Raw genomic sequence first — 461,373 nt, 5'->3', positions numbered from 1 at the left:
TGCAAATAAACGAACAGCGTCAGAGCACTGGAAGGTCCACGAATGCCGGTTACCGACATGTCCGTCCCTGCTTTGCTGCAGGAGCGCGCTGAGCAACACCCCGACTCTACGGCGTTTACGTTCATCGACTACGAGCAGGACCCCGGCGGGTTTGCCGAACACCTGACGTGGGCCCAAGTGGCTCGGCGTGCCTGCGTGATTGCTGACGAGCTGGCACTCTGCGGCTCCCCCGGCGATCGGGTGGCGATCTCGGCGCCGCAGGGGCTGGAATACGTCGCGGCCTTCTTCGGGGCGCTGCAGGCCGGTTTCATCGCGGTTCCGCTGTCCACGCCGCTTTATGGCGTCCACGACGAGCGGATTTCCGCCGTGCTGCGGGACTGCAGCCCGGTCGCCATTCTCACGACGTCGGCCGTGGTCAGCGATGTCAACAAGTACGCCTGCGCCCAGGACGGGCAGCCCGCGCCGCTGGTCATCGAGGTCGACCTGCTGGACCTGGATTCGCCCCGCGCACTCGCGCCGGCCCCGCAGCTCCGCTCGGGAGCGGGTTACCTGCAGTACACGTCCGGATCGACACGCACGCCGGCCGGCGTGATCGTGTCGCACAAGAACGTCGTCACCAACGTCACGCAATGTATGTACGCCTTCTTCGGTGAACCGGAGAAGCTCCCGGCCAACCTCTCTTTGGTGTCGTGGCTGCCGCTGTTCCACGACATGGGCCTCATTCTGGGGGTTTGTGCCCCGCTGGTGACAAACCGCAGCGCGGTGCTGATGAGCCCCATGGCGTTCCTGCAACGCCCGGCCCGGTGGATGCAGATGCTTGCCACCAACGGCCAATGTTTTTCCGCCGCACCGAATTTCGCCTTCGAACTGGCTGTCCGCAGGACGTCCGACGATGACATGGCGGGACTGGACCTCGGCGACGTGCAGACGATCGTCAGCGGCAGCGAACGGATCCATGTCGCGACCGTCAAGCGCTTCACCGAACGCTTCGCCCCCTTCAACCTGCGCGCGACGACCGTCCGGCCCTGCTATGGGCTCGCCGAAGCGACGCTGTACGTGGCGGGCCCCGAACCGGGCACCACGCTCAAGACGGTCCGTTTCGACTACGAGCACTTGACCGCCGGCCGGGCCACGGCGTGCGGGGCCGAGGGCACGGTCAGCACCGAACTCATCAGCTACGGTTCGCCCGATCCCGCCGCAGTGCGAATCGTCGACCCGGACAGCATGATCGAGTGCCCCGCGGGGACGGTCGGAGAAATCTGGGTGCGTGGGGACCACGTGGCCCTGGGATATTGGCGAAAGCCGGAACAGACGGCGCGCCTTTTTCACGGCGAACTGGCCGATCCCGCTCCGGGATGCCCGGAGGGCCCGTGGCTGCGGACAGGCGACCTGGGCGTCATCGCCGACGGCGAAATGTTCATCATGGGTCGCATCAAAGACCTGCTCATCGTCGACGGGCGCAATCACTATCCCGACGACATCGAGGCGACCATCACCGAAATCACCGGCGGCCGGGTCGCCGCCATCTCGGTGCCCGACGACATCACCGAGCAACTGGTGGCGATCATCGAACTGAAGGGCCGCGGGGCGTCCGAGGAAGAGGCGCGGCTGCGACTCCGTTCGGTGAAACGCGAAGTCACCTCGGCGATATCGAAGTCGCACAGCGTGCGAGTCGCCGACCTGGTTCTGGTGTCACCGGGATCCATACCGATCACCACCAGCGGCAAGGTGCGGCGCTCGGCGTGCGTCGAACGCTACCAAAGCGACGGGTTCAAAAGGCTGGACGTGACGGTATGACGTCAGGCATCGGTGGCGAAGCGGACCTGCGCCACTGGTTGGTCGACTACTTGGTGACCAACATCGGCTGCACCCCGGACGAAGTCGACCCCGACCTGTCGCTGGCCGACCTCGGTGTGAGTTCCCGCGAAGTCGTCGTGCTGTCCGGCGAGCTGTCAGAGTTGTTGGGCAAGAAGGTATCCCCGGTCGACTTCTGGCAGAACCCGACAATCAACGCTCTGGCCGCCTACCTCACCGCGCCCGAGCCCGGCCCCGAGTCGGACGCCACACTCAACCGCCCGGCCCGCACCCCACTCGACGAGCCAATCGCCGTCATCGGGATGGGGTGCCGGTTCCCGGGAATAGCCGGGCCCGAGGCGTTATGGCAGTTCCTGTGTGAGCGCGGCTGCTCGATCGGCCAGGTGCCACCGGAACGGTGGCGACCGTTCGAGTCGGAGTCGCCCGACGTGGCGGCGGCGCTCGCCCGGACGACGCGCTGGGGATCGTTCCTGCCGGACATCGACGCCTTCGACGCGGAGTTCTTCGAGATCTCGCCGAGCGAAGCGGACAAGATGGACCCCCAGCAGCGCCTGCTGCTGGAAGTGGCCTGGGAAGCGTTGGAGCACGCGGGAATCCCGCCGAGCTCGCTGCGCCGGTCACAGACGGGAGTATTCGCCGGCGCGTGCCTGAGTGAATACGGGGCGATCGCCTCGAACGACTTCTGCGGGGTCGACGGCTGGAGCAACACCGGCGGCGCGACGAGCATCATCGCGAACCGTCTTTCGTATTTCCTTGACCTGCGCGGCCCTTCGGTGACGGTCGACACCGCGTGCTCGTCGTCGTTGGTGGCCATCCACCTGGCGTGCCAGAGTCTGCGGACCGAGGATTCCCAGCTGGCCATCGCGGCCGGGGTGAATTTATTGTTGTCACCGGCGGTGTTTCGCGGCTTCGACCAGGTGGGCGCGTTGTCGCCGACGGGCAAGTGCCGCGCCTTCGATGCGGCGGCCGACGGGTTCGTGCGCGGCGAGGGCGCGGGGGTGGTGGTGCTCAAGCGGCTTACCGACGCGCAACGGGACGGCGACCGCGTGCTGGCCGTGATCTGCGGCTCGGCGATCAACCAGGACGGCCGCTCCAACGGCCTGATGGCCCCCAACCCGGCGGCGCAAATGGCGGTCTTGCGGGCCGCCTACAGCAACGCCGGGATGCAGCCCAGCGATGTTGACTACGTCGAAACCCACGGCACCGGAACGCTGTTGGGCGATCCCATCGAGGCCCGTGCCCTCGGCACGGTGCTCGGCCGCGGGCGTTCCGAGGATGCTCCCCTGCTCATCGGCGCGGTGAAGACCAACCTCGGCCACACCGAGGCGGCGGCGGGCATCGCGGGCTTCATCAAGGCGGTGCTGGCGGTGCAGCGTGGCCAGATTCCGCCGAATCAGCGATTCGAAAGCCCGAACCCGCATATCCCCTTCGACGAGTTGCGGATGAAAGTCGTTCGCACCCGGACCAGTTGGCCCGATCGCGGGCATCCCCGCCGCGCCGGGGTGTCGTCGTTCGGATTCGGCGGCACGAACGCGCATGTGGTGATCGAGCAAGGTCAGGAAACCTCCCCGAGCGTGCGGCGTGACCGCGATCTCGGGGTGTCGACGTTGGTGGTGTCGGGTAAGACGGCGCAGCGGGTGGCGGCGACGGCGTCGGTGCTGGCCGAGTGGATGGACGGCCCCGGGGCGGGGGTGGCGTTGGCCGATGTGGCGCACACGCTCAACCATCACCGGGCCCGGCAGGCGCGGTTCGCCACGGTGGTCGCCCGCGAGCGCGCCCAGGCGGTGGCCGGGCTGCGGGCGCTGGCCGCCGCTCAGCACGCCCCCGGCGTGGTGGGTCCCCGCGAGGGCGCGGTCGGGCCGGGCACGGTGTTCGTCTACTCCGGGCGCGGGTCGCAGTGGGCCGGCATGGGCCGCCAACTGCTGGCCGACGAGCCGGCCTTCGCCGCGGCGATCGCCGAGCTGGAGCCCGACTTCGTTGCCCAGGCCGGCTTTTCGCTGCACGAGACGATCGCCACCGGGGCCGAGCTGGTCGGCATCGAACAGATCCAGCTGGGCCTGATCGGCATGCAACTGGCGCTGACCGCGCTGTGGCGCTCCTATGGCATCACCCCCGATTTGGTCATCGGACACTCCATGGGCGAAGTCGCCGCCGCCGTGGTCGCCGGGGCGCTCACCCCCGCCCAAGGCTTACGGGTGACCGCCACCCGCTCCCAGCTGATGGCCCCGCTATCCGGCCAGGGCACCATGGCCCTGCTGGAGCTCGATGCGTCCGCCACCGAGGCGCTGATCGCCGAGCACCCCCAGGTGACGCTGGGCATCTACAACTCCCCCCGCCAAACCGTCATCGCCGGACCGAACCAGGAGATCGACGAGCTCATCGACACCGTGCGCGCCCAAAACCGGTTCGCCAGCCGGGTCAACATCGAAGTCGCCCCGCACAACCCGGCCATGGACCCCCTGCAACCCCTGATGCGCGCCCAACTGGCCGACCTAACCCCCCAGCCGCCAACCATCCCCATCCTCTCCACCACCTACGCAAACCCCGACACCCGGCCCACCTTCGACGCCGAACACTGGGCCACCAACATGCGCAACCCGGTCCACTTCCACCAAGCCATCACCACCGCCGGCACCGACCACCACACCTTCATCGAAATCAGCGCACACCCACTGCTGACCCAGGCCGTCCTCGACACCTTGCACACGGCACAACACGGAAGCAAGTACATCAGCACCGGGACCCTGCAGCGCGACGCGGACGACACCATCACGTTCCACACCAACCTCAACACGGTGCGCGCCACCCACCCGCCCCAAACCCCCCATCCGCCGGAGCCGCACCCGCAGATCCCGACCACCCCCTGGCACCACACCCGCCACTGGATCGACGCCACCGCGGCTGCCCCACCGGCACTGCGCCCCAAGGGTTCCCGCGACCGGGCCGCCGAGACGCAGGCAGCGCAAGAAGGCAACGGCACCCCGCTCGATGACTGGTGCCATGAGGTCATCTGGCCGGTGCGCCCACTACCGCACGCCGAGGCCACGACGAGCGGCCGCTGGCTGGCGGTGGCCGACACCGGCCTGGCCGACGAACTGCGCCGCGTCGCGGGGCCGCAATCGCGCGTCGACCTGCTGGAGCCCGCGGCCCTCGCCGAAGCGTCCGCTCTCGAGGAGGCGCTCGACGGTGTCGATCGCGTGCTCTACGCACCGCCCGCCTCCGAAACGTCAGTTGTGTTGGCATATCAGCTGTTTCACCGAGCGCGCCGCCTTGCCGCCGCCATGGCCGGCTCTTCCGCCAAGCTGTTCATCGTGACCCGCAACGGTCAGCCGGTCGCCGAGGGTGACCGCGCCAACCCCGCGCACGGGGTGCTGTGGGGCCTGGGACGCACCCTCGCACTGGAACAACCCGAAATCTGGGGCGGCATCATCGATCTCGACGACCCGGTGCCCGCGGAGCTGGCCGCGCCGCTGGTGTTGGCCGAAGCCGCCGGCACCGACGGCGAAGACCAAGTCGTCTACCGGTCCGGAGTGCGGCACGTGCCCCGGTTGCACAGGCGTGCGCTGCCCACCGAAGCTGTGACGCTGGACGCCGGCGCCAGCCAGTTGGTCATCGGCGCCACCGGCAACATCGGGCCGCACCTGGTGCGTCAGCTCGCCCAGATGGGCGCCAAGACCATCGTCGCGGTGTCGCGCAATCCGGGGCAGCGGCTCAACGGACTGGCCGAAAGCCTTGCCGCGACCGGGACCACGCTGATCACCGTCGCCGCCGACGCCGCCGACGAGGCCGCCATGAGGGCACTGTTCGACCGGTTCGGTGCTGATCTGCCGCCCCTGGAAGGCATTTACCTCGCGGCCTACGCCGGCCGACCGGTGGTGCTTGACGAGATGACCGACGACGACGTCGCGGCGATGTTCGCGCCCAAGCTCGACGCCGCGGCGGTGTTGCACCGGCTGTCGCTGACCACGCCGGTGCGCCACTTCGTCGTCTTCTCCTCGATCTCCGGCCTGACCGGTTCGCGGTGGCTGGCCCACTACACCGCCACCAGCGGCTATCTGGACGCCCTGGTGTACGCGCGGCGCGCCCTGGGACTCGCGGCCACCACTGTCAACTGGGGACTGTGGAAATCCCTGGCCGACAGCGACGGTGACGCCGGCCAGGTCAGTGTCGGAACCGGGCTGGTGCCCATGGACGACGAGATCGCCATCACGGCGCTGCCTTTGGCGATGAGTCCGGCCGCCGGCGTGCACTCGGTTGTGGTGGACGCCGACTGGCCGCTGCTGGCGGCCGCCTACCGCACCCGCGGCGCGCTGCACATCGTCGACGACCTGCTGCCGGAATCCGGCGGCGCACCCGTGATCCCGGTGCGGGACTGGTCGCATCTGACGCCCGCGCAGGTGCGCGCGGAGTTGCTAAGCGGGCTGCGCAGCATCGTCGCCCGCGAGCTGCGGGTGCCCGAGCCGGAGCTTCAGAGCGACCGCCCTCTCGCCGAGCTTGGCCTCAATTCCCTGATGGCTATGGCGATTCGCCGGGAGGCCGAGATCCTGGTGGGTGTAGAGATTTCGACCACGATGCTGTTCAACCATCCCACCGTCGCCGCGTTGGCGGATCAACTCACCAAAATGGTTGCGCCCACCGTGGATTCGGACTACGACCAGATCGCGGCGCTGTCCGCGTCGGCGGGAAGTACGTTGGACAGCTTGTTCGACCGCATCGAGTCTTCGTCACTCGCCGCCGAGGAGTCCGCGTAATGCGCAGTCTCTTCAGCCGCGTCTCGGACATGACGGCGCAGCAGCGCACCGCCTTGTCCGAAGAATTCGCCCGCGCGGCGCGCACCGTGACGGCAGAACCCGTGGCCGTGGTGGGCATCGGTTGCCGATTCCCGGGTGATGTGACCGGACCGGAAAGCTTCTGGGAGTTGCTGGTCGAGGGCCGCAATGCGATTTCGGGCATCCCGGCGGACCGGTGGGATGCCGAGGCGTTCTACAGCCCCGATCCCTTGACACCCGGCCACATGACCACCAAGTGGGGCGGTTTCGTGCGCGACATCGCGGGATTCGATGCCGAGTTTTTCGGCATCACGCCGCGCGAAGCCGCATCGATGGACCCGCAGCAGCGGATGGTGCTCGAGGTCGCCTGGGAAGCCCTCGAACATGCCGGCATCCCAACGGATTCGCTGGCCGACACGCGAACCGGTGTCATGATCGGTGCCTACTTCAACGAATACCAGTCCATGCTGGCCTCTGGCCCCGAGCAGGTGGACGCGTATACCGGGACCGGAAACTCGCACAGCATCACCGCCGGACGCATCTCGTATCTGTTGGGGCTGCGCGGGCCGGCGGTGGCGGTGGACACCGCGTGTTCGTCCTCCTTGGCGGCGATACACCTGGCCTGCCAGAGTTTGCGGTCCCGGGAGAGCGACCTGGCGCTGGCCGGCGGCGTCAGCGCGACGCTGCGTCCCGAGACACAGATCGCCATCTCGGCATGGGGCCTGTTGTCCCCACAGGGGCGGTGCGCGACCTTCGATGCGGCGGCCGACGGGTTCGTGCGCGGCGAGGGCGCGGGGGTGGTGGTGCTCAAGCGGCTGACCGACGCGGTGCGCGACGGCGATCGGGTGCTGGCGGTGGTGCGCGGCTCGGCGGTCAACCAGGACGGGCGTTCCAACGGCATCACCGCGCCCAATACGGCCGCCCAATGCGATGTGATCGCCGACGCGTTGCGCTCGGCCGACATCGCGCCGGAAAGCGTCAACTACGTCGAGTCGCACGGCACCGGGACGGCTCTGGGGGATCCGATCGAATTCGAGGCCCTGGCCGCCACTTACGGCCGCGGTGCGGGCTCCTGCGCGCTGGGCGCGGTGAAGACCAACATCGGCCACCTGGAGGCGGCGTCCGGAGTGGCCGGCTTCATCAAGGCGGTTCTGGCGATCCAGCGCGGCCAGATCCCGCCGAACCTGCACTTCTCGCAGTGGAATCCGGCGATCGACGCGTCGTCGACCCGGCTGTTCGTGCCCGTCGAAAACATCTCCTGGCCGTCCGATTCGGGTCCGCGCCGCGCGGCGGTGTCCTCCTTCGGCTTGGGCGGCACGAATGCGCATGCGATCGTCGAGCAGGGTCCAGAACTGGTGCCCACCAATGACAGTGACCGCGATCTCGGGGTGTCGACGTTGGTGGTGTCGGGTAAGACGGCGCAGCGGGTGGCGGCGACGGCGTCGGTGCTGGCCGAGTGGATGGACGGCCCCGGGGCGGGGGTGGCGTTGGCCGATGTGGCGCACACGCTCAACCATCACCGGGCCCGGCAGGCGCGGTTCGCCACGGTGGTCGCCCGCGAGCGCGCCCAGGCGGTGGCCGGGTTGCGGGCGCTGGCCGCCGCTCAGCACGCCCCCGGCGTGGTGGGTCCCCGCGAGGGCGCGGTCGGGCCGGGCACGGTGTTCGTCTACTCCGGGCGCGGGTCGCAGTGGGCCGGCATGGGCCGCCAACTGCTGGCCGACGAGCCGGCCTTCGCCGCGGCGATCGCCGAGCTGGAGCCCGACTTCGTTGCCCAGGCCGGCTTTTCGTTGCACGAGACGATCGCCACCGGGGCCGAGCTGGTCGGCATCGAACAGATCCAGCTGGGCCTGATCGGCATGCAACTGGCGCTGACCGCGCTGTGGCGCTCCTATGGCATCACCCCCGATTTGGTCATCGGACATTCCATGGGCGAAGTCGCCGCCGCCGTGGTCGCCGGGGCGCTCACCCCCGCCCAAGGCTTACGGGTGACCGCCACCCGCTCCCGGCTGATGGCCCCGCTATCCGGCCAGGGCACCATGGCCCTGCTCGGGCTCGATGCGGGCGCCACCGAGGCGCTGATCGCCGAGCACCCCCAGGTGACGCTGGGCATCTACAACTCCCCCCGCCAAACCGTCATCGCCGGACCGAACCAGGAGATCGACGAGCTCATCGACACCGTGCGCGCCCAAAACCGGTTCGCCAGCCGGGTCAACATCGAAGTCGCCCCGCACAACCCGGCCATGGACCCCCTGCAACCCCTGATGCGCGCCCAACTGGCCGACCTAACCCCCCAGCCGCCAACCATCCCCATCCTCTCCACCACCTACGCAAACCTCGACACCCGGCCCACCTTCGACGCCGAACACTGGGCCACCAACATGCGCAACCCGGTCCACTTCCACCAAGCCATCGCTCATGCCGTTAGCAGCCGGAGCGGGCCCTATCACACCTTCATCGAAATCAGCGCACACCCACTGCTGACCCAGGCCATCAGCGAAACCCTGGCCGGCCGTGACGGCTACCTGAGTATCGGTACGCTGCAACGCGATACCGACGACACCGTCACGTTCCGCACCAACCTCTACGCGGCAGGCGAGGCCGCACCGCAGACGCCGCACCCACCCGAACCACACCCGCAGATCCCGACCACTCCCTGGCAGCACACCCGCCATTGGATCGACGCGAGGGCCGCGAGTTCACAACCGCGCGACACCAACGGCCTTGCCGCGGCGGCGCAGCCGGCGCCGGCGGGCGGCGGACCGCTCGACGAATGGTCCTGCCGGCTGGTGTGGCCGGTGCGCCCACTACCGCACGCCGAGGCCACGACGAGCGGCCGCTGGCTGGTGGTGGCCGACACCGACGTGGCCGCCGAACTCAGCCGCGTCGCGGACGTGCTAGCCGGCGACCCCGATCCGAGCGGGCTGGATCAGGCGCTCGGCGAGGCCGACTACGTGCTGTACGCGCCCCCGGCTCCCGACGACACTCTCGACGTCGGCGTCGCCTACCAGCTGTTCCACCAGGCGCGCCGGTTCGCCGCGGCCATGGCCGCCGCTGACTCGCCGCCCAAGCTGTTCATCGTTACCCGCAACGGTCAGCCGGTCGCCGAGGGCGACCGCGCCAACCCCGCGCACGGGGTGCTGTGGGGCCTGGGACGCACCCTCGCACTGGAACATCCCGAAATCTGGGGCGGCATTATCGATCTCGACGCCTCGGTCCCCGCGCAGGTGCTGGTTCGCCGGGTGCTGGACGAAGCCGCCGGCACCGACGGCGAAGACCAAGTCGTCTACCGGTCCGGAGTGCGGCACGTGCCCCGGTTGCACAGGCGTGCGCTGCCCACCGAAGCTGTGACGCTGGACGCCGGCGCCAGCCAGTTGGTCATCGGCGCCACCGGCAACATCGGACCACACCTGGTGCGTCAGCTCGCCCAGATGGGCGCCAAGACCATCGTCGCGGTGTCGCGCAATCCAGGGCAGCGGCTCAACGGACTGGCCGAAAGCCTTGCCGCGACCGGGACCACGCTGATCACCGTCGCCGCCGATGCCACCGACGAGGCCGCCATGAGGGCACTGTTCGACCGGTTCGGTGCCGATCTGCCTCCGCTGGAGGGCGTGTATCTGGCGGCATTCGCCGGCCAGCCGGTCCTGCTCAGTGAGATGACCAACGACGACGTCACGGCGATGTTCGCGCCCAAGCTCGACGCCGTGGCGGTGTTGCACCGGCTGTCGCTGGAGACACCGGTGCGCCACTTCGTGTTGTTCTCCTCCATCTCCGGCCTGACCGGTTCGCGGTGGCTGGCCCACTACACCGCCACCAGCGGCTACCTGGACGCCCTGGCGTACGCGCGCCACGTGATGGGACTTTCGGCGACGACGGTCAACTGGGGATCGTGGAAATCGCTGGCCGACGCCGAACACCAATTCGGCCAGGTCAGCATGGGATCCGGGTTGCGGCCCATGGACGACGAGGTCGCCATCGGCGCACTGCCGCGGGCGATGAGCCCGCCCGCCGGCGTGCACTCGGTTGTGGTGGACGCGGACTGGCCGCTGCTGGCGGCCGCCTACCGCACCCGCGGCGCGCTGCACATCGTCGACGACCTGCTGCCGGTTCCGGGCGAAACGGCCATGCCGGCAAGCGAGTTCCGCGTCGGTTTGAGCAAGTGCCCACCCGAACGTCGCCACGACATGTTGCTCGACCACGTCGGCCTGCTGGCGGCCAGGGTAATGGGGCTGCCGCCCACCGAGTCCCTGGATCCCTCGACCGGATTCTTCCAGCTCGGAATGGATTCGCTGATGAGCGTCACGCTGCAGCGCCAGTTGTCGGACAGCCTAGGTGAATTCCTTCCGGCATCGGTGATTTTCGACTACCCGACCGTGTACAGCCTCACCGACTATCTGGCCACGATGCTGCCCGAGCTCTCCGGGCCGGACACCGAACCGGACGCAGACCTCTACGACGAACTCACCGAAGCCGAACTGTTGGAACAACTTTCGGAACGACTAAAAGGACCGCGATGACCACCTCGACACCGGACCGCCGGGCGATCATCACCGAGGCGCTGCACAAGATCGACGATCTGAGCGCCCGGCTGGAGATCGCCGAGAAGGCGGGCACCGAGCCGATCGCGGTCGTCGGGATGGGCTGCCGGCTGCCCGGCGGCGTCGACAACCCGGACCAATTCTGGCAATTGCTGCGCGACGGGCGAAGCGGCATCACGCGGGTGCCTCCCGAACGCTGGGACGCCGACGCCCTGTACACCGACGACCACACCGTCCCGGGAACGATCTGCAACCGCGAGGGGGGCTTCCTGTCCACCTGGCAGCCCGACGAATTCGACGCCGAGTTCTTCTCCATCACCCCGCGCGAGGCGGCGGCGATGGATCCACAACAGCGGCTGTTCCTCGAGGTCGCCTGGGAGGCACTGGAAGACGCGGGCATCCCGCCGCACACGATCCGCGGCACCCAAACCTCGGTGTTCGTCGGCGTGACGGCCTATGACTACATGCTCACCCTCTCCGAAGCGATGCGGCCCGAGGAACTCGACGCGTACGTCCTGACCGGAAACTCGGCGAACTTCGCCGCGGGCCGGATGGCGTATCTGCTCGGCGCCCGCGGCCCGGCGATGGTGCTCGACACGGCGTGCTCGTCGTCCCTGGTGGCCATCCACCTGGCCTGCCAGAGCCTGCGCTGGAACGAAAGCGACACGGCCTTGGTCGGCGGAACCAACCTGCTGCTGAGCCCGGGCACCAGCATCGCCTGTTCACGGTGGGGCATGCTGTCGCCCGAGGGGCAATGCAAGACGTTCGACGCCGGCGCCGACGGGTATGTGCGCAGCGAGGGCTGCGGGGTGGTGGTGCTCAAGCGCTTGTCCGACGCGCAGCGGGACGGCAATCGCATCCTCGCCGTGGTGCGCGGTTCGGCGGTCAACCAGGACGGCGCCAGCAGCGGGGTCACTGTTCCCAACGGTCCCGCGCAGCAGGCGCTGCTTCGCCAGGCGCTGACGTCGGCCAAGTTGACGCCGGCCGACATCGACTACATCGAGGCGCACGGAACGGGCACCCCGCTCGGGGATCCGATCGAACTCGACTCGCTGAGCAAGGTTTTCGACGATCGGGGCGGGCGCGCGCCGCTCGTGCTTGGCGCGGTCAAGACCAATCTCGGTCACCTGGAGGCGGCGGCCGGCATCACCGGGTTCATGAAGACCGTGCTGGCCGTCAGGAACGGCCGCATCCCCCGAAACCTGAACTTTCGCGAGCTCACCCCCCACGCCGGCGAGGCCGTGTCGCGGTTGACCATCACCACCGAAGACATGGAATGGCCGGCGACCGGGCATCCCCGCCGGGCCGGCGTCTCGTCGTTCGGTGTGAGCGGGACGAACGCGCATGTGGTGATAGAGCAAGCGCCCGAAGCGATTCCGGCCACCCGCGCATCCGGGCCGGCGGTGTCGACGTTGGTGGTGTCGGGTAAGACGGCGCAGCGGGTGGCGGCGACGGCGTCGGTGCTGGCCGAGTGGATGGACGGCCCCGGGGCGGGGGTGGCGTTGGCCGATGTGGCGCACACGCTCAACCATCACCGGGCCCGGCACGCCACCTTCGCCACGGTGGCCGCCGTCGATCGGGGCCAGGCGGTCGCGGGGTTGCGGGCGCTGGCCGCCGGTGAGCCGGCCCCCGGCGTGGTGGGTCCCCGCGAGGGCGCGGTCGGGCCGGGCACGGTGTTCGTCTACTCCGGGCGCGGGTCGCAGTGGGCCGGCATGGGCCGCCAACTGCTGGCCGACGAGCCGGCCTTCGCCGCGGCGATCGCCGAGCTGGAGCCCGACTTCGTTGCCCAGGCCGGCTTTTCGCTGCACGAGACGATCGCCACCGGGGCCGAGCTGGTCGGCATCGAACAGATCCAGCTGGGCCTGATCGGCATGCAACTGGCGCTGACCGCGCTGTGGCGCTCCTATGGCATCACCCCCGATTTGGTCATCGGACATTCCATGGGCGAAGTCGCCGCCGCCGTGGTCGCCGGGGCGCTCACCCCCGCCCAAGGCTTACGGGTGACCGCCACCCGCTCCCGGCTGATGGCCCCGCTATCCGGCCAGGGCACCATGGCCCTGCTGGAGCTCGATGCGTCCGCCACCGAGGCGCTGATCGCCGAGCACCCGCAGGTGACGTTGGCGATCTACGGCTCGCCGCGCCAAACCGTCATCGCCGGGCCGGACCAGGAGATCGACGAGCTCATCGACATCGTGCGCGCCCAAAACCGGTTCGCCGGCCGGGTCAACATCGAAGTCGCCCCGCACAACCCGGCCATGGACCCCCTGCAACCCCTGATGCGTTCCGAACTCGCCGATCTGTCCCCGCGACCACCGGCCATCCCGATCGTTTCCACCACCTACGCGGACCCGAACAGCCGCCCGGTATTCGATGCCGAGCACTGGGCGACCAACATGCGCAACCCGGTCCGCTTCCAACAGGCGATCGAGGCTGCGGCGGCCGAGCACCACACGTTCATCGAAATCAGCGCGCATCCCTTGCTGACCCACGCCATCAGCGAAACCCTGGCGGGCCGTGACGGCTACCTGAGCATCGGCACCCTGCACCGAGATGCCCACGACACCCTGACCTTCCACACCAGCCTCAACAGCGCCCACGTCACCCGCCCGCCCCAAACGCCCCACCCCCCCGAGCCGCACCCGGCGCTACCGACCACCCCGTGGCAGCACACCCGGCACTGGATCTCCCCCACCACCGCCGGGCACCACGCGCCCAACACCCACCCGCTGCTCGGCGCCGGCGTCACCGATCCCACCACCGGCACCCGGATATGGGAATGCCAGCTCGGCCCCGATCTGCTGTGGCTCGGCGATCACGTGATCGACGACCTGTGCGTGCTGCCGGGTTCGGCCTACGCCGACATCGCGCTCGCGGCGGCGACGGACGCATTCGGGCCCGCACAAGACGAGCCCTGGATGATCCGCGACCTCAGCCTCGATCACATGCTGCACATCGGCGACGACACCGTCCTGGTGACGACGCTCACCGGCGACGAGCGGACCTGTCGCATCGAAATGCGCACGCGCAACACCGCTTCGGGCTGGGTCAAACACGCCAGTGCCACCCTGACCCGCGAAACCAGCCGCGTGCTGCCGCGGCCACCGGTCGACGAGCCCGGTGTGACCGAGCTCGATCCCGACGACCTGTACCAGCGGCTGCGCGGCGCGGGACAACAACACGGCCCGGCCTTCCGCGGAATCGTGGGCCTCACCGTCACCGCATCCGGCGCCGCCCGCGCGGACGTGCGCCTGCCCGCGTCGGCCAGGACCGGCTCGCGCAACCTCGTGCTGCATCCGGTCATGATGGACATCGCCGTGCAGGCACTCGGGGCCACCCGCGCGGCGACCGACCTCGCCGGCGGGCAGACCGCCCGCCAAACAATCGTGGTGCCCGTGCGTTTCGCCGGCATCCACGTGTACGGCAACGTGGCCGACGGCGCGCGCTCGTTCGGTTCGCTTGCCACCACCGACAATCCGGATCGGCTCGTCGGCCACGTCGTCCTCACGGATCGGGACGGACAACCGCTCCTCGTCATCGACGAGGTGGAGATGGCGGTGCTCAGGAGCGGCGGTGGCGCAACGGAAGTCGCCAATCGGCTGTTCGCGGTGGAATGGGAGCCCGTCCCGCTGGACCGACCGGCCGGCGCGCCCGGCGGCGTGCTGCTGATCGGCGATGCGGACGACGGCGATCCGCTGCTCCCCGCGCTGCGCTCGGCGCTGGGCGACGGCGGCGCCGACGTCGAGCTGGTGTCCCCGGCCGACGCGGCGCGGCTGCGCGGGGCGATCACCCGGACCCACCGGGACGTCATCGCCGTGGTCTGCCCGCCACGAACCGTCGACGAGTCGCTGGCGGACCAGGCTCAACTGGAGCTGGCGCAGGCGCGCACGCTGCTGATCGCCGACATCGCGAAGACGGTGACTCGAGTGGGCGCCCGCAACAGCCCGCGGCTGTTCATCGTCACCCGCGGAGCCCAGCAGCTCGATCCCGCCGAGCGAGTCACGTTGGCGCAGACGCAGCTTCGTGGCATCGCGCGGGTGCTGACCTTCGAGCACCCGGAACTGAAGCCGACGCTGATCGACGTCGACGCCGACGGCACCGGCTCGCTTGCCGCCCTGGCCGCGGAGCTGCTCGCCGGATCGGACCATGACGAGATCGCGCTGCGCGGCTCGCAGCGGTATGTCGACCGGGTCGTGCCCGCGCCGGTCACGGCGGCCGGTGACCTCGCCCCGGAGGCCCGCCGAACCGTCGTCAACCTGGACGCCGGCGGCGCGGTGCGGCTGCAGACCGATCAACCCGGACGCCTGGATGCCCTGAACATCCACGCGGTCAAGCGGATTCCGCCCGGCCCCGGCCAGGTGGAGATTCGCGTCGTCGCCGCCGGCCTGAACTTCAGCGACGTGCTCAAGGCGATGGGCGTCTATCCCGGGCTCGACGGCGCCCCACCCGTGATCGGTGGGGAGTGCGTCGGTCTGGTCACCGCCGTCGGCCCGGACGTCGACTCCGTCGAGGTCGGGCAGCGTGTGATCGCTTTCGGGCCCGGCACGTTCGCCTCACATGTCACCACCCTCGCCGACCTCGTCGCCCCCGTGCCGGACGCGCTACCCGATGGCGAGGCGGCGGCGTTCGGCATCGCCTATCTGACCGCCTGGCATTCCCTCTGCGAGGTCGGGCGGCTCGCGCCCGGCGAACGCGTGCTGATCCATTCCGCCACCGGCGGTGTCGGACTGGCCGCCCTTTCCATCGCCCAGATGGTCGGGGCCCGGATCTACACGACGGCCGGCTCGGACGCCAAACGCGACATGCTGCGGGGTCTGGGTGTCGAATACGTCGGCGACTCGCGAAGCGTGGACTTCGCCGACGAAATCCTCGACATCACCGGCGGCTACGGCGTGGACGTCATCCTCAATTCGCTTCCGGGCGAAGCCATTCACCGCGGCGTCAAACTGCTCGCCCCCGGCGGCCGGTTCATCGAACTAGGCAAGAAGGACGTGCACGCCGACGCCGGCCTGGGGTTGGCGGCCCTGGCGAAGAGCGCGTCGTTCGCCGTGGTTGACCTCGACCTGAACCTCAAACTGCAGCCGGCCCGCTACCGCCGCATGCTCGCGGACATCCTGCGGCACGTCTCGGAGGGCAGCCTGCGGGTGCTTCCGGTCACCGAGTTCGGGCTGCGGGACGCGGCCGACGCCTTCGCACTGATGGCCTCGGGTCGGCACACCGGCAAGATCGTGGTCTCGATACCGGCCGGCGGGAACATCGACGCGGTCGCCTCGCCGCCGCCCCTGGTCAGCCCGGACGGCGGGTACATCATCGTCGGTGGCATGGGCGGCCTCGGCTTCGTCGTCGCCCGGTGGCTGGCCGAGCGCGGCGCGGGAATGGTTGTGCTGAACGGACGTTCGCGTCCCACCGGCGACGTCACGGCCGCGATCGCGGAGCTGAACGCCGCGGGCAGCCGCATCGAGGTGGTCATCGGCGACATCGCCGAGCCCGGCACGGCCGACCGGCTGGTGCAGACGGTCGAAGGCGCCGGCTTGCGGCCGGCCGGAGTCCTGCACAGCGCAATGGTTCTCGACGACGAGATCGTGTTGAACATGTCGGAATCGGCCGCGCGTCGCGTGTTCACTCCGAAGGTCACGGGCAGCTGGTTGCTGCATCAGGCCACCGCCCACCTGGACCTCGATTGGTGGTTGGCCTTCTCGTCGGTGGCCTCCCTGCTGGGCGCGCCCGGCCAGGGCGCATACGCCGCCGCCAACTCCTGGGTCGACGGCCTGGTCGCCCACCGACGCTCGGCCGGGCTGCCCGCGGTCGGAATCAACTGGGGCCCATGGGCGGAGGTGGGTCGCGCCCAGTTCTTCGCCGACCTCGGCGTCGCGATGATCACGGTCGAGCAGGGGCTGGAGGCAATGCAGCTGGCCTTGTCGGCCGACCGGGCGCGTACCGGTGTCTTCAGCCTCGACGCCCGGCAGTGGTTCCAGTCCTTCCCCGCCGCGGCCGGTTCGTCGTTGTTCGCCCGGCTGCATGATGCGACGGGCGAGCGGCGCGACGGCGGCGGCGCCATCCGTGCCGAACTGGATGCCTTGGACGGTGAAGCCGCAGCTGAGCGCCCGGCCCGCCTCGCGGCCGCGATCGCCGACGAGATCCGGGGCGTGCTGCGCTCGACCGAACCGATCGACCCGGGCCGGCCCATGGAGTCGCTCGGCCTCGACTCGCTGATGGCCCTCGAGTTGCGCAACCGGCTCGAATCCAGCCTCGGCACAACGCTGCCGGCCGCCCTGGTCTGGGCGTACCCGACGATCACCGACCTGGCGGGCGCGCTGTGCGAGCGGCTGGGTTACGCGCCGATGGCCGACGACGAGCGGCCCCCCGACGGGGAAACCGCGCTCTCGGACGAGGAGATGGAATTGCTGTCCGATCTGGTGGCGGCGAGCGAGCTGGAAACCGCGACGGGGGGCAGCGAGTAATGACGAGCCTTGCCGAACGCGCGGCGCAGATGTCACCGAAGGCGCGCGAGGTCCTCGCCCGCGAATTGGTCCGCGCCGGAACGGCTTTTCCGACCGACATCGCCGAGCCGGTGGCCGTGGTCGGCATCGGTTGCCGGTTGCCCGGCACCGTGTCCGGCCCGGAGAGCTTCTGGCAGCTGCTCGTCGACGGGCGTGACGCCGTCGGCGAGGTGCCGGCCGACCGGTGGGACGCCGACGCGTTCTACGACCCCGACCCGCAGGCGCCGGGCCGGATGACGACGAAGTGGGGCGGGTTCGTCGACGACGTCGCCGGGTTCGACGCCGACTTCTTCGGCATCACCCCCCGCGAAGCCGTCGCGATGGACCCCCAGCAGCGCATGCTGCTCGAGGTCGCCTGGGAAGCGCTCGAACACGCCGGCCTGCCGCCGGACTCGTTGGGCGGCAGCCGGACCGCCGCGCTGATGGGTATCTCGGCGTGGGACTACACCATCCTCAACCTCGAGCGGCGCGCCGAGATCGACGCGTACATGAGCACCGGGAACCCGCACAGCGCCGCGGTGGGACGGATCTCCTACCTGTTGGGGCTGCGTGGCCCGGCGGTGGCCGTGGACACCGCCTGCTCGTCATCGTTGGTGGCGATCCATCTGGCCTGCCAAAGCCTGCGGCTGCGGGAGAGCGACGTGGCGCTGGCGGGCGGGGTGCACCTGTCCCTGTCCCCGTTCACCAGCATTGCGCTATCCAAGTGGTCGGCCCTGTCACCGACCGGCCGGTGCAGGACGTTCGACGCCCTGGCCGACGGCTTCGTGCGCAGCGAGGGCTGCGGGGTGGTGGTGCTCAAGCGGTTGTCGGACGCCACCCGCGACGGCGATCACGTGCTCGCGGTGGTCCGGGGCTCGGCGATCAACTCCGACGGCCGGTCCAACGGCATGACCGCGCCGAACGCGGCGGCCCAGCGCGACGTGATCACCGCCGCGCTGCGGCAGGCCGACGCCACGGCGGGCAGTGTCAACTACGTCGAAACCCACGGCACCGGAACCATATTGGGTGATCCCATCGAGTTCGAGGCACTGGCGGCCACCTACGGCCTTGCCAAACATCAGAGCGAGGGCAACTGCGCGCTGGGGTCGGTCAAGACCAACCTCGGGCATCTCGAGGCGGCCGCCGGGGTCACCGGGTTCATCAAGGCGATCCTGGCGGTGAACCGGGGCTTCATTCCGCCCAACCTGCACTTCACCCGGTGGAACCCGGCGATCGACGCGTCGTCGACCCGCCTGTTCGTGCCGACCGAGGGCACCGCCTGGCCCGCCGCCGGCCCCCGCCGGGCGGCGGTGTCGTCGTTCGGCCTGAGCGGAACCAACGCGCATGTGGTGATCGAGCAAGCGCCCGAGCCCGCGCCGGCGCCCGCGCAGCCGCATACCGCGCCCCCCGTGTCGACGTTGGTGGTGTCGGGGAAGACACCGCAACGGCTGGCGTCGCTCGCCGCGACGCTCGCCGACTGGCTGAGCGGCCCGGGTGCCGCGACACCGCTGACCGACGTCGCGCACACGCTGAGTTCCCGTCGAGCCCAGCACAACTGGCGGGGCACCGTCGTCGCCCGGGACACCGCCGCCGCGGTGGCGGGGCTGCGGGCGCTGGCCACCGGGGCCCCGGCGCCGGGGGTGCTGGGGCCGGCCGAGGCCGTCCGCCGCCCCGGCACGGTCTTCGTCTACTCCGGCCAGGGCGCGCAGTGGACCGGCATGGGCCGCCGGCTGTTGGCCGACGAACCCGCGTTCGCGGCCGCGATCGCCGAACTCGAGCCCGACTTCGTTGCCCAGACCGGGTTTTCGCTACACGAAACCCTGGCCGACGGCCGAGCGCTGGTCGGCATCCAGAACATTCAGCCGGTGCTGGTGGGGATCCAGCTCGCGCTGACCGCGCTGTGGCGCCATTACGGCATCGAGCCCGACGCGGTGATCGGGCACTCGATGGGCGAAGTCTCGGCCGCGGTGGTGTCCGGGGCGCTCACCCCGGCGGAGGGTTTGCGGGTGATCGCCACCCGGTCGGCGCTGATGGCCCGGTTGTCCGGCCAGGGCGCGATGGCCCTGCTGGAACTCGACGCCGAGGCCGCGGGAGCGCTGATCACCGACTACCCGCAGGTGACCCTGGCCGTGCACGCCTCGCCGCGCCAATCGGTGATCGCCGGCCCGCCCGACCAGGTGGATGCGGTCATCACGGTGGTGGCGGCCCGGAACCTGCTCGCCCGGCGCATCGAGGTCGACGTCGCCTCCCATCACCCGATCATCGATCCCATCCTGCCCGAATTACGTTCGGCCCTGGCTGATCTGGCGCCCAAAACACCGGCCGTCCCGATGATCAGCACGACCATTGAAGGGCCCGCACCGCTGCTGGACGCCGACTATTGGGCCGCCAACCTGCGCAACCCGGTGCGGTTTCACCAGGCCATCAGCCGGGCCGGCGCGGACCGGCAGACCTTCATCGAGATCAGCCCCCACCCACTGCTCACCCACGCGATCGCCGACACGCTGGGGGCGGAAGCCATCGGCACCCTGCACCGCGACACCGACGACACGATCAGCTTCCACACCCAGCTGGCCGCCGTCGCGCCAACACCGCCCGGCACCGGCCACGGCCGCCTGGCCGACATCCCGGTGACGCCGTGGCAGCACACCCAGTTCTGGGTCGCCGACCGGTCCGGGATGTCGGAGTCGGTCGCGGCCCACCCGCTGCTGGGCGCGCACATCGAGGTTCCGTCCAGCCGCGACCACGTATGGCGGGCCGACGCCGGCACGGCGGTGTCGCCCTGGCTCGCCGACCACAAGGTGTTCGGGCAAGCCGTCATGCCGGGCGCGGCGTTCGCCGAAATCGCCCTGGCCGCAGCGAGCGAAGCGCTGGGCGTGCCCGCGGCGACCGTGTCGATCAACCAGCTCGAGGTCGAGCAGATGCTCACCCTGGGCGACCACACGCAGCTGACCACCCAGTTGACCCGCGGCTCCGACGACAAGACCCGGATCGAGATCTATTCGCGGTCGTCGGGGAGCTGGATCAGGCACGCCACCGCCAAGGCCGAGATGCGGACGTCGGACGCCGTCCCCGATCGACCCGCACCCCCGGGGCACGGCGAAACGGAGATCAAGCCGGCCGACCTGTACGGCGTGCTGCGGCACGCGGGTCAATTCCATGGGCCCGCCTTCGCGGCGCTCACCGCCATCCACCGGATGCCCGGCGGTTTCGTCGAATCCGAGATCGTCCTTCCCGACGAGGCGCCGCGCCATCCCGGGTTCCGGCTGCACCCCGTCATGCTGGATGCGGCGCTGCAGAGTCTGGCGGCCGCGATGCCGGACGATGAACTCGCCGGGTCAGCCGAAGCCAGTTATCTGCCAGTATCTTTCGACGCCATCCGGGTCTACGGCAGCCCCGGCCGCCGCGCCCGCTGCCGGGCCCAGCTGACCAATCTCGACGAGGGCGGCGTGGGCAAGCTCGGCAGAATCGTCTTGACCGACGACGCCGGGACCGTCACGGCGGAGATCAACGACATCTACCTACGTCGCGTCGAACGCCGCAGCGTACCACTTCCGTTGTCGCAAAAGGTCTTCGACACCACCTGGTCGCCTCAACCGATCACCGCCGCGGGGTCCGAAGCCCCCGGCAGCTGGCTGGTGCTCACCGACGGCCGGGCGCGTGACCGCGCGGAAGCCTTCGTCGCGGGCTGGCGCTCGCCGGCGCGCCGGCTGATCACCGCCGACCTGCACGACGAGTCCGCCATCCTCGCCGCGTTCGCCGACACGGCGGGCGACCCGCAGCACCCGCCCGTCGGCGTGGTCGTGTTCGTGGCGCCCGATCCGAACGTCGCCGACGACGGCGTCGACGAGGCGCGGGAAACCGTCTGGGCGGTCTCGACCGTCATCCGCGCGATCGTGGGTGGCTGGCACGGTCAATCACCGCGGCTCTGGCTGGTCACCGAGGCCGGCTTGGCGGTGCACGACGAGGCCGGCCAGCCCGGGATCGGTGCGCTGAAGGGTCTGGTGCGGGTGCTGGCCTACGAGCACCCCGAGTTGCGGACCACGCTGGTCGACCTCGATGCCGACGCGGATCCGGCGGCGGTCCTCGATGCCGAACTCTCCCAGGCGATTCCGGGCGAGATCGACGACGTCGTCGCTTGGCGAGGTGGCCAGCGCCACGTCGAGCGACTCACCCGGGCGGTCATCGGCGAACCCACCACCCGAGACGTCGTCCGGCGGGGAGCCTCGTACATCCTCACCGGTGGCCTGGGTGGCCTCGGCCTGGTCATGGCGCGATGGCTGGTGGACGGCGGGGCGGGGCGGCTCGTCCTCAACGGGCGCAGCGAACCGTCGGACCAGCAGCGCGCGGTCCTGGCCGAGCTGGAGCGCACCGCCGAGATCGTCGTGGTCACCGGGGACGTCGCGGCCGAGGGCGTCGCCGAGAAGCTGGTGGCCGCCGCGGGCGAGTCGAACCTGCGCGGCATCCTGCACGCGGCCGCCGTGCTCGACGACAGCCTGGTGTTCTCCATGACCAAGGAAAGCGTCGAACGGGTGTGGGCGCCCAAGGTCACCGGGGCGCTGCGATTGCACCGGGCCAGCGCGAACTGCGAATTGGACTGGTGGCTCGGGTTCTCCTCCACCGCCTCCATGTTGGGCGGCCCCGGGCAGGCGTCGTACGCGTGCGCCAGCGCCTGGCTCGATGCGCTGGTCGATTGGCGGCGGGCGGCGGGCCTGCCGGCGGCGGTGATCAACTGGGGCCCGTGGGCGGAGGTCGGGCTCGCCCGCACGCTGACCGGCGGCGCGCTCGATCCCATCACCCCCGCCGAGGGCACCGCGGCGATGGAGCCGCTGCTGGCCAGCGGCCGATGCCACACCGGCGTCGGGCGGCTGCGGCCCGATCGGGCACTGATCGCCTTCCCGGAGATCCGCAACCTCGGCTATTTCACCAATGTGGTGGCCGAGCTGGAAGCCGCGGGTGACGGCGGCGACTGGGCCGGTCCCGAAGCGCTGAACGGATTGGATTCCGCTGCGGCGCAAGCCCTGATGACCGACCGGCTGCGTGCGCGCATCGCCGCCGTCATGGGCTACGCCGACCGCTCGGCCGTCGACCCGGGCGTGCCACTCATCGAGCTGGGGATGGATTCCCTTATGGCGGTGCGGATCCGGAACTCCGCCCGCGCGGACTTCGGGGTCGAGCCGCCCGTGGCGCTGCTGTTGCAGGGCGCGTCGTTGCACGACCTCACGGCCGACCTGGTCCGCCAGCTCGGCCTGGCCGGCGATTCGCAGGCACTCGGGCAGGAAGACGCGGTCCGCGACCGAGCGCAGCAGCGCGCGGCCGCGCGCCAACAAGCCGCACTGCGGCGGAAACGAGGACAATAAGCAATGAGCGCATCTTTAGAGGATCTGCCGGCCAACGCGATCGCGGTGGTCGGCATGGCCGGACGATTCCCCGGCGCCAACGACGTGTCGGCATTCTGGGACAACCTGCGCCACGGCAAGGAGTCCATCACCACGCTGTCCGAGCAGGAGCTCAAAGCCGCCGGGATCGGCGACGAGGTGCTGGCCAATCCGGCGTACGTGCGGCGCGCGCCCATCGTCGACGGGTTCGACGAGTTCGACGCCGAGTTCTTCGGGTTCCCGCCCCAGCTCGCCCGGATGCTGGACCCACAGCACCGGTTGTTCCTGCAGTGCGCCTGGCACGCGTTCGAGGACGCCGGCTGCGACCCCGCACGGTTCGACGGTTCGATCGGCGTCTACGGGACCAGCTCCCCCAGCGGCTATCTGCTGCACAACTTGTCGTCGCACCGCGCCCAGGACGCCTTCACCGGCACGGGACTCAACTTCGAGCAGTTCAACCTGTTCCTGCAGAACGACAAGGACTTCCTGGCAACCCGGGTATCCCATCAGTTCGATCTGCGCGGCCCCAGCATCACGGTCCAGACCGCATGCTCGTCGTCGCTGGTGGCGGTCCATCTGGCTTGCCAAAGCCTGCTCAGCGGCGAATGCGACATGGCCCTCGCCGGAGGGGTGTCGTTGTCGGTCCCCCACCGTGTCGGGTACTGGAACTCGCCGGGAGCCATGGTGTCGGCCGTCGGGCATTGCAGGCCGTTCGACGTGCGGGCCGACGGCACGGTCTTCGGCAGCGGCGTGGCCATCGTGGCGCTCAAGCCCCTGCAGGCCGCCCTCGACGCCGGTGACCGGATTCACGCCGTCATCCGCGGATCGGCGATCAACAACGACGGATCGATGAAAATGGGCTACGCGGCGCCGAACCCGGCCGCCCAGGCCGATGTCATCGCGGAAGCCCACGCGGTGGCCGGCATCGATTCCTCGACCGTGAGCTATGTCGAGACACACGGAACCGGAACGCCGCTGGGCGATCCCATCGAGGTCCAGGGCCTGCGATCGGCTTTCGCCGTGTCGCAGACACCCCGGCCCGGCCCGTGCGTTCTCGGGTCGGTGAAGTCCAACATCGGCCACCTCGAGGTGGCGGCCGGAGTCGTGGGTCTGGTCAAAACCATTCTGTGCCTGAAGAACAAGGCGATTCCCGGGACGCTGCACTTCACCAGTCCGAACCCGGAGCTACGTCTCGACGAGACCCCGTTCGAGGTGCGCAGCACCTACGACGCCTGGGAATGGGAAGGCGCGCGCAGGGCCGGGGTCAGCTCGTTCGGGGTGGGCGGCACCAACGTGCACGTCGTGCTCGAGGAGGCGCCGGCGGCGCCGCAGCGCGCGGTGCCAGCGGGTCCCCAGGTGCTGCTGCTGTCGGCGCAAACCGCTGCGGCGCTTGATGCGTCGCGCGCCGCCCTCGCCGACGCGTTGGCCGCCCCGGACGGCCCCGAGCTGGCCGACGTCGCCCATACCCTCACCGGGCGCCGCAAGCATCACCTCACCATGGCGGCCGTGGTGCACGACCGCGAGCATGCGGCCGCGGTGCTGCGGGCCACCGAGCACGACAACGCCTTCGTCGGCGAATCCCTCGACGGCGGTGAGGATGCCGCGAAGCGGGTCGTGTTCATGTTCCCCGGCCAGGGCGCCCAGCACGTCGGCATGGCCAAGGGCCTCTACGACACCGAGCCCGTGTTCGCCGAACACTTCGACGCCTGCGCCGCGGGATTCGGCGACGAGATGGGCATCGACCTGAGGGCGTTGATATTCGGCGACGCCAGCACCGATCTGGAGCGCATCGACCGTTCCCAGCCGGCGCTGTTCACGGTGGAGTACGCGCTCGCGCGGTTGGCCGACACCTACGGGTTGCGCGCCGGGGCGTACATCGGTTACAGCACGGGCGAATACATCGCGGCCACCCTGGCCGGGGTGTTCGACCTGGCGACGGCGATCAAGTCGGTGTCGCTGCGCGCCCGCCTGATGCACGAGTCACCGCCGGGCGCAATGGTCGCCGTCGCGCTGGGTCCCGACGACATCGCGGAGTTCCTCTCACCCGGGGTCGACCTGGCCGCGGTCAACGACCCCGGCAACTGCGTCGTCGCGGGGCCCAACGACGAGATTCGCGCGTTCACCCAACGCCTTCGTGAGCGCGGCATCACCGCCCGGCGGGTGCGGGCAACGCACGCTTTCCATTCTGCCGCCATGGATTCCATGGCGGCGGAGTTCGGCGACTTCCTGTCCGGTGTGGAGCTGCGCCGCCCGAACACGCCCCTGCTCAGCAACCTCACCGGCACCTGGATGTCGGACGAACAGGTCACCGACCCGGCCACCTGGGCGCGCCAGATCAGTTCCACCATCCGATTCGCCGACGAGCTCGACGTGCTGCTGACCGATCCCGACCGCATCCTCGTCGAGGTGGGCCCCGGCGGAAGCCTGACGGGCTCGGCAATCCGGCACCCGAAGTGGTCGAGTGGCCACCGCGCGGTTCGCCTCATGCGGCACCCGATTCAGAACGTCGACGACCGGGACACCTTCTTGCTCGGGCTCGGCCAGTTGTGGGCGGCCGGTGCGCGCGTCGAATGGGAAGCCCTGACGGGACCGACCCCGAGCCTGGTTTCCCTGCCCGGTTACGCCTTTGCCCGCGAACGGCATTGGGTCGACCCGAAACCGATCGCCTGGCTCGAGCGGCCCGCCGAGGCACCCGCGGCGCCGAGCGCTTCCACCAACGGCGCCCACGTCGACGTGCCGGCGAACGGCCAGTCGCACACCGAGGCGACGTTGCGGCAGATCTGGATGCAATGCCTGGGCCTCAACTCGATCGGCCGCCACGACAACTTCTTCGACCTCGGCGGTGATTCTTTGATCTCGATCGGCATCGCGACCAACGCCGCCAACGCGGGGCTGGACGTCACGCCGCAGGATCTCTACGGAAACCCGACGCTGGCCGCCCTGGCGGCCCATGTCGACGCCAAGTACGCGGCGGGCTCGTTGGCGAAAGCGCCTGACGCCGCCTCTGATCCGGCCATTCCGCCGAACGTCGCGCAGTTCCTCGAGACCGGCGTGCGGCAGGCGGGCAGCTGGCGCGTCCCGCTGATCCTGCGCCTGGACGCGGGAGTCGGCCTTCAAGACGCCCGGGCCGTGCTCACCGCGTTGGCCAACCACCACGACGCGCTGCGCCTGCAGCTCGTCGAGCAGGCGGGAACCTGGGTGCAACGCATCGCGGCGCCAGGGGAATTCGAGCGGCTGTCCTCCCACACACTGGCCGACACCGGATCGGATTCCGGGGCGCAGCGGGCGGCGGTGCTCGACATCGCGGCCGAGTTGACGGCACAGGACGATCTGAGGGCGCCGTTGACCGCCGCCTACATCTCGGGGCCGGACGGCGCGGGCTACCTCGCGTTGTCCCTGCACGAGGTCGTGGCCGACACCACTTCCCGCGAAGTTCTGGTCACCGATCTCTTCACCGCGTTCACCCAACGCCTGGCGGGCGAACAGATCTCGCTGCCCCCGGCCACCGCCTCCTGGCGGGACTGGTCGTTGCGCACCGCCGGCCTCGCGACGCACCCGGCGGTGCTCGATACGCGCGACTTCTGGCTTCAGAGCTCGAGCCAGGCGACGCTGCGGCCGGCTGACCCGGATGTCACCGGCCGGCCCGACAGTGACGACCTGGCCAAGGTGTCGTCGACGCTCACCGCCGAGCAGACCTCCGAGGTCGACGACGCGCGCCGCGCGCTCGGGTGGTCCGTCGACGAAATCCTGCTCGCGGCGCTGGCTAGGACGATCGCGGAGACCATCGGCACCGGCGTCGTCGCCGTCGACTTGGAAGGGGCCGGCCGTTCGGTGCTGCGCCCCGACGTCGATCTGCGCAGAACCATCGGCCGGTTCACCACGGTGTACCCGGTCCCGCTTCGATGCGCGACGACCGACGACACCGGCGCGACCGAGCTGCTGACCGCCGTTCGCGACACTCTCAAGTCCGTTCCGCACTACGGGATCGGCTACGGCCTGCTGCGGCATCTCTACGCCCCGACCGCGCGGGCGCTTTCGGCCGCGCCCACCGCCGACATCCACTTCCGGTACGTCGGCATGATCCCGGAGTTCCCGCCCATCGACGCGCCGGTGCAATTCGACTCTGACGCGGCCATGCCGGTGCGCGACACGATTCCGGGCCTGGGTCATGCGATCGAGTTTCGGGTGTACCGCCACTCCGGCGCGCTGCACCTCGATTGGTGGTACGACACCCGCCGAGTGCAGGGCGCGCGCGCCGAAGAGCTGGCACGGCGTTTCCCGGCGGCGCTGCGGGAGCTGATCGGGGACGCCATCACCGCCGTCCCGGGCGCCGACATGGGCGCGCAGCCAGTGGAATTGGCGTTGGTGGACTTGTCGGCCCTGGACGCGAGTTGAGGGGAAGGCAGTGAGGCACGCACGCAGAGCGACTGACAAGGCGGTCGTCGTCGACAAGGTTCGCAAGACCTTCGGCGACTTCGTGGCCTTGCACGAGGTCAGCTTTGAAGTCGATCGCGGCGAGGTGCTCGGCCTGCTCGGGCCGAACGGCGCGGGCAAGACGACGCTCGTCGACGTCTTATCGACCCTGAGCCGGCCGGACAGCGGCCGCGCGGTGGTCGCCGGTTACGACGTCGTCGCCGAGCCGGCCGGGGTGCGCCGATCGATCATGCTCACCGGACAGCAAGTGGCCATCGACGACATGCTCAGCGGGACCGAGAACCTGGTCATGTTCGGTCGGCTGTTCGGATTGAGCAAGTCGGCGGCCCGCGCCCGCGCCAAGCAGCTCATCGACGAATTCGACCTGGCATATGCGGCCGGCCGGCGGGTGAAGACCTACTCCGGCGGCATGCGCCGTCGCATCGACATCGCCTGCGGGCTGGTGGTCCGGCCCCAGGTGGTCTTTCTGGATGAGCCGACGACCGGGCTGGATCCGCGTAGCAGGCAGAGCATTTGGGACCTGGTCGGCAAGTTCAAGGATGCGGGCATCGCCACCCTGCTGACGACGCAGTACCTCGAGGAGGCCGACGCGCTGGCCGACCGGATCGTCGTGATCGACCACGGCCGGGTCATCGCCGAGGGAACGGCCGACGAGCTCAAGGAGCGCACCGGCGGCAGCTACTGCGAGATCGTGCCGCGGCGGCTCGCGGATCTGCGCGCGATCGCTGACGTCCTCGGCCCGCTGGTGCCGGACAAGATCAGGGCGACCCTGACATCGGATTCGGATCGGATCGCCATACCCGCGCCGGACGGTGCCAACACACTCGTCGAAGCCGTCGGGCGACTGGCCGCCGCCAGCATCGACGTGGCCGACGTGGCCCTGCGGCGCCCGTCGCTCGACGACGTATTCCTCGCGCTGACGGACGAATCCCCCGCCGCGCGCACACCCGTCGCGACCCAGGCCGTCGGGTGACCGCCACCACCACCGAGCGCCACCTGTCCACGCTGACGCAGTGGTGGGTGCTCACCACCCGCTTCATCGCACCGACGTTGCGCAACGGCGAGCTGATCGTGACCGTCGCGTCCTCGGTGGTCTTCACGGCCGGCTTCTACATCCCGCTGCACCAGGTCATGGGCACCGCGACCAAGGGACTGTCCAGCAGCTACGCGCAATACGTGATGCCGTTGATCGCGCTGCAGGCGATCACCTTCGCCGCGATGTCGACGGCGTTTCGGGCCGCGACCGATTCGGTGCAGGGCATCAATCGGCGGTTCAGATCCATGCCGATGGCTCCGTTCGCCCCGGTGGGCGCCCGCATCTCGGCCGCGGTGTACCGGTGCACCATTTCGGTGCTCGTCGCGGTGATCTGTGGCTACGTGATCGGGTTCCGGTTTCACCGCTCGGCGATCTACATCGCCGCCTTTTGCGTGTTGGTGGTGGCGATCGGGTCGATGTTGTCCTTCGGCGCCGACCTGATCGGCACCGGAACCCGCAACCCGCAAGCCATGACGCCGCTGCTCATCCTGCCGCCGTTGATCTTCGGGCTGCTGTCCACCGGAGTCCAACCCGCACAGCAGTTTCCGCACTGGATCCAGCCGATGGTCCGCAACCAGCCGGTGTCCCAGTTCGTGATCGCTTTGCGCGCCCTGGCCGGCGACGCCGCTCCGTACGGCGGATCGGTGACGTGGCCGGTGATGGCACCGACGCTGGGGTGGTTATGCGGGCTGACGGTCTTGCTCGTACCGACATCGGCGATCGTGTTGGCCAGGCGGGCGAAATGACCTTGGTGCATCAGGAATCCACCAGCCTGGTGTTGGGCCCGCCGCGGTACCACGAGGGCTCGCCGCGGACGCTGGTGTCCCAGACCTGGGTCCAGACGCGACGGATTCTGCTGCGCTGGGCGCGCGACCTGACGACGGTGATCGAGGCCCTGGTGCTGCCCGTCCTCTTCCTGCTGACGTTGAACATCATTCTCGGCAACGTCATTTCGCAGGTCACCGGTCACAGCGCGCTGTACGGCACGGTTCCGCTGAACGCGCTCGCCGCCACGATCAACGGAGCGGCGATCGGCGCGATCGGCCTCATCGGCGAACGCTCCGATGGCTTGTTGCGCCGGCTGTGGGTGGTGCCCGCGCACCGCGCGTCGGGCGCGCTCTCGCGGCTCGCCGCCGAAATGATTCGGATCATGATCACCACGGCGGTCGTGCTGGGCGTGGGCATGCTGCTGGGCTTCCGCTTTCGGCAGGGCTTGTTCGCGAGCCTGGCCTGGCTCGCCGTTCCGCTGATATTCGGGCTTGCGTTCACGACGCTGATCACGATGGTGGCGCTGTACACCGCCAACAACTTTCTGCTCGAGACGGTCACCCTGGTGCATGTTCTCGCCGTGGTGTTCTCGACCGGTTTCTTGCCGGTGGACCAGTTTCCGAAATGGATACAGCCGGTGGTCGCGCACCAGCCGATGAGCTACGCGATCGAAGCGATGCGCGGCCTGTCGTTGGGCGGCCCGGTGCGGTGGCCGATGATCGCGACACTGTTGTGGGCCGGCGGCATCACCGTCGTGTGCATCGTGCCGACGCTGGTCGGCTATCGACGCGCCAGCACAAGCTGACAAGAAAGTGGTGAGAATGTTTCCCGGATCCGTTATCCGCAAGCTGACGCGCAGCGAAGAGGTCTTCGCGGTCAACGAAACCTATTTCGCGTTCACCGCGTTCATCAACGGCCCCGTCGACCTCGACGCGATGGCCGACGCCTTCGACGCGCTGCTGGAGTCCCATCCGGTCTTCACCGGCCGGCTGGAGAAGGGCGACGACGGCCGCTACCAGATCGTGGCCGAAGACCTGATGCACCCGGGCATCTGGGTGATCGACGACGACGTCGACCCGGCGGCCGCGGGCATGCGACTCGACCAGACGCAAACCTTGCTCAATCTCCGGTTGAAGCGCAGCGGCGCACGCACCGAATTGACGCTCTACACCCACCACAGCCTGGCCGACGCACACCACGCATTCGGTCTCCTCGAGGAACTCTTCTCCCTGTACACCGATGTCGTGACCACCGGGGCACCGCCCCCGATCACGCCGCAACCCGCGCCCGAAGCGCTGGAGCTGCTGCTCGAACAGCGCGGCGTGGCCAAGCAGCAGCGGTCCGGGCTGGAAAAGCTGTTCAAGGCGATGTTCGTCTACGACCTGCCCGAATCGGAGAAGCCGCCGGCGATGCCGAATCCCGATGCGATCCAACCCATCCCGATCGCCCGGGTCCGGTTCACCGAAGAGGAGACGGCGGAATTGGTGGAGTTCGGCCTGGCCAATCAGCTCAGCCTCAACTCCGTGGTGGCGGCGGCGATTCTGCTGGCCGAGTGGGAGCTGCGCAATACCCCGCACATCCCGATTCCCTACATCTATCCGGTCGACCTGCGTTACCTGCTCTCCCCCCCGGTGAGTCTCACCGGCAGCACGCTGCCGCTGGGGGTGGCCACCTATCTCGCCGAGATCAGGGCCGACACCGATCTGGTGGATCTGGCCCGCGGGATCGTGGATTCTTTCCGCACGGATTTGGCGGACGGCGTAATCCAGCAATCGGCAATGCATTTCAACCTGCAATACCAAGGCACCCCGGCCGGGCTGCCTCCGGTGGTGCTGTGCACCGACACCGGCACCATCCCCCCGCTGCGGGTACCCGACGAGATCGAGTTGGAGGACTTTCAAAGCGAGCTCTACTTCCCCACCCGTGCGCCCGTCGACCTCTACAGCGTCGGAACCTTCGCGAACCGGCTGTTCATCGAGCACCACGCGCACCTGCCGGGACGCGAAAAGACTTTGGAGGCAATCCATTCGCGGCTGTGCTCGTTGGTCGACGAGGACAGTTGGGTGATGGAGTGAACCGGCGCCGCTAGGACGCCGCGGCGGCGCCCTCCCCTTCGGCCACCAGCGCCTCGGTCAGGTGCAGGCTCAGGGAGCGCGCGGAGTTGTAGGTCGCCACGACCTTGGGGGTGATCCGTATTCCCGTCTCGGCTTCGATGCGGGTCCGCAGTTCGAGGTTGCCCAGCGAATCCAGGCCGTGATCGGCGAACGGGCGGTCGGGATCGATCGGGCGGCGCAGGATCAGCCCCGTCTGCTCGGTGATCAGGCGACGGAGCCGGGCCGGCCACTCCTCGGGCGACAGCGTCCGCAGTTCGGCCCGCAGCGTGGCGCCCTCGCCGCCGCGCTGTTCTCCGGCGGACTGGAAGGCCTCGGCGAACGGGCTGCGGGCCACCAGCGCGGCCAGCCAGGGCGCGCCCGCCGTCGGAACGTAGCCGGTGTAGCCGCGGTCGTAACGCAGCAGCGTCTCGAACGCCTGCGCGCCCTCCGCCGGGGCGATCATCGTGGTGCGGCCGCCGGCCGCCAGGAAGGTGGCGCGGCCGATCTCGCCCCACGCCCCCCACGCGATCGTGGTGGCGGGCAAGCCCTGGCTGCGGCGCCAGTGGGTGAACGCGTCCAGCCAACTCGAGGCGGCGGCGTAGGCGCCCTGGCCCGCCGAGCCGAACAGCGCGGCCACCGACGAGAAGGAGCAGAACCAGTCCAGCGGTTGCCCGGCCGTCGCGTGATGTAAATTCCAGACCCCGTTGACCTTTGGAGCCCAGTCCTTGTCGATCAGCTCGTCGGTGATGTTGGCCAGCACGGCGTCCTCGACCACCGCGGCGGCATGCAGCACTCCGCGCAGCGGAAGGCCGGTCGCGGTGGCCGCGGCCACCACCCGGGCCGCGGTGTCGGCCTCGGCGATGTTGCCGCTTTCCACGACGACGTCGGTCCCGTCCGCGCGTAGCCGTTCAATTGCCTGGCGCGCCTTGGGGGTCGGGTTGGAGCGGGCGGTCAGCACGATCCGACCGCAACCCGCCTTGGCCATCTCGGAAGCCAGGAACAAGCCCAGGCCGCCCAGGCCGCCGGTGACGATGTAGGCGCCGTCGTCGCGGAACACCGGAGCCTGCTCCGGCGGCAGCACCGCGCGGGTCTGGCCGGTGCGCGGCACGGTGAGCACCAACTTGCCGGTGTGCTCGGCGCCGCTCATCACCCTGATCGCCGTCGCCGCCTCCGATATCGGGTATTCGGTGCACATCGGCTGCGGCAGATCGCCATCGGCGATCCGCTGGTATACCGCCCGCAGCAGTTCCTGCACGCGCCGCGGATGCGTCTTGGTGAGCAGCGCCAGGTCGACGGCGTAGAACGTGAGGTTGTGGCGGAAGGGAAACAGACCCAGGCGGGCGTCGTCGTAGATGTCCCGCTTGCCGATTTCGACGAACCGCCCGCCGTAGGCGAGCAGGTTCAACCCGGCGCGCTGGGCGGACCCGGTCAGCGAGTTGAGCACGAGGTCGACGCCGTACCCGTCGGTGTCGCGGCGTATCTCGTCGGCGAACGCCGTGCTGCGTGAGTCGTAGACGTGCTCAATGCCCATGTCGCGCAGCATGTCCCGGCGCTCCGGGCTACCCGCGGTGGCGAAGACCTCGGCCCCCACCATCCGCGCGATCGCGATCGCGGCCTGACCGACCCCGCCGGTGCCGGAGTGGATGAGCACCTTGTCCTCGGCCGAGATCCTGGCCAGCTCGTACAGCCCGTACCAGGCGGTGCCGTACGCCGTCGCCGCGGCGGCGGCCTGCCCGGCGGTCAGACCGGACGGCAGGGTGGCCACCAGCCGGGCATCGCAGGTGACGAACGTGCCCCAGCTGCCGTTGGCGAAGCCGGAGAAACCGCCCACTCTGTCGCCGACCCGGTGGTCGGTGACGTCCGCGCCGACGCGGGTCACCACACCGCCCAGGTCGAATCCCAACTGATGGGGCTCGCCCTCCAAGTCGGGGTAGCGGCCAAGTGCGGCAAGGACTTCGGCGAAGTTGACGCTCGATGCGTCGATCGCGACCTCCACCTCGCCCGGCCCCGGCGTCTTGCGGTCCAGGGCAATGAATTCCAGTGTCTGCAGGTCACCGGGGTGGCGAACCACCACGCGCATCCGCTCGGTTTCGTGGTTGACCGTGGTGACCCGCCGTTCGTCGGCCCCCAGCGGCGTGCAGCGCAGCCGCGCGGTGTACCACTGCCCGCCACGCCAGGCGGTCTCGTCCTCGGCCGAACCCGACAGCAGCTCGTGCGCCACCCGTTCGACGTCGGCGTCGCCCTCCAGGTCGATCTGGGTGGTCTGCAGTTGCGGGTTCTCCGCGCCGACCACCCGTAGCAGGCCGCGCAGCCCGGCCTGCACCAGGTTCGGCTCGTCCTCGGCCAGCACGATCTGGGCCCGCCGGGTGAGCACATACAGCCGCGGCGGCGTCGCCGACATCTCCGGCAGGTCGCGGATCATGCGCACCACATGGCGCACCTGCTCACGGCCGTCCAGCAGGCCCTGCTCGTCGGGCTCCCCGGCCGGCGGCGGGCAAACGATCACCACCCCTTCGAGGCCGCCGCGCACCGCGGCGCCGAGCCGTTCGCCGTTGACCCGGTGGTCGGCCTGCTCCGGCCAGCTCAGCGTGTCGCATTGTGCGCCAAGGGATTTCATTGTATCGGTGAGCCTGGACGCGAGCAGGTCCGCCTCGGCGGTGTTGATCAGCAGCCAAGCGCCAACGGCGCGCTCGGGGGTCGGCGGCAGCGTCTGCTGCTGCCAGTCGATGGTCAGCAGCCGCTCGGACATCAGCTGGTCGGCACCGCCGCGGCTGATTCCCATGCGCAGGCCCTGGACGGCGAGCACCACGGCGCCCTCGGAATCCAGCAGGTCGAGATCGACGTCCACCGACGACGCGGTCGCCGCGACGAGCCGCAGGTGGCAGTAGCGCGCGCCGCGGGTGGGACCGTGGCGGCGCAGGCGCGCGACGCTCAACGGCAGCAGGCCTCCTTGCGCGGCCTGACCGACGGCGGGGTGCGCCAGCACGGTCTGGAAGCAGGCATCCAACAAGGCGGGGTGCACGCCGTAACTCCCCTGCTCCGCACGGACGGCGCCGGGCAACGCGACCTCGGCCACCACGCTGCGGCTCTTGCCTTCGGCGGTGCGCGTCGAGACCAGACCGGTGAATGCGGGACCGTACTCGACGCCGCGCTCGGCGAACGACTGCCGCAGCGCGGCACCGTCACCCAGTTGCGGGTGGGTGGCCAGCAGGGCGGCGATGTCGCGTCGCGGTGGCTGTTCGTCAGCGGCCGCGTGCAACTCCGCGGCGGCGCTGCGGACTCGCTCCCCGTCGCGGTCGGTCTCCACTACGAAGTCGGCGACGCCGGCGTCCCGGATCGACGCCACCGCGCTCACCGGTGTCTCGTCGTCCAGCAGCAGCATCTGCTCGAAGCGAACATCTCGGACCTCGCAATCGGGGCCCAGCACCGCGGCGGCGGCGGCCAGCGCCATCTCGCAGAAGCCGGCCCCGGGAAAGACCGCCAGCCCGTTCACCCGATGGTCGCCCAGCCAGGGCAGCGCCGCGGTGCCGACCCCGCCCTGCCACGCGTGGCGTTCCGGTTGCTCCGGCAGCCGCACGTGCGCGCCCAGGAGCGGGTGCACGTCGAGCGTGAATTGCCCGCGCGACCGCGAATTCGACCCGTCGGCGTCGATGAGCAGCCGCTTGTGCGTCCACGTCGGCAGCGGGGCGTCCACCAGACGACCGCCCGGATACAGCACCGAGAAGTCGATGGCGGCACCGGCGCTGAAAAGGTCCGCGAGGAAGCCCAGCAGGCCGTGCGGCACCGGCTGCTCGCGGCGCATGGCCGGGAGCGCGGCGATGCCGACGTCAGAGGCGCTCGCGGTCTGTTCCACCGCCCGGGTCAGCAGCGGATGCGGCGACGGTTCACCGAAGACGCGGTGGCCGTCGTCGAGGGCCGCCTGCACCGCGCCCGCGAACTTCACCGACTGCCGCAGGTTGTCCACCCAGTAGCCGGCGTCGAAGGCAGGCCGGGCGCGTGGATCATCAAGCGTCGCAGAGTAATACGGCACTTCCGCTGCCGTCGGGGTGAGGTCGGCGAGCTGGTCGGCCAACTCGGCGAGGATCGGGTCGACCTGAGGCGAATGCGAGGCGACGTCCACGGCCACCTCGCGCGCCATCACCTCGCGGGCCTCCCACTGCGCCACCAGATCGCGCACGGTCTGCGTCGCCCCACCGATCACCGTGGAGCTGGGCGAGGCGATCACCGAGACCGCCACGTCGCCGACGCCTCGGGCGGCCAATTCGTCGCGCACCTGCTGGGCCGGCAGCTCCACCGAGGCCATCGCTCCCGCACCCGCGATGCGGGCCATCAGCTTGGAGCGCCGGCAGATCACCTTGACGCCGTCGTGCAGCGACAGAGCCCCCGCGACGACGGCCGCCGCGATCTCGCCCATCGAGTGGCCGATGACCGCCCCGGGCCGCACACCGTAGGCGCGCATCGCGGTGGCCAGCGCGACCTGGAAGGCGAACAGCGTCGGCTGCACCCGATCGATGCCGGTGACCGTCTCCGGCGCCGACATCGCCTCCGTCACCGAGAAACCCGACTCCGCCGCGATCAGCGGCTCGGCCTCGGCGACCGCGGTGGCGAACGCCGGCTCCCTGGCCAGCAGCTCCGCGCCCATCCCGGCCCACTGCGAGCCCTGTCCGGAGAAGATCCACACCGGCCCGCGGTCGTCGTGACCCGCCGCCGGCGGGTAAGGGGCGTCACCGCCGGCGATTTCGCGCAACCCGGCGGTCAGCTCGTCGATGCTACAAGCGGTCACCGCGGTGCGCACGGTCCGGTGTCCCCGGCGCCGCGCCAGGGTGTAGGCCAGGTCGGCGGCGGACACGGTGTCGCGGTTGCCGTCCAGCCAGCCGGCCAGCCGCCCCGCGGTCCGGCGCAGCTCGTCGGCGGAAGTCGACGACAGCGGAAACAGCAGCGGCCGTGGGCTTTCCGCGACCCGGGTGTCAGCGCCGGCATCGGGCGCCTGCTCGAGGACGGCGTGCACGTTGGTGCCCGACATGCCGAACGACGTCACCCCGGCCCGCCGCGGCCCCTCGCCCTTGTCCGGCCACGGCGTAACCTCTTGCGGCACAAACAATCCCGTTTCGATGCCGGCCAGCTCGTCGGGCAAGCGGGTGAAGTGGGCCATCGGCGGCACCACCCCGTGCTGCAGCCCCAGCACCGCCTTGACCAACCCGACCGCGCCCGCCGCCGCCTCGGTGTGCCCGACGTTGCTCTTGGCCGATCCGACCGCGACGCGATTGCCGCCCGCGCCGTAAACCTCGGTCAGGCTGGTGAACTCGAGCGGGTCGCCCTTCGGGGTTCCGGTGCCGTGCGCCTCCACCATGCCGACGGTGGCCGGGTCGACTCCGGCCGTGTCCAGCGCCGCCCGGTACACCGCGGCCTGCGCGTGGCAGGACGGCGTCGTGATCGTCTCGGAACGACCGTCCTGGTTGACCGCCGTGCCGCGGACCACCGCCAGGATGCGGTCGCCGTCGCGCAGCGCATCGGGCAGGCGCTTGAGCAGTACCACCGCACACCCGTCGGAACGGACGAACCCGTCGGCCGCGACGTCGAACGTGTGGCAGCGGCCGGTGGGCGAGAGCATGCCCTGCGCGGACGCGGACGCCGAAACACGGGGATCCAGCACCAGCATCGCGCCGCCGGCCAGGGCCAGATCGCTTTCGCCCGTGTTCAGGCTCGAGCACGCCAGGTGCACGGCGAGCAGGCCGGACGAGCAGGAGGTGTCGAGCGTGACGGCCGGGCCCACCAGCCCCAGCCCGTAGGCGATCCGCCCGGAGGCCATGCTGAACGGGGTGCAGGTGTAGCCGTAGGCGTCCTCCATCACGCCCGCATCGCCGCTCATCAACGTGTAGTCCTGCTGGCACATCCCCACGAACACGCCGGTGCGCGAACCGCTCAACGACGGTGGCGCGATGCCGGCATGCTCGATCGCTTCCCACGACGTCTCCAGCAGTAAGCGGTGCTGCGGGTCGATGGCGGTCGCTTCGCGTTCGCCGAAGCCGAAGAAGGAGGCGTCGAAGCCGCCGGCGTCATCGATGAAGCCGCCCCACCGCGATACCGACCGGCCGTGCACTCCGCGCTCGGGGTCGTAGTGATCCTCAACGTCCCACCGGTCGGCGGGGATCTCGGTCACCAGATCGTCGCCCCGCAGCAACGCCTGCCAGAACGTCTCGGGCGAGTCGATCCCGCCAGGAAGCCGGCATCCCATTCCGATGACCGCAATGGGGGTGACGCGTGGTTCCATCGCCGTTCAACCTCGTCTCGGGCCAACCGGCGATGTTGCGAGTATCGCCGGCATTGGTGAAATTGAGAGGGCGCAGCGCAGCATCGCTCGCGCCCCCCAACCCGAGCGGGTTTCGACGCGGAACCCAACGAAGCGCCAAGCTTAGACGCTCGAAGCAAACGGGGTGATGTGAATCAGGGATTTCGGCCGGTCCCCTCGGCCTTCACGCGAATGACCTGGGTTTTCTCCGGAGCCACCGGCTGGCGAAACCCGTTGCCAAATACCCCCTCGGGGTATAGTGTGCCGGGGTACAATCCGAGCCGGAAAGCGGGTACCAAGTGACACACACGGCGCTGGGAGCGGTCGGGCACGCGTTGGCGGTTGCCGGGTCGATGACCTGGGAAATCCTGTGGGCGCTGATCTTGGGCTTCGCCCTGTCGGCGGTGGTGCAGGCGGTGGTACGGCGCTCGACGGTCGTCTCCCTGTTGGGCGACGACCGGCCGCGCACCCTGGCGCTCGCCGCCGGGCTGGGCGCGGCGTCGTCCTCCTGCTCCTACGCCGCGGTCGCCCTGGCCCGATCGCTCTTCCGCAAAGGCGCCAGCTTCACCGCCGCGATGGCCTTCGAGATCGGCTCGACCAACCTGGTGGTCGAGTTGGGCATCATCCTGGCCCTGTTGATGGGGTGGCAGTTCACCGCCGCGGAGTTCGTCGGCGGTCCGCTGATGATCGTGGTGCTGGCCGTCCTGTTCCGGTTGTTCGTGCGTTCACGCCTGATCGACGCCGCCCGCGCGCAGGCCGAGCGGGGTATCGCCGGATCGATGGAAGGCCACGCGGCCATGGACATGTCGGTCAAGAAGCAAGGCTCGTTCTGGCAACGGCTCTTTTCCGGTGAGGGTTTCACCTCGGTTTCGCACGTGTTCGTGATGGAGTGGTTGGCGATACTTCGGGATCTGGTTCTGGGTTTGTTGATCGCCGGGGCGATCGCGGCGTGGGTTCCCGAAACGTTCTGGCGTGGCTTCTTTTTGGCCGACGACCCGGTCCTGTCGGCGCTGTGGGGGCCGATCGTGGGGCCGGTCGTGGCGATCGTGTCCTTCGTCTGCTCGATCGGCAATGTGCCGCTGGCCGCGGTGCTGTGGAACGGGGGCATCAGCTTCGGCGGTGTCATCGCGTTCATCTACGCCGACCTGCTGATCCTGCCGATTCTGAACATCTACCGCAAGTACTACGGCACCAAGATGATGCTGACGCTGCTGGGCACTTTCTACGCGTCGATGGTTGCCGCCGGTTACCTCATCGAATTGCTCTTCGGCGCAACCAAACTCATCCCCGCTCAGCGCAACGCGACGGTCATGGAAGCGGCCATCTCGTGGAACTACACGACGTGGCTCAACATCGCATTCCTGGCCATCACGGCCGTTCTGGTCATTCGGTTCGTCACCTCGGGCGGCATGCCGATGCTGCGGATGATGGGCGGCGCGCCGGATGCCGGGCACGACCACGAGTGCCAGCACGAGCACGGCCAGCACTAGCCGGAGCCAGTCGATTTCCGGTTGCCCAGAGCCGCATTGCGGGCGATGATCTCCGAAGCGATCGGCGACGATCGAGAAGGAGTGGCTCGGAAATGACTGACATATCCATCGACCGCGCCGCGCGCCCCCGGGTTCTGCTGCTCTACTACACGTTCACCGGCCAGGCGCTCGCGGTGCTCGAGGCCGCGGGCGAGGTGTTCGGCGAGCGTGGGTGGGAGGTGCAGCGGGCCGGGATCACCTTCACCGACCGGCGCTATGCCGAGCGGTTCTCCGTCGTCCCCATGCGTCACGCGGCGCTCGACATGCTCAGCGTCCTTCCCGCCCAGCTGCGCCGGGCGACCGGGCAGATCGAGACCCCGGACGAGGTGCGAAACACCGACTACGACCTGATCTGCATCGGATCCTCGACATGGTGGTTGACCATGAACATGCCGATGCGGACTTTCTTGAAGTCGGGCGAGGCGCGAAAGCTTCTCGCCGGCAAGCCTTTTGCAGCCTTTGCCGTCTGCCGTCGCTATTGGCGCGGCAATTTCGCGGCCATCCGCCGGCTCGGCGAGAAGCAGGGCGGCCGCTACCTGGGCGGGGTCCATTTCGAATACCTTGGCGGCCAAATCGCTTCCGGGCTCTCGCTGATGAGCTACCTGCGGTCGGGACGATACCGGGACCGGTATCTCGGCTTGCGCATTCCCGCGACCAACGTCCAGCCGTACCAGCTGGAACAGACGCGAATCTTCGCTCGCTCGCTCGCCGATCGGTTGGCCGCCCGCAGCGCGGCGACCTGACTCAATTCAGCCGGATGGTGGTCATCGCCACCCCGGCGGCCGGCAGCCGCGCCAGCAGCGCATCGCCCATCGCCGCCGCCGGGGTGAGCACCCCCGTCAGGTCGCTGAGCCGATCGCGGTCGAGCGCCAGCGCGAGGCCGCTTTCGCCGAGCAGGACGCCGGTCGCGTCATAGGCGTCCCGCTGCTGCGCGAAGGTACCCAGGTAGCGGGCACCGGAAGTCGTAGTCGTGTACGTCTCCACCGTGTAGTGGCCGCGTTCTCGCATCGCCTCGCTGGGGCCGGTACCCGGTTTCGCGAGGGGCTCCAGCCAGCGCTGCGGCACCCGCCTGAAGTACCTGGTCCCCAGGGCCCAGCCACTCGCCAGCGCGCCAGAGACGGCCGCGGCCGCGGCCGGAGCCGCGAAGGACTTGCCGAGGCTCATGGCCTCCGAGTAACGAAACCGCCTGCCGTAGGCCCAGTTCTGTAACGCGTTGCTGCGCCGAACGATTCGGGTGTTGTGTGGTGCCCATACCAGAGCGCCCATCCAGAAGCCGGCGAGCTCGGGCGCGATCCGGCTGCCCGAACGCAACGCGAAGTCCGGTTGCCGGCCGAGGTCGGGTTCGGCGCCGCGGTCGGTGGTCAGGGTGTACGGGTCGTTCATGAGCCGACGGGCTTCGGGGTCGCCAGACGCGGTGCGCATGGATTCGAATTCCGAGGCGACGGTGCCGCCGGAGCCGCCGCCCTGGAAGAAGGAGCGGAACACGAAGGTGGTGTCGCAGAGCTCCCCGGCGCCGTCGCGGGCCGCCCGGCGATACAGCTGATAGACATTGAGATCCGAAGGCATGGAAGCGAATCCGCACGAGACCACGATCCGGGCGCCGGTGTCGACGGCCTGCTGGTGATATCGGTCGATGCTGTCGCGGACGAACATCACCTCACCGGTCAGGTCGGCGTAATCCGTCCCGGCCTTCGCGCAGGCCGCCACCACTGGCAACCCGTACCTGGTGTAGGGGCCGACCGTGGTCACCACCACCCGGGTGCGGGTCGCCATCGCGTCCAGGGTCGCAGGGTCCGACACGTCCGCCACGATCAACGGCCAATCCCGTGCCGCCGGACCGAGCGCGCCGCGGGTGGCCACCAGCCGGTCCCGCGAGCGGCCGGCCAGCGCGACGCGGGCCCCGCCGGCGGCGCCGGCCAGGTAACGGGCGGTCAACTCGCCGGAGAATCCCGTGGCACCGTATACGACGATGTCGAAGTCGCGTTCGGTTGAACTCATCGCTGGCTCTCCTCACCCACTCCTGGGCGCGGAGCGGTTCAGCGACCGTATCTCGTTACCCCTTCCCGTACGCGGGCGCGTGGCCTCCAAATACCACCCGAGATGCGTTCCGCTGTAGCGCAAGGTATTTCGCATGCCCGGTGCTCGCGGCCCAGCGGAACCCGTGGGGTGCGGCCACGCTTCAGGAACGGCCGGCGAGCTTCTCGCGCAGGCGGCGGTTGACCGGCTCGGGCAACAGCTCCGAGACGTCGCCGCCCAGCAACGCGACCTCTTTGGCCAACGATGACGAGACGAACGAATACCGCGGTGTCGTCGCGACGAAAAAGGTGTCGACACCGGCGACGTGCTTGTTCATCTGCGCCATCTGCAGCTCGTATTCGAAGTCGGTGCCGGTGCGCAGTCCCTTCACGATGGCCGTCATCCCCCGCGACCTGACGAAGTCGACCACCAGACCCTGTCCGGCTTCGACGCGCAGGTTGGGCAGATGTGTCGTCGACTCGTTGATCATCGCGATCCGCTCGTCGAGGTCGAACATGCCCTCCTTGGCGGGATTCGTCAGGATCGCCACCACCACTTCGTCGAACTGGGCGGACGCCCGTTCGAAGACGTCGATGTGGCCCAACGTCACTGGATCAAACGACCCCGGGCATACCGCGCCACTCATGACGCGCGCCGTCGACGATGCAGAACGCAGTGATGGGGTGGGGGTACCACCCGCTTGCGGGGGAGAGCGGCGCCCATGACGACAGACGCTACACGCCCGCCTCACAGTCGTTCGGCCATCTCCAAGCGGGTGTCGCCGTACACGCGTGGCGACCACACGGACCAGCCGGCCGGCCAGGTCAGCGGCGCACCGGTTGCCCCGCGCTCCACCACCGCCACGGTCCCGGCGTCCGCCCAGCCATGGGTGACCAAAGCGGCCAACACGGCTTCCACCTCGGCGGCCTCGACGTCGTAGGGCGGGTCGGCCAGCACCAGGTCGACCGCGGTCGCGGTCCCGGCGGCCAGGACGGTCGCGACCGCGCCGCGTCGCACCGTCGCGCCCGTCAAGCCCAGGGCGTCGATGTTGCGCGCGATGACGGACGCACTGCGCTGGTCCGACTCCACAAACAGCGCCGAGGCCGCCCCGCGCGACAGTGCCTCCAATCCCAGTGCGCCAGAACCGGCGTAGAGATCCAGCACCGCGACGCCCGTCAGGTCACCTCGCGCGGTCAGGATGTTGAAAAGCGATTCACGCACCCGGTCGGTGGTCGGCCTGGTGCCTCGCGGCGGGACGGCGATGCGCCGCCCGCCTGCCACGCCGCCGATGATCCGCGTCACGTGCCAAGACTTACAGCAGGGTCGACCAATAGTCCCAGAACCGCGCCATGATCAGCAGGAATACCGCGGTGAACCAGAGCGCGGCGATGGACCACCGCCAGTGATAAAGCACCCATGCCACACCGCGTCCGCGGCGTTGCAGCGCCGGACGACACGCGATCGAGCCGACGACGATCAGCAGCGTGATGGTGGCCGCCCAGACCACCATGCAGTACGGGCACAACGCGCCGATGCGGTACAGGCTCTGGTAGATCAACCAGTGTACGAACGCCGCGCCGATCAGGAGCCCGATCGCCAAACCGACCCAATACCACTGCGGCAAAGACACTTTCGTCACCGCCAGTAACCCGGTGACGAGCACAACGGTGAAGGCCACCAGTCCGAGCAGCGGGTTGGGGAAGCCCAGCAGCGACGCCTGCGGCGTGACCATCACCGAGCCGCACGACAGGATCGGGCTGAAGTTGCACGACGGCACGTACGTCCGGTTGAGCAGCAGGTCGATCTTCTCCACCGTCAGCGTCGCGGAGGCAACCAGGCCGATCACGCCGGCCATCAGCACCCACCACGCGCTGGGCGCGGGCACGCGCGCTTCGGGCGGCGATTCCGGTGTCAGGTCGGCGGTTTCGGCTGACACCGGGGTGGTCACGTGGCCGGTGGGGTGACCGCGCCGTCGATGCCCGGCACGTCACCCACGATGCTCTTGATCTTGGCGACCAGCGCATCCGGTGTGGACGGGTCGTAGTCGTCGCCGTTGATCTTGATGGTCGGCGTGGCATTGATCTTCGCGGCCGCCGCCGCGCCGCTGACCTTGGAAAGGTACTTGCCGCTGTTGATGCAGTCGGGCACCTTGCCCACGACGCCGGCCTCCCGGGCGATTTCGATCAACCGGGCGTTGTCCGGGAAGCTGCTGCCACGCTCGCTGGGCTGGAGGTCGGTGGTGAACAGCGCGGTGTGGAACCGGCGGAACGCGTCAAGGGACTCGTCGGCCACGCACAGGGCCGCGGCGCCCGCCCGCGACGAGTAGTTCTGGTTCCTGGGGCTGTCGAGGATCGACACCATGGAGTAGTCCGCCGCGATCGCGCCGATGTCGATAAGCCTGGACACCGTCGGACCGAAGGTGCGCTCGAAGTTGCCGCAGGCCGGGCAGAGGAAGTCCTCGTAGAACGTGACCACGGCCTTGGGGTTGGTGGTCCCAGGCTGGGTGACCAGCTTGCTCGACGTCACCCGCACGGTGTCGCCGGCGCCGACGGCGGTCTTCTTGTGGTGCGTCACCACGATGTAGGAGACCAGCGCGACCAGGAAGATGAGGACGACGGCGGTCCCGCCGATCTGCACGAGCCGGCCCGATTTACCGTCGGAGGCCTTTATGTCAAAGCGCGGGGGGCGTTTGGGTTTGTCGGCCACAGTTTCCGTGATCCTTCGGTACTCGGGTTGTCGTTCGTCGGTAAACAACGGTCTCTAGATTAGCGGCGCCAACCGCGCAGCAGGTCAGACCCGGCTCAGGTGGGCACGCAGGGCCGAAATCAACTCGGTGGTCGCGGCGGCGCTGCCACCGCCGAGCTGGAACAGGTTGATGAATCCGTGCGTCAGCGACCCCATGCGCCGCAGGTCGACCGCGGTCCCGGCGGCCCGCAGCGCCTCCGCGTAGCTCTCGCCCTCGTCGCGCAACGGGTCGAACCCGGCGATGGCGATCAACGCGGGCGCGAGCCCGGCCAGCGACTCGGCCAGTAGCGGGGATACCCGCGGATCTGCCCGGTCGATGCCCGAGCCCCGCAGGTACTGAGACTCGAACCAGTCGATGTCACGTTTGGTCAGCAGGAACCCGCGGGCGAACAGGCCCAGTGAGCGGGTTGGCGTGGTGAAGTCGGTCCGCGGGTAGATCAGCCACTGCAGCACCGGGGCGGAGGCGCCCTCATCGCGCGCCAGCTGGCAGACGACGGCGGCCAGGTTGCCGCCCGCACTATCGCCGCCGACCGCGACCCGACCGGGCGCGGCTCCGAGCTCCTCGGCGTGCTCGTAGGCCCACCTGAAGGCGGCGTACGCGTCCTCGACCGCGGCCGGGGCCGGATGCTCCGGGGCCAGCCGGTAGTCGATCGACAGCACGTGAATGCCGGCGTCGCGGCACGTCAACCGGCACAGCGCGTCGTAGGAGTCCAGGTCGCCGATCGCCCACCCGCCGCCGTGGTAGAAGACCAGCATCGGCGCCGGCGCGCCGCCGGGGGGACGGTAGTGCCGCGCCGGGATGTCTCCCGCCGGCCCGGGCAGCGACAGGTCGTCGACGTCGACGTGGATCTGCGGCCCGGGGAGTTCCAGCGAGAGCTGGCGCATCTGGGCGCGGGACGCAGCCGGGTCGTCGTCGACGACCAGGCCGTCGATGCCGACGGCGCGCAGACCGGCGAGCATCAGCTGAAGCGTCGGATCCAGCGTGTTGCCATCGATGGTCACCGAGCGGCCAGCGAACAACGCGCGCTTGGCGGGGGTGGGGATCCACGGAATGACCTTGACGCCGATCGTGGAGACCGCACCCTGCATGCGACTGGCCAGCCGCATGGGCGCGTGTTTCGGTCCAAGGTGGAGGTCCGGCGCGGGCGCGCTCTTGGTCATGGGCACTCCTCGAATACAACGTGGTGACGCTCGGGCGACGGACGGTTGTTCGTTCCGCGCCCTCGTCGCGGAGTCTTCCGGCCGCGGCCACCGAGCAGGTGCGGCCGCGCCGCGCGCCGTGTGACCCAACTCTACGTGGTGACGAATATCCCAAAACCAGACCGGGGTCCATATCGTCGCGCCCCCGGCCCGGTGTTGCTGAGGTGGTATTTTCCAGCTCGGTAATATCGTGATCCCCAAGTTGGTAACCGCCTCAAGGATTGCGAGCAGCTTCGACGTGTTCGATTTCGAACTCAGCGCCTTGAAACTCAGCGCCGATGGAATGGCGTCGATCTCCTCGCTCGATGGCGGCAACCGGCTGGACCCACGAACCTTCAATTTCACAGGCAGGTGAATGACATTGGCTGGCGAGTCGGGCGCTGCCGTGCCCTCGATAGCTCTAAATGACGAAAACACGATGCCGGTGCTTGGCCTTGGCGTCGCGGATTTGTCGGAGGACGAGACCGAACGCGCGGTCTCCGCGGCGCTGGAGATGGGCTGCCGGCTGATCGACACCGCCTCGGCCTACGGCAACGAGGCCGCCGTCGGCCGGGCTATCGCGGCCTCCGGAATTCCCCGCGCCGAGCTGTTCGTCACCACCAAGCTGGCCGCCGCCGACCACGGCTTCCTGCGGTCCATGGAGGCCTGTAAGGAAAGCCTGGAGCGACTCGGCCTGGACTATGTCGACCTGTACCTGATCCACTGGCCGGTGCCCTCGCGGGGTGAATACGTGAATTCCTTCGGCGGGCTGATCCAGTGCCGCGGCGACGGGCTCGCACGTTCGATCGGCGTCTCCAACTTCACCGAGCAGCATCTCACCGACGTCATCGACCTGACCTTCGTCACGCCGGCGGTCAACCAGATCGAGCTGCACCCGCTGCTCAACCAGGCCGACGTGCGCAAAACCAACGCCGAGCACAACGTCGTCACCCAGGCCTACACGCCGCTGGCGCTCGGCAAGCTGATGGACAACCCGACGGTGACCTCGGTGGCCGGCGAATACGGCAAGACACCGGCCCAGGTGCTGCTCCGGTGGAACCTGCAGCTGGGCAATGCGGTCGTCTTCCGGTCGGCCAAGCCCGAGCACATTGCCGGCAACCTCGACGTGTTCGACTTCGAGCTGGCCGCCGAGCACATGGACGCGATCAACGGGCTCGACGACGGCACCAGGCTGCGCCCGGATCCGAACACCTTCGAGGGCGTCTAACCCGCCGGGCAGGTGGTCGCCGCCTGCCGGAGCACACCCGCCGACGGCTGATCCACCGGCAGGGAATAGCCCCGCAGCACGGCGATGAACTGTATCGCGTATTGGCAGGCGAACGCGGCGTTCGGCGGCATCCACCGCGCCGGCGGCGCGTCGCCCTTGTCCTGGTTGGCCTGTCCGTCGACGGCCAGCAGATTGGCCGGATCGTTGGCGAACCGCAGCCGCTCGCCGTCGGGCCAGTTGGAGGCGCCCATGTCCCAGGCGTAGGCGAGCGGGACGATGTGGTCGATCTGCACCGATTCGCCGACCTTGGCGCCGCGCTGGAACGCGATGGTTTTGTTGGTGTACGGATCGTGCAGGGTGCCGGTGGCCACCGCGTCCGGGCACCGTTTGGTCGACACGTATGTCTTGTCGACGAGGTCGCGGTTGAGGATGTCGTCGCGGGTGTCGCAGCCGTTGTGCCCCAGCGGGGCGTCGTTGTCGTCGTCCCACGCGTCGCCGAAGGCCGCCCTGCGGTAGTCGTACCGGTGCGCCCGCCGCGGTAGTACCGCGATACCCGCGAGCACATCGGCGCCGGGCTGCACCGTCGGGACGTCGGCACGAGCGGCGTACTCCTCGGCATGCCTGACGGCCGAGGATCCGGCCGTCTGGTAGGCCACTAGCAGCGCGAGCGCCGCGGCCGCGGACAACCACAGCAGCACCTTGCGGTTCACAGGCGCGGTCCCCCACACGTGGGTGGGGGTACCTCCCACTTGTGGGGTCGGGCCCCCACTGCATCGTCGCCGGCGGTCACGACTTGTCCAGATATTCGATCCGGTCAGACCTGACGAAAGGTGCTGCTAGCAAAGCTAATTCGGGGTCGGCCGGGTTGTCCGCGTAGGCCCGGACGCAGAAGTCGCGCGCGGCTTCGATGACGTCGCGGTGGTCGGCCAACGACAGCAAGCGCAGGTTGATGGCGCGACCGGACTGGTTGCGGCCCAGGACGTCTCCCTCCCGCCGCTCCTTGAGGTCCAGGTCGGCGAGCGCAAACCCGTCCAGGGTTGCGGCCACGGCCGAAAGCCGCTTGCCCGCCGGCGATCCCGGCGATACCCAACTGGCGAGCAGGCACAGGCTGGGATGACGGCCGCGTCCGATGCGGCCACGCAGCTGATGGAGCTGGCTGATGCCGAAGCGGTCGGCGTCCATCACCAGCATCATCGTGGCGTTGGGGACGTCCACACCAACCTCGATGACGGTGGTGCACACCAGCACATCGATCTCACCGGCCCGAAACGCCGCCATCGCGGCGTCCTTTTCCTCGGCGGACAGCCGCCCGTGCATCAGCCCGAGGCGCACATTGGCCAGCTCACCCGAGCGCAGCCGCGCGTAGAGACCCTCGGCGGTTTCCGACGGTCTCGTGTTCTGCTCCTGCTTGTCCGCATCGTCGGTCTCGTCGATCCGGGGCGCCACCACATAGGCCTGGCGGCCCGCGGCGACCTCTTCGGTGATGCGCCGCCAGGCGCGCTCGAGCCACGCGGGCTTCTCCTTGACGAAGATGACGTTGCTGGTGATCGGCTGGCGTCCGCGTGGAAGTTCGCGCAGCGTGGAGGTTTCCAGATCCCCGTAGACGGTAAGCGCGACCGTGCGCGGTATCGGCGTCGCCGTCATCACCAGCAGGTGCGGGGTGACGCCGAGACGAGCCTTGGCCCGCAACTGGTCTCGCTGTTCGACACCGAATCTGTGTTGCTCGTCGACCACGACCATGCCCAGGTTGTGGAACTCCACCGCGTCCTGCAGCAGCGCATGCGTGCCGACGACGATCCCCACCTGACCGCTGGCCACCTCGTCACGGACGTGCTTCTTCTGCGTCGCCGTCATCGAACCGGTGAGCAGCGCGACCCGGGTGGCGTTGTCCGCGCCGCCCAGCTGGCCCGCCATCGCCAGCGGCCCGAGCACGTCGTTGATCGACCGGAGGTGTTGTGCGGCAAGAACTTCGGTGGGCGCCAGCAGCACGCACTGGTAACCGGCGTCGACCAGTTGCAGCATCGCCAGTACCGCGACGATGGTCTTGCCGGAACCAACCTCACCCTGGAGCAGGCGGTTCATCGGCCGGGTGGCCGAAAGCTCCTTCTCGAACACCTCGAGCACCTCACGCTGTCCGGACGTCAGCTCGAACGGCAACCGCCCCAACAGTTCTGCGGCCAAACCGTCGGTGCGCGGCGGCGCCGGGGGCCCCGATTCCGACAGCTCGCTGTGCCGCCGGGTGACCAGCGCCCACTGCAGCCCGACGGCTTCGTCGAAGGTCAGCCGCTCCCGCGCCCGGCTGCGCGCGGATTCCTCTTCGGCCAGATGGATGTCGCGCAGCGCCCGGTCCTCGGAGACCAGGTGATAGCGGGCGCGCAAGTCGGCCGGTAGCGGGTCGTCCACCGGATCCAGGACGTCGAGCACCTGGCGCACGCACCTGAAGATGTCCCAGCTCTGCAGCTTGGTGGTGGCCGGATAGATCGGAAAGAAGGCGCGCTCAAAGGCCGCCATCTGCACCTCGCCGGTGGTGGCCTGCGAGGCGATGGCGATGTTCCTCAGCGAGCTGGTGCCACGGTTCTTGCCGTCCGGGGAATCGAGGATGAGGAATGCCGGGTGCGTCAGCTGCATGACGTTCTTGAAGAATCCGACCTCCCCGGAGAGCATCACCTTGGTGCCTTCGGTCAGGTCCTTCTTCAGGTAGTTCGCGTTGAAGAACGTCGCGGTCACCCTGTGGCGGCCGGCGCCCAGGGTGATGCGGTGGCACAGCTTCTTCGGGGTCTTCTTCATCGGCCACGTCTTGGTTTCGGTGATCGTGTCGACGATCGTGATGTGCTCTCCGGCCGGCGGGCGTTCATCGTCGGAGCCCCAGCGGGTCGCGCCCTCGGTATAGCTGCGCGGGTAGTGGCGCAGCAGATCGTCGACCGTGCGGATGCCCAACTCCTCGTCGAGCTGATCGGCGGCCTTGGCGCCCACCAGGAAGTCCAGCCGGTCGCCCAGCGACACCACGGCTACTCGACCCCGATCAGCAACGCGTCACCGCGATGGCCCGTGCGGTAGGTGACCAGCTCGGTTCCCGGGTGATGGTCGTGCATGTGTTCTTCCAGGATGTCGCCAAGGGCCGCGGCGTCATCCTCCGATTCGATTCCGGCGCCGACCAGCACCGTCACCAGGTCGCCGCCGGAGGCCAGCAACAGATCGAGCAGGCCGACGGCCGCCGCGATCGCGTCGGCGGCCACGATCAGCACCTCGTCCCCGGCGATACCCAGGCCGTCGCCCGGCTGGCAGCGTCCCGCCCAGGTCAAGGCGCTTTCGGTCGCGATGCGCACCGACGCGTGCCGGGCCGCACCGGCGGCCCGGGCCATGGTGTAACCGTCGTCCACCGCCTGCCGGCCGGTTTCATGCACGGCCAGCGCGGCCAGCCCCTGCACCATCGACCCTGTCGGGATCGGCACCACGTCGATCCCCCAGCCGATGGCCGCGGTGCACCCCGCAACGAGCTCCTCGGCAGCCACGTACCCGTTGGGCAGCACCATCACCTGCGCGGCGCCGGTGTCCACCACCGCCCGCATCAGCTGATGCGCGCTGATGTTGGTGACCGGGTCGCTGGCCGCCGGGTCGCGCTGCAGCACGCAGGCGCCTTCACCGCCGAACAGCTCGGCGGCACCCTTGCCGTCGACGACGGCCAGCACGGCGCGTTCCCGCGTCCATCCGCCGGCCGGCAGGCCGGCGGCGCCGGAACTCAACGCCGATATCACGATGCGGCTCAGCCGGCCCGCCGCCAGGCCCGCCTCGACGGCGGCTCCGGCGTCGTCGGTGTGCACGTGCACCGAGTACGTGCGTTCGGCCGACGACGGCGCGGCGGCGATGCCCACGGAATCGCCCAACTCCCCGAGCCGGTCCCGCAGCGCGTCCGCCGCGGCCGCATCGCATCCGTCCAGCCGGTACATCACCTCGAATTGCGGCGCGGGGCGTTCGGCGGCGTCCGGTTGCGGCGGGCGCGGAGACAGCTCGTACACGGTTCGGGCGGGCGCCTGGCCGGTGACGGTGGTGCGCAGGGCGTCCAGCAGGACCAGCAGGCCCCGCCCACCGGCGTCCACGGCTCCGGCGTCGGCGAGCACGTCGAGCTGCTCGGTCGTCTTCTCCAGCGCGACGACGGCCGCGTCACCGGCGGCGATGACCGACGCGGTGAGCCCTTCGCCGGCCTGAGCGCACTCCCCGACGGCGTCGGCGGCGGCGCGCAGCACCGAGACGATGGTCCCCGGGATTTCGTCCCCGCCCATCGAGGTGATGACCAGGTCCACCCCGCGACGCAACGACGCCCCGAGGATGGCGCCGTCGATGTGGGGTAGCTCACCGCCGGAATCAGCGGCCGCAATGGCGGTGACATCGGCGATGCCTCGCAGGATCTGCGACAGGATCACGCCGGAATTGCCGCGCGCGCCGTTCAGCGCACCGGCCGACAACGCGGAGGCGACACGGGCGACGCACGCCGGGCCGCCCTCGGAATTCGCTCCGGCATTGGCCTCGGCCAGCGCCGAACGCATGGTGAACAGCATGTTGGCGCCGGTATCGGAATCGGCAACCGGGAAGACGTTGAGCCGGTTGATCTCGTCGATGTGGGTGATGAGGTCGCTGACGGCGGTGTGCGCCCAGTCCCGCAAGGTGATCGCGTCCAGCAGACGTTCCGACGGTCCCAGTGTTACCCACCTCCTCCACAACCAGCACCCGGTGGGCGCCAGCGTAGCTCGGCGGCCGGGGCGACGGCTGCCCGTGACCACCACCGCCGGCGGCGCGATCCGGCGCATTGAGCCTAGCCAGACGGGGCGACAGCGGTGGTGATCGTTTTGGTGGTTGCCACGACAATCACCTATCCTGGTTGGGCCCGGGTCAGCCCGGGCCGTCCCGGCCCCGTGCCAGACCGCCGAGCCGGACCCCCGAGATTTGAGGAGCTTGAACGATGGCCGCTGTGTGCGAGATCTGCGGGAAAGGCCCCGGCTTCGGCAAGTCGGTGTCGCACTCCCACCGCCGCACCAGCCGCCGGTGGGACCCCAACGTCCAGACCGTGCACGTTGTCACCCGCCCGGGCGGCAACAAGAAGCGCCTCAACGTCTGCACGTCCTGCATCAAGGCCGGCAAGGTCGTCAGGGGCTAGTCCAGGGCTAGCAGCAACGCCTCACATGACCACGTGGCCGGCATCCACCGGCATGGCCATGCCGGTCACGTAGCGCGACCGCGGCCCGGCGAGCCACAGCACCGCCTCGGTCACGTCTTGCGCCTCCACCAACCCCACCTCGGGTAGCAGGGTCTGCGACAGGGCCGGGTTGGGATTCTCCAGCATCCGGTTCACCACGAAATCGTTGAGAATCATCGGCGTCGCGACACCGCCCGGGTGCACCGAGTTGACCCGAATCTTGTGTGGCGCATAGGCATTCGCCGCCGAGCGCATGAGGCCCACCACGCCGTGCTTGGATGCGGCATAGGCGAACATCGCGGCGCTGCCGTCGCCGCCGCGGCCGGTCAGGCCCTGCGACGAACTGACCAGCACGACCGATCCGCCCCGGCCCTTGCGGATGATCGACGGCACCGTCGCCACCATCGTGTGCCACACCCCCTTGAGGTTGGTGTCGACGATCGCGTTGAACACCGGCTCGGACTCGGGGTCCGTGACGCCGATCGCCACCACCCCGGCGTTGGCGACGACGACGTCGATCTCGCCGAGGTCGTCGATGGCCGCCTGCACCCCGGCCTGCAGTTGCTTGAGGTCGCGGACGTCGGCGACGACGGGCACGGCCCCGCGCCCGGCGGCCCGGACCAGCCGCACGGTCTCGTCCAGGTCGGATTCCGCGGCCAGGGCGTAGGGAATCGCCTCGAGATCGGCGCAGATGTCCAGGGCGATGATGTCGGCGCCCTGCTCGGCCAGGGCGACGGCGTGGCTGCGGCCCTGGCCGCGCGCGGCCCCTGTGATGACGGCGACCGTGTTGTCGAATTCACCCATGACTACACCTCCAGTTTCGTCCCGGTCTCTTGCTCGGCGAAGGCCACCAGGCGAGCGGCCGCGTCATAATCACATGCCACCGGCGACCGGCCGATCAGCACCGGCCCACCGCGCAGGCCGAACCTGCCGCTGACCCCGACGTAGCTGCCGGGTGGCAACGGTTCGCTGATGCAGTACAGCGTGGGGGCGGCGCCCTCGTCGATGTCGTTGGCCAGCCGGTCGGCCACCGCCTTGACCACCTTGTGTGCCATCGACATCAGCGGCGAGTCGCCGAGGTGGGACAGGTTCGAGGCCACCCAACCCGGATGGGTGAGCTGAGTGACGATCGGCGACCGGGCGGCGCGCAGCCTTCGGTCCAGCTCCAGCCCCCACAGCATGACCGCGAGCTTCGACTGCGCGTAGGCGCCCAACCGGGTCCACTTGTGCCGGCGCAGGTGCGGGTCGTCCAGGTGCAGCGTCGCCGACCGGTGCGCGTCGGAGCCGACGTTGATGATTTGCGAACGGACCCGCGGCAGCAACAGGTTGGTCAGGGCGAACGGCCCGAGCAGGTTGGTCGCCAGGGTCTTCTCGAATCCGTCGACCGTTTCGGTGCGGCGCTCGGTCAGGGCGCCGGCGTTGTTGATCAGGATATCGATGTCGTCGTCGATCGAACTGGCGAAGGCGCGCACCGAGGACTGGTCGGCGAGGTCGACCCTGGCCACCGTGGTCGGGCCGCCCATCGCAGAAATCTCCGTGGCGCGCTGCTCGCCCAGCCCGGTGTTGCGCACCGCCAGGATCACGTGCGCGCCGGCTTTGGCCAGCGCACGGGCGGTCCCGAGCCCGACGCCGTTGGTCGCTCCGGTCACGACAACTCGTTTGCCGGTCAGGTTGCCGAGCCGGTCCGGCGTCCAAGGTAGGGTCACGGCGATCAAGAGTAATGGTCGGTTCTATGTAAATTGGACCGGTTCTGCCACCATTGGTCGCGGAAGCGGAGGAGACGGGTTCGACGGGTGGTCCACATGAGTGACAGCGCAACAGAAATCACCAACCTGATCTACACCTACGCCGAGCTTCTCGATGGTGGCGACCTGGACGGGGTGGCCCGCCTGTTCGAACACGGCCGCATCTGCGGCGTGGAGAACGGCCCACCGGAGACGGTGTTCGCCGGCGCCGCCCGGGTGCGCGAGATGTATGAGATGGCCACGCGCATCTACGAAGACGGCACCCCCAAGACCAAGCACAACACCACCAACGTGCAGCTGCACATCGACGAGGCCGCGGGGACCGCCCACAGCACGTCCTACTACTGCGTCACCCAGGCCACCCCCGACCTGCCGCTGCAGGTGATCGTGACCGGGCACTACAAGGACACGTTCCACCGGGTGGACGGCGCCTGGCGGTTCGACAGCCGCACCATGTTCGTCGACCAGGTCGGCGACGTAAGCCAGCATTTGAAGTTCTGACGCGTGGAAAGTTTCGACCCCGCTCGACGTCGCTAGTTGTCCAACCGCCGTCATGGCCGACGCCCAACGCAAGGAGGCGGCACTGCGCCCCGAACAGGTTGACGAGTGACTCACGTTGTGCAACAAGCGTTTTGGACAGCAACCGGAGGACCCGCGCATGCCTGACCACCCCGTCGCGACGCCATCCCAGCACGAACAGGAGCTGGCCGCGCTCGACCTGATGGAGCACGCAGTCGTCAAGGCCGCCTATCGCACCGTGGCAAAGACATGGCTGGGGCGCGCCAAGGCGTCCGACGCGATGTGCGAGCGGTTCGACGACGCGTTCGCCGAGGTGATGTTCTCGGCGGCGGTGTGGTCGTCCAACCAGGACAAGCTGCGGCCGAAGGTCAGCTGCATCACCCGGCTGGCGCACCCCGTCAATGGTCGCCGGATTCCCGGATCGCGTTGGGGCATCGACAATCCCGACAGCGTGTGCCGGGTGATCCCGATCTCCGGTGACGAGCGCTACGAGATCCACGGACGGGTGGGTGCGCACCGGATGACCGAGAACTACTTCACGCTGTGGGATGCCCACATGGGCACCGTCGACGTGCTCAACGGCCGCACCATGCAGGTCGACTCCGACGGCAACTTCACCATCACCGTGGACGCCGACCCCGCCGGCGGGCGACCCAACCACGTGCGAACCACCCCCGCGGCGCACGAGTTATACATCCGCGACGTGCTGCTGGACTGGGGGCGCGACGACCCCAATCACCTTGAGGTGCAACGGCTCGGCGGCCCAGCCGCAAGGCCGGCACGCACCCTCGACGAGCAGGCCGAGGCCACCGCGGCGATGATGGAGTACTTCGCCAACTTCACCGGCAAGCTCAGCCACGGCGTGTACAAGATGCCCCCCAACCATTTCAACCTGGCGTGGTCGGCCGACAAGGTCGGCGCGATGCGCAACCAGGTCTACGTGATGGGCCGCTTCGACCTCGCCCCCGACGAGGCGTTCGTCGTGGACCTCAACGACGGTGGCGCCGAATACTTCACGGTGCCGCTGAGCAACATCTGGGGCACCACGCTGAACATCCTCGACCGCACCGGCAGCCTCAACAAGGCGCAATCGATGGCCAACGACGACGGCAGCTACACCTATGTGATCGCGCCGACCGACCCCGGGATGGCCAACTGGATCGACTCCGACGGCCTGCGCGAGGGCATCCTGACCCTGCGCATGGCGGAGTTCGGCGAGGCGGGTCCCCGGGAAGACCTCGGCGCACGTGGGCGGGTCGTCAAGCTGGACCGGCTCGACGCGGAGGTGGGCCACCTGCCGCGGGTGAGCCAACAGGAACGGGCCGCCCGGCTCGCCGACCGGCGGGCCGCGTATCTGCGGCGCCTGCCGGAAGGGGCGGCCTGAAATGGCGCGCTGGCTGATCACCGGGTGCTCGACCGGCTTCGGCCGCGAAATCGCGCGCGCCACTTTGCAGGCGGGCCACAGCGCGGTGGTGACCGCGCGCCGGGCCGATTCGGTGCGCGACTTCGCCGACGAGTTCGGTGACCGGGCGCTACCCGTCGCGCTCGACGTGACGAACCCCGAGCAGATCGCGGCGGCGGTGTCGGCGGCCGACGCGGCGTTCGGCGGCGTCGACGTCTTAGTCAACAACGCCGGCCACGGCTACCTGGCCGCCGTGGAGGAGGGCGAGGACGTCGAGGTCCGAAAGCTGTTCGAGGTCAACTACTTCGGCGCGGTCAACATGATCAAGGCGGTGCTGCCGGCGATGCGCGCCCGCCGCTCCGGGCGCATCATCAACATGTCCTCCATGACCGGTCTGGTCGCCAACCCGCCCAACGCGTATTACTCGTCCACGAAGTTCGCGCTCGAGGCGATCACCGAGGCGCTCGCCACCGAGGTGCGGCCACTGGGTATCAAGGTGATTGCCATCGAGCCCGGCGCGTTCCGCACCGACTGGGCGACGCGGTCGATGAAGGAAACCGGCACGCCGATCGCCGATTACGTCGACGTGGCGGCGCGCAAGGATTTGATCAAGCAGTTCGCCGATCACCTTCCCGGTGATCCGAAGAAGGTCGCCGCCGCGGTGCTGATGGTGACCACGCTCGACGAGCCGCCGCTGCGGCTGCTGCTGGGCCGCGACGTGCTCAAGGCCATGCGCGACAAGATCGCCGCGCTGTCATCGTCGATCGAAGAGTGGAAATCCGTCACCAAGGACGTGAACTTCGCGGGGTCGTGAGTCACTCGTCGAGGAACACGACGTGCCGGTCCACGGCGTCGCGCCCGATGTGCAGGTTGTTGGCGGGAAAGTCGGGATCGGAGTAGCCAATCGCGAGGCCGCACAGGATGTTCAGTTCGGGCGGGATGTTCAGCTGCTCGCGCACCACGTCGGGATAACCGGCGATCGCCACCTGCACGCAGGTGCCCAGTCCACGCGCGGTCAAGGCCAGCAGCAAGGTCTGCAGGAACATGCCCACCCCCATGCTGTCGGCGTAGCCGAGGTCGCGGTGCATGCACACGATGCCACCCAGCAGTGCGCGGAAGAACTCCCAGTTGCGCAGGACCGCCTCGCTGTCATGGCGGGCGATGCCCATCGAGCCGTAGACGTGTGCGCCGGTATCACTGCGGAAATGGGCGAACTCGGCGGGCAGCTCCGGAACGCGGGGCGGTTCGGAGCGGGCCTTGTCCAGCATCGCGGTCACCAGCCGGTCGCGGGCGGCGCCGGAGACGAAAACCATGTGCCATGGCTGCACGTTGGAGTTCGACGGCGCGCGCATTGCCAGCTCCAGCGATTCCTGCACCAGGTCGCGCGGCACCGAGTCAGGCAGGAACAGCCGAGTCGAATACCGCTCCCGGATGGTGTCTTCCAAGTCGTACATAGGTTCATGTTGTCAGGGTCGCCAGCGGCGATCGTGAGCGCGGCGCCCGGCCGGGCGAAACGGGTCGCCGCCACCAGGCCGGCGGCGATCGTGAGCGCGGCGGGCCGGCCGGGCGAAACGGGTCGGTACGTCAAACGGGTTCGTCGTCGTCGGTGTCGCGAAGGAATCGTTCGGGGTGGTGGTAGGTGTTGGTTCTGGGTTGACCCCGGTCGAGGTGGGGTGGCGGGATCCATTCGGTTTCGCCGCGGCCGTTGGTGCGGGTGGTCCAGCCTTTTTCGGCGAGGCGGTTGTCGGGACCGCAGGCCAAGGTGAGGTCGTCGATATCGGTGCGGCCGGTGGTGGTCCAGCCGCGGACGTGGTGAACCTGGCTGTGGTAGGCCGGCGCATCACATCCCGGTCGGGTGCATCCACGATCCTTGGCGTACAACATGATTCGCTGCCCCGGGGAGGCGAACCGTTTGGTGTGATGCAGCGCCAGCGACCGGCCCTTGTCGAAGATCGCCAGATAATGGTGCGCATGGCCGGCCCAGCGGATCACATCGGACATGGGCACCAGGGTGCCGCCGGCGGTCAGGGCCTTGCCGGCGGCGGCCTCCAAGTCCTGCAACGTGGTAGTCACCACGATCGACACCGGCAACCCGTTGTGCTGACCTAGCTCACCGGAGGCCAACAACCCACGCAGCCCGGCCACAAACGCGTCATGGTTGCGCTGCGCGGCGGTGCGGGTGTCGCGGCGCACCGCCTCCTCATCGGGGGTCGCATCGACCACCGGGGTCTCGTCGTCGGGGTTGCACACCCCGGGCGCGGCCAGCTTGGCCAACATCGCCTCGATCGCGGCACGCAACTCCGGGGTCACCAGGCCGCTGAGGCGCGACATGCCGTCGCAGTCCTGGGCACCCAGGATGATCCCGCGCCTGCGGGCCCGCTCGGCATCACTGAAGTCCCCGTCGGGATGCAACCAATCCATCAGCCGCTTTGCGTAGCTGGCCAACTCATCCGGGCGATACCCGGCGGCCTTGCCCGCCAGATCGGCCTCGGCCGCCTGCCGGGTCAACGCGTCGACCCCGACCGGCAAATGAGCAAAGAAGCCGCGAATCACCTTGACGTGCCCGTCGCCGATCAGCCCCGCGCGCTGACCGGCCGCGGTCGCGCTCAACTGCGGCGCCAACGGCTGGCCGGTCAACGCCCGACGCGGCCCGAGGTCGGCAGCTTCCTCGATACGCCGGGCGGCCTCGGCCTTGGTGATCCGCAACCGGTCAGCCAACCCCACCCGCAGCGAGCCACCGACCTCCTCGGGGCTGGCCTGCGCCGACAACTGATTGATCAACGCATGCTGAGGGGTGCGCAGCCGGCGGTACGCGCGTTCCAGGCGCTCGAGGGCGCGCAGCCGCTCAGGGGTGGTGAACGCGTCAAAGGACAACGCGCACATGCGGTCGACGTCGCGGTCAAAATCGTCGAACACCTCGACGATCTCCTCACGACTATTCGCTCCCATGCCTCAAACCCTACGAACACCCACCGACAAAAACCCCGGCTCTGTGACCACAGAAAACAAAGTGACACAAGGGATTACCGAAACCCCACGGGTCTGAAAACGGGAACCGCCCTAAACGCGGACGACGATGACCGTCTTGCCGGGGCGATGGCCCGGGCGCCGGCCGCTTTCGAACGCCTCGCGACCACTTTCGAGCGGGAAGGTCTCGGCGATGTCGACTCGCAACCGCCCGCCGTCGACCAGCGCGGCGAGTTCGGCCAGCTGGCCGCGATCGGGTGCAACGATGAAAAACGTTGCCGTGACGCCGTATTCGTCGGACCTGCCCGCCGGCGGTGGCGCCGACAGGGTGATCAGCCGCCCACCGCGGCGCAGCACGGGAAATGAGCGGTCCAACGTTTCCCCGCCGACGGTGTCGATCACGACGTCGTAGACGGCGTCGTCGAAAGACTCGCGGCGGACATCGATCACCCGGACGGCCCCATGCCCGCGGACGAGGTCGCCGGCGTCGCTGCGCACGGTCGCGGTGACGCGCGCGCCCCGCATCGCGGCCAGCTGAACGGTCAGGGCGCCCACACCGCCCGCGCCGCCGTGCACCAGCACGTCCTCGCCGGCCCGCACGCCGGCGTGGTCGACGAGTGCTTGCAGCGCGGTCAGGCCTGCCAGCGGCAGCGCGGCGGCGACGGCGTGCGACACCGTCGACGGCCTGGCGGCCAGGTCGGCCGCGGGGACGCAGACGAATTCGGCGGCGGCGCCGTCGCGGTCGAACGGGACCAGTCCGTACACCTCGTCGCCGGGCGCGAAATCCGCCACGCCCGCGGCCACCTCGGAGACGACTCCCGAGACTTCGTGCGACGGGATCACCGGTGTGCGGCTGACACCGTCTCGGGTCCAGGTCTCGTCCCAGGTCAACTCGTCGAACGTGATGGCCGCGGCGTGGACGGCCAGCAGAACTTCGCCCGCGGCCGGCACCGGCACGGGCGCGCGCTCGACGACCAGCTGCTCCGGGCCACCGCGTCGGTGCGCCCGCAACGCCGTCATCTCGGTCAAGGCAGCCGCCAATCGATGGGGTCGGCGCCCATGCCCGTCAACAGGTCGTTGGCGCGGCTGAACGGGCGCGACCCGAAGAACCCCCGAGACGCCGATAGCGGCGAGGGGTGCGGCGACTCGATCGCGACGCAATTGCCCTCGGCCAGAATCGGTTTGAGCGTGGACGCGTCGCGGCCCCACAGGATGGCCACCATCGGCTGCGAGCGGGCGGCGAGCGCGCGGATCGCGCACTCGGTCACCGCCTCCCAGCCCTTGCCCCGGTGCGACGCCGGGTTGCTCGGGCGCACGGTCAGCACCCTGTTCAGCAGCATCACGCCGCGTTCGGCCCACGGCGTCAGGTCACCGCACGAGGGTTGCGGGTATCCGAGGTCGGCGGCGTATTCCTCGAAGATGTTGGCCAGGCTGCGCGGCAGCGGCCGCACGTCGGGGGCCACCGAAAAGCTCAGGCCCACGGCGTGTCCCGGCGTCGGGTACGGGTCCTGCCCGACGATCAGCACCCGGACGCCGTCGAACGGGAACGTGAACGCGCGCAACACGTTGGGGCCCGCCGGCAAGTACCTGCGCCCGGCCGCCAACTCGGCCCGCAGGAACTGGCCCATCGCGGCGACCTGATCGGCCACGGGCGCCAGCGCGGCCGCCCATCCGTGCTCGACAAGTTCGGACAACGGCCGGGCCGTCGTCGCCGGTCCTTTCGTAGCATCGACGCTCATCGCGCAACCCTAACGGTCATACGACTGCCAGCCCGCGTAGCCGGTCCACTCTCGCCCGTCGACAAGGACTTGTGCCTTTCCCTCGAGGACCCGCCCGATGATTCGCCATCCGGCGGGCGCCGGCCCGGCGAAACAGGCCGCCAGGGCGTGGTCTTCGCCGCCGCCCAGCACCCACGACCACGGGTCGGTGCCCGCGGCGGTGGCCGCGGCGGTCAGTGCGTCGTGGTCCGCGGCCAGCGCCGCGGTCGACAGGTCCATCGTCACACCGGATGCCTCGGCGACGTGCCGTAGGTCGGCGACCAGGCCGTCGGAGACGTCGATCATCGCCTGCGCTCCCCCGGCCGCCGCCGCCACGCCCTGACCGTAGGGGGGCTGGGGCACCAGATGCCGTCGGCGCAGCGAATCGAAACCCTCGACACCCCTGCCCCACAACGAAAGCCCGGCGGCCGAGCGGCCCAGTTCACCGGCGACCGCGATCACCGAGCCGGCTTTCGCCCCGGACCGCAGCACCGGCGCGCGGCCGTCCAGGTCGCCGAGCACCGTCACGGAGATGACCCACTGCGGGCAGCTGACGAGATCGCCGCCGGCGATGCCCGCGCCGATGCGCTGGGCCTCGTCCCACATCCCGGCGACCAGCGCGTCCACGTCGGCCGCCGGCGTGTCACCGGGCGCACCGAAGGCGACCACGAAGGCCGTGGGCCGCGCGCCCATCGCCTCGATGTCGGCGGCATTCTGGGCGATGGCCTTGCGGCCGACGTCGTGGGGGTTCGACCAGTCCCGCCGAAAGTGCCGATCCTGCACGAGCATGTCGGTCGACACCGCGATGCGGCCGTCCCTGGCTTGTATCACCGCCGCGTCGTCGCCCGGTCCGACCGCGACCGCGGCGGGCTGTCGGCGACCGCGCACCAAGCGATCGATGACGGCGAACTCACCGAGCTGCCGCAGTGTGGGATTCGATGCGTCGTCGCGCACGCCACCTCCTCCGGCGCGTCCCTGCCTGCGCGGGCCTCTATCCGGGCGCCGACCTGCGGTAAGTTGGGTTACTGCCCGCGCGAGCGGCCCGCGCCAGTTTAGAGCCCTGCCACCATGCGAGCCGCTCGCGGCCCGAGATAGGAGGTGCGCGGGCGGTGATAACCGACCCAGAGACCGGCCCCGTCGACGAGGAGGGGCCGCCGCGCACGCTGATCATCGCCGCGGTTGCCCTGGCCGTCGCGGCGATCGGTGTGATCCTGGTGATCGCGGCGAACCGCGAGGCGCCCCCGCGACCGGTCGCCATACCCGCCTTCCCGGCGCCGCAGGCCGACAGCGCCGCATGCCGGGCGCTGGGCGGGGCGCTGCCGCAGCGGCTCGGTGACTATCAACGCGCGCCCGTCGCGCAGCCGGCGCCCCAGGGCGCCGCCGCGTGGCGGGCCGGCACGGACAGTGAGCCCGTGGTGCTGCGCTGCGGGCTCGACCGCCCTGCCGAATTCGTGGTGGGGTCGCCGATCCAGGTCGTCGACAGGGTGCAGTGGTTCGAGGTGCTTCCCGAACGGCAGTCCGCCGGTGACGCGGGCAGATCGACTTGGTACACGGTGGACCGGCCGGTGTACGTGGCGCTCACGCTGCCGTCCGGATCGGGCCCGACGCCGATCCAGCAGCTCTCCGAGGTGGTCGACCACACCATCGCGGCGGTGCCCATCAACCCTGGCCCTGCCGGTTAGCGCAGGCCCACACCGCGGGCCAACGCCGTTTCCACCATGGTCGCAAGCAGGGTGGGATAGTCCACCCCGCTGGCCGCCCACATCCTCGGATACATCGAGATCGTGGTGAACCCGGGCATCGTATTGATTTCGTTGAGCACCGGCCCGTCGTCGGTGAGGAAGAAATCGACCCGGGCCAGGCCCTGACAGTCGATGGCCTTGAACGCGCGAATCGCCAAATCCCGGATGGCGTCGGCGATGTCGTCGTCGACCTTGGCCGGCACGTCCAATTCGGCCGCGTCGTCAAGGTATTTGGTGGCGAAGTCGTAGAACGAATCCTCACGTCCCCGCACCCCCGCCACGCGGATCTCACCCAACGTGCTGGCTTGGACTGTGCCGTCGGGCATTTCGAGCACACCGCACTCCACCTCGCGGCCGGTGATGGCCGCCTCCACGATCACTTTGGGGTCGTGCCGGCGCGCCACCGCGATTGCCGCGGACAGGTCGTCCCAGCTCGACACCCGGGTGACGCCGATCGACGAGCCACCCCGGGCGGGCTTGACGAACACCGGCAGACCGAGCCGCTCGCGCTCCTCGGGTTGCAGGGTAGGCCGCGACGGGCGCAGCACCGCGTACGCGGCGACCGGCAGCCCTTCGGCGGCGAACAGCTTCTTGGTGAACTCCTTGTCCATGCCCGCCGCGCTGGCCAGCACGCCGGCCCCGACGTAGGGCACCCCGGCCAGTTCCAGCAGGCCCTGGATGGTGCCGTCTTCTCCGTACGGGCCGTGTAGCACCGGGAAAACCACGTCGACGGACGCCAGGACCTCACCGGCCCCCGGCGAAAGGGAGACCAACTGGCCGCTGCGGCGCGGATCCGCAGGCAGGGCCAGCTCGGTGCCCGACTGCGCGGTCACCTCGGGCAGCTGCCGGTTCCTGATGGCCAACGCGTCCTGGTCACCGTCGGTGAGCACCCACGACCCTTCCGGGGTGATGCCGATCGCGACCACCTCGAACCGCTCGGGGTCGAGGTTGCGCAGGATGCTGCCCGCGGACACACATGAGATGGCGTGCTCGTTGCTGCGGCCGCCGAAGACGACCGCGACGCGCACGCGGCTTCCGCTGGCACTCACAACCTAAAGAGGCTACCGGTTGTGCGGCGCTCGGGCCGGACGGCGGCCTTCAGCTGGGCGTTTCGGCGCCGAGCGGCAGTCACTCGGGCTTGGTCCTGCGGCCCAGCAGCAGGGCCATCGCCTCGTCCACCGACAGTCCTCTGTGGCAGACCCGGTGCACGGCGTCGGTGAGCGGCATCTCGACGTCGTAACTGGACGCGAGAGCCAGCACCGACTCGCAGGACGTCACGCCCTCGACGACATGTCCTTCCCCCGCCCGCATCGCCGATTCCATGGTCCCGCCGCGTCCCAGGCGTTCGCCGAAGGACCGGTTGCGCGACCGCGGCGACGTGCACGTCGCCACCAGGTCGCCCACACCGGCCAGACCGGCCAGCGTGGCACCCTTGGCGCCGAGCGCTATGCCCAGCCGCATGATCTCCGCCAGGCCGCGGGTGATGATCGCCGCCGCCGTGTTCTCCCCGAGCCCGACGCCGGCCGCCATGCCGCACGCCAGCGCGATGACGTTCTTGCACGCCCCGCCGATCTCGGTGCCGACGACGTCACTGTTGGTGTAGGGACGGAAATACCCGGTGTTCAGCATGCGCTGCAGGGCGACGGCGCGACCGGAGTCGCTGCAGGCGACGACCGTGGCGGCGGGCTGGCATTCGGCGATCTCGCTGGCCAGGTTCGGCCCCGAAACCACCGCGACCTGGGCCGGGTCGACACCCGTCACCGACACGATGACCTGACTCATCCGCATCAGGGTGCCCAGCTCGATGCCCTTGGCCAGGCTGACCAGGGTGGCGCCGTCGGGCAGCAGCGGCGCCCACCCTTCGAGGTTGGCGCGCATCGTCTGCGCGGGCACGCCCAACAGCACCGTCGAAGCGCCGGCGAGGGCCTCCGCCGCGTCGGTGGTGGCGCGGATGCCCGACGGCAGCGTCGTGCCGGGCAGATAGTCGGGGTTGGATCGGGTGGCGTTGATCCGGTCGGCGACGTCGGACCGACGGGCCCACAACATGACCTCTACATCTGGTTCGCCGGCCTCGACGAGGACCTTGGCCAGCGCCGTCCCCCACGCCCCGGCGCCCATGACCGCGACCACGCCCTTCGAACCGGCCATCCACCACCCCTGTCTTTCGTCTCTAGCGTGTTGCAGCCGCTACACCCTAGATCAGGGGACGTCACGCGAGCTAGCACGTCCGCCGTCAGCGCTCGCTGGCAGGATGAGATCTCATGAGCGGCACACGACCCGATGAACCGGGCAGAGACGTCGCCCTGATCGTCGCCGTCAAGCGGTTGGCCGCGGCCAAGACGAGGCTGGCCCCGGTCTTCTCGGCACGCACCCGGGAGAACGTGGTGCTGGCCATGTTGATCGACACCCTGACCGCCGCGGGACGCGTCCAAGCATTGGGTTCCATCACCGTCATCACCCCCGACGTCGCCGCGGCCGCCGCGGCGACCGAGCTCGGGGCCGAGGTGCTGGCCGACCCAACGCCCGAGGGGCACCGCGACCCGCTGAACAACGCCATCGTCACCGCGGAACGGGCGGTGGGCGGTTTCTTCCCGAATGTCGTTGTGCTGCAGGGGGACCTGCCGGCGCTGCAGACGCAGGAGCTGGCCGAGGCGATCGTCGCCGCACGGCATCACCGGCGCAGCTTCGTCGCCGACCGGCTGGCGACGGGAACCTCCGCCCTCTTCGCCTTCGGCGCTCCGCTCGATCCACAGTTCGGGGCCGATTCGTCGGCGCGGCACCGGCGTTCGGGCGCGATAGAACTGACCGGCGCATGGCCGGGCCTGCGTTGCGACGTCGACACTCCCGACGACCTCGCCTCCGCGCGCCGGCTCGGGGTGGGCGCGGCGACCGCACGAGCCCTGGCACAGCAGTGACTCCAGCCGCGCGGGCGCACCTGTCCTCGCGGTGAACGTCGCCCCAACAGCGAATGGATGTCCGTCGAGCGCTAGCAGCATCGGCGAGTGATGAGCAATGATCGCAGGGTGACCGAAATCGAAGCTGAGGCGCGCCCCGATCAGAACTTGTGGCATCAGGCCGACTCGGCCGTGGCAGCGCCGCCCGCCGCGACGTCGTCGGCGATCACCGACCTGCCGGAGGACCGCTACCTCAACCGGGAGCTGAGCTGGCTCGACTTCAACGCCCGCGTGCTGGCGCTGGCCGCGGACAACTCGTTGCCACTGTTGGAGCGAGCCAAGTTTCTGGCCATCTTCGCGTCCAACCTCGACGAGTTCTACATGGTCCGGGTCGCCGGCCTCAAGCGCCGCGACGAGATGGGGCTGTCGGTTCGCTCCGCCGACGGTCTGACGCCGCGCGAGCAACTGGCCCTCATCGGTGAGCAAACGCAGCGGATCGCGACCCGGCACGCGCGGGTGTTCCTCGATTCGGTGCGCCCGGCGCTCGCGGAGGAGGGCATACATATAGTCACGTGGGGGGATCTGGATCAGGGTGAGCGCGACGAACTGTCCACCTATTTCCACGAACAGGTCTTTCCCGTTCTGACGCCGCTCGCCGTCGATCCCGCCCATCCCTTCCCCTTCGTCAGTGGGCTGAGCCTGAACCTGGCGGTCATGGTGCGCCAACCCGAGGAGGGCGGCCAGCACTTCGCGCGGGTGAAAGTGCCCAACAACGTGGATCGCTTCGTCGAACTGCGCTCCCGCCGCCACACAGACGATGCCGAGGGACCCGCCATAATCCGCTACCTACCAATGGAAGAACTGATCGCGGCCTTCCTACCGGTGCTCTTCCCGGGCATGGAGATCGTTCAGCATCACGCTTTCCGCATCACCCGCAACGCGGACTACGAGGTCGAAGAGGACCGCGACGAAGACCTGCTGCAAGCGCTGGAACGGGAGTTGGCGCGCAGGCGATTCGGGTCGCCGGTGCGCCTCGAGGTCGCCGACGACATGACCGAGAGCATGCTCGAATTGCTGCTGCGCGAACTCGACGTGAATCCGGGTGACGTCATCGAGGTGCCCGGCCTCCTCGATCTGTCGTCGTTGTGGCAGGTCTACCGCCTCGACCGGCCGGCGCTCAAAGACCCGGCGTTCGTTCCGGCCACCAGTCCCGCATTCGCCGACCGCGAGACGCCCAGGAGTGTCTTCGCGACGCTGCGCGAAGGTGATGTGCTGCTTCATCATCCGTACGAGTCGTTCTCCACCAGCGTGCAGCGATTCATCGAGCAGGCCGCCGCCGACCCCAACGTGCTGGCGATCAAGCAGACGCTGTACCGCACATCCGGTGATTCGCCGATCGTTCGGGCGCTCATCAACGCCGCCGAGGCTGGCAAGCAGGTGGTGGCGCTCGTGGAGATCAAGGCGCGCTTCGACGAGCAGGCCAACATCCGCTGGGCGCGCGAACTGGAACAGGCGGGCGTGCACGTCGTCTACGGGTACGTCGGACTCAAGACGCATTGCAAGACCTGCCTGGTGGTCCGTCGCGAGGGTTCGGCGATCCGGCGCTACTGCCACATCGGGACCGGCAATTACAACGGGAAGACGGCGCGACTCTACGAGGACGTCGGGCTGCTGACGGCGTCTCCCGAGATCGGGGCCGACCTGACGGACCTGTTCAATTCCCTTACCGGCTACTCGCGCAAGGTTGCCTACCGCAACCTTCTGGTCGCCCCGCACGGAATTCGCACCGGCATCATCGAACGCGTCGAACGCGAGATCGCCGCGCACCGCGAACACGGCGGCGGCCGGATCCGCCTCAAGATGAACGCCCTCGTCGACGAACAGGTCATCGACGCGCTCTATCGCGCGTCGCGGGCGGATGTGCGGGTGGAGGTGGTGGTGCGCGGCATCTGCGCGCTGCGCCCCGGCGCCGAAGGATTCTCGGAGAACATCTCCGTCCGGTCGATCCTCGGTCGCTTCCTGGAGCATTCCCGCATCATGCATTTCAATTGCATCAACGAGTTCTGGATCGGCAGCGCCGATATGATGCACCGCAACCTCGACCGGCGCGTGGAGGCGTTGGTTCAGGTGAAGGATCCGAGGCTGACCTCATACCTGGACGACTTGTTCGAGTCCGCGCTTGACCCGTCCACCCGGTGTTGGGAGCTGGGGTCCGACGGGCAGTGGACCGCGTCGCCGCAGGACGGCCACACCGTGCGGGATCACCAAGTGTCGTTGATGGAGCGGCACCGCAGTCCGTAACCCCTGTGTGGTGATCTACGGTTGTTTTCCGGCCGCACCGCAAAACTGCGCGTGGCCCCGACCGAATTGACCTGCAGGAGTTGAGTTGCCGACCAAGAGCTCGTCCACCGCGCGGCGTTCGGGAAGCCGGATCGTGTATGCCGCCGGAGCGGTGTTGTGGCGGGCGATCGATCCATCCAACCCCGGCATCGAGGTCGCGGTGATCCACCGCCCACGCTATGACGACTGGTCGCTGCCGAAAGGAAAGGTCGACCCGGGCGAGACCGCACCCGTCGCCGCGGTGCGGGAGGTGCGCGAGGAGACCGGGCACCACGCCATCCTCGGCAGGCGGCTGGGCATGGTGAGCTACCCGATCGAGGCGGGTGTCAAGAAGGTCTACTACTGGTCTGCGCGCTGCACCGGTGGTGAATTCACCCCCGGCAACGAGGTCGACGAAATGGTGTGGCTGCCGACAGCCGACGCGGTGAAGAAACTCAGCTATTCGCATGACCGAAAGATGTTGCGCCACTTCATGAAACATCCGGCCGACATGCGTACCGTGGTGGTGGTCCGGCACGGCACGGCCGGCCGGAAATCACGCTTCAAGGGCGATGACACCCAGCGGCCGCTGGACAAACGCGGACGCGCACAGGCCGAGGCGTTGGTTCCGCAGTTGCTTGCCTTCGGCGCCACCGACGTGTACGCGGCCGACCGGCTGCGCTGCCACCAGACGGTGGAACCGCTCGCGGAGGAATTGGGCGTGACCGTGCACAACGAGCCCGCCCTCACCGAGGAGTCCTACGCCAAGAACCCCAAACGTGGCCGGCACCGGGTGCTCGAGATCTCCGAGCAGCAAGGCACACCGGTCATTTGCACACAGGGCAAGGTGATCCCGGATTTGATCGCCTGGTGGTGCGAACGGGACGGGGTGCGTCCCGACAAGTCGCGCAACCACAAGGGCAGCACCTGGGTGCTCTCGCTAGCGGCAGGCCGGCTGGTGGCGGCCGACCACATCGGCGGCGCGCTGGCCGCCGACGTGCGGGCATAACACGCGAATACCCTTCGGGCGCATCGCTGCCACCCGAAGGGTATTCGCGTTGGACTCAGCTGCTGCCTTAGCGGCGACCGCGACGCGCGGCGGCCTTCTTGGCGGTAGCCTTCTTCGCCGCAGCCTTTCTGGCCGGAGCCTTGGTCGCGGCCTTCCTGGCCGGAGCCTTCTTCGCTGCGACCTTCTTGGCCGGGGCCTTCTTCGCTGCGACCTTCTTGGCCGGGGCCTTCTTCGCTGCGACCTTCTTGGTCGCCGCCTTCTTGGCCGGAGCCTTCTTCACCGCAGCCTTCTTGGCCGGAGCCTTCTTGGCCGGAGCCTTCTTCGCCGCGGCCTTCTTGGCGGGAGCCTTCTTGGCGGGAGCCTTCTTGGCGGCGGCCTTCTTGGCCGCGCCGCTTGCAACTACACCACGCTTCACTGCAGGTCCTTCCGACGGGAGACGCTGTGCGCCAGAGACAACCGCTTTGAATTGAGCACCGGGACGGAACGCCGGGACGGAGGTCGGCTTCACCTTCACCGTCTCGCCGGTACGCGGATTGCGGGCCACCCGGGCCGCGCGCCGCCGCTGCTCGAAAACACCGAAGCCGGTAATGGTGACGCTGTCGCCCTTGTGCACGGCACGCACAATGGTGTCGACAACGTTCTCGACGGCAGCGGTCGCCTGCCGACGGTCGGTGTTCAATTTTTGAGTGAGCACATCAATGAGCTCTGCCTTATTCATCCAATCCCTCCGACGCTAGTGGTCCTCGATTTGAACCGACTAGTGCACACGGTAAACCCTCACCCAGCAAATTTCCAAGAGCCACGCGCAATTTCGGGGCCGAAGAATCGGCGGTTTCGCAATCCGATTGCCGCCCTTGACCGGTGGGAGGGCCGGGAATTCGACCCGGTTTAGTTAGGTGAGCGAGAGGAAATTCGCGGTTTCGCGACCGTTCAGGAGGCGGGCAGAGTGCGCGGTTTCCACTGCGGATACGCGGCTTCGTATGCCTTGATGTTATCGAGTTTCCGCAGCGTAAGGGCTATATCGTCGAGCCCTTCGAGCAGCCGCCAGGCGGTGTGGTCGTCAATCTTGAACGGCAGCACCGTCGTTCCCGCGGTGATATTTCGATCTTGAAGATTGGCAGTGATTTCCAGTCCCGGGCTCTGTTCGATCAGCTTCCAAAGTAGTTCCACGCCGTCTTGGGAGACTTCGGCCGCCAGGAGCCCCGCCTTGCCGGCGTTGCCCCGGAAGATGTCACCGAATCGAGATGAGATGACCACCCGGAACCCGTAGTCCATGAGCGCCCACACCGCGTGTTCGCGCGACGAGCCGGTCCCGAAATCGGGTCCGGCGACCAGGACTGACCCCCGGTCAAAGGGGCTGAGGTTGAGGATGAATGAGGGATCCGAGCGCCACCTGGCGAACAACCCGTCCTCGAAACCGGTTCGCGTGACCCGCTTCAAATACTCCGCCGGAATGATCTGATCGGTGTCGACATTGGACCGCCGCAACGGCACACCGATACCGGTGTGCGTGTGAAATGCTTCCATGATCTTCCCTCCGTCGAATAGGTCAGTTCAAATCGGCCGGGGCAGACAGCGTGCCGCGAACTGCCGTCGCGGCGGCGACGGCCGGAGACACCAGATGCGTGCGGCCGCCTTTCCCCTGGCGCCCTTCGAAGTTGCGGTTGGACGTCGCCGCGCACCGCTCCCCCGGCGCCAGCTGGTCCGGATTCATCCCAAGGCACATCGAGCAACCGGCCTGCCGCCATTCGGCGCCCGCGGCGGTGAAAACCTCGCCCAGCCCTTCGGCTTCGGCCTGCGCGCGCACCCGCATGGACCCGGGCACCACGAGCATCCGCACACCCGGCGCCAGCTTGCGGCCGCGCAGCACGTCGGCGACCACCCGCAGGTCCTCGATGCGACCGTTGGTACAAGATCCCACGAACACGGTGTCGATCGCGATATCGCGCATCGGAGTTCCCGGTCGAAGGTCCATGTAAGCCAACGCTTTCTCGGCAGCCTGCCGCTCGGCGTCGCCGGTCATCAGTTCCGGGTCGGGTACCGCCGCGGCCAGGGGCACGCCCTGTCCCGGATTGGTCCCCCACGTCACGAACGGGCTCAACGATGTCGCGTCGAGGTGGACCTCGGTGTCGAAGACGGCACCGGGATCGGTGTTCAGCCCCTGCCAATACCGCATCGCGGCGTCCCACTGCTCCCCCTGCGGCGCGTGCGGCTTGTCGCGCAGGAATTCGAAGGTGGTGGCGTCCGGGGCCACCATGCCCGCCCGGGCACCGGCCTCGATGCTCATATTGCAAATCGTCATCCGGCCTTCCATCGACAGCGATTCGATGGCGCTGCCGCGGTATTCGATGACGTGTCCCTGCCCGCCGCCGGTACCGATCTTGGCGATCAACGCGAGAATGATGTCCTTGGCCGTCACACCGGCGGGCAATTCCCCATCGACATTGACCGCCATCGTCTTGAACGGCCGCAGCGGCAAAGTCTGGGTGGCCAGCACATGCTCGACCTCCGAAGTGCCGATGCCCATCGCCAGTGCGCCGAATGCGCCGTGCGTCGAGGTGTGACTATCACCACAGACCACCGTCATTCCCGGTTGGGTGAGGCCCAATTGCGGACCGACGACATGCACGATGCCTTGCTCGATATCGCCCATCGGATAGAGACGAATACCGAATTCGGCACAATTTCGGCGCAACGTCTCGACCTGGGTGCGCGACACCGGGTCGGCGATCGGCTTGTCGATGTCGACGGTGGGCACGTTGTGATCCTCGGTGGCCAGCGTCAGGTTGGGGCGTCGCACCCGACGGCCGGCCAGGCGCAGCCCGTCGAAGGCCTGCGGGCTGGTGACCTCGTGCACTAGATGCAGATCGATGTAGATGAGGTCGGGTGCATCACCATCCCCGGACACCACAACGTGGTCGTCCCAGACCTTTTCGGCCAGGGTGCGCGGCTTGCCGGATCCCATGTCGAATTCCCCTCGATTCCCTCATGCGCGGCTCGCCGATGGACCATGCACCTGTGATCTCATTATGCGAGACGCTAGTATCTCTTTGTGAGACAGCATAGCGGCATCGGCGTCCTCGACAAAGCCGTGAGTGTCCTGCACACGATCGCCCAATCCCCGTGCGGATTAGCCGAACTGTGCGAGCGGACCGGATTGCCCAGGGCCACTGCCTATCGGCTGGCCGCCGCGCTCGAAGTCCATCGCCTACTGGCCCGAGACGACGAAGGGCGTTGGCGCCTCGGCCCGGCAGTCACCGAACTCGCCGCCCATGTCAACGATCCGCTGCTGGCCGCCAGCGCGGGGGTGCTTCCCCTGTTGCGCGAGACCACAGGTGAGAGCGTGCAGCTGTACCGTCGCGAGGGCACGACAAGGGTCTGTGTGGCCGCCCTGGAACCCACTGCGGGCCTTCGCGATACGGTCCCGGTCGGGGCGCGATTGCCGATGACCGCGGGCTCGGGCGCCAAAGTGCTGCTGGCCCACAGCGACGCGGCAACGCAAAAGGCGGTGCTCCCGACGGCGAAATTCACCGAGCGAACCCTGGCCGAAGTGCGCCGGCGCGGTTGGGCGCAGAGCGTGGCCGAGCGAGAACCCGGAGTCGCGAGCGTGTCCGTTCCCGTGCGAGACGGCCGCGGCGCCGTCATCGCCGCCATCTCGGTGTCCGGGCCCGTCGACCGGATCGGCCGTCGTCCCGGCGCGCGCTGGGCCGCCGATCTCATGTCCGCGGCCGAAGCGCTCACCCGCCGACTCTGAATCGCGTGCCCGTTGAGCCACCACTGCTCACCGGACCGCACGCGGCCTGACAGACTGACGGCCATGGGAACCAATCAGCGCGCGAGCATCGTCATGTCCTCCGACGAAATCGCCGACTTCGTCGTCAAGAGCCGTACCGGGACGCTGGCCACCCTCGGCCCCGACGGCCAACCGCACCTGACCGCAATGTGGTACGCCGTCGTGGACGGCGAAATCTGGCTGGAAACCAAGGCCAAGTCGCAGAAGGCGGTCAACCTCAAACGTGATCCGCGGGTGAGCTTCCTGATCGAGGACGGAAACACCTACGACACGCTGCGAGGGGTGTCGTTCGAGGGAGTCGCGGAGATCGTCGACGATCCCGACGTCTCGCACCGGGTCGGGGTCAGCGTGTTCGAGCGCTACACCGGCCCCTACACCGACGAGATGAAGCCCTACGTCGAGCAGATGATGAACAAGCGGGTCTGCGTGCGTATCGTCGCGCGGCGCGCCCGCTCGTGGGATCACCGCAAACTCGGCATGCCGGCCATGCCGGTGGGTGGGTCCACGGCACCAGCCGTGTTGGGAACCGGTCAATAGTTTTTTGTAGCCCCGATGGGATTCGAACCCACGCTACCGCCGTGAGAGGGCGGCGTCCTAGGCCGCTAGACGACGGGGCCAGACACGATCCGAGGTGTCAGCATAGCTCACCTCGAGAAGCCCACCTAATCGCTTGAGGTGGCGAGATTTTGCTGGGGTACCAGGACTCGAACCTAGAATGGCTGAACCAGAATCAGCTGTGTTGCCAATTACACCATACCCCATTGGCTGCCTAAAACTGCTGGTCAGCGGTCGCTCTGAGCCGTATCACGCCGCTCCGGAGACCGCCGCCGCCAGCCGTTGTCGGCCTTTGCGAACCGCAGTGCAGACTACCAAAGACTCGCGACACAATCCGCACGCGAGGCCTTCGCCTACCCGGCGACCGACTCACGCGCAGCGCGTAGCCGCCGCAAGCTGCGGTCGCGGCCCAGCAGCTCCAGCGATTCAAACAACGGCGGGCTGACCGTCGTTCCCGTGGCGGCAACCCTGATCGGGCCGAAGGCCTTGCGCGGTTTGAGGCCCAGGCTTTCGATGAGCGAGGCTTTCAGAGCCGCCTCGATCTGGGCCGTGGTCCAGTCCGTCAGGCCTTCCAGCGCGGTCAGCGCGGCGTCCAGCACCGCGGCCGCGTCCGGACCGAGTTCCTTGGCGGCGGCCTTGGGATCGATGGTGTATTCGTCGTCGTTGAGGAACTTCAGCAGCTCCCACGCGTCGGCGAGCACGACGATGCGGGTCTGCACCAGGTCGGCGGCGGTGGCGAACGCCGCGTCGTCCAACCCGAGCCGGTGGCCGTGCACGTCGAAGTAGTCGCGCAGCCGGCCCGCGAAGTCCGCCGGCTCGAGCATGCGGATGTGTTCGGCGTTGAGCGCGTCGGCCTTTTTCTGGTCGAACCGCGCGGGGTTGGAGTTGACGTCGACGACGTCGAACGCGGCCACCATTTCGTCGAGGCTGAACAGGTCGTGGTCGTCGGCGATGGCCCAGCCGAGCAGCGCAAGGTAGTTGAGCAGCCCCTCGGGGATGAAGCCCCGGTCGCGGTGGGCGAACAGATTCGACTGCGGGTCGCGCTTGGAGAGTTTTTTGGTCCCCTCCCCCAATACCGTTGGCAGGTGAGCGAACTCCGGGACGCGCTCGGCGACGCCGATCCGGATGAGCGACTGATACAGCGCGAGCTGGCGCGGAGTCGACGGCAGCAGGTCCTCCCCCCGCAGCACGTGGGTGATCTTCATCAGCGCGTCGTCGCACGGGTTGACCAAGGTGTACAACGGATCTCCGTTGGCGCGGGTCAATGCGAAGTCCGGCACGGTGCCCGCGGCGAAGGTGGTGGGTCCGCGCACGAGGTCGTTCCAGCCGAGATCTTCGTCGGGCATCCGCAGCCGCACCACCGGCTTGCGCCCCTCCGCGAGGAAGGCGGCGCGCTGGGCATCGGTCAGCTGCCGGTCGAAGTTGTCGTATCCCAGTTTCGGGTTGCGGCCCGCCGCGATGTGGCGCGCCTCAACCTCTTCCGGGGTCGAGAACGCGTAGTAGGCCTCGCCCGCCTCGAGCAGCCTGGCCACCAAGTCGCGGTAGATCTCCTTGCGCTGCGACTGCCGGTACGGGCCGTAGGGTCCGCCGACTTCGGGCCCCTCGTCCCAGTCGAGACCGAGCCAACGCAGCGCGTCGAGCAGCGCCAGATAGCTTTCCTCGCTGTCCCGTTCGACATCGGTGTCCTCGATGCGAAAGACGAAGGTGCCACCAGTGTGCCGGGCATAGGCCCAGTTGAACAGCGCGGTGCGGACCATACCGACGTGCGGGGTGCCCGTTGGCGACGGGCAGAACCTGACGCGGACTTTCGTTGCAGCAGTCACGACTTTCCTTTACGGACCACAGGATTGGACAAGGTGCCGATGCCCTCGATGGTGATGGCGACGGTGTCGCCATCCTCGATGGGACCGACGCCGGCCGGCGTCCCGGTGAGGATGAGGTCGCCGGGCAGCAGCGTCATCACGGCCGAGATCCATTCGACGATCGCGCCGACATCGTGGATCATCAGCGACGTACGGCTGTTCTGCTTCACCTCGCCGTTGACCTCGGTGCGGATCTCGAGATCCGCCGGGTCGACATCGGTGACGATCCACGGACCCACCGGGCAGAAGGTGTCGTGTCCTTTCGCCCGGGTCCATTGGCCGTCGGCCTTCTGTTGGTCGCGGGCGGACACGTCGTTTCCGATGGTGTAGCCGAGGATGCTGTCGGCGGCCTCGGCGGCCGAGACGTCCTTGCAGGGCCGGCCGATGACCGCGGCCAGCTCGCCCTCGAAATGCACGGGCGATGCGTTGGCGGGCAACCGAATCGGCACGTTCGGGCCGATGATAGCCGTGTTGGGCTTGAGGAAGATGATGGGATCCGGCGCTGCCGGGCCGGTGAACTCCGTCATCTCCGCGATGTGGTCGGCATAGTTCTTGCCGATGCAGACCACCTTGCTGGCCAGTATCGGAGCCAACAGCCGCACATCGGGCAGCGGCCAAGAGCGGCCGGTGAAGTTCGGCGTGCCAAAGGGATGTTCGGCGATCTCGCGGGCGATCATTGCGGCGGGGTCGGCGAGTTCGCCCTCGATGCTGACGAAAGCGACACCGTCCGGACTGGCGATTCGACCAAGGCGCATTTTGTTGAGCCTAGTGACGGTCGCGAGCGCGGCGTAGCCGGGCGTGGCGGGCCGTCACGATTCGATCGAGTGACGGTCGCGAGCGCGGCGTAGCCGGGCGTGGCGGGCCGTCACGATTCGATCGAGTGACGGTCGCGAGCGCGGCGTAGCCGGGCGTGGCGGGCCGTCACGATTCGATCGAGTGACGGTCGCGAGCGCGGCGTAGCCGGGCGTGGCGGGCCGTCACGATTCGACCGAGTGACGGTCGCGAGCGCGGCGTAGCCGGGCGTGGCGGGCCGTCACGATTCGACCGAGTGACGGTCGCGAGCGCGGCGTAGCCGGGCGTGGCGGGCCGTCACGATTCGACCGAGTGACGGTCGCGAGCGCGGCGTGGCCGGGCGCCACCCGCTTGCGGGGGACCGGGCACTGCGGGCAGCATCCGCACGAGTAGTACCAGTGGTTCCCCCTGCGTGTGCAAGCATGGGGAATGCGAACGGGGACGGCCGCCACGCGGGAGCTGGGCGCCGGCGGGCGCTGGGCCATCATGGTCGTATCGCTGGTGGTCACCGCGACTTCCTTTGTCTTCATCAACGGCGTCGCGTTCCTGATTCCCTCGCTGCAGACATCGCGCGGAATCCCACTCGACGAAGCCGGTCTGTTGTCCTCGATGCCCAGCTGGGGCATGGTCGTCACGCTGGTGCTGTGGGGCTACGTGCTGGACCGGGTGGGCGAGCGCCTGGTGATGGCCGCGGGTTCGGCACTGACCGCGGTGGCGGCCTACGCCGCGGCGTCGGCGCATTCGATGGTGTTGATCGCCGTCTACTTGTTTCTCGGCGGCATGGCCGCCGCCAGTTGCAACACGGCCAGCGGCCGGCTGGTATCCGCGTGGTTCCCGCCACACCAACGCGGCCTGGCCATGGGTCTCCGCCAGACCGCGCAGCCCCTCGGAATCGCCTTGGGAGCGCTGGTGATTCCCGAGCTTGCCGAGCAGGGGCCGGATGCGGGGCTCAGGTTCACGGCCTATGCGTGCGCGTTTGGCGCGATCGCCAGCGCGCTCGGCATCATCAACCCGCCCCGCAAGCCCAGGGCGAAGGCCAGCCATTCGGAACTCTCCAGCCCCTACCGAGGGTCGTTGACGCTGTGGCGAATTCACACGGTCGCGGGCCTGATGATGGTGCCGCAGACGGTCACCGTCACGTTCATGCTGGTGTGGCTGATCAAGAATCTGCACTGGTCGGTCGCGGCTGCCGGCAGTCTGGTCACACTTTCTCAGGTGCTGGGTGCCGTCGGCCGGGTCCTGGTGGGCCGCTGGTCCGACCGGATCGGCTCGCGAATGCGACCGGTCCGCATCATCGCGGCCGCGGCTTCCATCACCCTCTTTCTCTTGGCCTGGGCCGATTTCCTGAATTCGAGGTACCAGGCGCCCCTGATGGTCGCCATCGCGGTGATCGCCGTGCTCGACAACGGGTTGGAGGCCACGGCCATCACCGAATTCGCCGGGCCGTTCTGGAGCGGGCGCGCCCTGGGCATCCAGAACACCACCCAGCGGGTGTTGGCCGCTGCGGCGCCACCGCTCTTCGGCGCGTTGATCACCGCGGCAAAATACCCGAACGCGTGGATATTGTGCGGATTGTTTCCGGTGGCCGCGGTGCCGTTGGTGCCGGCGCGGTTACTCCCGCCGGGCCTGGAAACTACAGCCCGGCGGCAATCCGTTCGCCGACTTCGGTGGTGGCGGGCCGTTCGTCCCCACGCGTTGCAAGATAGGACTCGACAGCCCGATCCACCCGGGTAGCGGCCTCGTCCTCGCCGAGATGGGCGAGCAGCAACGCCACCGACATGATCGCAGCGGTCGGGTCGGCGATGCCCTGACCGGCGATGTCCGGCGCGCTGCCGTGCACCGGCTCGAACATCGACGGGTTGGTCCGGGTGGCGTCGATGTTTCCGCTGGCGGCCAAGCCAATTCCGCCGCACACGGCCGCGGCCAAGTCCGTGATGATGTCGCCGAACAGGTTGTCGGTGACGATCACGTCGAAGCGCCCGGGGTCGGTGACCATGAAGATGGTGGCGGCGTCGATGTGTTGGTACGCGACCTCGACGTCGGGGTGGTCCTTCCCGACCTCGGCCACGATGCGCGCCCATAACTTTCCGGCGAAGGTCAGCACGTTGGTCTTGTGCACCAGCGTCAGGTGCTTGCGACGACGCTCGGCGCGTTCGAACGCGTCGGCCACCACGCGGCGCACACCGAAGGCGGTGTTCAGGCTCACCTCTGTGGCGACTTCGTGGGGCGTGCCGGTGCGGATCGCGCCGCCGGTACCGGTGTAGGGGCCTTCGGTCCCCTCGCGCACCACCACGAAATCGATGTCGGGGTTTCCCGCCAGCGGGCTGCGCACACCGGGATACAGCCGGCCCGGTCGCAGGTTGACGTGATGATCCAGCTCAAAACGCAGGCGCAGCAACAGGCCCCGCTCCAGCACGCCGCTGGGTACCGACGGATCGCCGATCGCCCCGAGCAGGATGGCGTCGTGCTGGCGCAGTTCGGCGAGCACGGATTCCGGCAGCAGTTCGCCGCTGGCGTGATACCGCCGGGCGCCCAAGTCGTAATCGGTCTTCTCGACACCGGGCAGCACCGCATCGAGGATTTTGACGGCCTCGGCCGTCACTTCCGGCCCGATACCGTCGCCGCCGATAACAGCCAACTTCACGACAGATCAACCACCTCAAGCTTGTTCGCGCTTACCGCCGCAGCGATGGCCGACCGCACATCCCCCGGCACGTCCTGGTCCAGCCGCAGCAGAATCGTCGCGAACGGGCCCTCGGCGTCTTCGGACAGCTGCGCCGCGTGGATGTTCACCCCGGCGCCACCGAGCAACGTGCCGATCTTGCCCAATGCTCCCGGTTGGTCGACGTAATGGATGATCAAGTTGGTGCCTTCGGCGCGCAGGTCAAAGTGGCGGCCGTTGATCTGCACGATCTTCTCGACCAACTGCGGCCCGGACAGGGTGCCGGCCACGTTGACCGTGGTGCCGTCGTGGGTGACCGCGCGCAAGTCGACGACGCTGCGGTGGTTGGGGCTCTCGGAGGCCTTGATGAGTTCGGCGGTGACGCCGCGTTCCTCGGCCAACGCCGGTGCGTTGACGAAAGTGACCGGACCCTCGACCACCGCCGAGAACAGTCCGCGCAGAGCCGAAAGCTTCAGCACCTCAACGTCTTCGGAGGCCAGCTCGCCGCGCACCTGCACCGACACCGACACCGGGGGTCCGTCGGACAGCGAGGCGGCCAGCACGCCGAGCTTGCGGACAAGGTCCAGCCAGGGCGCTACCTCTTCGTTGACCACGCCGCCGCCGACGTTGACGGCGTCGGGGACGAACTCCCCGGCCAGCGCGAGCTTCACGCTTTCGGCGACGTCGGTGCCCGCCCGGTCCTGGGCCTCGGATGTGGACGCGCCCAGGTGCGGCGTGACCACCACCTGCGGCAACTCGAACAGCGGGCTATCGGTGCACGGCTCCTTGGCGAAGACGTCGATACCGGCGGCCCGGACATGGCCGCTGCTCACCGCCTCCGCCAGGGCGGCCTCGTCCACCAGGCCGCCGCGGGCGGCGTTGACGATGATGATGCCCGGCTTGGTCTTCGCCAGCGCGTCTTTGCCGATCAGGCCCGCCGTCTCGGGCGTCTTCGGTAGGTGCACCGAGATGATGTCGGCGCGGCCCAGGAGGTCGTCGAGGGGCAACAGTTCGATCCCCAGCTGCGCGGCCCGGGCCGGCGAGACATACGGGTCGTAGGCGACGAGGTGGGTGCCGAAGGCCGTCAACCGCTGGGCGACCAACTGCCCGATCCGGCCGAGCCCCACCACGCCGACCGTCTTACCGAAAATCTCGGTGCCGTTGAACGACGACCGCTTCCAGGCGTGCTCGCGCAGCGACGCGTCGGCCGCCGGGATCTGCCGGGCGGCAGCCAGGAGCAGCGCCAACGCGTGCTCGGCGGCGCTGTGGATATTCGAGGTGGGCGCGTTGACCACCAGCACGCCGCGCTCGGTCGCCGCGTCCACGTCGACGTTGTCCAGGCCGACCCCGGCGCGGGCGACGATCTTCAGTTTGGGTGCGGCTGCCAGCACCTCGGCGTCGACGGTGGTGGCCGAGCGCACCAGCAGCGCGTCGGCCTCCGGCACTGCGGCCAGCAGCTTCTCCCGGTCCGGCCCGTCTACCCAGCGCACCTCGACCTGGTCTCCCAGGGCGGCGACAGTCGATTGGGCGAGTTTGTCGGCGATCAATACAACAGGCAGATTCACCCGGCCAGCCTATCGGCTGGCGTTGACGCGCATCGACGGGCTCACCACTGCCGTAACTGCGCCGACGCGCGGTTGGGGTGCGGGTCATCGCGGTCCTACGATGCGCTCGTGACCAAACTTGCGATCGTCTACTACTCGGCCACCGGCCATGGCACCGCGATGGCGCAACGCGTTGCCGCCGCGGCCGAGGCCGCGGGCGCCGAAGTCCGCCTGCGACACGTCGCCGAGACCCGCGACCCGGAATCGTTTGCGCAGAATCCGGCCTGGACGGCGAATTACCAAGCGACCAAAGACCTCCCGGCAGCCACCGGTGAGGACATCGTCTGGGCCGACGCGGTCATCTTCGGTTCGCCGACCCGCTTCGGCTCTCCCGCTGCGCAATTGCGCAATTTCCTCGACTCGCTGGGCGGGCTGTGGGCCGAAGGCAAGCTCGCGGACAAGATCTATGCGGCCTTCACCTCCTCCAACACCCTGCACGGCGGTCAGGAGACCACGCTGCTGGCGCTGTACATCACCCTGATGCATTTCGGCGGCATCATCGTGCCGCCCGGCTACACCGACCCGCTGAAGTTCGTCGACGGCAACCCGTACGGGGTGAGCCTGGTGTCCACCCATGACAACATCAGCGAGTTCGACGACGCGACGGCCAACGCGTTAGACCATCTGGCCCGCCGGGTAGTTGAGGTGGCCCGGCGTCTGGCGCCGTAACCCGTACCCGAGCGTGAAACTGTTGCGAATTTTTTCGCTGTTTTTCGCAACAGTTTCACGCTCGGCGGAATAGTCAGGCCGTCTCGGTGATCGGCCGGTCGACCCAGCTCATCAGGTCGCGCAGCTTCTTGCCGGTCACCTCGATGGGATGCTCGGCGTTCTCCTTGCGCAACTGCTCCAGTTCCTTGTTGCCGCCCTCGACGTTCGCCACCAGCTTCTTGACGAAGGTGCCGTCCTGGATGTCGCGCAGGATCTCCCGCATCCGCTCCTTGGTGCCGGCGTCGATGACCCGCGGACCCGACAGATACCCGCCGAACTCGGCGGTGTCGGACACCGAGTAGTTCATCCGGGCGATGCCGCCTTCGTACATCAGGTCGACGATCAGCTTGAGCTCGTGCAGCACCTCGAAGTACGCCATCTCCGGCGGGTAACCGGCCTCGACCATCACGTCAAAACCCGCCTTCACCAATTCCTCTGTGCCGCCGCACAACACGGCCTGCTCGCCGAACAGGTCGGTCTCGGTCTCGTCCTTGAAGGTGGTCTTGATGACGCCGGCCCGGGTACCGCCGATGGCCTTGGCGTAGGACAGCGCCAACGCCTCGCCCTTGCTGGTCGGGTCCTGGTCGACCGCGATCAGGCAGGGCACGCCCTTGCCGTCGACGAACTGACGGCGCACCAGGTGGCCGGGTCCCTTCGGGGCGACCATCGCGACGGTCACATCGGTGGGCGGCTTGATCAGACCGAAGTGGATGTTGAGCCCGTGCCCGAAGAACAGTGCGTCACCGGGCTTGAGGTTGGGCTCGATGTCGTTCTTGAAGATGTCCGCCTGCGCGGTGTCAGGCGCCAACAGCATGATGACGTCGGCCCACTTGGCCACCTCGGCGGGGGTGTCGACGTCCAGACCCTGCTCCTCCACCTTGGCCCGCGACTTCGAACCCTCCTTGAGCCCCACGCGCACCTGCACGCCGGAGTCGCGCAGGCTCAGTGAGTGCGCGTGCCCCTGGCTGCCGTAACCGATCACGCCGACCTTGCGGCCCTGGATGATCGACAGGTCTGCGTCGTCGTCGTAGAACATTTCTAGTGCCACTGTTGAATATCTCCTTGTGTGTTACTTGGCCGTGGCGATGCCGCGCGGACCGCGGGACAACGACACCACTCCCGATTGGACTATCTCGCGGATACCGAACGGTTCCAGCACCCGCAGCAGCGCCTCGATCTTGCCGCGGTCACCGGTCGCCTCGATCGTCAGCGCCTCCGGAGATACGTCAATCACCTTGGCGCGGAACAGGTTCACCGCCTCGATCACCTGGCTGCGACTACCGGCGTCGGCGTGCACCTTGATCAGCGCCAACTCCCGGGACATCGAGGTGGTCTCGTCCAGCTCGACGATCTTGATGACGTTGATCAGCTTGTTGAGTTGCTTGGTGATCTGCTCGAGCGGGGTCTCCTCGGCGCTGACCACAATGGTCATGCGCGACATGTCCTTTTGCTCGGTGGCACCCACGGCCAGCGACTCGATGTTGAAACCTCGTCGCGAGAACAGCGCGGCCACGCGCGCGAGCACACCGGGTTTGTCCTCCACCAACACCGATAGCGTATGAGTGTTCATCAGGCGTGCCCTTCGCTCTCGTCGTCGAACAGCGGGCGAATGCCACGGGCGGCCTGAATCTCGTCGTTGCTGGTGCCGGCCGCCACCATCGGCCACACCTGCGCGTCCGCGCCGACGATGAAATCGATCACCACCGGGCAATCGTTGATCGCGCGGGCCTGGTTGATCACGTCCTCGACGTCTTCGGAACGCTCGCAACGCAACCCGACACAACCCAGCGCCTCCGCCAGCTTCACGAAGTCGGGGATGCGATGCGAATGCGTGGCCAGGTCCGTCTGCGAATACCGCTCCTCGTAGAACAGCGTCTGCCACTGGCGCACCATGCCCAGGTTGCCGTTGTTGATCAGCGCCACCTTGATCGGCACGCCCTCGATCGCGCAGGTGGCCAACTCCTGGTTGGTCATCTGGAAGCAGCCGTCGCCGTCGATGGCCCACACCTCGGCCTCCGGGCGAGCCATCTTGGCCCCCATGGCCGCCGGGATGGCGAAACCCATGGTGCCCAGGCCGCCGGAATTGATCCAGGTGCGCGGGTTCTCGTAGGAGATGAACTGCGCGGCCCACATCTGGTGCTGCCCAACGCCGGCGACGTACACCGCGTCGGGGCCGGCGATCTGACCCAGCTTCTCGATGACGTATTCCGGGCCGAGGCTGCCGTCGCTCTGCGGGCCGTAGCTCAGCGGGTAGGTGGACTGAACGCTGTCCAGATACACCCACCACTCGGTCATGTCGACGTTGCCGGGAATGTCGTAGTGGCGCAGCATCGCGATCAGATCGGTGATGACCGCCTTGACGTCGCCGACGATCGGTACATCGGCGTGGCGGTTCTTGCCGATCTCGGCCGGGTCGATGTCGGCGTGAATGACCCTGGCCTCCGGCGCGAACGTTTCGAGTTTCCCCGTGACCCGGTCGTCGAAGCGGGTGCCCAGGGCGATCAACAGGTCGCTGCGCTGCAGCGCCGCCACCGCGGCGACCGTGCCGTGCATGCCGGGCATGCCCAGGTGCTGTCGATGGCTGTCGGGGAACGCGCCGCGCGCCATCAGCGTGGTGACCACCGGGATGCCGGTCAGCTCGGCCAGCTCCCGCAGCTGCTCGGTCGCCTCGCCGCGGATGACTCCACCGCCCACGTAAAGCACCGGTTTGCGGGCGGCCGCGATCAGCTTGGCGGCCTCGCGGATCTGCCGGTTGTGCGGCTTGATGTTCGGCTTGTACCCGGGCAGGTCCATGCGGGGCGGCCAGCTGAACGTGCACTGACCCTGCAGCACGTCTTTGGGGATGTCGACAAGCACCGCACCGGGGCGGCCCGAGGAAGCGATGTGGAAGGCCTCGGCGAGCACCTGGGGGATCTCGTCGCCCGAGCGGACCAGGAAGTTGTGCTTGGTGATCGGCATCGTGATGCCCGAGATGTCGGCTTCCTGGAAGGCATCGGTGCCGATCAGCGTGCGACCGACCTGGCCGGTGATGGCGACGACCGGGACCGAGTCCATTTGGGCGTCGGCCAGCGGCGTGACGAGGTTGGTTGCGCCGGGACCCGACGTGGCCATGCACACCCCGACCTTGCCGGTGGCGTGGGCGTAGCCGCTGGCGGCATGGCCGGCGCCCTGCTCGTGGCGAACCAGCACGTGGCGAAGCTTTTTCGAGTCGAACAGCGGGTCATAAACCGGCAACACGGCGCCGCCGGGAATTCCGAAGATGACCTCGACGTCGAGTTCCTCCAGCGACCGGATCACCGACTGGGCGCCGGTAAGTTTCTCGGGCCCAACACGTTTCGGCTTGCTCGGCGAAGATTTCGCGGTGGGCTTGGTCGCGTCGGAGGCGATGTCGGCGGCACGCTGAGGCTGTGTGGCGTGCTGCCTGGCGGGTGCGCTCACTGTCTTTGGTCCTTATTCACTCTGGGAATCTCGCTGGGGCAAGAAAAAACCCCCGACAGCTCATCTGCTGCACGAGGGTCGCGTTGGTCTGGATAGCTTCAAATGCCGAAGAGGCTAGTCAGGCACCAACGCGCCGACTAATTACTACGAGCATCCCGGGCTGTCCGGCGGTATCCATAACGTCCGACGGTAGCCTTCGCACAGCTCAGCAGTCAAATCCGCCGCCGCCGGCTCGCGCGGAGATCCGGTCGGACGTGCCGGGTGAAATGATGGCCGGGTGGCTACCGGTTCGTCTTCCCACACACCTGTCGTGATCAAGATTTCCCCGATCGCGCACCTGGCAGTCGGGTTCTTCACCCTCGGGTTGCTGATACCGGTGATGCTGTGGCCGCCGTCGGCACCGTTGCTGGTGATCCCCGTGGTGCTCTCGGCCCTGATCGTGCGGTTACGCACCGTCGCCGACGATCGCGGAGTGACCGTCCGCACGCTGCTGGGCAGCCAGACGGTGCAGTGGGATGACATCGACGGGCTGCGCTTCCACCGGGGTTCCTGGGCACGCGCACACCTCAAAAGCGGCGCGGAGTTGCGCTTGCCCGCGGTGACGTTCGCGACGCTGCCGCAGCTGACCGAGGCCAGCTCGGGGCGGGTGCCCAACCCCTATCAGTGAGTCCTCAGGCGATCGGGTTGACCCCGTTGAGCAGCACCCATACCGCGATGCCTGCGGCGATGCCGACCAGCAACGCGACGAACGACCCGATGAAGGGCCGATGCGCCCAGCCCCGCCGCGCATCGAGACCGTAGCGGCCGGGCCCGCACAGGATGACCGCGACGGCCAAGACGATCAGGGTGATCTGGTATTCGTGTCCGTCCGGCAGGAAGTACGTGAAGCTGTGCGGATGCGGGCGGGCCGTGATGGTGGCCAGCATGCCGTTGATCAGAAAGGCCAGCGCACCGGCCGCGGCCACCGGGGTGAACAACCCCAGGACCAGCAGCACACCTGCGACGAGCTCGCCGCCGGCGCTGACATAGGCGAGGATGTCGGCGTGCTGGTAGCCGACGTCGGACAGCGAGTTCTTGAACCCACCCACCCCTGAGCCGCCCCACCAGCCGAACAGCTTCTGCAACCCGTGGGCGGCCAGCACGACTCCGAGGCCGACCCGCAAGATCAGCAAACCCAGATGCTGGGTTCCGCGCCGACCGACGTCGTGCAGCCGGCCGTGGTGTTCGTCCCCGTCGATCTCGGTGGGCTCGGCGGCCGCGTGCCGGGACGGCTGCGGCTGGACGTAGGGCAGGGGCTCCTGCTGGTCAAGCATGTTGTAGCCCGCTGCGCTGGGTGCGCCCAGGGCGGCGTGGTCGCCCATGTAGGGGATGACCGTGGTGGTTCCGGTGGAGGGGTTGAAATCGCCGGGGTAACCGACGGGCGTCAAGTCGTCTTCGGGGTCAACCACGCGCGCCGTCGCCGGGCGTCCCGGGGTTGGCTCCGGGGATTCGCCGGGCCGCTGCCAATGTCCGTCATTAGGTTGACTGGTCACGCGTGTCAGGGTAAGGGCAATTGGCGCTGAATTGGGGATTTGAGCGGCGCTTTCGGCAGGCAATCGGTGGTTTGCGCGCCAAACAACCCCGGATTGGCCCGAAATTGCCTCGGTCGCGGCTCCGAAGGGTCGAAAACGGCGCATCTCGGACCCGGGAGGCGGCCGTTGGGCGGCGCGAAAGGCCTTCCGGTCGTGCCGGGCCGGGCGGATAGGCGCACGTGTGTGGCGGCGGCGGCCGCACTATCCGTAGCCTGTCGGTCATGCGACTACGGCGCTCGGTTCGGTGCGGGTTTGCCGCGCTCTGCGCGGTGGTGCTGGTCGCGAGCGGGTGCGCGCGGTTCAACGACGCCCAGTCGCAGCCGTTCACCACAAATCCGGAACTCAAGCCCCAACCCAGCTCGACGCCTCCCCCGCCGCCGCCGCTGCCGCCCACGCCGTTCCCCAAGGCCTGCCCGGCTCCGGGCGTGATGCAGGGCTGCCTGGAGAGCACCAGCGGGCTCATCATGGGGCCCGACAGCAAAACCGCCCTGGTCGCCGAGCGCACCACCGGCGCGGTCAAGAAGATCTCGGTCAGCGCCGAGCCGAAGGTGAAGATGGTCATCCCGGTCGACCCGTCCGGGGACGGCGGGCTGATGGACATCGTGCTGTCGCCGACCTACACCCAGGACCGGTTGATGTATGCCTACGTCAGCACGCCCACCGACAATCGGGTCATCCGGGTGGCCGACGGCGACATCCCGAAGGACATCCTGACCGGGATCCCCAAGGGCGCCACCGGAAACACCGGCGCGCTGATCTTCACCAGCCCCACCACGCTGGTCGTGATGACCGGCGACGCCGGCAACCCTGCGATTGCCGCCGACCCGAAATCGCTGGCCGGCAAGGTCCTGCGCATCGAGCAACCGACCACCATCGGCCAGGCGCCGCCGACGACCGCGCTGTCGGGCGTCGGCTCCGGCGGCGGCATGTGCATCGACCCCGTGGACGGCTCGCTGTATGTCGCCGACCGCACCCCCACCGCAGATCGCTTGCAGCGCATCACCAAGACGTCGGAGGTCTCCACGGTGTGGACGTGGCCGGACAAGCCTGGCGTGGCCGGCTGCGCGGCGATGGACGGGACCGTGCTGGTCAACCTGATCAACACCAAGCTGACGGTGGCCGTGCGGCTGGCGCCGTCGACGGGCGCGGTCACCGGCGAACCCGACGTCGTGCGCAAGGACACCCACGCCCACGCGTGGGCGCTGCGGATGTCGCCCGACGGGAACGTCTGGGGCGCAACCGTTAACAAGACGGCCGGCGATGCCGAGAAGCTCGACGACGTGGTGTTCCCGCTGTTCCCACAGGGCGGCGGCTTCCCGCGCAACAACGACGACAAGACCTAGGTCTTAGCGCGCCCGTCGCGTGTCCATCCTGCGACGCCGAGTCGGCGCGTCGCGTCGCCTGATTCACTCTCGATTCGGTCGGCGCTTACCCCTGACCGCAGGCGGCCAGGACGAGTTCGCGCACCCGGGCCGCATCGGCTTGCCCGCGGGTGGCTTTCATCACCGCTCCGACGATCGCACCGGCCGCGGCGACCTTGCCGCCGCGGATCTTTTCCGCGACATCGGGATTGGCGGCCAGCGCTTCGTCGACCGCGGCCTGCGTCACCGAATCGTCGCGCACCAGCTCGAGGCCGCGGGACGTCATCACCTGCTCGGGGTCGCCCTCGCCGGCCAGCACTCCCTCCACGACCTGGCGGGCCAGCTTGTTGGACAGCTTGCCCTGGTCGACGAGTGCGATCACCGCGGCTACCTGGGCCGGGGTGATGGCCAACTCGTCCAAACCGATGTTCGCCTCGTTGGCCTTCTGCACCAAGAAGTTTCCCCACCATGCGCGCGCCTGATCGCTGGCGGCGCCGTGCTTGACGGTCTCGATGACCAGTTCCACGGCGCCGGCGTTGACCAGGTCGCGCATCACTTCGTCCGAGATACCCCACTCCTGCTGAATCCTCTTGCGGCTCAGCCACGGTAGCTCCGGGATCGTTTGACGCAACTGCTCGACCAACTCGCGGCTGGGCGCGACGGGTTCCAGGTCGGGCTCGGGGAAATAGCGGTAGTCCTCGGCGGTCTCCTTGGTGCGGCCCGGGCTGGTGTACCCGGCCTCGTGGAAGTGCCTGGTCTCCTGGATGATCTGACCGCCGGACGCGAGGATGGCGGCCTGCCGCTGCATCTCGTAACGCACCGCGACCTCAACGCTTTTCAGCGAGTTGACGTTCTTGGTCTCGGTGCGGGTGCCGAACTCGGTCGTGCCCTTCGGCATCAGCGACACGTTGGAATCACAACGCATCGAGCCCTGGTCCATCCTGACATCCGATACATCCAAGGCGCGCAACAGGTCTCGCAATGCCGTGACATAGGCGCGGGCGATCTGCGGCGCCCGGGCACCGGCGCCCACGATGGGCTTGGTCACGATTTCGATCAGCGGCACTCCGGCACGGTTGTAATCGAGCAGCGATGTCGTCGCGCCGTGGATGCGGCCCGTTTCGCTGCCCAGGTGGGTTAGCTTGCCGGTGTCTTCCTCCATGTGCGCGCGCTCGATGTCGACCCGCCAGGTGGTGCCGTCTTCCAACGGGGCGTCGAGGTACCCGTTGATGGCGATCGGCTCGTCGTATTGGGAGATCTGGTAGTTCTTCGGCATGTCCGGGTAGAAGTAGTTCTTCCGGGCGAAGCGGCACCAGGGCACGATCTCGCAGTTCAGCGCCAACCCGATGCGGATGGCGGACTCCACTGCCTTTTGGTTGAGCACCGGCAGCGACCCGGGCAGCCCGAGGCACACCGGGCATACCTGGGTGTTGGGTTCGGCGCCGAAGGCCGTGGAGCAGCCGCAGAACATCTTCGTGACGGTCGACAGCTCGACGTGGACCTCGAGGCCGAGTACCGGGTCGAAACGCGCGATGACGTCGTCGTAATCCATGAGATCGGCGCTGGTAGCAACACTCATGCCGTCGATCGTAGTGGTGACCGCGAGCGCGGCGGAGCCGGGCGAAGCGGGTCAGGGCCATCAGCCCCAGTGGTGACCGCGAGCGCGGCGGAACCGGGCGAAGCGGGTCAGGGCCATCAGCCCCAGTGGTGACCGCGAGCGCGGCGGAGCCGGGCGAAGCGGGTCAGGGCCAGTGCGGCGAGCGCGGCACCGGGAACCGGTTGCGCTCCTCTCCCCTGCCCGGGAACATGTCGGCGAGCACAGCCGCCATCTCCAGGTAACTGCGCCGGCTTTCATTGCTCAGTCGATCTAACTCGATCTGCCTGCCCTCGTGTATGTGCCGGTCGAACGGCAGCACCACCGTCGCTGCGATGCGCGTGGACAATTGTTCGAGTTCCTTGGCGGCCAGCAGCTCAACCTTGGCAGGCTCCACGTGGTTGATCGCCAGTATCGTCGAACGCACCAACGGGTGATATCCGTTGTTAGTCAACCAATTCAGCGTGGTGGCGGTCTTTCGTATCGCATCGATGGAGGTGCTGGTCACCACCACCAGTGCCCGCGCCTCGGGCAGGACCGCGTCCATCACACCCGAATTGAGCGCCTTGGCGCAGTCCACCAACACCACCGAATAGTGGTTCCGCAAGAGCGAAAACGCTTTGACCACGTCGTGACGCTCGAGCCGCCAGTCGGTGTGCGCGTAGTCGGGCAAACCGAGCACTTCCAGGCCGAAATTGTTCATGTAGGTGTGCGCCCGGACGTCGGCGTAGCTCGTGATCGCCTTGTCGGCGAGCAGGTCGGCCATGCCGAGCGAGTTGGGACGGCCATGCCGCTCCGGCAGGTCCCCGGCGTCAATGTCGACGGCGATGACCCGGTCGTGGCGCACGTCGGCGAACGTCGACCCCAGCGCCTCCACCACCGCGGTCTTGCCGACGCCGCCTTTGAGGTTGAGGACGGCGATGGGAAACGCCCCGCCGACGACCGCGCGGATGCGCTTTCGCAGCTCTTCTTTGTACTGCGCGTCTTTGCCGGGGCCCAGATCAACCCCCGTCACCCGATGAACCAGTTCTCGCCAGCCGAACCTGGACGACCCCTCGCGCTCGCGCTGATCGAGCCCGTCCAGTGCAGTCCCGCCCGGCAGCGGCGCCGGCCGCGGCGGCGAAGGGACTCGCGAGGCCGGGGCGGGCGGGGGTGGTGTGCGCTGCGGCCGGGGGATGGCTGGTTCCGAGCGATGGGGCTGCGGCACGGTGGCGGGTGCCCTGCCGGTATCAGGAGGCCCGCCCGGTGGATGCGGCGGCCTAACCGGCGGGCCCGGTGGCCACGCCGACGCCGCGGGGTGCTGAACTCCGCGAATCGAACCGCGGTTGCTCACAATCCCGGTATAACCGCTTGCAGCCGGTGCGGAAACCACGAATTCGTGGCCTTGGCCCGGTCGGGGCCCCGTCTGCCGAAGCCGCCGGATCAGCCGAAGAAGGCCGCGGCGTCGTCGTAGCGACTTTCCGGCACCAGCTTGAGTCGGCGCACGGCGTCGGCCAGCGCCACCCGGCCGATGTCCTGCCCCCGCAGCGACACCATCTGGCCGTACTCCCCGGCATGGGCCGCATCGGCGGCGTTGACGCCGAAGCGGGTGGCCAGCACCCGGTCGTAGGCCGTCGGGGTACCACCGCGCTGGACGTGACCCAGCACGGTCACCCGGACGTCCTTGTTGATCCGCTTTTCCACCTCGGCACCCAGCTGGGCCGCCACACCGGTGAATTTCTCATGACCGAACTCGTCAATCCCACCCTCGCGCAACGAGATCGAGCCGGGGATGGGCTTGGCCCCCTCGGCGACCACGCAGATGAAGTGCGAATCCCCGCGCTGGAAGCGGCGTTTGACCAGCCGGCAAACCTCCTCCACGTCGAAGGGCTGCTCGGGAATCAGCGTCATGTGCGCGCCGGAAGCCATGCCGGCGTTCAGCGCGATCCACCCCGCATGCCTGCCCATCACCTCCACCAGCATCACCCGCTGGTGGGATTCGGCGGTGCTGTGCAGGCGGTCGATGGCTTCCGTGGCCACCGTCAGCGCGGTGTCGTGGCCGAAAGTGACGTCGGTGCAATCGATGTCATTGTCGATGGTCTTCGGCACGCCGACGACGGGAACGTTTTCCTCCGACAGCCAGTGCGCGGCGGTCAGGGTGCCTTCGCCGCCGATCGGGATGAGCACGTCGATGCCGTTGTCGTCCAGGGTCTGCTTGATCTGGTCCAGCCCGGCGCGCAGCTTGTCCGGGTGCACCCGCGCGGTCCCCAGCATCGTGCCGCCCTTGGCCAACAGCCGGTCATTGCGGTCGTCGTTATGCAGTTGTATGCGCCGGTTTTCCAGCAACCCGCGCCACCCGTCCTGGAAGCCGACCACCGACGAGCCGTACCGGGCGTCGCAGGTGCGCACCACCGCCCGAATGACGGCGTTCAGCCCCGGGCAGTCGCCGCCTCCGGTGAGAACTCCGATCCGCATGCCTTCATCTTGCCTGGGGCGGCGGCCCGATGGCGCGGGCAGCTCAAAATCGCTCGGGAAGTGGCGTTACAGGGTGGGTGGCGACGGTAGCGGGCCGCGGGCCGCCTCGTAGGCGGCGCCCACCCGGTAGAGGCGGTCGTCGGCCAGTGCCGGCGCCATGATCTGCAGCCCGACCGGCAGGCCGTCATCCGGTGACAGCCCCGACGGCACCGACATGCCGCAGTGGCCGGCCAGGTTCAGCGGCAGCGTGCACAGGTCGAACAGGTACATGGCCAGCGGATCGTCCACCTTCTCCCCCAGCGGGAAGGCGGTGGTCGGAGTGGCGGGTGACACGACCACGTCGACGGACTGGTACGCCCCGTCGAGGTCGCGGGCGATCAGCGTGCGCACCTTCTGCGCCTGGTTGTAATAGGCGTCGTAATAACCGGCCGACAGCGCGTAGGTGCCGATCATTATGCGCCGCTTGACTTCCGGGCCGAAACCGGCGGCCCGGGTCAGCGCCATCACTTCCTCGGCGCTGTGCGTGCCGTCGTCACCGACGCGCAGCCCGTAACGCATCGCGTCGAAGCGGGCCAGGTTGCTCGACACCTCCGACGGCAGGATCAGGTAGTAGGCGGCCAGCGCGTACTCGAAGTGCGGGCAGTCGACTTCGCTCACCTCGGCGCCCAGCTCGGTCAGCCGGGCGACCGCGGCCTCGAACGAGGCCAGCACTCCGGGCTGGTAGCCGTCACCGCGCAGCTGCTTCACGACTCCGACGCGCACGCCCTTGAGGTCCCCGGCCGCGCCGGCTTTGGCGGCGGCGACGACATCGGGCACCGCCGCCTCGACGGACGTGGAGTCGCGGTGGTCGTGCCCGGCGATCACCTGGTGCAGCAACGCGGTGTCCAGCACCGTACGCGCGCACGGGCCGCCCTGATCCAAGGACGACGCGCACGCCACCAGCCCGTAGCGGGACACGGTGCCGTAGGTGGGCTTGACGCCGACCGTCGCGGTCAGCGCCGCCGGCTGGCGGATAGAGCCGCCGGTGTCGGATCCGATGGCAAGGGGTGCCTGGAACGCGGCCAGCGCCGCCGCGCTGCCTCCCCCGGAGCCGCCGGGCACCCGGTCGAGGTCCCACGGGTTGCGGGTGGGGCCGTAGGCGGAGTTCTCCGTCGACGATCCCATCGCGAATTCGTCCATGTTGGTCTTGCCGAGAATCGGGATGCCCGCGGCGCGCAACCGCGTGGTGACGGTTGCGTCGTAGGGAGAACGCCAGCCCTCGAGAATCTTGGAGGCGCAGGTGGTGGGCATGTCGACGGTGGTGAAGACGTCCTTGAGCGCCAGCGGCACCCCGGCCAGCGCCGAGGGCAGCCGCTCGCCGGCGGCCACCGCCTCGTCGACCACGGCCGCCGCGCCCAGCGCTTCGTCGGCGGCGACGTGCAGGAAAGCGTGGTATCGGTCGTCGGTGGCCGCGATCTGGTCCAGGCAGGCCTGGGTGACCTCGACCGACGACAGCTCCTTGGCGGCGATCCGGGCGGCCAGGGTCGCGGCGTCGGACCGGATGATCTCGTTCACTCGCTGTCCCCGAGGATCTGCGGCACCGCGAAGCGGCCGTCGACCGCCTCGGGCGCCTCGGCCAGCGCTTCCTGCTGGGTCAGGCAGCGGATCGGCGCGTCAGGGCGGGTGACGTTCACGTCCTTGAGCGGGTTGCCGGTCGCTTCGACGCCGGTGACGTCGACCGCCTGCACCTGGCTGACGTGGGTCAGGATGGCATCGAGCTGGCCGGCGAAGCTGTCGAGCTCGCTGTCGGTCAGTGCCAGCCGGGACAGCCGGGCCAGGTGCGCCACCTCGTCGCGGGAGATCTGAGACACGACAGGAAAGCCTAGCCGCGAGCGCGCCGACGGGTTCAGGGCCGCCCGCTATCCACGGAAATGCAGTCGACGCATCGCTGTGCAACAGTGTTGGCCGTGCCGTCGTATCTGTTGCGCATCGAGCTGGTCGACCGCCCGGGCAGCCTGGGCTCGCTGGCCGTGGCGCTCGGCTCGGTGGGCGCCGACATCTTGTCGCTCGACGTCGTCGAGCGCAGCTCGGGGTATGCGATCGACGACCTGGTGATCGAATTGCCGCCGGGAGCGCTGCCGGACACGCTGATCACCGCCGCGGAGGCGCTTTCCGGTGTCCGGGTGGACAGCGTGCGTCCGCACACCGGGCTACTGGAAGCGCATCGCGAGCTGGAGCTGCTCGATCACGTCGCCGCGGCCGGCGACAAGGCGTCGCGGCTGCAGGTCCTGGCCAACGAGGCACCCCGGGTGCTGCGCGTCAGCTGGTGCACCGTGCTGCGCAGTGCGGGCGACGAGCTGCACCGGCTGGCCTCCAGCCGGGGGGCGCCGGAGACGCGGGCGGATTCGGCCCCGTGGCTGCCCATCGAGCGGGCCGCGACGCTGGACAGCACCGGCGAGTGGGTGCCGCAGGCGTGGCGCGACATGGACACCACGATGGTCGCCGCCCCCTTGGGCGATCCGCACACCGCGGTGGTGCTGGGCCGCCCGGGCCCGGAATTCCGCCCGTCGGAGGTGGCTCGCCTGGGCTACCTGGCCGACATCGTCGCCACCATGCTGCGCTGACGCCGGCTACGCGGGCACCCGGTCCAGCAGGCTGTTGTAGATGGCGATGATCTTCTCGGTTTGCACGGATTGCCGACCGCTGTCCCGATGTCGGGTGGCGACCCGGGACATTCTCCGCAATCTGTCGCGATCCGAGACGAGCGCACGAATCGCGGCCGCCAGTGCGGACGGGGACGGGTCGGCGGCCAGGATGCCTCCGCCTTCCGGAACCGTTTCGCTCAGCGCGGGGTCACAGTAGATGACGGGCGACGACATGGCCACCGCTTCCAGCAGCACGAGGCCCTGGGTGTCGAAATCGTAGGACGTGAACAGCAGCGCATCGTTGGATCCCATCGCGACCAGGCAGGCCTCACGGTCGACCCGACCGTGCAGGCGAATCCGCCCCGAGAGTCCGGCAGAGTTGATGAGCTTTTTCATCGACGCCTCGAGGTGGCCCTGGCCGTAGATGTCGAGTGTGCAGTCATCGACCTCAGCGACGGCCTCGATCGCTTCCAGGGCCCGCTTCTCCGACGAGAGGCGCCCACACCAGACGAGGCGGAGCGGTTCGTCGTCAGACGAGCCGGAAACCACGGCCGCCCTGGCCCGGTCGACGACGTCGTCGTCAACACCGTTGGAGATCGCCGATATTGGACTCGTCACGCCGCGTCTGGCCAGCGACCGCGCAAAATGCCGCGTCGGTGTGATCTGGTGGTCCACGGCTTGCCCGTGCGCCACCATGAACTGCCACGCCAGTCGGGCGGCCGCACTCTCTTTTTCGGGGATGAGTTGGAAGTCCTGTGCGAGATAACGCTTCTGCACCTGGCTGACCAATAGCGCCAGGAACAACGGGGCCGGGGTGGCTTGCTCAAAATAGGTGTCGTAGCGGGTGTGTTTGGTTTGGACAACCGGAATACCGTGCCGCCGAGCGGCTTCCACGCCCGCTATCGCCACACCCAGGTCACCCTGGGTGTGCACGATATCGACGGGCCCGCGGGTAGCGAATGCCTCGTCGATGATCGCGCGATTCGACCTGGACGGCCAGACGAGAACAAAGTCTTCATGCCTGCCCAATTTGCGCATGAGCGGGTCGACGACGGGTACCGGCCTCAACTCGACGACGCAGGGGTCGGGGTCGACCGAACCGGGCATCGGTGCCGTGAAGACGGTGACCCGGTGCCCGCTCTGCTCGAGCGCACGACGTTGGGTGGCCACCGACACCTGCGTCCCCCCGAGGCCGTCGGGGTGAAGATCGGTGAAGAGTGCGACATGCATGGGGAAACCTCGCGAACAGTTGGGTCGGGTGACGGTTGCCCACCGGATCTGGTCGGCAACGTACGATCGCCCCGCCCGCTCTGCCGCGGGAGAGACCAAGCGGCCGTCGGAGGCATCCTACTGACAACCCCGTTGACACCCGCACGGGGTGGGCATGAGGCGGGCTCGCGGGGGTGCTAACGCGACCCCGACAGCACCGCCTGGTCGTCGTCGTCCCACAACAGCAGCTGCCGAACCGCCGGACGCGGACCGTAGGGCCGCAGCATCGTGCTGGCCGGGCGTGGGCGCACCCGTTGGGGCCACCAGAACCATCGTCCGAGAAGTGTTGCGACGGAAGGCGTCATGAACGACCGCACGATCAGCGTGTCGAACAACAAGCCGAGGCCGATGGTGGTGCCGATCTGGCCAAGCACCTGAAACCCGCTGAACACGAACGCGCACATGGTGACGGCGAAAACCAGGCCGGCCGACGTGACCACGGACCCGGAGCCGGCCATCGCGCGGATGATGCCGGTCTTCAGGCCGGCGTGGATTTCTTCCTTGAATCGTGAGATCAACAGCAGGTTGTAGTCGGATCCGACTGCCAGCAGCAGGATTACGGCCAGTGCGAGCACGACCCAGTACAGCTGAATGCCGAAGATGTACTGCCAGACCAGAACCGAGAGTCCGAAGGAGGCGCCCAGCGAGAGTGCGACGGTGCCGACGATGACGAGTGCGGCGATCAGGCTGCGCGTGATGATCATCATGATCAGCAGGATCAGGCTCAGCGCGGCGAAGGCCACGATCAACAGGTCGTACTTGGCGCCCTCTTGAATGTCCTTGTACGTCGCGGCGGTTCCGCCCACATAGATGTGGGCGCCGGCCATGGGCGTGCCCTTCAACGCCTCGTGCGCGGCCCTGGTGATCGGGTCGATGTGCGCTATGTCCTCGGGCGTCGCGGGATCGCCCTCATGCGTGACGATCATCCGTGCCGCCTTGCCGTCGGGCGAGAGGAACAGTTTGAGCCCACGCTTGAAGTCGGGGTTGTTGAACACCTCGGGAGGCAGGTAGAAGGTGTCATCGTTCTTGGCCGCGTCGAACGCTCGACCCAAGGCGGTGGCGTTGTCGATCGCGGCCGCCGTCTGGGCATAAATGCCGGATAGGGTCGCGTAATTGGCCAATGTCAGATCGTGATTGGTCTGCTGGCTGGCGATCTGCGGTGGTATCAGCGCGACCAGCTCGGGCTGCAGGGCGTCGAGCTTGTCCAACGTCGCCGTGAGATCTTGGAACTTCTCGGTGAGCTGGTCGATACCGTCGAGGGCGTCGAACAGCGACCTGAACGCGTAGCAGGCGGGGATGTCGTAACAGTGCCTCTCCCAATAGAAATAGCTGCGGACGGGCCGGAAGAAGTCGTCGAAGTTCGCGATCTTGTCACGCAGGTCTCCAATGGTGGCGATCGTGTCGTGGAAGTTTTGGGCCTCACTGTGGGTGGTGTCCGCAAGCTGCTGCTGCAGAACGTACTGCTGCTTGAGGATGTCGATCGTCTTCGCGATTTCACCGGCCTGCTTCAGCAGGTCGTCCGCGCGATCGCGTTGGTACGTCAGGTTTTGCTGCTGGGCAGCGCTCTGGTTGCTGACCACGAATGCCAGCGAGCTGTGGTCGAGCGGCGTGCCCAACGGCCTGGTGATGGTTTGCACCTGGGCGATGCCGGGCACGTGGAACACCGCCTTGGCCACCCGGTCCAGGATCAGCATGTCAGCCGGGTTGCGCATGTCGTGATCCGTTTCGACCATGAGCAATTCGGGCTCCAGCCGGGCGCGGGAGAAATGCCGCTCGGCCGCGGTGTACCCGACATTGGCCGGCGCGCTGACGGGCATGTACGGCCGGGAGTCGTAACTCGTCTTGTAGCCCGGCAGCGCGAGCAGGCCCACCAGGGCCAGCGCGCAAGCGGTGGCCAGAACGGGTGCGGGCCAGCGGACGATGGCGGTGCCGATCCGCCGCCACCCGCGAGTTCGCATCGCGCGCTTGGGGTCGAAGATGCCCACCTTGGCACCCAGGGTCAGGATGGCCGGGCCCAGCGTGAGCGCGGCGAAGAGCGCGACGACGATGCCCAGTGCGGCGGGGACGCCCAAACTCTGGAAATAGGGCAGCCGGGTGAAGCTGAGGCAGGCCACCGCGCCGGCAACGGTGAGCCCCGAGCCCAAGACGATGTGCGTCGTGCCGTGATACATGGTGTAGAAAGCTTTTTCGCGGCTCTCACCGGTCCCGCGCGCTTCCTGATAGCGGCCCACGAAGAAGATCGCGTAGTCCGTCCCGGCGGCGATCACCAACAGCGTCAGCAGATTGGTGGCATAGGTCGACAGCCCGATCACCCCGGCGTTGCCGAGAACGGCGACGAGCCCGCGAGCGGCCGACATTTCGATGAGGACCGTGGCGAGCACGAGCAGCGTGGTGAGCACCGAGCGGTAGACGAAGAACAGCATCAGCGCGATCACGCCCACGGTGATCCCGGTGACCTTGGCGGTTCCCTTGCTACCGACGTCGAATTGATCGGAGATCAGCGGCGCCGCACCGGTGACGTACGCTTTGACGCCGGGCGGGGGCGGAGTGTGTTCGACGATGTCACGAACCGCACCGACGGATTCGTTTGCCAGCGCCGAGCCCTGGTTCCCCGTCAGAAACACCTGGACATAGGCCGCCTTGCCGTCGGAGCTCTGCGATCCCGCCGCCGTCAGGGTGTCGCCCCAGAAGTCCTGAACGTGTTCGACGTGCTTGCGGTCCTGCTCGAGCTTGCGGACCATCGCGTCGTAGAACTTGTGCGCGTCCGCGCCGAGCGGCTTGTCGCCTTCTAGGACCACCATGGCCGAACTGTCGGTGTCGAATTCCTTGAACACCTGGCCGATGCGCTTGATTGCCTTGAGCGAGGGTGCATCTGGCGAGCTCAGCGCCACGTTGTGCACTTTTCCGACGTCTTCCAGTTGCGGCACCGCGATGTTGGTGATCGCGGCCAGCGCCACCCAGAAGAGCAGGATCGGCAATGCAAGCCGGCGAATGGTGCGCGGCGCGAAGCTCCCCGACTGCTGATGGTCGCTCATCCCGATTTGTCCAGACAGAAGGTGTAGGCATGGGCTTTGTCAACGGTGCGTTCGTCCTTCACTTCGCCGTTGACGGTGATGCGGCAGCCGAGGGTGTCCCCGTTGCCCTGTGCGACGACGTTACCGATGACCGCGGGTTCCGTCGTGGTGATCGTGAACGACCACGGCAGCGGGGCGTCCTTGACTTGCTGCGGCTGGGCGTTGACATCAAGGTAGTTGATGGTCGCGCTCGCGCCGGGCTCGCCGAAGACTTCGAGCACCACCTGTTTGGGGTTGAACGGCACGATCTCGTTGGACAGGCCGCTGTTGGCCGCCGTGTTGTTGTGCGAGCCGAAGATTCCGTGCAGGCGATAGATGGCGAACCCCGCGAGCGCGACGACCAACACCGCGACCAGCACCATCCACCCCCGTTTGACCAGGGATGCCACCGAAATCCCCTTCACCCGTTCACCTTTCGATCATCGGGCGACACGCTCACCCCCGAGCCGAGGGCGGCTGCCGGCGGATCGGGCGTGATCGACAGCTATCACAGTACGGTACTGGACCGTACTGTACAAGAGACGCGAGCGTACACATTCATCGAAAGTTGGCTGACCGGGCGGTGACTGCGGCGCTACCGGCTTTTCCTGGTCAGGCCGGGGATGATGAACCCGTCGACCAGCGCTCGCACGGTGCTGCGGGTGGGCGGTCGGTCGGGGATGATGGACCGGAAAATGAGGTAGCCGGGCAGCAGGTCCCAGAGCTCATCGGTGATGGCGCCCTCGTCGATCTCGCCGCGGTCCACGGCCTGTTGCAGGACGTGCTGTATCAACGCCCTGCGCTGGTCGAGGAATTGATGTTGCAGGGCATCGTCCAGCGCGGGATGGCGCGACACCTCGACCATCACCGCGCGAATCGTGCTCGCGAGCTGGCCGCCCTCCTGGCAGACCGTCTCCCCCAGGCGCAGCAGGTCGCCCCGCAGTGTGCCGGTGTTCGGCGGGACCGCGACCTGGCGCACGCCTTCGATGAAGGCGGCCAGCACCAATTCGGCTTTCGAGGGCCAGCGCCGATACACCGTGGCCTTGCTGGCGCGGGCGGCGCTGGCGACGGCATCCACCGTCAACCGGTCGTATCCGTGCTCCTGCAACAGCCGCAGGGTCACCGCCAGGATCTCCGCCTCCCGGGGCGACCAGGCTGACGCCTGCGTGCACGGGTCGGCCGTCTGGGTCATAACGCCCACGATAGAGCCGCCCGCGCGGTGCGGCCCAATTTCGGACGAGGCCGCTACCTCGGTGTCACGAGAGCGCGTTCGATGTCCGCGACGAGGTCGTCGGTGTCTTCGATGCCCAGCGAGATGCGCGCGAAGCCATCGCCCACGGCATCGCCCCAGCGTGCCCGGCGGTCCACCGACGTGTGCAGGCCACCGAAGCTGGTCGACGCGATGAGCAACTCGCTGTTGGCCACGAGGGCTTGCACCGCGGCGAAGTCGGCCAATTCGACCGAGACCAGAGCCCCGAACCGGCGCATCTGCGCCATGGCCACGCGATGCGCCGGGTCCGCAGCCAACCCCGGGTAGCGCACCACCCTTGCCGCGGGGTGGCGGGCCAACATCGTCGCCACCGCCCGGGCGTTCTGGCATTGCCGCTCGAAGCGCAGCCCGGCGCTTGCCAGGCTGCGCAACAGCAGTCATGCCTCGAAGCCGCCCAGGATCGCACCGGCGAGCAGTCGTTGCCGCTCCACGGCGGCGAGCAACTCGGGCTCGTTGGCGGCGACGTAGCCCGCGAGCAGGTCGCTGTGGCCGGACAGCGACTTGGTGGCGCTGGCCACCACCGCGTGGGCGCCCAGCGACAGCGGCTGCTGGCCCAAGGGCGTAGCGGCGGTGTTGTCGACGACCAAGCGCGCATGGCGATCGCGGCAGATGGTGGCCAACCGGTGCAGGTCAACCACATCCAAGGAAGGGTTGACCGGAGTTTCGGCCAGCACCACGTCGGCGACCGCGGCGGCGTCATAGATCTGCTCGCTCGACGCCTCGATGACGGTCACCCCCGCGGGCGCCAGGTCTTCCCTGGCGAAACGGCGCACTTGGTAGTAGCCGTCGGCGGGCACCGCGAGGGTCGAACCGGGCTTCGCCAGCGCCCGCAGCACGGCGCCGATGCCCGCCATGCCCGAGCCGAAAACCAGCGCTCCGGTCCCTCCCTCCAGCTCGGCGAGCGCCGACTCCAGTTGTCGCCACGTCGGGTTGGAGCTGCGCCCGTAGTTGTCCAGTGCGCCGGTGTCGTCGCCGGACAGGTGATAGGTGGCGGCGAGCACGGCCTGCGGTGCCACCGGCTGACCCGAGACCGGCTGTGGACTCGCCGCTTTGAGGCTGCGGGTGGAATCGCCGTATCGACCGGTCATCGGCTAGTCCGCCGGGCTTTCCGGGGGACCCTCGGCCAGCAGGTTTCGGAAACCGTCCTCGTCGAGGACGGGCACGCCGAGCTCCACGGCCTTGTCGTACTTGGAGCCCGGTGAATCGCCGGCGACCACGTAGTCGGTCTTCTTCGACACCGAACCGGCGGCCTTTCCGCCGCGGGCGATGATCGCCTCCTTGGCGTCGTCGCGCGAAAAGCCGGTCAACGAACCGGTGACGACAATCGTCAGGCCTTCCAAGGTGCGGGGCACGCTGGCGTCCCGCTCGTCGGCCATCCGCACCCCGGCCGCGCGCCACTTGTCGACGATGGCGCGATGCCAGTCGACGGTGAACCACTCGGTGAGGGCGGCGGCGATCGTCGGTCCGACACCCTCGACCGCGGCCAGCTGTTCGGTCGACGCGGACATGATCGCGTCCAGGCTGCCGAACTCCGTGGCCAGGGCGCGCGCGGCGGTCGGCCCGACATGCCGGATCGACAGCGCCACCAGTACCCGCCACAGCGCGACCGTCTTGGCCTTGTCCAGGTTGTCCAGCAGCCGCCTGCCGTTGGCGGACAACGCGCCGGCCTTGGTCCGAAAGAGCTCGGTGCGCAACAGGTCGTCCTCGGTGAGGGTGAACAGATCTCCCTCGTCGGCGATCACCCCGGCCTTCAGCAGCGCGATGGCGGCCTCGTATCCGAGCCCCTCGATGTCCAGCGCTCCCCGACCGGCGACGTGGAAGACGCGCTCTCGCAGCTGCGCCGGGCAGGACCGGGCATTGGGACAGCGGATGTCGGCGTCGCCCTCCTTGGCGGGGGCCAGTGTGGTGCCGCATTCGGGACACGTTGTGGGCATGACGAATTCGCGCTCGGACCCGTCCCTCAGGTCGACGACGGGGCCCAGCACTTCCGGGATCACGTCGCCCGCCTTACGGATCATGACGGTGTCACCGATCAGCACGCCCTTGCGCTTGACCTCGGCGGCGTTGTGCAGGGTGGCCAGCCCGACGGTCGACCCCGCCACCTTGACCGGCGTCATGAATGCGAACGGCGTGACGCGCCCGGTGCGCCCGACGTTGACCCGGATGTCGAGCAACTTGGTTTGCGCCTCCTGGGGCGGATACTTGTATGCGACGGCCCACCGCGGCGCCCGAGACGTCGTCCCCAGCCGGCGCTGCAGCGCGAAGTCGTCGACTTTGACTACCACGCCATCGATTTCGTGATCGATCTCGTAGCGGTGCTCACCCCAATAGTCGATCCGGTTCTCGACGGCGGGAAGGCCGCGCACGCGCGTGGTTTCTTCGGCCACCGGCAAACCCCAGGCTTTGAGCGCGGTGTACGCCTCGTGCAGCGTCGCGGGCGCGAACCCGTCGGTGCGGCCGATGCCGTGGCAGATCATCCGCAGCTTGCGCCGGGCGGTGACGGCCGGGTTCTTCTGGCGCAGCGAACCGGCTGCGCTATTACGCGGATTGGCGAACGGCGGCTTGCCGTCCTCCACCAGGCTCGCGTTGAGCGCCTCGAAATCGGCCAGCATGAAGAACACCTCGCCACGCACCTCGAGCAAGGCGGGAATCGGCAAATCGGCACTTGGGGTGAGCCGCTCGGGCACGTCGTCGATGGTGCGCGCATTGAGCGTCACATCCTCGCCGACCCGGCCGTCGCCGCGCGTGGCGGCCCGTTCCAGCCGCCCGTCGCGGTACACCAGGGACAACGCCACCCCGTCGATCTTGAGTTCGCACAAGTAGTACGGCTCGCAACCGATCTCTTTCTCGACGCGGTTGCTCCAGGCGACCAGCTCGTCGCGGTCGAACACGTCGTCGAGGCTCAGCATCCGTTCGAGGTGCTCGGCCTCGGTGAAGTCGGTGGCGAAGCCCGCCCCGCCGACCAACTGGGTCGGGGAATCCGGAACCCGCAGCTCCGGGTAACGCTCCTCCAGCGCGACAAGGTCGTTGAACATCTTGTCGAATTCGGCATCGGAGACGATCGGCGCGTCCTTGATGTAGTAGCGGAACTGATGTTCGCGGACTTCGTCCGCCAGTTCCTGCCACTGCCGCCGGACCTCGGGCGACACCGAATCAGCTTCTGCTGAGCTCACCCTCGCAGGCTATCCGAGGCCGCCGACACCGGGGCTACCCCGCTCGCTTCCGCCCAGATTGCCGCGGTGGTTGTCATCGACCGAGCGGGCGCGACCGTGACGGCAATCTCGGCGGCATCGAGCCACTAAATGGCGTCGGGGTCCTCCGCGAATGCCTCGGCCGCCCTGCGGGCCAGCTCGATCGCCAGGCGGGCCCACTCGGGCGTCGCGCCGGCCAGACCACACGCCGGGGTGATGCCGATGCGATCGCGCAGCGCCGAGCGTGCGAAGCCGAGGCGATCCGTCACCGCGACCAGCGCGGCCGCCACCTCTTCGGCCGACGGCCGCCGCGGCGGGGCGCTGGCGGCAACCACCCCCAACATGACCGCGCGACCCGACTCCACGAACGCCGCCATACCGTCGAGATCCGCCGCGACCAGCGTGCTCGCGTCCACCGATACCGCACCAATGCGGCTGTCCCGCAACACGTCCCACGGCAAGCCCGGGGCGCAACTGTGCACCAGCACCTCGCCTCCCACCGCGGCGACGCAGGTGTCGAGCAGGGCGACGGCCACCGCCGCGTCCAGCGGGGCGACGGGGCTCAGCGCCGTGACCCCGGTCAGCCGCCCGCCCAACGCCTTCGGCAGCGACGGCTCGTCGAACTGCACCGCCACCGGCGTCTCGAGCCGCCGGGCCAGCGCCGCGCGGTGGGCGGCGACGCCTTCGGCCAGCGACGCCGCCAGATCCCGCACGGCGCCGGTGTCGGTGATCGCCCGATGGCCGTTGGCCAGCTCGACCTCGGCCGCCAGCGTGATCGGCCCGGGGGCCTGCACCTTGACCACGCGGTCGCCACCGCGGAGGCCGGCCACCTCCCAGGCCTCTTCCAGCGCGTCCATGTCCTCGTCGAGCAGGCTGACGGCGCGGCGGGTGACGGCGCCGGGCCGGGCGACAAGGCGATAGCCCCGCGGGGCGATATCGATGGCCACATCGATCAGCAGCGCGCCCGACCGACCGAGCATGTCAGCGCCCACTCCCCGGGCGGGCAGCTCGACGATGTGGGGCAGCGCGCCGGCCAACTCCCCGACGACGACCTCGGCGGCCTCCCGGGGCTTGCTGCCGGGCCACGACCCGACGCCGCTGGCCTTCGCGAAAACACTCACCGGCCCAACCGTATTCGACGCGACCTCACGCACCGGCGGCCAGGGGTGTCCGCCGCGCGGCAGCGCGGGTAGGTTCGAGGCGAGAAGGGGTGCGAAACGTGTCGCGGATGCTGCGATTGGCACGGCCGCTGCTGTTGTGCGGGGCCGTGGGGCTGGCCGCGGCGTGCACCCGGGTGGTGGACGGCGCGGCGGTGGCCGAATTCGGCGCTCCCCGTAGGGTCGTGCAGGGCGTCAACGTCGACACGATCCTGTTGGACCAGTCACGGATGCGCGCGATCACCGGCGCGGGCGAGCACCTGACGATCATTCCCTCCATGGACGGCACCAGCCCGGTGGACATCGACGCTCTCGCCGATACGACGCCGCGCGAGTGCCGGTTCATCTACGCCGAGACGGCGACGTTCGGGCCCGACGTCGAAGAGTTCCACAAGACCACCTTCCAGGACCCGCCCGACGGCGCGCTGATCTCCGAAGGGGCCGCCGCCTACCGGGATGTCGACACCGCACAGCGCGCTTTCGGCGCGCTGGTGGCCACGGTCGGTGATTGCGCGAACGGCTCGGCCGGCCAGCAGTACGTCGGCGACTGGAAGGCCGACGCCGCCTCGCTGCACCTGCGTCCGGGTGGCTGCGGTCGCGATTACCGGTTGCGGTCGGTGGCGATTCTGGAGGTCACCTTCTGCGGCTTTGCCCAATCGGTGTCCGACATCGTGATGACGAACATCGTCGCGAACGTGCCGGCCTAACGCGCGGTGTCGGCGATGGTGGCGCTGCCGAGCACCTCGTCACCGTCCGGGTCGGGGCGATACAGCACCAGCGTCTGGCCGCGCGCGACGCCGCGCAGCGGGACGCGCAACCGCACGACCAGCTCGTCGCCGACCAATTCGGCTACGGCATTAGCGGTTTCGCCGTGCGCCCGCACCTGGACCGCGCACTCGACGGGGCCCGATGGTGGCCGCCCGGCGGTGAAGACCGGCTCCCGGCCGCGCAACTCGCGCACGTCGAGGTCGGCCGCCTCGCCGACCCGAACGGTCGCGGTGTCGGCATCGATGGCCGTCACGTAGCGCGGGCCCCCGTCCGGGCCGGGACCGCCGATGCCCAGGCCCTTGCGCTGGCCGATGGTGAAGCCGTGCACCCCGTCGTGCTCGGCGAGCACCGCGCCGTCGGGGCCGACCACGGTGCCGCGGCGGACCGCGATGCGCTCGCCCAGGAAGGCCCTGGTGTTCCCGGACGGGATGAAGCAGATGTCGTGGCTGTCGGGCTTCTCCGCGACCGCCAGGCCGCGGCAGGCGGCTTCGGCACGAATCTGCGCCTTGGGGGTGTCCCCGATCGGGAAGGTGGCGTGGCGCAGCTGCTCGGCGGTCAGCACGGCCAACACGTAGGACTGGTCCTTGTCCGCATCCACCGCGCGGCGCAGCCGCCCACCGGACAGCCGGGCGTAGTGGCCGGTGGCCACCGTGTCGAAGCCCAGCGCAACGGCTTTCGCCGAGAGCGCCGAGAACTTGATCCGCTGATTGCAGCGCACGCAGGGGTTGGGCGTCTCGCCGCGCGCGTACGACGACACGAAGTCGTCGATCACGTCCGCTTGGAACCTTTCGGCGAAATCCCAGACATAGAACGGGATTCCGAGCACATCCGCGACGCGGCTCGCGTCCGAGGCGTCTTCTTTCGAGCAGCACCCACGCGAGCCGGTGCGCAGGGCGCCGGGGGAGGTCGACAACGCCAGGTGCACGCCGACCACATCGTGCCCGGCGTCGACCATGCGGGCGGCGGCGACCGACGAGTCGACGCCACCGCTCATCGCGGCGAGGACCTTCACTTAGGGAGCCCCCGCAGCGGCCAGTGCGGCCCGGCGCGCGCGGTCCACCGCCGCGGGCAGCACCTGCAACACCGCGTCGATGTCGGCGTCGACGCTGGTGTGCCCCAATGACATGCGTAACGACCCGCGGGCGTTGGTCGGGTCGGCGCCCATCGCAAGCAACACATGCGACGGTTGCGCGACGCCCGCGGTGCACGCTGATCCGGTCGAGCACTCGATTCCGTTGGCGTCCAACAGCATTAACAGCGCGTCGCCCTCGCAGCCGCGGAATGTGAAGTGCGCGTTGCCCGGCAGCCGCCGCGGGTCAGGGGCACCGTTGACACCGACGTCCTCGATGCCGGCCAGCACTCCGTCGATCAGGCGGTCCCGCAACACCCGAAGCCTCGCACTGTTGGCCTCGATCCCGTCCACCGCGATTCGGGCCGCGGCCGCCATGCCGACCGCACCGGCGACATCGGCGGTGCCGGAGCGAATGTCGCGCTCCTGCCCGCCCCCGTGTGACAGCGGTACACACGTCACGTCGCGGCGCAGTAATAACGCGCCCACGCCGGGAGGACCGCCGAATTTGTGCGCGGCCACGCTCATCGCCGAAAGGCCGCTGGCGGCGAAGTCCACCGGCAGCTGGCCCACCGCCTGCACGGCGTCGCTGTGCATCGGGACCTTGAATTCGGCCGCGACGGCGGCCAGCTCGGCGGCCGGCATGACGGTGCCGACCTCGTTGTTGGCCCACATCACCGACACCAGCGCGACATCGTCGTGGCTGCGCAGCGCCTCGCGCAGCGCGCCCACCGACACCGAGCCGTCGGCGGCGGTCGGCAGCCAGGTCACCTCGGCGCCTTCGTGTTCGACGAGCCAGTTCACCGAATCCAGGACGGCGTGGTGTTCCACCTCGCTGGTGATGATGCGCCGATGGCGCGGTTCGGCGTCGCGGCGCGCCCAGTAGATGCCCTTGACGGCCAGGTTGTCGCTTTCGGTCCCGCCGGCGGTGAAGATGACCTCGGACGGGCGGGCGCCCAGCCTGTCGGCGATCAGCTCGCGGGATTCCTCGATGCGCCGCCGCGCCGCCCGGCCGCTGGTGTGCAGCGAAGAGGCGTTGCCGACATTGCCCAGCACCGCCGTCATCGCCTCGACGGCGGCGGGGTGCATCGGCGTGGTAGCGGCGTGATCCAGGTAGGCCATGACCCGACCTACGATACCGGCAGGTCCGAGGGCTACCCGTGCCAGTGGCGATCGCAAGCGCGGCGCAGGGGGCACCTCCCGCTTGCGGGGGACCGCGCGCTGCGGGTCTCCACCACCCGGCTAGGAGGCCACCAGCACGGGCCCGTGGCCGGCGGGCCGGACCGCTCCGGCGCGCACCGCCGATTGGCAGCGGCTCGCCAGGACCCGCCGATCGGTCCCCGGGAGCTGCAGGGATTCGACGTGCACCCGCGCCAGGGTGCGGCGCACGGTGAGCAGCCTGCAGATAGACCGCGGCAGTGTCTCGTCGCCGACGAAGGCCGGCACGGTCGAGACGCGGCCGTCGACGTGGTGGTAGCTCAGCCCAAGCGGCTGCACCGGACGGCCGGCGTCGATGGCGGCCTGGAACATCGCCGGATAGAAGGTCCCGCGGCCTCGGTGCGATTGCCCGGCCCCGTGCCCGGGTGCTACCCGGCCGGCATCGTCGCCGGGTGAACCACACCAGGTGGTGCCCTCCGGAAAGCACACGACCGTCTGCCCGGCCCGAAGCCGGCGTGCGACGGTGTCGACCACCGCCGGCAGGCGCCGCAGACTGGACCGCTCGATCGGGATGATCTTCAGGAGACGGGCCACGATGCCGGTGGCGGGCCCGGTGAACATGTCGGCCCGGGCGACGAACGACCCCGGCAGCACCGACCCGATGGCGAAGACGTCGAGCCACGACATGTGCGGGCTGACCACCAAGACCCCGCGCAGGTTGCGAATTGGGCTGCCCGAGACCGTGATCCGAATTCCGAAGCAGCGCAACACCGTCCGGCAATAGACGCGCTGCACGCGCGTCCGGCCGGGCAGCGGCACCGCCAGCAGCGCCACCCCCGGCGCCAGCAGCAGCGCCAGCATGACGCGAAGCGTCACCCGCAGCGCCACCAACAGCTTCAACGAGCAGGCCACGTCGCCCGGCCGCACACAACCGGCGTCACACGATGCGCGCGGTAACCAGGGGTGCCCAGTGCGACCGGGAGTGCTCATCGGTCGCCGCCGGCCAGCTGCGAGGCGGCCGACACGGAGCGCAGCCGCTTCAGATATCGGGTGTCGGCGCGCCGCTTGTCCAGCAGGACGCAGAAATCGCCCACCCCGAAGTCGGGGTCGTGCGCGGGCTCACCGCACACCTGGGCGCCCAGCCGCAGATAACCGCGCATCAGCGCGGGGACCGACGGCCGCGCGGGAGCCGGAATCTCGTCGAGCGCCTTCCCGCCGACGATCACCGGCCGGTGTGGACGCACCCGGTACCGCGGCGGGGCGGCGTGACGGCTCAGGATGAAGTCGCGGACGCCGCGTAGCTGGCTGCCCGGGCCAGCGGAATCTCCGTCGATAGGCACCGAGACGCAGCCGGTCACGTAGTCGTAGCCGTAGCGGTCCAGGTAGGCCAGGATGCCCGCCCACATCAGCAACACGACGCCGCCGTTGCGGTGACCTTCGCGCACCGCGGCGCGTCCCATCTCCACCAGCGAGGGCCCCAGGGGGTCGAGAGCGCGGATGTCGAATTCCGTCGCGGTGTACAGGCCCCCGGCCGCGATCGCGCCCGCCGGGGCCAGCATGCGGTAACAACCCACCAGCTCGCCGGTGCCGTCGTCGCGAACCAGCAGGTGGTCGCAGTGCTCGTCGAACCTGTCGACATCCCGTCGTTCGTGGTCGTTCGTCGGCAGGGCGAAGCCGGGCGTGCTGCTGAACACGTCGTATCGGAGCCGCTGCGCCGCCTCGATCATGCCGGGGTCGGTGGACAGCAAGAGCGAGTAGTGCGGTCCGGCGGGCGACGCCATCGTCACACCGTCGGGCTTGTCGCTGGGAATCAGGACAGAAGCGATGCTCATGTCGACCAACGTTGCGTAGTCGATGAGCGAGTCGGCGTCGTGGCTGTGACGTGTCCGTGCACGTCAGGTGACGAGATGTGGTTGCGGGAGCGCTGAACCCGGGCTCCCCCCTCAAGAGCCCGGGTTCAGCGACTCTGCAGCGGTGCGCTCCAGCGGACCCGGGTGCCGCCGTTGGACGGACAAAAAATCGCGCAATCGCCCCCGAGCTCCTTGGCGCGGCGGGCGATCTCCTCAAGGCCCCCGTGGCCCTGGTTGCCCGAGGCGGCCCCGTCCCCGTCGTCGGTGATCTCGATGAGCAGCTCGTCCGTGACGGTGACGTCGACGGCGACGGTCGCGGCGCGCGACTGGCGCACCGCGTTGCTGAGCGCTTCGCTGATGACGGCTTCGGCGTGTGCGGCGAGTTCGTCGCCCACCGCGGTCATCGTCCCCGCCATGCGCAGGGTCGTCCCCTCGTGGTCGTCGGTGAGGCGCGAGATCGCGTCCTGGACACGCTCGGCGAAACTGCGCCGCCGGGACGGCGGGTGCTGCAGATCAAAGACGGTGCGCCGGATGTCGTCGATGACGTCCTGCAGCTCGTTCACGGATTGGGTCAGCCGCGCCGCGAGTTGCGGTGAGCGGAGGCGGGCGGCGATGCCTTGCAGGTCCATACCGACGGTGAAGACACGGCTGATCACCTGGTCGTGCAGGTCGCGGGCGATGCGCTCCCGGTCGACCAACACGCTGAGCTCGCGCGCGTTCCGTCGTTCGGTGGCCAGCGTGAGGGCGATCGCGGCATGGTCGGCGAAGTCGCGAACGAGGTCGAGGTGCCCTTCTTCGAAAGGACGCGCGTCGGTGTTGCGGGCCACAATGATGACGCCGAGCGTCTGCTGGTCGGATCGCAGGGGCATCAGGATCGCGGGTCGCTCGCCGACGTCGGTGAACGCGCGGATGGGACGACGAAACGTCTCGGTGAGCAGGGGTCGCCCGGACCGGAATACCTCGCCGGTGGTGGATCCCTTGACCGGAACCTCTTGACCCAGAACCTCTTTGGCGTGTAGGCCAACCGCCACGGACACGACCAGGCGGTCTACCTCATCGCTTGGTTGGTCGGGGTCGGCTGGCACGAGGACGATCGCCTGCTCGGCGTCGGTGAGCTGCGCTGCGCGTTCGGCGATCAGCTGCAGCGGGCATAGATCCGGGCGCGACTCGGAGAGCAGGGCGTTGCTGATCTCGCGGCTGGCGTCGGTCCATCGGGCGCCCACGCGGGCCCGGTCGAACAGCCGGGCGTTGTCGATCGCCACCGATGCCGCCGAGGCGAGCGCCTGCACGGTGATCTCGTCGGCGTCGCTGAAGCTTCGCCCGGGTCGATCGTCGGTCACATACAGGCTGCCGAACACCGCGCCGCGGATGATGACGGGCATCCCGAGGAAGGCCCGCATCGGCGGGTGGTGCTCCGGGAATCCAACGGCGATCGGATCGCCGGACAGGTCGGTCATGCGCAGCGGCTCGGTGCGGTCGCGCAGGGCGCCCAGCACGCCTTTGCCCACCGGCAGATGACCGATCAGCCGCACCGCTTCGGGGTCCATTCCGCTATGCACGAATGAGGCGAGGGTTCCCTCGAGTCCCCACACCCCGATGGCTCCGTAGCGGGCGCCGGTCATGCCTATTGCGGCGGCCACGATGCGACGCAAGATGGCGTCGAGATCGAGATCGGACCCGATCTCGATCGCCACCTGTAGCAGCTGTCCCATCTGCTGGCGGTCGGCAACCAACTCGTCAAGTTGCTCGTGCATCCGGCTCAGATAGTCGGGGCGACGCAGCCCGAAAGCCGATTTACCCTCGTCTTCACGCATCTCCCGACCCTCCCCGACTGATGCCTGGCGGCCGGGAAGCCAAGTCAGAGCCCCAGCTGAAAATTGTTTGCTGGGCTGGCCGAGTCACCGTCGGGGTTACTCCTTGCTTCGCCGGTAGAAGCCACCTTAGCAGTCCCAAAGACGAAAATTTTAGGGGTTTGCTATGCGTTACGAATAGTCGTAACATGCCGTTATGGCCGCGTGTCGCGTGCAGTGTTGGCAGTGCGGCACGGCCTTCTACGGTCGCGCCGACGCGCGCTACTGCAGTGGGGCGTGCCGGCAGAAGTCTCACCGCTCCCGCGCCCGACGCCGTGCCGCCGATGAGCGGGTGCCCGCGCCCGACCTGGGGGATGCCATTGCGCGGGCGCGCCAAGCCCGTGAGACGGCGCGCGCCGCCCGCGAGCTCGCGGAGGTCACGCGCCGCCACAGCGCCGACAGCCGTACCCGCATTGCGCCGGCCGAGCGCGGAAACCGATAGGCCCCTTCGGGTCCAGGGCAGCGCGCGTGTCGCATACGCGAGAGCCCCCGACACCGGGTGTCGGGGGCTGCTCAAGCCGAGGAGCTCAGCCCTTGCGTGCCTTGATGGCTTCGGTCAGCTGCGGAGCGACCTTGAACAGGTCGCCCACCACGCCGTAGTCGGCGATCTCGAAGATCGGCGCTTCTTCGTCCTTGTTGACCGCGACGATCGTCTTGGACGTCTGCATGCCGGCCCGGTGCTGGATGGCCCCGGAGATGCCCAGCGCGATGTAGAGCTGCGGCGACACCGTCTTGCCGGTCTGGCCGACCTGGAACTGGCCCGGGTAGTAGCCGGAGTCGACCGCGGCGCGCGACGCACCGACGGCGGCACCCAGCGAGTCGGCCAGCGCCTCGACCACGCTGAAGTTCTCCGCGCTGCCCACCCCGCGGCCACCGGACACCACGATGCTGGCCTCGGTGAGTTCCGGACGGTCACCGGCAACCGCGGGCTCGCGGGCCGTGATCTTGGTGGCGTTCTCGGCGGCCGCGGGCACCTCCACGGTGACCTGCTCGCCGGCGCCGGCCTGCGGCTCGGCGTCGATGGCGCCACCGCGCACCGTGATGACCGGGGTATCGCCGTTGGCCTGCGACTCGACGGTGAACGCACCACCGAAGATGGAGTGCACCGCCTTGTTGCCCTCCTGGACGCCGACCACGTCGACCAACAGACCGGATCCGATGCGGGCCGCGAGCCGGCCCGCGACCTCCTTGCCGTCGGCGTTGGCGGACAACAGCACGGCGGCGGGCGCGTTCGACTCGGCCAGCGCGGCCAGCACGTCGACCACCGGGGTGATCAGGTAGTTCTCGGCGTCGTCGGACTCGGCGACGTAGATCTTGGCGGCGCCCGCCTCCTTCAGCCCGTCGACCAGCGGCGCGGCCGTTCCGGGCTTGCCGACCACGACGGCGGCCGGCTCGCCCAGCGCGCGGGCGGCGGTGATGAGTTCGGAGGTGACCTTCTTCAGTGCGCCTTCGGCGTGCTCAACGAGCACCAAAACTTCAGCCATGATTTCTTCGCTCTTCTCGTCTGTGGGATGGGTGCTCGTCTAGATGATCTTCTGGCCGACCAGGTACTGCGCGATCTGATTACCGCCCTCGCCCTCGTCGGCGACCTTCTCACCCGCGGTCTTCGGCGGCTTCGGCGTCGACGACAGCACCGTCGAGCCGGCGTTGGCAAGCCCGACCTCGTCGCTTTCCACCCCGATTTCGGCCAGGGTCAGCACCGTGACCTCTTTCTTCTTCGCGGCCATGATGCCCTTGAAGGAGGGGAAGCGCGGCTCGTTGATCTTCTCGGTCACACTGACCACGGCGGGCAGCGACGCCTCGAGCGTGAACAGGCCCTCGTCGGTCTCGCGCTCGCCGGTGACCTTTCCGCCCTCGATCGACAGCTTGCGCAGGTGGGTCAGCTGCGGAAGGCCCAGGTATTCGGCGATGATCGCCGGCACCGCGCCGCCGGAGCCATCGGTGGACTCGTTACCGGCGATGACGAGCTCGGTGCCCTCGATGGTGCCCAGCGCGCGCGCCAGCGCCCACGCGGTTTGCACCACGCAGGATCCGTGCATGCCGTCGTCCTTGAGGTGTACGGCCTTGTCGGCTCCCATCGACAGGGCCTTGCGGATCGCCTCGGTGGCACGTTCGGGGCCCGCGGTCAGCACGGTCACCGACCCCTCGCCACCCTCCCGCTCGCGGATCTGCAGGGCCTCTTCGACGGCGCGCTCGTTGATCTCGTCCAGCACCGCGTCGGCGGCCTCGCGGTCCAGCGTGTAATCGCCGTCGTTCAGCTTGCGCTCCGACCAGGTGTCTGGGACCTGCTTGATCAGGACCACGATGTTCGTCATGAGTGTGGTTCGTCCTCCTCGAAGGAGTCTCGCAGCAGTCGACCACGAGACTTTCAATACGCGTTGTGCAGCGCACGGTCGTGTTACTACTCGGTAACTTTGTGCAGCCTGCCTTCACACCATAGCGGGTCGTACTGCACGTTCTTGCGGCGTGTCTACCGTCCGCAACCGGGGTAGCCCGGTTCCCCGGTTCGCGAATCCGACACTTCGCGTTAGCCTGCCTATGCGATGAGCGCAACCGTCCCCGACGTTCCCTGGCACAGCCCCGGCGATCCCTCGCCCGCGGCTGACCCGGTGCTGACGCTGACGGGGGAACGCACCATCCCCGATCTGGACGTCGAAAACTACTGGTTCCGCCGCCACCAGGTGGTTTACCAGCGACTGGCCGGACGCTGCGCGGGTCGCGAGGTGCTCGAGGCCGGCTGCGGCGAGGGGTACGGCGCGGACCTGATCGCCGGCGTCGCCCGCCGGGTCGTGGCCGTGGATTACGACGAGGCCGCCGTGGCCCATGTGCGCGCCCGCTACCCCCGGGTGGAGGTCATGCGGGCGAACCTGGCCGAGCTGCCGCTTCCCGATGCGTCAGTGGATATTGTGGTCAACTTCCAAGTCATCGAGCACCTGTGGGATCAGGCACAGTTCGTCGCCGAGTGCGCCCGGGTGCTGCGTCGCGGCGGATTGCTGATGGTGTCCACACCCAACCGGATCACGTTCTCTCCCGGCCGCGACACCCCGATCAACCCGTTCCACACCCGGGAACTGAACGCCGGCGAGCTGACCGAATTGCTGGTCGACGCGGGTTTTCGGGAGGTGTCGATCAGCGGGCTGTTCCACGGTCCGCGGCTGCGGGAGATGGATGCCCGCCACGGCGGCTCCCTCATCGACGCGCAGATCGAGCGCGCGGTGGCCGATGCGCCCTGGCCGCCGGAGCTGACGGCGGATGTGGCCGCGGTGACATGTGACGACTTCGACATCGTGGAAAGCGGCCGCCGGGACATCGACGACAGCCTGGATCTGATCGCGATCGCGGTAGCGCCGTGAGCAATTCGCACGACCGGGTGCCCGGCATGTTCACCCTGGTTCTGCACACCCACTTGCCGTGGCTGGCCCATCATGGCCGGTGGCCGGTCGGCGAGGAGTGGCTCTACCAGTCCTGGGCGGCGGCCTACCTGCCGCTGATGCGGGTGCTGACCACGCTGGCCGACGAGGACCGCCGCGGGTTGATCACCCTGGGCGTCACTCCGGTGGTGAACGCCCAGCTCGACGACCCGTACTGCCTTGATGGCATGCATCACTGGCTGGCCAACTGGCGGCTGCGGGCGGCCGAGGCCGCCAGCGTGCGGTCGGCTCCCCGGTCGAAGTCGGCCGGCTACCAGTCATGCACGCCGGAAGCGTTGCGCGACTTGGGGATCCGCGAATCCGCCGAGGCCGACGCGGCGCTGGAGGACTTCGCGACCAGGTGGCGGCACGGCGGAAGCCCGCTGCTGCGCGGCCTGATCGACGCCGGCACGGTCGAGTTGCTCGGCGGCCCGCTGGCCCACCCGTTCCAGCCGCTGCTCGCGCCGCGGCTACGCGAGTTCGCCCTGCGCGAGGGGCTGGCCGACGCGCAGTCGCGCCTCGGGACGCGAACAGGGCAGGGCCCGAGCGGGATCTGGGCGCCCGAATGCGCTTACGCCCCCGGCATGGAACACGACTACGCGGCCGCGGGCGTCACCCACTTCATGGTCGACGGCCCGTCACTGCACGGCGACACCGCGCTGGGCCGACCCGTCGGCGACACCGGCGTGGTCGCGTTCGGGCGCGACCTGCAGGTCAGCTATCGGGTGTGGTCACCCAAATCCGGTTACCCGGGGCACGCCGCCTACCGCGACTTCCACACCTACGACCACCTCAGCGGGCTGAAGCCGGCTCGGGTGACCGGCCGCAACGTGGCGTCGGAGGCCAAGGCGCCTTACGATCCCGAGCGCGCCGACCACGCGGTCGACAGCCATGTCGCCGACTTCGTCGAGGTGGTCCGCAACCGGCTGACGAGCGAATCCGAGCGGATCGGCCGGCCCGCCCACGTGGTCGCCGCTTTCGACACCGAACTGTTCGGCCACTGGTGGTACGAGGGCCCGGCGTGGCTGCAGCGGGTGCTGCGCGCCCTGCCCGACGCCGGCGTGCGGGTGGGAACACTCAGCGACGCCATCGCCGGCGGATTCGTCGGGCGCGCAGTGGAATTGCCGCCCAGTTCGTGGGGTTCGGGCAAGGACTGGCAGGTGTGGGCCGGCGACAAGGTCGCCGACCTGGTTCAGCTCAACAACGAAGTGGTGGACACGGCGCTGAGCACCGTCGACAAGGCGCTGTCGCAGCAGGCGTCGCTCGACGGGCCGCTCCCCCGCGACCACGTGGCCGACCAGATCCTGCGCGAGACCCTGCTGACGGTCTCCAGCGACTGGCCGTTCATGGTGAGCAAGGACTCGGCCGCCGACTACGCGCGCTACCGCGCCCACCTGCATGCCCACGCCACCCGGGAGATCGCCGGGGCGCTGGCGTCGGGCCGGCGGGACACCGCGCAGCGGCTGGCCGACGGATGGAACCGCGCCGACGGTTTGTTCGGCGCACTGGACGCCCGCAGGCTGCCCCGATGAGCGTTGCTTCGCCCGCGAGCGACCGTGTTTGTACGACGACACGCCGCCGCGGCTGGCATTTTGGGGACTCTCGGGCCGCGGTAGAGGGATAGCGCGTGAAAATCCTGATGGTGTCGTGGGAATACCCGCCGGTGGTGATCGGCGGGCTCGGCCGGCACGTGCATCACCTGTCGACCGCGCTCGCGGCGGCCGGGCACGAGGTCCTCGTGCTGTCCCGCCGCCCCTCGGGCACCGATCCCAGCACACACCCGTCGTCCGACGAGGTGGTCGACGGCGTCCGGGTGATCGCGGCCGCCCAGGACCCGCACGAATTCTCCTTCGGCGCCGACATGATGGCGTGGACGCTGGCGATGGGCCATTCCATGGTCCGCGAGGGGCTGTCGCTGACGCAGCGCGGCACCAACCGGCCGTGGCGTCCCGACGTCGTGCACGCGCACGACTGGCTGGTGGCCCATCCCGCGATCGCGCTCGCCCAGTTCTACGACGTGCCAATGGTTTCCACCATCCACGCCACCGAGGCCGGACGGCACTCGGGCTGGGTGTCCGGCGCCATCAGCCGTCAGGTGCACGCCATCGAGTCCTGGTTGGTACGCGAATCGGATTCGCTGATCACGTGTTCGGCGTCGATGGCCGACGAGATCACCGAGCTGTTCGGTCCCGGGCTCGCGGCAATCACGGTCATCCGCAACGGCATCGACGCCGCGCGCTGGCCGTTCGCCGAGCGGCGGCCGCGGACCGGCCCCGCCGAACTGCTCTACCTCGGCCGGCTGGAGTACGAGAAGGGCGTGCACGACGTCATCGCCGCCCTGCCGCGAATCAGGCGCACCCACCCCGGCACCACGCTCACCATCGCCGGGGAGGGCACCCAGCAGGAGTGGCTCGTCGAGCAGGCCCGAAAGCACAAGGTGCTCAAGGGAACCCGGTTCGTCGGGCACCTCGGCCATGACGAGCTGCTCGCGGTGCTGCATCGGGCCGATGCCGCGGTGCTGCCCAGCCACTACGAGCCGTTCGGAATCGTCGCGCTGGAAGCCGCCGCCGCCGGCACTCCGCTCGTGACGTCCAACATCGGGGGCCTGGGCGAGGCGGTGATCAACGGCCAGACCGGGGTCTCCTGCCCGCCGCGCGACGTCGCCCGGCTGGCCTCGGCCGTGCGGGTCGTGCTCGACGATCCGGATGCGGCCCAGCGGCGCGCCCGAGCCGCCCGCGAACGGCTCACCTCGGCCTTCGACTGGAACACCGTGGCGGGCGAAACCGCGCAGGTGTATCTGGCGGCCAAGCGCGGCGAGCGGCAGCCCCAGCCACGCATGCGCATCATCGAACATGCCTTGCCGAACCGCTAACCTGCAGTGATGGGGCTGGAATATTCGAGCGTGGTGGAAGCGCCGATCGCCGACGTATTTGCCTGGCACGCCAGGCCGGGCGCGTTCGCCCGGCTCTCGCCGCCGTGGCAGCCGATGCGGCTGGTGACCGAGGCCGCCTCGCTCAAGGACGGGCGGGCGACGCTGGAGCTGCCGGGCGGGCTGCGTTGGGTCGCCGTCCACCAACCCGACGGCTACGACCCGCCGAGGCGGTTCGTCGACGCCATCGGCGGTGACGGGCCGGCGGCGCTGCCGGCGCGAATCGCGATGCGCTGGCGGCACACCCACGACTTCGAAGACATCGGTGACGGCCGCACCCGGGTCATCGACCGGGTCGACACGCCGGTGCCCGGGTCGCTGCTGCGCCCCATGTTCACCTACCGGCACCGTCAACTGGCCGACGACCTGGCCGCGCACCGGCTGGCCGCCGAGCGCGGGCTGACCCCGGCGACGGTGGCGGTCACCGGGGCGTCGGGGCTGGTGGGTTCGGCGTTGACGGCGTTTCTGAGCACCGGCGGCCACCGCGTCATCCGGTTGGTCCGCGGCGACCCGAGGGGCGACGACGAGCGCCAGTGGAATCCCGACGACCCCGACCCGGGGCTGTTCGCTCGCGTGGACGCCGTGATCCATTTGGCGGGCGCCTCGATCGCCGGCCGGTTCACCGAGAAGCATCGACATGCGATCCGCGAGAGCCGGATTGGCCCGACCCGCCGGCTGGCCGAAGCGCTGGGCCGGACCCCGCACCGGCCGGCGGTACTCATCTCAGCGTCGGCGATCGGGTACTACGGCTCCGACCGCGGCGACGAGATCCTCACCGAGGACAGCGACGGGGGCGACGGTTTTCTCGCCGACGTGGTGGCCGACTGGGAGGCGGCGACCGAGCCCGCCGAGCAGGCCGGGGTCCGGGTGGTGCGGGTGCGCACCGGCATCGTGCAATCCCCGCGCGGCGGCACGTTGAAGCTGATGCGTCCGTTGTTCAGCGCCGGGCTTGGTGGCCGGCTCGGCAGCGGCCGGCAATGGCTGTCGTGGATCGGCATCGACGACCTGATCGACATCTATCACCGCGCATGGTGGGACGACGCGCTATCGGGCCCCGTCAACGCCGTTGCCCCACAACCGGTTCGCAACAGCGAGTACACCGCCACCCTGGCCCGCGTCCTGCACCGGCCCGCGGTGCTGCCGGTGCCGTCGCTGGGGCCCCGCGTGCTGCTGGGCGAGCAGGGCGCACGCGAACTCGCGTGCGCCAGCCAGCGGGTACTGCCATACAAGCTCACCGCCGTCGGGCACCGGTTCCGCCAGCCGGACCTCGAGCAGGCGCTGCGCCACCTGCTGGGCCGGGTCGCCGGGTAAAGGATCTCCGCATTTGGGCCCGATCGCGACCCATTTAACTGGCTTAATGATTCAATCTCTTAATGATCTCCGCGCTGGTCCGGCGTGCCCGTCGGACCGGCGCGGCCGTGATGGGCATCGTAGCGGTGGCCGCGGTGGTGCTCGCCCCGCCGCAAGCCCGAGCCGAGTCCACCGAAGGTGACAGCACCACCGACGTCGCTTGCGCAAGCGAGACCCAGTCGGTACCGACGACATGGTATTTCCCGAACACGCCGCCGCTGGGATTGGTGTGGTTGCAGCACGGCTTCGTGGAAGGCAAGAAGGTGTGGTCCGACTTTGCCGCCGAGGTCGCCGACAGTGGTTACCTGGTGCTGGCCACCACGCTGCCCACCCTCAGCCGGTTCGGCTGCACCGTGGAGCACCTGATTGACAACACCGGCTTCCTGGCCAACATCGCCGATGTCTTCGCCCATAAAGACGATCCGAATGGCGCGTTGGCGACGTCCTTCGCGATGGCGGCTGAGAGCGCCGGCCGGCCCGCCACGCCGTTACCCGACAAGTTGGTTTTCGTGGGGCATTCGGCGGGGGCGGAGGCCGTCGAATACGTCGCCGAGCGCCTGCATCGCGCCTACCCCGCCACCTTCACCCAACTGCGCGGCATCGTCAGCGAGGACGGCGTGAAGTCGTTCATCGGTTCCAATACCGACGACGCGCTGTCGGGCCTGGCAGGCACCACCCTGCCCATCTACGCCACGGCATCGCCGCATCTTCTCTGCAACTTCTTCCAACGCGGCACCAAGGCCATCGAACGGTATATGCCGGACCGAACATTTCACGGGGTGAAAATCACGACCGGCGCCCACGGTGACGCGCTCGGCCCATCGTCGCCCGCGTACGAAAACCTGGTGTGTGGCCGTCCGCGGCCGGACAATGTGGCCGCGGTATGGGGGCTGACACGGGGCTGGATCGCCGACATGTTCGCGGGCACGATCACACCCGACTTCTACCCGGGCGGAAGCTATTACACCGATCTGGTGACCGCCGGCACCATCACCACGCTGCCGTGACCGGTCAGGGCACCCCGGACGGTGAGCGGCCCGGCGGATGCGTCGCGGCCAAGCCGGACGCCGCGGCGCGCTGCATGATGAAGCCGGGCCTCATCCGCGTGATGCCGACGCCGTCGGGATTGCGTTGCTCGTAGCCGTCCAGCATCGTCTCCACCGCGGATTTCGCCCTGCTGTACGCGGACGACCTGATCCCGGCAGTCGACCACGTCTCGTCGGCCCGTTCCCCGTACCGCCCGGCGGCGTAGGTGCCCACCGACGACAGGTGCACCAGGTGAGGCACTTTGGCGTTGTGGGCCGCGCTCAGCACCGCCGAACTGCCGTTGATGGCGACCGCGTCCAGGTAACGCGTGTTGCGGGTCGGTGAAACCCCCACGCGAGATGGACCACGCAGGCGGCGCCGCGAAAGATCCTGTGCAGCTGGATTTCCACCCCCGGCTCGGCCAGGTCCAGTTGATGCCAGTCGGGGCGGGCGTAGACACCTTCCCGCGGCGGCTGCCGGCGGCTGCCGGCGGCTGACGCCGACGATGCCGTAGTCGTGGCCGCCGTCGACGAGCCTGCGCAGCAACGCGGTTCCCACGTTGCCGCTGGCCCCGGTGATGACGATTCGCTTAAACATCGGCGACCTCCTAGTCCGCGTCTCTGCCGTGACGGCTCCGCCGATAGGCCCGCGCGCGCAGATCGGCGAGCCACCGCGGGTGCAGGCTCAGGCCGGGGGCGGTGTTGACGACGGGATCGAACGCCACGTCCCGTGCCCGTTCGGGATCGATGGCGCGGGTCAGCGTGAGCCGGCCCAACGGCGTGAAATCGCCTCTGCCACAGGCCTGGTCGAGCGACACCTGGATCGTGTCGTGCTCGAGCCGCTTGCGGACACCGTCCAGCGAAAGGCCGGGGCCGTCGATGTCGCTGATGATCCGGGCCCTGAGCCACCAATTGTCTCCCCGATAGTGCAGCGGCATCAGGGTGGTCAGCGTCTGACCGCTCCACGAGATGGCCGGCCGCAGCGCCAGCGCCCGGGACAGCATCCCCGAACCGGAGGAGACGACCAGGATGTCCCATGGCCCTGTCCCGTGCGACGGTGTCACCCGAAAGGCCAGGCCGATGAAGTCGGGCAAGGCCCCCGGTGTGCCGCTGGCCTTCGATACCCGGGCGACGATGTCTGACGACGAAATGGGCAGGCCCTCGCCCGCGGGGGCGACGCGTTCGATGAAGCCTTCCGCGAGCACCCCGACCGGATGAAACAACCGCTTGCCCCGGATGGCGGAGCCCCACTGGAAGGGCAACGCGACCAGATCGGAAACGCTCACCGCCGGCGGGTTCCCCATTCCCGCCGCGGGAAACCCGCCATAGCTCCTCACTCGGTCGGCCGGTCGACCGGTGTGGCGGCTTTGCCGGTCGCGGGCGCCCACCCAGCGCATCGCGGCGCCTATTGGCCGGGTCTGGCGCCGCGCGATGACCTTCAGTAAGTTAATCTTTAAGTTATTGAATAGGATGGCTGGATCCGCCGAGGGTTGAGGGGGCCGATCGGAACGGGCTCCCAGGGTGGCGGCGTCGCCGGTACGCGAGCGGCGGTTATGACCGCACATGTTTTGAGCCGTTCTAACCTGGGAATGCCAAGCCGTCCAGGAGGGAGCGCGTGGCCAAGATGGGTGCTGTGTCATTGACACCCGCCACCGAGTCGCCGGCACGCGCGGCCCCATCACCAGGCACCGCCCCCTTCAACCAGTGGCGCTCCGGCGTGCGGCAAGCCGTCCTCGCCCACCTCGCGGCTTTCATCGAGCCGCGCCGCGGCGAGTTGGAAGGCGCCCGCATCGACGCCGCCGGCGACATCCTGATGGCGTTCGCCTCCGGCGGCAAGTGCCTGCGGTCGACCTTCGTCTACCTGGGCTGGCTCTGCGGTGCCGCGCCCAGCGGGGCGGCTTTGCGGGCGGCGGCCAGTTTCGAGTTGCTGCACGTATTCGCGCTGCTGCAAGACGATGTCATCGACGGTTCGACCGAGCGGCGCGGGCGCCCGTCGGCACACCTTCAATTCGCCCAATGGCACCGGGACCGTGGGCTATCCGGCTCGTCACGGCGGTTCGGTGAATCGGCCGCAATCCTGCTGGGTGACCTGTGCCTGATCTGGTCCGAGCAGATGCTGCGCGAGAGCGGTGTCGAAGCCCGGTACTTGCGGCAGGCGTGGCCCCGCTACGACACGATGCGCATCGAGCTGGCGGTGGGTCAGTTCGCGGACCTGATCAGCGATGCCCGGCACATGCCAACGCTCGAGGCCGTGCTGGACGTGGCGCGACGCAAGTCGGGCAATTACACGGTGCGGCGCCCGTTGGAAATCGGCGCGGCGATGTCCGATTGCGACGATGCGACACTGGCCCGGCTCGGCCGCTACGGGGCCGCCCTCGGGGAAGCCTTCCAGCTTCGCGACGACGTGCTCGGTGTCTTCGGCTCGCCGGCGATCACCGGCAAGCCGTCTTCCCGAGATCTGCTGGAACGCAAGGCAACCAGCGTCGTGGTGGCCGCTCACCAGCTGGCCGATCCGCCGGCCCGCGCCGAATTGACCAAACTGATGAACGGCCATGCCCTCGACGACGGTGCGCTCGACCGGTGGAAAGCGTTGATCGTCGAGACCGGGGCCGTCGAGATGATCGAGCGGATGATCAGCGACCGGGTCGCCTCGGCGCGCGAGCACCTTGGCGACGCCTCGATCGACGAGCCCGTGCGGGCCGCACTGGACGAAATGGCGGCCGCCTGTACGGATCGCGCCGAATAAGTGCCATGAGTTTGGGAGCATGCTGACATGCGGACAATCGAAGGACGCAGCGATCACGTGGTGGTGGTCGGCGCCGGGCTGGCGGGCCTGTCCGCGGCGCTGCACCTGGCCGGCCGGGGGCGCAGGGTCACGGTGGTCGAGCGCCAACCCTGGCCGGGCGGGCGCGCCGGCCGGCTCGACATCGACGGCTACCGCATCGACACCGGTCCGACGGTGCTGACGATGCCGGACATCATCGACGAGACTTTCGCAGCCGCGGGCCAGAGCCGGTCGGGCCGGCTGGAGCTGCTGCCGCTTGACCCGGCCTACCGGGCGGTGTTCGCCGACGGCAGCGCGCTCGACGTGCATACCGATCCGGACCGGATGACAACCGCCATCGAAGAGTTCGCCGGCTCCGGGCAGGCGGCGGGCTACCGGCGGCTGCGCGAGTGGCTGAAACGCTTGTACCGGATCGAGTTCGACGGGTTCATCGCCGCCAATTTCGATTCCCCGTTGTCGTTGCTCACCCCGCAACTGGCGCGACTCGTCGCGATCGGCGGATTCCGCAAGTGGGATCGCGTGGTCAAGCGCCACATCAGCGACCCCCGGCTGCAGCGGGTGTTCACGTTCCAGTCGCTGTACGCCGGCGTGCCGCCGCGGAACGCGCTGGCCGTCTACGCCGTCATCGCCTACATGGACACCGTCGCGGGCGTGTTCTTTCCGCGCGGCGGCGTTCGCGCGCTGCCCGACGCGCTGGCCGCGGCGGCCGTCGACGCCGGGGTCGAATTCCGTTACAACGCCACGGTTACCGGGCTCGACCGCGTCGGGGCACGGGTGAGCGCCGTGCGAACGGACCACCTGGACCCCATCGCCTGCGACGCTGTGGTGCTGACCACCGAGCTGCCGCAGACCTATGACTTGTTGGGCCGCACACCGCGCCGGCCCGTGCGACTGCGGCCGGCGCCATCGGCGGTCGTGGCTCACCTGGGATGTCGCCGCATCCCGTCCGACGCGGCCCATCACACGATCTTGTTCGGTGAGTCCTGGGATCAGACGTTCACCGACATCATCCGCGACGGACGACTGATGCGGGATCCGTCCCTGCTTATCACCCGGCCCACGGCGAGCGACCCGACGCTCGCCCCTGACGGGCACGACCTGCTGTACGTGCTCGCCCCGGCGCCGAACCTGGATCGCGGGAGCGTCGACTGGGGCAGTGTCGGCGATCTGTACGTCCACGATCTCATCGACGACGTCGCGGCGCGGCTGCTGCCCGGGTTGTCCGACGACGCAACGGTCTTGGACGTCGTCACGCCCGCCGACTGGGCGCGCCAGGGCATGGCCGCGGGCAGCCCCTTCGCGCTGGCCCACACCTTTGCGCAGACGGGGCCGTTCCGGCCGGCCAACCTGGTGCGCGGCGTCGAAAACGCGGTGCTCGCCGGGTCGTCAACGGTGCCCGGCGTCGGTGTCCCCACCACGCTGATCTCCGGCCGGCTCGCCGCGGACCGCGTCACCGGCCCAGGTTCCGGCCGAGCCGGCCGGGTGGCGACGCACCACGACGTGAGGGCGGGCTGACATGATCCGCAGCGAGTTGGATGCGGCCGGAATCGACGATCCGCGCCTGCGCGAGGGGTATCGGCGCTGCCGCGAACTCAACGCTGCGCACGGTCGCACCTTCTTCCTGGCCACCCGGCTGCTGGCGCCCGACCAACGGCCCGCGGTGCACGCCCTCTACGGTTTCGCGCGCTACGCCGACGACATCCTCGACGACCTGGACACGCGGCTCAGCACCGACATTCGCGGCATGAGGCTGCAGCAGTTGGCCGACCGGTTCTTCGCCGGCGGAGACCACCTCGACGATCCCGTGCTCGCCGCGGTCACCCACACCGCGCGCCGGTACCGGATCGCCACCGAGTTGTTCGACGACTTCCTGGCCTCGATGCGGATGGATCTCACGGTCACCGACTATCCCGACCGCAAAGCGCTCAACCTCTACATGCGCGGCTCCGCCGAAGCCATTGGCCTGCAGGTGCTTCCGGTGCTGGGAACCGTGGTGCCGGTCGAGGAGGCCGCACCCTACGCGGCGGCGCTGGGCAGGGCGTTTCAGCTCACCAATTTCCTGCGCGACGTCGACGAGGACCTGTTGCGGCAACGGGTCTACCTGCCGGCCGACGAACTCGCCGCCCACGGCGTCGATCGCGAGCTGCTGATCTGGTGTCACCGGCACCGCCGCACCGAGCCGAGGGTGCGCGCAGCGCTGGCCGCCCAGCACGAGATCACCCGGGAGACTTACCGTTTCGCCGCCACCGGCATCGCAATGCTCAGTCCGCGCTCGCGGCCGTGTGTGGCAACCGCGGCGGCGCTGTATTCGGAAATCCTGGACCGCATCGAAGCCAGCGACTTCGCGGTGTTCAGTCACCGGGCCACCGTCGGCCGAGCTCGACGACTGCAGGTCGCCGGCATCGGGCTGATACGGTCGTGGCGGGCGCGCAACACTTCGCGCGGAGCTTTCGATTCCCCGGGGGCTGCATGACCGACCGTTGGCAATATCTCTTGGTCCTGGCCGCATGCCTGGCGATCACCGCGCCCCTGGAGATGTTCGGTCCGGGCGTCTACCGGCAATGGCGGCGGCTTGCGAAGTCGGTCTTCCCGGTGGCCGCCGTATTCCTGCTCTGGGATGAGATCGCCATCGCCGCCCACGCGTGGACCTACAACGGCGCCTACATCACCGGCATGAGCATCCCGTTCGGGGTGCCGATCGAAGAGGTGCTGTTTTTCGTCGTCATTCCGATATGCGCGCTGCTCACCTACAACGCCGTGAGCACCATCCTAGAACGGGTCAAGCGCCGATGATCGGCCTCGGGTATACGGTGCCGGCGGTGGCGGCGGTATTCACCGTCTGCGCGCTGGAATTGGCGGTCCTGCGCACCGGACTCTTCCGGCGACCGGCCTACTGGCTGTCGATGCTGATCGTTCTGGGGTTCCAGATCCCGGTCGACGGCTGGCTCACCAAGCTCAGCTCCCCCATCGTCAGCTACGACCCCCGCCAGATCACCGGCGTGCGCTTCCCTTTCGACATCCCGGTCGAGGATTTCTTGTTCGGGTTCGCCCTGGCCACCGCGGTACTGCTGGGATGGGAACGCCAACGTGCGCGTCGGTGAAGCCCGCCCCACACCCGGCCAGTTGTCAGCCGCCTTCGACGCTGGGGCGATGGCATACGACCGGCTGGTGGGCGCCAGCCCCGGCTACCACCAGCAGCTGCTGCTCTCCGCACGTCGCATGCGAATCACCAATAACGGCAAGGGCTTACGGCTGCTCGATGCGGGTTGCGGCACCGGCGCGTCGACGGCCGCGCTGCTGGCCGTCGCCCCGGAGGCCGACATCGTTGCGGTCGACGCGTCGCGAGGCATGCTCGAGGCCGCGGCCGCCAAGGACTGGCCCCCATCGGTGCGGTTCGTGCACAGTGCCGTCGAGCAACTCGCGGAGCACGGCGTCACAGGACCGTTCGACGGCATCCTGGCCGCCTACCTGATCCGCAACCTCGCCGACCCTGACGGGCAATTGCGGAAACTTCGGATGATGCTGCGGCCCGGCGCCACCCTGGCGGTGCACGAATACTCGGTGCGCGACTCCCGCGCCGCCACTTGCATCTGGCACGCCGTGTGCTGGGGCATCATCATTCCCGCCGGATGGTGGCGCACCCGCGATACGGCGCTGTACCGCTACCTGTGGCGCAGCGTGCTGGACTTCGACGGCGCGGCCCGATTCCGGGCCCGCCTGGTCGATGCGGGTTTCACCGCCGTGCACAGCGAAACGATGCCCGGGTGGGAGGCCAACATCGTGCACACCTTCCTGGCGGACGCGCCGCTATGACGGCCGACAAAGCCGATCCCCGACGCGAAACAAGGCCCGCGCCAACCGGATTGCCCGACGCCGGCGCGCTGACTTCGCAACCGCGGGTGGTCGTCGTGGGCGGCGGCATTGCCGGGCTGACCGCCGCCACCGGGCTGGCCGAACGGGGCGTCGCCGTCGAGGTGATCGAGCGCGAAGGCTACCTCGGCGGCCGGGTGGGCGGCTGGACCGAGCACGACGACGGGGCCGAGCTCGCGATGAATCGCGGCTTCCACGCGTTCTTCCGGCAGTACTACAACCTGCGGGCCCTGCTCGAGCGGATCGACCCGCAATTGCGGATGCTCACACCCGTCGACGACTATCCGCTGATCGACGGAGCGGGCCGGCGCGACACCTTCCGGGGGCTGCCGCGCACCCCGCCGTGGAACGCGGTGGCCTTCGCCGCGCGCAGCCCGACCTTCCGGCTTCGCGACTTCCTTCAGCTCGACGCTCGCGCGGCCGCGCCGCTGGCCGCGGTGTCGTTGCCCGGGATCTACGAGCGCCTCGACCACTTCGACGCCGCGACGTTCCTCAAGAGCATCCGATTTCCCGAAGCCGCAAGGCATCTGGCCTTCGAGGTATTCTCCCGCAGCTTCTTCGCCGAGCCGGCGAAGCTTTCCGCGGCGGAGTTGGCGACCATGTTCCACATCTACTTCCTCGGGTCGTCCGAAGGGTTGGTCTTCGACGTCCCCACGTCGAACTACGACAGCGCCCTCTGGCAGCCGCTGCGGCGCTACCTCGAGGACCGCGGCGTGCGCTTCCGGCTCGGCACCACCGCCTCCCGCGTCGACACCGGGTCGGCGCAGCCGTTCCGGGTGCAAGTCGATTCGGGCGATCACCTGGACGCAGACGCCGTGGTGCTGGCCACCGATGTGGCCGGCCTGCAGCGTGTCGTCGGGGCATCGACCGGGCTGGCCACCGAGGGCTGGCGCGCGCGGATCGCCCGGCTGCGCACCGCGCCGCCGTTCGCCGTGCATCGGTTGTGGCTCGACCGTCCGGTCGGCGCCGAGCGGCCGGCGTTTCTGGGCACCGCCGGCCATGAGCCACTGGACAACATCAGCGTGCTGGAGCGCTACGAACGCGAGGCCGCCGAGTGGTCGCGCGGGCATCATGGGTCGGTCGTCGAATTGCATTCGTACGCACTCGAGGCCGCGCCGTCGCGCGCGGCCGCGCTGCGCCAACTGCACAAGGTGTATCCGGAAACCGCGGCGGCACAGATCGTTTGCGAGCGACTGCTGCATCGCAGCGATTGCCCGCTGTTCCCTCCGGGGTCCTATGCGCACCGCCCGGCGGTGTTCACGCCGCAGCCCGGCCTGCTGCTGGCCGGCGACGCCGTCCGCGTCGACTTGCCCGTGGCACTGATGGAGCGCGCCGCGACCACGGGTTGGTGCGCCGCCAACCATTTGCTGAGAAGATGGGGACTGGCCGGGCACCCGTTGGTCACCGTACCCACCCGAGGCCGGTCAGCCCTGTTGCGATGGCTCGCCACCCGCTAAGGATCCGCTCAACGATGAATATTCGCGAACAGCTAGAACACCTGTGGTCGGCCGCCCGGCCCAAAGACTGGCCCCTGCAGGTGATCCCGCGTACGCCGTGGGCCGACCAGCAACCGACCTACCGGGACGCCCAGCCCGCCATCATCGACGCCGCGCTGAAGCGGGCCCAGCAGAAGCCCACCGGGAACTGGTTCGCGTTCGCCGGCAGCGCCAACGTGCGTCCCGGGCGGCCGTTCGGCGCGCGGGTCGCCGGGGTCGAGATCGTCGCCTGGCGCGACGACCAGCATCGGCTCTGTGTGGGGCCCCGCAGTTGCCCCCACCTGGGGGCGGATCTGGCCACCGGAACCGTGCACGGCGGCACCCTGATCTGCCGATGGCACGGGCTGGCCCTGGACGGCCATGCGCGTGAATTCGGCTGGAGCCCGTTGCCCGGCCACGATGACGGCATCCTGGTGTGGGTGCGGCTCGACGAGGCGGGCGGCGAGGCCCCGTTGGCGGAACCGGTGATTCCGGCCCGGCCGGACGGTGACACCCTTTCCGCCGTCGCCCACGTGGCGGGCGTCTGCGAGCCCGCCGACGTGATCGCCAATCGGCTCGACCCGTGGCACGGCGCCTGGTTTCATCCGTACTCGTTCACCCGGCTCGAAGTGCTCACCACGCCAACCGAAACCGTCGATCGCTTCTCGGTGGCGGTGGCTTTCCGGATGGGCCGCCTGGGCGTCCCCGTCGTCGCGGAATTCAGCTGCCCGGAGGCACGCACCATCGTGATGCGCATCGTGGACGGCGAGGGAACCGGCAGCACCGTCGAGACCCACGCCACCCCAATCGGATCGGGTCCCGACGGGCGTCCCCGCACCGCCGTGCTGGAGGCCACCATCGCGCATTCGGACCGTCCCGGGTTCACGCGCGCGTCGCGGGCGGCCGCCCTGATCACACCGCTCATGCGCTTGGCGGCCAACAGGCTCTGGCGCGACGATCTCGCGTACGCCGAGCGCCGCTACCAGGTGCGCACCGGATCCGGCTGACGGTCCCGCCGTGCGGAAAGGGTATGCCGCCGCCGTCGTCCTGACCGTTGGCGTGCACCTCGCCTACCTGGCCTACGTGCCGGTCGGCGGCTTCCTGGCGCTGCGGTGGCCACGCACCATCGTGCTGCACCGGGCCGCCGTCGCCTGGGGCGCCGCCGTCATTGCGCTCAAGCTGCCGTGCCCATTGACAGAAGCCGAGTCGTGGGCGCGCCGCCGCGCCGGCATGAACCCCTTACCCACCACGGGGTTCGTCGACCGTTATGTCGCGGGCCTTCTCGTGCCGTCGGGCCGCGTCGGTCTCGCACAGGCTTTCGCGTTTGTGTGGGCCGCGATCTCCTGGGGCGTATTCGCGAGACGCGTCAGCCGCTGAGGCCGCCCTGCGCCCGCGGCGCAGCGGCCGGCGACGAATCCGTCACGGGCGCCGCCACCTCGGGTTGAGGCGGGCGAGACTTACGGCGCCACAACGCCCAAGTGGCAACCGACAGCAGAATGACCGAGACGACCACGGCCGGCCAGAAGGCCAACTGCGCCAGCCACAGGTCTCGCTGCAGCCGCACCACCGTGCGCCGGCCGCGCCAGACACGCTGTGGCACCTCTTTCACGCTCATCGCCCGATCCCATACCCCCCACGGGACGGTTTAAACGGCGGGGCACGAGACCATTTCGGGGTTTCCAGTGGGTTTGGCTCACCCTCCGGTGGGCTAGTCACCGGCATGAGCACTGAGTCGCGCGTTCCCTCCGAGCCGTCATCTCGATCGTTCACCCGATTAGCGGCGGCGTGGTGGGCGCTTGTCGTTGGCCTGGTGATCCTCATCGTCCTGCTGATCTTCGTCGCGCAGAACACCGAATCGCTCACTGTGCACTTTCTCGCCTTCCACTGGAACTTGCCGGTAGGGGTGGGCTACCTATTGTCGGCGGCGGCCGGCGCGACCACGACGGTGCTCGTCGGTGCCGCGCGGATCATCCAGCTGCGCAGGACCGCCAAGAAGCAACTCAAGACGATGTGACTTTCCCGGACGGCAGCGCGCGCAAAACCCTTACCCGGCAAGCGTTCACGACGTGCACCGCATCAACCGCGCCGCGACCCAACGGCCCCAGCCGTACGTCCCTGCGGGACAACTCTTTTAGAATGTATCGACGCCGTATCGCGCTGTGGTGTTCGGTTTGTAAGGAGGAGCGACATGAGTGGCAAGGAATTCCACAAGGGCGACAAGGTCGAGTGGAAGAGCCACGGCAGGACCGTCCGCGGGACGGTGGAAGCCAAAATCACCTCCGACACCGAGGCCGCCGGACGCACCGTGCGCGCGTCCGAAGACGAGCCGCAGTACAGGGTCCGCAGCGACAAGACGGGCGCGGAAGCCGTGCACAAGCCCGGGGCGCTACGCCCAGCGGACCGACCCATGGCCGGCGAGGAAACCACCTGACTCCGCTTGGGTCCGCGCGTTCGCCGACCTATCGGCTGCAAATGCGAGACACTTATCGGGGTTCGCGGGCCGCGCGTGGCGGTCGCCGATACGCTGGTCGGCGAATCTCGCAAGAAGGACACAGATAAGTGACCAAGCGCGGCGCCGCTGAACGGCGATTGAACCGAGCCGAACTCGAGAAATTGATGTCGGCCGACATGCGCGCACTCACAGCGCAATCGGACCGCATCGGCCGGCACTTCGCCCGTCAGCACGACGTCGGCGGCACCGACCTGCACGCCTTGCTGCACATCATGGTCGCCGAAACGGCCGGAACGCCGCTGACGCCGGCGCAGTTGCGGCAGCGCCTCGACGTGTCGCCCGCCGCCATCACCTACCTGGTGGACCGGATGATCGACTCCGGCCACCTCCGGCGCGAACCCGATCCCGGCGACCGGCGCAAGACGCTGCTGCGCTACGAAGAACCGGGCATGGCACTGGCCCGCTCGTTCTTCACCCCCCTCGGCGCGGAGTTGCACAAGGCCCTCGCCGACGTGCCCGACTGCGATTTGGCCGCCGCGCACCGGGTCTTCCTGGCGATGATGGCGGCGATGTCCACCTTCGAATCGCAACTCGCCACCGCGGCCCCCGAGCCGTCGGCGACCGACGCCAAGCGCGCGCCCGCCAAGGGTCGCCGTCGTGTGGTGAAAAACGGCGATCGACCCGCCTAGGACACCGGCCGCCGGGCAGCGGAGCCGAGCACCCGCTGCTCGATCAGGTCGGCCCCCCGCCGCACCCCTCCGGTCGCGGCGAACCCGGCGGCCACGCGACGCGCGCCGTCCGCCATCGTCATCGCCGCACGCACCTTCGCCTTCAGCCGTGCAGGGCTGAGGTTTTTGGCTGCCAGGCGGGTACCGCAGCGGGCGACCTCCACGCGCCGGGCGACTTCGGCCTGGTCGCGCGCGAACGGCACGACGCAGACGGGTACGCCGCGGTCGAGGGCCTTCAGCGTCGTTCCCATCCCGCCGTGCGTTATGGCGCAGCTGGCCCGTTGCAGCACGGCCGCGTGCGGGACGAAGCGGCAGATGGTCGCGTTGGCCGGTCGCGGGAGACCCGGTGGTATCCCCGCCGGGAAGGTCGCCACCACGTGGACGGGCTCGTCGGCCAGCGCCCGCAACGCGATCCGTCCCAGCGCGGCATCGGGCTGCCTGATCGACGACGTGTTCAAAAGCACCACCGGCTGCTTGATGTCCGCGACCCAGTCCGGCGTGGGTGTGTGGGCGGGTTCGAATACGCATGCGCCGATGTGGTGAACCAAACCGTCCCATCCGGGATGGCGATACTCGAAGGGCTCGCCGCCGACGGCCAGCAGCAGCGGTGCCCGCCGCACGAAGTCGTCGACCGACGCGACCGGCGACACCCCCAGCTCGCCGCGAATGGCGTTGAGCCGCGGCAGCGTTGGCCGGTCGAACAGATGCCGGACGATCGGGCGCACCGAGGCGTCCCGGAGGTCGCCGAGGATGCCCGGCAGCGGGCGCAGCCCCGGACCGAACGGGGGCACCCCGCGCGACCGCAGATACGGCGTGAACGGCGAGAACACCAGCCAAGGCGTATCGCCGGCCTCCGCGGCCGACATCGCCCCCCAGCAGTTCGCATCGACGATGAGCGCGTCCGGCCGGACCGCATCCACCGCGCGTCGCAAATCCCCGACTTCGAGCACCGCGCGCCGGCAGAGCACGTCGATCGTTAACTTCAATACACCCAATGCGTTTCGGGCGCGCCAGTCCTCGCCGACGATCGATTCGATGTCGGGATCGACAGGCTCGGCGTGCGCGCCCACCGCGCGCAGCGTCGCGACGCCGCCCGCCATGGTGCGCACGTGCACCTCGTGACCGCGGCCGGCGAGCTCGGCCAGCAGCGCGCCCACCGGCAGCAGGTGACCCAGGGCCGGCGACCCGTAGGCCAGTATCACCGCCATGTCGCACGCAGCTTTCAGGCGGGTGTGAGGTCGACAGCGCGCAGGCCGGAAAGATTTGCGGCGCCGCAGCCGTGGAGGCAGACTCGAAGCTCGTCGATGAACGGCTGCAGCCAATCGACAACGGCGGCAGCGGAATCGATCGCCGCCGGGAGGAGGGGGCGAGCCACCGCCACGACGTCGGCACCCAGCGCGATGGCCTTGGCCGCGTCCATACCGGTGCGGATCCCGCCGGAAGCCACCAGCGGAATCTCGGGCAGCACCGCGCGCACCCCCACGATCGCCCTGGCCGTCGGGATGCCCCAGTCGGCCAGATGCGGGTACCGCAGCTCGCCGTAGCGGACGAACTGCTCGACCCGCGACCACGAGGTGCCGCCCGCGCCCGCGACGTCTATTCCGGAGACCGGCAGTTCTCCTTCGGCGCCAACCAGTTCCGCGGCGGCCGCGCCCCCGATACCGTGGCCGACCTCCTTGAGCAGCATCGGGCAATCTATCGCGTCGGCCGTGTCCCGCAGCCTGGCCAACGAGCCGGAGAAGTCCGTGTCACCGTTGCGCTGGATCGCTTCCTGCAATGGATTGGTGTGCACCGCAAGCGCATCGGCGCCCACCCGGTCGAGAGCCTTTGCGAGCTCGGGCACGGCGGCCGGGGTCAGCTGGGCCAGGCCGATATTGCCGAACAGCAAGACGTCCGGGGCCACGTCACGAACGGCGAAACTGGCCGCGGCCCGCTCTCCCAGCGCGCTGTCCAGCATTATCCGTTGCGAGCCCAGCATCATCCCGATGCCGAGCCGTTGCGCGGCCGCGGCGAGATTCCGGTTGATGGTCCCCGACAATTCGGCGCCGCCCGTCATCGCACCGATCAGAATCGGGGCGCGCAGGTTCGCGCCGAAGAATTTGGCCGACAGGTCGATTTCGCCGAGGCTGGTCTGGGTCAGGGCGTTGTAGGGCAATTCGTAACGCTCGAGCCCGGTGGTGACATGTTCATAGTTGACCTGCTCGCCGAGGCACACGTCGATGTGCCGGCGCTTACGGCTCGTCATCGGCGCCCCGTCGACCGTCACGGCGGTCCCCCGCGCATCCATAATGTCCATAGTGCCCGTTATTGCGTACCGCCAATGCGTTACGGGACACAATTTCAGTTGATTAATGTTTAACACATTGAAAGACTTGACATCGTGGTGTGGGACGGGGTGGCCGCGGCCGTGACGGGTCGGCGCTCGTGGTTGTTCGCCCTGGGTGCCATCCTGCTCGGCGCCGTTTTCGTGGCGGCGGTGGGCCCCAACGCGGCCGCCGGACAGGCGCCGCTGTCGGTGCCGACCGGGTCGGATTCGGCCAGGGTCGACGCCTTGGCACGCCAATTCCCCGGCGGGGACCGCGTGCCGCTGATCGTGGTGGTCAGCCGCACCGACGGCGCTGCGCTGGGTCCCGCCGATGTCGCCGCCGCGCAGGCGGCCGGCGACCGCACGCGGGCCGCCGCCCAGCCGGGTGGGGCCGCAGGCGCGCCGGCGCAGGTGTCGGCCGACGGCAAGGCGGCCATATCGGTGGTGTCGGTCAGCGCCGACCTGTCCGGGCTTGCCCTGACCGACGCGGTCGCCGGCCTGCGCAAAGCCGCCTCCACCGGTCTGCCGGCGAAGCTGCGGGTGCACGTCACCGGCGGCCCGGCGTTCGGGGCGGACATCGCCGGCGCGTTCACCGATGCGAACGTCACCCTGCTCGCGGTGACGGCATCGGTGGTGGCGCTGCTGCTGATCGCCACCTACCGCTCCCCGGTGCTGTGGCTGGTGCCGCTGCTGGTGGTCGGGTTCGCCGATCGGGTCGCCGCCGCGGTGGGTACCGCGGTGGCGACGCTGACCGGGTTGAGCTTCGACGGCGGCACGTCCGGGATCACCAGCGTGCTGGTCTTCGGCGCGGGCACCAACTACGCGCTGCTGCTGATTTCCCGATACCGGCAGGAGCTTCGGCGTCATCGCGAGCATCGGGACGCGTTGCGCCGTGCGGTGCGGATGGCCGGTCCGGCGATCGTCGCCAGCAATGCCACCGTGGTGCTGGCGTTGCTCACCTTGCTCTTCGCCTCGACCCCGAGCACGCGCAGTCTGGGCGCGCTGGCCGCGTGCGGACTGGTGGTCGCCGCGGTGTCGGCCCTGGTGATACTTCCCCCGCTGCTGGCGCTGTGCGGCCGGCGATTGTTCTGGCCCTTCGTCCCCCACCCCGAAGACAGCCCCAGCGTGGATTCCGGTGCCTGGCAACGCATCGGCGAATGGGTGAACCGGCGTCCGGCACTGGTCGCGGCTGTCGCTGTCGCGACGCTGGCGGTGCTTGCCACCGGCCTGCTGGGCACGCGCATCGGTTTGTCGCAGACCGAGCAGTTCCGCGTCCACGCGGATTCGGTCAAAGGTTACGACATTGTGGCAGCGCATTTTCCGGCCGGCCTGGCCAATCCCACACTGGTCGTCGCCCCCGCCGCTTCGACGGTGCCGCAAGCCATCAGGGCTACCCCGGGGGTGGTATCGGCGACCGAGTCGGGCCGCTCGCCGTCGGCGTTGACGAGGTGGTCGGTAGTGATCGATGCCCCGCCGTCTTCCGATCGGGCTTTCGCCATCGTTGCGGCGCTGCGTGATACGACGACGTCGGCCAGCTCCTCGGCGCTCGTCGGTGGGGCGGATGCGCAGGCGCTCGACGTCCGCAACGCGGCCACCCACGACCGGCATCTGCTGATCCCGGCGATTCTTGCAGTCATCCTGGTCGTCCTCTACGTCTTGCTGCGCTCCGCACTCGCGCCGCCCACACTGCTGGCGGCAACGATCCTCGGAGCACTGGCCGCGCTGGGCATGGGCGGCTGGGCCAGCGGCCATGTGTTCGGCTTCCCGGCGCTGGACAACAGCACCCCGCTCTTCGCCTTCCTGTTCCTGGCCGCCCTCGGCGTGGACTACACGATCTTTCTGGTCACCCGTGCCCGCGAGGAGTCCACCCGGCGCGGGTCACGCGCGGGCATGGTCGCCGCGGTGTCGGCCACCGGCGGCGTCATCACCAGTGCGGGAATCGTTTTGGCCGCTGTCTTCTGCGTGCTGGGCGTGTTGCCGCTGATCGTGCTGACCCAGCTGGGCATCATCGTCGGCCTGGGCATCCTGCTGGACACCTTCGTGGTCCGCACACTGGTCATCCCGGCGTTGTTCGCGCTTCTCGGCGACCGCATCTGGTGGCCCGCCGCGCCGAAGGCCCCCGAATCCGTTGCAGCACAATTCGAAGCTCAACACGAACGGAGCACCCCATGAACAGGTTCACGCTGGCCGCGACCAGCCTCGCCGCCGCCGTCGCCGCCGGAACCGGAAGCTTCGCCAGCGCCGACAGCGTGTCCGGCTGGTATGCGCGGCTGCGCAAGCCGCCGTACCAGCCGCCCAGCGCCGCCTTCCCGGTGGCATGGACCACGCTCTACGGCGACATCGCGGTCACGTCCGCGGTGGCCATCGACCGGTTCCGGGAGGCGGGACAACCGGACAAGGCGCGCCGCTACGCCGCGGCGCTCGGGTTCAACCTTGTGCTCAACGCCGCATGGAGTTGGCTGTTCTTCCGTTTCCACAAGCTCGGCGCGTCGGCGGTCGGTGCCGCCGCGCTGACGGTCAGCAGCGCCGACCTCGCGCGTCGGGCGGCCCAGGCCGATCCGCGGGCCGGACTGGCTCTGTCGGCATATCCGCTGTGGTGTTCCTTCGCAACGGTCCTGGCCACCCATGTGTGGCGGCTCAACCGCTGAGGAAACCGTCGGATCATGCCGTCGCTCTTATGGTTTCGTCGCGACTTGCGGTTGGGCGACCATCCGGCGCTGAATGCCGCGGCCGGCGACGGGGAAGTACTCGCCTGTTTCGTGCTCGATCCGAAGCTCGAGGCTTCCTCCGGTCCGCGCCGGCTTCAGTTCCTGGGCGATTCGCTGCGACGGCTGCGCGAGGACCTGGCTGGCCGGCTACTGGTGGCCCGTGGGCAGCCCGACCTGCTGATCCCGCGCATCGCCAAGGAGGTTGGCGCGTCGGCGGTGCACGTCTCCGAGGATTTCGCGCCGTACGGCAAGCGCCGTGACGAACGGGTCCGTGCCGCATTGGGTTCCGTCCCCCTGGTGGCCACGGGATCGCCGTACCTGGTCTCGCCGGGCCGGGTCGTCAAAAAGGACGGGTCCCCCTACCAGGTGTTCACGCCGTTTCTGCGCCAATGGCGCGAGGCCGGCTGGCGGGCTCCGGTCAAATCGCGCGCCGGGTCCGCGCACTGGCTCGATCCGGCGCAGCTGCCGATCGAGCCGGCCGAGATTCCCGATCCCGGGGCCGCGCTCGACGTCGTGGCCGGTGAGGCGGCGGCCCGCAAGCGGTGGAAGTCGTTCGTCGCCAACGGATTACAGCGTTACGACGAGGAACGCGACCGGCCCGACCTGCACGGCACCAGCCGGATGTCGGCGCACCTCAAGTTCGGCTGCATCCATCCGCGCAGCATGGTCGCCGACCTGGATCTGCATCAACGCGGGGCGCAGGCCTACCTGCGCGAGTTGGCGTTTCGCGACTTCTACGCCGATGTGCTGCATCACCGACCGGCCAGCGCCTGGCGCAACTGGAACAGCCAGTTCGACGGCATCCGCACCGACAGCGGTGCCGACGCGAAACGCCGCTTCGAGTCCTGGAAAGCCGGCGAAACCGGCTTCCCGATGGTCGACGCCGGCATGCGCCAACTGCGCGAGACCGGCTTCATGCACAACCGGGTGCGGATGATCGTCGCATCGTTCTTGGTCAAAGACCTGCACCTGCCCTGGCAGTGGGGCGCCGCGTGGTTCCTGGACCAACTGGTCGACGGCGACATCGCGAACAACCAGCACGGCTGGCAGTGGTGCGCGGGCTGCGGTACCGACGCCGCGCCGTACTTTCGGGTGTTCAACCCGACCACCCAGGGCGAAAAGTTCGACCCGTCCGGGGACTACATCCGGCGGTGGGTGCCCGAGCTGCGCTCGGTCGACGATCCGCACCTGCGCAAGGGTGAACGGCCGGCCGGCTACCCAACCCCGATCGTCGACCACGCTGCCGAGCGCGCCGAAGCGCTGCGGCGATACCAGAGCATCTGAGCGATTTCTACCACCCCAAGCTGTTTGGCATGCGATTATCAGCCGACTCACAGTTGTCAAGCCGCCGGGAGGCTCCAATGACACACTTCCTCGTTCGGACATTGCTGGCCTCCGGTGCCGCCGCGGGATTGCTGGCCGGCGTGAACGCCTGTTCATGTTCGATCGGCTCGTCGCACTCGGTCAGCAAGAGCGATGTCGCCGGCCAGATCACCTCGAAGATGACCGACGCCGCCGGCAACAAGCCCGATTCGGTGAACTGCCCCAGCGACCTGCCCGCCAAGGTTGGGGCGCAACTCAATTGCGAGATGAAGGTCAAAAACCAGACGTTCAATGTCAACGTGACCGTGACGAGCGTGAACGGCAAAGACGTCAAGTTCGACATGGTGGAGACGGTCGACAAGAACCAGGTCGCCAGCATCATCAGCAGCAAGCTGGCCCAGCAGGTGGGCAGACAACCGGACTCGGTGACCTGCCCCGACAACCTGAAGGGCGTTCAGGGCGCGACGCTACGGTGCCAACTGGTGGACGGCAGCGACAAGTACGGCATAGCGGTGACCGTCACCAACGTCGACGCCGGCGACGTCAACTTCGACTTCAAGGTCGACGACCACCCCGAACCGAGCTAGCGGTCACTAGCTGACCGCGGCAATGTAGCCGCCGATACCGAGAACTTCCGCCACGACCGACGCCGCCAACGTCGTGGCCGCATACGGCCACCCGAGGCGCCGACGAGCCATCCGCACGATCGTGCACACCGCCCCGACGACGGTGAACGCGCCCGCCGCCAACACCGAGACGGTGACCGCGTTGACGGCCCGCTCCACGCTGCATCGCTCCGGGGGGCAGTAGTCGGTGAAGGCCAGCATTAGGATTTCGATGCCGGTGGCCGCGACCCAGCCCAACACGGCGAACACCACCAAGACGATGGACAGCGGCACGTCCCAGCGGGGGCGCGCCGTCGTGGCATCCCGCGCCGCGGGCCCCCACCCGCCAGCGGTCAACGGGCGGCCTTCTTGCGTTCGATGTCGGCCAGGGCGGCCGCCAGTTCCGCCCGCTGGGCGGCCGAACTCTCCCAGGCGAGCTGGCGGTTCTTGACCACCTTGGCCGGCGCACCGACGGCGATCGAGTAATCGGGGATCACACCGCGGACTACCGCGTGCGACCCCAGCACGCAGCCGCGGCCGACGGCCGTGCCGCGCAGCACCGTCACCTTCACCCCCACCCAGGTGTCGGGCCCGATCCGCACCGGGGACTTGACGATGCCCTGGTCCTTGATCGGCATGTGGATGTTGTCCATGCGGTGGTCGAAGTCGCAGACGTAGCACCAGTCGGCCATCAGCACCGAATCGCCGAGCTCGATGTCGAGGTAGGCGTTGATGACGTTGTCGCGGCCCAGAACCACCTTGTCGCCGAACCGCAGCGAACCCTCGTGCGCGCGAATGGTGTTCTTGTCGCCGATGTGCACCCACCGGCCGATTTCCAGCTGCGCCAGTTCGGGCGTCGCGTGAATCTCCACGTCCTTGCCCAAAAACACCATCCCGCGGGTGATGATGTGCGGGTTGGCCAGCTTGAACTTCAGCAGCCGCCAATAGCGCACCAGGTACCACGGGGTGTACGCGCGGTTGCGCAGCACCCATTTCAGCGAGGCCAGCGTGAGGAACTTGGCCTGACGCGGGTCCCGCAGGTTCGATCCACGCCAACGGCGATGGACCGGCGCGCCCCACATGCTCGTCATGGCCGGACAGCCTAACTCGCCGACGATGCGCGCCGGAACGGCGGGCCAACGAGGCGGGCAATCCGCAGGAGCCGACTCGCCGCGGGTTACCCTCACCTGTACTCACTGGCCGCTCCTGCCGAACGCCCTGGGAAGGATCTGGGAATCGAGGTGCTTGACCGACATCTCCCGCGCGGGCTTCGGCGCTGGTCATCGGCGCTGCTGGCGGCCGGGATGGCGGCGGGGCTCGGCGGGTGCGCCAACACCGACTCGTGGGTGGAGGCGTCAGCCGCCGCCGGCTGGCCGGCGCAATACGGCGACGCCGCCAACAGCAGCTACACCGCAACCAACGGCGCCACCAAGCTGTCGTTGCGTTGGACGCGCTCGGTCAAGGGAACCTTGGGGGCGGCCCCGGCACTGACCGCGCGCGGCTATCTGGGCCTCAACGCGCAGACCCCGGCCGGATGCTCGCTGATGGAATGGGAGAACGACCACAACGGCCGGCAGCGCTGGTGTGTGCGGCTGTCCCAGGGTGGCGGGTTTGCGGGCCCGCTCTTCGACGGGTTCGACAACCTCTACGTCGGTGAGCCCGGCGCGTTCCTCTCCTTCCCGGTGACGCAGTGGACGCGATGGCGGCAGCCGGTGATCGGAATGCCCGGAACGCCAAGGTTTCTCGGGAGCGGGCAGCTGCTGGTCGCGACACACCTGGGGCAGGTGCTGGTTTTCCAGGCACACCGCGGCGCGGTGGTCGGCAGCCCGATGGATCTGGTGGAGGGTGTCGATCCCACCGATGCGACGCGCGGGTTGGCCGATTGCGGGCCGGCCCGGCAGGGCTGCCCGGTGGCCGCCGCGCCCGCCTTCTCGGCGGCCAGCCGGATGGCGGTGCTCGGTGTCTGGCAGCCGGGCGCCCCGGCCGCGGGGCTGGTTGGGCTGAAGTATCACCCCGGACAGACGCCGCTGCTGTCCCGCGAGTGGGCCAGCGACGCCGTCGGCGCCGGTGTCATCGCCAGCCCGGTGCTATCCGCCGACGGGTCGACCGTCTACGTCAACGGCCGCGACCAACGACTGTGGGCATTGCACGCCACCGACGGGAAAGTGAAGTGGTCCATGCCGTTGGGGTTCCTGGCGCAGACGTCGCCGGCGGTCACGCCCGAGGGCCTCATCGTGTCCGGCGGCGGCCCCGACACCCGGCTGGTGGCGTTCAAGGACGCGGGCGATCACGCCGATCAGGCGTGGCGCCGCGACGACGTCGTCCCCCTGTCGTCTTCCAGCCTGGCCGGTGCCGGCGTGGGCTACACGGTGATCAGCGGCCCCGCCGCGAACGGCGCGCCCGGTATGTCGCTGCTGGTCTTCGACCCCGGCAACGGTCACACGCAGGGCAGTTACCCGCTTCCGGCGGCCACCGGCCATCCCGTCGGGGTCTCGGTCGGCACCGATCGCCGCGTGGTGGCCGCGACCAGCGACGGCCAAGTGTACGGCTTCGCGCCGGCCTGACCGATAATCGCTGGGTGCCCACCGACGAGACGCCTCGAGCCCGGCCGGCCGACCTCGCCGCGACCCTTATCCTGCTGATCTTGCACGGCTGCCTGTTCGGCGCGACGTTCGGCTTGCTCGGCCTGCTCGTCATGGCCACCGACCCGTGCGGCTCGGTGAAGTGCGGCGACCCCGCCTGGTTCGACCGGGCCATGACGTTGGCGACGTGGGGCGGCGGCGCCGTCTTGCTCCTCGACGTGGTGGTGGCCGTGTATCTCCTGAGCCGGCGCAGGCGGGCGTTCTTCGTCCCGATCATCGGTTGTGTGGCACAGGTCGGGCTGGCGGTGGCCGCCGCGGCGATGGAGTTGCAGGCCGGTCCCGTTTAGGCGTCAGATCGCCAGCGGCGGAATGGCGTTGCGGGGCACCTGGGCCTGGGCCGGCCCGGCAAACGCCGGCAGCAGTTCACCGGGCGCGAAGTAGAAGATCAGCTGGTCGTCGGTGATGGCGAAGTTCTGATAGTGCGTCGGGTCGTGCCCCGTCGAGGGCAAAATCGCTGCGCCCAAAGGGGTTTGGCGTTCCAGGTCGCGCTGCACGATCGGGAAGATGCCGTCCAGCGGCGCGGTCCCCGGGGCAAACAGACTGTCGAAGGTGATGGGCTGCTTCGTCCCGAGGTTGTAGTTGAACGCCTTGTACCAAATCGAGGGGTGCGCTCCGCCGAGGTCCTGGAAGAATTTGAGCACCACGCTGCGGGTGTTGCGCGGCGGCTGACCGGAGCTGCGTTGCTCGGTGGTCGCCTCCAATTGATAGGGCTGATCGCGCGGCCCGGAACTCTGTGCGACGTTGACGAAACCGTCCCGGTTCTGCGTGATGTAGTCGCTCAGCGCTTGCTCGTCGGGATAGTCGGCGGGAAACGCCAGGTCGAGCGTGTAGGTGGGGCCGGTGGCGCGCACGCGACAGATCTGGCCGGCCTCGATGGTGCCGCCCAAGCTCGCACACGACGGTGGGGCGGCGCCCGCCGGCCAGCCCAACAGGGCCACCGATGCGAGCACCACGGCCGCGATCAGATAACGCATTCTTCTATTGTCCTTGCGGGGTAGGCGTGGGCTGGGCGCCTGGCAGAGCGACCGCACCAGCCTACCGGCGCTACCGCGACGGACGGCAGACGAACGCCATCGCGCGCCCGGCGGCCCGCGAGCCGATGCGGGTGATGACCACCGACAGGGGCCGGCTGCCGCGCGGCCGCATCCGCCGCCGCAGCGCGTCCGGGTCCACCCGCACACCGCGAACCAGGAACTCCAGCGTTCCGCAGTCCAGCGCCGTCAGCGCCTGGCGGAGCCGTCGCTCATCGAAGGCCAGCTGCTCGAGCACCTCGAAGCCCCGGACCGCCGGCGGCAGCCGATCCCCCGACAGGTAGGCGATGTCAGGGTCGAGCTGCCACAGCCCGTGCCGCGCGCCGTAGTGGCGCACCAGCCCGGCGCGGACCACCGCGCCGTCGGGGTCGACGATCCACCGCCCGGCCGGCCGCACCGGGCAGTCGTCCGGATCGCCGTCGGTGATCTGCTCGCCGTGATCGAGGATGCTGGCCCGCCGGCGGACGCCGCGCTGCGCGAGCCCGGCCGGCCACAGGCACGCCTCCCGCACCGAGCCGCGATAGGACGTCACCTCGATCTCGCCATCGAAACCGAGTCGGCCCACGTCGTCGAAATCTATTCCGGGGGCACACTTTACGACGAGGTCGCGGTGCCGGTAGGTGTCGATCAGGGCGCCCAGGCCCGGCCGGTAATCCTCGATGCGGAAGCGGCGCCGCGCGCCGAGACGCCGCGCCGGGTCCGCGAGGACCGCGGCGTCGCGGGTCACCGGGGCGAGCGCGTCGGCACGGCAGAGCAGGACGGCCTCCCCCAGGTTGTGCCGGGCCATCGCCAGCCGCACGGGATCGAGGTCGCTGCCGACCGCTCGAACCCCGGTGGCCCGCAGCGCGGCCAACTCGGTGCCGATCGAACAGGTCACGTCGTGCACCACGACTCCCGCCTGCGCGAGCCGCCCGGCGCGGTGCAGAGCCACCGGGGCCGCGGTGGCTTGCTGCAGCGCCTCGTCGGTGAACAACCAGTCCGAGACGGGGATCTCGGCGCTCAGCCCGCTCAATTTCTCGGCGGCCCGCCGGCGCAGCAACGTGGTCTCCACCAGCACCGCCGCGCGGTCCCCGAACCGGGCACGCGCCGTGGCGACATCGGCGACCCGGGTGGCGTCGGTCAGGTCGAGTTCGGCGACCGCCGCCAGCGCAGCGGCACCGGAATCCGACCGCAGATAACGGACGTCCTCGGCGCCGAAGGTGAGGCCGGGGCTCAGGAGGGTTTGACCCCGGTGATCATCACGTTGTAGAACCAGCCCTTCGGCGCCACGTGCCGCAGGACGTTGGCGTCCAGCCAGCTGAGCGTCTTCCAGCTGTTGAACGCGAACTTCGCCCAGCCCCAGCCGAGCCGCCCGGGCGGCACCGCGCATTCGAAGGTGCGCAGCGGCCAGCCCAGCATCGCGGCGGTGAATTCCACTGTGGCCGTTTGCACTTCGGCCGCACCAGCCTTGCCGGCCATCCGCTCCAGGTCGCCCGGGGTGAAGGTGTGCAGGTCGACGAGGGCCTCCAGCGCGGCGGCGCGGGAGGACTCGTCGAGTTCGGCCTGTGGTCGTCGCCAGCCCTCCAGACCGGGCAACTTGGTGACGTTGGTCGCGATGCGCCAGGTCAAGGTGGACAACGTGCGGGCGTAGGTGTCCCCGACTGTGGTCGGCTCGCCGGCGAAGACGAACCGGCCGCCCGGTCGCAGCACCCGGACGACCTCGCGCAGCGCCAGCTCGACGTCGGGGATGTGGTGGAGCACGGCGTGCCCGACGACCAGGTCGAAGGTGTTGTCCTCGTAGGGGATTCCCTCGGCGTCGGCGACCCGGCCGTCGATGTCCAGCCCCAGCGACTGCCCGTTGCGGGTGGCAACCTTGACCATGCCGGGCGACAGGTCGGTGACCGATCCGCGCCGGGCCACCCCGGACTGGATCAGGTTCAGCAGGAAAAACCCGGTGCCGCAGCCCAATTCGAGGGCCCGGTCGTAGGGCAGTTCGCGAAGCACCCCGTCGGGCACGATGGCGTCGAAGCAATCCCGGGCATAGTCCACGCAGCGCTGGTCGTACGAGATCGACCACTTGTCGTCATACGACTCGGCCTCCCAGTCGTGGTAGAGGACCTGGGCCAGCTTGCTGTCGTGCCGGGCGGCCTCCACCTGCTCGGCCGTGGCATGCGGGTTGGGAACGGCATCGGTCGAACTCGTCGTCATGAAGGGCAGCCTAACGGGCGCAGGATTCCGATTCGCCTTCGCCGCTCTGACCAGCGGAGAACACGTCGACGTAGCGGCGCCGCTCGGCGGCGTCGCGGTCGGCCGGGCCCAGCTCGAACACGTCGTTGATGCCCGCCTTAGCGGCGGCCAGCGCTTGTCGCGGGCCGTCGAGGAAGCGGCGCGCCCACCCCGCGGCGGCGTCGTAGACGTCGTCGGGGCCCACCATCTCGTCGATCAGGCCCAGCGCCAGTGCCTCCTCGGCGTCGAAGAACCGGCCGCTGAACACCAGCTCCTTGGCCCTGCTCGCCCCGGCCGCGCGGGTCAGGCGGGCCATGCCGTCACCGCCGGGTATCAGACCGGCCAGGATCTCGGTCGCGCCGAACTTCACGTTGTCGCCGCTGACGCGCCAGTCGGCGGCCAGCGCCAGCGTCAGCCCGGCGCCCAGCGCATAGCCGGTGATCGCCGCCACGGTCGGCTTGGGGATGCCCGCCACGGCGGCGATGGCCCGCTGCCGCGCGCTGGCCGCCGTCTCGGCCTCCGGCGCGCTCAGCGTCCGCAGCTCGGGCATGTCGTCGCCGGCCGAGAAGATCTCATGGCCACCGAATAGGATGACCGCGGCCACGTCGTCACGCTCCCCCAGCTCGCCGGCCGCGGCGACGATCTCCCGGTAGACCTGGCGGGTCATCGCGTTGGTCGGCGGCCGCGAGAGCAACAGCATGGCCAGGCCGGGGTCCCGCGAGCCGTCGCTGACCACCGTGCTGACGAACTCGCTCAATGCCGCCACCCCATCCCGCCGGCCTCGCGCGCCCGGTGGTAGCGGTCGGAGTCGAAGAACTCGAACACCCAGTTGTCGCCCTGGATCTCCAGGTGCGGCTGCACGGGCACGATCTGACGCTCGACGGCCAGCACGTCCGCGACGGTCCGTCCGGCCAGCGAATCCAGCTGGGTCCAGGTCGGCGGCAGCAGGAAACACCGGCCGGCGGAGAAGTCGTCGATGGCGGCCTGCGGTGTCGTCCAGCCGGCGCGGTCGGATTCGGTGTTCTCGCCGTCGGCCCGCTGCCCCTCCGGCAGGGCGCCCACAAAGAAATAGGTGTCATAGCGGCGGGTGCGCTCGGCTTCGGGGGTGACCCAGTTGGCCCACGGCCGGAGCAGGTCGGCGCGCAGCTCCAGGTTCTCGCGGCGCAGGAAGTCCGCGAACGACAATGTGCCGTCGGCCAGCGCGCGGCGGGCGTCGGCGTACACCGAGGCGTCGCCGACGATGCCCTCCGGGTCGCCGGCGGGCCCCGCGAACAGCACCCCCGATTCCTCGAACGTCTCACGGGCGGCGGCGCACACCAGCGCCTCGGCGAGGTCGGGTTCGATGCCGAAGCGCTCGGCCCACCACTGCGCCGGCGGGCCGGCCCATGCGATGTCGGCGTTGCGGTCCCGGTCGTCGACCCCACCGCCGGGAAATACCATCGTCCCCGCGGCGAACTCCATCTTGGCGTGCCGGCGCATCAGGAAGACCGCGATGCCGCCGGGCTCGTCGCGGATCAGCATCACGGTCGCCGCGGGCCTTGGGACCAGCGGCGGCTGTTCGGTGGGTGACGTCATAGCTGCCTCCGGTGGGCTGCGCGGGTGCGGACGCGGCGGGCGAAATAGCGCCCGTCGACGACGTCGAGGGCGATCGACTGGCCGAAGGCGGTGGACAGGTTCTCGGCGGTGAGCACGTCGGTCAGCAACCCCGCGGCCACCACCTTCCCTTCGGACAGCAGCATGCAGTGGCTGAAGCCGGGCGGGATCTCCTCGACGTGGTGGGTGACCAGCACCAGCGCGGGGGCGTCGGGGTCGGCCGCCAGGTCGGCCAGCCGCGCCACCAGCTCCTCGCGCCCGCCGAGGTCCAGCCCGGCGGCGGGCTCGTCGAGCAGCAACAGCTCCGGATCCGTCATCAGCGCGCGGGCGATCAACACCCGCTTGCGCTCACCCTCCGACAACGTCCCGTAGCTACGGTCCGCTAGGTGCTCGGCGCCGAGGCTCTCCAGCATGTCGATGGCCCGGCGGTAGTCGACGTCCTCGTAGCGCTCCCGCCAGCGGCCCAGCACCGCGTAGCCGGCCGAGACGACTAGGTCGCGCACCACCTCGTCGGTGGGCACCCGCTGCGCCAGGGCCGAAGAGCTCAGCCCGATCCGGGAGCGCAACTCCGAAACGTCCACTCGGCCCAGCCGCTCGCCGAGCACGAAGGCCACCCCCGACGAGGGGTGCTCGGCCGCCGCCGCAATCCGCAGCAGCGACGTCTTGCCGGCGCCGTTCGGGCCGACGATGACCCAGCGCTCGTCGAGTTCGACCGCCCAATTTACGGGCCCGACGAGCACGCGACCGCCGCGCCGCAGCGACACATTCCTGAAGTCGATCAGCAGATCGGGGTCGGCCGCCTCGCCACCGTTCTCGGGCACCCGCCCATCGTGCCGTACCGGGGCGGCCCGATACCTGCCGGGTCGCTACGACTCGGGCGGGATCTCCACCCGGCGGACCTCACCGTCCACCGCGTCGGCCGCCTCGATTTCGCCGCGCGTCACGCCCAGCAAAAACAGCACGGTGTCCAGGTACGGGTGGCTCAGCGACGCGTCGGCCACCTCACGCAGCGCCGGCTTGGCGTTGAACGCCACGCCCAGCCCCGCCGCGGCCAGCATGTCGATGTCGTTGGCGCCATCGCCGACGGCGACGGTCTGCGCCATCGGCACCCCGGCCCGCTCGGCGAAGTCGCGCAGCGCCGCGGCCTTGCCGGCCCGGTCGACGATCGGTCCGACCACCCGCCCGGTGAGTTTGCCGTCGACGATCTCCAGCTCATTGGCGGCGACGTAGTCCAGCATCAGTTCCTCGGCCAACGGCTCGATGATCCCCCGGAAACCGCCGGAGACCACGCCGCAGTGAAAACCCAAGCGCCGCAACGTCCGCAGGGTGGTCCGGGCGCCCGGCATCAGCTCCAGCTGCTCGGCGACCTCGTCGACCACGGTCGCGGGCAGGCCCGCCAGGGTGGCCACCCGCTGTTCGAGCGACTGCGCGAAGTCCAGCTCGCCCCGCATGGCGGCCTCGGTGATGGCGGCGACCTGCCCCTCGGCACCGGCACGGGCGGCCAGCATCTCGATGACCTCGCCCTGCACCAGCGTCGAGTCCACGTCGAACACGATCAGCCGTTTAGCCCGCCGCTCCAGGGTGTAGTCCTCGACCGCCACGTCGACGCGCTCCTCGGAAGACACGTGGTTCAGGGCGGTCCGCAGCGCGGCGTCCGATCCCGGCGGCACGGAGACCCGCAGCTCCAGGCCGGTGACCGGGTAGTCGGAGACACCGCGGATGAGGTCGATGTTGACCCCCAGGCCGGCCACCGCCCGGGCCACCGCGCCGAACGCGCCGGCGGTGATGGGCCTGCCCAGCACGAAGATGGTGTGGGTCGAGGGATCCGGAATGATCGGCACGTCCTCGCTGCGCTCGATGCTGACGTCGAGGCCCACCCCGCGGATCGCCGTTTCGACGTCATGGCGCAGCTCGGGGCCGTCGGCGACGTCCGCCGGACAGCGCACCAGAACGCCGAGCGTCAGGCGGTGCCGTATCACCACCTGTTCGACGTTGAGCAGCTCGACGCCGTGCCGGGAAAGTGCCTCGAAAAGGGCCGACGTCACGCCCGGTTGGTCCACTCCAGTGACGGTGATCAGCACCGACACCTTCGGTGTGCTCACTGGCGATAGCCGCCTATCGGGCCATCAGCTGCGAACGTTGACGTCGTCCAGCCTGGTGACGTCCTTGTCCGACGGCCCATGAGCCCGGCCCACGTGCGCCTCGGCGCGCAGCCGCTCCACCATGTGCGGGTAGTGCAGCTCGAAAGCCGGTCGCTCCGAACGGATCCGGGGCAACTCGGTGAAGTTGTGCCGCGGCGGCGGGCAGCTGGTCGCCCACTCCAGCGAGTTGCCGTAGCCCCACGGGTCGTCGACGGTCACGACCTCGCCGTAGCGCCAGCTCTTGAAGACGTTCCAGACGAACGGGAACATCGACGCGCCCAGGATGAAGGCGCCGACCGTGGAGACCACGTTCAGGCCCTGGAAGCCGTCGGTGGGCAGGTAGTCGGCGTAGCGGCGCGGCATACCCATATCACCCAGCCAGTGCTGCACAAGGAACGTGGTGTGGAAGCCGATGAACGTCAACCAGAAGTGCAGCTTGCCCAGCCGCTCGTCAAGCAGGCGCCCGGTCACCTTCGGGAACCAGAAGTAGATACCGGCGAAGGTGGAGAAAACGATGGTGCCGAACAGCACGTAGTGGAAGTGCGCGACGACGAAGTAGCTATCGGTGACGTGGAAGTCCAGCGGTGGGCTGGCCAGCATGACGCCGGTGAGACCACCCAACAGGAACGTCACCATGAAGCCGAACGAAAACAGCATCGGCGTCTCGAACGTCAACTGGCCCTTCCACATCGTGCCGATCCAGTTGAAGAACTTGATTCCGGTCGGGACGGCGATCAGATAGGTCATGAACGAAAAGAACGGCAGCAGAACGGCTCCGGTGGCGAACATGTGGTGCGCCCACACCGCAACCGACAGCGCTGCGATCGACAGCGTCGCGTAAACCAGCGTGGTGTAGCCGAAGATCGGCTTGCGAGAGAACACCGGGATGATCTCGCTGACGATCCCGAAGAACGGCAGCGCGATGATGTAGACCTCGGGGTGGCCGAAGAACCAGAACAGGTGCTGCCACAGCAGGACCCCGCCGTTGGCCGCGTCGTAGACGTGGGCCCCTAGATGTCGATCGGCGGCCAGCCCGAACAGCGCGGCGGTCAGGATCGGGAACACGATCAAGATCAGGATCGACGTCACCAGGATGTTCCAGGTGAAGATCGGCATCCGGAACATCGTCATCCCGGGGGCGCGCATGCACACCACGGTGGTGATCATGTTGACCGCACCCAGGATGGTGCCCAGACCGGCGACGATCAGGCCGGTGATCCACAGGTCTCCCCCGGCGCCGGGTGAGTGGACGGCGTCGGACAGCGGCGTGTAGGCCGTCCAGCCGAAGTCCGCGGCCCCGCCCGGGACGATGAAGCCGGCCGCCGCGATCAGGCCGCCGAACAGGAACAGCCAGTACGAGAACGCGTTCAACCGCGGAAACGCCACGTCGGGGGCGCCGATCTGCAGCGGCAGCACCAGGTTGGCGAAGCCGAACACCACCGGGGTCGCATACAGCAGCAGCATGATCGTGCCGTGCATGGTGAACAGCTGGTTGAACTGCTCATTCGACAGGAACTGCAGCCCGGGTGCGGCCAGTTCGGTGCGCATCAGCAGCGCCATCAGCCCGCCGATGAAAAAGAAGACGAAGCAGGTGACGGTGTACATGACGCCGATCATCTTGTGATCGGTCGTGGTGATCAGTTTGTAGACGAGGTTCCCTTTGGGGCCGGTCCGGTCCGGGTACGGGCGAACGGCCTCGAGTTCTCCCAACGGGGGCGCTTCGGCTGTCAACAGCTTCTCCAAACAGTAGGACAGGGGCCCAAAACAGAGCTGACACGAATCTTAACCGCCGATGAGGCCGACGTCAGGAGTGGTCCTACAAACTGTCGTAATTGGCTCGGCGCCGCGGCGTGTCGTTTCGGTGTGCCGGGCGCGCAACCGCCGGGTGTTAGCGTCTGACGCGTGCTTTTCGGCGTGACCCGACCCGCGTGCCTGCGCGCGGCCGCCGCGCTGGCGGCGGCACTCGCCCTCACGTGCAGCGGCTGCGGCTCCGGCGACAACGGCAGCAAGGCGCCCACCCCCGGCCTGGTCACCCCCACCACGCAAATCGCGGGCGCGGGCGTGCTCGGAAACGACCGCCGCCCGGACGAGTCGTGCGCGCGGGACGCCGCGGCGGCCGATCCGGGGCCCACGACGCGGCAGGCCCACAACGCGGCCGGCGTCAATCCGGACGTGGTGCAGGTGCCCGCGGAGCCGCAGCGCATCGTCGTGCTTTCCGGCGACCAGCTCGACGCCCTGTGCGCACTGGGACTGCAGTCGCGGGTGGTCGCCGCGGCGTTGCCGGACGGATCCTCGAGCCAGCCCGCCTACCTGGGCAGCGCGGTGCACAGCCTGCCCGGCGTGGGGACCCGCAGCAACCCGGACCTGGCTGGGATCGCGGCGACCCACCCCGACCTCATCCTGGGATCGCAGGGGTTGACGCCCACGCTGTATCCGAAGCTGGCCGCGATCGCCCCCGCGGTGTTCACCGCGGCGCCCGGCGCAGCGTGGGAGGACAACCTGCGCGGCGTGGGCGCCGCTACGGCGCGCGGCGCCGCGGCCGAGGCGCTGCTCAACGGCTTCTCGCAGCGGGCCGGCGACGTCGGCGCCAAGCACGACGCCTCCCATTTCCAGGCGTCCATCGTGCGGCTGACCACCGACACGATCCGGGTCTATGGCACCAACAACTTCCCGGCCAGCGTGCTGGGCGCCGTCGGGGTGGACCGGCCGGCATCCCAGCGGTTCACCGACAAGCCGTACATCGAGATCGGCGCCACCGACGCCGATCTGGCCAAGAATCCGGACCTCTCCGCCGCCGATGCCGACGTGATTTACCTCTCGTGCGCGTCACCGGAGGCCGCCCAGCGCGCCGCCACGGTGCTGGACAGCAACCCGTGGCGCAAGCTGTCAGCCAACCGCGATAACCGCGTCTACGTCGTCAACGACGAGGTTTGGCAGACCGGCGAGGGCCTGATCGCGGCCCGCGGCATCGTCGACGACCTGCGACTGGTGAACGCCCCGATCAATTAGCGACGGGCGGCCAGCGTTGGCCAGGAAACATTACCTTAGCTAAACTTTTATGAGACGCAACCACTCGAAGAGGGGTATCCATGAGCACTGTTTCGGCCTATGCCGCCACGTCGGCGACCGAACCGCTAACCAAGACCACCATCACCCGCCGCGAGCCCGGCCCGCACGACGTGGCGATCGACATCAAGTTCGCCGGAATCTGCCACTCCGACATCCACACCGCCAAAGGCGAATGGGGCACCCCGAATTACCCCGTGGTCGTGGGCCACGAGATCGCCGGCGTGGTGCGCGAGGTCGGCCCCGAGGTCACCAAGCACAAGGTCGGCGACCACGTCGGCGTGGGCTGCATGGTGAACTCCTGCGGTCGGTGTAGCAGTTGCCAGGCCGGGCTCGAGCAGTACTGCAAGCCGGGCGCGACCTTCACCTACAACTCCATCGACAAAGACGGCACGGTGACGCAGGGCGGCTACAGCCGGGCCATCGTCGTCGACGAGAACTTCGTCGTGCGCATCCCCGACTCCCTGCCGCTGGACAAGGCGGCGCCGCTGCTGTGCGCCGGCATCACACTGTTCTCGCCGCTGCGGCACTGGAAGGCCGGCGAGGGCACCCGGCTGGCGATCATCGGCCTGGGCGGCCTGGGACACATGGGTGTCAAGCTGGGCGCGGCGATGGGCGCCGAGGTGACCGTGCTGTCGCAGTCGCTGAAGAAGATGGAAGACGGGCTGCGGCTGGGCGCCAAGCACTACTACGCCACCTCCGACCCCGACACCTTCAAGAAGTTGCGCGGCAGCTTCGACCTGATGCTGAACACGGTTTCGGCGAACCTGGAGCTCAACGACTACCTGAGCCTGCTCGACGTCGACGGCACCCTCGTCGAATTGGGCATCCCCGAGCACCCCATGGAGGTGGGCGCCTTCCCGCTGGCGTTGGCGCGGCGCAGCCTGTCGGGGTCGAACATCGGCGGGATCGCCGAAACCCAGGAGATGCTGGACTTCTGCGCCGAACACGATGTGACGCCCGAAATCGAGCTGATCGAGCCGGATTACATCAACGAGGCCTACGAGCGCGTGCTGGCGAGCGACGTTCGCTACCGTTTCGTCATCGACATCTCGAAGCTATGAGGCGACCTCTGACGGTGCGTCGGGCGAGCGGGCGATTGCTTCGGCTGCCTCCGCGTGCTCGTCGTCGGGCACTACCTCGCTGACGTCGATGCCGGCCAGCGGCCATCCGGCCGCTGCCAACGTGGCGGCCACCCGGGCGATGTTTTCCCTGCCGGCGTCGAATTGCGTCATGTCGGAGATGAATTCGGCGATCTCGTCGCGATCGATCGGGTGGCCGACCGTCTCCGGTGACCCTTCCTTGGCGGTGATCTGGCGCACCACCTCCCGGATCTGGTCTTCGCTCAGCGGTGTGCTGCGGAGCAGGGCCATCAGCGGCACGCGGTCCGGGCCGGGAACGCCGTTCGGGTAGCCGACCTGCAGCCACCGGATCACCGAACGGCAGAAATGGTGGCGGTGATCCTTCTCAGGGGACGCGGGTTTCGTCACCAGAACAGTGTCGGGTAGTGGCGGCACCCGCGCTAGCGAGCCGTCGCTCCCTGCCCACAATTCATATGCCGTTCATGGCCCGAACATGTCCGGGTTTGTCGGCCCTGATCCCTACCATCGAGGCGTGCTCACGGCGCTCGTCGTCATCCCATTGGCCTGCGGGCTGTTCGCCGGCGTCGCCGAGCGCAGCCTCGGGGCGGGGTTTGTGGCGTTCTATCTCGTGCTGCTGGCCGAGGTCCTCATCGGATGGGCGACCAGACGCCAGTGGCCGCGCGGCGGCCGCGCCGACGCCACCATGCGCGCGATCGACGCGATGGACGGGGTGGCGTTCGAGGGCTATGTGGCGGCGCGCCTGCGCCGGGCGGGCTGGCGGGTCAAGTTCACCCCGCCGGTCGGGGACTACGGCGTCGACCTGATCGCCGAGAAGGGCGGCCACTCGGTGGCGGTCCAGTGCAAGCGCTACGGGAAATCGGTGGGTGTCGCGGCCGTCCAGCAGGTGGTCTCCGGCGCCCGCCACCATGGCTGCACCAGGAGCATCGTGGTGAGCAACCGGGAATTCACCAGGGCCGCAAAGCAATTGGCGAACACTCACGGCTGCCAGTTGATCGGTCGCAGAGTCCTGCAGGCCTGGGTGCCACCGCCCGCGGCAAGCGTTGAAAATCCCGCGGGAAGAAAAGCGGCCCGGCCGGTGTCTGAACAGAAGATCGGGCCGGCCCCAGTCCCTCCCCCCCGACGGTGCGGCCGGCCCGATTCTCAAAACTTCTAGAAGTCCCAGTCCTCGTCCTCGGTGACGACGGCCTTGCCGATCACGTACGACGAGCCCGAGCCGGAGAAGAAGTCGTGGTTCTCGTCGGCGTTGGGCGAAAGCGCCGACAGGATCGCCGGGTTCACGTCTGTCTCGTCGCGCGGGAACAGCGCCTCGTAGCCGAGGTTCATCAGCGCCTTGTTCGCGTTGTAGCGCAGGAACTTCTTGACGTCCTCGGTCAGCCCGACCTGGTCGTAGAGGTCCTGGGTGTATTCCACCTCGTTGTCGTAGAGCTCGAACAGCAGCTCGTAGGTGTAGTCCTTGAGCTCGGCGCGCTTGGCGTCGTCGACCAGCGCCAGGCCGCGCTGGTACTTGTAGCCGATGTAGTAGCCGTGCACGGCCTCGTCGCGGATGATCAGCCGGATCATGTCGGCGGTGTTGGTCAGCTTGGCCCGACTCGACCAGTACATCGGCAGGTAGAACCCGGAGTAGAACAGGAAGCTTTCCAGCAGCGTGGAGGCCACCTTGCGCTTGAGCGGCTCGTCGCCGCGGTAGTACTGCAGGACGATCTCGGCCTTGCGCTGCAGGTTGGGGTTCTCCTCCGACCAGCGGAACGCGTCGTCGATCTCGGCGGTCGAGCACAGCGTGGAGAAGATGTTGCTGTAGCTGCGGGCGTGCACCGACTCCATGAAGGCGATGTTGGTCAACACGGCCTCTTCGTGCGGGGTGAGCGCGTCGGGAATCAGGCTGACCGCCCCCACCGTGCCCTGGATGGTGTCGAGCAGCGTCAGGCCGGTGAACACCCGCATGGTCAGTTCCTTCTCGCCGGCCGTCAGCGTCGCCCACGACGGAAGGTCGTTGGACACCGGCACCTTCTCGGGCAGCCAGAAATTTCCGGTCAGCCGGTCCCAGACCTCGGCGTCCTTTTCGTCCTGCAGCCGGTTCCAGTTGATCGCCGAAACGCGGTCAATCAGCTTCATGTTCTCGGTCACCAGAACCCCACTTCACACGCAGTTTTTTAGGAGGAACGTCAGGCTTCAAACACTACCCCTGGTGTCTGACGACGGGCCGGAACACAAGAGCTTGTGTTTTGCGTGTCGTGCCCGTATGCGGCGTTCGGTCTCGCTCCCTCAATTATTGCGCCCGCTATCCAAGACCGCCACGCAACATGTACCATTTGGTACATGTTTACCGAAGACAGTATCGAGATCGATGCGCCGCCCCAGCTCGTCTGGGATGTCTTCAGCGAGGTCGAGCGCTGGCCCGAGTGGACCGCCTCGGTGACTTCGCTGGTCGGACGGGACGGGCCCGCGCTCGAGGTCGGCAGGCGGTTCACGATCAAGCAGCCCGGCATGTCGAAGCTGGTCTGGAAGGTCACCGAGATCGATCCGGGCACCTCCTGGACCTGGGTGCAACGCTCCCCCGGCGTGAACGTCACCGCTCGCCACTATGTGACCGCCCGGCCCGGCGGCGGCACGCTTGTGCGCCAGGAACTCGATCAGCGCGGCGTGCTCGGCGCGCTGGTCGGCCGGCTGATGGTCAACAAGACCAAGCGATTCCTCAAACTCGAGGCTCAAGGACTCAAGGCCCGGTCGGAGCAACTCAGCCGCGCCAATGGCGCGCACCCCTGATTCCGAACGGCGCCACGAACTACTGCAGGCGCTGTTCGACGAGTTCGCCGCGAACGGCATCGGCAACCGTTCGCTCCGCGATGTCGCCGCCGCTGTCGGAACCAGTCATCGGATGTTGTTGCACCACTTCGGTTCTCGAGAAGATTTGCTGATTGCGATCGTCGAGGAGGCCGAGCGACGCCAGATGGCTTTGGTGCCCGGGCTGCCTGAGGATCCGGCCGAAGGCTTCGCCGCGATGTGGGCCGACCTTCGTCGCCCCGAACTACGGCAGTTGGAGCGGCTTTTCTTCGAGTGCTATTCGCGCGCGGCGCAGGGCGAAAAACCGTTCACGCGAATGATTCCCGGCGCGGTCGACGGCTGGCTGCGCGAGGTCGAGTCAGCCGCCGCCGGCGTCCCCTACGACGGCGCGATGGCCAGGCTCGGGCTGGCCGTCACCCGCGGCCTGCTGCTGGACCTGGTGGCCACCGAAGACGAGGCCGGGGTGGATGCGGCCGCAAAAGCCTTCGCGGACCTGTTAGGCGGACACCGCGCGACGGTTGGCGCGTGACCCGGTGCCGACCCCGAAGAACTGGTACTCCTCGGGCTTGACCGCACGGGTCGCCCGCCAGTACTCCCAGGTGTAGCCGCCCCACAGCACGGTGTTCTTGCCGTGCTCGTCGAGGTACCAGCTGCTGCAGCCGCCGGTGTTCCACACCGACTGCGACAGCCGGCGTTGCAGCTCGTCATTGAATCGGTCCTGGGCCTCGCGCGTCGGCGCCAGCGCCTGCGCGCCCAGCTTGTCGCACGTCGCGATCGCGTCGGCGACGTAGTGGATCTGCGATTCGATCATGAACACCACGGAGTTGTGGCCGAGCCCGGTGTTGGGTCCCAGCAGGAAGAAGAGGTTGGGCACGTCGGCCACGGTGATGCCGCGATGAGCGCCGATGCCCTCGCGGTTCCAGCGGTCGACCAGGTCCTCGCCGTGCCGCCCCTTGATCTGGACGTAGGTGTAGGAGTCGGTGACGTGGAAGCCGGTGGCGTAGACGATCACGTCCACCTTGCGCTCGCGGCCGTCGGCGGTGACGATCCCATCCCGCGTGATGCGGCTGATGCCCTCGGTGATCAGCTGGGTCTTGGGGTCCGCGACCGCGCCGTAATACGTGGAGGAGTTCAGGATTCGCTTGCACCCGATGCGGTAGTGCGGGGTCAGCTTGCGGCGCAGCTCGCGGTCCTTCACCGAGCGGCGAATGTTGTACTTACAGTAGGCCTCGATGAACTTCAGCGCGTTCGGCCGCTTGGTCATGCCGATGGCCAGCGCCTCTTGTCCCCAATAGAGCGCGAGACGCACCAGCGCCCGCAGGCCCGGGACGTTCGCCATGGCCCGGCGCACCGCCACGGGAATCTCGGGGTTGGAGCGCGGCACCACCCACGGCGGCGTGCGTTGGTAGAGCTGAAGTTCGGCGACCTGCCCGACGATCTCGGGGACAATCTGGATCGCGCTGGCACCGGTGCCGATGATCGCCACCCGCTTGCCGGCCAGATCGACGCTGTGGTCCCACTCCGCCGAATGGAAAGCGGGACCGGCGAATTCGTCGCGACCTTCGATGTCGGGCAAGGACGGGATGTGCAGCGCGCCCGCGCCGGAGATCAGGAACTGGGCGACGTACTCGCGGCCGTCGGCGGTGAACACGTGCCACCGGTTCTCGTCGTCGTCCCAGTGACCGCGATCCACCAGCGAGTTGAACACCATGTAGCGGCGCAACCCGTATTTGTCCGTGACCCCCCTGAGGTAGTCCCAGATCTCGGGCTGGAAGGAGAACGGGTTCTTCCAGTCCGGCTTGGGCTCGAACGAGAACGAGTACAGGTGCGACGGGATGTCGCAGGCGCAGCCGGGGTAGCTGTTGTCCCGCCAGGTGCCCCCGACGTCGTCGGCCTTCTCCAGGATGACGAAGTCCACTCCCTGCTTCTGCAGTGCGATCGCCATGCCGATACCGGAGAAACCGGTCCCGATGATGAGGGCCCGGGTGTGCACCGGTTCGTGCGCCTGAGTCGGCTCGACGTGTGTCATGGCTTCGGTCACGGTGGATCGGTCTTCCTGTTAGTTCCCGGCAAATACCCAGTACCCAGGGTATCGGATGGGGCGAACGTTATCGAGGCCGGCGGTTCAGCGCCGCGGTGGCTCAGCTCGCCGCGGGGTTGCTGGGTACCACGCTGTGAACAGGTTGATCGGGGTCCATCGTGATGCCGAGCACCTCGGCGGTGCCGACGATGACCCCGACCATGATGGTCGTCAGATGCGCGACGAACTGGTCGTGCGGCATGCGGCGCGCGCTTTGCGGGTCGGGGCCCAGCCACCATTCGGTGGCCGACGCGGCCGAACCGAAGGCCGCATGCGCGGCCAGCTCGAACGCCGCGTGGTCGAGCTCCATTTCGCGCAGCTCGTTGTCGAACATGTCGGCCATCGCCAACGTGATCCCGCGGCCCTCGTTGAGGATCTGGGGGCTCGCCGCCGAGCGGCCCTGAATGAAGAGCCGCAACACGTTCGGGTGCTGGTCGACGAGGTTGACGTACTCGTCTACGGCGCGCCGGATCACCTCGCGGGCGGAGTCGGTCTTCAGATCGATGGACGGGAAGATCGCCGCCCAGAGCATGTCGCGCAGCCGCTCCCCGATGGCCTGGAACAAATCCGACTTGTCGTGGAAATGCCGGTAGATCTTCGGCTTGGCGGTGCCGGCCTCCTCGGCGATCTCGCGCACGCTGAGCTCGGGCCCCAGGCGGTCGATGGCGCGGAAGGCCGCATCCACGATTTCGCCGCGCACCTTCTTGCGGTGTTCGCGCCAGCGTTCGCTGCGCGCGTCGACCTTGACCCCGGGCTTCACGCTGGGGTGGGGTGGTCGGGGGATTCTCACCACATCAAGCACCATACCGCGCCGCCGCCGCTGACCTGGGCAGACTCAAAGCTGCACGGCTCGCCGAGCGTGAACCGGTTGCGAAAACGGGGCGTCAAAGTCGCAATGGCTTCACGTTCGGCGACAAGATTCACAGCATGCAGGACACGCAGCCCTCGACCTCGGTGCCCTCCAAGGCCATCTGCCGCAGCCGGATGTAGTAGAGCGTCTTGATGCCCTTGCGCCAGGCGTAGATCTGCGCTTTGTTCACATCGCGGGTGGTGGCGGTGTCCTTGAAGAACAGCGTCAGACTTAGCCCCTGGTCCACGTGCTGGGTGGCCGCGGCGTAGGTGTCGATGACCTTCTCGTAGCCGATCTCGTAGGCGTCCTGGAAGTACTCCAGGTTGTCGTTGGTCATGTAGGGCGCCGGGTAGTAGACGCGGCCGATCTTGCCTTCCTTGCGGATCTCGACCTTGCTGGCGATCGGGTGGATCGAGCTGGTCGAGTGGTTGATGTAGGAGATCGACCCCGTCGGCGGCACGGCCTGCAGGTTCTGGTTGTAGATGCCGTGCGCCTGCACCGACTCCTTCAGCCGCTTCCAGTCATCCTGGGTCGGGATCTGAATCCCCGCGTCGGCGAAGAGCTGACGCACCTTGTCCGTCTGCGGCTCCCACACCTGATCGGTGTATTTGTCGAAGAACTCCCCGGAGGCGTACTTCGAGCGCTCGAAACCGCCGAACGCCTTACCCCGTTCGATCGCAATGCGATTCGACGCCCGCAGCGCGTGATAGAGCACGCAGTAGAAGTAGATGTTGGTGAAGTCGATGCCTTCCTCGGACCCGTAGAAGATGCGCTCCCGGGCGAGGTAGCCGTGCAGGTTCATCTGCCCCAGCCCGATCGCGTGGGATTCGTTGTTGCCCTGCTCGATTGAGGGCACCGACGTGATGTGGGTCTGGTCGCTCACCGCGGTCAGCGCGCGGATCGCCACCTCGATCGTCTGCGCGAAGTCCGGCGAGTCCATGGCCTTGGCGATGTTCAGCGAGCCGAGGTTGCACGAAATGTCCTTGCCCACCTTCGAATACGACAGATCATCGTTGAACAGCGACGGCGTGGACACCTGAAGGATCTCCGAGCACAGGTTCGAGTGGGTGATCTTGCCCTCGATCGGGTTGGCCCGGTTCACCGTGTCCTCGAACATGATGTAGGGGTAGCCGGACTCGAACTGCAGCTCGGCCAGCGTCTGGAAGAACTCCCGCGCCTTGATCTTCGTCTTGCGGATGCGCGCGTCGTCGACCATCTCGTAGTACTTCTCGGTCACCGAGATGTCGGCGAACGGCACGCCGTAGACCCGCTCGACGTCATACGGCGAGAACAGGTACATGTCCTCGTTCTTCTTGGCCAGCTCGAAGGTGATGTCGGGAATCACCACGCCCAGGCTCAGCGTCTTGATCCGGATCTTCTCGTCGGCGTTCTCCCGCTTGGTGTCCAGGAAGCGGTAGATGTCGGGGTGATGCGCGTGCAGGTACACCGCGCCGGCGCCCTGGCGGGCACCCAGCTGGTTGGCGTAGGAGAACGAGTCCTCGAGCAACTTCATGATCGGGATGACGCCCGAGGACTGGTTCTCGATGTTCTTGATCGGCGCGCCGTGCTCGCGAATGTTGGTCAGCAGCAACGCAACTCCACCGCCGCGCTTGGACAGCTGCAGCGCGGAGTTGATCGATCGCCCGATCGACTCCATGTTGTCCTCGATGCGCAGCAAAAAGCAGCTCACCGGTTCGCCGCGCTGCTTTTTGCCCGAATTCAAGAACGTCGGGGTTGCGGGCTGGAACCGCCCGTCGATGATCTCGTCGACCAACTTCTCGGCCAGTCCGGTATCGCCGGCGGCCAGGGTCAGCGCCACCATGACCACGCGGTCCTCGAAGCGCTCCAGGTAGCGCTTACCGTCGAACGTCTTCAGCGTGTAAGAGGTGTAGTACTTGAACGCGCCCAGGAACGTCGGGAACCGGAACTTCTTGGCGTAGGCGCGGTCCAGCAGCGACTTGACGAAGTTGCGCGAGTACTGGTCGAGAACCTCACGCTCGTAGTAGTTCTCGCGGATCAGGTAGTCGAGCTTCTCGTCCTGATTGTGGAAGAAGACAGTGTTCTGGTTGACGTGCTGCAGGAAGTATTCGCGCGCCGCCAGCACGTCCTTGTCGAACTGAATCTTGCCGTCCGCATCATACAGATTCAGCATGGCGTTCAGCGCGTGGTAATCCGTTTCCCCGGGCAGCGCGTGGGGGCCGGCGGTTACCGGTTCTGCAGTGACGGTTGGAGGCACGTCTGTTCCTTCCAGAATTCAGCTAAGCCCGCACGGACGGCATCCACGTCGTCCGGGGTTCCCATGAGTTCGAAGCGGTAAAGGTACGGAACGCCGCACTTGCGGGAAACCACGTTGCCCGCGTAGGCGAATTCGGGACCGAAGTTGTTGTTGCCCGCGGCGATGACGCCGCGGATCAACGACCGATTGTGCTCGTCGTTCAAAAAGGCGATGACCTGCTTGGGGACGTAGCCACCGGCATTGAGGTCCGGGGTGGCCCGGCCCCCGCCGTACGTGGGCAGTACCAGCACGTACGGCTCGTCGACCTGGATACGCCCATGCAGCGGTATCCGCGCGGCGGGAACACCCAGCTTCTGCACGAAGCGGTGGGTGTTCTCCGACACGGAGGAGAAATACACCAGGTTGCGCGAGTGCACCGCAACCTCCTTCTTACCTGACGTCCGTCTACGCGATGAGCGCCGATTCCGCGAGCGCCTTGATGCGGTCCGGCCGGAAACCCGACCAGTGGTCGTCGCCCGCCACCACCACGGGGGCCTGCAAGTAACCCAGCGCCATCACGTAGTCGCGCGCCTCGTTGTCCAGCGTGATGTCGACCTTCTCGTAGCCGATGCCCTGCTTGTCCAGGGCCTTGAACGTGGCGCTGCACTGCACGCATGCCGGCTTGGTGTACACCGTGATGCTCATGGAAGCCGCTCCTTTGCGGAAGGTGGGACTTATTACGAACTGGCAACTACTCGGGTACTACGTCTTCGCTGTGTTTCAGCGGCCCGCCAAGCCCCCACATTCCCGTCCTGCGGCCGCCGGGGTCCAATGACCTGGTGAGCCGATTTCGGGTGGTGAACCAGGCCCCGGTCGGCCTGGTGAACCTGGGATCTGCCGGTGCTCGAAACACTACACCTAGTGGCTGACAAGATGTCGAGATACAACATGTTCGGAATAACATTTCTGAAATTCGCTGGTCGTGGGGCCTGTGCGCGACACACCCGCGGCGTGTCGCAGGTCACATTCTTCGACGCGGCCGTCCATGCGAATCGTTGTATCACCGGGCACCGACAACTCCCTCGATGCGACCGGCCCAGCCCACCACTAGCAAAGCCGCCAGCAAGGGCTGGCGGCTTCTGCCATTCCGCTACGGCAAACCTCGCTGGTCGCCCGCCGATCGGCTTGTTGACTTCTGCCAATCAGCCGATTTCGGCGGCCAGCTTGCCCACGACGTCGCGCACGTTCGCCGAGACCTCGGCGTGCTCCGCCGGGGCCTTGCCCTCCAGAGTTTTGAACGGCACCGAGAGCTTGATCGACTCCACCACGCGTGCGCCGGCGATCGCGAACGACTTACGGGTTTCGTCGTGCGCCCATACCCCGCCGTACTGGCCGAAGGACCCCCCGATGACCGCCAGCGGCTTGCCCTGCAGCGCGCCGTTGCCGAACGGGCGGGACAGCCAGTCGATCGCGTTCTTGATGACGGCTGGGATGCTGCCGTTGTATTCCGGGGTGACCACCAGCGCGGCGTCGGCCTCGGCCCCCGCGGCGCGCAGCGCGGCCACCGGAGCCGGCAGCGCAGCGTCGGGGCTCATCGCGTCGTCGATCTCCTCGTTGTAGAACGGCAGCTCCGCCAGCCCTTCGAACACCGTGACGGTGACGCCGTCGGGGGCGACCTCCGCCGCCAGCTCGGCGATCTGGCGATTGATCGACGCCGCGCGCAGGCTCCCCACCAGAACCAGAATTTTGATGCTGTCCGCCACCGTTCCGTTCCCTTCATTGGTTGTGTTGACCCTCGCACGTCCCAATCGGACTGTAGTCCGGATTTATTCCTGCCGCGTTAAAGTACAGGGGTGAGCAGTGTCGAGCGGTTGGGCGAACTGCCCATCTGCGCGCCGGAAGCGCCCCAGCCAGAGCGGGGCGACGCGGCGCGTAACCGGGCGCTGCTCTTGGACGCGGCCCGCTGCCTGGTCGCCAAGCGCGGCGCGGACGCGGTCACCATGGACGACGTCGCCGCCGCGGCCGGCGTGGGCAAGGGCACGTTGTTTCGCCGGTTCGGCAGCCGCGCCGGCCTGATGACGGTGCTGCTCGACGAGGACGAGCGGGCCATCCAGCAAGCCTTCCTGTTCGGGCCGCCGCCGCTGGGCCCCGACGCTCCCCCGCTGGACCGGCTGGTGGCGTTCGGCCGCGAGCGGATCCGGTTCGCCCACACCCATCACGCGCTGTTGTCGGCGGCCCACCGCGACCCGCACAGCCGCTACGGCCCGCCGGCCACGGTAATGCGCACGCACGTGCGGGTGCTGTTGCAATCGGCGCGCACGACCGGCGATCTGGACGCCCAGACCGACGCCCTGCTCGCCCTGCTCGACACCGACTATGTGGAGCACAAGCTCAACGACGGGGGGTACACCTTGGACACGTTGGGCGACGCATGGGAAAGCCTGGCCCGCAAGCTTTGTGGGCGGTGACGCCCTGATGGTCGCGCCGACGCCCAGCTGGATATTGCACGTCGACCTCGATCAGTTTCTGGCGTCGGTGGAGTTGCGGCGCCGCCCCGAGCTGGCCGGGCTGCCGGTCATCGTCGGCGGCAACGGCGATCCGACCGAACCGCGCAAGGTGGTCACCTGCGCCTCCTATGAGGCCAGGGAGTTCGGCGTGCACGCCGGCATGCCGCTGCGGGCCGCCGCGCGCCGCTGCCCGGAGGCGACGTTTCTGCCGTCGGACGCCGCCGCCTACGACGCGGCGTCCGAACAGGTGATGGGGTTGCTCCGCGACCTGGGGCACCCGGTCGAGGTGTGGGGCTGGGACGAGGCGTACGTCGGGGTGGAGGGGGCCGATCCGACCGAGGTGGCCGAAGAGATCCGCACCGTCATCTCGTCGGAAACCGGGCTGTCCTGCTCGATCGGGATCAGCGACAACAAGCAGCGCGCCAAGGTCGCAACCGGATTCGCCAAACCGGCGGGCATCTTCACGCTCACCGATGCGAACTGGATGACCCTGATGGCGGACCGTCCGGTCGACGTGCTCTGGGGTGTCGGCCCCAAGACGGCGAAAAAGCTTGCGGCCCTGGGGATAACGACGGTACGCGAACTCGCCCACGCCGATGCCGAGCTGCTGACGTCCACCTTCGGCCCGCGCACCGGCCTGTGGTTGTTGCTGCTGGCGAAGGGCGGCGGCGGCACCGGCGTCAGCGCCGAGCCGTGGATCCCACGATCCCGCAGCCACGTCGTCACCTTCGCGCGCGACCTCACCGATCGCGTCGAAATAGATTCTGCCATAACACAATTGGCCGAACGGGCACTGGCGGACGTGGTGGCGTCGGGCCGGATCGTGACGCGGGTCGCGGTCACCGTGCGAATGGCGACGTTCTACACCCGCACCAAGATCCGCAAGTTGGAGGCGCCCACCACCGATCGCAACACGATCGTCGCCGCGGCGCTGCGCGTCCTGGATCTATTCGAGCTCGACCGCCCGATCCGGCTGCTCGGGGTGCGCCTCGAGCTGGCCATGCCGGGCTAGCGGCGCCGGGGCGGGCCGCAGCGCTCGCGTGAACAGCACGTTGACCTGACGCATGGCCACGCTGTAGGGCCACCAGGCCAGCCGCTTGAACGCGTACAGCGCCCGGATGTCCGCCGAGGTGTAGATCAGGTAGCGGTTCTTGGCCACCCCGGAAAGGATCTTCTGGGCCGCCCTCTCCGGCGAGACGGCGTGGCCGCTGAAGCGGTTCACCCAACGGGCGACCTTGGGATCTTCGCGGTCCACGCCGGCGATCTCGACGGTCTGGACCAGCGGGGTGTTGACCGCGCCCGGCACCACCACCGACACCCCGATGCGGTGCCGGGCCAGGTCGAAGCGCAGCACCTCCGACAGGCCGCGCAAGCCGTACTTGCTGGCGCTGTAGGCGGCGTGCCACGGGAGCGCGACCAACCCGGCCGCCGACGACACGTTGACCAGGTGCCCGCCGTTGCGGGCCGCCACCATCGGCGGGACGAACGTTTCGATGACGTGGATCGGACCCATCAGGTTGATCGCGATCATCTTGCTCCACTGCTCGTGGGTCAGCCGGTCGACGGTGCCCCAGGCCGACACTCCGGCGATGTTGAGCACGATGTCCATGCTCGGGTGGTCGCGATGGATGTCGGCGGCGAACCGCGCCACCTCGTCGTAGTCGGCGACGTCGAAGGCCCGATGCTCGGGCACCCGCGCGCCCAGCGCGCGCGCGTCGGCCACGGTCAACTCGAGACCATCGCGGTGGCGGTCGGTCAGATACAGCTCGGCGCCCTGTGCGGCCAGCCGCAACGCGGTGGCGCGGCCGATGCCGCTGGCCGCGCCCGTGACCAGACACCGTTTGCCTGCGTAATACCCCTGCTGCCCCATTGCGGTGACGATACCGGCGGTAACGCCCTAGGGGTGCCCGCCCCACAGCGCGTGCAGCCACAACCGCTCGAGCACGCGCACGCGGCGGTCGCGATCGCTGTCGCGGCCGGCCAGGATGGGATCGCCGGTCAGCATCAGCGCGGTGGTACCGGCCAGGGTTCGGATCAGTGTCGGCAGGTCGTCGCTGATGGGGTTGGCGGTCCCGGCCTGCATCTCGGCCTCGACGATGGAGACGATCTGACCCAGCACCACCTCGAATTGTTGATCCATGAGGTTACGGATCTCGACGTCGGTGTTGCGGGCCTCGTTGCAGGCGGTCATCACTGGGTCGTTGTGCGCATAGACGGCCGCCGCGCTGCCGACCATGCGTTTTGCGAACTGCTCCGGCGACTCGCCCGGCTGGCGTGGGGCGAAATCCTGGGTGAGCTCTTCGAGTTCCCGGGCGGCCTCGGCCATCAGCTGGGCGAGCACGGCGTACTTGGAGTCGAAGTAGAAGTAGAAGCCGGAGCGGGCCACCCCGGCGCGGAGGCTGATGGTGCTGACCGACAGCTCCGCGAATGGCTTCTCCTGCAGCAGTTCCCGCACCGCCTGCAGGATGGCCTGGCGCTGTTTGTCGCCGCGCCGCTGCCCGCCCGACTCGCCAGTGGCGGGGTGGCTGCTCATTCCCTGACCTTGCACCACGCCGGGAAAAAAGCAAACTTGACAGCCGTCAAGTTTTTTCCGAAGGTTAGTAGACAGTGACGGCTGTCACCTCGGAGGGAACGCAAAGGAGCGTCTATGACACTTCCTGAGTCAACCTCAGGCTGTTTGTGGCAACAGTCTTTGTGTTCCGCCGTGGAGGTTGGGGTCGTAGGGGCGGTGGTCGTGCCAGCAGCGGTAGATGACGCGGATCCAGGCGCGGGCGAGGATACGTACGGCGTGAGGGTGGTCGTGTCCGCGAGCGCGGGCTCGGGCGTAGATGTCGGCGGCCCAAGGACTTTGGTGACGACTGTTGTCGGCGAAGGTGGTCAGTGCCCGGCGGAAGCGTTTGTTGCAGGCCCAGCGGAAGTGCACGGCGTGCTGTTTGCCGGAGGCTTTGGTCACTGGAGTGGCTCCGGCCAGAGCCGCTACGGCGTCGGGTCCGTCGTAGGCTGCCCGGGAGTCGCCCCACTCGGCGAGCACCTGGGCGGCGTTGATCTGACCCGACCTTGGCAGCGACGTGAAGATCTCGGCGTCCGGGTGCTTCCCGAGGCGGGCGATGACGGAGCGGTCGAGAGTTTTGGCGGCGCTGTTGAGGGCCTCCAGCACGGTGACCAGGGCTCCTACGGCGTCGGCGACGGCGACCGACAGGGTGGGGTCGGTGGTGCCCGCGGGGTCGCGCGCAGCCGGCCCAGCAGCTCGCTGGCTGGCCGACGGCCGGAGTAGCCGTGCTTGGCCAGGAACGCGGCCAGGCGTTTCTCACCGAGGCGCGATGTGCTGCCCGCAGTGGGGTACTGGCGCAGGAACGCCAGGCTGATCGGGGACTCGATATCGGCGAAGATCGCCTTGGCGCCGGGCCAGTGGTCATCGAGCAAGGCGCTGAGTTGGTTGGTGGCCGATACCCGCATGGCGACGATGTCATCGCGGGTGCGCACTACCGTGCGAAGTGCCTTGGTCTGAGCACTGTAGGGCGCTACGGGATGCAGTCGGTGGTGGCGCAGTCGCAGGTACTCGGCGATCACCAGTGCGTCGCCGGCGTCGGACTTAGCGCCGGAGATGACTTCGCCGTCGCGCCAGGTTTTGATGGCGTTCGGCGATACCGGGATGACCGGGTGGCCGGCCTCGAGCAGCAGGTCGACCAACCGCCCATTGGGTCGCTCGATCCCGATGTGTATCTGGGTGGGATCGCCGTACTTGGCGAGTCTACGGATCAGCATGGCAATGCCTTCCGCAGTGTGGTCAATCATGAACTGTGCCAATACTTTTCCCACCGCAGACAGCACGCACACAGCATGTGCGGCAGCGGCCCAGTCCAAACCGACGTAGATAATTCCTGTGGTGTCTTCCGGCAACGGATCTCCTCAACTTGGCAGCGACGACGCGGCGAGGGGATCGACCACCGGACGGTCACTAACTGGCGCTCTGCGGCGCGTCTTCCTGATGCCGGTCTGCGACCCCGGGAGGACCGAGGGCGGCGGTGTCATACAGGCCCTCAACGAGCGACCACCACTGGCCGTCACCTCGGCCCCCGCCGAGTCCCTTCAACGAATGCCCATCAGACATCCGCCGAAAGGATGGTGCCCTAGTGACCGCCACGATCAGCACCCCGCAGTACCTGCTGGACCAGGCGCGGCGCCGGTTCACCCCGACGCTGAACACCATCCCGGGGATGGGTGCGGTCGAAAAGCGGCTACTTGCCCACGAGTGGGACACCAAAGTCCTGGCCGAACCGCCCGCCGGCAGCGGCCTCAAGCCCGTTCTGGGTGACGCCGGCCTCCCGATCCTGGGCCACATCATCGAGATGTTCCGGGGCGGGCCGGACTACGCGCTGCACCTGTATCGCACCCGCGGCCCCCTGCACTTCCTCGACTCGCCGATCATGCCCGCGGTCACCGCGCTGGGGCCCGACGCCACCCAGGCGGTGTTCTCCAACAAGAACAAGGACTTCTCGCAAAAGGGCTGGCACCCGGTGATCGGCCCGTTCTTCAACCGCGGCCTGATGATGCTGGACTTCGAAGAGCACCTGTATCACCGGCGCATCATGCAGGAGGCCTTCACCCGCGGCCGCCTCACCGGCTACGTCGAGCACATCGACCGGGTGGCGAGCGACATCGTCGCCAACTGGCCGACTAACGACGCGCGGTTCCTTTTCCACCCGGCGATGAAGGAACTCACCCTGGACGTGGCGTCGCTGGTGTTCATGGGACACGAGCCGGGCACCGACCACGACCTGGTCACCAAGGTCAATCAGGCTTTCACGATCACGACGCGCGCGGGCGGCGCGATCATTCGGCAGCCGCTTCCGCCGTTCAAGTGGTGGCGCGGCCTGCGGGCCCGCAAGCTGCTCGAGGACTACTTCATCGAGCGGGTCCGGGAGCGGCGCCACGCCACCGGCAACGACATGCTCACCGTGCTCTGCCACACGGAAGACGAGGACGGCAACAGCTTCACCGACGAAGACATCGTCAACCACATGATCTTCCTGATGATGGCCGCCCACGACACGTCGACGTCGACGACCACCACGATGGTCTACAACATGGCCGCCAACCCGGAGTGGCAGGAGCGGGCGCGTGAGGAGTCGGCCCGACTCGGCGACGGACCGCTGGACATCGAGGCGCTGGAGAAGCTGGAGACGCTCGAACTGATCATGAACGAGTCCCTGCGCATGGTGACTCCGCTGCCGTTCAACATGCGGCAGGCCATCCGTGACACCGAGCTGCTGGGGTACTACATCCCCGCCGGGACCAACATCACCATCTGGCCCGGCATGAACCACCGCCTGCCCGAATTGTGGACGGACCCGGACAAATTCGATCCCGAGCGCTTCGCCGAGCCGCGCTCCGAGCACAAGAAACATCGGTATGCCTTCGCGCCGTTCGGTGGTGGAGCGCACAAGTGCATCGGCATGGTGTTCGGTCAGCTGGAGGTCAAGACCGTCGTGCACCGGCTGCTGCGCCGCTACCGGCTGGAGCTGGCCCGGCCCGGCTACCAGCCGCACTGGGACTACGGCGGCATGCCGATACCGATGGACGGCATGCCGATCGTGCTGCGCCCGCTGTGATCTTGTCGCGAGCAGACGCAAAATCTCGCCGTGCGGCTGCTTGGCATGCGATTTTGCGTCTGCTCGGCAACTCGAACTAGGCGATCAGCCGGTTGGCGCACGCGATCACCGCGCGCAATGCCGACTGTGTCGGATCCTCGCACCAGCCCATCGCCCATTCCATGCGGGCCCCGTCGCTGCCGCAGACGAACGTGGCGGTGTGCCCGGCCGAGCGCAGCTGATGAAACTTGAGGATCTCCACCGGGATTCCGCGCTCGTGCAGCATCGCGCTGAGTGCCGCGATTGGGCCGCTGGCGGCGGCGGTTGCCGTGCTGATGCGATCGCCGACGGCGATCATGGCCCGGAAGTTGCGCGGCTGCGGCCCCAGCCGTCGGTCGGTGTCGGTGCACGCCCAGTTGCGCAAGCGGACGGGGCCGGCCGTGGGGCTGTAGGTCGCGACGAAACGCTCCCAGGTCATCGCAGCCGCCTGCTCGCGCAGACCGCGGGGCAGCGCGGCGCCGAACTGCTGGGCGAACCAGGCTGCGGCGACGCATTGGTGCGCAGGGCCCGGTTCCGTAAAGGAAAGAGTCATTGTGCCGGTCTTCTTCGGTCAGAGAGATTGACCGACGGCAGTAGCTTCCGACCCACAGCGGGGGGTCGGTCTAGGTCAGACCCCGCTGCGGGTGCTCGCTACTACTGCACGCTCGAGAAGACGCACGAGCGACGACATTAGCCGCCCACAGGCCTGACGTGCAACTTCGGCCCCAGCGCCGGGATGCAAAGGTTTCCGAAATAAATCTGGAATTCGAGTTTAGGCGGGCTTTCCGGTGGGTATTGGTGTCGCTTGCCAGGGTGATGGGACCACCGTTTTGCCATGAGCATGGGACCGGTTGTTTCCGGTTGCTGGCCGTGGGGTGATGGTGACTGATGACCTGGCTGCTGGTCAATTCGGCTGGTCCGAATTGACCGGCTTTCGAGGACGGGGTTTCTGGCGTTGCCGGTAGGACTCGCCCTCGACGACGAGTTCGTAGGCCGCGGATTGGAGCCGGTCCATCGCCGACTGGGCCAGGAGTGGGTCGGCCATCATGGTGAGGATCTCCGGTGGTTCGCGGTTGCTGGTGATGACCGTTGATGCGGTGCGGTGGCGTTCCACGATGAGCTCGTAGAAGTCATTGGTCTCGGTGGCCTCAAGCCGGTGCAACGCGAGGTCATCGATGATGAGCAGCTCGACGCGGTGTAGTTTGCGCATCTCGTCTTCATAGCTGCCGTCTAGCCGTGCTCCGCGGAGGCGTTTGAACAGTTTGTCGGCGCGTTCGGTATGCACGCTGTGGTGACGTCGCACGGCGATGTGGCCTAATGCGTTGGCCAGGAACGTTTTTCCGACTCCGACCGGTCCCATGATGAGCACGTTGTAGGCGTCGGCCAGAAACCGCAGCGAGGTCAACTCTGCCCATAGTTGGCGGTCGTAGCTGACCGCGGCGGTGTCATCCCAGGCCTGCAGCTGCATCTGCGGATCCAATTGTGCTGTCTTGGCGCGGCGGGCGGCGGACTCGCGGTCGCGGCGGGTGACCTCATCGGCTAGCAGCATTTCCAGGAAGTCGTGGTGTGGCAGCCGATTCGATCGTGCCAGCGCGAGCCGTTCGGGCAGGGTGTCGAGCAGGCGGCCGAGCTTGAGGCGGCGCATCAGCGCTTTGAGGTCTGCAGACACCTCGATCGGCTTGACCGCGGGGGTGGCATCGGGGCGGCGGGTTGTGCTCATGAGGGCCTGCGCACCGCGAAGTCGGTGGCCGCGCGGACGAACCGCGACGCCTGCGGCGGGTTCGGGATCAGCGGCAGCTGTGCGCCGGCACCGCGGGTAAGCATGCGCTCGATCAGCCCGACGTCGATGACCTCGGCGTCCAGCGCGCGCTGGCAGGCGTCATCGACCGCGTCGGCGCCGTGGCGGCGCACCAGTCCCAGGAGTCGGTAGACCTGGCGCATCTTGGTCCACGGCAGCGGATGCTCCAGCACCGCCGCCGCGTAGGCGCCGACATGCTGCCCGTGTGCGGATGCCTTGCGCTGCAAGGTGTTGATATCTCGCATCGCATAGACCGACACCTCGGCCGGTAGATCAGCGGGGTCGGTATGGCGGCGTCCTGGCGCCATGACCGGATGGACCTTGATCAGCTCACCGCGCCAATACAGCTTCACCGTGCGCGCATCCACCCGGGCATCCAGCCGGCGCCCAATCAGCTCACCGGGAACGCTGTAGAGCGCCTTGGCGACCTGCACGTGCCGATCGGGAGCCACCTTGGGCCGGCTCCAGGTCGGGATGTCGAACACCTCGTCGGGTGCCGGTTTGAGGTGGGGTAGCTCGTCGGTGGCGAATACCTCGGCCGGGCGCAGCCGAGTGGTGCCGTGTATCCGCATCCCCGCCACCTGCCCACACCACTGCTCGGCTCGTGCCCGGCAGTCACTCAGATTCCGAAAGTCTTCTCCAGCAAAGAAATTCGACCGAACATATTGGACACAGCGCTCAACCCTAGGCTTGTCGCGCGGGCTGCGGATGCGGGTGGGGTCCACGACGAAGCCCCGCGCCTGAGCGTATTCGCGGAAGGCGTCATTAAGTTTCGGATCGGTCGCATCAGCCTTGTCGACGATGGCCTTCATGTTGTCGGGGATCGCCACCGCGAACACCCCGCCGAAGAATGCCCACGCGGCCTCAAACCCGGCGATCACCTCGTGAAGCGTCTGCCGGTAGGTCGGCCAGACGAACATGTGCCGCGAATACACCGCAGTGAAGATCAACCCCTGCACTACCCGCCGGCGGCCATCCGCGGCATCAGTGAGCATTCCGAGCCGACCGAAATCGACCTGCAGTTCAGCACCGGGCTCGCAATCGGCCACCGGCACCGTGGCCTGCCGAATCCCGAACCCCAATTCCGTTGTGGCATAGCGATGCAACGTTCGATACGACACCACCACGCCCCGACGCCCAAGCAGCGTGTGCACCTTCGTCAGAGTCAAGTCTTGCTTCAGCCACGCCTTGATCTGCTCGTGCTGGGCGGCGATGGTCTCCCAGGCCTGGCTCTTGCCGTTGGGCCGACTCGGCCGCACGCCGGCGATCACCGCCGCCAACAGCTCGTCGGTCAACTGACACCCGTCGCCGTCACGGTCCAGCCCGCACGCGCGGGCGCGGTCCACATACCGGCGCACCGTTTTGCGGTCCGTGCCCGATAACCGGGCCACCTCGCGCAACCCATGACCCTGCAGCCACAACCGCAGCATCTCCCTGACTTCGATCACCGACACCTCCCGGTAGCTCATTCGGCCAATACAGCGGCCGAGCAACCGGAAGCCCCCAACGCCACGCCGGGGTGGTCCCATAACTGGCAAAACAGCTAGCCAGATGGTCCCATCACTGGCAATCGGGTGGTCCCATGCTCATGGCAAAACCGGCGCCGAGCTGGTCCCTTATTCCTGGCAGCCGACATTGGGCCGGGGCAACGGTCGTTGAACGGCTGTGCAACAACCCCTCAAAAGAATGATGAAAGCAGGCTCATCATGCAGGCGAAAAGCGCTACGAAAGCCCTGAAAACTGCAGCGGCGGCCACCGGGGTGGCCGCGGTGTTATTACTCCCGACAGGATGTGCTTCATCGGCGGCTGGCAGCGGAGGACTCGTCGGTGGGGCCACCAGCGGCGGTTGTGTAGTCAGCGCGCTTGGGATCTGCGTCTAGCTGATTAAGACGGGCAACCCTAGGGACCGCAGCGTGGGGGACGGTTCCCGGGGGTTGCTTGCGTTTTACCCAGTAGGCCCGGCCGACGGATCGAACCGGAGGTAAGCCTGGATCGTCGTCCCGCTCGCGGTGGTGTGGGTGCGCACCAGGTCCGAGACGGCGTTGACCAGGTACAGGCCGCGGCTGGCGGGGCCGCGCGGCCCCGGGTCCATCCGGCCCACCAGCGGATCCTCGAAGCATCCGGTGTCGCGTGCCTCGCACACCAGGTATCCGTCGTCCCGCCAGAACGCGAGCTGGCAGGCGCCGTCGGTGTACATCAAGCTGTTGCTGGCCAGCTCGGTGGCGACCAACTGCAGGTCCTCGATTCCGTCCTCGGACAACCCGACCCACCCGGCGTAGTCGGTAGCGAACGACCGCGCGGGGCTGAGGTCCGCCGACTTCCTGACGGTGTAGGTGACGGCCCCCGGGTTAGCGGGCAGCGGCCGGTTGCAGCGCCGCAGGGCGGCATCGGGCGCATACTCCGCGCTGCGGTGCAGCGCGCCGCCCCGCCACAGCAAGGGGTGCGTCGCGCGCGCGTCCGCCAGCACGTCGTCGTCGAGCCGACTGCCGTCGTACAGGCACAAACCGGTCACCTGGTAGCCGTCCATGGCGGTGTTCACCAGCGCCTCGTGCTCCACACAGGCCACCAGTTCCTCCTCGGTGCGGCCGGGCCAGGCGAGTTGACTGACGATGCGCACCCGTTGGTCGGGGTGGTCGTCGACGAAAGACCCCTCCATCGCCATGAGCCGGCTCGGGTTGCGGGCGATCTCAGTGATGTCGACCATTTGCAGATCGGCCGGCAACCCGGGCAGCGCGTCGTCAAGCAACGCCAACTTGTCGGACGGCACCGCGACCATCACCGCCTCGTCCATCGCCAACCCGTCGCTGACGAAGCGGGTCACGAAATCGATGTACTCCTGCTGGGATTGGTAGATGAGTGCGGAGTGGACGAATCCGAGCTTGCCGACTTCGGTGCCCGCGGTCACTCCAGCACTCTCGCTTTCAATCACTAATGCCAACCCCCTGCTGGACCAGCCGCCTGCGTTCTTCCTCCCCAATACCCCCGACGGGCTCTCGCTATACCGCGCTGCACATCACATCTGTGACTCAGTACTCGCTACAACCACCAGGAGGCGGCGGCGTCCAGGTGACGGCGAACGCGATAGCGGGCCAGGCTCTCGTCGCCCGCCTCGATCGCGTCCGCGATCCGCAGGTGAGCGTGGTGCACGGCCAGGACGTCCGCCCAAGCTGGGGACGGCTGGTCAGTAGTCGACCAGTGCCGCCGAAACAACTCGACGAGGATGCGTAAGAACAAGTCGAGCAGCGTATTGCCGGCCAGTTGGGCCAGTCCGACGTGGAACCGGAACTCCTCCACCGCGGCGACGGCCACATCGCCAAACGCTTCGTCCACCTCGCACCGATGGGCGGCCAGAAAGTCGGCCACCCCGGGTTCGCCGCGCCGCTTGACCACCTTGGCCACGTTGTCGATCTCGATGGCGTCCCGGACGCACTGTAAGTCTTCGCGGCTCGGGTCGCGGTACTGCAGGTACAACGCGATGGTGTCAATGCTGGCCTGCGCCTGGGGCTTAGCGATGACCAGCCCACCGCCGGGCCCGCGGCGCATGTGCGCAATGGAGTGGTATTCGAGCAGTCGCACCGCTTCGCGGAGCACCGCGCGGCTCACGCGGTAGCGCTCCAGCAGGGCGGTTTCGGTGCCGAAGACCGAACCGACCTGCCAGCCGCCGGCCGCGATGTCGTCGCCGATGGTGGCCGCCAGCATTTCCGCCAGCTTGCCGCGGGGGACCTCGATGTTGAGTGGCCGCGGCTTGCGCCTTCTCGCGGTGCCGGAGTGGTGATGCTGCAGCCAGGCGGTCACGGCCTCGACGTGACGTTCGCTGAGCGTCTTGGCCCGCGCCGAGTCGCCGGCAGTGACGGCCGCGACGACCTCGGAGTGGTCGATGTGCATCCGGTCGACCGCCTCGATGGCCTCGGAGGCGGTGTCCGTCCGCGACCGTAGCGCGTAGCGGGTGGTGAGCCGCACCAGCACGTCGATAAACAGTTGCAGGACGGGGTTTTTCGATTGCTCCGCCAAGGCGATGTGGAACTCGTCCCGCGGCGCCGGCAAGCCCGGTTTCCACTGCTCTTCGCACCGCAGCACCGCCCGCAGCCGCGCAATGCCCGCTTCGTCGATCCGTTCCGCGGCCAGCGAGGCCGCCAATGGTTCGAGCACCAGGCGCGCGTTGAGCAGGTCGCCCAGCGTCGTGCCCAGGTATTCGAGATAGATGACGACGGCACGGGTGGCCGGGCCGGCGTCGGGCTCGCAGATGATCAGTCCGCCGCCCGGCCCGCGGCGCATCCGGGCGACCTGATGGTGTTCGACGAGCCGGATGGCCTCGCGCAGCACCGAACGACTCACCCCGAAGCGCTGTTGCAACTCGTGTTCGGAGCCCAGGGATTCGCCGGTGGCCCAGCCCCGGCGAACGATCTCCGCCTCGAGGTCCCGCGCGATCTTGGAAGCCAGTTTGTCCGCGGTGCCGGCAGTCATATCAGGACCGAAGATCAAGTGCCACAAGTGTTTTCAGCATGTGAGCAACATGCAGCCGGCGACGGGCCCACCCCCCACGGACACGACCCCAACGTCCGGGCGATGCGACACCTGCCGCTCCCCCGCCTCGCCGCGCAACTGCAGACAACCCTCGTGCAACGCCCAGTAGCCGTGCATGCGCCCGGCCGACAGTTGGCCGCCGTAGGTGTTCAGGGGGAGTTCACCGTCGCGGGCGATCCGCGCGCCACCCTCGACATACGGCCCGGCCTCGCCGTCGCCACAGATGCCCAGGGCTTCCAGCCACGCGAGGGTCAGATAGGTGAAGCCGTCGTACAGCTCGGCGACCTTGACGTCCGACGGCTTCAGCTCCGTGCGTGACCACATCTGCGCCGCCGCATCCGACATGGCCATCTTCGGGTAGTCGGCGCGGTGGAACCAGCCGCCGGCGCCGTCGGAGCCGCCGATCGCCTCGACGGCCACCGCGCGGTGGCCGCAGTCACGCGCGTACTCCGCGTGCGACACCACGACCGCGATCGAGCCGTCGATCGGGACATCGCAGTCCAGCAGCCCAAACGGGGTGGACACCGGCCGCGCGCTCAGGTAATCGGCCATCGTCATCGGATCGCGGTACACGGCGCGCGGATTCAGCGCGGCGTTGCGCCTGCCGTTGAGCGCCACCCAGCCCAGCTGCTGCTTGGTGGTGCCGTACAGCTCCATGTGACGCCGGCAGTTGAGCGCCAGCCAGTTGGCGGCGGAGTATGCGTTGGCCGCGACCAGGTCGTTGACGTCGTCCATCGCGCCGACGGCCGGCCGTTCCGCACCCACCGGCGCCTCGAACATTCGCGCCAGCGGCGGCGCCGGGGCGTCCTCCTGCGGCTTCACCGGGACAGTGCCCCCGAGCATCTGGATGGTCCGGTACACCACCACATGGCGGGCGCGGCGCTCGGCGACCGCGCGGCACGCCGACATCACCGGGCTGAGCAAGCCGCCGGTGCCGAAGCCGGACCCGCAATCCGCCGCCTCGATCCGCAGTCGGGCATTGACGTCCTCGGCGGGGGTATCGCCCAACGTCGCTATGCCGTCGATGTCGGAGGGGCGCAGGCCGGCGTCCTCGATGGCGGACCGCACCGCTTCCATGGTCAACTCCACGCCCGCGATGCCGGTGCGACGACCGATCCGCGAGATGCCGATGCCGGACAGGATCGCGTCCTTCTCGAAATGCGTCATGCACACCGCCCGTCAGCCCACAGCCCCGCATCGGATCAATTGAGTGTACTGTATTCGTCGTGCCGGACGAGCCGCTGCTCATCGAATACTGCGAGGACTGTGCGCGCTGGGTGCATCCGGCGAGCGGCGAGTGCCGCGCCTGCGGCGGCAAGCTGGTCGCGCGGCCCGTCTCTGGACGCGGCACGGTGTTCACTTACACGGTCAACTACCACCCGTATAACCCGGAAATCCCCGTCCCGTACGTGATCGCCATCGTCGAACTCGCCGAACAAGAAGGCCTGCGGGTGGCCGCCAACATCGTTGGCTGCGAACCTGATTCGGTCAGGTGCGGCATGCCCGTCACACTCCAGCCGGAAAAGGGCAGCGGCGGCGCACCACAGTTCGCCCCGGCCTAGCACCCGGCGCCCCACGCGCAGAGCGTCCACAGAATGCCGCCGTGCGCGGCGTGTCGTCGTACAAACACGGACGCTCGCGGGAACGAGCAGGAACAGGAAGGGCGTTAGTTGATCAGCGGGTCACGCGGCATGCCGAGGATCCGCTCGGCGATCTGATTGCGGGTGACCTCCGAGGTGCCGCCCGCGATCGCCATGCCGCGGGCCCCCATCGCCAGGCGGCCCACCACCGCACCGGGTCCGTCCATCAGCGCGACCTCGGGCCCCGCCAGCGCCGCCCAGATCGCGGCGCCGTCCACCATGTGCTCGGCCAGCTTCAGTTTGGTGATGTTGCCTTCGGGCCCCGGCCCGGCGCCCTCGACACTGCGGGCGGCGCGACGCAAGTTCAGCAGCCGCAGCGCGTGATCGTCGGCGAGGAACGAGCCGATCCGAATCGGCGCCCCCGCCAGGCGATCCGACTGCTGCGCGAGCTGCACCAGGGTGGACGCCAAGCCCTCGTAGAACGATCCGCTGCCGCCGATGCTGACCCGCTCGTTGCCGAGCGTCGCGCGCGCGACCGTCCACCCCGAGTTGGGCACCCCGACGACGTCCTCGTCGGGGACGAACACGTCGTTGAAGAACACCTCGTTGAATTCCGACCCGCCGGTGATCTGCCGCAGCGGCCGCACCTCCACGCCAGGACCCTTCATGTCGATGATCACCGTGGTGATCCCGGCGTGCTTGGGGGCCTCCGGGTCGGTGCGCACGGTGGCCAGGCCGCGCGCGCAGTATTGCGCCCCGCTGGTCCACACCTTCTGCCCGTTGATCTTCCAGCCGCCGTCCACCCGGGTGGCGCGGGTCTTGACGGACGCCGCGTCGGAGCCGGCCTCGGGCTCGGAGAACAGCTGGCACCAGATCTCTTCTTGCCGGAGCGCCTTCTCCACGAACCGTTCGATCTGCCAATCGGTTCCGTGCTGGATCAGGGTCAGGATCACCCAGCCGGTGATCGAGTAGTCGGGCCGTTTGATGCCGGCCGCGCGGAATTCCTCCTCGATGACCAACTGCTCGACGGCATCGGCGGCGCGGCCCCATGGCTTGGGCCAGTGCGGCATGACGTAGCCCGTTTCGATCAGCTTGTCGCGTTGCGCCTCTTTGTCCAGGCGCGCGATCTCGGCGGCGTCGGCGTGGATCCGGGTGCGCAGCTCTTCGGCCTCGGGCGGCAGGTCCAGGCTGTTCTCCCGCTTGGCGCCGGCGGCGGTGCGCTCGAAGACATCCCGGGCCGGCGCGTCGCCACCGAACAGCGCCGCGACCACCAGCGCGCGGCGCAGGTGCAGATGCGCGTCGTGCTCCCAGGTGAAACCGATGCCGCCGTGCACCTGGATGTTCAGCTCGGCGTTGCGCGCATAGGCGGGGAACGCCAGGACCGCGGCCACCGCGGCGGCCAGCCGGAACTGCTCCTCGTCCTCGGACGCCGCGCGCGAGGCATCCCACACCGCCGCGACCGCCGACTCGGCGGCCACCAGCATGTTGGCGCAATGATGCTTCACCGCTTGGAAAGTGGCGATGGTGCGCCCGAATTGCTGCCGCACCTTGGCATAGTCGACCGCGGCGTCCACGCAGTCCGCCGCGCCACCCACCGCCTCGGCGGCCAGCAACGTCCGGGCACGGGCCAGCGCCGACGCCCGCGCGCCCGTCAGGACGTCGTCGGGGCCGACATTCACGTTCTCGAGGCGGACGCGCCCGGAGCGCCGGGTCGGGTCGAAGTTGTTCGGCACCTCGACCGAGACCCCTGCGCGACCGCGTTCCAGCAACAGCACATCCTCGCCCGCGGCGATCAGCAGCAGCTCGGCCAGCCCGGCGCCCAGCACGATCCCGGCGTCACCGTCCGCGATCCCGTTCTTGAGTCGCACCTGCCCGTCCAGGCCGATCCCGGCGGTGACCGTCCCGTTGATCAACCCCGGCAGCAGCCGCGACTTCTGTTCGGCGCTACCGTCTTTGGCGATCACCGCCGACGCGATCACGGTCGGCACGAATGGCCCGGGCGCTACGGCGCGGCCGAGTTCTTCGACCACCACCACGAGTTCGGGCAGTCCGAAGCCGGAACCGCCGTGTTCCTCGTCGATGTGCAGTCCGAGCCACCCCAGCTCGACCAGGTTCTGCCAGAACGGCGGCCGCGACTCCTCGGCGGCGTCGAGCAGCGACCGCGCCGCCCAACGGGCCTTCTGCGACTTCAGGAAGCCGCGGGCGACTTCGGTGAGTTCGCGGTGGTCGTCGGTCAGTGCGATACCCATGAGGGCCCTCCTCGCTACCGGCTGGGTAGCCTGCCCCGCTTCGAGGGGAAGCGGGGCGGCTGCCTAAAGAGTGTACTTAATGCGAGGAGGGCGACCCGTGGGGGTGGCTACTTGGGCGCGAACCGCTGCCCGGCGTCCAGCCGCAGGCACTGGCCGTTGAGCATCGGGTTGTCCACGATCGCCGCCACCAGCTTGGCGTACTCGATCGGCCGGCCGAGGCGCTTGGGGAACGCCGCGTCCTTGGTGAGTGCCGCCGCGAACTCGTCGGGAATACCCTGTGTCAATCCGGTGGCGAACAGGCTCGGCGCGATCGCCAGCACGCGGATGCCCAGCGAGCCCAGGTCGCGGGCCATGGTCAGGCACATGCCGGCGATGCCCGCCTTGGCGGCGGTGTAGGCGACCTGCCCGATCTGGCCCTCGAAGGCAGCGATGGAAGCGGTGTTGATGATGACGCCGCGCTCCTCGTCCTCGGGGTCGTTCTTGGCCATGTGCGCGGCGGCGAGCCGGCTGATGTTGAACGTGGCGATGAGGTTCAGGTCGATCACGGATTGGAAGGATTCGAGGTCATGGGGACCGGACTTCGTCATCGTCCGCTTGGCGATGCCGCCGCCGGCGGTCGTCACGATGACGTGCAGCCCGCCGAGTTCGTCGACCGCTGTTTGCAGCGTCTCCTCGGTGCCCTTGAAGTCGGTGACGTCAACCGCGTAGAACTTGCCTCCGATGCTCTCGGCGACCTCCTTGCCGTCGGAGCCCTCGCGGTCGAGGATCGCGACCTGCGCGCCACGCTCGTGCAACAGCTCCGCGGAGGCGCGCCCCATTCCCGACGCGCCGCCGACGACGACGACCTTCTTCCCGTTGATCTCCATCCGGACCCTTCCTTTCGGGGTTGTCAGATCCCATGCAATTTGTAACGTTACGTAGGCACGCTAGCGTGTCCGCCGCCGAGGGTTGTCGGCGAGCCATGCCAAGCTGATTTCGTGCTCCTCCTCGACGTGGCGACGACCTCGCTTGACGTGGGCGGGACGTCGTCGCGGCTGACCAAGGTCGCCCGTATCGCCGACCTGTTGCGCCGCGCCGCGGACGACCCCGACGGTGTCGCGATCGTGGTCTTTTGGCTCTCGGGCGAGCTGCGCCAGCGCCAGATCGGGGTCGGCTGGGCTTCGTTGCGCTCGCGGCCGCCGCCGGCGTCGCATCCGACGCTGACCGTCGCCGGGGTGGACGCCGGCTTCTCGGAGATCGGGGCGGTGTCGGGCAAGGGGTCGCAGGCGCGGCGCGCCGAGCTCATTGCCGGCTTGTTCGCCGCCGCCACCGACACCGAGCAGACCTTCCTGCTGCGGTTGCTCTCCGGGGAGCTGCGCCAGGGGGCGCTGGCCGGGATCATGGCCGACGCGGTGGCCAAGGCCGCCGACCTTCCGCTGGCGTCGGTACAGCGCGCCGCGATGCTGGGCGGGGACTTGCCGGGCGTGGCGGCCGCCGCCCTGGGCGGCAGCGCCGGGGCGCTCGACACGTTCGCCCTGCGGGTCGGTCGGCCGGTCGGCCCGATGCTCGCGCAGACCGCGACCGGGGTGGTCGATGCGCTGGAACGCCACGGTGGCACAACGATCTTCGAGGCGAAGCTGGACGGCGCCCGGGTGCAGATTCACCGGTCGGGCGAGGACGTCACCGTCTACACCCGAAGCCTCGGCGACGTCACCGCCCGGCTGCCCGAGGTGGTCGAGGCGACGCTGGCCCTACCGGTGCGCGACCTCATCGTCGACGGTGAGGCGATCGCGCTGCGGCCCGACAACTCACCGCATCGCTTCCAGGTCACCGCGTCGCGGTTCGGCCGATCGGTCGATGTGGCTGCCGCCAAGGCGGCGCAACCACTTTCGGTGTTCTTCTTCGACATCCTGCACCGCGACGGCGCCGACCTGCTCGACGCGCCGACCACCGAGCGGCTGGCCGCCCTGGATGCGCTGGTGCCGGCCGCGCAGCGGGTCGATCGGCTCGTCACGTCCGATGCCACGGCCGCCAAGGACTTCCTGGAGGCGACGCTGGCCGCCGGGCACGAAGGCGTGCTGGCCAAGGCTCCGGACGCGCCGTATCAGGCGGGCCGCCGCGGGGCGGGCTGGCTGAAGGTCAAGCCGGTGCACACGCTGGACCTGGTGGTGCTCGCGGTGGAGTGGGGATCGGGGCGCCGAAGCGGCAAGCTCTCCAACATCCACCTGGGGGCGCGCGATCCCGCCACCGGTGAATTCGTCATGGTGGGAAAGACTTTCAAGGGAATGACCGACGCCATGCTGGACTGGCAGACCGTCCGGTTCGGCGAACTCGCCGTCGGTGGCACCGACGGTTATGTCGTGCGGCTGCGACCCGAGCAGGTGGTCGAGGTGGCGCTGGACGGCGTTCAGAAGTCCTCGCGCTACCCCGGCGGTGTGGCGCTGCGGTTCGCCCGGGTGCTGCGTTACCGCGACGACAAGGGCCCGGCCGAGGCCGACACCATCGATGCGGTGCGGGCGCTGTACTAAATCAGGCGCTATTCTCCCTCACCGCGTAGGGTTTCCGCCGTGGCAGTGCAAGCCCGCGACAAAGACGTCAGCTACATCCACACCGACGACGGGCTGCCGCCCGTCGCGATCGTCGACCGCTCCCCCATCACCGTCCGGCACAAGATCGTATTAGCGGCCATCGCCGTGGTCGGTGCCGCTGCGTGGGGGGTCATCGCGTTTGCGCGCGGGGAGACGGTCAACGCCGTCTGGCTGGTGGTCGCGGCGATCTGCACCTACATCATCGGGTTCCGGTTCTACGCCCGGCTGATCGAGCTGAAGATCGTCCGCCCGCGCGACGATCACGCGACCCCGGCCGAGATCCTCGACGACGGCACCGACTACGTCCCGACCGACCGGCGGGTGCTGTTCGGCCACCACTTCGCCGCGATCGCCGGGGCCGGGCCGCTCGTCGGCCCGGTGCTGGCCACCCAGATGGGTTACCTGCCCTGCAGCATCTGGATCGTCCTCGGCGCGGTGTTCGCCGGCGCGGTGCAGGACTACCTGGTGCTGTGGATCTCCACCCGGCGGCGCGGCCGTTCGCTCGGCCAGATGGCCCGCGACGAGCTTGGCGCCACCGGCGGCGCCGCCGCCCTCCTCGGGGCATTCGTCATCATGGTGATCATCATCGCGGTGCTGGCGCTAGTGGTGGTGCGCGGACTGGCCCAAAGCCCGTGGGGGGTGTTCTCCATCGCGATGACCATCCCGATCGCCCTGTTCATGGGCTGCTACTTGCGCTTTCTGCGTCCGGGGCGGGTCGCCGAAGTCTCGCTGCTCGGCTTCGCGCTGCTGATGCTGGCGGTGGCGGCGGGCAACTGGGTCGCCGAAACGCCTTGGGGCACAGCGTGGTTGAATCTGTCGCCGGTGACGGTGTCGTGGTTGATCGTCGGCTACGGCTTCGTCGCGTCGGTGCTGCCGGTGTGGTTGCTGCTGGCGCCGCGGGATTACCTGTCGACGTTCATGAAGGTCGGCGCCATCGCCCTGCTGGCGATCGGCATCTTCGTCGCGCACCCGGTGATGGCGGCGCCCGCGGTCTCGCGGTTCGCCGCCCGCGGGGACGGGCCAGTGTTTCCCGGCTCGCTGTTCCCGTTCCTGTTCATCACCATCGCGTGCGGTGCGCTGTCCGGATTCCACGCGCTGATCTCCTCGGGGACGACGCCCAAGCTGCTGGAGAAGGAAAGCCAGATGCGCTTCATCGGCTACGGCGGCATGCTCACCGAGTCGTTCGTCGCGGTCATGGCGCTGATCAGCGCGTCGATCCTCGACCAGCACCTGTACTTCGCGCTGAACGCCCCGGCCGCACAGACCGGCGGCACCGCCGCCACCGCCGCGCATTACCTCAACGGACTGGGTTTGTCCGGCGCGCCGACGACCGCGGACCAGCTCACCCAGGCCGCTGCGGGCGTGGGGGAAAAGTCGATCGTGTCGCGCACCGGCGGAGCTCCCACGCTTGCGGTCGGCATGTCGGAGGTGCTGAACCGTGTCATCGGCGGGGCGGGTCTCAGGGCGTTCTGGTATCACTTCGCGATCATGTTCGAGGCGCTGTTCATCCTGACCGCGGTCGACGCCGGCACCCGCGTCGCCCGGTTCATGCTGTCGGACACGCTGGGGAACCTGGGCGGCCCGCTGGTCAAGCTGCGCAACCCGAGTTGGCGTCCGGGCGTGTGGCTGTGCAGCCTGGCGGTGGCCGCCGCCTGGGGCAGCATCTTGCTGATGGGCGTGACCGATCCACTGGGTGGGATCAACACCCTGTTTCCGCTGTTTGGCATCGCCAACCAGCTCCTCGCGGCGATCGCGCTGACCGTGATCACCGTGATCGTCATCAAGAAGGGCCTACTGCGCTGGGTCTGGATTCCGGGGCTGCCGCTGCTGTGGGATCTGGCGGTCACGCTGACCGCGTCGTGGCAGAAGATCTTCTCGGCGGATCCCAACGTCGGCTATTGGACGCAGCACTTCCAATACCTGGCGGCGCGAAACGCCGGCAAGGCGTCGTTCGGTTCGGCCAAGAACGCCCATCAGCTCGACGACGTCATCCGGAACACCCTCGTCCAGGGCACCCTGTCCATTCTGTTCGCGCTGGTCGTCGTCATCGTGTTGATCGCCGGAATCTTGGTGGCCTACGGCGCCATTCGCGGCAATGGCCGTCCCCTGACCGAGGTCGAACCGGTGCCGTCCCAGTTCTTCGCCCCGTCGGGCCTGATTCCCACGGCCAGCGAGCGCGAGGTGCAACGGCGGTGGGACGCGGCCAAATCGGTTGTCGGCAAACCGCTTTGATCTAGACCGGGTCGAAACCTGATATCGGCCACCGTCCGTCGGACCTTGTCCAGCGTTACCCGCACGCTCGACGCCGTGTACACACGGGCGCGTCGGCGCCTACGATCGTCGTCTGGTTGACGAACAGCAGAACCACCCCGTGGCCGGGCCCCGCCGACACCGGCGCCGCGGACTGGACACTCGCCACCGCGGAGATGTGTTTCCGCTTCGAACCGGGGATGACCACGTCGTGGGTCAGCGACGTGTAGGCGTCTTTGAACCGGCCCGCCACCAGCTCGCGCGCGGCCCCCACGTCACGCTCGACCGCTGCTCCTGCGTTTGGCGCGCTTGGTGGTGCGCGCGCAGCCCGACCCACCCGACCAGCCCGATCATCGCCAGCACGATCACGAGTGAGACGAGCAGCGTCCGGCGAACGGGAACACGGGCGCCGGCTATTTCGGTGGTAGCAGCATCGTCTGCCATGTGCGCTGCTTTCCGCCGGGGGCGGCCAGGTCCGATTGCGTGTAGACGTGCCCGTCCGGGCCGACGTAGGTGCCGGTGGCCGGGTCGTACTCGGCGCCCGCTATCGGCAACGGTTCGGGTGCCGGCGCGGGCGGTGCCGGCGGGCGCGGCTGCGGCACCGGCTGACCCGACAGGGTGGCGTTCGGGTCGCCTTTCCAGTTGTAGCCGTCGTTGAGCGGTACGTAGCTTTCGTCGCCGTCGCACATCTGCACCGACGGCGCGCGTTTGCCGGGGTGACCCACGCACGGGATGTTGCGGACGCCGCGGACGTTTTGCGGGGAATCCTGCGGCACCCGGCAATACAGGTCGCCCGCGGGCCGGTCCGGGTAGTCCTCCCACGACGGCACCCGCTGCTGCTGGGCCGGCAGAAAGCCGGTGAGGCACGGCGGCGGCAGGTTGAGCCGCAGGTTGAAGCTCAGGAAGGCGCCCTTGTAGCCCTGCTTGGTGTTCCTGTTCGGGACGTTGATCGCCTGGATCGTGGCCACCGCCTGCGGAAGCAGGACCAGCAGCTGCTCGAGGCCGGCGTGATAGGTCAACGCCACCTGCCCGACGCTGGTCAGGTTCGAAAGCACCACCGGCAGCGTCGGATTCAACCGGTCCAGAAGCTGACGCGCTTCGCCGACGGCGGGCCCCCCTTGCTCCAGCACGGTCCGCACCGCGGTGTCGTTCTTCGCTAACCCGCCCGCGATGTCGGCCAGGTGCGCGGCCCACGCCCGCACGGCGTCGGGGGTCTCGGCCTGGGTGTCCAGCACCGGCTTCGACCGGTCGATCAGCGTGAGCAGCGAATCCAGGTTCTTGCGGGTGTCAATCGACAGCGAGCTGGCGCCGGCCACGAGCCGGGACAGGTCGGGCCCGAGCCCGCCGACGGCGGCGGAGGCCTCGTCGACGACGGTCTTGAGGTCCTCACGCGGGACCGACTCCAGGCCCCGGTTGGCCGCGTCGAGCATTGTGTCCAGGTCGGGCGGCACCGACACGCGGTCCACGCGGATCACGTCACCGTCCCTCAGCGGCGGCGAGTCCCTGCGCGGCAGCAGCGCAACGTACTGCTCGCCCACCGCCGACTGGCTGTGGACCTGCGCATCGAGGTCCGACGGGATGTCGATGCCCGACTTCAGCGAGAGGACCGCCGCCACGCCGGTGTCGGTGAGCCGAACGCTGTCGACCCGGCCGACCTCGGTCCCGCGGTAGGTGACGTTGCCGCTGGGATACAGGCCGGCGGCCTGGGGCAGCTCGACGGTGACGCGGTAGCGTCCGATGCCGAACATTGCCGGGAGCTCGATGTAGCCGAACACCATCACCGCGCCGCCGACCAGCGCGACGACGACAAAGATCGCCAGCTGGATGAGGACTCGCCTGGACAAGGGGGGCATGTCAGCGCCCCTGATCCCAGTGATACGGCACGACAAGCGGATTGCCGGCGGTGTAGGGACTGGGCATCTGGCCGATCGTGCGGCCCCACTGCAGCTCCAGCTCCGTCAGATTGCCCTCGAACCGGGTACCGGTGAGGAAGGACGCGTCCAGCCGGCTCAACGTCAGGTCGATGATGGCGGTCAGGTTGGCGTAGTCCCCCCGGGCCCACTTGCTGATGGTCTCCTTGGGGAAGGGATAGGTGGCGAGCAGACTCAACGCAGGGGTCATGGCGGGGCCGGCGTTGGCCAGGGATTCCAGCACCGGCGCCAGGTCCTTCAGCTCCTTGACCAGAGCGTCTTTGGTCTGCCGTGCCGAATCGGCAACCAGCGCACTGAATTTCCCGAACTGATCGAGCGCCTCGACCAGTGTCTGCCGTTGGTCGGCCAGGGTGTGCAGCGCGGCCGGGATGGTCCGTAGCGCCTTGTCCACCACCGGCTTCTGGTCCGCGAACTGGCCGACCAGATTGTTGAGGCTCTCGGCGGCGGCGATGATGTCATCGGTCTGGTTCGCGACGTGGGCGGTGAACGTGTCGAGTTGGGTGAGCAGGCTGCGCAGGTCGTCGGCGCGCCCGGCCAGCGCGGTGCTCAGCGCCTGGGTGATGTCCTGGATCTGCCCGATGCCACCGCCGTTGAGCAACAACGAGATCGCGGCCAGCGTCTGTTCGGTCGTCGGATAGCTTCCGGACGACGACAGGGGAATCAGCGACCCGTCCTTCAACCTGCCCTCGGGTGGGACACCGGTCGGCGGGGCCAGCTCCACATGCAGCGACCCCAGCAGGCTGGTCTGGCCGATCGTCACGGTCGCGTTGGCCGGCAGGTCGACGTTGCCGTCGAGCCGGATCGTCAGCAACGCATGCCAGGCCTGCCGCTCGATCCTGGTGACGTTGCCCACGGTGACGTCGCCGACCTGCACGCGGGAGTTCTGTTCCAGGGTGCCCACGTCGGGCAGTTGGGCCTGAATCGTGAACGAGCCGGGGCCGCGTCCGGCGGTTCCGGGCAGGGCGACCGAGTTCAGGCCCCGCCAGCCGCAGCCGGCCGTCGCGGCCACAATCAGGGCTGCCAGCGCGCCCGCAACGGCGAGCCCCCGGCGCGTCACGATCCACCCCCGGTCGGCAGCATCAAACCGCGCAGTCCGTCGGCGGGATTGACCGGGTGGACCTCGACCGGATTGGGCTGTGGCGGAATGTAATCCGGCCGCATCCAGTCCTCGCTGTAGGTCACCTCGTTCGGGCGCGCGGTGGCGCCGACCACCAGGTTCTCCCCGAGCGGCGGGAAGTTGTACTGACGGTTCTTGATGATGGGCGCCAGGTACTGAACGCACAGCTTGGCCGATTGGTCCCAGCCGAGGCGCGAGGCCGCCTGTATCGCCCCGCACAGAAAGGCGACGGGGTTGGCGAAGTTGGCGAACGCCGGCGCACCGCTCAGCGTGCCCTGCGCCGGCTGGTAGATGTTCATGAAGTTCTGCAGCTCGGTGGGCGCGATGTGCAGCGCCTGCTTGATGTCGTCGAGGCTTTTGTTCAGCTCGGTCGACACCGACGCAAGCCTGTCGGACGTCGTGCCCAGCGCCTCCCGGTTCTCGGACACGAAGCTGCGGACGTCGCCGACCACGTCGGCCAGCGCGGTGACCGCGTTGGCGATCTCGTTCGGATCGTCGGCCAGCAGGCCGGTCACGGAGGCGAGGTTCTGGTTCAGCTGCCGCATCAGATCCCCGCTGGTTTGCAGCGCCGAAACGAGCACCGACAGGTTCTTCACGGTGCTGAACAGATCGTTGCTGTGGTCACCGAGCGCCGAAACCGCTTGGGAGAGCTTCACGATGGCGTCCCGGATGGTCACCCCCTGGCCGCGCAGATTGTTCGCGGCGGTGGTCACGAGCGATCCGAGGGGGCTGACGCCGCCGTGGGTGGGCTGCAGCATCTGGGTGAGCTTTTCCAGGTCCTGCCGCAGGTCGTCCCACTCCACCGGGACCGCGGTGCGGGCCTGCGGGATCACGGCACCGTTTCGCAGCTGCGGCCCCCCGGTGTAGGCGGGCGTCAGCTGAATCGCCCGCGAGGTGACCAGCGACGGCGACAGGATCACGGCCTTCGCATCGGCGGGCACTTGGTATTTGGCGTCGTACCAAAACGTGATCTTGACGCGCTCGGGTTGCGGTTCGATTCTGTCGATCCTGCCGACGGCCACGCCCAGGATGCGCACCTCGTCGCCGACGAAGATGCCGTTGCTGTTGGTGAAGTAGGCCACCACCGTCGTCCTGTGGCTCGCCCCGGATGAGTGCCAGACCGCCGCGAAGCCGGCAAGGATGCCGAACACCAAGACGGCGGCCAGACCGATTCTGGCGTTGCGGCGCTTCATCGTTCACCGGCTTTCGGCGGTTCACCCGGCGCGGGCACGAACACCGGCGACGGTGACGGCGGCGCCGGTGGAAGAGCCGTCTGGCCGGGGGCAAGCGGTGGCGGCCCCGGCGGCGGTCCGCCCGGCGGCGGCGCGGGGGGCGGCTCACGGTAGGGGTAGCGCGGGTCATCCGGCTTGCCGGTGATGGCGTCCGGGAGGTTCAGCCGCGGCTCGCCGCCCTGACCGGTGCGCGGAAACGGCACCGGCAGGGCCGGTGTTCCCGGCTGACCGACCTGCGGGTCGGTGAGTTGTGACGGCAGTAGCACATTAGGGTCCAGACCCAGATCGGAGAACGCGGCGTCGACGAAGGGCTGGATGAACTGGCCGGGGATCAGGTTGGCGATGTAGAAGTTGAACCACGGCCCCGTGGACATCGATTCGCCGAGCGACAGCGCGTAGTCGTCGAACTTCTTGATCGCCTGTCGCATTCGCTCTTTGCGGTTGTCGACGATCGAAAGGACCTCGTTGAGCTTGTCCAGTGTCGGCTTGAGGGTTTGCCGGTTGTCGGCGATCAGGCCCTTGATCTGCCGGCTCACCGCCGTGATGTTGCCGGAGATCTGGTCCAGCGCGCGGCTCTGGCTCTGCAACTGCACCAGCAGCGCGCTGCTGTCGGCCACCAACCGGGCTATCTGGTCGCTGCGCTCGGACAACACCGTCGTCGCTTTGTTGGCGTTGGTCAACAGATTTCGCAGTTGGGCGTCGCGGTCGCTCAATGTCTGTGAGAACCGCGCGACACCGGCCACCGCGACCTTCAGGTCGGCCGGGGTGTCGGAGAAGGTGTCGGCCAGCACGGCCAGCGATTCGGACAACCGGTTGGTGTCCAGCCCGCTGATCGCGGCGCCGAGGTCTCCGAGCGCGTCGGGCAACTGGTAGGGCGCGTGCGTACGCTCGAGCGGGATCGGCCCGGACAGCCTGCCGTCGCCGCGGGTGGTGACCTCGAGGATCTTCGCGCCCAGCAGGCTTTTCGTTTTGATCGACGCCTCCGTGCGGTCTCCGAGCCGGATGTGTTTGTCGACCTCGAACTTGACGAGCACCCGGGGCCCGTCCAGCTCGATGCTGTCCACCGCGCCGGCCTTGAAGCCCGAAACCTGCACGGCCGCACCGGTCAACAGCCCGCCGGCCTCGGCGAAGTAGGCCGAATACTGCTTGCCCGATTTGAACAGGGGCAGCTTGCTGTAGGTCAGCGACGCCGCGACCACCCCGCCGACCACCACGACACCGATCGCGCCGACCACCAGGGGATTGCGTTCGGAGAAGTACTTCACTTCGGCGTGCACCTCCCCGATGGCTGGCCGATAACCTTGACGTAAACCGGTTGTCCGCCTTTGCCATTGAGCTTGAAGAGCATTTCACACAGATAGAAGCTGAAGAAGTCCCCGTACAGGCCCTGCCGGTTCAGCATCTGGTAGGCGTCCGGCAGGGTGTTGAGGAAGTCGTCGAAGTAGTCGCGATCGGCCAGGATCAGGCCGCCGGCCCGGTCGCCTTCGTTGAGGATCTTCGTCAGGGGTGCACGGCCTTTCGCGAGCAGGTCGGCAATGGAATCCGCGGCCGCGTCGGCATAAGCGATGCCGTTGCTGACGTCTCGCTTTCGGTCGGCCAGCGTGGCCAGCAGCCGGGACAGCGAATCGACGGTCTGTGCGAACTGCGTGCTTTGGTTTCCGAGCGAACCCAGCACGGTGTTCAGGTTGACGATCACTTCTCCGATGAGCTGATCTCGGTCCGCCAGCGTGTTCGTCAGCGCGGCGGTGCGCGCCAACACCGACCCGATCGTGGCACCCTCCCCCTGAAACGCCCTGATCAACTCCGTGGACAAGGTGTTGATCTGGTTGGGGTCCAGCGCGTGGAACAACGGCCGGAACCCGCCGATCAGCGCGTCCAGATCCAGCGCGGGCGCCGTCCGTGACAACGGGATCGTCTCGCCGGGCTTGAGTTGCCTTGTGCCACCGGGGCCGTCTTGCAGCGCCAGGTAGCGACCACCGATCAGGTTCTGGTAGCGGATCACCGCCTTGGTGCCCTGGGTCAACACCACGGTCTTGTCGGCGCTGAAGTCGACCACCGCGCTACCGTCGTCCTGGATCGAGATTTTGCTGACCTTGCCGACCTCGACGCCCGCGATGCGGACGAAGTTGCCCGCCTCGAGGCCGGACACATTGCTGAACCGCGCCTTGTACTGCAACTCATTGCCGAACCGCAGCTGCGCGAAGATCGCCAGCATGGCAACCAGGCCGAAGGCGCACACGGCCATGAAGACGGCCAGGCGCCAAAGGGTGCCCGGCAGGTCCTCTTTCATGGTGGCTCCTCGTCGCTTACCTGCGTAGTCAGGGCGGTGGCGGTGTGGGGGTGGGCTGCAGCTGGGCGGGGGCCGGGATCACGGCCGGCTCTGATCCCGGTGGCGGGGGCCCGGGTTCGGGCGGGTTGCCCGGCGGAGGCGCCGGCGGCAGACCCGGGTAGAGCGGTGTCCCGTCCGGGGCGTATTGCGGGGCACCGTACGGCGGCGCCCCCGGGTACGGGATCGGCCCGGGCGCAGGGCCGCCCGGATAGCGGATGCTGGGCGGTTCGGGCATCCCCCGCGTGACGGGCAGGTAGTCGGCGTATCCCGGGAAGGCGATTCCGGGGTTGGGCCGGATATCCAGGCCGGTTCCCCACCCGGTATTAGTAATCAGTTGGCGCAGTGGCCAATTGGCGGCGACATCCGGCAGCGATCCGCAGCCCGGCTTACCGCCGGGGCCGCCCTTGGCGCCGACGATCGGGAGGTTTTGCGGGTACCGGTATTGGTCGGCGCCCAACAACGGTGTGCTATCGATGATCAGCGAGTAGCCGTTGGCGCCGCCCATCGCGTCCCGGTAGCCGGTGTCCAGGGCCGTCTTGGCGCCGACCAGCATGCAGGTCAGTTCCGGGTTGTATTTCATCAGCAGGCTGGTCGTCGGTTCGAGCAGGCTAACCGCTCTGACGATGTTGTCCTTGCTGGGGCCGACCAGGGCGATGCCGCTGCGGGAGAGGCCGACGACGCCGGTGAGCAGCGAATCGAGCGCAGGTGCGTCATCGGCGATCGTGCCGCTGGTGACGCTGGCCGCATCGAGCACCCGCAGAATGTCTTGCGCGGCGGCGTCATAGGTGTCGGCGGCGCCCTTGGCCGCCCGGATATCCGCCCGGACGGCTTCGGCGCGCGGATTGATCGCGCGCAGCACCTCGTTGGTGTCGGTGAGGCCCTGCCCGATGGCCGCACCCTGCCCACGCAGGCCCTCGGCCAGCGCGGACAGCACGCCCTGGAGCTTGGCCGGGTCGATCTCGTTCAGCACCTTGACGAGGCTGGCGAACAGGGTGTTGACCTCGGTGCCGACGTTTTCGACCCGGATCACCGCCCCGGCCGCCAGGCGCTTGGGGCTGGGCCGGCTCGGGTAGACGAGGTCGACGTACTTGGCGCTGAAAAACGTAGTGGCCCTTATCCGCGCCTGCACGTTGGCCGGTATGTAGTCGACCTGGTTCGGGTAGAGCTCCAGCTTGAGGCTCACCTGGCTCTTGCCGTTGGTGACCTCGGCGACCCGCCCTACCTGCACTCCGCGCATCTTGACCTTGGCGCCGCGGTCCATCACCAGGCCGGCCCGGTCGGAGATCACCGTCACCGGCACGTACGACTTGAACGACCCGGAGAACAGGGCGGATGTCAGCGCGATGGTGCCGACGGTGGCGATGACGAGGATGAGTGTCCACCAAGCGGGATGCAGGCCTTTCGAGCGCGTTTCCGACATCTCCCTACCCCGAGAGATTGAAGTGGCCGGACTGGCCGTGCACGGAAAGCGAGATGGCCAAGACGATGAGCGTCAACACGATCAGAGAGGTTCGCACCGAATGGCCGACGGCCTGGCCGACCCCCGCGGGCCCGCCCGAGGCGTGGTAGCCGTAATAGGTGTGCACGAGCATGATGGCGATCGACGCGGTGATCACCGTGACGAACGACCACAGTAGGTCCGTCGAGTTGAGGAATGTGCGGAAGTAGTGGTCGTAGACGCCGGTGGACTGGCCATAGATCCCCGTCGTGCCGAACCGCGCCGCCTGAAAGGCACACACCACCGCGATGCAATACAGCGGGATGACCACGATGACGCCCGCGACCACCCGGGTGGAGACCAGGTACGCGACCGAACGGACGGCCATCACCTCGAGGGCGTCGATCTCGTCGGCGATCCGCATCGCACCCAGTTGCGCGGTTGCGCCCGCGCCGATGGTCGCGGCCAGCCCGACGCCGGCCACCGCCGGCGAGATGATGCGGACGTTGACGTAGGCGGAGATGAATCCCGTCATCGCCTCGACCCCGATGCCGGACAGTTGGTTGTAGCCCTGAACCGCGATGACCGCGCCGGTCGACAGGGTGAGGAACCCCACGATCACCACGGTGCCGCCGATCACCGCCAGCGCACCGGTGCCCAGGCTCATCTGGGCCACCAGCCGGAGGATCTCCTTCCCGTACCGAGCGAACGCCGTCCGCATCTCGGAGACGGCCGTCGAATAGAACTTCACTTGCGCGCCAACGCGATTCCAGCCGGCCGCGAGGCTGGTAGCCACGTCCAAGAGCCGCCTGGATCGCTGGCGTACCGCGTTGTCGGCGCTCATTGCGGACCCGTGTAGTAGACGGCGGTCGCGACGATGTTGATCACGAACAGGGCGATGAACGAGTACACGACCGTTTCGTTGACGGCGTTACCGACGCCCTGTGGCCCCCCTCCGACGGAAATGCCCTTGTAGCAAGCGATCAGAGCGGCGGCCATCCCGAACAGTGCCCCTTTGACCAGGCCGAGAATGAGGTCGGGCAGGTGGGTGAGCAGCGTCAGGCCCGCGGCGAAGGCGCCCGGCGTGACGTGCTGGGCGAACACCGAAAAGACGAACGACCCGACCATGCCCACCAGCGTCACCAGCGACACCAGGGACACCGCAACGACGGTGGCCGCGAGCACCCGCGGCGCGGCCAGCCGGCGAACCGGGTCGACTCCCATCACCCGCAACGCATCGAGTTCGTCGTGGATGGCGCGCGATCCCAGGTCGGCGCACATCGCGGTGGCCCCGGTGCCGGCGACGACGAGAACGGTCACCACCGGCCCGATCTGGGTGACGGAGGCGGTCGCGGCGCCGGTACCGGAGAAGTCGGCCGCCCCGAACTCGACCAACAGAATGTTCATGGTGAAGACGACCAGCACGGTGAACGGGATCGTCAGCAGCAGCGTCGGAATGATGGACACCCGCGCGACGAACCATGTCTGCAGAAAAAACTCGCGCCACGGAAATGGCAGCTTGAACATCGCCACGAAAGTGTCGAGCGACATGGCAAAGAATGCACCGAACGAGCGGAGCGGTTTGGTGACGGACTCTGAGGAAATCACGCCAAATCCCTCCCCCGGCCGGAAAATATGACCGTCGTCGCGACCCGGATGTTCCTAACCTGAGGCCACTTGTGGGGAACCGTACAACAGGCGTGTAACCCGCGAAGGCGAATTCGCGATGTTTGCCGCCCGGGCGCCAAACGCGCTCGCGGTGAATGCGATTCGTGTCCCCGTGTCGTCATTGCGTTACGGCCCAGGGGCGGAACGTATCCGGCGGCCGATTGCCGTAATTGCCAGATCTGGGCCGGGCACAATTCGCCGACGGCCTGGCTGATCAGATACGAGGCCTGGTAGTCGTCCGGGTTGCTGAAGTCGTCTTTGACCTCCCTCATGATCTGCGCGTAGCGCTCCCCCGCGCGCACCTTGTCGCACATGCCGTTCCCGTATGCCAGGGCGGTGTCGGCGTTGGGAAAGTCGTAGCCCGGGCGCACCGTCACGTTGACGAGGTAGGCCACCGCATCAGCCCGGGCAAAGGGCGTACCGGCGCGCAGCAGGACCGCCGCGGCCGCGGCCGGACCGGTCAGCCGGCGAAGATTCATCTCGGCGCCCCGGCGCCGGGTGCGCCGTACATGGCAACGACCACGCTGCGGTCCAGGCTGTTCTCCGACCACACCCCCATCTGCGTATAGGCACAATTCCGCATGATCGCCAGGTAGGCGGGGTTGCCGTACCACTGGTTGATCACCTCGAGGCCGCTGATCGCCAGCGCCGGATTGATCGCGACGGTCTCGGCGACACTGCCTCGGTAGCCCGCGGCATTCGCCCGGTCCTGCGGGGTCGAGCCGTCGGAGCCGATGTCACCGTCGAGCGCACGGTTGGCGAGCACGTCGTCGGTGTGCCATTGCGCCGCCAGCTGCAGTTGCAGGTTGATCCGCACGTCATTGGTACAGCCGGCATTGTGTTGGGCGGTGTAGACATTGGCGACGACTCCGTCGTTGAGCCGCTTGTTGTCCGCGTTCGCCGGCGGCGCGCAGACGAATGCCGCGCTACCAAGGAGAACGGTGCAGTGACGAATGGCGTCGCGACATCTCATGCGACCCCGCGCTTGCCGCCGTCGTCCATCAGCCATCGGCGCGCTTCACCGGCTTCGGCCTCGGAAAAAGTGCGGTACTTACCGGGCCAGAGAAAACCGAGAAGTTCACTGAGCTTGGCGACATGCTTCACCCATGCCACGTCGCTGACAATCGCGCACCGATCCCAATCGAAGTAATGGCCCACCCCGAATTTCGAATCCGCCCACACCGCACCCGGATCGAGACCGGTTAAGTCGGAGGAGATTTCGCAATATATCCGCAACCTTTTGTGCCGAGTCAGCTTGTCCTCGAATCCGGGTACCAGCACCGTGTCGTAATCGGACTTGGTCACGTGCCCATGGAATGCGAACGCGGCGACGTCGTCGGGAAAGCCGTCGAGCATTTCGATCACGGGGCCTCCTAGAGAGACGAATCGGTCCAATGTGGTCATCGTCTCCGCGTCGAGCGTGGTGGCCTAGGGGCCAAAGTCCTTCGAAGGTGCGAACGGAAGTCGTGAACTCGGATGCGCGTCGACCGGCGGCGCGCCGGACCAAAGCTTGTTCCAAGTCCCCGGCGCGGTCCTAAAATTGCGCGATGCGAGTCGGCATCGACTTTGGTACCACCCACACCGTCGTGGCGGCCGTCGACCGAGGCAACTATCCCGTCATCTCCTTTGATGGCTTGGACGCGTGGCCGTCGATCGTCGCGGCCAACGCCGCCGGGGAGTTGCGGTTCGGCGCGGAGGCCGCCGCCGTCCGCCACGACCCGGGCTGGTCGGTGTTGCGGTCGTTCAAGCGGCTGCTCAACGAGGCCGGACCGCAGACCGAGGTGCGCCTCGCCGGCCGCAACCATCGCCTGGCCGACCTGCTCACCGGTTTTCTGGCGCAGCTGAAAACCGACCTGCTGCGTCGCTCCAATTCCGGCCTCACCGCGGGGGAAACCGTCGAGGCCGCGATCAGCGTGCCGGCCAACGCCTCGAGCGCCCAACGCCTGCTGACCCTGGACGCGTTCGTCGCGGCGGGCTTCCACGTCGTCGCGCTGCTCAACGAGCCGTCCGCGGCGAGCCTCGAATACGCCCACCGGTACCGCCCCACCATCACCGCCAAGCGGGAGTACGTACTGATCTACGACCTGGGTGGCGGCACGTTCGACGCCTCGTTGCTGAAGATGACCGGGCACGCGAACGAGGTGATCGTCAGCGAGGGTATTCAGCGCCTCGGCGGCGACGACTTCGACGACGCGATCGTCGACCTCGTCCTGGCGCGCTCGCGGCTGTCCGGAGTGGGCGCCGCCGCGCGCGACCTGCTGCGCGAGGAGTGCGCCGCCCGCAAGGAGGCCGTGGGGCCGCAGACGCGCCGCTTCCTGGTGGACCTCACGGGGGTGGACGGGGCGGACCGGCCCCCGTTCTCCTGCCCCGTCGACGACGTCTATTCGGTGTGCGCGCCGCTCGTCGACAAGACGATCGAGTTGCTCGACCGCGTCCTGCACCACCCGGGTGGCGGCCGCGACGTGACGTGGTCGGAGGTCGCCGGCATCTACGTCGTGGGCGGCGCCGGCAGTTTCCCGCTGGTTACCCGGATGCTGCGCACCACCTTCGGCGACAAGCGGGTGAAACGCTCGCCGCATCCCTTCGCGGCGACAGCGATCGGCCTGGCCGTCTTCCTGGACAAGGAGTCCGATTTTGCGCTCTCCGAACGCTTTTCGCGTAACTTCGGGGTCTTCCGCGAGGCCGAGGCCGGCGCCGGCGTCGTCTTCGACCCTATCGTGTGCAAGGACGTCTCGCTGCCGGCCGATGGCCACACCCCACTGGTGGTCAAACGGACCTACCGCGCGGCGCACAACATCGGCCACTTCCGCTTCGTGGAATGCAGCCGCCTGGTCAACGGCCGGCCCGACGGCGACGTGACGCCCTATGATCCGGTCCTCTTCCCCTTCGACCCGGCGCTGCACGACCGCGAGGACCTCGGGCATCAGCCGGTCGGCCGGTGGCGGGACGGCCCCGACGTCGAGGAGCGTTACGTCATCGCCCCCAGCGGCGCAGTGGAAGTCACCCTGACCACGCAGCCCGCCGGATTCAAGCGCACCTTCCGCTTGGAGCGCCGCGCTTCCGCGAGGGCGTGACGCGGCCATGGAGCTGTACGAGGTCATGCGAACGACGTTCGCGGCGCGCGAATTCACCGACGACCCCCTGCCCGACGAGGTGCTGTGGCGCATCTTCGACAACGCCCGGTTCGCCCCGAGCGGCGGCAACCGGCAGGGCGCCCACATCACCGTGGTGCGCGACCCGGACGTCCGTCGCAGGCTCGCCGAGCTGGGCACGGCCGCGGCCCGTCGCTACTTCGCCCAGCTGCAGGCGGGTGAAAACCCCTGGAATTCAATACATCCCAGTGGGGTGCCGCAAGACGTCATCGACCGAACCGAAATCCCCGACACCTTCGTCGCGCCGATCGCCAAAGCGCCGGTCGTCCTGGTTGTTTCCGTCGACCTGACGGTGGTCGCCTCGCTCGATCAGGACTTGGACCGCGTCGGCATGGCCAGCGGCGCATCGGTGTACCCGCTGATCTGGAGCATCCTGCTGGCCGCCCGCAACGAGGGCTATGGCGGCACAATGACCACGATGGCCATCGCGGCCGAGGCGCAGGTCCGCGAATTGGTGGGGATTCCGGACCGGCACGCCGTCGCCGCGATCGTGCCCCTTGGCAAACCGGTGCGACAACTCACCAAGCTGCGCCGCAGGCCAGTCCCCGATTTCGTCAGCAACGGGCGCTTCGACGGCCCGGCGTTCGGAAGCTGACGGCCTGTCGCTGGGCCGGTCCGTCCTCATTCGATGACATCGGCATAGATGTCTAAGAGCCGGAACCTTGCCGCATCGAGATACTCTCCGAGAACCGCGATTACAAGTTTCTGCAGTTCGTACCCGAGTTCGTGGTCCTCTTCGCACTTGTCGCGCAGGCACTTGCCGTCGAAACCGATGGCGCGCGTCGTCTCGACGGCTCGCGCGTCGAACCGCGAGTTGTACGGCGGCACCAACCACGACCATCCAAGGATGTCTCCGTCTCCAAGCGTCTGCACCGTCAAGCTGCCACGGCCCAGAACGGGGGTTTCGAGCGCGATCCTGCCGGCGCGGATGAGGTAGAAGTGATCAGCGGGATGGCCCTCGCGGAAGATCTACTCACCCACGCTGAAGCGTATGTTTGCCGCACACCCGGCCGCCAGCTGCAAATAGCGCGGGTCCATCCCGCCGAAGAACGGGTGTTTGGCCAGAACGCCTTCTAGCGTCCTCACTGCCTGTTTCCTTTACCGGTGCCATTCAATTGCTTGAGAGGGACGATAGTTGATCGCAAAGGCCCTCCTACCGCGATCGAAGAGAGGAATTGCCTGCCGAAAGCCAACGCCGGGTGTCGGAGCACCCTCGTACGATGCTTTCGTGATTCCCGGCGACTTTCCGACCAGGGATGTAGTCGACGCGATCGAGTTGGACGACGATCGGAACCCGCCTTGGGTGCCCGACGTGGCGGGCCTGTCACCGGTTGACGCCGCCCTGGCGTACGCGCGGGCGGGCTGGTACGTGCTGCCCACCGACCCTGCCGATATCAAGAACCCCGGCAGCGTCGTGCATGGCCACTGGCAGGACAAGTCAAGCCGCGACCCCCGGCAGATACGCACATGGTGGCCCGAACATGCCGGCAACGGCATAGCCCTGCACGTCGGCAGGTCCGGAGCGGTCGCGTTCGACCTCGACATCGACGATCTCGACGCGATCGCGCGCGCCGGTCGACCGGACATCGCACGGGCGCTGCGGTCGGCCGCGGCGGTGCAGTCCACCCGGCGCCAGGGCGACCGTGGCCATTACCTCTTCGCGACGGCACCGGGCGACTCGTTCGGTAACGGCCCGGGTGCGTTCCGGCGTTGGGGGCAGGTGCGGGGCCGCAACGGCGTCATAATCGCGGCCCCGACGCCGCACCCCGATGCGGCGACCAAAGGCGGTCGCTACCAATGGAAGCGCGTGGGCGCGCTGCGTCCACTCCCCGAAGTGCTGCAGGCATCCTTGTTGGCCGCCGCCGGCGAAGCCGACCCGCTCACCCAAGCGGAGTTGGAAGAGTTCCTGGACACGCACGCGGGCGGCGGCTGCGGACGGCAGGACTGCCGCAACTCGCCGAGGGGACCACTCACCAGGTTCAGAAACCAGGTGGCCGACGGGTGTTCGCGCCACGACACCATGGCGAGCGTGCTGCCGTGGGCGTTTTCCGAGGCGATGGCCGGGTGCTACCCGGCGCGCCAGGCGTTCGACCAACTCCACGCGGCGTTCACGGCGGCATTCACCGACGACGACGATCCCGCGCGGCTGCACCAGCTGGGCAGCGAGTTCGTCCGGCTCGCCCAGTGGGCGGCAGCGCACGCCGACCCGGCCCGCGCGCACCACCATGACCGGCCGCAGCGACCGGGCCGGTTCGCGTATCCCCCACAGCTGGCGCGATTCGCACGCCTGAAGTGGCGGCCGTATCGACGGCAGCGCGACGAGTGATAAGGAGCCATCCCGCATGTCCACCTGGCTGATCACCGGATGCTCGACCGGGCTCGGTCGCGCGCTTGCCGAAGCCGTCATCGGGTCCGGCCACAACGCCGTCGTCACCGCGCGCGACGCCGCGAAGGTCGCCGACCTGGTGTCGGCCGCTCCCGGGCGGGCACTCGCCGCCGCCCTCGACGTCACCGACCCCGCGCAGGTCGTAACGGCCGTGCGGCAGGCGCACGACCGGTTCGGCCGCGTCGACGTACTGGTCAACAACGCCGGCTACGGTTACCGCGCCGCGGTCGAGGAGGGCGACGACGCCGAGGTGCGCGCCCTGTTCGAGACGCACTTCTTCGGCGCGGTCGCCATGATCAAGGCCGTCCTACCCGGCATGCGGGCACGCCGCGGCGGCGCGATCGTCAACATCTCCTCCATCGGCGCGACGGCGACCCCGGTGGGGTCCGGCTACTACGCGGCGGCCAAGGCCGCCATCGAAGGCATGAGCGGCGCCCTGCGCGGCGAGCTGGCCCCGCTGGGGATTTCGGTGACCGTCGTGGAACCCGGCGCGTTCCGCACCGATTTCGCCGGGCGCTCGCTGGTCCAGTCGGCCACGGCCATCGACGACTACGCCGCGACCGCGGGACGGCGACGCAAGGAAAACGACACCATGCACGGCAACCAGGCCGGCGACCCCGCCAAGGCGGCCACCGCGATCATCGCGGCGGTCGAGTCCAGCGAGCCACCGGGATTCCTGCTGCTCGGCCCCGACGCGCTTGGCCTATATCGCTATGTCGCGGACGCGCGCGCCGCCGAGATCGCGAAATGGCAAGAGCTGACCACGAGCACTAACTTCGATTGAGCCTCGCCGCGATCAGAACCGAATCAGCCCGCGCAGATTCACCCCGGCGTGCATGTCGGCGTAACCCGTATTGATCTCCTCGAGGGTGTACTCGCGGGTGACGAGTTCGTCGAGCTTCAGCCGGCCGGCGCGGTACAGGTCGAGCATCCGGGGTATGTCGTGCCGCGGATTGGAAGATCCGAAAAGCGAGCCGCGAACCTGCTTTTCGTAGAGGGTCAAGTCGAAGAGCGACATGGCGACGGACGTGTCGGTCGGGTGCGGGATCGCGGTCATCACCACCCTGCCGCGCTTGCCGACCAGGCTCAGGGCCTGCGCCACGTAACTTCCTTCGGCCGAATCCGTGCTGACCACGCAGACGTCGGCCATCTGGCCGCGCGTCAGGTCGGTCAGCAGTGCTTGGGCCTCCTCGACCGTCGCCGCGGTGTGGGTGGCGCCGAATTCGAGGGAACGGCTCCGTTTGTACTCCACGGGATCGAGCGCGACGATGACGCGCGCGCCCGCGATCCGTGCGCCCTGCACCGCGTTCATGCCGATCCCGCCCACGCCCATGACCACCACGGTGTCGCCGTCGCGCGCTTCGCCGGTGCGCACCATGCTGCCGTAGCCGGTGGTGACCCCGCAGCCGACCAGGGCGGCGGTGTCCAGCGCGGTGGACGGGTCCACCTTGATCACCGAGGCCAGTGGCACCACCGTGTATTCGGAAAACGTTCCCAGCACGCACATTTGGCCAAGACCTTGACCTTTGGAATGGAAACGGAAGGTGCCGTCGAGTTGGGGTCCGGCGATGATGGCGGCGCCGAGCACGCACAGGTTGCTCATGCCGCGCGAACACGGTTCGCAGCGACCGCAGGCCGGGATGAAACTCAGGGCCACCGAATCCCCTGGGGCGACTTCGGTGACGCCCGGGCCGACGTCGACGACGACGCCGGCGCCCTCATGCCCACCGACCACCGGTAGCTGCATCGGCATGTCGCCGGTGAGCAGGTGGTCGTCGGAATGGCACAGCCCGGCGGCCGCCACCTTGACCAGGACCTCGTTCTCCCTGGGCCCGTCCAGGTCGACCTCTTCGACTTCCCACTTCTGGTGCAGCCCCCACAGCACCGCCGCCTTCGTCTTCATCGTTCCGGCGTCCAGGTCGCAGGCAGGCTGTTGACGCCGTTGATGAAATTGGCCAGGGCGTACTGCGGCTCCGGTGCCGAGATGTCGGGAATCCTCGTGTAGACCTCGGTCAGCAGCGCCTTGAGCATGGTGCGGGCCAGCGCCGCGCCCAGGCAGAAGTGCGGACCACCGCCACCGAAGGCGATGTGCGGGTTCGGGTTTCGCAGGATGTCGAACGTGTGCGGATTTTCGAAGACGTCCTCGTCGCGGTTGCCCGAGTAGTACCACAACACGACCTTGTCGCCGGCCTTGATCTCCGATCCGCGCACGGTGATGTCGCGGGTGGCGGTGCGGCGCATGTGCAGCAACGGCGATCCCCAGCGCAACACCTCCTCGACGGCGGTGGCCACCCTCCCCTCGACGTCCTCGACGAGCAGCGCGCGCTGGTCGGGAGACTTCGAGAGGGCGGCGATGGCGTGGGCCGAGGCGTGCCGCGTGGTGTCGTTGGATGCGACGCCCATCAACACGAAGAACGCCTTCAGCTCGTCGTCGGTCATCTTCTTGCCGTCGAACTCGGCCTGCACCATCCACGTCATCAGGTCGTCGCCCGGGTTGGCCCGCCGCTCGGGGATCAACACCGTTGCCACCTCGTGCAGGTCCATCACGGCGCCCATGAACAGCTCGAGTTCGCTCTGCTCGCCGCGGATGTTGGGGTCCGTCCAGCCGACCAGCCGCTGGGCGGCGGTGACGGCCTTGTCACGCAGTTCGCCGTCGGGCAGCCCGAAGAAGCTGCCGAAGATGCGACCGGGCAGCTTGACCGACACCAGCTGGACGAAGTCGCCTTCACCGAGGTGCGCCATCTCGCTGACCAGGTCATGGGCGTGCCCGCGGATCCAACCTTCCAGCCGGCGCACGTTCTTGGGCTTGAAGGCTTCCGTCGTGATCCCGCGCAGCTGGGTGTGCCGCGGGGCGTCCATGGCGATGAACGACTGCGCGATCTCCACCGCCTCGGGGGCGAAGTCCTCCATCGTGATGCCCTGCGCGGAGGAGAAGATCTCCGGGTGGCGGCTGGCCATCCGGATGTCGTCTTGTTTGGTCAGCGACCAGAACCCCCTGGTGTTGAGCTCGGGGGGCAGCAGATCGGACTCCGCGGGTCGGCTCCACGGCACCGGGTTCTCCGCGCGCAGGACGGCGAAGGCGGCGTCCCGCTCTTCCGGGGGTCTCGCCCAGAACTCGCGGGCGCTCAGATCGATGTCTTTATGGGTGGGCGCGGTCGTGGGTGCGGTCATCAGGCCATGCTGGTCAGCGCGGCGGCGGCGCGGCATAGGCGCGAGTGCCAATCACTGGCCTGCGCGGGCCAGCGCAGACAACCGGCGATCAGGAGATCGGTGCGCGGAATGTGGCGACGAGGCCGCCGCCTTCGCGTGCGGCGAAGTCGACCCGGCCGCCCATCGCTTCGGCGATCTGCTGCACGATCCACAGGCCGAGCCCGGCGGTGCCGCGCTGGCCGCCGACGCTGACGTACTTGGTGGTCAACTCCCCGAGGCTTTCGGCCGGGATGCCCGGCCCCCGGTCGGCCACCGTGAAGACCAGCTCGTCGCCCTCCCGCGAGCAGGTGACGTCGACCGGTTCACCTCGGCCGTGCCGGGAGGCGTTCTCCAGGAGGTTGGTCAGCAGCCGGCGCAGCCCTTGGGCGTTGACGGCCACCGCGTCGACGTCACCGCTGACGTTCAGCCGCAACCGCGGCGCCGCGAGGCCGACAGCGTCGGCGGCGGCAACGACGAGGTCGGCCACGTCGACGCGGCGGACCCGGCCCGCCGAGAATGTCGGGCGGCGACTCAACGCGACGTCGGAGAGGGCGTCGACCATGTCGGTCAGGTGGTGCACGTGCCGGGCCACCAGCTGCAGACTGGTCTCCCGGTCGGCCTGCGACATCGGCTGCTTCGACGTCAGCGCCTCGCTGAGCGCCTCCAAAGACGTGACGGGAGTGCGGAATTCGTGCACCAGCACCTGCAGCCCATCCTGTTGCGACTGGTAGGAGCGCAGCAGGCGCGCCCGCAGGTCGCGTTCCTCTTCCGCGGCGGCGTGTTCGGCCTCGGCCTCCACCAGCGCGCTGAGCCGGGAGCGGTGTTCGCGTTCGGCGAGCGCGGACAGCCCGGCGGTGATGATCCCGACGAAGATCAGATACACCGCCGACCAGCCGGCCTGTAGCGCCGGAGCCGCGGTGACCGGAGCGCTGGGCGAAGACGTCAGCGCCACCGGGATATGGGCGGCGCCCAACAGGATCGCGACCAGCAGGGTTTCGCTGAAGGACAGCCGCGCCGCCGAGGCGATCACCACCAGCGCCAACACCGCGACCACCGGGCTGTAGACGCCTCCGCTCAAGGCGATGAGCGCCAGCGTGAACGCCGAGTCGAAGCCGGTGACCAGCCACGCGTACCGAGTCCGCCGGACCTCCAGCTGCGGATAGGCCAACAGGACGGCCGCGTAGACCATCGCGGCGCCCAACACCGCTACGGTGGCCGCCGTGTGCTGACGGAGCCACTGGGGTCCGACCGTCAGCAGCGCGCCGATTGATATGACCACGGCGACCCGTACCGCGACGACGGTGCGGGCCAGCCCGTAGTCCTCGCCGTCGAAGTCCACGGTGGTTCTGAGTCGATCGAGCGGTCTCACCCGGCTGACCATAGAGTTCGGGTTAGCATCGCGGCAATGACGCGCTCGCCGTATGTCGTGGTGATCGTGGACGATCACGAGCTGTTCGCGCAGGGCCTGGCCCTGTTGCTCACCCGCGAATGGGGTGAACTGTTCACGGTCGGTGGCCAGACGACATACGTGGAAGAGGCCGCCGATCTGGTGGCCCGCTGCGACGCCGACGTCGCGATCATCGATCTGTCGATGCCGCCCCTGGGCGGGGTCGCCGCCATCCGCCACATCAAGGCGCGCCATCCGCAGACCCGGATCCTGGCGCTGTCGGGGACCGACGACCTGGCGCTGGCCGAGGAGGCGTTGCGGGCCGGCGCCGACGGCTTCCTGCCCAAGACCGCGCGGCCCGAGGCGCTGGCGGGGCCGCTATGGACGATCGCGGAGGGCCTGCGGGTCGTGGACGGCGCGCTGCTCGACGCGTTGCTGAGCAACATCCGCAAGCCACCGCCCGAGCTGCTGGACAACTTGAGCGCCCAGGATCTCCAACTATGGGCCCTGCTCGCGACCGGCATGGAGACCGGCGACATCGCCCAGCGGATGCTGGTGTCGGAGCGCACCGCCAAACGCATGGTGGCCGCGCTGCTGCACAAACTCGGAGTCGGCAACCGCATAGCCGCCGCCGCGTTGGCCGGGCGCTACCGATTGCTCGACGACGTGGCCGAAACGCGCCGGCTCAGTTGAGGATTCGAATCGCTTGGGCGGGGCACATCGCGGCCGCCCGAATGACCCGTTCGCGGTCGGCCTCGGGCGGGTCGGGCTCGAGCACCACCACTTGTTCGGCACCGTCGGGAATGTCGAAAACGTCGGGCGCGGCCAGTAGGCACTGCCCGTGTCCCTCACAGAGGTCGTAGTCGAGGGTGATGCGCATGAACGCCAGTATCGCCACGGCCCCCGCGCCATACGTGGTCCCCATGCGCCAGATGTGGCCCCTTCGGGCCAGCTCGTCGTGGGCCTTTCAGCCCTAGGCGCGCGGCGTAGCTTCTACCCATTCTGGAGTCCTTAGTGTCCCCTCCTAATCGAAAACGCGATCATGACAACTACGCCAACTCAGCCCACCTCCTCCGTCGAAGTTGCCGAGCAGCGCAGACACCAAGTCGACGCGATCGTCGACGCGGCGGCCGAGGCGGCCCGAGCATTCCGCAAGCTCGACCAGCAGCAGGTCGATGCGATCGTCGAGGCGATGGTGCGCGCCGGGGTACGTGCCGCCGGCGAACTGGCGAGTGTCGCGATCGAGGAGACGGGTTTCGGCGTCTTCGAGGACAAGGTCGTCAAGAACTATGTGGCCACCGAGTTTCTGCACGACTATCTGCGCGGCAAGAAATCGGTGGGAGTCATCGACGAGGACGTCGAACACAACATCGCCTATGTGGCCGAGCCGATCGGGGTCGTGCTGGCCATCACCCCGGTGACCAACCCGACCTCGACGGTGCTGTTCAAGGCGATCGTCGCCGCCAAGACCCGCAACGCGATCTTGTTCCGACCGTCACCGCATGCGGTGCGCTGCTGCGAACGCAGCCTGGAAATCCTGCGCGCGGCCGCCGAAGCGGCCGGTATGCCACCGGGGGCGCTGCAGGTGATCCCGGACGCCCAGCACGAGGTGACGCACTACCTGTTCAAGCACCCAGGAGTCGATTTCATCTGGGTGACGGGCGGACCGAAAATCGTCGCGCTGGCGAATTCGGCCGGAAAGCCGGGGCTGAGCGTCGGTCCCGGCAACGCGCCGATCTATCTTCACAAGACGGCGGAGCTGAAAGGCGCGGTCGTCGACATCCTGATCTCGAAAACCTTTGACTCGTCGGTCATTTGCCCGGCCGAGCAAACCTGCATCATCGACGACGAGGTGTACGACGAGGTGATGGCCGAGTTCGAGCGCATGGGCGCCCAACTGCTGACCCCCGACGAGGCTCAGGCGTTGGCGGAGTTCGCGTTTGGCTGCGGCGACAAGGTCTCGCTCGAGGCGGTCGGGCAGAAGCCGTCGGAGCTGGCCGCCCGCGCCGGCTTCAGCGTGTCACCGACCGTGAAGGTGCTGCTGGCACAGCTTCCTGCAGACCTCGACGAACTCGCTTCGCATCCGCTGGTGCAGGAGAAGCTGATGCCGGTGCTCGGGGTGGTGCGCGCAAGCGGCGTCCAGCACGCCATCGACGTGGCCGTTTTGGTCACCGAGCACGGGGGCCTGGGTCACACCTCGGCGGTCTACGCCAACGACGAGGACGTCATCGAGGCATACAGTCTGGCGCTGCGCACCGGGCGCATCCTGGTCAACGCCCCCACCGCGGTCGGAGCCCTCGGCGGGGTCTACAACAACCTGACCCCCACGTTCTCGCTGGGTTGCGGCACGTGGGGCGGGTCGAGCACTACGGAGAACGTCAACTACCGCCAGTTGCTGAACATCAAGACCGTTTCGCGGCGCCGCACCCCGCCGCAATGGTTCCGCGTCCCGTCCAACACCTACTTCAACGAAGGCGCACTGGACAATTTGCGCGAACTCGACGCCGAAACCGTCGTGGTGATCACCGACGCCCCGACCGACGAGCGCGGCGTGGTCGACTTGCTGCGCGGCAAGTTGCGCGCCCGCCACGTGCAGGTGTTCAGCGAGGTGACACCGGAGCCCGACGAGACGACCATCCGCCGTGGCGTCGCGGCGCTCCAGCGGGCCCAACCCGATCTGCTGGTCGCCGTCGGCGGCGGCTCGGTGCTCGATGCCGGCAAGGCGATCCGGCTGTTCTACGAGCACCCGGAGAAGAGCCTCGACGAGTTGACCATGCCGTTCCTCGACCCCCGCAAGCGCGTGGCCGACTATCCGGCCGGCCGCCATCGCGTCCAATTGGTGGCTGTCCCAACGACATCGGGTACCGGTTCGGAAGTCTCGCCGGCGGCGGTGCTGACGGTGCGCGGCAAGAAGGAGACGCTCGTCGACTACAGCCTGGTGCCCGACCTCGCGATCGTCGACCCGGTCCTGACCTCCTCGATGCCGAAAAAGCTGACCGCCGACACGGGCATCGACGCTCTGACCCACGCACTGGAGGCGATCGTCTCGATCTTCGCCTCGCCTTATACGGACGCGTTGTGCGCCCAAGCGGTGCGGCTGATTTTCGACGCCCTGCCAAGGGCATACGAAGATCCCGACGACCTGTCCGCGCGAACCAGCATGTCCAACGCGGCCACCCTGGCCGGCCTCGCCTTCTCGAATGCGTTCGTCGGGACCAACCATGCGCTCGCCCATGCCGTCGGCGCCAAGTTCGGGATCCCGCACGGCCGGGCGAACGGAATATTCCTGCCACATGTGCTGCGCTACAACGCAAGTCTGCCGAGCAAGTTCATGCCCGCGCCGGGATATTCCGCCTACGTGGCGCCGGACAAGTACGCGCAGCTCGGCCAGCTGATCTTCGGTGGCCACCAGCCCGACGACTGCCGAGCCCGGCTGTTCGATGGGGTGGATGATCTGCTGAACCGACTGAACATGCCCCGATCGCTGCGGGAGTACGGCGTCGAGGAGGAGCAATTCCTTGGCGCGTTGCCCACGTTGGCGATGACGGCATTCGAGGATCTCAGCAACCGCACCAATCCGCGGATGCCATTGGTCAGCGAGATCACCGCTTTGCTTCGGGCGGGCTTCTACGGTGATGCCGAGGCGTGAGGCTCACCCCCGCACCTGGGGCAGCACGTCGCGTTCCCACGCCGCGAAGAACCCGTCCATGTCGGGCCCGATCTGCTGCACGTACACCTCGTCGATGTCGGCGTCGATGTACTCACGCACCTGCGCGGCATGCTTGTTCGGGTCCGGTCCGCATGCGACGCTCTCGGCGACCGTCTCAGGCGGTACCAGCGACATCAAGGCGGCGAAGTCCTTGGGCCGGGGCAATATCTGCGAGCTCTGGCCCGGCAATCCCTCGTTGCCCCACAACCGGTGCGCCGTCTTCAGCGCCGCGTCGGAATCTTCATCCCAGCAGACCTTGGTGCCCGCCTGCACCGGCTTGTCGCCCCCGCCGGCGTCCCGGAACGTCTTGACCAGCTCGGCCTCGGGCATCGCCAGCACGTAACCGTCGCCGATACGCCCGGCCAGCTCCGCGCCCTGCGGACCGAAACCGGACACGTAGATCGGGACGGGCTCGTCGGGGCGGGTGTAGATGCGGGCTTCCTGCACCGTGTAGTGCTTGCCGTGGTGGCTCACCTCGTCGCCGCGGTGCAGCAACCGGATGACGTCCACGGCTTCCTCCAGCATCTCCTGCCGCGCACCGACGGACGGCCAGGGATCGCCGAGGATGTGTTCGTTGAGCGCCTCGCCGCTGCCGACGCCGAGCACGAAGCGACCGTCGAGCTGGACCGCGGCGGTGGCCGACGCGTGGGCGATGATCGCCGGGTGCGTGCGCACGGTCGGGCAGGTGACGGCGGTGCTGACGGGGAGCGACGTCACCTCTGACAACGCCCCGATCACGCCCCACACGAACGGGCTCTGCCCCTGCTCGTCGTTCCAAGGATGGAAGTGGTCGGAGATCCACAACGCGTCGAATCCGGCGGCTTCCGCACGCTTTGCCTGGTCGACCAGATCCTTGGGGCCGAACTGCTCACTGGAGAGGAAGTATCCGATCTTGGTCATGTGATCCGGCTACCCGATGCCCGCCGCGTTATGCGCTGACCGAACATGTTGGGCTCCTGTGATCGGGGGAGACACCGGCGCTTGGCCGAATCACCTTACCGGGCAGCAGATTTCGTACAGCGGCTCCGGATCAGCGAGCGACGATGATTCACATCGGCCACACCAGTCACGCCGCAGAGGACTGTGCGATTCCGGCATCCGGCATTGCCGCTGCAAGGCGGGCAAAGAGTCGATTGCATCGGCGCGGAGGCGGATGTGGCCGGTGTGACGAGCCACGGCACCGGCTTAGAGAGAATCGCTTCGCCAATTTGGAGAAGGTAGTTCTCCACAGCCGAGAGACGAATTACGATACCGGTGATCTGTGAGGTCATTGCCCCCGAACGATGGGAGTCCGCCATCGACGCCTGGATCGTTGACGCGGTACGCACGCCCCGCGGCCGAGGCCGCCCCGACGGCGGGCTGCACGCCGTCCATCCGCAGGCCCTGTTCGCCCGTTGCCTCACCGCGCTCGCCGAGCGGATCGGCTTCGAGCCGGCCGACGTCGACGACGTGATCGCCGGCAACGGCATCCTGGGCGGCGACCACGGCGACGACATCGCGCGCCTGTCGGTTCTGCTCGCCGGATGGCCGGAGACCGTGCCGGGGATGACGCTGAACCGGTTCTGCGGGTCCGGCCAGCAGGCCGTCACCGTCGCCGCGTCGTCCATCGCCGCCGGCAACGAGGATCTGGTGATCGCCGGCGGAGTCGAATCCATGTCGCGGTGGGGCGTCACCGCCGGAATCCCGACCATCGACGGCCAAAACCCAGCCTTCCGTGCGCGGTATCCGACCGTGCCTCAAGGCATTTCAGCCGACCTCATCGCCACGCTGGAGGGGTTCTCCCGCGAGACCGTCGATGCCTACGCCGCGGAAAGTCAAAGCCGCGCCGCCGTGGCGATCGACGAGGGACGGTTCGTGCGGTCGCTCGTCGACGTCCCCACACCCAACGGTCCTTTCGAACGCGACGAACATCCTCGCCCCGGCACCACCACCGAGACGTTGGCGCGCCTCAAGCCCGCCTTCGCCGCGATGGGCGGCAGCCGCGCCGACGGTGAGCAGCGCACGTTCGACGAGATCTGCCTTGAGCGCTATCCCGGCATCGACCACATCGATCACGTGCACCATGCGGGCAATTCGTCCGGGGTGGTCGACGGCGCCGCCGCCGTGCTGGTCGCGTCGTCCAATTGGATGCACGCCCAGGGCCTCACCCCGCGGGCACAGATTCGCGCCACCGCGGCGATCGGTAGCGAACCGATCATCATGCTCACCGCGCCCGGGCCGGCCGCGCAGCGATGCCTGGAACGCGCCGGCATGACGGTGGCGGACATCGACCTATGGGAGATCAACGAAGCCTTCGCCGCGGTCCCGCTCAAGACGATGCGCGATCTCGGCATCGACCCCGAGGTGGTGAACGTCAACGGCGGCGCGATCGCCCTCGGCCACCCCATCGGCGCCACCGGGGCGATGCTCATCGGCACCCTCCTGGACGAGCTCGAACGGCGCGATCTGACGACGGGGCTGGTGACGATGTGCACCGGCGGGGGAATGGGCACGGCGACCGTCATCGAGCGGGTGTGATCGTGCCGCGCGCGCTGGAGCTCGAGCGGCCGTGCGACGGGGTCACCGTGCTGCGCCTGAACCGCCCGAAGCAGCTCAACGCCATCAACGAGGTGATGCAAACCGAATTGGGCGACACGCTGGCCGAGTTGGGAACCGACCACTCGGTGCGCGCCGTCGTGCTGACCGGCGCCGGGCGCGGCTTTTGCGCAGGGATCGACGTGCGGGACTTCGGCCCGTCGATGCTTCAGGCCAGCGCACCCGCGCTGGACCGGATGCGCTTCCAAGAGCGGATGGCCGCCCTGGCGGAAGCCGTCCGGGCCTTGCCGCAACCCGTCGTCGCCGCGGTCAACGGCCCCTGCGTCGGGGCCGGACTCGCGCTGTGCCTGGCCGCCGACATCCGAATCTGTTCGCAGACAGCATCGTTCGGCAATGCCGCCATCCTGCTCGGCCTCTCCGGCGCCGAGATGGGCATGAGCTACCACCTGCCGCGCATCGTCGGCACCAGCGTGGCCGCCGACTGGATGCTCACCGGTCGCACCGTTCCGGCCGCCGAAGCCGATCGGCGCGGCCTGGTCAGCGAGGTGGTCGAGCCGGAGCGATTGGCCGAACGGGCGGTCGAGTTGGCGGCGCTGATAGCGAGTCATTCCCCGCTGGGCGCACAACTGACCAAGCGTGCGCTGCAGGTCAACACCGACGCCGCGAGTCTGTCGGCGGCTCTGGAGCTGGAGAACCGCAACCAGGTGATCTCGCACGCCACGGACGAGGCGGCCGAGCGCCGCAAGAAGTGGTCGTCATGACGGGACCGCTACATGGCGTGCGCATCGTCATGATGGGCGGCCTGGGGCCCGCCCCGTTCTGCGGAATGTTGTTGGGCGACTTGGGCGCCGACGTCATCCGCGTCGATGGTCTGCCGGGTGTGGACGGTCCGCTCCCCATCGACTACACGGTGCGTCGCAGCCAGCGGTCGCTCGCCGCCGACGTCAAGGATCCCCGCGGCAGGGACCTGGTGTACCGCCTGGTTGCCGACGCGGAGGCCTTCGTCGACGTGTACCGGCCCGGCGTGGCCGAACGCCTGGGCATCGGACCGGACGAGCTGTGCCGGCGCAATCCCCGGCTGGTGTATGCCCGCATGACCGGGTACGGGCAGGACGGACCCCTGTCCGGCCACGCCGGTCACGACATCAACTACATCGCCCTGGCCGGCGCCCTGCACGGCATCGGCACAGCCGAATCCCCGGTGCCGCCGCTGAATCTGGTCGGGGATTACGGGGGCGGCGGAATGCTGCTGGCCGTCGGCCTGCTCAGCGCCATCCTCGAGGCCCGCGAATCCGGCGTCGGTCAGGTCCTCGATGTCGCCATGGTCGACGGGGTCGCGACGCTGCTGGCGCCGTATTTCGGGATGGTGCCCGCCGGCACCTGGCGCGACCGGCGCCACGACAATCTGCTTGACGGGGCCGCCCACTTCTACGGCGTGTACGCCACGGCCGACGGCGGCCACTTCGCCGTCGGCGCGATGGAGCCGAAGTTCTACGCGGAACTGTGCGATCGTCTCGGCGTCGACGTGCCGCAGGACGAAGACGCGCCGGAGGAGTGGGCCGCGCATCGCGCCGCCCTGGCCGCCCGCTTCGCCGAGAAATCGCGCGAGGAGTGGGAGCGGCTGCTGGGCACGCCGGGATGCTGTGCGACGCCGGTCCTTTCGCTGGCCGAGGCGCCACGGCACCCGCATCTGGCGGCGCGGGAAACGTTCATCGCCATCGACGCCGTCACCCAGCCCGCGCCGGCGCCACGGTTCTCCCGAACCCGGCCGGCAACCCCCGCTTCCCCGTCGCTCCCGGGCGACCACACCCGCACGCTGCTGCGCGAAGCGGGACTGGACACGGAAACCATCGCCACCCTCGAGGACGCGGGCGTGGTGGCACAAAGCAAGAGGGGACGATAAATGTCGTGGGATTTCTCCACCGACCCCGCGTGGGCACGGCAACTCAAATGGGTCGAGGAGTTCGTGCGCGAGGAGTGCGAGCCGATCGACTTGATCGTCAAGGAGTCCCACGACCTGGGCGACCCGGTGCGCCAGGCGCTGATCCCGCCGCTGCAAGACATCGTCAAGGAGCGCGGCCTGTGGGCCACCCACCTCGGTCCGCACCTGGGCGGCCCGGGCTACGGCCAGGTGAAACTCGCTCTGCTCAATGAGATTCTGGGCCGCTCGGAGTGCGCGCCGATCGTGTTCGGTTCCCAGGCCCCCGACTCCGGCAACAGCGAGATCCTCGCCCACTACGGCACCCCCGAGCTCAAGGCCCGCTACCTGGAGCCGCTACTCGACAACCGGATCGTTTCCTGCTTTTCGATGACCGAGCCGCAGGGCGGTGCCGACCCGAAGGTCTTCCGCACCACCGCGGTGCCCGACGGGGACCACTGGGTCATCAACGGGGAGAAGTGGTTCTCGTCGTTCGCCTCGATGGCGTCGTTCATCATCGTGATGGCCATGACCGACCCCGACGCGCCGCCCTATCAGCGCTACTCGATGTTCGTAGTTCCCGGCGATACTCCCGGCATCAACGTGCTGCGCGACGTCGGCCTGGGCTACCAGCCGCTGGGCGGCGGGCGGGAGGGCTACGTCCGCTACGAGAACGTCCGCGTGCCGGGCGATCACATGCTGGGCCCGCGGGGCGGGGCCTTCGTCGTCGCGCAGACCCGGTTGGGCGGCGGGCGCATTCACCACGCCATGCGCACCGTCGGCCTGGTCCGCCGGATCTTCGACATGCTCTGCGAGCGGGCGGTGTCGCGGTACACCCAGGGCGAGGCGCTGGCCAACAAGCAGCTCGTCCAGGAGATGGTGGCCGACTCGTGGATGGAGATCGAGGCCTTCCGGCTGCTGACGCTGCAAACCGCTTGGAAGATCGACCAATTCAATGATTACAAGGCGGTGCGGGCCGACATCTCGGCGGTGAAGGCGATGATGCAGAAGGTGCTGCACGACGTGTCGTCGCGGGCGCTGCAGCTGCACGGGTCGCTGGGCACCACCCACGAGATGCCCTTCGTGCAGTACCTGGTGGAGTCGTTCGTGCTGGGGCTCGCCGACGGCCCGACCGAGGTGCACAAGGTGACGCTGGCCCGGTTGCTGTTGAAGGACCGCGAGCCCGCGCCCGATCTGTTCCCGTCCGAACATTTGCTGCGGCTGCGCGCGGCGGCGGAGGCGAAGTTCGCCGACAAGCTGGCCGGCATCCCCCGGGCCTAAACCGATTTGGTGACGCCGACGTACGACAGCACCACGTCGGACAGGTCGGTCATTCGAGTCAGCACCGCATAGGAGCGGATGAACGACTGGCCCACGCACCCGTCGATCTTGATGTGGAAGTTGCTGATCATAACCCAGGGGTTCGCACCCTTGAATTGTTTCTTGATCACCGGCACCGTGATGATGAGGCCGGGTTTCATGCCGATGCTCAGCGCGCCGTTGACGGGCGCGGAAACATACGGCAGCAGGGGCGGCAACGTACCGGTGGTGTCGAAGGTCGGGCTGACGCCCGGGATCAGGCCGGTGCCGCCCTCCATGATCACGCCGTTGGACGTACTCATATCGATCCCGCAGCCGATCTGGTAGCCCACTTCCAGGACGCCGTGTGGCTCTTCCGATCCCCTCAGCGAGCCGGCGAAGATGCCGCTGGATATGTATTCGCGCGACGCGACGGAGGTGGTCAGCGGTGCCACCGGAACTTGCGCCTCGTCCTTCGCGCCCAGCCCCAGGGTCCAGCCGTCGGGGGTGTTGAGGATGACGGGAGGGTTCGAGGGCACCGCCCCGTCGGCCGGCGGCGCCTCAGCCGCACCGGCCGGCTCGACCTCGGGATCGGCGGCCGTCACCGGCGCCGTAACTACTGACATGACGAGGCACACGGCGACCACCAGGGCGCGACGAACGACCACGGCTACCGGCCTCACGGACCACAACGTACGCACTTGCCGTTTGGAGTCGCGAAATTTGCTGGGAGGCCGATCAAAGTTGTTGTCCGTTCGTAACTCTTATGCGATACGGACGCGGGGGTAGAATTAAGCTCTGTCAGTTCGGCGGTTCAGGCAGACGACGGAAGGGCCGCGATCATGAAGCGTAGGTACGCTGCTCTACTTGTCATGGGTTTGACGGCCCTTGCAGCTTTGACGGGCGGCACCGGAATGGCGGTCGGGGTAGCGCTCGCGTCGCCGGACCCTGCCCAGCAGCCCGACATTTTCGACGCGATCGACGAATGGGAGATTCAGTACCCGACCATGCTGACGAACCCCCTCGATGAGAGCGGCCCGTCGGGCGACTGGGGCGGCGTCGGAATGTGGTGCAACAATCTTCGCGCCAACTGCAGCTGATCAGCCACGTTGATCCAGCAGTGACCGCGCCCGATCCAGCAGCCTCGGGAGTGTTGCCGCCATCGCCTCCAATTCTGTCCGTGGTGTGCGCCTTCGCCGATTGTGCTTGACGATCAGCGACCACGTCGCGGCCGACTTGAAGCACGCCAGCGCGCTGAACCAGGCCAAGTCGGAGACCTCGCGGCCCAGCTCTTCTCGGTAGGTCTCGGCGAGTTCGGCCACGGGCGGCACCATGTCCGCCGAGCCCGTAACGCGCCGGTAGGTGTCCGGGTCGCAGTTGATCAAAAACCAGCCCGCGTCGATACGCGGATCCCCGACTGACCAGATTTCCCAGTCGATTACCGCGTTGATGCGGGATCCGGTGGCCAACAGGTTGCCCAGCCGGAAATCACCATGCACCACGCTCGGCGCCATAGCCGTTGGCGCACAACCCAACAACGCGTCACGCACGCCCGGCCAATCGGGCACCAGCGCCGCGTCGACGGTCTGCAGCGTCTCGGACCACCGCCTGACTTCCGCGGCCCCATCGACGATCGGTTCCCCACCCAGGCCGAGCTCGCCCGGCGACAAACTGTGTAGCGCGGCCATGGCCCGACATGCGTTGCGGTACCGCTCGGAAAGATCGACGGTATCTGTGCAGCCGTCGAAAAGCGGCTCGGCACAGTGCCCTTCGACGTGCGACATGACGAACAAGGGCGGGGTCTGCGGTGGATCCCCTGGGTCCTCCCACAGCACCTCTGGCACCGGAACCCGCTTTCCGGCAAGCGCTTTGATGATGCGGGCCTGACGCAGCACGTCGCGATGCGCGACCGGTTCGACGCCGGGCGGAGCGACCTTGATGACCACCGGCCGGCCGTCCAGAACGCCCTTGAACGTGAGGCTGGAGGCGCCCCCGGCCAGTGGGGCGACACCGGCGACGCCGGCGCCCGCCACCCGCCGCCGGAGCTCGTCCGGATCTAGCTCGACCATTCAGCCTGCGGACTTGGCCCAGCCGACCTCGGTGAGGAAGGCCTGGGTGTGCGCGATGCGCCCGGTCAGGATCTTCGGGTCACCGGTGCACAACCGGAAGGCCGTCTCGGTGATCAGTTCGATGTCCTCGGTGTCGGTCTTGGCCAGGTCGAGCGTGCCGGCTCCGGGTGTGGCGACGGGATTGGTGGGGGCGGCGGCGTTGACGGCGATCCCGTCGTCGTACAGCTCGGCCGCAAGGCTTTTCGTCAGCCGGTTGAGCGCGGCCTTGACCGTCCCGTAGATGCCGAAGCCCGCGGTGCGATCGAACTCGGAGAACGGCGGGCCCGGCGGCAGGTCACCGCCCACCGAGGTGAGGTTCAGGATCCAGCCCCGCCCGCGCTCGCGCATCGCCGGAATCGCCAACTGGCTCAACTGCAGCGGGCCGAGCACATGCATCTCCATCATCAGGCGGACCCGCCGTTCGGGAAACCCGTCCAGGGTCCGCAGGAACGTCACCGCCGCATTGTTGACCAGGATGTCCGGGGCGCCTACGGCGCTGACCACCTCGGCAAAAAGCCGCGCGCGCTCCTCGGATTGGGACAGATCCGCTTGGACCGCTACTGCCTTCCCACCGGCGGCCACGATCTCGTCCAGGGTCTGACTCAGCGACCCGTCGTATTTCGGGTCGGGGTCGATCGTGCGGGCGGTCAGCGCGACCGTGGCCCCGCGCTCGGCCAGCCGTGCGGCGATCGCCTTGCCCAGCCCCCGGCTGCTTCCGGTGACGAGGGCCACCATCCCATCGCATCGTTGGTCCGCGCTCGTCATCGACCCTCCTATGGAAATGGCTTCTCCATATCAGAGAATGCCATTATCACCGGTCGAGGGGAAGTGCCGCACCCCGTAGCGCGTCCATCGAGTACCTTCCGCCGCCGGTGAAGACCAGCAGCAAGAACGCGAAGCAGAAGAGGATCGCCAAGCCCCCACCGTTGCCCGCCGGTGGATCGGCGACGGGCCAGAGCGCCTTGGGTTGATGGATCCAGAAGTAGGCCACCGCCATCTGCCCCGAGGCCACGAACGCGACGGCGCGGGTGAACAGTCCGGAAGCGATCATCAGTCCCGCGACGACTTCGATCAACCCGGCATACCAGCCGGGCCAGGATCCGAACTCGATGCGGACCGGCGACGGGACCGGCCAATCGAACAGGCTGCGCGAGCCGTAGGCGGCGAAGAGCAAACCGTAGACCAACCGAAACACGCTCAGCGCCGCCGGGGCGTAGCGACTTAATTCCTTTGTCACGATCGACAGGTTACGGCCGCCGTCCAGTCGAGCAGGCGCCGCCAAAGCCGATGCCGACTCGACGCCATGTTGTGGCAGTGCGCGCTGTCGGCCAGGACCAGGGTGGTGATGTCCGGGCAACTGCGATAGAGGCCGGCCTCGGCGCGCGGGTCCGGTGACACGTCGACGGCTCCGTAGCCGATCAGCACCGGGACGTCGATCAGTGCGGCGTGTTCGGCGACGACACCGGGGATCATGGCGGTGCCGAACACGCGCGGCACCATCGACTTCGCGACGACGCAGTCGGCTGCGACGACGTCGGCCGGCACGTCGGCCAAATGAAACCAGCTCTGCAGAAATTCGCGCGAGCCATCGAAGTAGGGCTGCGGCAGGGCGGCAAGTATTTCCCGGGCGAGCTCGGCGCGTCCCTGCGCGGTTGCCGACCGGGCGATGAATGCCGGGTCCAGGTTCAGCGGCGCCACGTGTTGATTGGTGCAGCCGAGCAAGGCCAGCGCGGCGAAGCTGGAGAAGAGCGCTTGTTGGGTGATTGCCAGGTAGCCCCCGAGGGAATGCGCCATGGCCACCGGGCGCGCGTGAACTCCGGTTGCGCCGGGCAACGCGGAGACGGCATGCGCGAGGGTCGCGGCGATGTCGTTGAAGCCGAAATCATTTGTGGGTTGCGAGCTTTCACCGGTGCCCAGCGGGTCTATGGTCACCACGGCGTAGCCGTTCCCGGTGGCGAAATCGGCGAAGCTGTACCCGTGACGGCCGGGGATGCGCAGGTCCCAATAGTCGCGGCTGTAGGTGCCGCCCGGCAGGCAAATCAATAGCCCGAGCGCCTCCGCGCCGGCGCGCGCGGGATAGTAAGTCGCCGCCAGAAAGGCTTGCTCCCCGATCACGTCGCCGACGTCAAACTTCATTGGCTGCGAGGGAAACGTCATACGGCGCAATCCTTCCACGACTCCTCCTGTACACACATACACGTACGTCCGTACGGAAGGAGGCGTCTTGAACTATCTGTTTCTCCTCTGCGCCATCGTCACGGAGGTGATGGCGACCAGTTTGCTCAAGAGCACCGAAGGTTTCACCCGACTGTGGCCGACCGTCATGTGCCTCACCGGATATGCCGTCTCCTTCGCGCTGCTGGCGCTCTCGATTGCGCGCGGCATGCAGACAGACGTCGCCTACGCGTTGTGGTCGGCGATCGGCACCGCCCTCATCGTGCTCATCGCCGTGCTGTTTCTCGGCTCGCCGGTGTCCGTAGCGAAGGTCGCCGGGGTGGCGCTGATCATCGCCGGCGTGGTCACGCTGAACCTGTCCGGCGCCCACTGACCCGGTCCAACGCCGTTCCGTCGCCGGGCCGTGAGCTTGTGTTTACGCAACGGCCTTCAACTGCGCGCCTGGTGTGCAAACATCGCTGTCAGACTGACGGTCTCTCATCCCCGGACCCATCGGTGCGGCGGCGGCAACCTCGAGGGATAGGACTCACATGACCGACGTCGACGGACTCTCTCCCTCCAGCCCCGCGCGGACCGATCTCGTCGAGCACTCCCGCACCGGGATGAGCGCGGCCGCACTCCAGCGGGCGATCAACGACCACCTGCGCTACTCGATTGGCCGCCCCGCGGCGGCGCGGCGGCCCGAGCATTACTACCGGGCGCTCGCCCTGGCCGTCCGCGACCGGATGCAGGACCGCCGGGTGGTGTCGACGCAGACCTCGCTCGATCTCGGCCGAAAGGTGACCTGCTACCTGTCGGCGGAATTCCTGATGGGTCCGCAACTGGGCAACAACCTGCTGAACCTCGGCATGGAGCGGGCGGCCCGCGAAGCGCTGGCGGCGATGGGGCAGAACCTCGACACGGTGCTGGCGTGCGAAGAGGAACCCGGGCTGGGCAACGGCGGCCTCGGCCGGCTGGCCGCGTGCTACCTGGACTCGCTGGCCACCCTGGAACGGCCGGCGATCGGTTACGGAATCCGCTACGAGTTCGGCATTTTCGACCAAGAGATCCACGACGGCTGGCAGGTCGAGCAGACCGACAACTGGCTGGACCACGGAAACCCTTGGGAGATAGCAAAACCCGACGTCAACTACTTGGTCAAGTGGGGCGGCTACACCGCTCACTACACCGACGATGATGACCATGACCGGGTGCGGTGGGTGCCCGGGCGGATGCTGAAGGGCGTCGCCTACGACACGCCCATCCAGGGTTACGGCGTCAACACCTGCAACGTGCTGACGTTGTGGAGCGCGCGCGCCGTCAAGTCGTTTGCGCTGGAAGCCTTCAACACCGGCGACTACTACGGGGCGGTCGAGGACGAGGTCATGTCGGAGACCGTCACCAAGGTGCTCTATCCGAACGACGAGCCGGAGGCCGGTAAACAGCTGCGCCTGCTGCAGCAGTACTTCTTCGTGTCCTGCTCCCTGCAGCACGTGCTGCACATCATGGACGACCTGGCCGACGTCTCCGTCAAGGAACTCCCCCAGCGTTTCGCCCTGCAGCTCAACGACACCCATCCATCGATCGGCGTCGCCGAGCTCATGCGGCTGCTGGTCGACGAGCGCGAGCTGGAATGGGAAGAGGCATGGGACATCACGGTCGCGACGTTCGGCTACACCAACCACACGCTGCTGCCCGAGGCACTGGAGACCTGGCCCCTCGAGTTGTTCGCCGAAGCGCTGCCTCGCCATCTGGAGATCATCTACGAGATCAACCGCCGGTTCCTCGACGAGGTGCGGGCCCGGTTCCCCGGCGACGACGAGCGGGTCAGTCGGATGTCGCTCATCGGTGAGAACGGTGGCAAGAACGTCCGAATGGCGCACCTGGCCACCGTGGGCAGCCATGCCGTCAACGGTGTCGCCGCGCTGCACTCCGAGCTGCTGAAAAGCAGTGTGCTCAAAGACTTCTATGAGATGTGGCCGGAGCGGTTCAGCAACAAGACCAACGGCGTGACGCCGCGCCGCTTCCTCGCGCTGGCCAATCCCGGGCTCCGCGAACTTCTCGACCGCACCGTCGGTGACGGCTGGCTGACCGACCTGGGACGCCTGCGCGGGCTGGAGCCGTTGGTCGACGACGCCGCCTTCCGGCGGGAATGGCGCGACATCAAACGCAACAACAAGGCGCGCCTCGCCAAATACATCCACTCGGTGGCCGGCGTCGAACTCAACCCGGACTGGATGTTCGACGTTCAGGTCAAGCGCATCCACGAGTACAAGCGTCAGCACCTCAACGTCCTGCACGTCGTGGCGCTCTACCACCGGCTCAAGCAGGACCCGAGCCTGTCGATACCACAGCGGGCCTTCATCTTCGGCGGCAAGGCGGCCCCCGGGTACTTCATGGCCAAGCGGATCATCAAGCTGATCAACGCCGTTGGGGAGACCGTCAACGCCGACCCGGGCGTCAACCGGTTCCTGAAGGTGGCGTTCGTGCCGAACTTCAACGTGCAGAACGCCCACATGATCTACCCGGCCGCCGACCTGTCCGAACAGATCTCCACCGCGGGCAAGGAAGCGTCGGGCACCGGGAACATGAAGTTCATGATCAACGGCGCCCTGACCATCGGAACGCTCGACGGAGCGAACGTGGAGATGCGCGACGAGGTGGGGCCGGAGAACTTCTTCCTGTTCGGCCTGACGGAGCAGGAGGTCGCGGCGGTCCAGGCCCGCGGATACCGCCCGGCCGACTACGTGGAGGCTAACGACGAGCTGGGCGCGGCGCTGGATTTGATTGCCGGCGGGGCGTTCTCGCACGGCGACACCGAGGTGTTCAAGCCGCTGGTGGACAACTTGCGCTCCGAGGACCCCTTCCTGGTGTGTGCCGACTATGCCTCCTACGTGAACTGCCAGGAGCAGGTCAACGCCGCATGGCAGGACAGGGAGTCGTGGACCAAGATGTCCATCCTGAATACCGCTCGCAGCGGCAAATTCTCATCGGATCGGGCCATCACCGAGTACTGCGACGACATCTGGAACGTGTGGCCGCTGACCGTCAAGATCTAAAAGAAACCGACCGGTAACCGCGACCTGGGCCTAGGATCTCGCCATGTCAATTCTTGGCGATGCAACGGTCGTCCTCGCGCGCCTGACGAGGTCCACATCCAACGCGCTGCGGGTGGATCTCACCACCCCCGACGGCACCGAATTGGCACGCGCCCAACAAAAGGGCGGCGCCGCGGTGTTATTCGGCTTCAAGAATGGGGGCAAGAGCGAGTACACGCTGTCGTCAGCCGGCGGTGACGAACTCAAGATCGCGGTGGCCGGAACCACCACCATCACCAACGGAAACGCGCCGGTGGGAAAGATCGTCCCCACCGACGGCGCGGCACGCCTGGAAGACGGCGGTGGCACCGTGCTGGCGGTGATGCGGCCGCACGCCGGGCACAAGGCCGATAGCGCCTGGCATCATCGCTTGTTGTCGCCGTCTGGCGAGGCGCTCGGTGTCCTCACCCTGATGACCGTTCACACCGGTTGGAGCGATATCGAGTCCGACGCCAGTCTTTTGCTACTCAACCGCAATGTCGCCACCCTGAAGGCACCATCGGCGGGCGCGATGCTCACCCTCGCCGCGCCGGTCGGTCCACACCTGGGCGACATATTGGCCGCGGCGTGTGTCGACTCCTCGGTGTTCCCCCGCGGATACGTCGAGCAAAGCCAGACCTGGCGGTAGCCGGGCCGGTGGACCGTCGGCCGAGGGTGGACGTTTTCACCGTCCAACGCAAGGATCGAGCCAATGACCCCTGGCAGGAGAAAAGTGACCCGACGATTCCGTGGGCTTGTTCTGGCCCCGCTCAGCGTGGCGCTGGCGATGCTGCTCGCGCCGTCCGCCTCGGCCGACACCTACACAGATCAGCTGGTGGCCAAGTTCAACGCCGAGACGCACGTATTGGCCGATCCGGCGGCGCGACCGCCGTTGCAGAACCCCGACAGCCTGAACGACCAGATCCTGACCAGCCGGTGGACGTGGAGTTCGACGCCCCCGGTCTGGGTCGTGGCGGTGGCGCCCAGCCAGACCGGTGTGACCACCCCGGATGCCATCCACAACGTCATCCTCGGTCGCAACCCCGCGTTCAGCGGGATCATCCTGGTCATCGACTCCAAGGGCTATCACGTGCGCGCCTACAACGTGCCCAAGGCGATCGCGGACAGCGTCGATCCGTTCATGGCCCAGTCGGCCAGGGACCACCGGAACGACCCGTACGGCGCGACGAGTGAATTCGTCAGCAAAGTGTCCACAGTGGGCGTGTCCTCCCACGGGCCGGTGACGACCTCTCCCGACGCGCAGAAGAACCCCGACCGCTGGGCGTGGCTGTGGAGCTTGCTGGTCTTTCTCGCCGTCTCGCTGAGCGTGGTGAGCTTGATCTGGTTCGCAGTTAGCCGAAATCGTAAGCGCGGCAAGGACGCAGAGGCGCGCGAGCAGATCAAGCAGCAGTTGATCACCGCCGAATCGGATATCAGCGACCTCGACAACGCGGTCCTCACCAACAGCGAGACGGACGTCAGCGCCGAATCGACGAAGGCCAACGCCAGCCTGTATGACGCCCGAAGGGCCTACGAGGCCGGCGACTACGGTGCGGCGCGGGCCCATCTGAAGGTGGTGGAGTCGACAGTGGCCAGGGCCAACCAGAAGCTCTACCCCGGGCGCCCCACACCCAACGTCGCCGCCGTCGACTCGGTGCCCGCAGCCGACCGCAAGCAGGCCTCGGTGCGGACGAAGAATCCCGACACCGGTGAGTACGTGACGATCAACAACAACAACTACAGCACCACCCCGCAGCCCGGTTATCCGCACTACTACGGGGGCGGCTACTACAACGGAATGTTCTTCTACCCCGGCTATTACCCATACTCGTTCTGGGGCGCGGGTTGGGGTTGGGCGCTCACCGACGTCCTGCTGATGGATGCGCTGCTGGACGACCATTGGGGCGGCAGCTACGACCGCGGCTTTGAGGCCGGCCGAGACTCGGCGTATGCGGATACCGGCTACGACGGCGGCCAAAGCGCCGGCTACGACAGCCAGCAAAGCGACGTCGGGTTCAGTGGCGGTTATGACTTTGGCGGCGACACCAGCTTTTCAGGCAACGACAGCTCGTACTCCGGCGGCGGCGACGTAGACTTCGGCGGCGGTTGGGACTCCGGAGGCGGATCAGACTTCGGCGGCTCCGATTTCGGCGGTGGCTCGGACTCCGGCGGCGGTGACTTCGGGTTCTGACCGAGAAGTAGGGTTCCGCAAATGAGCACCCACCGGTTGTCATCCGCGACGTGGTCAAGGGCCGGAAACGCTGAGTCGGAAGGAGCGGGATGGTGACCGAGGGATTGTTCGGTTTGCTGACGGTGGTCGCGCTGGCGCTGGCGCTTGTCCTGGCCGCGATTGCCACCGTGTTCGTTCGCCGGATGGAGAGACGAACAACCACCCCGATAAGCGAGGAAATCGGGAGCGCCAAAGAGGTCGTGCGCAAGTTGCGCAAACGTGAACCGATGTCGCAGGAAGAGCTGGAGTACGCGAAGCAGATCGTCGCCGATCGCGGCTCCTTCATGGCGCTCTGCATCCCCGGCGCGTTGTTCATGCTGGGCTGCTTTTACGTGTTCGGCAGCCTCTACCACTTGCATGGAGCGACGCCCTCCGAGCGAACATTTCTCGGGTTGATCCCCATGTTCGCCTCCGCAAACCTGGCCCTGCAGCTACGCGGCGGCGCACGGCTGAAGAAACGTCTGCGCGGCGCGCCCATCGCATCCTGAGCGAACCGCGTGACCGGGGGTTCGGCACACCGAGGTCGCGCCTGCGGCCCGGCTGCAGTATCCTCTTTGACATCGTATGTCAATGTGGTTGATATACGATGGGGCCCCTGGCGATCGTACGTGGGGGAGATGAAGCGCGGAGTGTCTAGGACTGGGTCGCGAAAGGTGATGGAGTGAGCCCCCGTTCAGTCGGCAGGACTGTCTTGGAGCGAACCTGGATGCCGCTGGTTGCCGTCGTTGCGGTCGGCGTGGGACTGCTGTGCATGTACAAGGTGCACCAGTTCTCGGAACCCGAGCCGGTCATCACCGTCAATGGCCCGCAGGCGCCCGAGCAGTTCAACCTCAAACGGATCACCTATGAGGTGTTCGGCTCCGCGCAGGGCGGGAAACTCGTCTACATCGACATCGACGGCCATCCGCATGAGGTTGATATCACGACTTTGCCGTGGTCCCACACGGAGACCACCACGCTCTCGGTGGCGTCCGGCAGCATCTCGGTGCACGTCCGCGGGGGTCACGTGGGTTGCCGGATGTTGGTGGATGGCGTAGTCCGCGACGAACATACGGACGACCATCAAGACGCCGACGTCCAGTGCAGGGTGAAATCCGCATGACCGAGCATCGCCTCGACGAGCCCAGGGCAAAACGCCCCTTCATCCCCAGGATGGTCCGGGCTTTCGCGATACCGATCATTGCGTTTTGGGGCCTACTCGCGGTCACCACGAACACCTTTATGCCCCAAGTGGAACGGGTCGCCGAAGAACTCGCCGGACCGATGGTGCCGCATTACGCGCCCTCGCAGCGCGCGCTGCTGCACATCGGTGAGAAGTTCCACGAATCCAACTCGACCAACTTGACCATGGTGGTGTTCGAGGCGAACCGCCCGCTGGGCGACCAGGACCATCGGTACTACGACGACCTGATGCGCCGCCTGCAGCACGACACGAAGCACGTGCAGTACGTGATGGATCTGTGGGGCAAACCGTTCACCGCGGCGGGCGCGCAGAGCGTGGATGGCAAGTGCACCTACGTGCTGTTGCGCCTCGCCGGCGACATCGGTCAGATTCAGGCCAACCAGTCCGTGGACGCCGTCCGCGACATCATCAAGAGGGACACGCCACCGCCCGGCCTCAAGGTCTATGTCAGCGGCGCGGCCCCACTGGCCTCCGACACGCTCGCCATCGCCAATGCCAGCCTGAACAACGTCACGATCGTCACGATCTGCCTCATCGTCGTGATGCTGCTGCTGGTGTACCGCGCCCCTTCCACCCTTTTGGTGCCCTTGCTCGGGGTGCTCATCGAAATGCTCGTCGCGAAGGGCGTTGTCTCGACGCTGGGCCATTACGGATACATCGAACTCTCGTCATTCGCCGTGAACATCGTCATCGCGCTGACCCTCGGAGCGGGAACGGATTACGGCATCTTCCTGATGGGTCGATATCACGAAGCGCGGCAGGCGGGCGAAAGCCGGGAGGACAGTTTCTACATCGCGTACAAGGGTGTCGCGCCCATCATCATCGGCTCTGGCCTGACGATCGCCGGCGCGTGCTACTGCTTGACGTTCGCGCGCCTGAACTACTTCCACACCATGGGGCCGGCCGTCGCGATCACCATGCTGTTCACCATCGCGGCCGCGATGACGCTGGGCCCGGCGGTCCTGACCGTCGGCAGCCTCTTCGGGATGTTCGACCCGAGGACCAACACCAAAGGAACCCTCTACCGGCGCATCGGGGCGAGCGTGGTGCGCTGGCCGGTACCGGTGCTGGCGGCCAGTTCTGCCGTCGTCATGATCGGGGCGATCTTCGTTCCCACCTACCGGCAGAACTACGACGACAGGCAGTACCAGCCGGCCAGTGCGCCCGCCAACCTCGGCTTCCAGGCGGCCGATCGGCACTTCCCGAAGAGCAAGCTGTTCTCCGAGATGCTGATGGTCGAAACCGATCACGACATGCGCAACTCGGCCGACTTCATCTCGCTGGACCGGGTCGCCAAGGCCCTGATCCGCCTGCGCGGTGTGGCGATGGTGCAGGGCATGACGCGACCCTTGGGCCGGGCGCTCGAGCACGCCAGCATTCCGTACCTGTTCACCACGCAGGGTAGCGGCAACGGTCAACAACTCCCGTTCAACAGGGAACAGAACTCCAACACTGATGCGCAGGCCGACATCCAGGCGCATTCTGTCGCGGTCTTGCGAAAAGAGATCGGCTTTTTCCAAAAGGTATCCGACGAACTGCACCAGACGACACTCACCATCGAAGACCTGCAAAGGGTCAGCGACGACATCAGGGACGAGGTCTCGAACGTCGAGGACTTCTTCCGCCCGGTCAAGAGCTACTTCTATTGGGAGAGACACTGTTTCGACATCCCCATATGCTGGACGTTCCGGTCGCTGTTCGAGACCATCGATCAAATCGACAAACTGGCCGACGACATCGCGGACGCGAAGGTGTCTCTCGAGGAAGTGGACAAGGCCTTCCCGCAAATCATCGCCCAACTGAAAGCCACCGCAGACGACACCGAGGCCCTGCAGTCGAAGTTGGTCAACAGTTACGGGTCTGCCGATCTGCAATCCGTCCAAACGGAGCAGACTTTCGATGATCTGATCAACGTCGGCAACGACTTCGACAAGTCCCGCAGCGATGACTTCTTCTACATCCCGCACGAAGGCTTCGACAATGAGGACGTCAAGACGGGCATGAAGCTGATGATGTCGCCGGACGGCAAAGCGGCCCGGTTCATCGTCACCCACGAGGGCGACGCCATGGGCCCCGAAGGCGTGGAACACGTCGAACAGTTCCCCGACGCGATAAAAACGATCCTCAAAGAGACGTCGTTGGCCGGCGCGCGGATCTACATCGGGGGTTCGGGATCCAACGACAAGGACATCAAGGAATACGCGATGTCCGATCTCATGATCGCGGCGATCGCCGCCTTCGTCCTGATCTTCTTGATCATGATGTTCATCACGCGAAGTCTGGTGGCGGCCTTGGTGATTCCCGGGACGGTGGCGTTCTCCTACGTCGGCGCGTTCGGCCTGTCCATACTCGTTTGGCAGCACTTGGTCGGCCTGCACCTGCACTGGCTGGTGCTACCCCTGACGTTCATCATCCTGGTGGCGGTCGGGTCGGACTACAACCTGCTGCTGATCAACAGGGTGAAAGAGGAGCTGCACGGCGGAATTCACACCGGTCTCATCCGGGCGCTCGGCAGCACGGGCGGCGTGGTGACGTCGGCCGGTCTGGTCTTCGCCTTCACCATGCTGGCGATGCTCACCAGCGATCTGCGCACGATCGGCCAGGTGGGTTCGACCGTGTGCATCGGGCTGCTGCTCGACACGCTGATCGTGCGTTCGTTCGTCGTCCCGTGCATCCTGCGAATCCTCGGGCCGTGGTTCTGGTGGCCAACATTGGTGCGGAGCCGTCCGCAGCCGCAGCGCTAGGCAGCGCCCTTGCCGTTGTCGACGCGGTAGACGGCGCCGTGAACGGCGGCCGCCGCGTCGCTGGCGAGGAATGCGATCACGTTCGCCACATCCATGGGCCGCATCATGCCGCGGAGCGAAGCCGTGCGCACGATCAGGTCGTAGTTGGGGTTGTCCGGCGCACTGAAGTGTTCGAGTTGCGGCGCGAGCATCCCGCCCGGGCATATTGCGTTGACGCGCAGGCGATCCGCGGTGTACTCGACCGCCAAAGCGCGGGTGAGCCCGATCAGCACATGCTTGGCGGCGCAGTAGGCGGCTGAGTACGCCCGGCTCGACGCCGGCAATGGAGGCGACATTGACGATGTTGCCGCCCGGCTCCAGCAGGTGCGGCAGCGCGGCCCGGCAGAGGTAGAACGGCCCGTTGAGGTTGACCGCGAGATCGTGCGCCCAATCCTCATCGGTCATCGACTCCGTCCGGCGCATCTGGTGTTTCCCGGCGACGTTGGCCAAAACATCCAGCCCGCCCAACTCGCGCACGCAGTGCTCGACCGCGTCGCGGGAGGCCCGCGTGGAAGCAATGTCCACCGATGCGTAGGAACCATGTTCGACGTCGGCGAACACCTCAGCCAACCGTCCCGCATCTCGGCCGATGCCGAAAACCGTTGCGCCCTGGCGGGAAAACAGCCGGGCCGTTTCAGCGCCGAGTCCCGACGACGCTCCGGTGACCAGGGCAATTTTGCCCTGCAGTGCAGACATACCAGTAGTCCTCGTGGTCAATAGGAGCGCATCCGCGCAACGCTACCGCGCAGCAGCCCGAGCGGAACAACCAATCTCGGCCCCCACAGGCTCATCGCACGGCGCGCGGTTAACAAGACGAGAAGACTGATCGCGAGCCGCCCTAGGGCGACCCGACTCGTTCGCCTCTTCCAGGTGGGCGCCGCCGGCGACGCGCGCCGGCCGAGGTAGTAGCCGACGCATGTTGCCATGGCGAGGGCCGCGATCCCCGCAAGCACCGTCATGATGATGAGCGTTTCGCGTCATCGTCGCGGCGAGGTCACGCGCGAGATACACCTTGGCGACTACGTGCGTGCGACGCTAACCGAGCTCGCTCACGACATAGACGGCGACATAACCGATGGGAATGCCGGTCCAGGTGGCGATGCATTCCCGTGCCGCCAGCTCCACCGTGCCCCGGCGGCTGGTGCGGGTGACCCTGCCGATCTCGGGAATGCGAATCATCCACCCGTCAGCATCGCGGGTGATTTCGATATCGAAGCACTGGCCGACCATTGGGCACTTCACGCGGGGAGCGGCCCGATGTGCGCGGGCACTGCGCAGCGATTGTCGGCGCAGCAGTGTGGGCTGAATGGGCATGGCTGCTTTCGGAGAGTCGCAATCGAACCGCGGGCAAGAATAATCCGCACGGTGGCGAAAACCTAATCGGCCAGGCCACGCGGCTCGTTCCCGCTACGCAGTCTCTACCAAGTCGTTGCCGGGACTTAATGTTTGAGTTCAAATGCCCCGCCAGCTCTCTACAGCACCTACGTCGCTACGCGGAGCCCGGCGACTATTTCGCAGGCCGCAGCTTCACCACGTGGGCCGGCGACGGGAAACTGATCGTCTCCGACGGCGGCCTTCACACGAACCTCGTTGTCGCACGAGTCCAGGCGCCGCGGTGGCAAAGTTCATCACTCACGGGTGCACACCGTGGACGAAGGCGGGCTGGGATCAGTGGTGGCGTTTGCGCGAGGCGGCCGAGCGCGATGGTCGGGCGCGCATGTGGTCGCGTGCTCGGCTCATGATGTCGCCGAGCACGCGCACGTCGTCGCCGGAAAGCGCATCGAATAGCAGGTCGCGGACGACGCGGATGTGGCCGGGCAAGACTTTGGCGAGACGGGCGTGGCCGGCTTCCGTGATGCGAACGACGGTGGCGCGTTGGTCATCGACGCTGCCCTCGCGGGCGATGAGGCCGGCCTTCTCCAGCAGACCCGCCTGATGGGTGAGACCGCTGCGGCTGTAAACCACGCCGTCGGCCAGCTCGGTCATGGTCAACTGGCGCTGGGCATCGGCAAGTTTGGCCAATATCTCGAACTGCACATAGCTGAGATCGCCCTCGGCCCGTAACTGCCGTTGCACGGCGTACTGCAGCAGACTGACCCCCTCCATCAGGGCAAAGTAGGTGCGCATCTGCTGGGGGCGGAGGAATTCCGGCATGCCGCGATCATAAAACTTCGACATCGAAGCAACGTGGTGTTCATCACTCCGCGATCCGGGAATCGTTTCGACTTCGAAGCAAGTTATGGGAAGTAGCTGCTTCGAGATCGAAGCACATGAGGAACGGAGAAGACCATGAAGGCTGTGCAATATCACCGTTATGGCGGCAGTGAGGTCCTGCAGTACGAAGAGGTTCAGCGGCCGGTGCCCGGCCCCGGCGAAGTCCTGGTGCAGGTGGCCGCGACCTCATTCAACCCGGTCGACGCGGGCATCCGCGGTGGCTACCTGTCGGAGGTGTACGCGATTTCCTTTCCCCACACTCCGGGCATCGACGTCGCCGGAACGATCGCCGAGCTCGGCGATGGGGTGACGGGCTGGAACGCCGGCGAAGCAGTCGTCGGCTTGCTTCCGCTGGATTCCCCCGGCGCCGCCGCCGAGTATGTGCTCGCCCCGGCCGCCGCGCTGACCGCCGCGCCGAAGTCGGTGGCGCTAGCCGATTCCGCCGCGCTGCCGACCGTCGGTTTGACGGCTTGGCAGGCGTTGTTCGAGGCGGCGGAATTGCAGGCGGGGCAGAACATCCTGATCAACGGTGCGGGCGGGGCCGTCGGCGGCTACGCGGTTCAATTGGCCAAGCAGGCCGAAGCCGTCGTCACAGCGACCGCCTCGGGCCGAAGCGAAACCCGCCTGCGGGGCTACGGAGCCGACCGGATCGTCGGCTACATCGACTACACGGCCTCCCCGCTCGCCGTGACCGGACAGCCCTTCGACGTAGTGCTCAATCTGGTCAGTACCTCACCAGAGCAGACCACGGCCCTCGTCGGCCTGGTCGCCGACGGCGGGATCCACATCGGCACCATGACATCGGGACCGGAGGACCCGACGCGGCAGGTGCGCGCCCAGCGCATGTTCGTCCGCAGCGACGCCGCGCAGCTGGCCGAGATCGTCAGCCGCGTCGACGCCGGGCAGCTGTTAATCGACGTCGCCGACCGGCGTCCGCTGACCGACGCCGCTACCGTGCACGATGACTCCGACGCCAATCGCCTGCCGGGAAAGACCATTCTCGTTCCCGCGCGATGATTTGCGCTCGAACGGGTGCCGTGACCCCGACGCTCGGATGAACCCTGTCGTCTACGGTGATCGGGTAACCGGGCCGCCCCAGTGCGGCTGGCACACCCAGTTGACGATCTTCCCGCCGGGCAGCCTGTTCAAGGCTTCAGCTTCTGCCGCTTGCCGAGATAGGCCGGATCCTCCCATGTAGGTCACGCCGTCGTAAGCGACCGCGCCGCACACATAGAAGCCGACGATCACCCTGCAATCCGGGTCGCCACACTGCTCCAATGCGGCTTGATTCGCTAGTGCCTGCGATACGTAACCCGAAGATCTACCCCATGCGCCGCTCGGGGCATAGGCGATTGCACCGTAGTGCATGACACGAGGGACGGGCATTTCGGGCGCCATACCCATCTCGGACAGCGCAGCATTGTCGATATTGGCGCCTATCTGCGGAACCAACGGAAGCGCCACGATCATCAACCCCGCTGTAACCCCCACGCTCCCGGCTGCAAGCGCAATTCGGTGCCGGCGCTTATTGAGCATTTCCGACCCCCTCTCTGAGGTCTGTGAATCAGAGGCCTGAGACGACGCAGGAAGTGATTCTGCCGAAGCCAAATACGTTGGGCGCCAACATTTCTCTGTCCGATCTACGGTTGCGCGGCGCTACGGGTGGGGCGTCGGGGTAGCCGCCGTTTGCCCAGGGGCCGTCGATCCTCCCGGGCCCATCATGCCGGGTCCCACGCCTCCGCCGGATCCCATCATGGGGCAGGTAGCGTCGCGGCCGCCGCTGGAGATCCCGTGCCCGCCGTAGGGTCCGCCCGAAGCCCGGCCCATAAAGAACCCCGAGAAAAAGATCACGGCCACGATGAAGACGACACCGGCGGCGATACCCACCAGGGCCCAAACGTGGTCCACCCGACTAGTCCGATCCGAGTGCACGGGCTGCGCTGCAGGCGGCGGCTCGGTGGATTCTCCTGCTTCAGTCATGTGCGAATGATGCGACCGATATACCCTCCGGGGGTAGGGTCTAAAGTCCCTTTGAGGCCCCGGCAGATCCGCGAAATGGCGCGCCCGGCGTATCCGGCGCGGCTAAGGGGCACGTGAACAGCCAACCCCCATAGGCGATCTCATGGAAGGCAACAGCCACATCGCGGACTGATTGTGCCGCACGTTGCACTTGCCGCGGCGGACTTGGATACCGCTCCACCGCCGCACCGTGGAGTTGACGAGCGAGGACATCGCCCGTGCTGCGATTGGCCAGGCACTGGGATTGGAGAATCGCAGTCTCATAGCGTAAGGACACGAAGGTGTCCTTGACGGCGTCAAGCGCCTGCATCGACACCCATGACCCCATTGGGCTCAGAACTCTGAACCGGCAGAATCGTAGTCAGCGCTCCAGCCACTGACTCAGGCCGGTGAACCACAAAGACCGATTTGATATCAACTACTGCACGCTACTTCTATTCACAAAAGTCACGAATTTAACATCACGCGATGCAGGACGTGTCGGTGAGTGTGCGCCTACGGCGGTCACACCCGATTCCCCGGCGCGACTTATTGCGCTACGCCATTGCCACGTCTGCACTACCAGGGTTGTATGCGGCATCGACAAGTGCCGCCGTCCCTGCAGGGGCTGCTGCCACTCCCAGACTTGATCGACTTCGCCATGCGCCAAATCCCAGCGGACCATATTCGGGCCGCCGGTTACTCCGGGGTCATCAACTACGTCTCGCTATCGCGTCCCGGCTCGTCCATGGGCGCCAAGCCGATCACGCGGGCTTACGCCGAGCAGCTGACCGCTGCTGGGCTAGTGATCGTCAGCAATTACCAATACGGCAAGCCGGGCGGGACAGCACCATCGGACTTCAGGCGCGGGTTCGAGGGCGGCGTTGCCGATGCTCGCACCGCCTGGGAGCTGCATACCGCGGCGGGCGGCGGTCAGAGTGCCCCGATCTTCTTTAGCGTCGACGAGGACATAGACCACGGCACCTGGAACAATCTGGCACTCAAGTGGTTTCGCGGAATCAATTCTGTACTGGGAGTGCAGCGCACCGGTGTCTACGGCGGTATCGATGTGTGCCGGTGGGCCGCAGCCGACGGCGTTATCGGCAATTCGCGCACCCCCGGCCACCGGTGGGCCTGGCAGACCAAGGCCTGGTCCCGCGGGCAGGTCGACCCTGCCGCTGTTCTCTACCAACGCGTGGTAAGCACGCCGTCGAATCCGGGCCCAGTGGTCGGGGGGCTTCAAGTCGACGTCAACGACGTCCTTGCCGGCGATTGCGGCCAGTGGAACCTACATCGGTGAGCCCGATGTCGTCGGGCAGCCGAATATCCGGTGGAGCTAAGGGGACTCGAACCCCTGACCCCCACACTGCCAGTGTGGTGCGCTACCAGCTGCGCCATAGCCCCAAGTCGTGCCAATCGAAGCTACACCACCGGCAACCTTGCTTCAAAGTTGCTGGTCAAGCCAACTCAACGTCCGCCTGGGACTCCGCCAGACCGTGCTCGGGATGGATCAGTGTCCGCGTTTCCGGCGCCAGCACCCAACCGACGCCGGCGATCAGCAGAACAATCCCGCTGATCGTGAAGCCCCAGCTGAAGCTCAGGTTCTCGGCGGCCCAGCCGACCGTGACGGAGCCGACAATGGCACCCAGATCCGACAGCATCTGCACCGCCGCCACCGGAAGGCCCGCGCGCGCCTCGCTGCCGAGGATGTCCGCCACGGCGGCCTGCATCGGTGACATGAAAATGCCCGTCGTCGCACCGGATATCGCCGCCGCGACCGTGAACGCCGGCAACGTCGACACGGCTCCCAGCGCGGTGGTCGCCAGGCCCGACGCTGTCAGGCCGATGATCAGCAACGTGCGCCGGCCCATCCGGTCGGACAGGTAACCGCTGGGGACGACGGCCAAGGCGTTACCGGCCGCGAAAGCCCCAAGGGCCACTCCGATGACGCCGACGCTTTCGCCCATGACGTCGGATAGGAACAGCGGCACCAGCGCGACGCGCAGCCCAAACGCCGCCCAGCCGGTCGCGAAATTGGCCAGCAGCGCGGCCCAATAAGCGCGGACACGCAGCGCCTGGCGCATCGTCACCGTCGACCGTGTCGGCGGCAGGGGCGCGGCCAGCTCCGAATGCCGCAGGCCGTAGAACAGCACGACCGACACGCCCAGCATTGCGACGCCGTACACGATGAATGGAGCGGTCAGCCCCCACCCCGCCGTCAGGCCGCCGATCGCCGGCCCGCCGACCGCGCCGATCATGAACGACGTCGTGAACAATCCCGCGATCCGCCCGCGCGCGTTGGCCGGGCTGATGTGGATCATCAGTCCCAATGCCGAGACATAAAACATCGTCGAGCCGACGCCGCTGACGCCCCGGAAAAACAATAGTTGCCAGTACGTCTGCGAATAGGCACACGCGATGGTGGACAATGCCACGATCAGCAAACCACCAATGTAAATACGCCGCTCGCCCAACCGCTGCGCCAGCACGCCGCTGACCGGCGCGAAACACAGCCGGCTCAACGAAAAGACGGTGACCAAGAAAGTCACCGCGTTGATGCTGACCCCGAAGGTGTGGGCGAAGGCGGGCATCGCCGGCGAGATGACACCGTAGCCCAGGGCGACCATGACGTTGGCCCAGCTGAGGATCCAGACTTCGCGCGGCAGCGGCTCGGAACGGGGACCGCGTCCCCCCGAACGCGTAAGGCGGAGGGAAATGGTCACCCAATGACTTTATTAACTACCTCGCGCGCGGCTCCTTGCACCTCCGCTAAATGCTCGGGGCCGTTGAAAGACTCCGCATAGATTTTGTAGACGTCCTCGGTGCCCGACGGGCGCGCGGCAAACCATGCGTTGGCGGTCGTCACCTTCAATCCGCCCAAGGCGGCGCCGTTGCCGGGGGCGGCGGTGAGTTTCGCGGCGATCGGCTCGCCTGCCACCTCGGTCGCGGTCACCTGCTCGGCAGAGAGCTTGGCCAGCCGGGCTTTCTGGTCACGATCGGCGGGCGCGTCGACCCGCGCGTAGAAGGGCGTGCCGTACTCGGCGGTCAGCTGCTGGTAGCGCTGCGACGGGGTCAACCCGGTGACGGCCAGGATCTCGGAGGCCAGCAGCGCCAGGATGATGCCGTCCTTGTCGGTGGTCCACACCGAGCCGTCGCGCCGCAGGAACGACGCCCCCGCGGACTCCTCGCCGCCGAACCCGATGGTGCCGCCGATCAGGCCGTCGACGAACCACTTGAACCCGACCGGCACTTCGACGAGCTTGCGACCGATGCCGGCCACCACCCGGTCGATGATCGACGAGCTGACCGCGGTCTTGCCGACGGCGATGCCGTCCGGCCAGGCCGGCCGGTGCGTGTAGAGGTAGTCGATGGCCACCGCCAGATAGTGGTTGGGGTTGAGCAGCCCCCCGTCGGGCGTGACGATGCCGTGGCGGTCGGAGTCGGCGTCGTTGCCGGTGGCGATCTGGTAGCGGTCGCAGGTGGCGATCATCGAAATGAGCCCAGCCATCGCGTCCGGCGAGCTGCAGTCCATCCGGATCTTGCCGTCATGATCGAGCGTCATGAATCGCCACGTCGCGTCGACCAACGGGTTGACCACCGTCAGGTCGAGACCGTGCCGCTCGGCGATCTCACCCCAGTAGTCGACGCTCGCCCCACCCAGCGGGTCGGCCCCGATCCGCACCCCGGCCGCGCGAATCGCGCCGATGTCGACCACGTTGGGCAGGTCGTCGACATAGTTGCCCAGATAGTCGTGGCGCTGGACGGTCCGCAGGGCTCGGGCGAGCGGTACCCGCTTGACTCCGGAACCGTCGCTCAGAATCTCGTTGGCGCGCTTGGCGATTGCGTTCGTCGCGTCGGTGTCCGCCGGGCCGCCGTTGGGCGGGTTGTACTTGAAGCCGCCGTCCGGTGGGGGGTTGTGCGACGGCGTGACGACGATGCCGTCTGCAAGCCCGTCCGTGCGCCCGCGGTTGTAGGCGAGGATGGCGTGGCTGACCGCCGGTGTCGGGGTGTAGCGGTCGCGGGAGTCGATGACCGCGACGACGTCGTTGGCGGCCAGCACCTCCAGCGCCGAAACCCACGCCGGCTCCGAAAGGCCATGCGTGTCACGACCGATGAACAACGGGCCGGTGGTGCCGTGGGCGGCGCGGTACTCGACGATGGCCTGGGTGATGGCCAGGATGTGGGCCTCGTTGAACGCCCCGCCCAGCGCCGACCCGCGGTGCCCCGAGGTGCCGAACGCCACCTGCTGGGCCACGTCGTCGGGATCGGGCGCAACCGTGTAGTAGGCCGTCACCAGGTGTGGCAGATCGACGAGGTCTTCGGGCTGGGCCGGCTGACCGGCGCGGGGGTGGGCCATGGTCATCAATTCTGCCCGCGCCGCACGTCGCTGACTTGTCAGGTACTTTTCTGACGTCCCGGATTCACCCACCCGTAAGTCCTGGCAAAGGGGAAGGGATCAGGCGTGGCACACGACTATCGCGAGTTGGCGGCGGTTTTCGCGGGCGGTGCGCTGGGCTCGCTGGCCCGCGCCGCCGTGGGCGCGCTCACGGCCGGCGACCCGGCGAGGTGGCCGTGGCCGACGTTCACGGTGAACATCGTCGGCGCCTTCCTGGTGGGCTACTTCACCACCCGGCTGCTGGAGCGGCTGCCGCTGTCGAGTTATCGGCGCCCCCTGCTGGGCACCGGCTTGTGCGGCGGGCTCACCACCTTCTCCACGATGCAGGTCGAAACGCTGAGGATGGTCGAGCGCGGCCATTGGGCCCTGGCCGCGAGCTATACCGCCACCACCATCGTGCTTGGCTTGCTGGCCGTGCACCTGGCCACAAAACTGGTGCGCCGGGTGCGGGTGCGCGGATGACGGCCGGCGCGGTCACGACGGCCGCGGTGTGGGCCGGTGTCGCGCTGATCGGCGGCATCGGTTCGGTGCTGCGCTTTGTGGTCGACCGCGCGGTGGCGCGCCGGGTGGCGCAATCGTTTCCGTTCGGCACATTGGTCGTGAACGTCAGCGGCGCCGCGCTGCTGGGCTTTCTCGGGGGCCTGGTGCTGAGCAGGGAAGCGGCCCTGTTGGCCGGCACCGCGTTCGTCGGCGCCTACACCACCTTTTCCACCTGGATGCTCGAAACGCAGCGGCTCGGCGAGGAGCGTCAGACGCGGGCGGCGCTTGCCAACATCGTCGTGAGCATCCTGCTGGGCGAGGCGGCGGCGTTCCTCGGGCAGTGGATCGCCGGGCAGCTCTGAGTCAACCGCGGGGAACGTCGTCGGGCGTGCGAGGCAGCACATACAGCGCCATCCGCCGGTTCGACATGTCGTGCTCGCCGAGAAAGGCGCAGCCGCCCCGCTCACAGAACGTGCGCGCGAAGACGTTTCGGTGGTCGGGATCGAACATGATGCGCCGACATCGCGGATCAAGGCCCAAAATGCTGCCAACCAAATGTGGCAGCAGGTAACTGACGTGTCCCCGCCTGATGTAATCCAGATCGGCGACCGCGACGTGCAGGCCCAGGTCGTGGGGGTGGTAGTCATACCGGTTGGCGATGGAATCCTTTGCCGCCCTGTACAACTCGATGTAGGCGCGGGGTACCGAATCGAGCGTGGCTATGAACGGTCTAGAGAAGCCGCCTTCGAGCTGCGCCCGCAAATAACGCCGCCAGCGCGCCACCGGCCAGGCGGATTCCCACGCTTCAACCAGGTGCGGCCGGCTCATCCACTCGGCGACCATCTCAGCGTCCGCATCGGGATCGGCAAGACGCAGGCCGTACGGCTCGGGCAACCCGGGTATGGGCGGCGGCGGGACGGCGCGGACCTCGTCGGGAATGTCGGTCAACTCCCGCGGGAGTATGGGTCCGGCATCGCTCACGTTTGGGCCGCCGTCATCCAATGGTCAGCCAATGCCGAGACCCAATCGGCGGCCGCGTCGGGCCGGTCAGGGGGCGCCTCGACGAGAACCAATTCGTCGACGCCCAACTCGGCTAGGGCGGGGATATCCCCCACGCTGGGATCACGCAGCGCCACCGACAGCCGCAGCTGCGCACGATCACGTCCGGCCTCGGCGCATAGCCGCTCCAGCGTGGCGACGCGATCGCGCACGGCCGCCAGGCCGTCGATGTTGAACCCGTACCAGCCATCGCCCCACACGGCCACCCGCCGCAGCGCCGAATCGCTATTGCCGCCAACCACGATCGGGATACGACGGTCTCGCACCGGTTTGGGATTGACGCGAATAGAGCCGAAGCGGACGAAATCACCATCGAACGAAGCGACGTCGTCACGCCACAACGTGCGCATCGCGGCGGCGTATTCGGCGGTGCGCGCACCGCGGTTGGCGAACGGCACCGAAAGCGCGGCGAATTCCTCCCTGGACCACCCCACACCGACCCCCAGCGCCAGCCGCCCACCGCTGAGCCGATCCAGGCTGGCGGCCTGCTTCGCCGCCACCACGGGGTTGTGTTCGGGCAGCAGGAGCACGCCCGTTGCCAGCCCGATTCGCGACGATGCCGCGGCGGCGAAGCTCAGCGCGATCATCGGATCAAGCCAATCCGCTTGTGCCGGAACCGCGATGACGCCGTCGTCGGAGTAGGGATAGCGCGAAGCCGGCCGGTCGACCATGACGACGTGTTCACCCACCCACAGCGTGGCGAAGCCGCAAGTGTCCGCAGTCGACGCGACGGCATCGATCACCGCGCGATCGGCGCCCGCACCGATCCCCAGGGCATGCAATCCCAGCCGCATCGCCCGATCGTCTCACGCGCTCAGCGGCTTTTCAGCAGCTCCGCAAGGACGGCCGCCTGGCTGATGTCCACCTCGCGGGTCGCGGTCACCAGGGTGACGACGCCGTGCCTCGCGATCCCGCGCAACTCCTCCAGCGCCGGGTTGTCCCGCAATTCCGCCTTGTACCGGGAAGCGAATTCGTCGAACCGCTCGGGCCGGTGTTGATACCACTCGCGGAGGTCCTTCGACGGCGCGACGTCCTTGCACCAGGTGCCCACCCGCGGGTCGTTCTTGCGCACTCCCCGCGGCCAAACCCGGTCGACCAGCACCCGCTGGCCGTCGTCTGCGGTGACGTCCTCGTAAAGCCGCGCCACCCGGATCCGTTTCTTGGCGCTCATACTCGCCAGCGTAGTGACGGGCGTTTGATGCTCCTATTCGTGTCAAGGGTGTTTTAGGCCGCTGCTAGCCATTGGCGGTAGTTGTCGGCGAGGGTGTCGTCACGTTGGAGTCCTCGTTCTATCCGGGAGATGACCGTTGGCCAGACACCGAGGTGTTGGGCTGCGGCGGTGACCGTGATGTTCTTGGTTTGACGGGCTGGGCGCAGGTCGCTGTAGTCGTCGATGTCGCATTGCCGGGTGAGCAGCCTGAAGGTTTCGCGGGCGATGGCGCGTTTGAGCAGCCGCAGGATGTCGCGCTTGGAACGGCCGTTGGCGAGTTGGCGTGTGACGTAGTCGCGGGTGCTGGGATGGTTTGACATCCGGACCAGTGCGATGCGGTGCAGCGCTTGGTTGGCGGCTCGATCTCCGCCCCGGGAGAGTCGATGACGAGACGTCTTCCCTGAAGACGCCGGGATGGGAGCTGCGCCGCATAACATTGCGAAGGCCGCCTCGCTGCGCAGGCGGTGCGGGTTGGTGCCGGCGGTGATGATCAGCTGAGCGGCGGTATCGGGCCCAACGCCGTAGGCCGCACGCAGGCCGGGATTGATCGTGGTGATTAGTGCGTCGAGTTCGGTGGTCAGGTCTTTTTCCTGATGCTTGAGGAACTCGGTTCGTTGAGCCAGTGCTTTGCACCCGGCGAGGATGGCGGCACTGGTCGGGTCGGACTGGGTGCTGGGCCGGCAGCGGGCCAGCGCACGGGTCAGTTGAGTCGGGGTGTGACGCCGGTAGTGTTCTCGCAACTCGGCGGGGGCGGTGACGAGCAACGCTTTGATCTGGTTGATTGCGGGGGTGCGCGCTTTGACGGCCCCGCGACGCGCGATCAGCAGGGCCCGCAATGCGTGGGTGTGTTCATCTTTGGGCACGGCCAATCCGTGACCGGCCAGCGCGGCCCGGGCCGCAGCGTAGGCATCCAATGGGTCGGATTTGCCTTGTCGTCGACGGGCTGCGCGGTCAGGCCGGTTGACTTCGGCGACCTCGATCCCGGCGTCCTGGAAAGCCCGAGTCAGCCCGGCGCCATAGGAGCTGGTGCCCTCGATACCTGCGATTTGCACCTGTCCGAAGCTTTGCGCCCATTTGACCGCCACGAAATAGTCGACGGGGCGCGTCCGAAACTTGGTATCGGCCAACGGTTTTCCCGTCGTATCCAAAACGGCTAGGTGGACGGTATCCAAATGGGTGTCGGCGCCGATGACGACGACGCGTGAAGCTGTCACGATGGTGGTGTCTCCTTCTGCGGGTAGCGGAATGGCGGACACCCCGGCCGGGCGGGCAGACAAGACATTGAAGAGGGAACTGCCAGGCTCCTGATTAAGTCATGTCCGCCCCGCCGGGGGCATCCTTCGGCAACCACTGACCGGTGGGACAGATCAATTCCAAGACAACCCAACAGGGCGTCAGTCAGAACGGCGAGTCACCACCGGTAGTGGCCACCGCGACCATCCTTAATCGGGTCGCCTGAACAGAATCAATGTCGGCGGGCGTCCTTATTATCGAATGTATGTTCGAGGAATTAGCCGCGGTCGACCCGGCGGCCGACGAATCGGCGCTGATCGAGCGCATCGCCGAGCTGGAGACGGCCAAGTCCGCGGCCGCCGCGGGCCAGGCCCGGGCGGCCGCCGCGCTGGACGCCATGCGCCGGGCTTCCGAGGCCGAGGCTAAGGTACCCGCCGCGCGGCGCGGGCGGGGCGTGGCCAGCGAGGTCGCGCTGGCAAGACGCGACGCCCCCGCGCGAGGCGGGCGGCACCTGGGCTTCGCCAAAGCCCTGGTGCACGAGATGCCACACACGCTGGCGGCGCTGGAATGCGGTGTGCTGTCGGAGTGGCGAGCGACGCTGATCGTCCGTGAGAGCGCCTGCCTGGACATCGACGACCGCCGCACGTTGGACGCGGAACTGTGCGCCGACCCGGCGAGCCTGCATGGCATGGGCGATGCCCGCGTGGCCGCGGCCGCAAAGGCGATCGCCTACCGGCTGGACCCACACGCCGTCGTCGAGCGTTCAGCCAAGGCGGAGCAGGAACGCACGGTCACCATCCGGCCGGCGCCCGACACGATGACGTATCTCACCGCGTTACTGCCGGTGGCCCAAGGCGTTTCGGTGTACGCCGCGCTGCGCCGCGAAGCGGACACCCGCGGTGACGGGCGATCGCGCGGGCAGGTAATGGCCGACACGCTGGTCGAAAGGGTCACCGGCCGCAGCGCGGCGGTCCCCACTCCGATCGCGGTCAACCTGGTGCTCTCCGACGAGACGCTGCTGGGCAGTGACCATGCGCCGGCCGACATCCGCGGCTACGGGCCCATCCCCGCGGCGGTCGCGCGCGCCATGGTCGCTAGCGCTGTCTCCGACCGACGTTCGCGCGCAACCCTGCGCAGGCTCTATGCGCATCCCCGGACCGGTGCGCTGGTGGCCATGGAGTCTCGAGCACGCATTTTCCCGCGCGGGCTGGCCACCTTCATCGGGCTACGCGATCAACGGTGCCGCACCCCCTACTGCGACGCCCCGATCAGGCACCGCGACCACGCACAACCGTGGGCCGAGAGCGGCGCGACCACCGCGGACAATGGTCTGGGACTGTGCGAGGGCTGCAACTACGTCAAGGAAAACGCGGGCTGGCGGGTAAGCACCGCGGTTGACGAAAACCACACCCACACAGCACTATTCACGACGCCCACGGGCAAGAGCTACCGGTCGACGGCCCCGCCCCGCGCGCTGGTGATCACGGTCAGCGAGGTGGAGATCCGCATCGGGGTCTCGCTCGCGCGGCACGCGGCCTAGGTTCCCTGGCCGGTGAGGCGCTCGACGTCGATGACCTCACCGCGATTGATGCTGACCCAGTCGCGCCCGTCGAGGTACGGACGCAGCGTGCGACCGATCAGCTCGACATCTGCGGGCGACTTGGGCCGCTGCAGCTCGTACACGTGGGGCAGCTCGGCCATGCCGGTGACGACGTTCCACAGTGTCAGGGCCTTCGGCCCCGTCGGCGGGTCCACCAGTACCGGGCCAAACAGGCACTGTCCCAGGAGAAATAGCGTCGGCACCCCATAGCCACCGGCGTCGATGACCCGTTGATGGTCGTGGCGTATCTCGTCGTGGGTGGTCGGGTCGTCCAGAGCGGCGTCGAAAACCGACGCCTCGGCGCCGATGTCGCTCAGCAGGCGCCGGGCGACCGCGGGGTCGTGCGGTTTGCCGCCCAGCGTGTGAAGTTCACGTCCGATGGCGGCGTACCACCGATCCAGCAGCGACATGTCGGTTCGGCGCAGCAGCGCCCCGATCCGCATCAGGGACCATCCGTAGGACCACTCCCGTTCCCACGGGTGCTTCTGGCCCTCTGACCGGTTGACCTCTTCGAGGCTGAAGAATCGCCAATCCACGGTGATGCCGAGTTGCTCGCGGACGTCGCGGATCCACAACGAGGTCTGGTAGGCGAACGGGCACATCGGGTCGAAATGGAAATCGACGACAACGCTCATCTCGGGCCCGTTCTGCCGCTCAGTAGTGATAGGTGTCCGACGGCGCGGGCGAGTGCTCCCGCTCTTCCTCGTCGAAGTCCGTCGATTCAATGCCGTAGGCGCGGGCCAGCTCGAGGATCTTCGTGGCCCGCGCGATCCGCGGCAGGTCGGAGCCGTTGCGGATCTCTCCCCCGTCCCGTTCGAACTCGGCGAAGAACTCCTTGGCCCAAGAGATTTCGTCCTGCGATGGCGACAGGCCCTCGTTCACCACGGCGCATTGGTCCGGGGTCAGGCAGATCTTGCCCGTCATCCCGAATTCCACGGACACGGCCGTCGCCTCGATCAGTTTCAGGGCGTTGGAGCCGATCGTGGGCCCGTCGATGGCGCTGGGCAGGCTGGCCGCCTTCGCGGCGATGGTGAAGCGCGACCGGGCATAGGCCAGCGTGCTCGGGTCTTCCCCGAAACCGGTGTCGCGGCGGAAATCGCCGATGCCGAAGGCGAGTCGGAAGGTGCCCTTCGCCGCGGCGATTTCGGTGATGCGTTCCAGGCCGCGGGCCGTCTCCACCAGCGCGACGATCGGCACGTTGGGCAGCCGCTGCGCGGTCTCGGTGACGTGGTCCACAGATTCGACCATCGCCAGCATCACCCCGCCGACCGGGGTGCCGGCCAGCGCAGCGAGGTCGTCGGCCCACCAGGGCGTGCCGAAGCCGTTGACACGCACCCAGTCGGTGTTGCCGGCGCCCAACCAACTCACCACGTTGTCGCGGGCGGCGTGCTTGTCTTTGGGAGCGACGGCGTCCTCGATGTCGAGCACGACGATGTCGGCCCGGGAGTGCGCCGCGGATTGGAACCGGTCGCCGTGCGCACCGTTGACCAATAGCCAACTGCGGGCCAGGACGGGATCGATGCGATAGCCGATGTCGTCGGGGTCCGTCGCACTGCTGTTGATCTGGTCGTACATCTCGTCTTTTCGTGGTTGTCAATCGTCGGGCTGGTGCCTTAACCGTAGCGATATCCCGAAACGGGCGGTTGGGCATGCCCCGGGAAATCGAAGAAATGGCGAGGCCGCCCGGGCGGGTATGAACCCTCGCCCGGGCGGCCTTTCTGAACAGCCCTCGGCTAGTTGTTGATCCCGACGACCTCCTGCGCGATCGCGGCGACGCGCGTCTGAGCCGCCGACACGACACGCTGGCGGTTCTTGTTCGCCTCTTCGTAAGCGATGATCGCCCGCACGTCGCTCGGATTGGTGAGTTCCTTCATCTCGGCCACTGCGTCGCTGACGGTGAGCTCGTCGTAGTTGGGTATGGGCAGCTCGTCGGCGTCGAGGACTCCCACGGCGGTGCGGGCCGCGTGCAGGGCGTCGGCGGTCTGCCGGGCGCCCTCGTTGCGGGTGACCTTCTCGGCCGCCTCGAGGGCGGCGTTGCGCGACGCGGCGAGCGCCCGCGTTGCCACGTCGCCGGCGTGCGCGCCCCGACTCACCAGCTCGTTGAAGGTCGGCCGGGCGGAGCGCAGCGCGTCGGCGGCCCTGTCGACGCCTCGGACCGACCACTCAACCGGCAGGTTCACCAGCTTCACCGCGGTACCGGCCGCAGCCTGCAGCGGTGTGCGGCGCAGCGCGGCCGGGCCGCCGAGCGCGTCTTCGGCAAGCACGGTCGTCAGCCAGTCGACGGTGGCGGAGTGAGCGGTGATCAGCCCGGTCGCCAGATCCTCGATCTCCGGAAGCTTGGCGGCGACGGCCAGGGCTTTGAGGTAGCGGGCGCGGTCGAGCAGTTGGCCCTCCAGCGCGAGGTCGCCCAGAAGCGCCTCGTCGAACGGTTGGGCCTGCTCGGTCAGGGCCTTGACCGCCGCGGCGGCGCGGCCCAGGAAGGGGCCGACGATGTCGGGGACGCCGCCGAGCTCCCGGATCGCCTTTTCGATGGCCTCGGATCGATCGCGCCCATTCGACGCGTTCTGCGTCAACTCACGTTGAACGGCCTCCGTACGCGCCTGCGCGATGCGCGTTTCCGCGACCTGGATCTCCGTGTTGGTCAGCTGGTGCAGCGCGCGCAACTGCGCCAGCACGGTCGTCTTGTCCGATGAAGTCATGAGAAATCCGCCTCCTGCGTGGATTGTTTGGATCGGCATGAAAGCGCCTTTTCAGCGGCTACCCACTCGGGGGCGCAGAGATAACATCAAGCTTCGCCATGTGACGCATCTCGCTTTGCGGATGACATTCCGACCGCTCAGTAGCACGGAAGTTGTTGTCCGACAGCATCTTCGGAGCGGCTTCACCTGGGTGCGGCATGGCGTTTAGGCCGTTACGCAGCGGGTATTCGTGGTCGAAGCGCACACAGCCCCTAGTGCGTGCACTTAATACCCGAAAACTGGAGGTATCGGCGATGGCCGACATGATTGTGCAATCGCCCGACGAAGTCGTCGCATTCCTGAAAGCGCAGCACAACCTCATCGAGGACCTGTTCGACGAGGTGCTGCACGCGTCAGATCCGCAGGCGCGTGAAAAGCCGTTCGCCACGCTGCGTCAACTGCTGGCCGTACACGAGACGGCCGAGGAAATGGTGGTGCACCCGCGCGTGCGCCGCGAGGCCGACGCCGGCGACGCGATCGTCGACGCCCGACTCAAAGAAGAGCACGAGGCCAAGGAGTTGCTGTCGAGCATCGAGGACCTCGACATCACCTCACAGCAGTTCATCGATGAGCTCACGAAGCTACGCGCGGCCGTGCTGGAGCATGCGCAGCAGGAGGAAAGCGAGGAGTTCCCCGTGCTGAACAAGGAACTCGACGAGGCCGACCTCAAGCGGATGGGCACGGCGGTGCGGGTGGCTCAGGCCATCGCACCTACCCACCCGCATCCCGGCGTGGAATCGGCGAAGCTGAATTTCGCTCTCGGACCTTTCGCGTCGATGCTCGACCGCGCCCGCGATCTCATCGGGCAGGCCCTCGGCTCGTAACTCGCCGTAGGCTCGTCGAGGTGAGTTTCGCCCCGGATATGACCGTTGCCCTACAAGACCGGTTCTTCCGCGAGTTGCCGGAGATGGCCGTGCGCTGGCAAGCGGAGTCGCCGGGCGAGCTGCGATTGCTTGCGTTCAACGAGCGGCTCGCCGCGGACCTCGGCCTGGACGCCGCCTGGCTGCGGAGTCCCGACGGGCTGCGCTTTCTGGTGGGCGATTTGGTGCCCAGCACCGCCGTTCCGGTGGCGCAGGCGTACGCGGGTCATCAGTTCGGCGGCTTCGTCCCCCGGTTGGGCGACGGCCGCGCACTACTGCTCGGCGAGCTCGTCGGTGACGACGGGCGCCTGCGCGACATCCACCTGAAGGGCTCCGGGCCGACACCGTTCGCGCGGGGCGGCGACGGTCTGGCGGCCGTGGGGCCGATGCTGCGCGAATACATCGTCAGCGAGGCGATGCATGCGCTCGGGGTGCCGACGACGCGGTCGTTGGCCGTCGTGGGCACCGGCCGCCCCGTCCTGCGTGAGGCGGAACTGCCCGGGGCGGTGCTGGCCCGCGTGGCCAGCAGCCACCTGCGGGTGGGCAGCTTCCAGTTCGCCGCCTCGACGGGCGACATCGGCCTGCTGCGGCGTCTCGCCGACCATGCGATCGCCCGCCACCATCCCGGCGCCGCCAATGCCGAACGCCCCTACCTCGCGTTGTTCGAGGGAGTCGTGGCCGTCCAGGCATCGCTCATCGCGCGATGGATGCTGATCGGATTCGTCCACGGGGTAATGAACACCGACAACATGACGATCTCCGGTGAAACGATCGACTACGGGCCGTGCGCCTTCATGGAGGCCTACGACCCCGAAACGGTGTTCAGTTCCATCGACTTCTGGGGGCGCTACGCGTACGGCAACCAGCCCATGGTCGCGGGCTGGAACCTTGCCCGTTTCGCCGAGACCCTGCTTCCGCTGCTCTCCGACGATGTCGAGGAGGCGGTCGCGCTCGCGGAGAACGCGTTCGGGGTGTTTCAGCGCGAGTACGACGCCGTGTGGTCGTCCGGGACGCGCGCCAAACTTGGTCTGCCCCACATCGAAGCCCAGGACGCCGCGGCTCTGGTCGACGAGTTGCTCGTCTTGCTCAACGACAGCCACGTCGACTACACCTCGTTTTTCCGCCACCTCGGCCGGGCGGCAAGAGGCGACGCCGAACCCGCGCGCGGTCTCTTCATCGACTTGGCCGGCTTCGACGCGTGGCTGTCGCGTTGGCAAGCCCTACGCCCCGACGCGGACGCCATGGCTCGGGCCAACCCGATCTACATTCCGCGCAACCACCTCGTCGAGGAAGCGCTCGCGGCCGCGACCGCGGGCGATCTCGGCCCGGTCGAACAGCTCCTGGCCGCGGTGGCCGCGCCGTATGACGAGAAGCCGGGTCTGGAACGCTACGCGAGTCCGGCGCCGCAGGACTTCGGCAAGTACCAAACGTTCTGTGGCACTTAGCTTTATGCCAGCTTCGCGGACTGGGTTTGCAGCTCATCGAGACGGCGAAGGGTCTCGTCGCGAGGCTCGGTGGGCAGTTCGATGAGCAGGTGCTCCACCCCGAGATCGCGGTAGCCCACGAGCTCGTCGGCCGTCGGGGCGCCGCCATGGAAGCTGATCACCGGCACGTCCGGACCGGCCACGTCGCGCAGTTGCGCCAACTGCGGCGCCAAGACCTCCGCCGAGGGTGTCATCGACAGCCACCCGCCCTGCAGCCGGACGATGCGCTTGAAGGCCGCGGGGCCGCCGCCGAAGTACAGCGGCGGGTAGGGCGTCTGCACTGGCTTAGGCCAACTGTAGATGGGGTCGAAGTTCACGAATTCGCCGTGGAATTCCGCCTTTTCGTGGGTCCAGATCTCGATCATCGCGTCCAGTCGCTCGTCGGCCACGCGTCCCCGAACCGACGGGTCGACACCGTGGTTGGCGATTTCCTCGCGCAGCCAGCCCACGCCCACGCCGAACCGGAATCGTCCCCGCGACACCAGATCCAGCGACGCCACTTCTTTGGCGGTGTGGATCGGGTCGCGCTGGGGAACCAGCGCGATGCCGGTGCCCAGGACCAGCCGCTCGGTGACGGCGGCCGCGGCGGTCAACGCCACGAACGGATCCAGGGTGCGGTAGTACTTCGGCGGGATGGGACCGCCGGCCGGGTAGGGGGTTACGTCGCCCGCTGGGATGTGGGTGTGCTCGGCGAGGAAAAGCGACTCCAATCCACGCTGCTCGAGCGCCTGCCCCAGCTCCGCCGGGCCGATGCCCTCATCGGTTACGAATGTCAGCACCCCTAAACCCATGGCGCTCAGTCAACCGCATCTATCTTGTTCCGGCGACGGCGACCGCCCGTCTCGCGGCGCGCCGCGCCCCACAACCCAACACCGATGCCGACGACGGCGCCACCCAGCCCGATGATCCGTTGCGAGGGCTTCAGGTCGCGATGGACGCTGAGGCCGCCGAGCAGGTCGGCCGCGTCGGCACCGCCGGACGCGAGAAACCAGCCGCGCGTGTTCTTGCCGCGCAACGCCGACGCGGCGAGCAGCCCACCGATCAGAGCGTCGCGATATCCCATGGAGCGCAGCAACAGTCGCGCCGTCGGCGTCGGCTCTTCCGGGTCCCCCCAGAACCGGTTCGCGTTCAGGGGGTCTACCAGGAACCAGACGCCGGAGGTGAATCGGATGCTGCCCGCCAGAAGTGCCGATCGATCGATTGACATGCTCGGCAGCCTAAGTCACTGCGCGGGGCACGCGTGGGCGATTTGTATGGAGGCGGGCCACAGTGCCGTGGTCAGGCCGAAGGCCACGACGTCGGCTCCGGCGGGGAACACGGCCTCCACCCGAGCCTGAATTTGTTGAGCCTCCTCGGTGTGAAAAAGGGTCCACACGAACCCGATACACAGGTATGGGATCGCCAGCCACAGCGCCAGTTCGATCAGGGCGCCGATCCTGACTTGATACCGCAAGGTGCGCCGCAGTAGCTCCACAATCGAACACTCCTCCCATCGACGTCGCGTAGCGCAAACGTTCGCCCGGCGGGTTTCCGCCTATCCGGCACCTGGCGGCGGTAACGGGACCCACGGGAACATGCCGGTGTCCGACACCGTGAACCCAGCGTTCTCCGACGTCACGCCCTCGATGACGTCGGCTCCGGACTGACCCTGGTCCATCAGCTCGCACGCCTTCTTGCCGACCCGGATGGCGACGGCGCCCGCCCGGATCGGCCGGTGCGGGCGTGGCCGCGGCAACTGCGGTGGCGAAGCTCGCCAAAACGAGAAGCATTCGCACCGCTTCATCCTCGTACAGATGCTCGGCGTTTGTCCTGTCGGCCTGTGTCAACTCGGCTTAGTGTGGGACCGGGATGAAGGACGAGTGCCAATGAACATCGACGACGAGCCGGTCACGACGCTGGAAGACCTCAGGGGCGACTTGGCGCAGCGGTACAGGCGGACGCCGAGCGGTGGAAGCTCGGTCGAGAGCGCGATCGTCGACGCCGACATGGCGGCTCTGCACCGCGACGGCTATGTCATCTGGGAGGGCCTACTCACCCCCGGGCAGTGCCAGCAGATCCGTGAGGTCGTGCGCCCCTGGCTCGGGCACACCGGGCGCAATTCCTTCGAGGGCCGGCGCACCCAGCGCGTCTACAGCCTGCTGAGCCGGACCCGCGTGTGCGACGGGATCGTCGACAATCCCCGGGTGCTGGCGGTGCTCGATCGCCTGCTGATGCCGAACTACCTGCTTTCGGCGTTGCAGGCCATCAACATTCAGCCGGGCGAGGCCGCGCAGCTGGCTCACCACGACGACGGGTTCTACCCGATCCCGCGTCCGCGAGAACCTTTGGCGGCGGCGACGATCTGGGCGATCGACGACTTCAGCGCCGACAACGGCGCCACCATCCTCTACCCCGGCAGCCACCGCTGGGGCAAGCGCCGGCCCGGCCCGGACGATCAGGCCCTACCGGTCGTGATGCCGGCCGGCTCGTGTGTCTTCTTCGTGGGGACGCTCTGGCATGGCGGGGGCGCCAACAGCACCGACCGCGACCGTCTCGCCGTGACCGCCCAGTACTGCCAACCGTGGTTGCGACCGATGGAAGCCTTCACCTTGTCGATATCGCGGGACATCGCTCGCGCGGTCTCCGATGACATTCGCCGCATGCTCGGCTACAGCATCCACCCGCCGTTCGTCGGCGCGGTCGACGGTCTGCACCCGCTGCGGTTGCTGGAAACCGCGCAGGATTCGTAGCTCCCGGTTCCGTTTACTCGCGCAACTCCATAACATCGCCCGCGACAGCTTGTGATGCAGGGCACATTTGTGCTTTCTTTGTATCCGAGGTCACAACTTGATTGGAGCTCCTATGGCCGCAGCCCATGGCCCGAGCAAGTATGTCGTCGTCGCACCGCGTCCTAGCGGAGCGGTTCATTCACACCGGATACTGCTGGCCTTGGTCGTGGTCATAGCTCTCATCGCCGCGATCACAGGGGTCATTGTGGCGGCGTCCACGGGGCACGCCACCGCCGCACTCGTGATCGCCCTGGTGGCCAGCGCGTGGTTTTGCGCCGCCCTCTGCTAGCGGCGCGAGCGAGCGGCGGTTACGCGGATCAATTGGCGACAGCGCCGGGGCAGTACTTGATTCGGCCCAGGTCGACCCACATGTTGGCGCGCTTGGCGGCCTGATCGGGATTCAGCCCCGTCACGCTCTGGTTGTTCGCCTGTTGCATCGCGCCGACTATCTCGGCGCGCGACCACCCCTGAGCCATGGCCCTGCACATGGTCTGTTCGGTCTGCATCTCGTAGAAAGGCCAGTCCGGCGGGAAGCCGATCGGGTCAGCGTGGGCCGTGGCAAACGCCCCCGCCATGGAAGCCGGAGCGACCAACGCGATGACGAACGTCAGGGCAAGAAGCAGCTTTCTGATCACTTCTCCTCGATTCGGGGCGTAGTCACGGTTCAAGATCACTTATACCCCGGGGGGCAGAAAATTAATGGCCATCTGGCTCCCCGGCTCGCGGACGGCCGCCGTGGAGCAGATTGAGCCCCCGAAGCCTAGCACTCGAAAAGGCGGCGTTAGCGCTGTGACCTGCGAAACTCCATGGAGCGGTGCCACATCGGTGCCTTTGGTCCTCTCGCTTGCGTCGCTTCGGCCCTGACAATCGGGGCCGCCCTGGATGATCCTGCCCCGGGGGTACGCAAGAAACGAGCTGACATGCGGCAACCACTACGTCGCGCGATCTTGGTAGGCGTTGACGGCTCGGCCGCGGCACTGGGTGCCGTCCGATGGGCGGCCCGTGACGCCGCGCTGCGGCAGGTGCCGCTCACTCTCGTCCATGTCGTCGACGCCCCCGTACCGGCGTGGTTCCAGTCCACCGCGCTGGCCGACCCCACGCACTCGCAGGAGCGGGCACGCGAATTCATCCAGTCGGCGATCGCGGTCGCCGAGGAGAGCACCGGTGGGCGCGGCGCCGTGCAGATCGACGGCAAAGTGTTGCATTCGGCGGTCGTCCCGACGCTCGTCGCGCTTTCCAGAGAGGTGGAGATGGTCGTGGTAGGCCATCGGGGACATGGCGGCGTCGTGGCCCACAGCTTGCTTGGCTCGGTGAGTTCGGGATTGGTCTACCGCGCGCACTGCCCGGTCGCCGTGATCCACGACGCCGCGCGGGCCGGCGCCGCCGCACCGGTGCTGTTGGGCATCGACGGCTCGCCGGCATCGGAGGCGGCGACCGCGATCGCATTCGAGGAAGCGTCACGACGAGGTGTCAACCTGATCGCCTTGCACGCATGGGCCGATCCCCGGGTGTCCGACTCGAGAAAGTTGTTCCAAGACTCCGAATGGGATGCCCAGCTATCCGAGGAGGAGGAGACGCTCGCCGAGCGGCTGGCGGGTTGGCATGAACGCTATCCCAACGTGCAAATCCGTCGCAGCGTCGAAATCGGCGATCCGGCGCGTTGGCTCCTCAAGGCGTCGGAACGGGCGCAACTGCTGGTGGTCGGCAGCCACGGCCGCGGCGGGTTCGCCGGCACGTTGTTGGGCTCGGTCGGGGCGACGGTGGTCAATCGGGCCAAAATCCCTGTGATCGTGGCGCGTCCGTCCTGAGGGCGGTCCCGAGCTTGAGCGGAACTCGGCTTACTGTGGGCGGGGAGAAATCCCACGAGACGAGGACCTCTCGCCCCAAATGCTTCCCATTGACCGGCGGGGTGCCGTACTGGCCGAAATGCTTGCGGCGATTGTCGTGCTGGTGCAGTGCACCGCTCCCCCGCCACCTCGTCCGGACACGCCATCACCGTCCGTTTCGGCGACACCGCCGGCCGACGCACCGCGGGCAACCGTGGGTCCGGCCGTGGAGCCGGTCACCGTCGCCGAACTCGGCGCGAGCTGGCGGCCGGGCTGCCCTGTCGAGCCGGCACAGCTGCGACGGGTCCGGGTCAACCATCTCGGCTTCGACGGCCAGACCCACCGCGGCGCATTGATCGTCCATCAGGACCTGGCGCCGGAGGTCATCGCGATCTTCGACCGGCTCTACCGGCTGGGCTACCCCATCGAAAAGATCGGCACGGTCGAACGCTATCCGGCCGCCGACGACGAGTTATCGATGGAGGACAACAACACGTCGGCGTTCAACTGCCGAACCATCCCGGGAACATCCGAATGGTCTCCACACGCTTATGGCCGGGCCGTCGACCTCAACCCGCTTGTCAACCCGTGCCTGTATGCCAGCGGGTACTTCGAGCCGCAGAATGCGGCGGCCTACCTGGATCGCAGCCGCACCGACCCGGGACTCCTGCACCACGGTGACCCGGCGGTGCACGTCTTCACAGATCGTGGCTGGCGCTGGGGTGGCGAGTGGACGGCCCCCCTCGACTATCAACACTTCGAGCGGCCCTAGATACCAAGGGCCCGCGCCGCTGCCGTCGCAACCTCCCCGCGCAGATCCGACATCGGTGGACTGCCCCGCGTGTGGATCGAGTTCGCGAGCAGAACTACATAGGTATCTGAGCCCGGATCGATCCACAACGAGGTTCCGGTGAAGCCGGTGTGGCCGAAGCTTCCGATGGGGAAGAGCATCCCCCGCGCCGTGGACTGGCCCGTATCGATATCCCAGCCGAAGCCGCGCAGGTTCTGCCCCGCGATCGCCGGATAGCGCGGAGCGAGCAGCGGGTCTCTGGCGTTCGGTCTCTTCGCGACGGCCGCCCGGGTGGCGGCGTTCGCCGCTTCGAGCTGTTGAGGCGCATGCCCCGGTTGCTGGGGGGCGGTCATCAACTGCAAAGTCGCTTGTTCCAAAGGGAATTCACTCGGACGCCCCGCGAGCCGATCGAGCAGGGCCTGCGCGAAGACACCGACATCGCGTGCGGTCGAGAACACGCCCGCATGCCCGGCCACCCCACCCATGCGTCGCGCCGTCGTGTCCTGAACGGTGCCCCGGAGCAGGTGGTCGAGATCGGGATTCCTGCTCGGATCGGCCCTGCCCTCTTCGTCACGCGCCGTCGGTGCGATGCGCGAGAGGAGACCGGTGCTCCAGGTGCCCGCAGGGCAAGCGTCCGGGCCCCGGCCGGTGGGCGCGGGAGCCCAGGCGATCGCGGCCCCGAGCGTCGTGTGGGGACCGCACGCTTTGGCCGGCGGAAGGTAACGGGTGTCTTGCAAGCCGAGCGGTTCGAACACGTGTCGCTGCACGTAGACGTCCAGGGTGTCGCCTGTGACCCTCTCGACCAGCGCGCCGAGCAGAATGAAATTGATGTCCGAGTAGCGGAAACCCTGGCCGGGACCCGACTCCAACGGCGTCGTGAGCGCACGATGAATGCCCTCCGCTGGAACGGCCCCTTCCAGTCCCCACGGATCCCCCAGGTTGACGTCCCCCGGCAGCCCTGAGGTGTGCGTGAGCAACGTACGGACGGTCACCTTCGCCCGCGGCGGATCATTGGCCGGGTTGAAGTCCGGAAGGTACCGCTGCACGGGATCGTCGAACTGCACCTTGCCTTGTTCGTACAGCTGCATGACGGCCGTCGCGGTCGCGAGGATCTTCGTCAGGGAGGCCAAGTCGAAGATCGTGTCCTCGGTCATCGGCTCGGCGGGCGCGGGCGATCCATCCAGCCCGGGTTCGCCCGTAAGCTTGCGCGAGCCATAGGCCCGGTGGAAGGCGATCCTGCCGCCGTGACCGATCAAAACCACGGCCCCCGGCAGCTTGTCCGCCGCAATCGCATCGTTGATCAGCGTGGAGATTGGTGCGAAATCGATTGCGGGAGCGGGATCGGGCAGTTCGACGACTGTCGCGACGTCCGGTTTGGGAGCCTGCGTGCTTGCACCCGGCGCTGCCTGCCCCGCGTTGCCACGCGAGCAAGCCGCGGTCAGCGCAAGGAAGGCGGTCCCGGCGGCGATGGCGGTGCGCATCGCACCGCGAAAACGTACGGCAACTGGTGGGTTCGTTGTGGAGCTCATCTCGTTACCTGCGATTTTGGTTTTCGGATCTTGGCGGCGTCAAGGACCGAACGCAGCCCGCGCTCCAGCAGCACGCCCGTATCGTGAGGGCGGTGTGTGAACCTGCGCCGGGCCGGCCCCATGCATGGCCGGCCGCTATCAGCCGCCGGCAGCTGTTAGGGGTGGCCGGCAGCGTGGGCGTGGCGTCCCTGATCGGCGCCGGCGCCACGCCAGCTTCGACTCCTTCCGCAACGTCGACGTCCAGCCTGCACCTGACCGCGACCACCTCGGCTTTGTTGCTATGCCGAGACGCCTGGGGCGCGCGACCGGCCCGACCTGGGGGGAAGCGCCACACCATCACCCGGATGACCCTCCACCACGAGGCCGTCGTCCTCGGCGACAACCGCAACGCCCCAGGGCATCTCCGACAGGATCAGCGGTACCACCAGGATCAGCACGGGTGGATCGACATCGCCTATCACGTCGGCGTCGACCGCGATGGCAACATCTACGAACTCCGGAGCACCGAATTCGCGGGCGACACCGCGACGGATTACGACACCACGGGCCATTTCCTGGTCCTCTGCGAAGGAGACTTTGATCAAGAGGCGGTGCCGGAGGCCCAGCTTCAGGGAGCGGCTCGCGCGTTCGCATGGGCCGCCCAGAATTTTCGGATAGCGACCGCCACGTTGGCGGGCCATCGCGACCTGGCCCAAACCTCTTGTCCGGGCAAAAACCTGTATGCGCACCTTTCCTCGGGTGACCTCAAACGCCGTATCGACGATCTGCTGGCCGCGGGCGGAGTGGACCTCCAGCGCTTCTGCGGATCTGATGCGGCCGCACGAGTCGCGGCCATCGAGGCGGGCAACTGACATGGCCGGCGCACCGACCCGGCGGTCGAGCCGAAAGAGCTGAAGTATCAATGCAAAACGGAGCCGGTTCGTTCCATTTCGGTCCGGCAGCGTGTCACGTCGGTCGTGTTCGACAGCCGAAACATCTATGATGCTAAGCGCCATCGGGCGAGGGCTTCGAGTAGTACGGCGAGGGCCGAATGAGGAGAACAATTAGGTGAGAGCCCTCGTTGCGGGCGCCGCTGGCTTCTTGGGGTCCCACCTGTGCGATCGTCTTCGACGCGACGGTATCGAGGTCATCGGCCTCGACAACTTCTGCACCGGCGCGCGCGAGAACATGATGCAGCTCGAGGGAGACCCCGGCTTTACCTTCTTCGAGCACGACATCACCCGGCCGGTTGGCGCGGCCGTGACAGGCCCGCTGGACGTCATCTTCAACATGGCTTGCCCCGGGTCGCCGCGCACCTACCAGCGCGATCCCCTGTTCACCCTGGAGACCAACTACGTCGGAACCAGGAACCTCCTCGAACTGGCACGCGAGAAGGGGGCGACGATTCTGCAGGCTTCCACCAGCGAGGTCTACGGGGATCCTTTGATCCATCCCCAAAGCGAGAGCTACTGGGGCAACGTCAATTGCTTCGGCCTGCGGAGCTGCTACGAAGAGGGTAAGCGCGTCGCGGAGACGCTGATGCTCGAATACGCGCGTCGCGACGGCGTCCGAATCAAGATCGTCCGCATCTTCAACACCTACGGCCCCAGGATGGACCCGGAGGACGGCCGAATCATCTCCTCGTTCATCGTCCAGGCGCTGCGAGGGGAACCGATCACCGTCTTCGGAGACGGCAGCCAAACCCGTTCCTTCTGCTACGTCGACGATCTGATCGACGGGCTGGTGAAGATGGCTGCGAGCGAAACCTCGTTCACCGGACCCGTCAACCTGGGCAGCACTGCCGAAGTCACGGTCAGCGAGACCGCACGCATCATCAGGGAAATGACCGGATCGGCTTCGGCGACCGTCTTCAGGGATCTGCCTCCGGACGATCCGAAGAAACGCCAGCCGGATATCAGCCTCGCCGAGTCCAGGCTCGGCTGGCGCCCGGAAGTCACTTTCGAACAGGGGGCCGCGCGGACGATCGAGTATTTCAGAGGAATCATCGGATCTGGCTCACAAAGGACCGCGCAGTGATCGTTGATGTCGACAAGCACGACCATCGCGTGCCCCGGTTGCGGCGATGAGATTTGTACTGGCGTCCTTGGGAACTCGAGGCGATATCGAGCCATGCGCGGCCATCGGGCGGGAGCTCCAGCACCGAGGTCACGATGTACTGATGGCGGTCCCGCCTAACTATGTCGGTTTCGTCGAGTCGGCGGGGCTGACCGTGGTGCCCCACGGCCCGGACCAGACGGTGCAGAACGCGAATATCGCCCGTAAATACGGGGATACGCCTAACCCCATCAGCATGATGTGGGAGATTTTGAACGATCTCACCCAACTCTGGCCGCAGCTGGGCAACGCGCTCACCTCGCTGGCCGATGGTGCCGACCTGCTGCTGACGGACGCGAGCGAGCAGGGCTTGGCCGCCAATGTTGCCGAGTACCACGACATTCCACCGGCTGCGCTGCGCATCTACCCGATAGAGCCGGACAGCACGGGCGCGCACATCACCAGAGTCTCCGGAGACGCTCAACGTGAGGCGCTGGGCCTGCCAAAGGAAACGGGACCCTCGGCGCGACAACCGCTGGAGATCCAGGCCTACGACGAACTCTTCTTTCCCGGGCTGGCGGCCGAGTGGGCGAAAAGCGACGTCCGGCGGCCGTTCGTTGGCGGGCTGACGTTGGAGTTGCCGACGGCGGTCGACGACGAGGTGTCGTCGTGGATTGCCGCGGGAACGCCGCCGATCTACTTCGGCTTTGGCAGTAGCGCGCGAGTCGCTTCCCCCGCAGACGTTTTCGCGATGATCAGCGCGGCTTGCGCGCAGCTAGGCGAGCGGGCGTTGATTTGCAGCGGCGTGAGTAATCTGACCGAAATGTCGGGTTCCGACCACGTCAAAGTCGTGAGCGCGGTCAACCACTCGGAGGTCTTTCCGGCTTGCCGCGCGGTCGTCCACCACGGGGGCCCCGGCACCACGTTCGCGGGCATACGAGCCGGAATCCCCACGTTGGCGCTTGCCGTCTCGGTCGATCAGCCGATGTGGGCCGCCGCGGTCAACCAACTGGGAGTCGGCATCGGACGGCCGTTCTTCGAAACCACCCTGGGCTCGCTGGTCACCGACCTGCGGTCCATCCTCACTCCGCAGTGCGTCGCTCGGACCCGTGAGGTCGCCGCCCAGATGAGAACACCCGCCGAAAGCGCCGCCACTGCCGCCGATCTCTTGGAGGAGGAGGTCCGCCTGGGCCCGTTGGCTGATCGGCGGACGGGCACCGCGGAGTGATCAGGGCTCGGCGATCGAGTGCTCAAGTTGCGCGGCGGACACACTGCGATACGAGGGCAAGTCGAAGTCGGGGAAGGCGCAGATGTCGGCGCACTCCCGCAGCCGCTCCAACCAGTAACTTCGGTCAGCGGCCGACGCGCAGGCGTAGATCTTCATATACGTCGCAGCGAACGGGAACAAGACGCCGTTGCCGACGGCCTGCCAGACGGCCGCGGCCACGCCGGGGGTTTCGACCCCTCGGTAGTCGTCTATCGCGATCACCCCCCGTTCGGCCGTGTGAGCCACTGCGAGGCTGATGTCTTTCGCGACGCACCCGTAACTGTGACAGCCGTCGACGTGGATGAAACGGAGCGCCCGTTCTCCGAGATCGAGCTCCGATGATTCGCAGACTTCGAGCACCGGCCGGCGCGCGTGGAACCGATCCCAATTGGCCAAGAACTGCTGCTGGTTCAGGCCCGAATACTGCTGGCGTGGGGTCGACGACATGTCGGCATGATCCATCACGGCGTCGAACAGATCGCAGATCACCAGTTCTTCCTCGTCGCGGAGGCCGTAGCCCATCAAGATGGCGGACTTGCCTTGATATGTGCCGATCTCCAGCATGTCGCCCCTGACGCCTTCGGCCCCCTGGCAGGCGAGCAGCTTGGTGAATAGCGAGACATCGGCCTCGAAGAACCAGCCATCGACGTTGTGCATCTCCTCGGCGTAGAGGGTCCAGGCGGCATCCGTCATTACGCGCTCCTCTTCATGAACCCTTCGGGGCCGTGGCCGCCGCTGGCGATTTGCAAGAGCTGCAGCTCAGTGCTGCGGGGTGATCGTCACCGCGCCGCCTACAAACACTAGTACTGGCAAGGCGATTAAGACTTCCCGCGGCATCACGCCCGTATCGTGGCGACGGTTCAACCGCCGCGTTGACGATCTGCTGGCGGCGGGCGGAGTCGACGTCCGGCGCTTCTGCGCAACCGGGTCGACGCGATCCTGACGGTCACCGGCGGAGTTCAGCGAATGCGGCGACTGGGTCGGAGCGGCTCATGCGTGCGCGGGCCGTGTCCTCGGGTCGGGCGCATCTTCCTCCACCCAACCCCAGCGTGTCGGGCTGATGGTCAGCTTCGACCCGTCCTCGTGCCAAATCTCGAGTGCGCCGCCTTCGATGACCTTGTACCTGTCTCCGTCGCCAAACTCGTCGAACGGTTCGGACTTGTACCCATAGACCTTGAACCCCACAGCGGAAAGCCTACGGGGCGGCCAGCACTTAGCCACTGAGCGAGGCGTCGTCGGCGCCCTGACCAAGCGTGCATGGGCAGACTGACGGGTCGGTCAGGGCCTTGTCCTTAACCCGCCTCGCCTCCTGAACGCCGTTGAGTTGGGCAACGCAGTAGCCATCGGGCGGCCCTCGCCGTTACCTCACTCTTCACGGACCTCGTTTTCGTCATGAGTTTCGACGACCTGGTGCTGCTCCTGCCAGTCCGCCACATTGGTTTCCAGCGGCGTATCGCCGTTTTCGATCGGAACGCGCTCCTCGGGGTCGACGGTTTCCAGGTCGGCGGCCTCAGCTGCGGGCCGCTGCTGCTCGAGAGCATCGGCGAGAGGGAGATCGTCGGGAAAGGGACCACTGGCGCTCACTTGAGTCAACCTACTCCCAGGCTCATAAATATGGAGCAGATTGGGGCCCAGCTGGTCTCACGTCCACACCACGACGGTGTCGCCGCCCCGGACGTATAGCCAGGAACAAATTCATCAGTAGATCGTTGTAGTGGCAGGTCGAAGTTTTAAGTGTTCGTGTTTCATGCACGCTCGCCCAGAACCTTGGTGCGGGCATCTCTTTTCTCCTTGCAGGGCAAGCCGAGAAGCAGTCGTCTGCTCGACCGCTCACCGGACCGCAGAGTGCGGCCCGGAATCCTGACAAGGGGAAACAATGACACAGGGAACTGTGAAGTGGTTCAACGCCGAAAAAGGCTTCGGCTTCATCGCGCGCACCGACGGCCCGGACGTCTTCGTGCACTACTCCGAGATCGACGGCAACGGCTTCCGTAGCCTCGAGGAGAACCAACAGGTGGAGTTCGAGGTCACCCAGGGCGCCAAGGGCCCGCAGGCCAGCCGCGTGCGGGCACTCTGACCGTCGGCACGGGATGAATGGAGCCGTACCCGCGTGCGTACTAACCGCGGGTACGGGTCTCCTGCTTAGTCGTTTTTCCAAGCCGTTTCTGGGCGCTGGCTGCGGTCGCCACCGGCGGCGGTGGATAGAACTCCGCGGCGAGACTGGGGCTTTTCTTTGCACTGCGTCCGGCGCCATCACTCAGCGATCGAGGCGACGCCGCCGGGGCTATCCCGCACGAGACAATTCGCAAGGGCCCCTAAAGCACGCTTGTTCAGTCGACCCCTCAAGCGTTTCCCCAGTGGGAGGTCAATCTCGAAAACGCTTGTCCCTCATCGACATCCACCACACGGGGCTGGGAAACCATGCCCCGCTCTTCGCTGAACGCCTATCGCGCGTTCAGGAATCGTCGGCGTCGACTACGAACGTCTGCGGGATGTGCTCGGCGATTGACCCTGGGCGAAACGTCAGTCAATGCTGCCAGCGAAACCGCGACACCGGCATATGCCGAAACGATAGGATTCGGCGGTGATGACCACCGAGCGAAAGCGGGTCGCGGTCGTCGTGGCGGGTGCGGGTGCGCGTGGCGGATACGAAGCGGGCGCGCTGTCGGTTCTGGTTCCGCAGCTGCGTACCGCTGGTTACGAGCCGACGGTGTACATCGGCACCAGCGCGGGCGCGATCAACGCGACCCTGTTCGCGGCATACGCCCATTGCCCGCCGGCCGAACAAGCTGGTCGCGTCCTGGACTTGTGGCGCAGCATCTCTGTCGCCGACGTGTACCGCTCGCCGGTTCTCGGCTTCCCTTGCGTGGCCGCACATTTGGTGGGTCAACTCCTGCGAGTGCCCGGTGTGCGATTCACTCACCTGCTTGACACCGCGCCGTTGCGGCGCAAGGCGGAGAACTCGATCGACATCAGAAGACTTCGCCAGAACATCATCGAGAAAAAGCTCACACTGGCCGTCGTGGCCACATCTGGCGATGACAACCGCTCCGTTGTCTTCGTCGACCGCGAAGACGGCGTGCCGGTGCCGCCCAGTGACGACGACCGGCCGATCGACTACGTCGGGGTGCACATGCAACCCGAGCATGTGCTCGCCTCCTCGGCCATCCCGGTCGTGTTCCCGGCTGTTCGGGTGCAGAAACCATCGGGCTCAGCGGGCTGGTTCCTCGATGGCGGGTTGCGGCTCAACACACCGCTGAAACCGGCGCTGTCGCTGGACGTGGATTGCTTGGTTGTCGTCCCCACGCATCCCATCCGCGACAACACGGCGACGCCCAAACCTGCCCCCCTTCCTCCTGATGTGGACGACATCCTCGTCCAGCTGCTGGACATCGTCCTCGTCGACCGCATGGTCGAGGACCTGCGAACGCTGGCTAAGGTCAACGCCCTGGTGTCAGGCAAGGAAGTGACGGCGACCGGCCGTTTGCGCAGGAAGGTCCCATACCTATTCGTCGGTCCAAAGTACCGAGAAACACTGGGACACTTGGCAACCGACATTCTCCACAGTCACCGCACACATTCCGGCGATGTCTTTCACAGGCTACGCCAGCTCGAGCTCGACGCGATGGGACACCTCCTCGAGGGCGACGGCCCGCGCCGCGGCGACGTGCTCAGCTTCCTGTACTTCGATCAGGATTTCATTGAGGCATCCATCGAACTGGGCCAGCGCGACGCACAAGCATTGTTCAAAGGACTCCCAACTGGCGAAGTACGCTGGCAAGGCGAGTGATCCGGGTCGCAGCCGAGCTCGGTGCGCCTACCGAACTTGCGTCCCGACTTGTGGATCATTCCCCGCTGGAGCGTTCATGGTGAAATCCGGCCTGACACCGAGGCCAACCTGGCAGGCTCGTGGCTCATGGAGACAAAGAAGATCGCTGAACTGAACGCGTCGGACCTGGATAGGGTCGCGAGGTACAAATCGACACACACGCAGTGGAACGTTCACGTCAGCGGCCCGCTGCAGGCGATCCACCACTTACCCAATGAAACGCAGCTCACGATTGGCATCGCTGTGGTGAACATTTCTCACGAGTACCGGCAAGACGAAACGGTCACCTTCGAGCACTGAGCCGGAAACTGAGGGACGTCAGCCCCGCCAAGAAGGCCTTCAGCAACTGGTATTCGTCCCCACTTGCTGATGTCGGTCCGGCTCAGCGTCGATAGCGGGATACGGCTGATCACCCGCTCTTTGTCACAGGCCATGTATCACCGGTACTCCGGCACGGTCTTCTTCTCCGACACCAGAAAGCACGTCCGGATCCTCATCGACGTAGCTCTTGACGGCGTTACCGGGTGCGGTGGTCTTCCAGACCTTCAGAGCCTCGGCTGGGCCGAGCCGGTTGCAGACAGCCTGGAACTTCAGCGCCTCACCGCGGTCGTTGAAGAAGACGAGGGTTGTTTGCCGTTATGGACGTACGGAACGCTGGTGTAGGCGCTGCCGTCCTTGCGCTGGCGGGTGCGATCGAAGCCACGGACCGGGCAGCTTATACCCGGAATCTTGAATCGCTCCGATGTCTGGCAGATTTAGGTTCTGCGACCTGCGGTTTTCTGGTGGAGCTGCCGGGAATCGAACCCGGGTCCTACGGCATTCCCTCAAGACTTCTCCGTGCGCAGTTCGCTGTGCCTCTGCTCGGATCTCCCGGTCACGCGAACCAGCCAGGATGACGATCCCAGTCGCTGTTGGTGTCCCGATGAGTCCCGCGACCGAACTCATCGGTGGATCCCTCTAGCTGACGCCAGGCTCCGGGTCGAGGGCTTTCCCGGTCTGACGGACTAGCTGTCGCTTAGGCAGCGAGAGCGTAGTCGCGCTGATGTGAATCGGCGCTTATCTGGTTGCAACGACGCTTACGGTGGTCTCTTGCCTGCACCGGCACGCTTCCCTTGATTCGATGCGCGAAGTCGAAGCCGTTCAGCCCCTCGCACCCCCGCCGAATTTCGGCAGGACAATCAATGGTACGCCGCTATCAACACGCGGCAACGAAGTTATGTTCCGGACGGGCGCTGCGATCAGATCACGAAGTTCAGATGCTCGACGACCTGGGCGCCCACTTCCTTATCCCCGCCGAGTTCGATGTCCTGCGACCGTGCGGGGCACAACGGCCGTCCACCTGCGAGCCTGGTGAACTGCAAGCCGTCCAGCCGGATCGTTGCCGTGGGCTCCAGGCCGCCGAAGTCGTCCACCACTTGGGCCCGGCCGTCGACGCTGACGCGGATGCTGCGGGAAAGCGGGCCGGTCAGCTCGAACAAGACCCGCGATCCCTCGGGCGCTTTGGCCCGCTTGCCCACCACGAAACCCATCGAACCGGTTATCTCGTCGAGGGACAGTTCGGACGCCGGCGAGACAAGCTGATCATCGGACGACGGCCGTCGCAGCGCCTCGCGGATGTCCTGCTCATGCATCCAGCAGTCGAACACCCGGACCCGCATGAAACGCCCGTAGCTCTCCGGGCCCACCGGCGTCAGCGCCACCGCGTCCCACTCCTCGGCGGACATGCCGGTCAGCGCCTTGCGCCGGTCATCGGTGCCGACCCTGAACCGTTTGAGCAGGTCGGCGCCGGTTTCCGCGCGCAGATGACGCACCCAGCACTCGTTCATCACGCCGATGTCGTTCCGGACGTGCTCGAGCGCCGAGACGTCGACGTCGGGCTGGGGCGCCGGGATGCCGGCGAGGAAAGACTCGGTACCGATCATGTGCGCCACCAGCGCCTTGACGTCCCAGCCCGGCAGCGGACTGGCCGCCTCCCAGTCCGCTTCCGGCAACCCGTCGAGCAGCGCGCTGATGTCGTCCCACACCGCGAACAGACCGGCGAGGACCTGGGACTTGTCCAGCTTGGTGACGGGGCGATCGGCCATGGTCGGATAGTAGGCCGGTCGGCCGCCGGACCGGCACGCGGCCGTCAGCTGGCGGCGATCATCGCCACGGAGCCCATGGTCATCACCATGCCGAACCCCTGCCAGCGGCTCAGCCGCTCGCGCAGCACCAACATCGCCAGCACGACGGTTGCCGCCGGGTAGAGCGAGATCAGGATGCTGGCCAGCGAAAGCAGCCACGTCTGCAGTGCCAGCAGCATGGTCACGTTGGCGCAGATGTCCAGCAACGCCACGGCCCACGCCAGCGTCAGTGGCTTCCCGCGCGGCGCGCGCAAGTTGTCGCTGACGGCGGCCATCACGAAGATCACCACGGTGGCCGAGAGCCGGGCGAACACCAGCGGCCACAGTTTGCACGCGTGCGGCGCCTGATGGAGAAACACCAGGTTCAGCCCCATCGCCGAGCCGGCCACCAGCGTGAGCCAGGCCACCTTGGGCGTAAATCGGTACGGCGTGACTCCCTCGGCGGTGGCCTCTCGGCTCACCAGCATGACCGCGACGAGAGCCAGTACGACGCCCACCGAGGCCCCCGGCCCCGGCCGCTCCCCGAGTGCCACTCCCACCGCGACCGGCACGGCCGCGTTCAGCACGGCCGCCAGCGGTGAGACCACCGAAATCGGCCCCGCACCCAGCGCGGCGAAGAACGCCCACATGCCGACGGCCATCCCGACGCCGTAGAGGCAGCCCCAGAAGACGGCACCGCGCGAAATCGGCCCGCCCACGGCGAAGGCCAGCGCGCCCAGCAAGATCGCCTCGATCGGGTACACCACCAGCATCACGCGCAGCGCGGCCACCCGTCGAGCGGCTACACCGCCCACAAAGTCGCTGACGCCGTACGTGACGGCCGACAGCTCGGCGTAAGCGGCCCCGATCAGTTCATGCCCTTGGCTCGGCGACCCAACTCACGGACCACTTCGCGCTGGGCATCGCGGCGGGCCATGTCCTGGCGTTTGTCGTGCGCTCGCTTGCCGCGCGCCAACGCGAGCTCGACCTTCACCTTTCCTTCGGAGAAATACAGAGACATCGGCACCAGCGCGAGGTTACCATCTCGTATCTTGCCGACCAGGCGGTCGATTTGTGCCCTATGTAACAACAACTTTCGATTGCGACGAGGCTCATGGTTGGTCCAGCTACCGTGCTGGTACTCGGGAATGTACAAGTTGCGCAACCACACTTCGCCGTCGTCCACGGTTGCGAAAGCGTCGGCCAGGGAAGCATGCCCCTCGCGCAGGCTTTTCACCTCGGTGCCCTGCAAAGCCACCCCGGCCTCGAATTCCTCGAGGATCGAATAGTTGTGCCGTGCTTTGCGATTGGTGGCCACAATCTGTTTGCCGCCGCGCTTGCCGCCCGCCCCCTTGGCCCGGCCGGGATCCTTTGCCATAGCTACCGCCGTATGTAGATGCGCAACGTGGCGTAGGCGGTCAGGCCGGCCATCGCCACACCGAGCAGGAACAACCACGGCGAGATGTAGAGGATGTCGGCATAGTCGACCTTCGCGATCAAATGAGCTTGGTAGAACTGGCTCAGCGCGTTGTCCAGGAACCAGGCCCGCACCAGGGTCAGCCCGACGATCGCGATAACCACACCGATGGCCGCGGCCAGCATCGCCTCCACCAAGAAGGGCAGCTGGGTGTACCAGCGGCTGGCGCCGACCGACCGCATGATCCCGATTTCGGTGCGACGTGTATACGCCGCGACTTGGACCATGTTGGCAATCAGCAAGATCGCCCCGACGGCCTGCACCAGGGCGACGGCGAACGCGGCGTCCCGCAAACCGTCCAGAACGGCGAACAGCCGGTCGATCAAATCCTTTTCGTTGAGGAGGCTGCGCACACCGGGCTGGCCCTGCATCGCGGCGTCGAACTCCGCGTGCTGTTCGGGATTGTTCAGCTTGACGATGAACGACGCGGGAAACGACTCCTTGCCCGCCACGTCCTTGAACTCGGGGAACTTCTTCATCGCGTCGTTGTAGGCGTCCTGCCGGTTGACGAAGCGCACCGATTTGACGTCCTGTCGTGCATCGATCTTGTCCCGCAACGCTTTACACGGCCCGGACGCGCACGTCGCGTCGTTGGCGGAGATGTCGTCGGTGAGGAACACCTGCGTCTCGACGCGGTCGAGATAGATCTCCCGCGAGTTGTCGGCCAACCGGACCACCAGCAGACCGCCACCGAACAGGCCGATGGAGATGGCCGTGGTGAGGATCATGGCCGCGGTCATCGTCACGTTGCGACGAAGGCCGGTCAGGACCTCGTTGAACAGGAAGCCAAAGCGCACTTAGCGGTCCATCCCATAGATGCCGCGCTGCTCGTCCCGAACCAACCGCCCCTGCGAGAGCTCCACGACGCGCTGACGCATCGAGTCGACGATGTGATGGTCGTGCGTCGCCATCACCACCGTCGTCCCCGTGCGGTTGATCCGCTCCAACAAATCCATGATGTCCTTACTGGTGTCCGGGTCGAGATTGCCAGTCGGCTCGTCGGCCAGCAGAACCAGGGGCCGGTTGACGTAGGCCCGGGCGATCGCCACGCGTTGCTGCTCGCCACCGGACAACTCGTGGGGCAGCCGGTTCGCCTTGCCCGACAGGCCGACCGTTTCCAGCACCTCGGGCACCACCCGGTTGATCGCGTCCCTCCGTCTGCCGATCACCTCCAGCGCGAAGGCGACGTTTTCGTACACGGTCTTCTGCTGCAGCAGACGAAAGTCCTGGAAGACGGTTCCGATCACCTGACGCAGCTTCGGTATGTGACGCCCGCGCAGCTTGTTGACGTGGAACTTCGACACCCGGATGTCGCCGGTGGTCGGGTTCTCCTCGCCGAGCAGCAGGCGCATGAACGTCGACTTGCCCGAGCCCGACGGGCCGATCAGGAAGACGAATTCACCCTTGTCGATTTTGACGTTGACGTCCTCCAACGCCGGACGGGCCGACGCTTTGTACTTTTTGCTGACATGGTCCAGGGTGATCATCACGGCACGCCAGTGTAGCCGTGAATTTCGCTGGCAAGCCAAGTCAACTGGCTGGCGGCGGTGGACTGGGCTCCGGGCCGGGCCCCGGCTGGGGTAGCTGAGGCGACGGCGTGGGCGGGCTCGTGCTGGGCGGGCAGAAGGGCGGCGGCAGCAGGCACGGCAGCTGCGGCAGCTGCCCCGGCGGGGTTGTCGTCGTCGTCACCGGCGGCGGCGGTGGGGGCGGCGTGCTCGTCGGGGTCGGCGTGAACGTGACGGTGGCCGGCGGCTGCTGCAGGCGGCTGCGTGGCACCCAGGTGTAGTTGGGGTCGGGCACGAAACCCGGTGGCACCACCTGCTGCGGCGGTGGCTTGGCCGCCGGTTCCGGGCGGTAGGTGTCGTAGACCCACCACACGGCGAAGAACGCGATGATCAACACGACGGTCGACGTGCGGACTCGCCCGCCGAACATGTAGCGCGGCCAGCGACGGTCTGCATTCGCATCCGAGTCCTCGCTGCGCTTCTCGAAGATGCTCAGGGTGAATTTCAACGCTTCTGCACCGCGCCTTGGACGTCGTCGTCGATTCGCTCCTCGGAGGCCTGGGCGGCCGGCACGGCCGGGTCTTCCACCAAGCCCACCGTGGCGTCCGCCGCGGTCACGATGCCCACGCGGGCCAGCGCCCGGATCACCAGGACACGCAGCTGCCGGCCGGCCTCGAACTGCTTGCCGGGCAGGGTGCGGGCCACCAGGCGCAGGGTGACGGTGTCGACTTCGATGCTCTCCACGCCCATCACGGTGGGCGCATCCAACAGCAATTCACCCAGCAGCGGGTTGTCCATGGCGCGGTCGCATTCCTGGTGCAAGACCTCGTTGACCCGGTTCAGGTCGGCGCTCGTCGACACCGGGATGTCCACCACCGCGCGGGCCCAATCCTTGGACTGGTTGACCACCTTGACGATCTGCCCGTTGGGGATGGTCAACACCTCGCCGTCCGGTGAGCGCAGCCGGGTCACTCGCAACGTCACGTTCTCGACGGTGCCGCTGGCCTCGGTCGCCGCAACGACGGTCAGGGTGACCAGGTCCCCGAAGCCGTACTGCCGCTCCGCCAGGATGAAGAACCCGGACAGCAGGTCTCTGACCAACTGCTGCGCGCCGAAACCCAACGCGGCGCCGACCACGGTGGCCGGCGCGACCAATCCGCCCACCGAGAACTGCAGCACGTCGGCGATCTGCATCATCACCCAGATGCCGATGAGCACCACCGACACCCAGGAGATCACCGACGCCATGGCCTGGCGGTGCTTGGAGGCTTCCGAACGCACCAGCGCGTCACTCTCGGTGAAGCCCAGGTTGAGCTGGCGGGTCACCTGCTGCGCCACCCAGTTGACGAACCGGGCCGCCAGCACCGCCACGATCAGCACCATGACGATCCGCAGACCGCGGGTGATGATCCATTGCCCCACGTCCCCGCGCCAGAAGTCGTGCCAGCCCAGCGCCTTCGTCGAGGCGATCGAGGCAAGAAGGGTTGAGTTAGTCGTCATCTTTTCGGTTGCGCCACCGGATTCCCGCTTCCAAGAACCCGTCGATGTCTCCGTCCAGGACGGCCGCCGGGTTGCCGACCTCGTACTCCGTCCGCAGATCCTTGACCATCTGATACGGGTGCAGTACGTAGGAGCGCATCTGGTTGCCCCACGAACTGCCGCCTTCGCCTTTCAGCGCGTCCAGCTCCGCGCGTTCTTCGGAACGCTTGCGCTCCAACAACTTTGCCTGAAGCACGCGCATCGCCGAGATCTTGTTCTGCAGTTGCGATTTTTCGTTCTGGCAAGTCACGACGATACCCGTTGGGATGTGGGTTAAACGCACCGCCGAGTCGGTGGTGTTCACCGATTGGCCGCCGGGCCCGCTGGAGCGGTAAACGTCAACGCGCACATCGCCTTCCGGGATATCGATGTGATCGGTCGTGTCCACCACGGGAAGGACCTCGACTTCGGCGAACGACGTCTGGCGTCGACTCTGGTTGTCGAACGGGCTGATCCGCACCAACCGATGCGTGCCCTGCTCGACGGATAACGTGCCGTAGGCGAACGGAGCGTGCACCGCGAACGTCGCGCTCTTGATGCCCGCCTCCTCCGCGTAAGAGGTGTCGAACACCTCGACGGGGTACTTGTGCTGCTCGGCCCACCGGATGTACATCCGCATCAGCATCTCGGCCCAGTCCGCGGCGTCCACCCCACCGGCGCCCGACCGAATGGTGACCAGCGCCTCACGCTCGTCGTACTCGCCCGAGAGCAGGGTGCGCACCTCGGTGGCCTCTATATCGGCGCGCAGCGCCTTCAGTTCCGCGTCCGCCTCGGCGAGCGCGTCGGCGGAACCCTCCTCGGCCGCCAGCTCGTAGAGCACGGGCAGGTCGTCGAGGCGGCGCCGCAACTCCTCGATCCGGCGCAGCTCCCCCTGAGCGTGAGACAACTCACTGGTCACCCGCTGCGCGCGGGCCTGGTCGTCCCACAATTGGGGGTCGGACGCCTCATGTTCGAGCTTCTCGATGCGGCTGCGCAGACCGTCCACATCGAGCACCCGCTCCACCGTGGTCAGGGTGGAGTCAAGGGCGGCGATGTCGGCTTGACGGTCGGGTTCCACAGCGAACAACGTTACCGGGCATCTGAAGGCGCCTCGGCTCCCGGCGAGTGCGCAAGCCACGACCAGCGGTCATGCGTTTAGCATCGAGTCACGATCACGTGCACCCCGCGCCGCGCGCCCACAGCCCCCGCGCGCTAACCGGGCACCAGTAGAAGGTCGAGTATGCGCCCATACCACGTTGCAATCGTCGGCTCCGGACCGTCCGGGTACTTCGCCGCGTCGTCCCTGCTCAAGGCGGCCGACGCGGCGGACGACATGGATATGGCCGTCGACATGCTGGAAATGCTGCCGACCCCGTGGGGGTTGGTGCGATCCGGCGTCGCCCCCGACCACCCCAAAATCAAGTCGATCAGCAAGCAGTTCGAGAAGACCGCCGAAGACCCCCGCTTCAGGTTCTTCGGCAACGTGGTGGTCGGCGAACACGTGCAACCCGGCGAGCTGGCCGAACGCTACGACGCCGTCGTCTATGCCGTCGGGGCGCAGTCCGACCGCGCGTTGAAGATTCCCGGCGAGGACCTGCCCGGCAGCATGGCGGCCGTCGAATTCGTGGGCTGGTACAACGCGCATCCGCACTTCCAAGAAAGCGCGCCGGACCTCTCGGGCGCCCGGGCGGTGGTCGTCGGCAACGGCAACGTCGCCCTCGACGTCGCCCGCATCCTGGTGACCGATCCCGATGAGCTCGCACGCACCGACATCGCCGACCACGCCTTGGAGTCGCTGCGGCCCTGCGGTGTCGAGGAAGTGGTGATCATCGGGCGACGCGGGCCGCTGCAGACCGCTTTCACCACGCTGGAGTTGCGGGAGCTGGCCGACCTGGAAGGCGTCGACGTGATCGTCGATCCGGCCCAGCTGGAGGGCATCACCGAGGAGGACGCGGACGCGGCCGGCAAGACGACGAAGCTGAACATCAAAGTGTTGCGCGATTACGCCGCGCGCGCGCCGCGGCCCGGCCATCGTCGAATCGTTTTCCGGTTCATGACTTCACCGATCGAGATCAAGGGCGACGGCAAAGTGCAAAGCATCGTGCTGGGCCGCAACGAACTGGTCACCGACGACAACGGGCGGGTGTCCGCCAAGGACACCGGCGAGCGCGAGGAGCTGCCCGTTCAGCTGGTGGTACGGTCGGTCGGCTACCGCGGCGTGCCCACTCCTGGCCTGCCGTTCGACGACCAGACCGCGACGATCCCAAACACCGCGGGCCGGGTGGAGGGCAGCCGCAACGAATACGTCGTCGGTTGGATCAAGCGCGGGCCGACGGGCGTGATCGGTACCAATAAGAAGGACTCCCAGGACACCGTCGACACCCTGCTCGCCGATCTGGACCGGGCGACAGAAAGCGGTCTCGCGGACTTCCCCGACGACCATGCCGACAAGCTGGCCGCCTGGCTCGCCTCACGCCAGCCCAAGCTGGTTACCTCCGCGCACTGGAAGCTCATCGACCGTCATGAGCGCGCCGCCGGTGAGGCGCTCGGTCGCCCCCGCGTCAAACTGCCCAACGTGACCGAGCTGCTGCGGATCAGCCACGGCTGATCGACTGCCCCACCAGCGCGTACGGCCCCACCGGAGCTGGATGGCTATTGCTCATCGCGGTTTCCTCTGCTGAGGTGTAGGCGGGGGAGCTTTCGGTCACTCAGCCACCACGTCGTGACGGGAAAGCCTCTCCCGCAGACGCATTGGTCGGATATAGATGCCACTGGGCCCACAGGCGACGCGCAAACTGGCGAAGACGGGAGACTCGCATATGGCCACTCAACCGACCGCTCAGCGGGAATCCTCCCGGCCCTTGGTGGGCAAAGGGTGGATCCAGGGCGTCGCGCTGGTGATGATCTTCGGCTTCCTGGTCATGGGCATCCTGGCCTACCGGACGTACTCGGCGTCGATGCCCATGCCGGACAAGGTCGTCAGCGAGTCCGGCCAGCTGCTGTTCACCGGCGACGACATCACCCGGGGACAGGAGCTCTACCAGGCTCGGGGCCTCATGGAATACGGCTCGGTGCTGGGGCACGGCGCATACCTGGGACCCGACTACACCGCCGAATACCTGCGGATGGCCACGCAGGACGTCGCCGACCAACTGAGGGCGCAGGGTGTGACCGATCCGCGCGATCGGGTGGTCACCGAATTCCGCACCAACCGCTACAACCCCGACACCAAGACGTTGGTCTTTACCGCGCGGCAGGCCGCGGCGTTCGACCGCATCCAAAGCCACTACGCCGGCTACTTCGGCGAGAACTCGACCAAATACGGCCTGCTACCGCAGGCCATCACCGACAAGGCGCAGATCCACGACCTGACGGCGTTCTTCGCGTGGACGGCCTGGGCAGGCGCGGCCGAACGCCCCGGGCACAAGTACACCTACACCAATAACTGGCCGGCCGAGCCGCGGGTCGACAACGGTCCCACCGCCCCGGTGATCGTGTGGTCCGCGCTGTCGCTGATCGCGTTGCTCGGTGGCATCGGCGCCATGTTCGCGGTCTACGGCCGCTGGAGCCAGAAGGTCGGCTGGCACAGCGCCGAGACCTCCACGCTGTCGTTCCGTCAGCCCGGCGAGGTGAGCCTGACGCCGGCGCAGCGCGCCTGTGTGTGGTTCTTCGCGATCGTGTCGGTGCTGTTCCTGGCGCAGACGCTGCTGGGCGCGGCGGCCGAGCATTATCGGGCCGACCTGTCGACCTTCTTCGGCCTGGATCTGGCCCGGGTGCTGCCGTACAACCTGGCCCGCACGTGGCATGTGCAACTGGCGCTGTTCTGGACCGCGGCGGCTTTCCTGGCCGGCGGCATCTTCCTGGTGCCGTTCATCGCCCGCCGCGAGCCGCGCCGTCAGGGTGTGCTGGCCTACGTGTTGCTGGGCGCGGTCGCGGTGGTGGTGTTCGGCTCGCTGATTTGCGAGGCGCTGTCCATCTACGGGGTGATCCCGCACGGGCTGCTGTCCCAGCAGTGGGAGTACCTGGACCTGCCGCGGCTGTTTCAGATCCTGCTGATCATCGGCATGTTCGTGTGGATCGCGATCATCTTCCGGGGCATGCGCGCCCGGCTCAAGGGCGAGTCGAAGATGAACATGCCCTGGTTGTTCTTCTTCTCCGGGCTGGCGATCCCGGCGTTCTACACCGTCGGGCTGTTGGCCAGCAGCGGAACCCATTACACCGTTGCCGAATTCTGGCGGTTCTGGGTCGTGCACCTGTGGGTGGAGGACTTCCTCGAACTGTTCACCACCGTGATGGTGGCGTACATGTTCGTGCTACTCGGTGTGGTGCGCGAACGGATCGCGCTGGGCGTGATCTTCCTCGACGTCATCCTGTACTCCGCGGGCGGCGTGATCGGCACCATGCACCACCTGTACTTCTCGGGCACGCCGGTGGAACACATGGCGCTGGGCGCGTTCTTCTCGGCCGCCGAGGTCATCCCGCTGACCTTCCTGACCGTCGAGGCGTGGGCGTTCCTGCAATTAGGCGCGCGCCAGCAGTCCGGCGACGCCAACCCCTTCCCCCATCGCTGGGCGGTGATGTTCCTGGTCGCGGTGGGCTTCTGGAACTTCCTGGGCGCCGGGATCTTCGGCTTCCTGATCAACCTGCCGATCGTGTCCTACTACCAGATCGGCACCGCGCTGACGGCCAACCACGCGCACGGCGCGATGATGGGCGTCTACGGCATGCTCGCGGTCGGCCTGGCCATGTTCGCGTTCCGGTACATCATCCCGGCCGACAAGTGGCCCGAGAAGCTTGCACGAATCTCGTTCTGGTGCATGAACATCGGTTTGGCATGGATGGTGTTCGTCACCCTGCTGCCGCTGGGCGTTCTGCAGCTCTACCACTCGGTCAACGACGGCTACTTCGAGGCGCGCTCGCTGGGCTACATCACCAAACCCGGCAATGCGGTGATCGAATGGCTACGGATGCCGGGCGACCTCATCCTGATCGTCGGCGGCGTCTTGCCCTTCGTCTGGATCGCCTGGACCGCCTTGCGGCATTTCCGCGCGGGTTCAACCGTTCAAGAGTTGCCCGAACATCCGCTGTACACTCAGTCCCCCACCGAGCCGGAGAGCGGCGCGGCAGTGTCGGCAAGGGAGTGACCGGTGACTCAACCGGCTACGTCCGTGTGGCTGATTGCCGGGTACTCCCTGGCGCTGCTGGCCATCGGCTGGAGTTTCGACTCGATGGCCCGACGGGCGTCGGCGCGCGCGGCCCGTTGGCGCACAGGCCAATTCACCTACCGGCCCGACCATGACGCCTGGGTGTGTCCACAGGACCATTGGCTCTGGCCGACGTCGTTCGACCCGCGGCACCGGGTCATGCGATACCGCGCCCAACCGGTGGTGTGCAACAGCTGCCCCGTCAAATCCAGCTGCACGACATCCGATCACGGCCGGGAGATCAGCCGCGAGGTGGACCCCTGGCCGCATTCGGACGCCGGGCGGTTTCACCGCGGGATCGCCTGCTGCGTGGCCGCGTTCGGAATCGTGCTGCCATTGGCAACCTTGGTCGCCAACCACTCGGGCGCCGAGGTGTTGGTCTTGACGGGCACCATCGGAGTTGTCGCGCTGCTCGGCCTGCCACTGGTCCGCCACCTGTGGAACACCCCGTCCAACGCACCGCAGCACCTGCCGCACCGCACCGCCCTGGAGGATCAGGCCGCCGCGGCGATAGACAGGTTTTCCACTCGCTGGGGCAGCTGGGACAGCAAGGAGGGCAAGACGACATGACCACCGTTGTGATCGTCGCGGTCATCGCCGCGATCGTCGCGGCCGCCGTGCTTGCGACGTGGTCGCTGGCAGTGCTGCGCGAGTACGAACGCGGCGTCGTCTTCCGGATGGGACACGTGCGCCCGCTGTACGGTCCCGGACTGCGCTTCCTTCTCCCCTTCGTGGACAAGATGATTCGTGTCGACCAGCGGCTGGTGACGCTGACCATCCCCCCGCAGGAAGTGATCACCCGCGACAACGTGCCGGCTCGGGTCAACGCCGTCGTCATGTTCCAGGTGATGGAGCCGCTGAAAGCCATTCTGGCGGTGGAGAACTACGCGGTGGCCACTTCTCAGATCGCCCAGACGACGCTGCGTTCGCTGCTCGGCCGGGCCGACTTGGACACCCTGCTGGCGCACCGGGAGGACCTCAACAGCGATCTGCGCACGATCATCGAAAAGCAGACCGAACCCTGGGGCGTTCAGGTCCGCGTCGTGGAGATCAAAGACGTCGAAATTCCCGAGTCGATGCAGCGGGCCATGGCCCGCGAGGCCGAAGCCGAGCGCGAACGCCGCGCGAAAGTCATCAACGCCCGCGGGGAATTGCAGGCCTCCGAAGAGCTGCGCGAGGCGGCGGAGACGCTCTCGAAGAGCCCCGCCTCGCTGCAGTTGCGTTATCTCCAAACGCTCTTGGAATTAGGGGCGGACCAGAATTCGACCGTCGTCTTCCCGTTGCCGGTCGACATCATCACGCCGTTCTTGCGGCACCCCGAGGTACTACAGGGCGTCGTCGACAATTTCAACAACCGAGGCTGATTACCGCCGCCCCGGCAATTCACTCCAACCGCGCCCCGGACGCCACTCGGAACGCGATACTCGGGGGCATGCGCCTTGTCGGTTTCGGGACGCACCCCGACCACGGGCCGTCCCGCGCGCCGCGCGCGCATGCCCCGCCAGCAGCCCCGTAGGTTTCGCTTCTCCCGCGCGCGCCGGATGCGCACTCTTTTGGATTCAACGCAGCGCCGACACCGAGCGGCTCATCTCCTACATCGACCTACGACGAGGTAAGACAATGGATTACGCATTTCTCCCGCCCGAAATCAACTCCACCCGGATGTACGCCGGCCCAGGCTCCGGCTCACTGCTGGCCGCCGCGGGGAGCTGGGACTCGCTATCGGCCGACCTGGCCACCACGGCCGAGTCGTATGAGTCGGTGCTTTCGGGCCTCGACTTGCAGTGGCGCGGCCCGGCAGCGGAGGCCATGGCGGCCTCGGCCGCCCACTATGTCGGCTGGCTGCTGGCCACCGCCGAGCAGACCAAGCAAACGGCCTTGCAGGCCAGGGCCGCTGCGGCGGCCTACGAGCAGGCATTCGCGATGACGGTGCCCCCACCGGCGATCACGGCCAACCGCACACTGCTGGCGTCGCTGGTGGCGACGAATGTGTTGGGCCAGAACACCGGGGCGATCGCGACCACCGAGGCGCAGTACGCCGACTATTGGGCCCAGGACGCCACCGCTATGTCCGGCTACGCCGCCTCCTCGGGGGCGGCGACGCAGCTGCCGCGCTACTTCTCCCCGAATCAGTCCACCAACTCCTCCGGGCTGGCCGCTCAGAACGCCTCGGTCACCCGGGCGGTCAATAGCGCCCTCACCGCTAACCCGCAGATTACGGCGAATCAGCCGGTCACCGCGGCGGCGACCGATCCGGCGGTCGTGCCCAGCGATTTCACCATCCTCGACGCCATCCAGGCGACCAACACCGCGCTCAACGGCACCTACTACATGGAGGCGTTCACCTCGGGAATCATTGGGGCGGAGAACAATCTGGGCATGTTGCCCAAGGCGGCGGCCGCGGCGCCCACCGCACTGGCCCCGGCGCTGACCGCGGCGCCCCAAGTCGGCGGTGGCGTCGGTCTGGGCAACATCAGCGCCACCCTGTCCCGCGCCGGGACCATCGGACCGATGTCCGTGCCGGCCAGCTGGGCAGCACCGTCGACCAGCCACGTCACGGCCTTCGAGCCCGCCGGCATGACCCTGCTCCCGGGAACGACCGACGAGGCCGTCGCGGCGGGCTACCCCGGTTACCCAGGGATGCCGGGTGGTGCGGCCGCGCGCTCCGCGGGCATAGGCGTCCCGCCCCGGTACGGCGTCCGGCTCACGGTGATGCCGCGCCCGCCGGCGGCCGGCTGACCGGTCGCCAGGCCGCGGACCGTCTCTTCGGTCCGCTGTTCAATACGCTGCACCGCAATGGATTTCGCGTTTCTGCCGCCAGAGATCAACTCCGCCCGGATGTACTGCGGCCCGGGTTCGGGGTCACTTCTGGCTGCCGCGGGGAGCTGGGATTCGCTGGCCGCCGAATTGGACACCACGGCGCAGACCTATGAATCGGTGCTGTCCGGCCTCACCGGCTCATACTGGCGTGGGCCCGCCGCACAGTCGATGTCGGCCACCGCCGCGCCCTATATGCATTGGCTGCAGACAACCGCCGAGCAGGCGACGCAGGCGGCGATGCAGGCCCGCGCGGCCGCCGCGGCCTACGAGCTGGCGTATGCGATGACGGTGCCGCCCGCGGACGTCACCGCCAACCGCGTCCGGCTGGCGGTGCTGGTGGCGACGAACTTCTTCGGCCAGAACACCGCGGCCATCGCGGCCACCGAGGCGGAGTACGCGGAGTACTGGGCGCAGGACGCCGCAGCGATGTATGGCTACGCGGCCAATTCGGCGCTGGCCACACGGTTGAGGCCGTTCTCCCCGCCGCGCCGCACGACGGACCCGGCAGGCCTGACCGCGCAGACCGACGCGGTAGCCCAGGCGGTCAACGGCGCCGGCGCCAGCCCGGTGACTCAGGTCATCGCCGCGGCACCAACCCTTCCGGCGCAGACGGCGGCGGCCGCTGGACCGTCGATCCTGCCCAGCGACTTCACCGTCCTCAACGCCATCCTCGCGGTCGGCACTTCCCTGAACGGCATGTGGAAGATGGAGGCGATGCCCGCCGGAATCATTCAGGCCGAACACGACCTGGGCATGTTGCCGGCCTCGGCGATCGAGGCGGCGCCGGCGCCTCCGCTGAGCGGTGCGCCGAGCCTTGGCGGCGGTGCGGGCCTGGGCAACATCACCGCGACGCTCGCCCGCGCCGGAACGATCGGGTCGATGTCGGTGCCGGCCGGTTGGACCGCGCCCGCGGGCGGTTCGGTCACGGCATTGCCGGGCGGCGGCCTGCCCACCCTCCCCGGAGGCGACGAGTTGGCCGGATCGCCGACCGCGGTGCCCGGCGCGCCGGGCCTGCCGGGGGGCACCGTTTCGCGGGCGTCGGGCGTCGTCCCGCGCTACGGCGTCCGCATCACGGTGATGGCGCGCCCGCCCGCCGCCGGGTGACGACGCTACGCCGGGGGTGGCTCGGGCGGCGCGAACCTCCAGTTGTCCGGATTCTTCGGCGAATACACCACCGGGAACAACTGGCCCATGGTCGGCCAATGCTCGACATCGACCGCCATGCGCTGATACACCGCATGTTCGCTGACCGTGGGACCGTTGATCACACCGGAAATGGTGACGAACTGCTCACCGGTGGCCTCCGGCCGCGGGCTCACCCCGGTCACCAGCAGCGTGCCGTTCAGCTGCTCGCCGCGGGGTCCGCGAGGGAGGAACCGCTGGGCAAGGGCGACCGCCAACACGGCCACCAACAGGATGAGCACACCGAATTCCCACACCCGGCCATGGTAGGACTGCGTCATGAGTCAGGACGATCTGACGTTGGCGCTGACGCTGGCCGACCGCGCGGACGCGCTGACTTCCGCCCGGTTCGGGGCGCTCGACCTGCACGTGGACACCAAGCCCGACCTGACCCCGGTGACCGACGCCGATCGCGGGGTGGAATCCGAACTGCGGGCAGCGCTGGGCCGGGAACGGCCGCACGACAGCGTCGTCGGCGAGGAGTTCGGCGGGACCACCGCTTTCACCGGGCGGCAGTGGATCATCGACCCCATCGACGGCACCAAGAACTTCGTGCGCGGCGTGCCGGTGTGGGCCAGCCTGATCGCGCTGCTCGAGGACGGTCTGCCGGTGGTCGGGGTCGTCAGCGCCCCCGCGCTCCAGCGTCGGTGGTGGGCGGCGCGCGGCCGGGGCGCCTTCGTCGCGGTCGACGACGCGACACCGCGCCGGCTGTCGGTTTCCTCTGTGGCACAACTGGATTCGGCTAGCCTCTCGTTCTCGAGCCTGTCCGGGTGGGCGGAGCGCGGGCTGCGGGAACGTTTCATCGCGCTGACCGACGCCGTGTGGCGGGTGCGCGCCTTCGGCGATTTCCTGTCCTATTGCCTGGTGGCCGAGGGGGCCGTCGACATCGCCGCCGAACCCGAGGTGTCGGTATGGGACCTGGCCGCGCTCGACATCCTGGTGCGCGAGGCCGGCGGGACGATGACCGGCCTGGACGGCGTCCCGGGGCCGCACCGCGGCAGCGCCGTGGCGACGAACGGGCCGCTGCACGAGCGGGTGCTCCGGTCACTGGCGCTTGTGAATTAGTTAACAAGTGTTCTCTGTGATCTTACTCCAGAGTAAGATAGGCTTATCCGCATTGCCCCGACTACTTCAGGCTGGCGACAATGACCGACACTCGTTCCGGTTCAAACTCAAAATCCGCCCGCTCCCGCCGCAAACGGAAAGACCACCACAGCGCGGTCGGACTGCAACCACACAAGCGCACGGGCGTCGACATCGCCATCGCGCTGCTCACCCCGCTCATGGGCCAGGAGTTCCTGGACAAGTACAGGCTGCGCGACCCGGTCAATCGCGGGCTGCAGTACGGCACCAAGACGATCTTCTCCACGGCCGCCAATGCCTCCCGGCAGTTCAAACGGCTGCAGAACCTGCGCGGCGGGCCCACCCGGCTGAAGTCGAGCGGCAAGGACTACTTCGACCTGACGCCCGACGACGACCAGAAGATGATCGTCGAGACCCTCAACGAATTCGCCGAGGAAGTGTTGCGGCCCGCGGCGCACGACGCCGACGAGGCGGCGAGCTACCCGCCCGACCTGATCGCCAAGGCCGCGGAGTTGGGCATCACCGCCATCAACATCCCCGAGGACTTCGACGGCATCGCCGCACACCGCTCCAGCGTGACCAACGTGCTGGTGGCCGAGGCGCTCGCCTACGGCGACATGGGTCTGGCGTTGCCCATCCTGGCCCCGGGGGGCGTGGCCTCCGCGCTGACCCACTGGGGCAGCGCGGACCAGCAGGCCACCTATCTGCACGAGTTCGCCGGGGAGAACGTTCCCCAGGCCTGCGTCGCGATCGCCGAGCCGCAACCTCTGTTCGACCCCACCCACCTGAAGGCCACCGCGGTGCGCACGCCGAGCGGCTACCGCCTCGACGGCGTGAAGTCGTTGGTCCCGGCGGCGGCCGACGCCGAGTTGTTCATCGTCGGCGCGCAGCTGAATGGCAAGCCGGCCCTGTTCGTCGTCGAATCGTCGACGAAAGGCCTTAGCGTCAAGGCGGATCCGAGCATGGGCATCCGGGCAGCGGCGCTGGGCCAGGTGGAGCTCTCCGGCGTCACGGTCCCGCTGAGCGCGCGGCTGGGCGAGGACGAGGCCACCGACGACGACTACTCGGAGGCGATCGCCCTGTCCCGGCTGGGCTGGGCGGCGCTGGCGGTGGGCACCTCGCACGCGGTGCTCGACTACGTCGTTCCCTACGTGAAGGAGCGCGAGGCCTTCGGCGAGCCGATCGCTCATCGTCAGGCCGTCGCGTTCATGTGCGCCAACATCGCCATTGAGCTGGACGGGCTGCGGCTGATCACCTGGCGCGGTGCGGCCCGCGCCGAGCAGGGCCTGCCCTTCATCCGCGAGGCGGCGCTGGCCAAGCGGCTGGGCACCGACAAGGGCATGCAGATCGGCCTGGACGGCGTGCAGCTGCTCGGCGGCCACGGCTTCACGAAAGAACACCCGGTCGAGCGTTGGTATCGCGACCTGCGGGCCATCGGCGTGGCCGAGGGCGTTGTCGTCATCTGAGTCGTTACTCAATTCGAGCTGAAAGTTGCATCATGGCAATCAATCTGGAGCTGCCCCGCAAGCTGCAAGCGGTGGTCGTCAAGACCCATCAGGGCGCCGCGGAGTTGATGCGGCCGATCGCCCGCAAATACGACCTGAAGGAACACGCCTACCCGGTCGAACTCGACACGCTGTACAACCTGTTCGCGGGCGCCTCGGAATCCATCGAATTCGCCGGGGCCGACGCGCTGGGGGACGAGAACCGGGACCGGGACAGAAACCACAACGGCGCCAACATGGCGGCACTGCTGCAGACCCTGGAGGCCTGCTGGGGTGACGTTGCGATGATGCTGTCGGTGCCCTACCAAGGTTTGGGAAACGCGGCGATCTCCGCGGTCGCCACCGAGGAACAGCTGGAGCGCCTGGGCAAGGTGTGGGCGGCGATGGCCATCACCGAACCGGGCTTCGGCTCCGACTCGGCTGCGGTGTCCACCACCGCCAGGCTCGACGGCGACGAGTACATCCTCAACGGCGAGAAGATCTTCGTCACGGCCGGTTCGCGCGCCACCCACATCGTGGTGTGGGCGACGCTGGACAAATCACAGGGCCGCGCGGCGATCAAGTCGTTCATCGTGCCGCGCGAGCACCCCGGTGTCACCGTCGAACGGCTCGAGCACAAGCTCGGCATCAAGGGTTCCGACACCGCGGCGATCCGGTTCGACAACGTCCGCATCCCGAAGGAAAACCTGCTGGGCAACCCGGAAATCGAAGTCGGCAAGGGCTTCTCAGGCGTCATGGAGACCTTCGACAACACCCGGCCCATCGTGGCCGCCATGGCCATCGGCGTGGGCCGCGCCGCCCTCGAGGAGATCCGCAAGATCCTCACCGAGGCCGGGGTGGAGATCTCCTACGACAAACCGTCGCACGCCCAGAGCGCCGCGGCGGCCGAATTCCTGCGCATGGAGGCCGACTGGGAGGCCGCCTACCTGCTGGCGCTGCGCGCCGCGTGGCAGGCCGACAACAAGATCCCCAACTCCAAAGAGGCGTCGATGAGCAAGGCCAAGGCCGGCCGCATGGCCAGCGACGTCACCCTCAAGTCCGTCGAATTGGCGGGCACCACAGGATATTCCGAGCAATCCATGCTGGAGAAGTGGGCGCGCGACTCGAAGATCCTGGACATCTTCGAGGGCACCCAGCAGATCCAGCAGTTGGTGGTCGCCCGCCGCTTGCTGGGGCTGTCGTCGGCCGAGCTGAAATAGCTCTGGCAACCACTCTGCGGCGAACGTGTAACCACTGCGAGCAATCGGCGATTTTTTCGCAGTGAGTTCACGTTCGGCGCGCACTCGTCGGCGACGGCGTCCAGCTGCCCGCCGCAGCACGGCCAGCGCCTCGTCGCGGCCCACGGCGGGCCGAACGCGTTCGGGCCAGGCAACTGCATGGCGCCGAGGCCCGCCCGGGACACCGAAAAGCGACCGAGTGGAAAAAAATCCATACGGTGTGGTTAGCGTCGAGCCATGGACACGTTTCAAGCGCTCGTCGCCCGCGAAGATGGCGACCGGATAACCGCGTCGGTCGAGACATTGAGCCACTCGGACCTGCCCCCCGGCGAGGTGACGATCCGCGTGCTCTATTCGAGCGTCAACTACAAGGACGCGCTGGCGCTGACCCCGGGCGGCGGCGTGGTGCGCAGCTATCCGGTGGTGCCGGGCATCGACCTGACCGGCGAGGTGGTCGAGTCTGGGTCACCGGACTTCACCGTCGGCGATAAGGTGCTGGCCCACGGGTACCAGATCGGAACCGGCCATCATGGCGGCTACGCCGAATACGCGCGCCTGCCCGGCGACCAGGTCGTCGCGCTCGGCGCGTTGAGCCCGCACGAGGGCGCCGCGATCGGGACCGCCGGCTTCACCGCCGCGATGAGCGTGCAGGCGCTGATGGACTGGGGCATCGAACCCGGCGCCGGGTCGGTCGTCGTCACCGGCGCCTCCGGAGGCGTGGGCTCGATCAGCGTGGACCTGTTGGCCGCCGCGGGCTACCGGGTGGTGGCGTCGACCGGCAAAAAACCGGCGGCCGGGCTGCTGAAAGAGCTTGGCGCCGCTGAGGTTATCGGCCGGTTGCCGGAGGATCCCGACGCCAAACCGCGGCCGTTGGCCAAGGCCCGGTGGGCGGGCGCGGTGGATTGCGTGGGCGGCGCGACGCTGGCCGACGTGCTCAGCGCGGTCGACTACGGTGGGGCGGTCGCCGCCAGCGGGCTGACCGGCGGTCCGGCGTTGCACACCACGGTGATGCCGTTCATCCTGCGCGGCGTCGCGCTGCTGGGAATGGAGTCGGTGCAGATGCCGATCGGCCGGCGACGCAAACTGTGGGCGCTGCTGGGCGATTCGTTGCGGCCGCGTCATCTCGACGCACTCACCACCGACGTCGATGTCAAGGACGTCGTCGATGTGCTCGATCAGGTTCGCGCCGGCAAGTTCACCGGGCGGGCGGTGGTGCGGGTCGCCGGGGGGTTTTGAGTCGGCAGTAGGCTGTCCGACCATGCGTGCTGCGCGGGTGACTCGGCTGGATGGTCCGGACGCGATCGAGGTGGCGGAGGTCGACGAACCGTCCGGTGACGGCGTTGTCGTCGACGTTCATGCCGCCGGCGCCGCCTTCCCCGACGCGCTGCTCACGCGGGGCCTCTATCAGTACCGCCCCGAGCCACCGTTCGTGCTGGGCGCCGAGATCGCCGGTGTGGTGCGCTCGGCGCCGGATGGCGCACACGTGCAGGCCGGGGACCGGGTCGTGGGACTGACCATGCTGTCCGGCGGCATGGCCGAAGTCGCGATCCTGCAACCCGACCGGGTGTTCAAGCTCCCCGACAACGTGAGTTTCGAGGCCGGCGCCGGCCTGCTGTTCAACGACCTGACGGTGTACTTCGCCCTCACGGTGCGCGGCCGGCTGGCCCAGGGCGAAACGGTGCTGGTGCACGGCGCCGCCGGCGGCATCGGGACATCGACGCTGCGGCTGGCGCCGCTGCTCGGGGCGTCGCGCACCATCGCGGTGGTCAGCACGGAACAGAAGGCGGACGTCGCGACGGCCGCCGGGGCCACCGATGTGGTGCTTGCCGACGGGTTCAAGGACGTGGTCAAGGAGCTCACCGGGGGTCGCGGCGTCGACGTCGTGCTCGATCCGGTCGGCGGCGACCGGTTCACCGACTCGCTACGCTCGCTCGCCCCGGGCGGGCGGCTGCTGGTCGTCGGCTTCACCGGTGGAGACATCCCGACCGTAAAGGTGAACCGGTTGCTGCTCAACAACATTGACGTCGTCGGCGTGGGTTGGGGGGCCTGGACGGCGACGCATCCGAACGCCCTGGCCGAGCAGTGGGCCGGACTCGAAAAGCTGCTCAGCTCGGGCCGGCTGGCTCCGCCCACCCCGGAGGTCTACCCCCTGGACGAGGCCGCCGCCGCCGTCGCGTCCCTGGAAAACCGCACGGCCAAGGGCAAGGTCGTGGTGCGCGTCCGCGATTGACGCGCGAGATGGCTGGATCACGTCTCGTGGACAAGGCGACCACCCCTTGTGTGGTCCAGAAACAAAAACTAATGTCACTTTCAATTTCTGAACGCCAGCCCCCGGGGGTCATCCATGGAATCCTTCGTCCACTTGCGCAAAGGGACAACGCCACGCCGACTCCACGCCGATCTCGACGGGCTCAAGGACGACGAGCTGGGCCGGGGCGGATTCACCGGCCGCACGGCGAACCTCTATCGCCGCCACGACCCCACCGCCTACCGCGCGGTCGGCCCGCTGCGGCCCATCGACGTGCTGGCCGGCGAGCTCAAGCCCAGTGACGCCACCGACGCCGACGGCGGTCCGCTGCTGATGTTCAGCAACGCCGACTGCCGAATCCTGTTGAGCCGCCGCCACGAGCCGATGCCGTTCTACACCCGCCACGTGGACGGCGACCTGCTGTGCTTCGTGCACCAGGGCGGCGGTCTGGTCGAGACCGAGTTCGGGCCGCTGCGCTACCGCGACGGCGACTGGATCTACCTGCCCAAGGCGTGCACCTGGCGCCAGGTGCCCGACAGCGAGACGACGCTGCTCATGGTCGAGGCGACCGACGAGTTCCGGGCGCCGCCGCCCGGTCCGCTGGGCCGGCACTTCCCCTTCGACCCGTCGCAGGCCACCATCCCCGACCCCGCACCCGTCGACGACGACGGACGCGACGAGTACGAGGTGCGGCTTATCCACGAGGGCGGCCCGACAACGCTTTACTACCAACACAATCCGCTCGACGTCGAGGGCTGGCGGGGTGACAACTTCGCGTTCACCTTCAACATCGCCGACTACAACGTGGTCACCTCCGACAGCGTGCACCTGCCACCGACGGTGCACCTGTTCATGCAGGCCACCGGCGTCTACGTGATGAACTTCCTGCCCAAGCCCGCCGAAGGTGTGGCCGGCACCGAGCGCACGCCGTGGTACCACCGCAACGTCGACTATGACGAGATCGCCTTCTTTCACGGCGGCTCGCTCTACGGCATCCCGATGCCGCCGGGTCTGATTTCCCATGCGCCGCAGGGCGTTCACCACGGCGCACCGGAGAAGGCGCGGGAACGGGCGCGCCGCAAGTTCGACGAGTACTCCCGCGTCGATTGGCAGGTGATCGCCGTCGACACCCGCCGGCGACTGACCCCGTCGGCCGAGGTACTGGCGCACGACCTAGGACAACACTGATGAAGCACGAGTACGAACGCATCCCCTATCTCGTTGCGTTCCAGAACAATTCCGCCGTCCGCGACGTCTACGGCGGGCTGGCCGAGATCACCGTGCTGGAGAGCTACCTGCTCAGGCCGAAGGACAAGCCCTCGGACACCGTGCTGGTGTTCATGCACCCGATCGGGGGCGGCGCCTACCTGCCGATGACGGGCGCGCTGGCCCGGGCCGGCCATCACGTCATCTACTGCAACAGCCGGTTCCGCGGCACCGACTCGGCGCTGCTGATGGAGAAGGTGGTCGAGGACCTCGGCGAGTGCATCAAGGACGCCAAGAAGCGGCTGGGCTATTCCAAGGTGGTGCTGGCCGGGTGGAGTGGCGGCGGCTCGCTGTCGATGTTCTACCAGCAGCAGGCCCAGCACCCCACCATCACGTCGAGCCCGTCCGGTGACGGCCCCGACCTGACCGCTTTGGACCTGACCCCCGCGGACGGCATCATGCTGCTGGCGGCGCACATCAGCCGGCACGGCACGCTGACCGAATGGCTCGACGCGTCGATCCTCGACGAATCCGACCCCACCAAGCGCGATCCCGAGCTGGACCTCTACAACCCGGACAACCCGAACCAGCCGCCCTACAGCCAGGAATTCCTGGCCCGCTACCGCAGCGCACAGGTGATGCGCAACCGGCGCATCACCGCGTGGGTCAGGGACAAGCTCGCCGAGTTAAAGGCGGCCGGGCGCCCGCAAGACGAGTTCTGTTTCGTGGTGCACGGCACCATGGCCGACCCGCGCTGGCTGGACCCGACCGTCGATCCCAACGAACGCACCCCGGGAACCTGCTACCTGGGGGATCCTCAAGTGGTGAACATGAGCCCGGTGGGGCTGGCGCGGTTCTCCACGCTGCGCGGCTGGCTCTCGCAATGGAGTTACGACGACGCCCGCGGCGATGGGGTAGCCTGCGGTGCCGACCTCGCGGTCCCGGCGCTGGTCATCGGTAACCTGGCCGACGATGCCTGCACGCCCAGCCACACCCGGCGGCTCTTCGAGGCGATCGGGCACCATGACAAGGAGATGCACGAAATCCCCGGCGCCACACACTATTACGCGGGCCCCGACCAGCGCGACAAGCTGCGCGCGGCCGTCGACATCGTCACCGACTGGCTGGTCCGCCACGACTTCGCGGGCGCCGGATGAGCGTCGCCGGGCCACTGGACGGAGTGCGGGTGCTCGAACTGGGCACGTTGATCGCGGGCCCGTTCGCCGGACGACTGCTGGGCGACATGGGCGCCGACGTCATCAAGGTGGAACCCCCCGGTGCCCCGGACCCGTTGCGCACCTGGGGCCAGGCCGAGGTCGACGGGCAGCATGTCTTTTGGACGGTGCACGCGCGCAACAAGAGAGCGATCACCCTGGACCTGCGCCGCCCGCGCGGCCGCGAATTGTTCTGTGAGCTCGTCGAGAAGTCCGACATCGTCGTGGAGAACTTCCGCCCGGGGACGCTGGAGAAATGGGACCTGGGCTACGACGTGCTCAGTACCCGAAACCCGGGCATCATCCTGGTCCGGGTGTCCGGCTACGGGCAGACCGGGCCCGAGGCGCACAAGGCCGGCTACGCCTCGGTGGCCGAGGCGGCCAGCGGACTGCGCCACCTCAACGGTTTCCCGGGCGGACCGCCGCCCCGGCTCGCGCTCTCGCTCGGCGACACCCTGGCCGGCATGTTCGGCGCGCAGGGCGCGCTGGCGGCGCTGTACCGCCGCGGCATCACCGGGCGCGGCCAGGTGGTGGACGTCGCGCTGACCGAATCCTGTTTGGCCGTCCAGGAATCCACCATTCCCGACTACGACGTCGGCGGCGTGGTCCGCGGACCGTCGGGCACCCGGCTGGAGGGCATCGCGCCGTCCAACATCTATCGCAGCGCCGACGGCTCGTGGGTGGTGATCGCCGCAAACCAGGACACCGTCTTCGCCCGGTTGTGCAAGGCGATGGGGCGCCCCGAGCTGGCCACCGAGGACCGGTTCGCCACGCACGCCGCCCGCGGCCGCAACCAGGACGAGCTCGACGAGATCATCGGGGCGTGGGCCGCGGAGCGCCCGCCGGGGGACATCATCGAAACCCTGAGTGCCGCAGGGGTGATCGCCGGGCCGATCAACACGGTCGCGGAGGTGGTCAACGATCCGCAGCTGCGGGCCCGCGGCATGCTGGTCGAACACTTCGACGAACGCATCGGGCGCGACGTGCTGGGGCCGGGCATCGTGCCGGTGCTCTCCGAATCGCCGGGCAGCGTCCGCAACGCGGGCCCCGCCCGCCCGGGCCAGCACAACGACGACGTCTACATCGGGCTGCTGGGCAAGAGCGCCGAGGAGCTCGAGGAGCTGCGGGCCGAGGAGGTGCTGTGAACACACACGTGACCATCCGCGAGGTCGCGCTGCGCGACGGGCTGCAGATCGAAGCGCCGATCCCGTTGGACGCCAAGCTCGAACTGCTGGCCGCCATCGCCGCGACCGGCGTTCGCGAGGTCGAGGCCACCGCGTTCGTCTCGCCGTCGAAGGTGCCGTCGATGGCCGACGCCGCCGAGCTCGCCGCGCACCTGCGCGACTACCCCGACATCGAGTTCTCCGCCCTGGTGGCCAGCCCGAACGGGGCCAAGCGGGCCGTCGCGGCGGGGCTGCGCTCGATCGAGTACGTGGTGGCCGCCGACGACACGTTCAGCAAGGCCAACGTCGGGCGCACCAGCGCGGAGGCCACCGCGGCGATCGACGAGATCGTGGCCATCGCGCGCGACGGTCACGTCACCGTCGAAGTGATCATCGCCACCGCGTGGGACTCACCGTTCGAAGGGCCCACGCCGGCGCAGCGGGTGCTCGACATCGCCGCGGCCGCCCGCGACCGCGGCGCCGACCGCCTGTCGATCGCCGACACGATCGGCACCACCACCCCGGGGCGGGTGAGTTCGCTGATCGCACAGCTGCGTCCGGTGATCGGCGACCTGCCGCTGGGCGGGCATTTCCACAACACCCGCGGCGCCGGGCTGGCCAGCGCCTATGCCGCGGTCAGCTCCGGGGTGACCCGGCTGGACGCCTCGGTGGGCGGGCTGGGCGGTTGCCCGTTCGCGCCGGGCGCCACCGGCAACATCGCCACCGAGGACCTGGTGTACCTGCTGGCCGACAGCGGCATCGACGTCGACGTCGACCTGCAGGCCGCCATCTCCGCGGCCGAGGTCGCCAAATCCGTTGTCGGCCATGCCCTGCCGAGCGCTTTGCTGCGCGCCGGCGACGGGATCCGGACATGATGCCCGCCCCGGACACGCTGACGGCCAAGGGCCGCCAGACCAGGCAGGCCATCGAGCAGGCCGCCCGGAAGCTGTTCGCGGAAAGGGGTTTTCACGGCACTACGCTGGCCGACATCACCTCGGCGGCGGGCAAGTCGCCCGCGGTGTTCTACCGGTATTTCGCCGACAAGGAAGACCTGCTCGCCGCCCTGGCCGAATCGTTCTTGCACGACGTCCTGACCCCGTCCGGGCTGAGCCTCGAGCTACCGGCATCGCCCGACGACGACGCGTTCTTCACCGCGGTGGTCACCGGCTACTGGAACATGTTCAAGCAGAACATCGGCATCATGATCGCCGTTGCCCAGCTCGCCGCCACCCAGCGCCGATTCGCGGGTGTCCAGAACGAATTCCGCCGGTTTGGCATGGACATCGTCGCCGCCTCGGTGCGCCGCGCCCAGGAGCAGGGCTACGGAACCGAACTCGACCCGCAACACACAGCGGCGGCCATCGCCCTGCTGTTCGAGAACTTCACCACCGTCTTCGTCGGCCCCTCCAACCTGGGCATCAAGATCAGCGACCGGGACGCCATTGCCACCTTGTCGACGATCTGGAAGAAAACTCTCTACGGCAGCGGCAAGGAGACTTAGGAGAAAACTGTGGATTTCACACTGCCCGAACACCTTCCGGCTGTGCTCACGGAGATGGACGAGTTCATCGAGGCGGAGATCAAACCGCTGGAGCGCGAACACATCCAGTATTTCGACAAGCGCCGCGAGCATGCCCGCACCGACTGGGACAACGACGGCATCCCGACGCGCGAGTGGGAGGACCTGCTCGCCGAGATGCGCCGGCGAGCCGACAAGGCGGGCTGGCTGCGGTACGGGCTACCGGCCTCGCTGGGTGGCCGTGACGGCACCAACGTCGACATGGCCGTCATCCGGGAACACCTGGCGCACAAGGGCCTCGGCCTGCACAACGACCTGCAGAACGAGTCCTCGATCGTCGGCAACTTCCCGCAGGTGATCATGATGGAGCGCTTCGGCACCGAGGAGCAACGGCGGCTCTGGTCCGAGGCGCTGATCACCGGGAAACGCTCCATGGCGTTCGGGCTGACCGAGCCGCAGCACGGCTCGGACGCCACCTGGCTCCAGACGCGCGCACAAGCCGACGGCGACGGCTGGGTGATCAACGGCGCCAAGCGGTTCAACACCGGCGTCCACCGCGCGACCCACGACCTGGTCTTCGCTCGCACGTCCGGTGAGCCGGGCCAGGCGCGGGGCATCACGGCGTTTCTGGTGCCGACGGACGCGCCGGGGTTCGACGTCCCCTACTACTGGTGGATGTTCAACATGCCGACCGATCACGGCGAGGTTCAGCTGACCGACGTCCGGGTGCCCGGTGACGCGGTGCTCGGCGAGGTGGACCGCGGCCTGGAAGTCGCGCAGACGTTCCTGCACGAGAACCGGATTCGGCAGGCGGCTAGCAGCCTGGGTGCGGCACAGTACTGCATCGACCGCGCCGCGGAATACGCCGGGCGGCGGACCGTGTTCGGCAAGCCGCTGTCGGTCAACCAGGCCGTGCAATGGCCGCTGGCCGAATTGCAGACCGAGGCCCAGATGGTGCGGCTGCTGGTTCAGTACGCGGCCTGGCATCTGGACCGGAACCACCACATGGAGGTCTCGGACAAGGTGTCGATGGCCAACTATCGGGCCAATCGACTCGTCTGCGACGCCGCCGATCGAGCCATGCAGATCTTCGGCGGCCTGGGCTACAGCCGGCACGAGCCGTTCGAGCACATCTATCGCCACCACCGTCGCTACCGGATCACCGAGGGAGCCGAGGAGATCCAGATTCGCCGGGTGGCGCAGCGGCTGTTTAAGTTTGGCAAGTGACGCCGACCGAGGAGCTGGCCTCGCGACTCGCCTTGAAACTGGGGAGCGTGCTGGGCGCCGATGTCGCGGTGGAAAACCTGCGCGCCCTGACCGGCGGCGCCAGCCGCTCCACGTGGGCGTTCGACGCGGTCACCGGTGACCGGCGCCGAGCCCTGATCCTGCGCACCGGCGCGCCCGACGACGTGCACGCCGGCATGGAGCTGGAGGCGCGCGCCCAGGCCGCCGCCGCTGCCGCAGGCGCCCCGGTCCCCCACGTCCTCATCGCCGGCGATTCGCCTGCCGCACTGGGCAATCCGTTTCTGATCTGCGACGCGATCGCGGGCGAGACCATCGTCCGGCGCATCCAGCGTCAGCTCGACGAGGCGGGCGGGCAGGCGGCCCGCGCGACTCTGCTGCGGCAATGCGCGCAGGCCCTGGCGGCCATCCACCGCGCCGACCCGAACATCCCCGATCTGGCCCGCGAGGATCCGCTCGCGCAGTGGCGCGAGCGGCTCGACGCCATGGGCGACACCACGGCCACCTTCGAATGGGCGTTTCGCTGGCTGGAGGCCCGCAGGCCGGAACCGTCGGGGGACGTGCTGGTGCACGGGGACTACCGGATGGGCAACCTCATCGTCGACGGGTCCCGCCTCGCCGCCGTCCTCGACTGGGAGTTGGTGCACCGCGGCGACCCCTACGACGACCTGGCCTGGTTCTGCATCCGCGCCTGGCGCTTCGGCGCCCCGGCCAGCCTCGGCGCCGGCGGCCTCGGCAGCGTCGAGAGCTTCCTGCGGGACTACGAACAGGCCGGCGGGACTGGCGTCGACCGGGTGGCGTTTCACTGGTGGCTGGTGCTGGCGACGCTGCGGTGGGGCGTCATCTGCCGCTACCAGGCGGAGCGGCATTTGACCGGTCAGTTCCGCTCGGTGGAGCTGGCCACGATCGGTCGCCGCGTGTGCGAAACCGAGTGGGACCTGCTCGACCTGCTCGAAGGGGCCGCGTGATGATCGGACCGTACGGCCGCCCGCTCGCGGCCGAACTCGTAACCGCGGTGGCCGAATTCCTGGAGACCGACGTGCGGGCGGCGACCAGCGGGCAGGTCAACTTCCACGCGAGGGTGGCCGCCAACGCGTTGCGCATCGTCGAGCGCGAACTGCTCGACGAGAGCGAGGCCGAATCCCGTGCGGCGCTGGCCGACTTGGGCTTCGCCGACGAGGAAGAGCTTGCCGCCGCGATACGGGCCGGCGAGATGGACGGGCGAGGCCTCGAAGTCACCGCCTGCCTGCGCACGTTGGTGCGGCGCCGGCTGGCGGCCGCCCACCCCGGATACGACTGCGAATAGGAGCGAGCATGCCCGCTGCGAATACGGAAATCGTTGCCGACGCGGCCGACCGCCTGTTCACGGCGATCGAGAAGGGCGACTTCGCGGCGGTGGACCGGATGTGGAGCGACGACATCGCGGTCTGGCGGGTCGGCGCGCGCCGCGAGGACGGCAAGGCCCGCGCCCTGCGGGTGATCGACTGGTTCATCACCGCGACCACCGAGCGCCACTACGAAGTCCTGGACCGGCAATTCTTCGAGGGCGGCTTCGTCCAGCAGCACGTCCTGCACGCCATCGGCCATGCCGGCCAATCGATCTCGATGCGGGTCTGCATCGTGATCAGGGTGGGCGGCGACGGCCGGCTCGACCGGATCGACGAGTACTTCGATCCCGCAGAGATCGCGCCGTTGCTGGCCTAGGCGTTACATTCGCCACGACAGCTGGGGGTGACGATGACGACTCTGGAAACACTTCTGAATGATCCCGACGTGGCCGGCGTGTGGAACCTGGTCCCGGACCGCTCGACGATCACTTTCAAGATCCCGAACATGTGGGGCCTGCTGAACGTCAAGGGACGCTTCACCGAGTTCAGCGGCGACGGCCAGCTGACGGGGAAGGGGGCGGTTTACGGCCGCCTCGACATCCGCGCCGCCTCCCTGGACACCGGCATCGGCCGCCGCGACAAGCACCTGCGCTCGGCCGACTTCTTCGACGTCGAGCGCTTCGGTGAGATCGGCGTCGTCGTCACCGCGGTGCAGCCGACCGAAGGCAAGTCCGCAGACCTCCGGGCCGCCTTCACGATCAAGGGCATCACCGCGCCGGTGCCCGTGTCCGCCACGATCACCGAGCTCGACGACGGCTCGATCCGGATCGCCGGATCGGCCAAGGTCGATCGCACCCAGTTCGACCTAGGCTGGAACCGGTTCGGCATGATCGGCCCGACGGCGACGGCGGCGGCGGAAACCGTCTTCGTCCGGGCTGCCCAGTGAAGCCGGTCCGGCACCAGTAGCATCTGCACCGTGTCCGATTCCAGCCCCGAATCCAGCGTCGCCCTGCGGATCCTGGTCTACAGCGATAACGCCAAAACCCGCGAACGGGTGATACGGGCGCTGGGCAAGCATCTGCATCCGGATCTGCCCGAGCTGACCTATCTCGAGGTGGCGACCGCCCCGATGGTGGTGCGGCACATGGACGAGGGCGGCATCGACTTGGCCATTCTGGACGGCGAAGCCACGCCCACCGGCGGCATGGGAATCGCCAAACAACTCAAAGACGAACTCGCGACGTGCCCGCCGATCGTGGTGCTCACCGGTCGGCCGGACGACGCCTGGCTGGCGAACTGGTCGCGGGCCGAATCCGCCGTGCCGCACCCCCTCGATCCCATCGTGCTGGGCCGCACGGTCCTCGGACTGCTCCGCACCCCCACCCGCTAGCACTCTCACCTGCGGTTATCCCGCGGTCATCGCCGCACCGGCGGAGGAGAGCCCCGCGTCGGCGCGCCCCCGGCCGCGCGCGACGCAAAGCCGCCCGGTTGCGGCGACACAAAAACGGGACGAATACCCCCACCCCGACAAAACGCACCCGTCTTCGCGACGCTATGTTGAAGGTCACTGGGACGGCCCGCAGCCCGGATCCGTCACAGCAGCCCGCCCCCGCCCGGCCGCCGCACCGGCGACCCGTACGAGGAGATCTTGGAGCGACTTGAACGTCTACATACCCATCCTGGTGCTCGGAGGGATAGCCGCGGCCTTCGCCGTGGGATCGGTCGTGATCGCGAGCCTCGCCGGCCCGTCGCGCTACAACAAGTCGAAGATGGCCGCATACGAATGCGGCATCGAGCCGACCGAAACGTCGGTGAGTGGCCCGCATGCGACGCCCGGGCAGCGGTTCCCGGTGAAGTACTACCTGACCGCAATGCTCTTCATCGTCTTCGACATCGAAATCGTGTTCTTGTATCCCTGGGCGGTCAGTTACGACGCGCTGGGAACGTTCGCGTTGGTCGAGATGGTGGTGTTCATGCTCACGGTCTTCGTGGCGTACGCCTATGTGTGGCGCCGCGGCGGCCTGACGTGGGATTGAGGTAGACGTGGGTCTCGAGGAACAGCTGCCCGGTGGGATTCTGCTGTCAACGGTCGAGAAGGTGGCCGGGTACGTCCGCAAGAACTCGTTGTGGCCGGCGACGTTCGGGTTGGCCTGCTGTGCCATCGAGATGATGGCAACCGCGGGGCCAAGATTCGACCTCGCGCGGTTCGGCATGGAGCGGTTCTCGGCGACGCCGCGGCAGGCCGATCTGATGATCGTGGCGGGGCGGGTGAGCCAGAAGATGGCGCCGGTGCTGCGCCAGATCTACGACCAGATGGCCGAGCCGAAGTGGGTGCTGGCCATGGGCGTGTGCGCGTCGTCCGGCGGGATGTTCAACAACTACGCGATCGTGCAGGGCGTGGACCATGTGGTCCCGGTGGACATCTACCTGCCCGGCTGCCCGCCGCGCCCGGAGATGCTGCTGTACGCAATCCTCAAGCTGCACGAGAAGATTCAGCAGATGCCGCTGGGCGTCAACCGGGCAGAGGCCATCGCCGAGGCCGAACAGGCGGCGCTGACTGCCAAGCCGACGATCGAGATGCGCGGACTGTTGCGATGAGCTCACCACGCCAAGACCCGCGGGAAGCGATAACCAGCGGCGACGAGGAAGTCATTGACGTTCGGCACGGCATGTTCGGTGTGTACGACACCGGTGACACGTCGGGATACGGCCGGCTCGTGCGCGAGGTCACGCTCCCGGGCAGCACCCCGCGACCCTACGGCGGATACTTCGACGACGTGGTGGACCGGCTGGCCGAGGCGCTAAAGCGCCACGGTGTCGAATTCAACGACGCGATAGAGAAAGTCGTGGTGTACCGCGACGAGCTGACCGTGGACGTTCGCCGGGAGTTGCTGCCGCAGGTCGCGCAGCGTTTGCGTGACGAACCGGAACTGCGCTTCGAGATGTGCCTGGGCGTCAGCGGGGTGCACTACCCGCACGAGACGGGCCGCGAACTGCACGCCGTCTACCCGCTGCAGTCGATCACGCACAATCGCCGTATCCGCCTGGAAGTGGCTGTGCCGGACAGCGATCCGCACATTCCGTCGCTGTTTTCGGTCTATCCGACCACCGACTGGCACGAGCGCGAAACCTACGACTTCTTCGGCATCATCTTCGACGGGCATCCATCGCTGACCCGCATCGAGATGCCCGACGACTGGCATGGGCATCCGCAGCGCAAGGACTATCCCCTCGGCGGCATCCCCGTCGAATACAAAGGGGCGCAGATACCCCCGCCCGACGAGCGGAGAGCCTACAACTGATGAGCACAATCACTGACTCGACCAACGGTGGAGGCGGCGCCGAAAGCCCAGAGACCGTCTTGGTCGCCGGCGGTCAGGACTGGGACCAGATCGTCGAAGCCGCGCGCAAGGCGGACCCCGGCGAACGGATCGTCGTCAACATGGGACCCCAGCACCCGTCCACCCACGGGGTGCTGCGGCTGATCCTCGAGATCGAGGGCGAAACGGTCACCGAGGCGCGCTGCGGGATCGGTTATCTGCACACCGGGATCGAGAAGAATCTCGAATACCGCTTCTGGACCCAGGGCGTCACCTTTGTGACCCGAATGGATTACCTGTCACCGTTTTTCAACGAGGCCGCGTACTGCCTGGGTGTGGAGAAGCTGCTCGGCATCACCGATCAGATACCGGAGCGGGTCAACGTCATCCGGGTGATGGTGATGGAGCTCAACCGGATCTCGTCGCATCTGGTCGCGCTGGCCACCGGTGGCATGGAACTCGGCGCCATGACGCCGATGTTCGTGGGTTTCCGTGGGCGCGAGATCGTGCTGAATTTGTTCGAGATGATCTCCGGGTTGCGGATGAACCACGCCTACATCCGGCCGGGGGGCGTGGCGCAGGACCTGCCGCCCAACGCAAAAGACGACATCGCCGAAGCCCTCAAGCCGCTGCGCCAGGTGCTGCGCGAAATGGGTGATCTGCTCAACGAGAACCCCATCTGGAAGGCCCGCACCCAGGACGTCGGCTACCTGGATCTGACCGGGTGCATGGCGCTGGGCATCACCGGGCCGATCCTGCGCGCCACCGGGTTGCCGCACGACCTGCGAAAGAGCGAACCGTACTGCGGATATGAAAACTACGAATTCGACGTCATGACCGCCGACACGTGTGATGCTTACGGCCGCTACATGATTCGGGTCAACGAGATGTGGGAGTCGGTCAAGATCGTCGAGCAGTGTCTGGACAAGTTGCAGCCGGGCCCGACCATGATCTCCGACCGCAAGATCGCCTGGCCGGCCGATTTGAAGGTGGGCCCGGACGGCATGGGTAACTCAGAAGAGCACATCGCCAAGATCATGGGCAGCTCGATGGAGGGATTGATCCACCACTTCAAGCTGGTCACCGAGGGCATCAGGGTGCCGCCGGGCCAGGTCTACACCGCGGTGGAATCGCCGCGCGGGGAGCTGGGCGTGCACATGGTGAGCGACGGCGGGACCCGCCCCTACCGGGTGCACTTCCGGGACCCCTCGTTCACCAACCTGCAGTCGGTCGCCGCGATGTGCGAGGGCGGCATGGTGGCCGACCTGATCACCGCGGTCGCCAGCATCGACCCGGTCATGGGCGGGGTGGACCGGTGACCGGCCCACAGGGACAGCCGGTCTTCCTCCGGCTCGGGCCACCGCCCGAGGAACCCAACGCGTTCGTCGTCGAGGGTGCGCCGCAGTCGTATTCACCGGAGGTGCGGGCACGGCTCGAGCTCGACGCCAAGGAGATCATCGGCCGCTACCCCAACAAGCGCTCGGCGCTGCTGCCGTTGCTGCACCTGGTGCAGGCCGAGGACTCCTACCTGACCCCGGCGGGTCTGGAGTTCTGCGGTGAGCAGCTCGGACTGACCGGCGCCGAGGTGGCGGCCGTGGCGACGTTCTACACGATGTACCGCCGCGGGCCGACCGGCGACTATCTGGTGGGTGTGTGCACCAACACGCTGTGCGCCATCATGGGCGGTGACGCGATATTCGACTCCCTGACAGAGCATTTGGGCATCGGCAACGACGAGACCACCGCCGACGGCTCGGTCACCCTGCAACACATCGAGTGCAACGCCGCCTGCGACTACGCGCCGGTGGTGATGGTCAACTGGGAGTTCTACGACAACCAGACGCCCGAATCCGCACGCGAACTCGTCGACTCGTTGCGCTCCGGTGAGCCCCGGCCGCCCACCCGCGGCGCTCCGCTGTGCGCCTTCCGCGAGACGTCGCGCATCCTGGCCGGCCTCCCCGACGAGCGCCCCGACCAAGGACAGGGCGGCGCGGGCGAGGCCACCCTGGCCGGTCTGAAAGTGGCGAAGGAACACGGCATGCAGGCACCGACTCCCCCGGAGAGCCAGTCATGACCAGCGCTCAGGCCACGCCGCTCACCCCGGTCCTCAGCCGCTTTTGGGACGACCCCGAGTCCTGGACTCTCGAGACCTACCGGCGTCACGACGGCTACCAGGCGATGAAGAAGGCGCTGAGCATGGCGCCCGACGACGTGATCGCGACCGTCAAGGACTCCGGGCTGCGCGGGCGCGGCGGCGCCGGCTTCTCGACCGGGACGAAGTGGTCGTTCATCCCGCAGGGCGACACCGGCGCGGCCGCCAAGCCGCATTACCTGGTGGTCAACGCCGACGAGTCGGAACCCGGTACGTGTAAAGACATGCCGCTGATGCTGGCGGCACCGCATCTCCTCGTCGAGGGTGTCATCATCGCCGCGTACGCGATCCGCGCCCACCACGCGTTCATCTACGTGCGCGGGGAAGTCCTGCCCGTGCTGCGCCGCCTGCAGAACGCGGTGGCCGAGGCCTACGCCGCCGGCTACCTGGGCCGCGACATCAACGGCTCGGGCTTCGATCTGGAGTTGGTGGTGCACGCGGGCGCGGGCGCCTACATCTGCGGTGAGGAAACCGCGCTGCTGGATTCGCTGGAGGGCCGCCGCGGCCAGCCGCGGCTACGGCCACCGTTCCCCGCGGTGTCCGGCCTTTACGGCTGCCCCACCGTCATCAACAACGTCGAATCGATTGCCAGCGTGCCGCCGATCATTCTGAACGGTGTCGAGTGGTTTCGGTCGATGGGCAGCGAGAAATCGCCTGGCTTCACGCTGTATTCGCTGTCCGGACACGTCACCCGCCCGGGCCAGTACGAGGCCCCCCTGGGTATCACGTTGCGCGAGTTGCTCCAATACGCCGGCGGCGTACGGGCCGGGCATCGGCTCAAGTTCTGGACACCGGGCGGGTCGTCGACACCGATCCTCACCGAGGAGCACCTCGACGTGCCGCTGGACTACGAGGGCGTGGGCGGGGCCGGGTCGATGCTGGGGACCAAGGCGCTGCAGATTTTCGACGAGACGACGTGCGTGGTGCGCGCGGCCCGGCGCTGGTCGGAGTTCTACAAGCACGAGTCGTGCGGCAAATGCACGCCGTGCCGGGAGGGCACCTACTGGCTGGTCCCGATCTACGACAGGCTGGAAAACGGCCAGGGCACCCAGGAGGATCTGGACACGCTCCTCGACATCGCCGACGTTCTGTTCGGAAAGTCGTTCTGCGCGTTGGGCGATGGCGCGGCGATGCCGGTGCAGTCGTCGATTCGATACTTCCGCGACGAGTACGTCGCCCACGTCGAGGGCGGCGGTTGCCCGTTCGACCCCCGAAAGTCCATGCTCGCTTCGAACGGAGAGCGGCACTGATGACCCAGACGGCCGACACCCACAAGAACGTCGCGGACGCGGAGATGGTGACGTTGACCATCGACGACAACGAGATCACTGTTCCCAAAGGGACTTTGGTGATTCGTGCCGCCGAATTGATGGGGATCCAGATCCCGCGGTTCTGCGAACACCCGTTGCTGGACCCGGTGGGCGCGTGCCGGCAGTGCATCGTGGAGATCGAGGGCCAGCGCAAGCCGATGACCTCGTGCACGGTGGCGGCCACCGACGGGATGGTGGTACGCACCCAACTGAGCTCGGAGGTCGCCGACAAGGCGCAGCACCTGGTGATGGAGCTGCTCTTGATCAACCATCCGCTGGACTGCCCGATGTGCGACAAGGGCGGCGAATGCCCGCTGCAGAACCAGGCGATGTCCAACGGCCGACCCGAGAGCCGCTTCCACGACAGCAAACGGCGCTTCGCCAAGCCGATCAACATCTCCTCGCAGGTGCTGCTGGACCGCGAGCGGTGCATTTCGTGCGTGCGCTGCACCCGGTTCTCCGACCAGATCGCCGGGGACAAGTTCATCGACGTGCTGGAGCGCGGCGCGCAGCAGCAGATCGGCATCTACGCCAACGAGCCGTTCAACTCGTACTTTTCGGGCAACACGGTGCAGATCTGCCCGGTGGGCGCGCTTACGGGGACCGCGTACCGTTTCCGGGCCCGCCCGTTCGACCTGGTCTCCAGCCCGAGCATTTGCGAGCACTGCGCGTCGGGGTGCGCCCAGCGCACCGACCACCGCCGCGGCAAGGTGCTGCGCCGCCTGGCCGGGGACGACCCCGAGGTCAACGAGGAGTGGAACTGCGACAAGGGCCGGTGGGCGTTCACCTACGCGACCCAGCCGGACGTGATCACCACTCCCCTGATCCGCGATGCGGACGGGGCGCTGGTGCCCGCGTCGTGGTCGCACGCGATGGCGACGGCGATCCGGGGTCTCGAGGCGGCCCGCGGGCGCACGGGTGTGCTCGTCGGCGGCCGGGCCACCTTGGAAGACGCCTACGCCTACTCCAAGTTCGCCCGAATCGTCTTGGACAGCAACGACATCGACTTCCGCGCCCGTCCGAGCTCGGCCGAAGAGGCCGACTTCCTGGCGGCACGCATCGCCGGCCGCCGTGACGTCAGCTATTCCGATCTGGAATCCGCGCCGGTGGTGCTGCTGGTCGGGTTCGAGCCGGAAGACGAGTCGCCCATCGTGTTCCTGCGGCTGCGCAAGGCCGCCCGCAAGCGCGGGCTGCCGGTGCACGCGGTCGCGCCGTTCGCGACCCGGGCGCTGACCAAGATGTCGGGGCGGCTCGTCAAGACCGTCCCGGGCAGCGAAGCGGCGGCGCTGGACGGGCTGGGCACCGGCGAGGTGGGCGACCTGCTCTCCTCCCCCGGCGCGGTCATCATGGTCGGGGAGCGGCTGGCCACGGTGCCCGGCGGATTGTCCGCCGCCGCCCGGCTCGCCGACACCACCGGCGCCCGGCTGGCCTGGGTGCCGCGCCGGGCCGGCGAGCGCGGCGCGCTGGAGGCCGGCGCGCTGCCCAGCCTGCTGCCAGGCGGCCGCCCACTCGACGACGAGACCGCCCGCGCGCAGATCGCCGCGGCGTGGAACGTTGACCAATTGCCTTCTGCCGCTGGGCGTGACGCCGACGGCATTTTGGCCGCCGCCGCCGACGGCACCCTGGGCGCGTTGCTTGTCGGGGGTGTGGAACCCGACGACTTCGCCGACCCCGAAGCGGTGCTGGCGGCACTGGACGCCGCGGGGTTCGTGGTCAGCCTGGAGCTGCGGCGCAGCGCCGTCACCGAACGCGCCGACGTGGTGTTTCCGGTGGCGTCGACGGCCCAGAAGGCAGGCGCGTTCGTCAACTGGGAGGGCCGCTACCGCCCGTTCGAACCCGCACTGCATGGCACCACGCAGCAAGCCAGTGAATCCGACCACCGGGTGCTCGACGCCCTGGCCGAGGAGATGGGCGTCTATCTGGGGCTCTCGACCGCCGAAGCGGCCCGCGCGGAACTGTCGGCGCTGGGAATGTGGGAAGGTGGCTGGGCCGCCGGGCCCGCCGTCGCGACGCCGCAACCGGACCAGGCCGGCAACCGGCCTGAAAAAGGCCAAGCGGTGCTGACCGGCTGGCGGCTGCTGCTCGACAACGGCCGGATGCAGGACGGGGAACCGCATTTGGCCGGGACCGCGCGCGAACCCGCGGTGCGCCTGTCAGCCGACACGGCCGCCGAAATCGGCGCCGCCGAGGGCGACGCGGTCACGGTCAGCACGGCGCGCGGATCGATCAGCCTGCCGCTGATCATCACCGACATGCCCGACCGGGTGGTGTGGCTTCCGCTGAACTCGCCCGGTTCGGCGGTGCACCGGAAATTGGGCGTAACCATCGGCAGCACAGTGAAAATCGGAGTGGGCTCATGATGACGACCTCCTTGGCTGCCTTCGGACACGACACCTGGTGGCTGGTGCTGGGCAAGGCGCTGGCCATCTTCGTGTTCCTCATGCTCAACGTGCTGGTCGCGATCCTGCTCGAACGCAAGATCCTCGGCTGGATGCAACGGCGGCCCGGACCGAACCGCGCGGGACCGTGGGGCGCCCTGCAGAGCCTGGCCGACGGAATCAAGTTGGCGCTCAAGGAAACCATCACCCCGGGCGGCGTGGACAAGTTCGTCTACTTCGCGGCGCCGGTCATTTCCACGATCCCCGCGTTCACCGCCTTCGCGTTCATCCCGTTCGGCCCGGTGGTGTCGGTGTTCGGCCACCGCACACCGCTGCAGCTGACCGATCTGCCGGTCGCGGTGCTGTTCATCCTGGGCCTGTCGGCGATCGGGGTGTACGGCATCGTGCTCGGCGGCTGGGCGTCCGGGTCCACCTACCCGCTGCTGGGCGGCGTGCGCTCCACCGCCCAGGTCATCTCCTACGAGGTGGCGATGGGGCTGTCGTTCGCGGCGGTGTTCCTCTACGCCGGCTCCATGTCGACCTCGCAGATCGTCGCCGCGCAGGACCGGGTCTGGTACGTCTTTTTGCTGCTGCCGTCGTTCGTGATCTACCTGATCTCGATGGTCGGTGAAACCAACCGGGCGCCATTCGATTTGCCCGAGGCCGAGGGGGAGCTGGTCGCCGGATTCCACACCGAGTACTCGTCGCTGAAGTTCGCGATGTTCATGCTGGCCGAGTACGTCAACATGATGACCGTTTCGTCGCTGGCCACCGCGTTGTTCTTCGGAGGTTGGCATGCGCCCTGGCCGATCAACATGTGGGCGGGCGCCAACACCGGGTGGTGGCCGGTGCTGTGGTTCACCGCCAAGATGTGGACCTTCCTGTTCATCTACTTCTGGCTGCGGGCCTCACTGCCGCGGCTGCGCTACGACCAGTTCATGGGGCTGGGCTGGAAGCTGCTGATCCCGGCCTCGCTGGTCTGGGTGTTGATCGCGGCAGTGATCCGCACGCTGCAGAACCAGGGGTATGCGCATTGGACCCCGCTGCTGGTGGCCTGCAGCGTCGTGTTCGCCACGGCGTTGGTGCTGCTGTTGCGAAAGCCGTTCGCCACGCCCGGCATTCGCGCGCTGGAGCGACAGCTGCGCCGCCAGGCCAAGCAACTACCGGCCGGACAGATCTCCGCACCGGTATTCCCGACACCGCCGCTGCCGATGAAGTCCCTGGCGGCTGCGAGCAAGGAGAAAGCACGTGGCTAAGTTCCTGGACGCCGTAGCCGGATTCGGCGTGACGTTCGCATCGATGTTCAAACGGCGCGTGACCGAGGAGTATCCGGAGAAGCCGGGCCCCATTGCACCGCGCTATCACGGGCGTCACCAGCTCAACCGGTACCCGGACGGCCTGGAGAAGTGCATCGGGTGCGAGCTGTGCGCGTGGGCATGTCCCGCCGATGCGATCTACGTCGAGGGCGCGGACAACACCGAGGAGCTCAGGTATTCGCCCGGGGAACGCTACGGCCGGGTCTATCAGATCAACTACCTGCGTTGCATCGGCTGCGGTCTGTGCATCGAGGCCTGCCCGACCCGCGCGCTGACGATGACGAACAACTACGAGATGGCCGACGACAACCGCGCCGACCTGATCTACGAAAAGGACCGGCTGCTGGCCCCCCTGCTCCCCGACATGACCGCGCCGCCGCACCCCCGGGCACCCGGCGCCACCGACAAGGACTACTACCTGGGCAACGTCACGGCGAACGGCCTGCGCGAGTCCGAGACGGCCGGCGGCTCCCGATGACCGCGTTCACGGGCCAGCTCCTGGCGGCCGACACGATCGCCCGCACCTCCACCGGTGAGGCGGTGGCGTTCTGGGTGCTGGGCGCGCTGGCGCTGATCGGCGCGATCGGGGTGGTGCTGTCGGTCAACGCCGTATACTCCGCGATGTTCCTGGCGATGACGATGATCGTCCTGGCGGTGTTCTACATGGTCCAGGACGCGCTGTTTCTCGGTGTCGTCCAAGTCGTGGTCTACACCGGCGCGGTCATGATGCTGTTTTTGTTCGTGCTGATGCTGATCGGCGTGGATTCCGCCGAATCCCTCAAGGAGACGCTGCACGGGCAGCGCATCGCCGCGGTGCTGGCGGGTATCGGGTTCGGCGTTCTGCTGATCGCCGCGATCGGCACCGCCGCGACCGGAGGCTTCGCGGGCCTGACCGCCGCCAACGCCAACGGCAACGTGGAAGGCCTTGCCGCGCTGATCTTCTCCCGTTATCTGTGGGCATTCGAACTCACCAGCGCGCTGCTGATCACCGCGGCCATCGGGGCGATGGTGCTGGCCCACCGCGAGCGCTTCGAGCGCCGCAAGACGCAGCGGGAACTCTCGCAGGAGAGATTCCAGCCCGGCGGGCACCCGACCCCGATGCCCAACCCCGGCGTCTACGCGCGCCACAACGCCGTCGACGTGGCCGCGCTGCTGCCGGACGGGTCGTACTCGGAACTGTCGGTGTCGCCGATCCTGCGTAGCCGCGGCGCCGACGGCAAGGAAACCCCCTCCCGTCAGGCCATCAAAGGCGGCGCTTCGTGAATCCGGCCAACTACCTGTATCTTTCGGCCCTGCTGTTCACCATTGGGGCCTCGGGTGTGCTGTTGCGACGCAACGCCATCGTGATGTTCATGTGCGTCGAGCTGATGCTGAACGCGGTCAACCTGGCGTTCGTCACGTTCGCGCGGATGCACGGCCACCTGGACGGGCAGATGATCGCGTTCTTCACGATGGTGGTGGCCGCGTGCGAGGTCGTCGTCGGACTGGCCATCATCATGACCATTTTCCGTGCCCGCAAATCGGCGTCGGTGGACGACGCGAACCTACTCAAAGGCTGACAACGCCAACATGACTCACTACACCTGGCTGCTGGTGGCGCTGCCGCTGGCGGGTGCCGCGATCCTGTTGTTCGGCGGTCGACGCACCGACGCGTGGGGGCACTGGCTGGGCTGCGCCACCGCCCTCGCGGCGTTCGGCGTTGGCCTGAGCCTGCTCAACGAGTTGCTCGGCCGCGGCGCCGACGACCGGGTCATCCACCAGCGGGTGTTCAGCTGGATCCCGGTCGGCGGGCTGCAGGTGGACCTCGGCCTGCAGATCGACCAGCTGTCGGTGTGTTTCGTGCTGCTGATCACCGGGGTCGGGTCGCTGATCCACATCTATTCGGTCGCCTACATGGCCGAAGACCCCGACCGCCGAAGGTTTTTCGGCTACCTCAACCTGTTCCTGGCTTCGATGCTGCTGCTGGTGGTCGCCGACAACTACGTGGTGCTCTACGTCGGCTGGGAAGGCGTGGGCCTGGCGTCCTACCTGCTGATCGGGTTCTGGTACCACAAGCCGACGGCGGCCACAGCGGCCAAGAAGGCGTTCGTGATGAACCGCGTCGGGGACGCCGGGCTGGCCCTTGGAATGTTCTTGATGTTCAGCACATTCGGCACGCTGTCCTACGCCGGGGTGTTCGCCGGAGCGCCCGGCGCCGGCCGCGGGGCGCTGACGGCGATGGGCTTGCTGCTGCTGCTGGGCGCCTGCGCGAAGTCCGCGCAGGTCCCGCTGCAGGCCTGGTTGGGTGACGCCATGGAGGGCCCCACCCCGGTGTCCGCGCTGATCCACGCCGCCACCATGGTGACCGCCGGTGTCTACCTGATCGTGCGGTCCAATCCGCTCTACAACCTGGCGCCCGACGCCCAGACCGCCGTCGTGGTGGTCGGCGCCGTCACGTTGCTGCTCGGGGCGTTCATCGGTTGCGCCAAGGACGACATCAAACGCGCGCTGGCGGCCTCGACGATGAGCCAGATCGGCTACATGGTGCTGGCCGCCGGTCTCGGCCCGGCCGGCTACGCATTCGCGATCATGCATCTGCTCACCCACGGCTTCTTCAAGGCCGGCTTGTTCCTCGGCTCCGGCGCGGTGATCCACGCGATGCACGAGGAACAGGACATGCGCCGCTACGGCGGCCTGCGCGCGGCGCTGCCGATCACGTTCGCCACCTTCGGCCTGGGCTATCTGGCTATCATCGGCGTGCCCCCGTTCGCGGGCTTCTTCTCCAAGGACGCCATCATCGAGGCCGCGCTGGGCGCCGGCGGCGTCCGCGGTTACGTGCTGGGCGGGGCCGCGCTGCTGGGCGCGGGCGTCACCGCGTTCTACATGACCCGGGTGATGCTGATGACGTTCTTCGGCCAAAAGCGTTGGGCCCCGGGCAGCCATCCGCACGAGGCACCGGCCCTGATGACCTGGCCGATGATCCTGCTCGCCATCGGCTCGGTGGTTTCCGGCGGCCTGCTGGCCGTCGGCGGCACCCTGCAGCGCTGGCTCGAGCCGGTCGTCGGGAAGCACGAGGAGGTGACCCACGCCTTCCCGGCCTGGGTGAGCACCGCCCTGGCGCTGGGCGTCGTCGCGATCGGGATCGCGGTGGCCTACCGGCTGTACGCCACCGCCGAAATCCCCAGTGTGGCCCCGCTCTCGGTGTCGCCGGTGACGACGGCCGCCCGCAGGGACTTCTACGGCGACGCCTTCAACGAGGAGGTGTTCATGCGCCCCGGAGCCGAACTGACCCAAGCGCTTGTCGACGTCGACGACGCGGGGGTGGACGGCTCGGTCAACGCGCTGGCCGCGCTGGTCAGCCGGACTTCGAATCGCCTACGGGGGCTGCAAACCGGCTTCGCCCGCAACTACGCATTGTCGATGCTGACGGGCGCGGTCCTGGTGATCGCGCTGATCCTGGCGGTGAAACTGTGGTGAACAACCTTCCGTGGCTCAGCGTTCTGTGGCTGCTGCCGCTGGCCGGCTCTGCGCTCGTCATCCTGCTGCCGCCGGGGCTGCGCCGGTTGGCCAAGTGGACCGGCCTAGTCTTCGGCGTCCTGACGCTGGCGGTCGCGATCGTCGTCACCCTCGGCTTCAAAACCGGCGGCAGCACTTACCAATTCGTCGAAAGCCATTCCTGGATACCGGCGTTCGGCGCCACCTACTCCCTGGGCGTGGACGGCATCGCCGTGGTGCTGGTGCTGCTGACCGCGGTGCTGATCCCGGTGCTGCAGGTGGCCGGCTGGAACGACGGCGGCGAACGCAACCCGCGCGGCGTGCACGCCTACGTCGCCCTGACGCTGGCCATCGAGTCGATGGTGCTGATCTCGGTGGTCGCGCTCGACGTGTTGCTGTTCTACGTGTTCTTCGAGGCCATGCTCATCCCGATGTACTTCTTGATCGGGGGCTTCGGCGGTGGTGCGGGCAAGTCGCGCGCCGCGGTGAAGTTCTTGCTGTACAACCTGTTCGGCGGGCTGATCATGCTGGCCGCGGTGATCGGGCTGTACGTGGTGACCGCGCAGCACGGTTCGGGTACCTTCGACTTCCGCGAGATCGTGGCCGGGGTCGCCTCCGGGCGCTACGGCGCCGACTCCGCGGTGTTCAAGGCGCTGTTCCTGGGCTTCATGTTCGCGTTCGCCATCAAAGCGCCGCTGTGGCCGTTCCACCGCTGGCTGCCCGACGCCGCGGTGGAGGCCACCCCGGCGACCGCGGTGCTGATGATGGCGGTGATGGACAAGGTCGGCACCTTCGGCATGCTGCGCTACTGCCTGCAGCTGTTCCCCGACGCCTCAACGTATTTCCGCCCCCTGATCGTGGTGCTGGCCGTCATCGGGGTGATCTACGGCGCGATCGTGGCCATCGGGCAGACCGACATCATGCGCCTGATCGCCTACACCTCCATCTCCCACTTCGGATTCATCATCCTGGGCATCTTCGTGATGACGAGCCAGGGCCAGAGCGGGTCGACGCTGTACATGCTCAACCACGGCCTGTCCACGGCGGCGGTGTTCCTGATCGCCGGCTTCCTGATATCCCGGCACGGCAGCCGCGCGATCGCCGACTACGGCGGGGTGCAGAAGGTGGCGCCCATCCTCGCGGGGACATTCCTGGTGTCCGCCATGGCCACGCTGTCGCTGCCCGGCCTGGCGCCGTTCATCAGCGAATTCCTGGTGCTGCTGGGCACTTTCAACCGATATTGGCTGGCCGCCACGTTCGGTGTCACCGCGCTGGTGCTGTCCGCCATCTACATGCTGTGGCTCTACCAGCGCATGATGACTGGGCCGGTGGCCTCCGGCAACGAGAAGATCGGCGACCTGCGGGCGCGCGAATTGATCGTGGTGGCACCGCTGATCGCGCTGTTGCTGGTTCTCGGGGTCTATCCGAAGCCGGTGCTGGACATCATCAACCCCGCGGTCGAGAACACCATGACCACGATCGGTCAGCACGATCCCGCGCCGAGCGTGCCGGCAGTCAACCGCGTACCCCGGACAGCCGAAGGACCGCGATAATGCCCCTCCCCACCCCCAGCATCGAGTACTTCCTGCTGTGCCCCACACTCATCGTGTTCGGCGTCGCCGTGGCGGGAGTCCTCGCGGAAGCGTTCCTGCCCAGGCGGGTTCGCTACGGCGCCCAGGTGACGCTCGCCCTGGCCGGCCTGGTCGCGGCATTCGTCGCGGTGGTCGTGGTGAGCCGCTCGGTTTCGGCCTCCGGCCGCGCGACGGTGCTGGGCGCGATGGCTATCGACCGACCGACGCTGTACCTGCAGGGCACGGTGCTGCTGGTCGCAGTGCTGGCGGTCATCTTCATGGCCGAACGCACGCAGACCAAGGCGGACAGCAAGGTCGCCGCGGGGGTGGGAGCCGCCGGTCCGGCCGGCCTGGATTCCTTCACCCCGCAGGCGTCCGCGGTTCCCGGCAGCGACGCCGAGCGCGACGCGGAGCGGGCCGGGGCCGCGCAGACCGAGCTGTTCCCGCTGGCGATGCTGTCCGTCGGCGGCATGATGGTGTTCCCGGCGTCCAACGACCTGTTGACGATGTTCGTTGCGCTCGAAGTCCTTTCGCTGCCCCTGTACCTGATGTGCGGCCTGGCCCGGCATCGGCGGCTGCTGTCGCAAGAGGCGGCCATGAAGTACTTTCTGCTCGGTGCGTTCTCGTCGGCGTTCTTCCTGTACGGCGTGGCGCTGCTGTACGGCGCAACCGGCACGCTGCTGCTGACCGGCATCCGCGATGCGCTGGCGGCGCATGGCGACACCTCGACCGCGCTGGTGGGCGTCGCGCTGCTGTCGGTCGGCCTGCTGTTCAAAGTGGGTGCGGTGCCGTTCCATTCGTGGATCCCGGACGTCTACCAGGGGGCGCCCACGCCAATCACCGGGTTCATGGCGGCGGCCACCAAGGTCGCGGCCTTCGGCGCGCTGCTGCGGGTGGTTTACGTGGCGCTGCCGCCGCTGCACGATCAATGGCGGCCGGTGCTGTGGACCATCTCCATTCTCACCATGGCGGTGGGCACCATCACCGCGGTGAACCAGACCGACGTCAAACGCATGCTGGCCTACTCGTCGGTTGCCCACGTCGGGTTCATCCTCACCGGCGTGATCGCCGACAACCAGGCGGGCCTTTCGTCCACGCTGTTCTACCTGCTCGCCTACAGCTTCAGCACCGTCGGCGCGTTCGCCATCGTGGGCCTGATCCGCGATTCCGACGGCGTCGAAGACGCCGCCCTGTCGCACTGGGCGGGGCTCGGGCAGCGCTCACCCATTGTGGGCGTGATGTTTTCGATGTTCCTGCTGGCCTTCGCCGGCATCCCGCTGACGAGCGGTTTCGTCAGCAAGCTCGCCGTGTTCAAGGCCGCGGCCCAGGGCGGCGCGGTGCCACTGGTGATCATCGGTGTGGTGGCCAGCGGGATCGCCGCGTACTTCTACGTGCGGGTGATCGTGTCGATGTTCTTCACCGAGGCGACCGACGACACCCCACACGTGGTGGCGCCGGGGATCCTGAGCAAGGCGGCGATCGCGTTGTGTGCAGCGGTCACCGTGCTGTTGGGCGTCTTCCCGCAGCCGGTGCTCGACCTGGCCGATCAGGCCGCCCAACTGCTGCACTGAAATCAGCTCAGGAACGGGCGCAGCGCCAGCACGTAAATGCCCAGCGCCGCCAGCGGCGCGGCCAGCGGCAACCACGGCAGCTGCAGCGGAAACGACGTCGCGACCAGCCCGGCGAACGTAAAGCTCACCGCGCCAACGGCGGTCGGCCAGCTGCCCATCACCACACCGGCCGAGGCGCCGACCGCGTGGCGGCAGACCAGGTACGCCGCGGCGCACAGCCCGGACAGCGCGACGAACACGAGCGGCGGGTCGGACAGCGTGATGGTGGCCACCGACAGCAACACGGCAAGCGTTGCGGCGGGGCGAAATACCGTTCCCCCGGCCACCGCGATCAGGGCCGCCCCCCAAGCGGCCACCGCCGGCCGCGAGCCGTCGGCGGCCAGGCCCACCATCAGCAGGCCGAACGCGATGGAGAACACCGGGGCCCACAACCGCGGCGGTGCCGGCGTCTCCTCGCTAGCCACGGAGCCGTCCCCGCACCCGCCTGCGGCGGTCCGGCAACACGCCCATGGACTGCTCCAATCCGCTGTCTGGATCCCACGACACGATGTCGACGCCGACGGTGGCCATGTCGCGATACATGGCCGAGCGCTGCAGCGCCCACATCCGGTTCACCAGCGGATCCTGCTCGACCTCGAACGGGGCGCTGTCGAGGACATCGACGGCGATGACAACATGGCCACGCCTGCGCAGATCGATCAGCGCGAGCGCGAATTCGGTGTCGAGCAGTGTGGAGAACGCGATGACGATGCCACCCGCGGGGACGGCCGCGCGCGGCGCCAAAGTGCCCGTGGTGTTTTCGAATCGATCGCCCGCGCCGAGCACCGTGTCGAGGACTCGATAGAACTGGCGCTGCCCGATGTCGGCACCCAGCCAGCGCGGGCGGTTGCCGCCCAGCGCGACGACCCCGGCACGGTCCCCGTGCCGCAGCGCGGTCTGCACGACTTGCGCGGCGCCGCGTACGACGCGCTCGGTGGCTTCGGTAGCCGGCCCCGCCGGCTGCCGATACGTGTCGATCAGCACCACCACGTCGGCGGCGCGGTCGGTCAGGCGCTGCGTAACGTGCAGCTGGCCGCGCCGCGCGCTCACCGGCCAGTTCACCGCGCGCAGTTGGTCGCCGGGCACGTAGGTGCGGATGTCGGCATATTCGACGCCGGGCCCGACATGCCGGGTGAGGTGGGCGCCCAGGCGGTCGAGCAGCTCGGTGCGCGGGATGGGCGTCGACTGCGGAGGCGTCAGCGGAAACACGATGACTTGCGCGGCGTCGACGACGGCCGTCCCCGACACCAGCCCGCCCCGCGCGACCGCGTCGACCCGGGCCCGAATGAAGTACCGGCCCCAGCGTTGTGCAGTTGCCGCAACCGTTTTGGCGTGATGGGAACCGGAGTCGAGAATTTCGAGCTGCATCCCGTCGACGGCGGGTACGGTGACCTCGACCGCGTCATGCCCCGTTGCCTGGCCGTCCCGTCTCGCCCAGATGCGCAGCAACGCCCGGTCGTTTTCGAAGCACCGTTGCGAATCGGGGTCGCCGTGCACGCGGATCGTCGGCACGGGCCGTTGCCAGCTGATGGAGCTCAGCACGCCGAGCAGCGGCGCCGCGAAGGCGATCAGCTGCCACCGCGCGCCGATCACCGCGGCCGCCAGCGCCAACCCCGCACACGTCGCGATGGCCAGCGTCAAGTCCGATGCGCGCCAGCGGAATTCGACCGCGGGATTAGTCACGCCGCACTCATTCGGCCCCCCCCGGTCCGCCGCTGGTGCGCGGCACCGGCAGGCGGCGCAACAGCTCCGCGACGACGTCGGCGCCCTGGATTTTTCGCACCCACATTTCCGGGCGCAGGGTGATCCGGTGCGCGACGACCGGGACGGCGAGCGCCTTGACGTCTTCGGGGATCACATAATCGCGGCCGAGCAAAAGCGCTCGGGCGCGGGCGAGTTGGACCAGGTCGAGTTCGGCGCGCGGGCTGGCGCCCACCGCCACCTGTGGATGATGCCGCGTGGCGTTGGCCAGCGACACCACGTAGTGCAACACGTCTTCGTGCACGGTCACCTGTTCGACCGATTCCCGCATCGCGAGCAGGTCGTGCGCATCCACGACCTGATTGACCGTCGGCTCGTTCGACCCCCGATCGAGGCGGCGGCGCAGCATCGCGGTCTCGTCGCGTTCGGAGAGGTAGCGCAGTTCCAGGCGAATGGCGAACCGATCGAGCTGCGCTTCCGGCAGCGGATAGGTGCCCTCGTACTCGATCGGATTGTCGGTCGCGAGCACGACGAACGGCTTTGGCAGCTGGTGCGTTTCGCCGTCGATGCTGACCTGGCCTTCGGCCATCGCCTCGAGCAGGGCCGCCTGCGTCTTGGGCGGGGTGCGGTTGATCTCGTCGGCGAGCAACAGGTTGGTGAAGATGGGTCCGGGCCGGAAGGCGAAGCGGCCCGATTGCATGTCGTAGATCGTCGAGCCGAGCAGGTCCGCGGGCAGCAGGTCCGGGGTGAACTGCACGCGGGTGAATTGCAGCCCCAGCGCGGCGGCGAACGACCTGGCGATCAGCGTCTTGCCCAGCCCGGGGAGGTCCTCGATCAGGACATGGCCGCGGGCGAGCACCGCGGTGAGGATGAGCGTGAGCGCGGAACGCTTCCCCACCACCACGCGCTCGATCTCGTCGAGCACCGCCTCGCAGTGCGCCGTGGTTCTTGCCGCCGGCAGCGTCATACCTGTTCCAACTTTCGCAGAATCTCTTCCAGCGCCCCGCGGCCGGGACCGGGTTGCCGGTCGCCGGTCCGCGCGACGTTGTTCGGGTTGACCCATTGCCACAGTTCGGTCCCGAAGAGCATCTGACCGCTCGTCTGATACGCCACCGGGTCTTTGGATCGTCTTTGACCGGTAGCCATTTCGTATCTGCGCGCGAGCATCGGGCGCAGGTGGCGGTCCCAGTCCACGCGGGAGGACTCCGACCACCGGATCGTCGTCTCGGTGTTGGAAAGCCAGCGGCGCAACGAATCCCCGAGATCGTCTGGCTCCGCTTCGGTCTCGGGCCGCATTCCGCGCCCCAGCACGCGACGGACGGTGAGCAGCACCAGAGCCAGGGCAGCACCGGAGGCGGCCAACACGAACCGGCGGTCCTGCTGTGTCAGCGCGAGCAACTCGATCGCGGTGATGAGGCAGATGCCAAGGGCCAGGGTTTTTTTCATACCGGGCTCCGCGAGCCCAATTCGCCGAGGACCAACCGCAGAACGCGCACCGCCACGTCGCGGTGTCCCTCGTTCATCACGTGCGGGCTGAATCGCGCCTCGGCGAACAGGTTCACCAATCGCACGGCGTTGTCGGCGTGCAGCGCGTGGTGTTGGACCGCTCGGGCCAACACCTCAGTGGGGGTGTCGAAGTCCTGCGGGACGGCGCCGGGCACATTGGCGAGCTCGCGTTCCATCGCCGCGTAACAGGCGATGATCGCCTCGCGGGGTTCCCGGCTGAGGTCGGTCATCTCGGCCAGCCCGCGTTCGGCCGCCCGTGCCAGTGATTCGGAACGCGTCGGCGGCGCCGGGGATTCGACGTGATCGTCGGCGACGGGGCCCGGCGTGGGTGCGCGCCACCGTCGCCGCGACATGACGACCGCGCCCGTGGTGATGATCAACATCATGGGCACGGTGGCGGCAAGCAGGATGCCGAGCATGTTTCCGTTCGGCGAACCTGGCTCCCGGGGCGCCGGGGCGTTGACATGTTCCGCAGGCGAAGCGCCGGTCGCGGCCGAGGGCGGCGCCTGACCGGCACCGTGCGGCGCCAGCAGGCGGGACGCGACCATCATGATCAGCAGCCAGGCGACGATGACCCCGAGTCCGATCAGCAACACGCGCCAGCTCGGCCGGCCCCTGCCGGTGCCGAGCATCTCGGACAGCTGGCCGGCCTGCGGCGCCCCCGCGCGCGGGTCCCGCAACCGCGCGATGACCGCGATCGCCACCAGCGCGACGGTCGCCGCGAGGATCGCCACCACGAAGACCAGGGCGGCCCGGCTGCCGGTGGCCTCGCCCCGCGCCGCTGGGTGGGAGGCCGGCAGGTAACCGCGCAGGGCGGCCGAGACGACGAGCAGCAGCACGATCAGGGCGACGGCCCGCCCCGTGGCCTTGTCCATACCAAGCATTGGCACACCACTCGACCGGTTGGCTATGCCTCATCCTGGCACGTCAGACCGTGGGTTATCCACAGTCCGGGGTTTATCCACAGAGGGCGTTTCGGGCGGTTACTTTCGAACGAGTGTTCGATACGATGGGGTGGTGGGTTTTCGGATGAGCGCCGAACAGGCACGGGAGCGGATCGGCGCCGCTCTTGACGCGATCGACGCCGCCCGCGACGCGCTCCGGGAGACCTCCTCGGTCGTCGTCGGCAACGATTGTTTTCGCATGCGGATGCGACCACGCGGCGGCCAGTCGGGGCGAAAGGCGCACCGAGGTCACCGGCGACGGGCGGCTCGGCTGGACGGATGGCGTCGGGCCGCCCGAGGTCAACCGCGCCCACCACCCCGACGAACTCCTGCGCGGCGACCCCGACCCACCCGGCGAATCCCAGTCGGGGTGCTGAGATTGTCGCCAACCGCGACGCCCGGTGAGACACTCACCGTGTGCCGCCGCATCGGGATGTCGCCGCGTTCGACGAACGCGCGGCCGGCTACGACCGCGGCTGGCGCGGCCGGCTGCACCACGAAATCGCCGATCGCACCGCACACCTGGCCGTGGCGACGGTCACCGCTCCCGAGTATGTGCTCGACGTCGGATGCGGCACCGGCTACCTGTTGCAGCTGCTAGCTCGCCGCTACCCGAACGCCAAACACCTCTGCGGGATCGACCCGGCCCCTCAGATGGTCTCCGTTGCAACGACTCTCGCACGCGACCCGAGAGTGAGCTTCAAGCGCGGAGCGGCCGAAGAGCTCGACTATGCCGACCGCGCCTTCGACCTGGTCCTCAGCACCACGTCATTCGATCACTGGTCCGACCAGCTGGTGGGCCTCATGGAATGCGCCCGCGTGCTGCGGCCCGGCGGACGCCTGGTGCTGGTCGACCGGTTTTCGATGTGGCGGTTACCGACCCTCGCGGTGACTCGTCGCCGCAAGGCCCGCACCCGGCACCGCGCCGAACGTCTGCTGCTGCAGGCGGGATTCCGCTCACCGAAATGGCAGCGGCTGCATGCCGTGATCATCAACGCGGTCACGGCGACAAAGCCGGCCTAGTCGAGCTGGAAGGGCCGGAAGCTGCCGTCGAGCACCTGCAGGTGCCCGATGGTGCGGCCCGTGACCTTCTCGGGATCGACCAATGTCAATTCGACCGCCGCTCGGGCGAATTCGTCGGCCGCGGCGGTCTCGTCGAACCCGCGTGCGTAGTAGGCCAGGCCCGGGGTGAGGATCGGTTTCGACGGCGACAGGGCATTCACCGCGATGTGGTGATCGGCCAGATCGTATGCGGCGCATTGGGTCAGATGCTCGAGTGCCGCCTTGGATCCGCCGTACCCGGGCAGCACCCCGCCGCTGCGGTCCGGGTACGGCCCGTTGCCGGGGATTCGCGACGCGACCGAGGTGATGTTGATGATCGACCCCCAGCCCGCTTCGATCATGTCGGGGCACACCAACTGCATCAGCTCGTAGGCGGCGAAGACCGCGATCTCGAAATGCCGGCGATAGGCGGCCAACGGGATGCTGACGAAGCCCGGCCATCCGGGCTTGAGCGCGCCGTCCGTCGGCTTGGCGGACTTGACGCGCGGCTCGGAGCCGGGCGTCGGCGGCCGGCCGGGCGCGGTGAAGGCCGCGTTGTTGACCAGGATCGTGATGGGCCCCAGGGTATCTCGCGCCGTACCGACCAACCGGGCGATGTCATCACGGTCGGTCAGGTCGGCCCGGACCGCCACCGCGCGCCCGCCGGCCGCCTCGATGTCGGCGACCGTCTCGCCGATGGTGCCCGGCAACCGCTCATCCCATACTTGTTCGGTGCGCCCGGCCACCGCCACGGCGGCACCCTCCGCCGCGAGGGCCAGCGCGATCGCCCGGCCCAGCCCACGGCTCCCACCGGTGACGATCGCGGCGCGCCCCGCCAGCCGCCCCGTCATCGCGTCACCCCGTGCACGACGATGGCCGTGGTCTGCTCGACCCACGCATCGTCAAGCTGGTCCTCCGGGCGCAGCAGCATGCGTAGCATCGTGGCTCCCCCAATCAACTCGATCAACCGGTCCGGGTCCACGTCGGGATGCGCCTCGCCCCGGTCGACGGCGTCACTCAGCCGCAACCGCACGGTCGCGAACAGGTCCTCGAACCGGGACATCACCCGGGCGTTCAGCGCGGGATCGGCGGTCATGTCGGCCACCAGCCCGGGCAGGGCGGCGCGCACGACCGGGGTGGTGAAGACGTCGCGGGTGGCCTCGATCATCATCCGGATGTCGGCGGCGATGTCCCCGGCCGGCGCCTGAAGCGCGGTCGGCGCCACCGGGAAGGCCGCCTCGTGCACCAACTCGGCCTTGCTCGACCACCGGCGGTACAGCGCAGATTTCGTCGTTCCCGCCCGCTCGGCGACCGCGGCCAGGCTGAGATTTGAATATCCCATTTGGACAAGCAATTCCGCGGTCGCCGATAGGATGGCCGAGTCGATGCGCGGGTCCCGCGGCCGGCCGGCGCCGGGGGCCTTGTCAATGGCGGACTGGTCTGCTTTCATATCGCTACCTACCGTATCGTAATTGCCGCGAAGAAGTCTCAAAGAATGGAGGCACCCGTGGCCAACGAACCCGTGCTGGACAAGGTCGACCGACTTCAGCGCTCCAGCCGCGACGTCACGACTTTGCCCGCGGTGATGTCGAAATGGCTGTCGACCGTCCTGCCGGCCGGGGCGGCGCCGCAGGTGACCGTCGAAAGCGGCGTCGACTCGACGGGGATGTCGTCGGAAACGATCATCCTGACCGCGCGCTGGCATCAGGACGGGAAGCCGACCGAACAGAAGCTGGTGACCAGGGTCGCGCCCGCCGCCGAAGACGTGCAGGTCTTCCCCACCTACCGGCTTGACCACCAATTCGAAGTCATCCGCAAGGTCGGCGAACTCACCGACGTCCCCGTCCCGCCGGTGCGCTGGCTCGAGCCCACCGGTGACGTGCTGGGCACACCCTTCTTCGTGATGGACTACGTCGACGGTGTGGTGCCACCCGACGTCATGCCCTACACGTTCGGCAACAACTGGTTCGCCGACGCCCCAGCCGAGCGTCAGCGCGAACTACAGGACGCGACCGTCGGGGTGCTCGCGAAGTTGCATTCAATCCCCAACGCGAAGAAGACATTTGGTTTCCTGACCGAGGGGCAAGACGGTGAGACCGCGCTGCGCCGGCACTTCAACTGGGTGCGGTCCTGGTACGACTTCTCGGTGCCGGACATCGGCCGCTCCCCGCTGCTGGAGCGAACCTTCACCTGGCTGGAGGACAACTGGCCGGCCGAACAGGCCGGGCGTGAGCCCGTGCTGCTCTGGGGCGACGCCCGGGTGGGCAACGTGTTGTACCGCGACTTCGCGCCGGTGGCGGTGCTGGACTGGGAGATGGTCACGCTGGGTCCGCGCGAGCTCGACGTGGCGTGGATGATCTACGCGCACATGGTGTTTCAAGAACTGACCGGCCTGGCGGGCCTGCCGGGCCTGCCGGAGGTGATGCGCGAGGACGACGTCCGCGCCACCTATCAGCGGCTGACCGGCGTGGAGGTGGGCGACCTGCGCTGGTTCTACGTCTATTCGGGCGTCATGTGGGCCTGCGTGTTCATGCGCACCGGCGCGCGCCGGGTGCACTTCGGCGAGCTCGAGAAACCCGACGACGTCGAGTCGCTGTTCTACCACGCCGGGTTGATGCGACGTTTAATCGGTGAGGGCCTTATCGGGGAGGACCAGTGATGCTCGGACCGCTCGACGAGTTCCCGGTACATCAGATCCCGCAACCGATCGCGTGGCCGGGCTCCTCGGACCGCAACTTCTACGACCGCTCCTACTTCAACGCACACGACCGCACCGGGAACATCTTCGTCATCAGCGGTATCGGCTACTACCCCAACCTCGGCGTCAAGGACGCGTTCTTCCTCGTCCGGCGCGGGGACACCCAGACCGCGGTGCACCTGTGTGACGCCATCGACTCCGACCGGCTCAACCAGAACGTCAACGGCTACCGGATCGAGGTCGTCGAGCCGCTGCACAAACTGCGGCTGGTCCTCGACGAAACCGAAGGCATCGCAGCCGATCTCACCTGGGAAGGACTGTTCGATGTCGTGCAGGAACAGCCGCACGTCCTGCGTTCCGGCAATCGGGTAACGCTGGACGCGCAGCGGTTCGCCCAGCTCGGCAGCTGGAGCGGCCGCATCGCCATCGACGGCGAGGAGATCGCCGTCGACCCCGCGACTTGGCTCGGCAGCCGCGACCGGTCCTGGGGCATCAGGCCGATCGGCGAACCCGAGCCGGCGGGGCGGCCCGCCGACCCACCGTTCGAGGGGATGTGGTGGCTGTACGTGCCCATGGCGTTCGACGACTTCGCCATCGTGCTGATCATCCAGGAGGAGCCCAACGGCTTCCGCTCGCTCAACGACTGCACCCGGGTCTGGCGCGACGGCCGCGTCGAGCAGCTGGGCTGGCCACGGGTCAAGATCCACTACCGCTCCGGCACCCGCATCCCCACCGGCGCGACGATCGACGCGACGGCCTCCGACGGGACCCCGGTGCACTTCGACGTGGAGTCCAAGCTGCCGGTGCCCATCCACGTCGGCGGCGGCTACGGCGGCGACTCGGACTGGCTGCACGGCATGTGGAAGGGCGAGAAGTTCGTCGAGCGCGTGACCTACGACATGACCGACCCGGCGATCGTGGCGCGGTCCGGCTTCGGCGTCATCGACCACGTCGGCCGGGCGATGTGCCGCGACGGCGACCGCGAGCCGGTGGAGGGCTGGGGCCTCTACGAGCACGGCGCGCTGGGCCGACACGACCCGTCCGGGTTCAAAGACTGGCTGACGGTCGCCCCCTAGGCAGCCCGCGAACGTCGAGGAGTTCCGAGATTTTCGGGCCATCTCGCGCGACAGCTCGACGTTCGCGGGTGTCGGCATTCGCCGTACGAAACCCCGGAAATACGGTTGACTGGTGCCCGTGCCAAATCCGCCGTGGATCGTCGACGTCGTCGTGGTCGGCGCAGGCTTTGCGGGGCTTGCCGCGGCGCGCGAACTGGCCCGCCAGGGCCACGACGTGGTGGTCTTCGAGGGCCGCGACCGCGTCGGCGGTCGGTCGTTCACCGGCAGCGTGGCGGGGTTGCCCGCCGATCTGGGCGGCACTTTCGTCGGCCCGACCCAGGACGCCGTCCTGGCGCTGGCGGCCGAACTCGACGTCCCGACCACGCCGACCCACCACGACGGCAAGAACGTCATCCACTGGCGTGGCTGGACGCATTCCTACCGCGGCACCATTCCCAAACTCTCGCTGACCGGCCTCCTCGACATCGCCCGGTTGCGTTGGCAATTCGACCGGATCGCCCGCGGCGTCCCGCTGCAGGCCCCGTGGAACGCGCGCCGGGCGCGCGAGCTCGACGACGTGTCGCTCGGCGGCTGGTTGCGCTCGGTGCGCGCCAGCGCCTCGTCGCGCGACCTGCTGGCGATCGTGTCCCGGGTGACCTGGGGGTGCGAACCCGACGACGTGTCGATGCTGCACGCCGCCCGCTACACGCACGCCGCCGGCGGCCTGGACCGGCTGCTGGACGTCGAAAACGGTGCGCAGCAGGACCATTTCCCGGGCGGCACCCAGCAGATCGCCGAGGCTGCGGCCGCCGAACTGGGCACCCGTGTGGTGCTGGGCGCGCCGGTCCGCCGCATCGACCGGCACGGCGCGGGGGTGACGGTCACCACCGACGTCGGCCAGGCCGAGGCCGGATTCGTCGTCGTCGCGGTCCCGCCCGCCCATCGTGCAACCATCGAGTTCGCTCCCCCGCTGCCCACCGAGTACCACCAACTCGCCCAGCATTGGCCGCAGGGCCGCCTCAGCAAGGCGTACGCGGCTTATTCCACGCCGTTCTGGCGGGCCAACGGCTTCTCCGGCCAGGCGCTGTCCGACACGGGACCGGTGTTCATCACCTTCGACGTCAGTCCGCACGCCGACGGGCCGGGCGTCCTGATGGGCTTCGTCGACGCGCGCGCGTTCGACTCGCTCTCCCCCGAGCAGCGTCGCCACGACACGTTGCGCTGTTTCGCGACGCTGTTCGGCGACGACGCGCTCAAGCCGCTCGACTATGTCGACCATCGTTGGGGCGCAGAACGATTCGCACCCGGCGGTCCCACGGCCGCGGTGCCGCCGGGATCGTGGACACGATTCGGGCCGTGGCTGCGCGAGCCGGTCGGCCCCATTCACTGGGCAGGCACCGAGACGGCGGACGAATGGACGGGGTTCCTCGACGGCGCCGTTCGGTCCGGACAGCGGGCGGCCGCCGAGATTACCGCCCTGCTATGAACTGATCCGCACGTCCCGGATCGCCGATTCGGCGAGTGCCCGCAGGTGGCGGTTCACCTCGCGCGGGTGTTCCAGCATCGAGCAGTGCCCGCCGGGCAGTTCGACCAGGCCGACGACGTTGGGCGCGGTGCCCGCGATCCTGCGGGCCTGGCTGATCGGGGTCAGCCGGTCGCGTTCGCCGCCGATGACCAGCGTCGGCACCGTCAAACCGTCCAACTCCAGGTAGCGCGACCCCAGCGCGGCGACCAGCATCCTGGCGCAACCGGCGCGCCCGGCCGGTGACGTCTGTTCGAAGAGTTGGTGGACGATCCTGGCGATGCCGGGGTCGGCGTCCCTGCCGACCGCCAGCATCGCAACGAAATAGCGGCTCGGGATGCGGGCGGCGTTCGGGATCGGGAATCCGCCGAAGGTGTTGATCAGGGCGCGGGCCGCCAGTACGCGGGCCGGTGACAGCCCGTGCGGCACCGACAGCAGCTGCACCTTGCGGACCAGATCCCCGGTGGTGGTGTTGATCAGCGCGACGGCGTCGGCGCGGCGGCGCACCATGTGCCGGTACCGCGCCGACCATGCGGCGATCGTGATGCCGCCCATCGAGTGGCCGGCCAGCACGGCGCGCTCGTGCGGCGCCAACGTCGCATCCAGCACCGAATTCAGGTCGGAGGCAAGGTGTTTAAGGCTGTAACCATCACGCCCGGGCATTCCGCTGCGCCCATGGCCGCGATGGTCGAAGGCGATCACGCGGTAGTCGTTGGCCAGGTCCGCGATCTGGTAGGCCCAGGCCCGGATGGTGCACGTGATGCCGTGCGTCAGGACGATCGGATACCCGTCGGGCGGGCCGAACACCTCGGCGTGCAGCCGGGTGCCGTCCGTCGCACGGACGGCCACGGTCTGGCTGGGCGGCAACACGTCGGGGTACGGGTCGGCTGCGCGAGCCGGTCTTCGAGCACTCATCGCCGCTCCCCCCTCGAACGCAGCCCCGTCGCCGCAGTTAAGGACTGGCGCAAGTGTATTCCCAAGGCCCGCTCAGATCCGGTAAATCCGGCGAAGGTTTCTTGTGTGAGACGCTGACAGCCGTGCACCCGATGTCCCGTCGGGAATTCATCGCGGCAACCACGGGTGTGGTCGGCGGCGGGCTGATGGCCGCCTGCGCCCCGCAGCGTCCAGCGCCAAAGCCCCCGCCGCGCCCGGACACCCGGTCGGTTCTCGTCGTCGGCGCCGGAATGGCCGGCCTGTCCGCCGCCCGCAGCCTCACCGACGCGGGATGGCCGGTGCGGGTCATCGAGGCGCGCAACCGCATCGGCGGCCGAGTCCACACCGACCGGGACTGGGGCCCACCGCTGGAGCTGGGCGCGTCGTGGATTTACGGCACCGCGGACAACCCGCTGACGGGGCTGGCGCGGCAAGCGCACGCTCAGCTGGTCACCACCGACTATTACGGCTGGGCCGAACTGGTGGTCGCACCCGAACTCGCGCCGCTGGACTACGACCCGACCCCATGGCGCGCGTTCGTCGAGCGGGCGCGTTACCAAGTCGACGGCGGCAGCCTGGGGGCCGCCGTCAACGCCGCGGCCGACGCCGAAGGCCTGTCCGCCTCCGACCGCGCCGAACTGGCGTTCTACCTCACCACCGAGATCGAGGACGAATTCGCCGCCGACGCAAATCAGCTGTCCGCCATCACGTTTGACGAGGGCGACTACACCGGCGGCGACCAGGTTCTCATCACCAACGGCTACGACGCCCTGCCGAAGCTGCTGGCCGGCGGGCTTCGGATCGAATTGAACACGCCGGTGACCGCGATCGCCCGGCGCGACGACTCCGTCGTCGTCTGGGCAACGGATCGGTCGTTCCAGGGACCCGCCGCGATCGTCACCGTTCCCCTCGGTGTGCTGAAAGCCGGTGCCATAACCTTCGATCCGCCCCTACCCGACCGCCACAGCCACGCGGTCGACGCCCTGGGCTTCGGGGTGCTGTCCAAGAGTTTCTTCCGGTTCGACCGGCGCGGCTGGGCGGCGGACAACGCGTTCTATCAGTACCTCGCCGCCGAGACCGGGCGGTGGGCCCAATGGTTCACCATGCCCGCAGCGGCAGGGCCAATCGTGTTGGCGTTCAACGCCGGTGGCCGCGGCCGCGCCGTGGAGTCCTCCGCACCGCGGGACCTGGTGGCCAGCGCACTGCCCATCGCGCGCCGCCTGTTCGGCGACGCCTCGCCGGTCGAGGTCAAGACATCGAACTGGAGCGCCGACCCGTACGCCCGCGGCGCCTACTCTTTTCACGCCTCCGGGTCCGGCCTCGATGACCGGCGCAGGCTGCAGGAGCCGATCGGGGACCGGCTCTACCTGGCCGGCGAAGCGGTCGGCGTCAACGACCCGGCCACGGTGCACGGCGCGGTGGCCAGTGGCCGGTACGCCGCCGAGCAGTTGATGCGCCGGCTGAGCCGCTAGGAGGCGAGTTCGCGAACGCGCGCCGATGCGTCGCGCTGCGGTTCGTGCTGCCGGGCCGGACCCGAAACCAGCCGCCGGCGGGTCTCCGCGGCGCCTTCGATGTGCGCAAGGGCGGCGGCGACCGATTCGGCGATGGGCAGGCCGTGATCGGGCACCACCCGGGTGAGCCGACGCAGCGCCGGTCCGACGACCACGCAGCACCGTAGCCGGGCTCGCCGATGCTCCGCGTTGAGGTCCACCAGCGCCCGAAGGCCCGAGCCGGCAAGGAAATCCAGGCCGGCGAGGTCGAGGATCAACGGGGCCCGCAGTCGCGAAAAGCGACGAATGGCCTCCGTTATCAGCTCGGTGTTGGATGCGTCGACCTCGCCGTCGATGCGTAAGACGGTGGCTGCGCTGCGCGCGTGAACATGGATTTGCGCTCCGGCGCAATCGATTTGGTAGCGGCTGCGCGGTTGTCCGAAATCGGGTGAAGCAGTCATGTTGAGTGCGCCCTTCAGGGATTGTGTGGGGAGCGGGGCGAGCGACGACGGTGTCCGAATGGCGCCCGTTGATAACGGCAGCTGGGGACTCAACCTGACCAAAGCCTACCCGCTGCGGGCGCCGCCGGTGCGCCCAGGCGGGGTCGCACAGCCCACCGCCGGGCCGCAATCGGCGCTCAACCAGGCGGTTAACCTACGAATCGGCGTGCGAAAAAAAGATATTCGGTGTGTTTTGCCCTACCCCGTCGCGCGAAGGTGAGCGCAGCGGCCTGACCTGCGGCTCAGCGGCGTCTCGTCGTCACGCCCCCGGGGTCACGTGCCGAAGTGTGGTGTGTGGGCTCTGGCCGTACGTCTGCCGGTACACCACCGCGAACCGGCCGGTGTGCGCGAAGCCCCATCGCTGGGCGATTTCGGTGACGGTGGTGTTGGACGGCGCCCCGGTCAGCAGCTCGTGATGGGCACGGTTGAGGCGCACGCGGCGAATGTATTCCGTTGGCGTGCTGCCGAGTTGACGTCGGAAAAGGTATTGCACCGCCCTGGGCGTGAGGTGCACGGCGGCCGCGACGTCATTGATGCTGATGTCCCCCGCGGCGTGCCGATGTATGAAAGACATTGCGTCCTTCAGAGTTTCGGGTAACGCGGGCCCGCTCGCCGCGTCCTGCTCGGTGACGTTGGACGGGTAACACTCCAGCAGCGCGCCGGCCAGCAGCGGAGCCAGCCCCGCCACGATGAGCGGCTGGCTGGCGGCCTCCGGGCCCGCCAGGGTCGAGGCCACGTAATCCAGCGTCCGGTGCCACGCCCGCACAGCCTCGCGCGAGCGTGGGCGCCAATCCAGGAAGTGAACCTGCTGCGGCAATGGCGCATGCCAATCCACCGCGACCTTGTGCAGCGCGTCGGCGGCGATGCTCACCACGTCGAACCGCGCGCCGTTGCACTGCAGCACGCACGACATGCCGCGGGCGACCAGCACCGGAAAGTCCGCGGTCACCGGGGGTCCACCGGCAACGCTCGTCGACCCCGAGCGCGGTTGTATCACCACGGCCACGCCGTCGGACGCCGGGATCTCCAGGCCGACGCGTCCCTGAATCATCACGTCGTCGACCATCAACGCTCCCGCCTCACAGCGCCGATGGGATACGGCCGAGCGGCTCGTGAGTCCGGCGATGCGCCAACCGGGGCTGTACGCGCCGGCGAAAAACTGTCGCGCGGCCTGCGCGTCGACGGTGCGGAACTGCTCGTGCCGAATCGCCGAGGCCCGGTCGGGGTCGGCTTGGCCCGCCTCGGGCAATTGACCGACCGCACCGGCGACCTTATGGGAGCCGGCGTTATCGATAATGCTCGTCACCGCAGTCATAGTCGGCGTCCCCCCGGGGCTTTACGCGCTCGCCCCATTGCATCACCGGACGCCCGACGACTGCAAGCCTTGCGGGAGGCCGGATGGGGCACCCGCCCGTTGATAAATGTTCAAGCAGTCAAGGGCAACACGGTCCCAGGCATAACGCGACAGTGCGCGGCTGCGACCCGCCGCGCCCATGCTCTCGCACTGAAAGCTCTGGGCAAGAAGGCTTCTCAAGGTAGCCGACAATCCGGTAGGGGTCTCCGGCGACACCACCAGCCCGGTGACACCGTCCACGACGGCGTCCTTGAGGACCCCGACGCCGAACGCCACCACCACCACACCGCTGGCCATCGCCTGTAGCACCGTTGTCGCGCGCGGTGGCTGCCGCGGCGTGCACGCGACCACGTCCGCGGACCGCAGCAGCATCGGCAATGCGTCGTCTGCGACGGTGCCCGCGAAATGCACCCGGTCCGCTACCCCCAACCGAGTGGCGAGACCTTGCAGCCGGGCCCGTGCCTCGTCGTGCTCCCGATTGCGGGCTGCGGTCTCCGCAACCACCAACTCCGTGGCCGGAACCCTGGGCAGCGCCTTGATGACGACGTCGAAGCCGTTGCACGGCAGGGGGGTCGGCGCCAAGCACAGGACGCGATGCAGGTCGGTGCGGGCCGGCGCCGGGCCGCTGGAGTTGTACCGCTCGGCGTCGACACCGCTCGTCAGGGCGGACACCCGGGACCGGCTATGGCGCAACCGGCTCAGCGCATCGACGTCGTCGGCGCTCTCACCGGTCACCCACGTCGCGCTGCGCGCCAGTAGCGGTTCGATCCGAAGCCGTTCGCTCTCCTGCCCCCCGGCGGCCGTGGGTCCACACGTGGCGGCCAGCCCGAGGAAACTCTGGACGGTCGGCACGTCGTACCGCCGCGCGGCGAGTTGGGCGGCCAGGCCGCCGAGCCAGCCGTACGCGTGCACGACATCGGGCGGCTCGGCCGCCCACTCGTGCGCGAGCGCGCCCGCCCAGTCGCCGACGTACGGCAGCACGTCCGAGGCCGACTTTGCCGAGCGGGGGCCCACCGACACCGCCAGCGTGCGGTGCGCACCGGTGCTGGTTTCCACAGATCGGTGGCCCCTCCGCCGGACGAACCCGGTGACCTCGTGTCCCCGGGCGGCGAGCGCCGCGCACAGCTGCTGTGGGTCGTCGCCGACGACGTCGTCGCCGCTGACGATGGCGATCTGCACTTCGAACCCCTTCCGTGGCCACTTGGCGTGGGGACGTACCCGGCCAGACGATGGGCGAAACGAGCCATCCGGGCGGTTTCACCTGCGGGCCCCCATTTCGCATTCTGGATAGCCCGGGCGCTGCCCCGATCGGAACAGATCGCCGACGGGGCTGTGCGGCGGCCGCCGATTTGGAAGACTTACGGGGTGGCGAGCAGCGGGCATGGACCCGCCGTCGAGCTGGTGGTCCTGCTGGCGTCGGCGGGCGGTCTGGACGCCCTCTCGACGGTCTTGGGTGACCTGCCGACCGGGTTTCCGGCGGCCATCGTCGTGCAGCAACACCTCGGCGACCACGACAGCGTGCTGCCGGCCATCCTTCGCCGGCAGACCGGGCGGCGCGTCGGTTGGGTGCGCGACGGGCAGCCCCTCGCCCGCGGCGAGGTGGTCGTCTGCCCTCCGGGAATGCATCTGGAACTGACGCCGGAAGGCCGCTGCCGCCTGCGCCCTCTGCACGACATCGGGGCGTACCGTTTCGACGTGCTGCTGCGGTCGGTCGCCGAATCGTATGGGCCGCGCAGCGTTGCGGCGGTCTTGTCGGGCTCGGGGCGGGACGGGGCGGCCGGCACCGCGGCGATGAAGCGGGCCGGCGCCGTGGTGATCGCGCAGCGCCCGGACACCGCCCTGTATGCGTCGATGCCGGTGGCGGCGGCGCGCGCCGGGGCCGATCTGGTGTTGCCGATCCGCGAGATCGGCCGCGCGCTGGCCGGCATCGTCGAGGGCGCCCCACCGCCCGAGCCGCAACCGCGCGAAGACAGCGCAGGTTGCCCGGCGCCGTTGGCGCAAAACCCTGGAAGGGGCGCCGGTGACGCCCCCGCGCCCGCGCCGGCGCTCCCGCTACTGCTGCGCGAAGAGGCCACTAACGGCGCGGCATACCGCTCGGAACTGGCCGGACTGCGCGCCGCCGAACTCAGCCGCAGGCGCACGGAGCTTTCCGCCGGATCCGGCGCCACCACCGAGACGGTGGCGACGGCGCGACGCAGGGCCGCGGAATCGCGGCGCCGCGCGCAGTTGGCTCACCAGGCCGCAAAGGAAGCGGCGGCGCGGTCGGGGCGCTGACCGGCTAGCTGTACTGACCTGAGAGGTTAGGTACGCGGCTGGCGGGTGGTTGGCCGCCGAGTGCGGTGTGGCCGCGGTGGTGATTGTAGGTGTGGAGCCAGGCAGTGAAGGCGTGGCAGCGTTCGGCGTCGCTGGTGTAGAGCTGGGCGTAGGCCCATTCGTCGGCTAGCGTGCGGTGAAATCTCTCCACTTTGCCGTTGGTTTGCGGCCGATAGGGGCGGGTGCGGCGATGCTCGATAGCTCCGAGTGCGTCGGTGAAGGCCTGGGATCGATAGCAGGACCCGTTGTCGGTCAATACTTTCCGTACCGTGATGCCGTGCGCGGTGAACCAGGCATCAGCGCGGATCCAAAACGCTGCCGCAGTGTCTTTGCGTTCGTCAGCCAGCAGCTCGGTGTAGGCCAGGCGCGAGTGGCCATCAATGGCGGTGTGTAGGAAGTGGTACCCGATCGCGGGGTGGCGCGCGGTCATCCGAATCGATCGATGAGCTTGAGAATTGCGTTTGCCCAGCGATCGGCCCAGCATCCGCCAACCACCGCCGGCGGGGATCTTGCCCAGTTTTTTGACATCGACATGCACTAGCTCGCCGCACCTAGCCGAGTCGATGCGGCGGATCACCCGACCGGTGGGGCGGTCTAGCCAACGGAGTCTGGCCATCCCGTAACGGGTGAGCACGCGATGCACCGTGGAGGGATGGATGCCGAGTAGGTAACCGATTCGAGCGGGTCCCCACCTGCGGATCACCCGAACTTTAATGATGCGGCGCTCGGTGCGCGTGGGTGTGCGGCGAGGGCTGTGATGCGGGCGTGAACTGCGATCAACCATTGCCGGCGCCCCGGCGGCGCGGTACCGCCCGGCCCAGCGCGCCGCGGTGGTCGCCGACACCTGGAACCGCTCGGCGGCCCGCCGCAGCGGCCAGCCATCATCAACAACACACCGGGCCAGCCGCAGCCGACCGGTTTCAGACAATGGAGCATTACGGTGGGACACGAAGACCTCCGATTGTGAGCAGTGCGTTCCTTGACAGCTCGCACTTCACTCGGAGGTCTTCGTCATGTCACCACGCCACGCCGTCACCAACGTCCGTGGTCAGTACAGCTAGCCCACCGTCTCCATCAGCAACAGCGCACCCCCGGCCGATCCCTCGGCCGAACGAAACGACGTGCACCTGACGCGTACCCGGGTCGGCCGCCCGCGCCGGTTGACCGCGTCCACTTCCGTCTCACCGGAGCTGTTCGCCTCCACGAGCGCGTTGCCGATCAACGGTCGTACGCTGTCCAGCGGCAGGCCGATGTCCAAACTGGTCAGCCTGCTGCCTATCGTCTCGTCGGACCGCAGCCCCCAGAGCTCTTCGCAACCGCGGTTCCACAGGATCACCTTCATCTCGCGATCCAGCACGACCATTCCCATGTCGACGGAATCGATCAGCGAATCCAGGAAGTTCTTCGCCTCGTCCAGCTCGAGGCTGCGTTCCCGCAACATGTCGTTGATGGTGTGCAGCTCGTCGTTGGTGGACTGCAGTTCCTCGTTCATCGTCTCGAGTTCCTCGTTGGTGGACTGCAATTCCTCGTTGGTGGTCTCGAGTTCCTCCACGGTCGACTGCAATTCCTCGTTGGTGGTCTCAAGTTCCTCGTTCGTGGACTGCAGCTCCTCGTACGCCGCTTCCAGCTGGCGGTTGGTCTGGACCACCTTGTCCAGCAGGGCCCGCGTCGCGCTGACGTCGAAGAACACGATCGACACACCGAGCAGGCCATTCTCGGCGTCGACGAGCGGATTGACGTGGATCTCGAACCACACCGTCTCGGCGCCCGGTCGCTGCCACTGGACGTCCTGGATCCGCGCCGAGCGCCGCTCCACCTTGGCCTGCTCCAGGTAGGCACGCAGCTCCACCGGGCGGTAGGACACTTCGAGGTCGCGCAGCAGCCGACCGATGTCGCGGGCCGAGAGCCCGAACAGTGTCTCGGCCTGCTGATTGATCATCGCGACGGTGTCCTCGCCGGTGACCACGATCTGGGCCACCGGGCTGGCGCGAAATGCCAAGTCGCGCACCGTGGTCAGGCCCGTCAGGTCGACGTTGCGTTCGTAGAACGCCCCGCCCGGGTCGTAGCGCTCCAGGCCGGCGTGGCTTCCGAGCGCCTTGCGGAAGATTCGGTGTTTGAGATTGAGCGGGGTGAACCGGTCCCCGTGGCTGAGCAGCATCTCGGCGTGCCCGAGGAACAGGGTGCCCTGCGGTGCCAACGCAAAATGCAGGCGGCCCAACACGTTCCGTTGCGTCTCGGCGTTGAGGTACATCAGGGTGTTGCGGCACACCAGCAGGTCGACCCGGGAGATCGGCGCATCCTTGACCAGATCGTTGCGGCCGAAGATCACCGCGCGACGCAGGTCCTTGTTGAACACGTAGCGGCCGTTGCCCTTTTCGAAATAGCGGGACAGCAGCTCGGCCGGCACCGACTCGACGGCCTTGGCGTCATAAAGTGCGGCCCGTGCCTCGGTGAGCGCGTCCTCGTCGATGTCGGTGGCGTAGATCTTGACCCGTTGCCGGAACGCGCCGGGCCCCAGTGCCTCGGCCAGCAGCATGGCCAGCGTGTAGGCCTCCTCGCCGGAGGCGCATCCCGCGCTCCACACGCGGATCGGATCGTCCGGACCGCGCTCCGCCAGCATCCGGGGGATGACTTCGGAACCGACGTACCCCCAGGCCTCCGGATCGCGGAAGAAGGCGGTGACGTTGATCAGGATGGTGTTGAAGAGCGCGGCGAATTCGTCCGAGCTGGCCTGCAGGAAGTCGAGGTACTCCTCGAAGGAGCTAAAGCCGGCCTGGTCCATCCGGTGCCGGACACGGCGCATCAGCGACGTGCGCTTGTAACCGGTGAAGTCGAAGCCGCGAGAATCCCGCATGTAGCGCAGCAGGGCCTCGAAAGCCTCGTCGCTCGTGCCTTCCATCCAAGTCCCATCAGGGTTGACCGTGGCTGAAGGACTTGAACATTACTCGCAGCCGTCAGAACCGATTCTCGCGACCGACCAGTGCCCAGACGGTCTTTCCCGTTGAGGTCGGGGTGGCGCCCCACGCTCGGCACAGCGCGGAAACGATGGCCAGACCGGACACGTTTTCGGCACCGCGCTCGGCGTCCTCGTGCCGGCCCGGCAATTGGTCGCTGCCGTCCTCCACCGCGACGGTGACGTCGTCGCCAAAACTCTCGATGATCAGGACCGGCGCGCTTTCGGTGTGCTCCAGGACGTTTTCGACGAAGACGGTAGCCACCGTGGCCGCGACGGGAATCACCGGACGGCTGTCCCACTCGGTGAGCCAATCGGTGACGAGGGCGCGGGCCAAGCCGAGGCCGCCGCGCGAGCGCGGCAGCGCGCTGCGCGCCCGCCGCCGAACCTGCATCGACCGGCTATGGGCGGCGCGCAGCGCCGACTCACGGCTCGGGTGGACGGGCACGTACCGGGCCACGCCGCCCGCGACGATGGCACCGCGCACGCGCGGGTCCGAGCACACGAGCAGGACCGGGACGTCCGGCCATACGCTGACGTGCCAGCGCGCGCTGGTGAACACCGTCCAGGCCGAGGCCGTCGGCACCGCCAGCCGGTCGACGTCGACGATCACCGCGCGGGGCTCGTCGAGCGCGGTTTTGATCACGATGTCGCGCAGGCCTCGATACGTCGAGCTGTCCAGCACCCCGTCCGCCACCAGGATCGGTACGTCCCGCTGCGCTTCCGCGTCGACGCGGACAGCCCGTCCCGGCTCAATCACCGGGATCACTCCCGTCAGGGACCCTGTCCGACAGCCGGTCGCCGAGCACCTTCAGCGCCCGCTCAGTTTCTTCGGCGAGGTCGGTGTAGCGGCGCTGGAGGGAACCCGGGCCCGCCTTCTCCGCCAATTGTCGCGCCAATCGGGTCTTCTCCTGCAGGCTGCGCAGCGCGACCCACAGCGCGTACTCGACTTCGTCGTCCCGCGCGCCGAGCAACGCGTCGGGCGTCCAGGCGTGACCCACCCGGCAGCGAAAGTTACCCTCGCTGATCGAAACCAGGGAGCCGTTGCAGTCCGGACACGTGTACCCCGACGGCGTGCCCAGTTGTTCGGAGTCGAAATCGGTCGCGAACCGCGACATCATCGCGATTGTGTTCTCGAGGTCCATCGCGGCGTCGCGTTCCATGTCGGGTTCCTTGATCTTCCGGTTCGACAGCTCTTCGAGCACCGCACCGATGTCGGCCGCCGCGGCCTGCCGATCCAGCACGCCGGCGTCGCGCGCGTTCATCGGCAGCGCTGGGAACATCGCGTCGTCCGGGGATTGGCCGATGGTGGCGCCGCCGCGTGAGCGGATCGCCGCCAAGCCCAGCACGCCGTCGTCGAGCACCCCCGAGAGCAGGACACCGATCGCGAACGGGCCGAATGCCACAGCGGCCGAGCGGAACAACGCGTTGATCGCGGGGCGGTGTCCGTTCTCGGTCGGCCCCTGGGACAGCATCACCCGGTGGTCGGCGACGAGCAGGTGGCGATCGGGGCGGGCAACGTAGACGCGCGCCGGTTCCAGCTTCTCGCCGTCTTCCGCCGCGGCGGCCGGCAGCGGGCCGCTGCGGTCGACGATGCGGGCCAGGGCACTCGGCGCGCCGGGGGGAAGGTGCAGGGTGATCAGGTAGGCGTAGGGCAGGTCAAGCGACAGCCCCGCCGCCAGCCTCGACAGCGCTTCCACTCCCCCCGCGGAGGCGCCGATCGCCACCACGCCGCGCAGGTCCCCGTTGTTGCTGGCCGCAGCACTCACCCCTCCCGGCTACCCGCATCAATGCTAGGTAACCCACCCGGTCGCGGATAGCCGTCGACGGCGTCGTGGAAATGGGTTTTCACCGGGACTGGTGCGGGCATCCTGTGGTGTCTCACCGTGGACAGGAGGATGAACCATGCCGAACTCGTCGATCAAGAACGAGAAGTTGTACCGGGACCTGCGCAAGCAGGGCGACTCCAAGGAAAAGGCGGCCCGGATCTCCAATGCGGCCGCGGCGCGGGGCAAGTCCTCGGTCGGGCGCAAGGGCGGCAAGTCCGGGTCCTACCAGGACTGGACCGTGCCGCAACTGAGGAAGCGCGCGAAAGAGCTTGGCATGTCCGGATATTCAAGCCTGACGAAGGACAAGCTGGTCGCCAAGCTGCGGAATCACTGAGCCGTGAGGCCGAGCCGGTCGGCCAACACCAGGAAGGCGACCGCGTAGTCGTTGTCGGCGGTGCACTGCCTGACCCGCTCCCAGTCGAGCTGTTCGCGGACGGCGCGTGCGGCCGGCAACAGCTTGGCGAAGTCGCAGTGGTGCTCGCCCAGGGCACGCAGCTGCTGGATCAACACCATCGTGGGGGGCAGCACGGGCATCCTGATGGCCAGCACGTCGTGCTGCTCGGCGCAGTCCAGGGTGGCCGATTCCACCCGCACACCGTTGAGGCGGTGCAGCACATCGATGACCGTATCGCCGGTGCGCGCCTTGAACAGCCAATCCTCCGGCGGCCGTTCGACGCCGAAGCCGGCATCGCGCAGCGTGGCCACGGCGTGGTCGACGTCGGACTCCGCGACCACCAGGTCCACGTCATGCGTGGGTTCGGGCGCGCCGTAGGCCCACAATGCGTAGCTGCCGGCCAGCGCGAAACGAGGGCCGTTCTGCTTGAGCGCCGATGCCGCACCGCGCAACGCCTCCCGCAGCTGCGGGCTGGACGCGGGCGCGTCGACGTGGGTTTCGGCGGGAGCCATGGTGCATACGTCATACCCCGCCGGCGGCCGGTGCAACCTGCGCGAACCGCGCGACGGGGTTACTGAGACCGTTTAACTTGCTGCCGTTCGGGCAAATATTCACCTATGTCAACCGCTTGGCTTCGCGCCTACGACGACGCCGCCCTCGCCCGCGACACGCGAACCCGGGCTCGGGCGGCACACGGGTTCGCGGAGCGCCTCAGGCAACCGGGGAGATCGGCGGCGGGTGATTGCGCGTGACGGCGGGGTTGGTCAGGCACTGGCTGGATTCCGGACGCCTCGAGCTGCCACTGCCCGCCTCCGGGCGCACCGCCGAACGTTGGCAGCGCCTGGCGTCGCTGGCCGAGGAGAACATCGTGGCCGCCAGGATCGCCGAGGCCCACGTCGACGCCGTCGCGATACTTCACGAATTGGGCGGTAAACCACCGGAATCAGGTCAGCTGTGGGGCGTTTGGGCCGCCGAATCCCCGGATGCGGTGCTCACCGCCACCGATACCGACGGTGCGTTCACCCTGACGGGCACGAAGGTGTGGTGCTCGGGCGCCGGGTTCTGCACCCACGCCCTGGCGACCGCCCGGCTCGAAGACGGAACACAGGGCCTGTTCGCCGTGCAGGTGACGGACGCGGGCGTCAAACCGCTGCCCAGCACCTGGTGGAACGCCGGGATGGCCGGCAGCGACACCCGGCCCGTGCAGTTCACCAACACCCACGCCGTCGCCGTGGGCGATCCCGGCGACTACCTGAACCGGCCCGGGTTCTGGCACGGCGCCATCGGGGTGGCCGCCTGCTGGCTCGGCGGCGCGCGCAGGGTCGCCGATCCCCTATACCGTTGCGCCGCGAGCGAATCCGCTGATGCCTATTCGTTGGCGCACCTCGGCGCCGTGGACGCCGCCCTGGCCGCCGGCGACGCGATGCTGGCCGCCGCGGCGACCCAGGTCGACTCCGACCCTTTCGACCGGACGGGCACCGCTCAACTGCTGGCCCGCCGCGTCCGCACGGTGGTGGAACACGCGGTGGACGAAGCCATCACGCGCACCGGTCGCGCGCTGGGACCGGGCCCGCTCTGCCAGGATGGGCGGCACGCCCAGCGCGTCGCCGACCTGAGCATCTACATCCGGCAAAGCCACGCCGAGCGCGATCTCGCCGAGCTCGGCCGCCTCGCGGGCCGCCAGCGCTGAGGACCCCGTCTCCCGCTGCGCCTTCTCGCTGTGGGATCTGGTGACCCGCGGCCGCCCCCGACGGCGCGCCCATGACTGCGCGAGCGGGAAAGCGGGTAGGAGGAACCCTATGCGCGTGGCGACCTTCAACATCCTGCATGGCCGCACCGTCGGCGACGGGGTCCAGCTTCAGCGGCTGCGGGACTGCGTGCGCCGCCTCGACCCCGACGTGCTGAGTTTGCAGGAGGTCGACTGTGATCAGCCGCGGTCCGATCGCGCCGACCTCACCGCGGTGGCGGCCGAAGCGATGGGAGCGGTGGAGCACCGGTTCGTGGCCGCGATCTCCGGCACCCCCGGGGCGACGTGGATGGCCGCCACGGGCCACGAGCAACCCGGGACCGCCGCCTACGGCATCGCCTTGCTGTCGCGCTACCCGGTGGCCAGCTGGCAGGTGGTACGGCTGCCCCGCATTCCCATGCGCTTTCCCATGTACCTGCCGGGCCCCGACCGGATGATGGTCGTCGACGAAGAGCCACGGGCGGCGGTCATCGCGCAGCTGCACACCCCGATGGGCGGGCTGACGGTGGCCAACACGCACCTGTCCTTCGTACCCGGCTGGAATCGGCGCCAGCTACGCCGACTCGTGCGCGACCTGCGCGGCTTCCCGGGCCCGCGGCTGCTGACCGGGGACCTCAACATGACGCCCAAGACCGTGCGTCGCTGGTCGGGCATGCGGGCGCTGGCCGCCGCCCAGACGTTTCCGGCGGACGCGCCGGACCGCCAACTGGATCACATCTTGACCGACGATCGCCGCCTGCGCGGCGGTGCCGCCAAGGCCGAACGGATGGGAATCTCCGACCATCGCCCGCTGGTCGTCGACCTCGAACGCGCGTGAATCAGGCCCCGGCCGGGCTGTTTGAAACCAAGCCGGCAGCGCCGACGTAAAAGGGGTCCGGCCCCACGGCGGGACCGGACCCCTTCACCTACGACTTACTGGTTTTCCTTCTGGCGCTGTTCGGCGGCCTCGGCGCCGGCCCGCGCGGACTCGGCTTCGGCCTCTTTCTTGCCCGCGTCGCGCTGAGCGTCGGCCTTGTCCTGCTGGGCCTGACCCTCCTCGACCAGGTCGTTGCGACCGATGACGGCCCCGCCGACCTCCTTGATCTTGCCCTTCACGCCCTCGACGGCGCCCGTGACGGCTTCCTGCGGTCCGCTCTTGTCATCCCCCATGGAAAGACCTCCCTTTGGTTATGTGCAACTCGTCCCTACGGCGTTCCCGCGGGCAGACCCGTCAAACGCTTCCGCGGTGTGCGTGCGATCACGGGAAGGGGATTGTCACCGGATCGGCCCGTTTGAATCGCGATTCACCGGGTAGTTCAGCGACCGACGAAGGGGGTGAGGCAGCTGACCACCATCGCCGTGATCGGCGCGACGGGCACAGCCGGATCTCGCGTCGTCGCCAGGCTCAGGGCGCGTGACGTCGCGGTCGTCGAGGTGTCCCGCGCGCACGGCGTCGACCTGCTCGACGGCGAAAGCCTGTACCGGGCGCTCAAGGGAGTCGACGTCGCGATCGACGTTTCCAACCCCGTGCCGGACGACGGTCAACCCAGCGTCACGCAGGCGTTGGCCACCGCCTCCCGCAACGTGATGGGGGTCTGCTCCGCGCAGGGAGTCCAGCGCCTGGTGGTGTCGATGATGGCGGGCATCGACGATCCGGTGTTCGACGGGCTTGCCTACGTCGAGGGCAAACGGGCGGCGAAGGAGATCCTGCTCGACGGCCCGGTCCCGACCACGGTCGTCAAGTCGACACCGTGGTATGAATCCGCCACCGGCCCCTCGGGGCCGGTGACTTGTCACGGGGACGAGGTGATCGTCGAGGACTGGCTGATTCAGCCCATCGCCGCGGATACCGTCGCCGACGTACTCGTCGAGACGGCCCTGGGACAGAGCCCTGCGCCGCGCAGCATCACCGGCCCGGACACCATCCGGCTACCCGAGCTGGCCACGAGAGTGCTCGCGCGGCAGGGTGATAGGCGCCCGATGCGCACGGTGCAGCCCGCGGTTCCCGCGCTCGCCGCGGGAGCGCTGTTGGCCCCCGAACGGGCGGTGGTCGTCGGTCCCGACGTCGAGACCTGGCTACAGTCGCTGCCACCGGCGAGCGGCAACGGCGGGGAAGGCGCCCTCGCGTCGCTGCACAGCCTGGATTTCTCCCGGGTCTGAGCGACCGCCGAACGCCGACTCCATTGTTATGAAATCCATTGCGCTGGAGCGCAATTGGACGTGTGGGCGTACGGCCTGGCGACCGTGCTCCGCGTCAAGGGCGAGATCGATGCGTCCAACGCCGGTCGCCCGGGCGATTCGCCGTTTCGTGCGGTTGCGGGCCCCGCCGATCCTGGACCTGAGCCGCGTGAATTACCTGGGCAGCGCGGGCCTTCGAGTGCTGCTGGTCGTCCAGGACGAGTGCCGGCTCGCCGGACTGCACTGCAGCGTGGTCGGCGGTGTCGCGCTGCGCCGGCTGACCCGCTTGGTCACGGGCCCCGGGCTGCCCTTGGCCGATTCGGTCACCGAAGCGCTCCAGCTGATCCAAGGCTCCATTCGCGGGCGGTGAAAGTCCCGCGGTGGCACCGGCTTCAGGTCACGATTCCGTCACGATCTTGATCAGAATTCCTTAAGAATCACCTTGTTCTCCGTAAGAATTCTCAACATCAAAGAACGGATTTGATCGTTCGCTTAGTGAACGGTCGCGTTCCGTGGCCGTATCGGTGGGTTCGCGGCCTTCGCACGCATCGCGGGCGAACACAGCTACTTTTTAGTTCCGCTACTTTGGTTTTCGAGGATCGGGAACCTCAGTCGAAGAACCAATTCGCAATTTCGAAGGACACAATGAACATGAAATTCGGCAGTATTGTCGCGCGTCGGCGTCTGGCCGCCATCAGTGCCGGCTGCCTGCTTGGCGGAATCACCATGGGTGTTATCGGCGCGCCGTCCGCGGCCGCAGCGCCCGACTGCAGCCCCGGCGGCGTGAACGCCACCGTTTCGTCCGTGCGAGGCTCGGCGGAGCAGTACCTGGCGGCACACCCGGGCGCCAACCAGGTGGTCACGGCCGCCTATGGCCAGCCGCGGCCGGAGGCCGAGGCGAACCTGCGGGGCTACTTCACGGCACACCCCCAGGAGTACTACGACCTGCGCGGCATCCTGGCACCGATCGGCGACACCGAGCGGCAATGCAACGTCAAGGCCCTGCCGCCGGTTCTGGAATCGGCCTACCAGGAGTTCATGGCCGGTTGATCCCGGCACGGAAGCGACCCGCCACGACGCTGTGGCGGGTCGTTTCCCTTACGTGTGAACGGCTCTGACGGCGGGTAATTGTCCAGTCAGCGAATGTGACTGGAGGGAAAGATGCGGCTGCGTCGCAGTGTGCTGAGCAAGCCGGGGATCGCGCGCAAGCGCCGGGGTAAGGGCTTCGCGTATTACCGGCCCGACGGCGAACCGCTCTCCGACCCCGAAACCCTGCAGCGGATCAAGGATCTCGTCATCCCGCCCGCCTGGAAGAACGTGTGGATCTCGCCGCACCCCAACGGGCACATTCAGGCCGTCGGCGTCGACGCCGCCGGCCGCCGCCAGTACCTCTACCACGCCGCATGGCAGCAGGAGCGCGCCGAGGAGAAATTCGACCGCGTCCTGGAACTGTCCACCCGGTTACCACAGTGGCGGGCCGTCATCGCTAAAGACCTGGCGCGCAGCGGTTTAACGCGAAAGCGGGTCCTCGCAGTGGCGTTGCGGCTGCTGGATCGCGGCTACTTCCGCGCCGGCAGCGAGCAGTATGCGGAGGAGAACGAGTCCTACGGGCTGGCCACCCTGCTGTGTGAACACGTGCAGGTCCGCAGCGACGCGGTCGCGTTCGACTTCCCCGCCAAGAGCGGCGTGCGGCGCACGGTGGAAATCGAGGACCCCGAAGTGGTCCGGGCGGTGCGCGCGCTGATGCGCCGGCCCAACCGCACCGAACGACTGCTGGTGTGCCGCACCGCGTCCGGCTGGATCGACGTGCGGTCCGACGACCTCAACGCCCGATTCAAGGAGTTGGTCGGGGACGAATACACCGTCAAGGATCTGCGTACCTGGCACGGGACGGTGCTGGCGGCCACGGCGTTCGCCGACGCCGATCCGCCGGTCTCGCAGCGGGTGGCCAAGCGCGTCGAGTCCGCCGTGATGAAGGAGGTCGCCGGCGAGCTGGGCAACACCCCGGCGGTGGCCCGCGGCTCCTACGTCGATCCCCGCGTCGTCACCGGGTACGAACAGGGGCTGACGATCGCCGCGGCGACGCGGCGCGCGGAACGCGCCCGCCACCCCGACGTGGCGCAGGAAATCTTGGACAAGGCCACCCGCATGCTGATCCGTCGGGTGACGAAAGGCTACAGCGTGTCCGGGCCAGCTGCGCTGCCCAAGAGCGCCTGACCGCCGACGCGGAGCGAAAATCCCTCGGACAAACCGCGGCCGTCCCGCAAAAATCGGCGAATAACAGCGGCGATCGCGGGTATGCCACGACTTGTGGGAAGTGCCCTGGCGGCCCCTGCGCGCCAAGTTGCGGTCGAAACAGACGGCCGCGGGCCATCGCAGCAAACCACGCCTCACCGTGGCTCCTGCGCCGGCCGGCGTACTTAGCGAACACCGTCGCAAACCGTCTTTCGAGAGAGGAACATCAATGGCCAAGCAAGAGGTCTCCGACTACCTACTGGAGCGATTGCGGGCATGGGGTGTCGAGCACGTGTTCGCCTACCCCGGTGACGGCATCAACGGGCTGCTCGCCGCGTGGGGCCGCGCCGACAACAAGCCGAAATTCATTCAGTCGCGCCACGAGGAGATGAGCGCCTTCGAGGCGGTCGGCTACGCGAAATTCACCGGCCGGGTCGGGGTCTGCGCGGCCACGTCGGGGCCGGGGGCGATCCATCTGCTCAACGGCCTCTATGACGCCAAACTGGACCACGTTCCGGTGGTGGCCATCGTCGGGCAGACCAACCGCACCGCCATGGGCGGCAACTACCAGCAGGAAGTCGACCTGCTGAACCTGTTCAAGGACGTCGCCAGCGACTACGTCCAAATGGTCACCGTCCCTGAGCAATTGCCGAACGTGCTGGACCGCGCGATCCGCATCGCGATGACCCAGCGGGCACCGACGGCGTTGATCATCCCCAGCGACGTGCAGGAGCTGCCCTACTCGCCGCCCGAGCACGCCTTCAAGATGGTGCCCTCCAGCCTGGGCATCGAGTACCCTGAGATCGCGCCCGACGACGCGGCCATCGCGCGCGCCGCCGAGGTCCTCAACGCGGGCAAGAAGGTCGCCATGCTGGTGGGCACCGGCGCCCGTGGGGCCCACGCGGAGCTGGCCGAGGTCGCCGACCTGTTGGGCGCCGGCGCGGCCAAGGCACTGTTGGGCAAGGACGTCCTCTCCGACGAATTGCCTTGGGTCACCGGCTCTATCGGCCTGCTCGGGACGCGGCCGAGCTACGAGCTGATGCGGGACTGCGACACGCTGCTCACGGTCGGGTCCAGCTTCCCGTACACGCAGTTCCTGCCCGAATTCGGGCAGGCCCGCGCGGTGCAGATCGATGTGGACGGCCGGCTCATCGGGATGCGCTACCCGTACGAGGTCAACCTGGTCGCCGACGCGAAGACCGCGCTGCGGGCCCTGATTCCGCACCTGCGCCGCAAGGAGGACCGGTCGTGGCGGGAGACCATCGAGAAGAACGTGGCCCGCTGGTGGGAGACCATGGACATGGAAGCAAACGTCAGCGCCGATCCCATCAACCCGATGCGGCTGTACTCCGAACTCTCCCCGCAATTGCCGGACGACGCCATCGTGACGGCCGACTCCGGGTCGGCGGCCAACTGGTACGCCCGCAACCTGCGCTTCCGCGGCAGCATGCGGGGTTCGCTGTCCGGCACGCTCGCCACGATGGGGCCCGGTGTGCCGTACGCGATCGGCGCCAAATTCGGCAACCCGCGCCGGCCCGTCATCGCGTTTGTCGGTGACGGCGCGATGCAGATGAACGGCATGGCCGAACTCATCACGATCAAGCGGTACTGGCAGGAGTGGGAAGACCCCCGGTTGATCGTCGCGATCCTGCACAACGACGACCTCAACCAGGTCACCTGGGAAATGCGCGCCATGGCGGGCGCGCCGAAATTCCATGAGTCGCAGGCACTTCCCGATGTCGACTTCGCCGCGTTCGCGGCCAGCCTGGGCCTGAACGCGATGGCCATCAAGGACCCCGACCAACTCGATGGGGCGTGGCGCAACGCGCTGTCGGCCGACCGACCCACCGTGCTCGACGTCTTCACCGACCCCGACATGCCGCCCATCCCGCCGCACGCCACCTGGGATCAGTTCAAGGCGTCCACCGCCGCGGTCCTCTCGGGCGACGAGGACCGCGCCGGCTTCATCAAGGTCGGCATCAAAACCAAGGCGCAGGAGTTCATGCCGCACAAGAAGGGATGACCGAGACCGGTCAGCGCTCGGCGGCGACTCGGCGAACACCGCGCAGGTCGTCGACGAAAATCCGGTAGGCCTCGTGACGGCCGGCGCTGCGGTCGCGCAACACCGCCGACGGGTGCACCGTGGCCACCACGATGGGCTCGGGCTCCACGTCGACGAGGGACGGCGGCAGCCGCACTTGTTCGCCACGCTGGGCCGATACCCGAAACGCCGCTCCCAGAAGGGATTGCGCGGCGGTCGCACCGAGACACACGATGACGTGCGGGCGGACCGCCTCGATCTCGGCGACCAGCCAGGGACGGCAGGCGACCACCTCCGTACGGCCGGGCTTTTCGTGGATGCGTCGCTTGCCGCTCTTGCGGCTGAACTTGAAGTGCTTGACCGCGTTCGTCACATACGTTGACGCCGGGTCGATGCCGGCCTCTTCGAGGGCCCGGGTAAGCAGTCGCCCGGCCGGCCCGACGAACGGCTCACCGGCGCGGTCCTCCTGGTCCCCCGGTTGCTCACCGACCAGCATGATCGGCGCGCCCGGATCGCCGCGACCGAAGACGGTTTGGGTGGCGTCGGCGAAAAGCGGGCAGCCGCGGCAACATTCGGCCGCGGCTCGAAGCGAATCCAGCCCCCGCTCCTGCGGCAGGTAACGGGTGGCACCGGGTGCCCTGGTTGCGGTCATCGCGTTCCCTTACCTGCGCGGCCGGCCGGGGTGCCCCCTCTCCCCCTCGAGTGGGGGCACCCCGTTGGTGTTAGCCCTTGCCGACGATGGCGTCGCGGGCCCGGTCCAGCATCGCCGCGAACGGTCCGGCCGCCAGGTTGGCCGCCTGCGACTCGACGCCGGCGTGCGGTCGGGTCGGCGCGATCGCCTCGGCGAGTTTGGCGGCGCGACCCATCCGTTCGAGCTCATCGCCGCTCAATTCCTGGCCCAGCTTGGAGAACTCGTCGCGCTCCTCGTGCTCGGCGTGCTCGACGACCGCGTCGCGGAGTTCGGTCAACAGGCGGGTGAACTCCGCGCTGTCCACGTCGAGCTTCTCCAGCTTCTGCAGGACGGTCTTGGCCTCGTGCTCTTCGTGCAGTCGCTCCTCGACCACCGCGGCGCCGTCGGCAAGCTTCCGCTTGGCCCGCGGGTGCACGATCTCCTCTTCGGCCGTCTCGTGGACGGCCAGCAGTCGCCGGAGCTCGACGAAGGCTTTCTCGCGGTCCTTCCCGGACGCCGCCAGCGCCTCGGCGAACAACGACTTGATCTGCTGGTGCTGACTGACGAGAAAGTCGACCACATCGGTGGGCGACTCGATGGCGCTTTCAGCCATGATGTCCTTCCGATCTCTGGTTTCGCGCGCGGGCTGTTGCGCGCTCCCCGTCGGCTACCCGACGAAATCCGCCACCAAACGGGTACGGCCGTCCACGAGTGGGTAGTTCCCCACCAGGCGCGAACAAGGGAGAACGCTTGTGGCCAACGGTATCCGCAGCCGCGCGGCGCTCCTCGGCGCGCTCGTCGTGACGGCCGGGTGTGCGGCGCCGGGAGCGTCGCTGGAAACCGCGCCAGACGTCGTGGTGTGGTCGGTCGCCGCGTCCTTGCGCGATCCGGTGTGGTCGTATCGGACGCACGCCCTCGTCGCGCTCACCGGCGATCGCCGGCTGGCCGCGGTTAGAGCCGGCGACCGCCCGGGCGACGCCACGACGCGGCTGTCGGCGCCCATGTCGGTCGGACGCAACCTGCAGATCAGCCAGAAGGACGACCGGATCGTCTTCGTGCCGCAGCCCGAGCGCGGGAGGGTCGCCGAGGTCGACCTGCAAAGCCTGCGCGAGGTGGGCGATTTCGACGCCGGACCCGCCCCGGCGTATCTGTCCGAAGACGCCGGCCGGCGGACGCTGCTCGCCCTGTCGGCGGACGGCAAGTCGGTGACGCCGGTGGATCAGTACGGTTTGCGGAAGCTCGCCACCGCCCCGATCACCGGCGATCCCGCGGACAGCATCGACGGCGCCAACCGCGGCCGCCAGATCGAATACCATGCCTACGCGCCGTCCGGAATCCGCCATTACCAAGGGACTTCGTCCCCGGCCGAACAGCGCGGATCGCTGCGCATGAACGTCGCGGTCTCGGCGGGTGACGGCGCGGCGGTGACACGAAGCTATGTGGCCGGCCACGACGACGCCACCCTGTACGCCGTGGACTCGCGGCGCGGCGGTGACGGCTTGACGGTGCTGGCCAGCACGCGGTTGCCGTCGCCGATCCGCGAACTGGGCACCGACGACACCAGGATCTACGCCGCCACCGACCGGGAGGTGGTGGTGCTCGAGACGGCGAGCTTCACCGGCTTCCCGGCGGGGACGATCCCGGTGATCCGCGTCATCGGCTACCGGGCGGGATTGCCGCCGGCGATCCAGTCGGCGCCCTTGTCGGGCATGGCGGTCGGGCCGCACCGGGTGTACCTGACCTTGGCCGACGCGCCCTACGTGGTCAGCGTGGCCAAGCCGCGCCTGTGACGCGCCACCGGGTCGTCGGCTACATTGCGGGCAGGTTCGGCCGGTGAGGAGGTGCTGGCGTGACCGACCCGCAGGACCCGTATTGGCAGAACCCCTACACCTACGACCCACTCGGCCGGGTCCCGCCCGCCCCGCCCCCGGTGGAACCGCCGGTCTTCGCTCCGCCGGCCGAACCGCCCTACCGACGGCCCGTCAACGTGCTCGCGACGCTGTCGCTGGTATTCGCATTCGTGTTCGCGCCCGTCGGGGCGATCCTGGGGCACGCCGGGCTGGCGCAGATCCGTCGCACCGGCGAGCTCGGCCGGGACCGCGCCCGGGCGGGGCTGGCGCTGTCGTATGCGTTCATCGCCGTCGGCGTGGCCGCCCTGGTGGCGTGGGCCACCCTGGGCGCCGGCCCATCCACGCAGACCGCCGCGCCCGCCCCCAGCACGGCCGCGGCGCCGCCGGCGCGCCCGGGGCCGGTCGCGCCGGACGCCCTGGCGGCGCTGCTGCCGGGCGCCGACGCCCTGAAGAACATCACGTCCGACCAAAACATCGAGGCAGGCCAGACGTGGGACCATCCGGGCCGCTCCACCGCGGAGGGCGCCATCGACCGGCCGGAATGCTGGAACAGCGTCGCCCCTGACACGCCGGACGCCTACACCGGTGACGGCATCGCCGGGTACTACGCGGCGGAGTTCCACGACTCGCGCAGCTTCCTCAAGTCCACCCAGGTGATCCAGGGGGTCGTGGCCTTACGCGACCCGGCGACGGCCCAGGCAAAGCTGGCGGAGTTGTTGTCGGGATGGCGCGACTGCGGCGGCTCGACCGTGACCCTGACGAAGCCCAACGGGGATTCGCTCCGATTTTCGGTCGGCGAACCCGCCGACGCCGGCAACGGCATCACCACGCTGGACCTCACGCCCAGGGGGCTGCAGATCCGCTCGGCCCGGGTGATCGCGGCCAAGGCCAACGTCATCGTCGACCTGATGGTCTCCTGCAGCGGCACGACGGACGGCGGCCAACCGCGGTCGGCCGGGCTGGGCATCGCCGGCTACGTGCTGGGCAAGCTCCCTGGCTAGGGTGTGCCCATGAAGTATCTCGACGTCGACGGGGTGGGACGGGTAAGCCGGATCGGCCTGGGCACCTGGCAGTTCGGTTCGCGCGAGTGGGGCTACGGCGAGGGCTACGCCTCCGGCGCCGCGCGCGACATCGTGCGCCGCGCCCGCGCCCTGGGGGTCACGCTGTTCGACACCGCCGAGGTGTACGGATTCGGAAGGAGCGAGCGGATTCTCGGCGAGGCGCTCGGCGACGAGCGCGCCGACGTCGCCGTGGCCAGCAAGATCATGCCGGTCGCGCCCTTCCCTGCCGTGATCAAGCAGCGGGAGCGCGCCAGCGCGCGGCGGCTGGGCCTGGACCGCATCCCGCTCTACCAAATCCACCAGTCCAACCCGCTGGTTCCGGACACGGTGATCATGCGCGGCATGCGCGACCTACTCGACAGCGGCAAGATCGGCGCGGTCGGCGTCTCCAACTACTCGCTCGAGCGGTGGCGCAAGGCCGACGCCGCGCTCGGGCGGCCGGTCGTCAGCAATCAGGTGCACTTCTCGCTGGCGCACGCCGGCGCCCTGGAGGACCTGGTGCCCTTCGCCGAGCGGGAGAACCGCGTCGTGATCGCCTACAGCCCGCTCGAGCAGGGGCTGCTGGGTGGCAAATACGGCCTGGACAACCGTCCCGGCGGCGTTCGCGCGCTGAACTCGCTGTTCGGCACCGAGAACCTGCGCCGCGCCGAGCCCCTGTTGCAGACGCTGCGCGACGTCGCGACCACCGTAGGCGCTAAGCCGGCGCAGGTGGCGCTGGCCTGGCTGATTAGCTATCCGGGCGTCGTCGCCATCCCCGGCGCGTCCAGCGTCGAGCAGCTCGAGTTCAACGTCGCGGCCGCCGACATCGACCTGCCCCCGGACGCCCGCGAGGCGCTGACCGGGGCGGCCCGCGCCTTCCGGCCGGCCTCGGCCGGGCGTTTCCTGACCGACCTGATCCGCGAGAAGCTGGGCCGCTAGGGCGACGGCGGCGACCCGCTTCGCCCGGCTTCGCCGCGCTCGCGATCGCCGCTAGGGCGACGGCGCGGAATCCGCGAACACGGCGGTGCTGGCGGGCGCGCCCCTGGCCACCACCACCGGCATCGAGGTGGCGGCGTTCGTGCGCAGGATCGTGTGCACCACGTCGATGAGGTCCTCGACCGGCATCAGCTTGCCGGGCATGCAGCCGTTCGACGCCCACAACGGGACGGCCTTCATGGCGAGGTCCATGTCCCAGCCGACGTTCATGCCCGTCGCCGCGTCGCCCTCGCCACCCGGGCACTCCCCGACGATGAGAGTGGTGAAACCGATGTCGGGGTGTTCGGCCCGCCACGCGTCGACCATTCGCTCCAGGGCCGCCTTGCTGACGCCGTACGCGCCCAGGCCCGGCCACGGCGGCCCGAACGTGCCCGCGTCCGACGACAGGTAGACCGCCTTGCCCGCGGCGGCCGTCAGGTGCGGCACCGCAGCGGCGGTCACCAGCGCCGCGCCGATGACGTTGGTGTCGAAGATGCGCCGCCAGGTGGCGGCGTCGGTGTCGACCATGCGGACCAGTGGCCCGACGGCTGGGGTGTAGACGATATTGTCGATGCCGCCCAGGGCGTCGGCGGCGGCGGCGATCGCCGACCGGCACGATGCCTCGTCGGTGACGTCGCATTCGATGGCGGTCGCGCCCGGGCCGGCCTCCTTGGCCGCCGCTTCGATGCGTTCGCGGCGGCGGGCCAGCAGCGCGACCTGGTCGCCGCGCTGGGCCAGGCCGACACCGATGCAGCGACCGAGCCCGCTCGAGGCGCCCACCACCACTGTCCTTGACATATTCGCCCTCTCTTGTAACGAGCTGCCGTCGGCAAGAACCTACCGGATATCACCCGGCGGATGGCGATAGCTCGGCTACTCAATTGCGGACGACGGTGTTCCGGGCCCCCAACTTGGCCTGGTACATGGCCGCGTCCGCGCGGGCCGTGATCGTGTCCACCGAGTCGCCGGGAAGGGCAAGCGTGGCCCCGATGCTCAGGGTCGCGGAGAACGTCTGGCCGGAAACCTGAATCGGTTCGGCGGCACGACAGCGGATCTTCTCGGCGATGTGGGCGAGCTCGCCGGCGCTGTGGACGCCGGGCAGCAGGACGAGTATCTCGTCGCCTCCCGTCCGGCCCACGGTGTCGCCCCGGCGAACGCTTTCCTGGATTCGTGCCGCCAGGCTCGTGAGTACGAGATCGCCGGCGCCGTGTCCCCAGGTGTCGTTGATTTCCTTGAAATGGTCGACGTCGCAGAACAATACGCCGACGTATGTTCCGGCGCGTTGCGGTTGCTCCAGCGCGCAGGCGAGCCGGTCGAGGGCCTCAGCCCGGTTGACCAGGCCGGTCAGGGTGTCGTACCGGGCCAGCCGTTCCAGTCGTTGCTCCGCCTTCACCTGGTCGTCGACGATGCGCACCGCGGCGATCAGGCCGTCGACGTTCCCCTCGGCGTCGACGTACGGTTTTCCGTGGCCCTCGACCCAGTGGTAGGTGCCGTCGGCGGAGCGGACCCGGAACCGTTGCATGACCGATTCGCCGGCGGCGACCCTGCGCAGCGCGGCGTTGACCGTCTCGATGTCCCGCGGATGGATGTGGCGGTCGAAATCCGAGCCGCTCCAGCCCTGCGGGGGTCGTCCCAACGCGGCCTTCACGGACGGCGAGACCCACGCAATCTCGCCGTCGCGCAGGTGCACGACGATGTCCACCGCGTTGTCGGCGAGGATGCGATAGCGCGCCTCGGCGTCGGCGCGTTGCTTGCTGACCAGCTCCTTCTCGATCAGCAGTCTGTGCTCGCGCTGGATGAAGAAGAACGTGATCGCCCCGACTATGGCGGTGCCAAGCAGTATCGAGAAGGTCCATTCCGCGTGCTGGCCCAGCTCGAGCCGCAGGAACAACGGCCTCGCCAGGGCTACGACGATCGGAAAGCCGGCGAGGATGGCCGCCAACCGAAGCAGTGACTTCCGGTCGGGTCTGGCGAGCAGCCAGGCGACCGGAGACCGGTCGGGGCGCGCCAGCGACGTCGCGGCGGCGAGCAGCAGCAGGGCCACGGCCGTCATGAGCGCCTGGCCGGTGGAAGGCGAGAAGCCGACCAGCGCCAGGGCGCCGAACAAGTAGGCGCCGACCGTGACGAACGGGATGGCGCCGCCGGCCGCCGTGCACGCGGGCCACACGACGCAGGTCCGCCGATCCACTCGGATCAGCGCGGCGGCGGCCGCCAGGGGCAGGACCGACAACGCCGTCTGCGGGCTGGGACGCCCCGGCCAGGTCTGCTGCGACGTGCGCACCGCGTCGCCGAACCACACCAGGTCCAGGCCAGATGACGGCCCACCGGCGGCATACTCCACCAGGGTGACGCCGGCAAGGGCACCCACCGCCAGGGCCGCGCCTCGCCCGGCCCACACCCTCCCCCGCGATGGGCGACCCGACTGGAGCTGGATCGCCGCACCTAGGGCTACCAGCCACAACGCAGTCCACGGCATCATCTGCGGCCAGGCCGGATCGATCCGGGTCAGCCGGTCGATGCCAGTCGCCCAGCCCACCCACGTCATGGCGGCAAGGGCAAACACCACCAGCAAGGCGATCCGTCTGCACCAAGCCACGTCGTTCAGGCACGCTTCGGGGCTCGGGCTCTCCATCGGCTGTCCCTTCTTTCCCCCGCGGCGGCGCAACCGAAATTGTGCGCGAACGGCCCGCCGATGTCTGGGGGAAAAGGTAATCAACCTCCGGGCGAAAGGTCACCAATGCCGGCAGCTCGGCAGAGCCGTCAGACGATCATCCGGGCCCGTCAGGCCGCGTCCGGGGCCTGCAGCACCACGGCGGTGTGCGCGTCCACGGTGAGCGTGCCTCCACCGGGCACCTCGTCGGCAGGCGTCTCCTCCTCGGGCCCGGTGAAGACCACCAGTTGCCAAGCCGCGCTGAATTCCTTTGGTGGCAAGGTGAATTCGATCGGCTCGTAGTGGGCGTTGAAGCACAGCAGGAACGAGTCGTCGAGCACCCGCTGGCCGCGCGCATCGCGGTCGGGGATGCCGTGTCCGTTGAGGAACACCGCGACGGACTTCGCGAATCCCGCGCCCCAGTCCTCCTCCGTCATCTCGGCGCCCTCGGGGGTGAACCAGGCGATGTCGGGCAGCCCGTCCTGGCCGCGGCGGCCCAGCGGCTTGCCGGAGAAGAACCGGCGCCTGCGGAACACCGGGTGATCGGCGCGCAGCGCCGACACGACGCGGGTGAACTCCAGCAGGCCGCTGTCCGCTGTTGCCCAGTCGATCCAGGTGAGCTCGTTGTCCTGGCAGTAGCCGTTGTTGTTGCCGTTCTGCGTGCGGCCCAGCTCGTCGCCGTGGCAGATCATCGGCACACCCTGCGACAGCAGGAGCGTGGTGAGAAAGTTGCGCTGCTGGCGGGCGCGCAGCGCGTTGACGTCCGGGTCGTCGGTCGGCCCCTCGGCGCCGCAGTTCCACGACCGGTTGTGGCTTTCGCCGTCGTTGTTGTCCTCGCCGTTGGCCTCGTTGTGTTTCTCGTTGTAGGACACCAGGTCGCGCAGCGTGAACCCGTCGTGCGCGATGACGAAGTTGATCGAGGCGACCGGTCGGCGCGCGGTGTGCTCGTAGAGGTCGGCGGACCCGGACAGGCGGTAGGCGAACTCGTCGAGGGTGGCCGGCTCGCCGCGCCAGAAGTCGCGGACGGTGTCGCGGTACTTGCCGTTCCACTCGGTCCACTGCGGCGGGAAGTTGCCGACCTGGTAGCCGCCCGGCCCGACGTCCCACGGCTCGGCGATCAGCTTGACCTGGCTGATCGTCGGATCCTGTTGCACCAGTTCGAAAAACGTCGCCAGCCGGTCCACGTCGTAGAACTCGCGGGCCAGCGTCGCGGCCAGGTCGAAGCGGAAGCCGTCGACGTGCATCTCGAGCACCCAGTAGCGCAGCGAGTCCATGATCAGCTGCAGCGCGTGCGGGTGCCCGACGTTGAGGCTGTTGCCGGTGCCGGTGTAGTCCATGTAGTAGCGCTTGTCGTCGTCGACCAGCCGGTAGTAGGCGGCGTTGTCGATCCCGCGCATGGAGAGCGTCGGACCCATGTGGTTGCCCTCGGCGGTGTGGTTGTAGACGACGTCGAGGATGACCTCGATGCCGGCCTCGTGCAGCGTGCGGACCATCGCCTTGAACTCCTGCACCTGCCCACCGGGAGACGTGGCGCTGGAGTACTTGAAGTCGGGCGCGAAGAACCCGATCGTGTTGTAACCCCAGTAATTCGAGAGCCCCTTGTCCACCAGGGTGGAGTCGTTGGCGAAGTGGTGCACCGGCATCAGTTCGATGGCGGTGACGCCGATGCTCTTGAGGTGCTCGATGATCACCGGGTGAGCGACGGCCGCGTAGGTGCCGCGCAGCTGCTCGGGGATGTCGGGGTGGGTTTGGGTCAGGCCCTTGACGTGCGCCTCGTAGATGACGGTGTCGGCGTACTGGTGGTCCGGCGGCCGGTCGTTGCCCCAGTCGAAGTAGGGGTTGATCACCACCGACTTGGGCATGAAGGCGGCGGAGTCGTCGTCGTTGCGGCTGTCCGGGTCGCCGAAGTTGTAGCTGAACAGCGCCTGGTCCCACTCAAAATTGCCGTCGATGGCCTTCGAATAGGGGTCCACCAGCAGCTTGTTCGGGTTGCACCGCAGTCCGTTCGCCGGGTCGTATGGGCCGTGCACGCGGTAGCCGTAACGCTGGCCGGGTTCGATGCTGGGGATGTAGGCGTGCCAGACGAACCCGTCGACCTCGGGCAGCGTGACCCGGCTCTCCTTGCCGTCGGCGTCGAACAGGCAGAGCTCCACCCGCTCGGCCACCTCGCTGAACACGGCGAAGTTGGTGCCCGCCCCGTCGTAGGTGGCGCCGAGCGGATAGGCGCGGCCCGGCCACACCTCTCCGGTGGGCGTGGGAACGGGGGCTTCTGCGGATGTCATGGCGCAGTTGATACCCGACCGACGCGGCGGTCAAACCGCGCCCGCGGCCGGGGATGCCGCGAGGGTGCAACCGCCGACGCCTGCTCTCGAGAAACGCGTCGCCCGTTGCACTTTCGCGGCCTAAGGCTTCAAGATGATCTTCACCGCGCCGTCCTGCTTCTTCTGGAAGATCTCGTAGGCGTGCGGGGCCTGGTCGAGGGGCAGTACGTGGGAGGCGAACGTATCCACGCCCAGGGGGTCGTCGTCGGTCAGCAGCGGCATGATGTCGTCCACCCACCTCTTCACGTTCGCCTGGCCCATCCGCACGGTGACCTGCTTGTCGAAGAGGGTGAGCATCGGCAGCGGGTCGGCCATCCCGCCGTAGACGCCGATCAGCGAAATGGTTCCGCCGCGGCGCACGATGTCGATGGCCGAATACAGGGCGCTGAGCCGGTCCACGCCGGCGGTTTGCATGAGCCGCTTGGCGAACACGTCCGGCAGCAGTCCGGTGGCCTGCTGCGCTAGCTTGGCCGCCGGGGAACCGTGCGCTTCCATGCCCACCGCGTCGATGACGGAGTTGGAGCCCCGGCCGTCGGTCAGGTCCCGGATCGCGTCCCCCAGCGAGGAGTCGAGCCGTCCCAGGTCGACGGTGTGGATGCCGCGTTGTGCGGCGCGTGCCAGGCGTTCGGGCACCAGGTCGACGGCGATCACCCGATACCCGAGGTGATCGGCGATCCGCGCGGCCATGTCACCGATGGGACCCAGGCCCAGGACGGTGACCGCGCCGCCGTCCGGGATGTCGGCGTACGCCACCGCCTGCCAGGCCGTGGGCAGCACGTCGGACAGATAGACGAACCGCGAATCCGGCGGCCCCACAGGGACTTTGATGTGGGTGAACTGCGCCTGAGGGACGCGCAGCAGTTCGGCTTGGCCGCCGGGGATTTCGCCGTAGAGCTCCGAGTAGCCGAACAGTGCCGCGCCCATGCCCTGCTCGCGCACCTGGGTGGTCTCGCATTGGGTGTAGAGCTGGTGGTCGCACATGTAGCAACTGCCGCAGGAGATTTGGAAAGGGATGACGACCCGGTCCCCGACCCGCAAATCGCCCGTTTCGCCGCCGACCTCACGCACGATCCCCATGGGTTCGTGCCCGAGGATGTCCCCGGGCTTCATGAAAGCCCCGAGAATCTCGTAGAGGTGCAGGTCCGACCCGCAGATATTGGTCGACGTGACTTCGATGATGGCGTCGGTGGGCTTCTCGATCTTCGGGTCGGGCACCGATTGCACCCGCACGTCGCGCTTGCCATGCCAGGTGACAGCTTTCATGTGCGAGGCACATACCCGTCTGGCGGCCGCCGAAACGCGGCCGTCAGCCGTGCCGGCGCTTGAGCGGACGCTCGCTGTCGATCAGCGATTTCGCGACGTCGGTGAGCCCGCATCCTGCGCCGACGGCGCGTGCAGACCGACATCACCACCTGTACGCGATCCCGCGTGGCGTCAACCGGTGGGCGGTGGCCTACCTGACCGAAGCGCTGTTCGCCCGGTCGGTGGTCTCCATCGGACTCGCGTCCGAGGAGGACTCGCAGTTCGCGGCCAGCGAGGGCATCCCGATGCCGAAGACCGGCTGAGGGCGTCTCAGCCCTCGGCCGATCGCTGCGCCATCGCGTAGGCGAGCTGGAGGAAATCGGCGCCGGCCAACACGGTGAAGACACCCGCGATCAGGCGAGTGAATCGCGGCGCGAACACCAGGCCGATCGCAAAGCCGGTCGCCACCCACATGTCCAGGCAGAACGGGCAGGTCAGCAGCTCGCCCAGGCTGTGGCGCAACGGGCTTTCGTCGCGCACCTCCTCCATCACCTCCGCCGGTCCGCCACTGCCCGCGAAGCGGGTGAACGGCGCGCGCAGCGGGCTCGTCACGGCGTCCTTGGCCAGGGTCCGCGAGAGCTTGTGGGTGCCCAGGGTGACCGTGACCAGGTCCTGGATGCGCCAACGCTCCGGTAGCGTGCGCCCGCGCAGCAGTGCGGCCGCGGTCGCGACGGCCACCACGACGCTGTAGATCACCAGCACCGCCAGGTAGCCGCCCAGCGGCCGGGGCTCGTCGCCGCGGTATACGTCCGCTTCCCGCCGTGCGCCATCGACCACCTGGGCCTTGGCCTCCGCCACCTCTCCCATTGCGTCTCCTTCAACTCAAAGGCACACCGACCTGGGTACCCGATGTGGCTGAGCGCAATCGGAGGACCGCAGGAACCCTCAGGCGTCCTCGTCGCAGAGTTCGGCGGCCCGCCGCGAGGACCTCGCGGATTTGGCGGCCTTGCGTAGGGTCCGGTTGGTGGACCGCAGATCGGTGTTGGCCGCCGAGAGCGTCGCGTTGTGGTCCTCGAGTTCGAGGATGCGGGCCACGCCGGCCAGGTTGATGCCGGCGTCGACCAGCTCGCTGATGCGCTTGAGCCGGGCCAGGTCTTGCGCGCTGTAGCGGCGGGTCCCGCCATCGCTTCGCGCCGGCGTGACGAGCCCATAACGTTCGTACAGGCGCAGCGACTGCACCGCGATGCCGGACAGTTCGGCGGCCACCGAGATGCCGTACACGCCGTGATCGGGCGCCGGGGCGCCGAACTCGCCGCGTTGGTCGGTCATCGCGCGTCTCCTCGAAGCTAGCGGGCTTAGATAATGTATTTAACACACTTGCGGGATAGTGTCGACTATGTTATATCAAATCTATGTCATTAGACATAGGTACTAGCCAGACCACAGCCTAGATTTCCAGTGAGAGGTGACCACCATGCTGATGCGTAGCGACCCCTTCCGTGACCTCGACCGCCTTACCCAGCACGTGCTCGGCACGGCCGCCCGGCCGGCGGTGATGCCGATGGACGCCTCGCAGCGCGAGGTCATCAACGCCTGATCGCCCGGTGGGGCGGCGGGCTCGGGTCCGTGTGCAGCAGGCCGCCGCCCCCCGGCTCAACGGCAAGGATTCAGACGCGACATGAAGTGGGAACTGGACGGTCAATCCGCCAGCGTCGAACAGGCCCTGGCCGGCGGTGCCGAGCAACCGGCCGGCTGGTTCCGGTTCTACTTCGCCGATCAGCGCTGGGAGTGGTCGGAACAGGTGCAGCGCATGCACGGATATGAGCCGGGCAGCGTCACACCCACCACCGACCTGGTGCTCTCGCACAAGCACCCGGACGACCGCGGGCAGGTCGCGGCCACCATCGATCAGATCGTGAACACCCGCGAGGCGTTCAGCACCCGCCATCGGATCGTCGACACCGCCGGCAAGCTGCACCACGTCGTCGTGGTGAGCGACCGGCTCTTCGACGACGACGGCGACGTCGTGGGAACGCACGGGTTCTACATCGACGTCTCCCCGGCCCCGGACCAGGAGGAGGTCGTCAGCGCCAAGCTGGCCGAGATCAGCGAGAACCGGGCCGGCATCGAACAGGTCAAGGGCATGCTGATGCTGGTTTACGGCATCAGCGAGAGCGCGGCCTTCGAAGTGCTCAAATGGCTTTCCCAGCAAGCGAATATCAAGCTGCGACCGCTTGCCGAACAGATCGCCGAGGACTTCCGGGCCGCCGGCCTACGTCTCGATGCCCAATCGAAGTTCGACCATTTGCTGTTGACCGCGAATCGGCGGGTCGCCCAAGCCGCAGAGTCATGACGTCTTGCGGCGCCGGGTACGGGCCGCCGCAATCAGTTGCGCCATGCCCGCCTCGATGCCGAGGGCGAGCGCGTCGATATCGGGGGCGGTGTCGTAGTCGGCGGTGATGCCGAAGACGAAATTGTCGGCGTAGCTGAGCATCGCGACGCCGGTGCGCACTTGAAGCGCGATCGGCGGGATCGGCAGCAGCTCCAGCACCCGACGGCCCATCAGGCGCTGCCGGCTCCGCGGGCCGGGAACGTTGGTCGCCAACCCGACCACCGCTCGTTGGGGCAACCGTGAAAGCAAGCGAATCGTCCACGCGGACAGGGCAAACGGGGTGCGTTTTGCCGCTACGACCACCGCGCTGGCGCCCTCGCTCTGCCCGCTGGCCTTGGCGCGGGTGAGCCGGTCGTGCACCAGCTTCAGCTGCCGCACCGGGTCCGCCTCGTCGACGGGGAGCAACGGCAGCATCGCCGAGACCCGGTTGCCCGCGACATTGAAGTGGTCCACCGCGCGGACGGAAACGGGAACGAGCGTGCGCAGCGAGTCCCGGCCCGGCTGCTCCCCCCGCGCCAGCAAGACGCCGCGGTAACTGTTGGTGATCGCGGCCAGCGCAACGTCGTTCAGCGTGACCCCGAACGCCCTGGCGACCTTGTGCATGTCTCTCAACCGGGCGCGGGCCACGCTGTACCGCCGCATCGTGGTGACCGGCCCGTGCAGCGACGATTCGGGGGCCGGGTGCAGCAACGCGGCCGCCAGCTCGGCCGCACCGATGGCGGCGTGTTCGGCCGCGGTCACCGCACCGAACGCGCGGCGAGCGATGTCGCTCGCCCAGCTCAGCGGGTTGAGGCTCACTTTGGATCGAACCGCCTGCGGGACCGGCAACTTGGCGGCGCCGACATCGGCGGCGAAGCTGTCGCCGTCGGCGTCGTCGCTGAACTTCGCCAGCAGCTGCGCCGTCGCGATGCCGTCGGCGATGCAGTGGTGAACCTTGGTCAGCACCGCCCACCGGCCCTCGCTGAGCCCCTCGATGATCCAGCACTCCCACAGCGGGCGTTCGCGATCGAGCCGGCGCTCCATCAACGTGGCGATCAACTCGAACAGCTCGGGGTCGCCGCCCGGCTGCGGCAGCGCGATGCGGTGCACGTGGCGCGCCAGGTCGAAGTGCGGGTCGTCCACCCATTCCGACGGCCGCAAATCGAACGGATGGGTCCGCAGGACTTGCCTGCAGCGTGGGATCATCTCGACCCGCTTGGCGAACGAAGCGACGAACTCCTCATACGCCGGGGCCGGACCCTCCACGATCGACACCCCGCCCACCGCGAGGCTCACGTGTGGATCGGAGTCTTCGACCTCCAGGAATCCGGCGTCCAGGGGCGTCAATTGCTCCATGGTCGTTCCTCTTTCCCGGGAGGCTGGCAGTACAGCGCGGCGCCCGCCGTGACGCCCGCCCCGGCGGCCACCAGTAAAGCCCGCGCGCCCGGGCGAAGCCGGCCGACCTGCCCTCCGAACGCGGCCGCGAGCGCGGCGGTGTGCATCCGTTCGTCGTCGGCGACGATGATCTGCGCCGCAGGCACTTTGAGGCGATCGCCGAGCGCGGAACTGAAGCCAGCACGCGCGGGGGCGGCGATGACCATGTCGACGTCCGACGGCACGAGACCGTGGGCATCCACGCAGGCCCGCGCCGCATCGGCGGCGGCCGCGGCCAGCCGGTCGTCCAGATCGGCCGACTCGGTGAAGCGCAGGACGTTGCGCGAGTCGGCGAAACCCACTGTCGCCGTGAGTGCCTCGGCGTCCGCACCGTCGGTGTTCACCCACGACACGCGACCGAGCCCGTAGTCGTCGTCGGACCATCCGCACAACACGGCCGCCCCGGACGCCGAAAACGGGAAGTGCTCGCTCAGGCCATGGCCGGGGTCGGCGTCGCTGGCCAGGATGAGCGCGCGGCGGATGCTGCGCGCCCGCAGGAAGCCGTCGACGATCTGCAGGGCGGTCAACACGCCGCAGGTGCCGTTGGCGACGTCGAAGGAGAAGGTGCCGTGACCGCCCGGGTGCGGATCCTCGGGATTGGCGCCGATGTCGTCCTGGATCAGCGCCGCCAGCGCCGGCTCACCCATGTTGCGGTCCCGGTAAATCCCCGCATTGACGATCAGATCCAGGTCGGCCGCGTCGCAGCCGGCCCGCTGCAGGCAGCTCTTGGCCGCATTCACGGCGAGGTGCAGCGCGCTGTGCCTGTGCCGCCAGCGCGGCGCCGCGACGTCCACTTGGTCAATCACGGTGCCCATAGCGGCCCACCAAATCCTCGTCCAAGGTCAACAAGACCACGCCTATTTCCAGTCCCGACGCCAGCGCGATCAAGGCGACGGTTTCTCCCGGCGCGATGTGGCCGGCCTCCAGCTCCTCGACCAGTGCGACCGTGTGGGTCGTCGACGCCGTGTTGCCGTAGCGGTCCACGGTGATGACCGCGTCGTGGCGGGGCAGGTCGCCGAAGGACTCCGACACGCGGGCCATCCCCTTGCGGATGGCGCGCGCGGACGTCTGGTGGGTGATCACGTGGTCGATGTCGTGGATCGAAATCCCTGCGGCCTCGAGAACTTCGTGCAGCAGCAGCGGCGTGTCGGCGATCGCGGCGCGATGGATCCCGCGGGCGTCGGTGAACATCCGCGCGCCGGGATCGTGGCCCTGCGGGTAGGCGAGGCAGAGCCTGCTGTAGTCGGCGACGGTGGTGAAGCCGGCGAGGCTGATGCCCGCGGACCCGGCCGGGGCGCGCTCCAGCAGGAGCGCCGCGCCCGCATCGCCGAGGGTCAGCGAGGCCAGTTCCTTGCTCATGATGCTGCGGATGTGGCGGGCGGCGTTCTGGCCGAGCTGGGAGATGTATTCACCGCTCACGACCAGCCCGCGCTCGATGGCGCCCTGGCGGATCCAGTTGTTCACGATGGTCACTCCGGTCAGCATCCCGGCGCACGCGTTGGACACGTCGAAGGTCATGGCGCGGTGCGCGCCGATGGCCCGGGCCACGGCCCCGCTCATCGTCGGTTCCAGCCATTGGGTGAGGCCGCCGCGGAATTTGGTGATGCTGCAACTGATCACCACGTCGAGCGAGGCCGCGTCCTGCCCCCCGGTGGCCAGGGCATTGCGCGCGGCCGAGGTGGCCAGGGAGTAGGAATCCTCGTCACCCACCGAGACGCGGCGCTCACGGATCCCGGTCAGCCGCTCCAGGTCGATGTGGGTGCGGTGGCGCGTCGTCGCCATCAATTCCGCTGTGCTCAGGTGGGTTTCGGGTAGATGCCGCCCCGCGCCAGCCACCCGCGCGACGAACGGGACCGGGGTGCCGTCCCCGGCGGTCTCCATCACCAGCCAACGCCGGACCATCGCAGCGACCTCCAATCGCTATTCGCGAAACTCGAGGACCTCGGTGACCAGGCGCCGAGACGTGGCTTCGACGTGTTGGCCGCCGGGCGGTGCACTCCCGACCCGGATCAGCAGCTGCGGCGCCCCGGTCGTTCCGACGATGCTCGTGACGATCCGGCGACTCTGTTCGATCTCGGTCATGTGGGTCAGCGTGCAGGTGGCCGCGCCGGCCATGGTGCACTCGAGCAGCACTGCCGACAGGGCCTCGCCGCAGCGCAGCACATCCAGCGGTGCATCACCGTGCCGGGTGGACAGCACGACGATCTTCGAGCAGTCGTGGTCGACGGCGGTGCGGCGGTGGCCACCCCCGACTGGGGGAAACCGCCGGGAGACGTCCACGCGGGCGGCCTCGGACGAGGACACCAGAGATGTTTGCGGGACGTGGGTCTCGTCCGACTCGAATGGCGATGTCCACCAGCGCAACTCGGACAGATACGTGGTGTCGTATCGACGCAGCGACTCGATGAGCGCCGACTCCTCCGCCAGGCGTGGGCGGTCGTCGTCGGGCACCACATCCAGCAGGACGTTGAACGGCATCACCGCGCACCGCAGCGCCGAGTGCAAGGCCGGCCAGCCGGCCGGCGCGCCGAACGGCAGCCGGTCGGTGCGGCGGCGGCCGATCGCCGCCGCACGCCGCCGATGCTGCTCCGACACCGCATCCAGGGCATGGAACCGCAGTGTCGCCAGGTGATTCGGCAGCGACGGATCGGGAAGGCGCTCGGTGGCGCACTCCCAGCCGGCGGCCGCCATGGCGACCCGGAGGTGATCCAGGACCGCCCCGCAGCTCAACAACAGCTCCCGGCCGGTGTGGTCGGTGGCGGGCACCAACCGGCAGGGATCCGCCCACAGCTGCAGGCCCGCATGTTCGACGATCCACCGCCAGGGCTGGCTGTTGTGCAGTGAGGGCGCCCGGCTTGCCAACATCACCGCGTCACGGATGACTTCGGCATCCGGCGCCCGCACGGTAATGTCAGCCATCTCGTTCAGCGCTCCCCGGAATGCGTCCGCGCATGCGCGGATTCCAGCAACAACCGGCGCTCGGCGGAGGCGATCACCCGGCGGGCGGCCGCCGCCGCGTCCGGGTTGACCGACACGGAGGTGATGCCCATGCGCACCAGATGCTCGGCGAAGCTTGGATTGGTCGACGGGGCCTGACCGCACAGCGACGAGGTGATGCCGTGTTTGCGCGCTGTCGCCACGACGCGGCCGATCGCATCCAGCACCGCGCCGTCGGATTCGTCGAACAACTCGGCGCAGATGTCCGAATCGCGGTCCACCCCGAGCACCAGCTGCGTGAGGTCGTTGCTGCCGATGGAAACCCCGTCGATGCCCATGCCGATGTACTCGGGCAGCCAATACGTGACCGACGGCACCTCGGCCATCACCCAGCGATGCAGGCCGCGTTGGGCGCCTAGCGGGCTGGCGTCCACCAACGACAGGCACGCTTCGAGTTCCCACCGGGTCCGCACGAAGGGAATCATCAGGTGCAGGTTGGGGTTACGCTCGCGCACCCGGGCCAGCGCCTCGAGTTCGAGGGCGAACAGATCCGGGTCCTTGACGTAGCGGTAGCACCCGCGGTAGCCGATCATCGGGTTGTGTTCGACCGGTTCGTAGGCTTCGCCTCCGCGCAAGCCGCGGAATTCGTTGCTGCGGAAATCGGTGGCGCGGTAGATGACCGGCCGGGTGCCGAAGGCCGAGGCGATGCGGCCGATGGACGCCACCATGGCGTCGACGAGGCCGGCCTGCTCGCCGTGGGCGATGAGGTCTCGCGGGTGCCGGCCCGAAAGCGCCTGCGTCAGCAGGAATTCCGCACGCAGCAGGCCCACGCCGTCGACGTCCGAAGCGGCGACCGTTTCGGCGGTGTCGGGGATGGCCAGGTTGACATAGATCTTGGTGCCGGTCACTTCCCCGCCGCCGGCTGCAGCCGGTGGCTGCTCGACGGTCGTCGCCCGCACCCGCGGGGCCTGCTCGCCGGCGGTGACGGTGCCGTGCCCACCGTCGACGGTCACCGTCTGCCCGTCGCGCAGAATGGTCGTCGCGTCCCGGGCGCCCACCACGCAGGGCACGTTCAGCTCACGCGCGACGATCGCCGCGTGGCAGGTCATCCCGCCCGTCTCGGTCACCAGCGCGGCCGCGCGGCGGATGGCCGGAAGCCAGTCCGGATTGGTCATTGGGGCAACCAGAATCTCGTTGTCCTGCAACCGGTTACCCTCCTCCGGGCTGTGCAGCACGCGCACCCGTCCGGCGGCGGAGCCGGGCGCCGCGGGCAGCCCGCGCACCAGCACGCCGGTCGACTCGGCGGATGCTTCCGGGTGCAGCGTCGTGATGGGCCGGGCCTGCACCAGCCAGGCCTTCCCCCCGGCGATCGCCCATTCGATGTCCTGGGGGCAGCCGTGGTGGTTCTCCACCGCGATCGCCAGTTCGGCGATCCGGCGCAGCGCCGCGTCGTCCAGCACGCGAGCCTGCGCCAGTTCGGGTTCCAGGTCCACGACGAGGTCGCGCCCGTCGGGGCCGCGGACGATCTTGAACGCCTGGTAGCCCACCTTGACGTCGATCACGTCGAGCGTCTTCTTGTCCACGACGTAGGTGTCCGGCTGGACCTTGCCGGACACCACGACCTCACCCAGTCCGAGCGCGGCCTCGATGACGATGTGCCCCGGGTCCCCCGTGCTGGGGTCGGTGGTGAACGCGACCCCGGACTGCTCGGAGGCGATCATCTGCTGGACGACCACCGCCATGGCCGGATCGGCGGTGAAACCCCGGCTGGCTCGATAGGTGACCACGCGCGGGCTGAACAGCGAGGCCCAGCACTGCGTGACTGCGTCGACGAGGGCGTCCTCGCCGGTCACGTTCGTCAGCGTCTGGTTCATTCCCGCGAACGAGGCGTCGCGGCCGTCCTCGCCCGTCGCCGACGAGCGCACGGCCACAACGATGTTCGAGCCGAGCGCGCGGTAGGACGCGAGCAGTTGGTCGCGAACGTCCTCGCTGACGCCTGCCCCGGTGACCAGCTGGCGCATGCGCTGGCACAGCTCGGACAGCCGGGCGCTGCTGTCGACCTTCGTCAGGGCTTCGCGGTGCAGCGCGGCGAGTTCGGCGTCGACCCCGCCCGCCCGCATCGCGGCCCGATAGCTGCTGCGCAGCAACACGAACCCGGGCGGGACCGGGAGCCCGGCGGCGACCAACTCCCCCATGTTGGCACCCTTGCCGCCGGCCTCCTCGGAGTCACTGAGCCGCAACGCCGATATGTCGCTGACATACGCGTTGACGACGGTTTCCGTTGACATGCCTTACTCCTTCTCAGCCAAGCGTTGGTGCTGCCATACGTCGTGAGCCTCGCGCGCTGCCTCCTCGGGCCTTGCCGAGGTGTCGATGAGGTGTGCGCTGTCCCAGCCGGAGCGCTGGGCGGCCAACACGGCGGCGATCTCCGGGGTCACCTCCGAATTGCCGGCGGGCCTGGTCGCGATTCGCCAGCCGGCCGCGTCGATGGTCACCGAGCACATGAGTTCGACGAAGGCCGAATGCGTTTCCGCGGCGAGGCGGCGGGCCTGCGTGCGCGCGTCCGGGTCCCGCCAGGTGCCGTCCAGGATCACCGACTGCCCGGCGCTGAGCAGCGGGCGCGCCCGGTGCAGGACCGACTCGTAGACCGCCGCCACGTTGTCGACGCTGTACAGACCCGCGTCGAGCACGCCGGAATCCCCGCCGATGGTGCCCGCGTCGCGCAGCTCGCGGCGCACGTCGTCGGTCGAGATGACCTGCGCCCCAACGCGTCCGGCGAGCGCACGGGCGAGGGTCGACTTGCCCGTGCCCGGGTTGCCACCGACGAGCGCCAGTCGGACCGCGCCGCTTTCCAGGTGTCCGGTCGCGATGGCGAGGTGGCGGCGCGCGTCCTGGGCCGCGGCGTGTTTGCCCTGCGACAGGCGAACGCAGTCCACCTTCGCCCTCACCACGGCGCGATAGGCGATGTAGAAGTCGCACAGTGACGACGGCGCCGTGTCGCCCGAATGCTGGGCGTAACGCTCGAGGAAGTGGCCGGCGAGGTCTTTTCGTCCGAGGAACTCGAGATCCATGGCCAAAAACGCGGCGTCGTCGATGCAGTCCACGTAGCGGAGTTCGTCGTCGAACTCCAGGCAGTCGAGCAACGCCGGCTTCCCGTCCACCCAGAAGATGTCGTCGGCGAGCAGATCACCGTGCCCGTCGACGATGCACTTCTGTACGACGCGGCGCTCGAACAGGGGCGCGCGGCCCGCGATGTACTGGGCGACCAGGCGCTCGATCCGCGACACGGCTTCCGCAGTGACCCCGGGCGTGGACGCGTCGGCGTAGCGCCGCAGTTCCGACAGGTTTTCGCGCCAGCGGCGTTCGACCGCCGCGGCCCCACCCTGGGCGCTGATGGCGGGGCTCCGCTTGGCGTCGCGGTGAAAGTCGGCCAACAGCCCGGCGATGGCGTCCAGTGCACCCCGAACCGACTCGTCGGAATCGCGAAACACCATGGACGCCAACCGGTTCTGGTCGCTGTAGCGCCGCATGACGATGACCGGCTCGGGCGGGCCGCCGGCCGGGTCGGACAGCTGCGCCACCCCGAGGTAGCTGTCCGGCGACAGCCGGCTGTTCAGCTCGACCTCCCGGCGACACGCGCGTTCCCGCTGCTCGGGGGCGCGAAAGTCGAGGAAGTCGGTGAGCACGGGCTTCTTCGCCTTGTACGCCCGATCCCCGGCCAAAACGACGACGCCGGTGTGGGTTTCGTGCATTTCGAGGTAGGGCACGGCGGTCTTCGTCGCTTCTCCGGTGGCTGTCGCTGCGGGCATGGCGCGGCGCGGCTCTACGATGGCCGGGCCACGATGACGGGCATGCGGACCGAGTGCACGACGGCGTTACTGACCGAACCGAGCAACACACCGGACAGGCCGCCGCGGCCGTGACTGCCCACGACGACCAGTTGGGCGGACTCCGACTGTTCGATGAGCTGCCGGGCAGGGCGGTCGGCAACGACCACGCGCCGCACGGTGACATCGGGATAGCGCTCCTGCCAGCCGGCCAGCTGTTCGGCCAGACTCCGCTCGGCTTCCGCCTTCACCGCCGACCAATCCACGCCGGGCAGTTCGAAGACGTCGACGTCACTCCATGCGTGCAACGCCGTCAGCTCGACACCGCGACGCGACGCTTCATCGAAGGCAACGGCCACCGCAACATCCGAGGCCGGTGAGCCGTCGACGCCCACGAGGACCGGGGCTTGCTGCGGATGCTCCATGAGCGGATCCTCGTCGCGGATGACCGCGACCGGGCAGCGCGCGCTGCGGACCACTCCGCTGCTCACCGAACCCAGCAGCAGCCTGGCCAACCCGCCGCGCCCAGTGCTGCCGACGACGACCATCTCGGCCTCTTTGGACATCTCGACCAGAGTGGGCACCGGGGGCGCACACCTCAGCTCGCTTCGGACGTCGATCTTGCGGTCCGTGGTGACGGCGTCCTCGGCGACCTTGACCGCCTGCTCGAGGACCTCCCGGCCCCGCTCTTCCTGCCACACCGCCACGCCGGTCGACAGGGGAAGGGCCGGATACATCGGCACCATCGCGTTCACCATGTGGACCACCGTCAGCGGGACGTGTCGCATCGCCGCGTCCCGGGCCGCCCAACACACGGCGGCGTTCGAGGCCGGCGATCCGTCGATTCCCACGACGATGCCATGGCGGTTTGCAAGTGCGGACATTTCTTCTCCCTCCATCTCCCAAAACGCTATGGCGCGACCGACCGTCGATCATGAGGCTTTAGTCACCAACCCCATGGTCATGAGGCCCCGGCGCCGCCGGGGGACCTTGACGGGCGCCCGCGCTGTGGCATCGTCCCAATGGTGACTGAATGGCCCGTCACCGTCGACCGGCGCTACCACGACGCGGTGATTTTCGGCCTCGACTGTGTCGTTGCGCAGCGGGCCCCAGGTGTGGTCGAGGCCCGCGATTCAACCGCCGCGCTGCTGCGGCGGCTGCGTGAGGTCGGCGTCGCCACCGCCGTCTATTCGGTTGCCCGCGACTGCGCGCCCCTATTGCGGTCCGCGGGAATCGACCAACTGGTCGACGTTGCGGTCTGCGCGGCCGACACCGCCGGGCGGGGCGAGGCGGCGCTGACCATGGCGGTGACGCGCCTGGGGGTGCGCCCGGTCCGTTGCGTCCTTGTCGACTGCGACGAAGGCGGCCTCGCGGTCGGCCGGGACGGTGGCTTCGGCCTCGTCATCGGCCTCGAGCGCAACGGCGGAACCGACGAATTGCTGGCGCACGGGGCCGACACCGTCGTCGCCGACTTCGCCGAGATCTCGGTGCACCGCGGCGGCGCGCCGCTGTCGGCCATCGCCGACGCGATGGGCGTCTACAGCCAGTTGAAGGAACTGGTGGCGAGCCGCCGACCGGCGGTGTTCCTGGACTTCGACGGCACGCTGTCCGAGATCGTCGCCCAGCCGGAGTCCGCCAGGCCGGTTCAGGGCGCTCTGGAAGCGTTGCAGGCGCTGGCCGCCGAGTGCACCGTCGCGGTGATAAGCGGCCGCGACTTGGCCGACCTTCGGGAACGGCTGCGGGTCGACGGGATCTGGTACGCGGCCGGCCACGGCTTCGAGCTTCTCGCACCGGACGGGACCCACCACGAGAACGCCGCCGCCATCGGTGCCACCGGCGTGCTGGCGCACGCGGCCGACCGATTGACCGCGCTGCTCCACGATGTCCCCGGAATCCGCGTGGAGCACAAGCGGTTCGGGGTCTCGATTCACTACCGCAACGTCGACCCGGCACAGGTCGATCGGGTGATCGCGACGGTACGCAAACTCGGACGATCCCAATACCTGCGGATCACGATGGGCCGCAGGGTCATCGAGCTTCGTCCCCGCCTCGATTGGGACAAGGGCAGGACGCTCACCTGGATCCTCGAACACATCGCGGGGGCCGGCGGCGATACCGTGTTTCCGATCTACGTCGGCGACGACATCTCCGACGAAGACGCCTTCGACGCGGTCCACTTCGACGGAGTGGGAATTGCGGTGCGGCACGACGAGGACGGGGACCGGCCCTCCGCCGCGCTGTTCAGCCTGGCCAATCCACCGGCGGTGTGCGATTTCGTCCGCCGGCTCGCGGACGATCTGCACGAAGCGGCGGTCGAACCCAACGACGCGTGGGAACTGGTGTATGAGGGCTATGACCCCGCGTACGAGCGGCTGCGCGAGACGCTGTGCACCGTCGGCACCGGCTACGTCGCCACCCGGGGCTGCGCTCCGGAGGCAACTGCGAGCGAGGCCCATTACCCGGGGACGTATGCGGCCGGCGTCTACAACACGCTGACCGATCGCATCGCCGGCCGGACGATCGAGAACGAAAGCCTGGTCAACCTCCCCAACTGGTTGTCGCTGACGTTTCGGATCAACGGCGGGCCGTGGTTTCACATCGACAACGCCGAGTTGCTGTTCTACCGACAGACATTCGACCTGCGGCATGCGACGTTGACCCGCAGCTTGCGGTTCCGCGACGGTGCGGGCCAGACCACGACGGTGACCCAGCAGCGGTTCGCATCCATGCACCAGCCGCACCTGCTCGCCATGCAGACCACGATCGTCGCGGAGAACTGGTCGGGCACCGTGGAGTTCCGCTCGCTGCTGGACGGCGGCGTGCGCAACACCATGGTCGAGCGCTACCGATCGCTGTCGAGCACACACCTCACGTCATCGGCGATCGAGGAAGCGGACGAATCGGTGATATTGCGCACCGAGACCTCGCAGTCGCGCATCGCGGTCGCGGTGGCTGCGCGCAGCACGGTGTGGTGCGACGACGCGCGGGCCGCTGCGCAGTACAAATTCGTGCGCGAAGGCGATCGCGGCGGACACGACATCCAGGTGGCGCTGGCCGCCGGGCAATCGGTCACCTGCGAGAAGATCGCGACCATCTTCACCGGCAGGGACGACGCGATATCGGAACCGGCGAGCACCGCGCAGCTGCACCTCGACGCCGCCGGCCGGTATGCCGAGCTGCATCGTCAGCACGCCCGGGCCTGGGACCTGTTGTGGGAACAATGCGCCATCGGCCTCGCCGGCGGCACCGACGCGCTTCGCCTCCTGCGATTGCACCTGGTGCACCTGCTGCAGACGATTTCACCGCACACCGCCGAACTCGACGCCGGGGTGCCAGCCAGGGGGCTGCACGGTGAGGCCTACCGCGGGCATGTCTTCTGGGACTCGCTTTTCGTTTCCCCGGTGCTCAGCGTGCGCATGCCCAATGTGGCACGGTCGCTGCTGCTCTACCGCTACCGGCGGCTCCCCGAGGCCCGCCGGGCGGCCCGCAGAGCCGGTTATCTGGGCGCGATGTATCCCTGGCAATCGGGCAGCGACGGGCGCGAGGTGAGCCAGGAGCTGCATCTGAACCCCGCGTCCGGCCGCTGGAACCCCGATGCCAGCGCCCGGGCACATCACGTCGGTCTCGCCATCGCCTACAACACCTGGCAGCACTATCAGGTGACCGGTGACAGGCGGTTCCTGGTCGACTACGGCGCCGAGATGCTGGTCGAGATCGCGCGGTTCTGGGTAGGGCTTGCCACCTTTGACGAAAGTCGCGGCCGCTACACGATCAAGGGGATCATCGGCCCCGACGAGTTCCATTCGGGCTACCCGGGCAAGGAGTACGACGGGATAGACAACAACGCGTACACCAATGTCATGGCGGTCTGGGCGATCATGCGGGCTATGGACGCGTTGGACTTGCTCCCGCTGCGGGATCGCCTCGACCTCGTCGGCAAGATCGACCTCACCAGCGACGAGCTCGGCCGGTGGGATCATGTGACGCGGCGAATGTTCGTCCCCTTCCACGACAACGTGATCAGTCAGTTCGAAGGCTATTCGCAACTGGCGGAGCTGGATTGGGACGACTACCGGCAGCGCTACGGAAACATCCAGCGGCTCGACCGCATCCTCGAGGCCGAGAACGACAGCGTGAACAATTACAAGGCGTCCAAGCAGGCCGACGTGCTGATGCTGTTCTACTTGCTGTCGTCGGACGAGTTGCTGTCGTTGTTCGGCCGGCTCGGCTACCGCTTCACGCCGGAGCGAATCCCCGAAACGGTGGACTACTACCTGGCGCGCACCTCGGAGGGATCGACGCTCAGCGCGCTCGTGCATTCGTGGGTCCTCACCCGCGCCCACCGGCACCACGCCATGAAGTACTTTGTGCGGGTACTGGCCTCCGACGTCGTCGACATCCAGGGCGGCACCACATCGGAAGGGATACACCTGGCCGCGATGGCCGGCAGCATCGATCTGCTGCAACGGTGTTTCACCGGACTGGAGACCCGCGACGACCGGCTGATCCTGAGCCCGCTATGGCCGAAAGCGCTGGACCCGATCGAGTTTCCGTTCGTCTACCGCGGCCAACGGCTACACCTTCGGGTCAGCGGGCGGGCGGGCGAGCTGACCTCCGAGGCCGGCAACAGCGCATCGGTCACGGTGGAGTGCCGCGGCCGTGTGCACCATCTGCTGCCCGGGAATAAAGTCGAGGTCGACTGAGGCGAGGTGACGAATGTCCGCGAACGGGGGCCCAAGGGCCCTGCTGAGCCAAGCCGTATCCCCATAACGTGGCCAGTGCCGGGTCGGGGTCCCCGGCGGTCAGTCAGCAGGAGGAGTCGATGAACAGTCCGCAGTCGTCGCAGCGGATCGTGGTGGGTATCGACGGCTCGGACGCCGCGATCAATGCGGCCAAATGGGCCGCCGCCGAGGCCGTCAGCCGCAACATCCCGCTCCGGCTGATCCACGCCATCCCGCAGCGGGGTGCGGACGCGGCCGGTGACGACAGCCTGGACGTCGAATACGCCCAGACGTCGTTGCGCGCCGCCGATGCCGCGCTCGAGGCCACCGGTCAGCCGGTCAAAGTCGAATGCGACATCGTGCGCGGTTCCTCCGAGAGTGCGCTGATCGACGAATCCCGGGACGCCGCAATGGTATGCGTGGGCTCCGTGGGCACGGGCTGGGTGGCCCGCAAGGTCCTGGGCTCGACCGCGGACACCGTGGCGCGGAAGGCGCACTGCCCAGTGGCCGTCATCCGCAGCACCCCCGCGCCGGCCGGCGGATTCGTCGCCGTCGCCGTCGACGAATCGGCGGGCAACGACGCCGTGCTCGAGCATGGCTTCCGCGAGGCGCGCCTTCGTGATGCACCGATCCTGGCGATGGGAGTCTGGCGATGGGGCCTCGGTGAGATCCCCTACCGCCAGCTGGATCGCCGGCTCGGCCCCTGGGTGTCGCAGTATCGCGAAGTACACGTGCAACCCGCCGCGGCACGGCGCGGGGCGGCCGAATTCCTCATGCACACACAGGAGCCCGTCCAGCTCGCGGTGGTGGGCAGCGGGGACGCCGACAAGGTCGCCCGCATGGTCGGGCCGATCACCCCGCACCCGGGCGGCCACACGGGCTGCTCGGTGCTCGTCGTTCGGGACTAGCTACCCTGGCTTTTCATCCTCAACGAACAACCACCACGGGAACTCGCGCCGACTGCGCCACCGCCGAACTCACCGAGCCGAGCAACATCCCGGGGAATCCGCCGCGGCCCCGGCTACCGACCACCACCAGCTGGGCGTGCTCGGATTCTTTCAGCAGCCACTCGGACGGCTTGTCGCAGAACAGTTTCCGCTCGATGTGCACGTCGGGATAGCGCTCTTGCCAGCCGGCGAGGCGTTCGGCGAGGATTTCTTGCGCTTCCTTCTCGCGGTAATGCCAGTCCATGCCGAGGATGGGGAACACCCCCACGTCGCTCCATACGTGCACCGCCACCAGCCCCACTCCCCTGCGCGAGGCTTCGTCGAAGGCCAGGGCGGTCGCCGCTTCCGACGCGGGGGATCCGTCGACGCCCAGCACCACCGGGGCGCCGGACTCCGGTGCCGCCCCTACGCCGGTGTGAATGACCGCGACCGGGCAGTGGGCGTAGTGCACGAGTCCGGTGGTCACCGAGCCGAGCAGCAGGCGGCCCAGCGCACCGAGCCCCTGGCTTCCGGCGACGATCATCCAGGCGTCCTTGGAGGCCGTGGTCAGTGCCGGTACGATCGCCGAATACACCGTCTCCGTGTGTATTTCGGGTGGTTCGGAGTCGCCGACGGTGGCGGCGAACGTCTTGCGGGCCTGGTCGATGACGGTTCGCGCGCTCTCGTGCTGCCACTCGGGCATCTCGGCGTACAGTTGGCCCACCGGCCAGCCGACGACCACGGGCGGAACCGCGTGGATCAGCGTGACGGGCAGACCATGCATTATGGCCTCACGCGTCGCCCAAGCGACGGCGGCGTCGGATGCGGCCGACCCGTCGACACACACCAGCACTCCATACTTCTTGGCGTTCTCCGTCATTTTTCCTCCTCTATGCCGGCGCCTCATCCAATTTGGGCAGCTCGATCTCGAGGTGCCGAATCGACCCGTAATCGGTTGGCCGGCAAGGCCAGCCGAGATCGAAGAAGACCGTGAGCATCAGGTGATTCTCGCCGAGGACGTCGGCTACGAACCGCCCGATTCCGTGAGCCCGGGCGATGGGCGCCAGGTGCTTGAGCAGGGCCGTGCCCACGCCCATCGAATGATCCTGGTGGGCAACCACGACCGCGACCTCGGCCACCGTGGGGTCGTCGACGACGACGCAGTGCGCCACGCCGATCAGCCGGTCGGCGTCGAAGGCGCCGAGGGCGTACACACCGTCCGCGGGCTCGGTCAGCTTGGCGACGAGCTCGCGCAGCGGCGACAGCTGCAGGGTAAAGAACCGAAAGTATCGGTCATGGTCGGAGAGATGTTCATGAAGCGCCGAAACGGCCTCGGCGTCGGCGCCGGTCAGGGGACGCAACGACACCAGCCGTCCGTCGAGCAGCCGAGCCGTGGCGGCGACCTTCACCGATGGATCACTCACGATGCCTCACGTTATTGCAGGACGGCGCGATTGGGCAGGGCCGTTAGACCCGGGTCGGTCGGCGTTGGTCCCGTGCGGGCGATGGCTACCGGTCGATCAGCGGTGCGACCCAATGCACCCGGGTACCGCCCTCGGGCGGGCCGGTGATTTCGCACGTACCGCCCAGTTGTTCGGCGCGCCGCTTCATGTTCGCCAGCCCGCTGTGGCGCGTATTGCCCGCCGGTATGCCGGAGCCGTCGTCGATGATGTCGAGGACGAACATGTCGGCGACGGTGATTTCGACGGTGAGCCGTGACGCTCCCGAATGGCGCAGGGCGTTGCTGACGGCTTCGGCGACCACCGCTTCGGCGTGGTCGGCTAGCTCACCGCCGACGGCCGTCATCGGTCCGTGCATGCGCATGGTCGTGACGATGCCACGATCCTCGGTCAGGTCGGCCACCACCTGCTGGATGCGATGCCGGAAGTCGCCGTTCTTGCCCGGCGGCGATTTCAGCTGGAAGATCGTCGTGCGGATTTCCTCGATGATGGTTTGCAGGTCGTCGAGCGTGCGGTTGAGCCGCTCGATCACCTCCGGGGAGCGCGCCCGCGCCAGCGTGCCCTGCAAATCCATGCCCGCGGCGAAGAGCCGCTGGATGACGTGGTCGTGCAGGTCGTGCGCGATGCGTTCGCGCTCGGCCAGGATAGTCAGCTGACGCGAGTCGTCGCGCGCCGACGCGAGCACGAGCGCTATCGCGGCGTGCGTGGCGAAATCGCTGACCAGATCGAGGTAGCTGTCGTCGAAGGGCGGCGCGTGGGTGCCGCGGGCGATGGCGATCACGCCGACGACCTCGTCGTGTGCGCGCAGCGGCATGAGGATCGCCGGGCGCTGCCCGACATCGGTGAACGCCTGAATCGGGTACCGCAGCGCCTCGGTGATCAACGGCTCACCGGAGCGGAACACTTTGCCGGTGCTCGAACCGTCCACCGGGACCTGTTGGCCGACCACCTCGGCGGCGTGCACCCCCACCGCCGCCGAGACCACCAGCGTGTCGACCTCCGCATCGGGCAGGTCGGGGTCGGCGGGCACCAGGACGATCGCCTGCTCGGCCTCGGTCAGGGCGCGGGCGCGTTCGGCGATCAACTGCAGCGGGCGTCGGTGCGGCTCGGCGCTGGACAGCAGCGCGGTCGTGATCTCGCGGGTGGCCTCCATCCACTTCGCGGCCGTCCGCTCGCGTTCGAACACCTGCGCGTTGTCGATGGCGACCGCGGCGGCGAAAGCCAGGGCGCGCGCGGCCACCTCGTCGGATTCGGAGAACACCCGCTGCGGATCGACGTGGGTGAGGTAGATGTTGCCGTACACGGTGCCCCGGATGGTGATAGGCACCGCGAGAAAGGCGCGCATCGGTGGATGGTGTTCGGGGAAGCCGACCGCGGCCGGATGGGTGGTCAGGTCCTCCATCCGCACAGCCGGCGTGTCCAGCAGCGACAGGCTCAGCAGCCCCTTGCCGAACGGCAGGTGCCCGATGCGGGACACCGTCTCGGGGTCCATTCCCTGGTGGACGAAGGAGACCAGGTTGCCCTCGGAATCGCGGATGGCGAGCGCGCCGTAGGGGGCCGAGGTCAACTTCCTGGCCGCGTCGATGATCCGGTGCAGCGTCTCGTCGAGGTCGAGGCCCGCCCCGATCTCGACGATCACCCGGAGCAGTTGCTCCATCTGATCGCGTGCGGCCAGCAACTCGTCGAGTTGCTCGTGCATCCTGCTGACAAGCCCACGCTGACCTAGCCCGGCAAATGCCGAGCCGCTTTCGTCGCTGGCCACCCGAACCGATCCCTCCACGACACGACAGCCATACGGCAAGCTGCGCCACAGGTAGCGGCGCCCCGCACCAGTTGCCTACGGCCAGCGTAGTCGAATCGGGCGGGATGAGCGGGGGAAGTTCGGCGTTTCGGCGCCGCTACTCCGGCGGCGTTGCCGCCGGTGGCTGGGAATGGCCGGCGTGCTGATCCAGCTTCGACGCGAAAACCGCCGCCTGAGTGCGGCGCTCCATGCCGAGCTTGGCCAGCAACCGGGACACGTAGTTCTTCACCGTCTTCTCGGCGAGGAACATCCGGGCGGCGATTTGCCTGTTGGTCAGGCCCTCGCTGAGCAGCCCCAGGAGCGTTCGCTCCTGTTCGGTGAGCCCGGACAGTGGGTCTTCGCGCTCCGCCGCGCCGCGGAGCTTCGCCATCAGCGCGGCCGCCGCCCGATTGTCCAGCAGGGACTTGCCGGCGCCCACCTCCTTGATGGCGTGCGCCAGCTCCATGCCCTTGATGTCCTTGACCACGTAGCCGCTCGCGCCGGCCAGAATCGCCTCCAGCATCGCTTCGTCCGAGGTGAACGACGTCAGCATCAGGCAGCGCAAGTCGGGATGATCGGACACCAGGTCGCGGCACAGCTCGATCCCGTTGCCGTCCGGTAGCCGCACGTCGAGCACGGCGACGTCGGGCCGCAGCGCCGGGATCCGCGCTTTCGCTTCGGAGACCGAACCCGCCTCGCCGACGATTTCCAGCTCCGGATCCGACGCCAGGAGGTCGGCCAGTCCGCGCCGGACGACTTCATGGTCATCGACCAAAAAAACCTTGACCATTGAGAACCCTTTCGCTGGTCCTAGGACCTGCATATCACAGATTGGTCATCACCCAAGCTCACAAATGCCGCCGATTCACGATCAACAGCGAACAGTCGGCGTCCTGCATCACCGAACTGCCGACCGGTCCGACCAGTTCGGCCACGTGGGCACGATTGTGAGCGCCGACGATCACCAAGCTCACCCGCCCGCGCGGGCCGGCCAGGTATTCGAGCAGGCCGACGTGTATCGCCACCGATTCGACCCGCAGCTGCGGGTGGCGCCGCTTCCACTGGGTCAGCCGGCGATCGAGGTCGGCGAGCGCCCGGCGGTCGGCCTCGGCATCCCCGCGTTCGGCCGGCCCGGTTCGCCGCGAGACGACCGCCTGGAGGGCGGCGCCGCGCAACAGGGCCTCTTCGATGGCGGCGCCCAGCAGCGCCGGGTCCAGCGATCCGGCAATCTCGACGAGCGTCTTTCCCGCAGGTTGCCGCCGGGGGTCGTCGCGGCCGCGGATGATCGCCACCGGGCAGCGCGCCGAGATGGCCAGGGCCGCGGCGGTGGAGCCGACCCGGCCCGGTTGAAAGTGGCGCAGCCCGACGGCTCCGACGCAGACCATGGCCGCCGATGCCGACGAGCGGACCAGCGACGCGACCGCGGGCCCGTGGACAACCTCGGTCTCGACGGTCAGCGGACGGCCGGCGGCCCGGATCGCCGTCACCGCCTGGCGGACCGCCAGCTCCGCGGTTTCTCGACCGTCCGCGAGTTCGGTCGCGTAGAGCAGACGCAGCGGGACGTCACGACTCACCGCCTCGTCGACCGCCCACAGCGCCGCGCGTATCGCCGCTTTGGAACCATCGATACCGGCAACGATCGATTTGGTTCTGGCCGGCGCTGTCATCGTCGTCAGTGGCGCACCACGAGCACCGAGCAGTCGGGATAGCCGACGATCGGATGGCAATTCGGGGTGGCCAGCCCGGCCATCTCGACGGCGTCGGTACCGCCCACCACCGCCAGTTCGATTGCGCCACCGGGGTTTACGCTTGGCTTCGCGCCGGTCCCCGCCGCGACGGTCTGGACGTGGACATCCGGGTAGCGGCGAATCCAGCTGTTGAGCCGCCGATCGATCTGCCGCACGGTGGCGTGGCGGCGCCGCCCTTCCTCCATGGCCTGGTGCACCACCTCGTCGTTGTCGGGCTCATCGTTGAGCACGACGGCGATCACCCCGAGTTCCGTCGGCGATCCGTCGGTATTGGTGCGGATGACCGCGACCGGACAGTGCGACCCCGCCACCAGGCCGGCCGCGGTCGGGCCCAACAGTCCATCGGAGGCCCGCCCCCGCCTGGCGGTGCCGACGCAGACCAGGGCCGCGCCCTCCGATTGGTCGACCAACGCCTGCGCGGGATCCCCCGAGAGGATCGCCGTCTCGATCTCGACCGGCTTGCGCTCGTTCTGGACGGCGCACTTCGCTTCGGCCAGCGCGGTTTCGCCGCGCTCGACCTCCCATTCGGGGGTGGGCGCGAAGCCGCTGCGCCCCTCCCGGCGCGGGATGACATACACCAGGCGGAGCGGCAGCTGCCGGCCCAGCGCCTCATCGACCGCCCACTTCGCGGCGTTCACCGCGGCTCGAGAGCCGTTGACGCCCGCGACTACTGCCTTGGCGTCCAGCTGGTTCATCTCAGCTCCTGATAGTTCCGATCATTCTCAGGCTATTGCTCCGACGCCGGCGATGCACGGGCCGTTAGGCCTCAACCGCGAAGTCGGTCGTCCCCACCTCCACCGGTTCGGCGACCAGCTCGAACAGCCGCTCGACGTCGGCGCGCTCGCAGACCGCCGTACCGGGCGTCATCAACATCGCCGCACCCGCCGCGATTCCGAGACGAACGGATTTGGCGAGCGGCCAGCCGTGAGTGATGCCCACCGTGATCGCGGCAACCATCGCGTCGCCGGCCCCGACGCCGCTGCCGCCCGGCATCGGAACCGCCGAAAACCGCTGGCCCGCATGGCGCGTCGCGACCAGCGCGCCATAAGGACCCAGGGACACCACCACGACTTCAGCGCGGCCGCTGTCGATCAGCTGGTGGGCGGCCGCCAATTGCTCGGCCTGGGTGGCGAGTCGCCGACCGACGCATTCTCTCAGTTCTCGCACGCTTGCCTTGAGCAGGAACACCCCCGAGGAGACGTGCTGCAAGCCGCCGCCGGAGGTGTCCAGGATGAGCTTCACGCCCAGCTGCCGGCACATGTCGGCAACCCGCTGATAGAAGTCGGCCGGCACACCGGGTGGCAGACTGCCGCTGGCCACAACGATTTCGGCCGATTGGGCCGCCACCCGCAGTTGATCGAGGCATTGCTCCTGCTCTGGCACGGTCAGCTCCGGCCCGGGCAGGACGAACCGGTATTGCTGGCCGGTGCTGGTCTCGTTGACGGTGAAGCTCTCCCGCGTCTGGGCGGCGATCGGTATCTGCCGGAACGGCACTTCGGCCTCGCTGAGCAGACTCGTGACGAGCCCACCGTGCGACCCGCCGGCGGGAAACACCGCGAGCACCGAACTGCCGAGGACCTTCGCGATCCGGGCGACGTTGATGCCGCCGCCGCCCGGGTCGTAGCGCGTCGCCGAGCAGCGCAACTTATCGGTCGGCCGCACCACGCCGACGCTCGTGGTGATGTCGAGCGCGGGGTTCATGGTCAGCGTGACGATTCGCGTTCGGCTCAGGGCCCGATCGGGCGGCGTCTCCATCTTGGTTGGCTCCGCGCCCCTCAGAGGCCGCTCGGGTAGGTTTCCGGCGTCTCGCCGGCGATCCACAAGCTGGTGACCTCGAGCGGTTCCAGCGCCCGGGTCCTGTCGATGTGGATCATCGCGTCGAACTGATCGGCCGGCCGGACATGGAAGTAGTGGCTCTGCCGTTCGGTCTCGGGCCGGTAGATCACGCCGATGGCGCGGCCCAGCCGAACCGCGCTCAGCGGCCCCGCCGCGGCCGGGCTGAGGTGCGCCGACACCATGAACGCCGCCCTGCCGGTCTCGTGCAGCAGTTCTTCGATGCTCCCGTTGAGCGCCGGGCGGACGACCTTTCGTTCGGCGATGCCACCCCAGTCGCTGGCGGCGGTGACGGTGCCCGCGTAGGTGCTGAAGCCGAGCAGACACGCTTGGTCGCCGTGCCGCTGGCGGACCAGTTGACCGAGCGTGAGTTGCCCGTCGGCCCACACTTCGGTGGCGCGCGCGTCGCCGACGTGGGAGTTGTGCGCCCACACCACAATTCGCGCCGACGGCACGTCCTGGTGGCGGTCCAGATGCTTCAGCAGCGCCTCGAGCGTTTGTGCCATGTGCTTGTCCCGCAGGTTCCACGAGGTGACCCGCCCGCTGAACATCGCCCGGTAGTACACCTCGGCGTTGTGCACCGTCTGGGCGTTCTGGTGAGCGTAGAACAGCTCGTCCTCGGCGAGCAGGCCGTCCCTGCGCGCGTAGGCGAGTGCATTGCGCTGCATGTCGACCAGTTGATCGATCGCTTCCTTCTCGCACGATGGGCCGGCGCCGAAGGCCGCCGAGAAGCCGTACGCCTGACCGTCGTCCGCCGAGGTGTGGTCGAAGCAGGAATAGCGCTCCCGCGCCCGCGCCGCCGCCTTGGGGTCGATCTTGTCGAGGTAGGCGATCACTTCCTGCATCGACCGGTGCAGGCTGTAGAGATCCAGGCCGTAGAAGCCGGCTTGGCGCTGGCCGTTGGTCTCGTGCAGCCGGTTTCGGGCGCGCAGCCACTCGACGAAGTCACGGACGACGGTGTTGCGCCACATCCAGGCGGGAAAGCGCTCGAATCCGCTCAACGCCTCGTCGGCGCTCGTGTCGCTCCCGATGCCGCGAACGTAGCGATTCACCCGGTAGGCGTCGGGCCAGTCCGCCTCCGCCGCCACGGCACAGAAACCCTTCTCCTCGATCAGCCACTTCGTGATCTCGGCCCGGGCCTCGTAGAACTCGTGTGTGCCATGCGAGCTTTCGCCGATCAGCACGATGCGCGCATCACCGATCAACCGCTCCAGCGTCTCACGAGGCGGAACACCCGCCGGCGCGTCGATGGCCACCCGGCCGATCACCTCGGCGGGCGTGGGGGCCGCGGCCCTCGTCGGGACGCCGGTCGTCGGCCTCGCGAGCAGCCGGCGAACCTCTTCGTCGGTGACCTGGCGGAAGTCCCAGAACGACTCGCCGACCGCGAGGAACGGGGTGGGCATGCTCGCGCAGACGACATCGTCGACAAGCCCGGCGAATTCCCGGCAGGTGGACTCGGGGGCCGCCGGCACGGCGATGACGATGTGGGCGGGCTCCGCTTCGCGCAGTGCCTGCACCGCCGCGAACATGCTTGCGCCGGTTGCCAGTCCGTCGTCGACCAGGATGACCGTCTTGCCGGCCACGTCCACGGGTGGACGTCCGTCGCGATAGGCCGCCTCGCGCCGAATCAGTTCCCGGCCTTCCCGCTCCGCGACCGCGCGCAGTTCCTGCGGGGTGATGCGCAGACCGCGCACGACGTCGTCGTTGACCACGACGCGTCCCCCGCTCGCCAGAGCCCCCACGGCGAACTCCTCATGGCCGGGGGCGCCGAGCTTGCGCACGACGAAGGCATCCAACGGCGCGTGCAGCGCCGCCGCCACCTCCCACGCGACGGGGATGCCGCCCCGCGCCAGGCCCAGCACGATCACGTCGTGCCGGTCGCGGTAGGCGCCGAGGAGGTTCGCCAGCACCCGGCCGGCTTCGCCGCGGTCGCGGAACACACGCCGCGGCGAGCGCCGGGTAGCGTCAGCTGCTCTGGTCATCACGCGCCGCGGTCACTTCCCGTTGGACTGGACCTGGACGCGCCGCCCGGCCGGCTTCGCCTCCGAAACCGCCACCGACACAGTGAGGATGCCTTTGTCGTAGTTGGCTTCGACGTTGTCCTCGTCGGCCCCCGCCGGCAACGACACGGTCCGAACGAACGAGCCGTAGGAGAATTCCGAGCGTCCGTCGAAGTCTTTCTTCTCGCTACGCTCGGCCTTGATGGTGAGCTGTCCGTCGCGCACGGTGACGTCGAGGTCCTTCTCGGGGTCGACGCCGGGGATCTCCGCGCGCACCACGTAACGGCCGTCCTTCATCTCGTCCTCGAGCCGCATCACGCGGGTGTCGAAAACGGGACGAAGTCCGGACAGGGTGGGGAAGCCGGCGAACAGGTCTGCGAACTCGGGGAAGAGCGACCTGGGCCGCCGGGCGGGAAGGGTAGTCATGGAATCTCCTCAGATCTGGTGATTGACCGTGACTCCATCCGACCAGTCAGCCGTGATCGGCGGTAGGGACCGAAGTCCCAGGCTTGCGGGCCGTTCGTCGAGTCACCTTGCGCAGCTCGCCGATATAGGCCATGACGCGGTTCAGGATGAGGCCGTAGGCGTCGCCGTCCTCGGTGAGGCGGACCAGGCCGCGGTGGCGGAGAAAGCCGTCGAGGCGCTGGTCCAGCCGCCAGTCGAGATAGGTGTCGCCGGCATACGGCGAGTGCAGGAACGCGAACGCGAGCTCGTCGACGTCGGAGTCGGTCAACGACGGGCATCCGTCTGTGGTAGGGGGCATTTGGCTGCTTACTCGCCTCGGGCGTGGCCCCGTATGGCGGCTTGCACCGCGGAGACCCGCGACCGTGCCCGCTCATCGGCGGCCTTCTGCTCCGCGGCCGTGACGACTATCGCGTCGGGACCCGGGTACACGGTCGCCTCCTCCCCGGTGTCCAGCCACCGGACCCGGTAGGGCGGTTGACCATCGGGCGAACGCACTTCGGTGACCAAACCGCGCAGGCCCGGGCGCCCGACCGTGCCGCTCTTGATGACGAGCCAGTCCCCGACTTTGGCGATCATTGCCATCTCCCTTCGAAGTTGTTGAGGCGCAACCGAACCGCCCTAGCGGCGCATCTCCAAGACGTCGCGTACGGGCCGGCGCGGCGTGGGCTCGAAAGCGCCCTTGCCCGCGGATGTGGTGCCGACCCGGATCAGAACCTGGGGCACCGCTTCGGCATCGGGTATGAGCTCGCGGACCATGTCGCGACTGGCCTGCAACTCGGTCACGTGTGTCACGGGGCAGGTCGCCAGGCCGGCCATGGTGCACTCCAGCAGGATCGCGGAAAGCGCCTGGCCGCACCGGAACGCGTCGGCGCGGGTGTCGGCCGGTGTGGACAGGACAAGGATCTCCGCTTGATCCTTCAGGCCCGGGGCGCCCGTCTTGGCTTGACCGTCGGGGAAGCGCCGGTTCACGTCGACGGTGCCGGCCTGTGCCCCCCTGGCCAGCGCGGCTTCGGGTATGCCGTCGTCGTGCCTGCCCGGCGCCGTCCACCAACGCAATTCGTGGTGGTAGACGTCGTCGTAGCGGCGCAATGCCTCGTTGAGGCGGGCGGCCTGAACCAGCCGCGGCCGCGCGTCGTCGGCCAGTACGTCGAGGGTGACCAGGTCGGGGTCGAACGCGCTGCGCAGCACCGGCTCGAACGCCGCCCAGTCCCTCGGTGCGCCGAACGGTCGCCGGTCGGTCCTGCGACGCAGGATCGCCGCCGCGCGATCGCGCCGGGCCGTGGCGACGTAGTCGGCGGGGACGAAGTCGATCGAGGCCAGGTGGTCGAGGTTGTTGGGGTTGGGGAACTCGTCCACGCCGATGCCCCACCCCTCGGCCGCCATCGCGACCCGGAAGTGGTCGAGCACCGCGCCGCAGCTGATGATCGACTCGCGGCCCGAGCCATCGGCCGAGGGCACCGTCCGCTGTGGGTCGGCAAACAGATCGACGGTCGGGCCGCCGGCCACCCATCGCCACGGCTGGGTGTTGTGCAGCGAGGGGGCGCGGCAGGCGAGTTCGACCGCCCTGGTGAGCACTTTGGAGTCGACCATGGTTGGGGTCATTGCTCGTCGGTCTCCTTTCCTACCTGGACCCTCGGGCATGCGGGCAGCGCGCGCCAGGGTCCTTGGTCCCCAGCGTCGGGTCATTGGACCCGCGGCGCCACCGGCCGGACTGATGACCTTTTTCTCTTTTGCCGCGATGCCGCGCGGCAAACGATGGAGGCGACCCCGCAAACCGAGGACCCCCCTATGGATGTCATCCGCAAAACGGCCGCCGACCTTTCCGTTCGGCCCAACCTGACGGACTACGAGCACGAACGCGCCCAGTTCCACTGGTCCGATGTACCCGATCTGTGCGAAGGCATGGGCCCCGGCAGGTGCAACATCGCCTACGCCGCCGTGGACCGGCACGCGGTGGGCCCGGCCGCGATGCGCACGGCCCTGCGCTTCGTCACCGATACCCCCCCGGATGGCGCGGGCATCACCCACGACCTCAGCTACGCCGAGCTCGGCCGGCTCTCCAGGCGGTTCTCCAGCGCGCTGCGCTCCCTGGGGATCAACAAGGGCCATCGCGTGTTCACCCTCATGGGCCGCACCCCCGAGCTCTACATCGCGATGCTTGGCGCGCTGCGCAACGGCAGCGTCGTCTCCCCCCTGTTCTCGGCCTTCGGGCCCGAGCCGATCGCCACCAGGGTCAACATCGGACAAGCCGACGTCCTGGTCACCACGAGGGCGATCTATCAGCGCAAGGTCGCCAAGATCCGGGACCGGCTGCCGTCGGTGCGGCATGTGTTCATCGTCGACGGCGACCAAGCCGCCGACCCGCCGCCGGACACCCTCAGTTTCTGGCAATGGGTGAACGCGGCCGACGAGAACTCGCCGATCGAGCCCACCACCGCCGACGACCCGGCTCTGCTGCACTTCACCAGCGGGACAACGGGTACGCCCAAAGGCGCCATGCACGTGCACGGCGCCGTCGCGATGCACTACGTCACCGGCTTGTACGCGCTTGACCTCCATCCCGACGACACCTATTGGTGCACAGCCGATCCCGGCTGGGTGACGGGCACGTCCTACGGCATCATCGGCCCGCTGCTGCACGGGGTCACCTCCATCGTCGACGAAGCGGAATTCGACGCCGAACGGTGGTACCGCATCCTGCAGGACCAGGGCGTCTCGGTGTGGTACACCGCGCCGACCGCCATCCGGATGCTCATCAAGGCGGGACCGGAACTGCCCGCGCAATACCACTTTCCGCGGCTGCGTTTCATCGCCAGCGTGGGCGAACCGCTCAACCCGGAAGCGGTCTGGTGGGGGAAACGCGTCCTGGGCTTGCCGATCCACGACAACTGGTGGCAGACCGAGACGGGCGGCATCATGATCGCCAACACGCCCGCGTTCGACATCAAGCCGGGCTCGATGGGCCGCCCGCTGCCCGGGGTGGAGGCGTTCATCGTGCGCCGCGACGACGACGGGCCGGTCGAGGTCATCGACGAACCCGGCGTCGAGGGCGAGCTCGCGCTGCGGCCCGGCTGGCCGTCGATGTTCCGTGGCTACCTGAATGCCGAAGAGCGATACCGGAATTCGTTCGCGGGCGGCCTCTACCTGTCCGGAGATCTGGCGAAGAAAGACGCCGACGGTTACTTCTGGTTCGTCGGCCGCAAGGACGACGTGATCAAGTCCGCGGGGCATCTGATCGGCCCATTCGAGGTGGAAAGCGCGCTGACCGATCACCCGGCGGTCGCAGAGGCGGCCGTCATCGGCATACCCGATCCGACGGTCGGCGAAATGGTCAAAGCGTTCGTCACGCTGAAGAATGGCGTGGTGGGCGACGAAGACCTGCGGCTGGAACTGCTGGGCCACGCGCGCAAGCGGCTCGGGGCCACGGTGGCGCCCAAGGAGATCGTGTTCGTCGATTCGTTGCCGCACACGAGCAGCGGCAAAATAATGCGGCGCCTGCTGAAGGCCCGCGAACTAGGCTTGCCCGAAGGTGACACCTCCACCATCGAGCAACACCCGGTCCACGCCGAGGGAGTGCCGTCATGACCCGCGCCGGCGACAATGCAGCGCGAAGCGGTGAAAGGAGCGGCGCCCGATGACCGCCGTCAAGCTGGCCCATGAGCTGTTGTCGGACATGATCCGGGTGCGGCGCATGGAGGAGAAATGCGCGGAACTGTACAGCGCGGCCAAGATTCGCGGGTTCCTGCACCTCTACGTCGGTGAGGAAGCGGTGGCCGCCGGGTCGCTGCGCGCGCTGGCCGACGACGACGCCGTGGTCGCCACCTATCGCGAGCACGCGCACGCGTTGCTGCGCGGGATCCCGATGACGTCGATCATGGCCGAGATGTTCGGCAAGCAGGAGGGCTGCTCGCGCGGCCGGGGCGGGTCGATGCACCTGTTCGATGCGGCCAAGCGGTTCTACGGGGGCAACGCGATCGTCGCCGGCGGCCTGCCGCTCGCGGTGGGCATCGCGCTGGCCGACGCCCAGCTGCGCCAGAAGCGGGTGACCGCCTGCTACTTCGGCGACGGCGCGGTGGCCGAGGGCGCGTTCCACGAGTCGCTGAACATGGCGGCGCTGTGGAACCTGCCGGTCCTGTTCTGTTGCGAGAACAACCTTTACGCGATGGGAACCGCGCTGGATCGCGCCCAGTCGCAGACCGATCTGACCGTCAAGGCGGCCGCGTACCGGGTTCCGACGCTGGCCGCCGACGGGATGGACGTCGAGGCGTGCCATGCCGCCGCGCAGCAGGGTGTCGATCACGTCCGCGACACCGGGGGCCCGTTCTTCATCGAATTCCGCACCTACCGGTTCCGCGCGCACTCGATGTTCGATCCCGAGCTGTATCGGGACAGGGCCGAGGTCGAACGGTGGCGTGAACGCGACCCGATCCAGGCGTTCACCGCGAAGTGCGTGGGCGACGGCACGCTGTCGGACGCCGACGTGCGGGAGATCGAGGATGCGGCCGCCGCCGAGATCGAGGCCGCGGTGGCGTTCGCCGAGGCCGGAACGTGGGAGGACGTGGCGGATCTCGAGCGTGACGTGCTGACCCCGGAGTCGGCGCGATGAAGACCAGCTACCGCACCGCCGTGCACGACGCCCTGCGCGACGCCCTGCGCGACGACCCCCGTGTCGTGCTGATGGGCGAGGACGTCGGGCGTTACGGGGGAACGTACGCGGCGTCCAAGGGCCTGCTGGAGGAGTTCGGGCCCGACCGCGTGCGGGACACGCCGCTGTCGGAATTGGGCTTCGTCGGAATCGGGATCGGGGCGGCGCTGGGTGGGTTACGCCCGATCGTGGAAGTCATGACGGTGAACTTCAGCCTGCTGGCGCTCGACCAGATCGTCAATACCGCTGCGGCCCTGCGCCATATGTCCGGCGGGCAATTCTCCGTGCCGATCGTGGTCCGCATGGCCACGGGTGCCGGCCGCCAGCTCGCCGCCCAGCACTCGCACAGCCTCGAGCCCTGGTACGCCCACATCCCGGGCATCAAGGTGGTGGCCCCGGCTACCGTCGAGGACGCCTACGGCATGCTGGCGCCCGCCCTGGCCGACCCCGACCCGGTGGTGATCTTCGAGCACGTGCAGCTCTACAACACCTCGACCGACGTCGACGTCCTCGTCCCGACCGACATCGCGCGGGCGGCGGTCCGCCGCGGCGGCGCCGACGTCACGGTGATCACCTACGGCGGCTCCCTGCCGAAGGCGCTGGACGCCGCCAACGAGCTGTCCCTGGCCGGAATCGACTGCGAGGTAATCGATCTGCGCGTCCTGCGCCCGCTCGACGAGACCACCATCCTGGAGTCCGTCCGCAAGACGCATCGCGCGGTGGTGGTCGACGAGGCGTGGCGCACTGGCAGCCTGGCCGCGGAAGTCACCGCGCGGGTGATGGAGGGCGCCTTCTACGACCTGGATGCACCGGTGGCGCGGGTGTGCAGCACGGAAGTGCCCATGCCCTACGCCAAGCACCTGGAAGAGGCCGCCCTACCCCAACCCGCCAAGATCGTCGCCGCGGTGCAGGGCCTGTTCGGGGAACGGCCGTGATCGAATTCAAGATGCCCTCGCTCGGGTCCGACATGGATGAAGGCACCCTGAACGAGTGGCTGGTCAAGCCCGGGGACAAGGTGACTCGCGGGCAGATCGTGGCGATCGTCGAGACCACCAAGGCCGCGGTCGAAGTCGAATGCTGGCAGGAGGGCATCGTCGACGAGCTCGTCGTGCCCGTCGGTGAAACCGTCCAGGTGGGAACGACATTGGCCACCCTGGTGGGCCCCGGCGAGCAGGCGGAGAAGCGACCGCGGCCCCGGCCGTCGGCTAAGGAGGCCGCCAAGCCGGCGACCGCGCCGCCGACGGTGCCGCCCGCACCCAGCGCCCCCCCGACCGTCCCCGGACGCCGCCGCTGGGTGTCGCCGGCCGCGCGGCGATTGGCTCAGTCGCTGCACGTCGATATCGACGCGGTGACCGGCACCGGACCGCAGGGCGCGGTCACCATCAACGACGTCGAGCACGCCGCCGCGGCCAAGCCGGTCGCGGCCAAGCCGGCCGGCAAGCCGGCGGCGGCCGACCGCGCGGCACAGATGCGCAAGTCGATCGCCGCGGCGATGAGCCGATCGAAGCGGGAGATCCCGCATTACTACCTCGCCGAAGAAATCATGCTGGAAAAGTCGCTGTCCTGGTTGACCGCGAGAAACGCGCAACGCTCCATCGACGAGCGGGTGCTGCCGGCCGTCTTGCTGCTGAAGGCCGTCGGCGTCGCCGCGCAGCGGTTCGGCGAGTTGAACGGATTCTGGCGGGAAGACGGGTTCGAGCCCGCGTCCGGAGTTCACGTCGGCGTCGGGATATCGCTGCGCGGCGGCGGGCTTGTCGCGCCGGCCATCCACGACGTCCCAGAGAAGAAGCTGGACGAACTGATGAGCGACCTCACCGATCTGGTGGCGCGGGCGCGGTCCTTCTCGCTGCGCAGTTCGGAGATGTCGGACCCGACCATCACGGTCACCAACCTCGGCGACCAGGGCGTCGACGCGGTCTTCGGCGTCATCTACCCGCCGCAGGTCGCGATCGTGGGTTTCGGCCAGCCGGCCGAGCGGGTCTGCGTCATCGACGGCGGGATCCGGGTCGTCACCACCGTGCAGGCCACGCTCGCCGCCGACCACCGCGCCAGCGACGGGCACCGGGGCGCGCTGTTCCTCGCCGCGATCAACGAGCTGCTCCAGCAGCCCGACCTCCTAGAAAAGTGATGCGCAATGACCAATGAAGACACTCGTGCCGTGGTGCTGTCGGTGCTGACCACCATCGCCCCCGAAGTGGACCCCGATGACATTTGCGACGACGTCCTGCTGCGCGACCAGGTCGACCTGGATTCCATGGACTGGCTGAGCTTTCTGCGTGGTATCCACAAGCGATTCGGTGTCGACATCCCGGAATCGGACTATGGGTCGCTGCGGACGCTGGCCGACGTGGTCGGCTACGTGGAAGCGAAAGCGTCTGCAGTCTGAGCATGATGGGCAAGGCGCCGGACGTCAACGTGCTCCAGCGGGCAGTCCTGCTCGCCTGCCGCGCCCCCTCGGTGCACAACAGCCAGCCCTGGCGCTGGGTGGCCGAGGACGGCGCCCTGCGCCTGTTCGTGGACCGTCACCGGGCGATACCCGCCACCGACGTTTCCGGCCGAGAAGTGATCCTGAGTTGCGGCGCCGTCCTGAACCACCTCTGCGTCGCCATGACCGCGGCGGGCTGGGAACCGAAGGTCGAGCGGCTTCCCGACCCGGATGACCCCGACCAGCTGGCCTCGGTCACCTTCAGCCCGCTGGAGTACGTCAGCGAGGAACAGCGCCGCCGCGCCGAGGCGATCCTGCAGCGCCGCACCGACCGGCTTCCGTTGGGGCGCCCCACGTATTGGGACGCGTTCGAACCCACATTGCGCGGCACCTTCGACGACAACCTGGTCAGCCTGGACGTGCTCCCCGACAACGCGCGGCCGCTGCTGGTGGAGGCGTCGCAAATCACCGAGGAGATTCGTCGCGACGACTCGTACTATCACGCCGAACTCGACTGGTGGACTTCGTCATTCGTGTTGGCCGAGGGGATGCCGCCGACCGCGCTGGCCTCCGACAAGGAGAGCTGGCGGGTCGACGTGGCCCGCAGCTTCCCGGTCCGCAGCCACGCGAACCGGCGCGGCGAGGTCAAGGTCGACTGGGCGAAAATCCTTGTGCTGTCGACGCCCGAGGACACCAGGTCGGACGTGCTGCGGTGCGGCGAGGTGTTGTCGACGGTGTTGCTCGAATGCACGGTGGCCGGGATGGCGACCTGTCCGCTCACCCATCTGATCGAGCTGGACGAGAGCCGTGACATCGTGCGTGAGCTCGTCGGCCGGCACGGCGAGCCGCAGGTGTTGATCCGCGTGGGGATCGCGCCACCGATGGAACAACTTCCGCCGGCCACTCCGCGGCGCCGGTTGGACGACGTGCTACGGATCCGCTAGGCAATCCGGCCGCGGGCTACGCCCGAGCGGGTCAACGACCTTTGGTCCCCGGCCTGCGGGACTTTCGGCCGCCGCCGCGGGGCGGCCCGCCCAATACCATCGAGTGTGTAGTCCTGTCGATGAAGGGATGACTGATGTCACTGACCGATGATGGGGTGTTTATCCTGCCGGTGAACGAGTGCTGGGATCTGCTGCGCGGCGCGACGCTGGGGCGCCTGGTCACCAGCGTCGGTGGTCAGCCCGAGATCTTCCCGGTCAATTACGTTGTGCAGCAACGCACCGTGCTGTTTCGAACCGCGGAGGGCACCAAGTTGGTCAGCACCGCGATCAACAACAAGGTGCTGTTCGAGGTCGACGACCACAACGTCGCCGAGGGGTGGAGCGTGATCATCAAGGGCACCGCGCGCTCTCTTCGCAGCAACGAGGAAATCGAGGAGGCCGAGCGCGCCCAGGTGCTGCCCTGGGTCCCGTCGGAGAAGTCGCATTTCGTGCGGATCGTTCCCGAGGTCGTCACGGGCCGCCGGTTCCGTTTCGGTGCGCCGGTCTAGTGACCCGCGGCTAACCCGGCCTCATCCTGCGCGGGCGCGGGACGAATTCCAGCGACAGCAACACCATCAGCGCCGCCGGGATGTGGTGCGCGCACAACACCACGTAGCGCCGTTGCGACAGCGCGTGGAACTTGCGGAGGTAGCGGTACAGGGATTCCAGCCGGATCAGCGGATCGAGCAGGTGGATCAGCGACAGCGCGACCCGCTGCAGCGGGCCCGGTTGCGCGGCCTCGAAGATTTCCGGGAACGCCGCGAAGGCGAGCGAAAGGCGCCGTCCGCCAGCGTTTTCCGCATGAGCTATCATGTCGACGCTGAGCCGCTCGTCGACGCCGTTGGGCGCGTCCCGACGGCGGAACGGCACGTCGAGGCTGACTTCGGATCCCCCGCCGGCGGTTAGGTAACGGTGAAACGCGACCGCCCGCCCGCGCCGGTCCCGCGCGATGGCCAGGGTGACACCGGGGAAGCGGCCCTGCAGCGCGCCGTCGAGGTTCATGCAGAATCCGCGGTCGGTGCGCGCCGCACGGTGAGCGGCGTACAACACCTCGGTCAACTCGGCCCGCATCGCGCCGCTGAGCCTTTGTTCGTCGACGATCTCGGTCGTGACGCCGCAGTTGTGCGTGCGCTGCACCGCTTGGCGCAGGTTGCGGAAGCGCCGGCCCCTCAGGGTGAAGTGGCGGATGTCGACGACGACATCGCGGCCGATCGGCACCGACAGCATCGGCTGCCCCACGGTGTCCCTGCTCCACAACCCGAGGTGGCGTTCGCCGGCGGCCAACACGATGATCTGCCACCCCCGGCTGCGGCACATGCGGACGAAATCGGCTACCAGATCGTCGAATTGGGTCACATCGCCAATCGGATCGCCGCTGACCACGGCGAACCCGAGCCGCGTGCGGTAAGCGATCGCCGCCGTGCCGCCGGTGTTGAAGTGATAGCTCTTGCTCGAGTGCATGGCGAACGGCGCCAGCGGATCCCCCCGCGTGGCGTTGACCAGATCCCACACCCGGCCCAGCCGCCCGGGCTGCGGTGCGGCCGTGGTGGGCAGCATCAGCGCGAGCCCGCTGCCCGCAATCAGGACGTTGCCCAGCGCTGCCCAGGACACGAAATGCGCACCCAGCCCGGCAGCCACCGCGCCGGCCGCGTACATCGCATGCGCGGCGGTCACTGGACGGCCGAGAAAGATGCCGCGCGCGATCAGGGCGGTGGCGCCCAGCAGCGCCACCGACCACCCGAACCGGCCCGGGGCAACGCGTTCGTAGCCGAGATACTGGCGCGCGAACAGCGCCACCGACCAAACCAGGACGCACAGCAGCATCAGCACGCTGACGACGCGCGCCGCCGGGACGTCGGCGCCGACCAAGACCCGCTCCCCGCCGCGGGCCGCGTTGGGCCCGCGGCTTTTGGGCCTGATCTTCACGCTGCCCTCTAGCGCACGACGAGCACGGAGCATTCAGGGTGGCGGAAGAGCGGATGCCCATGGGGGCCGACCAACTGCGCCAGCTGACGGGCTTCCTCCGCGCCGATCACGGCCAGCAGAACTCTCTCGTCGTTGGCGCTCAAATAGCCGGCGATGGCTTGCTTCGTGGTGATCGGGTAGACGCGCACCTCGGGATAGCGCTGTCGCCATTGGGCTACCCGGCGTTCGAATTCACCGTCGGCGTGCTCGGTGAGTTCCTCGGGCCGGCCACCGAGGACAAGCATGGGCGCCCCGCGCAACTTCGCCTCCGCCGCAGCACAATTGACGACGGCGTCGTTGCCGGGTGTGTCCGTCAACCGGACGACGATCCAATTGATGTCCGGTGGCGGCCGGTCGGAGCCGGTCCGCACGACCGCGACCGGGCAACGCGCCTTCTCGGCGAGCTCGCTCGCCGTCGAACCGACGATAGCGCGCGCGTAGCGTCCGATGCCGACGCAGCCGACGCAGAGCATCTCCGCATCCGAGGAAGCCTCCAATAGCACCGAACCGGCGGGACCGCGCGGCATGTCCGTTTCGATGGTGACGGCCTTACCGGTGCCCTCCACCGCCAGCCTTGCTTCCAGCAGCGACTTCCGGGCGTGCTCGACGTCGCGCTCGTAGTCTTCCGGCGACTCGTGCGTCGGCTTGACAACGGAGACGAGACGCAGTGGCGCGCCGCGGCTGATCGCCTCGTCGACGCCCCACAGCGCGGCCGCGATCGCCGCCGACGAACCGTCGATTCCCACCAGGATTGGTTTCATCGTCCGACCTTTCCTTCCGCCGTCGCAAGTGGGCAGGGGGTGTCAACTCGTTTCGACAGACGAGCGGACCGGCTCGGACCGCTCCGCCCGACGCTTGATCGCTAGCAACAGCGCACGCGTCCCGAGCGCTATCGCCGGCCTGGCCAGTTCCAGGACGAACACCTCGCCCGGGTAGCGCAAGCCGATTCGCGCGCGCGCGAGGAGCCGGACACGGTCCTCCCAGTGTGGCTGTAGGTGAAACGACAAAACGGCGTTCCAGCGCGGCTCGGATCGCAGGGCGTTGAGCACGAGGTACTTTTCGGGCGCGATCTCCGCGACGTCCAGCGTCACCCCGTCGGGCAACCCCATCCAGCCTTCGGGGGCCAGCCGGATCCTATCCCCGACCTGAAGTTGCGCGTTATCACCCTGTGCCGCAGGGGTTGTCGGCGCCGCTGCGCCCCTATCCCGGGCCATCTGCACCAGCCATGACCAGACCGCGGGCGCGGTCGCGTCGACATCGACCGCCTCGGTCGTCTGGACCGCCGGGTCGCTCACCAGGGCATCGCCCGGGACTCGCATCTGCGACTCCGCCTTGGTGGAGCCCCAGTTGCGGTAGTACCTGCGGGCGCAGTACAGAACGGTGAGCAGCGCGGTGGCCCGCGCGATCCGCCTCGTCGTGTTGGCCATGGCGCCAGTCTGCGCGGAGCGCCCCGGTGCCTGCGAGGGTCCTAGGTCCTCGGTGCGCCCGCCGATGTGCCCTGCGCCCCGGCGACGGTGCCCTAACCGGCCGGGGTGATCAGGCCGTAATGCCCGTCGTAGCGGTGGTACAACACGCTGGCGCAGCCGTAGTCGGCGTGGATGAAGAACAGGAACGGCAGGCCGAGGATGCCCAGCCGGCTAGCGGCCCCCGCTTCGGTGAGACACGGCAGCGGTTGTTGGCTGACGGTCACGGGCAGCGCGTGCCGGCTGACCCGGTCGGCCAGCGCCGGCGCCGCCAGCGCAAGGCGGTACCCCGTCGGCCCCCCGCGATAGAGCACACCGGCAGTGCCGGTGCCCTTCTCGGTGAACAGGTGAAAGTCGTAGTCGAGCAGCTCCATCTCGCGGGCGGCATCGTCGAGGGTGCAGGGCGCCATGCTGAACGACTTGCGGCGGGTGATACGGCGCTGGTCCGCCGGACGGGGGAAGTAGTTCGGCCGGCGCGCCGGCTGGGACTCGTGCCGCCATTCGTCGCCCGCCGGCACTTCGCCGCGCCGCGCCTCCCAGTGTTCGGCGGCGCGGTCCAGGCGGCGACGCAACCGAGCCGCGAGCAGATCGACAGCTTCCCGCACCGTGTCGGCCTGGACCTGGGCGCGGACCGGCCGGCCGTCGACATCGAGGTTGGCCTGCGCGACGACGGGCCGCTGCACCGCCGGATCGCGATGACGGGTCAGCCTCACGCGGGCGTGCAGCACCGGGCGGCTCGCGTACCGCGTGACCTCACCGATCTTGCTGCGCGCGTACTCGGCCGCCGAGGGAAGCTCCTCACGCGGGGTGACCTGGACGTCGATATCCTGTGGCGATGTTGTTCTGTGGCGCATAGCTACAGTGCTACGTGACGGAACCGGTTGCGGGACAGGGCCAAAAGTCACCGGGCTGCACCCGTCACGGCAATGCCGCTGCCCGCTTTTGACCGGGCTGGCCGGCGCTTTCAGCCGCGTCGGTCTCACGCGCCAAGAAGGCGCTGAGTTCGCCGATCGCGGTCATCAGCGGGGCGGGGAAAACGATGGTGGTGTTCTTCTCCACCCCCAGTTCGATCAGGGTCTGCAGGTTGCGCAGCTGCAACGCCAGCGGGTGCGCCATCATGGTGTCGGAGGCGTCCCCGAGCGCGGCGGCGGCGCGGGCCTCGCCTTCTGCGGCAATGATTTTGGCCCGCTTCTCCCGCTCCGCCTCGGCCTCGCGTGCCATGGCTCGCTTCATGCTGTCCGGCAGCTGAATGTCCTTGAGCTCCACCAAAGTGACCTCCACGCCCCATTCCACCGTGGTGGCGTCAAGGATCTGGCGAATGCTTCCGTTGATCTTCTCGGTTTGGGCGAGCACTTCGTCCAGGGAATGTTGCCCGACGACGTTGCGCAGGGTGGTCTGCGCGATCTGGTCGATGGCGGCGTTGACGTTTTCGATGACCACGACGGCCTTGCGGGCGTCGATGACGCGGAAGTAGGCGACGGCGGCGATGTCCACACTCACGTTGTCGCGGGTGATGATGCCCTGGGACTGGATGGGCATCGTCACGATCCGCATCGAGATCCGCCAGAGGCGGTCGATGATCGGAATGATGATCCGCAGCCCGGGTTCCCGAACGCCGATCACGCGGCCGAGGCGGAAATGCACACCCCGTTGGTACTGCTGCACCACCCTGATCGACGCCAGCCCCAGCACCAGCGCGACCACAACCCCCAAGACCAACAGAATCCCGGCTGTCTGATTCATGACGACTACCTCACTTTGGGCAGCGCTGCTCATCGACAGTGCCGCTGTTCTCGAGGCTAGAACCGCGATGGTTGGTCGATCAGCGGCCGAAAGTCCCGACCGCCCGAGGAGAAGGGCCTTTGCCCGCGACCGTGAGGAAGCCGGCGGGCCTGCGGGCGGGCGTCGGAGGTCCTTCGCGGTCGGGACTTCGGTCCCTATCGCCTTGTCCGGCAAACCGCTCAAATAGGGGTTGTGACTGGGACAGTTCCCGCAACGGCGCAACACGCCGCGGCATCCGGTGTCGGTGCGCAGGTCATCTTCCTCGCGTCGCATCCGGCGTGGCTTTCGGCGCAACGACACGCAGCCGAGCTGGCCGAGGCGATGCGCCGTCATCCGTCCTCAGGTCCCTCCCGCTGCGCTCGAGCCCGCATCCGGCGGCCCCGGTCGTGACCCGGGTAGCGGCCCGCAGGATGCTGGCCTTGTCGGCGGCCGCCCTGATGCTGTGGGCCGGTGCGCCGGGCATGGCGGCCGCCGATACCGGGCGGCCGCAGGCCAAGCCCGAGGAACGGGCGGCGGCGCTGATCCGGCCCGCCATCATGTATCTCGCCGGCGAAGGCTACGGGTTGGTCCGGTTGCCCAATGGTGAGGTCCTGTCTCAATTCGGGCGAGGTTCCAGCATGCCTTTCCTGGCCACCTGGAACTGCACGGCGTTCGTCGTCAACCCCGACGGTTGGGTGGCGACGGCAGGCCACTGCGTCGACCCCGCGAGCGCCACGTTGCTGATACTCAAGCGGGCCGCCGAGGAATACCGAAACGAATTTCCCGACGCACCCGAGTCACGCGATTCTGCAGCCACTTTGGAGTGGCTGCAGAAGAACGCGCGCGTGGAAGGTGACGCGCCCGGCCAGGGCCCGCATGTGAGCGTCGCGCTGATGTCCGGTACGGGAACGAAACTCGCGGACAAGGTCGTCGCCAACGTCGTCGATTTCCGGCCCCTCGGCAAGGGTGACGCCGCGCTTCTCAAGGTGGCCAAGCGTAACCTTCCGTCGTCCGAACTCGATACCGACGCTGACGTCACCATTGGCACGCCCGTTCTCGCGGTGGGCTTCCCCGAGAGCACCCAGAACATCACCGGCGCCACGCTCGACCCCACCTACAAGAGCGGCAAGGTCAGCAAGAAGTCCGTCGCGGGGTCGAATCCCGCCTACGAGATCGACGCCGCCATGACGGACGGGATGAGCGGCGGCCCGACGATCGGGTTGAACGGCAAGGTGATCGGCCTGAACAGCTTCGCCCCCGTCGGCGAAACGCAGCCATTCAACTTCATCGCGCCGGCCGACGGGATAGCCGCGATACTGGCCAGCAAGGGCGTCAAGCCGATGCTCGGACCCGCTGACCAGTTCTATCGCAAAGGGTTGACCGACTTCTACGCGGGCCGCTACACCACCGCGATCGACGAGTTCGACCAGACGCTGGCCATGTCGCCCGGCTATCCCGGCCTGGACGAGCTCAAGACGACCGCGGTCAACCTGCGCCAGGAGTACGGGGATGCCTCGCCGCTGAGCGGCAGGAACCTGTTGTGGTACATCGTGATCAGCGTTGGGTCGGTGATCGGTGTCGGCGCCGCCCTGACCTTCCTGGGGCTCAAGAGGCACCGTCGGATTCATCCGGCACCGGACGTACAACCGCTTCGCCTGATGCCCACGCCTGAGTCGGGGGCCGCCGAGCCGCACTTCTGCGCACATTGCGGAGCCGAGCATCATCCGGCGGAACGGTTCTGCCCGAACTGCGGCAAGCGCATAAATCTTCCTACGACGACGCGGGGAACCGGGCTGATATCTTGACAGGTGGCAGATCGCGATGAGCGCGGGATTATCAACCAGATTGACAACCCGGTTCGATGACGCGGTGGCCCGCACCCGGGAAGCCCTTGCACGGCAAGGACTCAGCGTACTGACCGAAATCGACCTCGCAGCCAAGCTACAGGCCCTGCTCGGCGTCGATATGGAGGACTACCTGATCCTCAGCACGTGCGATCCGGCTCTGACGTATCGGGCCATCAGTGTGGACCGAGAGATCGGGCTGCTGCTGCCGTGCAGCATGTTGGTGCGCGCCGACCCGAGCGACACGGGCACCGTGATCGTCGAGGCGATGGATCCGGGCATGTTGGTCGAGGTCACCGGCGACCCGGACCTCATCGCCATTGCCAGCGAGGTCACCGAGAACCTGCGCGCTGCGATCGCTTCGCTGACCTGAATCGATTGATCTCGGCGGCCACCATCCCGGCCACCGCCGGCACGGCTCGGGCAACCCGAGGGGTCAGCCCGGGGCCGGGGCCGGTATCTGCCGCCTCGACGGCGAAGACCACAACCGCGTCGGGAACCCGCCCAAGCGCCTGGGCCAGGGCATGGGTGCGGCCGATATCGATGCTGTGCGAGCTCAACCCATCGGGCCGAGAGGGCACTTCGGCCAACTCGCAGCGGTGGATCCGACCCGGGCTCGCCGGGGAGATGACCGCCGCGTCGATGATCACGGCCAGCCCCGCCCCCGTCCAGGCCTCGAGCAGACCCATCGGCTCCGCGATACCGGTTGTGACAACAACATTCGGCCACCCAAGACCGTCCAATGCGTTGGCAACGGCGACACCGACACCGTCGTCGCGACGGTACTCGTTGCCGAGCCCGATAACGACAATACGTCCGTCGCCCTCGCTCATCGTCGCTTTACCGTCAGCGTCAGGAAGTGCGCCGAGCAGGAAATGCAGGGGTCGTAACTGCGAATCACCCGCTCGCACAGGGCCGTCAGCGCGGCGTCATCCAGCGCGAGGTTCTCGGACACCACCCGGGCCAGATCCGCCTCAATGGCCGCCTGGTTCTGCGACGTGGGCGGGATGATCGTCGCCGCGGAGACCAGCCCGCCATGATCGATCTCGTAGCTGTGATACAGCAGGCCGCGGGGCGCCTCGCTGACGCCGTGCCCGGTACCCGGCCGGGCCGGGATGTCGACGAAAGGCCGTGGCGGCCGGTCGTATCCGTCGATGATGCGCAGCGCCTCCTCGATCGCGTAGACCACCTCTACGGCGCGAACGATTATGCTGCGGAAGGGGTTTCGGCATTCACCCGACAGCCCGGCGGCCGCGGCCGCCTGGGCCGCGATCGGTGAAAGAGTAGCCGAGTTCAGGCAATAGCGCGCCAAGGGGCCGGTGAGGTAGCGGCCGCCGTCGAGTGTCGCGTGCAGGGCGGTGGAGTGGGGCACCTGCGACTCACGCACGTGCTCGGTGAAGGCCGCCAATTCGAACGCTTCCCCGGCGCTGCGCGCGATGACGCCGTTCTCAATCGGATACTGGCCGTTCTGGCTCAGCGCCAGCATCTCATGGTCGAGCTCAATGTCGGGGAAGTCGAAACCGGCCACCCACTCGACCGTCGCCACCGCGTCGTCGAGCGCCCGGCGCAACTGCTCTTCGATCGGCTTGAAGTCGGACCGCTTTGGGACGGAATAGAACCCGCCTAGGCGCACGTTGATCGGGTGTATCGACCGCCCGCCGATGAATTCCATCAGCCGGTTGCCCGCCTTCTTCAGGCGCAGGCCGCGTTCGACGATCTCGCGCTCGTCGCGGGCCAGCGCGATCGCGTCGGGGTAGCCGAGGAAGTCGGGTGCATGCAGGAGATAGATGTGCAGCATGTGGCTGTGGATCCATTCGCCGCAGTACAGCAGCCGGCGCAGCGCGACGAGCGCTGCATCGACCTCGACGCCGCAGGCGCTTTCGATCGCGTTGCAGGCGCTCACCTGGTAGGCGACGGGGCAGATTCCGCATACCCGGGCGGTGAGATCCGGCGGCTCTGTGTAGGCGCGTCCCCGCAGGAATGCCTCGAAAAACCGTGGCGGCTCATAGATGTTCAATTCGACGGTTTGCAGTGCGCCGTCCTTCAGCGTGACATGCAGCGCCCCTTCGCCTTCCACTCGGGTCAAGGTGCCGACCGACAGGGTGCGGGTCTCGGGGTTCACGGCTTGCTTCTTTCGTCGCTCATTTCCTGGGCGAAGTTCGCGACGTTGAACGTCGAGAACACCCGGTCGACATCGCCGTCGGACATCCCGTCGCGGCGCAGCAACGGGATGAGCGTCCCGATTTGCGGGGTCGCTGCCGGGCCGAAACAGCCGTAACACCCGCGACGATGGCTGGGGCACAACGCTCCGCAGCCGGCGTGAGTGACCGGTCCCAGGCACGGGGTGCCGTCCGCGACCAGGACACAAGTCACGCCGCGCATCTTGCACTCGGTGCACACCGTCTTGGCCGGCAGGTGCGGCTTGCGCCCGATCAGCAGCGCGGCGAGCGTGTCCAGCAGCTGGCCGCGGTCGATCGGGCAGCCCTGCACCTGGTAATCGACCTTGACGTGCGCGGCCGCCGGGGTGGACGTCGCCAGCGTGTCGATGTAATCGGGCCGGGCGTAGACGACGGAGGCGAACTCGTCGACGTCGGCGAAGTTGCGCAGCGCCTGCACTCCCCCGGCCGTCGCGCACGCGCCGATGGTGACCAGCACCTTGGACTGGTCGCGGATTTCGCGGATCCGTTGCTCGTCGTGGGGGGTGGTGATGGAACCTTCGACAAGCGACACGTCATAGGGTCCGCCGATCATCGAGCTCGACGCCTCGGCGAAGGTGGCGATCTGCACCTGGTCGGCGAGGGTCAGCAGCTCGTCCTCGCAGTCGAGCAGCGTCAGCTGGCAACCGTCGCAGGAAGCGAACTTCCACACGGCCAGAGTTGGGCCCATCACAGCTCCTTGACTGCCAGTAGCGGGCCGGCGACGTCGTAACCGACGACCGGCCCGTCGCGGCACACCAGCAGCGGTCCCAGCTGGCAGTGGCCGCACGTTCCGATCCCGCATTGCATGTTGCGCTCCAGCGATACCCGAATATCGGTGGCGGCCATACCTTTGGCCAACAGCGCCTCGGCGGCGAACCGCAGCATCGGCTCGGGGCCGCACAGAAACGCGGTGGTGCGGTCGGGATTCAGCGCGAGTCGCTTCAGCGGCTCGGTGACCAGGCCGACCTCGCCGCGCCAGCCGTGAACCGGGACGTCGACTGTCAAGTGCAGTTCGATCTGCGGGTCGGCGGACCATTCCTGGAGCTGGGCGGCGAACACGAAGTCCTCGCGCGAGCGAGCGCCCGCGATCAGCGTGAGCTTGCCGTAGCGGCTCCGCCCCGCCAGCGCGCCCAGTACCGCCGGGCGCAGCGGGCACAACCCGACGCCCCCGGCGACCATGACCAGATCTCGCCCGGCGGCTTCCTCGAGCCCCCAGGTGGTGCCGAACGGGCCCCGCACCCCGATGACGGCGCCGGGCTGCGCGTCGTGCAGCGCACGGCTCACCGCGCCGACCGCGCGGATGGTGTGCGTGATCGAACCGTCGGTGACCGTGGGGTCGCCGCTGATCGATATCGCCGCCTCACCGATGCCGAAGGCGTAGAGCATCATGAATTCCCCGGGCTGCGGGGTGCGCAGGACTTTGCCCAGCGGTTCGAGGCACAGTGTCGCCGAGTCCGGGCTTTCCACGACGCGGCTGCTTACCCGGTAGGGGTTGGGCGCCATCGAGGACGGTGGTGCGCCGTCAGTCATCGCGGGCCATCTTGTTCATCTCTTCGGTGATGTCGATGCCGGTGGGACACCAGGCGATACACCGCCCGCAGCCGACACAGCCGGACATGTCGAACTGGTCGTGCCAGGTGCCCAGCTTGTGGCTGATCCAGTGCCGGTACCGCGATTCCGGGGACTGGCGCACGCTGCCACCGCCGTGGACGTACGTGAAATCGAACTCGTAGCACGACGCCCAGTGCTGCCAGCGCTCGGCGTGCTCGCCGGTCAGGTCGCTGACGTCCTCGGTACTGGTGCAGTAGCAGGTCGGGCACACCATCGTGCAGTTGCCACACGTCAGGCAGCGGCTGGCCACCTCCTCCCACTGGGGGGATTCGCGCGACTCGATCAGCAGGTTCCGCAGATCGGCGTCCGGCATCGCGCGGCCCATCCGGTGCGACGCCGCCTGCACCTCGGCCCGCGCGGAGCCCACCTCCGCGTCGCCGGCGGCCCAGTGCGGGACGGCAGCGAGCACGTCGGCGCCCTCTTGGGTGCCGACGTCGACCACGTACGTCACGGCGTCGCCGTCGACACGCTCGGTCAGCGCGAGGTCGTAGCCCGGCCCGGCCGCGGGGCCGGTGCCCATCGAGGCGCAAAAGCAGAGTCCGCCCGGCTCAGTGCAATTGACCGCCACCACGAAAATCTGCCGATGCCGGCGCACGAAGGAATTGTCGGGAAACCGGCCACGGCCGAGGACCCGGTCGAGCGTCGCGATCGCGGCCAAGTCGCACCCGCGCACCCCGAGGAAGGCGTAGCGCGGGACCTCCTCGTCGGCTTCGGTTTGGGTGATGCCGTCCCGGGTGGCGGACCATAGCCGGCGCCGCGGCGGGTGCAGGAACTGCTTCCATGACTGCGGCCCGGACGAGTGCCCGAACGCGGCGGCGTCGTCGCGCCGGCGCACCCGGTAGTGCCCCGGCGCCACCTCGACTCCCCAGCCCCGCGGGAGGTCCGCGGCGGACTGCAGCTCCTCGAGGACGATCGCGTTGTCCCGCAACGTCGGACCGACGACGCGGTAGCCACGTTCGATCAGGACCTCGACAAGGCGGTGCAGCCCGGCGGTGTCGAACGATGCGGCACCGGCATTCTCACCGTATCCGCTCATCGACCCATCATCCGTCGGTTGGACTGTGCTGTATAGGGGTTGACAACGGCTCACCGGCTACTAGGCCTCCGCCAGAAGCTCGACGTCGCGCTCCGATGCGGTCCCAGCGGGTTACGGCCGAAGACGCGGGCGACCCGCCAGCAGCGTGGGTCCGATGTGAACGTCTCCATGGTATCCTCTGCGCCACAACCGTTTTGGCGCGTACGCCGTGTCAGTGAGCGACCCGGTGCTCGTGATCGTTCATCCACTCGACCAAGTCGGAGAGTTCGCGCCGCGGTGTCGCCGGCAACGGATCCGCGTTGATCGGCGCCCAGCCCACCCGCAACAGCATCTGGGGATGGTTGCTGTCGCCGAAGATGTCGGATTGGACCGCCGCGCGCGTTCCCGGCGTCTCCAACGGTTCGGTGACCGGGCAACTGGCCAGCCCCAATGACGTCGCGGTGAGCAGCACGACGCTGGTCGCCTCACCGGCGCGAAGCTGGGCCAGGCGATCGTCGTTGCGGGTGCCCAGCGCAAGGACGACGGCGTTGTCGTCAGCGGGTGAGGATTCCGGCGGCATGGGCAGCACCGGCCCGGCGAAGAGCCGGCCCGGAATCTTTGCCGTCGGATCCGGTACGGGCGTGTTGCGCGCGGGAACGCCGGCCACCGACGCGTAGCGGCCACTCCACTCCGTCAGCTCGGCGAGGTAGTCCTGGTTCAGGTGATCCTGGACCGATTGAGCGACGATCTTGCGCAGATTGTCCAGATCCTCGACTTGGCACAGCGTCACCCCGCTTCGAGCCGCTCGCGCCGCCATCAGGGCGACATCGCCCACGGGCACCGGCCAGGAGCTGTAGTAGCGCCGGTCGGTTCGCCGCCGCGGTATCGCCGCGGCCAGCGCGATGTCGACGGAGTCCGGGCGGTGTGCCGAGAGTTCGATCGCCGCAAGGTGGCTGGGGTCGGCGGGATTGGGCAGCCGGGTCACCTTGGAGAGCCAGCCGACCGCTGCCAGCGCGACGACGCAGTGATGCAGGGCCGCACCGCAACTCAGCATGAGATCCCGGCCGTCCGGGTCGGTGTTGGGCAGTTGCCTGCTGGCGTCGGAGTAGAGGTGCAGGCTCGCCGCGTCCACCCGCCACCGCCAGGGTTGGCTGTTGTGCACCGACGGCGCCCGGCATGCCAAGCTCAAGACCGTCCGGATCGTGCCGGCATCCGGAAAGCGGGTGTTCATGGCGGTCTCCCCTTTTGGTATCGCGTCGTCTTACCTACGATTGCGGATCGCCACCGGGCCGACGAGAGCACGACGGCACTAGGCCGAAGGACTTTGGGCCAATCGGGCGGCTATGCGGCCACCGCGATGGCTACGTCGACGGATAGCTGATCACCGATGGCGTAGGCCGCCGTCCAGTCGCCGACGCACGCTGCCCGTGCCAGCTCGTCGACAAGGGGGCTGTGGGCGCCCAGCTCCGCCAGCCATGCCGAGACGATGGGTGCGATCTCGTGGCCGGGCACGCGGACCGTGCGCCCGCCGTGCAGGCGATCGGTCACGCGGTAGATCGTCGCGGAGGGCGTGCCTCGCAGGTGTTGCCGTCCTGTTGTGAACCTCATCACGGCCTCCTCGATCGAGCCTGAAGAACATCCGACCACGTGGGCGCCGCGGCCCACAGGGCCGAACGCAACCGGCCGGTGAGTGCTTCAGTCGTGCTTTCGAGGGTGCGGAGGTCCCGCGGTGGAGGGGCCGTTGGTCACCTGGCTGCGCGACGCCAGCGCGCCCGCGATCGAGGCCCCCGCGATGGTGAGCAAGGCGCCGAACATCAGCGCCGACGCTTCGCCGGCGACCAGGAGGTGTTCCTGGGTGCCGATGGTGGCCGCGGCCACCGGCACACCCAGCTGGGCGGACGAGAGCACCGCCAGGGTCAACGGTTGGCCGAACAGCCTGCCGGCGCAGTGCGCGAGCACGGCGCCGAGCCCCAGCCCCACGCCGAGCAGGATGAGTTTCGGGTGCGAAATCAGCTCGCGCACCTGCAGTGAGGCGCCCAGCCAGACGAAGAACAGCGGGCTGAAAAACCCTTCGGTGATCCCGAATAGCTGGCGCGCCAGCCGTCGCGGTTGACCGACCAGGCCGACCACCAGGCCCACCGCGAAGCCCGCCAGCATGATCGACACGCGCGTGCTCATGGCGAGCGCCGCCAGGGCGAACAACACGATGAGGTTGGTGCGCAATTCCAGCGCGAACCGGCGGTTCTCGGAGTAGACGTGCATGCGGCGGCGCCAGCCCTTGGCGTCGGATTGGCGCAGCAGCACGTAGAACACCACCGCGCATGCCGCCACCGCCAGCGCGCCCAGCGCGGCGGTGGGCGCATCTTGCAGGTCGATCACCAACGGCAGCAAGACAATACAGGCGGCATCCGCGACCGCGATTTGCGCGGTGACGGTGAGCACCGGTGGCCCCTTCAACCGCAGGGAGTCGATCACCGGAAGCGCCAGCGCCGCCGACGACGACGCCATGAGGACCGCGTACAGCGCCGCGTGTCCGGTTTTGAAGGCCGCCGCCAGCCCGGCGCCGATCGCCACCGCGACGGCGCCGGCCAGGGCCGCCCGCGCCAGCGCCTGCGGTAGCGATGAACGCAGTGCGCCGTCACCGACCGGGACATGGGTACCCACGACGAACATGACCAACGCGAAGCCGATGTTGGCGAGCAGCTGAAACGTCGGGTCGGTGACGTCGACGACGCCCAACCCGGTCCGCCCGATGACCAGACCCGCGATCAGCTCACCGATGATCACCGGTATCCGAAGGCGCGGCAGTGCGGCCAGCAGCGGTCCGGCCAACCCGACGGCGGTCAGCAGCGCCAGGGTGTGGAATCCGAACCCCGACACGTCAGCAGTCCCTCCGCGCCAGCATCAAGACATTCTGCATTCTTCGCGGGGCAGTGCTAGGGATTGATCGTGTTATCCCCGACCTGACGGCCCCAGACGTACTCGATCGCGTACGGCGAGCCGGTGTCGAGGTGGTTGTACGGCGCGATGCTGTTCCCGGTGTCCATCACCAATTCCGGTGCGGGCCAAAGGTGCCGGGTGATTTGCTGCCAGCAGCCGGGGGCGCCCCCCGGCCCGCCGTGGGCGTTCACCCGCGGCAGGTTCTCCGGGTAGGTGTACGGGTTGGGCGCGCCGCCGACGACCCCGGCCAGGCCGCCGACCAGGCTGGCGACGGTGGCCACCGCCGATACGGGGTTGGCCAGCAGCCCCAGGCCAGACAGCGCCTCGGTGTTCATGTTCAGCGAGTAGCCATTGAAGCCGCCTTCGGAGGCGCCGGTCAGGGGCACCACGTCGTGGTAGTTGCGCAGCGTGCAATAGATCGCCGGGCTGTAGGTGTCCAGCAGCTGCGCGGTCGGCACCAGGTCTTGGGCGCCGCGCGCCAGATAGGGGCCACCGCGTTGGAAGATGTCGGCACCGGTGTTGCCGAACCCGGCCGCCGACAACAGCGCCTGATCCAGATCCTTCTGCTGCGCGTTGATGGTGCGCGAGGTGATCACCGCGTTATTGAGGAAGTCCAGCAGGTCCGGCGCCGCGTTGGCGTACGTGTCGCCCAGCCCGGCGAGCTGCTGAATGTCGTGACGCGCCTGCGGCATCTGCGGATTGACGTCATCGAGGACCGTGTTGGCGTTCACCACCGACTGTCCGAATTTGTCGCCCAGCCCGGTCAACGCTTGGGCGGCCGCGCTCAGCGTCAGGTTCAGCTTGACCGGATCCACCTTCTCGTTGATCGACACGATCGTCTGGAACAGCGTGTTGATCTCCGTGGTCACCGACCGCGCGTCGATCACCGTGCGCGGGCCGATCTTTTGCGGCGACGGGTTTTGTGGTGCGGTCAACGACACGTACTTTCCGCCGAACACCGTGGTCGCCTTGATGTCGGCGTTCACGTTCGCCGGGATGAGCGACAAGTACCGCGGATACACCTCGAGCGTGAATTTCGCGGCCGGCTTGCCGTCGCGCACCACCGCGGAGATGTCGCCCACCCGGCCGATCTCCACGCCGTTGTAGGTGACCTTCGCGCCGGGGTCCATCACCAGCCCGGCCCGCGACGCCAGCATCGTCAACTTGGCCTTGGGCGTGAAGCCGCCACGGAACTGCACGTAGACGAGGGTGAAAACGATGGCCAGGATCACCAGCACGGCGACAGCGATCCACCGGTAGGGCGGGAGCCGCTGGGAATTGATCTGCACCGGAGAAGACGGTGTCACCAGTGCCCCTTACCTCTGCGTCGCGTCCCGGCCCTGCACACATATTCAATTGCGAAGTCCACAGGAATGTACCTTGGCGGTCGTCGTTATGCGAACCGCTGTTCGCACAATCACTTCGCCCCCGAAGGTGAGCTTGCGTTAGCGTCATAGGCGTGACTCTCAAAGACATCGCCCTGACCACCCTTGACGGGCAGCCGACCACACTGGCCGAATTGTCCACAGGCGCAACGCTGGTGGTAAACGTAGCCTCCAAGTGCGGGCTGACTCCGCAGTACGCGGCGCTGGAGAAGCTGGCCAAGGACTATGGTGACCGCGGCCTGACGGTCGTCGGAGTGCCCTGCAACCAGTTCATGGGCCAGGAACCGGGGACGGCCGATGAGATCCGCGAGTTCTGCTCGACGACCTACGGGGTGACCTTCCCGCTGCTGGCGAAGACCGACGTCAACGGCCATGACCGCCACCCGCTGTACGCCGAGTTGACCAAAGCCACCGATTCGGCCGGCGAGGCGGGAGACATCCAGTGGAACTTCGAGAAGTTCCTCATCACACCCGGCGGTGAGGTGGTGCACCGGTTCCGGCCCCGCACCGAGCCCGACGCCCCCGAGGTCATCAGCGCCATCGAGGCCGTGCTGCCCCGATAGGCTGCGGCACGAAAGAATCCTCCGGAGGGCCGTTTCGCCGGTAGCAGAGACGGTGTGTGATTTCCCTTAGCCCTCACGGCCCCATCGGGGATCCGCTATCGGTTCACGACTCAAACCTCCAGCAGCGCCCTACCGTCCAGCATGCGAACCGGACGACCGAGCTGCTCGAGCAGGGTTAGGGACTTGCGCACACCGCCGTTAAGACCGTCGCGGTCGCTCGTGCAGAGCGCCAGGGCGGCTTCGGCCATGGCCTCGACAGGCTCAAAGATGCTTGCGTCAGTGAGGGTGTCCTCAGTGAGCGTCGCCTTCACGCCCTCGGTCAGAACGGCCTTCACCGGGGCGAGGGCGTTCACGACGATACCGTCGGCGTAGTACTCCGACGCGAGCCCTTCGCTCAGCCGGTTCAGGGCCGCTTTCGACCCGCCGTACGCCGTCCCCTGCAGGTGGTAGATCGGGTCTGGCGGGGGCGTCGTCGGTATGTCGCCCGACAGCGAAGTGATGTTGAGCACCCAACCGCCGCCGCGCTCCCTCATCGCCGGGATTACCCGCTGACACAGATCGAAGGGGGCGAAGTAGTTGATCGTCGTGATGAGCCGCAACCGCTTTTCGGAGATGTCGGTGAAAGGCACGAAGATTGACGTTGCGGCGTTGTTCACCAGTATGTCGACCGGCCCGAGGTCGGCGACCACCCGATCGATCATCTCGGCCCGGGACTCCGACGAGGTGAGGTCGACCTGATAGGGCCTCGCGCGGCCCCCTGCCGCCTCGATGTCGGCGACGGTCTCCCGCAGCGTCCCGGCGATGACGCCCTGCGCCGGCTCGTCCAGGCTCCTGGCGGCCACGGCGACGACAGCCCCCTCGCAGGCGAACCGCATGGCTATCGCGGCCCCGATCCCCCGGCTGGCACCGGTCACGAGGGCCACTCGGCCTTCGAGCGGGCGGGCCTCTTCCTTGTGTGACATCATCACTGACCCAGTGGGTTCTGGGTGACGTAGCGGCCCTCCTCGACCGGCGGGGGCCACAGGGTCGAGGGCAGGTCCGCGTAGTGGTAGCGGCCGGGCATGTCCATCATCGGGATGGCGATTCTGTCCAGGAATGCGTTGGGCGCCTTTCCGGACTTCGCGATCGCCATGAACGTGCGGGCGGTCGACCCGAGGTCGAACCAGTCTCGCTGCCACTCGATGCGGGTCTTGCCGTCCGTCTCGTCGCGGGCCACACCGAACCAGCTGCCGCCGATGCCGCGGATCTCGTACTCCTCATCGTTCTCGTCGAGCAGGCCCGAGCGTTGCTTCCAGAAGCCGACGATCATCGCGTTCTCCTCGTCGAGGATGGTCGCCATGTAGTCGTAGTGCCAGCCACCGAGTCCCTCCATCTCGGTACCCAGCGCCCAACGACGAATCTGGTCGCGGCCCATCGCCATGAAGTGCTCGTCGGGGGTGAACATCCAGCCGTAGGTGGCATTTTCGAGGTACAGGTTCGCCAGGTCCCCCCAGTCGCCAGCGCGCTCGGCCTCGCGGTTAGCCCGGAGCCAGTCGTCCCAGAACGCCTTGATTTCCGCGCGGGTGAAGCTGTCGGTCATGCTGCTTTCCTTTCAGTACTGCCGGTAGCGGCGTTGGACGTGCTCCTGGCGGATGCGAATCTGGTCGCGTCGTTCCTCTGGCGACACCCGGGGAGTCGACGCTGGGAGGTGGTCACCGATCTCGCTGAGCGGGAGCCTTCGCACCGTCACGATCGGAAGTCTTTCCGCGGGTTCGGGATACGTCCAGCGCATCGTCATGAATCCGACCGGCAATCCGGTGGTGTCCAGCCAGTTCGGCACGCCCGGGTCGCGGTGCGCGACGACGTAGCGGTAGTGGCCGTCGTCGTCGTGTCGCGCCTGGGTGCCGTTCAGGCTGCTGAGATGGTTTGCGTAGTCGTGCGATTCACCCCAGACGTTGGCCAGGTGGAATCCCATGTACGCCGGCGACTCGAACACCTCGGCGTCGATCAGCAGGGCCTCGTCGTCACCGATGTCATAGACGCCGCCGGCGTAGACGTTGGTGCTCTGGCCACCGCCGGTCGCCAGCGATGCACCGGCCGGGGCGTTGAACTCGTTGCGCGGCATGAAGCTGACACCGTCGCCGTTGCGGTCCCCGTACGCCTCCAGCACCACGTCGTAGAACTTGTTCCAGAAGCGGGTCTGGTTGTCGACGATCTCGCCGACGCGGCGCATCGCCGCCGCCGCGGTGGCCGGCTCGAGCGCGGGTGGATGCTCCCCGACCTTGTCCAGGCGGTGGATCAGCAGCTCGGGCGCCTCCTCCCGCTCCCAATCGTGAAACAGCGACCGCACGGTGACGTGCTCCGCGTAAAACTTCTGGGCGGTCCGTTGCGAGATCCGCTGCGTAACAATGAAGTTCCCCGTGTATCCCTCGGGCTGCTCGGGGGCCAGCAGGATGTCGAACCGGCCGTCCTCCCCGATCACCAGCTCGGAGGAGTCCAGCTTGCCGGTGTTGCCGCGCACTCCAGGTTGCAGTTCACCGAGGTCGCCGCTGTCACCGGCGTATCCGGCATGGGCCTCGACGATGAGGTATTGGGGCGCAATGGGACCCGACGCTGCCGGCGGATCGCCACGCCAGTGCCGCGCGTCCTGTACCCGGCCGGTGATCCGGTAGGAGTACCGGCCGTCGACCGGGGTCGACAGATACATGGCGTCGGCATTGTCGATGGTGGCCTTGTCGAGCACCTGGATGCCGCGACGGAAGTACGGAAACGCGGGATCCCCGAAGAAGGCCCGCTCGACGGCGGAGTACACGAACCCGAGCAGGTAGCGGTAGCCCTCGGCGAGCTCGCGTGGCCTGGACAGCGGCGGCGCGTGTAACTCGGGAGATTCCAGCGCTTCTCGGGCCTGACCCAGCCGGGAGATCATCTCGTCCCACGCGGCACGCAACTCGGCTGACGACTCAGTTGACACGATCCGACTCCCATCCAAAGCGGTCGAACAGCGGCGCCAGATGTGTACGGATGTCGTCGGCCCCGAGCCCGAATTCTTCGAGACTGTACGTGTGCCCGGAGCGGTACTCGCGGGCCTCCTCGTTCGCCAGCGCCTTCTCCTGCTCGGGCACCATGTCGATCCCGAGTTCGTAGTACACGCGGTGCATCGTCCCGGACGGATCGGTCACCAGGTCGCTGTAGTTCAAAATGATGCTCGGCACCTCGGGATGGGCGTCCAGCACGTCCAGCGGGTGCTGGTAGTAGTGATACGACGACTCCACGAAGGACCGGAACGATGCCTGCATGTCGCTCTCGGATTGCTTGCGCGCAGACCAGGCGAACTGCATGAGCTTGAGGAAGCTCGGAATCGTCTCGTAGGGATTGCGTACGGGTACAACGAATCTGGCATCGGGAAAGGTCTCGATGAGGCTCTCGACGCGTCCGCAGTGGATCGGGGCCTTGGAAAGGTGTGTCAGCCCGCGCCCGTTGAGGACCAACTGGCGGCGCACGCACTCCTTGTAGAACTGCATGACCCGGCGCCGCTTGCGGGCGGGCCACCGGTCGTCGACATAGTAGAAATCCAAATGCAGGGCTTGGGGGTACTGCACGACCCAATACCCCGACGCGCACGACATGGTCAGCAGGAACTCATCCTCCTCCGGCGCGAACAATCCGGACTCGTGAACCTGGTTGCTCTTGCCGAACAGCCGCACGTCGAGGGCGTCGATCCGCTTGCGCAGCCGTCCGCCGAATCGCTGGTCCCACCGCAGTACGGCCCGCAACATTTTCTTCTCGATGAGAGACGGAAAAAACATCTCCCACAGCAGTACATAGGAGAACCTGGGGTCGTTGGCCAGCATCCGGTGCAGATAGGTTGTGCCGCTGCGGGCGTGACCCACCACGAAAACCGGTTGTCGGACTTCAGTTCTCCGCAGGGACGGGAAGACGATCGGGTCGAGCGCGAAGGTCACCGTGTGCAGTAGGGCCATCGCCGGCACGACGACGCACAGCGTGCGGTACTGGCGTCGACCCCGGGCGGGATCCTGCTCACGGCGCACCAGGCGGACCAGGGCCCACCAAGTGCGCCAGTCGAAGTAGAAGAGATTCTTCATGATGCCCTTCAGGGGTTGACCTTGCTGATGATGTTGTCGGCGAAGCGCTCCAGCTTCGCCAGCTTGTCGGCCAGGGGCTGGGGGTCGTCACCCTTGATGTAGGGGTTGCGGATGCCGACGATGACGTCGGTGACGCCGATGTCCTCCAGACGTTTGCACCCGTCCACCGTGCGAGCATCGGGGCTGGCGGCATGAATCTCGAACGGCTCGTTGGACTTCCCCGCCTCGGTGCGAAAGGCATGCAGCTTGTCGAGCATCGCCTCGAGGAGATCGTTGGGGCCGCCGGCATGCATCCACCCATTGGCCTTCCGCGCCGCTCGTTTGAGAGCGGCATCCGAGTGCCCGCCGATCAGCAGCGGTATGGGTTCCGTGGGCACCGGACAGACTTTCAGGGAGGGCACGTCGTAGAAGCGTCCGTGGAACTCGAAGAACTCTCCGGACTCCAGCCCCCGGAAGACGTCGATCGCCTCGTCCATGCGGGCGCCCTTGTGGGCCGGGTCAACCCCCGCCATCAGATAGTCGTCGGGGTACGGACTGCTGCCGATGCCGATGCCCAGGCCCAGGCGGTTGCCCGTCAGTTTGGCCACCGAGAACGCCTCCTTCGCGGCCAGCACCGGCGAGCGGACCGGGAACTTCACCACGAAGGTGTTGAAGCGGATGCGGTTGGTGATCGCACCGAGGGAAGCGGCCAGCACGAACGGCTCGATGAACTCCTTGCCGTCCAGAAAGCTTCGGTCGCCGTCTGCCGTATACGGGTAGATCGCGTCGGAATGCTCCGGATACCCGATTGAGTCGGGGATCGAGAACCCGTCATAGCCGGCCGCCTCGGCCGCAACCGCCAGCTGCGGCAGATACTCCGAATGGGTCATCGAGTCCGAGAACGTGAAACGCATCACCGCATCCCTTTCCCACGTTGCGTAGGCAGTCGTCGATCGGTCACGTGTCAACCGCCAAGCAGTTCTCTGATGGCGTCGTCGATGTCGGGAACTGCCGACCCCATCGTGAGCGAACCCGCATCGATGATGAGGGTTTGGCCGGTGATGAAGCGTGACTCGTCGCTCGCGAGGAACACCGCGAGGTTGGCGACGTCATCGGGCCTGATGAATCCCTCGAGGGTCTGGTGACGCGAGATCGCGTCCAGGAGTTTGCGACTGGGGAACACGGCCTCGGCGCCGGGGGTGAGGACGAGTCCGGGCGCGATCGCATTGCACCTGATCCCCTGCCGACCATGACTGGTGGCGACATACTTTGTCACCGCCAGCGCAGCCGCCTTGGCAGCGGCGTAGGCGATGAGTTGGTTCGAACCGAAAAAGGGGCCCGCTGACGCGGTGATGATGACGGACCCGCCTCCGGTCTTGGTCATCTCGGGGATGGCATGCCTACACCCCAGCACCACTCCCATGAGGTCGACGTCGTGGGCCAACCGCCACGCCGAATCCGGTGTGTTCACGACGTCGGTGTCAACGGCCTCCTGGGCCGCGCCTGCGTTGTTGTGGATGATGTCCAGCCGGCCGAACTCGTCGATCGCGGTCTTCACCATGTTCGCGACATCGGCGTCTTTGGTGACGTCGGTGTGCGTGGCCACCGCCGACCCGCCTGCTGAGTTGATCTCCTCGACGACGGCGCCGGCGGAGTCACCGTTGATGTCGGCGGCGACGACGGCGGCACCCTCGCGGGTCATCGCGAAGGCCGTTGCGGCACCGATACCGCTGCCGGCGCCGGTGACGATGGCGACTTTGCCCTTGAGACGATCGGTCACCGCAAAGCTGCCTTGGTCGTCCGTTTCTCCGCGACTCGAGGGATTTGGTCTCGCTGCGAACTCATGATCAGCGACACCGCATTGTCGAGGCGGTCCGCGATGGCTCGGTAGCCGCCCGGCGTCGAGCGGGCATGCATCAGAGCCCCGGAGAAAACCATGTGCAGCGTCGCCACGACGTCGGGAGGTGCACCGGGCCCGAGTGAGGCGGTGATGCGGCGGCTGACTTCGACGGCGATCCGTGCGCGTATGTCGTCCATCGCAACGTCGTCGGCCATGATCGCCGTCGTGCACGCGTGGGCGAGGTAGGGCGTGTCCGCGACAAGCAGGACCAGCTCTCGCAGTTGGGCTTTCACCCTGGTCTCGGCGTCATCGTTGACGTCGACGAAGGTGGCGGCGTCGCGCAGAAGCCGTAGGTAGACCTCGCCGATCAGAACGTCCTTGGAGGCGAAGTGGGTGTAGGCGGTTGTCGGGGAGACCTCGGCTCTGGCGGCGACGCCGCGCACCGTCAAGTCGGCGTATGGCGACTCGGCGAGCGCTTCGACGGCGGCGTCGAGTAGCCGGCGAACGCTCCGTTCCGAGCGCGTGTTCCTACGGCGAGGGACGGGAGTGCCCGCCACGTCATCGACGGTTATTCCGGACACATGTTCAGATTAGACATGCGGCGAGGTGCGCACAAGGTTTTGGCTAAAGCATGCTTTTCCCAGGAGCTTTCCGCCCTTTAGGGCGTGGATTTCCGTCCATCGGGCGTTCGGAGCACTGCGCTGCTCCCGAAAAAGTGAACACATGACCAGATTCTTGATAACGTCAGGCGAGCTCGGTGCACAGCGACGCCGCCGAGCCAGGGCCACTTGAGAAAACAGGAGGACTGCGCCGATGCACCAACGTCTGGCAGGCAGGCGCGCACTGGTGACCGGGGCCAGCCGTGGTATCGGCGCAGGCATCGCAGAACGACTGGCCGCGGAGGGCGCCGATGTCGCCGTCACGGCGCGAACAGCCAACGAACACGATCACCCTCTAGCCGGCAGCCTGACCGAAACCCGTAAAAAGATTGAGCGGTACGGCACCACGATCGCCACTATCGTCGCCGACCTGACCGACGAAGAACAGCGCGACACCGTCGTTCCGGCAGCGGCCGATCAATTGGGCGGCTCAATCGATATCTTGGTCAACAATGCGGCTGCCGCGATGTACCAGCCGGTGGTGGGTTATCCGCGCAAGAGGCGACGGATCACCTTCGAAGCCAACCTCTTCGCACCCATCGATCTTGCCAATGCGGTGATCCCAGACATGCGGGCGCGCGGCGAAGGATGGATCGTCAATATCTCCAGCGCCACTGCCGAGCCACGGCCCGGGCCACCCTTCAACAAGACACCGCCCGGCACCACCACGGCGATCTACGGATCTTCGAAAGCCGCTTTGAAGGTGTGGAGTAACGCTCTAGGCGCCGAACTCCACGGCGACGGTATCCGCGTGAATGCCGTCGCCCCCAGAGCTGCGGTGCTCAGCGAAGGCGCGGCGGCTCTGGTCGGAGGCATGATCGGACCCGATCAGATCGAAACGCTGGAACAGATGGTGGAAGCCACACTGGCACTTTGCGATTGTCCTGAAGACATCACCGGAAAGCTGTTCACCAGTTTGGATCTGCTCGCTGAGTGGAGTCTCGAGGTGCGGGGACTTGACGCCTTACCGTTGCCCTAGGGCGCCCTTCGCTGGAGGTCACGCGCCCTACCGGAGATGCCGCCGCATCCATCTCATTCCTCACACCGTATCCGCGTCGGCTAAGACCCCGAATGTTGACAGGAGGGTTCGGCGGATCGCCCCTTGGCACCGATTTGACAACGCCCTATCAACCGTGAATTTGAGAGATGACTGTGACCGATGAGAGGTTCCCGATGAACGCATCCGAGACGGTTGACGTCGTTGTGGTCGGCATGGGCAGCGCCGGCCTTGCGGCCGCCCTGACCGCTCATGACGCCGGCGCTGACGTTCTGGTCCTGGAGAAGACCTCACCCCAGCACGCCGGCGGCAATTCGCGGGTGTCCGGACAGGTGTGGTTCAACCCCGACGACGTCGACCTGGCGCGGCGACACCTGCATGCCATGTCCTGGCAGTACAGCGTTCCCGACGAACTTGCCGGTGTGTGGGCATCGGAGACCTCGCGCAACACGGAGTGGCTTCTCGGGCTGGCCGAGCAGACCCGCGGCCGGGTGCAGCGCGATGCCGGGGATCCCTACGACGGAGACGGTACGGATTTCGTCCAGATCTCGTGGGGTGACACCTTGCGGCTGCAAGGCGTCAAGAACCCGCCCGAAGACGAGTACGACGAGGTGGAAGGGCATGACTGCGGGTCGGACTACAACGTCATCGGCGGCTCGATGGGGTTTTCGCGCCTGTGGTTGCTGTTGAAGACCTGCCTAAATGACAGCGGCGTCGAGGTGCTTTACCAGACCCGGGCTCTGCGTCTCGTTGAGGAGCCCGGGGCCGGGGTCACCGGGGTGCTGGTTTCGGGCGCCGACGGTGAACGCGTCATCGGTGCCCGCCGGGGAGTGGTCCTGGCCACCGGCGGGTTCGCCGCCAACCGCGAGATGGCCCGCAACTATCTGCGCCTGCCCAATGCCACCCCGTGGGGCAACCCGGCGTGTACCGGCGACGGAATCAAGATGGCGCAGCGTGTGGGCGCTGATCTCGCTCACCCGTACAACTACATGGCCATGCCCGGAATCGCCATGCCCCCCTTTACGACTGGCCAAGACGCGATGCCCCGGGGCGCGCGATTCATCAACGTGGGGGCGGACGGCCGGCGTTTCGTCGACGAATCCGTACCGAATCGGCATGGCAAGTCCATCCAGCGCGGGATGTTCGACTTCTACCCCGGTGTCCCGATGTGGACGATCTTCGACGAGGACGGACGGCTGGCCGGACCGCTCGTCCTTCCCCGGCAGTTCTTCGCCGTCGACTGGATCCGTCAGGTCGAAGGTTACGAATGGAGTCTGGACAACAGCGCCGAAGTCGAGCGCGGCTGGATAACCCGAGCCGACTCGGTCCGCGAGCTCGCCGACAAGCTGGGCATCGACGCCGACGGACTCGACGCTGAGGTCAATCGCTACAACGAGCTGGCCGAAAGCGGTTGCGACGACCCGACTTTTGGCCGCACGGCCGCCACGATGCACCCGATCACGCGTCCGCCGTTCTACGGCTATGAATGGGCGCAACTGCTGATCACCACCATGGGGGGCATCCGCAAGGACGAATTCGCCCGGGCGCTAGACCCATTCGGCGACCCGATCCCGGGGCTGTATTGCGCCGGCGACGTGAGCTCCACTTACTCGTGGTGCTGCTCGGGCGGCATGGGCCTTGGCGACGCGCTGGCCTTCGGGCGGATCGCCGGCCGTCATGCCGCAGAGGCCCCGAACCGATGAAGTTCTACATCAGCACCGGCTTTCTCGATACCCACGAAATTCTGCAAATCGCCAGGGCCGCCGATGAACTCGGTTACGACGGACTCGGCATACCCGACCACGTCGTCAACTTCGCCGAGCTCCGAACTCCCTACCCCTACAACGAGACCGGCGAACGCCGCTGGGAACCGTTCACCGATTGGCCCGATCCGTGGGTGCTCATCGGCAGCCTCGCCCAGATCACCAGCCGCCTGCGGTTTGTCACCACTGTCTACGTCGCCGCGCTGCGGAATCCCTATTCGGCGGCCAAATCGATTGGTACGGCGGCTTACCTGTCCGAGGGCAGGGTCGAACTGGGCCTGGGCGTGGGCTGGTGCCGGGAAGAATTCGATCTGCTCGAAGCGCGATTTGCACAGCGCGGGAGACGGTCCGACGAGATGATCCAGCTGATGCGGCGGCTCTGGGAACCAGGATGGACGGAATTCGACGGCGAGTTCTATCAGACTCCGAAACTCGAGATGAGCCCGCCGGTACCCCACGTCCCCGTCCTGATCGGCGGCCGCAGCGAAAGCGCCCTGCACCGCGCCGCCGCACACGACGGTTGGATCGGCGACCTGATGAAGACCGCCGACGCCCTGGCGCTGGCCGCACGGCTTCGTGAACTTCGCACTGCGGCGGGACGGTCGATGGACGACTTCATTATCCTTGCTCCGCTCATCGATTCGTTCACCATCGACGACTACGCCCGCGCCGAGCGGGGTGGGATCACCCACATCCTCACCATGCCGTGGATGTTTTACTCGGGGCCGGATGCAAGCACCTCCGAAAAGATTCGCGGCATGGAACGATTCCGCGCCGACTTTGAGCTTGACAAGGCCTGATTGCCACGCTTCGACCCCGACGTTGCGCGGACTCGCGGTGGCTCTGGCCACCGTGCATTAGCGTCATGGGCGTGACTTCTCAAAGACATTCCCCTGACCACCCTCGACGGCCGGCCGACCACGATGGCCGAATTGTCCGACGGTGCAACGCTGGTCATGAACGTGGCCACCAAGTGCGGACTCACTCCGCAATACACGGCGCTGGAGAAGCTGGCCAAGGACTATGGTGACCGCGGCCTGACGGTCGTCGGCGTCCCCTGCAACCAGTTCATGGGCCAGGAACCGGGCAGCCCCGAGGAGATCCGGGATTTCTGCTCGACGGCCTACGGGGTGACGTTCCCGCTGCTGGCGAAGACCGACGTCAACGGCGAGGGCCGCCACCCGCTATACGCCGAGTTGACCAAAGCCGCCGACTCCGCCGGCAACGCGGGAGACATCCAGTGGAACTTCGAGAAGTTCCTCATCACACCCGGCGGTGAGGTGGTGCACCGCTTCCGGCCCCGCACCGAGCCCGAAACCCCCCGAGGTCATCAGCGCCATCGAGGACGTACTGCCCCGATAGGGGGCCGCACGAAAGCGGTTCGGTGCCTACGCGAATCGGTAGACGCAGTGTGCACACGCGGGTACCGGGCACACAGGATTGCCGACAATCCTGGAGCCTTTGGTGGGCTTGGATTCAGAGTATGGCTAGCCGTCGGCGGGCTCGTCTAGGCCGCCGTGCCCATGGCAGTCCAGGACAGCACAGCGCCGCCGCTTGGGTGAAACTTCGACCTGATGCTTCTCACCGTCCCGATACACAAAGCCGATCGAAACCAGCTCCGTTTCGCCCCCACAGATCGGGCACCGATGCTCAGGGTCACGTTCGGCAATTGGCTCTACCACTTCGTCCATCTCCGACACGCTAGACTCGGTGGGTGTTGGGACGAGTGGTCGAAAGTCCTCCGGCGTGGAGTACATCGCCTCTTCTTTGCTTCTATCGCAGCGGAGTTGAATAGTCACAGTTTGGGATCATCCAACTTCGATTGTGGAGGTCATCATGTCAGGAGGCACCGTCGCTCGCGTCACCGAGATCAGTGCGAGGTCCGACACCAGTTTCGAAGATGCCGTGAAGGTTGGCCTTGCTCGGGCCGAGGAGACCCTGCGTGGTGTCAAGTCGGCCTGGATCAAGGAGCAGTCGGTGGACGTGAAGGACGGCGGGATTATTGCCTACCGCGTCAACATGCTGGTCACATTCGTCCTCGACTAGGGCCGGAGGTAACCATGGCCACCAAGACCAAGGTCACAGCGCTTGATCACGCAATCGACTCCGCACACACGTGGATCAACGATGTGGCCAAGGAGTTCGACACCGAGGATCGCGAGTTTGCCTACCGGGTCCTCAGGGCCTGGCTGCATACGTTGCGCGATCGGCTCACGGTAGAGGCGAGCGCTCATTTCGCGGCCCAGCTTCCCGACCTAATCAGGGGCGTCTTCTACCAGGGATGGAGTCCCAGCGCCGTCCCCGACAAGTACGACGCCCAGGCCTACGCCGTCCGGTTCTCTCGTGAGGCGAACATCGCACTCGACGACGTCGGCAAAGCCGCCGCGGCCACTACCGCGGCCGTCTTGCACCATCTGCCGGTTGCGCAGATGGACAAGGCGCTGGGCCAGCTCCCCATTGAAATTCGCAAGATACTGGAACCCCAGCACTGAACTGCTGCGCGTCCTGTCATCGCTAATCGCATAACGACACAGGCAGGGGAACGAAATGTCCGGGCCCGAAACTCATCGGGGCGTCTTGGTCGGCGTCGATCGATCGGCCTCGTCGATGGCGGCGGTCGACTGGGCGGCTCGCGATGCCGCGATGCGCAACGTTCCGCTCACCCTCATGCACGTCATCGCTCCGGTCGTGCCGGCGCTTGCGCCGTGGCCGGAGATTCCGATACCGCAAGACTATTTCGAGCAGCAGGAGGACAGAGCGAGGCGGATTCTCGAAGACGCCCGCAGGGTGGTCGCCGACAGCACCGCCGACCATCCCCCGCCGCTCGTGCACAGCGCGGTGGTACACGGGCCGGCCGTTTCGACCCTGGTCAATGAGTCCAAGATTGCGGACCTGATGGTCGTGGGATGCCGCGGCGAAGGCGCGTTTGGCCAGGCCTCGTTCGGTTCGGTCAGCACCGGCTTGGTCAACTATGCGCACTGCCCGGTCGCGGTCGTCCATGATGAGGCCCCGACGCCCGCAGCTGCACCGGTGCTGGTGGGAATCGATGGCTCGCACGCATCGGAACGCGCGACCGAGATCGCCTTCGACGAAGCCTCCCGCCGCGGCGTGGACTTGGTGGCACTGCATGCGTGGTCGGACGTCAGCCTGTCGGAAGTGCCCGGTCTGGATTTCGAGGCCATGGAAGTGCAGGCACAAGACGCGCTGGCGGCGTGGCTGGCCCGATGGCAGGAGCGCTACCCCGGCGTCACGGTGCGACGTGTGGTGGTGCGCGACGAGCCGGCTCGTCAACTTGTCGAGCACTCGGAGTCCGCACAACTCGTCGTCGTCGGCAGTAGCGGTCGCGGCGGATTCGCCGGCATGCTGCTGGGCTCGGTGAGCACCGCCGTCACTCATGCGGCGCGGACGGTGGTGATCGTCGCCCGCGAGCCGTAGCGGCGCACGCGGGTATGGTGCTCACCAGGTATCGAAATGGCCCCCGCAGTGTTTCGGGGCCGCCCTCGCTGTTTAGAGATTCTTTGGCTTACGAAGTCTGTCGACGTAGGGCTGGCTTTGGTGAGGTCTGTGGCGGTGATCGTTGGGGTCGGTGTTGACGCCGGCGACGAGTGTGGCCGTCTCGGATGGCGGTGCGGGTAGTGGGCATCGGGTGACCCGCCGCGCAGAACTCGAGGATGTGGCCCGCCGCGTGTTCGGCTGGAAAGCGCTGCACGCCGAGCAGCTCGACGCGATGGAGGCGCTGGTCGCGCGCCGCGACGTGCTCGCCCTGATGCCGACGGGGGCCGGCAAGTCCGCGATCTATCAGGTGGCAGCGGTCCTGATCGAGGGCGCGACGCTGGTGATCTCACCGTTGATAGCTCTGCAACGCGACCAGATCGATCACCTCGTTGCTGCACACGGCCCCGCCGCTGTCGCCATCAACTCCCGCCAAGGCCAGGCACAAACGTCACGCAGTTGGGAGGCCGTGCGCCGACACGAAGCCGAGTACATCTTCCTCTCCCCGGAGCAGCTTTCGAAAGACGACGTCGTCTCGCGTCTTGCCGAATCGAACGTATCGCTGATCGTGGTGGACGAAGCGCACTGCGTGTCGATGTGGGGACACGACTTCCGGCCGGACTATCTGCGGCTCGCTGACGCGTTCGACCGTCTCGGCCGCCCACCCGTGGCCGCGTTGACGGCGACCGCGTCCCCGCTGGTGCGCCGCGAGATCATCGAGCGGCTCGGGTTGCGCGATCTCGTTGTGATCGCCAGCGGGTTCGACCGGCCGAACTTGCGCCTCGAGGTCGAGCATCACGTGTCGGAAGCAGAAAAGCGCGACGCCGTGGTGTCGACGGTCACCGAGATGGCGGGGCCAGTCCTGGTGTACACCGCGACCCGCAAAGACGCCGAGAGCTACGCCGACGCACTGGCTAAGCGGGGCAGGAGTGCCGCTGCCACCACGGCGGCATGAGGGCAGCGCAGCGCGACGAGATTCATCGCAGGTTTCGCGACGACGAGTACGAGATGATCACCGCCACATCGGCTTTCGGCATGGGTATCGACAAGCCCAATATCCGGGCCGTCGTGCACGCCTCGGTTCCGGACTCGCTGGACAGCTACTTTCAGCAGGTCGGCCGCGCCGGTCGCGACGGGGAGGCAGCGCTGGCCCTGCTGTTCTATCGACCTGAAGACTTATCGCTGGCGCGGTTTTTCACCGCGCATCACCCCGACGAAGAGCTGCTGCATCGCGTCTACTCGGCGCTATCGGCTGACAGACCCAGGCGGCTCAAAGACCTGCGCACCGAACTCGGTGTCCGCGGCCGCCGGCTCACCACCGCAGTGAACCTCCTCGACCAGGCCGGTGCGGTCACGTCGGGCCGTAAGGGATTCACCGCCTCCGGAGAACCAGGGGCGACCGCAGTGGGCCGTGCGGTCGAAGTCGCCGAGACCAGCGAACGTGTCGATCGAACCCGAGTGGAAATGCTGCGAGGCTACGCCGAAACGCGAGAATGCCGTCGGCAGATTCTGCTCGCGTATTTCGGCGAGACGCTGCCCGAACCGTGCGGCAACTGCGACCGCTGCCGCGACAACCGGATTGGCCAAGCGTCCGCCCATGAACTACGGCCGGCAATACCCGTCAACACCACCGTCGAACACCGCGAGTGGGGACCCGGAGTCGTTATCGGCGGCACCGCCGACACCATCACGGTGCTTTTCGAGAAATACGGCTACCGGACGCTGTCGATGAAGGTGATCCGAGAAACCGCCGTCCTGCGGCAGACGGCTCCGTGCCGGCACGGGGGACCATTGGCTAGGCAGGTGGGACTTTCGTCGGTATCGGCCGACCGCCGCGCGGAATAGCGTCGACGACGGTATCGAAACCCACCGAGAAAGGATTCGACATGACCCAGGCTACTGAGTCGCAGTCCGTGGTATCCCGTTCAACCGACCTGCTCGACGACGTGCGCGAATCGGCCAAGGCCGGCCAACACGCGGCCGCCGAGGCATTACGAATCTTTCGCCAGACGGTCGATGAGGCAATTCCGGATGCAGTCCAACCGCTGCGCGCGAAGATCGTCGACGCCGCAATCGAACTGGCCGACAAGCTCGTCGACGCGCAGTATCAGTTCAACCGCAACCTGATCCGGAGTGCCGACCGGGCGCTTAGCAAGTCCGACAGCGAAAAGAAGTAAACACCAGCCAGTCGGCTTCATACCCGAAACAACTGACCAGCCCAGAGGCGTCCATGCACGTACCTAGCGCTCGGAGACGTCGCCAGCTCTACAGTTCGCAGCGTTCTGTGACTGGGTGGCCGACGCCAAAATTGGCTGCCGCTTCAAGGTCAGCTCGACCAGCCGATGCTCGACCTCACAGCGTATTGCCTGTTGCGCTTCCCCCCGCGCCAAGAGTGATGTGACTGAGCAAATCGCATCGGTCTTTTCTCGCCGCCCGGAATGACCGTTTGGGGAGGATCACGTATGCGAGCGAAATTCCAGGTTATCCCTGCCAAGTTAGGTGTGCTCAAGATCGCTTGGGAGGCTTGGCGTTTCCGCCGCGGTGACGGCAAGAGCATTGCACGCCGCCAGCAGGCCCGACTCGAAGATATTGTCCGACATGCCCGAACGGCGTCACCGTACTACCGGAATCTGTACCGGCACCTCGAGCCTGGGCCGGTGAAACTGGCGTCACTGCCGGTCGTGACAAAGCGTGGCCTCATGGCGCATTTCGACGACTGGGTCACCGACCCGGCCATCACCCTCGAGTCGCTGCGGCGGGACTTTCTGGCCGACCCCACGCTGCTCGGCGCTCGTTACCTGGGCCGCTATCACGTTGCGACGACATCGGGAACGAGCGGCGACCCGGCCATCGTGATCCACGATGACGCCTCCTGGGCGCTGGTTCACTTCGTGGGCGGGCGGGGAGAGCTGCGGTTCATCGCTCGGTGGGATCTGCTGCCCAGGGTGCTGCGGCGCGGACTGCGCGTCGCAGCGCTATTTGTCACCGACGCGCACGATGGCGCGGCCGCGGCACTGGAGTCTGCCCGTCGCCGTAGCCCCGTTCTGGCCAAGCGCATCCGCACTTTCTCCGTGCTGCGTCCACTTACGGAACTAGTCACAGAGATCAACGTGTTCCAACCGACAGTCCTCGTGGGCTACCCAAGCGCGTTGGCACTGCTGGCGAGCGAACAACAGGCGGGTCGGCTCAGGATTCAGCCGATACTGGCCATCACCGCGAGCGAGCCTTTGACGCCAGCATTTCGCGCCGACATCGAGTCGACGTTCGGCTGTCCGGTCGAGAACCGTTATGGCTCAGCCGAATTTCCTGGCTTAGCAATGGAATGCGCGCATGGGCTGTTCCACGTCAATAGTGATTGGTACGTCCTCGAGCCGGTCGATGAGGATGATCGTCCCGTCGGACCGGGCGTTGTCTCCCATACCGTTCTGGTCACCAACTTGGCTAACCGGGTGCAGCCGCTGATCCGCTACGACCTCGGTGACCGGGTGAAGCTGGCCGCTACGCCGTGTGCGTGTGGCAATCGGCTGCCGGGGATCACGGTGGAGGGACGCAGCGGCGACCTGCTCTCGTTCGAGGCACCAGACGGGATGTCGGTCACGGTGCTGCCGCTGGCACTCGGGACTGTCGTCGAGGAAACCCCCGGCGTGCGCCGGTTTCAGGTAATTCGTACCAGCCCGTCGGCTGTGAGCGTGCGATTGGAGATGTGGCCTGATGCCGACCCGGTGCAGGTCTGGCATGCCGTCGACCAGCGGCTGGACGCGTTCTTCGCGGCACAAGGAGCCGCGCCGGTAGTCGTAGAACACGCGACCGACCCGCCCGCCCTCGACCCGAGAACCGGCAAGTATCGGCAGGTGTGGTCAGCCTGATAGCGGCTGTTGCTAGAGCGCTTAACAACTGGCTGCTCGATGGCCACCTGATCTTGATTCCCGTGCTGGTGGCGAATTGTGTTCCGGCGCCGAGTAAGTCGTTGCTCCGGGCAAGCTAGATTAGGAATAGTCTCCGTGCGAGATCGAGTTCATCGAACCGGTTAGTCGCTGCTGGCGGTAACGCTCTGCGCGTAGCGGCCGATTCTGTGATCGACGTGATCCCAGTCGGTGAAGCCCAGCACGGTGACCAGGACGGGTTTGAGCGCTGATGGGGGTACTTGCCACAGCCTTAGTGCTCGCCACATCAACGACTGAGCCCAGGCGGCAATTCGGGCAGGTGGTATAGGGCTCTGGTTATGCGGTCAGAAATCGGCGCCGAGGTCGTCAATCGCTCAGGTCGCTAAAGAAAGCAGGTGTCACCGCGTGGACGGGTGAACGCCTGCCGCAACCGGAGAGGCGGTCGGTGAGCTGACGACACCATTCGGGATCAGGCGAGCGGCCGCCTACCATTACCTCCTAATCGACCCGGCTGGAGTCGTCCTCGCACTTCGCAGAGAGTTGTTGAGCGGAAGGACTTCTTTCTGTCCACCATCCCCACAGCCGCCGACAGGTCAATGTGCATTTTTCATGCTGAACGTGAAAGTTATTGCCGCAACCCCGTGTTGATCTGTTCAATCAGTTGGCCGACACGCGAGGTTTGCCGTTGTGCCTCTTCTCGTGCAGATTGAGCAAATCCCGCTGCGTTCATCACCTTGCCGCTTAGCATTGCCGGATTCTTGGCCATCTCTTCAAGGTCCACTTTGGGCCAGTACGCTTTCATCCGGTCCTGATGGTCGATCGTTATACCAAGGTGCTCGCTCAGCGCCTCTACCTCGAACGGATCGACCGGCCGGGAAAGCTGCAGCACCAGGCTGCAGCGCTTCGGGTCGTCGCCTGCTTCGCCCTGTGCCAGTGCAACCTGCAGCACTCGCAGCTCTTGCTCTGTCATCGCTTGACCTTTCTAGGCTCTGATGATCGGGGCGTGCCGGGGGGTCAACCTAGGCCTCGTGCAACCAGCCATGCTGCGGCAGCGCCGGTCACCCGTCGTGTCTTCTGGCCTGCCTGGGAATCCAATTCGCTATCAACACAACGGTCGTTCATTGGACGACATGGCATCGCAGAACCAGCCGCACCGACCAAACTGGTGACGGCCAATGATCGGGTCGAGCAGCATCGCGGTGATTCGACACGCCGTTCGAGCGGATCGATCTTGTAGCTGGGTACCCCTCGCATCAGTGCGATCCAATGGACTTCGAAACGAATGCCAACCTCATAGTCCACGGGTCTCATCTGTGGTGACCCGGCCTTGCCGAAGTAACGGTCTTGCAGGGCTTTCCGTAGTCGCGGCGTACTCTCCAACGTCCACATGAGAGCTAGACATGAGCGGGTCCCCCACGACCGCTCAGATGCACAGATTCTTTGGGGCTTGGCCCGAGAGCCATGTCCCCATTATCGGTTCGCGCCCGCCACCGCGCCGCCCCTCGTGAATTGTCATTTTGGCTTTTCTTCAGGGGCCGGACGTTGCGGTTTACGCTCCTTTGCCTGGTTGCGCAAACGAAAGTACATCTCTGCACCGAGTAGACGTTTGATGACTTCGAGGTAACGGTTGTCAGGCATGTCAGCTCCTCATTTCTAGGCTAGCCACTTCCACCCTGCGCTGGTCGCCGTAATGGCGTGCCGTCAAGATCCAGCGCGATCACCTGAAAGAACGCCATAGCCTTCCTCATCTCATGTGTCGCTTGCCAGGGTGATGGGACCACCGTTTTGCCATGAGCATGGGACCGGTTGTTTCCGGTTGCTGGCCGTGGGGTGATGGTGACTGATGACCTGGCTGCTGGTCAATTCGGCTGGTCCGAATTGACCGGCTTTCGAGGACGGGGTTTCTGGCGTTGCCGGTAGGACTCGCCCTCGACGACGAGTTCGTAGGCCGCGGATTGGAGCCGGTCCATCGCCGACTGGGCCAGGAGTGGGTCGGCCATCATGGTGAGGATCTCCGGTGGTTCGCGGTTGCTGGTGATGACCGTTGATGCGGTGCGGTGGCGTTCCACGATGAGCTCGTAGAAGTCATTGGTCTCGGTGGCCTCAAGCCGGTGCAACGCGAGGTCATCGATGATGAGCAGCTCGACGCGGTGTAGTTTGCGCATCTCGTCTTCATAGCTGCCGTCTAGCCGTGCTCCGCGGAGGCGTTTGAACAGTTTGTCGGCGCGTTCGGTATGCACGCTGTGGTGACGTCGCACGGCGATGTGGCCTAATGCGTTGGCCAGGAACGTTTTTCCGACTCCGACCGGTCCCATGATGAGCACGTTGTAGGCGTCGGCCAGAAACCGCAGCGAGGTCAACTCTGCCCATAGTTGGCGGTCGTAGCTGACCGCGGCGGTGTCATCCCAGGCCTGCAGCTGCATCTGCGGATCCAATTGTGCTGTCTTGGCGCGGCGGGCGGCGGACTCGCGGTCGCGGCGGGTGACCTCATCGGCTAGCAGCATTTCCAGGAAGTCGTGGTGTGGCAGCCGATTCGATCGTGCCAGCGCGAGCCGTTCGGGCAGGGTGTCGAGCAGGCGGCCGAGCTTGAGGCGGCGCATCAGCGCTTTGAGGTCTGCAGACACCTCGATCGGCTTGACCGCGGGGGTGGCATCGGGGCGGCGGGTTGTGCTCATGAGGGCCTGCGCACCGCGAAGTCGGTGGCCGCGCGGACGAACCGCGACGCCTGCGGCGGGTTCGGGATCAGCGGCAGCTGTGCGCCGGCACCGCGGGTAAGCATGCGCTCGATCAGCCCGACGTCGATGACCTCGGCGTCCAGCGCGCGCTGGCAGGCGTCATCGACCGCGTCGGCGCCGTGGCGGCGCACCAGTCCCAGGAGTCGGTAGACCTGGCGCATCTTGGTCCACGGCAGCGGATGCTCCAGCACCGCCGCCGCGTAGGCGCCGACATGCTGCCCGTGTGCGGATGCCTTGCGCTGCAAGGTGTTGATATCTCGCATCGCATAGACCGACACCTCGGCCGGTAGATCAGCGGGGTCGGTATGGCGGCGTCCTGGCGCCATGACCGGATGGACCTTGATCAGCTCACCGCGCCAATACAGCTTCACCGTGCGCGCATCCACCCGGGCATCCAGCCGGCGCCCAATCAGCTCACCGGGAACGCTGTAGAGCGCCTTGGCGACCTGCACGTGCCGATCGGGAGCCACCTTGGGCCGGCTCCAGGTCGGGATGTCGAACACCTCGTCGGGTGCCGGTTTGAGGTGGGGTAGCTCGTCGGTGGCGAATACCTCGGCCGGGCGCAGCCGAGTGGTGCCGTGTATCCGCATCCCCGCCACCTGCCCACACCACTGCTCGGCTCGTGCCCGGCAGTCACTCAGATTCCGAAAGTCTTCTCCAGCAAAGAAATTCGACCGAACATATTGGACACAGCGCTCAACCCTAGGCTTGTCGCGCGGGCTGCGGATGCGGGTGGGGTCCACGACGAAGCCCCGCGCCTGAGCGTATTCGCGGAAGGCGTCATTAAGTTTCGGATCGGTCGCATCAGCCTTGTCGACGATGGCCTTCATGTTGTCGGGGATCGCCACCGCGAACACCCCGCCGAAGAATGCCCACGCGGCCTCAAACCCGGCGATCACCTCGTGAAGCGTCTGCCGGTAGGTCGGCCAGACGAACATGTGCCGCGAATACACCGCAGTGAAGATCAACCCCTGCACTACCCGCCGGCGGCCATCCGCGGCATCAGTGAGCATTCCGAGCCGACCGAAATCGACCTGCAGTTCAGCACCGGGCTCGCAATCGGCCACCGGCACCGTGGCCTGCCGAATCCCGAACCCCAATTCCGTTGTGGCATAGCGATGCAACGTTCGATACGACACCACCACGCCCCGACGCCCAAGCAGCGTGTGCACCTTCGTCAGAGTCAAGTCTTGCTTCAGCCACGCCTTGATCTGCTCGTGCTGGGCGGCGATGGTCTCCCAGGCCTGGCTCTTGCCGTTGGGCCGACTCGGCCGCACGCCGGCGATCACCGCCGCCAACAGCTCGTCGGTCAACTGACACCCGTCGCCGTCACGGTCCAGCCCGCACGCGCGGGCGCGGTCCACATACCGGCGCACCGTTTTGCGGTCCGTGCCCGATAACCGGGCCACCTCGCGCAACCCATGACCCTGCAGCCACAACCGCAGCATCTCCCTGACTTCGATCACCGACACCTCCCGGTAGCTCATTCGGCCAATACAGCGGCCGAGCAACCGGAAGCCCCCAACGCCACGCCGGGGTGGTCCCATAACTGGCAAAACAGCTAGCCAGATGGTCCCATCACTGGCAATCGGGTGGTCCCATGCTCATGGCAAAACCGGCGCCGAGCTGGTCCCTTATTCCTGGCAGCCGACATCTCATGCCCAAACGTCATTGAGCTCTCGGTGTTTGGGCCCCGCCGGACGGCGACGACTGTGATGTCGCCGCCGCGGGTTCACCGGGTACACATACCAGCAACGCTGAGGGGTACCGGAAGGTACCCGTCAGCGGGGCAACTTTGCCATCGCAAACCTATGCATGCCCTCATTGTCAAGGCACCGCGCTAGCCGGGCTTCGACAAGGGCATCGCGGGATAACTCAGTGGCTGGTGATAGCCGCCTGCGCGCAGATGGCCTTCACGAATTGGGCGATCGCATGCTCGGGAAGATGGCGTGCGATATCGGCTTCGCTGACGATTCCCACCAACCGGTGGTTATCGATCACCGGTAGCCGGCGAATCTGATGTTCTTCCATGACGTTGAGCATCTCTTCCACACTGGCCTCGGCGTCGACACGATAGGTGTTGCCCTGGGCCAGCTCACCCGCGGTAACGGTGTTGGGATCGCGGCCGGAGGCGATGCACTTGGTGACGATGTCGCGGTCGGTGATCATTCCATGCAGACGGTCATCGTCGCCGCAGATCGGCAGGGCGCCGACACCCAGATCGCGCATGTGCTCGGCCGCGGCGGTCAGTGTTTCGTGCTCGCCGACACAGGCGGCTCCGGCGTGCATGATTTCACGCGCAGTGGTCATAGCTTTCTCCTTAACACCGGGATCTATCGGCTGATAGTCGCAACCTAGGGCGATAGCCCGGGTACCTGTAGGGCCATTGGGCCCTTCGTGGGAACAACTAAGGCCTCAGCGGGCTCAGGTCGACCTATCCATGGCCGCATACGCACTACTCCCAGCCGTCGGCGCCCTGTCGATGGGCCAACGACGGCTACGGCGGCGCGGCGCCCGTAACCGGGTTGTTCGCGGTTCCTCTAAAGCCGTTGTGCGGCAGCCGTACTCAATAAGGTAGATGCCCTCACCGTTGACCCTTTTGATAGATGTTCGTTGGCCACAAGTACTGCACGTACAGGCGCGATGATCATCAACGCCCGGGAACGCTCTGATTGGGTGCGGGTAGGTCAAACCAGGGCGCCTTGGGCACTTTCGTGCGAGTGCTGGACGATTTCCTCGGTCATCAAGCAGAGCATGTGTTTGATCGGCCGGGCCTTGCATCTGGCGGGCACGGTGCAGATGGGCGGTCAGGCGAAAGTGTCGTCGCGATCGGGTTCGGGGCCGAAACGGAATCGTCGGCCGCTAATGCTTTCGGCGTGTATGCGAACATAACGGAGTTTCAGCGTCGCAATCCAGGGCCGCAGCCCGGCACCATCGGCCTCGTTGATCTCCGCGCTGGTCGACAACACCTCGGCGGTGCCCTGGATGATGACGCTCCAGCCTTCTTCGAGTGAGTGGCTATCGGCTTCGAATGCCACTTGCTTGTTGATGAGCACGCTCAGCAGCTTGGTGCCCTCGGCGGTCCGGAACAGCACGGTGGGGCGCTGGGCGACGAAGTTAACCGGAAAGATTTCGGGGCGCGAGCCGGCGCATGTCACCAACCGGCCCAACGCCGCACCGGACAGCAACTCCCAGCTCTCATCCTCACCGAGGATGGTCACTGGCTCCTCATGGACGGCCATGGCCAACCCTAACCCGGCACGCGACGGCAGCGGCAGCGCCGACATGACAGTGCCAGCGCACGATCTAGATGACGCCCGGATCGAGCTCCACCGATCTGATTCGGCCACAACCAACTGTTGGTGCCCAACCCATGATGCGCGTTGAGTGGCAGCCGACCGTCGTTCCCGGCGCCACCCACCTCTTCGAAGAGCCGGGAACACTCGAGCGGGTCGCGATATTGGCCCGCGACCGGTTCATCGATCACCTGAGCCGTGTGGCCGCGGGCGCACAAGCGCTGCGCGGGCCACGAAAAACCATGCAGCAAAGGAGATATCAGGGCACACCGTTCGGCTAGCTCTTGGGGACATGCTCCCCCGGCCGTGGGCATTCGTCAGGTACATGAATCAGTACAGCGTCGTCTTCGGCCGTCTCGGCTTGGCCGCGGCGATGCGCGACCAGGTAGAGCCATCCCGGTCCGATGGGCTGCCTGCAGCGGGCACACTCTGGGTCGACGGCCATTGCTTCTCCCTTCCTGGCCTCACTATCCCACTCATCATTCTCCGTCGTCGGGGGTCAGTGACACCCCCGTTTGGAACATCGCCTCCGTCGGCCCGTGGAGGCGCGAGCGGGAACGTCGCGGCGACGAGGCAACGACGTGAACCCACCGTGACCGGGATGGGACTTCGGTCCCTACCGCTCGCCGATCCATCGTTCAAGGATCGAGAGGGTATTCAATAGCAACCCAAACCGAAGGAGGGATCGTGCCCAATCTCCCTGCGCGTCACCACCATCGCTCCCGGATGCCGGACTGGTCGGATCTGTGGACCGGCTTCCCGTCACTGGCGGCACTGCGTTCGGGCAATATGATCCGGCTCGAGGATGAAATGCAAGACGGTCACTACCTGTTGCGCGCCGAACTGCCCGGCATCGATCCGGAGAAGGACATCGACATCACTGTGCGCGACGGCCAGTTAACCATCAAGGCCGAACGCAGCGAGAAGAAGGAAAGCAAGGGCCGTTCGGAGTTCTCCTACGGCTCATTCACCCGTTCGGTCACACTGCCGGCCGGCGCTAACGAGGACGACATCAAAGCGACCTACGAAAAGGGCATCCTGACCGTGGACGTGGCTGTCCCCGAGGAGGCAGCGGCGGCGGCCGCCGAGAAGCACATCACGGTACAAGCTAGCTAGCTTCACATACTCGTTGGTCCGGGAGCCCGGCAGGGCTCCCGGGTGACGACACGCCACACCCGGCGTCGCTGACGACATGAAACACGCAGACATACTCGTTGATCGCCTCAAGCTGATGTTCGACTGGTACAAGGGCATGGTCGACCGGCGCACGGGCCGCCTGCTGTACCTCTACGACCCGCGAAGCGATCTCGCGATCGGCGACGGCGAACCCATCCGCGACATCGCCTCGGTGTGGGACGTGGAAGTTTTGAGTGCATTTCTCGGGCGCGACGACCTGTCGGATCTGATCCGGCGCTCGCTCGCACACTTCGACCGACTTGTCGTCGGGCGCGACGGCTATGCGATCGTGGCGCCGGAAAGAGGATCCCCGTCCATCGCGCACAACGCTTTTCTGGCTTTGGCCCTGGCTCGTTCGGCTCTTCCCGACAGGGCACAGCGGCTCACACCGCTCGCCGACGGCATCGTTCGCCAGCAGAGAGACGACGGTTCGTACCAGGTCTTCTTCGGTGCCGGGCCGGATGCCGGCGAGGAGCTCTACCCCGCCGAGGCGATGCTCGCGCTGCTGGAGGCCTACCGGCTGACCGGAGATGCCCGCTACCTGCATAGCGCCGAACGCGGGTTCGGCCACTACAAGCGCGGCTACTACGACCGCGGGCTTCTCGACGCCCACCTCTTGGTCTTCTTCGCGAACTGGCAGTCACAAGCCGGCAGGGCGCTTTGCGCGGCTACGTCGAGGCCGGAGGTCAAAGATCTTGTCCGCGCCTTCCTATTCGAGCTCCAGGACAGAATTATCGGAAGTGGCTTCTACGATCAGGTGGCGCGCAGGCCGGAAGAGCAGGCATGCGTAGAGGTGGCGTGTGGACTCGAAGGGCTCGCCGACACCTACGCGATGGCGGCGGCGACCCGCGATCCCCGCACCGTCGACTACCGGCGATCGATCGCCAGCGCGCTGGGCTTCCTCGTTGAGGCGCAGCGGACGACCAACTGCACCGACCGTGAGCGGGGTGGATTCGGAGGGTCGCTCGCGAGCCGCGAGCAGCGCATCGACGTCACCGGGCACGTCGCAAGCGGGTTCATCAAATGCGTCGAAAACGGAATCACCGAGCCATAATCGGGTCACTTGTGGTCACCATCGATGGCGCGCAGATGTCAGGCAGCGGGACAATCGTCCGCTACGCGGTGGCGCTGGCAGCGCTGTGCGGCAAGCCCGTCCGCATCGTCAATGCGCGACAGCGACGGAGCAAGCCCGGGCTGCGACCGCAACACGTGACCGGCGTGCATGCCTGCGCGGAACTCTGCGGGGCCACGGTCGACGGCGCCGAAGTCGGCAGCCGCACAATCGACTTCATCCCCGGGTCGGAGATCCGGGGCGGGAGCTTCGAATGGAACATCGGGACCGCGGGCTCGGCCACCATGCTGGCGCTGAGCGTGCTGCCGGTGGCGTGCTTTGCCTCCGAGCCCGTACGGGCGCGGATCACCGGTGGACTATTTCAAGACTTCGCCCCTTCGCCATTCCACATGCAACGGGTGCTTGCGCCGCTGGTCCGTTCGATGGGGGCGGACCTGTCACTGGATGTCACCCGCCCCGGCTACGTGCCGGGCGGCGGCGGCATCATCGAGATGACCGTAATACCCGGCCGTGCCGGGCTCGACCGGTTGGTGCTCAGCACCACCGGTCAGGTCCGCGACGTGGATGGCATCGCCTTAGCCAGCCACCTGGCGGCACAACGCGTTAGCGAGCGCATGGCAGCCACGTGCGAGGCGGAGATCCGCGGCGCGGACATGGCCTGCACCATCGACCGCGTAGACGATGCCACCGCGGTGCACGCGGGCGCCTGCCTGGCGATATGGGCGAAGAGCAGTACCGGAAGCCGGTTCGGCGCCGACCGAGCGGGCAAGCGTGGCCGATCGTCGGAGCAGATCGGCCGCTTCGTCGCCGCGACCTTCCTCGAGGACGTCCGCAGTGGTGCGACCGTGGACCGTCATCTGGCCGATCAGCTCGTGCTGTTTTGCGCGTTGGCTCGAGGGATGTCGAGCTACACCGTGCCGCGTGCGACCGCGCATCTCGCGAGCAACCTGTGGCTCGTCAGCCAGTTCGGCGCGCAGGCGAGGATGCACGAGAGATGCGTAGAGATTCACGGGATCGGGCTGACCCGGTGAGGCATGCGCGTCACGGCGTGCGGACGAGGGGTTTCTCCAAGGGTTTGTCGGCGTGCAGGCAGGCGATCGCGTCGGCCAACGTCGGCGCGATCGAGCACACGCGGATAAAAGTGCCTGGAGTCTTGACGGCAACGGTGTCGGCAACGAGCACCTGGCGCAGTCCAAGCGCACGCAGGCGACTGACGGCGGCATGAACCAAAAGCCCGTGCGTCGCGGCCACGACGACATTCTGTGCGGCGCCGCGCGCGCGTAACAGTCCTACCGCCGCTTCAATCGTGGCGCCGGTCGTGATCATGTCATCGATGATCACCGCCGCACGACCCTGCACGTCGCCGGCGACGTCCAGCGCGGCGACGGCTGAGCCGCTTTCGCGCTGTTTGCGCACCACCGCAACCGGGCCCTGCAACACCGTCGCATACCATTCGGCGAGCTTGACCGCACCCAGGTCGGGGGCGACGACCACCGCCCCCTCCGGCAGCTCGGCGGCGAGCTCACCGGCCAGGGTGGGGACCGCGGACAGTGTTTCCACCGGGATGTGGCATACGGCTTCCAGGGTGGGTGTGTGCGGGTCGACAACGACGAGCCGGTCGGCGCCCGAGGCGGCGATCGCATCGGCGATGACTGCCGATCCGAGGGCCTGCCCTGCAGCGGTGCGTCGATCCTGGCGGGCGTAGCCGAAGTACGGCACCACCGCGGTGACCCGCGCTGCGCGGGCCCGACGGCACGCGTCGAGCAACAACATCAGTTCGACGATGTGCTCATTCACCGGTGGCGATGTCGGTTGAATGATGTAAACATCTGAGCCACAAATGTTTTCGATGACCGGCTGAATCTCTCCGTCGGGGAATCGCTGCAGGGAGCAGCCATGCGACTCGACGCCCAAATAGTTCGCGACGGCATGGGCGAGACCCGGGTTGGCAGTGCCGGAGACGATTCGCAGAACAGTCATCGGGCATCCTTTCCGTCGCCGCACCGAGTCAACGCCGGCAACACGCATGCCGCTTCGGGCAGATCACCCTCGACCATCGCACCGACTCGGCGTCGGGCCGAGGGGCCGAAAGTCCCCTGTCGGCCGCAGGAAGTCATTCCGAGGCGGCCGTCCAACCGTTGCCGTGACCGGCGCACCTACTGGGTGGGAGCGTGGTGCGTGACCGGCGTCCGCGCAAACCGCGACCGCGCCTGTTGGTCGACGGCTTTCTGCTCGGCAGCGGTGACGACGACCGCATCAGGTCCAGGAATCACCGTGGCCACGTGGCCGGTGTCGAGCCACCGCACCACGTAGGGCGGCGCACCGTCGGCGCCATGCGCTTCTGTGATGAGCCCGCGCCGATCCGCCTGATCAACATGAGAGCTCTTGATCACCAACCAGTCGCCTTCGTTAGCTTTCATCACCCGGCTCCTTTCGGCCACGCCGGTGTGATCATGCGCGCACCGGCCTTCCCATGGCAGAGCCGCAGGTCCCAGTCGGGGTGGCCCAAAGTCACATTGGCGCCCATCCGCCGCAAGTCCGGATACGGTGAAGTGGGCCGCGCGGATCTCATCGCCCCGACAACGCGATGACCGGTCGTCCTCTCGACACCATCAGACAGTGTTTTGATCGTCGCGCGGCAGCTACCGGACTATCGCGATCACCTTCCACGATTTGCGGCACTCCTACCCGACCGGTGCGCGCAAAGCTGGCACAAGCCCGAAGGTGATCAGCGAGCGGATCGGACACGCCAATGGTGGATTCTGCCTGCAAACCTATGCGCATGATCTGAGAACGATGACCGAGACGCCGCCGAGCGGGCAGATTCGTTCCGCATCGGCAACGGCTGGGAGGCAACCGACGCAGGAGATAGCTCGATGCTTCGTGCCTAATGCAGCCAAAAACGTGGCCATTTGGCATGGAAATGGCTCCCGGAGAAGTCTCCGGGAGCCATTTCACCTGGTAGCGGGGACAGGATTCGAACCTGCGACCTCTGGGTTATGAGATGCCGTCTCAATAGTTTGCTAGGTCCGTTAAGTCTCATTTATGCAGGTAAATGGCTATTGACATTTCGGACCGTTTCGAGGCGGCTCATCTATTTCGACCCGTTTCGGAGGGTTTTGTTCCCAAATTTGTTCCCAAATCGGAAGTCTTTGCGTTTGGCGTGTTAGCTGGCGCGTGCCAGCGAGGTGGTACGGCGCTGGCAAAGACGCCTCAATCTTTGCTGGCAGATTGCGGTGCCCAAGCAGGCGCTCCCCTGCTGTCCGTACTGCCTCGATGCCGTCCTGGCTCGGGCTTCTCGGCGCCCGGGCTGACCCAACTTCCGATGGACGGGCACGCGGTCTGTACCGGTCCGAGTTCGTTGTTTCGAACAACACCTAGTCACATCAGGATTCCCATCGCTCGGGAGGCAGACTGAACCGAGTACCTTTCGCGTGTGAGGCCCGTTTAGCTCACTAACTTTCTGTTTGCGCTTGCTCAGAATCCTGCAGATGACCGGATTAGACCCCTGGAACACCCCTTAGGATCAGCCAGTCGCATCGGTGAAGGCACCCGGACCCTCGAACGCTTCAGGTGGCACTGGGCGGTGCGTTTCTCCATTTCGCGCATATTTTGCATACAGAAGCACGAAGGATGACTGTCGAGAGCCTGTCGGCTGCCAGGAATAAGGGACCAGCTCGGCGCCGGTTTTGCCATGAGCATGGGACCACCCGATTGCCAGTGATGGGACCATCTGGCTAGCTGTTTTGCCAGTTATGGGACCACCCCGGCGTGGCGTTGGGGGCTTCCGGTTGCTCGGCCGCTGTATTGGCCGAATGAGCTACCGGGAGGTGTCGGTGATCGAAGTCAGGGAGATGCTGCGGTTGTGGCTGCAGGGTCATGGGTTGCGCGAGGTGGCCCGGTTATCGGGCACGGACCGCAAAACGGTGCGCCGGTATGTGGACCGCGCCCGCGCGTGCGGGCTGGACCGTGACGGCGACGGGTGTCAGTTGACCGACGAGCTGTTGGCGGCGGTGATCGCCGGCGTGCGGCCGAGTCGGCCCAACGGCAAGAGCCAGGCCTGGGAGACCATCGCCGCCCAGCACGAGCAGATCAAGGCGTGGCTGAAGCAAGACTTGACTCTGACGAAGGTGCACACGCTGCTTGGGCGTCGGGGCGTGGTGGTGTCGTATCGAACGTTGCATCGCTATGCCACAACGGAATTGGGGTTCGGGATTCGGCAGGCCACGGTGCCGGTGGCCGATTGCGAGCCCGGTGCTGAACTGCAGGTCGATTTCGGTCGGCTCGGAATGCTCACTGATGCCGCGGATGGCCGCCGGCGGGTAGTGCAGGGGTTGATCTTCACTGCGGTGTATTCGCGGCACATGTTCGTCTGGCCGACCTACCGGCAGACGCTTCACGAGGTGATCGCCGGGTTTGAGGCCGCGTGGGCATTCTTCGGCGGGGTGTTCGCGGTGGCGATCCCCGACAACATGAAGGCCATCGTCGACAAGGCTGATGCGACCGATCCGAAACTTAATGACGCCTTCCGCGAATACGCTCAGGCGCGGGGCTTCGTCGTGGACCCCACCCGCATCCGCAGCCCGCGCGACAAGCCTAGGGTTGAGCGCTGTGTCCAATATGTTCGGTCGAATTTCTTTGCTGGAGAAGACTTTCGGAATCTGAGTGACTGCCGGGCACGAGCCGAGCAGTGGTGTGGGCAGGTGGCGGGGATGCGGATACACGGCACCACTCGGCTGCGCCCGGCCGAGGTATTCGCCACCGACGAGCTACCCCACCTCAAACCGGCACCCGACGAGGTGTTCGACATCCCGACCTGGAGCCGGCCCAAGGTGGCTCCCGATCGGCACGTGCAGGTCGCCAAGGCGCTCTACAGCGTTCCCGGTGAGCTGATTGGGCGCCGGCTGGATGCCCGGGTGGATGCGCGCACGGTGAAGCTGTATTGGCGCGGTGAGCTGATCAAGGTCCATCCGGTCATGGCGCCAGGACGCCGCCATACCGACCCCGCTGATCTACCGGCCGAGGTGTCGGTCTATGCGATGCGAGATATCAACACCTTGCAGCGCAAGGCATCCGCACACGGGCAGCATGTCGGCGCCTACGCGGCGGCGGTGCTGGAGCATCCGCTGCCGTGGACCAAGATGCGCCAGGTCTACCGACTCCTGGGACTGGTGCGCCGCCACGGCGCCGACGCGGTCGATGACGCCTGCCAGCGCGCGCTGGACGCCGAGGTCATCGACGTCGGGCTGATCGAGCGCATGCTTACCCGCGGTGCCGGCGCACAGCTGCCGCTGATCCCGAACCCGCCGCAGGCGTCGCGGTTCGTCCGCGCGGCCACCGACTTCGCGGTGCGCAGGCCCTCATGAGCACAACCCGCCGCCCCGATGCCACCCCCGCGGTCAAGCCGATCGAGGTGTCTGCAGACCTCAAAGCGCTGATGCGCCGCCTCAAGCTCGGCCGCCTGCTCGACACCCTGCCCGAACGGCTCGCGCTGGCACGATCGAATCGGCTGCCACACCACGACTTCCTGGAAATGCTGCTAGCCGATGAGGTCACCCGCCGCGACCGCGAGTCCGCCGCCCGCCGCGCCAAGACAGCACAATTGGATCCGCAGATGCAGCTGCAGGCCTGGGATGACACCGCCGCGGTCAGCTACGACCGCCAACTATGGGCAGAGTTGACCTCGCTGCGGTTTCTGGCCGACGCCTACAACGTGCTCATCATGGGACCGGTCGGAGTCGGAAAAACGTTCCTGGCCAACGCATTAGGCCACATCGCCGTGCGACGTCACCACAGCGTGCATACCGAACGCGCCGACAAACTGTTCAAACGCCTCCGCGGAGCACGGCTAGACGGCAGCTATGAAGACGAGATGCGCAAACTACACCGCGTCGAGCTGCTCATCATCGATGACCTCGCGTTGCACCGGCTTGAGGCCACCGAGACCAATGACTTCTACGAGCTCATCGTGGAACGCCACCGCACCGCATCAACGGTCATCACCAGCAACCGCGAACCACCGGAGATCCTCACCATGATGGCCGACCCACTCCTGGCCCAGTCGGCGATGGACCGGCTCCAATCCGCGGCCTACGAACTCGTCGTCGAGGGCGAGTCCTACCGGCAACGCCAGAAACCCCGTCCTCGAAAGCCGGTCAATTCGGACCAGCCGAATTGACCAGCAGCCAGGTCATCAGTCACCATCACCCCACGGCCAGCAACCGGAAACAACCGGTCCCATGCTCATGGCAAAACGGTGGTCCCATCACCCTGGCAAGCGACAGAGAGCCCACGGACGAGTCGTATTCGCCTATAAAAGTGGGGCCCCCACGGTTCATCCGAGCCAATAGTACGGCGCGAACCGCTGGAGCAATGCGACACTGTCGCGGCGATCGAGGAGAGGTAAAGCGACGTGGCCCAACGACTCGCTGTTATCGGCGCCGGCCCGAAAGGGGCGGCCATCGCCGCGAAGGCTGCGGCCCTTCGCGCGGCGCAGCATCCCACGCCGCCCCCGCACATTGATCTCTACGATCGTGAGCAGGTAGGGGCCGCGTGGCGTGGATCCATCGGATACACGGACGGAGTGCAACCGCTCTGCACCTTGGCCGAGCGAGACCTCGGTTTCCCGTACGACACCGCGAGCTACGGCGCTGGTGTGACGCAAGCGATGGTCGGCGATTTCTCGTGGCAATCGTTCGCGATCAACTCAACAGGACCCTCACGCTATCGTGACTGGGTCGTCAACGGCCGTCATCCACCTCGACACGTCGACTTCGCAAGCTACCTCGAATATGCCGTCGATAAGGCCGTTAATCGAGGCGCAGCGAACTTGATTCGAAATACGGTTTCCGCCGTTGACTTCGATCCTGTCAAACGGATGTGGCGGATCGATTCCACCGACTCGCTTGGCGCGATTACATCGCGCGACTATGACGGCGTGGTGATTACAGGGAGCGGCCGACCACTACCTGCGCTTCCCGGCGCCAACGGCCGTGTTTTCGACGGTCGCACGTTCTGGCACCCGGGATCCAGTCTGCAAATGCAGCGCCTGCTTAGTCTCGACCCAGATCCGTCGGTAGTGATCATCGGCGCTGGCGGCACCGCTGCGGCGATCGCGTATTGGTTCGCGCGCAAAGGCCTCACGACCCTTCCTATCACCATCATCGGACGTGAGGCGACCTTGTTTGCGCGCCATGACGGCCCGTTCGAGGACCGACTCTTCACAGACGATGTTGCGTGGGGAGCCCTCGTACCCCACGTCCGCAAAGCCTTTCTAGCTCGCACTACCGCAGCCGTGGTCTGGGACTACGTGCTGCGAAACCTCGTTTCCGACAACATCACATACGAGTGCTACAACGCGCTCCGCTATCGCATTGTCGGCCCCGGCGGCCCCGGAATGCCAGACCTGCTCGAGCTCGAGATGGATGCACCGCCGGACCCTGCGCAGGCGATGGCGTCCGCGTCCCGCCCGCGGCTACTCGCAGGCCTGCTCCCAGGGGTTCCCCTAATCCCGCGCGTCGGCAGAACGCCAGCACCACCAATAGTCAGACGACCCGGAACCGTCATCATCGATGCCCGCGGATTCGATCGCTGGGGATTCGTAGACGACTTCTTTATGAAGTCACCGCTACGCTCCGCCTTCGCCCCAGGGGGGCAACCGCAGATCCTGTCGGCCATCGCGTACGACCTCAGCGTGCGCGGAACCACTGGCAGCGGTGCGACTTTCCCGGAGGGTTTGCACGTTCCGGGGCTAGCGGCCATTCAAGGCCCCGCATCAACAAACCTGATGGGCCTGGGCTGGCTCGCTGACCGCGTTCTCTCGAAGTACTGCTAACGGTCCGGGACGTCCATGCTCACACCTGGGCAAAAGCAAGGTGTTGACAACAACACGACAGAGGCATATACCTATATATGTGTATATGAAGAGCTAACAAGGAGAGCGACATGGCCGAGAATGCAGACACGATGGTCCTGCGTTCGTTTCATCTGCCGCAGGGCATGGATGATGAGCTGCGGGGACTCGCCTTCGCCCTGCGGTGTGCCAAAGCCGACCTGCTGCGATTCTTCATTGACCAGGGCATGAAGAGCCTGGCTGAACGCTACGGGTCCAACTGGAGGTCATGGGACCCTAACGCCCTTGAAGAAGTCGCGCGATCTGTGCAGGCTGGCGGCGCGTCGGAGTCTGTCAAGGAAGGATTCCGTCGCGACATTGACCGATTGACCGACGTTCCGATGTACGCCTCACGGAGTTGAGCACTCCCGTCACTCGACAACACTGTCACGCCAATAGACCGCGCTTGGGGCAGGAGCGGCAGCATCGCCTACTTGCCACGAATTAGATCAATTTCGTGTTGGATCTCGCGGTCAATGGCGCGCATGAACGGCTGAAGTTGATCTTCGAATCGGGCAATAGCTGACTCGACTTCGTCGAACTTGCGTAGGGCGTCTTGGGCCGACGAGACCTCCGCTATCTCGCCCGCGCGCTGCGCCCAAGCACGGATGACCCCCTCAGTTACAGCAATTTGCCGGGTCAAGAAGTCTTCGGGCCACTCTGGTCCGCTGGCTCTGAGCGGAACCAACTGAATCACGCGAAGTCCGAGTGACCTGTCGGCTGCATAACCCATAAATTTCATAAACTCATCGAGGTCTGCCTCGACTAAGGCGACCCGCGCAGTCAAATGCGCTGAGAGTGCCAACGCGATCCCCCCATGATCGAGATCGTGCCGCGCAATTAGTTCGTCCGCGACCAGGTCACCAAGCGTCTTCTCGTTCATCCAGATCGAATTCTCAGGCAAGTCCGGAAGCAACTCAGCTACGACCGAAGGAGGGTCACCCATCGCCATCATGACGAATTTCTGCGCCTTCAGCAGCCGGCAGCAGAGGTAGAAATAAATCTCGTTGGCTGGGCCAAGGACATCTGCACGCACGAAGTCTCGATGATGCGCGTCATTGCGAAAACGATGCAACGCATTGATGCACGCGGCCAGTTCTGGCTCCATGCCACAATCTGGCTGAGAAAAAACATACTTGACCAGGTCAGAGAAGTTCCGCTCGATCTTGTGGCGCGTCTTTTCCGAGACGGTCTTCGACGCTAGCTCTGCCCGAAATGCCTTTAACTCTTCAGGATCGTCCTCGCCGACAGGCCCAAGGCTTCGAAGTGCATTGCTATACATCTTGGCCTCGTCAAGCGCTAAGTCAGCCCTTCTGTCGAGCAGAGTTTCGGCCGCATTGTCGAGCAGAAGCAATGCCAACCTTGCATGAGCAACATCGCCAAAGTCGGTTAGACGGCGAGCCTCGACGAGCTGGACGACCGTACGCTCCAGACGGTCCACATCGCTCCATTCGTTGAGGCTGGTTCGCGCCGTTCACCTCTGCAACGCTGAACCTTGGCGAGTTGTCGATCGGCCTCTTCCAAGATCTCGCCGATGGCGCAGATGATCTACGTCGATTCATCCTTCGTAATCGAGATCGATTCGTTTCTCGTTTGCTAACTCAAAATATCTTTGATCATCGAGAGTGTGAAAGGCTGACGTTTTAGCCGGTCCCCTGTAGGTAGTTGCCCTCCAGCGGACTGCACTATCCGCTGTGCAGCCTTGCGAAATATGGAAACATAATCCGGTTGCCTTAATGAGTCAACGAGCTTTTCACTTGAAGAATCGATTTGCTTGCTATTTAATGGCGTTTTCGAGGCGCCCAACACCTCATATTTGTAAGCGGTGAGGATATGATATCTAATCGGCTTGTATTCCGCCTCTAGATTGGTCCTAAATGCTGTCTCAAGCCGGTACGCGGCGTATGCGGACGCGACGTACGGCGCTAGGCGGTGATCATCGTCAAAAATCGAATCGCCCACCTCCTCGTAGAGGCGTTTAGGATACCGTGCTGCGAGATGCGGTAGATCCAAGAATGTGGCTGCGACCGCGCGGATTTGCTCACTTATTGTGACTATGCGGGTACGGGTCACGTCTCGATAGTAAAATTGACCGCCGCGACGTTCGTAGGTAAGCCCAACTTTCAACTGATCCTGAAGATAAAAGTCTTCGAGCTTCCTCTGGAACTTAGTTAGAGCAATCAAGTCGCTATCGGTTACTGCCGTTTGCGAATTGGTGGCTCGAATTATTCTAGTGGCTACGTCCTCATCTTCGGTCACTACAAGCCGAATGGGCACAAATATGGCTTCAGTAGCCTCGCCCAGATCCTCGGATTCAAGAAAAATGCAATGGCTCGTCTGACATCCATTCACGACTTGGTACCCGGCCAATGAAATGGCATCACCAGGTTTCGGGGCATATGACCGCGCAACAACAGTTACACCGTTATTCAGAACCGGTAATAGAGAGCGTGACTCTGAGCCCAGGGTCTGGATAATCTGCTTGTTTACTACATTTTCAGTACCCTTGAAGCCACGAACATTGTCGTAAAAGACTGATTCATTGAGGGAACCGTCCGAGTTCCGAATTAGCTTAAGCAACTCGCGGATCGATAGGACGCCGAGAATGGCTTGGTCTATGCCGGGCATTTTCGGCAGATTTACGGCTTTTTCCAGTAGAATCTCGGTCTCATTTGCCTGAAGTTTCCGGCGCGAAGCCTCATAAACGCGAGTCGCGCCGTAGAGATCAAAGGTCAACTCTCCAACATAAGGAAGAGAGCGCAAATCGGTCCTTACGGTACCTACCCGGTCCCTAACATTTGAATCCTCCAGAGCAGCATCGTTCGCAGTCGAAACGTAAGCGAGGTTGATTCGCGGCCTTTCCTTGAGCTTGGAGGCGTAGCCGTCGTATACCCGGAACAGAGCCTGTGATATTGCTCGGAGTTTTGGGTAGACATCGGAGACTTTATTAGATAATACCTTCTTCACAGTGTCACCGAAATTCAAGATCTCTTTACTATCGACGGTGGTAGAAGTCTTCACCTGCATTAGTGTGAGGGCGACGCTGATCGAGCTCTTTCCCGTGCACACTTCGTCCACATCGCCTTCGTCGGCGACAAGCTCCCCGTTAATTTCAAGAAGGGCGATATCGATACCGATTGTGTCCTTGTCTAGGAGAAGGTCGGTCATCTCGACTTGGTCTAGGAGATCGTCTCGCAAGATCAGAGTTGCGGCGAATAACTCGAATGCATCTGAGTCATCCATGTGGACCAACTCGTTGCTTTGCCTGAAGTCTTTGAATAAGCCGTTAATCAGGGGGTCCATGTTGGATTCCTATCGGTCTCAGCGTGTAGTGCATCAACAGGGGCCTAAGCTATAGAGCAGCATATGGCCGCTTCTCGGGCGCTCATCGGTGTGTACTCACTCGCCACTGGGTCGATACCGCTATCAGGCTAGCCCTGGTGTTGCGGCCAGTCGATCTGAGGTTCCGACCCTAAGTGGGCACGGCTGAATTTATAGCAGTCCGTAGAGACGTCAGGCCTCGCTGAGGACATCAGCCTAGAGTTCGCAATCGACGCACGGGCACACAGCGGATGGGTGCCGCCACGTCGGTCTGCCCCGCAGGATCTATTGACCCAAATGTGCACGGCGATCGAACGACACGCAACGCTAAAAGGCTCCCGTCCAGAGACCCGCGCTTCAGCATTCTTCAACAGCAGTAGATAAGTTCGGATAGCTCACTCGGCGATGCGTTGTTGCGGTGGCGGGACGGGCCATACCGCCAGTCCTGAATGGACCGCGTTGTCGTCGGTTGAGGAGCCCCGGCTGCTCGGTCCTCGTTCGGATGTTGAATCTAGAGTTCGATTCCGTCGTCGAGTCCTGGTTGACGGCTTCGGCCTTTCCCGCGATACACCTCGTGGCCGGCTTTTGTACGACTGCGTTGCCATTCCCAATATGACGCCCTTCGCTGCTCGATCTGTCGCAGCTGTCGAGACCGCAGAGACGAAAGGTGCTCAAGCGACACCGAATTGCCTGACTCCGATGCAATGTCGTGAGCGGTGCGGGCGTGATCCGAGTCGTTGGCAACGATCCGGCGAACGAGCTGCGCGGCCTGTCGACGCGTGTCGCGCGACGCCGTATGACGGTCGGGTCTCGAGCGGTGACTGACGTGGTCGTAGTCGCCAGACTGCTGGGTGAGATATGCGGTGTTGGCTCCGCGTCCTCGGCTCATCGCCACATAAAACAGTCCGCGGGTGGTCTGCTCACTGAGGACCGCGTGGGCAGTTTCGGCGGTCGCGCCTTGTGCGGAGTGGACGGTGATGGCGTAACCGTAGGTGATGTGTTCGCGGAGGTAGTCGCCAGTGAAAACGGTGCGAGCGCCGTCGCTGACGCGGCGGGCGGCGATGCGCTGGTTGTCAGGATCGATAGCGTAAACGCACCAACGGTTTCCGTTCCGCACCGGGTCAGCATGCTGAGTCTTTTCCGCGGCGTGGAAGACAGGGATGGTGGGGTCGTTGCGGCGGCTGATGATCAGGTCGCCGAGAGCGATCTGATGTCCACGTGCGGCGGTCACGACTGGCGCGTTCGGGTCGATGGTGTCGTTGTGGGTCCGTTGGTTCAGGGCGTCGGCCATCTCCTTAATGTCGGTCACGAGGAGGCTGTCTTTGCCGGCCTCAATGTCTCGTCTGTAGGCGTCTAAAGCTCCTGCAGCCATGGCGATTTGGTCTCCGGCATGCAGGCGGTCGTTCTTTCGGTACCACTCGATGGCGCGCCGTACCGGGGCCGGTCCGCCATCGCGCAGGGCAAGGGAGGCGCTCCGCTCCTCCGGGTCGCGCATGCGCCACACTTCCGACAGCTTTTGCGTCCAAGGCAGGTCGGTGCAGAGTTGGGCGAAGATGCCGCCGCGGGCCTTGACCGGGGCGAGCTGGTGCTGATCTCCGACGAGCACGGTCTTGGCGCCCGCGGTGGTGGTGGCGGTGAGGAGGCGCCGTAGGTCGTCGGTGCCGACCATGCCTGCTTCGTCGACGATGACCAAGTCCTGAGCGTTCAGAGTCAGTTTGTGGTTGTCGATATCGCGCAAGGCTTTGGCGATCGTATAGCCGGTGTCGCCGGCGCCTTCGCGGACCGCGACATCAACCGCATTGCCCGTCAGCGCCAACACGATGACCCGGCTGTCACGGCGGCGACGAGCCATCGCCACCAAAGCCCGCATGGAGGTGGTCTTGCCAGCTCCGGCAGGGGCGCTCAGGGGTTGCACTAACCACGGTGAGACGGCGATGTTTTCCACTGCGCGTTGTTGATCCGGCGATAACCCGTTGAGGTCGCTCGGCAAGCCCCACAGTATGGACCGGGGATCTTGGGCGTCGACAAGGTCGAGTACGGCGGCTTCTTCGGCCAGGATCAAGTCGAGGGTGAACCGCTCGTGCCCCTCACGCTGATGTGCCTCGCGTGGGGCGGTCAACCGCACCGCGATCTCGGCGACGGCTTGCTCGACCAGCTCACATGGCGAGCGGCCGGTATCGACAGGAAGTTGGGCGCCGATGACCTCGACGAGGTCGGCGCGGGTGAAGGCGGCCTTCTCGATCGTGGCGGCAGCATCGGTGATCCGGTGCCGGTCGAACCGTGGCCCGCTCGCTCCGAGACGGTCACGGCGCGCTAGGCGGTGCGCCGCCGAATCGATGACGAGGCCGCGCTCGTCGGTCCGCCATCCGGCCCGCAATTCGGTCCACCCGAGTTGTTCGGGCTTGCCTGGGCGGGTGGCCTTTTGAGCCGCTGCGAGCTGGGATGCCGTCGGCTCGCCGCTCTCGTTCACGGCAAGATTTCCAGCCGCCCACTCGCGTAGTTGGGAGGACCGTTGTGACCACGCGGTGATGCTGGTCTGGTGGATGCCGGCCACTTCGGCCATGCCGGTTCTGGAGTCGACGGGCAACCATTCGTAGCCCAATGAGTGGTGCAGTTCGCGGCGCAGCGTCGCCTGATAGATGACCCCGGCGGTCTTCGCCTCGTGGTAGAGCGACGTGCCATCGATCGACACCAGTTGTCCGTCGTCGCGGGCTTGGCGGTTGGGCACGACGACGTGGGTGTGCAGGTGTGGATCGCCGGTTCGGGAGGTCTCGTGCTGGTAGGCAATTGCCACTATGCCGGGCAGCCGTACGAGGTCTTTCTCCCCCGTCGCCGGGTTGTGCACGCGGGTGTATCCGGCATGGTTCGCAAGGTATTCCATCGCCTCGGAGATCGCCGTCGCATGGGCGTCCACGATCGCTTTATCGGCTACGTCGTCGGCCCGGATCGCGCGGATCAACGACACCGACTTCGGCGCACAGAACGTCAGATCGAAACCATGCACGCTCCCGTTGCGGAACCCGCGACCCGATGCACCGTTGGGCGCCTCACCGCCGACCAGCCACCGCTCGACCGCATCGGGATCGGCCTCTCCACCAACCCGTTCGAGATCCGACAACCCAACCAGCTCGGCAGCGCGACGGGTATCACCAGCGCACAGCCAAACGGGTGTACGGGTGTCATGTTCGGAGTAGTACTCTCCCAGGCCGCCGCCGGCCTTCTGGGCATCGAGAACGGCGCGAGCAGTGTCGTTGTAGTAATTGATCGACCAGGTCGACAACTTGGCAATCGTCAGCGTATCGATCACCGCCTCGGCCCGACATCGCCCGGCGCTCAGTATCGCCGGGCGGCGAACGCAACGTTCGCTACCACCAATCTCGCACACCCTTGTGCAAATGTGCCATAGGAAAATCAGGTGAGTTTCGCTGAGTTACTCTGTCAGACAATCTGTTTGGAGACACAGCGGTAACAGACGGAATGTATTGAGATGGTTGAGACTACAGGGACGTCGCGAAGATGTGGGCGATGGCAGTCGTAGGGTGGTGCCGCGGCGTCGAACGTCCGCGCGCCCGGATGGCGCTACGCGCGTCGAATCGGTCGAAGCCCGGACGGGACATCGCGTCGAACTGAGCCTTCCGCCGAGCGAGGACCAACGTAGCGCGGGGGGTGCGCTACGCCGGAGGCGACGACCGGCGAACGCATCAGAGCGCGGAGCCAAGTACCCCTGGACCTCCCACGCGCACAGAACCGACGAGCCACCGGACGGCGGTCGGCGAGATCGCAGTGTTGGCCGACAGCCCGCGACGACTGCAGCACCCGGCAGCATGTCGATGCACACGCAGAACGCGTCGCATTAGGGCCTCTGAACCATCGTCCATATCCGTCGAAATTGGTGATCGAGCAGATCCGCTATCGGTTTCGCAGCGGGTTCCTTAATGCCGACCGAGAAGAACCGGCGCGAGTTGACCCGAGTCGATCGAAAACCTGTTACATAGAGTTCCGTTGCGTCTCAGGCTAAATTGCGCCAATTCGTGAGTTGCGAATCGATTTCATTTGACCGTGGCCTAGCGGTGCCGAGTGCATTTAGCTGTCAGTTATGCCGGTGACTGCGAGGTCCACTTCACGCCACGGCACGTGGCGCTCCTCAACTCGGCAGGACAAGCCCCGCGACCGTCGACCGCGGCCCGTCACCAACTCGCGCGCCATCCACAGTTGCCAGGGTTCTTGGTCAATCGATCGACACGGTGAGAGGTGGTGAATTACATTGGAAGATAACGTGTTCAGCGATCTTCCCCTGCTCCTCGCGGTACCGCACGCGGCGAAGCTTCTGGGAATCAGTCGTGCTGCGGCCTACCGGCTCGTCCACTCTGGCGAGCTGCCGGTCCGTCGGCTCGGCGGACGCATCTACGTGGTAACCGCAGGCCTGCGCGAGTTGGGAGCGTGATGAAGGGCTCGGTATATCGACGGGGCGCGAAGTGGTACTACAAGTTTCGACTGCCGCATCGAGATCCCTCGACAGGCCAGTTCCCGTGGGTGACCAAGGGCGGCCACGACACCGAGCGCGAAGCATGGGAGGCCTGCCGCGAGGCAATGCGCGATGCCGACCGCAATCGGATCGTGCGGCCGTCGCAACAGACAGTCGGCGAGTTCGTCACCGACTGGCTGACCGCGGTGCAACCGGCGCTTGACGCCTCCACGTGGCGCAGCTGGAGCGACTATGCCCGGTGGTACGTCATCCCCCACATCGGCGGCGAGCGGCTTCAGGCGCTCAATGAGCCGGTGCTGCTGCAGTTTTACGCGATGCTGCTGGCCAAGGGTCGGGTGAAACCGAACAACGACGCGGTGATGTACACCCATTGGGCGAAGCTGATCGCCAGCGGCAAGCCGCCACCGACACCTCGCGAGCTGTCCACGGCGTGCGGCACCTCCATCCACGCCGCGCGTGACGCCGTCCGACGCTATAAGGCGGGCCTGACTCCCCGGACCCTCACGCAAGGCCTGGCCCCCAAGACCGTCCGCAACATTCATTCGTTCTTGCACCGCGCCCTCGCCGATGCCGTCGCTTGGAAGTACATCGCCGAGAACCCGGCAAGCAATGTCAAGCCGCCCCGTAACCCACGCACCCGCCGGCAGGTATGGAAACCCGAGGAGATCCGGACCTTCCTGGCCTCGGCACGCGAGGACCGCTTTGCCGCACTGTTCCTCCTGGAGTTGACCACCGGGATCCGACGTGGCCAGATCTGCGGACTCAAATGGTCGGCGGTCGATCTGGACGCCGGGAAGGTAACCGTGCACGACAACCGGGTGGTCGTCGGTGGCCAAGTCGTGGATAAGGCGGGCGGCAAGACCCGCAATGCCGACCAGACCATCTCCATCGACAAGACGACGGTGGGTGCCCTGCGGCATTGGCGCGCCCAACAGGACGCCGAGCGGGAGTTCTTCGGCGACGGCTACCACCCGGGTGACTTCGTGTTCACCTACCCCGACGGACGTCCTCCACACCCGGATTCGATCCGGCAGCGCTTCGAACGTCTGACGGCCAGGGCTGGGTTGTCCCGCATCACGTTTCACGATCTGCGCCACACCTATGCCACCGGTGCGCTGCGGGCCGGGGTGAGTCCGAAGATCGTCAGCGAGCGCATCGGTCACGCGAACATCGGCTTCTTCTTGGAGACCTACGCTCACGTGCTCGACAACGACGACAGCGAAGCGGCTGAGCAAGCCGCCTCGTTTCTGCTCGGTGACAGCTGGACAGACGGCGACGACGCTCCGGCGAATCTGCCTCCACACGATATAACGTAGAGATTATACTGGTGTCGAAGCTTTGGGACGTGATCCTGCTCGGCGAGGTCGAACAGTGGTTCTTCACGCTCGACAGGGACACGATGGCGGCGGTTGCCGGTGCTATCGACCTGCTGGAGCCGGAGGGGCCGACATTGGGCCGGCCGATCGTCGACAAGGTGAACGGCTCGAAGTTTCACAGCATGAAGGAGCTGCGCCCCGCCGGCACCAGCATCCGCGTCCTGTTCATCTTCGACCCGGCACGGCAGGCGATCCTGCTGCTGGGCGGCAACAAGGCAGGCGACTGGAAGCGCTGGTACGACAGGAACATTCCAATCGCGGACGCGCGCTTCGAGAGCTGGCTGGCGACCGAGCACGGAGGGTGATGACCATGGCGCGCAATTGGCGAGACATTCGCGCCGACGCGATCGCGCAGGGTGCACTGGATACCAATCGGGCCAGTGCGGCGCGCGAGGAGATGCGTGAGGCCGTCCAGGCGCACCGTCTGGCCGAGATCCGCAAAGCGCTGGGCCACTCCCGCCAAGCCGACGTTGCGGCCCTGATGGGTGTCTCACAGGCCCGCGTTTCGAAGCTTGAGAGCGGGGACTTGTCGCACACCGAGCTGGGCACGCTCCAGGCGTACGTCGCCGCGCTGGGCGGGCAGCTCCGCGTCGTCGCCGAATTCGGCGACGACACCGTCGAACTGACGGCTTAAGCGGCGAGCTCGATGACCTCACCGCGGATCGCCCAGCGCGGACCGACCGGCTGTGCCGCAAGCAATTCGCCGGCAACACATCGATGGTCCGCGGGATCCCACTTCACGCCGTCGCGATAGGGCGAGACGAGGCGGGACGAGACTCCAAGAACGGCACGGCGTTGATCGAGCAAGTGGCTCTCGATCTCCGCGGGCTCTGCCGGGATCATGGTGGCGATTCGTGAGGCCGCGTCAGAGAGGACCGTCGTGTCGGTGTGGGCTTGGAACGCACTGATTACACCGTCGAAGACGCCCTTGACCAGGTTGCCCAATACCGGCTCCCGGCCTAGAGGCGGTCTGATCTGAATCTTTACGGCGAACGGCGCTTCCGGCGGACATACCCGGTCGGCGACCTCGACCTTCCCACGCGATAGAGCCAGCCAGACCTTTGACAGCTTCTTTTCGCCTGCGAAGTCGCCGAGATCAATCCAGTCGAACGAAGCCAGCGTCCGGCTAGGTTGCCAGTGATCGAAGGTGTCCGAGCACTGGGCAAGCGCATACCGGTAGCCGAACGGATAGGTGCCACCAGACCGGGCCGGCGGCACCACCTGGCCTGATTCGAAGCGAATTCCGTTGCGCCCGACGCTCTTGAACGAGTCGATGTTGTAGAGCAGGAGATTCTCGACGTCACCGTTGAGAGGCTTAGCTCCGAGGAATGTGGCGTGCAAGACCTGCTCAGATGACGGGTTGAGCTGACCGCATCGGCTCCTGATCTCGTTCCGCAGGTCCTCCTGCCAGTGCGGCTTCCGCTCGAAACGGATGTAGTCGTCAGCCCATGCCTCAACCACAGAGCTGGCCCCGTTAGGTCCGTGAATCTCGTAGCGTCCCGCCATGATCGAGGCCCCGGCCGGCTACTCGACGAGCCTGGTCGCGGCGGGCAGGGTCGCCACGTCAGTGGGGCAGCAAGTACCGCACGGGTCGATTGACTGTCCCACCGTCTCGGCCGCCCACTGCTCGATGTCGGCTCGATGCTCGGAGCACACCTTCACGTATGGTCCGGTCCAGCTGCTGCCCATGGGGGTTCCATTACCGATAGTCCGGCAGCTGGCCAGGTGCAAGCGCGCTTGGCTCGTGTTGTGGCTGCGCGCAATGTTGATCACGTAGCCCTGTTGATTCGCGGCGAGCCAAGCCAGGTAGCCGCTGTCATCGTCGCGGAACTCGATGCACCGTGTCATGGCTCACCATTCTGCATCTGGTGACCGACAGCCAAGCGTCTCCTGCACGCGCCGGGATCGCGACGGCGGCGACCGCGAGCAAACTTCCGTCTGGCAGCCCAAGACCCCTGATTCAACGCCCGTTGACCACCCTTCGGGCAGCTCTCAGCCGGTAGTTAGACAGCCTTATGTTCCCAATTATGTTCCCAAATGGCATGAAAATGGCCCTCAGAGAGGTCTCTGAGGGCCATTTCCGCTGGTAGCGGGGACAGGATTCGAACCTGCGACCTCTGGGTTATGAGCCCAGCGAGCTACCGAGCTGCTCCACCCCGCGTTGGTGAATGCCAGGTTACCGAACCAGCGTCACGGCGGCCAAATCGCGCGCTCAGCGGCAGTGCGGCGGCGAGATTGCCGCCATGGACGCTGGTCTTGCCGCGACCACGGCCATGACGGCAATCTCGGCGCAGTTTCAGTGGGAAGGCGGGTTCAGCCCGTACCGTCGCGCGATGTCGTCCATCCAATCCGGCGACCCGTAGGTCAGCCCGTACTTGTCGGCCAGCTCGGCGAACTCGGGCGACTCGTGCAGGACCGTGGCGACCGGGTCGTCGGCGTGCTCGAGCAGCAGCTCGCCGAGCTCGCGGAAGTAATTCTCGAACCCACCGGGGGTGATGACCTCGATGATGCGGCCCGGCTCGCTGCCGGCGTTCCACATCGCGTGCATCTGCCCGCGGGGCTTGGTGATGTAGCCGCCCGGACCGAGCACCACTTCGCTGTCGTCGGAGCGGAAGCCGATCTCCCCCTCGAGCACGATCGAATGTTCGTCCTCGCGACTGTGCCGGTGCGCCGCGGTGAGAAGGCCGACCTCGAACGGGTGCTCGACGATGGACACCTCGCCCCCGTTGGTCTTGCTCGACAGTTTGAACACCGCCCCGAATCCGGGGAGGGCGACGTACTCGCCCTCCCCCGGCCGCACCACGGTGACCCCGATTTCATTCGGCGCGGTCATCTGACGTTCCTCTGCGACGGCCAGAGTGGCTGCGGCACTTCGACACCGAAGGGCTTGCCCCAGCCGTTCCTGGAGGAAACTTCGTGCACGGGACGTCGATTGGCCGCGACACCCCATTTGCCCCGGGGGTAGCCGAGGGCCAGCATGGCCGACATCTCCCAGCCCTGTCCGACCGGCACGCCGAGCAATTCGTTCACCTCATCCTTGAAGTTGCGCAGCACCATCGTCATGACGCCGCCGACGCCCTCGGCGCGGGCGGCGAGCAACGCACTCCAGATCGCGGGGTAGATGTTCGCGCCCCCAAGGTCGTCGATGGCGAAGACAAAAAGCAACAGGGGGATTTCTTCGAAATGGTCGGCCAGGTAGTTTCCCGAGCCCTGCATGCGGCGCATCGTCTCGGCGTGGGCGGTCGGGTCCGCGCCGGGGGCCGTCGCCACCATCGGTCCCGCCCCCGCGCTGAACTTCTCGTACTCGATGGCTCGGGCCTGCCGAAAGAGTTGGGCGAGTTCGCGAATGAGTTCACGGTCGTCGACGGCCACGAAGTGCCAGCGCTGGGTGTTGCCCCCATTGGGGGCGCGGACGGCCGCGTCCAGAATGCGGGCCTGCGTCTCCAGCGGAATCGGGTCCGGCCGCAGCCGCCGCATCATCCTGGTGGTGTACAGCGCTTCATAGATATCCATTTGTCCGCTCCTTTCCGCTATTCCGGCCAGCTGCTGCCGAAAATGAGGTCGACCATGTTCCCCCGCTCGAACGTGGGGTCGAAGTGGGCCAGCACGTCAGCGTTCATGGTCCCGAAGGTGGTCTGCGGACGGTGCTTAATACCCTCGTTGAAGGCCGCGAGGATGCGGTTCTTGAAGTCGGGGCGCGGGTGGGCGGCGGTCACCGCGTCGACGGTCTCCGCGTCGAGATCTTCCCGGCCGACGCCGACCACGTCGGTCTTCACACCGGCTGCGAGCAAGGCGACTTCGGGGTCGAGGCGTGCGGTGACTTCGGGCGTCGTGTGCAGAGCGATGGCGAGCCAGACCTTGTCGGCGTCGGACTGGTCGACGCCGTGGCCGAGCAGGAAACCGCGTGCGGCGTCGGCGCCGTCCATTTCGAAGCGCTGAGTCGATGTGGCGTAGCGCGGGGTGAGGCCGAGGTCGTGGAACATGGCCGCCACGTAGAGCAGCTCCGGGTCCGGCTGAAGGCCGAGGCGGCGGCCGTGCAGCGCGCCGAAAAGGAATGCCCGTCGGGAGTGGTGGAAGAGCAAATCGTCTTCGGCACCGTGGATGAACTCGGTGGCCTCACGAACAAGTGCGGTGTCGGGTATGACGACCCCGGCAACGGTTTCCATTGATTGGATGGCCATGATCGCTCCTTCACTGGCTCGACCCAGTTTGCGCCGCCGCACGGCGATCCACGGGCGTCGTTTCAGCCATCTTTCCCACGGAATACGACGCGACGCAAAGCCAGGCACCGGTCAGGCGGCGAGGATCGCCCTGGCCACCTCGTCGGGGTGAGTCAGCAACCCGTTGTGCGGGCCCGGAACGACGATGGGCCGGACTCCGACCCGGGCGGCGAATTCGGCCGCCGGTCGCGGCAACGCCAGATCGTTGGCGCTGGCGATGTAAGCCATTGGAATACCGAGATCGGCCGCGCTTATGTCGAGGGCGCCGAGGAAGTACCCACCTGGTAGAGGGGTCAAGAGCTCGCCGACCAACCGCTGTACGCTCCGGGAGGCGCCCTGCATCAGCTCCTGCTCGACGTACAGCAAGGTTGGCGCAACCGCGCCAGCCGGAGAGTCATTGATCAAGCGCAGCGCTAACTCGCGCTTGCCGGGCGGGTTTTCGTCGATCAAGGACCTGCCGGGCAGCGGCACGTGCGCGTTGTAGTAAACGAGTTTCTCGACTCGGCCTGCAAGCAACTTGGCGGCGCCGGTGGCCGGGAAGCCGCCCCAGCTGTGCGCAACCAGAACGACATTGCCGGGTTCCAGCCGCCGTACCTGGTGGGCCACGTAATCGATCGCATCCTGGAGTTGGTATCCAGAAGGATCGTCGCCGTCATTCATCCCGGGCAGCGTCAACGTGACCGCCCGGTGACCGGCCGCGCGAAGCCGCTCGGCGACCGGTCGCCAGGACCACGCTCCGTGCCAGGCCCCCGGAATCAGTACATGCGTCGCACTGGCGCCACCGCATCCTTTCGCCGTCATTGCTGCGCGAGTGGGCCCGGGGCTTCATCTGCAGGTCGCGGGCTGTCGTGATCATGCCGGGCGGCGAGCAAGTACTTGATCGCTCCCTGTCCGTTGGGACCGGTGTCCATGTCGCCGACCGGAACCCGGGCAGCGCTGAGCAGGTCGTTGAAACTGCGGGAACTAGTGGTCCATCCACGAGTTCGCAAGTGCCTTTCCGCGTCATTCCTTTCGTGCGAATAGGTCAGGCCGGCGAAGTCGGCGTCGACACCATGTTGCCGCCAGGTCGCGGCGAGAGTCTGAAGCAACGATCCAATGGACTTCGAATCGCCCGGTAAATGGTCGGCGATCAGTCGGCTGCCCGGCGCGCTGAGTTCGGTTATGTGGTCCAGCATGTGATTCTGCGTGTCTCCCGGAAGATATCCGATCATCAACCCCTCGAGCATCCACGCCGTGGGTGTCGCGATATCAAAACCCGCCTCCCGCAACTTTGTTGGCCAGTCCTGGCGCAGATCGGCCCCCACCGTGCGCAGTTCGACGGCCGGTATAGCGCCGAGGCCGGATAGCGTTGAGGTCTTGAACGCGAGCACCGCAGGCTGATCGATCTCGTAAACGACGACGCCCGTCGGCCATGCCAGCCGATAGGCGCGCGAGTCCAGTCCCGATCCCACAATCACCGCCTGTCGGATGCCGGCCGCCAATGCTCTGGGGAAGAAGCTGTCGAAGAACCGGGCGCGGACGGCGAAAAACTCAACCACCCAACCACTTCCGATATCGCTAAACCCGAGATCTCCCCTTGCGAGCCGTGCGAACAGATCGACACCGGTAGCGCGCACCAGCGGTTCGGCAAACGGGTCATTAACGATTGCATTCGCCTGTCTGCTGGCCGCCGCCCTGGCCGCGGCAACCATGGTGGCTGTCACACCTACACTCGTGGCCAGGTCCCAGGTGTCGTTCTCAGTTCGTCCCATGGCGTCCCTCTCTCATCAACTACCGGCTCGGAAACGGCGCACAGCCTGTAGGGCGCTCAGGTCGCCGAACCGCTTTGCCCCGATACACGTGTCGACACCTGTTTCACCGCACCGCTTTTCGCAATCACCGCCCAGTCTGCTGCGATGATCTCCCAGGCACCGGTGCAGATTCAGACGGCTATCCCACAGTTCGTGACATCACCGGCCAAGCCGTTAGGGGCTCCTATTCGGGCCACGTGCTGTCAAGGATGATCTCCACGAAATTGTCGCGGCGGAATGCTGGGTCGAAGTGCTGCAGCACATCGGCATTGACCGTGCCGAAGGTGCTGTGCGGGCGGTGCTTCATGCCGTCGTTGAAGGCCGTTAAGATACGCCGCTTGAAATCCGGCCGGGGATGTGCGGCGGTGACTGCGGCAACGGCTTCGGGCGAAAGGTCGTCGCGGCCGATGCCCAGCACGTCGGTTTCGACACCCGCTGTGACCAAGGCGATTTCGGGTTCGAGGAACTCGGGTATGCCGGGTGTGGTGTGCAGTGCGATGCTCAGCCAGACTTTGTCGGCGTTGGGCCTGTCGACGCCGCGTTGCAGCAGGAAATCGCGGGCCGCGTTAGCGCTGTCCACCTCGAAGCGCAGGGTGGAGGTGCGATAGCGCTGGACAAGTCCCAGATCGTGGAACATCGCCCCCGGCATAGAGCAATTCCAGGTCCGGATGCAGTCCCCGGCGCCGACCCTGCAGCGCGCCGAATAGGAAAACCCGGCGGGAATGGTCGAAGAGCAGGTCGTCTTCGGCGTCGCGGATCAACTCGGTGACCTCGCGCACCAGCGGGGTGTCCGGGACGATGATGCCAGCGATACTGTCGATCGGCCGAGCGAGCATGGTGAACCTCCTCAGTGGACGAGCCGTGGTTAGTATCTGGGCGCAAAGTCCCGCCCGTCCGGGGCTATTGCGCCGTCTTCACCACAGAATGCGACGTGATCGGGAGCCGCCAGCGGGCCGCCACGGTCCGATGTGACATGTCTCCCGCAGATTGCGACACAATGGGTCCGTGGCTGGAGGCGGTCGGGGGTCGCGGGTGGTGGTGATCGTCGTCTTCGACGACGTGACGCTGTTGGACGTCGCGGGAGCGGGTGAAGTGTTCGTCGAAGCCAACCGGTTCGGCGCCGACTACCAACTCAAGATCGCGTCGGTGGACGGCCGGGACGTCACCACGTCGATCGGGAGTCGATTGGGTGTCACCGACCGCATTTCGTCGATCGATTCCGCCGATACCGTTCTGGTCGCCGGCAGCGACCACCTGCCCAGGCGGGCGATCGATCCCGTGCTCGTCGAGGCCGTCAGGTCGGTGTCGGCACGGGCGCGGCGGATGGCGTCCATTTGCACGGGGTCGTTCATCCTCGCGCAGGCCGGCCTGCTCAGCGGCCGGCGCGCCACCACGCACTGGAACGAGGCCCGGTTGCTGGCCCGGGCCTTTCGCGATGTCACCGTGGAGCCCGACGCGATCTTCGTCCGCGACGGCGACGTGTTCACCTCGGCCGGGATCTCGTCGGGCATCGACTTGGCGCTGGCGCTGGTCGAAATGGATTACGGGACCGAGCTGGTTCGCGACGTGGCCCGGTGGTTGGTCGTCTACCTCAAACGCGCTGGCGGCCAATCGCAATTCTCGGTGTTGGTCGAGGCCGATCCCCCACCGCAGTCGCCGCTGCGCGGGGTCATCGATGCGGTCGCGGCCAACCCGGCCGCTAATCACAGCGTGAAATCCCTTGCGGCCCGGGCGTCCCTGAGCACACGCCAGCTGACCCGGCTGTTCCAATCCGAGCTCGGGATGAGTCCGGGTCGGTATGTCGAACTGGTTCGGATCGATTTCGCCCGGGGCGCACTGGAATCCGGCCGGTCCGTCGGTGAGACCGCGGGCATGGCCGGCTTCGGCAGCGCCGAAACGCTGAGGCGGGTGTTCGTCAACCACCTGGGCATCAGCCCGAAGGCCTATCGGGACAGGTTCCGAACGGCCTACGGCTGAGGCCGGCCGTGCCGAGCGTCCGCAGAATGTCAGCCGTACCGGCGTGTCGGCGTACAGACACGGACGCTCGCGGCGGGCGACGGGCGACGGGGCGGGCGACGGCCGGGGCGGGGCTACTTGGTGTTGTTGTACTTGTTGATCGCGTCGTCCAGCCGCTGCAGGGCGGCACCGTAGCCCGCGAAATCGCCCTTCTTCTGGGCGTCTCGCACCGCACCTATCGCCGTTTGAATCTCTTGCAGCGCTGCGGCTTTGGCCGGGGACAGCGTCACCGACCCGTCCGGAACCGGCGGAACCGCCGCCGGCGGTGGCGACCCCGGCGGTCCGGCGGGCGGCGGCGGGCTCGCCGGTGGGGCCGCCTGCGGGGTGCCGGAGTCGGTCGGCTGAATGCCCGTCGCGGCCGCGCCCGCGCCGGGACCGAACAGCCCGGTCAGGGCGTCACGCACCGTCGGGCCGTAGCCGACCTTGTCGTTGTACATCATCGCCACCCGGATCAGCCGTGGGTACGACGAGGCGGCGTCGCTGGCCCCCGGGGAGGCGTAGACGGGCTCGACATACAGCAGGCCGCCCTGGCCGACCGGGAGGGTGAGCAGATTGCCCCAGCGGATGCGGTTCTGGTTGTCGCGCCCGATCACACCGAGGTCCTGGGACACCGCCGGGTCGGTGGTGATCGCGTTGTTGGCCAGCTTGGGCCCATTGACCTGACCCGGGACCGTCAGCACGGTGATCCTGCCGTACGTCGCCGGGTCGGAGCTGGCGCTGATGTAGGCGGCCAGGTAGTCGCGCTTGAACCTGTTCATCGCGCTCGTCAGCTGATACGACGACGAATTATCGTTCTTGGCAATGTTTTTCGCGACGATGTAGTAGGGCGGTTGATAGCTGCTGGCGGTCGGGTTCGGGTCTAGCGGCACGTCCCAGAAGTCCGAAGTGGAAAAGAACGTCACCGGGTCGTTGACGTGGTACTTGGCCAGCAGCATCCGTTGCACCTTGAACAGGTCCTCGGGGTAGCGCAGGTGCTCGGCGAGCTCGGGGGTGATGTCGCTCTTCGGCTTGACCGTGCCCGGGAACACCTGCATCCACGCCTTGAGCACCGGGTCCTGCTCGTCCTGCTGGTACAGCGTGACCGTGCCGTCGTAGGCGTCCACCGTCGCCTTCACCGAGTTGCGGATGTAGGAGACCTGCTTGTCGGGTGCCAGCTTGTTGAACGCGACCTCGTTCGAGTCGGCGGTCGCCGATTCCAGGGAGGTGAGCTCGGAGTACGGGTAGTTGTCCAAGGTGGTGTAGCCGTCGATGATCCACACCAGTCGCTTGTTCACGATCGCCGGGTACACCGAGCTGTCGGTGGTCAGCCAGGGCGCCACCGCCTCCACCCGGCGGGCCGGGTCGCGGTTGAACAGGATCCTGCTGTTGGGGCCGATCACGTTGGAGAACAGGAAGTTTCGTTCCGCGAACTTGGCGGCGAACACGCTGCGGGACAACCAGTCTCCGACGGGCACTCCCCCGAGCCCGGTGTAGGTGTAGTTCTTGGTGTCGGCGCTGGTCTCGTAGTCGTATTCGCGGTCCGCGCCGTTGCGACCGACGATCGCGTAGTCGGCCGACGTGCTGGAGATGACGGGGCCGTAGTAGATGCGCGGCTGGTCCAGCGGCGCCGGGCCGTCGGACACCACGTTGCCGTTGGCGCCGACGACGTTGACCAGGAATTCGGGGTAGCCGCCGTTTTGGTTGGGGTCGTTGGCGATTCCGCGCACCGTGTTGGCCGGCGAGGCGATGAACCCGTTGCCGTGGGTGTAAACGGTGTGCCGGTTGATCCAGTCCCGCTGGTTGTCGATCAGCCGGTCGGGGTTGAGTTCGCGGGCCGCGACGACATAGTCGCGCAGCGCGCCGTTGCGGTCCACGTACCGGTCGATGGACAGCTGGTCCGGGAAGTAGTAAAAGTTCTTGCCCTGCTGGAACTGGGTGAAGGCCGGGCTGACGATGGTCGGGTCGAGCAGCCGGATGTTGGAGGTGGTCGCCCGGTCGTCGGCGACCTGCTGGGCGGTGGCCTGCGTGTCGCCGGCGTAGGTGCGATAGGTGACCACGTCCGACGTCAGGCCGTACGCCTGCCGAGTCGCCGTGATGCTGCGGCTGATGTATTCGCTTTCCTTCTGCGCGGCATTGGGTTTGACGCTGATCTGTTCGACGATCATCGGCCACCCGGCTCCCACGATCATCGACGACAGCAGCAACAACACCAGGCCGATGGCGGGAATCCGCAAGTCGCGCAGGACGATCGCGGAGAACACCGCGGCGGCGCAGATCAGCGCGATCGCCATCAGGATCAGCTTGGCCGGCAACACCGCGTTGATGTCGGTGTACCCGGCGCCGGTGAACGGCTTGCCCCCACGCGTGTGCGACAGCAACTCGTAACGGTCCAGCCAGTACGCGACCGCCTTGAGCACCACCAGCAGCCCCACCACGGTGACCAGCTGGATTCGCGCCGAGCGGCTCAGCGCACCGGTGCGACCGGACAGCCGGATCCCGCCAAAGATGTAGTGCGCCAACAGGTTGGCCACGAAAGCCAGGAACACGGCGACGAACAGGTAGCTGAGCACCAGCCGGTAGAATGGCAGGTCGAACGCGTAGAAGCCGAGGTCCTTGCCGAACTGCGGATCCCGGATGCCGAAGTCCCCGCCATGCATGAACAGCTGGATACGCACCCAGTAGCTTTGCGCGATGATGCCGGCCAGCAGGCCGATCGCGACCGGAACTCCGATGCCCACCAGCCGCAGCCGGGAAAGGACGGCGGCGCGGTACCGGGCGACCGGGTCGTTGTCGTTGCTCGGCACGAACACCGGGCGGGTGCGGTAGGCCACCGCGAGACCGGCGAACACGATGCCGCCCACCAACAGGCCGGCCACCAGGAAGACCACGAACCGGGTGACCAGCACGGTCGTGAACACCGAGCGGTAGCCCAGCTCGCCGAACCACAGCCAGTCCACGTACGCGTCGACCAGCCGCGGACCGGCGAGCAGCAAAGCGATCACACCCAGTGCGATCAGGATCAGGATCCGGCTGCGCCGGGTCAGCTTCGGCATCCGTGCGGTGGGCCGCATCCCCACTGGCTACGCTCCCTGCTCGATTGATCGACGGTGACAACTCTACGCATCGCGCGACCTGCGATCCCGGCCGCGCTTCAGCAACTCGGCGCCTGACCCCCCGATGCGATCGCATGCAGCGCGTCGACCGCCTGGCTGAGGGTCTCGACCTTCACCAGGCGCATCCCCGACGGATTGTCGGAGTTCGCCTCGTAGCAGTTCTTGGCCGGCACCAGGAACACGGTCGCGCCCGCCGCGTGCGCCGCGACCATCTTGTGCGTGATGCCGCCGATCTGGCCCACCTTCCCATCGGCGGAAATGGTGCCGGTCCCCGCGATGAACTTCGACCCGGTCAGGTCGCCGGTGGTCAGCTTGTCGACCACCGCCAGGCTGAACATCAGGCCGGCCGACGGCCCACCCACATTGGCGAGGTTGAAGTCCACCACGAACGGCGCCCATGGGGCGGTGAGCACGGCGACACCGAGGAAGCCGTAGTCGCGATCCTTGTTCGCGCCCAGCGTAATTTGGGCCACGCCGGCGGGCTCGTTCTTGCGCCGGTAATCGATGGTCACCGTCTGGCCGGGTTTGGTGCTCTTGAGCAGCCCCGTGAATTGTTCGACGTCGGCCACCGGGGTGCCGTTGACCGCGTCGATGGCGTCGCCGTCCTTCAGCTTGCCCGCCGACGGCCCCGGATCGCTGACCCTGGCGACCGTGACCGCGGCCGGGTACTTCAGGTAGCCCAGGGCGGCGTACTCGGCGCTGTCCTCGGACTCCTTGAAGTCCGCGTTGTTGGCCTTGTCGACCTCGTCCCGCGACTTGCCCGGCGGGTAGACCAGGTCGCGCGGTACCAGCTGCTCCTGGCCCGAAAGCCACAGCGTCAGCGCTTCGCCCAGGGTCAGCTGGTCCCGCTGGGACACCGTGGTCATATTCAGGTGCCCGGTAGTCGGATGCGTCGCGGCGCCCTCGATCGCCACCACCTGCTTGCCGTCGACCTCGCCGAGGGTGTCGAAGGTGGGTCCGGGACCGAGCGAGACGAACGGCACCGTCACCACCGCCAGCAACACGCCGAAGACCAGGATCGGCACCAGCGCGACCATCAGGGTCAGAATCCGCCTGTTCACGCCGATCACACTAGACGGAGCCCACCGCGTCCCGTTCAGCCACAAGCTGACCCGAGACCGCCCGTCGGGTTCCGGCGGTGAGTACCGTTGACGGTATGGCTGACCTGCCTTTCGGCTTCTCCCACGGGGACGACCCCGACAAACCGGGAAAGAAGGATCCCAATTCGGGCTCTGGCGGCTCCGATCCATTCGGCGCATTCGGCATGAGCGGCAACTTCGGCATGGGCGACCTGGGACAGATCTTCACCCAGCTGGGTCAGATGCTTTCCAGCGCGGGCTCCGCCGCGGCCAGCGGCGAAACGTCGGGGCCGGTCAACTACGAGCTGGCGCGCCGGGTGGCCACCAACTCGATCGGGTTCGTGGCGCCGATTCCGGCCACCACACACTCGGCGATTTCCGACGCGGTACACCTCGCCGAGACCTGGCTGGACGGCGCGACCGCGCTGCCCGCCGGCACCAGCAAGGCGGTGGGCTGGACCCCGGCCGACTGGGTCGACAACAGCCTGCAGACCTGGAAGCGGTTGTGCGACCCGATGGCACAACAGATTTCGACGGTGTGGGCGTCGTCGCTGCCCGAGGAGGCCAAGAGCATGGCCGGGCCGCTGATGGCGATGATGTCGCAGATGGGCGGCATGGCCTTCGGGTCCCAACTGGGGCAGGCGCTCGGCCGGCTGTCCCGCGAGGTGCTGACGTCGACCGACATCGGTTTGCCGTTGGGGCCCAAGGGCGTCGCCGCCATCCTGCCCGAGGCCCTGGATTCGTTCGCCGCCGGGCTCGAGCAACCCCGCAGCGAGATCCTGACGTTCCTGGCCGCCCGCGAGGCCGCCCACCACCGGCTGTTCAGCCACGTGCCGTGGCTGAACAGCCAGCTGCTGGGCGCCGTGGAGGCCTACGCGAGTGGCATGCAGATCGACATGAGCGGGATCGAGGAGCTGGCCCGCGACTTCAACCCGGCGACGCTGTCCGACCCGGCGGCCATCGAGAACCTCTTGGGGCAGGGCGTTTTCGAGCCCAAGGCCACCCCGGCGCAGACGCTGGCGCTGGAACGCCTCGAGACGCTGCTCGCGCTGATCGAGGGCTGGGTACAGGTGGTGGTGACCGCGGCGCTGGGCGACCGCATTCCGGGGGCGGCCGCGCTCAGCGAGACGCTGCGCCGCCGCCGCGCCACCGGCGGTCCGGCCGAGCAGACGTTTGCGACGCTGGTGGGCCTGGAGCTGCGGCCCCGCAAGATGCGCGAAGCCGCCGAGCTGTGGCAGCGCCTCACCGAGGCCGCCGGCGTGGACGCCCGCGACGCCATCTGGCAACACCCCGACTTGCTGCCCGACGCCGAGGACCTCGACGACCCGGCCGGCTTCATCGACCGCGTGATCGGTGGGGACACCAGCGGTATCGACGAGGCGATCGCCAAGCTCGAGGAGAACCCGGAGGATCCCGGCGCCGGTCCTGTGGATAACTGACCAAGGTGGCTGCCCGCCGCGTGGGACAGTGCAGCCGTGTCACCGGCCGTGCTTTCCACCTATGCGCTGGACCCCGCCATGCCGGTGCTGCTGCGGCCCGACGGCGCCGTCCAGGTCGGCTGGGACCCCCGCCGCGCCGTGCTGGTGCGTCCGCCGGGCGGCCTGGCCGCCACCGAGCTGGCCGCATTGCTGCGGTCCATGCGCTCACCGACGCCGCTGCCTGAGTTGGCGCGGCGGGCAGTCGACCGCGGCCTGCGGGACGCCGGGGAGCTGACGGACCTGGTCACCCAGCTGGTCAGTGCGGGCGTCGCGACGGAATGCGCGAAATCCCGCGGCCGGACGCCGTCCATCCGAATCCACGGCCGCGGCCCGCTGTCGGAGCTGCTGGTCCAGGCGTTGCGCTGCTCGGGCGCGCGGATCGCGCACAGCAGCCAACCGCACGCCGCCGTTTCCGCCGTCGACCTGGTGGTGCTGTCCGACTACCTGGTCGCCGACCCGCGCATGGTCCGCGACCTGCACACTCAGGGCGTGCCCCACCTGCCGGTCCGGGTCCGCGACGGCATCGGGCTCGTCGGCCCGCTGGTGATCCCCGGCACGACCAGCTGCCTGAGCTGCGCCGACCTCCATCGACGGGACCGGGACGCGGCCTGGCCGGCCATCTCCGCGCAGCTGCGGGAGACCGTCGGGGTCGCCGACCGGGCCACGCTGCTGGCGACCGCCGCGCTGGCGCTCAGCCAGGTGAACCGGGTGATCGCCGCCGTGCGCCAACAGGACGCGATACCGCCCCAGACGCTGAACGCGACGCTGGAATTCGATCTCGACGCGGGCGTCATCGTCGCGCGGCAATGGACCCGACATCCGCTGTGCTCGTGCTGAAGGGCTAGCCCGGCCGCCCCTGATCCGGGACGTTCGACGACACCGACTCGTACGCCGTGGCGAGCTGGTGCAGGATGTCCGCGGTCAGCGTCTGGTCACTGCGGTGTTTGTCCAACGTTTCGATGATCGCCCTGAACAAGGCGTCAGCAGCGTCGTGCTGCGATTGCTTTGCCGCCATGACAGACAACCTAGTGTTGCGAAGATCAAGCGCGGGCCGGGCTGGCCGTCATGGATGATGGATACGTGGCAGACATCAAACGCGGCCGTGCGGCGCGTAACGCGAAGCTGGCCAGCATCCCGGTCGGCTTCGCGGGCCGGGCGGCGCTCGGCTTCGGCAAGCGGCTGACCGGCAAATCGAGGGACGAAGTCCAGGCCGAGCTGATGGAGAAAGCCGCCAACCAGCTGTTCACCGTGCTGGGCGAGCTCAAGGGCGGGGCGATGAAAGTGGGCCAGGCCTTGTCGGTGATGGAGGCCGCCATCCCAGACGAGTACGGGGAGCCCTACCGCGAGGCGCTGACCAAGCTGCAAAAGGACGCCCCGCCGCTGCCCGCCAACAAGGTGCACCGGGTGCTCGACGCCCAGCTGGGCACCAAGTGGCAGGAGCGGTTCAGTTCGTTCGACGACAAACCCATCGCCTCGGCCAGCATCGGCCAGGTGCACCAGGCCGTGTGGTCCGACGGCCGCAAGGTGGCCGTCAAGATCCAGTACCCGGGCGCCGACGAGGCGCTGCGCGCCGACCTGAAAACCATGCAGCGGCTGGTCGGTGTGGTCAAACAGCTCGCCCCGGGCGCCGACGTTCAGGGCATCGTGGACGAGCTGGTCGAGCGCACCGAGATGGAACTCGACTACCGGCTGGAGGCCGACAACCAGCGCGCCTTCGCCAAGGCCTACGAGGGCCACCCGCACTTCGCGATACCGCACGTGGTGGCCAGCGCGCCCAAGGTCGTGGTCCAGGAGTGGATCGACGGGTTGCCGCTGGCGGAGATCATCCGCGACGGGACTCGCGAGCAGCGCGACCTGATCGGCACCCGGCTGCTCGAGCTCACGTTCGACGCGCCGCGCCGGCTCGGAATGCTGCACGGCGACGCCCACCCGGGGAATTTCATGCTGCTGCCCGACGGCCGGATGGGCGTCATCGACTTCGGCGCCGTCGCGCCGCTGCCCGGCGGCTACCCCATCGAACTCGGGATGACGATTCGCCTGGCCCGCGACAAGAACTACGACATGCTGCTGCCGACGATGGAGAAGGTCGGCTTCATCCAGAAGGGCCAGCAGGTGTCGGTGCGCGACATCGACGAGATGCTGCGCCAGTACGTCGAGCCCATCGAGGTCGACGTCTTCCACTACACGCGCAAGTGGCTGCAGCGCATGACCGTGGGCCAGATCGACCGTTCGGTGTCACAGATCAAGACGGCCCGGCAGATGGACCTGCCGCCCAAGCTGGCCATCCCGATGCGCGTCATCGCGTCGGTGGCCGCGATCCTGTGCCAGCTGGACGCCCGGGTGCCGATCAAGGCGCTATCCGAGGAGCTGATCCCCGGCTTCGCCGAGCCCGACAGCGCGGTCGTCTAGGCCGCACGCGGCCCGCGAAAGTGCAACTACCGACACCCTCACTCGGGAAACGTGTTGCCAGTTGCACTTTCGTGAGTCAAGCCGCGACCTCGTCCTTGCGTGGGCGCCCCCGCGGTCGTTTAAAGCTCAGGATCGAGCCCCGGTCGAGGATCTCGCCGCCCCACACGCCCCAGGGCTCGGCCCGCTCCAGCGCCGACGCCAGACACTGACGCCGGATCGGGCAGCCCGCGCAGAGCGCCTTGGCGCGCTCGAGGTCGGCCGGGGTCTCGGCAAACCAGAGGTCGGGATCGCCGGCGTGACACGGCAACACCGGCGACGGCTGTCTGCGGGCTATCACTGCCGACATGTCCTGCTCACCTGCTTCCTGGTCGGTTCTTCGGTGATCCGGACCGGGGAGCTTCGAGATGCTGACGCCCTGAAAGCTATGGCCACGGATCCTTGACTTCGGGTCCGTGGCCATTCGGTGAAAACCGGCTGTTACGTAGCCATTCGGTGGACCTCGAGTCCGGCGGACGCGTTCGTCGCGGCGGCGGCGTGGTGCTTCAACGCGGCCGCCGGCACGGCGGCCTTGGCGGCATGGGAGGTGCGCGCGGACAGGGCCGCGGCGGCCACTTTTACACCGAACGCGTCGTTGATCATCGTGGCCACCTCCCTTTCGTAGCGCCAGAACGCGGTTATGAGGGTAAACCGTCGCCGCCGCGCACTACAACCGATTTTCTGACCTGCCCCTTTGCCCCTCAGCCGCCGCGGACCAGCTCCAGCACGTCGGGCCCGTACTGTTCCAGCTTGCGCGCGCCGATGCCGGGGATCGCGATCAGCGCGTCCTCGTCGCCGGGCCGCAGTTCCGCGATCGCGATCAGCGTGTTGTCGGTGAACACGACATACGCGGGCACCTTCTGCTCCTTGGCGACGTCCAGCCGCCACGCCTTCAGGCGCAGCAGCAACTCCTCGTCGACGTCGGCGGCGCACGTTTCGCAGCGCCGCAGCATCACCGCCGCGGCGGTGGACAGGTCCTTGTTGCAGATCCGGCAGCGGGCCGGGGCGCCGCGGGTGCGCCGGTTCTTGCCCGGTGCGGCGTCCGCGCGCGCCTGCGGCGCGATGCCGCTGAGGAACCGCGACGGCCTGCGGCCCTGCCGCCCGCCCGGGCTGCGGGCCAGCGCCCAGCTGAGCGCCAAATGCGTTCGCGCCCTGGTGATTCCGACGTAGAGCAGCCGGCGCTCCTCCTCGACGGCCTCGCTTTCGGGGCCGTGCGCCAGCGCGTGCGAGATGGGCAGTGTGCCGTCGGCCAGCCCGACCAGAAACACCGCGTCCCACTCCAGCCCCTTGGCGGCGTGCAGCGAGGCCAGCGTGACGCCCTGCACCACCGGCGGGTGCCGCGCGTCGGCGCGCAACCGAAGCTCGGCCAACAGGCCCGCGAGGTCCAGCTGCGGGCGCTGGGCCACCTCGGCGTCGACCAACTCGGCCAGGGCGGTCAGCGCATCCCAGCGCTCGCGGGCCCGGGTGCCGGCCGGCGGCTCGGCCGTCAGCCCCAGGGGTTCCAGGACCGTCCGCACGACCGCGGGCAGCGGCCCGTCGGCTCCGCGCTCGGCCGCCCGTTGCAGCGCCAGCATCGCCTGCTTGATCTCCTGGCGGGTGAAGAACCCCTCGCCGCCGCGGACCTGATAGGGGATGCCCGCCTCGGTCAACGCCTCCTCGTACGCCTCGGACTGCGCGTTGACCCGGTACAGCACGGCGACTTCCGACGCCGGCGTCCCCGATTCGATCAGCCGGCCGATCGAAGCCGCGACCGCGGCGGCCTCGGCCTGCTCGTCGGGATGCTCGCGGAACGACGGCGCCGGGCCGGGCGGACGCTGCCCCACCAGGTGCAGCTTGCTGCCGGCGACCCGGCCGCGGGCCGCGGCGATCACCTGGTTGGCCAGCGACACCACCTGCGGGGTGGAACGGTAGTCGCGCTCCAGCCGAACCACCGTCGCGTCGGGGTACTGCCGCGAGAAGTCCAGCAGGAACCGCGGCGAGGCCCCGGTGAACGAGTAGATGGTCTGGTTGGCGTCGCCGACGACGGTCAGGTCGTCCCGGTCGCCCAGCCACGCCGTCAGCACCCGCTGCTGCAGGGGCGTGACGTCCTGGTATTCGTCGACGATGAAGCAGCGGTAGCGGCCCCGGAATTCGTCGGCGACGGCGGCGTCGTTCTCGATCGCGGCTGCGGTGTGCAGCAGCAGGTCGTCGAAATCGAGCAGCGTGACCGACTCGTCGCGGACCTTCAGCGCCTCATAGGCGGCGTACACGGTCGCGACCCGGGCGGCGTCCAGCGGGATGTCCCGCCCCGCCGCGGCCACGGCGGCCGGGTACTCCTCGGGGGTGATCAGCGACGCCTTGGCCCACTCGATCTCGCCCGCCAGGTCGCGGACGTCGTCAGTGCTGGCGTTGACCCGGGAGCGGCTGGCCGCGCGGGCCACCACGGCGAATTTGGTGTCCAGCAGCTGCCAGCCGGTGTCACCGACCACCCGCGGCCAGAAGTACCGCAGCTGCCGGTGGGCCGCGGCGTGAAACGTCAGGGCCTGCACCCCGCCGACGCCGGTGCCCGCGCCCGCGGCGGCGTCCAGCGCGCGCAGCCGGGAACGCATCTCCCCCGCCGCCCGCTGGGTGAAGGTGACGGCCAGCACCTGCCCGGCGGCCACATGACCGCTCGCCACCAGCTGCGCGATGCGGTGCGTGATGGTGCGGGTCTTGCCCGTTCCGGCGCCCGCGAGCACGCAGACCGGTCCGCGCGGAGCCAGCACCGCCTCGCGCTGCTCGTCGTCCAGTCCGGCGGTCAAGGCGTCGGCGACCATCGGCATGGCGTCCATCTTGGCAGCGGCGGCCGACAAACCGTGGCCCCGCCCGGTGCGCGTCGCGGATGTTGTGGCGCCCCGGCGCGGAACACATCCTCGCCGGGCTACGTTAGCGAGCTATGACCCCTCCCCCGATCACCGTCTACACCACCTCATGGTGCGGCTACTGCCATCGCCTGATGACCGTGCTGAAGTCCAATGGAATTCCTTACCAGGCGGTCGATATCGAGCACGATCCCGCGGCGGCGGAGTTCGTCGGCTCGGTCAATGGGGGCAACAGAACGGTTCCGACGGTGAAGTTCGCCGACGGGTCGACGCTGACCAACCCGAGCGCGGCCGAGGTCAAGGCCAAGCTGGCGCAAGCCGGCGCCTGAGAGCGCCGATACGCCGCGGTATTGGCCAAGTGGTCTGCCTGCCGGCGTACGCGGCCCTAACATAGGCGACCATGGCGTCGAGTTTTCGGTCGATCCGCTTGCTCCGGCGTCTGTCGGTGGCCGGCACAGCCTGGGCCGTCATCGCCTGGGGTGCGGTGGCCTTCGTGTCGGCGTGCTCACACCCGCCGAGCAAAACGACGGCGACTCCCAGCCCACACGCCTACGCCGACTCGTTGATCATCAGCCTCCAAGACGCCCGTCGCATCGCCAATTTCGAAGGCCTGCAACCGTATTCGTACGCCGACCGCAACGATCCCCCGCGCGAAACCGTCGGCAACCCTCCGGGCCCGTGCCGCGCGGTGGGAACCACGGACCTCACCTTCGCCGGGGGCTGGCGGGAATATCGTTCGGTCGCCTACGCCGGCTCGACCGACGACCTGAGGCCGGGCGGCATCGCCCCGATCAACGAGATCACCAACGCCGTCGTCGTCTACCCGGACGCCAACGTGGCGCGCGGGGCGCTCAACCAGCTGCACGCGACGCTGGATCAGTGCGCCTCCCTGCACCACACCGCCTACGACTTCGTGTTGAACAAACCGGATTCGGTGACGCTGAAGTTGAACTCCGACGGATGGATCCACCTGTACACGGTGAAGTCATCGGTGCTGGTCTCCGTCGGCGTGCTGGGAATCGAACCCACCGAGCAAATCGCCAGCACCGTCCTGCAGACGGTGACGGACCGCGTCAAGTAGCCGCTGTGGATCAGTCGATCTCGGCCCAGGATTCGATGATCACGCGCGCGATCGAGATCGACCCGGGCAGCAGCAGCTTCGACTCCGCCGAGCTGGACCAGTCGCCGGCCGCCAGCGCCGCGCGCACTTCCTCGCGGGTGAACCACGCCGCCTCGGCGATCTCCCCGTCGTTGAACGAAAACCCCTCGCCCGGGTCCGCGACGGCGTGGAAGCCGACCATGAGCGAGCGCGGGAACGGCCACGGCTGGCTGCCCAGGTAGCGCACGTCGCGGACGGTGAGGCCGATTTCCTCGCGGATCTCGCGGGCGACACAGACTTCGAACGATTCCCCGGCCTCGACGAATCCGGCCAGCAGCGAGAACATCCGCTCCGGCCACACCGCCTGGCGGGCCAGCACCGCACGGTCGCCGCCGTCGTGGACCAGGCAGATCACGGCCGGGTCGATGCGCGGGAACTCCTCGTGACCGGTGATCGGGTTGACCCGCGCCCAGCCCGCCCGGGCCGGCCTGGTCGGCGAGCCGTCCACCGAGCTGAACCGCGCCGAGTCGTGCCAGTTGAGCAGCGCGACCGCCGACGACACCAGCTGGCTGCTGGTGTCGTCGAGGATCGAGCCCAGCCCGCGTAGGTTCACCACCTCGGCCCGGACATCGGGGTCTTCCGGCGCCTCCAGCGCGCCGCGGATGGCCCACACGTGGCGGCCGCCGTCGATGCGGCCCAAAAACACCGCTTCCGGCGGCGGCTTGTCGGCCAGCTTGGCCGCGGAGCCGAGCACCACCCGGCCGTCGGTGACGAGCACCTGACTGCGTGAATCCACCCGCAGCAGCGCCGCGTCCGCCCATCCGGCGGTGGCCGCTTCGACGTCGGTGCGCACCTGGTCGGCCCGGTCGGCGCCGACCCGCGACAGCAACGGAACGTTCCGCAACCGGAAGTCTGCAATACCCACTAGGCCCTCACCTGATGGCGACCCGCCTCGCCCGCCCCCGCCGCGCTCGCGATCGCCATCAGTGCCCCGCGTGCCGGATGTAGAGCAGCCGGTCGTTGGCCTCGACGGCGTCCACCTCGGGCGAACCGATGCGCAGCAGGTGGCCGTCGCGCACCACGCCGAGCACGATGTCGCGCAGGTGCCGCGGGGAACCGCCGACCTCGGTCGGCTCCACCTCCCGTTCGGCGATCGCCAACCCGAAGTCCGGTGTCAGCAGGTCCTCGATCATCTCGACCACGCTGGGGGTGGTGGTGGCAAGCCCGAGCAGGCGACCGGCGGTCGCCGAGGAGACCACCACCGAGTCCGCGCCCGATTGCTGCAGCAGGTGCTGGTTTTCGGATTCCCGGATGGACGCCACGATCTTGGCGTTGGGGGCGATCTCCCGCGCGGTCAACGTGACCAGCACCGCGGTGTCGTCGCGGTTGGTGGCGACGATGATCGACGCCGCGTGTTGCGCCCCGGCCAGCCGCAGCACGTCGGCCTTGGTCGCGTCGCCGTGCACGGTGACCAGCCCCGCGCTCGCGGCGTGCTCGAGGGTGCCCCGATCGGTGTCGACGACCACGACGTCCCCCTGGGCGGCCTCGTCGCCGAGGATGGCGGTGACCGCAGTCTTGCCCTTGGTGCCGTAGCCGATCACGATCGTGTGGTTGCGCACTCTGCTCCTCCAACGCTGAATCTTCCACCCTTGCCGGGACCGCTCGGAGAGCACCTCGAGGGTCGTGCCGACCAGCACGGCCAGGAACGCGATCCGCAGCGCGGTAAAGATCAGGGTGTGCACCAAACGCGCGGTTTCGGTGTACGGGGTGATGTCGCCGTAGCCGGTCGTCGACAGCGACACCGCGGAGAAATACAGGCAGTCCAGAAAGGTCAGCGGCTCGCCCCGCACATCGCGGTACCCGTTGCGGTCCGCGTAGACGATGACGGCCGCGGCGAACAACACCACCAGCGCGATGGCCACGCGGCGAGTGATGACGCGAATGGGGCTGGCGTGCTCCTCGGGGATGCGCACCACGCCGACCAACTGGTGGCCTCGCTGGGCGGTGAGCGTTTCTTCCAGACCGCTCAGTTGTCGGGACCTACCGTTGCGCACGGCGGTCCGTCATCGGCTCAACTCCGGCGCAGGTGACACGCACGACTCAATGTAACCACGGCCGCGACCCCCGTACTCGGGCAGCGCGGGTCACCCGGTGGGGCCGGCCAGCAACCCGGCCAGTTCGGCGGGGGCGGGCAGATCGTCGGGGGCGATCGTGGTGCGGGCGCGCACGTGATAGAAGGCCGTCCGCACCGACGATTCCGGGACACCGGACAAGGCGGCCCACGCCAGGCGGTAGACGGCGAGTTGGACGGCGGCCTGGCGCATGGCTTCCGGCCCGCGCGGCGGCTCGCCGGTCTTCCAGTCGACGACCGTGGCGCCGCCGTCGGCGTCGGCGAACACCGCGTCGATGCGGCCGCGCACCAGGGTGTCGCCGATCGGCATCTCGAACGGCACCTCGACGGCGATGGGGGTCCGGGCCGCCCACGGCGATTCGGTGAACGCCTCCTGCAAGGCGGCCAGCTCCCGGGTGTCGCCGACGTCGGAGTCCGCCGCACCCGGCAGGTCGGCGAGATCGAACAGGCACTCGGCACCGTAGAACTGCTGTACCCAGGAGTGAAACGCGTTGCCCAGCAGCGCATGCGGGTCCGGTCGCGTCGGCAGCCGATGCCTCAGCCGCGCCGCCGCGCCCGCGGGGTCGCGGGCCAGGTCCACCAGGCCGCTGACCGACAGCTGACTGGGCAGCACGCCGGGGGGCGGTTCCACCAACCGCGCGCGCTCGGCGAGCAGGGCGTCGACGTCGGCGGCCCACCCCTCGATGTCGGCACCCGCCTCGTCCGGATCGCCCGACATCGCCCGCGTCACCCACGCCGCGCCGCGCTCGACGTCGGCGCGGCGGGAGGCCAGCGGATCGGCGGGCCACAACGCCTCGACGGTGTTGTCGCGCAACGGATTGCGGTCGCCGTCGGCCGGGGCGGGCGCCCACTGGTCGACCACCCCGCAGGGTTCCCCGGCCGCGGCCGAACGGTCGATGATCTCCTTTATCTCACACAGGAAATCCGACGGGCCGCGCGGTCTGATCCCGGTGGCACCCCAATGGTGACCCGACACCAGCAGGGTGTCCTCGGCCCGGGTGACGGCGACATACAGCAGCCGGCGTTCCTCGTCGACGCGTCGCTGTTCGAGCTGGCGGCGATGCTCGAAGATCTTGTCCGACAGCTGCTTTCGATTGGTGACGTCCGAGGTGTCCAGCACCGGGATGCCCAGTGCGCCCGCCGAGGCGCGGTCGCCCCGCAGCAGCGGCGGCAGCTCGGCCGCGTCGGTGAGCCAGGTGCTCCGGGACGCGGTCGACGGAAAGATTCCGCCCGACAGGTGTGCCACCGCCACCACCTGCCACTCCAACCCCTTCGCGGAGTGCACCGTGAGCACCTGGACGCGGTCGCGCGCGGCCACCGACGGCGCCGGCGACAGGCCGTTCTCGACGGACTCGGCCACGTCCAGGAAGGCCAGCAGGCCCGACACCGATGCCGTGGCGCAACGGTCCGGCGCGCCGGCGGCGTCGGCTCGTTCGGCGTAGCGGGCGACGACGTCGGCGAACGCGTCGAGGTGTTCGGTGCCGGCCCAGCCCGCGTTCGGCGCGGCCGCGGCACGCACGTCGCAGTCGACGCCCAGCACGCGGCGCACCTCGGCGACCAGGTCCGGCAGCGAATGGCCGAGGTGGCCGCGCAGGGCGCGCAGT

At 67.7% G+C, this 461,373-nt stretch carries 415 protein-coding genes, 4 tRNA genes, 1 other RNA gene and 13 pseudogenes (1 of these 433 running past the window's edge); 196 read left to right on the top strand and 237 right to left on the bottom strand.

Going from position 1 to position 461,373, the window contains the following annotated elements; all coding sequences use genetic code 11:
- Positions 1-42: 42 nt before the first annotated feature.
- The 9 genes and pseudogenes from fadD26 to KXD96_RS11615 all read left to right on the top strand — a co-directional run bounded on the left by fadD26 (position 43) and on the right by KXD96_RS11615 (position 31,286).
- Positions 43-1,797: a long-chain-fatty-acid--AMP ligase FAAL26/FadD26 gene (fadD26, locus tag KXD96_RS11660; protein WP_260744695.1), complete on the top strand. Its 1,755-nt coding sequence runs from the start codon at positions 43-45 to the stop codon at positions 1,795-1,797.
- Positions 1,794-6,566, top strand: coding sequence for a type I polyketide synthase (locus KXD96_RS11655; RefSeq protein WP_260744694.1), 4,773 nt, complete (start codon positions 1,794-1,796; stop codon positions 6,564-6,566). Before fadD26 ends, KXD96_RS11655 begins: the two co-directional genes overlap by 4 nt.
- Positions 6,563-17,577 (top strand): annotated as a pseudogene (locus tag KXD96_RS28760) (SDR family NAD(P)-dependent oxidoreductase); the annotation flags it as partial. The gene KXD96_RS11655 and the pseudogene KXD96_RS28760, both read left to right, overlap by 4 nt.
- Positions 17,577-22,955 (top strand): type I polyketide synthase, encoded by a 5,379-nt coding sequence (locus tag KXD96_RS11640; RefSeq protein ID WP_260744692.1) that lies wholly within the window; start codon positions 17,577-17,579, stop codon positions 22,953-22,955. The pseudogene KXD96_RS28760 and the gene KXD96_RS11640, both read left to right, overlap by 1 nt.
- A 3-nt stretch (positions 22,956-22,958) precedes the next feature.
- Positions 22,959-27,368 (top strand): type I polyketide synthase, encoded by a 4,410-nt coding sequence (locus tag KXD96_RS11635; RefSeq protein WP_260744691.1) that lies wholly within the window; start codon positions 22,959-22,961, stop codon positions 27,366-27,368.
- A 10-nt stretch (positions 27,369-27,378) separates the two neighbouring features.
- On the top strand, positions 27,379-28,380 hold the full coding sequence (locus tag KXD96_RS11630; protein ID WP_260744690.1) for an ATP-binding cassette domain-containing protein: 1,002 nt from the start codon (positions 27,379-27,381) through the stop codon (positions 28,378-28,380).
- On the top strand, positions 28,377-29,189 hold the full coding sequence (locus KXD96_RS11625) for an ABC transporter permease (protein ID WP_260744689.1): 813 nt from the start codon (positions 28,377-28,379) through the stop codon (positions 29,187-29,189). Before KXD96_RS11630 ends, KXD96_RS11625 begins: the two co-directional genes overlap by 4 nt.
- Positions 29,190-29,191: 2 nt before the next feature.
- Positions 29,192-30,016: an ABC transporter permease gene (locus KXD96_RS11620; RefSeq protein WP_396878779.1), complete on the top strand. Its 825-nt coding sequence runs from the start codon at positions 29,192-29,194 to the stop codon at positions 30,014-30,016.
- Between the two features lie 16 nt (positions 30,017-30,032).
- Positions 30,033-31,286 (top strand): phthiocerol/phthiodiolone dimycocerosyl transferase family protein, encoded by a 1,254-nt coding sequence (locus KXD96_RS11615; RefSeq protein ID WP_260744687.1) that lies wholly within the window; start codon positions 30,033-30,035, stop codon positions 31,284-31,286.
- A 10-nt stretch (positions 31,287-31,296) separates the two neighbouring features.
- On the opposite strand, the gene pks2 is transcribed toward KXD96_RS11615, so the two are convergent.
- Positions 31,297-37,575 (bottom strand): sulfolipid-1 biosynthesis phthioceranic/hydroxyphthioceranic acid synthase, encoded by a 6,279-nt coding sequence (gene pks2 / locus KXD96_RS11610; RefSeq protein ID WP_260744686.1) that lies wholly within the window; start codon positions 37,573-37,575, stop codon positions 31,297-31,299.
- Between the two features lie 371 nt (positions 37,576-37,946).
- Between pks2 and KXD96_RS11605 the strand changes: the two genes are divergently transcribed.
- Entirely contained in the window at positions 37,947-39,083 is a 1,137-nt protein-coding gene (locus KXD96_RS11605; RefSeq protein ID WP_260745334.1) for a permease, read from the top strand.
- 92 nt (positions 39,084-39,175) lie between these two features.
- Entirely contained in the window at positions 39,176-39,865 is a 690-nt protein-coding gene (locus tag KXD96_RS11600; protein WP_260744685.1) for a flavodoxin family protein, read from the top strand.
- Between the two features lies 1 nt (position 39,866).
- Here the strand turns inward: KXD96_RS11600 and KXD96_RS11595 are convergent, their stop codons facing one another.
- From KXD96_RS11595 to KXD96_RS11570, 6 genes are all read right to left on the bottom strand, one after another.
- Positions 39,867-41,120: a trans-acting enoyl reductase family protein gene (locus tag KXD96_RS11595; RefSeq protein ID WP_260744684.1), complete on the bottom strand. Its 1,254-nt coding sequence runs from the start codon at positions 41,118-41,120 to the stop codon at positions 39,867-39,869.
- Positions 41,121-41,301: 181 nt separating this feature from the next.
- Positions 41,302-41,784, bottom strand: coding sequence for a pantetheine-phosphate adenylyltransferase (gene coaD / locus KXD96_RS11590; protein WP_260744683.1), 483 nt, complete (start codon positions 41,782-41,784; stop codon positions 41,302-41,304).
- A gap of 101 nt (positions 41,785-41,885) precedes the next feature.
- Complete coding sequence (gene rsmD, locus KXD96_RS11585) at positions 41,886-42,440, bottom strand: 16S rRNA (guanine(966)-N(2))-methyltransferase RsmD (protein WP_260744682.1); 555 nt, start codon at positions 42,438-42,440, stop codon at positions 41,886-41,888.
- Between the two features lie 10 nt (positions 42,441-42,450).
- Positions 42,451-43,086: a vitamin K epoxide reductase family protein gene (locus KXD96_RS11580; protein ID WP_260744681.1), complete on the bottom strand. Its 636-nt coding sequence runs from the start codon at positions 43,084-43,086 to the stop codon at positions 42,451-42,453.
- Complete coding sequence (locus KXD96_RS11575; protein ID WP_260744680.1) at positions 43,083-43,844, bottom strand: DsbA family protein; 762 nt, start codon at positions 43,842-43,844, stop codon at positions 43,083-43,085. Before KXD96_RS11575 ends, KXD96_RS11580 begins: the two co-directional genes overlap by 4 nt.
- A gap of 84 nt (positions 43,845-43,928) precedes the next feature.
- Positions 43,929-45,044, bottom strand: a complete 1,116-nt coding sequence (locus KXD96_RS11570) for an alpha/beta hydrolase (protein WP_260744679.1) — start codon at positions 45,042-45,044, stop codon at positions 43,929-43,931.
- A gap of 229 nt (positions 45,045-45,273) precedes the next feature.
- Between KXD96_RS11570 and KXD96_RS11565 the strand changes: the two genes are divergently transcribed.
- Both KXD96_RS11565 and KXD96_RS11560 read left to right on the top strand, forming a co-directional pair.
- Positions 45,274-45,438: a hypothetical protein gene (locus KXD96_RS11565; RefSeq protein ID WP_396878465.1), complete on the top strand. Its 165-nt coding sequence runs from the start codon at positions 45,274-45,276 to the stop codon at positions 45,436-45,438.
- A gap of 6 nt (positions 45,439-45,444) precedes the next feature.
- Positions 45,445-46,290, top strand: coding sequence for an aldo/keto reductase (locus KXD96_RS11560; RefSeq protein ID WP_260745333.1), 846 nt, complete (start codon positions 45,445-45,447; stop codon positions 46,288-46,290).
- On the opposite strand, the gene KXD96_RS11555 is transcribed toward KXD96_RS11560, so the two are convergent.
- The 3 genes from KXD96_RS11555 to KXD96_RS11545 all read right to left on the bottom strand — a co-directional run bounded on the left by KXD96_RS11555 (position 46,287) and on the right by KXD96_RS11545 (position 50,966).
- Entirely contained in the window at positions 46,287-47,000 is a 714-nt protein-coding gene (locus KXD96_RS11555) for an HNH endonuclease family protein (protein ID WP_260744678.1), read from the bottom strand. The genes KXD96_RS11560 and KXD96_RS11555 overlap by 4 nt on opposite strands.
- 76 nt (positions 47,001-47,076) lie before the next feature.
- Positions 47,077-49,296 carry an ATP-dependent DNA helicase RecG gene (gene recG, locus KXD96_RS11550; RefSeq protein WP_260744677.1) on the bottom strand — a complete coding sequence of 740 codons (2,220 nt, stop codon included), beginning with the start codon at positions 49,294-49,296 and terminating at the stop codon, positions 47,077-47,079.
- A 2-nt stretch (positions 49,297-49,298) separates the two neighbouring features.
- Positions 49,299-50,966, bottom strand: coding sequence for a DAK2 domain-containing protein (locus KXD96_RS11545; protein WP_396878776.1), 1,668 nt, complete (start codon positions 50,964-50,966; stop codon positions 49,299-49,301).
- A 281-nt stretch (positions 50,967-51,247) separates the two neighbouring features.
- Here KXD96_RS11545 and rpmB point away from each other — a divergent pair, with 281 nt between their 5' ends.
- A complete protein-coding gene (gene rpmB / locus KXD96_RS11540; protein ID WP_260744676.1) occupies positions 51,248-51,442 on the top strand; it encodes a 50S ribosomal protein L28 in 195 nt (64 codons plus the stop codon).
- A gap of 21 nt (positions 51,443-51,463) precedes the next feature.
- Here rpmB and KXD96_RS11535 read toward each other — a convergent pair whose 3' ends face one another.
- Together KXD96_RS11535 and KXD96_RS11530 are read right to left on the bottom strand one after the other, a co-directional pair.
- Positions 51,464-52,285: a mycofactocin-coupled SDR family oxidoreductase gene (locus tag KXD96_RS11535; RefSeq protein ID WP_260744675.1), complete on the bottom strand. Its 822-nt coding sequence runs from the start codon at positions 52,283-52,285 to the stop codon at positions 51,464-51,466.
- Between the two features lie 2 nt (positions 52,286-52,287).
- Entirely contained in the window at positions 52,288-53,187 is a 900-nt protein-coding gene (locus KXD96_RS11530) for an SDR family NAD(P)-dependent oxidoreductase (protein ID WP_260744674.1), read from the bottom strand.
- A 96-nt stretch (positions 53,188-53,283) separates the two neighbouring features.
- Here KXD96_RS11530 and KXD96_RS11525 point away from each other — a divergent pair, with 96 nt between their 5' ends.
- From KXD96_RS11525 to KXD96_RS11515, 3 genes are all read left to right on the top strand, one after another.
- Positions 53,284-53,727 carry a nuclear transport factor 2 family protein gene (locus KXD96_RS11525; protein WP_260744673.1) on the top strand — a complete coding sequence of 148 codons (444 nt, stop codon included), beginning with the start codon at positions 53,284-53,286 and terminating at the stop codon, positions 53,725-53,727.
- Between the two features lie 157 nt (positions 53,728-53,884).
- Positions 53,885-55,129, top strand: a complete 1,245-nt coding sequence (locus KXD96_RS11520; protein WP_260744672.1) for a hypothetical protein — start codon at positions 53,885-53,887, stop codon at positions 55,127-55,129.
- A gap of 1 nt (position 55,130) precedes the next feature.
- On the top strand, positions 55,131-55,961 hold the full coding sequence (locus KXD96_RS11515) for an oxidoreductase (protein ID WP_260744671.1): 831 nt from the start codon (positions 55,131-55,133) through the stop codon (positions 55,959-55,961).
- Position 55,962: 1 nt separating this feature from the next.
- On the opposite strand, the gene KXD96_RS11510 is transcribed toward KXD96_RS11515, so the two are convergent.
- From KXD96_RS11510 to KXD96_RS11490, 5 genes are all read right to left on the bottom strand, one after another.
- Positions 55,963-56,601 (bottom strand): nitroreductase, encoded by a 639-nt coding sequence (locus KXD96_RS11510; protein WP_260744670.1) that lies wholly within the window; start codon positions 56,599-56,601, stop codon positions 55,963-55,965.
- Positions 56,602-56,731: 130 nt separating this feature from the next.
- Entirely contained in the window at positions 56,732-58,096 is a 1,365-nt protein-coding gene (locus tag KXD96_RS11505; protein WP_260744669.1) for an HNH endonuclease signature motif containing protein, read from the bottom strand.
- A gap of 111 nt (positions 58,097-58,207) precedes the next feature.
- The gene (locus KXD96_RS11500) at positions 58,208-59,134 is read right to left on the bottom strand and encodes an NADP-dependent oxidoreductase (RefSeq protein WP_260745331.1); all 927 of its coding nucleotides are present in this window, start codon (positions 59,132-59,134) and stop codon (positions 58,208-58,210) included.
- 5 nt (positions 59,135-59,139) lie between these two features.
- The gene (locus KXD96_RS11495; RefSeq protein ID WP_260744668.1) at positions 59,140-59,853 is read right to left on the bottom strand and encodes a uracil-DNA glycosylase; all 714 of its coding nucleotides are present in this window, start codon (positions 59,851-59,853) and stop codon (positions 59,140-59,142) included.
- A gap of 9 nt (positions 59,854-59,862) precedes the next feature.
- Positions 59,863-60,825, bottom strand: coding sequence for a thiamine-phosphate kinase (locus KXD96_RS11490; protein WP_260744667.1), 963 nt, complete (start codon positions 60,823-60,825; stop codon positions 59,863-59,865).
- 155 nt (positions 60,826-60,980) lie between these two features.
- On the opposite strand from KXD96_RS11490, the gene KXD96_RS11485 reads away from it, so the two are divergent.
- Positions 60,981-61,553, top strand: a complete 573-nt coding sequence (locus KXD96_RS11485; protein WP_260744666.1) for a DUF3515 domain-containing protein — start codon at positions 60,981-60,983, stop codon at positions 61,551-61,553.
- On the opposite strand, the gene KXD96_RS11480 is transcribed toward KXD96_RS11485, so the two are convergent.
- Together KXD96_RS11480 and KXD96_RS11475 are read right to left on the bottom strand one after the other, a co-directional pair.
- Positions 61,550-62,662 carry a D-alanine--D-alanine ligase family protein gene (locus KXD96_RS11480; RefSeq protein ID WP_260744665.1) on the bottom strand — a complete coding sequence of 371 codons (1,113 nt, stop codon included), beginning with the start codon at positions 62,660-62,662 and terminating at the stop codon, positions 61,550-61,552. The genes KXD96_RS11485 and KXD96_RS11480 overlap by 4 nt on opposite strands.
- Positions 62,663-62,741: 79 nt before the next feature.
- Complete coding sequence (locus tag KXD96_RS11475) at positions 62,742-63,761, bottom strand: NAD(P)H-dependent glycerol-3-phosphate dehydrogenase (protein ID WP_260744664.1); 1,020 nt, start codon at positions 63,759-63,761, stop codon at positions 62,742-62,744.
- Positions 63,762-63,874: 113 nt separating this feature from the next.
- Here KXD96_RS11475 and cofC point away from each other — a divergent pair, with 113 nt between their 5' ends.
- The 3 genes from cofC (at position 63,875) to KXD96_RS11460 (ending at position 67,835) form a co-directional block, all read left to right on the top strand.
- Entirely contained in the window at positions 63,875-64,528 is a 654-nt protein-coding gene (gene cofC, locus KXD96_RS11470) for a 2-phospho-L-lactate guanylyltransferase (protein ID WP_260744663.1), read from the top strand.
- Positions 64,529-64,615: 87 nt separating this feature from the next.
- Positions 64,616-66,808 carry an RNA degradosome polyphosphate kinase gene (locus tag KXD96_RS11465; protein ID WP_260744662.1) on the top strand — a complete coding sequence of 731 codons (2,193 nt, stop codon included), beginning with the start codon at positions 64,616-64,618 and terminating at the stop codon, positions 66,806-66,808.
- Between the two features lie 85 nt (positions 66,809-66,893).
- A complete protein-coding gene (locus KXD96_RS11460) occupies positions 66,894-67,835 on the top strand; it encodes a bifunctional NUDIX hydrolase/histidine phosphatase family protein (RefSeq protein ID WP_260744661.1) in 942 nt (313 codons plus the stop codon).
- Between the two features lie 67 nt (positions 67,836-67,902).
- Here KXD96_RS11460 and KXD96_RS11455 read toward each other — a convergent pair whose 3' ends face one another.
- The 3 genes from KXD96_RS11455 to leuC all read right to left on the bottom strand — a co-directional run bounded on the left by KXD96_RS11455 (position 67,903) and on the right by leuC (position 70,800).
- Entirely contained in the window at positions 67,903-68,553 is a 651-nt protein-coding gene (locus KXD96_RS11455) for an HU family DNA-binding protein (RefSeq protein WP_260744660.1), read from the bottom strand.
- Positions 68,554-68,765: 212 nt separating this feature from the next.
- A complete protein-coding gene (gene leuD, locus KXD96_RS11450) occupies positions 68,766-69,362 on the bottom strand; it encodes a 3-isopropylmalate dehydratase small subunit (protein ID WP_260744659.1) in 597 nt (198 codons plus the stop codon).
- Positions 69,363-69,384: 22 nt separating this feature from the next.
- Positions 69,385-70,800 carry a 3-isopropylmalate dehydratase large subunit gene (gene leuC, locus KXD96_RS11445; RefSeq protein WP_260744658.1) on the bottom strand — a complete coding sequence of 472 codons (1,416 nt, stop codon included), beginning with the start codon at positions 70,798-70,800 and terminating at the stop codon, positions 69,385-69,387.
- 87 nt (positions 70,801-70,887) lie between these two features.
- Here leuC and KXD96_RS11440 point away from each other — a divergent pair, with 87 nt between their 5' ends.
- The gene (locus KXD96_RS11440; protein WP_260744657.1) at positions 70,888-71,589 is read left to right on the top strand and encodes an IclR family transcriptional regulator; all 702 of its coding nucleotides are present in this window, start codon (positions 70,888-70,890) and stop codon (positions 71,587-71,589) included.
- Positions 71,590-71,652: 63 nt separating this feature from the next.
- The gene (locus tag KXD96_RS11435) at positions 71,653-72,165 is read left to right on the top strand and encodes a pyridoxamine 5'-phosphate oxidase family protein (RefSeq protein ID WP_260744656.1); all 513 of its coding nucleotides are present in this window, start codon (positions 71,653-71,655) and stop codon (positions 72,163-72,165) included.
- A 7-nt stretch (positions 72,166-72,172) separates the two neighbouring features.
- On the opposite strand, the gene KXD96_RS11430 is transcribed toward KXD96_RS11435, so the two are convergent.
- From KXD96_RS11430 to KXD96_RS11415, 4 genes are all read right to left on the bottom strand, one after another.
- Positions 72,173-72,245, bottom strand: a tRNA-Glu gene (locus KXD96_RS11430).
- 72 nt (positions 72,246-72,317) lie between these two features.
- Positions 72,318-72,389: transfer RNA gene (locus tag KXD96_RS11425), tRNA-Gln, on the bottom strand.
- Between the two features lie 147 nt (positions 72,390-72,536).
- Positions 72,537-74,006: a glutamate--tRNA ligase gene (gene gltX / locus KXD96_RS11420; protein ID WP_260744655.1), complete on the bottom strand. Its 1,470-nt coding sequence runs from the start codon at positions 74,004-74,006 to the stop codon at positions 72,537-72,539.
- Positions 74,003-74,800, bottom strand: a complete 798-nt coding sequence (locus tag KXD96_RS11415) for a fumarylacetoacetate hydrolase family protein (RefSeq protein ID WP_260744654.1) — start codon at positions 74,798-74,800, stop codon at positions 74,003-74,005. Before KXD96_RS11415 ends, gltX begins: the two co-directional genes overlap by 4 nt.
- Positions 74,801-75,266: 466 nt before the next feature.
- On the opposite strand from KXD96_RS11415, the gene KXD96_RS11410 reads away from it, so the two are divergent.
- The gene (locus tag KXD96_RS11410; protein WP_260744653.1) at positions 75,267-76,571 is read left to right on the top strand and encodes an MFS transporter; all 1,305 of its coding nucleotides are present in this window, start codon (positions 75,267-75,269) and stop codon (positions 76,569-76,571) included.
- Here the strand turns inward: KXD96_RS11410 and KXD96_RS11405 are convergent.
- The gene (locus KXD96_RS11405; protein WP_260744652.1) at positions 76,471-77,481 is read right to left on the bottom strand and encodes a 3-isopropylmalate dehydrogenase; all 1,011 of its coding nucleotides are present in this window, start codon (positions 77,479-77,481) and stop codon (positions 76,471-76,473) included. The genes KXD96_RS11410 and KXD96_RS11405 overlap by 101 nt on opposite strands.
- The gene (gene serA, locus KXD96_RS11400) at positions 77,478-79,064 is read right to left on the bottom strand and encodes a phosphoglycerate dehydrogenase (protein WP_260744651.1); all 1,587 of its coding nucleotides are present in this window, start codon (positions 79,062-79,064) and stop codon (positions 77,478-77,480) included. The genes KXD96_RS11405 and serA overlap by 4 nt, the downstream gene beginning before the upstream one ends.
- 108 nt (positions 79,065-79,172) lie before the next feature.
- Between serA and wrbA the strand changes: the two genes are divergently transcribed.
- A complete protein-coding gene (gene wrbA / locus KXD96_RS11395; protein ID WP_260744650.1) occupies positions 79,173-79,772 on the top strand; it encodes an NAD(P)H:quinone oxidoreductase in 600 nt (199 codons plus the stop codon).
- Between the two features lie 73 nt (positions 79,773-79,845).
- Here wrbA and ilvC read toward each other — a convergent pair whose 3' ends face one another.
- From ilvC to KXD96_RS11380, 3 genes are read right to left on the bottom strand one after another with little or no spacing between them, the layout of a single operon-like run.
- A complete protein-coding gene (gene ilvC, locus KXD96_RS11390) occupies positions 79,846-80,847 on the bottom strand; it encodes a ketol-acid reductoisomerase (RefSeq protein ID WP_260745330.1) in 1,002 nt (333 codons plus the stop codon).
- Between the two features lie 33 nt (positions 80,848-80,880).
- A complete protein-coding gene (gene ilvN, locus KXD96_RS11385) occupies positions 80,881-81,381 on the bottom strand; it encodes an acetolactate synthase small subunit (protein ID WP_260744649.1) in 501 nt (166 codons plus the stop codon).
- Entirely contained in the window at positions 81,381-83,249 is a 1,869-nt protein-coding gene (locus tag KXD96_RS11380) for an acetolactate synthase large subunit (protein WP_396878451.1), read from the bottom strand. The genes ilvN and KXD96_RS11380 overlap by 1 nt, the downstream gene beginning before the upstream one ends.
- Positions 83,250-83,559: 310 nt before the next feature.
- On the opposite strand from KXD96_RS11380, the gene KXD96_RS11375 reads away from it, so the two are divergent.
- A complete protein-coding gene (locus tag KXD96_RS11375) occupies positions 83,560-83,916 on the top strand; it encodes a PH domain-containing protein (protein WP_260744648.1) in 357 nt (118 codons plus the stop codon).
- Between the two features lie 4 nt (positions 83,917-83,920).
- On the opposite strand, the gene KXD96_RS11370 is transcribed toward KXD96_RS11375, so the two are convergent.
- Positions 83,921-84,781: a DoxX family protein gene (locus KXD96_RS11370; protein WP_260744647.1), complete on the bottom strand. Its 861-nt coding sequence runs from the start codon at positions 84,779-84,781 to the stop codon at positions 83,921-83,923.
- 260 nt (positions 84,782-85,041) lie between these two features.
- On the opposite strand from KXD96_RS11370, the gene KXD96_RS11365 reads away from it, so the two are divergent.
- Positions 85,042-86,163: a sorbosone dehydrogenase family protein gene (locus KXD96_RS11365; RefSeq protein ID WP_260744646.1), complete on the top strand. Its 1,122-nt coding sequence runs from the start codon at positions 85,042-85,044 to the stop codon at positions 86,161-86,163.
- An 85-nt stretch (positions 86,164-86,248) separates the two neighbouring features.
- Here the strand turns inward: KXD96_RS11365 and gatB are convergent, their stop codons facing one another.
- The 5 genes from gatB to gatC all read right to left on the bottom strand — a co-directional run bounded on the left by gatB (position 86,249) and on the right by gatC (position 92,079).
- Positions 86,249-87,760 (bottom strand): Asp-tRNA(Asn)/Glu-tRNA(Gln) amidotransferase subunit GatB, encoded by a 1,512-nt coding sequence (gatB, locus tag KXD96_RS11360; protein WP_260744645.1) that lies wholly within the window; start codon positions 87,758-87,760, stop codon positions 86,249-86,251.
- A 163-nt stretch (positions 87,761-87,923) separates the two neighbouring features.
- Positions 87,924-88,790, bottom strand: a complete 867-nt coding sequence (locus tag KXD96_RS11355; protein WP_260744644.1) for a MinD/ParA family protein — start codon at positions 88,788-88,790, stop codon at positions 87,924-87,926.
- A gap of 407 nt (positions 88,791-89,197) precedes the next feature.
- Positions 89,198-90,229 carry an ATP-dependent 6-phosphofructokinase gene (locus KXD96_RS11350; RefSeq protein ID WP_260744643.1) on the bottom strand — a complete coding sequence of 344 codons (1,032 nt, stop codon included), beginning with the start codon at positions 90,227-90,229 and terminating at the stop codon, positions 89,198-89,200.
- Positions 90,230-90,295: 66 nt separating this feature from the next.
- Positions 90,296-91,783: an Asp-tRNA(Asn)/Glu-tRNA(Gln) amidotransferase subunit GatA gene (gatA, locus tag KXD96_RS11345; protein WP_260744642.1), complete on the bottom strand. Its 1,488-nt coding sequence runs from the start codon at positions 91,781-91,783 to the stop codon at positions 90,296-90,298.
- Entirely contained in the window at positions 91,780-92,079 is a 300-nt protein-coding gene (gatC, locus tag KXD96_RS11340) for an Asp-tRNA(Asn)/Glu-tRNA(Gln) amidotransferase subunit GatC (RefSeq protein ID WP_260744641.1), read from the bottom strand. The genes gatA and gatC overlap by 4 nt, the downstream gene beginning before the upstream one ends.
- 96 nt (positions 92,080-92,175) lie before the next feature.
- Between gatC and KXD96_RS11335 the strand changes: the two genes are divergently transcribed.
- Positions 92,176-92,832, top strand: a complete 657-nt coding sequence (locus KXD96_RS11335) for an amino acid-binding protein (RefSeq protein WP_260744640.1) — start codon at positions 92,176-92,178, stop codon at positions 92,830-92,832.
- A 6-nt stretch (positions 92,833-92,838) separates the two neighbouring features.
- Here KXD96_RS11335 and KXD96_RS11330 read toward each other — a convergent pair whose 3' ends face one another.
- From KXD96_RS11330 to KXD96_RS11300, 7 genes and pseudogenes are all read right to left on the bottom strand, one after another.
- Complete coding sequence (locus KXD96_RS11330) at positions 92,839-94,083, bottom strand: glycosyltransferase (RefSeq protein WP_260744639.1); 1,245 nt, start codon at positions 94,081-94,083, stop codon at positions 92,839-92,841.
- A gap of 176 nt (positions 94,084-94,259) precedes the next feature.
- Positions 94,260-97,157, bottom strand: coding sequence for an RND family transporter (locus KXD96_RS11325; RefSeq protein WP_260744638.1), 2,898 nt, complete (start codon positions 97,155-97,157; stop codon positions 94,260-94,262).
- A complete protein-coding gene (locus KXD96_RS11320; protein WP_260744637.1) occupies positions 97,154-97,600 on the bottom strand; it encodes an MmpS family protein in 447 nt (148 codons plus the stop codon). The genes KXD96_RS11325 and KXD96_RS11320 overlap by 4 nt, the downstream gene beginning before the upstream one ends.
- Before the next feature lie 170 nt (positions 97,601-97,770).
- Entirely contained in the window at positions 97,771-98,379 is a 609-nt protein-coding gene (locus KXD96_RS11315; RefSeq protein WP_260745328.1) for a TetR/AcrR family transcriptional regulator, read from the bottom strand.
- Positions 98,380-98,420: 41 nt separating this feature from the next.
- Positions 98,421-99,533: pseudogene (locus KXD96_RS11310) on the bottom strand (cystathionine gamma-lyase).
- A 3-nt stretch (positions 99,534-99,536) separates the two neighbouring features.
- Positions 99,537-101,618 carry an NAD-dependent DNA ligase LigA gene (gene ligA / locus KXD96_RS11305; RefSeq protein ID WP_260744636.1) on the bottom strand — a complete coding sequence of 694 codons (2,082 nt, stop codon included), beginning with the start codon at positions 101,616-101,618 and terminating at the stop codon, positions 99,537-99,539.
- 125 nt (positions 101,619-101,743) lie between these two features.
- On the bottom strand, positions 101,744-102,757 hold the full coding sequence (locus KXD96_RS11300) for a methionine synthase (RefSeq protein ID WP_260744635.1): 1,014 nt from the start codon (positions 102,755-102,757) through the stop codon (positions 101,744-101,746).
- Positions 102,758-102,864: 107 nt separating this feature from the next.
- Here KXD96_RS11300 and KXD96_RS11295 point away from each other — a divergent pair, with 107 nt between their 5' ends.
- Positions 102,865-103,500 carry a sensor domain-containing protein gene (locus KXD96_RS11295; RefSeq protein ID WP_260744634.1) on the top strand — a complete coding sequence of 212 codons (636 nt, stop codon included), beginning with the start codon at positions 102,865-102,867 and terminating at the stop codon, positions 103,498-103,500.
- Here the strand turns inward: KXD96_RS11295 and mnmA are convergent.
- The 7 genes from mnmA to KXD96_RS11260 form a co-directional block, all read right to left on the bottom strand.
- Complete coding sequence (gene mnmA, locus KXD96_RS11290) at positions 103,497-104,573, bottom strand: tRNA 2-thiouridine(34) synthase MnmA (protein ID WP_260744633.1); 1,077 nt, start codon at positions 104,571-104,573, stop codon at positions 103,497-103,499. The genes KXD96_RS11295 and mnmA overlap by 4 nt on opposite strands.
- Complete coding sequence (locus KXD96_RS11285) at positions 104,574-105,752, bottom strand: cysteine desulfurase family protein (protein ID WP_260744632.1); 1,179 nt, start codon at positions 105,750-105,752, stop codon at positions 104,574-104,576.
- A 120-nt stretch (positions 105,753-105,872) separates the two neighbouring features.
- The gene (locus tag KXD96_RS11280) at positions 105,873-106,778 is read right to left on the bottom strand and encodes a 1-acyl-sn-glycerol-3-phosphate acyltransferase (RefSeq protein ID WP_260744631.1); all 906 of its coding nucleotides are present in this window, start codon (positions 106,776-106,778) and stop codon (positions 105,873-105,875) included.
- Positions 106,775-107,620, bottom strand: coding sequence for a GNAT family N-acetyltransferase (locus KXD96_RS11275; RefSeq protein ID WP_260744630.1), 846 nt, complete (start codon positions 107,618-107,620; stop codon positions 106,775-106,777). Before KXD96_RS11275 ends, KXD96_RS11280 begins: the two co-directional genes overlap by 4 nt.
- Before the next feature lie 125 nt (positions 107,621-107,745).
- Positions 107,746-109,392 carry a GAF domain-containing protein gene (locus tag KXD96_RS11270; protein ID WP_260745327.1) on the bottom strand — a complete coding sequence of 549 codons (1,647 nt, stop codon included), beginning with the start codon at positions 109,390-109,392 and terminating at the stop codon, positions 107,746-107,748.
- A 623-nt stretch (positions 109,393-110,015) separates the two neighbouring features.
- Complete coding sequence (locus KXD96_RS11265; protein ID WP_260744629.1) at positions 110,016-110,972, bottom strand: electron transfer flavoprotein subunit alpha/FixB family protein; 957 nt, start codon at positions 110,970-110,972, stop codon at positions 110,016-110,018.
- Between the two features lie 39 nt (positions 110,973-111,011).
- Positions 111,012-111,803 carry an electron transfer flavoprotein subunit beta/FixA family protein gene (locus tag KXD96_RS11260; protein WP_260744628.1) on the bottom strand — a complete coding sequence of 264 codons (792 nt, stop codon included), beginning with the start codon at positions 111,801-111,803 and terminating at the stop codon, positions 111,012-111,014.
- Positions 111,804-112,031: 228 nt separating this feature from the next.
- Between KXD96_RS11260 and KXD96_RS11255 the strand changes: the two genes are divergently transcribed.
- From KXD96_RS11255 to KXD96_RS11235, 5 genes are all read left to right on the top strand, one after another.
- Positions 112,032-112,841, top strand: a complete 810-nt coding sequence (locus KXD96_RS11255) for a bifunctional 2-polyprenyl-6-hydroxyphenol methylase/3-demethylubiquinol 3-O-methyltransferase UbiG (protein WP_260744627.1) — start codon at positions 112,032-112,034, stop codon at positions 112,839-112,841.
- Between the two features lie 26 nt (positions 112,842-112,867).
- A complete protein-coding gene (locus KXD96_RS11250) occupies positions 112,868-114,430 on the top strand; it encodes a glycoside hydrolase family 57 protein (protein ID WP_260745326.1) in 1,563 nt (520 codons plus the stop codon).
- A 95-nt stretch (positions 114,431-114,525) separates the two neighbouring features.
- Positions 114,526-115,770: a glycosyltransferase family 4 protein gene (locus KXD96_RS11245; RefSeq protein WP_260744626.1), complete on the top strand. Its 1,245-nt coding sequence runs from the start codon at positions 114,526-114,528 to the stop codon at positions 115,768-115,770.
- A gap of 9 nt (positions 115,771-115,779) precedes the next feature.
- On the top strand, positions 115,780-117,138 hold the full coding sequence (locus KXD96_RS11240; protein ID WP_260744625.1) for a TIGR01777 family oxidoreductase: 1,359 nt from the start codon (positions 115,780-115,782) through the stop codon (positions 117,136-117,138).
- A 62-nt stretch (positions 117,139-117,200) separates the two neighbouring features.
- A complete protein-coding gene (locus tag KXD96_RS11235) occupies positions 117,201-118,184 on the top strand; it encodes a hypothetical protein (protein WP_260744624.1) in 984 nt (327 codons plus the stop codon).
- Positions 118,185-118,188: 4 nt separating this feature from the next.
- On the opposite strand, the gene KXD96_RS11230 is transcribed toward KXD96_RS11235, so the two are convergent.
- The gene (locus tag KXD96_RS11230; RefSeq protein WP_260744623.1) at positions 118,189-118,557 is read right to left on the bottom strand and encodes an NAD-dependent epimerase/dehydratase family protein; all 369 of its coding nucleotides are present in this window, start codon (positions 118,555-118,557) and stop codon (positions 118,189-118,191) included.
- Positions 118,558-118,810: 253 nt separating this feature from the next.
- On the bottom strand, positions 118,811-119,506 hold the full coding sequence (locus KXD96_RS11225) for a phosphodiesterase (RefSeq protein WP_396878772.1): 696 nt from the start codon (positions 119,504-119,506) through the stop codon (positions 118,811-118,813).
- Between the two features lie 320 nt (positions 119,507-119,826).
- Between KXD96_RS11225 and KXD96_RS11220 the strand changes: the two genes are divergently transcribed.
- The 9 genes from KXD96_RS11220 to KXD96_RS11180 are packed head-to-tail and all read left to right on the top strand — an operon-like array spanning position 119,827 to position 127,709.
- Positions 119,827-120,948 (top strand): polyprenyl synthetase family protein, encoded by a 1,122-nt coding sequence (locus KXD96_RS11220; protein ID WP_260744621.1) that lies wholly within the window; start codon positions 119,827-119,829, stop codon positions 120,946-120,948.
- Positions 120,949-120,975: 27 nt separating this feature from the next.
- Entirely contained in the window at positions 120,976-122,502 is a 1,527-nt protein-coding gene (crtI, locus tag KXD96_RS11215) for a phytoene desaturase family protein (RefSeq protein WP_260744620.1), read from the top strand.
- A gap of 1 nt (position 122,503) precedes the next feature.
- On the top strand, positions 122,504-123,460 hold the full coding sequence (locus KXD96_RS11210) for a phytoene/squalene synthase family protein (RefSeq protein ID WP_260744619.1): 957 nt from the start codon (positions 122,504-122,506) through the stop codon (positions 123,458-123,460).
- The gene (locus KXD96_RS11205) at positions 123,457-123,780 is read left to right on the top strand and encodes a lycopene cyclase domain-containing protein (RefSeq protein WP_260744618.1); all 324 of its coding nucleotides are present in this window, start codon (positions 123,457-123,459) and stop codon (positions 123,778-123,780) included. Before KXD96_RS11210 ends, KXD96_RS11205 begins: the two co-directional genes overlap by 4 nt.
- Positions 123,777-124,088: a lycopene cyclase domain-containing protein gene (locus KXD96_RS11200; RefSeq protein WP_260744617.1), complete on the top strand. Its 312-nt coding sequence runs from the start codon at positions 123,777-123,779 to the stop codon at positions 124,086-124,088. The genes KXD96_RS11205 and KXD96_RS11200 overlap by 4 nt, the downstream gene beginning before the upstream one ends.
- Positions 124,075-124,800: a class I SAM-dependent methyltransferase gene (locus KXD96_RS11195; RefSeq protein ID WP_260744616.1), complete on the top strand. Its 726-nt coding sequence runs from the start codon at positions 124,075-124,077 to the stop codon at positions 124,798-124,800. Before KXD96_RS11200 ends, KXD96_RS11195 begins: the two co-directional genes overlap by 14 nt.
- Positions 124,797-126,314: an NAD(P)/FAD-dependent oxidoreductase gene (locus KXD96_RS11190; RefSeq protein ID WP_260744615.1), complete on the top strand. Its 1,518-nt coding sequence runs from the start codon at positions 124,797-124,799 to the stop codon at positions 126,312-126,314. The genes KXD96_RS11195 and KXD96_RS11190 overlap by 4 nt, the downstream gene beginning before the upstream one ends.
- A gap of 14 nt (positions 126,315-126,328) precedes the next feature.
- Positions 126,329-127,339 (top strand): Rieske (2Fe-2S) protein, encoded by a 1,011-nt coding sequence (locus tag KXD96_RS11185; protein ID WP_260744614.1) that lies wholly within the window; start codon positions 126,329-126,331, stop codon positions 127,337-127,339.
- Positions 127,340-127,349: 10 nt separating this feature from the next.
- Positions 127,350-127,709, top strand: a complete 360-nt coding sequence (locus KXD96_RS11180) for a DUF2784 domain-containing protein (protein WP_260744613.1) — start codon at positions 127,350-127,352, stop codon at positions 127,707-127,709.
- Here the strand turns inward: KXD96_RS11180 and KXD96_RS11175 are convergent.
- Positions 127,699-127,947: a hypothetical protein gene (locus KXD96_RS11175; protein ID WP_260744612.1), complete on the bottom strand. Its 249-nt coding sequence runs from the start codon at positions 127,945-127,947 to the stop codon at positions 127,699-127,701. The two genes, KXD96_RS11180 and KXD96_RS11175, sit on opposite strands and share 11 nt — an antisense overlap.
- A gap of 105 nt (positions 127,948-128,052) precedes the next feature.
- Between KXD96_RS11175 and KXD96_RS11170 the strand changes: the two genes are divergently transcribed.
- The 3 genes from KXD96_RS11170 (at position 128,053) to KXD96_RS11160 (ending at position 129,473) form a co-directional block, all read left to right on the top strand.
- Positions 128,053-128,346 carry a lipopolysaccharide assembly LapA domain-containing protein gene (locus tag KXD96_RS11170; RefSeq protein ID WP_260744611.1) on the top strand — a complete coding sequence of 98 codons (294 nt, stop codon included), beginning with the start codon at positions 128,053-128,055 and terminating at the stop codon, positions 128,344-128,346.
- 174 nt (positions 128,347-128,520) lie between these two features.
- Entirely contained in the window at positions 128,521-128,763 is a 243-nt protein-coding gene (locus tag KXD96_RS11165; RefSeq protein WP_260744610.1) for a DUF2945 domain-containing protein, read from the top strand.
- Positions 128,764-128,891: 128 nt separating this feature from the next.
- Positions 128,892-129,473 carry a MarR family winged helix-turn-helix transcriptional regulator gene (locus tag KXD96_RS11160; protein WP_260744609.1) on the top strand — a complete coding sequence of 194 codons (582 nt, stop codon included), beginning with the start codon at positions 128,892-128,894 and terminating at the stop codon, positions 129,471-129,473.
- Here KXD96_RS11160 and KXD96_RS11155 read toward each other — a convergent pair.
- Together KXD96_RS11155 and fni are read right to left on the bottom strand one after the other, a co-directional pair.
- Positions 129,470-130,720 carry a glycosyltransferase gene (locus tag KXD96_RS11155; RefSeq protein ID WP_260744608.1) on the bottom strand — a complete coding sequence of 417 codons (1,251 nt, stop codon included), beginning with the start codon at positions 130,718-130,720 and terminating at the stop codon, positions 129,470-129,472. The genes KXD96_RS11160 and KXD96_RS11155 overlap by 4 nt on opposite strands.
- A gap of 14 nt (positions 130,721-130,734) precedes the next feature.
- The gene (fni, locus tag KXD96_RS11150; RefSeq protein ID WP_260744607.1) at positions 130,735-131,808 is read right to left on the bottom strand and encodes a type 2 isopentenyl-diphosphate Delta-isomerase; all 1,074 of its coding nucleotides are present in this window, start codon (positions 131,806-131,808) and stop codon (positions 130,735-130,737) included.
- Positions 131,809-131,892: 84 nt separating this feature from the next.
- Here fni and KXD96_RS11145 point away from each other — a divergent pair, with 84 nt between their 5' ends.
- From KXD96_RS11145 to KXD96_RS11130, 4 genes are all read left to right on the top strand, one after another.
- Positions 131,893-133,989, top strand: coding sequence for an MMPL family transporter (locus KXD96_RS11145; RefSeq protein WP_260744606.1), 2,097 nt, complete (start codon positions 131,893-131,895; stop codon positions 133,987-133,989).
- Entirely contained in the window at positions 133,986-134,465 is a 480-nt protein-coding gene (locus KXD96_RS11140; protein ID WP_260744605.1) for a TspO/MBR family protein, read from the top strand. Before KXD96_RS11145 ends, KXD96_RS11140 begins: the two co-directional genes overlap by 4 nt.
- 15 nt (positions 134,466-134,480) lie before the next feature.
- The gene (locus KXD96_RS11135; protein ID WP_260744604.1) at positions 134,481-135,809 is read left to right on the top strand and encodes a deoxyribodipyrimidine photo-lyase; all 1,329 of its coding nucleotides are present in this window, start codon (positions 134,481-134,483) and stop codon (positions 135,807-135,809) included.
- A gap of 77 nt (positions 135,810-135,886) precedes the next feature.
- Entirely contained in the window at positions 135,887-136,435 is a 549-nt protein-coding gene (locus KXD96_RS11130; RefSeq protein ID WP_260744603.1) for a DUF4333 domain-containing protein, read from the top strand.
- A gap of 6 nt (positions 136,436-136,441) precedes the next feature.
- Here the strand turns inward: KXD96_RS11130 and KXD96_RS11125 are convergent, their stop codons facing one another.
- On the bottom strand, positions 136,442-136,810 hold the full coding sequence (locus KXD96_RS11125) for a hypothetical protein (RefSeq protein WP_260744602.1): 369 nt from the start codon (positions 136,808-136,810) through the stop codon (positions 136,442-136,444).
- The gene (locus tag KXD96_RS11120) at positions 136,807-137,544 is read right to left on the bottom strand and encodes an acyltransferase (RefSeq protein ID WP_260744601.1); all 738 of its coding nucleotides are present in this window, start codon (positions 137,542-137,544) and stop codon (positions 136,807-136,809) included. The genes KXD96_RS11125 and KXD96_RS11120 overlap by 4 nt, the downstream gene beginning before the upstream one ends.
- A 213-nt stretch (positions 137,545-137,757) precedes the next feature.
- Here KXD96_RS11120 and KXD96_RS11115 point away from each other — a divergent pair, with 213 nt between their 5' ends.
- Complete coding sequence (locus KXD96_RS11115) at positions 137,758-139,017, top strand: PQQ-binding-like beta-propeller repeat protein (RefSeq protein WP_260745325.1); 1,260 nt, start codon at positions 137,758-137,760, stop codon at positions 139,015-139,017.
- Between the two features lie 14 nt (positions 139,018-139,031).
- Entirely contained in the window at positions 139,032-139,382 is a 351-nt protein-coding gene (locus KXD96_RS11110; RefSeq protein WP_260744600.1) for a hypothetical protein, read from the top strand.
- Positions 139,383-139,385: 3 nt separating this feature from the next.
- Here the strand turns inward: KXD96_RS11110 and KXD96_RS11105 are convergent, their stop codons facing one another.
- The 8 genes from KXD96_RS11105 to ctaD form a co-directional block, all read right to left on the bottom strand.
- Positions 139,386-140,069: an esterase gene (locus tag KXD96_RS11105; protein ID WP_260744599.1), complete on the bottom strand. Its 684-nt coding sequence runs from the start codon at positions 140,067-140,069 to the stop codon at positions 139,386-139,388.
- A gap of 70 nt (positions 140,070-140,139) precedes the next feature.
- Positions 140,140-141,249, bottom strand: coding sequence for a THUMP-like domain-containing protein (locus KXD96_RS11100; RefSeq protein ID WP_260745324.1), 1,110 nt, complete (start codon positions 141,247-141,249; stop codon positions 140,140-140,142).
- A gap of 89 nt (positions 141,250-141,338) precedes the next feature.
- Complete coding sequence (locus KXD96_RS11095) at positions 141,339-142,313, bottom strand: class I SAM-dependent methyltransferase (protein ID WP_260744598.1); 975 nt, start codon at positions 142,311-142,313, stop codon at positions 141,339-141,341.
- A gap of 10 nt (positions 142,314-142,323) precedes the next feature.
- Positions 142,324-143,088, bottom strand: a complete 765-nt coding sequence (locus KXD96_RS11090; RefSeq protein WP_260744597.1) for an enoyl-CoA hydratase — start codon at positions 143,086-143,088, stop codon at positions 142,324-142,326.
- Positions 143,085-143,906 carry an NUDIX domain-containing protein gene (locus tag KXD96_RS11085; protein ID WP_260744596.1) on the bottom strand — a complete coding sequence of 274 codons (822 nt, stop codon included), beginning with the start codon at positions 143,904-143,906 and terminating at the stop codon, positions 143,085-143,087. Before KXD96_RS11085 ends, KXD96_RS11090 begins: the two co-directional genes overlap by 4 nt.
- A complete protein-coding gene (locus KXD96_RS11080; RefSeq protein WP_260744595.1) occupies positions 143,903-144,745 on the bottom strand; it encodes an ABC transporter ATP-binding protein in 843 nt (280 codons plus the stop codon). The genes KXD96_RS11085 and KXD96_RS11080 overlap by 4 nt, the downstream gene beginning before the upstream one ends.
- 45 nt (positions 144,746-144,790) lie before the next feature.
- Positions 144,791-146,026: a phosphoserine phosphatase SerB gene (gene serB, locus KXD96_RS11075; RefSeq protein WP_260744594.1), complete on the bottom strand. Its 1,236-nt coding sequence runs from the start codon at positions 146,024-146,026 to the stop codon at positions 144,791-144,793.
- A 24-nt stretch (positions 146,027-146,050) separates the two neighbouring features.
- Positions 146,051-147,796: a cytochrome c oxidase subunit I gene (ctaD, locus tag KXD96_RS11070; RefSeq protein ID WP_260744593.1), complete on the bottom strand. Its 1,746-nt coding sequence runs from the start codon at positions 147,794-147,796 to the stop codon at positions 146,051-146,053.
- A gap of 201 nt (positions 147,797-147,997) precedes the next feature.
- Here ctaD and KXD96_RS11065 point away from each other — a divergent pair, with 201 nt between their 5' ends.
- Together KXD96_RS11065 and KXD96_RS11060 are read left to right on the top strand one after the other, a co-directional pair.
- A complete protein-coding gene (locus KXD96_RS11065) occupies positions 147,998-149,074 on the top strand; it encodes an iron-siderophore ABC transporter substrate-binding protein (protein ID WP_260745323.1) in 1,077 nt (358 codons plus the stop codon).
- An 80-nt stretch (positions 149,075-149,154) separates the two neighbouring features.
- Positions 149,155-150,195 carry an NAD(P)-dependent alcohol dehydrogenase gene (locus tag KXD96_RS11060; protein ID WP_260744592.1) on the top strand — a complete coding sequence of 347 codons (1,041 nt, stop codon included), beginning with the start codon at positions 149,155-149,157 and terminating at the stop codon, positions 150,193-150,195.
- Here KXD96_RS11060 and KXD96_RS11055 read toward each other — a convergent pair.
- Positions 150,190-150,621, bottom strand: a complete 432-nt coding sequence (locus KXD96_RS11055; RefSeq protein WP_260744591.1) for a DUF3349 domain-containing protein — start codon at positions 150,619-150,621, stop codon at positions 150,190-150,192. The two genes, KXD96_RS11060 and KXD96_RS11055, sit on opposite strands and share 6 nt — an antisense overlap.
- A 124-nt stretch (positions 150,622-150,745) precedes the next feature.
- On the opposite strand from KXD96_RS11055, the gene KXD96_RS11050 reads away from it, so the two are divergent.
- The gene (locus tag KXD96_RS11050) at positions 150,746-151,387 is read left to right on the top strand and encodes a restriction endonuclease (RefSeq protein ID WP_260744590.1); all 642 of its coding nucleotides are present in this window, start codon (positions 150,746-150,748) and stop codon (positions 151,385-151,387) included.
- Here KXD96_RS11050 and nrdF read toward each other — a convergent pair.
- The gene (gene nrdF / locus KXD96_RS11045; protein ID WP_260744589.1) at positions 151,384-152,358 is read right to left on the bottom strand and encodes a class 1b ribonucleoside-diphosphate reductase subunit beta; all 975 of its coding nucleotides are present in this window, start codon (positions 152,356-152,358) and stop codon (positions 151,384-151,386) included. The genes KXD96_RS11050 and nrdF overlap by 4 nt on opposite strands.
- Positions 152,359-152,550: 192 nt before the next feature.
- Here nrdF and KXD96_RS11040 point away from each other — a divergent pair, with 192 nt between their 5' ends.
- Entirely contained in the window at positions 152,551-152,997 is a 447-nt protein-coding gene (locus KXD96_RS11040; RefSeq protein ID WP_260744588.1) for an SRPBCC family protein, read from the top strand.
- Positions 152,981-153,544 (top strand): TetR/AcrR family transcriptional regulator, encoded by a 564-nt coding sequence (locus KXD96_RS11035; protein ID WP_260744587.1) that lies wholly within the window; start codon positions 152,981-152,983, stop codon positions 153,542-153,544. The genes KXD96_RS11040 and KXD96_RS11035 overlap by 17 nt, the downstream gene beginning before the upstream one ends.
- Here the strand turns inward: KXD96_RS11035 and KXD96_RS11030 are convergent.
- The 6 genes from KXD96_RS11030 to KXD96_RS11005 form a co-directional block, all read right to left on the bottom strand.
- Positions 153,512-155,044 (bottom strand): NAD(P)/FAD-dependent oxidoreductase, encoded by a 1,533-nt coding sequence (locus KXD96_RS11030; RefSeq protein WP_260745322.1) that lies wholly within the window; start codon positions 155,042-155,044, stop codon positions 153,512-153,514. The two genes, KXD96_RS11035 and KXD96_RS11030, sit on opposite strands and share 33 nt — an antisense overlap.
- Positions 155,045-155,156: 112 nt before the next feature.
- Complete coding sequence (locus KXD96_RS11025; RefSeq protein WP_260744586.1) at positions 155,157-155,888, bottom strand: TetR/AcrR family transcriptional regulator; 732 nt, start codon at positions 155,886-155,888, stop codon at positions 155,157-155,159.
- 127 nt (positions 155,889-156,015) lie between these two features.
- The gene (gene nrdE, locus KXD96_RS11020; protein WP_260744585.1) at positions 156,016-158,181 is read right to left on the bottom strand and encodes a class 1b ribonucleoside-diphosphate reductase subunit alpha; all 2,166 of its coding nucleotides are present in this window, start codon (positions 158,179-158,181) and stop codon (positions 156,016-156,018) included.
- A complete protein-coding gene (gene nrdI, locus KXD96_RS11015; RefSeq protein WP_260744584.1) occupies positions 158,151-158,597 on the bottom strand; it encodes a class Ib ribonucleoside-diphosphate reductase assembly flavoprotein NrdI in 447 nt (148 codons plus the stop codon). Before nrdI ends, nrdE begins: the two co-directional genes overlap by 31 nt.
- A 28-nt stretch (positions 158,598-158,625) precedes the next feature.
- Positions 158,626-158,865 carry a redoxin NrdH gene (locus tag KXD96_RS11010; protein ID WP_260744583.1) on the bottom strand — a complete coding sequence of 80 codons (240 nt, stop codon included), beginning with the start codon at positions 158,863-158,865 and terminating at the stop codon, positions 158,626-158,628.
- Positions 158,866-159,362: 497 nt separating this feature from the next.
- Positions 159,363-159,923, bottom strand: coding sequence for an NAD(P)H-dependent oxidoreductase (locus KXD96_RS11005; protein ID WP_260744582.1), 561 nt, complete (start codon positions 159,921-159,923; stop codon positions 159,363-159,365).
- Between the two features lie 90 nt (positions 159,924-160,013).
- On the opposite strand from KXD96_RS11005, the gene KXD96_RS11000 reads away from it, so the two are divergent.
- Positions 160,014-160,628, top strand: coding sequence for a TetR/AcrR family transcriptional regulator (locus KXD96_RS11000; RefSeq protein WP_260744581.1), 615 nt, complete (start codon positions 160,014-160,016; stop codon positions 160,626-160,628).
- A gap of 7 nt (positions 160,629-160,635) precedes the next feature.
- Complete coding sequence (locus KXD96_RS10995) at positions 160,636-161,679, top strand: DNA polymerase IV (protein WP_260744580.1); 1,044 nt, start codon at positions 160,636-160,638, stop codon at positions 161,677-161,679.
- Here the strand turns inward: KXD96_RS10995 and KXD96_RS10990 are convergent.
- The 4 genes from KXD96_RS10990 to KXD96_RS10975 form a co-directional block, all read right to left on the bottom strand.
- Complete coding sequence (locus KXD96_RS10990; protein ID WP_260744579.1) at positions 161,614-162,537, bottom strand: SDR family oxidoreductase; 924 nt, start codon at positions 162,535-162,537, stop codon at positions 161,614-161,616. The two genes, KXD96_RS10995 and KXD96_RS10990, sit on opposite strands and share 66 nt — an antisense overlap.
- A gap of 27 nt (positions 162,538-162,564) precedes the next feature.
- Complete coding sequence (locus tag KXD96_RS10985) at positions 162,565-163,200, bottom strand: TetR/AcrR family transcriptional regulator (RefSeq protein ID WP_260744578.1); 636 nt, start codon at positions 163,198-163,200, stop codon at positions 162,565-162,567.
- A gap of 135 nt (positions 163,201-163,335) precedes the next feature.
- Positions 163,336-163,824 carry a transposase gene (locus KXD96_RS10980; protein ID WP_260739794.1) on the bottom strand — a complete coding sequence of 163 codons (489 nt, stop codon included), beginning with the start codon at positions 163,822-163,824 and terminating at the stop codon, positions 163,336-163,338.
- Positions 163,825-163,838: 14 nt separating this feature from the next.
- Positions 163,839-164,486 carry an IS110 family transposase gene (locus tag KXD96_RS10975; protein WP_260745249.1) on the bottom strand — a complete coding sequence of 216 codons (648 nt, stop codon included), beginning with the start codon at positions 164,484-164,486 and terminating at the stop codon, positions 163,839-163,841.
- Positions 164,487-164,800: 314 nt separating this feature from the next.
- On the opposite strand from KXD96_RS10975, the gene KXD96_RS10970 reads away from it, so the two are divergent.
- On the top strand, positions 164,801-166,279 hold the full coding sequence (locus KXD96_RS10970; protein WP_260744577.1) for a cytochrome P450: 1,479 nt from the start codon (positions 164,801-164,803) through the stop codon (positions 166,277-166,279).
- A 76-nt stretch (positions 166,280-166,355) separates the two neighbouring features.
- Here KXD96_RS10970 and KXD96_RS10965 read toward each other — a convergent pair whose 3' ends face one another.
- From KXD96_RS10965 to KXD96_RS10940, 6 genes are all read right to left on the bottom strand, one after another.
- Complete coding sequence (locus KXD96_RS10965) at positions 166,356-166,850, bottom strand: homocitrate synthase (protein ID WP_260744576.1); 495 nt, start codon at positions 166,848-166,850, stop codon at positions 166,356-166,358.
- 351 nt (positions 166,851-167,201) lie between these two features.
- Positions 167,202-168,017 (bottom strand): IS21-like element helper ATPase IstB, encoded by an 816-nt coding sequence (istB, locus tag KXD96_RS10960; protein WP_260737101.1) that lies wholly within the window; start codon positions 168,015-168,017, stop codon positions 167,202-167,204.
- Complete coding sequence (gene istA, locus KXD96_RS10955; RefSeq protein WP_260737107.1) at positions 168,014-169,564, bottom strand: IS21 family transposase; 1,551 nt, start codon at positions 169,562-169,564, stop codon at positions 168,014-168,016. The genes istB (KXD96_RS10960) and istA (KXD96_RS10955) overlap by 4 nt, the downstream gene beginning before the upstream one ends.
- Positions 169,565-170,040: 476 nt before the next feature.
- Entirely contained in the window at positions 170,041-171,024 is a 984-nt protein-coding gene (locus tag KXD96_RS10950) for a sensor histidine kinase (RefSeq protein ID WP_260744575.1), read from the bottom strand.
- 107 nt (positions 171,025-171,131) lie between these two features.
- The gene (locus KXD96_RS10945; protein ID WP_260744574.1) at positions 171,132-172,559 is read right to left on the bottom strand and encodes a FadR/GntR family transcriptional regulator; all 1,428 of its coding nucleotides are present in this window, start codon (positions 172,557-172,559) and stop codon (positions 171,132-171,134) included.
- A gap of 33 nt (positions 172,560-172,592) precedes the next feature.
- Positions 172,593-173,786: a thiolase family protein gene (locus KXD96_RS10940; protein WP_260744573.1), complete on the bottom strand. Its 1,194-nt coding sequence runs from the start codon at positions 173,784-173,786 to the stop codon at positions 172,593-172,595.
- A gap of 59 nt (positions 173,787-173,845) precedes the next feature.
- On the opposite strand from KXD96_RS10940, the gene KXD96_RS10935 reads away from it, so the two are divergent.
- Positions 173,846-174,181: a Zn-ribbon domain-containing OB-fold protein gene (locus tag KXD96_RS10935; RefSeq protein ID WP_260744572.1), complete on the top strand. Its 336-nt coding sequence runs from the start codon at positions 173,846-173,848 to the stop codon at positions 174,179-174,181.
- Between the two features lie 104 nt (positions 174,182-174,285).
- On the opposite strand, the gene KXD96_RS10930 is transcribed toward KXD96_RS10935, so the two are convergent.
- Positions 174,286-176,448: an acyl-CoA dehydrogenase gene (locus tag KXD96_RS10930; RefSeq protein WP_260744571.1), complete on the bottom strand. Its 2,163-nt coding sequence runs from the start codon at positions 176,446-176,448 to the stop codon at positions 174,286-174,288.
- A gap of 107 nt (positions 176,449-176,555) precedes the next feature.
- Complete coding sequence (locus tag KXD96_RS10925; protein WP_260744570.1) at positions 176,556-177,314, bottom strand: SDR family NAD(P)-dependent oxidoreductase; 759 nt, start codon at positions 177,312-177,314, stop codon at positions 176,556-176,558.
- Positions 177,315-177,425: 111 nt separating this feature from the next.
- Here KXD96_RS10925 and KXD96_RS10920 point away from each other — a divergent pair, with 111 nt between their 5' ends.
- Together KXD96_RS10920 and KXD96_RS10915 are read left to right on the top strand one after the other, a co-directional pair.
- Complete coding sequence (locus KXD96_RS10920) at positions 177,426-178,955, top strand: ATP-dependent DNA ligase (RefSeq protein ID WP_260744569.1); 1,530 nt, start codon at positions 177,426-177,428, stop codon at positions 178,953-178,955.
- Positions 178,956-178,994: 39 nt separating this feature from the next.
- Positions 178,995-181,247 (top strand): carbon starvation CstA family protein, encoded by a 2,253-nt coding sequence (locus KXD96_RS10915; RefSeq protein WP_260744568.1) that lies wholly within the window; start codon positions 178,995-178,997, stop codon positions 181,245-181,247.
- Position 181,248: 1 nt separating this feature from the next.
- Here the strand turns inward: KXD96_RS10915 and KXD96_RS10910 are convergent.
- The 12 genes and pseudogenes from KXD96_RS10910 to KXD96_RS10855 form a co-directional block, all read right to left on the bottom strand.
- Positions 181,249-181,551: pseudogene (locus KXD96_RS10910) on the bottom strand (hypothetical protein); the annotation flags it as partial.
- A 127-nt stretch (positions 181,552-181,678) separates the two neighbouring features.
- Complete coding sequence (locus KXD96_RS10905) at positions 181,679-183,118, bottom strand: MCE family protein (protein WP_260744567.1); 1,440 nt, start codon at positions 183,116-183,118, stop codon at positions 181,679-181,681.
- Between the two features lies 1 nt (position 183,119).
- On the bottom strand, positions 183,120-184,253 hold the full coding sequence (locus KXD96_RS10900) for a virulence factor Mce family protein (protein ID WP_260744566.1): 1,134 nt from the start codon (positions 184,251-184,253) through the stop codon (positions 183,120-183,122).
- Positions 184,250-185,506, bottom strand: a complete 1,257-nt coding sequence (locus KXD96_RS10895) for a virulence factor Mce family protein (protein ID WP_260744565.1) — start codon at positions 185,504-185,506, stop codon at positions 184,250-184,252. Before KXD96_RS10895 ends, KXD96_RS10900 begins: the two co-directional genes overlap by 4 nt.
- Positions 185,503-186,810, bottom strand: coding sequence for an MCE family protein (locus KXD96_RS10890; RefSeq protein ID WP_260745321.1), 1,308 nt, complete (start codon positions 186,808-186,810; stop codon positions 185,503-185,505). Before KXD96_RS10890 ends, KXD96_RS10895 begins: the two co-directional genes overlap by 4 nt.
- Positions 186,807-187,835 carry an MCE family protein gene (locus KXD96_RS10885; protein ID WP_260744564.1) on the bottom strand — a complete coding sequence of 343 codons (1,029 nt, stop codon included), beginning with the start codon at positions 187,833-187,835 and terminating at the stop codon, positions 186,807-186,809. Before KXD96_RS10885 ends, KXD96_RS10890 begins: the two co-directional genes overlap by 4 nt.
- 28 nt (positions 187,836-187,863) lie before the next feature.
- Positions 187,864-189,294, bottom strand: coding sequence for an MCE family protein (locus tag KXD96_RS10880; RefSeq protein WP_260744563.1), 1,431 nt, complete (start codon positions 189,292-189,294; stop codon positions 187,864-187,866).
- A gap of 4 nt (positions 189,295-189,298) precedes the next feature.
- Entirely contained in the window at positions 189,299-190,156 is an 858-nt protein-coding gene (locus tag KXD96_RS10875) for an ABC transporter permease (RefSeq protein WP_260744562.1), read from the bottom strand.
- Positions 190,153-190,863 (bottom strand): MlaE family ABC transporter permease, encoded by a 711-nt coding sequence (locus tag KXD96_RS10870; protein WP_396878418.1) that lies wholly within the window; start codon positions 190,861-190,863, stop codon positions 190,153-190,155. The genes KXD96_RS10875 and KXD96_RS10870 overlap by 4 nt, the downstream gene beginning before the upstream one ends.
- A gap of 254 nt (positions 190,864-191,117) precedes the next feature.
- Positions 191,118-191,459: pseudogene (locus KXD96_RS10865) on the bottom strand (DUF732 domain-containing protein); the annotation flags it as partial.
- Between the two features lie 17 nt (positions 191,460-191,476).
- Positions 191,477-191,953 (bottom strand): annotated as a pseudogene (locus tag KXD96_RS10860) (CAP domain-containing protein); the annotation flags it as partial.
- A complete protein-coding gene (locus tag KXD96_RS10855; RefSeq protein ID WP_260745320.1) occupies positions 191,950-192,336 on the bottom strand; it encodes an STAS/SEC14 domain-containing protein in 387 nt (128 codons plus the stop codon). The gene KXD96_RS10855 and the pseudogene KXD96_RS10860, both read right to left, overlap by 4 nt.
- Positions 192,337-192,527: 191 nt before the next feature.
- Between KXD96_RS10855 and KXD96_RS10850 the strand changes: the two genes are divergently transcribed.
- Together KXD96_RS10850 and KXD96_RS10845 are read left to right on the top strand one after the other, a co-directional pair.
- Positions 192,528-194,054, top strand: coding sequence for an Hsp70 family protein (locus KXD96_RS10850; RefSeq protein ID WP_260744560.1), 1,527 nt, complete (start codon positions 192,528-192,530; stop codon positions 194,052-194,054).
- 7 nt (positions 194,055-194,061) lie between these two features.
- The gene (locus tag KXD96_RS10845; protein WP_260744559.1) at positions 194,062-194,727 is read left to right on the top strand and encodes a nitroreductase family protein; all 666 of its coding nucleotides are present in this window, start codon (positions 194,062-194,064) and stop codon (positions 194,725-194,727) included.
- A 26-nt stretch (positions 194,728-194,753) separates the two neighbouring features.
- On the opposite strand, the gene KXD96_RS10840 is transcribed toward KXD96_RS10845, so the two are convergent.
- The gene (locus KXD96_RS10840) at positions 194,754-195,047 is read right to left on the bottom strand and encodes a hypothetical protein (RefSeq protein WP_260745319.1); all 294 of its coding nucleotides are present in this window, start codon (positions 195,045-195,047) and stop codon (positions 194,754-194,756) included.
- 313 nt (positions 195,048-195,360) lie between these two features.
- Between KXD96_RS10840 and KXD96_RS10835 the strand changes: the two genes are divergently transcribed.
- The gene (locus KXD96_RS10835) at positions 195,361-196,458 is read left to right on the top strand and encodes a bifunctional DNA primase/polymerase (RefSeq protein WP_260744558.1); all 1,098 of its coding nucleotides are present in this window, start codon (positions 195,361-195,363) and stop codon (positions 196,456-196,458) included.
- A 16-nt stretch (positions 196,459-196,474) separates the two neighbouring features.
- Positions 196,475-197,302, top strand: a complete 828-nt coding sequence (locus tag KXD96_RS10830) for an oxidoreductase (RefSeq protein WP_260744557.1) — start codon at positions 196,475-196,477, stop codon at positions 197,300-197,302.
- Positions 197,303-197,314: 12 nt separating this feature from the next.
- Here KXD96_RS10830 and KXD96_RS10825 read toward each other — a convergent pair whose 3' ends face one another.
- From KXD96_RS10825 to KXD96_RS10815, 3 genes are all read right to left on the bottom strand, one after another.
- On the bottom strand, positions 197,315-198,421 hold the full coding sequence (locus KXD96_RS10825) for an NDMA-dependent alcohol dehydrogenase (protein ID WP_260744556.1): 1,107 nt from the start codon (positions 198,419-198,421) through the stop codon (positions 197,315-197,317).
- A complete protein-coding gene (locus KXD96_RS10820; RefSeq protein ID WP_260744555.1) occupies positions 198,418-199,689 on the bottom strand; it encodes a cytochrome P450 in 1,272 nt (423 codons plus the stop codon). Before KXD96_RS10820 ends, KXD96_RS10825 begins: the two co-directional genes overlap by 4 nt.
- Positions 199,690-199,777: 88 nt before the next feature.
- On the bottom strand, positions 199,778-201,076 hold the full coding sequence (locus KXD96_RS10815; RefSeq protein WP_260744554.1) for a sensor histidine kinase KdpD: 1,299 nt from the start codon (positions 201,074-201,076) through the stop codon (positions 199,778-199,780).
- Positions 201,077-201,112: 36 nt separating this feature from the next.
- Here KXD96_RS10815 and KXD96_RS10810 point away from each other — a divergent pair, with 36 nt between their 5' ends.
- Positions 201,113-201,787, top strand: coding sequence for a response regulator transcription factor (locus tag KXD96_RS10810; RefSeq protein ID WP_260744553.1), 675 nt, complete (start codon positions 201,113-201,115; stop codon positions 201,785-201,787).
- Here KXD96_RS10810 and KXD96_RS10805 read toward each other — a convergent pair.
- On the bottom strand, positions 201,780-202,019 hold the full coding sequence (locus tag KXD96_RS10805) for a ferredoxin (protein WP_260744552.1): 240 nt from the start codon (positions 202,017-202,019) through the stop codon (positions 201,780-201,782). The two genes, KXD96_RS10810 and KXD96_RS10805, sit on opposite strands and share 8 nt — an antisense overlap.
- 117 nt (positions 202,020-202,136) lie before the next feature.
- Here KXD96_RS10805 and adhE point away from each other — a divergent pair, with 117 nt between their 5' ends.
- Complete coding sequence (gene adhE / locus KXD96_RS10800) at positions 202,137-204,743, top strand: bifunctional acetaldehyde-CoA/alcohol dehydrogenase (RefSeq protein ID WP_260744551.1); 2,607 nt, start codon at positions 202,137-202,139, stop codon at positions 204,741-204,743.
- A gap of 3 nt (positions 204,744-204,746) precedes the next feature.
- Here the strand turns inward: adhE and KXD96_RS10795 are convergent, their stop codons facing one another.
- Positions 204,747-205,703 (bottom strand): LLM class F420-dependent oxidoreductase, encoded by a 957-nt coding sequence (locus KXD96_RS10795; protein ID WP_260744550.1) that lies wholly within the window; start codon positions 205,701-205,703, stop codon positions 204,747-204,749.
- A gap of 408 nt (positions 205,704-206,111) precedes the next feature.
- On the opposite strand from KXD96_RS10795, the gene KXD96_RS10790 reads away from it, so the two are divergent.
- The 4 genes from KXD96_RS10790 to KXD96_RS10775 are packed head-to-tail and all read left to right on the top strand — an operon-like array spanning position 206,112 to position 210,537.
- The gene (locus KXD96_RS10790; protein WP_396878768.1) at positions 206,112-207,320 is read left to right on the top strand and encodes an acetyl-CoA C-acetyltransferase; all 1,209 of its coding nucleotides are present in this window, start codon (positions 206,112-206,114) and stop codon (positions 207,318-207,320) included.
- 2 nt (positions 207,321-207,322) lie between these two features.
- On the top strand, positions 207,323-208,099 hold the full coding sequence (locus KXD96_RS10785; RefSeq protein ID WP_396878766.1) for an enoyl-CoA hydratase/isomerase family protein: 777 nt from the start codon (positions 207,323-207,325) through the stop codon (positions 208,097-208,099).
- Entirely contained in the window at positions 208,096-209,241 is a 1,146-nt protein-coding gene (locus KXD96_RS10780; protein WP_260744548.1) for a CaiB/BaiF CoA-transferase family protein, read from the top strand. The genes KXD96_RS10785 and KXD96_RS10780 overlap by 4 nt, the downstream gene beginning before the upstream one ends.
- Complete coding sequence (locus tag KXD96_RS10775) at positions 209,242-210,537, top strand: acyl-CoA dehydrogenase family protein (protein WP_260744547.1); 1,296 nt, start codon at positions 209,242-209,244, stop codon at positions 210,535-210,537.
- Here the strand turns inward: KXD96_RS10775 and KXD96_RS10770 are convergent.
- A complete protein-coding gene (locus tag KXD96_RS10770; RefSeq protein ID WP_260745317.1) occupies positions 210,534-211,181 on the bottom strand; it encodes an MspA family porin in 648 nt (215 codons plus the stop codon). The genes KXD96_RS10775 and KXD96_RS10770 overlap by 4 nt on opposite strands.
- Positions 211,182-211,427: 246 nt before the next feature.
- Between KXD96_RS10770 and KXD96_RS10765 the strand changes: the two genes are divergently transcribed.
- Positions 211,428-211,655 carry a hypothetical protein gene (locus tag KXD96_RS10765; protein WP_260744546.1) on the top strand — a complete coding sequence of 76 codons (228 nt, stop codon included), beginning with the start codon at positions 211,428-211,430 and terminating at the stop codon, positions 211,653-211,655.
- On the opposite strand, the gene KXD96_RS10760 is transcribed toward KXD96_RS10765, so the two are convergent.
- The 4 genes from KXD96_RS10760 to KXD96_RS10745 are packed head-to-tail and all read right to left on the bottom strand — an operon-like array spanning position 211,656 to position 214,820.
- Complete coding sequence (locus tag KXD96_RS10760; protein ID WP_260744545.1) at positions 211,656-212,624, bottom strand: phosphotransferase family protein; 969 nt, start codon at positions 212,622-212,624, stop codon at positions 211,656-211,658.
- A complete protein-coding gene (locus KXD96_RS10755; RefSeq protein WP_260744544.1) occupies positions 212,625-213,428 on the bottom strand; it encodes an SDR family NAD(P)-dependent oxidoreductase in 804 nt (267 codons plus the stop codon).
- Between the two features lie 46 nt (positions 213,429-213,474).
- Positions 213,475-213,909 carry a DoxX family protein gene (locus tag KXD96_RS10750; protein ID WP_260745316.1) on the bottom strand — a complete coding sequence of 145 codons (435 nt, stop codon included), beginning with the start codon at positions 213,907-213,909 and terminating at the stop codon, positions 213,475-213,477.
- Complete coding sequence (locus tag KXD96_RS10745; RefSeq protein WP_260744543.1) at positions 213,897-214,820, bottom strand: alpha/beta hydrolase; 924 nt, start codon at positions 214,818-214,820, stop codon at positions 213,897-213,899. The genes KXD96_RS10750 and KXD96_RS10745 overlap by 13 nt, the downstream gene beginning before the upstream one ends.
- 67 nt (positions 214,821-214,887) lie before the next feature.
- Between KXD96_RS10745 and KXD96_RS10740 the strand changes: the two genes are divergently transcribed.
- From KXD96_RS10740 to KXD96_RS10710, 7 genes are all read left to right on the top strand, one after another.
- Positions 214,888-215,211 (top strand): multidrug efflux SMR transporter, encoded by a 324-nt coding sequence (locus KXD96_RS10740; protein WP_260744542.1) that lies wholly within the window; start codon positions 214,888-214,890, stop codon positions 215,209-215,211.
- A gap of 157 nt (positions 215,212-215,368) precedes the next feature.
- The gene (locus KXD96_RS10735) at positions 215,369-217,876 is read left to right on the top strand and encodes a glycogen/starch/alpha-glucan phosphorylase (protein WP_260744541.1); all 2,508 of its coding nucleotides are present in this window, start codon (positions 215,369-215,371) and stop codon (positions 217,874-217,876) included.
- 43 nt (positions 217,877-217,919) lie between these two features.
- Positions 217,920-218,543: a hypothetical protein gene (locus tag KXD96_RS10730; protein ID WP_260744540.1), complete on the top strand. Its 624-nt coding sequence runs from the start codon at positions 217,920-217,922 to the stop codon at positions 218,541-218,543.
- 84 nt (positions 218,544-218,627) lie between these two features.
- The gene (locus tag KXD96_RS10725) at positions 218,628-220,085 is read left to right on the top strand and encodes a hypothetical protein (protein ID WP_260744539.1); all 1,458 of its coding nucleotides are present in this window, start codon (positions 218,628-218,630) and stop codon (positions 220,083-220,085) included.
- 89 nt (positions 220,086-220,174) lie between these two features.
- Positions 220,175-220,612, top strand: a complete 438-nt coding sequence (locus KXD96_RS10720) for a hypothetical protein (protein WP_396878407.1) — start codon at positions 220,175-220,177, stop codon at positions 220,610-220,612.
- A 218-nt stretch (positions 220,613-220,830) separates the two neighbouring features.
- The gene (locus tag KXD96_RS10715; protein WP_260745314.1) at positions 220,831-221,226 is read left to right on the top strand and encodes an MmpS family protein; all 396 of its coding nucleotides are present in this window, start codon (positions 220,831-220,833) and stop codon (positions 221,224-221,226) included.
- The gene (locus KXD96_RS10710) at positions 221,223-224,051 is read left to right on the top strand and encodes an RND family transporter (protein ID WP_260744538.1); all 2,829 of its coding nucleotides are present in this window, start codon (positions 221,223-221,225) and stop codon (positions 224,049-224,051) included. The genes KXD96_RS10715 and KXD96_RS10710 overlap by 4 nt, the downstream gene beginning before the upstream one ends.
- Here the strand turns inward: KXD96_RS10710 and KXD96_RS10705 are convergent.
- The 3 genes and pseudogenes from KXD96_RS10705 to KXD96_RS10695 all read right to left on the bottom strand — a co-directional run bounded on the left by KXD96_RS10705 (position 224,048) and on the right by KXD96_RS10695 (position 226,244).
- Positions 224,048-224,786 (bottom strand): annotated as a pseudogene (locus KXD96_RS10705) (SDR family NAD(P)-dependent oxidoreductase). The gene KXD96_RS10710 and the pseudogene KXD96_RS10705 overlap by 4 nt on opposite strands.
- A 339-nt stretch (positions 224,787-225,125) precedes the next feature.
- Positions 225,126-225,320: a long chain fatty acid-CoA synthetase Faa4p gene (locus KXD96_RS10700; protein WP_260745313.1), complete on the bottom strand. Its 195-nt coding sequence runs from the start codon at positions 225,318-225,320 to the stop codon at positions 225,126-225,128.
- Positions 225,321-225,758: 438 nt separating this feature from the next.
- Complete coding sequence (locus KXD96_RS10695; protein ID WP_260744537.1) at positions 225,759-226,244, bottom strand: MarR family winged helix-turn-helix transcriptional regulator; 486 nt, start codon at positions 226,242-226,244, stop codon at positions 225,759-225,761.
- A 135-nt stretch (positions 226,245-226,379) separates the two neighbouring features.
- On the opposite strand from KXD96_RS10695, the gene KXD96_RS10690 reads away from it, so the two are divergent.
- A complete protein-coding gene (locus KXD96_RS10690) occupies positions 226,380-227,321 on the top strand; it encodes an NADP-dependent oxidoreductase (protein WP_260744536.1) in 942 nt (313 codons plus the stop codon).
- Positions 227,322-227,372: 51 nt separating this feature from the next.
- Here KXD96_RS10690 and KXD96_RS10685 read toward each other — a convergent pair whose 3' ends face one another.
- Positions 227,373-227,774: a DUF4189 domain-containing protein gene (locus tag KXD96_RS10685; RefSeq protein ID WP_260744535.1), complete on the bottom strand. Its 402-nt coding sequence runs from the start codon at positions 227,772-227,774 to the stop codon at positions 227,373-227,375.
- 1,017 nt (positions 227,775-228,791) lie between these two features.
- Here KXD96_RS10685 and KXD96_RS10680 point away from each other — a divergent pair.
- Positions 228,792-229,602 (top strand): annotated as a pseudogene (locus tag KXD96_RS10680) (DUF1906 domain-containing protein).
- A gap of 31 nt (positions 229,603-229,633) precedes the next feature.
- On the opposite strand, the gene KXD96_RS10675 reads toward KXD96_RS10680, so the two are convergent.
- The 3 genes from KXD96_RS10675 to pgm form a co-directional block, all read right to left on the bottom strand.
- Positions 229,634-229,706 (bottom strand) — tRNA-Ala (locus KXD96_RS10675).
- Between the two features lie 53 nt (positions 229,707-229,759).
- Complete coding sequence (locus tag KXD96_RS10670) at positions 229,760-230,929, bottom strand: MFS transporter (protein ID WP_260745312.1); 1,170 nt, start codon at positions 230,927-230,929, stop codon at positions 229,760-229,762.
- A 92-nt stretch (positions 230,930-231,021) separates the two neighbouring features.
- Positions 231,022-232,659, bottom strand: a complete 1,638-nt coding sequence (gene pgm, locus KXD96_RS10665; protein WP_260744534.1) for a phosphoglucomutase (alpha-D-glucose-1,6-bisphosphate-dependent) — start codon at positions 232,657-232,659, stop codon at positions 231,022-231,024.
- Between the two features lie 105 nt (positions 232,660-232,764).
- On the opposite strand from pgm, the gene crcB (KXD96_RS10660) reads away from it, so the two are divergent.
- Together crcB (KXD96_RS10660) and crcB (KXD96_RS10655) are read left to right on the top strand one after the other, a co-directional pair.
- Positions 232,765-233,160 carry a fluoride efflux transporter CrcB gene (gene crcB, locus KXD96_RS10660; protein WP_260744533.1) on the top strand — a complete coding sequence of 132 codons (396 nt, stop codon included), beginning with the start codon at positions 232,765-232,767 and terminating at the stop codon, positions 233,158-233,160.
- Positions 233,157-233,540, top strand: coding sequence for a fluoride efflux transporter CrcB (gene crcB, locus KXD96_RS10655; RefSeq protein ID WP_260744532.1), 384 nt, complete (start codon positions 233,157-233,159; stop codon positions 233,538-233,540). Before crcB (KXD96_RS10660) ends, crcB (KXD96_RS10655) begins: the two co-directional genes overlap by 4 nt.
- A 1-nt stretch (position 233,541) precedes the next feature.
- Here crcB (KXD96_RS10655) and KXD96_RS10650 read toward each other — a convergent pair whose 3' ends face one another.
- Genes KXD96_RS10650 through KXD96_RS10635 form a run of 4 tightly spaced genes read right to left on the bottom strand, consistent with a single transcriptional unit; the run spans position 233,542 to position 236,661 of the window.
- Positions 233,542-234,159: a GNAT family N-acetyltransferase gene (locus tag KXD96_RS10650; protein WP_260744531.1), complete on the bottom strand. Its 618-nt coding sequence runs from the start codon at positions 234,157-234,159 to the stop codon at positions 233,542-233,544.
- Entirely contained in the window at positions 234,156-235,031 is an 876-nt protein-coding gene (locus tag KXD96_RS10645) for an LLM class F420-dependent oxidoreductase (protein ID WP_260744530.1), read from the bottom strand. Before KXD96_RS10645 ends, KXD96_RS10650 begins: the two co-directional genes overlap by 4 nt.
- A 20-nt stretch (positions 235,032-235,051) precedes the next feature.
- A complete protein-coding gene (locus KXD96_RS10640; RefSeq protein ID WP_260744529.1) occupies positions 235,052-235,408 on the bottom strand; it encodes a DUF488 domain-containing protein in 357 nt (118 codons plus the stop codon).
- 53 nt (positions 235,409-235,461) lie between these two features.
- Positions 235,462-236,661, bottom strand: coding sequence for an IS110 family transposase (locus KXD96_RS10635; RefSeq protein ID WP_260737889.1), 1,200 nt, complete (start codon positions 236,659-236,661; stop codon positions 235,462-235,464).
- A 284-nt stretch (positions 236,662-236,945) separates the two neighbouring features.
- Here KXD96_RS10635 and KXD96_RS10630 point away from each other — a divergent pair, with 284 nt between their 5' ends.
- Positions 236,946-238,220 carry a 13E12 repeat family protein gene (locus KXD96_RS10630; RefSeq protein ID WP_260744528.1) on the top strand — a complete coding sequence of 425 codons (1,275 nt, stop codon included), beginning with the start codon at positions 236,946-236,948 and terminating at the stop codon, positions 238,218-238,220.
- On the opposite strand, the gene KXD96_RS10625 is transcribed toward KXD96_RS10630, so the two are convergent.
- The 3 genes from KXD96_RS10625 to KXD96_RS10615 all read right to left on the bottom strand — a co-directional run bounded on the left by KXD96_RS10625 (position 238,217) and on the right by KXD96_RS10615 (position 240,979).
- Positions 238,217-238,915: a DsbA family protein gene (locus KXD96_RS10625; protein WP_260744527.1), complete on the bottom strand. Its 699-nt coding sequence runs from the start codon at positions 238,913-238,915 to the stop codon at positions 238,217-238,219. The two genes, KXD96_RS10630 and KXD96_RS10625, sit on opposite strands and share 4 nt — an antisense overlap.
- A gap of 19 nt (positions 238,916-238,934) precedes the next feature.
- A complete protein-coding gene (locus KXD96_RS10620; protein ID WP_260744526.1) occupies positions 238,935-239,855 on the bottom strand; it encodes a CoA ester lyase in 921 nt (306 codons plus the stop codon).
- Positions 239,856-240,013: 158 nt separating this feature from the next.
- On the bottom strand, positions 240,014-240,979 hold the full coding sequence (locus tag KXD96_RS10615) for a ferritin-like domain-containing protein (RefSeq protein WP_260744525.1): 966 nt from the start codon (positions 240,977-240,979) through the stop codon (positions 240,014-240,016).
- A 293-nt stretch (positions 240,980-241,272) separates the two neighbouring features.
- On the opposite strand from KXD96_RS10615, the gene KXD96_RS10610 reads away from it, so the two are divergent.
- The gene (locus tag KXD96_RS10610; protein ID WP_260744524.1) at positions 241,273-241,842 is read left to right on the top strand and encodes a hemerythrin domain-containing protein; all 570 of its coding nucleotides are present in this window, start codon (positions 241,273-241,275) and stop codon (positions 241,840-241,842) included.
- A gap of 38 nt (positions 241,843-241,880) precedes the next feature.
- Positions 241,881-243,323 (top strand): YdiU family protein, encoded by a 1,443-nt coding sequence (locus KXD96_RS10605; RefSeq protein WP_260745311.1) that lies wholly within the window; start codon positions 241,881-241,883, stop codon positions 243,321-243,323.
- Positions 243,324-243,325: 2 nt separating this feature from the next.
- On the opposite strand, the gene KXD96_RS10600 is transcribed toward KXD96_RS10605, so the two are convergent.
- Genes KXD96_RS10600 through KXD96_RS10585 form a run of 4 tightly spaced genes read right to left on the bottom strand, consistent with a single transcriptional unit; the run spans position 243,326 to position 245,097 of the window.
- Positions 243,326-244,153: an LLM class F420-dependent oxidoreductase gene (locus KXD96_RS10600; protein ID WP_260744523.1), complete on the bottom strand. Its 828-nt coding sequence runs from the start codon at positions 244,151-244,153 to the stop codon at positions 243,326-243,328.
- 5 nt (positions 244,154-244,158) lie between these two features.
- The gene (locus tag KXD96_RS10595; protein WP_260744522.1) at positions 244,159-244,569 is read right to left on the bottom strand and encodes a DUF4267 domain-containing protein; all 411 of its coding nucleotides are present in this window, start codon (positions 244,567-244,569) and stop codon (positions 244,159-244,161) included.
- A gap of 15 nt (positions 244,570-244,584) precedes the next feature.
- Positions 244,585-244,836, bottom strand: a complete 252-nt coding sequence (locus KXD96_RS10590) for a hypothetical protein (RefSeq protein WP_260744521.1) — start codon at positions 244,834-244,836, stop codon at positions 244,585-244,587.
- Between the two features lie 60 nt (positions 244,837-244,896).
- Positions 244,897-245,097, bottom strand: coding sequence for a DUF732 domain-containing protein (locus KXD96_RS10585; protein ID WP_260744520.1), 201 nt, complete (start codon positions 245,095-245,097; stop codon positions 244,897-244,899).
- A gap of 130 nt (positions 245,098-245,227) precedes the next feature.
- On the opposite strand from KXD96_RS10585, the gene KXD96_RS10580 reads away from it, so the two are divergent.
- The gene (locus KXD96_RS10580) at positions 245,228-246,091 is read left to right on the top strand and encodes a phytanoyl-CoA dioxygenase family protein (protein WP_260744519.1); all 864 of its coding nucleotides are present in this window, start codon (positions 245,228-245,230) and stop codon (positions 246,089-246,091) included.
- 356 nt (positions 246,092-246,447) lie between these two features.
- On the opposite strand, the gene KXD96_RS10575 is transcribed toward KXD96_RS10580, so the two are convergent.
- A complete protein-coding gene (locus tag KXD96_RS10575; protein WP_260744518.1) occupies positions 246,448-246,765 on the bottom strand; it encodes a hypothetical protein in 318 nt (105 codons plus the stop codon).
- A gap of 285 nt (positions 246,766-247,050) precedes the next feature.
- On the opposite strand from KXD96_RS10575, the gene KXD96_RS10570 reads away from it, so the two are divergent.
- Complete coding sequence (locus KXD96_RS10570) at positions 247,051-247,938, top strand: universal stress protein (RefSeq protein WP_260744517.1); 888 nt, start codon at positions 247,051-247,053, stop codon at positions 247,936-247,938.
- Between the two features lie 79 nt (positions 247,939-248,017).
- Positions 248,018-248,728 (top strand): M15 family metallopeptidase, encoded by a 711-nt coding sequence (locus tag KXD96_RS10565; protein ID WP_260744516.1) that lies wholly within the window; start codon positions 248,018-248,020, stop codon positions 248,726-248,728.
- Here the strand turns inward: KXD96_RS10565 and KXD96_RS10560 are convergent.
- Positions 248,725-250,275, bottom strand: coding sequence for a serine hydrolase (locus tag KXD96_RS10560; RefSeq protein ID WP_260744515.1), 1,551 nt, complete (start codon positions 250,273-250,275; stop codon positions 248,725-248,727). The two genes, KXD96_RS10565 and KXD96_RS10560, sit on opposite strands and share 4 nt — an antisense overlap.
- Positions 250,276-250,619: 344 nt before the next feature.
- On the opposite strand from KXD96_RS10560, the gene KXD96_RS10555 reads away from it, so the two are divergent.
- The 3 genes from KXD96_RS10555 to KXD96_RS10545 all read left to right on the top strand — a co-directional run bounded on the left by KXD96_RS10555 (position 250,620) and on the right by KXD96_RS10545 (position 253,537).
- Positions 250,620-251,126, top strand: coding sequence for a peptidoglycan recognition family protein (locus KXD96_RS10555; RefSeq protein ID WP_260744514.1), 507 nt, complete (start codon positions 250,620-250,622; stop codon positions 251,124-251,126).
- 229 nt (positions 251,127-251,355) lie between these two features.
- Entirely contained in the window at positions 251,356-252,291 is a 936-nt protein-coding gene (locus KXD96_RS10550) for a UDP-glucuronic acid decarboxylase family protein (RefSeq protein ID WP_313901633.1), read from the top strand.
- 46 nt (positions 252,292-252,337) lie between these two features.
- Complete coding sequence (locus KXD96_RS10545; RefSeq protein ID WP_260744512.1) at positions 252,338-253,537, top strand: glycosyltransferase; 1,200 nt, start codon at positions 252,338-252,340, stop codon at positions 253,535-253,537.
- Here the strand turns inward: KXD96_RS10545 and KXD96_RS10540 are convergent, their stop codons facing one another.
- From KXD96_RS10540 to KXD96_RS10530, 3 genes are all read right to left on the bottom strand, one after another.
- Positions 253,538-254,269, bottom strand: coding sequence for a class I SAM-dependent methyltransferase (locus KXD96_RS10540; protein ID WP_260744511.1), 732 nt, complete (start codon positions 254,267-254,269; stop codon positions 253,538-253,540).
- Between the two features lie 297 nt (positions 254,270-254,566).
- Complete coding sequence (locus KXD96_RS10535; RefSeq protein WP_260744510.1) at positions 254,567-254,761, bottom strand: hypothetical protein; 195 nt, start codon at positions 254,759-254,761, stop codon at positions 254,567-254,569.
- A 180-nt stretch (positions 254,762-254,941) separates the two neighbouring features.
- On the bottom strand, positions 254,942-255,160 hold the full coding sequence (locus KXD96_RS10530; RefSeq protein ID WP_260744509.1) for a hypothetical protein: 219 nt from the start codon (positions 255,158-255,160) through the stop codon (positions 254,942-254,944).
- Between the two features lie 292 nt (positions 255,161-255,452).
- Here KXD96_RS10530 and KXD96_RS10525 point away from each other — a divergent pair, with 292 nt between their 5' ends.
- The 4 genes from KXD96_RS10525 (at position 255,453) to KXD96_RS10510 (ending at position 258,068) form a co-directional block, all read left to right on the top strand.
- The gene (locus KXD96_RS10525) at positions 255,453-255,653 is read left to right on the top strand and encodes a cold-shock protein (protein ID WP_260744508.1); all 201 of its coding nucleotides are present in this window, start codon (positions 255,453-255,455) and stop codon (positions 255,651-255,653) included.
- 510 nt (positions 255,654-256,163) lie between these two features.
- Positions 256,164-257,366: a patatin-like phospholipase family protein gene (locus KXD96_RS10520; protein WP_260745310.1), complete on the top strand. Its 1,203-nt coding sequence runs from the start codon at positions 256,164-256,166 to the stop codon at positions 257,364-257,366.
- A 48-nt stretch (positions 257,367-257,414) separates the two neighbouring features.
- Positions 257,415-257,705: a hypothetical protein gene (locus KXD96_RS10515; RefSeq protein WP_260744507.1), complete on the top strand. Its 291-nt coding sequence runs from the start codon at positions 257,415-257,417 to the stop codon at positions 257,703-257,705.
- Positions 257,706-257,768: 63 nt separating this feature from the next.
- Entirely contained in the window at positions 257,769-258,068 is a 300-nt protein-coding gene (locus KXD96_RS10510) for a hypothetical protein (RefSeq protein WP_260744506.1), read from the top strand.
- Between the two features lie 117 nt (positions 258,069-258,185).
- Here the strand turns inward: KXD96_RS10510 and ssrA are convergent.
- From ssrA to prfB, 9 genes are all read right to left on the bottom strand, one after another.
- Positions 258,186-258,553, bottom strand: a transfer-messenger RNA (tmRNA) gene (gene ssrA / locus KXD96_RS10505).
- Between the two features lie 90 nt (positions 258,554-258,643).
- Positions 258,644-259,489 (bottom strand): maleylpyruvate isomerase family mycothiol-dependent enzyme, encoded by an 846-nt coding sequence (locus tag KXD96_RS10500; protein ID WP_260744505.1) that lies wholly within the window; start codon positions 259,487-259,489, stop codon positions 258,644-258,646.
- A 44-nt stretch (positions 259,490-259,533) separates the two neighbouring features.
- Positions 259,534-260,322 (bottom strand): DMT family transporter, encoded by a 789-nt coding sequence (locus KXD96_RS10495; RefSeq protein WP_260744504.1) that lies wholly within the window; start codon positions 260,320-260,322, stop codon positions 259,534-259,536.
- Between the two features lie 53 nt (positions 260,323-260,375).
- The gene (gene smpB, locus KXD96_RS10490; RefSeq protein ID WP_260744503.1) at positions 260,376-260,885 is read right to left on the bottom strand and encodes an SsrA-binding protein SmpB; all 510 of its coding nucleotides are present in this window, start codon (positions 260,883-260,885) and stop codon (positions 260,376-260,378) included.
- Positions 260,886-260,887: 2 nt separating this feature from the next.
- Positions 260,888-261,781: a permease-like cell division protein FtsX gene (gene ftsX, locus KXD96_RS10485; protein ID WP_260744502.1), complete on the bottom strand. Its 894-nt coding sequence runs from the start codon at positions 261,779-261,781 to the stop codon at positions 260,888-260,890.
- The gene (ftsE, locus tag KXD96_RS10480) at positions 261,782-262,471 is read right to left on the bottom strand and encodes a cell division ATP-binding protein FtsE (RefSeq protein WP_260745309.1); all 690 of its coding nucleotides are present in this window, start codon (positions 262,469-262,471) and stop codon (positions 261,782-261,784) included.
- Between the two features lie 43 nt (positions 262,472-262,514).
- Positions 262,515-262,997, bottom strand: coding sequence for a hypothetical protein (locus tag KXD96_RS10475; RefSeq protein WP_260744501.1), 483 nt, complete (start codon positions 262,995-262,997; stop codon positions 262,515-262,517).
- Complete coding sequence (locus KXD96_RS10470; RefSeq protein ID WP_260744500.1) at positions 262,994-263,989, bottom strand: mechanosensitive ion channel family protein; 996 nt, start codon at positions 263,987-263,989, stop codon at positions 262,994-262,996. The genes KXD96_RS10475 and KXD96_RS10470 overlap by 4 nt, the downstream gene beginning before the upstream one ends.
- The gene (gene prfB, locus KXD96_RS10465; RefSeq protein ID WP_260744499.1) at positions 263,979-265,085 is read right to left on the bottom strand and encodes a peptide chain release factor 2; all 1,107 of its coding nucleotides are present in this window, start codon (positions 265,083-265,085) and stop codon (positions 263,979-263,981) included. The genes KXD96_RS10470 and prfB overlap by 11 nt, the downstream gene beginning before the upstream one ends.
- A gap of 162 nt (positions 265,086-265,247) precedes the next feature.
- On the opposite strand from prfB, the gene KXD96_RS10460 reads away from it, so the two are divergent.
- From KXD96_RS10460 to KXD96_RS10435, 6 genes are all read left to right on the top strand, one after another.
- Entirely contained in the window at positions 265,248-266,615 is a 1,368-nt protein-coding gene (locus KXD96_RS10460; RefSeq protein WP_260744498.1) for an FAD-dependent oxidoreductase, read from the top strand.
- A gap of 211 nt (positions 266,616-266,826) precedes the next feature.
- Positions 266,827-269,151, top strand: a complete 2,325-nt coding sequence (locus KXD96_RS10455; RefSeq protein WP_260744497.1) for a nitric-oxide reductase large subunit — start codon at positions 266,827-266,829, stop codon at positions 269,149-269,151.
- Between the two features lie 3 nt (positions 269,152-269,154).
- Entirely contained in the window at positions 269,155-269,781 is a 627-nt protein-coding gene (locus KXD96_RS10450) for a hypothetical protein (RefSeq protein WP_260744496.1), read from the top strand.
- The gene (locus KXD96_RS10445) at positions 269,778-270,575 is read left to right on the top strand and encodes a slipin family protein (protein ID WP_260744495.1); all 798 of its coding nucleotides are present in this window, start codon (positions 269,778-269,780) and stop codon (positions 270,573-270,575) included. Before KXD96_RS10450 ends, KXD96_RS10445 begins: the two co-directional genes overlap by 4 nt.
- Positions 270,576-270,831: 256 nt before the next feature.
- Entirely contained in the window at positions 270,832-271,950 is a 1,119-nt protein-coding gene (locus KXD96_RS10440) for a PPE family protein (protein ID WP_260744494.1), read from the top strand.
- A gap of 57 nt (positions 271,951-272,007) precedes the next feature.
- Positions 272,008-273,135, top strand: a complete 1,128-nt coding sequence (locus KXD96_RS10435; RefSeq protein WP_260744493.1) for a PPE family protein — start codon at positions 272,008-272,010, stop codon at positions 273,133-273,135.
- A gap of 5 nt (positions 273,136-273,140) precedes the next feature.
- Here KXD96_RS10435 and KXD96_RS10430 read toward each other — a convergent pair whose 3' ends face one another.
- Complete coding sequence (locus KXD96_RS10430; protein WP_260745308.1) at positions 273,141-273,470, bottom strand: hypothetical protein; 330 nt, start codon at positions 273,468-273,470, stop codon at positions 273,141-273,143.
- 22 nt (positions 273,471-273,492) lie between these two features.
- On the opposite strand from KXD96_RS10430, the gene hisN reads away from it, so the two are divergent.
- The 3 genes from hisN to KXD96_RS10415 all read left to right on the top strand — a co-directional run bounded on the left by hisN (position 273,493) and on the right by KXD96_RS10415 (position 277,000).
- Positions 273,493-274,278 carry a histidinol-phosphatase gene (gene hisN, locus KXD96_RS10425; RefSeq protein ID WP_260744492.1) on the top strand — a complete coding sequence of 262 codons (786 nt, stop codon included), beginning with the start codon at positions 273,493-273,495 and terminating at the stop codon, positions 274,276-274,278.
- Positions 274,279-274,358: 80 nt separating this feature from the next.
- Positions 274,359-275,762 (top strand): acyl-CoA dehydrogenase family protein, encoded by a 1,404-nt coding sequence (locus tag KXD96_RS10420; RefSeq protein ID WP_260744491.1) that lies wholly within the window; start codon positions 274,359-274,361, stop codon positions 275,760-275,762.
- Between the two features lie 32 nt (positions 275,763-275,794).
- Positions 275,795-277,000 carry an acyl-CoA dehydrogenase family protein gene (locus KXD96_RS10415; RefSeq protein WP_260744490.1) on the top strand — a complete coding sequence of 402 codons (1,206 nt, stop codon included), beginning with the start codon at positions 275,795-275,797 and terminating at the stop codon, positions 276,998-277,000.
- Positions 277,001-277,105: 105 nt separating this feature from the next.
- On the opposite strand, the pseudogene KXD96_RS10410 reads toward KXD96_RS10415, so the two are convergent.
- Positions 277,106-277,233: pseudogene (locus tag KXD96_RS10410) on the bottom strand (oxidoreductase); the annotation flags it as partial.
- A gap of 22 nt (positions 277,234-277,255) precedes the next feature.
- Between KXD96_RS10410 and KXD96_RS10405 the strand changes: the two are divergent.
- From KXD96_RS10405 to nuoN, 27 genes are all read left to right on the top strand, one after another.
- Positions 277,256-278,254 (top strand): acryloyl-CoA reductase, encoded by a 999-nt coding sequence (locus KXD96_RS10405; protein ID WP_260744489.1) that lies wholly within the window; start codon positions 277,256-277,258, stop codon positions 278,252-278,254.
- A gap of 22 nt (positions 278,255-278,276) precedes the next feature.
- Positions 278,277-279,248 carry an NADPH:quinone oxidoreductase family protein gene (locus KXD96_RS10400; protein WP_260744488.1) on the top strand — a complete coding sequence of 324 codons (972 nt, stop codon included), beginning with the start codon at positions 278,277-278,279 and terminating at the stop codon, positions 279,246-279,248.
- A 114-nt stretch (positions 279,249-279,362) separates the two neighbouring features.
- Positions 279,363-280,454 carry a homogentisate 1,2-dioxygenase gene (locus KXD96_RS10395; protein WP_260744487.1) on the top strand — a complete coding sequence of 364 codons (1,092 nt, stop codon included), beginning with the start codon at positions 279,363-279,365 and terminating at the stop codon, positions 280,452-280,454.
- Positions 280,454-281,629: an alpha/beta hydrolase gene (locus KXD96_RS10390; RefSeq protein ID WP_260744486.1), complete on the top strand. Its 1,176-nt coding sequence runs from the start codon at positions 280,454-280,456 to the stop codon at positions 281,627-281,629. The genes KXD96_RS10395 and KXD96_RS10390 overlap by 1 nt, the downstream gene beginning before the upstream one ends.
- Positions 281,626-282,831 (top strand): CaiB/BaiF CoA-transferase family protein, encoded by a 1,206-nt coding sequence (locus KXD96_RS10385; protein WP_260744485.1) that lies wholly within the window; start codon positions 281,626-281,628, stop codon positions 282,829-282,831. Before KXD96_RS10390 ends, KXD96_RS10385 begins: the two co-directional genes overlap by 4 nt.
- Entirely contained in the window at positions 282,828-283,724 is an 897-nt protein-coding gene (locus tag KXD96_RS10380) for a hydroxymethylglutaryl-CoA lyase (RefSeq protein WP_260744484.1), read from the top strand. The genes KXD96_RS10385 and KXD96_RS10380 overlap by 4 nt, the downstream gene beginning before the upstream one ends.
- Complete coding sequence (locus KXD96_RS10375) at positions 283,724-284,350, top strand: TetR/AcrR family transcriptional regulator (protein ID WP_260745307.1); 627 nt, start codon at positions 283,724-283,726, stop codon at positions 284,348-284,350. Before KXD96_RS10380 ends, KXD96_RS10375 begins: the two co-directional genes overlap by 1 nt.
- Before the next feature lie 9 nt (positions 284,351-284,359).
- Positions 284,360-285,595 carry an acyl-CoA dehydrogenase family protein gene (locus KXD96_RS10370; RefSeq protein ID WP_260744483.1) on the top strand — a complete coding sequence of 412 codons (1,236 nt, stop codon included), beginning with the start codon at positions 284,360-284,362 and terminating at the stop codon, positions 285,593-285,595.
- Entirely contained in the window at positions 285,592-286,578 is a 987-nt protein-coding gene (locus KXD96_RS10365; RefSeq protein WP_260744482.1) for a phosphotransferase family protein, read from the top strand. The genes KXD96_RS10370 and KXD96_RS10365 overlap by 4 nt, the downstream gene beginning before the upstream one ends.
- Positions 286,578-286,916, top strand: a complete 339-nt coding sequence (locus tag KXD96_RS10360; protein WP_260744481.1) for a DUF6285 domain-containing protein — start codon at positions 286,578-286,580, stop codon at positions 286,914-286,916. The genes KXD96_RS10365 and KXD96_RS10360 overlap by 1 nt, the downstream gene beginning before the upstream one ends.
- Before the next feature lie 8 nt (positions 286,917-286,924).
- Entirely contained in the window at positions 286,925-287,314 is a 390-nt protein-coding gene (locus KXD96_RS10355) for a nuclear transport factor 2 family protein (protein WP_260744480.1), read from the top strand.
- A gap of 33 nt (positions 287,315-287,347) precedes the next feature.
- Positions 287,348-287,884, top strand: a complete 537-nt coding sequence (locus KXD96_RS10350; protein ID WP_260744479.1) for a YceI family protein — start codon at positions 287,348-287,350, stop codon at positions 287,882-287,884.
- A gap of 30 nt (positions 287,885-287,914) precedes the next feature.
- On the top strand, positions 287,915-288,328 hold the full coding sequence (locus tag KXD96_RS10345) for a hypothetical protein (protein ID WP_260744478.1): 414 nt from the start codon (positions 287,915-287,917) through the stop codon (positions 288,326-288,328).
- A 268-nt stretch (positions 288,329-288,596) separates the two neighbouring features.
- Positions 288,597-288,974, top strand: a complete 378-nt coding sequence (locus tag KXD96_RS10340; protein ID WP_260744477.1) for an NADH-quinone oxidoreductase subunit A — start codon at positions 288,597-288,599, stop codon at positions 288,972-288,974.
- Positions 288,975-288,981: 7 nt separating this feature from the next.
- Complete coding sequence (locus tag KXD96_RS10335) at positions 288,982-289,536, top strand: NADH-quinone oxidoreductase subunit B family protein (RefSeq protein ID WP_260744476.1); 555 nt, start codon at positions 288,982-288,984, stop codon at positions 289,534-289,536.
- Complete coding sequence (locus tag KXD96_RS10330; RefSeq protein ID WP_260744475.1) at positions 289,533-290,240, top strand: NADH-quinone oxidoreductase subunit C; 708 nt, start codon at positions 289,533-289,535, stop codon at positions 290,238-290,240. Before KXD96_RS10335 ends, KXD96_RS10330 begins: the two co-directional genes overlap by 4 nt.
- Entirely contained in the window at positions 290,240-291,577 is a 1,338-nt protein-coding gene (nuoD, locus tag KXD96_RS10325; RefSeq protein ID WP_260744474.1) for an NADH dehydrogenase (quinone) subunit D, read from the top strand. The genes KXD96_RS10330 and nuoD overlap by 1 nt, the downstream gene beginning before the upstream one ends.
- Complete coding sequence (nuoE, locus tag KXD96_RS10320) at positions 291,574-292,332, top strand: NADH-quinone oxidoreductase subunit NuoE (protein ID WP_260744473.1); 759 nt, start codon at positions 291,574-291,576, stop codon at positions 292,330-292,332. The genes nuoD and nuoE overlap by 4 nt, the downstream gene beginning before the upstream one ends.
- Entirely contained in the window at positions 292,329-293,660 is a 1,332-nt protein-coding gene (nuoF, locus tag KXD96_RS10315; protein ID WP_260744472.1) for an NADH-quinone oxidoreductase subunit NuoF, read from the top strand. The genes nuoE and nuoF overlap by 4 nt, the downstream gene beginning before the upstream one ends.
- Positions 293,660-296,080 (top strand): NADH-quinone oxidoreductase subunit G, encoded by a 2,421-nt coding sequence (locus KXD96_RS10310; RefSeq protein WP_260744471.1) that lies wholly within the window; start codon positions 293,660-293,662, stop codon positions 296,078-296,080. Before nuoF ends, KXD96_RS10310 begins: the two co-directional genes overlap by 1 nt.
- 11 nt (positions 296,081-296,091) lie before the next feature.
- The gene (gene nuoH, locus KXD96_RS10305) at positions 296,092-297,354 is read left to right on the top strand and encodes an NADH-quinone oxidoreductase subunit NuoH (RefSeq protein ID WP_260745306.1); all 1,263 of its coding nucleotides are present in this window, start codon (positions 296,092-296,094) and stop codon (positions 297,352-297,354) included.
- Between the two features lie 43 nt (positions 297,355-297,397).
- A complete protein-coding gene (gene nuoI, locus KXD96_RS10300; protein WP_260745305.1) occupies positions 297,398-297,892 on the top strand; it encodes an NADH-quinone oxidoreductase subunit NuoI in 495 nt (164 codons plus the stop codon).
- Positions 297,889-298,677, top strand: a complete 789-nt coding sequence (locus KXD96_RS10295) for an NADH-quinone oxidoreductase subunit J (protein WP_260744470.1) — start codon at positions 297,889-297,891, stop codon at positions 298,675-298,677. The genes nuoI and KXD96_RS10295 overlap by 4 nt, the downstream gene beginning before the upstream one ends.
- A complete protein-coding gene (gene nuoK, locus KXD96_RS10290) occupies positions 298,674-298,973 on the top strand; it encodes an NADH-quinone oxidoreductase subunit NuoK (RefSeq protein ID WP_007168303.1) in 300 nt (99 codons plus the stop codon). The genes KXD96_RS10295 and nuoK overlap by 4 nt, the downstream gene beginning before the upstream one ends.
- A gap of 10 nt (positions 298,974-298,983) precedes the next feature.
- Positions 298,984-300,870 carry an NADH-quinone oxidoreductase subunit L gene (gene nuoL, locus KXD96_RS10285; protein WP_260744469.1) on the top strand — a complete coding sequence of 629 codons (1,887 nt, stop codon included), beginning with the start codon at positions 298,984-298,986 and terminating at the stop codon, positions 300,868-300,870.
- Complete coding sequence (locus KXD96_RS10280; protein WP_260744468.1) at positions 300,867-302,441, top strand: NADH-quinone oxidoreductase subunit M; 1,575 nt, start codon at positions 300,867-300,869, stop codon at positions 302,439-302,441. Before nuoL ends, KXD96_RS10280 begins: the two co-directional genes overlap by 4 nt.
- A complete protein-coding gene (gene nuoN / locus KXD96_RS10275; protein ID WP_260744467.1) occupies positions 302,441-304,030 on the top strand; it encodes an NADH-quinone oxidoreductase subunit NuoN in 1,590 nt (529 codons plus the stop codon). The genes KXD96_RS10280 and nuoN overlap by 1 nt, the downstream gene beginning before the upstream one ends.
- Before the next feature lie 2 nt (positions 304,031-304,032).
- Here nuoN and KXD96_RS10270 read toward each other — a convergent pair whose 3' ends face one another.
- The 5 genes from KXD96_RS10270 to KXD96_RS10250 all read right to left on the bottom strand — a co-directional run bounded on the left by KXD96_RS10270 (position 304,033) and on the right by KXD96_RS10250 (position 308,160).
- Positions 304,033-304,422 carry a hypothetical protein gene (locus KXD96_RS10270; protein WP_260745304.1) on the bottom strand — a complete coding sequence of 130 codons (390 nt, stop codon included), beginning with the start codon at positions 304,420-304,422 and terminating at the stop codon, positions 304,033-304,035.
- 64 nt (positions 304,423-304,486) lie between these two features.
- On the bottom strand, positions 304,487-305,752 hold the full coding sequence (locus KXD96_RS10265; RefSeq protein ID WP_260744466.1) for a DUF58 domain-containing protein: 1,266 nt from the start codon (positions 305,750-305,752) through the stop codon (positions 304,487-304,489).
- 7 nt (positions 305,753-305,759) lie between these two features.
- Positions 305,760-306,737 (bottom strand): MoxR family ATPase, encoded by a 978-nt coding sequence (locus tag KXD96_RS10260; protein WP_260744465.1) that lies wholly within the window; start codon positions 306,735-306,737, stop codon positions 305,760-305,762.
- Positions 306,734-307,216 (bottom strand): hypothetical protein, encoded by a 483-nt coding sequence (locus tag KXD96_RS10255; RefSeq protein WP_260744464.1) that lies wholly within the window; start codon positions 307,214-307,216, stop codon positions 306,734-306,736. Before KXD96_RS10255 ends, KXD96_RS10260 begins: the two co-directional genes overlap by 4 nt.
- Positions 307,213-308,160 (bottom strand): DUF4129 domain-containing protein, encoded by a 948-nt coding sequence (locus KXD96_RS10250; RefSeq protein ID WP_260744463.1) that lies wholly within the window; start codon positions 308,158-308,160, stop codon positions 307,213-307,215. Before KXD96_RS10250 ends, KXD96_RS10255 begins: the two co-directional genes overlap by 4 nt.
- Positions 308,161-308,408: 248 nt before the next feature.
- Here KXD96_RS10250 and KXD96_RS10245 point away from each other — a divergent pair.
- A pseudogene (locus KXD96_RS10245) lies at positions 308,409-308,597 on the top strand (HNH nuclease); the annotation flags it as partial.
- A gap of 40 nt (positions 308,598-308,637) precedes the next feature.
- The gene (locus tag KXD96_RS10240; protein WP_260744462.1) at positions 308,638-309,243 is read left to right on the top strand and encodes a class I SAM-dependent methyltransferase; all 606 of its coding nucleotides are present in this window, start codon (positions 308,638-308,640) and stop codon (positions 309,241-309,243) included.
- On the opposite strand, the gene KXD96_RS10235 is transcribed toward KXD96_RS10240, so the two are convergent.
- Together KXD96_RS10235 and KXD96_RS10230 are read right to left on the bottom strand one after the other, a co-directional pair.
- Positions 309,240-310,112: an SDR family NAD(P)-dependent oxidoreductase gene (locus tag KXD96_RS10235; RefSeq protein WP_260744461.1), complete on the bottom strand. Its 873-nt coding sequence runs from the start codon at positions 310,110-310,112 to the stop codon at positions 309,240-309,242. The two genes, KXD96_RS10240 and KXD96_RS10235, sit on opposite strands and share 4 nt — an antisense overlap.
- On the bottom strand, positions 310,109-310,711 hold the full coding sequence (locus tag KXD96_RS10230; protein ID WP_260744460.1) for a TetR/AcrR family transcriptional regulator: 603 nt from the start codon (positions 310,709-310,711) through the stop codon (positions 310,109-310,111). The genes KXD96_RS10235 and KXD96_RS10230 overlap by 4 nt, the downstream gene beginning before the upstream one ends.
- A 57-nt stretch (positions 310,712-310,768) precedes the next feature.
- Here KXD96_RS10230 and KXD96_RS10225 point away from each other — a divergent pair, with 57 nt between their 5' ends.
- From KXD96_RS10225 to KXD96_RS10215, 3 genes are all read left to right on the top strand, one after another.
- A complete protein-coding gene (locus tag KXD96_RS10225; RefSeq protein ID WP_260744459.1) occupies positions 310,769-311,920 on the top strand; it encodes a phosphotransferase family protein in 1,152 nt (383 codons plus the stop codon).
- On the top strand, positions 311,920-313,035 hold the full coding sequence (locus KXD96_RS10220) for a hypothetical protein (RefSeq protein WP_260744458.1): 1,116 nt from the start codon (positions 311,920-311,922) through the stop codon (positions 313,033-313,035). The genes KXD96_RS10225 and KXD96_RS10220 overlap by 1 nt, the downstream gene beginning before the upstream one ends.
- A 118-nt stretch (positions 313,036-313,153) precedes the next feature.
- Positions 313,154-314,500, top strand: a complete 1,347-nt coding sequence (locus KXD96_RS10215; protein ID WP_260745303.1) for a flavin monoamine oxidase family protein — start codon at positions 313,154-313,156, stop codon at positions 314,498-314,500.
- Here the strand turns inward: KXD96_RS10215 and KXD96_RS10210 are convergent.
- Entirely contained in the window at positions 314,495-315,451 is a 957-nt protein-coding gene (locus KXD96_RS10210; RefSeq protein WP_260744457.1) for an alpha/beta fold hydrolase, read from the bottom strand. The genes KXD96_RS10215 and KXD96_RS10210 overlap by 6 nt on opposite strands.
- Before the next feature lie 131 nt (positions 315,452-315,582).
- Between KXD96_RS10210 and KXD96_RS10205 the strand changes: the two genes are divergently transcribed.
- Complete coding sequence (locus KXD96_RS10205) at positions 315,583-316,941, top strand: FAD-dependent oxidoreductase (RefSeq protein WP_260744456.1); 1,359 nt, start codon at positions 315,583-315,585, stop codon at positions 316,939-316,941.
- On the opposite strand, the gene KXD96_RS10200 is transcribed toward KXD96_RS10205, so the two are convergent.
- The 3 genes from KXD96_RS10200 to KXD96_RS10190 form a co-directional block, all read right to left on the bottom strand.
- Positions 316,938-317,420, bottom strand: a complete 483-nt coding sequence (locus tag KXD96_RS10200) for an STAS domain-containing protein (protein WP_260744455.1) — start codon at positions 317,418-317,420, stop codon at positions 316,938-316,940. The two genes, KXD96_RS10205 and KXD96_RS10200, sit on opposite strands and share 4 nt — an antisense overlap.
- A gap of 298 nt (positions 317,421-317,718) precedes the next feature.
- Positions 317,719-318,774 (bottom strand): helix-turn-helix transcriptional regulator, encoded by a 1,056-nt coding sequence (locus KXD96_RS10195; protein WP_260744454.1) that lies wholly within the window; start codon positions 318,772-318,774, stop codon positions 317,719-317,721.
- A 42-nt stretch (positions 318,775-318,816) separates the two neighbouring features.
- Positions 318,817-319,992, bottom strand: coding sequence for a glycosyltransferase (locus tag KXD96_RS10190; RefSeq protein WP_260744453.1), 1,176 nt, complete (start codon positions 319,990-319,992; stop codon positions 318,817-318,819).
- 186 nt (positions 319,993-320,178) lie between these two features.
- Here KXD96_RS10190 and KXD96_RS10185 point away from each other — a divergent pair, with 186 nt between their 5' ends.
- Positions 320,179-321,087 (top strand): chemotaxis protein CheB, encoded by a 909-nt coding sequence (locus KXD96_RS10185; RefSeq protein WP_260744452.1) that lies wholly within the window; start codon positions 320,179-320,181, stop codon positions 321,085-321,087.
- Positions 321,088-321,091: 4 nt separating this feature from the next.
- Here KXD96_RS10185 and KXD96_RS10180 read toward each other — a convergent pair whose 3' ends face one another.
- The 4 genes from KXD96_RS10180 to KXD96_RS10165 form a co-directional block, all read right to left on the bottom strand.
- The gene (locus KXD96_RS10180; protein ID WP_260740354.1) at positions 321,092-322,075 is read right to left on the bottom strand and encodes an IS481 family transposase; all 984 of its coding nucleotides are present in this window, start codon (positions 322,073-322,075) and stop codon (positions 321,092-321,094) included.
- Positions 322,076-322,183: 108 nt separating this feature from the next.
- Complete coding sequence (locus tag KXD96_RS10175; protein ID WP_260744451.1) at positions 322,184-324,025, bottom strand: CheR family methyltransferase; 1,842 nt, start codon at positions 324,023-324,025, stop codon at positions 322,184-322,186.
- 55 nt (positions 324,026-324,080) lie between these two features.
- The gene (locus KXD96_RS10170; protein ID WP_260744450.1) at positions 324,081-324,839 is read right to left on the bottom strand and encodes an STAS domain-containing protein; all 759 of its coding nucleotides are present in this window, start codon (positions 324,837-324,839) and stop codon (positions 324,081-324,083) included.
- Positions 324,832-325,848: a chemotaxis protein CheB gene (locus KXD96_RS10165; RefSeq protein ID WP_260744449.1), complete on the bottom strand. Its 1,017-nt coding sequence runs from the start codon at positions 325,846-325,848 to the stop codon at positions 324,832-324,834. The genes KXD96_RS10170 and KXD96_RS10165 overlap by 8 nt, the downstream gene beginning before the upstream one ends.
- A 136-nt stretch (positions 325,849-325,984) precedes the next feature.
- Here KXD96_RS10165 and KXD96_RS10160 point away from each other — a divergent pair, with 136 nt between their 5' ends.
- Entirely contained in the window at positions 325,985-326,242 is a 258-nt protein-coding gene (locus KXD96_RS10160) for a Rho termination factor (RefSeq protein WP_260744448.1), read from the top strand.
- Here the strand turns inward: KXD96_RS10160 and KXD96_RS10155 are convergent.
- Positions 326,236-326,814 (bottom strand): nucleotidyltransferase family protein, encoded by a 579-nt coding sequence (locus KXD96_RS10155; RefSeq protein ID WP_260744447.1) that lies wholly within the window; start codon positions 326,812-326,814, stop codon positions 326,236-326,238. The genes KXD96_RS10160 and KXD96_RS10155 overlap by 7 nt on opposite strands.
- Before the next feature lie 236 nt (positions 326,815-327,050).
- Here KXD96_RS10155 and KXD96_RS10150 point away from each other — a divergent pair, with 236 nt between their 5' ends.
- Positions 327,051-327,992 carry an acyl-CoA dehydrogenase family protein gene (locus tag KXD96_RS10150; protein WP_260744446.1) on the top strand — a complete coding sequence of 314 codons (942 nt, stop codon included), beginning with the start codon at positions 327,051-327,053 and terminating at the stop codon, positions 327,990-327,992.
- Between the two features lie 109 nt (positions 327,993-328,101).
- Positions 328,102-328,866, top strand: coding sequence for an endonuclease/exonuclease/phosphatase family protein (locus tag KXD96_RS10145; RefSeq protein WP_260744445.1), 765 nt, complete (start codon positions 328,102-328,104; stop codon positions 328,864-328,866).
- A gap of 95 nt (positions 328,867-328,961) precedes the next feature.
- Here the strand turns inward: KXD96_RS10145 and KXD96_RS10140 are convergent, their stop codons facing one another.
- Positions 328,962-329,198, bottom strand: a complete 237-nt coding sequence (locus tag KXD96_RS10140) for a CsbD family protein (protein WP_260744444.1) — start codon at positions 329,196-329,198, stop codon at positions 328,962-328,964.
- A gap of 165 nt (positions 329,199-329,363) precedes the next feature.
- Between KXD96_RS10140 and KXD96_RS10135 the strand changes: the two genes are divergently transcribed.
- The 5 genes from KXD96_RS10135 to KXD96_RS10115 all read left to right on the top strand — a co-directional run bounded on the left by KXD96_RS10135 (position 329,364) and on the right by KXD96_RS10115 (position 334,464).
- Positions 329,364-330,188, top strand: a complete 825-nt coding sequence (locus KXD96_RS10135; protein ID WP_260744443.1) for an SDR family oxidoreductase — start codon at positions 329,364-329,366, stop codon at positions 330,186-330,188.
- Between the two features lie 109 nt (positions 330,189-330,297).
- Positions 330,298-330,576 carry an STAS domain-containing protein gene (locus KXD96_RS10130; protein WP_260744442.1) on the top strand — a complete coding sequence of 93 codons (279 nt, stop codon included), beginning with the start codon at positions 330,298-330,300 and terminating at the stop codon, positions 330,574-330,576.
- 281 nt (positions 330,577-330,857) lie between these two features.
- On the top strand, positions 330,858-331,256 hold the full coding sequence (locus KXD96_RS10125) for a heme-binding protein (protein ID WP_260744441.1): 399 nt from the start codon (positions 330,858-330,860) through the stop codon (positions 331,254-331,256).
- 111 nt (positions 331,257-331,367) lie between these two features.
- Positions 331,368-332,423: a DNA topoisomerase IB gene (locus KXD96_RS10120; RefSeq protein ID WP_260744440.1), complete on the top strand. Its 1,056-nt coding sequence runs from the start codon at positions 331,368-331,370 to the stop codon at positions 332,421-332,423.
- A 247-nt stretch (positions 332,424-332,670) separates the two neighbouring features.
- Positions 332,671-334,464 (top strand): thiamine pyrophosphate-requiring protein, encoded by a 1,794-nt coding sequence (locus KXD96_RS10115; RefSeq protein WP_260744439.1) that lies wholly within the window; start codon positions 332,671-332,673, stop codon positions 334,462-334,464.
- A 10-nt stretch (positions 334,465-334,474) separates the two neighbouring features.
- Here KXD96_RS10115 and KXD96_RS10110 read toward each other — a convergent pair whose 3' ends face one another.
- Together KXD96_RS10110 and KXD96_RS10105 are read right to left on the bottom strand one after the other, a co-directional pair.
- The gene (locus KXD96_RS10110) at positions 334,475-335,134 is read right to left on the bottom strand and encodes a UdgX family uracil-DNA binding protein (protein ID WP_260744438.1); all 660 of its coding nucleotides are present in this window, start codon (positions 335,132-335,134) and stop codon (positions 334,475-334,477) included.
- A gap of 70 nt (positions 335,135-335,204) precedes the next feature.
- The gene (locus tag KXD96_RS10105) at positions 335,205-335,765 is read right to left on the bottom strand and encodes a hemerythrin domain-containing protein (protein WP_260744437.1); all 561 of its coding nucleotides are present in this window, start codon (positions 335,763-335,765) and stop codon (positions 335,205-335,207) included.
- Between the two features lie 139 nt (positions 335,766-335,904).
- On the opposite strand from KXD96_RS10105, the gene KXD96_RS10100 reads away from it, so the two are divergent.
- Genes KXD96_RS10100 through KXD96_RS10090 form a run of 3 tightly spaced genes read left to right on the top strand, consistent with a single transcriptional unit; the run spans position 335,905 to position 338,981 of the window.
- Positions 335,905-336,942 (top strand): hypothetical protein, encoded by a 1,038-nt coding sequence (locus KXD96_RS10100; protein WP_260744436.1) that lies wholly within the window; start codon positions 335,905-335,907, stop codon positions 336,940-336,942.
- Positions 336,943-337,001: 59 nt separating this feature from the next.
- The gene (locus KXD96_RS10095) at positions 337,002-338,003 is read left to right on the top strand and encodes a sensor domain-containing protein (protein ID WP_260744435.1); all 1,002 of its coding nucleotides are present in this window, start codon (positions 337,002-337,004) and stop codon (positions 338,001-338,003) included.
- 9 nt (positions 338,004-338,012) lie between these two features.
- Positions 338,013-338,981, top strand: coding sequence for an aldo/keto reductase (locus tag KXD96_RS10090; protein WP_260744434.1), 969 nt, complete (start codon positions 338,013-338,015; stop codon positions 338,979-338,981).
- A gap of 51 nt (positions 338,982-339,032) precedes the next feature.
- Here the strand turns inward: KXD96_RS10090 and KXD96_RS10085 are convergent, their stop codons facing one another.
- From KXD96_RS10085 to KXD96_RS10070, 4 genes are all read right to left on the bottom strand, one after another.
- The gene (locus KXD96_RS10085) at positions 339,033-339,803 is read right to left on the bottom strand and encodes an SDR family oxidoreductase (RefSeq protein WP_260745302.1); all 771 of its coding nucleotides are present in this window, start codon (positions 339,801-339,803) and stop codon (positions 339,033-339,035) included.
- 91 nt (positions 339,804-339,894) lie between these two features.
- Positions 339,895-341,649 carry a sensor domain-containing diguanylate cyclase gene (locus KXD96_RS10080; protein WP_260744433.1) on the bottom strand — a complete coding sequence of 585 codons (1,755 nt, stop codon included), beginning with the start codon at positions 341,647-341,649 and terminating at the stop codon, positions 339,895-339,897.
- Between the two features lie 149 nt (positions 341,650-341,798).
- Entirely contained in the window at positions 341,799-343,949 is a 2,151-nt protein-coding gene (gene glgX, locus KXD96_RS10075) for a glycogen debranching protein GlgX (RefSeq protein WP_260744432.1), read from the bottom strand.
- Between the two features lie 120 nt (positions 343,950-344,069).
- Positions 344,070-345,251 carry a zinc-dependent alcohol dehydrogenase gene (locus tag KXD96_RS10070; protein ID WP_260744431.1) on the bottom strand — a complete coding sequence of 394 codons (1,182 nt, stop codon included), beginning with the start codon at positions 345,249-345,251 and terminating at the stop codon, positions 344,070-344,072.
- 137 nt (positions 345,252-345,388) lie between these two features.
- Here KXD96_RS10070 and KXD96_RS10065 point away from each other — a divergent pair.
- Positions 345,389-345,553, top strand: a pseudogene (locus KXD96_RS10065) (NAD(P)/FAD-dependent oxidoreductase); the annotation flags it as partial.
- Positions 345,554-345,560: 7 nt separating this feature from the next.
- On the opposite strand, the gene KXD96_RS10060 reads toward KXD96_RS10065, so the two are convergent.
- On the bottom strand, positions 345,561-346,097 hold the full coding sequence (locus tag KXD96_RS10060) for a DUF1360 domain-containing protein (protein ID WP_260744430.1): 537 nt from the start codon (positions 346,095-346,097) through the stop codon (positions 345,561-345,563).
- 78 nt (positions 346,098-346,175) lie between these two features.
- Complete coding sequence (locus KXD96_RS10055; protein ID WP_260744429.1) at positions 346,176-346,559, bottom strand: helix-turn-helix transcriptional regulator; 384 nt, start codon at positions 346,557-346,559, stop codon at positions 346,176-346,178.
- Between the two features lie 145 nt (positions 346,560-346,704).
- Between KXD96_RS10055 and KXD96_RS10050 the strand changes: the two genes are divergently transcribed.
- Together KXD96_RS10050 and KXD96_RS10045 are read left to right on the top strand one after the other, a co-directional pair.
- Complete coding sequence (locus KXD96_RS10050) at positions 346,705-346,827, top strand: hypothetical protein (protein WP_260745600.1); 123 nt, start codon at positions 346,705-346,707, stop codon at positions 346,825-346,827.
- Between the two features lie 81 nt (positions 346,828-346,908).
- Positions 346,909-347,583: a PAS and ANTAR domain-containing protein gene (locus KXD96_RS10045; RefSeq protein ID WP_260744428.1), complete on the top strand. Its 675-nt coding sequence runs from the start codon at positions 346,909-346,911 to the stop codon at positions 347,581-347,583.
- Here KXD96_RS10045 and KXD96_RS10040 read toward each other — a convergent pair.
- From KXD96_RS10040 to KXD96_RS10010, 7 genes are read right to left on the bottom strand one after another with little or no spacing between them, the layout of a single operon-like run.
- Entirely contained in the window at positions 347,578-348,957 is a 1,380-nt protein-coding gene (locus KXD96_RS10040) for a wax ester/triacylglycerol synthase family O-acyltransferase (protein WP_260744427.1), read from the bottom strand. The two genes, KXD96_RS10045 and KXD96_RS10040, sit on opposite strands and share 6 nt — an antisense overlap.
- Positions 348,945-349,850: a 3-oxoacyl-[acyl-carrier-protein] synthase III C-terminal domain-containing protein gene (locus tag KXD96_RS10035; RefSeq protein WP_260744426.1), complete on the bottom strand. Its 906-nt coding sequence runs from the start codon at positions 349,848-349,850 to the stop codon at positions 348,945-348,947. Before KXD96_RS10035 ends, KXD96_RS10040 begins: the two co-directional genes overlap by 13 nt.
- Positions 349,834-350,937 carry a 3-oxoacyl-ACP synthase III family protein gene (locus KXD96_RS10030; RefSeq protein WP_260744425.1) on the bottom strand — a complete coding sequence of 368 codons (1,104 nt, stop codon included), beginning with the start codon at positions 350,935-350,937 and terminating at the stop codon, positions 349,834-349,836. Before KXD96_RS10030 ends, KXD96_RS10035 begins: the two co-directional genes overlap by 17 nt.
- Positions 350,938-350,955: 18 nt before the next feature.
- A complete protein-coding gene (locus tag KXD96_RS10025) occupies positions 350,956-351,954 on the bottom strand; it encodes an Acg family FMN-binding oxidoreductase (RefSeq protein ID WP_260744424.1) in 999 nt (332 codons plus the stop codon).
- A gap of 5 nt (positions 351,955-351,959) precedes the next feature.
- On the bottom strand, positions 351,960-354,260 hold the full coding sequence (gene ppsA, locus KXD96_RS10020) for a phosphoenolpyruvate synthase (RefSeq protein ID WP_260744423.1): 2,301 nt from the start codon (positions 354,258-354,260) through the stop codon (positions 351,960-351,962).
- Positions 354,261-354,263: 3 nt separating this feature from the next.
- The gene (locus tag KXD96_RS10015; RefSeq protein WP_260744422.1) at positions 354,264-355,781 is read right to left on the bottom strand and encodes a bifunctional aminoglycoside phosphotransferase/ATP-binding protein; all 1,518 of its coding nucleotides are present in this window, start codon (positions 355,779-355,781) and stop codon (positions 354,264-354,266) included.
- Between the two features lie 14 nt (positions 355,782-355,795).
- Positions 355,796-356,683: a universal stress protein gene (locus KXD96_RS10010; RefSeq protein WP_260744421.1), complete on the bottom strand. Its 888-nt coding sequence runs from the start codon at positions 356,681-356,683 to the stop codon at positions 355,796-355,798.
- Positions 356,684-356,821: 138 nt separating this feature from the next.
- Here KXD96_RS10010 and otsB point away from each other — a divergent pair, with 138 nt between their 5' ends.
- Complete coding sequence (gene otsB / locus KXD96_RS10005) at positions 356,822-360,502, top strand: trehalose-phosphatase (RefSeq protein WP_260744420.1); 3,681 nt, start codon at positions 356,822-356,824, stop codon at positions 360,500-360,502.
- 119 nt (positions 360,503-360,621) lie between these two features.
- Positions 360,622-361,428, top strand: a complete 807-nt coding sequence (locus KXD96_RS10000) for a universal stress protein (RefSeq protein ID WP_260744419.1) — start codon at positions 360,622-360,624, stop codon at positions 361,426-361,428.
- 19 nt (positions 361,429-361,447) lie between these two features.
- On the opposite strand, the gene KXD96_RS09995 is transcribed toward KXD96_RS10000, so the two are convergent.
- The 12 genes from KXD96_RS09995 to KXD96_RS09940 form a co-directional block, all read right to left on the bottom strand.
- Positions 361,448-362,326 carry a universal stress protein gene (locus KXD96_RS09995; RefSeq protein WP_260744418.1) on the bottom strand — a complete coding sequence of 293 codons (879 nt, stop codon included), beginning with the start codon at positions 362,324-362,326 and terminating at the stop codon, positions 361,448-361,450.
- Between the two features lie 10 nt (positions 362,327-362,336).
- Entirely contained in the window at positions 362,337-362,870 is a 534-nt protein-coding gene (locus KXD96_RS09990; protein WP_260744417.1) for a GNAT family N-acetyltransferase, read from the bottom strand.
- 85 nt (positions 362,871-362,955) lie between these two features.
- Positions 362,956-364,605: a GAF domain-containing protein gene (locus KXD96_RS09985; protein ID WP_260745301.1), complete on the bottom strand. Its 1,650-nt coding sequence runs from the start codon at positions 364,603-364,605 to the stop codon at positions 362,956-362,958.
- 199 nt (positions 364,606-364,804) lie between these two features.
- Complete coding sequence (dosR, locus tag KXD96_RS09980; protein ID WP_260744416.1) at positions 364,805-365,476, bottom strand: hypoxia response regulator transcription factor DosR/DevR; 672 nt, start codon at positions 365,474-365,476, stop codon at positions 364,805-364,807.
- Between the two features lie 58 nt (positions 365,477-365,534).
- A complete protein-coding gene (locus KXD96_RS09975) occupies positions 365,535-366,353 on the bottom strand; it encodes a universal stress protein (RefSeq protein ID WP_260744415.1) in 819 nt (272 codons plus the stop codon).
- A 5-nt stretch (positions 366,354-366,358) separates the two neighbouring features.
- Positions 366,359-367,129, bottom strand: coding sequence for a universal stress protein (locus KXD96_RS09970; RefSeq protein ID WP_260744414.1), 771 nt, complete (start codon positions 367,127-367,129; stop codon positions 366,359-366,361).
- A gap of 64 nt (positions 367,130-367,193) precedes the next feature.
- Entirely contained in the window at positions 367,194-368,189 is a 996-nt protein-coding gene (locus tag KXD96_RS09965; RefSeq protein WP_260744413.1) for a 1-phosphofructokinase family hexose kinase, read from the bottom strand.
- A 20-nt stretch (positions 368,190-368,209) separates the two neighbouring features.
- Positions 368,210-370,249: an erythromycin esterase family protein gene (locus KXD96_RS09960; RefSeq protein WP_260744412.1), complete on the bottom strand. Its 2,040-nt coding sequence runs from the start codon at positions 370,247-370,249 to the stop codon at positions 368,210-368,212.
- A gap of 12 nt (positions 370,250-370,261) precedes the next feature.
- The gene (locus KXD96_RS09955) at positions 370,262-370,693 is read right to left on the bottom strand and encodes an Hsp20/alpha crystallin family protein (protein ID WP_260744411.1); all 432 of its coding nucleotides are present in this window, start codon (positions 370,691-370,693) and stop codon (positions 370,262-370,264) included.
- Positions 370,694-370,739: 46 nt separating this feature from the next.
- The gene (locus KXD96_RS09950) at positions 370,740-371,000 is read right to left on the bottom strand and encodes a hypothetical protein (protein WP_396878362.1); all 261 of its coding nucleotides are present in this window, start codon (positions 370,998-371,000) and stop codon (positions 370,740-370,742) included.
- Between the two features lie 38 nt (positions 371,001-371,038).
- A complete protein-coding gene (locus KXD96_RS09945) occupies positions 371,039-371,308 on the bottom strand; it encodes a DUF1918 domain-containing protein (RefSeq protein ID WP_260744409.1) in 270 nt (89 codons plus the stop codon).
- A 42-nt stretch (positions 371,309-371,350) separates the two neighbouring features.
- Entirely contained in the window at positions 371,351-372,334 is a 984-nt protein-coding gene (locus KXD96_RS09940) for an Acg family FMN-binding oxidoreductase (RefSeq protein ID WP_260744408.1), read from the bottom strand.
- A gap of 186 nt (positions 372,335-372,520) precedes the next feature.
- Between KXD96_RS09940 and acsA the strand changes: the two genes are divergently transcribed.
- The 7 genes from acsA (at position 372,521) to KXD96_RS09905 (ending at position 379,294) form a co-directional block, all read left to right on the top strand.
- Positions 372,521-374,317 (top strand): acetate--CoA ligase, encoded by a 1,797-nt coding sequence (gene acsA, locus KXD96_RS09935; protein ID WP_260744407.1) that lies wholly within the window; start codon positions 372,521-372,523, stop codon positions 374,315-374,317.
- Positions 374,318-374,366: 49 nt separating this feature from the next.
- Positions 374,367-375,338 (top strand): pyruvate dehydrogenase (acetyl-transferring) E1 component subunit alpha, encoded by a 972-nt coding sequence (pdhA, locus tag KXD96_RS09930; RefSeq protein WP_260744406.1) that lies wholly within the window; start codon positions 374,367-374,369, stop codon positions 375,336-375,338.
- Positions 375,335-376,312: an alpha-ketoacid dehydrogenase subunit beta gene (locus KXD96_RS09925; RefSeq protein WP_260744405.1), complete on the top strand. Its 978-nt coding sequence runs from the start codon at positions 375,335-375,337 to the stop codon at positions 376,310-376,312. The genes pdhA and KXD96_RS09925 overlap by 4 nt, the downstream gene beginning before the upstream one ends.
- Positions 376,309-377,505, top strand: coding sequence for a dihydrolipoamide acetyltransferase family protein (locus KXD96_RS09920; RefSeq protein ID WP_260744404.1), 1,197 nt, complete (start codon positions 376,309-376,311; stop codon positions 377,503-377,505). The genes KXD96_RS09925 and KXD96_RS09920 overlap by 4 nt, the downstream gene beginning before the upstream one ends.
- Positions 377,506-377,511: 6 nt before the next feature.
- Positions 377,512-377,763: an acyl carrier protein gene (locus KXD96_RS09915; protein WP_260744403.1), complete on the top strand. Its 252-nt coding sequence runs from the start codon at positions 377,512-377,514 to the stop codon at positions 377,761-377,763.
- A gap of 2 nt (positions 377,764-377,765) precedes the next feature.
- On the top strand, positions 377,766-378,746 hold the full coding sequence (locus tag KXD96_RS09910; RefSeq protein WP_260744402.1) for an Acg family FMN-binding oxidoreductase: 981 nt from the start codon (positions 377,766-377,768) through the stop codon (positions 378,744-378,746).
- Between the two features lie 134 nt (positions 378,747-378,880).
- Complete coding sequence (locus KXD96_RS09905) at positions 378,881-379,294, top strand: pyridoxamine 5'-phosphate oxidase family protein (protein WP_260744401.1); 414 nt, start codon at positions 378,881-378,883, stop codon at positions 379,292-379,294.
- A 10-nt stretch (positions 379,295-379,304) separates the two neighbouring features.
- On the opposite strand, the gene KXD96_RS09900 is transcribed toward KXD96_RS09905, so the two are convergent.
- From KXD96_RS09900 to KXD96_RS09880, 5 genes are all read right to left on the bottom strand, one after another.
- A complete protein-coding gene (locus KXD96_RS09900) occupies positions 379,305-380,711 on the bottom strand; it encodes a bifunctional lysylphosphatidylglycerol flippase/synthetase MprF (RefSeq protein ID WP_396878356.1) in 1,407 nt (468 codons plus the stop codon).
- An 8-nt stretch (positions 380,712-380,719) separates the two neighbouring features.
- Positions 380,720-381,511, bottom strand: a complete 792-nt coding sequence (locus tag KXD96_RS09895; protein ID WP_260744399.1) for a universal stress protein — start codon at positions 381,509-381,511, stop codon at positions 380,720-380,722.
- 42 nt (positions 381,512-381,553) lie between these two features.
- Positions 381,554-382,177 carry an SRPBCC family protein gene (locus tag KXD96_RS09890; protein ID WP_260744398.1) on the bottom strand — a complete coding sequence of 208 codons (624 nt, stop codon included), beginning with the start codon at positions 382,175-382,177 and terminating at the stop codon, positions 381,554-381,556.
- Between the two features lie 92 nt (positions 382,178-382,269).
- The gene (locus tag KXD96_RS09885; protein WP_260744397.1) at positions 382,270-383,067 is read right to left on the bottom strand and encodes a sigma 54 modulation/S30EA ribosomal C-terminal domain-containing protein; all 798 of its coding nucleotides are present in this window, start codon (positions 383,065-383,067) and stop codon (positions 382,270-382,272) included.
- 64 nt (positions 383,068-383,131) lie between these two features.
- Entirely contained in the window at positions 383,132-383,956 is an 825-nt protein-coding gene (locus KXD96_RS09880) for a slipin family protein (RefSeq protein WP_260744396.1), read from the bottom strand.
- 425 nt (positions 383,957-384,381) lie between these two features.
- Between KXD96_RS09880 and KXD96_RS09875 the strand changes: the two genes are divergently transcribed.
- Together KXD96_RS09875 and KXD96_RS09870 are read left to right on the top strand one after the other, a co-directional pair.
- Complete coding sequence (locus KXD96_RS09875) at positions 384,382-385,779, top strand: trypsin-like peptidase domain-containing protein (RefSeq protein WP_260744395.1); 1,398 nt, start codon at positions 384,382-384,384, stop codon at positions 385,777-385,779.
- A gap of 16 nt (positions 385,780-385,795) precedes the next feature.
- The gene (locus KXD96_RS09870; protein WP_260744394.1) at positions 385,796-386,191 is read left to right on the top strand and encodes a DUF302 domain-containing protein; all 396 of its coding nucleotides are present in this window, start codon (positions 385,796-385,798) and stop codon (positions 386,189-386,191) included.
- Here the strand turns inward: KXD96_RS09870 and KXD96_RS09865 are convergent.
- From KXD96_RS09865 to KXD96_RS09825, 9 genes are all read right to left on the bottom strand, one after another.
- Complete coding sequence (locus KXD96_RS09865; RefSeq protein ID WP_260744393.1) at positions 386,151-386,651, bottom strand: hydrogenase maturation protease; 501 nt, start codon at positions 386,649-386,651, stop codon at positions 386,151-386,153. The genes KXD96_RS09870 and KXD96_RS09865 overlap by 41 nt on opposite strands.
- Positions 386,648-387,940 (bottom strand): Ni/Fe hydrogenase subunit alpha, encoded by a 1,293-nt coding sequence (locus tag KXD96_RS09860; RefSeq protein ID WP_260744392.1) that lies wholly within the window; start codon positions 387,938-387,940, stop codon positions 386,648-386,650. The genes KXD96_RS09865 and KXD96_RS09860 overlap by 4 nt, the downstream gene beginning before the upstream one ends.
- Positions 387,937-388,704 (bottom strand): oxidoreductase, encoded by a 768-nt coding sequence (locus KXD96_RS09855; protein ID WP_260744391.1) that lies wholly within the window; start codon positions 388,702-388,704, stop codon positions 387,937-387,939. Before KXD96_RS09855 ends, KXD96_RS09860 begins: the two co-directional genes overlap by 4 nt.
- Complete coding sequence (locus KXD96_RS09850; RefSeq protein WP_396878755.1) at positions 388,704-389,519, bottom strand: FAD/NAD(P)-binding protein; 816 nt, start codon at positions 389,517-389,519, stop codon at positions 388,704-388,706. The genes KXD96_RS09855 and KXD96_RS09850 overlap by 1 nt, the downstream gene beginning before the upstream one ends.
- A gap of 19 nt (positions 389,520-389,538) precedes the next feature.
- On the bottom strand, positions 389,539-390,663 hold the full coding sequence (locus tag KXD96_RS09845; protein ID WP_260744389.1) for a 4Fe-4S dicluster domain-containing protein: 1,125 nt from the start codon (positions 390,661-390,663) through the stop codon (positions 389,539-389,541).
- A gap of 211 nt (positions 390,664-390,874) precedes the next feature.
- On the bottom strand, positions 390,875-391,873 hold the full coding sequence (locus KXD96_RS09840) for an Acg family FMN-binding oxidoreductase (RefSeq protein WP_260744388.1): 999 nt from the start codon (positions 391,871-391,873) through the stop codon (positions 390,875-390,877).
- 110 nt (positions 391,874-391,983) lie between these two features.
- Complete coding sequence (locus KXD96_RS09835; RefSeq protein ID WP_260744387.1) at positions 391,984-392,250, bottom strand: hypothetical protein; 267 nt, start codon at positions 392,248-392,250, stop codon at positions 391,984-391,986.
- An 87-nt stretch (positions 392,251-392,337) separates the two neighbouring features.
- Positions 392,338-393,522 carry a cation:proton antiporter gene (locus KXD96_RS09830; protein ID WP_260744386.1) on the bottom strand — a complete coding sequence of 395 codons (1,185 nt, stop codon included), beginning with the start codon at positions 393,520-393,522 and terminating at the stop codon, positions 392,338-392,340.
- A gap of 56 nt (positions 393,523-393,578) precedes the next feature.
- The gene (locus KXD96_RS09825) at positions 393,579-394,871 is read right to left on the bottom strand and encodes an MCE family protein (RefSeq protein WP_260745300.1); all 1,293 of its coding nucleotides are present in this window, start codon (positions 394,869-394,871) and stop codon (positions 393,579-393,581) included.
- A 170-nt stretch (positions 394,872-395,041) separates the two neighbouring features.
- Between KXD96_RS09825 and KXD96_RS09820 the strand changes: the two genes are divergently transcribed.
- Entirely contained in the window at positions 395,042-395,530 is a 489-nt protein-coding gene (locus KXD96_RS09820) for a glutathione peroxidase (RefSeq protein WP_260744385.1), read from the top strand.
- A gap of 110 nt (positions 395,531-395,640) precedes the next feature.
- On the opposite strand, the gene KXD96_RS09815 is transcribed toward KXD96_RS09820, so the two are convergent.
- From KXD96_RS09815 to KXD96_RS09785, 7 genes are read right to left on the bottom strand one after another with little or no spacing between them, the layout of a single operon-like run.
- On the bottom strand, positions 395,641-396,495 hold the full coding sequence (locus KXD96_RS09815) for an SDR family NAD(P)-dependent oxidoreductase (RefSeq protein ID WP_260744384.1): 855 nt from the start codon (positions 396,493-396,495) through the stop codon (positions 395,641-395,643).
- Positions 396,495-397,109 carry a nuclear transport factor 2 family protein gene (locus KXD96_RS09810; protein WP_260744383.1) on the bottom strand — a complete coding sequence of 205 codons (615 nt, stop codon included), beginning with the start codon at positions 397,107-397,109 and terminating at the stop codon, positions 396,495-396,497. The genes KXD96_RS09815 and KXD96_RS09810 overlap by 1 nt, the downstream gene beginning before the upstream one ends.
- A 12-nt stretch (positions 397,110-397,121) precedes the next feature.
- Positions 397,122-398,480, bottom strand: a complete 1,359-nt coding sequence (locus tag KXD96_RS09805; protein ID WP_260744382.1) for a hypothetical protein — start codon at positions 398,478-398,480, stop codon at positions 397,122-397,124.
- Positions 398,470-399,612, bottom strand: a complete 1,143-nt coding sequence (locus KXD96_RS09800; RefSeq protein ID WP_260744381.1) for a sulfotransferase — start codon at positions 399,610-399,612, stop codon at positions 398,470-398,472. The genes KXD96_RS09805 and KXD96_RS09800 overlap by 11 nt, the downstream gene beginning before the upstream one ends.
- A gap of 8 nt (positions 399,613-399,620) precedes the next feature.
- Complete coding sequence (locus tag KXD96_RS09795; RefSeq protein ID WP_260744380.1) at positions 399,621-400,505, bottom strand: TIGR03619 family F420-dependent LLM class oxidoreductase; 885 nt, start codon at positions 400,503-400,505, stop codon at positions 399,621-399,623.
- 50 nt (positions 400,506-400,555) lie between these two features.
- Complete coding sequence (locus tag KXD96_RS09790; RefSeq protein WP_260744379.1) at positions 400,556-401,371, bottom strand: SDR family NAD(P)-dependent oxidoreductase; 816 nt, start codon at positions 401,369-401,371, stop codon at positions 400,556-400,558.
- Positions 401,368-402,012, bottom strand: a complete 645-nt coding sequence (locus KXD96_RS09785; RefSeq protein ID WP_313901632.1) for a TetR/AcrR family transcriptional regulator — start codon at positions 402,010-402,012, stop codon at positions 401,368-401,370. Before KXD96_RS09785 ends, KXD96_RS09790 begins: the two co-directional genes overlap by 4 nt.
- A 232-nt stretch (positions 402,013-402,244) precedes the next feature.
- On the opposite strand from KXD96_RS09785, the gene KXD96_RS09780 reads away from it, so the two are divergent.
- From KXD96_RS09780 to KXD96_RS09735, 11 genes and pseudogenes are all read left to right on the top strand, one after another.
- Complete coding sequence (locus tag KXD96_RS09780; protein WP_260744378.1) at positions 402,245-403,069, top strand: SDR family oxidoreductase; 825 nt, start codon at positions 402,245-402,247, stop codon at positions 403,067-403,069.
- A 167-nt stretch (positions 403,070-403,236) separates the two neighbouring features.
- Positions 403,237-404,790 (top strand): FAD-dependent oxidoreductase, encoded by a 1,554-nt coding sequence (locus tag KXD96_RS09775; protein WP_260744377.1) that lies wholly within the window; start codon positions 403,237-403,239, stop codon positions 404,788-404,790.
- Positions 404,787-405,650, top strand: coding sequence for a TIGR03619 family F420-dependent LLM class oxidoreductase (locus KXD96_RS09770; protein WP_396878345.1), 864 nt, complete (start codon positions 404,787-404,789; stop codon positions 405,648-405,650). The genes KXD96_RS09775 and KXD96_RS09770 overlap by 4 nt, the downstream gene beginning before the upstream one ends.
- Before the next feature lie 123 nt (positions 405,651-405,773).
- Positions 405,774-406,212, top strand: a pseudogene (locus tag KXD96_RS09765) (glutathione peroxidase).
- A 474-nt stretch (positions 406,213-406,686) separates the two neighbouring features.
- On the top strand, positions 406,687-406,896 hold the full coding sequence (locus tag KXD96_RS09760) for a dodecin family protein (RefSeq protein WP_260744375.1): 210 nt from the start codon (positions 406,687-406,689) through the stop codon (positions 406,894-406,896).
- A gap of 14 nt (positions 406,897-406,910) precedes the next feature.
- Complete coding sequence (locus KXD96_RS09755; protein WP_260744374.1) at positions 406,911-407,342, top strand: DUF2267 domain-containing protein; 432 nt, start codon at positions 406,911-406,913, stop codon at positions 407,340-407,342.
- Positions 407,343-407,397: 55 nt separating this feature from the next.
- Positions 407,398-408,285, top strand: coding sequence for a universal stress protein (locus KXD96_RS09750; protein ID WP_260744373.1), 888 nt, complete (start codon positions 407,398-407,400; stop codon positions 408,283-408,285).
- A 211-nt stretch (positions 408,286-408,496) separates the two neighbouring features.
- Positions 408,497-409,297, top strand: coding sequence for a RecQ family DEAD/DEAH box helicase (locus tag KXD96_RS28635; RefSeq protein ID WP_313901631.1), 801 nt, complete (start codon positions 408,497-408,499; stop codon positions 409,295-409,297).
- Entirely contained in the window at positions 409,294-410,187 is an 894-nt protein-coding gene (locus tag KXD96_RS28630; RefSeq protein WP_313901630.1) for a RecQ family zinc-binding domain-containing protein, read from the top strand. Before KXD96_RS28635 ends, KXD96_RS28630 begins: the two co-directional genes overlap by 4 nt.
- A 41-nt stretch (positions 410,188-410,228) precedes the next feature.
- Positions 410,229-410,519 (top strand): hypothetical protein, encoded by a 291-nt coding sequence (locus KXD96_RS09740; RefSeq protein ID WP_260744372.1) that lies wholly within the window; start codon positions 410,229-410,231, stop codon positions 410,517-410,519.
- 285 nt (positions 410,520-410,804) lie between these two features.
- Positions 410,805-412,208, top strand: coding sequence for a phenylacetate--CoA ligase family protein (locus KXD96_RS09735; protein WP_260744371.1), 1,404 nt, complete (start codon positions 410,805-410,807; stop codon positions 412,206-412,208).
- Between the two features lie 643 nt (positions 412,209-412,851).
- Here KXD96_RS09735 and KXD96_RS09730 read toward each other — a convergent pair.
- The 6 genes from KXD96_RS09730 to KXD96_RS09705 all read right to left on the bottom strand — a co-directional run bounded on the left by KXD96_RS09730 (position 412,852) and on the right by KXD96_RS09705 (position 418,203).
- Positions 412,852-413,196, bottom strand: coding sequence for a hypothetical protein (locus KXD96_RS09730; RefSeq protein WP_260744370.1), 345 nt, complete (start codon positions 413,194-413,196; stop codon positions 412,852-412,854).
- 542 nt (positions 413,197-413,738) lie between these two features.
- Complete coding sequence (locus KXD96_RS09725; RefSeq protein ID WP_260744369.1) at positions 413,739-413,864, bottom strand: hypothetical protein; 126 nt, start codon at positions 413,862-413,864, stop codon at positions 413,739-413,741.
- A 221-nt stretch (positions 413,865-414,085) separates the two neighbouring features.
- Complete coding sequence (gene istB, locus KXD96_RS09720; RefSeq protein ID WP_260737101.1) at positions 414,086-414,901, bottom strand: IS21-like element helper ATPase IstB; 816 nt, start codon at positions 414,899-414,901, stop codon at positions 414,086-414,088.
- Positions 414,898-416,448 (bottom strand): IS21 family transposase, encoded by a 1,551-nt coding sequence (gene istA, locus KXD96_RS09715; protein WP_260737107.1) that lies wholly within the window; start codon positions 416,446-416,448, stop codon positions 414,898-414,900. The genes istB (KXD96_RS09720) and istA (KXD96_RS09715) overlap by 4 nt, the downstream gene beginning before the upstream one ends.
- 388 nt (positions 416,449-416,836) lie before the next feature.
- Entirely contained in the window at positions 416,837-417,271 is a 435-nt protein-coding gene (locus tag KXD96_RS09710; protein ID WP_260744368.1) for a CBS domain-containing protein, read from the bottom strand.
- 497 nt (positions 417,272-417,768) lie between these two features.
- The gene (locus KXD96_RS09705) at positions 417,769-418,203 is read right to left on the bottom strand and encodes a pyridoxamine 5'-phosphate oxidase family protein (RefSeq protein WP_260744367.1); all 435 of its coding nucleotides are present in this window, start codon (positions 418,201-418,203) and stop codon (positions 417,769-417,771) included.
- A gap of 149 nt (positions 418,204-418,352) precedes the next feature.
- Between KXD96_RS09705 and KXD96_RS09700 the strand changes: the two are divergent.
- The 4 genes and pseudogenes from KXD96_RS09700 to rtcA all read left to right on the top strand — a co-directional run.
- A pseudogene (locus KXD96_RS09700) lies at positions 418,353-418,538 on the top strand (hypothetical protein); the annotation flags it as partial.
- Between the two features lie 403 nt (positions 418,539-418,941).
- Positions 418,942-419,373, top strand: a complete 432-nt coding sequence (locus tag KXD96_RS09695) for an Hsp20/alpha crystallin family protein (RefSeq protein ID WP_260745298.1) — start codon at positions 418,942-418,944, stop codon at positions 419,371-419,373.
- A gap of 136 nt (positions 419,374-419,509) precedes the next feature.
- A complete protein-coding gene (locus tag KXD96_RS09690) occupies positions 419,510-420,487 on the top strand; it encodes a D-glucuronyl C5-epimerase family protein (protein WP_260744365.1) in 978 nt (325 codons plus the stop codon).
- Positions 420,488-420,498: 11 nt separating this feature from the next.
- On the top strand, positions 420,499-421,536 hold the full coding sequence (gene rtcA / locus KXD96_RS09685; RefSeq protein WP_260744364.1) for an RNA 3'-terminal phosphate cyclase: 1,038 nt from the start codon (positions 420,499-420,501) through the stop codon (positions 421,534-421,536).
- Between the two features lie 10 nt (positions 421,537-421,546).
- Here the strand turns inward: rtcA and KXD96_RS09680 are convergent, their stop codons facing one another.
- Together KXD96_RS09680 and KXD96_RS09675 are read right to left on the bottom strand one after the other, a co-directional pair.
- Positions 421,547-422,485 carry a ribose-phosphate pyrophosphokinase gene (locus tag KXD96_RS09680; RefSeq protein WP_260744363.1) on the bottom strand — a complete coding sequence of 313 codons (939 nt, stop codon included), beginning with the start codon at positions 422,483-422,485 and terminating at the stop codon, positions 421,547-421,549.
- Positions 422,486-422,661: 176 nt separating this feature from the next.
- A complete protein-coding gene (locus tag KXD96_RS09675) occupies positions 422,662-422,925 on the bottom strand; it encodes a DUF1918 domain-containing protein (RefSeq protein ID WP_260744362.1) in 264 nt (87 codons plus the stop codon).
- A 1,395-nt stretch (positions 422,926-424,320) separates the two neighbouring features.
- Here KXD96_RS09675 and istA (KXD96_RS09670) point away from each other — a divergent pair.
- The 4 genes from istA (KXD96_RS09670) (at position 424,321) to KXD96_RS09655 (ending at position 428,758) form a co-directional block, all read left to right on the top strand.
- On the top strand, positions 424,321-425,871 hold the full coding sequence (istA, locus tag KXD96_RS09670; protein ID WP_260737107.1) for an IS21 family transposase: 1,551 nt from the start codon (positions 424,321-424,323) through the stop codon (positions 425,869-425,871).
- The gene (gene istB, locus KXD96_RS09665) at positions 425,868-426,683 is read left to right on the top strand and encodes an IS21-like element helper ATPase IstB (RefSeq protein ID WP_260737101.1); all 816 of its coding nucleotides are present in this window, start codon (positions 425,868-425,870) and stop codon (positions 426,681-426,683) included. Before istA (KXD96_RS09670) ends, istB (KXD96_RS09665) begins: the two co-directional genes overlap by 4 nt.
- Before the next feature lie 234 nt (positions 426,684-426,917).
- Positions 426,918-428,339 carry a SidA/IucD/PvdA family monooxygenase gene (locus KXD96_RS09660; RefSeq protein WP_260744361.1) on the top strand — a complete coding sequence of 474 codons (1,422 nt, stop codon included), beginning with the start codon at positions 426,918-426,920 and terminating at the stop codon, positions 428,337-428,339.
- Positions 428,340-428,449: 110 nt separating this feature from the next.
- The gene (locus KXD96_RS09655) at positions 428,450-428,758 is read left to right on the top strand and encodes a hypothetical protein (RefSeq protein WP_260744360.1); all 309 of its coding nucleotides are present in this window, start codon (positions 428,450-428,452) and stop codon (positions 428,756-428,758) included.
- Positions 428,759-428,826: 68 nt separating this feature from the next.
- On the opposite strand, the gene KXD96_RS09650 is transcribed toward KXD96_RS09655, so the two are convergent.
- The 3 genes from KXD96_RS09650 to mobF form a co-directional block, all read right to left on the bottom strand.
- Positions 428,827-429,837, bottom strand: a complete 1,011-nt coding sequence (locus tag KXD96_RS09650; RefSeq protein WP_260744359.1) for a hypothetical protein — start codon at positions 429,835-429,837, stop codon at positions 428,827-428,829.
- Positions 429,838-429,992: 155 nt separating this feature from the next.
- A complete protein-coding gene (locus KXD96_RS09645; RefSeq protein ID WP_260744358.1) occupies positions 429,993-431,699 on the bottom strand; it encodes an AIPR family protein in 1,707 nt (568 codons plus the stop codon).
- Between the two features lie 529 nt (positions 431,700-432,228).
- Positions 432,229-435,024, bottom strand: a complete 2,796-nt coding sequence (mobF, locus tag KXD96_RS09640; protein ID WP_260744357.1) for a MobF family relaxase — start codon at positions 435,022-435,024, stop codon at positions 432,229-432,231.
- 957 nt (positions 435,025-435,981) lie between these two features.
- On the opposite strand from mobF, the gene KXD96_RS09635 reads away from it, so the two are divergent.
- The 4 genes from KXD96_RS09635 (at position 435,982) to KXD96_RS09620 (ending at position 438,213) form a co-directional block, all read left to right on the top strand.
- Positions 435,982-436,161: a helix-turn-helix domain-containing protein gene (locus KXD96_RS09635; protein WP_244275375.1), complete on the top strand. Its 180-nt coding sequence runs from the start codon at positions 435,982-435,984 to the stop codon at positions 436,159-436,161.
- Positions 436,161-437,519, top strand: a complete 1,359-nt coding sequence (locus KXD96_RS09630) for a site-specific integrase (RefSeq protein ID WP_260744356.1) — start codon at positions 436,161-436,163, stop codon at positions 437,517-437,519. Before KXD96_RS09635 ends, KXD96_RS09630 begins: the two co-directional genes overlap by 1 nt.
- Positions 437,520-437,602: 83 nt before the next feature.
- The gene (locus KXD96_RS09625; protein ID WP_260745297.1) at positions 437,603-437,884 is read left to right on the top strand and encodes a type II toxin-antitoxin system RelE/ParE family toxin; all 282 of its coding nucleotides are present in this window, start codon (positions 437,603-437,605) and stop codon (positions 437,882-437,884) included.
- Positions 437,884-438,213, top strand: coding sequence for a helix-turn-helix domain-containing protein (locus KXD96_RS09620; protein WP_260744355.1), 330 nt, complete (start codon positions 437,884-437,886; stop codon positions 438,211-438,213). The genes KXD96_RS09625 and KXD96_RS09620 overlap by 1 nt, the downstream gene beginning before the upstream one ends.
- Here the strand turns inward: KXD96_RS09620 and KXD96_RS09615 are convergent.
- From KXD96_RS09615 to KXD96_RS09575, 9 genes and pseudogenes are all read right to left on the bottom strand, one after another.
- A complete protein-coding gene (locus KXD96_RS09615; RefSeq protein WP_260744354.1) occupies positions 438,210-439,040 on the bottom strand; it encodes a hypothetical protein in 831 nt (276 codons plus the stop codon). The genes KXD96_RS09620 and KXD96_RS09615 overlap by 4 nt on opposite strands.
- 63 nt (positions 439,041-439,103) lie before the next feature.
- On the bottom strand, positions 439,104-439,427 hold the full coding sequence (locus KXD96_RS09610) for a hypothetical protein (RefSeq protein ID WP_260744353.1): 324 nt from the start codon (positions 439,425-439,427) through the stop codon (positions 439,104-439,106).
- A 236-nt stretch (positions 439,428-439,663) separates the two neighbouring features.
- Positions 439,664-439,740 (bottom strand) — tRNA-Met (locus tag KXD96_RS09605).
- A 135-nt stretch (positions 439,741-439,875) separates the two neighbouring features.
- Positions 439,876-440,412 carry a cupin domain-containing protein gene (locus KXD96_RS09600; protein ID WP_260744352.1) on the bottom strand — a complete coding sequence of 179 codons (537 nt, stop codon included), beginning with the start codon at positions 440,410-440,412 and terminating at the stop codon, positions 439,876-439,878.
- Positions 440,409-441,092, bottom strand: a complete 684-nt coding sequence (locus KXD96_RS09595) for a nitroreductase family protein (protein ID WP_260744351.1) — start codon at positions 441,090-441,092, stop codon at positions 440,409-440,411. The genes KXD96_RS09600 and KXD96_RS09595 overlap by 4 nt, the downstream gene beginning before the upstream one ends.
- 17 nt (positions 441,093-441,109) lie before the next feature.
- Positions 441,110-441,745, bottom strand: coding sequence for an HD domain-containing protein (locus KXD96_RS09590; RefSeq protein WP_260745296.1), 636 nt, complete (start codon positions 441,743-441,745; stop codon positions 441,110-441,112).
- 126 nt (positions 441,746-441,871) lie between these two features.
- Positions 441,872-442,600 carry an alpha/beta fold hydrolase gene (locus KXD96_RS09585; protein WP_260744350.1) on the bottom strand — a complete coding sequence of 243 codons (729 nt, stop codon included), beginning with the start codon at positions 442,598-442,600 and terminating at the stop codon, positions 441,872-441,874.
- Positions 442,597-443,550: an SAM-dependent methyltransferase gene (locus tag KXD96_RS09580; RefSeq protein ID WP_396878332.1), complete on the bottom strand. Its 954-nt coding sequence runs from the start codon at positions 443,548-443,550 to the stop codon at positions 442,597-442,599. The genes KXD96_RS09585 and KXD96_RS09580 overlap by 4 nt, the downstream gene beginning before the upstream one ends.
- A 223-nt stretch (positions 443,551-443,773) precedes the next feature.
- A pseudogene (locus KXD96_RS09575) lies at positions 443,774-444,425 on the bottom strand (HD domain-containing protein).
- 196 nt (positions 444,426-444,621) lie between these two features.
- On the opposite strand from KXD96_RS09575, the gene KXD96_RS09570 reads away from it, so the two are divergent.
- On the top strand, positions 444,622-445,566 hold the full coding sequence (locus KXD96_RS09570; RefSeq protein WP_260745295.1) for a GlxA family transcriptional regulator: 945 nt from the start codon (positions 444,622-444,624) through the stop codon (positions 445,564-445,566).
- Between the two features lie 113 nt (positions 445,567-445,679).
- Here the strand turns inward: KXD96_RS09570 and KXD96_RS09565 are convergent, their stop codons facing one another.
- Complete coding sequence (locus KXD96_RS09565) at positions 445,680-448,661, bottom strand: UPF0182 family protein (RefSeq protein ID WP_260744348.1); 2,982 nt, start codon at positions 448,659-448,661, stop codon at positions 445,680-445,682.
- 74 nt (positions 448,662-448,735) lie between these two features.
- Positions 448,736-449,758, bottom strand: coding sequence for a PDZ domain-containing protein (locus KXD96_RS09560; RefSeq protein ID WP_260744347.1), 1,023 nt, complete (start codon positions 449,756-449,758; stop codon positions 448,736-448,738).
- Between the two features lie 77 nt (positions 449,759-449,835).
- Here KXD96_RS09560 and KXD96_RS09555 point away from each other — a divergent pair, with 77 nt between their 5' ends.
- Together KXD96_RS09555 and KXD96_RS09550 are read left to right on the top strand one after the other, a co-directional pair.
- The gene (locus KXD96_RS09555) at positions 449,836-451,215 is read left to right on the top strand and encodes a zinc-dependent metalloprotease (protein WP_260744346.1); all 1,380 of its coding nucleotides are present in this window, start codon (positions 449,836-449,838) and stop codon (positions 451,213-451,215) included.
- 78 nt (positions 451,216-451,293) lie between these two features.
- A complete protein-coding gene (locus tag KXD96_RS09550) occupies positions 451,294-452,091 on the top strand; it encodes a cyclodehydratase (RefSeq protein ID WP_396878751.1) in 798 nt (265 codons plus the stop codon).
- Positions 452,092-452,095: 4 nt separating this feature from the next.
- Here KXD96_RS09550 and KXD96_RS09545 read toward each other — a convergent pair whose 3' ends face one another.
- The gene (locus KXD96_RS09545) at positions 452,096-452,269 is read right to left on the bottom strand and encodes a hypothetical protein (RefSeq protein ID WP_260744345.1); all 174 of its coding nucleotides are present in this window, start codon (positions 452,267-452,269) and stop codon (positions 452,096-452,098) included.
- Positions 452,270-452,319: 50 nt separating this feature from the next.
- Here KXD96_RS09545 and KXD96_RS09540 point away from each other — a divergent pair, with 50 nt between their 5' ends.
- Positions 452,320-453,663, top strand: a complete 1,344-nt coding sequence (locus KXD96_RS09540; protein WP_260744344.1) for an AarF/ABC1/UbiB kinase family protein — start codon at positions 452,320-452,322, stop codon at positions 453,661-453,663.
- A gap of 76 nt (positions 453,664-453,739) precedes the next feature.
- Here KXD96_RS09540 and KXD96_RS09535 read toward each other — a convergent pair whose 3' ends face one another.
- The 3 genes from KXD96_RS09535 to KXD96_RS09525 all read right to left on the bottom strand — a co-directional run bounded on the left by KXD96_RS09535 (position 453,740) and on the right by KXD96_RS09525 (position 456,500).
- Positions 453,740-454,009 carry a WhiB family transcriptional regulator gene (locus KXD96_RS09535; protein ID WP_260744343.1) on the bottom strand — a complete coding sequence of 90 codons (270 nt, stop codon included), beginning with the start codon at positions 454,007-454,009 and terminating at the stop codon, positions 453,740-453,742.
- 131 nt (positions 454,010-454,140) lie between these two features.
- Positions 454,141-454,302 (bottom strand): hypothetical protein, encoded by a 162-nt coding sequence (locus KXD96_RS09530; protein WP_260744342.1) that lies wholly within the window; start codon positions 454,300-454,302, stop codon positions 454,141-454,143.
- A 98-nt stretch (positions 454,303-454,400) separates the two neighbouring features.
- Positions 454,401-456,500 carry an ATP-dependent DNA helicase UvrD2 gene (locus KXD96_RS09525; RefSeq protein WP_260744341.1) on the bottom strand — a complete coding sequence of 700 codons (2,100 nt, stop codon included), beginning with the start codon at positions 456,498-456,500 and terminating at the stop codon, positions 454,401-454,403.
- Between the two features lie 113 nt (positions 456,501-456,613).
- Here KXD96_RS09525 and mrx1 point away from each other — a divergent pair, with 113 nt between their 5' ends.
- Positions 456,614-456,868, top strand: coding sequence for a mycoredoxin Mrx1 (gene mrx1, locus KXD96_RS09520; RefSeq protein ID WP_260744340.1), 255 nt, complete (start codon positions 456,614-456,616; stop codon positions 456,866-456,868).
- 71 nt (positions 456,869-456,939) lie between these two features.
- On the top strand, positions 456,940-457,620 hold the full coding sequence (locus KXD96_RS09515; RefSeq protein WP_260744339.1) for a sensor domain-containing protein: 681 nt from the start codon (positions 456,940-456,942) through the stop codon (positions 457,618-457,620).
- Between the two features lie 10 nt (positions 457,621-457,630).
- On the opposite strand, the gene nudC is transcribed toward KXD96_RS09515, so the two are convergent.
- From nudC to KXD96_RS09500, 3 genes are all read right to left on the bottom strand, one after another.
- A complete protein-coding gene (gene nudC / locus KXD96_RS09510) occupies positions 457,631-458,563 on the bottom strand; it encodes an NAD(+) diphosphatase (protein ID WP_260744338.1) in 933 nt (310 codons plus the stop codon).
- 58 nt (positions 458,564-458,621) lie between these two features.
- Positions 458,622-459,692: a TrkA family potassium uptake protein gene (locus KXD96_RS09505; RefSeq protein ID WP_260744337.1), complete on the bottom strand. Its 1,071-nt coding sequence runs from the start codon at positions 459,690-459,692 to the stop codon at positions 458,622-458,624.
- Positions 459,693-459,782: 90 nt separating this feature from the next.
- Positions 459,783-461,373, bottom strand: partial view of an ATP-dependent DNA helicase gene (locus KXD96_RS09500; RefSeq protein WP_260744336.1) — the end only. It continues 1,706 nt past the right edge of the window; the window shows 1,591 of its 3,297 coding nt (coding positions 1,707-3,297); its start codon lies beyond the right edge, outside the window; the stop codon is at positions 459,783-459,785.

Source organism: Mycobacterium sp. SMC-2, assembly GCF_025263485.1.
Lineage (GTDB): Bacteria > Actinomycetota > Actinomycetes > Mycobacteriales > Mycobacteriaceae > Mycobacterium.
The sequence above is the reverse complement of the archived record's forward strand: the minus strand, read 5'-3'. Positions and strand labels throughout refer to the sequence as shown.

What these genes read in the sequence shown, in the direction of transcription:
- KXD96_RS10995 (WP_260744580.1), top strand. Translation starts at nt 160,636, where the DNA reads ATGGTCGCGCCGACGCCCAGCTGGATATTGCACGTCGACCTCGATCAG.
- KXD96_RS09550 (WP_396878751.1), top strand. Translation starts at nt 451,294, where the DNA reads ATGCCGGTGCTGCTGCGGCCCGACGGCGCCGTCCAGGTCGGCTGGGAC.
- KXD96_RS11350 (WP_260744643.1), bottom strand. Translation starts at nt 90,229, where the DNA reads ATGCGGATCGGAGTTCTCACCGGAGGCGGCGACTGCCCGGGGCTGAAC.
- KXD96_RS10255 (WP_260744464.1), bottom strand. Translation starts at nt 307,216, where the DNA reads ATGAAAAAAACCCTGGCCCTTGGCATCTGCCTCATCACCGCGATCGAG.
- KXD96_RS09865 (WP_260744393.1), bottom strand. Translation starts at nt 386,651, where the DNA reads ATGAGCGAGGGCGACGGACGTATTGTCGTTATCGGGCTCGGCAACGAG.
- KXD96_RS10395 (WP_260744487.1), top strand. Translation starts at nt 279,363, where the DNA reads ATGGAATCCTTCGTCCACTTGCGCAAAGGGACAACGCCACGCCGACTC.
- KXD96_RS10905 (WP_260744567.1), bottom strand. Translation starts at nt 183,118, where the DNA reads ATGCCCCCCTTGTCCAGGCGAGTCCTCATCCAGCTGGCGATCTTTGTC.
- KXD96_RS10120 (WP_260744440.1), top strand. Translation starts at nt 331,368, where the DNA reads ATGCGGCTGCGTCGCAGTGTGCTGAGCAAGCCGGGGATCGCGCGCAAG.
- KXD96_RS10400 (WP_260744488.1), top strand. Translation starts at nt 278,277, where the DNA reads ATGCGTGCTGCGCGGGTGACTCGGCTGGATGGTCCGGACGCGATCGAG.
- KXD96_RS11505 (WP_260744669.1), bottom strand. Translation starts at nt 58,096, where the DNA reads ATGGGAGCGAATAGTCGTGAGGAGATCGTCGAGGTGTTCGACGATTTT.
- KXD96_RS09945 (WP_260744409.1), bottom strand. Translation starts at nt 371,308, where the DNA reads ATGATCGCCAAAGTCGGGGACTGGCTCGTCATCAAGAGCGGCACGGTC.
- KXD96_RS11030 (WP_260745322.1), bottom strand. Translation starts at nt 155,044, where the DNA reads ATGACACACGTCGAGCCGACTCAGGCGCACGAACCGGTGCACACCCGG.
- KXD96_RS10070 (WP_260744431.1), bottom strand. Translation starts at nt 345,251, where the DNA reads ATGAAAGCTGTCACCTGGCATGGCAAGCGCGACGTGCGGGTGCAATCG.
- KXD96_RS09955 (WP_260744411.1), bottom strand. Translation starts at nt 370,693, where the DNA reads ATGACTACCCTTCCCGCCCGGCGGCCCAGGTCGCTCTTCCCCGAGTTC.
- KXD96_RS10030 (WP_260744425.1), bottom strand. Translation starts at nt 350,937, where the DNA reads ATGGTCCGGCGTTGGCTGGTGATGGAGACCGCCGGGGACGGCACCCCG.
- KXD96_RS10415 (WP_260744490.1), top strand. Translation starts at nt 275,795, where the DNA reads ATGGCAATCAATCTGGAGCTGCCCCGCAAGCTGCAAGCGGTGGTCGTC.
- KXD96_RS11200 (WP_260744617.1), top strand. Translation starts at nt 123,777, where the DNA reads ATGATCGGCCTCGGGTATACGGTGCCGGCGGTGGCGGCGGTATTCACC.
- KXD96_RS10940 (WP_260744573.1), bottom strand. Translation starts at nt 173,786, where the DNA reads ATGACGCATTTCGAGAAGGACGCGATCCTGTCCGGCATCGGCATCTCG.
- KXD96_RS10520 (WP_260745310.1), top strand. Translation starts at nt 256,164, where the DNA reads ATGACCACCGAGCGAAAGCGGGTCGCGGTCGTCGTGGCGGGTGCGGGT.
- KXD96_RS11365 (WP_260744646.1), top strand. Translation starts at nt 85,042, where the DNA reads ATGCGACTACGGCGCTCGGTTCGGTGCGGGTTTGCCGCGCTCTGCGCG.
- KXD96_RS11415 (WP_260744654.1), bottom strand. Translation starts at nt 74,800, where the DNA reads ATGCGCCTTGGTCGAATCGCCAGTCCGGACGGTGTCGCTTTCGTCAGC.
- KXD96_RS10605 (WP_260745311.1), top strand. Translation starts at nt 241,881, where the DNA reads ATGACCGTTGCCCTACAAGACCGGTTCTTCCGCGAGTTGCCGGAGATG.
- KXD96_RS09590 (WP_260745296.1), bottom strand. Translation starts at nt 441,745, where the DNA reads ATGGAAACCGTTGCCGGGGTCGTCATACCCGACACCGCACTTGTTCGT.
- KXD96_RS09880 (WP_260744396.1), bottom strand. Translation starts at nt 383,956, where the DNA reads ATGAATCAGACAGCCGGGATTCTGTTGGTCTTGGGGGTTGTGGTCGCG.
- KXD96_RS10690 (WP_260744536.1), top strand. Translation starts at nt 226,380, where the DNA reads ATGAAGGCTGTGCAATATCACCGTTATGGCGGCAGTGAGGTCCTGCAG.
- KXD96_RS10130 (WP_260744442.1), top strand. Translation starts at nt 330,298, where the DNA reads ATGCGTCCAACGCCGGTCGCCCGGGCGATTCGCCGTTTCGTGCGGTTG.
- KXD96_RS09885 (WP_260744397.1), bottom strand. Translation starts at nt 383,067, where the DNA reads ATGCGCCACAGAACAACATCGCCACAGGATATCGACGTCCAGGTCACC.
- KXD96_RS09965 (WP_260744413.1), bottom strand. Translation starts at nt 368,189, where the DNA reads ATGGAGACGCCGCCCGATCGGGCCCTGAGCCGAACGCGAATCGTCACG.
- KXD96_RS09680 (WP_260744363.1), bottom strand. Translation starts at nt 422,485, where the DNA reads ATGACTGTTCTGCGAATCGTCTCCGGCACTGCCAACCCGGGTCTCGCC.
- KXD96_RS28630 (WP_313901630.1), top strand. Translation starts at nt 409,294, where the DNA reads ATGAGGGCAGCGCAGCGCGACGAGATTCATCGCAGGTTTCGCGACGAC.
- KXD96_RS09835 (WP_260744387.1), bottom strand. Translation starts at nt 392,250, where the DNA reads ATGAGGTTCACAACAGGACGGCAACACCTGCGAGGCACGCCCTCCGCG.
- otsB (WP_260744420.1), top strand. Translation starts at nt 356,822, where the DNA reads ATGGTGACTGAATGGCCCGTCACCGTCGACCGGCGCTACCACGACGCG.
- KXD96_RS10110 (WP_260744438.1), bottom strand. Translation starts at nt 335,134, where the DNA reads ATGACCGCAACCAGGGCACCCGGTGCCACCCGTTACCTGCCGCAGGAG.
- istB (WP_260737101.1), bottom strand. Translation starts at nt 168,017, where the DNA reads ATGAGCACAACCCGCCGCCCCGATGCCACCCCCGCGGTCAAGCCGATC.
- KXD96_RS11535 (WP_260744675.1), bottom strand. Translation starts at nt 52,285, where the DNA reads ATGGGTGAATTCGACAACACGGTCGCCGTCATCACAGGGGCCGCGCGC.
- KXD96_RS10220 (WP_260744458.1), top strand. Translation starts at nt 311,920, where the DNA reads ATGCTCGGACCGCTCGACGAGTTCCCGGTACATCAGATCCCGCAACCG.
- KXD96_RS11060 (WP_260744592.1), top strand. Translation starts at nt 149,155, where the DNA reads ATGAGCACTGTTTCGGCCTATGCCGCCACGTCGGCGACCGAACCGCTA.
- istA (WP_260737107.1), bottom strand. Translation starts at nt 169,564, where the DNA reads ATGAGCTACCGGGAGGTGTCGGTGATCGAAGTCAGGGAGATGCTGCGG.
- KXD96_RS09995 (WP_260744418.1), bottom strand. Translation starts at nt 362,326, where the DNA reads ATGACGGAGAACGCCAAGAAGTATGGAGTGCTGGTGTGTGTCGACGGG.
- KXD96_RS10735 (WP_260744541.1), top strand. Translation starts at nt 215,369, where the DNA reads ATGACCGACGTCGACGGACTCTCTCCCTCCAGCCCCGCGCGGACCGAT.
- KXD96_RS09530 (WP_260744342.1), bottom strand. Translation starts at nt 454,302, where the DNA reads ATGATCAACGACGCGTTCGGTGTAAAAGTGGCCGCCGCGGCCCTGTCC.
- istA (WP_260737107.1), bottom strand. Translation starts at nt 416,448, where the DNA reads ATGAGCTACCGGGAGGTGTCGGTGATCGAAGTCAGGGAGATGCTGCGG.
- KXD96_RS10230 (WP_260744460.1), bottom strand. Translation starts at nt 310,711, where the DNA reads ATGAAAGCAGACCAGTCCGCCATTGACAAGGCCCCCGGCGCCGGCCGG.
- KXD96_RS10770 (WP_260745317.1), bottom strand. Translation starts at nt 211,181, where the DNA reads ATGTCAGTAGTTACGGCGCCGGTGACGGCCGCCGATCCCGAGGTCGAG.
- KXD96_RS10385 (WP_260744485.1), top strand. Translation starts at nt 281,626, where the DNA reads ATGAGCGTCGCCGGGCCACTGGACGGAGTGCGGGTGCTCGAACTGGGC.
- KXD96_RS11435 (WP_260744656.1), top strand. Translation starts at nt 71,653, where the DNA reads ATGGGAACCAATCAGCGCGCGAGCATCGTCATGTCCTCCGACGAAATC.
- KXD96_RS11570 (WP_260744679.1), bottom strand. Translation starts at nt 45,044, where the DNA reads ATGACCAAGAGCGCGCCCGCGCCGGACCTCCACCTTGGACCGAAACAC.
- KXD96_RS11640 (WP_260744692.1), top strand. Translation starts at nt 17,577, where the DNA reads ATGACGAGCCTTGCCGAACGCGCGGCGCAGATGTCACCGAAGGCGCGC.
- KXD96_RS10545 (WP_260744512.1), top strand. Translation starts at nt 252,338, where the DNA reads ATGAGATTTGTACTGGCGTCCTTGGGAACTCGAGGCGATATCGAGCCA.
- KXD96_RS10780 (WP_260744548.1), top strand. Translation starts at nt 208,096, where the DNA reads ATGACGGGACCGCTACATGGCGTGCGCATCGTCATGATGGGCGGCCTG.
- KXD96_RS10710 (WP_260744538.1), top strand. Translation starts at nt 221,223, where the DNA reads ATGACCGAGCATCGCCTCGACGAGCCCAGGGCAAAACGCCCCTTCATC.
- KXD96_RS10645 (WP_260744530.1), bottom strand. Translation starts at nt 235,031, where the DNA reads ATGCGGCTGGGATTGCATGCCCTGGGGATCGGTGCGGGCGCCGATCGC.
- KXD96_RS10195 (WP_260744454.1), bottom strand. Translation starts at nt 318,774, where the DNA reads ATGACTGCGGTGACGAGCATTATCGATAACGCCGGCTCCCATAAGGTC.
- KXD96_RS09645 (WP_260744358.1), bottom strand. Translation starts at nt 431,699, where the DNA reads ATGGACCCCCTGATTAACGGCTTATTCAAAGACTTCAGGCAAAGCAAC.
- KXD96_RS09630 (WP_260744356.1), top strand. Translation starts at nt 436,161, where the DNA reads ATGAAGGGCTCGGTATATCGACGGGGCGCGAAGTGGTACTACAAGTTT.
- nuoL (WP_260744469.1), top strand. Translation starts at nt 298,984, where the DNA reads ATGACTCACTACACCTGGCTGCTGGTGGCGCTGCCGCTGGCGGGTGCC.
- KXD96_RS11235 (WP_260744624.1), top strand. Translation starts at nt 117,201, where the DNA reads ATGATCTCCGCGCTGGTCCGGCGTGCCCGTCGGACCGGCGCGGCCGTG.
- KXD96_RS10140 (WP_260744444.1), bottom strand. Translation starts at nt 329,198, where the DNA reads ATGGGGGATGACAAGAGCGGACCGCAGGAAGCCGTCACGGGCGCCGTC.
- KXD96_RS11500 (WP_260745331.1), bottom strand. Translation starts at nt 59,134, where the DNA reads ATGACGGCGTTGCGGGCGCACCGACGCGGTGGCCCGGAGCAGCTGGTC.
- KXD96_RS09985 (WP_260745301.1), bottom strand. Translation starts at nt 364,605, where the DNA reads ATGCACGAGCAACTCGACGAGTTGCTGGCCGCACGCGATCAGATGGAG.
- KXD96_RS11615 (WP_260744687.1), top strand. Translation starts at nt 30,033, where the DNA reads ATGTTTCCCGGATCCGTTATCCGCAAGCTGACGCGCAGCGAAGAGGTC.
- KXD96_RS10615 (WP_260744525.1), bottom strand. Translation starts at nt 240,979, where the DNA reads ATGACTTCATCGGACAAGACGACCGTGCTGGCGCAGTTGCGCGCGCTG.
- KXD96_RS10390 (WP_260744486.1), top strand. Translation starts at nt 280,454, where the DNA reads ATGAAGCACGAGTACGAACGCATCCCCTATCTCGTTGCGTTCCAGAAC.
- KXD96_RS09850 (WP_396878755.1), bottom strand. Translation starts at nt 389,519, where the DNA reads ATGGCGCCCAACCCCTACCGGGTAAGCAGCCGCGTCGTGGAAAGCCCG.
- KXD96_RS10570 (WP_260744517.1), top strand. Translation starts at nt 247,051, where the DNA reads ATGCGGCAACCACTACGTCGCGCGATCTTGGTAGGCGTTGACGGCTCG.
- KXD96_RS10210 (WP_260744457.1), bottom strand. Translation starts at nt 315,451, where the DNA reads ATGAGTGCTCGAAGACCGGCTCGCGCAGCCGACCCGTACCCCGACGTG.
- KXD96_RS10010 (WP_260744421.1), bottom strand. Translation starts at nt 356,683, where the DNA reads ATGTCCGCACTTGCAAACCGCCATGGCATCGTCGTGGGAATCGACGGA.
- KXD96_RS10985 (WP_260744578.1), bottom strand. Translation starts at nt 163,200, where the DNA reads ATGAGCAGCCACCCCGCCACTGGCGAGTCGGGCGGGCAGCGGCGCGGC.
- KXD96_RS10090 (WP_260744434.1), top strand. Translation starts at nt 338,013, where the DNA reads ATGAAGTATCTCGACGTCGACGGGGTGGGACGGGTAAGCCGGATCGGC.
- KXD96_RS10420 (WP_260744491.1), top strand. Translation starts at nt 274,359, where the DNA reads ATGACCGACACTCGTTCCGGTTCAAACTCAAAATCCGCCCGCTCCCGC.
- KXD96_RS10765 (WP_260744546.1), top strand. Translation starts at nt 211,428, where the DNA reads ATGGGTTTGACGGCCCTTGCAGCTTTGACGGGCGGCACCGGAATGGCG.
- acsA (WP_260744407.1), top strand. Translation starts at nt 372,521, where the DNA reads ATGGATGTCATCCGCAAAACGGCCGCCGACCTTTCCGTTCGGCCCAAC.
- KXD96_RS09675 (WP_260744362.1), bottom strand. Translation starts at nt 422,925, where the DNA reads ATGAAAGCTAACGAAGGCGACTGGTTGGTGATCAAGAGCTCTCATGTT.
- KXD96_RS10595 (WP_260744522.1), bottom strand. Translation starts at nt 244,569, where the DNA reads ATGTCAATCGATCGATCGGCACTTCTGGCGGGCAGCATCCGATTCACC.
- KXD96_RS10870 (WP_396878418.1), bottom strand. Translation starts at nt 190,863, where the DNA reads ATGTCGCTCGACACTTTCGTGGCGATGTTCAAGCTGCCATTTCCGTGG.
- KXD96_RS09775 (WP_260744377.1), top strand. Translation starts at nt 403,237, where the DNA reads ATGACTGTGACCGATGAGAGGTTCCCGATGAACGCATCCGAGACGGTT.
- KXD96_RS11190 (WP_260744615.1), top strand. Translation starts at nt 124,797, where the DNA reads ATGACGGCCGACAAAGCCGATCCCCGACGCGAAACAAGGCCCGCGCCA.
- KXD96_RS10610 (WP_260744524.1), top strand. Translation starts at nt 241,273, where the DNA reads ATGGCCGACATGATTGTGCAATCGCCCGACGAAGTCGTCGCATTCCTG.
- KXD96_RS11175 (WP_260744612.1), bottom strand. Translation starts at nt 127,947, where the DNA reads ATGAGCGTGAAAGAGGTGCCACAGCGTGTCTGGCGCGGCCGGCGCACG.
- KXD96_RS10880 (WP_260744563.1), bottom strand. Translation starts at nt 189,294, where the DNA reads ATGTCGGAAACGCGCTCGAAAGGCCTGCATCCCGCTTGGTGGACACTC.
- KXD96_RS11635 (WP_260744691.1), top strand. Translation starts at nt 22,959, where the DNA reads ATGAGCGCATCTTTAGAGGATCTGCCGGCCAACGCGATCGCGGTGGTC.
- KXD96_RS09600 (WP_260744352.1), bottom strand. Translation starts at nt 440,412, where the DNA reads ATGACCGCGCCGAATGAAATCGGGGTCACCGTGGTGCGGCCGGGGGAG.
- KXD96_RS09655 (WP_260744360.1), top strand. Translation starts at nt 428,450, where the DNA reads ATGGCCGAGAATGCAGACACGATGGTCCTGCGTTCGTTTCATCTGCCG.
- KXD96_RS11130 (WP_260744603.1), top strand. Translation starts at nt 135,887, where the DNA reads ATGACACACTTCCTCGTTCGGACATTGCTGGCCTCCGGTGCCGCCGCG.
- KXD96_RS11270 (WP_260745327.1), bottom strand. Translation starts at nt 109,392, where the DNA reads ATGCACGAGCAACTTGACGAGTTGGTTGCCGACCGCCAGCAGATGGGA.
- KXD96_RS09540 (WP_260744344.1), top strand. Translation starts at nt 452,320, where the DNA reads ATGGATGATGGATACGTGGCAGACATCAAACGCGGCCGTGCGGCGCGT.
- KXD96_RS11260 (WP_260744628.1), bottom strand. Translation starts at nt 111,803, where the DNA reads ATGACGAACATCGTGGTCCTGATCAAGCAGGTCCCAGACACCTGGTCG.
- KXD96_RS11510 (WP_260744670.1), bottom strand. Translation starts at nt 56,601, where the DNA reads ATGTACGACTTGGAAGACACCATCCGGGAGCGGTATTCGACTCGGCTG.
- KXD96_RS11165 (WP_260744610.1), top strand. Translation starts at nt 128,521, where the DNA reads ATGAGTGGCAAGGAATTCCACAAGGGCGACAAGGTCGAGTGGAAGAGC.
- KXD96_RS10715 (WP_260745314.1), top strand. Translation starts at nt 220,831, where the DNA reads ATGCCGCTGGTTGCCGTCGTTGCGGTCGGCGTGGGACTGCTGTGCATG.
- KXD96_RS11035 (WP_260744587.1), top strand. Translation starts at nt 152,981, where the DNA reads ATGGCGCGCACCCCTGATTCCGAACGGCGCCACGAACTACTGCAGGCG.
- KXD96_RS10160 (WP_260744448.1), top strand. Translation starts at nt 325,985, where the DNA reads ATGCCGAACTCGTCGATCAAGAACGAGAAGTTGTACCGGGACCTGCGC.
- KXD96_RS09855 (WP_260744391.1), bottom strand. Translation starts at nt 388,704, where the DNA reads ATGGGCCCAACTCTGGCCGTGTGGAAGTTCGCTTCCTGCGACGGTTGC.
- KXD96_RS09755 (WP_260744374.1), top strand. Translation starts at nt 406,911, where the DNA reads ATGGCCACCAAGACCAAGGTCACAGCGCTTGATCACGCAATCGACTCC.
- KXD96_RS10625 (WP_260744527.1), bottom strand. Translation starts at nt 238,915, where the DNA reads ATGAGCGTTGTCGTCGATTTCCATTTCGACCCGATGTGCCCGTTCGCC.
- KXD96_RS09760 (WP_260744375.1), top strand. Translation starts at nt 406,687, where the DNA reads ATGTCAGGAGGCACCGTCGCTCGCGTCACCGAGATCAGTGCGAGGTCC.
- KXD96_RS09620 (WP_260744355.1), top strand. Translation starts at nt 437,884, where the DNA reads ATGACCATGGCGCGCAATTGGCGAGACATTCGCGCCGACGCGATCGCG.
- KXD96_RS10540 (WP_260744511.1), bottom strand. Translation starts at nt 254,269, where the DNA reads ATGACGGATGCCGCCTGGACCCTCTACGCCGAGGAGATGCACAACGTC.
- KXD96_RS11265 (WP_260744629.1), bottom strand. Translation starts at nt 110,972, where the DNA reads ATGGCTGAAGTTTTGGTGCTCGTTGAGCACGCCGAAGGCGCACTGAAG.
- KXD96_RS09845 (WP_260744389.1), bottom strand. Translation starts at nt 390,663, where the DNA reads ATGAGCGGATACGGTGAGAATGCCGGTGCCGCATCGTTCGACACCGCC.
- KXD96_RS11255 (WP_260744627.1), top strand. Translation starts at nt 112,032, where the DNA reads ATGAGCGCAACCGTCCCCGACGTTCCCTGGCACAGCCCCGGCGATCCC.
- fadD26 (WP_260744695.1), top strand. Translation starts at nt 43, where the DNA reads ATGCCGGTTACCGACATGTCCGTCCCTGCTTTGCTGCAGGAGCGCGCT.
- KXD96_RS09515 (WP_260744339.1), top strand. Translation starts at nt 456,940, where the DNA reads ATGGCGTCGAGTTTTCGGTCGATCCGCTTGCTCCGGCGTCTGTCGGTG.
- KXD96_RS09925 (WP_260744405.1), top strand. Translation starts at nt 375,335, where the DNA reads ATGAAGACCAGCTACCGCACCGCCGTGCACGACGCCCTGCGCGACGCC.
- KXD96_RS11010 (WP_260744583.1), bottom strand. Translation starts at nt 158,865, where the DNA reads ATGAGCATCACGGTGTACACCAAGCCGGCATGCGTGCAGTGCAGCGCC.
- KXD96_RS11095 (WP_260744598.1), bottom strand. Translation starts at nt 142,313, where the DNA reads ATGACGACGAGTTCGACCGATGCCGTTCCCAACCCGCATGCCACGGCC.
- KXD96_RS11115 (WP_260745325.1), top strand. Translation starts at nt 137,758, where the DNA reads ATGGCGGCGGGGCTCGGCGGGTGCGCCAACACCGACTCGTGGGTGGAG.
- KXD96_RS11455 (WP_260744660.1), bottom strand. Translation starts at nt 68,553, where the DNA reads ATGAATAAGGCAGAGCTCATTGATGTGCTCACTCAAAAATTGAACACC.
- KXD96_RS09800 (WP_260744381.1), bottom strand. Translation starts at nt 399,612, where the DNA reads ATGAAGAATCTCTTCTACTTCGACTGGCGCACTTGGTGGGCCCTGGTC.
- KXD96_RS10500 (WP_260744505.1), bottom strand. Translation starts at nt 259,489, where the DNA reads ATGGCCGATCGCCCCGTCACCAAGCTGGACAAGTCCCAGGTCCTCGCC.
- KXD96_RS11410 (WP_260744653.1), top strand. Translation starts at nt 75,267, where the DNA reads ATGCGAACGGGGACGGCCGCCACGCGGGAGCTGGGCGCCGGCGGGCGC.
- KXD96_RS09795 (WP_260744380.1), bottom strand. Translation starts at nt 400,505, where the DNA reads ATGCGTTTCACGTTCTCGGACTCGATGACCCATTCGGAGTATCTGCCG.
- KXD96_RS11275 (WP_260744630.1), bottom strand. Translation starts at nt 107,620, where the DNA reads ATGAGCATCGCTTCTGTCCTGATTCCCAGCGACAAGCCCGACGGTGTG.
- KXD96_RS09535 (WP_260744343.1), bottom strand. Translation starts at nt 454,009, where the DNA reads ATGTCGGCAGTGATAGCCCGCAGACAGCCGTCGCCGGTGTTGCCGTGT.
- KXD96_RS11595 (WP_260744684.1), bottom strand. Translation starts at nt 41,120, where the DNA reads ATGAGTTCAACCGAACGCGACTTCGACATCGTCGTATACGGTGCCACG.
- KXD96_RS11250 (WP_260745326.1), top strand. Translation starts at nt 112,868, where the DNA reads ATGTTCACCCTGGTTCTGCACACCCACTTGCCGTGGCTGGCCCATCAT.
- ilvC (WP_260745330.1), bottom strand. Translation starts at nt 80,847, where the DNA reads ATGTTCTACGACGACGACGCAGACCTGTCGATCATCCAGGGCCGCAAG.
- KXD96_RS10755 (WP_260744544.1), bottom strand. Translation starts at nt 213,428, where the DNA reads ATGACGAGCGCGGACCAACGATGCGATGGGATGGTGGCCCTCGTCACC.
- smpB (WP_260744503.1), bottom strand. Translation starts at nt 260,885, where the DNA reads ATGGCAAAGGATCCCGGCCGGGCCAAGGGGGCGGGCGGCAAGCGCGGC.
- KXD96_RS10115 (WP_260744439.1), top strand. Translation starts at nt 332,671, where the DNA reads ATGGCCAAGCAAGAGGTCTCCGACTACCTACTGGAGCGATTGCGGGCA.
- KXD96_RS10825 (WP_260744556.1), bottom strand. Translation starts at nt 198,421, where the DNA reads ATGAAGACGAAGGCGGCGGTGCTGTGGGGGCTGCACCAGAAGTGGGAA.
- KXD96_RS10965 (WP_260744576.1), bottom strand. Translation starts at nt 166,850, where the DNA reads ATGACTCTTTCCTTTACGGAACCGGGCCCTGCGCACCAATGCGTCGCC.
- KXD96_RS11170 (WP_260744611.1), top strand. Translation starts at nt 128,053, where the DNA reads ATGAGCACTGAGTCGCGCGTTCCCTCCGAGCCGTCATCTCGATCGTTC.
- KXD96_RS11605 (WP_260745334.1), top strand. Translation starts at nt 37,947, where the DNA reads ATGACCTGGGAAATCCTGTGGGCGCTGATCTTGGGCTTCGCCCTGTCG.
- ppsA (WP_260744423.1), bottom strand. Translation starts at nt 354,260, where the DNA reads ATGTCAACGGAAACCGTCGTCAACGCGTATGTCAGCGACATATCGGCG.
- pgm (WP_260744534.1), bottom strand. Translation starts at nt 232,659, where the DNA reads ATGGCCCACCCCCGCGCCGGTCAGCCGGCCCAGCCCGAAGACCTCGTC.
- KXD96_RS10695 (WP_260744537.1), bottom strand. Translation starts at nt 226,244, where the DNA reads ATGCCGGAATTCCTCCGCCCCCAGCAGATGCGCACCTACTTTGCCCTG.
- KXD96_RS10145 (WP_260744445.1), top strand. Translation starts at nt 328,102, where the DNA reads ATGCGCGTGGCGACCTTCAACATCCTGCATGGCCGCACCGTCGGCGAC.
- KXD96_RS09705 (WP_260744367.1), bottom strand. Translation starts at nt 418,203, where the DNA reads ATGGCCGTCCATGAGGAGCCAGTGACCATCCTCGGTGAGGATGAGAGC.
- KXD96_RS10125 (WP_260744441.1), top strand. Translation starts at nt 330,858, where the DNA reads ATGAAATTCGGCAGTATTGTCGCGCGTCGGCGTCTGGCCGCCATCAGT.
- KXD96_RS10745 (WP_260744543.1), bottom strand. Translation starts at nt 214,820, where the DNA reads ATGACGTTTCCCTCGCAGCCAATGAAGTTTGACGTCGGCGACGTGATC.
- KXD96_RS10855 (WP_260745320.1), bottom strand. Translation starts at nt 192,336, where the DNA reads ATGCTCGACGGCTTTCCCGACGACGTCGCCGCGTTCGCATTCCATGGG.
- KXD96_RS10685 (WP_260744535.1), bottom strand. Translation starts at nt 227,774, where the DNA reads ATGATCGTGGCGCTTCCGTTGGTTCCGCAGATAGGCGCCAATATCGAC.
- KXD96_RS09770 (WP_396878345.1), top strand. Translation starts at nt 404,787, where the DNA reads ATGAAGTTCTACATCAGCACCGGCTTTCTCGATACCCACGAAATTCTG.
- KXD96_RS10040 (WP_260744427.1), bottom strand. Translation starts at nt 348,957, where the DNA reads ATGGAGCAATTGACGCCCCTGGACGCCGGATTCCTGGAGGTCGAAGAC.
- KXD96_RS10015 (WP_260744422.1), bottom strand. Translation starts at nt 355,781, where the DNA reads ATGCCCGCAGCGACAGCCACCGGAGAAGCGACGAAGACCGCCGTGCCC.
- KXD96_RS10295 (WP_260744470.1), top strand. Translation starts at nt 297,889, where the DNA reads ATGACCGCGTTCACGGGCCAGCTCCTGGCGGCCGACACGATCGCCCGC.
- KXD96_RS10830 (WP_260744557.1), top strand. Translation starts at nt 196,475, where the DNA reads ATGTCCACCTGGCTGATCACCGGATGCTCGACCGGGCTCGGTCGCGCG.
- hisN (WP_260744492.1), top strand. Translation starts at nt 273,493, where the DNA reads ATGAGTCAGGACGATCTGACGTTGGCGCTGACGCTGGCCGACCGCGCG.
- KXD96_RS09870 (WP_260744394.1), top strand. Translation starts at nt 385,796, where the DNA reads ATGAGCGCGGGATTATCAACCAGATTGACAACCCGGTTCGATGACGCG.
- gatB (WP_260744645.1), bottom strand. Translation starts at nt 87,760, where the DNA reads ATGAGTGTTGCTACCAGCGCCGATCTCATGGATTACGACGACGTCATC.
- fni (WP_260744607.1), bottom strand. Translation starts at nt 131,808, where the DNA reads ATGGACATTATGGATGCGCGGGGGACCGCCGTGACGGTCGACGGGGCG.
- KXD96_RS09740 (WP_260744372.1), top strand. Translation starts at nt 410,229, where the DNA reads ATGACCCAGGCTACTGAGTCGCAGTCCGTGGTATCCCGTTCAACCGAC.
- KXD96_RS09625 (WP_260745297.1), top strand. Translation starts at nt 437,603, where the DNA reads ATGGCGGCGGTTGCCGGTGCTATCGACCTGCTGGAGCCGGAGGGGCCG.
- KXD96_RS10235 (WP_260744461.1), bottom strand. Translation starts at nt 310,112, where the DNA reads ATGACGGGGCGGCTGGCGGGGCGCGCCGCGATCGTCACCGGTGGGAGC.
- KXD96_RS11520 (WP_260744672.1), top strand. Translation starts at nt 53,885, where the DNA reads ATGCCTGACCACCCCGTCGCGACGCCATCCCAGCACGAACAGGAGCTG.
- KXD96_RS10350 (WP_260744479.1), top strand. Translation starts at nt 287,348, where the DNA reads ATGACGACTCTGGAAACACTTCTGAATGATCCCGACGTGGCCGGCGTG.
- KXD96_RS11210 (WP_260744619.1), top strand. Translation starts at nt 122,504, where the DNA reads ATGATCCGCAGCGAGTTGGATGCGGCCGGAATCGACGATCCGCGCCTG.
- KXD96_RS09525 (WP_260744341.1), bottom strand. Translation starts at nt 456,500, where the DNA reads ATGCCGATGGTCGCCGACGCCTTGACCGCCGGACTGGACGACGAGCAG.
- istB (WP_260737101.1), top strand. Translation starts at nt 425,868, where the DNA reads ATGAGCACAACCCGCCGCCCCGATGCCACCCCCGCGGTCAAGCCGATC.
- ftsE (WP_260745309.1), bottom strand. Translation starts at nt 262,471, where the DNA reads ATGATCACCCTGGACCATGTCAGCAAAAAGTACAAAGCGTCGGCCCGT.
- istA (WP_260737107.1), top strand. Translation starts at nt 424,321, where the DNA reads ATGAGCTACCGGGAGGTGTCGGTGATCGAAGTCAGGGAGATGCTGCGG.
- KXD96_RS11475 (WP_260744664.1), bottom strand. Translation starts at nt 63,761, where the DNA reads ATGGCCGGTTCGAAGGGCGTGGTCGCGGTCATGGGCGCCGGGGCGTGG.
- KXD96_RS09750 (WP_260744373.1), top strand. Translation starts at nt 407,398, where the DNA reads ATGTCCGGGCCCGAAACTCATCGGGGCGTCTTGGTCGGCGTCGATCGA.
- KXD96_RS10175 (WP_260744451.1), bottom strand. Translation starts at nt 324,025, where the DNA reads ATGGAAGGCACGAGCGACGAGGCTTTCGAGGCCCTGCTGCGCTACATG.
- KXD96_RS11185 (WP_260744614.1), top strand. Translation starts at nt 126,329, where the DNA reads ATGAATATTCGCGAACAGCTAGAACACCTGTGGTCGGCCGCCCGGCCC.
- KXD96_RS10930 (WP_260744571.1), bottom strand. Translation starts at nt 176,448, where the DNA reads ATGGGTATCGCACTGACCGACGACCACCGCGAACTCACCGAAGTCGCC.
- KXD96_RS10805 (WP_260744552.1), bottom strand. Translation starts at nt 202,019, where the DNA reads ATGGGGACCACGTATGGCGCGGGGGCCGTGGCGATACTGGCGTTCATG.
- leuC (WP_260744658.1), bottom strand. Translation starts at nt 70,800, where the DNA reads ATGGGATCCGGCAAGCCGCGCACCCTGGCCGAAAAGGTCTGGGACGAC.
- adhE (WP_260744551.1), top strand. Translation starts at nt 202,137, where the DNA reads ATGACAACTACGCCAACTCAGCCCACCTCCTCCGTCGAAGTTGCCGAG.
- coaD (WP_260744683.1), bottom strand. Translation starts at nt 41,784, where the DNA reads ATGAGTGGCGCGGTATGCCCGGGGTCGTTTGATCCAGTGACGTTGGGC.
- KXD96_RS11295 (WP_260744634.1), top strand. Translation starts at nt 102,865, where the DNA reads ATGCTGCGATTGGCACGGCCGCTGCTGTTGTGCGGGGCCGTGGGGCTG.
- KXD96_RS10205 (WP_260744456.1), top strand. Translation starts at nt 315,583, where the DNA reads ATGTCCCGTCGGGAATTCATCGCGGCAACCACGGGTGTGGTCGGCGGC.
- KXD96_RS11205 (WP_260744618.1), top strand. Translation starts at nt 123,457, where the DNA reads ATGACCGACCGTTGGCAATATCTCTTGGTCCTGGCCGCATGCCTGGCG.
- KXD96_RS10355 (WP_260744480.1), top strand. Translation starts at nt 286,925, where the DNA reads ATGCCCGCTGCGAATACGGAAATCGTTGCCGACGCGGCCGACCGCCTG.
- KXD96_RS09585 (WP_260744350.1), bottom strand. Translation starts at nt 442,600, where the DNA reads ATGACGGCGAAAGGATGCGGTGGCGCCAGTGCGACGCATGTACTGATT.
- nuoN (WP_260744467.1), top strand. Translation starts at nt 302,441, where the DNA reads ATGCCCCTCCCCACCCCCAGCATCGAGTACTTCCTGCTGTGCCCCACA.
- crtI (WP_260744620.1), top strand. Translation starts at nt 120,976, where the DNA reads ATGCGGACAATCGAAGGACGCAGCGATCACGTGGTGGTGGTCGGCGCC.
- KXD96_RS10700 (WP_260745313.1), bottom strand. Translation starts at nt 225,320, where the DNA reads ATGGTCGGCCAGTGCTTCGATATCGAAATCACCCGCGATGCTGACGGG.
- KXD96_RS10895 (WP_260744565.1), bottom strand. Translation starts at nt 185,506, where the DNA reads ATGAAGCGCCGCAACGCCAGAATCGGTCTGGCCGCCGTCTTGGTGTTC.
- KXD96_RS09895 (WP_260744399.1), bottom strand. Translation starts at nt 381,511, where the DNA reads ATGAAACCAATCCTGGTGGGAATCGACGGTTCGTCGGCGGCGATCGCG.
- KXD96_RS10580 (WP_260744519.1), top strand. Translation starts at nt 245,228, where the DNA reads ATGAACATCGACGACGAGCCGGTCACGACGCTGGAAGACCTCAGGGGC.
- KXD96_RS11155 (WP_260744608.1), bottom strand. Translation starts at nt 130,720, where the DNA reads ATGGCGGTGATACTGGCCTACGGGTCGCCGGCCCTGGGTCACCTGCTG.
- KXD96_RS11040 (WP_260744588.1), top strand. Translation starts at nt 152,551, where the DNA reads ATGTTTACCGAAGACAGTATCGAGATCGATGCGCCGCCCCAGCTCGTC.
- KXD96_RS09970 (WP_260744414.1), bottom strand. Translation starts at nt 367,129, where the DNA reads ATGAACCAGCTGGACGCCAAGGCAGTAGTCGCGGGCGTCAACGGCTCT.
- KXD96_RS10055 (WP_260744429.1), bottom strand. Translation starts at nt 346,559, where the DNA reads ATGACCGACCAACGCGGCGAGTTCGGCGCCCCGGCGCCCGATCACGGC.
- KXD96_RS09690 (WP_260744365.1), top strand. Translation starts at nt 419,510, where the DNA reads ATGGTCGACCGGCGCACGGGCCGCCTGCTGTACCTCTACGACCCGCGA.
- KXD96_RS10000 (WP_260744419.1), top strand. Translation starts at nt 360,622, where the DNA reads ATGAACAGTCCGCAGTCGTCGCAGCGGATCGTGGTGGGTATCGACGGC.
- KXD96_RS09840 (WP_260744388.1), bottom strand. Translation starts at nt 391,873, where the DNA reads ATGAACACCCGCTTTCCGGATGCCGGCACGATCCGGACGGTCTTGAGC.
- KXD96_RS09725 (WP_260744369.1), bottom strand. Translation starts at nt 413,864, where the DNA reads ATGCCTGACAACCGTTACCTCGAAGTCATCAAACGTCTACTCGGTGCA.
- KXD96_RS10045 (WP_260744428.1), top strand. Translation starts at nt 346,909, where the DNA reads ATGAAGTGGGAACTGGACGGTCAATCCGCCAGCGTCGAACAGGCCCTG.
- KXD96_RS11655 (WP_260744694.1), top strand. Translation starts at nt 1,794, where the DNA reads ATGACGTCAGGCATCGGTGGCGAAGCGGACCTGCGCCACTGGTTGGTC.
- rpmB (WP_260744676.1), top strand. Translation starts at nt 51,248, where the DNA reads ATGGCCGCTGTGTGCGAGATCTGCGGGAAAGGCCCCGGCTTCGGCAAG.
- KXD96_RS11495 (WP_260744668.1), bottom strand. Translation starts at nt 59,853, where the DNA reads ATGAGCGTCGATGCTACGAAAGGACCGGCGACGACGGCCCGGCCGTTG.
- KXD96_RS11325 (WP_260744638.1), bottom strand. Translation starts at nt 97,157, where the DNA reads ATGAGCGACCATCAGCAGTCGGGGAGCTTCGCGCCGCGCACCATTCGC.
- pdhA (WP_260744406.1), top strand. Translation starts at nt 374,367, where the DNA reads ATGACCGCCGTCAAGCTGGCCCATGAGCTGTTGTCGGACATGATCCGG.
- KXD96_RS10630 (WP_260744528.1), top strand. Translation starts at nt 236,946, where the DNA reads ATGTTCGAGGAATTAGCCGCGGTCGACCCGGCGGCCGACGAATCGGCG.
- KXD96_RS10720 (WP_396878407.1), top strand. Translation starts at nt 220,175, where the DNA reads ATGGTGACCGAGGGATTGTTCGGTTTGCTGACGGTGGTCGCGCTGGCG.
- KXD96_RS10565 (WP_260744516.1), top strand. Translation starts at nt 248,018, where the DNA reads ATGCTTCCCATTGACCGGCGGGGTGCCGTACTGGCCGAAATGCTTGCG.
- KXD96_RS10330 (WP_260744475.1), top strand. Translation starts at nt 289,533, where the DNA reads ATGAGCTCACCACGCCAAGACCCGCGGGAAGCGATAACCAGCGGCGAC.
- KXD96_RS10405 (WP_260744489.1), top strand. Translation starts at nt 277,256, where the DNA reads ATGGACACGTTTCAAGCGCTCGTCGCCCGCGAAGATGGCGACCGGATA.
- KXD96_RS10440 (WP_260744494.1), top strand. Translation starts at nt 270,832, where the DNA reads ATGGATTACGCATTTCTCCCGCCCGAAATCAACTCCACCCGGATGTAC.
- KXD96_RS11525 (WP_260744673.1), top strand. Translation starts at nt 53,284, where the DNA reads ATGAGTGACAGCGCAACAGAAATCACCAACCTGATCTACACCTACGCC.
- KXD96_RS10730 (WP_260744540.1), top strand. Translation starts at nt 217,920, where the DNA reads ATGTCAATTCTTGGCGATGCAACGGTCGTCCTCGCGCGCCTGACGAGG.
- KXD96_RS10360 (WP_260744481.1), top strand. Translation starts at nt 286,578, where the DNA reads ATGATCGGACCGTACGGCCGCCCGCTCGCGGCCGAACTCGTAACCGCG.
- KXD96_RS10760 (WP_260744545.1), bottom strand. Translation starts at nt 212,624, where the DNA reads ATGGTCGAGCTAGATCCGGACGAGCTCCGGCGGCGGGTGGCGGGCGCC.
- KXD96_RS11240 (WP_260744625.1), top strand. Translation starts at nt 115,780, where the DNA reads ATGGGGCTGGAATATTCGAGCGTGGTGGAAGCGCCGATCGCCGACGTA.
- KXD96_RS11225 (WP_396878772.1), bottom strand. Translation starts at nt 119,506, where the DNA reads ATGGGGAACCCGCCGGCGGTGAGCGTTTCCGATCTGGTCGCGTTGCCC.
- KXD96_RS09915 (WP_260744403.1), top strand. Translation starts at nt 377,512, where the DNA reads ATGACCAATGAAGACACTCGTGCCGTGGTGCTGTCGGTGCTGACCACC.
- dosR (WP_260744416.1), bottom strand. Translation starts at nt 365,476, where the DNA reads ATGGTCAAGGTTTTTTTGGTCGATGACCATGAAGTCGTCCGGCGCGGA.
- KXD96_RS10775 (WP_260744547.1), top strand. Translation starts at nt 209,242, where the DNA reads ATGTCGTGGGATTTCTCCACCGACCCCGCGTGGGCACGGCAACTCAAA.
- KXD96_RS10460 (WP_260744498.1), top strand. Translation starts at nt 265,248, where the DNA reads ATGCGCCCATACCACGTTGCAATCGTCGGCTCCGGACCGTCCGGGTAC.
- KXD96_RS10845 (WP_260744559.1), top strand. Translation starts at nt 194,062, where the DNA reads ATGGAGCTGTACGAGGTCATGCGAACGACGTTCGCGGCGCGCGAATTC.
- KXD96_RS10200 (WP_260744455.1), bottom strand. Translation starts at nt 317,420, where the DNA reads ATGACTGCTTCACCCGATTTCGGACAACCGCGCAGCCGCTACCAAATC.
- KXD96_RS11330 (WP_260744639.1), bottom strand. Translation starts at nt 94,083, where the DNA reads ATGCATGTCGCACTCTTCACCGATCTTCACCCCGACGGCCTCGGGGGG.
- KXD96_RS09815 (WP_260744384.1), bottom strand. Translation starts at nt 396,495, where the DNA reads ATGATGTCACACAAGGAAGAGGCCCGCCCGCTCGAAGGCCGAGTGGCC.
- KXD96_RS10560 (WP_260744515.1), bottom strand. Translation starts at nt 250,275, where the DNA reads ATGAGCTCCACAACGAACCCACCAGTTGCCGTACGTTTTCGCGGTGCG.
- KXD96_RS10620 (WP_260744526.1), bottom strand. Translation starts at nt 239,855, where the DNA reads ATGTACGACCAGATCAACAGCAGTGCGACGGACCCCGACGACATCGGC.
- KXD96_RS10060 (WP_260744430.1), bottom strand. Translation starts at nt 346,097, where the DNA reads ATGGGAGAGGTGGCGGAGGCCAAGGCCCAGGTGGTCGATGGCGCACGG.
- KXD96_RS10670 (WP_260745312.1), bottom strand. Translation starts at nt 230,929, where the DNA reads ATGGTCGCCCTGGGCTACGGTGTCATCTCGCCGGCGATGCCCGCCTTC.
- KXD96_RS10435 (WP_260744493.1), top strand. Translation starts at nt 272,008, where the DNA reads ATGGATTTCGCGTTTCTGCCGCCAGAGATCAACTCCGCCCGGATGTAC.
- KXD96_RS09610 (WP_260744353.1), bottom strand. Translation starts at nt 439,427, where the DNA reads ATGACACGGTGCATCGAGTTCCGCGACGATGACAGCGGCTACCTGGCT.
- KXD96_RS09580 (WP_396878332.1), bottom strand. Translation starts at nt 443,550, where the DNA reads ATGGGACGAACTGAGAACGACACCTGGGACCTGGCCACGAGTGTAGGT.
- KXD96_RS10035 (WP_260744426.1), bottom strand. Translation starts at nt 349,850, where the DNA reads ATGGGCACCGTGATTGACCAAGTGGACGTCGCGGCGCCGCGCTGGCGG.
- KXD96_RS10885 (WP_260744564.1), bottom strand. Translation starts at nt 187,835, where the DNA reads ATGAAAGAGGACCTGCCGGGCACCCTTTGGCGCCTGGCCGTCTTCATG.
- KXD96_RS10640 (WP_260744529.1), bottom strand. Translation starts at nt 235,408, where the DNA reads ATGAGCGCCAAGAAACGGATCCGGGTGGCGCGGCTTTACGAGGACGTC.
- KXD96_RS10820 (WP_260744555.1), bottom strand. Translation starts at nt 199,689, where the DNA reads ATGACCGCACCCACGACCGCGCCCACCCATAAAGACATCGATCTGAGC.
- KXD96_RS10555 (WP_260744514.1), top strand. Translation starts at nt 250,620, where the DNA reads ATGACCCTCCACCACGAGGCCGTCGTCCTCGGCGACAACCGCAACGCC.
- KXD96_RS10155 (WP_260744447.1), bottom strand. Translation starts at nt 326,814, where the DNA reads ATGGCTCCCGCCGAAACCCACGTCGACGCGCCCGCGTCCAGCCCGCAG.
- istB (WP_260737101.1), bottom strand. Translation starts at nt 414,901, where the DNA reads ATGAGCACAACCCGCCGCCCCGATGCCACCCCCGCGGTCAAGCCGATC.
- KXD96_RS10050 (WP_260745600.1), top strand. Translation starts at nt 346,705, where the DNA reads ATGCTGATGCGTAGCGACCCCTTCCGTGACCTCGACCGCCTTACCCAG.
- KXD96_RS10445 (WP_260744495.1), top strand. Translation starts at nt 269,778, where the DNA reads ATGACCACCGTTGTGATCGTCGCGGTCATCGCCGCGATCGTCGCGGCC.
- KXD96_RS09890 (WP_260744398.1), bottom strand. Translation starts at nt 382,177, where the DNA reads ATGGCCAACACGACGAGGCGGATCGCGCGGGCCACCGCGCTGCTCACC.
- KXD96_RS10310 (WP_260744471.1), top strand. Translation starts at nt 293,660, where the DNA reads ATGACCCAGACGGCCGACACCCACAAGAACGTCGCGGACGCGGAGATG.
- KXD96_RS11140 (WP_260744605.1), top strand. Translation starts at nt 133,986, where the DNA reads ATGAACAGGTTCACGCTGGCCGCGACCAGCCTCGCCGCCGCCGTCGCC.
- nuoI (WP_260745305.1), top strand. Translation starts at nt 297,398, where the DNA reads ATGTTCAAACGGCGCGTGACCGAGGAGTATCCGGAGAAGCCGGGCCCC.
- mrx1 (WP_260744340.1), top strand. Translation starts at nt 456,614, where the DNA reads ATGACCCCTCCCCCGATCACCGTCTACACCACCTCATGGTGCGGCTAC.
- KXD96_RS10375 (WP_260745307.1), top strand. Translation starts at nt 283,724, where the DNA reads ATGCCCGCCCCGGACACGCTGACGGCCAAGGGCCGCCAGACCAGGCAG.
- KXD96_RS10945 (WP_260744574.1), bottom strand. Translation starts at nt 172,559, where the DNA reads ATGACTGCCGGCACCGCGGACAAACTGGCTTCCAAGATCGCGCGGGAC.
- KXD96_RS10270 (WP_260745304.1), bottom strand. Translation starts at nt 304,422, where the DNA reads ATGGTGGGCCTGGCCGCCGACGGCTCGCGGCCGGCGGTGGCCGCTTGG.
- KXD96_RS10455 (WP_260744497.1), top strand. Translation starts at nt 266,827, where the DNA reads ATGGCCACTCAACCGACCGCTCAGCGGGAATCCTCCCGGCCCTTGGTG.
- KXD96_RS10990 (WP_260744579.1), bottom strand. Translation starts at nt 162,537, where the DNA reads ATGGGGCAGCAGGGGTATTACGCAGGCAAACGGTGTCTGGTCACGGGC.
- KXD96_RS11600 (WP_260744685.1), top strand. Translation starts at nt 39,176, where the DNA reads ATGACTGACATATCCATCGACCGCGCCGCGCGCCCCCGGGTTCTGCTG.
- KXD96_RS10850 (WP_260744560.1), top strand. Translation starts at nt 192,528, where the DNA reads ATGCGAGTCGGCATCGACTTTGGTACCACCCACACCGTCGTGGCGGCC.
- KXD96_RS10925 (WP_260744570.1), bottom strand. Translation starts at nt 177,314, where the DNA reads ATGGAGATCAACGGGAAGAAGGTCGTCGTCGTCGGCGGCGCGTCGGGA.
- KXD96_RS11285 (WP_260744632.1), bottom strand. Translation starts at nt 105,752, where the DNA reads ATGGCCTACCTGGATCACGCCGCTACCACGCCGATGCACCCCGCCGCC.
- KXD96_RS09710 (WP_260744368.1), bottom strand. Translation starts at nt 417,271, where the DNA reads ATGACCACTGCGCGTGAAATCATGCACGCCGGAGCCGCCTGTGTCGGC.
- KXD96_RS10250 (WP_260744463.1), bottom strand. Translation starts at nt 308,160, where the DNA reads ATGCTTGGTATGGACAAGGCCACGGGGCGGGCCGTCGCCCTGATCGTG.
- KXD96_RS09905 (WP_260744401.1), top strand. Translation starts at nt 378,881, where the DNA reads ATGTCACTGACCGATGATGGGGTGTTTATCCTGCCGGTGAACGAGTGC.
- KXD96_RS09735 (WP_260744371.1), top strand. Translation starts at nt 410,805, where the DNA reads ATGCGAGCGAAATTCCAGGTTATCCCTGCCAAGTTAGGTGTGCTCAAG.
- leuD (WP_260744659.1), bottom strand. Translation starts at nt 69,362, where the DNA reads ATGGAAGCATTTCACACGCACACCGGTATCGGTGTGCCGTTGCGGCGG.
- KXD96_RS10875 (WP_260744562.1), bottom strand. Translation starts at nt 190,156, where the DNA reads ATGAGCGCCGACAACGCGGTACGCCAGCGATCCAGGCGGCTCTTGGAC.
- KXD96_RS09810 (WP_260744383.1), bottom strand. Translation starts at nt 397,109, where the DNA reads ATGACCGACAGCTTCACCCGCGCGGAAATCAAGGCGTTCTGGGACGAC.
- KXD96_RS11120 (WP_260744601.1), bottom strand. Translation starts at nt 137,544, where the DNA reads ATGACGAGCATGTGGGGCGCGCCGGTCCATCGCCGTTGGCGTGGATCG.
- KXD96_RS10260 (WP_260744465.1), bottom strand. Translation starts at nt 306,737, where the DNA reads ATGACGCTGCCGGCGGCAAGAACCACGGCGCACTGCGAGGCGGTGCTC.
- KXD96_RS11085 (WP_260744596.1), bottom strand. Translation starts at nt 143,906, where the DNA reads ATGACGTCACCCACCGAACAGCCGCCGCTGGTCCCAAGGCCCGCGGCG.
- KXD96_RS09730 (WP_260744370.1), bottom strand. Translation starts at nt 413,196, where the DNA reads ATGACAGAGCAAGAGCTGCGAGTGCTGCAGGTTGCACTGGCACAGGGC.
- KXD96_RS09545 (WP_260744345.1), bottom strand. Translation starts at nt 452,269, where the DNA reads ATGGCGGCAAAGCAATCGCAGCACGACGCTGCTGACGCCTTGTTCAGG.
- KXD96_RS09595 (WP_260744351.1), bottom strand. Translation starts at nt 441,092, where the DNA reads ATGGATATCTATGAAGCGCTGTACACCACCAGGATGATGCGGCGGCTG.
- KXD96_RS10080 (WP_260744433.1), bottom strand. Translation starts at nt 341,649, where the DNA reads ATGGAGAGCCCGAGCCCCGAAGCGTGCCTGAACGACGTGGCTTGGTGC.
- KXD96_RS10025 (WP_260744424.1), bottom strand. Translation starts at nt 351,954, where the DNA reads ATGGCTGACATTACCGTGCGGGCGCCGGATGCCGAAGTCATCCGTGAC.
- KXD96_RS11105 (WP_260744599.1), bottom strand. Translation starts at nt 140,069, where the DNA reads ATGCGTTATCTGATCGCGGCCGTGGTGCTCGCATCGGTGGCCCTGTTG.
- pks2 (WP_260744686.1), bottom strand. Translation starts at nt 37,575, where the DNA reads ATGGAACCACGCGTCACCCCCATTGCGGTCATCGGAATGGGATGCCGG.
- nuoF (WP_260744472.1), top strand. Translation starts at nt 292,329, where the DNA reads ATGACCAGCGCTCAGGCCACGCCGCTCACCCCGGTCCTCAGCCGCTTT.
- KXD96_RS09960 (WP_260744412.1), bottom strand. Translation starts at nt 370,249, where the DNA reads ATGACCAGAGCAGCTGACGCTACCCGGCGCTCGCCGCGGCGTGTGTTC.
- KXD96_RS10600 (WP_260744523.1), bottom strand. Translation starts at nt 244,153, where the DNA reads ATGGGTTTAGGGGTGCTGACATTCGTAACCGATGAGGGCATCGGCCCG.
- KXD96_RS10810 (WP_260744553.1), top strand. Translation starts at nt 201,113, where the DNA reads ATGACGCGCTCGCCGTATGTCGTGGTGATCGTGGACGATCACGAGCTG.
- cofC (WP_260744663.1), top strand. Translation starts at nt 63,875, where the DNA reads ATGAGCGGCACACGACCCGATGAACCGGGCAGAGACGTCGCCCTGATC.
- KXD96_RS09975 (WP_260744415.1), bottom strand. Translation starts at nt 366,353, where the DNA reads ATGACAGCGCCGGCCAGAACCAAATCGATCGTTGCCGGTATCGATGGT.
- KXD96_RS09940 (WP_260744408.1), bottom strand. Translation starts at nt 372,334, where the DNA reads ATGACCCCAACCATGGTCGACTCCAAAGTGCTCACCAGGGCGGTCGAA.
- KXD96_RS10105 (WP_260744437.1), bottom strand. Translation starts at nt 335,765, where the DNA reads ATGGCTGAAAGCGCCATCGAGTCGCCCACCGATGTGGTCGACTTTCTC.
- KXD96_RS09910 (WP_260744402.1), top strand. Translation starts at nt 377,766, where the DNA reads ATGATGGGCAAGGCGCCGGACGTCAACGTGCTCCAGCGGGCAGTCCTG.
- nuoD (WP_260744474.1), top strand. Translation starts at nt 290,240, where the DNA reads ATGAGCACAATCACTGACTCGACCAACGGTGGAGGCGGCGCCGAAAGC.
- KXD96_RS11280 (WP_260744631.1), bottom strand. Translation starts at nt 106,778, where the DNA reads ATGAGCACTCCCGGTCGCACTGGGCACCCCTGGTTACCGCGCGCATCG.
- KXD96_RS11515 (WP_260744671.1), top strand. Translation starts at nt 55,131, where the DNA reads ATGGCGCGCTGGCTGATCACCGGGTGCTCGACCGGCTTCGGCCGCGAA.
- KXD96_RS10470 (WP_260744500.1), bottom strand. Translation starts at nt 263,989, where the DNA reads ATGACGACTAACTCAACCCTTCTTGCCTCGATCGCCTCGACGAAGGCG.
- KXD96_RS11220 (WP_260744621.1), top strand. Translation starts at nt 119,827, where the DNA reads ATGGGTGCTGTGTCATTGACACCCGCCACCGAGTCGCCGGCACGCGCG.
- KXD96_RS11135 (WP_260744604.1), top strand. Translation starts at nt 134,481, where the DNA reads ATGCCGTCGCTCTTATGGTTTCGTCGCGACTTGCGGTTGGGCGACCAT.
- ilvN (WP_260744649.1), bottom strand. Translation starts at nt 81,381, where the DNA reads ATGAACACTCATACGCTATCGGTGTTGGTGGAGGACAAACCCGGTGTG.
- KXD96_RS10795 (WP_260744550.1), bottom strand. Translation starts at nt 205,703, where the DNA reads ATGACCAAGATCGGATACTTCCTCTCCAGTGAGCAGTTCGGCCCCAAG.
- KXD96_RS09780 (WP_260744378.1), top strand. Translation starts at nt 402,245, where the DNA reads ATGCACCAACGTCTGGCAGGCAGGCGCGCACTGGTGACCGGGGCCAGC.
- crcB (WP_260744532.1), top strand. Translation starts at nt 233,157, where the DNA reads ATGACGGCCGGCGCGGTCACGACGGCCGCGGTGTGGGCCGGTGTCGCG.
- KXD96_RS10525 (WP_260744508.1), top strand. Translation starts at nt 255,453, where the DNA reads ATGACACAGGGAACTGTGAAGTGGTTCAACGCCGAAAAAGGCTTCGGC.
- glgX (WP_260744432.1), bottom strand. Translation starts at nt 343,949, where the DNA reads ATGACATCCGCAGAAGCCCCCGTTCCCACGCCCACCGGAGAGGTGTGG.